Genomic DNA, 461,373 nt, shown 5'->3' with positions numbered 1-461,373 from the left:
GCCCGCTTGATATGCAGGTTGAAGATATGATTTTGACCCCACGCATGACGTGGGTTATTCGCTTTAATAATGGTATGCGTATTATCGTCGACAACGAACATACCTCGCAAAAGCTGATGAATGTCAGTCAATTATTGCAAAATCAACTTGCTGACAAACGAGAGAATATTGCCTCTTTAGATTTAAGATATAAAAATGGTTTTGTTATTGCTTGGAAAGATGAGCCGGTTGCTCCGGTTGAGTTAATGTCTGTTTCAGAGATTAATCAAGACGATACTGATAGTATTAGTAGCAATATTGATGTTAATGCTGATCACAATGAGATGGACTAAGCGTTAGCATTGCAAAGACAAAAAAATAAACATGATTAAATGGGAGTATCTAGACGTAGTTATATAGATATCATCATTGACGTATTTGACTGAATTAGTACCCGTAAATGGCAGCATCTTATTAATAGACCCTATTCTAACCTTACTGTTTGAATGAAGACAAAAAGCACGCTCATTATGCCCCTTGTCCACTACAGTACACATATATGTTCTAAACTTTATGAGTAAATCTGAAAATCTCTTAGCCGTCATTCATTTAAGCGCCACTGCAGTGTATGTAGTCGTTGGCGATATTGTTGCTGTAAACGATATTCGTATTAAAGGCGTGGGTGAGGTTAAGACAGAGGATTTTCAGCAGGGTCAAATCAGAAACTTTGATCGTCTAAAAAGCCTTATTCGTGAAGCGATTAACCAAGCTGAGGAGATGGCAAATTGCCGTATCCATAGTGTTTGGCTAACTTTATCGACACCAGAGCTTACCAGTACCAATGGCTTTGGTACGGTTGACTTAACAGAGGGTACGGTCGAGACCCAGCATATTGTCAATGCACTCACTATTGCCAAGACCAATTCACAGCCTAATACCCATTACTTAATGCATCATTGCCAACAAGGTATCTTTATAGATGATAAAGATCAGATGGTTGACGATGCCATTGGTATGCACGCCAATAAATTAACGGTTATGTATCATTTAATGATGATGCCGGTGGCAAGCAGACAAAATATTCAGAAGCTGATACAGGCATGTGACGTTAGTATCGATCATATGTTATTTGATGCGGTATCGAGTGCAGAGTATAGTTTGCTTCCTGAAGAGCGTGAGCAAGGCGTTTGCTTGATTGATATTGGTGCGAGCACCACGAGCGTTTGTATCTACCGCGAAAATAAGTTAATTTTTACCCACTGTATTCCTGACGGCGGTGCCAAAGTCACCATGGATATCTCAGCGGAGCTGGGACTGACAATGATGGAAGCGGAACGATTAAAAATTCAAAAAGGTACGGTTGATACACGCAGTGTTGATCCTAGCCGTTTTGAGACATTCCAGCGTATTGGTAAAGCAGAAGATAAGCCGATTAGTATCTTGCAGTTGGCACAAATTATTGAAGCTCGTTATATTGAGCTTTATCGAGTGTTGTTTCAAGAGCTGTCTGACGCGGGTCTTATGGATTATATACAGCGAGGTGTCGTATTGACGGGCGGTGGTAGTCAAGTAAAAGATATGGTACGTTTCTCAAAACGCCTACTTGGCATGCCGGTAATGAGCACTACGCAGCATGAGGCCATCTCTGCCTATGACTGCTTTGATGATGATGAGAAGTTTAAAGAGCTAAATCGCCGAGTGACTCAGCGTGAGTTGCAAACGGCATTTGGTGCTTTATTATACAGTCAAAGTGATCAATTTAAGCACAGTGAGAAAAGCTCGCCGGATGCGCTTAAGGTTAGTAAAATTGCCAAGTTTAAGCACAGTCTGAACAATTTTCTTAAAAATATTATATAACCCAATTTTCATATTTCACAGTCACCACCTACCTTATAGCTTAGTTACTAAGTGAATAAATTATTGGTAAATTGGTGAGGTGACCACAAGGAGTGATAATGTCTAAATACACGATGGCGGTTAATAGCCAAGATTTAAATAACGGTCAAGCCCATTTCACTGTTTTCGGTGTGGGCGGAGGCGGCGGTAACGCGGTTGAGCATATGGTTCAGCAAGGCGTTAAAGGCGTGACTTTTGTTTGTGCAAATACGGATAAACAAGCCTTAGATAGACTAACTGCTGAGCACAAATTGCAGTTGGGTGCCAATACAAACCGTGGTCTTGGTGCGGGTGCTAATCCAGAAGTTGGCCGTGAAGCTGCCGAGCAAGAAGAGGAGTCTATCCGTAAGCTTCTTGAAGATTCAGACATGGTGTTCATCACTGCTGGCATGGGCGGCGGTACCGGTACCGGTGCAGCGCCTGTTGTGGCACGTATCGCTAAAGAGATGGAGATCTTGACAGTTGGTGTTGTTACCACACCATTTAAATTCGAAGGTGGCAAGCGTATTAAAGCAGCCAAAGCCGGTATTGATCAGCTGTCTAACTTCGTTGACTCTATCATCACCATTCCAAACGACAAGCTGTTAAAAGTATACGGCAACATCTCAATGCAAGATGCTTTCAAAAAAGCAGATGATGTATTGATGCATGCGGTACAAGGTATTGCTCAGACTATCTCAAGCGAAGGTGTGATTAACATTGACTTTAACGATATTCGCACGGCAATGACGGCTAAAGGTCATGCGATGATGGGTATCGGACGTGCAAGCGGTGAAGATCGTGCTCGTCAAGCCACTGAAAAGGCGATTCGTTCACCACTCCTAGACAACTTATTGCTTGAAAACGCCAAAGGTCTGATTGTCAACGTGGTATCTTCTGAGTCAGTAACGCTTGATGAGTTAAACGAAATCACAGAAGTGGTTAACGATATCACAGATATCGAAGAGGCTAATATCTTTATCGGTACTGTCATCGATGAGAAGTTAGGTGAAGATTTGCATGTAACAGTTATTGCAACGGGTCTTACTTTAGATGAAACCAAAGATCAGCCTAAGCCGCAGCCTATGCCTTCAGTTAACAGTAACCATGCGGTTGATCCTAAAACGCATACAAGCGCATTTAACAGTCAGCAAAAGGCACAGGGTCAAAGCTACACCAGTAGTAATCCACAGCCAAGTGCTGCACCGTCTCAGCCGACCACGACTAAGACCAACAGCATTCAGGACTATCTAAAGCGTCAACAAAACCGTTAATAATCATGATTTTTGAGTAAAATTTGTTGTCAATAGTACTGAATAAAAGCCAAGCTAGTTAATAGCTTGGCTTTTTTAATGAGTATGTTTTGCTAAATGAATGAGGTTCGGATGCCAAGACGCGCTAACATGAGGTTTTTACTGTGTTAGAATTTCACAAAATATATTAGCGAGACAGTCTTAAGGGGATTTAATTATGAAACAACGGACTTTAAAGAAGCCGATTACCATCGTGGGCGTGGGTCTACACAGTGGGCAGGACGTCACTATGGTATTAGAGCCAACAGATATTGATACCGGTATTCATTTTTTACGTACGGATATTACTGATGCGCCTCTTATTGCCGCTGATGCCTTCTTAGTGACCGATACGACGATGTCCTCTAATCTAGTCGTCAATGGGGTTAAAATCGGCACTGTTGAGCATCTATTAAGCGCATTGTCTGGTCTGGGTATTGATAATCTATTAATTAAGGTGTCGGATGCAGAGATTCCTATTATGGATGGCAGCGCCGCTCAATATGTCGACTTACTGCTAGAGGCGGGGATTGAAGAGCAAGATGCGCCTAAGCAATTTATGAAAATTCTAAAGCCAGTACGCGTAACGGAAGAAGATAAATGGGCAGAACTCGTACCTTATGATGGCTTTAGCATGGCGTTTGAAATAGACTTTGACCATCCTGGCATTCCGAAAGATACTCAGAAGTATATGTTCGAATTTTCAACGCAAAGTTATATCAAAAATGTAGGTAATGCCCGTACCTTTGGCTTTATGCGTGATATTGAGTATCTGCAGAAGAACAATCTGGCACTGGGTGGTAGCCTCAAAAATGCAATCGTGTTAGATGACAACGGTATTATGAATAAAGATGGCCTACGCCATAAAGATGAGTTTGTTCGTCATAAGATATTAGATGCGCTAGGCGACCTATATTTGGCAAAACATAGCTTAATCGGACAGTTTAAAGCATATAAATCTGGGCATGGACTCAATAATAAATTAGTTAGAGCTCTATATTCTGACCCTTCAAACTTCGAAATTGTAACATTTTATGACAAAGATAAAGTGCCAGTAGACTATATTTTATAAATTTCAAGTGATTTTTGAATTTATTTTCCATCTTTTAGTGACTCTGAAAGCAACAATGTGGAAATATCAATTTTAGCGAAACGAGAGTTTCGCTTTTTTTATGGAATATAAGTGAAAAAGCTCACAATCCTAACCGTGGCAATACCTCAGGACCAATATTAATGAAGTATGAGTTAATCAAAATCTCTAATATTTAGAAAAAATAACGAGCCAGTCGTATAAATTAAACACTGAGTACTAACAATACGACAGTAAGTTACATAAAATAACTTTACAGAAGGGTTTTAGTGATTATTTAAAAGCCGTTCAAGCGTCTTTTTCAACCGTTCATCTTTGATGACATGTTCAATTGTGTATGCTATAGTTCGTTTCGTCGTTTCGGTTAAGCCATGTATACTATGGCTTGCGCCCTTACTATTAGTTAAATTAGATTTTTTTGAATGCGGATTTAAGTAATTCTGGTTCTCATTTAAATGATCAATCGAAGCAGGGTAAGTAACGATTACATCTATATTTTTTAGTTGTCTGAATGTAAGAGATTGTTCTTTTAGTATATGATTTAGGTTGTTAGATTGGTAACGAAGGTGATTAGCAGCGGTCTGAGACTGCACTGAGAGCACCAGTTGTCCTTCTTCATACTTAACGACCCACAGAGATTTTAATATCTCCTCAGGTAATCCTCTATCTAACAGTGTTTTAATCTCTTGAGTAAATTGATTCAACTGAGTGCATTTTTCTTTTAAAGTTTCAGGCAAGGCAGACGCCGCAGACTTTTGATGATCAATGCGTTTTGCTAGATGATTGGGTTTTAACGGGTTTTGCATTGCAGGCCTCAAACTTAATAATTAGTAAGTGAAGTATAGCTGTATAGGATAAACAACTGCTTAATTTATACCAATAGATTTTGTTAACCCTGCGATAAGCAGCCAACAAATACAGTATAAATAGCGCAATCAAAGTTAGGTTGTGTACTGCTTCGAATACCAGCAGCGTCTCGTTAGAGAGATGTTGAGGACATGAGAGCCATGAAGGCTATCTGACAGGTAAGTTGGGTGGTACATTAAAAGATTAATTTTGGGAGCGTTATGAAAAAGTCACTTATTATATTGTCGTTAATGGGGCTTAGTGCCACACAAGTAAATGCGTCGGTACAGCAAACATTTGAGCCACCACAAAGTACGTCATTAGCGTCAGGTAGTAATACTTCTATTACACCGCTCGTAGGTACCTCTTCGATTACTAGAGTTAACCATTTCTCTAACTTCTCGTCAGACAATACCGCTGAACGCGTTCAGAGCATTGAAGTGCTAAGTGCACAGGCTCAGCAAAAAGAAGATACTTTATCAGCACTTGCAGAGCGCTTGACTAACCAATACGCCACAACTTCTTTTGCAACAACTGCGAACAATCCATCACGTTATTCAAGTCGTATTGACAGCTCAGCGCCACCAGCCATTGCTGCTGCTCGTGCTGCAAGCGCTGCACATTCAAGAACAATTGGCTTATGCGCACGTTATGTTCGTAAAGCACTTCAATCAGCTGGTTATAGCTTCACGCCAAACCCATCAGCATATCAGTATGCGACTCGTGGTACCTTGGCTCAAGCAGGTTTTGTAAAAATCAGCAATAACTCAGCACCACAAATTGGTGATGTTGTTGTTTATAACCGCTCAGCAAAACATCCACATGGCCATATTCAAATTTTTGATGGCAACAACTGGGTATCAGATTTCCGCCAAGCAAGAAAAAGCCCATACAGTGACACTTATTCTTACACCACATGGCGTGATGCACGTTACTTAAATGATGCGTCGAATGAAGGCATCTACTTAGCAATGGACGAATAATAGTAATCGTCTAATGCTTAGAACAAAAGCTCAGCTAAGGCTGGGCTTTTTGATATCTCTAATTTGAGTGTCTTTACTCAAATAGGATGAAACTGACAATATTATTATATAAACCCTGCATATAATAAAGGCTGCTAATTTAAAATTAGCAGCCTTTATCTACATAATGTATCGAGCTTAAACATCTTGAGAGGTCAATATTAACCTAGCTCGTTAATCTGATGGTATTTATTCACTAAAGCGCAATAGGTTAGATAATCTAGGATTGGCATTCGGGTTGCGACGAAGCAATAATGCCATACGGCCAATGCTATGGATAAGCTGGGCACCGGTTTTGTCCGCTAACTCATCGCTAAAGGCTTCACGTTCTTCTTTGGTACCTGGTGGCGTTTTGATTTTTATAAGCTCATGATCATTTAAAGCGCGATCAAGTTCTTCAACCACTGATTCGCTAAGGCCGTTGTTGCCAATAGTGACAACGGGCTTTAATGCATGACCAATGCCTTTCAGGCGGCGCATTTCACTTGTATCTAACTTAGGATGGGTCTTTTTAGCAGTGCTCATAATGTCTCAGTATTGATTATTAGGCCTAACTTAGTCAGCCTTGGAAAGTTTAAATAACACGCTGCCATTATAAAGAAAGTTGGCATCACTTGCATGAGTAGATTGCCTGATTGCATCATTTGTAACAAACTAAAGTAGATTAAATGGCTAAAGTCTGGATATCTTGACAGGCTTTGACCCTTTATGAGGATAAATGATGCTAGAATTAAGCCGTAACGTCTATTATTTATAACAGCGAGGGTATTGTGGCGACACGTATTACCAATAAATCATTATCGAAAAGCAGCAAAACTTGGATAAAAGAGCATATTGATGATCATTATGTTCATTTGGCTCAAAAAGAGGGTTATCGTGCGCGTGCTGCCTATAAGTTGTTAGAAATTAATGAAAAGACCGACCTAATTAAAAAAGGGATGACGGTTGTTGATTTGGGTAGTGCGCCAGGCAGTTGGTCGCAGGTGGCTGGCCGTTTGGTTGGTGATGAGGGTGTGTTAATTGCATCTGATATTTTGCCGATGGATGCTTTAGAGAATGTGACCTTTATCCAAGGGGACTTTCGTGAAGAAGAGGTGTTTGAGCAATTGATGAAAGAAGTGGGTGACAGGCAGGTTGATGTGGTGTTATCTGATATGGCGCCCAACACTTCAGGTCATAAAGCCGTGGATCAGCCACGTATGATTTATCTATGTGAGCTTGCTGTTGATTTTGCTTTAAAGGTATTGCCAGAGGGCGGCTCATTAATTATGAAAGTGTTCCAAGGCGAGGGCACTCAAGAGCTGCGTCAACAAATGCAGTCACAGTTCTCAAAAATACGCAGTGTTAAACCTGCGGCTTCTCGTGCCCGTTCCAAAGAGATGTTTTGGGTCGCTACCAAATAGCGATAAGATTTTTTAAACAAGATTATTGATTAAAGTTTTTATAGACATCTAACAGAAGGCAGGCAGTGGTCAAGAGGTGCTAGGCCATAGCTATAAAGCGTTTGAGTAGCCTAGTATAACTAATCTGGTTGGTAATTCCTGATAGGAGTGTTTTAACAATCCGCTTACTGCGCTTGATATATGCAGGTAGTGACCTAATAAAGTAAGTTATAAGATAAAACATTAAATGAGTAATGGCTTGTCAATTTTCTCCCTAAAATATGTAATCGTTAAAGATCATTTATTTGAAAATGACAGAATCATAACAGGGTGTATTAACCGAGTGACGAGCCGTCATTGTCTGCCTACCTCATGCTATAATGCTAGATTAGGCAGAATTTCGAATAAATTAACAAGTAAGGGATGGTATAGCTTGTGAGCGACATGGTAAAAAATACCTTATTGTGGCTAGTTGTTATCGGCGTATTAGTGCTGGTATTTAGCAACTTTGATAGCGGTAATGAGCCGGATACGCTCAATTACTCTGAGTTTGTAACTCAAGTCACTGAAGATCAAGTAAAAAGCGTCAAAATCGACGGTGAGCAAATCACTGGTGAAAAAGTGAATGGATCAGAATTTGAGACTGTTCTTCCTGCGGTGGCTGACGATGAGTTAATGCCAACACTGCGTGAGCATAATGTTGAGGTTCAAGGGGCAGCCCCTGAGCGTCAAAGTGTGCTAATGCAACTGTTAATTGCAAGCTTCCCTGTTTTACTGATTATCGGTATCTTCTTGTTCTTTATGCGTAATATGCAAGGCGGTGCAGGCGGTAAAGCGGGCGGCCCAATGAGCTTTGGTAAATCAAAAGCCAAAATGCTGAGCGAGGACCAAATTAAAGTGAGCTTTAATGATGTCGCTGGCGCAGAAGAAGCCAAAGAAGAAGTGGTTGAGGTTGTTGATTTCCTAAAAGATCCTGACAAATTCACCAAACTGGGTGCGACGATTCCTCGTGGTATCTTAATGGTAGGCCCACCAGGTACGGGTAAAACCTTACTTGCAAAAGCCATTGCTGGTGAAGCCAAAGTACCTTTCTTCTCAATTTCAGGTTCTGACTTTGTTGAGATGTTCGTTGGTGTCGGTGCATCACGTGTTCGTGATATGTTTGAGCAAGCCAAAAAGAATGCACCTTGTATCATCTTTATCGATGAAATTGATGCAGTCGGTCGTAGCCGTGGCACTGGCATGGGCGGCGGTAATGATGAACGTGAGCAAACGCTTAACCAGCTGCTTGTTGAAATGGACGGCTTTGAAGGTAATGATGGTATTATCGTAATTGCCGCAACCAACCGTGCAGACGTACTGGATAAAGCGTTATTACGTCCAGGTCGTTTTGACCGTCAGGTGCACGTTGGCTTACCAGATATCAAAGGCCGTGAAGAGATTCTAAAAGTGCATCTTAGAAAGCTGCCGGCAACCTTGGGCGTAGATATAAACGCACTTGCTCGTGGTACACCTGGCTTTAGTGGTGCACAGCTTGCTAACTTGATTAATGAGGCCGCTTTATTTGCAGCGCGCCGTAACAAGACCAGTGTTGATATGCATGATTTTGAAGATGCGAAAGACAAGCTGTATATGGGTCCTGAGCGTAAGTCTATGGTACTGCGTGAAGAAGAGCGTCGTTCGACTGCCTATCATGAAGCAGGTCATGCACTTGTGGCAGAGATGCTACCAGGCACTGACCCTGTGCATAAAGTAACGATTATGCCGCGTGGTTGGGCCTTGGGTGTGACTTGGCAGTTGCCTGAGTTTGATCAGACGAGCCAAGATAAGTCTAAGATGCTTAATGACATCGCTATCTTGTTTGGTGGCCGTATCGCAGAAGAGGTGTTCGTGAACCAGAAGACCACGGGTGCCTCTAATGACTTTGAACGTGCAACGAAAATGGCGCGTGCGATGGTTACCAAATATGGTATGTCAGATGCGTTAGGTATCATGGTTTATGAAGATGATGATGCCAATCAAGGTTACTTCGGTGGCGGCGCACGTACGATTTCTGAAGCGACTCAACAAAAGGTTGATGAAGAGATTCGTCGTATCTTAGAAGAGCAATATGATATCGCTCGTGAAATCATTGAAGCCAACCAAGATAAAATGCATATCATGGTTGATGCGTTAATGAAGTGGGAAACCATCGATAGAGATCAGCTACAAGATATCTTGGCAGGTCGTGAACCACGTGAGCCAAAAGTATATCAAGAAAAAGATGTAACCCCGACAAAAGATGACAATATCAGCTCAGGTGCTACACCGCCACCATTACCAGCCATGTAGATTAATTATATAGTTTACTACGGTTATGGATGGTACTGGTTCATACCCTGCATTATTCCAAAGAGCCCTTCTCAATAGAGAGGGGCTTTTTTATGGCTACTATTCTAGTCATTAGTTAGCGCCTCTCTCTTATTACCTCTGATATCTGTTAGAATGTAGGGCATAAAATGATGTGTTATCCATCCTAGTTAATGTCTTTGAATAAGAATAATGACCATGCAATTACATGACTTGCCAAATGTCTTGATGACAAAATATCAGTTTAATAGCGACGCCAAATCAAAATCGTTAGATTTGAGTAAGCCCCATGTTATGGGTATTTTGAACGTTACCCCAGATTCCTTTTCAGATGGTGGTAGATTTAATGAGTTATCGGCTGCAATCAAGCACTGCGAGCAAATGCTCAGTGAAGGCGCTAGCATTATTGATATTGGTGGTGAGTCAACACGTCCTAATGCCACGCCTGTATCCGAAGAAGAAGAGTGTGCACGTGTAGTACCCGTCGTTGAGGCGATTCGCCAAGAGTTTGGTGATGATATCTGGCTCTCAATAGATACCAGTTCGCCTAAAGTGATAAAGCAGGCGGTGCAAGCAGGCGCCGATATTTGGAATGACGTACGTGCTTTGATACGTGACGGTGCGCCAGAGATGGCAGCCAAACTTGATATTCCCGTGGTGTTAATGCACATGCGCGGTGAGCCTGCAACCATGGGCAGTCAGGCGAGTTATGACAATGTAGTGCTTGAGATAATATCTGAGCTACAACAGCGTATTGAATGTGCTCTAAATGCTGGTGTTAAACGTCAGCACATTATTGTTGACCCCGGTTTTGGTTTTGCAAAAAATTACGAGCACCATAAAATCTTACTCAATCAGTTAAGTCATCTGAATGAACTACAGCTGCCTATATTATTTGGTATTTCACGTAAGCGTTTTTTAGGTGAGGTGCTACACAATTCTGATGTGGCAGTCTTTAAAGAGCATAGCGCTATAGATAGGGATGGCATTGGCATGGCAGCAGCTTTGTTGGCTGTACAGCAAGGCGCCAGTATTATACGTACTCATAATGTCGGTCTGACGATGCAAGGGCTAGCGCTGTGGCAACAGCTAAATAGTTAGGCTAAGCATTTTATGAATAATTGTGCAGCCAGTTATTGAATATAGTTTTATTAATAGCAATAAATTTAGTCTTATTTCGAGGAGCTTTATTTTGACCACACAGCCAGAACCAACCAACGAGCAAAGACGCATTATTTATCAGGCACGCAGAGGACTAAAAGAGTTAGATTTTTATATTGATCCTTACGTGAAGCATCATTATTTGCAAGCCAATGCGGAGGAGCAAGCGACGTTTGCTAAGCTGCTGACCTATGAAGATCCTGATTTACTAAACTACTTTATGAATCAAGATACTCCAGAGGACAGTGAGGTGACTGAGTTGGTGCTTAAGCTTAAAAAGCTGCAGCATGGTGATAATTTATCTTAATGACTCATGCTTGCTGTCTAGAGGTTCAGTGTTTATCTGCTCCTAGATTAATGAATCAAGGAGTGTCTATTGAGCCGGATAGATTCTAGTATTCGCACTACCAGTTATTGGCGGCATTTATATGCAGCCAGTTATCTGGTTTGTATTGTGATTTCAGCGGCGGTATTGACAATGCCTTGGTGGGCAGTGGGTGTGATAGTTTGCTTGAGCAGTGTGTTATATGGTTTGAGACTATCACTTAGTCATCAGCCGCAGCATTTTACATCGGCCGATGACACACAAAAGACCAGTCGTTGGCAGCTGATATATCGCGATAGGGAGACGCCGGTATTATGGGAAGCTGAGCTTATAGACGTGCAAAGCTTTGCCCATTTTATTCAGTTTAAGTTTCAGACGGTTCATCCTTTAGTAAGGCAAAAAAATGTCCTGATTTGGCAAGACCAAGTCGATTCTACGTGTTGGCGTCAGCTTAAAGTATTGAGTCGATGGAAATAGGGCGTCAATAATCACTAAAATAAACACGATTTTGCTATTAATACCTTATCTCACACCTTTGATACCAAAAAGCATTGATTGCCTGTTCGATATCCCATAATATTGGACTGATATTAGGGGCTTTCCCTAAACCTATTTATCTAAAATAAACTTAGCTAAAACTACTTATTCAAAACAAATAATATAAAGGATATATTATGAGCTTACTAGGAAATCTAATCACTCAAGTTGCCCGTCAAGCAATGGATCCAGAAGATTCAAAACGTAACCCTGTAAACCAGCGTATTCAGCCTCGTCGTACCGGTGGCCTTGGTGATATTTTGGGTAGCGTATTAGGTGGAAACAGGGCACAAGCAGCGCCTCGTTCTACTGGTGACAATGGCTTTGGTATGGACGATATCTTAGGTAGCGTACTTAGTAGCCAAATGGGTGGCAATAGTCGCGGCGGTGCAGGCGGTTTAGGCTCAATACTAGGTAGCGTATTAGGCGGCGGTAATCGAGGCGGTATGGCGCGCTCCGGTATGGGCGGCGGTAAAGGTATGCTAATTGCAGCCTTGATGCCATTAGTTTTAGGCTGGATTCAGCGTAATGGCGGCTTATCTGGTGCGTTATCAAAAATCCAAAACATGGGTCATGGCCCACAAGCTCAGTCTTGGTTAAGTACCGAACAAGAGAATGAGAACCTAGATCCAAACGAAGTTGATCAATTGTTCGATACGCAAGAGATTCATCAGGTTGTACAGCAAACAGGGGCGGATGAAACCGAAGTACGTCAAGGTTTGGCCGAGTTATTACCAGAAGTATTTAACCAGTTAACCCCAACCGGTGGTCTGGATAAGGAAGAAGAGGCTAATAGCGAGATTAATGAAATTTTAAGCCAAATTTCAGCAAATTTACCTAAATAAAACCAAAATGACCGACTTAAACGCCATGTTAAGACCAGATGACTAATGCAGTTGTCTGGTTTTTTAATGCGATAAAGCATGACCTGTTTAACGGTATTAAAATAATCCCTATCCACTTTCACTATAGTGATTTATCAAAACCGGCGCAGGTGGTATGATAAGGCGCATTATTCTTATGTGGTGTGGATTGAAAAATACCGCCATCCCAACGCTAAAAAAGAGGCTCCTATGTTTTTGGCAGTAGATACCGTTTTTGATCAATGCGCTGTGGCAATTGTTAGCCAAGATTTGAAGGTATTAAGCAATCACACTCAGACAGGTAAGCGTGAGCAAACTCAGCAAATATTGCCAATGATTGATGCGGCATTGCAACAAGCTGGTGTTAAGCTTGCAGACGTGACCGCGCTCATATTTAACCGTGGTCCAGGCCCATTTAGCGGTATTCGAATCAATACAGCTGTGATACAGGCTTTGTCTGTGGCTCATGATTTGCCTTGCATTGGGGTGTCTAGTTTGGCTGCGATTGCGCAAACAGCTTATGATGAGCTGGGAGCAACGCATGTATATGCTGCGCTTGATGCTAGAATGAAGCAGGTCTATTTTGGCGAATATCAATTAGCCCTATTAGATAATAGCGCTAATGAGGTGATGCTGCAAGCTGAGGGTAGTGAAGAGAGACTCCTTGATTATGACAGCGCTACCGAGAAGCCGCTACTAATCGCGGGTAATGGCGCAGAGCTTTTAGCCTCTCAAGATAATCAAACAGTCGCAGCTCACATAAATCCTGACGCGGTGAGTCTGGCTAAACTGGGGATTGCTCAGTATCTACATTCGGGCGGCGTGCCAGCAGAACAAGCCTTGCCGGTTTATCTGCGTAATAATACTTGGAAGACCCTAAAAGAGCAGGGTAAAGCTTAAACAATAAGCTGCCTATAGGTGTGGTAATTCCCAATTTTGTTAATTTGATACATTTTAGAGTGAGCGCTTATTTTGGATATATTACTCATTTTCCAAGCCATTATTATGGGCATCGTTGAGGGTATTACGGAGTTTCTACCCATATCCAGTACCGGTTATTTGATTTTATCAGCCGATATTATGGATTTTTGGACTAAAGACAAAGCAGACCTACTGATTGTGGTCATTCAGCTGGGTGCTATCTTAGCGGTTATCTATGAATATTGGGGACGCTTATGGCACGCATTAATGGGTCTAATCACAGGTAAGTCTAGTGGCCCTCATACGATGAAGAATCCACGTCAATTGGGTCTTAGTCTTATCGTCTCAACCATACCGGTGATGATTGTGGGCTTTACCATGGCGGATCAGATTAAGGAGTATTTATTTAATCCTTATACCGTCGCTATTATGCTGATTATTGGTGGTCTTCTGATTTTCTATGTAGAACGAAAACCTATTCCAGTGATTGCGGAAGAAGCGGAAGATGTGAGTTTAAAAACAGCCCTATTAATCGGTTTATTCCAGTGTTTGGCATTGATTCCTGGTACTTCGCGCTCAGGCTCGACCATTATTGGCGCGCTATGGCTTGGCGTTTCGCGTAAAGCGGCTGCAGAATTCTCCTTCTTTTTAGGTATTCCCGTTATTGTTGGTGCGGGCCTTCTAGATATGCTAAAGCATAAAGATGTGTTAAGCAGCAGCGAGGACTGGGTGGTGCTAGGCGTTGGTGTTTTGGTATCCTTTATCGTTGCGCTATTATGTATTCGCTGGCTAGTAGACTGGGTGAGCCGTCGTGACTTTACGATTTTTGCATGGCTACGTATTGCCACTGGTGTCTTGGTATTGTTAGCAGCTTGGTTGTTTGGATATAACATTCAAGGATAGGCGAATGAATAAGGCCATCGTTCGTGCTCCTTTTGTTTATGCCAATGCCTTAGATGTGACGGCTGTCGATGCGGTTATTGAACGGGCAGCGCAGTCTGATTTACCGCTATCTTTTGAGCCAATTAAGATAGAGCAGAAACTGACACAAAAGGTGCGCAAACAGCTCAGTGAGCAGTATGCGATACCGCTCTTGGTACTTGATGAGAAACAAAATTTAAGCTTGGTTGCCAATCAAATAAGTGTGGCGCCAGAGTGGCAGACATTGCAGCGCCGTGTGGTTAGAGCAGGGCGTAAGTCTGAATTGATATTGCAAGCTTGCAAACTTAATGAGGATAATCGAGCGTTAGATGCCACTGCAGGTTTTGGTCATGATAGTTTGATATTGGCCAGTACAGGCGCGCAAGTAACCTTGCTTGAGCGTAACCCGCTGATAGCGCTGTTATTACTGCATGAACAGCAGGTGATGGCACAGCATAAAAATTGGCATAAACTGATGGCAAGATTAAATATTATCTGCGCAGATTCGGCTCAGTATATGCAACAACGGATACAGCAAGCGGTACCGCAGTCAAGTCAAGTTATTGATAATAGTAGTGAGCATCATCTTTCTGACATTAATAACGATTATAATGGCTACGATGTGGTTTATTTGGACCCCATGTTTCCAGAAAACAGCTATGAGCATGCCAGTACCAATAAAGGCGCCAAAGTCGGTAAGCACATGCAAGCGCTACATCATATAGCCAATCCTCCAGATAGTGAGGAAGAAGCCAGACTATTAAACTTAGCATTAACGAGTGTGAAGTCAGGTGGTAGAGTGGTGGTAAAAAGACCCGTATCAGCCCCTGTTTTTGCTAATAAAGTTGAAGATGAGACATGGCAAAATAATGTGGTACGTTTTGATGGTTATTTTGCTTAAGTCTAAAGCGTGCGAAAAGTTATGGTGGGTATGTGATTAATTGACCTACTTAGGCCTTTCCGAATAATGCCACTGAATTAACCCTCTGTATTGACCCGACCCTTCCAGAATTGGGCTTACTAATTTTGAATGGAAGTGCTAAGCTAGCAACACCCTATCAGTAAGGCTGTCGATGCTATATCCTGAGCGGACCCGTTATGACTAAACCCATTAACTCCCAACCGATTAAGACTGAATCAATGCCAATGTCTGAAAAAGAAGCAAGCATCTTCAATTTGCCAAACAATCTAACCATCGCTCGTATTTTGATGATTCCACTGTTTGTCGCAATCGCTTATTGGCCGCCTGCGCTTGGCATCGGTGTTCCGATGATATCCGATAATGCTATTGCCAATATCGGCATGAATATGGATGCATTTAGTGACAGTATGCTGCGTCATTTGATATTGACGTTGTTATTCGTGCTGGCGGCCATTACTGATTGGTTAGATGGTTATCTTGCGCGTAAAATGAATATTGTTTCAGCCTTTGGTCGCTTTTTGGATCCTGTCGCAGATAAGTTGATGGTCGCTGCGGCCTTAATCGTATTGGTGCAGTGGCATCCCAATATTATTATGGCAATCGCAGCCATCGTGATTATCTCACGTGAGATTGCCGTATCGGCGCTGCGTGAATGGATGGCAGAACTGGGTGCACGAACCAGTGTGGCGGTGTCTTATGTGGGTAAACTTAAGACGACGTTTCAGATGATAGCGATTACGGTACTGTTATTAAATATTCAGTCTCTTGAGATACTGGGCTATATATTAATGATGGCAGCGGTCATATTAACGCTGTGGTCAATGATGATTTATATGCGTGCCGCTTGGCCTTATTTAAAACAAAGTGGCTAGACCAATCAGATATATCTAAATGAGAAAAGCCCTAACACATTGTTAGGGCTTTTCTTTGCTTATTGTTTGTTGATTATAAGCTGATCAATAAAGGTTCTGTGAACTGACCTTCATTCAGGATTAATTGAATTCTACTGAACCATTTCCGCCTAGGCTCTCGGCAGTTTTGCCATCTTGTAGAGCAGCCGCTGCCATTTTTGCAGTATTAATCACGGTGCTGCCACTACGCCAGTACTCGGCACCGTTTGGTACAATTTTAATCAACTGTACATTTTTGTCTTCTTTACCGTGCTCATAAAATGCATTATAGATAGGAGACCACAGCTCTTCTAACTTGGCTTTATCATCAACCAGTTCAGCTGTGCCGTTAATGCTGACATAGTCCTTATTATCGTTGCTAACGTACGCTAAGTTGGCTTGCGGATTTTGCTTAATATTAGCAACCGCTTCTGACTCTTTATCACCAATAAACCAGATTTCACGAGCGCCTAAGCTGGTCTCGCTAGTGGTCATTGGGCAGGCATGTAGATGCCCTTCATCCGTTAACGTAGTTAACATCGCAAATTTCACGTCTTTAACAATTGCAGTAATGATATCTATTTCCTGTTGTTTACTCATCGGTATATCCTTTTTTGTGGGTTGGTTGATTAATGTTTTTGAATGTTTCCTCAAGTTATCTTTTCTAAATAACTGAACATATGTTAAATGTTTTACGATGACAACCATACTGATTTATGTAAGAGCACGTTCGTCTTAAGTAAGACTATGCATCTGTTCTGAAATTTAGTAACAGGTAGAGTCAAAAACGCTCTAGGTAGACGGCATTCATTAAAATCAAAACTTTATAGAAATACAGGACAAAGATGACAGTTTCGAGGCGACGGCAAGGGTAACTTCTTGCTATAATAGCGGCTAATTTATATAGCTTTTTTGTTGACCTGATTTTAGGTTGTTTACGTGATGCAATTTATATGATTTGCCTCAAGACTCTTTAATACAGTTTTCTACACCAAACTTTCACACTGCGGAAATTGCCTTATGATGACCCTCGCTGGACACCGTTTTTTAACCGACTTTAAAGCCAATCAGCTGATTGAGCAGTTAAATAGCCAAACGGCGCTTAATGTGACCGGCATTGATACACAGCAAGTGTATGTCCTGTCTCGCGAATTGAACGATGCAGAGCGTAAAAAAGCACTGGACTTACTCAATCAAGGTGAAGAAGTCGCCACGATTGAAGCCAAAGAAGGTCAATGCCAAGTTATTGTTAGCCCACGTTTTGGTACGATTTCGCCTTGGTCAAGTAAAGCGACAGACATCTTTAATAACTGTGAGCTTGATATTGAGCGTGTTGAGCGCGTTGTTGTTTTTACTCTAACTGGGGATAACTTGCCTGCTAAGCTACCAAAGCAAGCCGAGCAAATTTTGCATGACCGTATGACCCAAAGCTTGGTGTACGATATGAGCAAGCTGGCACAATTGTTTGATGATCATAGCCCAGAGTGCTTAAACCATATTGATGTCATCGGGCAGGGCCGTAGTGCGCTAGAACAAGCCAATAAGCAGTTTGGTTTTGCGCTATCAAATGAAGATATTGACTACTTAATGGCGGCGTACGTCGATGAGCTTAAACGTAATCCAACTGACGTTGAGCTGATGATGTTTGCGCAGGCTAACTCTGAGCATTGCCGTCACAAAATCTTCAACTCAGAATGGACGGTTGATGGCGAGGTACAGCCAAAATCACTGTTTAAAATGATTCGTAATACTCATGAGAAAAACCCACAAGGTATTCTATCAGCGTATAAAGACAATGCTGCGGTCATGGAAGGCTTTGAAGCTCAGCGCTTCTATCCGTTACCAAAGTCTGAGCTAAGCGATGATTTGTTATCGACTGAGATGCATCAATATGGCTTCCATAAGGAGTATATCGATATTCTAATGAAAGTCGAAACCCATAACCACCCAACCGCAATTGCTCCTTATGCCGGTGCATCAACCGGTGCTGGTGGTGAGATTCGTGATGAAGGCGCAACCGGTCGTGGCGGTAAACCAAAAGCAGGTTTAACTGGGTTTAACGTATCGCATCTACATTTACCAGAGATGCCAGAGAAGTGGGAGCAATCGGGTCAGGTTAACAGTCAAAAATATGGCAAGCCTGATCGTATGGCGTCAAGCTTAGAGATTATGACCGAAGCACCGCTAGGCTCAGCCAACTTCTCTAATGAGTTTGGTCGTCCAAATCTATGTGGTTATTTCCGTTCATTCCAATTAGATACTAGTAAAAACCAAGACGGTAGCGAAATGCGTGGCTATCATAAGCCAATTATGATTGCCGGTGGTTACGGTAATATCAAACGTAACTTAGTTGAGAAAAACAGCATCCAAGAAGGCGACTTATTAATTGTACTTGGTGGCCCTGCGATGCAAATCGGTTTGGGCGGCGGCGCAGCATCGTCAGTTGACAGTGGTGAGCTTGATGAAGGTTTAGACTTTGCCTCTGTTCAGCGTGATAACGCTGAGATGGAGCGTCGTTGTCAGGAAGTTATTGACCGCTGTTGGTCACTTGCTGGTAATAATGCCGAAGCAAGCGCTGCAAGCCAAGATGGCAACCCAATTGTTTCTATCCATGACGTGGGTGCAGGTGGTCTATCAAATGCGATGCCAGAGTTGGTTAACGATCATGACATGGGTGCAGTATTAAACCTGCGCCATATTCCATCGCTTGAAGCGGGCATGTCGCCAATGGCCATTTGGTCAAATGAGGCACAAGAGCGTTATGTGCTAGCTATTCGTCCAGAAAGTGAAGCGTTATTTGACGCTATCTGTGAGCGTGAGCGCTGTCCGTACGCTATTTTGGGCACAGCGACTAAGATTCGCCATTTACAAGTGGATGATGCTTTATTAGACGAACAACCGGTTGATATGCCAATGCAAGTATTGCTTGGTGGTACGCCGCAAATGAAACGTGCCTTTGAGCGTGGCGAAAGTACGCTTGAAGCACTTCAGCTTGATCAAGTTGATATCAGCGAAGCGGTTCATGACGTATTACGTCACCCAACCGTTGCCAGTAAATCATTTCTTATCAGTATTGGCGACCGCTCAATTACCGGTATGGTGACTCAAGATCAATATGTGGGTCGTTATCAAGTGCCTGTGGCAGATTGCGCAGTGACTAGCTCAGGCTTATTGGCTGACGCCGGTGAAGCAATGAGTATTGGCGAACGTCCACCTGTGGCGCTGATTGATCCGTCTGCTTCAGCTCGTTTAGCAGTCGGTGAAGCAATTACCAACATCGCTGGTGCGCGCATCAATCAGATTTCAGACATTACTTTATCTGCAAACTGGATGGCCGCTTGTGGTGAAGATAAAGAAGATGCGGCACTTTATGAAGCGGTTTATACTGTTGGTGAAGAGCTGTGCCCTGCATTAGGCATTGCTATCCCAGTGGGTAAAGACTCGCTATCAATGCGTGCTAACTGGCAAGATGATGGCGAAGAGAAATCAGTGGTTAGCCCAATGAGTCTTGTGATTACTGCCTTTGCGCCAGTCACTGATGTAAACAAAACATTGACGCCTGAGCTTAAAAATGCAGACGCAGGCTTGTATCGTTTAGATTTATCACACGGTAAGTTCCGCTTGGGTGGCTCCATCCTAGCGCAAACGCAAAGCCAGTTAGGTAATGAGAGCCCAGACTTAGCAGACCCACAAGACTTGGTGAACCTCTTTAACTTTATCCAAGCCGGTAACGAGCAAGGTGTTATCAGTGCTTATCACGATATCGGTGATGGTGGTCTGTTGGCTGCGGTCGCTGAGATGCAGTTCACCAATCGCTTGGCTGTGAACCTAAACCTAACCGATGACAATCTATTAGGCCAGTTATTCGCCGAAGAGCTTGGCGCTGTCATTCAAGTATTGCCAGAGCACGTTGAAGCCCTGATGGCACTTGCTGAAGAGCATAATGTAGCTGGTATGCTAAGCTTAGTGGGTCAGACGTTTGAGACGCCAGTGGGCGGTGCAAATCAAGATAAGCTAACCATTATCACGCCATCACATCAAGGCGACAAAGCACTAGTATTTAGCCGTAGCGACCTACAACAAACATGGACGCAAGTGAGCTATCAGATTGCTAAGCGACGTGATAACCCAATGTGCGTACAGCAAGAGTTTGATTTGATTGCAGATGCAAATCATCATGGTCTAATCGCTCAGGCAAATTTTGATTTAAATCAAAAAGTAGAAGAGCCATATTTAGAGAGCCGTCCAAACAAACCAAAAGTAGCTATCTTGCGTGAACAAGGTGTGAACGGTCAGTTAGAGATGGCAGCAGGCTTTGTGCGTGCAGGCTTCGATGCGGTTGATGTCCATATGAGTGACTTATTGGCCGGTCGTATTGATTTACGTGACTTTAATGGTCTAGTGGCTTGTGGTGGCTTTAGCTATGGTGACGTATTGGGTGCTGGCTCTGGCTGGGCAAACTCAATCTTATTCCATGATGACTTGCGTATGCAGTTCGTTCGCTTCTTCGCGCGCCCTGATACCTTCAGCTTAGGCGTGTGTAACGGCTGTCAGATGATGGCACAGCTAAAAGACTTAATTCCAGGTGCAGAAAACTTCCCACGCTTCACTTATAATAAGTCGGCACGTTTTGAAGCACGTACTGTAAACGTAAAAGTTGAGCGTACCAAATCTATCTTATTAAAAGGTATGCAAGACAGCATTTTACCAATCGCGGTGGCGCATGGTGAAGGTTTCGCGACCTTAAATGAGACAGAAGTGGCCGGTATGGCAAGTCATGGTCAAATCGCAATGCGTTATGTGGATAGCCAAGGTAATCCAACCGAGACTTATCCGCTGAACCCGAACGGTTCACTTGGTGGTGTGACCGGTATCTGTAGTACAGACGGTCGTGTGACCTTAATGATGCCACACCCTGAACGAACGTTACGCGCAGTCAACCACAGCTGGAAGCCAGACGAGTGGGCAGATGACGGTGCGTGGATGCGTATGTTCCGTAACGCACGTGCTTGGTTGCGCTAGGCAATGCCTGCTTGATATAAATATTGTTTAGTTTTAAAAAAGGTGAGCCAAAAATGGCTTGCCTTTTTTAATGCCTTATTTTTAATTTTAAAGGACGAAAGTAAAAATAACCTTTCATTGCTGCTAGTTATATTATATTGATAATCAATACCTATATTACAAGATCTTCAAGAAATCTACTTTAACTTACTATTAAAACTTGTATCTCAATAACATAAATTTTGATTCACTGTATGGTAACTATGATTATTATTGAATTGATTGAAGCGGAAGAGACGCTTGATAATATCGAGCTGTTTTGTCAGCACTTCTTGGAGTGTGAAGATATTCAATCGTTGGTTACAGAAGATCAGCTTAATGAGATTAAAGCGATATTAGAACCAACGTTAAGAGAAGACGGTAATGAATTTAAAAAAAGAGCGCTATGGAAAGACTTATTAGATAGTATGGTTATGACGACCATCATGGCGCTAAGCTATGTTTTTTCAGAGATAAAAAACAAACAGATTGTATTTCGGTAATCAAGAAGGTTATAAAACCATTACCAAGTTATCAGAAAACGAATCACCGATTACTGATTCCAATAAACATCTCTAAAGAAAGTTCTGATAATGAAGAAGGTTAGCCAGAAATGGATCACCTTCTTTATGTAAATATGTTTTAGGTTAACAGAATTAAAATAAGGGATAAATTGAATACTATTTTCTCTTTTCATTAAAAAATTGCTACTTAATATTTTTGTTTCGTATATGTTAATTATAATTGCCTAAATTCCAGAGTAATTATTATTAAAAAATCATAAATCTTGAATACATTTAATTTGAGCTAATATTTTCATATGCACTTCATCACTACTACAAATTGGATATTGACGTAAAAAAGTTTTTAAATGCGATATTTCATTTAAAGTGTTTTTTACTTGTGAGATTCTTTCCGAAATTACTTTGCCTTCAAAGTTTTCTTTGATGTGATATATTTCTTGAGTTAATAGATTGTCAGTTAGCTGTTTAATTATTTTTGATATGAGATCTTCTAAAATATGTCCATTTACAAAACGATAAGCATTATATCTAAAAATATTTAAACTATTTAAATAGTGCTCAGTATTTAAATAGTCTCCTTCAGAAATTTGATAAATTTGAAAGTATTCTTCAAGACTTAATGAAATATCATTTAACACAGCCAAATCTAAGGTTATTGTATTATGAGAACTGATAGTTACAATTTTCTTATCGGTAAGATGAAAACATTTGTGGAAACAGTCACTATTCAATTCAATATTCTTAAAGTTTTTAAGAAAAATAAATTTAATTAAAGCGTCATATATTTTTTCTGATAAATTTTCGATGAAGTGACTTACATTGACTTCGTGATTAACAGTATGTTGTATTCCTTCTACAAATTTTTGAATATTATTTTTTTCAATAAGTACGCTTTCTCTGCTATATGCGAAAGTGTGTAAGATGTATGGGTTAGAGTATAACTCCATACCAAAACCAATATTTTTGCATAGATAGTCATAGTCAGAATCTACGGCGATTAAAGCTTCTTTTTTTGCTTCTGTATAATAGGGTTCAAGTGCTCTTTTACCCCGCTTAGCTAATGTAATAATAAAATATTGATTAGGAAAAACCTGATCAATAAATTTCTGCCAAAACCATTTGTCACTTTCATCTTCAATATATAGATTATATCTTGCTTCACCATGCCGCATTAAATTATAAGATTTAATATAATTAGCTTTAAATGGATATTTTATAAAGCCTGACATCATAAAGCCTCACTTGAGTTACTCTTATTTATAAAAATACTATTAATATCTGTGAGACTATCAAACCAACCATTCATAACTATAGCTGGACTATGAGTAACTATAATAATCTGACTGGTTTTATTTACCTTCGTAATTTCATCTAAAATTTTTTCTTGCCATGAGAGGTGTAATGAAATTTCTGGCTCATCCATCAAAATTAACGAATTATCAATGCTACTATTAATGACTTTTAAAAATATAAATATAACTTGCCTCTCACCTGATGATAAATCTTCAAACCCCAACTCTTTTCCATTGTCTAGTAAAACTTTAAATTTGTTTTGATCAAAAATAGTAGTCTTTTTAGATTCAACAAAAAGGTTATTTAGAGATGTGGTGAGTTTAATTTTGAGTTCCATTTCAGGGTTTAATTTATCATTATCAAATAGTCTCTTAAATTCGTTATTAATCTCAAAATCAAGGAAAGTGGTACTATCACCGCTACTTGTAGTTACATTGTTAACAGAGTTTGCACTGAGATTAATAGTAGATATAAACTCAGTTCTCATGGGGTTAACATTAATACCAAACTTATAACCCAATAATCCGTTTTGATCATTAGTAGCTTTAGCTTTTTGCTTTAAGTCTGAAAGTACTTTATGCTTAATATGATCGATAAACCTATCATCTTGGTTAATCTTATTTATAAGCTCATCGTTTAAATCTTTATAGTTATTAGAATCAATCAAGGACCTCTTAATTGCATTCATGAAATCATCAGAGCTAGACAACTCACTTATAATTAACTCGAGAACATCAGCAGGAATAGTTTCCTTTAAAGCGTGAAAAGTATCACCGTTTTTAATTTGAATAGATATTTCATCACAGAGTTCTAAATATTTAGATCCTTCATGCCTTATAGCTGAATTTATAAGATGAAGGATTGTAGATTTCCCAAGTCCATTTTTACCAACTAAAACGTTGATTCTATTCAACTCCCAACTTATATCTTTTTCATTAAATAAGTTTTTAATTTTAATGTTTTTTATATAATGATCCATAATTCTTCTTAAATTTGAGGTTTATACAAGTTTTACAGTTAGAATTTAATTAACTGCGGGAACTATATGCTAAATAAGTTGAGGAGCTCTTAAAACTGATTAGTCGCAATAATAACAATTTACATATGCTTGCCACAAGGTTTATGAGTCAGTAAAGAGCAAACTAAAACATCTAACTGGGTTTGACTTAAGTTTATAGAAGTTTAATGAAGCATGCGACAATATCTAAGATATTAATCTTCTATAATTCAATTTCTCCCGAGGGACGAGGGGCGGACTACTAACTGTTTGTCAATTTGGATTACTGAAAGTTATCTATTTAAAACAAAAAAGGTTTATAGGAGTTGTCATGCTAACAGGACTAAATCACATTACAATAGCTGTCAGCAATTTAGAAGCATCATTGCATTTTTATACTCATGTTTTAGGCTTTACACCTCATGTAAAGTGGAATAAAGGTGCTTATCTAACGCTTGGTGAGTTATGGTTTTGCCTATCTTGTGATATACCTAGCCCTAAGACTGATTATACCCATATTGCATTTGATATTGCTGCAAGTCATTTTGATAAGTTTGTTGAAAAACTCAAAGAGTCTAATGTAATTGAATGGAAAGATAACAAAAGTGAAGGACAGTCTTACTATATTTTAGATCCAGATGGTCATAAACTTGAAATTCATGCTGGCAATATACAGTCAAGAATTGACTCTTTGACAAAGATACCTTATGAGGGTTTGGTATGGTTTTAAGCCAATTCAATACTTTTATTTGGTTAAGAATAGGGATATATAAGTAGCTCTACTGCACTCTAAGTAAGACCTCTCAAAAAACAACATTTCTTTTATTTCCAATTAATGACTCAAAAATAATTCATTTTCTTTACTATAAAATTTGTTTATTTAAGTGAACTATGACTCGATCCCTGCATTTTATTAAAAATCATTCATTGATTCAGTTTGATCGAAATATATAGTTAAGCATTTTCTAAAATTGGTTCTGTAACCATCCCCTTTTTTAATCATTGAAATCGGGGTGACTAATAATCTAGGAACTAACTCTCAAATTAGTAACTCTCAAAACGGTATACCGCGTAACTCGAACATGCAGGGTGGTACATAAAATTCGTTTATGTAGCGTTTTCTGAAAGAAGTTAAATGACTGTGCTATTTTTATCGACTAAGCGCATGCTATATTCATTATTATCAAAAAGCAATAAATGTGCATTATCTGGTGATAGTAACAAGCCTCTAGGGGTATCTAAAACGGCTGTTTTATTATCATCATCGATAGTGTTATCAAAAAAAGCAGTCACAGAAGAATAACCTTTCTCAAGCGCGTCGTTTTATTTTATTACGGCAAAAGTTGTTGTAGGCAGTGACAGTATTGTTAGTACTATCAGAGTAATGAAACGTTGCAGCATATTTACTCCTAATTTTACGTAGCTTTTATAGCCGAGAGACAAGGCGTACACCCCTCTATAGAAAGACAAGACGTATGAAGTTGCATATTTGGTAGGGTGGCAAGAGTCCAGATGTTGCGGCCCGTTTTTGTTTGTTAGGTCTTTGTTTTTAGCTTACTTTTTAGCTTCTTTGGTTTCAGCATATTGTGGTTTACTGCTTCGATCTAAATGGCTTTCTTTTCAGAATTCTCACGATGTCATTCTATTAACGTCTGGTACTATCAGACAATTCACCCTATCCAATCTTTCATCCGACTTCTACATATTGGCTTTGTAATTTATTTATAGAAAATTAGGCTGTGCCTTAAGTACTATTTAATTGATTATAAAGATTAAATTGAATAGACAGTTTAAAATGAATATGATAAATTCGTTTAGTAATCATTTAGATACATTATTTACATATAAATTACATTTATAGTAAATAAGTTGAAACTATTAAACATGAGCTATGAAGTCAGCGTCAGTTGCTCTATCGCCAAATTAAGATTGACATGGCTTCTATTGACTACCGCCAAAGTTGTATAAGGATATAAGATGAATACTTTTGTTAAACTGAAAAATGCACTTTTATTGTCAGCAGTGATGACTTTAGCAGGCTGTGCAACTGTCGCGGATGTCGCTGGATATAATACGGCTAGCATGAATAATAATGCGGCAAAAAGTTATAGCCAAGTGGTTTCTAAAGCAAGTAGTGCCGGTGCAGTAGATACCACTTCTGAAACGGCTATTCGTGTTACCAGAGTGTTCAACCGTCTTAAGACTTATGCTAATCAAGCCAACACAACAGGCGTTCCTTTTGATTGGCAGTTAACCGTGATCCGCTCACCTGAGTTAAACGCTTGGGCTATGCCAGGTGGAAAAATGGCGGTATATACCGGTATCGTTGAAAAACTAAATCTCACGGATGCTGAGATTGCAGCGGTAGTCGGTCATGAAATGACCCATGCCTTAGAAGAGCACAGTAAGAGAGATGCTGGGCAGAAAATCCTAACTGGCTTAGCGATGCAAATTGGTGGCTCAGCTATTCAAGCCAAAACAGGGTTAAGCTCAGATTCGATTGGTATGCTTAGTGACTTAGGTATTGATAAGCCATTCTCGCGTAGTCAGGAATCAGCTGCTGATTCAGGTGGTCTATTGTTGATGGCTAAAGCGGGTTATGACCCTAAAGCAGCGGTTTCTGTCTGGAAGAAAATGGAGGCGGTCAATGGTCGTAGCAATGCCGTTGTCACTCTAATGTCTACGCATCCTAACTCTCAGCAGCGTATTAATAAGATTCAAAAGCAATTGCCTGAAGTAATGCCCATTTATCAAGCAGCCACTAAAGCACCTAATGGTCGCTAGTCACACAGTATAATTGGCAGGTATCGACTGATAAAAGCGCTTAATTTTTATGATTATATTTTTTATTAAGCGCTTTTAAAATGGCGTAGGTTTCTAAATCCATAATCCCATTTGCGTGATGCGGACGAAAATGCAGCTGGAAAGCATAAACCACATTGCGACTAGGTCTATCCCATTCATCGGTATGATTTATCTCATAGCCGTATTCTCGGAACTGCTGCTTAATATCGATGATACTTTCAGACTCAAAGTCCTGTGAATTCATAAAATAGTGTTTATCAAATTCATCGTACCAAGCGCCGATACCGTATTCCTTATATAACCGCTCCCATGGAAATTTTGCGCCTGGATCAATTTTGCGAGACGGCGCCATATCTGAGTGGCCAATAATATCTGTTGGCTGAATGTCATAGCGCTTGGTAATATCTTTGATCAGTTGTGCGACTTTCTTGATTTGCACATCGGTAAAGCCAATATAATGATTATAAGGGTGATAGCCATTATTGGCATCAAGATCAGCTTGAGCATTGCGTCCTCGGTATTGCGGCGCTATACCCAGATTAACAATTTCAATACCGATAGAGGTATCATTTAATATTTTTCGACCATTAAATCCACCTGAGCCGGCATGCCAAGCGCGCTCACTTTCAGGCACTAAGTTATATATCACATCATTGTTAGTCTGAGGTATTAGGTAGTGCGCGCTGACATTGCCTTTGGTCAATATCTCTAAAGATTGCGCCTCATCTTCAGCAGTATAGTGCAAGATAATATATTTAATGCGCTCGCTTTTGCCCTGAGATTGATAACTTTTGCTATCAATAATATAAGGCGCGGTAGGTGAGGTAACGCAGCTAGTCAGCAATAGGCTTGAACAAATGCCCAATACGGTTAGAATTGGCAAGTGTCGTAACCCAGTGCGTTTCATATCGGGGGAGGTTTTCTTAACAAAGCGTGTCATGGCAGTATTTTCTATAGGATAGTGATAGAGAGTATAAGATAAATAGCGAGGGGTCAGTCTGTTTAGAATAAGAAGGCAGCCCAATATAGTCAGTTGCTACACAACTGAGCAATAATAATGCCCAATTGTGACCTGATTGATTAAAACTTATTGTTAAACTTAGATTTAAGTGTTATTTCAAAGCTTAGCTATCGACAACATAAAAATTACCTTGTATGATTAGCGTGTTCTTACCCGATTAGGGGTTTGAATTGAGCTAAATGCTTGAATAGTTAACCTATTCCAGCCAAAACTTAGTCATATTATAAGTAACTCTATTATAAGTAATATGATGAGGTTGAATACCTTAAATGGATTTATATTTTTTTCGATAGGAGTCGATTATGAAACGTTTTACTACTTTACTTGCTACTGCAACCCTAACGGGCCTTATGTCAACAGTTGCAATGGCCGCGTCATTAGATGGCACTCAATGGCAATCTGTTGATGATAAAACTGGTGAGAAAAAAGCCGTCATTAAAATGACCGAAAGAAATGGTAAAGTGACCGGCACCATTATTAAAGTCAATGATGCTTCAAAAGCCAAAGAAGTATGTTCAAAATGCTCAGGCTCTTTAAAAAATAAACCAATTATTGGTTTACCTATTCTCACTGGCCTTAAGTCAGATGGTAATAACAAATGGTCTGGCGGTGATTTAATCGATCCAGAAACCGGTAAAGTTTATGGCGGTAAAGTAATTTTAGCTGATAATGGTCAGTCATTAAAGCTAACCGGTAATATCAAATATACCCCATTAAAACGTAGCCAAACTTGGAAACGTATTAAATAAGACATCCGTTAAATACAATACCTTCGATGCTCTAATAATAGGGCTCGGGTAATAAAAAAGGTTAGAGCGTATCGCATCTAACCTTTTTTTGTACCTACTATTTAAGCTTAATAAGTGATGCTCTGCAGTGTATCTGATGGTTTGATATTACCCTCTGTATCATAGCGCTCTTTTTTATCGCGTTTAGGAACCACTGTCAATTTGGCATCACTTTCAAAAATAACGGCAGCCACCTGATCAAAGTCATGGATACCTTCGCTACGCATGGCGCACTCAATCTCTTGACGAGTTAGTCGTTCTTGACGCATTGCTTCTGGTAAAAATTGACCTTGATAAAACACTACCCGTGGTTCAGATAAAATCACGCTCGCAAATTCTGGTGATAAAGCAGAGTATTTTGTTACTAAGTATTGTAAGGTTAATAAGGTAACGATAGATGCCATGCCCTCAATAAGAGGGACATTACTCAATACAATGGTACTCGCGCCAATAGAGCCGATCATGACTGTCACAACCCAGTCAAAGTTATTGAGCTGTGAGCTTGAACGCTTACCTGAAACCTTATGAAATAAGACAATACAGCAGTAAACCACAGCCGCTGAAATCACAATGCGAATCAGAGTTTCCCAGTTGTGAAAGAAGAAATTCTCCATATGGCTCATCCTATTTGCTTATTGTATGAATACGGACGCTATACTATGACGCTCGCTACTTTATTTAGTACCTGAATTAATGTTCGGCCGTCCAATCAAGCATGGTATCAAGAACGACTCGCGCATCGTAGGTGTTAAGTGTATTCGAGCCATTAATAATGCCGACCACCACATAATCTTGTCCAGAATTCCCATGCACATAACCGGCCATAGAGGTCACATTATTTAAGGTACCGGTTTTAATCCATGCACGGCCGATGGCTGCAGACTTTGGTAAGCGGTCAGCATGTTCCCTAATCGTACCACTGACGCCCGCGATGCCTAACGAATTCACATAGGTATCAAAATTAGGATGGTTATAAGCATAGGTTAGCAGTTCAGCTAAATTGTCTGCACTGACGCTACAATCACGGCATAAGCCGGAGCCGTTAGACATGACTGGTGCCGGTGTCTGTAAGTTCTTTTGCCACCAGTAATCAATCACGCCCAATGCTTTGTTGTAATCTGAATGACGATCTTGCAGCGAGCTGCTTTTGTTATAGGTACCATCAAGATTAGCAAATAAAGGCAGAGTCAGAGTCACTTGCTCGGTCATCACGTTATTAGAGTAGTGATTAATATCGTAAATCTGCTGCGATAACGGTAACGAGGGATAAGTCACTAAAGGCAACGGTGATGACGGTATAGTCGATAACGAGCCGGCCAATAGCTTGTCCTTATTACCGGTTTTGCTCATATCCATATAGCTACCAAAGCGTGTTTTTAGTGGATATTCGGTATTAATGGTATCGCCTGATAACGTATTACCTAGGCCTAAAAATTTAATATTGCCCGACATAGTATTGCCTAGATTCAGCCATTCTTCTTTGACCACACGTTGAGCAAAATCTTTGACATTAGGATAGGCGATATAAAAAGTATGCGCCCCGCAAGCGGCAGGTAATGGCTTGGCGATACTTAAGCCTTCATTTTGCCAGCTCGGCGCTAGGCTATAACGAGCAGAAGAGCAGCGGCCTGAATGACTAATAGGAATACTCTCTGGCAGATTATAATCGGCCAATCTTGGCTTATAAAATATTTTTGCGCGTCCACTTTGAGCACCGCTACTCATTGGAATGGTGGTCATCTCAACGCTATTAAAATTAATCAATAGGCCATCTGGACTAGCATTGTACGGACGCAGTGGGTCGTTATCAAAGGAAGCAGGGTCTTTGCCCACACCTTGAAACACAGAGCTATCAAGGACAATATCGCCTTCGATATGACGGATACCGGCTTTTCTGACTTGGCTGAGCAGCATCGCTAAACGTCGGTGCGTCAGTTTAGGGTCACCGCTGCCTTGAATAATCAAATCCCCATGTAAGGTATTGGCGGACACATATCCGGTATAATACACCTTGGTAAACCACACAAAATCAGGGCCCAATAAATCCAGCGCAATAAAGGTGGGAATCAGCTTCATAGTGCTGGCCGGTGTACGCGGTATATCGCTCAAATGACGAATTGGTGCAGTTAGCGGGCTGATAATCTCGTTATCATTGGCCTTTATGGGCTGTGCCTTCTCACGTTCTTGATTGTCATTTTCTTCAGGTGGCAGCGCATCTGTGGTATCAACCGTTACCTCTTCCTGCACGGGCTCTTCTGGTTTTGGTTTGACAATAGGTGGTAAATTGCTAGTAGGGGTGGCAGCTGAACTAGCAGTAGTAGAGGCAGTATTTGATTGATTAGCCGCTTGTTCAATAGAGTCGCTATTATCATTGGCGCTACTCTCTGAAGTAGCATTGCCTGCTTTGTTTTGGGTATTGGCAGGTGTAACCGGCATAATAACTAAGCTAATATCATCGGTGCTGATATTGGCTCGATTTAGCATGGATTCAACCGGTGCAGGCAATTGAGCTTGAGCCGTGCTGCCTAAGATTAGCCCCAAACTGAGGCTTAATGCAGCGGTTAGTTTTTTGCGTAAGCAAGAGGTAGACGCTGTCTGATTAGAGGACGTAGGGTGTGATAAGCATGGACGTGAAGTAGGCAGAATCATAGGGGTAGCACTAATATGTAGATAATCGTTGAATAAGGAATTAAAGGGCCCAGAGTATGTTTTGTTGATGATAATATTGGCTTAAACATAGAAAACACCCTATAAGGCCATGTACCGTTGACTATAGAGTGGCATACAGGGTGTTTTAGTATTAAAGGGTTTAGCGAGTTAAATACGGATAAAGCCTAATTATCGGTAAAGCAGTTCAATTAAATATTATTGGGCAGCGGTATTGGTTAATAAGGTTTTGATGCGTTCAATAGCTGCGCGGCTCTCATCAACACTGGCCACCAAGGCTAGACGAACAAAGCCTTTACCTGGATTAAAACCATCAACCTCGCGTGAGAGGTAACGACCGGCTAAGGCATGAATATTTACCTGCTCAAACAGTGCTTTGACAAAGGCTTCGTCATCACGCTCGCCTTGGGTATCTGTAAATTGCTCAGGCACTTGTACCCATAGATAGAATCCGGCATCCGGTTTGTGCAGCTGTAGTGTATCGCCAAGCTCTGACATCCACAAATCGAACTTCTGGGCATAAAGCGCACGATTATGCTCAACATGAGCCTCATCTTGCCAAGCTGCGATAGATGCCAGTTGATGATGAATTGGCATCGCACAGCCTTGATAGGTTCGGTATTGCAGATAGGGCTTAAGTAGGCTTGCATCACCGGCGATAAAACCAGAACGTAGACCCGGTAGATTTGAGCGCTTTGATAAAGAGTGGAATACCACGCAATTTTTGTAATCATCACGGCCTATCTTAGCGCACACCTCAAGCAGACCCAGTGGTGGCTTATCAAAATACAACTCGCTATAACACTCGTCACTGGCAATAATAAAGTCATGCTTATCAGACAGCTCAATGAGTGCTTTCCAATCGGCCTCACTCATAACCGCACCAGTTGGATTATTCGGGCTGCACACAAAAACAACTTGCGCACGCTCCCAGATATCGCTTGGAACGGCTTGATAATCGCCCTTAAAGTTATTATCTGCAGTGCACGGCACAAAATAAGGCTCGGCACCGGCCAATAGTGCTGCACCCTCATAAATCTGATAAAAGGGATTGGGCATTATAATCAGTGGCTTATTGTCTACAGGCTTAGTATTTGTCTCTTTATTAACAGATGAATCGGTATTCACCGCCGCTTGTGCAAAGCTAAAAATGGCCTCACGCGTGCCCATGACCGGAATGACTTGGCTGCTTGCATCAATATAATTTAAATGAAAACGCTTTTTGAGCCAAATTGCGATGGCGCTGCTAAGCTCAGGCAAGCCACCAGTGCTCGGATAATTTTGCACTTTCATTAAGTTATCACGCAGCACATCAAGAACAAGTTCAGGCGGCTCATGTTTAGGTTCACCAATACCCAGTTTAATGGTGTCGTATTGTGCGGCAGGCTGAGAGTCCGCTAACAGCGTTGCCATTTTGGCAAACGGGTAAGGGTGCAATAAGTCTAGTTTCTGGTTCATTGGTTGCCTATATTATGAAAGTATTATTGATGCAAAATAGTGTGGTTGCTAACAGCCCACCATTAACAGGATAGCCGGATTAGTCAGCTTAAATCTGACTAAAAATCAGCCAATTATGCTGACTCTATATCCATTACTGATTATTCGGTGTTAATGCTTCTATTAAGGCTTGTTCTAGTTTTTTAAGCTTCTCATCACTAAGCGCAGCATCCCCCAAGTCACTGATATAGAACATATCTTCAGCACGTTCACCCAATGTGGTAATACGGGCAGCATGTACCTCAATACCTTCATTCAAGAAGATTTGACCAATACGTGCCAGTAGTCCTGGTTGGTCGAGCGTGGTGAGGCTCATGACATGTTGGCGACTGGCTTCATTATAGTTAAAATCTATGGTAGTTGGTACTTGAAAGTTCTTTAAACGGCGCGGCAGACGCTTTTGTACCAACTTGGGTGTTTCTGGATTCTTAAAGGCATCAATCAAGCGATGCGTCAGCTCTTCACGCGACTCAGGATCGGTTAATAATGTACCTTGACGGTCAAGTAGTACATATGAATCTAGCGCAAAATCACGGGTTGCGGTAATAATGCGCGCATCAAGCACGTCTAGATTCATCTGGTCAAAGACGGCCATAGTAACCGCAAACAGATTCGCTTGATCTTGAGTGTAAATAAAAATCTGCACTGCATCAAGCGCAAGCTCGCGGTGTTCACGCAGCACAACTAACGGCTCGCTACTGGCGTCAGACGCTTTACCAATCGGTGGGTGATTAAGAATTGCTTCGGTATGCCACATAATGGCTTCTGGTATTTCACGTAGGAAATACTCATCACCGAGCTCATCCCATAACGCCAACACCTCGTCACGGTTCATATGCTGATTATCGACCTTATCAAGCATGGCCAGTGCCTGCTTGCGTGTGGTGGCAATCATCTCCTGGCGATTGGTTGGCGCATCCAAATCAGCTCGTAAAATACGGCGCGTCTGCGTATATAGCTGACGCATTAAGCTGGCACGCCAACTATTCCATAGCTGCGGATTGGTCGCATTCATATCGGCGACGGTTAATACATATAAGTGATTCAGGTGGGTGACGTTACCGACCAGGTTGGCAAATCGCGTGACCACTTCTGGGTCAGAGATATCCTGTTTTTGTGCAGTCATTGACATTAATAAATGATAACGAGTCAGCCAACCGATTAGCTTAGCATCCGCTTCGCTCATACCATGCGCTAGACAAAACTCAATCGCATCCTCTTCGCCAAGTAAGCTATGGTCACCACCTCGTCCTTTAGCGATATCATGGAAAATAGCGGCGAGTACAATAATCTCTTTACGCTCGATACGTTGGTAAATAGAGCTCACTAATGCAAATTCATCTTTATATTTTGGGTCGGTAAAGCGGTGCAGCATACGCACCAGTAGTAGAATATGCGCATCTACCGTATAACGATGGAATAAATCATATTGCATCAGTCCAATAAGATGTACAAACTGCGGCATATAATTGGCTAAAACCCCGTAGCGTTTCATGATACGCAGACGATGGAATAGGTAGTTTTGCTCTTTTAAGTTATCCAAAAATAGCTGTTGATGCACCGGATTATCACGGTAAGCTTGATCGATACCACGTGCTGCAATTTTAAGTGCCCGCAATGTACGGGTACGGATATGCTTGATGCCGTGTTGTCCCATCAATAAGAACATCTCTAGAATCGCTTCTGGATGCTGCGCAAACACATGATGATGGGCAATGGCAATTTGGTCGTCACCAATTTTGTTAAAGCGGGCGTTGAGTACAGTCTGTTTGGGGCGTTCTGCTTCTGGCAGGCGCGCCTCAATCAAGGTCTCATAATAATGTGAGGTCAGCATCTCAGATAAGGTCGAGATTTGCATGGCACAGCGATAATAGTCGCGCATAAAACGCTCAACCGCGGCATTTGGCTCATCATCAGGCTGTTCGATATAACCCATCAGCTCGCCAATATCACGCTGATAATCAAACAGCAGCTTGTTTTCATTACGGCCAGTCAGATGATGCAGATGATGACGGATTTGCCATAAAAAGCCTTCGGCAAACATCAACTCGTCAAATTCGCGTTCGGTCAAAAAGTCTTGCGGTACTAAGTCATACAGCTTGCTGATTCTAAAATAGCGTTTGGTGACCCAGCCAATGGTGTGAATATCACGTAGGCCGCCAGGGGACTTTTTGATATCCGGTTCGAGATTGTACTCAGTGCCGTTATGCCGTAAATGGCGGGCACGGGCCTCTTCTATTTTGGCCTCATAAAAGTCTTTTTGTGACCAGACCTCTTCGACCACATTATTTGGCACCGTACTCAGTGCCTCATTACCGATAAGTAGGCGCGCCTCTAACATATTGGTCGCAACGGATAAGTCTTTCGCTATTTGCAAGCAGTCCGCGACACTGCGTACAGCCAATCCTGGTTCAATGCCCACATCCCAAAGGCTGGCCACAAAACCGTCGACCTTTTTGGCTTCACTATCATTAACTGCCTCGGGTGCAAGCAGTAAAATATCCACATCAGAGTGTGGCGATAATTCACCACGCCCATAACCACCGACTGCAAATAAAGCCAGACTGGTGTCTTCTAATCCATGTAATTTAAAGAGCTCAACCAATAAGGTATCTATCGCAAAGGCTCGAGCACCGACCAATTGTCTAATACCCACACCTCGCTCTAAAGCTTTAGAGATATCTGACTCGACTTGCTTTAGCCAGTCTGGAATGCCTAAATTGCGTGCAAGATTGTCTTTTAGATTAGGCAGAGGAGTAGTAAGAGGGTCGGTAGGGTCGTGAATAAACATAGTTGCTTCCAAGCTTTATAGTCGGTATGACGGCGTTATCCGTTTAAATATAAGACCAGTTTAAACAGTAATCATGCCAAAAAAAAGACTGCCAAGGCAGTCTTTTGAGTGTACTAAGCAGTTAAAAAACTTAAATCTTCTTCAGGGCGTGTGGTAAATACTTCACAGCCATTGTCTGTTACCATCAGCGTGTGTTCCCACTGCGCAGATAACTTACGGTCTTTGGTAATTGCTGTCCACTGATCGGGAAGAATCTTGGTTTTCCAAGTACCCTGGTTAATCATCGGCTCAATGGTAAAGGTCATACCCGTCTTAAGCTCCATACCAGTACCTTTACGGCCATAATGCATCACTTGCGGCTCATGGTGGAAGGTATTACTAATACCATGGCCACAGAACTCACGAACGATGCTAAAACGCTCAGGCTCAACCACTTCTTGGATAGCGGCGCCAATATCGCCTAAATGTGCACCATTTTTAACCACAGCCATACCTGCATAAAGCGCTTTTTGAGCCACGTCACAAATACGCTGCGCCATAATTGAGCCTTCACCGATGATCCACATTTTAGAGGTATCACCATAATAGCCATCTTTAATGACCGTCACATCGATATTAATAATATCGCCATCTTTTAAAATCTTATTTTCAGACGGAATACCATGACAAACGACATGGTTTACTGAGGTGCAGATGGATTTAGGAAAGGGCGGTTGACCATAGTTTAACGGGGCAGGGATAGCGCCATGATCTAATGTAAACTCATGAGCAATTTGGTTAAGCGCTTCGGTACTGATGCCTTCTTTAACATGGTCATCAAGCATTACCAATAGATCGCTGGCAAGTTTGCCGGCGACACGCATTTTTTCGATCGCATCGGGCGCGAGAATTAAATCTTGGGTATTTGTCATAATATTTTTATTTTACGTCGTTGAAGTGAATAAAAAAGAAATAGAGTGAATCTCGGTCTTGTCACTTAAGTTATCGATAATCAATTGCTAGCTTTGGCAGGATAAGGATCGTAATAACGCAGCATAAGCGTGACAAAATTAGACCCTTTTGAAGCGAACATAGACCGTAAATAAAACAGAAAGTAATTATAACACAGGCCGTTATTCATTTAATTTGTCACTGTGTTACGGTAAATATTTAACGGTTTATTATCAATTGATACTTTAATAAGTACCCTAATAAGCACCTGAAATAGCAAACATTCATCGCTACTAGGCTGACTGTTAATATGCTGCTGATTTTAAAGAATTCAATGATTTAAAGTAGGGCGAACCAAAGAGTGGCATAAATAGCAGCGCTGATTGTATATTAAGCGGCATATTGAGCAATGTATTAATTGGTATGTTAAGCGATAAATAGGCGAGGATTGCCACTTCTACTCTGCCTTTTATTATGTTAAAATATGCGCCTTGCTTTATTTCTAAATTTTAGAGATAGAACAAAGCAATAAACTCACTTATTCAACCAATGACACACACATTGCGTTTAAGAATTGCTGGGTGTTTATCGGCTTGACTAATTTGCTTGACTGCCCTTATGTTTGTGCTTAGAGATAAGCAAAGGCGGGTGCAAAAGAGCAAATGCGTGTCGATAAATCGGTGATTTTTGCAGTGTGGAGGCATAACCCAATAACTAAGGAATTTTACATGTCAAACAGTCCAACTAATATGCCAATGCGCGACCTTCTACAGGCTGGTGCTCACTTCGGTCACCAAACTCGTTTTTGGAACCCAAAAATGAACCAGTATATCTTTGGTGCGCGTAACAAGATTCATATCATCAACCTTGAGCACACAGTTAAAGCATTTAACGAAGCGTTGACTTACGTAAACGGTCTAGCCGCTAAAGGCAACAAAGTATTATTTGTTGGTACTAAGCGTGCTGCGAGCGAAGTAATTCGTGAACAAGCACTTCGTGCTGGTCAACCATATGTTGACCATCGCTGGTTAGGTGGTATGTTGACTAACTGGAAAACACTACGCCAGTCAATCAACCGTTTAAAAGAGCTAGAAAAACAAGCTGAAGACGGTACTTTCGCTAAGCTTACTAAGCGTGAAGCTTTAGAACGTACACGTGCTATGGAAAAACTAGAGCGCTCTTTAGGTGGTATTAAAAACATGGGCGGCCTACCAGACGCTATCTTCGTTGTAGACGTTGACCATGAAGCCATCGCTATTAAAGAAGCTAAAAACCTAGGAATCCCAGTTATCGGTATTGTTGATACTAACTCTAACCCAGACAACGTAGACTACGTTATCCCTGCAAACGATGATGCTATCCGTGCCGTAACTTTATATGTTACTCGTATGGCTGATGCTATCATTGCTGGTAAAGAGTATGCTAAAACACAAGCTGGCGGCGCACCTGAAGCTCCTGCCGCTGCTGATGCTCAAGAAGAAGCTCCAGCTACTGAAGCACAAGCTGATTCAGCTGAGTAATTAAGACCTGAGCAATTAGGACTTAGTATTAAGTGGATAGGTTAATAGGCTTGGTATATGGCATTGATAAAATGTCCTCATAGTGCCAAGTCTATACAAAAAACTCCTAAACTGATAAGTATCAAATGATGTACTGCGGCATGATGTGGAAACCCTCGTCATGCCCTTGTCATTTTATAAACTTACAATCGGCTCAATAACTACCTTTTATGATAATTGATATACTGACAATAACAACATTATGAATACGGCACATTGTCGGTTTAATAAGTTGAAAATGGTAATCAATTTATCAGTATTGCTATTACTTATAATTTATAAATAACCACTAAACCAGAGGTAAAAATATGTCTAAGATTTCTGCTAAATTAGTAAAAGAGCTTCGTGACCGTACTGGCCTTGGCATGATGGAATGTAAAAAAGCCCTAGAAGAAACTGGCGGCGACGTAGAAACTGCCATTGACAATCTACGCAAATCTGGTCAAGCAAAAGCCGCTAAGAAAGCGGGTAACATCGCAGCTGATGGTGCCATCATCATCGCTCAAGAAGGCAACAAAGCTATTTTGCTTGAAGTGAACTGCCAAACTGACTTCGTTGCTAAAGATGACAACTTCACAGCGTTCGCTAACAAAGTTGCTGAGCTTGCTCTAGCAAACAACACAACTGACGTTACTGAAATCGCTGGTCTTGACTATGGTAATGGTCAAACGGTTGAAGAAGCACGTGTTTCTCTAGTACAAAAAATCGGTGAGAACATCCAAGTACGCCGTGCAAAAATCGTTGAAGGCGATAACCTAGCGTCATACCGTCACGGCCTACGTATCGGTGTTGTTGTATCTACTGAAGGCGGCAACGAAGACAGCGGCAAAAACCTTGCTATGCACATCGCTGCATTCAACCCAGTAGCGGTTAATGACACTGACGTACCTGCTGACATCCTAGCTCGTGAAAAAGAAATCGCTGAAGCGAAAGCGCGTGAGTCTGGTAAGCCTGACAACATTATTGAAAAAATGATCGAAGGTGGCCTACGTAAGTACCTAGACGAAGTTGTATTGGTTCGTCAAGCTTACGTAATGGACAACGAGAAGAAAGTTGGTGACGTTCTTAAAGCTGACGGCGTAACTGTTAAAGAATTCGTACGCTTTGAAGTAGGTGAAGGCATCGAGAAGAAACAAGAAGACTTCGCTGCTGAAGTTGCTGCTGCTCAAGCTGCTGCTGCTAAGTAAGCAAACGTCATTGATAATGCAGTAAGCTGATTGCCTTTAAAAGGTTAATATTTTAAAAGGTTAATATATAGCTGACAAGCGTTATTAAGAAAAAGCCCCTCACACTGGTGATGGGCTTTTTTATTGCCAGTGAGCAGCTACTAAAAAGTGATGAGCAGGTGCTTCAGAAGATAAACCATTATGTCAGGCGTAAACGCTTGTTTCATGAAAGCATCTATCGGGTAATTTTTGAAAATAAAAAGGATCCTAGCGAGAGTTTTCGCATTGATTTACAGCCGCACTGGATTGCGCGTGATAATGCAGAAAAAATTGCGAAGCACCGTCTTATAATGGATAAGCTTCTACTAGATTATGAGACATTGCATATTTCGGTGTAATGGACAAAATTCAGGCTGACACCCCCTTTAAAGCTATATACTATAAGTATTTGCAAGGATTGAAAGCCATGAATCAAAAAACTGCCCTTTTTGTGGTGAAAAACACACGAAAAAGAATGGTTATAAATCAGGGAAACAGCAGTACAAATGCCTTGTTTGTAATCGGCAGTTTTTAGGTGGCAGGCGGCTCAATAATACAACTTTGTGGCAAGAATATACTCAAGGTAAACAGACTTATAAACAACTTGCTCATAAGTATGGCTGTAGCATAAAGACCATACAAAGGCGACTAGATACAATTGAGATAAAGTCACTTAATAAGCTACCTACTCGTGCCAACATAGTGATGGACACGACCTACTTTGGTAGAACATTTGGCTTAATGGTATTTTTCGACTATACAAGCAAAGCGGTATTACACCACCGTATTATTCACTATGAGACCAACGCTCTGTATAAACTGGGAATAGAGCATATAAAATCACAAGGCATTGATATCACTAGCATTACTTGCGATGGAAGACGAGGTCTTAATGCTTTGTTTAAAGATATACCGATACAAATGTGCCAGTTTCATCAACTACAGATCATCACTCGATACTTAACTCGTAGGCCTCAAAATATCGCTAGTATTGCACTTAGACAGCTAGCTTTAAACATAAACGATTATGATAAGACAACGTTCATTCAGGACTTGGATAGATGGTATTTAACTCATGAGGACTACTTAAATGAACGTAGTACCAATATAGATACTGGTAAGACTTGGTACACCCATAAGCGTCTTAGAAGTGCCTATAGAAGCTTGCGAGTAAATAGTGATTGGTTATTCACTTATAGAGAATTAGATGACTTAAACATTCCAAATACAACTAATTCTCTAGAAGGTTTGTTTAGCGAGTTAAAACGCCAATTAAGCAGTCATAATGGGCTCAATAAACAACGTAAGCTTAAGTTTATTAACAACTTTTTAATGACATACTCTGAAGGGTAGCCTGAATTTTGTCCATTAGAGACTAACCGCTCGTTTTTAGCCTGAATTTTGTCCATTACACCCATATTTCGCTTCCTCTGCCAACATCGATGAGGTTATTGCGCTTATCAAGTCGGCCGTATCAAGTAAACGATTAAATGGTAGAGTGGATAGTTACAGATAATTTTAAACCTCATATGATTTATTTTGAGTACCCAATAAAAACGCCCATCACAAATTTGCGATGGGCGTTTTTATTAGACTCTAATTAGAGGCAATTTATTAACCTGTATTACGTAACCCTGCTGCTAGAGCATTGATACTGCGAATGAGTGGGTCTTCTACTGCTAATCCGTCATTGCTTTGATTCTCATGCTCTTTGTCTTGGCGCATACGTTTTAGTAGTTCGATTTGGATATAGTTAATCGGATCTAGATATGCATTACGCCATTCTAATGAATTGGCCAGCTCTTGCTGATTAGACAACAGCGAGCTTTGCTCAAGCAACGAGTTAAGACCAGATTCTGTCAGCTCATGCTCTTTAATTACCGCTTGCATAATACGCTCACGCAAGTCAGCATCATCGCACAATTGACTATAAGCGTGGGCGATGCTCATCTCAGACTTGGTAAATGCCATTTCAATATTACTGATAAAGGCATTAAAGAATGGCCAATTCTCATTCATCTCTTTCATTAATGCTTCATCTTGCTTAACGCTATCTAGCGCACTGCCTACACCATACCAAGCAGGCAAGGTAAAGCGAGCCAGTGACCAACCAAACACCCAAGGAATCGCACGAATGGTTGATTTGCTTGGTAAGCCTTTTTTACGGTGCGCAGGGCGTGAGCCGATATTTAATAGGGAAATCTCTTGTACCGGCGTTGCCTCTGAATAGAACTGATAGAAGCCTTCGGTATTGTCTGTCAGTGCTCGGTATTGCTGTTCACCGGCTTCGGCCAGACGTGCGAATAAAGCCTCATAACTGTCTAACTGCTTTGGCTGTTCGACAAAGCGTGATGAGCTGGCTTTTAATGCGCCAGTAATACCCATAGTCAGCTCAAATACGGCGGTATCTGAGTTAGCATATTTGGCATACAGCACTTCACCTTGTTCGGTGAATTTGATTTGACCGTTCAATGTACCGGCTGGCTGAGCAGCAATTGCCTGATGGGTTGAGCCACCACCGCGACTGACAGAACCACCACGGCCGTGGAATAGACGCGTGTTAATGCCATACTTTTTAGCAATATCAGTGATGGTTTGCTGCGCACTATAGAGCTGCCATGCTGAGGTAATAATACCGCCATCTTTAGAGGAATCAGAATAGCCAAGCATAATCTCTTGAATGTTACCTGACTGCTCAAGTAGTTTGCGATACAACGGGTTATCAAGCACCATCGGCATGATTTTATCGATATTTTTTAAATCATCAATGGTCTCAAATAATGGCGCAACAGGAAGAGCGGCGTATAAATTACCGTCCCCATCAATCCCCGATAAGCCCGCAAAACGCATCAGTAATAAGACCTCTAGCAATTGGCTAGCATTGTTGGTCATAGAGATAATATAGCTACCAAAAGTGTCTTCACCAACCAATTTACGCAGCTTAGCAATGGTATTCATCAGCGCTAACTGTTCACGGGTTTGCTCTGTTAAGTTATCAGCATAAATCAGTGGCACACCTGGCTTCTCTAGCAAGCGCGTTAACCACTCTTGTCTTTCTTGCTCGCTAAGCGACTGATAATCAGGCAGGTTTGAAGCATTAGCAAAGATGTCTGCAATTACTTCTCCGTGATAGCCGGAGTCTTGACGGATATCAAGTGCTGCCAGATGGAATCCACAGGTTTTCACCAAGCGAATCATATCAAGCAATAAGCCTTCGGCATGTGCGGCATCATGAGTACGTAGACTCTGACGGATGAGACGTAAATCATCTAACAATGCTCGCGGCGTGCTATAAGCATCTGCGGCCGCTTCAGCATTATTACCCTCACTTTGAATATACTCGTTAGTTGCTGCTACTTTTGCCAAGATAATGGATAACAATCGGCGATATGGCTCATTATTGTAATCATCAGGATTGTAGTAAAAAATCTTTTGATCAAGCTCGCTATAGGCTTTGATGCGCTCATAAACATCAGGGGCAATCTCTATGATGGTGTCACTGTGAATCAGCTCACGGCGTAGTTTGCGTATCATTACCTGATAGTGGCGCAGCACGGTATTAGAGTGCATTAATACGGCCATTTTGGTAGTTTCATGAGTCACAAACGGGTTGCCATCTCTGTCTCCACCAATCCACGAGCCAAAGCTTAAAAACGCTGGAATAGGGTAATCTGATAGTTCAGGGTAGACATCCACAATGGCGTTTTTAATATTGCGATAGACCTTAGGAATCGCAGTAAACAGACTGGCATTGAAATAATGCAGCCCGTTATTAATCTCGTCATAGACCAGTGGTTTACGCGTACGTACTTCATCCGATGACCATAGCAAATCAATAGTATCGGCGGTTTTTTGTTTCGCCTCCTCATAAGCCACGCTGCCTTCAGGGAAGTCATTTAACGCATTACTGTGCGCATATAAGGTCTGCAAAATATTCATGGTAGTACGGCGGCGTGCTTCGGTTGGGTGCGCCGTAAATACCGGTATGAACTTGAGCTGATCAATCAGCTCCTTGATTTGATCCGCTTCAATATGGCGCTCTTTACATTCAAGCAGGGTATTGCGGAATGAGCCAGGCCAAAAATGCTTCGACTGCTCCTTTTGCACACGGCGCTCTTCACGTAGCGCGTTCTCTTCTGTGAGATTGGTCAAAAAGAAATAAATCGAGAAACCGCGGATAACGTTTTTAAGCGTTTGATTGTCTAATGACGCGATAAGGTCGATTAATTTTTGCTTATTTTCTGGATTGGGTGAGCGGCGTTCTTGAATAAACCCTTTGCGTAAGGTTTCAATGGTATTGACCGTGTCCTCTCCTGATTGACGGGCAATGGCATCACCTAAAAATGAGCCTAATAATCTAACGCGTGAACGTAATACTTCGTTTTTTGATGGCATATCAGATTCCTTGAGAGCATGCTTTGTTTTTTTGTGCTAATAATAATATAAGAAATAGAATTGAAAATAGAGGGCTGTCTCGGTATTTTGATAACAATAAACGCTCCGCCAAGTAAACGCACCACTAAGGGGGAGCTATTACATCTTAAGAGCTAAAAAGTAGCATGGCAAATAGCACTTAAAGGCTCGTTAATATTGAACACTTTTGCATTAATATCAGTAAAACCAAAAGACTGCAGACGCTGGATATGCTTATCAAGATATCTATGTGCATCTTTAAGGTTATCAAAGACATAGATACCGCCTGCCTCTTGTGTCTCTTCGTTCTCTGTCCATATTTTGGAGACAAGTCCAGGCTCAGTTGCGATATCTTGCGCCAGCTCTTTCATCGCCTCATAAAACGCATCGCCGAAAGGGCCCTGATAAGGGAAGTCAATTTGTAACAGTATTTTCATAGACAATGGCTTCTTGTTTTAATGAATCGTGGGTTTAGCAAGATAAGAGTTAGTAATACAACAATTGCAGTGCGGTTAAAAATGGGCTTTTATTAAATTCCATTATGGCTATACTAAAAGATTGTGACAATCATAATTAAATCTCGTTTACACTGTATCAAACTTACGCCATTTTGAACATTATCCTATTTTTAAAAAGTAGAGTAGATAAGGCGCTTTATAGGGGTGACTTATCTAACTTGTTTGATAGCCGTGTTTAGTAATTAGGTTGATTTTCAGACAAGATAAAGGATTTATTTTAGTCGGGTGCTCAATGAATCAGCGACAAGACAATACGCAAATACCAGCCATAGGGCTTATTATAGGCTGTATTATTTTTGGATTGGGTAGCCTAATTGTTGCTCACGTCGAGGTGGGCGGTTACGCCATGTCGTTTTGGCGTTTGGCGATATCTGGATTGGTATTTACTGCTTTAGCAGCTGTTTTTAAGCAGCATATGCCAAGTGATATTAGTGCTAATAATAGCCGAAAAGCACTGATATATGGTCTGCTATCCGGTGCTTTTTTAGGGCTAGATTTGGCGCTATGGCACGAAAGTATTTATGCCGTTGGCCCTGGTATCTCAACTTTATTAAACAGTCTGCAAATATTCTTTTTGGCCGCGCTGGGATTTTTAATTTTCAAAGAGCGTCAGACTATTTTGCAGTTAATTAGCCTAGTGATTGCGCTGCTGGGTGTGGTATTTATCGCGAGTCCTGAATTTGCCAATAATCATCACGCCGCGTATGGTTTTATTACCGGTATAGTGTCAGCGAGTATGTTGGCGGCATCTATGACCTTTATTCGATTGACGCACCAAGCCGCACCGACTCCGATTTTTATCTTAATGCAGCGGGTTAGTATCGGTGGTAGCCTAGCGATGCTGATACCGATGTTTGTCTTCGATAGTGGGCAGATGCTACCCAATAGCCTGAGTGAACTTGGTTGGATTATTATTTATGGCACCGTGATGCAGTGTTTGGCTTGGGGGCTGATTGCGTATTCTATTCCTAAGCTATCTCTGGCGTTGACTGGATTATTGTTATTAAGTGAGCCTGTCGCTGCTTTAATCATCGACTATTTTTGGCTCAATAAGCCCATTAACGCTATACAGTGGGTAGGCGCAGCGTTGACTATGTTCGCTATTTATTTGGGTTCATTAAAGCCAAAGCCGTTACGCCAAAATACAAAGCTACGCCGTTATCGTTTTTTTTCTCGCTTTTATAGACATAAATAGAGTGATGTAGTAGTTTTTACGGTTCCCAAGCGTTATATGATTTTTGGCCTGTTCTACTTATTGTTGTACCTACGCTTTTTGTACGATTCAAAGGTTACGGCTTTAGCCCATTTGTTACAAAAATCTCACGATTAAATAGCGCATTTAAAATAATTGCCGCTAACGTTGCAGTACCGATACCGCCCAGATCAAAGCCGCCCAAATGTAGACTAAAGTTACCTGCACCCATAATAACGGTCACAGCGGCGATAATTAGATTGCTATTTTTGCTAAAGTCGATTTTGTTATCAATCCAAATTTTTACCCCAGAAACGGCAATGAGGCCAAAGACAACGATTGATGCGCCGCCAAGTAGGGCAGGCGGGATACTCTGAATAATGGCACCGAATTTTGGTGATAAGCCCAAGAAGATAGCGACAATACCTGCCATCACAAAGATGGTTGTGCTATATACTTTGGTGACTGCCATGACACCAATATTCTCCGCATAGGTAGTCACACCGGTGCCGCCAAAGCCGGCAGAAAAAGTAGTGGCTAGACCATCAGCAAAAAAAGCGCGACCAATATACGGGGTGACGTGCGAATTGGTCATGCCTTCAACGGCTTTAAAGTGACCTAAGTTCTCAGCGATTAAAATAAAGGCAATCGGAGCAATGAGCACAATCGCATTTAAGCTAAATTCAGGGGTGTGCAAATTAGGCAGGCCAAACCAAGCGGCTTGCTGCACGCCGCTAAAGTCAATCGGAGTGCCGTAGCCAAGTACATTGGTTACCAGATAGTAAATCACATAAGACAAGATAAGACCGACCAGCAGTAGCAAGCGGCGTAACATACCGCGAGTGAAAATAGCCACGCTACTGATTAATAAGACGGTCAACGTCGCCATCCAGGCATCAAACTGATTGGCAGAAACACCTTGCACGGTCACTGGGGCAAGGTTTAAACCGATAATCATCACAATGGCACCAGTAACGATAGGTGGCATTAGTTTTTCAATCCAATCGGTACCAACCTTCATGACCAATAAGCCGACTAGCGAGTAGAGGATACCGCAGACCATAATGGCGCCAAGAGCGACATTTAAGTTGCCGTTAGGGCCGCTACCGGCATAGGCTGTTACTGCGATGACCGGACCAATAAAGGCAAAGCTTGAACCAAGATAACTTGGCATCCGTCCGCCTGTAAGTAAAAAGAACAATAGGGTGCAGATACCAGACATTAAAATGGCTAAGTTAGCATCAAAGCCCATTAACAAAGGCGCTAAAACCGTGGCGCCAAACATGGCAAAGGTATGCTGGATACCCAACATGATGCTTTTTCCAGGAGGAAGATACTCATTAATTGCTACCGGATGCTGATCTAAATCACCTTTAAATGGCTTCCAAGTTGGGAACCATTTGCCATTATTAAAATCTGGGTCATGTTTAAACTTAGGCGTTGGGCTTAATGGCGCAGGGTTCGACATATAACATCCTTAATTTCGGCAGGGCAGCATGAGTGATAAGTGGTTAGCGGCTATTATAGACGAATTGAGACGCAGATTAGAACTTAACTCGGGGTAGTGTGTCTAAACCAATGATGACAGCCATAATCTTAAGTTTAATGACCATTTTGGCTGAATACCGGTTAGGCCTTGGGTCATCTCACCATCTTTTATAATGACATACGAAGGAGTAACTTGTCCTTGCCAATCGTCAAAGATAGCACCGGTCATATCATTAATGGTAGTAAAGCTATAGTCATGTTCGCGCATAAACTCATCTAAGCCCTGATTGCTACCGGACTGAGTGGCGATAGTGACAATTGGATATTTACCAGCTTCAGATAATGAGTTGATAGTCGGAGAGGTCACTTTACATACTGAGCACCAAGTTCCCCAAAAATAGACCAATACCGGTGACTCATGACTCATCTTCTCGATATCGACAATTTGCCCCTGATAATCAATAAGCTTCAAGTCAGGCTCAGCAGGCATGACCGGTTGGCGCCACCAATTGATTACGGTATAGATAACTAGGAACATAATCAGATACTTACCCAGTGACCAGATCCAAGATAGTAGCTTGGATTTTTTGGATTGAGAGGCGTTGTTTTGAGAATGAGAATTGTCTAGGGTCATAAGGGGTTATCCGGTAAAAATGTAAGCTGCTTAGTTAGTGAAATTCTAGCAGGTTTATTAACCTATCAAGACATAATAAAACAGGCCACCCTTAAGGCAGCCTGTTTTTGATTCAAATAGGTCTTCATGAAACCAAAATTACATCGGCTTGGTTGCTCGGTCATGCATTGGCATACCGTCACGTACACTACGTGAATTGTCTTTAAGCTCTACCTTTGAAGATTTGGCCACTGATTTTTTGGCCTTTTTCTTCCACTTTAAGGTAAAGATATCCTCACGACGGTCTTTTAAGTTATTGACTGACCCCTCGTTACGCACATGAATCAATTTATCTAAGTCTAGATCCGAGAAGAAGACCATCTCAGTGTTTGCTGTCGTCTCAGCCATAATTGCATCATGCGGAAACGCAAAGTCAGAGGGTGAGAATACCGAGGATTGAGCGTACTGAATATCTAAGCTTTCAACCTGTGGCAAGTTACCTACTGAGCCACAAATCATCACGTAACACTCGTTCTCAATCGCACGGGCTTGCGCGCAGTGACGCACACGTAAGTAGCCATTTTTGGTATCGGTCCAGAACGGTACGAATAAAATATCCATGTCTTCTAAAGCAAGTAGGCGGGCAAGTTCTGGGAACTCAACGTCATAACAAATTAAAATCCCGATACGTCCAGCATCAGTATCAAAGACTTGAACCTTATTACCCCCTTGAATCACCCAAGCACTACGCTCATGTGGTGTGATATGGATTTTGCGCTGCTCTTCAACGGTACCATCACGGCGGCACAGATAGCTCACGTTATAAAGTACCTCTTCCTCTTCATCCAATAATGGCATAGAGCCGGTAATGACGTTAACGTTGTAACTTACCGCAAGATTTGAGATTTCATTTTTAAACCATTCGGTGTAATCAGCAAGGAAACGAATAGCAATATTTTGATCCGTTGATTCACATAAACCCATTAACGGCGCATTAAAGAACTCTGGCAAGCAGGCAAAATCAGCGTTGTAATCAGCCATGATATCCACGAAGAATTCAACTTGCTGTAGTAGCTCTTCAGGCGACTCCACTGCACGCATTTGCCATTGAATACCGCCAATACGGACATCAGTTTTGCGAGCATTTGGCTTATATTCTTCAGGCTCGTAGTAAATGTTTGCCCACTCAAGCAAAGTAGCAAAGCCTTTAGATTGCTCATCATCAGGCAAGTAACCTGTCAAAATACGCTTAACGATAAAGCCATTCGATAATTGGAACGATAAGATAGGGTCGTAGATTTCGCGTGCTTCTACCGCATCGATATATTCACCTGGGGTTAAGTCTTGATGATTGTGGTACTTAGGAATACGACCACCAGCTAAAATAGCGCGGAAATTCATCTGACGACACAGCTCTTTACGCGCATCGTATAAACGGCGACCTAAGCGGTAACCACGATAATCAGGATCAATTAACGCATCAATACCATAAAAGGCATCCCCATTCGGATCGTCTTTAATGATTTCACGTTGACCCAATAAGTCATCATAGGTATGTGGGTTTGAGAAGCGCTGATAATTAACGCGCATGGTCAGTACCATACCGATTAATTTATCATGATCGAATAGGGCGATTTGCCCTTCAGGGAAAGAGTCAATCAAGCTGTCAATTGTGTTTTTAGACCAAGAGCCACCAAGATCAGCATAAACACGGTCCATGAGCGCCTTAAGCTGTGGGTAGTCCTTTTTTCTAATTTCAGCAATTTTTAAATGAAAGTCTTCAGTTTTTTGGGTCATAGAGTTACTCATTTGTCTGTATAAGAGGTCATACTCTTAATTTGAATAATTTTTTATCGTGAGATTTATTTATCGCGACACCTTGTCTAGATAGGCGGTTTATTCATCCATATCATGTGCTTTATAAGATTAAAAGGAACAAGATAAAAGAGTGTCAGAAAGAGGGTAGTGCTATTGATTGCGATAATAAAATACGTAGATACCACTATTATAGAACTGAAGATGATTATAAAAAATGGAGAATTGTAAACCAAACTGTCAATAATTGGCGATTAATAGTGAGTGTTCTTCATGATGAATGACGTTATTTTTATTGTCTATGTGTTGAACCATAAAGTTATAGCTAGCACGGCAGCTATGGGGCTTGTTAATCATGCTTAATGCCAAGTAAAATATAGCGTTTAGCTTTGATAGCCTTTTGATGATACGCCTAGGGCGATGAACAATGAATGCAGTAGAGTAAAAGCATTCCAGTAGGCTGAAAAGCCGTTAAGACTAATAATCATATTTAGCTATGGGGGCAAAGTAATTTATTGTATGATAAAGACTAATTTATGTATGTATTATTTAACGTTATCGCTGAAATGACTAGGTAATCACAATATTAAGGCGAATCTTATGCCATTGCATGACCAAAATACAATTAGAGCGTTGAGTCAAATAGATGAGCAGGCACTTATTCGCTTAGTTTATACCAGCGAAATAACGTGCAAAAGCCGTTTTCAGACATCGGTATTTCGTGATATAGAAGCGCAATCTGATAGGTTTAATAAAGAAAATAATTTGACCGGCACGCTGTGTTACGGCAATGGTCATTTTTTGCAATGCTTAGAGGGCTCTAAGCCAGTGGTGATCGATTTACTAAATCGTATTGCCGAAGATAACCGTCATAAACATTTGAAGGTGCTACTGGTACAATCTATTGAGTCACGTACTTTTTTTACGTGGAATATGCGACTTCTATTTTTAGAGCGCTGGACTTGGTCACCAAAGACTAAGAAGCAGGCCGAGCGGCTATCAGAGTTTTTGCCATTTAAACCATGCGATTGGACGGCACCTCATACTAATAAGTTCTTATCAGTTATCCACCAGTTAGAGGCGACGCCACAGGCAAAAACCGCAGACATACGCTTTAATGCACTCGGGAATATGCTACAGCATGTGGTTGGCCCGCATCAGGCCTTTATTATGATACAAGGGGCATTGACCATACTATCTATCATAGCGTTGTTTCTGTTGTTTAATACGTCGTTCCTATAAATAGTTAGCTAATTCACTAAATCAAAGATATCGATATAACCTATAAATAAAAAGGCCAGGCTAAATTAGCTCGACCTTTTTTTATACGTTATAGAAATAGGTTGTACAGCAGATTAGATATCGAAAATCTTGCCGCGGTTCATGATGCCGTTTGGATCAAATACCTTCTTTAATTCTCTTAAATACTCAATCTCTGTTTCACTGCGGCTATAGTTCAGATACGGCTTTTTGGTCATGCCTACGCCGTGCTCTGCAGACACTGAGCCGCCGTATTTTTGCACTGTGCTAAATACCAAATCATTCACGCTTTGGCATTTCTCAAAGAACTCATCTTTTGAAAGACTCTCAGGCTTCAATATATTTAAGTGTAAATTACCATCGCCAATATGCCCAAACCAGCAAATCTCAAAGTCAGGATAGTTGGTATTCACCACTGCTTCGATGTCTTTAATAAACTCTGGCACATAACTTATAAGTACTGACACATCGTTTTTGTAGGGAGTAAATACAGAAATGGTTTCTGAGATATATTCGCGCAGCTTCCAAAGCTCAGCCGCTTGCGATAAGTTTTGACTCATCACACCGTCGATAATCCAGCCGTTCTCCATACACTGTTCAAACATGGCCATGGCTTTATCCATAATGGGCTCGTATGGTGCTTCGAACTCAAGTAGGGCATAGTATTTAGTACGTGCTTCGAACGGCTCTTGTACATGACCGGTTGCCATGAGTTTCTCGATTGCGACGTCATCAAAGAATTCAAAGGCGGTTAAATCAATTTGTGATTGGAAAGCCGATAACACGTTCATTACGTGCTCAAACTCATCCATACCAAATACCATAACGGTTAGGTCTTGCGGCGCACGTTCAAGCTTAATCTGTGCCTTGGTGACGATACCTAGCGTGCCTTCTGCGCCGATGAATAAATGACGCAGATCATAACCGGTTGCATTTTTAATCATACCGCGGTTTAGTTCTAGAATATCTCCCTTACCGGTAACGACTGTCAGACCCAATACCCAGTTACGGGTCATGCCGTAACGAATGACCTTGATGCCGCCTGCGTTGGTACCGATATTGCCGCCGATTTGACTCGAGCCTGCTGAAGCAAAATCGACTGGATAATATAAGCCTTTCTCTTCAGCAAATTGCTGCAACTGTTCGGTAATAACCCCAGCTTCAATTTCTATCATTCTATCAGCGGGGAAAAACTCACTAATTTTGTTCATTTTATCGAGACTCACCACAATCTCGCCGTTACTGGCGACTGCACCAGCAGACAAACCAGTACGCCCGCCGCTTGGGGTCACCACAATGTTATATTCGTTAGCGAGCTTAATCACTGCTTGCACCTGCTCAGTAGATTTAGGAAATACAATCACCGAAGGCGCAGGCGCAAAGTGCTTAGTCCAATCTTTACCCCAATGTTCAAGACTTTCGCTATCGGTCTTAATTTGACTGGTATCAAAATTATAATCGGCGGTTAAACGGTCAATAACCGTAGCTACCGCTTCAGGGGCAACCTCATGAGAAGCCGTCAGTGAGGTCTCATTAGCCTGAGATTGTTTCGCGCCATGCGCAAGTTCGTGAGCAGGTGTATTCGGAGTTACAGAATGGGATGCAGTCATATTGGTCTCTACAGAAGTGCCTGATATAGCGGCAGATAAATGGTGAAAAAAAGGAACAAAAAGATAAGGCTAATAAATAATATAACTTAAATTTACATAGTATAGTCATAAATGGTAGGGGTTTATTCAATATTTAACCTGCCAAAACACTATAATTTGTTATAAGATAGTTATATTATGACACACTGATAATAAGGTATGTAAGCCTTGTTCACTGTGATTGATTGCGGCTAATGTATGAACTATATAGGCGCAAATCATGCTGTTATCTCTCTGCTTATCTTGGTTTACTAACCAATGTATATCTTAGAAATTGCACTTTCAAATACCCATCTAAACATAAGGGCAAAAACATGGCATTATCGCTTGATAAAGATAAAATTCGTTTTTTACTATTAGAGGGCGTACATGATAACGCGCTTAAAGTATTAAATGATGCTGGCTACACCAATATCGAATACTTATCTCACGCACTAGATCCAGATGAGTTGGCTGAAAAAATCAAAAATGCCCACTTCATCGGTATCCGTTCACGTACCCAATTAACCCGCGACATCTTAGAGCAGGCTGATAAGCTAATCGCTATCGGTTGTTTCTGTATTGGTACCAACCAAGTTGATTTAGAAGCGGCTCGTGAATTTGGTATTCCTGTCTTTAATGCGCCTTATTCAAATACGCGCTCAGTGGCAGAGTTGGTATTAGCAGAAGCCATCATGCTATACCGCGGTATTCCAGAGAAAAATGCAGTGGTACACCGTGGCGGCTGGGGCAAGTCGGCCAAAAACTCACACGAAGTTCGTGGTAAGGTTATGGGAATCGTGGGCTATGGCTCAATCGGCTCACAATTATCAGTACTTGCTGAAAGCCTTGGTATGAAAGTTATCTATCATGACGTAGTGACCAAATTGCCACTGGGGAATGCTGTACAGGTTGGTAGCTTAAATGAGTTATTAAACAAAGCAGACATCGTGACATTACATGTGCCAGATTTGCCAAGCACGCGTTACATGATGAAAAAAGAACAGTTCGATCAGATGAAAGAGGGTAGTTACTTCATTAATGCTGCACGTGGTACCTGTGTTGAGATTGATGATTTAGCAGCAGCTCTTGAATCAGAGCGCTTATTAGGTGCTGCCGTGGACGTGTTCCCGAAAGAGCCTAAATCAGCTGATGAAGAGTTTGAATCACCACTACGTAAGTTCGATAACGTGATTTTAACCCCGCATATCGGTGGTTCTACCCAAGAAGCTCAGGCGAATATTGGTCTAGAGGTATCTGAAAAATTTGTTAAATACTCTGATGCTGGTGATACCACGACGTCTGTGAACTTCCCTGAAGTTAGCATACCCGTCAGAGAAGGCTCACACCGCTTGCTACATATCCATAAAAACGTACCAGGTGTGTTATCACAAATTAACACCTCATTTGCCTCAGCAGGCATCAATATTCTTGCTCAGAGCTTGATGACAGAAGGTGATGTTGGTTATCTGGTCATGGATGTAGACAACAGCGATTCTAATGAAGCGTTAGAGACATTAAAAGACATCGACGAGACCATTCGTGTCCGTGTTCTTTTCTAGAATGTTCTATAGTTAGAAGTCTTTTTAGAGTCTGATTATTTACAGGACGCAATAAAAAAGTCGGCAATTTACCGGCTTTTTTATTGCCAAATATTTAGTGCTCAGACTTAGTATTTATATCGCTTTAATCGGAATTTCTGTGTTTTAAGCGTCTGATAATAAACACGATAATAGCAATGATGGCAATCGCACTGACCACTTTTGATATGGGCGAGATATACTGCCCGACCTGATCATAATTTGTACCAAGCACATATCCAGAGTAAGCAAGTAGGGCGCTCCAGATGGTTGAGCCGATAGTTGTCAGTAGAATAAATGGCAGTAACGACATATGATTCATGCCTGCCGGAATGGAGATAAGTGAGCGAATACCCGGCACCATACGCCCAAAAAAGATAACCATATTGCCGTATTTATTAAACCAACTATTAGCCCGAGTCACATCCTCTGGTTTGACCAATAGCCACTTACCATACTTTTCGGTGGCTTGTAATAGACGATCTTCATCAAATTTTGTGCCCAGATAATAAAGCGGCAAGGCTCCTAAAACAGATCCTAGCGTTCCTGCGATGATAACCATCATAATTTGCATATGGCCTTGCGCGGCTGCGAACCCTGCAGCAGGCATCACCAACTCTGAGGGGATGGGCGGGAAGATGTTTTCCAAAAACATCATCATTGTCACCCCAAAATAGCCGAGCATGTCCATGATGCTTAAGACCCATTCATTTATATTATCCATTATTTGTCCATGATTTTTGAGAAAATTGTCATCGAGGCAGTATAGCAAACGCCTCTTAGCTCAAAGAAGGCTAAAACGGTTACGGTTTGAAAGCTCTATGAACACTTATCTAAATTTACTATAGTTAAACATATAATATAAATATATATATTATAATGAGTGAATAAAAATTTAAGGCATATACATATATTGGTTGGCTTATTTGATTGGGGCTACTCTAAAAATAGAGAAGTCAACGTACAGACGTAGAGACAGGATTATTATGGATATCAAGTCATTCTTACATGAAGACACCGAGACTTACACGCACGTATTAATCGACACTGCTAATAAGCTGTGTGCAATTATTGATCCTGTTTTGGATTATGATTTTAAATCTGGACATACCCGTACTGATTTTTCTGATCAAGTTATTGATTCTATCAAAGCGCAGGGGCTGACGGTGCGTTATATCATTGAAACCCATGTTCACGCAGATCATTTATCCTCAGCGCAGCATATCAAACAGACCCTTGGTGGTCAGTTGGTAATAGGCAGGCACATTAGTAAGGTGCAGCGCATTTTCAAAGATGTATTTAACTTTGATATGAGCTTTAAAACGGATGCCAGTCAATTTGATATGCTGACAGAAGAGGGTAGCGAGTTTATGCTAGGTGATATTAAGCTCACGGTAATGCACGTGCCTGGTCATACGCCGGCAGATATGGCTTATATTGCAAAAGATACCGCGAGCGATAATGAGCGATTGGCAATTTTTGTTGGTGATACCCTGTTTGCACCAGATGTAGGCACTGCGCGTGTGGATTTTCCAGGTGGTGATGTCGATGATTTATATCACTCTATTCAGAAAATATTATCGCTGCCCGACGATACTGAGATTTATTTATGTCACGACTATCCACCTGAAGGACGCGAGCATTCCCCAGCTACTACAGTAGCGGCGCAGCGTGTGCATAACAAGCATGTTCGAGATGATATTAGTAAGGCAGAATTTGTGAAAATGCGTACAGAGCGTGATGCAACGCTCGATATGCCGCGGCTGATTATTCCATCAGTTCAGGTAAATATCCGTGCAGGGCACATGCCAGAGCCTGAAGACAACGGCGTACGCTATTTAAAAGTACCATTAAATACGCTTAGCTAATCTTGATTTAGTTAAGCTATGGCGTATGATATAAATTTAGGCTATTATTTATTCCTAAAAATGTTTGTGGTACTATAAAACCATCTATCGTGGGTTTAATTGCATGGGCTACCTGTTGAACAGGCGGATTCATGTCTTGCAACTTCCAGCACGATATAAAATAATCCTGGTAAAGCGCATGAACCTGTACTCCGACACAGTCATTTGTGCCTTATAAGATTCATTTAGTCGGAGTTTCAGGAGTCTAACATGTCTATACAGCAATCTTTTGCTCGTCCAAACAGCTCTCAAACTAATACCCATACTATCTTCCAATACAGCCGCCGTTATACCGCGCGTTGCCCACTAGGTGCGCTTGCTATTAAGCAGATATCTGCTTTGCAGCTGCGAGCCACCGCCATTATCCAGAAGATGGGCTATCCACCACAACATACTATTGCTGCCACTGACCGTCTACGTTACGTCTTATGTAGCCCTGTGTTAGGATTAGATGGCAGTTATATCGATGCGTATTATAATGCTCAAGACTTCTTACAGGCCTTACTAAATATATTACAACTGTCGCCTCAGCAATATGAAGATGATGTCAGCTCTATACTACAAACGCTAGATAAATAAGCGGGTTAAGTCAAAAATTGAGCCAAACGTAAGTAGAGGATTGAGTAAAAACAGGACACACTCGGTTAGGTTAGGACACAATAAAAGACTGGTATTGCAGGATTGCTGACTCTTATGATGAGTCATCCATCAAACTGACTCTTTAAACAAACGAGCGTTTATTTAAAAGATTGTTTGTCTAAATGACCGTCTAAGAGGAGGGTTGTGTGCTAAAAATACTCAAGTATAAAGATACGGACACACTACTGGATATTGTCTTAGTTACTTTTGCCAAATTGGTGTTGGCTGCTGCGCTGTGTGCGTTTGCCTTTTATTTAGCTTTTGCTTCTACAATGGGGCCGACCATAGCCCCTGAGATTGTGGTCGGCGATACCCCGTTAGATATAGTTATCCGTATTGGTGTCTTGCTGACGGCGGTCGCTATCACCCTGTTTGCTGTCATCTGGCTTGTCTATCCTTTACTGCGCTATGTGTACAAAAAAACAATTGACGATAGTAATAGAGAATAGATTGTTAGTTTTTAGAATGTGCGAGTGTGTCAGAATTTATTAAAAAGCTTGTCTTTACTAATGATAATGGTGCTGATGACTGCCTTGTTTGTTTGCCGCTAAATTAGCATCGTCTATGGCACAAGTAATCGCCTCAAGCCGATTGTGAGGATGCTCAATTGATTCGACCTGAATAGTGGTATGACTAATACCCAGTGATTCTAGACTGTGCTCAAGCTCGTGAATCAGCTGACTTGCCTCCAAAATACGCATGTCGCCATCTACCACAACGTGGCAAGATAAGGCAAGCAACCCGCTAGTAATACTCCATACATGCAGATCGTGCACAGCGATAATGTGCTCATTTTCCTCAATGGTACGTTTCACTTCATCGAGTGAAATCTCCTTTGGCGTACCCTCCATCAAAATATGAGTCGATGCTTTGACCACTCGAAAGCCACTGATTAAAATCAACACCGCCACAATCACAGAGGCCACGGGGTCAGCCCACCACCAGCCCATCCACATCATGGCGAGTGCGGCCGTAATCGCAGCAACTGAGCCTAATAAATCACCTAATACATGCAAATAGGCGCTGTGCATATTGAGGTTTTTCTCAGAAGCGGCTGCATTGACATCATCATGACTGGATTCATGACCGTGATCATGTCCGTGAGCGGCACCGCTTCGATGTAATAACCATGCCACGATAAGATTGACCATAAGGCCGATACTGGCAATGATTAGCATCCCTTGAGAGGCCACATCAGGTGGAGAGGTAAAGCGCCCGATAGCCTCCCAAATAATCATAATCCCGATGATAATTAGCGTCGCCCCGTTCGCACCCGCCACCAAAATTTCAAAACGCTTATAACCAAAGGTCTTCTCGTCATTGGCCTGCTTTTCACCAATTTTGAACGCCAGTAGCGTTGCACCTAAAGCGGCGGCATCAGAGAGCATATGCCCTGCATCTGATAATAGCGCCAAACTTTGGGTCAGCACACCGCCAATGGCTTCAACCAACATAAAGCCGGTAATAATCAGAAAGCTAAACCATAAGCTGCGGCGCTGTTTACTCATGTCACGCGCGGTCGGCTCATCATGAAAATGAGGCGGGTCATGGGCAATTGTATTGTCTGGGTCGTGAGAGTGGGGCGTATGTGAGCTCATAATTACCTTTTTTAACTAGAAAAACGATATCAGAAAATACAGGTCGATTACCAGCCCACAGGATCAATATCTAACGTGAGCTTTAAGTATTTAGCAGAGGGCAATTGCAGTACTTGCGGCCACCACACATTGAGCAATTGATGGAGCGGCGCACGCTGTTTAGATAATAATAGTAGCTGGCTGTGGTAGCGACTGTTTTTTCTTTTCATTGGTGCATCAATCGGCCCCAAAATCGCCAAATCGTTGGCCGGTAAAATAGCAATCGCATCTTTTAACGCTTGCGTGGTGCGCTCTAGGGTCTTGCCTTCACAGCGGACTAACGCACCATGGGTGTAAGGCGGTAAGCCAAGCATTTTACGCTCATTGAGCAGCTCTAATGCAAACGGATGATAGCCCTCACGCACCAGTTTACGCAGCAAAGGATTCTCAGGTTGTACGGTCTGGATTAATACACGGCCAGGCTTGCTGCCTCGGCCTGAGCGACCGGCAACTTGCACTATAAGTTGAGCGGTGTGCTCGGGGGAGCGAAAATCAGGCGATAAGAACCCTCTATCAGCATTGGGCAAACACACTAAGGTCACATTCGGAAAGTGATGCCCTTTGGCCACCATTTGAGTGCCCACTAGGATTGCAGGGTCACCGGTATTGATGCGTCGATAGATATCTTCCCAGCTGTCTTTATGGCGAGTGGTATCTCTATCTATCTGAATAATAGGGTAGGTTTTTTTAGTGGTTTGCGGGTTTGAAAATAGTGCATGCAAGCTTTCGGTTAAGCGGGTAGTGCCCATGCCGACTGCGTTTAAATTGGTGCTGTTACATTCTGGGCAGGCAAGCGGAATAGAGGCTTGCCAGTCGCAGTGATGACATTTGAGGTAACTTGGCTGACTGCTATTGAGCTGACTGTGATGCAAAGTCATATGCGCATCGCAGCGTACACAGTCTGCCTGCCAACCACAAGCATTACAGAGTAAAATGGGCGCATAACCGCGGCGATTTAAAAATACCAATACTTGCTCGCCGGCCTCTAACGTCGTTCGGATTTCTGCAATGGTATCGTCGGTCAGTCCGGTGTTTTGAGAACGCTCTAAATTGGGCAGAAGCTCGCTCTGTTTGGCATCGACAGGCAAATCACTATATTTGGTTGGATTATCACGCGCATCGACCAGTTGTAGGGTAGCGGCAGCTGCATTGCCGGCACGCTGTGTCAACATAAGCTCGGTCAGCTTGCCATCTTGCACCAGTTTTAAATGCTCAAGAGAGGGGGTCGCGGTACCCATAACCACAGGAATACCTGTCTGAAAGCCGCGGTATAAAGCCACATCAGCGGCATGATAGCGCAAAGTATCTTGCTGTTTATAAGACTGATCGTGCGCTTCATCCACCACAATCAAGCCCAAATTAGCAAACGGATAGAGCACTGAGGAGCGAGTGCCGATAATAATTTGGGCACGGCCTTGGCGGCAATCCTCCCATCCCTGCATACGCTGTGTATTATTAAGATTGGAGTGTAACAGCAAAATATTGGCCGAAAAGCGCTCTGCAAAACGGGCTCGCGTTTGCGGTGTCAGTCCAATCTCAGGCACCAATACCAAGACTTGCTTGCCGGCTTCTAATACTGGCTGCATTGCCTGTAAATAGACTTCGGTTTTACCGCTACCAGTAACGCCATTTAACAAATAACCGCTGTAGCTGCCCTCATTAGCAGTGGCGACAAGGGCGTCAACCGCCTGTTTTTGCTCATCGTTTAAATCAAGTGGCATTTTGGCCAGACTCACCGGTTTAGGGTCCGGCTGCTGCTGCATATAATGCTCGACCAAGCCTTTTTCTTCTAAGCGCTTTAAGAAAGGCCGCTCCATGCCCTCAAGTAGCAAAGTGTCTTCACTAGCACCATGCTCGCCATGCAGCATTAACATGGCCAGTTGCTGCTTTTGCTTATAGGCATTACTAGAGAGGCTATCATCGAGCACATGTGGCAATATACGCCAGTGAGTCACCAATAAATCGAGCGGTTTGCCTTGGCGAATGAGCGTTGGCAGCATAACAGAGAGCACATCCCCCAGAGGATAGTGATAATAACGTGCCAACCAAGCCGCCAGTGACAACATTGATTCGTCTAAAAGCGGCTTATCGTCTAGGCTTGATTTAATGGCTTTTAATTTATTGGTTGGGACATCGCTGTCATTCTCATTAACATGAGCAACTACGATGCCGATGAGGGTTTGCCGCCCAAAAGAGACTTGGACGCGTCCCCCAATAGGTGGTAAAGAGGGCTCTACTTGTGAGAGCCTTGAAGGAGGTGGTAAGTAATCAAATTCGCGGTAGAGAGGCACCGGCAAAGCGACACGGATAAGCATCAGATGGCAACCTCCCTTAAAATAACACCGCAATAATGTGAGCAAGATGGGTATGAATATTGAATACAGTATGCTTGATTACCAAGACATTAATCTTCGATAAATAAGATAGATTCAATCTCAACCACACCGCCTTTAGGAAGTGCGGCTACTTGTACTGCTGCACGGGCAGGGAACGGCTCTACCAAACGCTCAGTAAATACGGCATTTAGAGCAGCAAAGTCGTTCAAGTCAGTCAATGACACATTAAATTTAACGACATCGCTTAGCTCGCCGCCGGCTGCTTTACAAATAGCTTCGATATTATCCATTACTTGCACAGCCTGAGCTTCAAAGCCTTCACGAAGCTGCATTGTTTCAGGGTCAAAGCCAAGCTGACCTGAGATGTAGACCATGCTGCCACCCGCTGTTGGGATTTTAACGGCTTGTGAATAAGCGCCAACGGCTGCAGGGGCATTATTAGTATGAATGGTTTGACGTGCCATAAGAATTTCCTTATTTATTGTTAGAGATGACATATGTCATGGTTAAAAAAGTGTCTTTAGTATTTTTATAACCTAACGGTCGCTGCTTTGATTATTTGTTGTCAAAGTAGTGAACCGATTATAAACGGTATAAACGTCGAATGCTGCCGAAGCCAACATGAGGGCGTAGCGCTTCAATGCCTTCAAGCACATGATTACGGCTACGTACAATCACATGGATGACCGTGGATTTGGCGCGGATATCGACCTTTTCAATACCAATATCAAGCTGACGTAAGGTGTAAACCACATGTGAGACTTGCTCATCATTTAGCGCTAAGTTGATTTTTAAATAAGCGGTAAAGTGAGGACGCTCGCTTGGGTGCTCAATACTTTTTTCAATCTGCTCTTCGCTATACCAGTTTAATTGTACTAGCTCATACGGCTTATCGACGTATTTATTGACGATAGAGTAGCAGCGATGTCAATGTAGCATCAGCCCGTGCATGGTCAAATGGCCAATAATTGGGTCACCGAAAATAGGGCGACAGCAACCGGCAAAGTGAACCTCTACACCGTTGGCATTAGATAATAGCTGATTGGGTCTATCAAAGCCTTTTTTGCGTGCTTGCTCGTGAGTCTTGGTCACATCATCACTAAATAAGCGTGACACTACCAATTGCGGTAATAAGGTGCCGGCACTCATGTTCTCAAACAGCTCATCTTTACTACTTGCATTCTGCCACTGTAGTAAGTCTTCCCAGTCGTCATCGTTAACATCATCAAGCGATTTGTTATAGGTTTTTAAAGCGCGGTCTAATGCTTGGCGACCATGCCTTCGCTGCTCTTCAACAGGCAAGCTACTAAACCAGCGGCGCAAAGTGCGGTGTGCTTTACTGGTGACCACGATGCCAAGCCACTCAGCTTTTGGCTTGGCATTTTGATCAACTTCAATTTCAACCACAGCCCCTGATTTTAAGGTAGAGCCTAATTTGGCGTTTTCGCCATTGATTTTTGCACCCACCGCTATATTACCCACTTTAGGACCTACGGCATAAGCAAAATCAAGCGCAGTAGCACCGCGCGGCAGCTCGTAAGCTCGACCTTTGGGGCTATAACAAAGGATTTTGCGTGAGTTTAGATAAGAGATTAGCTCATCAATGGTCTCGACAACGCCCTCATAATCCAGCTCTTCACTTTGTCCTTCGTCACCTAAATCAATCAGCTCTTTCATATTGCGTAGAGAGGCTTCAATAACTGAACGACTGACTTCAGAGGCTTGATCAGCTGCGATAACACCAAGGCGAGCCGCTTCTTGCATTTTATGGGTTAATAAAGTCACTTTAATGGTATCGTTGTCACGCACATAAGTGAGCGTTAACGACTGGTTACCACCAGGGAGAGGATGGCGAATATTATCCTCAATAAAGTTAGGTTGAATGTCATATTTACTAATTAGATAGTTGGCTAGTAGGTCACAGTCATCAATAGTTGAGGTGACAATCTCAAACGCATAATGACGCAGTAAATCATCAATCTCACCGCGGTTACGGAAGAATTGACGATACATAACCACTCGGTTGTCTAGTGCACGTACCTGGCCTGAGACATAGTGCTTATCCAGCACATAATTCAGATATTGTTGAATGGTTTCAGTTTGATACTTGCGACCTAAACCATGTTGCAGTAATTTGTCTGACATCTTGGTATACATGACAGGGTCAAGGTTGCGATAGCACAGAATTTCCATGTAATCGGCAATATCATTAAGCCCCATCAGACGCGCAAAGGGAATATAAAATTGCAAGGTTTCAGAGGCCGTAGAGCGCTGTTTTTCAGGACGTACTGCATCCAGAGTTGACATATTATGTAAACGATCTGCTAGCTTGATTATCAATACACGCGGATCATCGAGCGTAGCTGACATGATTTTGTGAAAGGTAGCCGCTTTATTTTGACGCTTGTTATGATTGGACGACTTAAGCTTGGTTACACCATCGACCAAATGCGCAACGGTGCCACCAAAGCGTGTGGTAATTTCCTCTGAAGTGACTTCAGTATCTTCAACTGTATCATGCAGGATAGCGGCAATAATGGTATCTCGATCAAGATGGAAGCCTGCCAAAATCTCTGCTACCGCAATAGGGTGAGTGATATAAGGTTCACCTGATTTACGCGTGTCTTTGATATGAGCTTGGTCTCCATAGGCGCAGGCTTCTAAAATATCCTCTTTTTCTTTATCGCTAAGATACGCCACCGAGCGCATTAGATTGCGCTGTGCATCATCAACCAAATGATGACTCAACTTCGGTAGGTTCTGCATATATGACGTCTGATTGATTTGATCATCATCGTTAGAGTCAGGCAATGTAATATATTCACTGTCAACGGGATCCACCACGTTATCAGAGTGGGCAATATTATTAATAACCGTGTCGTTAATATTGGTATGTAAATCAGTAGTCATAGAGTTTTTGGTTTCAGATGAAGTTAAGCCGGCATCAGGATGTGTTTGGGTAATAGGCGGTGACATGATTTATTATCCTTCAGCTGGGCAGGAGTCAATTAAAAGTAATCAAGAACAAACAGGTCTGGCAAAGGGTTTACTAATAATACGCTATCAAAACAAGCGCTTATCCATTAATGCTTATATATTGATATCAATGGTAACTCATTTATGATGCTAACAAAATGAGTTAAATCAACCCTTCAGTTAAGAAGGATTAAACATAATAGGTGTCAGCATCTGATAGATTCTGATAACCATGCTCAAACAAAATAAATAAGGTGCTATCCCCCTTAATTAAGCTTAAAAATCAGGTGGTGTCAACCACTGAGCAGACAAAACTACAAAACGCTGTTAATAAGGCAATATCAACAGTCGTCACTAAGCGAATAACTCATAAGTTTAATAGGACAACACGGGCTAACGAGCACACCATAAAAAAACCACGATCTGCAAAATGCGGATCGCGGCTTATCATGCGTGGTCTTAAACTTGTGGCTTATACCTGTCTTCACTAAGCAACTCATAAAAGATGCTTAAATAATGACATAAGCCTAAATACGGATATAAAAAGTATTAGAAGCTTTGACCGCCGCTTAAGGCTAAATCTAACGAGTTAGTTGCAAAGTGATGGTCAGGCTGATTTAAGATATCTTTAGTAACTAAGCCTGCAGCAATTTCGCGTAGTGCCAATACAGTTGGTTTGTCGTTTTGAACGTCAACTAGTGGCTCAGAGATGCCCTTAGATAGTTGATGGGCGCGCTTGCTGGCAACCAGTACTAGCTCAAAGCGGTTATCTACTGCATGTAAGCAGTCTTCAACGGTTACACGTGCCATAAAGTCCTCTTTGTATCACTAAGTGATAGATATAAAATATGATAGTCAATCATTTAGTATAGCAAATTTTGCCATTAAATGGATAACTAAATTGACCAAGTGAAGTAAGATTAATAGAGCATTCAACCCGTTTACTATTAGTCCTTCATTAAGTCGGCAATGGTCTCGCTATAACGGGCTTGCTGGCGCGCTAGTGTCTGACGCTTGGCAACAATAATTGATTTAAGCTCAGTTAACGCGGCTTCAAATTGATCATTAATCACCACATAATCAAAATGAGTGTATTGCTGCATCTCGGTCACGGCACCGGCCAAACGCTTTTCAATCACTTCTTCAGAATCCTGACCACGAGAGGATAAACGCTGACGTAACGTGGCTTTACTGGGCGGTAAGATAAAAATCATGGTCACATCATCGTACAAGTCTTTGACCTGTAGTGCGCCTTGCCAATCAATCTCTAGAATCACATCGATGCCTGAATTAAGTTGCTGATCAACACTTTGTTTTGAGGTACCGTAGTAATTATCAAACACTTGTGCGTGTTCTAAAAACTCACCGGACTGAATACCTTCAATAAACGTAGCTCTGTCGGTAAAGTGATAGTGGTGACCATCGACTTCGCCCGGGCGTGGCTCGCGCGTAGTATGCGAGACACTAACTGCCAAATCATTAGTGGTAGCGATAAGCTGTTTAACAAGAGAGGTTTTGCCAGTACCTGAAGCGGCAGTAATAATAAAAAGGGAGCCTTTCATAAAAATGAATCTCTATAGTGAATACAAGGGAGTTGGTATAAAAAGGAATATGAAAAATTGATGTTTATTGCGAATAAATCAACGTTGAGATGCGTTCTATTTTAACGGATATGTTAAAGTAGTCATAAAATAGTTTGTCTAATGCACTGAACAAGCCGATGGGCTTAGCTGCGTTTTTCACATTTTATTTACTCGATTATCTATTGTGAAGGTCTGTTATGCAAATTTATCTTGCCAATCCACGAGGGTTTTGTGCTGGTGTCGATCGTGCCATTGCTATTGTCAATGAAGCATTAGCACGTTTTGAGCCGCCAATTTATGTGCGCCATGAAGTTGTACATAACAAATTTGTGGTCTCTGATTTGGCCAATCGCGGAGCAGTCTTTGTCGAAGAGCTGGATGAGGTGCCGGATGGTTCTATTGTTATTTTCTCAGCACATGGTGTTTCAAAAGCGGTCCAAGATGAAGCTGACCGCCGAGATCTCACAGTATTTGATGCCACCTGTCCTTTAGTCACAAAGGTGCATATTGAAGTGTCTAAATTTGCTCGTGAAAAAATGGACGCTATTTTGATTGGGCACCAAGGTCACCCTGAAGTAGAAGGAACGATGGGACGCTTTAGCGCCCAGTATGGCGGTGAAATTCATTTGGTAGAAAATGAGTCAGATGTCGAAAAGTTAGAAGTAAAAGATCCAAATCGTTTGGCTTTTGTGACGCAGACCACGCTCTCAATGGATGATACTGCTGTGGTAATTGATGCCCTACGCAAAAAGTTTCCTAATATTCAGGGTCCTCGCAAAGACGATATTTGCTATGCGACCCAAAACCGTCAAGATGCGGTAAAAGACTTGGCCAATCGCTGTGAAGTGGTGTTGGTTGTCGGCTCACCCAACTCATCAAACTCAAACCGACTACGAGAGCTTGCCGAGCGTATGAATTGTAAAGCTTATTTGATAGATAACGCAGGTGAGATGCAAATAGAATGGTTTGAGGGGGTTAAGGCAGTAGGAGTTACTGCGGGCGCCTCAGCACCAGAGATTTTAATTCAAGAAGTATTGAATAAGCTGCAAGACTGGGGCGGTGATTTGCCAGATGAGCTTAAGGGGATTGAAGAGAATGTTACCTTCAGCTTGCCAAAAGAGCTGCGCATCCCAGTTAAGCAAGTTGGGCGCTAGGCCTTAACATCGTTTGATTAACGTCTGTTGTGCGCATAGTTGTTAACGCATAAAAAGCCGGTCAGATAATAGCCGGCTTTTTTATGGCCAGTTTATTCGTAGATATGACGTTTAAATCATAAAAATAGAGCAAGTATTAACCTGAATTTGCTTGAAAAAAATACCCACTGCCCCTATTAGTAAGGTAACCCAAGAGCGACTATATACACTGATTTAGCTAGATTTAAGCATTGGTGTCAGTGTATATGTGTCAGCATAAAAATAATGATGGTCTATTTACGAGGATATTATGAGCGAAAATCAAAGCGCCACCCAGCACGTTTTTGAGGCGGAAGTCGCCCAGCTATTGCACTTAGTGACTCACTCACTGTATTCAAATTCAGATATTTTTGTGCGTGAGCTGGTCTCAAACGCATCGGATGCTTGTGACAAATTGCGTTTTGAGGCGACCAGTGATGACAGCCTATATGAAGATGATGGCGAGTTAAAAGTCCGTATTGATATTGATGAAGAGGCGAAAACCATTACCTTTATTGATAATGGTATCGGCATGACTGAAGCAGACACCATCGAGAACTTAGGTACTATCGCTAAGTCTGGTACCAAAGCATTCTTGGAGCAGCTATCAGAATCGCAAAAACAAGATGGTCAGTTGATTGGTCAGTTTGGTGTTGGTTTCTATTCAGGATTTATCGTTGCTGATACCATCACCGTAGAGTCTCGTAAAGCGGGCACGCCAGCTGACCAAGGCGTGCGCTGGGTATCAGATGGTACGGGTAAATTTACTACCGAAACCATCACAAAAGACACCCGTGGCACCTCAATCACGCTTCATCTCAAAGAAGAATTTACCGAAGGCGAAGACAACTACCTTGATCGCAATAAAATCAAACGCTTAGTCAATAAATACTCTGATCATATTAGCCTGCCTATTCAAATGCGCAAAGAAGTCTGGCAAGAAGATGTGGTAGAAGAGGCCGAAGACGATAACGACAAAGTTGACGAGTTTGGCGCGCCAGTGAGCAGTGGCGGTGAAATGGTATTGACCGATGAGTGGGAAACCATTAACAAGGCCAGCGCTCTATGGACCCGTTCAAGCTCAGAAATTGACGATGAAGAGTACGTCGATTTTTATAAAAACATCACTTATGACTTTGAAGAGCCTCTAGCTTGGACGCACAACCGAGTCGAAGGCCGTGTGCAGTATACACAGCTGTTATATATACCTAAAAAGGCACCCTTTGATTTATATGCTCGCGAGCAACAGCACGGTCTTAAGCTGTATGTAAAACGTGTGTTTATCATGGACGATGCTGAGCAGTTATTGCCCATGTACTTACGCTTTGTGAAGGGTGTGATTGATTCGCAAGACCTACCATTAAACGTCAGCCGTGAGATTCTGCAAGAATCACGTGATGTGAAGTCTATCCGTGATGGTAACGCGCGTCGTGTGTTGACGCTTCTTGGCAGTCTTGCTAATAGTGAAGATGCCGACAAGCAAGAAAAATTCAAGCAATTTTACGCTGAGTTTGGTGATGTCATCAAGGAGGGTCTTGGCGAAGACATGAGTAACCAAGAGCGCATCGCTAAGTTGCTGCGTTATACCACCAGTACTCGTGAGGGTCTTGAGACCAGCTTTGCTGACTATAAAGAGCGCATGATTGAGGGTCAAAAAGCGATTTATTACCTCACCGCTGACAATTTAGCGGCTGCTAAAAATAGCCCTCAGCTAGAGCTATTTAAGAAAAAAGGTATCGAAGTTATCCTAATGACTAGCCGTGTCGATGAGTGGGCGATGAACTTCCTGACTCAGTTTGATGGTACGCCATTACAGAATATCGCCAAGGGGGCGGTTGACTTAGGTGACCTACAAGACGAGGAAGAAAAAGAAGAGGCCAAAAAAGCAGAAGAAAGCTTAAAGCCTGTCGTCGATAAATTAAAAACAACGCTAGGCGGCCGTGCTAAAGATGTTCGGGTGTCCAATCGTCTAGTGGATAGCCCTGCTGTCTTGGTAACGCCTGAAGGCGAGCTGTCACCTCAGATGATCCAAATGCTTAAGCAAATGGGTCAAGAAGTGCCAGAAACTCAGCCCATTTTAGAGGTCAATCCAAGCCATCCTTTGATTCAAAAACTTGAATCTAGTGAGCAGTTTGATGACCTTGCGCAAGTTATTTTCGACCAAGCCTTGCTTGCAGACGGCGGTCAACTTGATGATCCAGCGGCTTATCTAAAACGTGTCAATGAGTTATTGTTGAAATAGACTCTTGTTTTAAACAAGGGTAGGGTGCGCCCCGAACATACTAATCTATATTAAAAGAAAAGGACTCATAGTTGAGTCCTTTTTTTATGCAATGAATAATACCAATTCTGAAGAAAGTTATGAATCAATGGTGGATGTTGCCGAGGAGCGATTATAGAATGAGTGTTATTTTTACCATAAATTAAAAAGGTGGGTTACGTTCTTTTTGCTCCTTTATGAGTCTTAAAAATCTAACCACACCCTACACGGGCTATATATGTTATCAATAGTATATTTTACTTATATCTCAAATATAGAGGTAAATTTTTGGACTTTTTTACATTTATAGCATTACATTTTATTAGCCAGCTTTAGGTTGGATACGTTTTTTCTGCATCCTTTCCCCAAACGTATTCAAACCAAAGAACATCACAACAACGCTTTGTATCATTTCAAATAATTAATTCTTGGTAATATAACTAAATATAAATTTTGTTTTAGACCTCGTGGTTGAATTAGGCCGTGTGGTTTAAACCGCATTAATTCAAACACTAACAATTAAAAAATAAATTAAGGAGTTATGATGGAAGACGTGAAACCTTTGAATATTGCTTTAATAATAGGTAGCTTACGTAAAGAGTCAATAAACCGAGCCTTTGCTGAATACATAGTATCGCAAATGCCTGAGCAGGTTACTGTGACCGAATGTCAAATTGATGACTTACCCTTGTATAATGAAGACATTGATACGGATACACCGCCAGAAAGTTATACCCGTATTCGCAACCAAGTGGGGGATGCCGATGGATTATTGATTGTCTCGCCAGAGTACAATCGCACTATCCCAGGCGGATTAAAAAATGCGATTGATATATTATCGCGTCCAAAAGAGGGCTCTGTACTTAACAATATTAAAGTAGCCTTTGTCACTGCTTCACCTGGGACGTATGGTGGTAGAAGTTGCGGCTTTGATTTACGCAAAACCATGCTACCTTTTGCAGCACAAGTTTTATTAGCGCCAGAAATATATCTGAGTCATGCTGGTGATGCCTTAGATGAAAATAACAAGGTTAGCAGTGAACGTACCCAAAAGTATTTACAAAAATTTGTTAACGCTTTTGTTGAGTTCTTGGAAGATTAATAGTTTATGGAAGATAAATAGAGCAACTTGCTTTTATTATTACTTAGCTATTCTTACTTACCTATTCTTAATAGTTACCGGCAATACAGGGTGTCTATCAGTAATTAAAAACATTTTGCCGCGCCTCGTTCTTAGCTGAGAGACGAGGCGCGACCATAGTTTTGTAAGAAATATGCCTTTAAACTGACATATTTATCCCCGTCTAAAGGGCTTCGATATTAAAGCTCATATTTTGCTTTTTTTAATGGTTTAGTAGCTCCTGTTTTAACTATTTACTGTTTTAATTCCTCAATTACCCCAACAAAGTTATCCACCCCTTGAGCACCTGTTACCAAATGACGATGATTAAAGATAATCGCAGGGACGCCCTGTATGCCTTGCTCGGTAAAATATGCCTCCTCATCACGCACCTCATTTGCATAACGCTGGTCTGCAAGCACTGTTAAAGCCTCATCCTTATCAAGACCAATAGACTTTGCAATCTTAGCTAATATAGCATGATCAGATACATCACGATGTTGGGTAAAATGAGCAGTAAACAATGCCATTTTTAATTCATGTTGCCGACCTTTCTTTGCGGCCCAGTGCAATAATTGATGTGCGGCAAATGTATTATACATCCGCATATCATCACTAAAGTTCATATCAAAACCCAAGTTTTTAGCGGTTTGGGTGATATGAGCTCGGTTTTGCTGTGACTGCTCAACAGTAATACCGTATTTCTCCATCAAGTGCTCTCGTAAATTTTGTCCCTCGCTTGGCATATTTGGATTTAACTCAAACGGATGCCACTGTATCTCATAGGTGGTATTGGTCTGTTTAAGGGCCTTTTGTAGTTGTAAATAGCCAATTAGGCACCAAGGGCACATCACATCTGAGACCATATCGATGTGTAATTTATGATTAATTTCTGTCATAGTATTTTTCCTCTCTTTCTATTTTTATGTTTATAACCTTTTTGTTTCTAGCTTCATGGGAAAGTGACTTTATTAAAGTCATTTTTAGCTATTGATAATTTTATGGGCTAAAAGAAGTACCTTAAAAGTACAAAGCCATGTACAATAAGTCATTTTAAAATAAATTAACTCTCTTTAAATAAGGGTTAACTAAATCAAGTTGTTAGACAGTTGTTATTTAAAGGGACTTATTTAACTGTCCTTCATATTCGTCTCGGCAGTTTTCTGATAGCTCGTAATTCAGATGACAGTAATCTGATAACGGTAAGCTAGATAACATTGTGTCAGATAATAGAGTGTCTGAAAACATAAACAAGGCAACGGACAGTGTCTAATATAAATCATAAAAGACGTATGGCGTCTTATTCTAGGGAAAGTAATATGACAACTTCAAAAAAATTAGCGGCCGAGTTTTTAGGCACAATGTGGTTAGTACTTGGCGGCTGTGGTAGCGCCGTATTTGCGGCAAACTTTGGGGGTGATGGCAACCCACTCGGTATAGGATTTGTGGGTGTGGCATTGGCCTTCGGTCTGACGGTTTTAACAGGTGCCTATGCGTTTGGCCATATTTCTGGTGGTCACTTTAACCCAGCAGTTAGTATTGGTCTGATGGTTGGTAAACGTTTCCCAGCCGCTCAATTACCAGGTTATATCATTGCTCAAGTATTAGGCGGGGCATTGGGTGCGTTTATTATTTATCTAATCGCAACGGGTCAATCAGGCTTTGCTATTGATGCCAGTAGTGCAGGTGCATTTGCTACCAACGGTTTTGGTGAGTTCTCACCAGGCGGCTATAGCATGATGTCTGCACTTATCGCTGAGGTTGTATTAACAGCGGTATTCCTCATCATTATTATGGGTTCAACCCATCATCGTGCACCGATTGGCTTTGCACCTATCGCCATTGGTCTTGGCTTAACCTTAATTCACTTAATTAGTATTCCTATTACCAATACGTCAGTGAATCCTGCCCGTTCAACAGCAGTTGCTCTATTTGTTGGCGGCGGTGCATTATCACAGTTATGGATGTTTTGGGTAGCTCCGATAATTGGTGCTGCGATTGGCGGTGGTATTTATGCTTGGTTAGGTCATGAAGGTCCAGATATTGTGGGTGACGTGGTTATGGATGACAAAATTGGCTAGGTTTTGCAGAGGTTGTTGCAATAGACCACACTAGCAATAGCTATCAATCAAAAGGAGACCCAAATGGGTCTCTTTTTTATGTGATAGCTTTTTTGTCAAATAAGCAATCCTTGTTAGGCTCTGTCGGGCTCACTTGTCCCTCTATTAAGCTGAGTCTAATAAATGACAGCCAACTCTTGTAGAATTAATAGCCCCGGTATCCATCCTGTAGTAATAGCACAAAATACGGCAAACATGCCCACTTGCTTTTCGATATTCTTAGATAAACTGAGCATAATGAAGTCTAAGAACCATAGAATCGCCCAAGCGTACCAGTTGAAGATGCTCCATCCACTAAAGTTTAAGGATATTTTAAATGTAGCATTTAATGCCACTGATAATGCTGTAAGACTGACAAACAGACAAAACCAGCCTAATCCTTTTGAATTTGTATTTAAAAATTGATTAATACCCGTCCATATATAGGTAAAAGCGAACAAGAAAGTAAACGCGCCAGTACTGATTAAATGCAGATCATGGGCATTATTGAACACTAAATTAGTAGCGATCAGAAAGCTAAGTATTCCCACTAGGAAATTAATGACAGGGATTTCTTTATCTTGAATTTTTCCAAGCAGCCAGAGTCCGTTAATCAATAAAACGGCACCCACATAAAGTAAGGTTAAACCTAACATACAACGATTCTCCTAATAAAAATAGAATCACTTTATATCCGAAGTAAGTCTTACCGGTTATCGCCATTTAACTTCTGCATCACTATGAGATAAAGCTGTTAAATAAAGTTATGAGATAAAGCTATAGTCAAAGAAGTCTAAAATTAGGATAAATAACCACACATTTAAACGAGACAAATGCCGTTTTTTTAATTTTGACAGTGATGCACAAGTTATAAAGTCAATACGATAGGTGTCATACATTGGGATATAAAGCAGTCCTAAAGCATAAAATCAGGACATGTTTATTAAACATGTCCTGATTTTTAAGCGAGCATCCGTAAAATATTAACTAAATAAAACGGCGCACAAACCCACAACAGCCATGACACGCTGGACGATTAAGCTATTTTGCACATGAGTACTCAGATAGTTTGCAATGACGTTTCCAAAGGAATAAAGCGCTAACATGGCGGCGATCATACCGACAAAGAAACCCGTAGTTCCACCGTTAGTAGGGGCTTCAAGCGCATGTGCTGCCCCATGAAACATGGCTAACGCACCAAAACCAACAATAGCCGCATTATATACAGTCTTGAAGGAAGCGTTGCTGTGTCCGCTAAGCGCAGGATTAAAGTAGCGGCTCATAAGGGCTATCGTCAATAATACGATAGATAGCACGATACCGCCTTCAACAAGTGTGCTGTTTAAACTCATGCTTAAACTCAGCGCAAAGCCTGCAATTAGGCCAATAGTTAAGGAGGCAAACCCTTTTTTAAAGCTCTGCATTTGGGTAAATAGCAACCCCATTCCTAACGCTAACATCAGATGGTCAATGCCGGTTAATGGGTGAATTAAGCCTGCCAATAACGATGAGAAAAATGAGCCATCTGATACGAATGAACCGTGCCCTGGGTGTGCAAAAGCGAGCGTCGGTAGTAATGACAGTAGCGTTAATACACTTAAGGTTGCGGATTTAGTCGTTTTATTGGAAAGTTTAATTAAGTTAGCGTTTTTTGTTATCATCATAAATTCCTTAATTAATGAAGTAATTCGATTTTCTTACTATTAAATATTGACACTAAAATTAATATCATTGTTTACTTATATAGCTATAGCACCTTATGCTGTGCCTATCATGCCTTTGTCTTTGATAAAAGCCACGATCTCATCTAGACCTTCGCCGGTTTTCATATTGCTAAATACCACAGGTTTATCGCCTCGCATTTTTTTGGCATCACGTGCCATCACCTCAAGAGATGCACCCACTAGAGGCGCTAGATCTGTCTTATTAATAATCAGTAAATCAGATTTCATAATACCTGGGCCACCTTTGCGCGGTATCTTATCGCCTGCTGAGACGTCTATCACATATAAGGTCAAATCTGATAATTCAGGACTGAAAGTTGCCGCTAGATTATCGCCTCCAGATTCGATGATAATTAACTCAAGGCCAGAGAATTGGTTTTGTAATTCTGCAATGGCAGACAGATTTATCGAGGCATCTTCACGAATGGCTGTATGAGGACAGCCACCGGTTTCTACGCCGCGAATACGTTCTGCTGGCATGGCATTATTGCGCGTTAAGAACTCTGAATCTTCTTTGGTATAAATATCATTGGTAACCACCGCCATATTGATATCATCACGTAAGCGTTGGCATAGTCTTAACGTTAATGCAGTCTTGCCTGAACCAACAGGACCGCCAATGCCAAGACGTAGGGGAGATAAAGTGGCAGTGTTATCAGTATTTTGAGTTTTGGGCGTAAGCGCCATAATTATTATCCTTATTCTTCATTTGTATAGTCAGCGAACTACTAAACGGTTATAGCGTTAACCTCGTTAAGCCTACTCCTGTAGTACTAGCACACGGTTGCCTTGTAACCATTTTAGACTTCTTTGACTATATTTATAAACAAAATTTTAAGAGCTGTCATAGTAGACAGCTTCACATATTTTAAGATTACGAGCGAAATAAACGGCTATATTGTCGTTCGTGCTGACAAGACAAAATGGCTAAATTCGGTAAATTCGCCGACATATTTAGCTGTTGATAAAAAATGCCTAGTGACCGCTGTGCAAGATCGGTTTTCGAGCCTTTAGTGTCCGAGCCTTCAGTGTTATAACATTGATAAAAGATATTCTGATCATTTGATTGCTTTGAATCATCTATATATTGGTGGTAAACGTGACGCACTTCGGCGGCAATGTTAGGACAATATTGGCTCAACTGCTGTTGTAATTGCCAAATAATACGTTGTCCTGCCATTTGTCCAAGGGGTACCGTTTTTACCGCAGCCAATACCATATTTTCAATTTGTCCAAAGGCGTAAGTGGTCATCGCCTGTTCTGGATTTATTTGCCAATGTGCACTGATGTTCGCAAACAACGGCAAAAATCCATTGATCACCAGCTGATTAGGAACGTTTAAATCCAACACTTCATCCAGCCACGATGATAATGAAAGCGCCAACTGGCTCGACTCATACACAAACTCTTTACTCTCACGGCTGGCATGATAGTCCGCGGCTAAGGCATTGGCCAAGTCTTCATCTTCATCGGTTAGGGCAGTCACCATTAACGCCAATAACGGAAGCTCATAACCTAATAAAGCCAGCTCTAGATAGTCCGTCATAAACGATAACGTACTGTCTTCATCTTCGATAAACCCAGCCTCTATGGCAGGCTCAATTCCTTGCGAATAGGTATAGCTACCAATAGGCAAGTTACTCGATGCCAGCATCAGTAGCCGACCGGTGACATCATTTGTGCTATGGTTGTTGTTAACGATATTTTGGTCAATTTCAGGGTCAATCATGGGAGTGGCTTTCACTATGCGAATGACTATGGGCATCATGTGAATGACTGCCGTGAGAGTGACCGCTATGAGAGTGACTGCCATGAGAGTGACCACTCTTATAAGCCCCCGTTTCAGGCTCAAATGGAGCTTGTACTTGCTCTGTCTCTAAACCCAAGTTTTGCAGCATGGACTCGAGAACATGGTCAGGTTCAAAGTAGAGGGCAGTCGGCGTTATCATAAGAGGGACATGGCGATTGCCTAAATGATAAGCGCCTTTCATTAGGTTAAATCCATCGTTAGCGGTGACGCAGACCAACGTTTGGTTGGCCGCTTTTATTTGAATAAGCTCTCCATCAGCGGTAGATAGTATGCAGCCATCTTTTAAGGTTTCAGTACGAGGTAGGTCAATACCTACAGATTCTTGACGTTCAGTCTCTGCTTTAAAACGGCTACGCTGACGGCTGTCAAAGTCTAAACATAGATAATGTTTATCCTGTTTCTGCTCTTCAATTAAAGACCATTGTTCAGGCGTTAAGTCATTATCATTAAGGCGTTGAGAATAAATTTTCATAAGGCTTATTGTCTTTTTGAATTTATTAAGGTCATTAAATTAAGGTATTAAAATAATAACATGTCATTAAAATAAGAAATAACGCTGTGCCATAGGCAATTGATCGACAGGCTCACAAGTCAATAGCTCACCATCGGCATGCACTTCATAAGTTTCAGGGTTAATTTCCATAATTGGGCAGTGGCTATTGAGCTTCATATCACTTTTGCGCACTTGACGAATATTGTGAACCGGTTTAATGACTTTACTAAGCTCAAGCTCGGTAGCAACGCCCTTATCAATTGCAGATTGAGACATAAAGGTAATGCAGGTCTGAGCCACCGTTTTAGGGAAGCTGCCAAACATACTACGGTAATGAACCGGCTGCGGCGTTGGAATAGAAGCATTGATATCGCCCATTGGCGCTGCCGCTATTAAACCGCCTTTAATAATGCAATCTGGTTTAACACCAAAAAACGCAGGAGACCAGAGAATCAAATCTGCCCATTTTCCCACTTCAACCGACCCGACCATATCGGCAATGCCATGCGTGATAGCAGGATTGATGGTGTATTTAGCGATATAGCGTTTGATGCGGAAATTATCATTATCCTCACTAAAGTCAGTTTGCGATAGGTTGATATGACCTGCATCTTGTTCGGTTTGCGCAGAGGCATCTGGTGCCAGATGACCGCGTTGAGCTTTCATTTTATTGGCAGTCTGCCAAGTACGAATAATGACTTCACCCACACGCCCCATGGCTTGAGAGTCACTACTCATCATAGAGATTGAACCCGTATCGTGTAAGATATCTTCGGCAGCGATGGTCTCTTTGCGGATTCGACTTTCAGCAAAGGCCACGTCTTCTGCAATTGCTGGGCTTAAATGGTGACAGACCATTAACATGTCCAAATGCTCATCAATGGTATTGACGGTAAAAGGACGCGTTGGATTGGTCGAAGAGGGCAGAACATGCGGTTGCCCAATGGCTTTCAGGATATCAGGGGCATGTCCACCACCTGCTCCTTCGGTATGGAAGGTATGGATGCAGCGGTCTTTGAAGGCGCCAAGTGTACTTTCCAAATAGCCACTTTCATTTAAGGTATCAGTATGAATGGCCACTTGCACATCGTAGTTATCAGCAACACTTAAGCAGTTATCGATGGCTTGAGGTGTTGTGCCCCAATCTTCATGTAGTTTTAGACCTATGGCACCCGCTTCAATTTGTTCGACAACGGGGTTAGGCAAGCTCACATTACCTTTGCCCAGTAGCCCTATATTCATCGGTATAGAATCAGTTGATTTAAGCATACTTTGAATATGGTAAGCACCGGGTGTACAAGTGGTGGCAAGCGTACCTTGAGCGGGTCCTGTTCCCCCGCCAAGCATGGTCGTCACACCCGACATCAGCGCTGTTTCGCATTGCTGAGGTGCAATGAAATGTATGTGACTGTCAATACCACCGGCGGTAAGTATTTTACCTTCCCCAGCGATAATCTCAGTTGATGCGCCAATGGGCAGGGTCACATCAGGCTGAATGTCTGGATTACCGGCTTTACCGATGCCGCTGATACGTCCATCTTTAAGCGCTACGTCCGCTTTATAAATACCGGTATAGTCTACGATAAGGGCATTGGTAATAATGGTCTCAGCGACGTCAACAGCCATTAATTGAGACTGCCCCATACCATCACGAATGACTTTACCACCGCCAAATTTGACCTCTTCACCGATACTCACATGAGCTTCAGTGTATTGGTCTGCTAAAGGAGATCGTGATGAGTTTGAATCACTACCACTAATGGCGATCAAGTTAGCATTGGAGTGTAAACTATGCGTATCATTAGCATCCGTATGATGATCGATCTGGCTGGTCAGGTCGTATTCCACTTCAAGCCAAAGGTCGGTGTCTGCCAATCTTACTTTATCGCCAGTCGTTGGTCCAAAGTGCTCTGCGTGTATGCGTCTGTCAATTCGCTTTTGTGAGGTGGTGGTCGTTTGTTTAATATCGGCTGAGCCCATAACACGGCCAGCAAAGCCGTATACTTCTTGTTTTCCGGCTAGGGCGACCAACTCGACTTCGCGCGCTTGTCCTGGTTCAAACCTGACTGCTGTACCCGATAAGATGTTGAGACGATAGCCTTTGGTCGCTTCTCTATCAAAGCTCAAAGCATCGTTTACTTCATAAAAGTGATAGTGAGAACCGATTTGAATAGGGCGGTCACCCGTATTAACGACTTCTATGGTTTGCACGCTACGGCCTGCATTTAAGGCCATTTCTCCTGCTTTTATTTTATATTCGCCCGCTTTCATAATAATCCTTAGTTGTTAATTTATTAAAACCATCTTGTATTATGTCTTCGCTATTGTGAGTCTCATCAGCTACACGATAGGATTATGCACGGTCACCAATTTGGTGCCATCAGGAAACGTCGCTTCGATCTGAACATCCTGTATCATGTCCGCAACGCCTTCCATAACATCGTCAACAGAGAGGTAAGTGGTGCCTTCACTCATGAGTTGAGCGACAGTCTTGCCATCGCGTGCGCCTTCCATAAGTAGCATACTGATATAGGCAACAGCTTCTGGGTAATTAAGTTTAACGCCTCGGTTTTTACGGCGTTCGGCGACCATTCCGGCGGTAAATAGCATTAATTTGTCTTTTTCGGTAGGATTTAGCTGCATGACTTTTCCTTTTTTTAGTATTAGGGCTTATGCAAATAACGGTATCTAACTGTGCACAGGCGAATGGGGGTTATTTATTAAACGTCTGGTTTTACCTTTTAGACAGTGCAGATAAATAATACCCAGTCGCTTAAACTCTTAATTATGCGTAAGTCCTACTTGTTTTAAATAATAAATGGGTGATGTTAGTAGGACACCCACTCAGATCTTAGGACAATTTGTAAAAGATATCTGAGTCTCTAGGTGTCCCAAATTCTCGGTCGATGGGGCTCAAGTTGATACCATTTTTTTCTAAGTAACTCACGGACTTGGTAAAAAGCCTCGAAGCAGGCACGCACATCGGTACCGATATAACGACAGTTTATGGCGTGGTAGTTATGCGTGCTGACAATGGGTAGGTTGTACCGATCTATCAGCTCACGCACCTCGTCAATAGTGTTGTCCAAATACTGCCCTAGCTTTAAAGGGTTACTTTGAGCGTCTTCATCGATAACATCTTGACTGGGTACTGCCCAAAATGAGCCGTGAACATGCTGTTTGTTCAGTCCAAGAGGTGATTGAAACCAGCGCGAATTTGCTTGCTGTTGAGTATGTTCGCTGACCAACAGCTGATCGTCTCTCCAAATCTGCAATCGCGTATTGTATTGACCATGTGTAAAGGTCTCGTTATACGCTTGACGACCGAATACCGCAATATCCCAAGTTAATAAACTGGCCGTAGCTGCCAAGTCAAAATGGTTATTGGCTTTTGAGACAGAATGGTCAAAATAAATGCTTTCTTGTGGTAGCCACTCAAGAATAGCATTATCTGCCAATGCCACACAGATATTTTGTTCGGCTTGTACGGGGGGCTGTAACTGGGAATGGGTTTGATGCTGGGAGTGTGTCTGGGAGGGAGTTAAAGAATGGGGCTGGATATTGACGTTAGGCTTGCTTGATTGTTGATCTTTTATAGCGTCTATGGATGGCTTGTTGGTTTCTCGTTCTCGCCCATTAGAGCGTCGTAAAGATTCACGTTGCCCATACCATTTACCGGCGCCAGGTGTGGTAATAACAGCATGACTGTTTGATTTCAAGTCAAAATTTAAGCTTAATTTATCCCCATCGGCAATACCAGCGGGTGGATATAAAACATAAATATGGCAGATACCAGATTGTGATGTCAGTGATTGTGATGATTTTGGCGATTTGGGCGATGTAAGAGAGTTAAGCGGGCTAGGACAATTAAGAGAGTTAGGAGAATAAGAGGCGTTGGTAGAAGAGGATGTGATTAAGCTAGATTGGTCTTCAGGTTCAGGGTATAAAGGCCGTTGTACCATTAACGCCCCTTCATGTAGACAATGACATAGACGGGTTTTTTGAGTGTTGACACGATAGTCAAACGTCAACTGTAAAGTGGATAGCCAAGTCAAAATTCAATTCCTGAATAAAGAAAGTAACGAAGGTGAGTATTATAAAATAAAGTTTAGTGGATGATATTTATTTAATTTTTTAAATTTGTTAACGCCATCTTACTGTTTTGCCTTATATTTAATAGACATATTTTCAAAACTTAATGAAAATTTTTGAAAATATGTAGGACTGATACCTAATTGATTCAGTACCAAATGGGTTATCGCCTACGTGATAACTAGAGTTTCAAAACAGGTCTCATATTAATAGCACAGTAGGCATAGTATTAAATTAACTGGACTTTTCAAGTGTTTTGCAAAGTGAGCAAATGATGCCATTGTGCTTTAATGAGTATAAAACATCAGGGCGTTCATATTCCTCATCACATTCTACGCAGCTATATAAAGTAGCGACTGGCGTACCGTCCATATCAAAGCGAGACTCTTCGATACCGTCATGATTCTCTTTAAGGTAGTATTTACCTTGGGTAATAATAGCCATAATTGGCGTAAGGACAAAGCCGACAATCAAGGCAATGATTGGCGAGTAGGGTGCAAGGAACTCACCTAGCAAACCAAAGAACGCTAATATTGAAAGGCCTGCTGCGACACCAAAAGACACTAAACCAACAGGGTTGAAATCATATAGCATGCCACGGCGGAATTCCGGCTCTTTAGGTGACAGTCCCAACACATATTTATTTATCGCGATATCAGTGGATACTACCACAATCCAAGCAATGGCGAAGTTTGAGTAAAAGCCTAAAATTTTACCCAACGCTGAGAACATATCCATTTCCATCAATAATAAAGCGATGGAGACATTAAAAATGACGAAAATAATGCGTCCAGGATAGTGTTTGGTGACTCGAGCATAGGCACTCGTCCATGATAATGAACCAGAATACGCATTGGTGACATTGATTTTAATTTGTGAAATGACAACCAGTATAACTGCTAATGCAATGGCAAAACTGCCCGGAATAATATTTTGGAACACAGAAGTAAACTGTTGAACGGGCTCAGTAATGGCGTTTTCTGGTAACATATTTGCCATCAAGTAGAAAGCCAGAAACGCACCAGTGATTTGTTTAATAGCGCCTAATACCACCCAACCTGGTCCTGCTGACATCATGGCAATCCACCACGATACCTTATTTTCTTTCGTCTTGGCAGGCATGAAACGCAGATAATCAATTTGTTCACCGATTTGCATAATCAGAGCCAGACATACCCCAGCCCCAAGCATGACTGCAGACATATCGAACCCTTCATAATTACCATTGCCAGCAAATGCAGTCCAATCGTTTACCATACTTGGGTTCTGGAATATTAAGTAGGCCACAGGTCCGACCATTAAAAATAGCCACAGCGGGGTCGTCCATACTTGCAGGGTGCTAAGCGCCTTCATTCCAAATATGACCAGTGGAATGACCATAACACTGGAGATCAGATAACCAAGCCATAAAGGCACGCCCAGTCCCATTTTCAGACCTTGCGCCATGATAGCGCCTTCTAAGGCAAAGAAAATAAAGGTAAAGCTGGCAAAAATAATACTGGTAATCACCGTACCGTAATAACCAAATCCAGCGCCACGAGAGATTAAATCTAAGTCGATATTGTAGCGGGCGGCATAATAAGAGACTGGGATACCTGTCAAAAAGATAACGATGGCAGCAAGTATGATGGCAAATATAGCATTGGTTGTCCCATAGGCTAAGCCTATGCTGGCACCAATAGAGAAGTCTGCTAAATAAGCGATACCACCAAGTGCTGTAATAGCCACCACGCCCGGTGTCCACTTTCGGAAGCTATGGGGCGCATAACGTAGAGTATAGTCCTCTAAAGTCTCGTTCACAGCAGAACTAGACGGCTGTGATGTGTTCACAGGACTATCATCGACGAGGGGGAGTGTTTTTTTATGGTTCATATTGGACACCTTGTTGCTTGGATGGTGAGTTGCTTAGATGACAAAATCGCTTAAAAAAGTAGCTTAAACGGTTGCTTAACCTAAGCCTATCGTTGCAATTTATATACCAAGCTAATAGTGGACAATGTCTTGGAGCTAACTTGAAACTAACTTGAAACTTAGAGCTGTATACAGTACTGATTACCAATGGCAGTTATTATTTATACAGAGGTGATGCACCAAAAGAGTGCGTTTAACGCTAACATAGAACTACTAACTATCTAAACATGAGTAGTGAGCTATTAAAGGGCTTGTTTGCACCAATTTAGATGCACTAATTTGGAAAGGGTTCTGGAGATTGGGTCATTTACGTTGGCTTACTTTTAAAAATAGAGTGCTATGTTAGAATCAATATGAACGACAGGTACAGGGTATAACCTGCTTATTATTCCCAACATTCATACTAAAATTACTACTAAAATTAATTCATTAATATTGAATAGCAATAACTCAAAAGAACATCTGTCACAGTTATTTAGAACTGCCTTAATGAAATGCTACTATTTATAAGACTCTAAAATTAACTTATATGAAAGGATTAGATAATGACCAAGCTAACATTGACCAGTAATAACCGCTGTTTTAATGGTGAACAACACTATTACACTCATTATTCTGAAACTACTAAATCTGAGATGCGGTTTAGTATTTATTTACCCGATGAAGCGTTAGCTCGTAAGACCTGTCCTGCGATTTTATTTTTATCAGGGTTGACCACTAGCCCAGATAATGCAACGCAAAAAGCCCATTATCAGAAGAAGTGTAGTGAGCTTGGTATGATATTTATTGTTCCAGATACCTCTCCTAAAGGCGACGATATCCCTGATGACGAGCGTTATTTTGTTGGCCAAGGGGCAAGTTATTATGTCGACGCCACGCAGTCGCCTTGGGCTGAGAACTTTAAAATGCATACCTATATCATTGAAGAGTTTTATGATCTAATCCGACTTAAGTTTCCGATCAGTAGTATTGGTATTGCAGGTCACTCGATGGGTGGTCATGGCTCTATTATGTTTGGATTTCAGTACCCCAGTAAGTTTATCAGTGTATCAGCCATTGCTCCTATCAGTGCGAATAGTGAGTCTGACTGGGGTAAGCCTGCCTTTACAGAGTACTTTGGTAAAGACTCAAATCAGGGCAAGGGCGCATGGTCGCAATATGATGCGGCCACCGCCGTTGAAAAGGCTGGTAAACAGTATCCCAACATTTTGGTAGATCAAGGGGCTGATGATGAGTATTATCGAGACGGCTATCTACGTCCAGAAGTGTTACAAAAGGCGTGTCAAAAAGTAGGGCAACAGTTGACGTTACGCTATCACGGCAACTATGATCACAGTTATTATTTTGTGCAAACCGTGATTGATGACCACATCGAATATCATTATAACGCTGCGCTCAATCATAGTTAAGCCGACTTAGTCTGAGCGGTTTCGCCTTATAAATCACGATAGCCGATTATTGATTACACTGTTGGCTATCGCTGGTTTATAATGGCATAGGCTTTAGGCACTGATTGAGAAAGCAACGCCATAGGGACATGACTGACAGATTGACGTGACGGAATATATTTAACTTCATTCTTCTAACGAGAGACTGTATGAGCACCCCCCAGCAAGCACCTGCACGCGACTACCTTATTGCCCCTTCTATATTATCAGCTGACTTTGCCCGTCTTGGTGAAGAGGTCGAAACCGTATTAAAAGCCGGCGCTGATGTTATTCATTTTGATGTCATGGACAATCATTATGTCCCAAACTTAACCTTTGGTAGTATGATCTGTAAGGCGCTGCGTGACTATGGCATTGATGCCCCAATCGATGTGCATTTAATGGTGACACCGGTTGATAGTATGATTGAGCAGTTTTTGGACGCAGGCGCAAGCATCATCACCTTTCATCCAGAAGCGACTCATCATGTCGACCGGTCTTTACAGATGATAAAAGATGGCGGCGCGGAGTGTGGGTTAGTGCTCAATCCTGCGACGCCGCTGCACCATCTCGACTATGTCATGGATAAAGTGGACCAAATCTTATTGATGAGTGTTAACCCAGGCTTCGGCGGACAGTCATTTATTGAGGGGACACTCGATAAGGTCAAACAAGTTCGTCAGCGTATCGATGCCAGTGGGCGAGATATCCGTTTGGAAGTTGATGGCGGGGTAAAAGCGAGTAATATTAGAGCCATTGCCGAAGCGGGCGCTGATATGTTCGTTGCCGGCTCTGCCATTTTTAATCAGCCTGATTATAAACAAGCCATTGATGCCATGCGTCAAGAGTTAAGCTTGGTTGGTTCAAGTCAAGTTTAGCCACATAAGAGAATGTATGACTGATAATAATGCGATGAATAAGCACACTCAAACGAATAAGCATAGCGAGACTCTAAAAACTGAGCCAAGCTTAGTACCCAAAGGTCTGACCATCGGCCTTGCGGTATTTGCGGTTATTTTAAGTCTTGCCGGCTATGTATTTCGTGTGTTGGCAGGCGACCCGTTTAAAGAGGTATTGCAACATGCCATGGTATTGGTGCCCTTTTTTGTGGTGGTGATTCCAGCAGGGTTTTGGCTCGGTGCTGTGATTATGAACAAGATCAAAGGTATGCATATCCAGCGCCGTAATGCGCTCACATTAGGTTGGTTAATCTCTTGTGTCACCATGTTATGGTTTATGGGTACCTACAGTTAGACGGTGCTTTATTATCAAATGTATGACTATTCATAGTGTCACTATATGCTAATTACTTTTACTTAACGAGCTTGTCAAGGAAATAACTTGTCCATTTTTGATCGCGATTCTTTTTACTACCCTTATCCCAAAGGTCTGCCCAAAGGACTAATTAAAGCCTTAATTATTGGCTGTTTGCTGTTTGGGTTATCTGGACTGCGTCATGGCACCGGTCTACAAGATTGGCTTGCGGTACTTGAACAGTGGGTGCTGATGCTGCTTATCTTCCCAATAGCGACGGCAGTGGTGGCATTACCTGTTAAGTATCGTGACCCAACCTTTGAGCTAAAAAATGCCTATTATTTAGGTATGTTTGTGGCGTTGTTGTTTACGCTTGCGAAGCTACGCTATTGGCGTTAATCAGTAATTTGGCGCACAAAAATCGTCTTAAATGGCTGATAATAACCCATTGCAACAATTTGCCCTTGAAATTTGTCTCAGAAGCGTCCATTGTTAATAGATACACATATGCTATATGAGGTGAATAGGGCATGGTATTTGATTATGAAAAAGACAATCTAGAGATAGATATAGACCCAGAGACGGGCGATCGTAGTACACGTAAATCTAAAGGCTTTGCTCAAGAAACCGTGTTAGAGCTTATTGAAAATGAAAAAGGTCAGATGGTACTGCGTGATTCAGGAGAAGAAGACGATCCGCTAATCACGATTGCATTTTCAGAGAAAGTTCAGGATATGCTTGGCGGTGATATGCAGTATATCGGTCATCAGATGGTACACGCTGCCATTCAAGCAGTTATGCAAAAGCAAGTTAGTCAATGGCATGCCAACGTATATGACGAAGAGCCTGAGCATTACAGCTAATCTATTTCTATTAAATTAATTGCTAGTTAAATTGTTAGTTAATTAAATGGTTAATTAACTCGTTAACCAAATATATTTTGAACCGCTATAAAAAAGAGGCCGATTATCAATGATAATCGGCCTCTTTTTTCAGCATGGAATCAAATATTATTTGATTTTAGCTTCTTTAAAGATAACGTGCTGGCGTACTTTAGGATCAAACTTTTTGATCTCCATTTTGCCAGGCATAGTACGTTTGTTTTTGGTAGTGGTGTAAAAATAACCAGTACCAGCAGTAGATACTAACTTAATCTTGTCTCTCATGATGTTTTCCTATTAATTTATATAAGTCAGATAATCGGGGTTAACCGCTATCGTATTAGCCGATTAGATGACTATACTTTTTGACCTTGGGCACGTAAATCAGCAAGCACTTTGTCGATACCGTGCTTATCAATGATACGCATACCTTTAGTAGAAACACGAAGACGGACAAAACGATTTTCAGATTCTACCCAAAAACGGTGGTTATGTAGATTTGGTAAAAAGCGACGGCGGGTTTTGTTATGCGCATGCGAAACATTGTTACCCACTTGAGGGCGCTTTCCTGTCACTTGACATACTCGAGACATGACGGACTCCTAATAAAGTTGTAAGACATAAATAATGGCATGCTAATACATGCCGAAATAGTATATTTGCCTTACCTACTCAAGATAACGAATCACAATGCGGCTATGGACACATAGGACTGCAACTTGAATAAAATGTTAACAGAAAGTTGGTGGTCACACCCTATAATCGCCACAACGAAAAGTGGGTGACCTTGCTAAAAATTTTAAGGGCGTATTTATACCACACAATCAGTTTTTTTTCAAATTAATTGTTCCGATATTATCGCACACTTTGCGCTAAGTTTTAAGCAAAATGCAGATTATTTATGTACTGATGAGATATTTATGCAACAAAGGGCTGCTTAATCTTATAAAATGCGGCTGAATCTAAAATATTGATTTATATGGCTGTTTTATGGCAGGGATAAATCAGTAGAAAACGAGCTAATAACCATATGACCAACGACCCAAAGCCTAGCACGAGCCAAGTAGGTGTAAAGCCAGAAGCAAAAGCAGATACGCCGTATGCGCTGCTTGGTGTTTTATTGACGCTGTATTTTGCACAAGGATTGCCTGCAGGCTTTATTACGCAAGCCTTGCCTGCCATATTGCGTGAATATGATGTATCGCTTGAGATGATAGGGCTATCGGGGCTGTTGCTTGTGCCATGGGCATTAAAATTTTTGTGGGCGCCTATCGTTGATAAACACTTCTCAAGCTATTGGGGGCGCTCGCTTAGCTGGATATTGCCATTACAGCTATTGTCTGCGGCTATCGTGGCCAGTTTTGGGTTATTTAATCCGCATCAATTAAGCAGTCCACAAACCTTATGGATGATTTATACACTGTTGTTCTTACTGAGTTTAATCGGTGCAACCCATGATGTAGCAGCGGATGGATTGGCAACCCGTTCATTATCTAACATAAAGCAGGCAAGCACATTATCGCCGCCACAAAGCATGGGTGAGAATGATGATGTGGTCGAAGTCGCTCAGCGTATTGCTTTAGACAAATCAGAATTAGTCAGCGCTGATGGGCCGGTTAATAATCCCTATCAAGGTATGGGCAATGCGATGCAGGTCATCGGCTATCGATTAGGGCTGATACTAGGCGGTGGGGTGTTTTTATTGGTGCTCGGTAGTTGGTCTTGGCGCTATAGTTTCTTTGCTATGGCGGCGCTAATTGTCGTAAATACCTTACCGATTTGGCAGTATCCTGAAAATAAGCATATTCCGATTGCCGTAGAGCCAAAATTTTTTGAAACTAAAGCTGTTTCGCTTGAATCGGATAAGCCCTCTAAACGCCGTGCTATTGCCGATTATCTAAAAGATCAGTACGGCTATTTTTGGCAAAATCAGCACATGCGCGCTTGGCTGTTTGTGTTATTAACCTTCAAGATAGTCGATGGTATCTCTAGCGGCATGGTCAAGCCGATGATGGTCGATATGGGTATTGCCACCAAAAGCATTGGCCTGTGGGCGAGTGTCCTTGGCTCTATTGCCTCGCTGTTGGGTGCAGCAGTAGCAGCATGGCTACTCAAGCGGATAGCGCATCATACGGCGCTGGTGGGCTTTAATGTGTTGCAGGTGGTGACGACAGGTCTATATATAGTCGTAGCGATAGGTTATGAGCATCCGAGTTGGTTAGGATTGACACAGACGGCGCCATTTTGGTGGGCATATGCCGCCAATGCCATCGAGCATATGGCGGCAGCCTTTGCGCTGGTAGCTATGCTGACCATGGTGATGCATTATGCACGCCATAATAAAGCGGGTAGTGATTTCACCACTCAGGTGTGTTTATTAACTGTATTTAGTGGCGGCAGTCATCTGTTAAGCGGATTTATGGCAGAGCAGTTAGGCTATACGGGGCACTTTATATTGAGTGTCGGTGTTGGCGTGCTTTGCATCATGCCGCTGCTGTATTGGCATCGTTTATTTGTTAAGCAGCAATTTGAACAGCAGAAGGATTAAATTAGCATCGATTTTGCTAAAGAATCATCTCAAGCACAAATTTACTGCCAATAAAGCCAAGGGCTAATAAGATAAAGGCTATAATGGCCATATTAGCGGCTCGGCGACCACGCCAACCTAATTTCCAGTGGCCAATTAATAGGCCGCCAAATAATAGCCATGACAAGATACTGAGCACGGTCTTGTGGGTAATGTGCTGCGCCATTAAGTCATCTACATAGACAAAACCAATGGCTAAAGCCACGGTCAGTAGGGAGAATCCGACCAATATCATGTCGAATAATAGCGACTCCATGCTTTGTAGCGAAGGCAGCTTATTAACCCAAACACGGTGTACGGTTTTGTGCTTTAGTTCGCGAATCTGAAAGCGTAGAATAATCGCCTGTATGGCCGCCATTAACAGCATACAATAAGCAGCAATCGACAGGATAATATGTGCTTCAAGCCCTGTGCTGATATTGGTAATAGGGTCGTAAGGTGCGACGCCAAAATAGCCTAGACTTAAACCAATAATGGCCGTGGGTGTTGCGATAACACCTAAACTTAAGATAGGGCGATAAAAACAGAACAGCACATAGAATAAAATAAAGTAAAAGCTGGTCAAGCTCGCCACATTAAACAGATTAAAATTAAGCCCGTATAATGTCGAGATATTAGGATATAAAACCACCGCATGAGCCAATAGCGCCACGATAAGCATACCCAAAGTGAAACTCTTTGCGATAGGTTTAATACGCACCAACGCCCAAACCAAGTGGCAACTCACGAGAACATAAGCAATAAGTGCAATGATATAGGCAAGCAACACGGTGATATAATCCCTAAATAAAATCCAATTAACAGGTGGTCGTATAATGTTTGATATACTAGGGCATTGACCCGTAAATGATAAAAGTTGCAATCAGGGACAAGCCTTAGATGTGCTATTCTGTATCAACTTAGACTATGCGGTCTGATAACATTGTACTAAGACTAGCGGTATACTGCATGATTATAACGATGCTAACAACGTGATATTCACGTTAAGCCAGACGTTAATTATAGGCTAATTTATCATAGAATGAGTCTTATTTGCGATTGCTATACAGTTAAAGTTTGGCTTTTACTAAAATTAACCAACAAACACTGATGTACTTAACAGTATGTACGCTTAATTATTATGTTAACCGCAATGCTATATGTGCTTGAAATCGGCTGACAATGACCGAATCAATAGGTTATAAAACCCTTTTTATTTAAACAGCTTTATATAGACTCAGTTAGTTCAGTATGTAAAAGCTATTAGCCTCTAATATTGAAAGCTATCGTATATTGCAAAACATCGAATATTTAAAGACTTTTAACCAACGTTTATCGAGATTTTCCTATGTTTGACACTCTAACCGAACGACTCTCTGGCAGCCTACGCAAAATCTCAGGCTCAGGTCAGCTAACCGAAGACAACATCAAAGACACGCTACGTGAAGTACGTATGGCGTTACTTGAGGCCGATGTTGCCTTACCTATTACCCGTGATTTCGTCAAGCGAGTCAAAGAGAAGGCATTGGGTCAAGAGGTGCTAAAAGAGCTGGCTCCGGGTCAAGCATTCGTAAAGATTGTCTATGATGAATTGACTGAAATGATGGGCAGCGCTAATCAGCAGCTAGAGATGACGGGTAAGCCGCCAGTGGTCTATCTGCTAGCTGGTCTACAAGGTGCGGGTAAAACCACCACGGCGGGTAAACTTGCTAAGTACTTACAAGAGCGTCATAAGAAAAAAGTCATGTTGGTATCGGCTGACGTCTACCGTCCCGCTGCGATTAAACAGCTTGAGCAAGTTGCCGGTCAGGTGAACGCTAAGTTCGTCAACTCAAGCGCTGATGAAAATCCTATCGACATTGCCAAGCGTGCGATAGAGGAAGCGAAGCTACAATACCAAGACATCCTAATTATCGATACCGCCGGTCGTTTGCATATCGACGAAAACATGATGGATGAAATCAAGGCACTAACCGCTGCGGCTAATCCTTCAGAGACTTTATTCGTTGTTGACTCGATGACCGGTCAAGATGCGGCCAACACCGCTAAAGCCTTTAACGATGCGCTACCGCTAACCGGTGTTATCTTAACCAAGACCGATGGTGATGCCCGCGGTGGTGCGGCGTTATCAGTCCGTGCGATTACTGAAAAGCCAATTAAGTTCCTAGGTCGTGGTGAAAAACTTGACGCCTTAGAAGCGTTCCACCCAGAGCGTATTGCCCAGCGTATTCTAGGCATGGGTGACGTCTTAAGTCTGGTTGAAGAAGTCGAACAAAAGATTGACCGTGATAAAGCGGAAAAAATGGCTCAGAAAATCCAAAAAGGCGGCAACTTCGACCTTGAGGATTTACTCACCCAGTTCCAGCAAATGAAAAATATGGGCGGCATGACTGGCTTTTTAGACAAGCTTCCGGGTATGAGTGGTGCCGGCGTAAAAGAGGCGCTAGAAGAAGCCAAGCCAGAAGAGAAAGTCAAAGAAATGGAGGCGCTTATTAACTCCATGACGCCATTTGAGCGCAAAAACCCTGACAAAATTAACCCAAGTCGCAAGCGTCGTATTGCCGCTGGCTCTGGTAAGCAAATTCAAGACCTAAACCGTCTGCTTAAGCAACACAAGCAGATGGCGAAAATGATGAAAATGATGTCGAAACCTGAAGGTCTCGGCAAAATGATGAAAGCGGTGCAAGGATTAACTGGTATGGGCGGCGGCGCTGGTGCATCCGGTGGCGGTGGCCCTTTGTTTGGTGGCGGAGGTGGTGCTAAAAGCAAAGCTGGCAAGCAAAGTGGAAACGCTGCTGGTGGTATGCCACCGTTTGGCTTAGATCCAAACAATATGCCAAGCAAAGAGGATATGGAACGCCAAATGAAAGATTTAGAGCAGCAATTACCCCCTGATTTCAAAAAGCGCTTTTAAAGTTAGTATTGACTGTGTGAACATGATAAAAAGCTAAGTCAGCAATGGCTTAGCTTTTTTTATTACTTAGACAGCAATGTTAGATAGCGATACTATGGTGTCAGTTAATTAAAAGTCGGTAATCAGAATTTAAAACAGAATTTAAAACAGAATTTAAAACAGAAGATAGGTAGGAGACGGCATGGCACATAAGAAAAAGAACGTTCGTAAAAAAGAATGTCCCATTTGCCAGCGAGAATTTAGCTGGAGCAAAAAGCTTGATAAAAACTGGGACAGTATGGTCTATTGCTCAGATAGATGCCGTCGGGTGAAAACTTATGAGGGTGTTGAGAAGCCAGAGTAAGGGTGTTGTAGCTAATCCTGCTATCCGCTTCTATCTTGGTGTACACGGCAGCAGTCGCTAAAGTAAGCGCCATTCCTGCGTTACGATACTGTCACTTACTAAGCGCCTGCATCGCCGTGCTACACCAAGTATATCCGCTACTATCAGGGCTAAACCGCATCTCTAGGCGACGTTAGGCTATAACCGTTTAGCTGAGTGATTTGCTCTTATAAATGGATAAAAAAATGGTGCGTGGGGCGCACCAATTCATATAAAAAATGCTTCAAAATATGCGACAACTTAAACGCTTAATGACCTTAAAAAACAAGCCAATCACTCCTTGCCTTTATCTTGACGCACAAAGAAGTTCGCAACCAGCGCACCACTAAAGTTATGCCAGACACTAAATAGCGCACTTGGTAGGCTAGCCGCAGGATTAAAGTAAGTGGCTGCCAGTGCCGCGCCAAGTCCAGAATTTTGCATACCCACTTCAACCATAATAGCGCGTCTTTGCGCTTCGCTAAAGCCACTAATGCGTGCAATCAAATAGCCTAAGGCGTAACCAATACAATTATGCAGTGCCACTACAATAAAGACCAAAACGCCGCTGGTTAAGATAGTATCTCTAGACACCGCTACTACTGCAGCAATAATTATTGCAATACCAACGACCGACACTGTTGGCAAAATATCATTCGCTATTTTAGCCTTGTCACCCAGTAACTTATGAAACAATAACCCCAGTATTATAGGAATAATAACCATCTTAGTAATAGATATCATCATGCTAGCAAGTTCAATTTCGATCAATTGTCCAGCAAAGATTTTAAGTAATATAGGAGTAAGTATCGGTGCAAGCAGAGTAGAGATTGAGGTAATAGAGACGCTTAAAGCCACATCGCCCTTCGCCAAAAAGGTAATGACATTGCTCGATGTTCCCCCTGGACAACAACCGACCAGTATTACACCAACAGCAATTAAAGGGTCGAGATTAAAAGCGACGGTTAATAGATATGCGATTAAAGGCATTAAAGTAAACTGAGCCAATAAGCCAACCAATACCAGCTTAGGACGCTTAACTATTTCAACGAAGTCGTCTGTCTTAAGCGTCGTTCCCATACCAAACATAATTATGCCCAAAATTGGCACTATGAATTTGGCTAATGATGCAAAAAACTCAGGGAGTATAAAACCTAACACAGCACTAACCAGCGCCCATATTGCAAAGGTTTTCCCTATCCATTGCGAGGCTGCGGCAATTTTACTCAAAATCGACTCCTTTCAAAGTATAAGTCATTATTTCAATCATCATCTCGTTAAAGACAGATAAAATTACCATATATTTAAAGTCTAAGTCATAAAATTTAGTTATATACAAAGTGAAGGTTAGCTTATTAGTTGCATACAGAGTAGATTTATTTGTTAAGCTATAGCAAAACAATAAAGTAATTATCCTAAAATGCCTAAAAAGGTTTTAAGCTAAGTTCGTTTGTCAAAAACACAACACTTGCATACTTTGAGATAGTTTAATTTTTACTCAGTAACTCAACAAAATCTCCTTGCTTAATAGGTCTAAATAGTCGCTTAACCAGAGATAAAGTATGCCCTTTAAAAAAACCTCATCAAACATCAAACTGAATAAAAATTTATATAAAAGAAAGACTAAAACGTTTAGCTATAAAAAAAAGACCCTCTCTGATTTCAAAAAGAAAGCATCCTATAAACCATGGCCTCGTTCTTTATCTCAGTCGTTATCTAGGTCGCTATCAAAGCCACTATCAAGTCGCCGGTCTAAAAAGGGTCAGGTTGCTAGCGATTTAAATGGCAACTACTTAAAAGCGATTAGCCAAAAGGCAAACGTTAATCCTCAATCGTTTTTGTTAATTTTAATGGTTATTTTTGCGCTGTCAGGAGTGGCCTACAAGGCTTATGAAGACTGCGACTGTTTTATAACAGACGATAGAACGGCTGAACCGTTAGACACCCAAGGCAAGTTAAATCTACAGGGCAAAAACGGTGAAAAGGTTCAGAACGAAGTTTACGCATCAATACAACAATATGCTGAGAAGGATCCAGTCCTTGTTCAACAGCACGTGGCGACCCAGCAAATATTCCATTCAGACAGCACAACCGATGTTGATACAGGTGTCGCAACCTTTACAAAGCTTGCCAATGAAGGCGATGTGGGTATGCAATTTGCCCTTGGCATGATGTACAAATCGGGTAGTGGGGTCGAGCAAGACTATGACAAAGCGCTACACTGGCTGAACAAAGCTGCCGATCAAGGCGATGCAGGCGCGCAACATTTCCTCGGCGTGATGTATCAAGAAGGGGAAGGCGTGCCTCGAGACTATAGTAAGGCAAGGGAGTGGTACTACAAAGCGGCCTTACAAAACGAAGGCATCTCTTTATATAACCTTGGGTTGATGTATTTAAACGGTGAAGGGGTCGCTCAGAATTATGACCATGCCATTGAATGGTTTGAAAAATCAGACACCGTAGGTTATGTCGGTGCCCAATATAAATTAGGTGAGTTATATGAGCAAGGGTTAGGCGTCCCTCAAAATTATGAGACGGCTATTCATTATTATCAAAAAGCTGCCGATGATGACTACCCAGAAGCCGTCTACAGATTAGCTGAAATGCATGAGAAGGGTATTGGCGTCGCGCAAGATTATGCCCTTGCCAAAAAGATGTATCAGAAAACGTGCGATATTCAATATGAAGCAGGATGCGCCAAGGTTGAAGCGTTGGTTAATAAGGGGTATTAGCGCTCTAATTATCTAATAGCTTATTATAAAATAACCTATCCTTTTTAAGCTCGGTCAAGCTTACTGAACCTACTATTTGTCACGTTTGATTTGTTTCGTTGGTAAAGGCCTACCTCGATAGGTTAATTTCTAGATTTGGCATAACTGGTTATGTAGCTAATCCTGCTATCCGCTTCTATCTTGGTTTACACGGCGGCAGTCGCTAAAGTAAGTGTCATTCCTGCGTTACGATACTGTCACTTACTAAGCGTCTGCATCGCCGTGCTACACCAAGTATATCCGCTACTATCAGGGCTAAACCGCACCTAAGGCAAGGTTTAAGGTTTTGAAAAGGATAGGATTTTTTGTAAATTAAAATAATTAATCTATTACGACATATAGTGTCGTCAGCAGTTCTTTGACCTCTATTCAATAATGAATAACTATGATACTTTTTAAAAATCAACATAGGAGATAAAACATATGAAAAATAAAAATACTAGAAAGGATATTGCTATTAATAACTACATTATTAACATGTACTTGTTAACAAGTGTGATATTTGTTTTTGGGATACTACCTGCTTTTGACTTTATAGTGAGTAGTTATTCAATCAATCAGCCGAATCATCAAATGTTATATTCCTTCATGACTTTTACATTAGGAGGTTTCGCAGCGCTTAAAGCATTAGACAGCGGTTTTTTTAAAAATGATGAGAGTGCTAATCAGTTCCAAGAGTTCATAATTTCTAAAAAAGGAAAGGTGTTAGATCTTATATTTGTAATAGGAAGCGTAGCTTTGTACTTCATTCTTTTATATGGTGGTATTTTTCAAATAAATAGCGTTTTTGAAGCAATAATATTTGGGCCTTTTCTGCCAGATTTTAAGTAGAAAGAGTGTGTTATATGCACAGATACTGAGAGAGGTGTGTAATTTTAGATAAGTTTTATTGAAGTCTAGTCATTTAGGACGTGGCTGAGCTAAAAGATGGTTTTATTTATAGTGCTTCGAAAGTACTATGCAAGCTGATAAAGATATTGTTATAGGAGAAAATTAAAAGGCATTAAGTCAGAGCGTGGGCTAGAGCACCCACGCTACAAAATTTATCCAATGCTAGAAATAGACTTGCTTATAAATAACTCTCAATAATCGCCCGTTTCTTAGCTTGGCTGTTATCGATAATGTTCTGGGCTTCGGTTATTTGGGTTTCTAATGCAACTACCTTGTTAATGGTGTCATTTTGTATATGGATATCAGGTAACGATATACTCAAATTCTTGATTCTTTCTGATGATGCCCGATGATGACGTGAAAAACGCTCTTCTTCACCAGCTTTTTGTAGCAGGTAAGCAAGATATTTGGGATTCACGTTATCTGTTTGAACTCTGATATAACCGCAATGGTCAGTAGGGGAAAAAGGTTGATTCTCAGGTAGGTAATTTACCATCCAATCACCGTCAATACCCCAAAGAACTGAAGGTTGAGTATAGTCATCAAAATACTCTCTATTAATATAACCAAAAGGTTTTAATACATTAGCACTGAAAACTGGCGTTAGATCTGATGCATAAGAATCGCTTATTTCATTTGCTAATAATCTATTACCTATACCAATAGTAAATTTATCACTATCGTTTAGACGATACTGTGTATTGGGATTTTTCAAACTGTCTGTGAAGAAGTTCTCTATACTCTCTGTCGAAGATTCTATAGTCTGTTGCGCTTGCTCAACTTCCGTATCGACTATTTCACAAGCCTCAACTATTTCTTGTTGAGTTTCTAATGGTGGTAGCGGAATTTTAAAGTTTCTAATATCAGTAGTATTAATTTCTTTATATTTAGTGCCCGCAGGTGTCATCATTTCGAAAATATTTCTTAAGAACATGAGAAGATGATACAGATATTGATGACTTATTTTACTTTCGTCGCAAATGAAATTTTTGAATCCTTGATTGGTAGCTAATTCAACCTTACTAATAGCAACTTCGCCAATAGTGGCTCTACTTGAAAAGATGACAGTATTGATAGGTAGTAATTTAGCACTACTATTTTGTAAGCCTGACTGGGTGATTTTTCTCGCAGTTTCATAAATATATTTTTGTTTAGTATCTACTAATGTTGCCCAGTAAATATCTCCGTCTTGCCAAAAACTTTCATTATTCGTATCAGGTGTGCCACCACTAATCACTTCAGAGACCTGACCCAAAGGGATTAAATCCCATTTTGTATCAATAGTAAAATCCACTTTAGGCGTCAAACTAAATGCTTTATTAAAATCTACCATTTCAAAATCTAACATATCCACTAAACGTGCTGTTGTAACTAGTTCAGTTAGGTTGTCAGGGATATCTATATCTTGCTGTAAAAAGTTCTGATTAATTAAATGATTAATCTTAGCGTCATTCTCTTTGTTATTTGGGTCATATAAAGGCGTATTGATATTATCAAGGTTATACAGATTGCTGAGTACCCGTTTGTCCTCCTCCTCAAGTGCGATCTCACCACTATCTTCATCTACGCTATCCATCTCGATAGCGTCTAAAGATACCCCGCCTAGATATTTAATACCCTCATTGCCTTTGGCACTGCTCCACTCATAACCCAAGAATGCCTTCATTTCTTTAGTCTTACTTGGGCTTTTGACGATAACTACAGGTTGAGGGTTTTGGCTTGCTAGCACGAAATAGTAAATTTTATCTTTTTCATTATCTTGTAAATAAGCAGTTAAACGTTTATCTAGCTCTTTTTGTTTATCCTCTTTTGATAAATCTTTAAAGGATTTGCGTTTTTTAAGGTTTTTAATCTCAGACCATTTTTCAAACTCTTTGATATAACTAACAAAGTAATCTGTCTCAAGTAAGGCTTGACTAGGATTCCCTGCTAATAGAGTCTTATATTCATTAACATCTAAGGATAGATGCTGACAATAAACGTCAATCCAGTGCATATCATCAAATACAGCATTACTGTCTATTGTGGTAACATTGTTAACTGAATTTGTAGAGGTCTGCGCCTGATGAGATGGCTTAAACCAATGATGAACTCGCTCCTCAAAGTGCTTATCTTGGGTAGGTGGATCAGTCTCTTTACGTCGTAGAAATAAAGTCACGGTATTTGTGCCTGTCTTGCCAAACGTGCCACTACCAAACTCTGCAATAGCCACGATATCAAAGTATTTTAATAAGATTTCACGGGTGGCGACATAGATGTTTTTGGAAGAAGATGTACTACTGGCTTTACCTTTAGTCAAGATAGAGGAGGGTACAATAATAGAGGCGACACCGCCCGTTTTTAACAGTTGTTTGGCACGTTCGATAAAAAAAGTTTCAATGCTATTATTTACCTTATAGCTCTTTTCATCAATACACTTAATAAGCTCATACTGTTTACGCTCACTGGAACTTAATGTGTCTAAAAAGCCTTTGACACTATAAGGCGGGTTAGCAACCAGTACAGAATAACTATCGTTTTCAATGGCTTCATTTTTGCCCAAAGCATCGGCATAAACGATGTTGATATCATCTTGGCCATACATAAAGGCAGATACTTTGGCTACTTTAGATAATCTATATTCTTTTTCAATACCAACGATATTATCGTAGTAATCGGACAGGCTTTTATCTTCATCTGCTTCAATGATGGGGCGTATGGTTGAGGCATACTCATTTAAAAAATGTCCTGCACCGCAAGCATAATCAATGACTTTAGGTATGTCTTCACTTTCGGCAATTAATTCGCCAATTGGTAATGACTTCATTAGAAATTTAACAATCGGCATGGGGGTAAAAAACTGACCTTCGGACTGTTTGACACCTTGGTCAAGAAAGCCCTCAAACATATCACCTAAAAACTGATTTTCTTCTTTGGTTTTAAGACGCATATCCTGGAGCATTTTTACGATTTTTAATAGCACTTCAGAATTTTGTTGAAATAAGCGTTCGTTATGCACATCAATAAAGGCAAGGTCATTGTTAGTAAAAAACTTTAAACGACGAAACATCGCCTTAATCGCTCTTTGAGTCTCAACAGGATCGTTTTTGTAGAACCTAAATGCTTTTTCTACTTCACTTTCTCGAACGTAGGTGACTTCTTCATCCAAGAATTTTTTCATACCTTGCTGGTATAAAGATTGTAGGCGGTCTTGTAAATCAAAAGGGCTATCGTAACTAATGCCTTTCCAGTAGAACTTTAAGTCATCGGGGTTATTGGTTTCATCAACAATTTTACATAAAAATAAATTAACTAGCTTATCAAAGGCATTTTCACGACCCGAGACGTTATGTTGACGCATAATCGTCGCAAATTCGTTATATTTACCTTGAATATCTTGACTACTGATAGTCTCTAAATCATGTAGGGTATACTTGTTTTTACCAATATAGTAGGGCTGGATATCTTCTTCAAATAAACCACGAGTGGTATAGTCGCTCTGATAGGTTTGTTTCCATGTGTCAACAATATCTTCAACGGTGCGAAGTTTGCTTTCAGAATATGTTAAAACAGGGTCATCGCTTAATTCTTTAAGTTCATTGATAAGGCTATCATTATCGACAAGAGATATTAGGTAGTATTGAGGTTTTACAGTGTCATCTACCCAATCTGAGGCATATAAACAAATAAACTGCGTTGTACTGGTTTGTTTTACATAACTAAAGAGCTGTCCACCATCTTGTAGTGTCCGATTCCACGCCTTGGTTAACTCGCTTCCTGCTGTTTTACATTCTATAATCAGGAGGGTGTCATCTTTATTGTCTTTAATTAAAATATCCGCACGTCCACCACTGGCGCCGTGTCCTACCTTCCACTTTGGTTCAAGTTCAATATGTTCGGGCTTGTAACCTTGTGTTAATAAACGATGCACACATTCAAAAACAACGAAGTTCTCATTTTGTGAAAAGTTACACGTTTGCCGTTCATTAACGGTTAATCCTTCACTTTCTGGATAGATAAGTTTTTTTTGTGCAAAATCTACTTCTAAATAAACACCATTAGCATAAGTCTGGCTAAATATGTCCCCATTTTCTGTAAAGCCTAAAAATCTTAGTACGTCTTTAAAGTTACTTTTATCAATCATTAACGTAATCCGTAATCCGTAATCTGTAAGAATATCAATATCACTAAATACCAAATAATAAAGCGGGTAAAATATGAATTATAATAAGTATAAGCTAGAACACGGTGCTATCACTAGCATTGATTTAAGAAAATAAAAGCGGGCCTCATTAAAGAAGCCCGCTTTGTATTATCTACCTAAATCTAACCAAACCCTATGCCAAATTAGGACTTAACCACTAGACTAGGTCGAGTGACGCCTTTACCCACTTTTATTAAAGAACGGTAAGTCTAAACCATGTAAATCTTAGTAAGAACTCGATATGACCGCTACTATTAGGGCTAAATCATAGCAAAGGCAAAGTTTGCGCTTTGTAAAATTTATTTGTAGGGCGCACGGGGCACACCAATTAATTAATGCCAAGTTTAATGGATTAATTACATTACAACCCTGTTAAGTATGGATTGGTAGATAATGTGGCAGATTGGCAGTATTCAAGTTTTCATGGGTTGGTAAAAGAGGGCAGTTATCCAGCGGATTGGGGGAGTCGTGAGGTTTATTTCCTTGATGGTTTTGCCTTAGGTCCAGAGTAGGCTGTGGTAGGGTAAGTCTTGCGCACTATTTAAATTATGATTGTGCGCAGGGCATACCCTACTGGGACTTAACAAAAAACAAAGCATATTTAGAAAAAAGGCAGCATTGGTTGATAAATTTGAAGATGTAGGTGGTCAGTTGTAATGGAGGTTATTTTAGAGCAAACAGAAATAAGAAAATTAAGAGTATGGTAAAAAGGCTATTAAATATTTGATATGCATTAATAATATCTTTCATTCTAACAATATCTTTGTTCAAGCTTTTCTTCTTATTTCCTAGTTTTTGAGGATTAATACCAGATTGAGATACGATATTGGCAATCTTATGAGTAACACTTGTTTCTAATTTATCGATATTTGAATACGTTTTAGATGTTATAAAGTAGTTAAATATAGACCATGAAATAATAGTAAGTATTGCAATACTTAATAAAATATTATTGTCATCAAATTTAGATAGGAGATAAATATAAACGCCAAACTGTAAAGGGATTGACATTATCTTATTATGAAAACTTGATGTTAAGTCCTGTAACTCTTTAACGTTTTTATCTAAATCCTTATCAAACTTAGATTTAAACTCATCAAATGAGAAGTTATGTTCATATAAGCTCAAGTTATTTCTGGCATTATCAATCAGAAAATCAAAATTTATCAAGATTGTATATAAATCTTTTTTAGGGTTATCTGATAAGTATTTTGCTAGCGAATCTTTAAAAAAATTAGGAAAGTTTTCGGTCTTTAATAGGCGTTCTAAATTATTAAAGTCCAAATTATGTTTAGTGTTGTAGTAAATAGTTCTGCTATCATCAGTATTATAAGAAATTTTAATTTTCCCATAAGTACTTGATAATAGATAAAAGTTCTTATATGCAACATCATCAAAATCTATAATATTAAAATCTCTTAGCAATTCCTTTAATTTTTGGAAGTATTTAATATTATTAAGTAAAACATTATTAGATGCTCTGGTTTTTAAGAATATATAATGCTTGTAAGGATCAATATCCTCAATAAATTTAAGGGCATCTGAAAGACTTTTATATATAGCTATTGTTTTATTGTTTAAAAAGATTCTTAGATGGCCTGATTCCACATGATACTTAATTTTGTGTGCATCAAGAATACTCTTATCAATTAAAAATTCATTACTTATTAAAAGTTCTCTTGCGTTTCCTGAAATGTCATGTCTAAGATTATCATTTAGCATACTTATGAGGTTAGCGATATTATTCATCGTCTTCATCACCCCCATATTTTTGTTTATTAATACTAGTTACTAATTTTTTAGATTTAATTATTATTGTTTCATTATCGTTTAATACTTGAATATCTTGAGCATTAAATTTGTCATAGTTTGCTTGTAGCTTTATCCCATCGCCTTCAGCTGTAATTTTGTAGAACTTATTTAAAGCATTTCCTCGTAACTTAAATTCGTGGCTAATTTCAATACCTTCATCTTCGCAATAGTTTATAATTTTTTCAGAATCTCCAAAGACATAGTCACTTAAGCTTCGGATATTGATCAATCGATTAGGCTGGTCTTTAGCATAGTTATAAATTTTCCGTTTCACTTCATCTCTATCTTCTTCTTCCTCTAAGTCTATATCATTAATTATTTCAAATAAGTTCTTAGCATCAATATCTTCTGAAATAGGGTTGGTTACACCAATCCAATTAGTAAAATAATCAGAGATTTTAGTGTTACCTTTAGCGAGTTGTAAATATCTTGAATCATTCTTATCTAAAAGATTGGTCAAGTTGATTCTAGCACCCATAGCAAAGTGCTTAACATCAAGATATCGAACTAGCTCTACCTCCCAACTATTATTAGGATCTTGAAACTCAAGGTTTGCTCCACTAGTTTTACGAACGAAAAATACACCAAGGTAATTATAGTTTGATTTACTGTAAAGCGTAAAAACTAGATAGCCACCTTTGGCGCTAGTTAAGTTTAATAACTGTTGATGCAAGTTCGAACAAAGAATTTTAGATATATTTATTAAGTCTATACTTTTAAAATCTCTTATAGTAGCTTTAAAACCATTAGAATCTTCTGAGAAAATAGCTCTATGAATAGTCCGAGCTGAAAATGCGTCATTTAGGTTATTCACTATGTCAACAATTTGCTTATTGGTAGTATCCAAATAAGTTTCACTTATTCTCAAAGTAACATTTTCAGAACCAGTGAGACCTTCCTTTTTTTCAATCTGATGAACCACAACACTTTGAATTTTCATATATTTTGTTTCCTAATTTATATTTATTAAGTGAATAATACCTCATCATAATATTATTAAACTAGTTTATAATCAAAACTAAACGATTGGTTTGAGTTTGTTTAGCAAGTGTTAGTTGTAAAGATGAATTAAATATAAATTGGTATAGACTCTAAATCTTAGGTTAATATATTGCATTATCGAAGTATATAGTAGAAATGCTGAGAGCGACGTTCGCTGTCGTTTTTTGCTTTAAGAAACTGTATAGTTAACCTTTAAGAATTATATTATGTGAAAGAGATAGATCTAAGATATTGATTTCATTAAATATATTTTTATTAAGACTAGATTTTTTAAGGTTCTTTATATTTTATTAAGTTAAGTATATTGAGTTTTATAATCTTAAAGATAGCCAAACCCAAACCACAATAAATACCAGCAAGAACTCGATGTCACCGCTAGCCCTGATAGTAGCGGGTATACTTGGTACAGCACAGGGTTGCGGACGCTTAGCAAGGGGCGTTATCGCTGAGTCAGGAACAACCCTTACTATTAGCGACCGCTCCTGTGCAAGCCAAGATACAAGCGGATAGCAGGATCAGCTACAAAAGCCAATCCCGCTTCAAAAACATGATTGAAAATTCTAACCAACGCCTAAGCCAAATTCGGATTTAACCACTTCTCAGCCGTCTTCATATCCCAATCTTTACGTTTGGCATAGTCCTCTAACTGATCACGGTCAATTTTACCGACATTGAAATACACACTTTCAGGATGTGAGTAATAGAAGCCACTGACCGAAGACGCTGGCCACATCGCATAGCTTTCAGTTAGATAAGTGCCGATGGCGTTTTGGGTGTCAAGCCAATCAAATAGCTTGCCCTTTTCGGTGTGTTCAGGGCAGGCAGGATAGCCGGGGGCAGGGCGGATACCGACGTACTTCTCTTTAATCAGCTCCTCATTGGTCAGATGTTCTTCTGGCTGATAGCCCCAATATTGGGTACGAATCAATTCATGCAGATGCTCAGCAAAGGCTTCGGCAAGGCGGTCACATAAAGCTTGAACCATAATGGCATTGTAGTCGTCACCCGCTTCTTTAAAGCTGTCAGATAGCTCTTGAGCACCTTCAATAGAGACGGTAAATCCACCCAAATAGTCGGTGTGATCGTCCAAAGGAGAGATAAAGTCTGCCAAGCTAAAGTTCGGTTTACCGCTTGCTTTGTCAGACTGCTGGCGTAAGTGCTCGAACACATGAGTTGGCTTACCACCCTCAGCAATGGGCTTATCATACACGGTCACTGTATCAGGTGCGGTACGCTTGGCTGGCATGATTTTAAACACGCCTTTTGCAGTGACCAAGCCTTCATCAATAAAGCGTTGCAGTAACTCTTTGGCATTGCCAAATAGATCTTTGGCCTCGGCGCCGACGACATCATCGTCAAAGATTTTGGGATATTTACCGACCAAGCCCCATGATATAAAGAAGGGCGTCCAGTCGATATAAGACAGTAGGTTGACGATAGGGTAGTCGTCTAGGATGACTTGCCCCTGCTGGTTTGGTGTGGGCGGCGTGTAGTCTGCCCAGTCAAACTGAAAGCCTTGTTCAATCGCTTCGGCATAGCTTAATTTAGCCGCTTTAGGTTTGCGGTTTGCCAGACGTTGACGTACTTTCTCGTACTCTTCACGGGTCTCTTTAATCAGATCGACTCGGTGTTCTTTTGACAGCAGTTTGGTGACGACGCCGACAGAGCGTGAAGCATCAGTGACGTAAATTACCGCATCATTTTGATAATGGGGTTCGATTTTTACCGCGGTATGCGCTTTAGAAGTGGTAGCGCCACCAATCATTAGCGGTAGGGTCATGCCACGTTCTTGCATTTGTTTGGCGACATACACCATTTCATCAAGGCTTGGGGTAATCAGCCCAGATAAACCAATGATATCGGCTTTTTCCGCAATAGCCGTATCGAGGATTTTATCACAAGGTACCATCACCCCAAGGTCGACAACGTCATAGCCGTTACAGCCAAGTACCACGCCAACGATGTTTTTTCCGATATCGTGTACGTCGCCTTTGACGGTCGCCATGACCACCTTACCTTTGACCTCACCTTCCACTTTTTCAGCTTCGATATAGGGATTTAACACCGCCACCGAGCGTTTCATAACACGGGCGGATTTGACAACTTGTGGTAGGAACATTTTACCGGCACCAAATAAGTCGCCGACCACGTTCATGCCGTCCATCAAGGGCCCTTCGATGACCTCTAACGGTTTGGCATATTTTTGTCGGGCTTCTTCCGTGTCTTCATCAATATAGGTAGTGATACCTTTGACTAAGGCATGCTCGATACGTTTTTCAACTGACTGCTCACGCCACGATAAGTCAACGGTGCCATCATTCTTTTTGCCGCCAGCCACGTAGCCTTCGGCGACGGTCATTAAGCGTTCAGTGGCATCTTGTCCGCTGTCACCTTGATTGCGGTTGAGCATCACATCTTCGATGGCATCACGGGCTTCTTTTGGTATTTCGTCATACACCTCTAACATGGCAGGGTTGACGATACCCATGGTAAGGCCTGCCTTAATGGCGTGATATAAGAACACAGCATTAATGGCTTCACGAATTGGGTTGCCTCGGAAGCTGAATGATACGTTAGATACACCCCCTGATACCATCGCATTAGGGAGGTTATCCGTGATCCATTTGGTGGCATTAATAAAGTCAGCACCGTAGTTGTTATGCTCAACGATACCCGTTGCGACCGCAAAGATATTAGGGTCAAAAATAATGTCTTCAGATGGGAAGCCAACTTCATCGACTAAAATGTCATAACTGCGCTTACAAATATCGATTTTGCGCTCATACGTATCGGCCTGACCCTCTTCATCAAACGCCATAACAATAACCGCAGCACCATAGCGCATACATAGCTTGGCACGTTCGACAAACTCTTCATACCCTTCTTTTAACGAGATTGAGTTGACGACCGCTTTACCCTGAGTACGTTTTAAGCCCTCCTCGATGATGTCCCATTTTGAGGAGTCAATCATCAGTGGCACACGGCTAATATCAGGCTCGCCTGCGACTAAATTTAAGAAGTGAATCATCGCTCCTTTGGAGTCGAGCATGCCCTCATCCATGTTGATATCGACGATTTGCGCACCGCCTTCCACTTGGTTTAAAGCGACTTCTAGAGCCTCGGTAAATTCGCCTGTTTTAATCAAGCGTAAAAACTTTTTAGAACCTGTCACGTTGGTACGCTCGCCAACGTTAACAAACAAGCTGTCTTGATTAATGGTAAAGGGCTCTAATCCAGACAAACGGCAGGCTGGGGGAATGGTTGGGATTTCACGCGGCTTATACTGCTGCATCACATCATGAATGGCTTTGATATGCTCAGGGCGAGTACCGCAGCAGCCCCCCACGATATTAAGCAGTCCTGATTTACCAAAGCCATCGAGTAGGGCAGCGGTTTCTTCTGGCGTCTCATCATATTCACCAAATTCGTTCGGCAGGCCCGCATTGGGGTGAGCAGAGACATAAGTGTCGGCAATATCCGATAAGGTTTGGATATGTGGCTTGAGGGCATCGGCACCTAAGGCACAGTTAAAACCCACCGATAAAGGCTTGGCATGGCGAATAGAGTTATAAAACGCTTCAGCAGTCTGCCCTGATAGTGTACGCCCAGAGGCATCGGTAATGGTACCCGATATCATAATCGGCAACTCAAATCCGATGGTTTCAAAAACGCCTGTCACTGCAAATATAGCGGCCTTGGCGTTGAGTGTATCGAAAATGGTCTCGATTAAAACCAAATCAATACCGCCTTCAATTAGGGCGTATAACGCTTCAGTATAGTTATCGACCAGTTCATCAAAGGTCACATTTCGATAGGCAGGGTCATTGACATCAGGGGAGAGTGAGCAGGTACGCGATGTTGGACCAATAACACCCGCGACAAATCTGGGTTTATCAGGGTTTTCAGCCGTGAATTCATCAGCAACCGAGCGGGCAAGGCGAGCGGCTTCTCGGTTAATCTCTGGTACCAAGTGCTCCATGGCATAATCGGCCATAGAAATCTGGGTAGCATTGAAAGTATTGGTCTCGATAATATCGGCACCAGCAGTCAAATGATCACGGTGAATGCGTTTGATAATATCAGGCTGTGTAAGTACCAATAAATCGTTATTGCCCTGTACATCTTGCTCAATATCAGCAAATCGCTCGCCACGGTAATCCGCCTCTTGTAGCTTAAAGGTTTGGATTTGTGTACCCATTGCGCCATCAAGCATCAAAATACGCTTTGCCAATTGCTCAGTGATACGATCACGAACGGTGAGTTGTTGTTCTTTAAAGGGGAACTCTGATGGGGGCACTAGATTAAAATTATCAGGATTGTGTTCTTTTTTCTCAGGTGCGTCTGAGTTGGCATTTTGGGTATTGGGCTTTTCGTTATGTTCGGGGTGTGAGCAATTCATGGGTTATATTTCTTATAGAAAAATTGGAGAAAAGTGGGTTAGATTGTAGGTGATTAGATGCTATATTAGCAAATCAGGTGAGCGTTCAAATCGTACGCTTGGGTCACTATCGCTCTATATAAGTCTGAGCAATTCTAAGCAATAATGTGCCACGCCTTATTAATCATCAGAATGGACACAGGATATTTGTTATGACAAAAAGTGCTAAAGGACTGTCACTGTTAGCAATGGCAATGACCTCATTGCTATCGGCAGGGTGTCAAAGTGCGCCGCAAGCAGCCGATAATAACACCCAATCAGTGTTGACGAGTACCAATACTCAAACGACCACAACGCCACAAACTACGGCCAATCAAGGGATAGCGCGAGGCGGTGCGACTCATATTGTTAGTAATAAATCAACAGGCCAATCGGCTACAGCGGTCAATACGCAATACGCGTCAATGAGTGCACTGGATATGGCACGGATGGATCCAAATTTATCTATTTTGGTAGAAGCGGTTGAGGCGTCTGGTATCGCAGGTATGCTAAGATTTGCTGGCAATGATTATACCATCTTTGCGCCAAGCAATGCGGCGTTCGAGGAGCTGTTCAGCGAGACCACCTTGACCAAGCAGAAGCTATTAGCCGATAAGTCTCTCATCCGGTTGCTATTAGCTTATCACGTGATTAAGACCAACGATCCACTACTGGCCTCACAATTACCCAAAGGTAAGGTAACAACTTATGGCAAACGAGTTCTAACGGTGACCCAACAAGGCAATTTACTTGATGGTAAAGGACGTACCGCGCATATTATTTATCCCAATGTGATGACTAAAAACGGCTCGGTGCATGTGATTGATAAGGTGATGTTCCCACCTAATCCTTCTTGATTCCAAACGGTCTAGTTCTCTTAAATTAGGGCAGGATTGCTCTACCATTATTAATCATGACGCACAAAAAAACCGATAGCCTAAGCTATCGGTTTTTTATAGATATTGAGGTTAGTTAATAACTATTTAACATCAATATCTTTTTTAGCTTTTAAGCTGTCTTGATGACGCTCTTCCCAGTAAGTCGCGCCTTTAATGCCAAACTTAGCAGGATCAAACACAAACCGCTTAGCGGTTGTACCGCCGCCCGCTTTAAGCTGAGCTTCGTAGTCTTTAAGGATATCAAGTGCAGGACGCGCCACGAAGAATACGATGATAATACCAACGATGTTCAACCATGCCATCAGACCAACACCAACGTCGCCAAGGCCCCAGATATAACCTGAGCTGTTCAATGCGCCGTAAGCAACCATAATCATAATGACCACTTTAACGGCAAACAGACCAACTTTACTAATACTACGGCCCATAAATCGGGTTAGGTAAGCAATGTTCACTTCAGCGATGTAGTAGTAAGCCAAGATAGTCGTGAATGCGAAGAAGAATACAGCGATAGCGATGAACGAATCACCGAAGGTACCGTATACTGATTCCATAGCCATCTGAGTGAACGATGGTGAGCTAATAGCAACATCAGCAGCAACGTTTTGCACGATGAATTGACCATCAGGCAGTGTACCCTGAATGTTGTACATGCCAGTTGATAAAATCATGAATGCTGTTGCAGAACAAACCAATAACGTATCAACGTATACTGAGAATGCCTGTACTAAACCCTGCTGTGCAGGATGGTCAACGGCAGCAGCAGCTGCTGCGTGAGGACCTGTACCTTGACCGGCTTCGTTAGAGTAAACACCACGTTTAACACCCCAACCGATAGCTGCACCAAAGCCTGCTTGAGCCGTAAAGGCATCACCAATAATCATACCAAATACTTCAGGTACTTTACTAAAGTTAGTGAACATGATCAGTAGGGCTAGGATAATATAACCCAGTGCCATGAATGGAACAGCATATTCAGTGAAATTTGCAATACGCTTAATACCACCAAAGATAATAAAGCCAAGTACCGCTAGAATGATAACCAAAGCGATTAGACGGGTTGAACCCACGTCCATGCCTAGGAAGTTCATTACTGAGCCTTCACCTGCGACCTGCGCTACAGCGTTAACAACACCGTTGGCCTGTACACCGGGTAAGAAGACACCACAAGCGATAATGGATGAGATGGCAAATAAGATGCCGTACCATTTTTGACCCAATGCTTTTTCGAAGTAGTACGCAGGGCCACCACGGTATTCGCCGGTTAAGGTGTCACGTTCTTTATAAATCTGACCCAGTGTTGATTCTACATAGGCGGTTGATGCGCCCAAGAAGGCCACAATCCACATCCAGAATACAGCGCCAGGGCCACCAAAGCCGATAGCAGCGGCAACACCAGCGATGTTACCCATACCGACACGGCCGGCAAGTGAAACAGCTAGAGCCTGGAATGACGAAATACCATCATTATCTGGCTTGCCTTTAAATAGCAATCTGATCATTTCACCAAATAGGCGAACTTGAACGAAACGGGTTAAAATTGAATAGAATAAACCTGCGCCCAAGCAGAGATAAATAAGCGCAGGGCTCCAAATTATATTGTTTAAAGCGCTAACAATGCCTTCCATAGTGTACTTTCCTGATTTTCAGTAATACTGAATCGGTTTACCTGTTGTTTTGTGTCACTAAATACATGTCACTTAAAATCTTAGGCTGTGTACAGTGCTTATTTAATTAATGGGTAGGCATGCAAGCAAATCTGACCGCGACAATTAAATAAGTACAAACACCTGAACAGACTTTACGAGAGTTCAACTGTAATGCAGCTTAGTTAAATGTTACACAATCGTATGTCTTAGTAACTGCAATTTGCCACAAAAAAAGATAAATTGCTAGATTATTTTTTATGATTTTTTTAATTATCAATCCTAAGGCAGGGGTAATTGCAGCCCATTTATCACAAAATTTAGTTAAATTATTATTGTTATTCTGGTTGTAATTAGGTAACAATAAATTGTATTAATTATGCTTTAGCCTCATACACCAGTACAATTGCAGACATTCAGCATTTAATTTTAATCACTCTAAATTTGTTGACTTGTGGCGCCTATGGTCTTTGTTATTAGCAGTTAAAAATAGGCGTAATTGTATAGTCATATTTTTTATGAACCTTGGAGCACATATCTATGTCACGCAAATCAATAGCGAAACCTATTTTATTATCGATGGTTTTAGCGACCTCAACAGTCGGTTTATCAGGCTGCGGTTACAACAACCTACAAGCTCAAGATGAGCAAGTGACCGCTGCTTGGTCAGAGGTCGTGAACCAATATCAGCGCCGTGACGATTTGGTACCAAACTTAGTACAGGTTGTGAAGCAGTATGCTCAGCAAGAGCAAGATGTGTTCACTCAAGTGGCAGAAGCACGCTCAAGAGCGGGCAGCATTCAGCTAACGCCTGAGGTGTTAAATGACCCAGAAGCGATGGAGAACTATCAAGCAGCGCAGGCTGAAATGACCGGTGCTTTATCTCGCTTAATGGCAGTCTCTGAGCGTTATCCTGAACTTAAATCAGACCGTTTGTTCCAAGATTTACAAGCGCAGTTAGAGGGTACTGAAAATCGTATTGCTGTGGCGCGTAACCGTTATATTCAAGAAGTGCAGAGCTATAACACTTCGGTACGCCAGTTCCCAACAAATATTACTGCCAAAGTATTCGGTCTAGATCCGAAGCCAAACTTTAGCGTTGAGAACGAAGATAAGATTTCAACGGCGCCAGAAGTTAACTTTGGTGACTAGTTTTTTAACACCAACAACTTAACGACGCTAACCGTGATGGATTAATTAGCCTAGTATGTTCGCCTTAACAGTTCAGGTTAAGGCGACCTTTATTTCATAAGTGAATCAGAATAAGTGGTGATGATGCACATGCAAAACTTAAAACGTAGCTTGTCAGCAGTTTCGATAATAGGGGCTAGTCTTTTAGCCATGCCTATAAGCTTTGCGGCTACCGACGAGGCCAGCAGTGTAGCATCCACTCAGTCAGCGCAGCGCTTTACCGACTCGAGCGTTGAAGATATGGTAGCGATTGCCAAAGCCGGACAGCAAAATGAAGCGATTAACGATGCGGTCTTAGGTGATGCGGTCTTAGGTAATGAGGCAATTCGTGATAATTTACCGAATATTGGTGAAGCCAGTGCCGATGATGAAGCACAGAACGGCCAATCTCAAACCGGTTCAGTTGCTAGCGCACAGCCACGTCAATCTACGGCGGAAGCGGTTGAATCAGATAAGCTTATATTAAATTCGCCCGTGGTAGACCAAGCCAATGTATTAACCCCACAAGAAAAGCAAATGCTTAGCCAAAGGCTGCGTCATATTTATGACCAAGGCTTGGCACAGGCAGCACTGGTATTGGTACCAAGTACCAATGGTATGGATATTTTCCAGTATAGCTTAGAGGTTGCTGAGCGTTGGGAGCTAGGTGAGGCGGATACCGATGATGGTTTGCTCATTTTAGTCGCCGTGAATGACCGCAATATGTATATTCTCTCAGGTTACGGCCTAGAGGGCGTGCTACCTGATGCGGTATTAAACCGTATTATCGATACCGAAATTATGCCGTCATTCAAGCAAGGCGATTACGCCGGCGGCTTAATTAAAGGTATCAATCGTATTGAGGAGCGTTTGGTCGCTGACCCTGATATCCTTGCTCAGTCTGATGCCGCTGCTGAGAAACGTAGCCAAAATCAGTCGGCCGATGCAGAAGCACCGTCACTGTTCGGAACTTTCTTAATTGCGCTAATTTTTGGTATGTTTATCACGGCGGTGCTTGGGCGTATCTTAGGCTCTCTAGTTGCGACCGGTGGTTTTGTTTTATTATCACTTGGTAGCGGTGGCAGCTTTATTATGACGCTGTTCATGGCAGTATTCTTGTGGCTGTTCCTTATCTCACGCGGCGGTGGCGGCGGTAAAGGTAAGGGCGGCGGCCGTGGTGGACGTCGTGGCGGTGTTGTCTTCTTCCCTGGTGGAGGCTTTGGAGGCGGTGGAGGCGGCGGCTTCGGTGGTGGTGGATTTGGCGGCGGCGGCTTCGGCGGTGGGGGCGGCGGCTTCGGTGGCGGCGGCGCTGGCGGCTCTTGGTAGACGGTTGATAGTGGGCTGATCTTTAATATAAGTATACGGTTTGAGGTAAGATATCTATGCAACACCAAGCGAAGCCTGACATGATACCTGAGCATCCAAACACTGCCGAGGGTCATACCAATAGCAGCCAGCCTAGCTTTGCTAGATTGTGGCGTCAGGCTATTTTTATTCCTATTTTGCACAATCGTTGGCTAAACGATGCAGTGACCGACCGCTTGACTCAAAGGGTTACTGAGGCCGAGAAGGGGCATCGCGGTGAAGTATTCTTAGTGATTGAGAACCATCTGCCGATTAATATTGCTTACCATGTGGGCAGCCGTGAGCGGGCGATTGATTTATTCAGTACCTACCGTGTTTGGGATACCGAAGAGAATACCGGCGTACTTGTCTATGTCAACGTTTGCGAACATACGCTTGAGATTGTCGCTGACCGCGGTATTAACTCACACGTCAGCCATACTGTTTGGCGTGCTATGTGTGATAAAGCCTTAGCTGGCATGTCAAAAGGTAAAATGGAGCAAAGCTTGTCAGATTTATTAGATGAAATTGGACAATTGCTGCGTCAACATTATTATCTGGAGCATGATCCAGAAGGTAACGAGCTGTCTGATACGGTGGTATTTTTAAAATAGCGCACTCATATTCTTATTGATCAAATATAAGTCAATAAAAAAGCCAAACTTTAAGAGTTTGGCTTTTTTATTATAGACTTAAGCATGTATTTAGTAGTTAGTAGTCTGCTACAGACAATAGACTTAGTTAATTGAGGTGTAATGGACAAAATTCAGGCTAAAAACGAGCGGTTAGTCTCTAATGGACAAAATTCAGGCTACCCTTCAGAGTATGTCATTAAAAAGTTGTTAATAAACTTAAGCTTACGTTGTTTATTGAGCCCATTATGACTGCTTAATTGGCGTTTTAACTCGCTAAACAAACCTTCTAGAGAATTAGTTGTATTTGGAATGTTTAAGTCATCTAATTCTCTATAAGTGAATAACCAATCACTATTTACTCGCAAGCTTCTATAGGCACTTCTAAGACGCTTATGGGTGTACCAAGTCTTACCAGTATCTATATTGGTACTACGTTCATTTAAGTAGTCCTCATGAGTCAAATACCAACTATCTAGAGCTTGAATGAAGGTTGTCTTATCATAATCCTTTATATTTAAAGCTAGCTGTCTAAGTGCAATACTTGCGATATTTTGAGGCCTACGAGTTAAGTATCGAGTGATGATCTGTAGCTGATGAAACTGGCACATTTGTATTGGTATATCTTTAAACAAAGCATTAAGACCTCGTCTTCCATCGCAAGTAATGCTAGTGATATCAATGCCTTGTGATTTTATATGCTCTATTCCCAGTTTATACAGAGCGTTGGTCTCATAGTGAATAATACGGTGGTGTAATACCGCTTTGCTTGTATAGTCGAGAAATACCATTAAGCCAAATGTTCTACCAAAGTAGGTCGTGTCTATCACTATGTTGGCACGAGTAGGTAGCTTATTAAGTGACTTTATCTCAATAGTATCTAGTCGCCTTTGTATGGTCTTTATGCTACAGCCATACTTATGAGCAAGTTGTTTATAAGTCTGTTTACCTTGAGTATATTCTTGCCACAAAGTTGTATTATTGAGCCGCCTGCCACCTAAAAACTGCCGATTACAAACAAGGCATTTGTACTGCTGTTTCCCTGATTTATAACCATTCTTTTTCGTGTGTTTTTCACCACAAAAAGGGCAGTTTTTTGATTCATGGCTTTCAATCCTTGCAAATACTTATAGTATATAGCTTTAAAGGGGGTGTCAGCCTGAATTTTGTCCATTATACCTTAATTGATTAGTGAATCAGCCAGTTTGGGTAATAGTTCACCGGCCTTCCCTTCTAATACCACATCAATGAAACTGGACTGTGTGGGATTTAAATTAACCTCAATAATATGTGCGCCGTTTTGCTCGGCCAATTGTGCCAATCCTGCTGCAGGATAGACTAAACTTGAGGTGCCAATACTGATAAACACATCACAAGTCGCTGCGGCCGTCTCCGCATATTGCCATGCACCTTGCGGCAACATCTCTCCAAACCACACAATATCAGGACGAATATAACCATCACACTGCGGGCAATGTAATAACTGCTGCTGCGTATAGTCGATGGCCTCGTTATACGCCGCCGCACACTGACTGCATTTATTTTCCCATAGATGGCCATGCAAATGCGTCGCCATACTGCCAGCTTGCTCGTGCAAATCATCAACATTTTGGGTAATAAGGCTCAGCGTTTTACCTTGCTTATCTGCCCATTGCTGCAGCTGCGTTAATGCATGGTGAGCAGGGTTTGGCTGTTTGTCTTTGACCAAGCCGCGTCGCCATTGATACCAAGACCAAACCATCTTTGGATCACGCTCAAACGCATCAATACTTGCCAAATCCTCAGCACGATAATTCTCCCAAAGCCCTGTTTGCTTATCCCGAAAAGTAGGAATGTCGCTTTCAGCTGAGATGCCAGCACCGGTCAAGATACAGATATGTTCAGCATCTTTAAGTAGCTCAATAGCCTGAGTCATGGCAGAGTCTAAAGCATTTAAATCAGTCATCATGCATTGTCCAATACTTGTTATTTGCAAAGTGTCTTATTGATTAAACAGACGTAATCTCTCTATCAGTATTATAGATTATGTATCATAATACAATATCAAGCCTAGGAGGATATATGAATCAGACGATAAGTGGCACCGTGCTGCTGGCAGCGGTTGTGTTGTGTGTACTGGTATTATTTATGATTGGTTTTATCAAAAAGCCAAAGGTAGCAGATGCCAAAAAAGGTAGCAAGCCATCAAGACTGGGTAAAGGACGTAATGCAACCGACACAGCAAAGCCGAAGTTCAACAGTAAGCCTGGCGCCTTTAGTGGTAAACCAAACAGTCAAATTAGTAAGCTTAAAGAGTGTATCTCAAAGCACTTTCCTGACTTTACGGCTATTGCACGCGAGAATCATTTGATATTAGAGCGCAATGCCAGAAAAGTAGCCATGCTCACTTTGGATACCAATGCCGCTCTGGGTCGACGTCGTCTTGGTGATGTGGCGGTGATTAACTTTCATCAATTACCCAGCGTGGAAGAATTAAGAATCGAGTTAAGCGGTGTATAATAAAAGTATATAAAATAAGTCTTTTATTCAAAATATTTGCACATGCCTTGACTCGCGTGGGTTTGACTTTATAAAAGATGTGTGGCTAGATTCAGGATTAATAATAGAGTGTAATTGTAATTGTTATTGTTAATGGCTCTGTTATGTGTACGTCTTTATATACGCTCTTATTGATGGATTGATGCTGATTGTGACAGCAGGGCGTTTGAAACTCGACTTTTTCTTTATTATCAAACAAATGGATTTATTATGCAGTGGCAAGATGAAACTACTTTTCAGGACGTTAAATCAAGAAATGAGAACAGACCTGATACAGGTTTCTTATCTTGGTCAAATTATATCAAGCAGTACAGAGATGATCCTGCCATGCGTTTTGAGGCCGCACAAGAGTTTTTACCTTGGCCACTAGGATTTAAAGAGTCTATTTTGGCATTACGTGCAATTATCCGTGATAAAAAGAAAGACAATGTCGATTTTGAGCCAGAGCTGCAAGCCCTCTATAAACTAGCGGCTTGGGATTCCTATTGTCCAAAGCAGTCACAGCGAACAGGCGAGACAGGATTTAAAGTCTTCGATACCATTCCAGGTGGTAATGTTGCGAGTCTAGAAATTGATTATGACAAGCTTGGCTATAAGGAGCTTAAGCTGCTTAATAAAACCGATGCGAAGCTTTTAGTACAATATTATGGCGAACCACAGCAGCATACGACTTTAAATCATCTGTATCTAGATAACTGGCAAAAAGCCGAAGATCGATATCTTGAGCAGCAATCCGTACAAGCACCTGATGACTCAAAAGAAGAATCGAATGCTCATGTAAGTGCATCGGTTGAATCTGAGCTAGGTCAGGAGTCTGATTCTGGTTTAAGTAGTGCATCGACCCCTGCACCCGGTCAGCCTGCCAAAGTACTCAGCTATGATTCGAAAAGGCAGCGTTCAGATGATAGCCAGTCAGCAAATAAACAGTATTCTGTAATGGCTGTATCTCAAAAACGAGCAAAGGCGCAGCGAGTGGCTGGATTTGTAAAGCAACTATTGCAAGACAAAGTGCTTAGTAAAGCGGCACGTGGCATTAAGCGCCTATCTTATAAAAAGAAGCTTTGGGCTATTCTTAGTGTGGGCTGTCTGATGGTCGCAAAGAGGGTGGGTGCGAAGTAAAGCATTAATACTTTTATAGAGCCAAGAAATAGTGGTGCGCTTGGCGGGAATCGAACCCACGACCCTCGGCTTCGGAAACCGATACTCTATCCAACTGAGCTACAAGCGCATATAATGAACGGTTAAATCACACGAACCATCCCGTGTAGCTGCCTAGATTTAGATAGACGGTTAGCGATGGTTCAAGCCCGCTAGTCTAGCAAAATCCACCAAAAAAACCAATGCTATTGACTTTAATAAATGGCATAGGCGGCTGTAATTTGATACATTACTGTTTATTAACCGACATAAAATTGCAATAAATAGGTAAAAACAGGTCATTTGTCGTAATAGTCACTATTCAAGCATGGCTTTTAGTCCCTGTTTTCCCCTATAATATCAGGGAAAAGAATTTCCTACTAATTTTATATTGCTAAATTAGAACAATTCAATCAATCATACACGACGGCTTAAGCCTTCTTAGCCATTATTACGCCATAGAAGCCTGGGTACGTCGCTCTAATAAGAGATTGTGACGCATGAAAAAAATCGTGATGTTATCCGCTGCCGCCATCCTTGGTCTATCAAGCATTTCTTTTAGCCAAGCCGAAGACGTCATTGATGCAGCCGCTGAAGGCGATGCTGTAGAACAAATAGCTGCCACAAGTGATGACGCTGCCACCGGCGAGGCAGCCACTGATGAAGATGCTGCTACAGAAGACGGCGCTGAAGACGGTGCCGAAGGTGAAGAGGCTGAAACAGCCGCCGCACCTGCTGCAGAAGAAGAGCCTATTCCACAAGACACGCCGCAAGTTCAGAAGCTTATCGCTTTATACCCTAAGCTGGTTCAGCGTATTCAGCCTTACGGGCAGGTTTGTTTTGACGGCGAAGAGTGTGATATTACATTGACTGCATCTGGCGCTTCAGCTGATGGTGAGCCACGTGATGGTAAAGCAGTTTATGATGCGATTTGTCATACTTGCCATGCCTCTGGTCTATTAGGCGCACCAACAGTGGGTGACGCTGGCGCATGGGGTGCTCGTATCGGTAAAGGTAAAGAGACCTTATATAACCATGCTATTAACGGTTTTAATGCAATGCCTGCAAAAGGTGGTGCTGATATCCCTGATGAAGAAGTACACAACGCTGTTGATTACATGGTAGAGCAATCTAGCTAATCTGACTTTAGCTAACCAAACGCTTTACTTAGTTAATTAGATACTCTCAAAGAAAAGACGCTTACCGCAAGGTGAGCGTTTTTTGTTGTTTTATTTTAACTATTAACCTGCGCTGATAAGCCACTACGCTTAAACAGTTCAGTTATCAAGCCAACAATTAAAGCCAATCAGTTAACTGATTTATTGTCGCTAGAATTGTCTGGGTTTAATTATCAGATTTTGTCGCCATATAAGGAGTCAGATTTCTGTAATATAAACAGCCACTGGAGCCGACGTCTACTCATTACCTACAAGTAATGGGATTGGCGCTGCTTTCACGTTAATAAAATGTGATTTTATGACAAATACAACGCCTGCGTTACACATCGAAAATCTCTCTAAAGTCTATAATAATGGGTTTGCTGCCTTAAAAAATGTCAATCTGACTGTTCCTCAAGGCGGATTTTTCGCTTTACTTGGACCAAATGGTGCCGGTAAATCCACCATGATTGGTATTATCAGCTCCTTATTTAAACCAACAGAGGGCAGTGTACAAATTTTTGGCACCGACTTATTAGCCAACCCCTCTATTGCCAAGCAGTATCTAGGTATTGTGCCGCAAGAGTTTAATTTTAACCAGTTTGAAAAGGTGCTAGACATTTTAATCACTCAAGCTGGTTATTTTGGTATTCCAGAAAAAGACTCTAAACCACGTGCCAAAAAGCTACTGACTGCGCTGGGTCTTTGGGATAAGCGTAATAATAAGGCACGAGAGCTGTCCGGTGGTATGAAGCGCCGCCTGATGATTGCAAGGGCGCTGATTCATAAGCCAAGATTATTGATATTAGATGAGCCAACGGCAGGGGTCGATATTGAGCTGCGCCGCTCGATGTGGGAGTTTATGCAGCAGATTAATGAGGAAGAGAACACCACCATTATTCTGACAACTCACTATCTAGAAGAAGCAGAGCAGTTGTGCCGCTATATCGCCATTTTGGATCATGGCGAAATTCGCATTAATACTGAAATGAAAGAGCTGTTGGCGCAGTTGTCTATAGAAACATTTGTGTTTGATTTAGAGCAGCCGGTGGATGGTCCGCTACAGATTACAGGTGTGACCTCAGTATCACAGCCTGATAATCAGACGCTAGAGATTACATTAACTGAAGGCGAGTCGCTCAATGGCGTGTTTGAGCAGTTAAGCAAGCAAGGCATTGAGGTCTCTAGTATGCGCAACAAAGCTAACCGCCTAGAAGAGCTGTTTATGCGCTTAGTGGAGCAGGGTATAGAGACCAAAAATACAATGAAGGAGGCTGGCTTATGAGTACATATCTAAACGAACAAAGCAATCGACCAGTTTCTCATCACGATGGCCTGACCTTGGCGCAAAAGTGGATTGCGTTTCGCACCATTTTAATTAAAGAGATACGCCGTATCTTACGTATCTGGCCGCAGACCTTACTGCCACCGGTGATTACTATGAGCCTTTATTTTGTCATCTTCGGTAAGATGATAGGCTCGCGTGTGGGCGAGATGGGCGGCGTGCCTTATATGCAGTTTATTGTGCCAGGTTTGATTATGATGTCGGTCATTACCAACAGCTATTCGAACGTGGTCTCAAGCTTCTTTAGTGCTAAATTTACCTCAAGTATTGAAGAGCTTTTAGTATCGCCAGTCTCTAAGCATTCTATCTTGCTTGGTTATATTAGTGGTGGCGTGTTCCGCGGGCTGATGATTGCAGTTATCGTCTCGATAGTAGCGCAGTTCTTTACCAGCTTAGGTATTGCTCACTTTTTTGTGATGTTATTCACGGTATTGGGTACATCTATTTTATTTTCATTGGGCGGTTTTATTAATGCGGTATTCGCGCGCTCATTTGATGATATCTCGATTATTCCAAGCTTTGTGTTAACACCGCTGACGTATTTGGGCGGCGTGTTTTATTCGCTCGAAAACCTATCACCATTTTGGCAAAACGTATCGTTATTGAATCCTATCGTATATATGGTTAACTCGTTCCGTTACGGTATTTTGGGATATTCGGACGTGAACGTCTGGTATTCGATGGTGGCGATATTTGTTTTTTGTGTAATTTTCTACAGTATTGCTTATCGCTTACTACAAAATGGCTCACGTCTAAGACTGTAATAGATTAAGGTCAATAGTTTAGGCATCTTTAAGCCATAGAATTAAAACACAGCAACAAAATAAGCTAAAGCCGTAGCATGAGCGCTTTACGATAAATGAGGTAAGAGATTATGAGTATTCACGGTGTATTAGGCGAGACTACCAGTTATCCAAAAACCTACCAACCTGATACCTTGTATGCGCTTCCGCGTCAATTAGGACGTGATGCCATTGGCTGGCAGGACGAGAAGCTTCAGATCGGTGTGGATTGGTGGCACGCGTTTGAGGTGTCTTGGTTAAATCCACAAGGCATTTCACAAATGGCGATTGCTCGTTTTTCTGTGCCAGCAAGCTCATCAAATATTGTTGAGTCAAAATCTCTGAAGCTGTATTTAAATAGCTTGAATTTTACCGAGTTTGAGAGCAAGCAAGCTGTTGAGCAGACCATTAACAAGGATTTATCAGCTTGTGTGGGCGCTGAGGTCAGCGTTGAGCTGTTTGATTTAGATGCGATTAGTTCAGGCGCTGCTGCTGAGTCAGGTTTTATGATTTCACATCCACAAGGTCTATGTATTGATCAGGCGTTACAGAGCTCAGGCATTAAAGTGGCGCCAGTCGAGCACCCTGATGCCAGTTTGCTAGCGCAAGGTCAAGGTGATTCGGATGCCACTAATAATATAGAGCAAGACTATCAGCTGTATTCCAATCTATTACGCAGTAATTGCCCAGTTACCAATCAACCAGATTGGGGTACTTTATCTATTGAGATGACCACAAATGTGCCAGTCAATGAAGCTAATTTATTGACCTATATTTTAAGCTTCCGTCAGCATAATGGCTTTCATGAGCAATGTGTTGAGCAGATATTTACCGATATCAGTCAATACTTCAAGCCATCTAAGCTAATGGTACGTGCATGGTACACCCGGCGAGGTGGTATTGATATTAATCCTTGCCGTGTTAGTGATGACAGCCTACTACCAGCGCCGAGCCGCTTAGTGCGTCAGTAATTAGTCTTAACTATTAGCCTAAGCCATTATTGAAAATTGGGTCGGGACTAGTTAAGAGTCAGGTAAAACTAGGCAAGCATTAAGTCGTTATCAAGGGCGCGTATTGGCATTATATAACCCATACTTTCCCTTATTTTTTAACTGATTAAAATTAGTAAGGTATCTTATTCATTTTATTTGGTTGACATGACCTGTAAAACATTGGATTATAGTAGTTTGATTAGTCAGTTAACGTACTCTACCGAGTCAGTTAACTTTAAAGTAGCAATTACGGCAGGATTACCGTCCGCCCGAGGCTGGCTACTTTTAATGTGATGAGTTAGACAGTGTGAGGATTACCGCTGGCTTAACTCAAGGACTTATCGGTCTACAGTGACTAAGTGATTAATCTGATGGTTATAAGGTGTTTGATCTGCTAAATTTAGCAGTTTAAATAGAATGATAGTCAGGTTAATTGGTATAAGTTTTTATACTATATTTATTGATAGGGGTATCCACTACCTGTTCTTTGAAGTTTGAATAACAGAATTCCTCCCTATGGTTAAATACTCTTCCTATCTTGCAAATCCTGCAAGGGGCTGCATTTAAGCCCACCGGTCATCCTACTGTTACCTTTAAGTGCTTATATCACATGGCTAATGCCTGTTGGTATTTTTTGTCATGTCTGTCTGGTTATTTAATTATATAGATGTGACTTATAAAAAAAGCTTAAAATAACAAATTGACTGCCATTTTAAGTGTTAGTGAACTGATTAAATCATGGTAAGCTGACTGGCAACTCTTATTAAATATGGCTTGATATCTGAACAGGGTATGGCGTAATCCAAATTATTTAGCTTATTATTGTTCTATACTGCTTTTGCCAAAATTCTTAATTAATGGTAGAGGTGATAAGAGCCATAACCACATCCCGCAATAAAAAAGGTGATGACAGTGACTCAAACAACCCAAAGCCCGAACATGACAGGGCACACTCAAACAGCGCACGCCGCCATTAATTTTGGTAAAAAGCGTGAACTTCTAGAAAATGGGGATAAGCCTATTATGCTCTCTGGCGGTGAAATGCTGATCCAGTCTTTAATTGATGAAGGCGTCGAGTATATTTTTGGTTATCCAGGCGGTGCGGTATTGCACATTTATGATGCTATCTTCAAGCAAGATACCATTGAGCATTTGCTAGTGCGTCACGAGCAAGCTGCGGGTCATATGGCCGATGCTTATTCTCGTAGAACGGGTAAAACTGGTGTGGTATTAGCAACATCAGGTCCAGGCGCAACCAATACTGTGACTGCAATTGCCACTGCTTTTATGGATTCAATCCCGATGGTGGTGATCTCAGGTCAGGTACCTAAGTATCTTATCGGTGATGATGCATTCCAAGAAACCGACATGGTTGGTGTATCACGACCTATCGTGAAGCACAGTTTCCAAGTACGTCATGCCAGTGAAATCCCAGAGATTATTAAAAAAGCCTTCTATATTGCTCAATCAGGTCGCCCAGGCCCTGTGGTTATTGATATTCCTAAAGACACCACGGCGCCCCATGAAAAGTTTGAATACCACTATCCAGAGTCGATAAATATCCGCTCATATCAGCCTTCTATCAAAGGCCACAGTGGTCAGATTAAAAAGGCGGTTGAAGCCTTGTTATCTTCACAGCGTCCTGTTTTGTATGCAGGCGGCGGTGTGATTTTGGGTAATGCTCATAAAGAGCTGACTAAGCTTGCGCATAAATTAAACTTACCGGTTACTAATACCTTAATGGGTCTTGGCGGTTTCCCAGGCTCTGACCGTCAGTTCCTAGGTATGCTTGGTATGCATGGTACTTATGAAGCCAACATGTCAATGCATCATGCGGACTTGATTATTGCGGTCGGCGCACGTTTTGATGATCGTGTGACCAACAATGTTCAGAAGTTCTGCCCAAGCGCGACCATTATTCATATCGATATCGATCCGGCCTCTATTTCAAAGACCATCATGGCCGATATCCCTATCGTGGGTGACGTGAAGTCAGTATTGAACGATATGCTTGAGCTATTAGAGGGTGATGATAAACAGTTAGATCAGCGCGCTTTATTGGATTGGTGGTCACAGATTAATGAATGGCGTAAGCGTCATGGTCTGCTTTATGACACCAGTACCGAACATGGCATGAAGCCGCAATCGGTGGTTGAAAAACTATATGAATTAACCGAGGGTAAAGCGATTATCACCAGTGATGTGGGTCAGCATCAGATGTTTGCTGCTCTGTATTACAAATATGATGAGCCGCGTCAATGGTTAAACTCTGGCGGTCTTGGCACCATGGGTGTTGGTCTACCTTATGCGATGGCAGCCAAGTTGGTTGAGCCTGAGCGTGATGTGGTTTGTATCACCGGTGAAGGCTCTATTCAGATGAATATCCAAGAGCTATCGACCTGCTTCCAGTACGGTCTACCGGTTAAGATTTTATGCTTAAACAATGCTCAGTTGGGCATGGTGAAGCAGTGGCAAGATATGTTGTATGAAGGTCGCCATGCGTCATCGTATATGGAGTCGTTACCTGACTTTGTTAAGCTTGCCGAAAGCTATGGTCACGTGGGCGTTAAAATCACGGATCCTGAAAAGCTTGATGAGCAGTTAGCAGAAGCACTTGCAATGAAAGATAAACTGGTCTTTATTGATGTGTATGTTGACCGTCATGAACATGTTTATCCAATGCAGGTTGCTGGTCAATCTATGCGTGATATGTGGTTATCGAAGGGGGAGCGTACCTAATGCAACAACATCTAATCTCTGTACTTATGGAAAACGAAGCTGGGTCGCTTTCACGCCTTGTTGGATTGTTTTCACAGCGCGGCTACAACATCGAAACCTTAAACGTGGCGCCAACTGAAGATCACACTATTTCACGCTTAACGCTAACCACCAATGCCAGCGTTGAGAAAATTGAGCAAATTACTAAGCATTTGCATAAATTAATCGAAGTGGTTAAAGTCATTAACTTGACAGACAACGACCATGTTGAGCGTGAGCTGATGCTGATTAAAGTACGTGCCACTGGCAGTGCTCGTGATGAAGTCAAACGCAGTGCAGATATTTTCCGTGCTCAAATTGTGGATGTAACCTCCAATCTTTACACTATTCAGATTGTCGGTGATGAAGCAAAGCTTGACGGATTTATCGAAGTGATTGGCCGTGATCGTATTTTGGAAGTAGTACGCTCAGGGGTCATCGGTATCTTACGTGGTGAGCGCACGCTTAGCATTTAGTTAGGGTGATTCTAGTTGGGGTAAGCGATACGCTTATACCTAAATTTTTATAACAGTAAAAGGTTGCAACCCAACCCTTATTTATTAATCAGAAATACTAAAAAGGACGAATTTATGAACGTTTATTATGACAAAGATTGTGACTTATCAATTATCCAAGGCAAAAAAGTAGCCATTATCGGTTATGGTTCACAAGGCCACGCACACGCGCTTAACCTACAAGATTCAGGTGTGGACGTAACTGTTGGTCTACGCGCAAGCTCTGGCTCTTGGAAAAAAGCGGAAAACGCTGGTCTTAAAGTTGCTGAAGTAGCTGATGCGGTTCAAGCGGCTGACGTGGTCATGATCTTAACGCCAGATGAGTTCCAAAAAGCGTTATATGAAGACGTGATTGAGCCAAACATCAAAGAAGGTGCGACTTTAGCTTTTGCTCATGGTTTTGCGATTCACTACAACCAAGTTGTACCACGCAAAGACTTAGACGTTATTATGGTTGCGCCTAAAGCACCAGGTCACACAGTACGTTCTGAATTTACTAAAGGCGGCGGTATTCCAGATCTAATTGCTATCTATCAAGATGCGTCAGGTCAAGCGAAGCAAGTTGCTCTATCATACGCAGCCGGCGTTGGTGGTGGCCGTTCAGGTATTATCGAAACCACGTTCAAAGATGAAACTGAAACTGACTTATTCGGTGAGCAAGCAGTACTTTGCGGTGGTGCAGTAGAACTTGTTAAAATGGGTTTTGAAACCCTAACTGAAGCAGGTTACGCTCCAGAAATGGCTTACTTTGAGTGCTTACACGAGCTTAAGCTTATCGTAGACTTGATGTATGAAGGCGGTATCGCTGATATGAACTACTCAATCAGTAACAACGCTGAATACGGCGAATATGTGACTGGTCCAGAAGTAATCAATGAGCAGTCTCGTGAAGCGATGCGCAATGCACTAAAACGCATTCAGTCTGGTGAATACGCGAAGATGTTCATCACTGAAGGCGCGACTAACTATCCTTCAATGACTGCACGTCGTCGCAACAACGCTGAGCATGAAATTGAGAAAACTGGTGCTAAGCTTCGTTCAATGATGCCTTGGATTGGTGGTAACAAGATTATCGATAAAGAGAAAAACTAATTTTGACTCTTTAATATCAAAATCAGTTTGTTGAGATAGCCGTTTTATACTCAGCATAGGCCCATATGTTACTTAGCATGTGGGCTTTTTTATGCCAGTGCTTTTATGCGTATGAATAATGAGCGTATTGGCGTAGGGATGCGCTATAAGAATACCTAAACTCAGTGATAGATATTGTTGATTAGCAGGTTCTATTTAGTCACCATTATCTGAAGTGGTATACTGATTTGATGCGAGAAGAGTCGCGTACTATAAACCGATGATGATTGAGTCTTAAAAAGGATACGAGTTATATAATGGATACCCAGTGGTTCGCCGATATCAATATACAGACCTTTTATGTGTTAAGCAGTGCCGTGGTGGCAGTATTAATTTATATCGAAGGGCAAATGCTAAAGAAGACCCAAGGTAAATTGCCGCAGTCTAAATTTTTTCATGTCAGCTCTGCTATCGATACGCTATGGGCGCTAGTCTCGACAGCGGCTATTTATTTTGCTGATTTGCAATCTATTGCCATGGCAGTGCCGGTCGCTTATTGTATTTATACCCTAGCAGGCTGGATATACGGCAGCCGCTTGTTAAAACGCAGTGGTATGCCAGAATCGCCTGACAAGTTGGTTATCCCCAAATCTTACGTGGCGTATAGTCAGTCTTTTGCCCTAATTTTCTTCTCTTTATGTCTATTGGTGCTAGTGATGCCATGGTTACCACTGCCTCAAGCCGCTTAAGAGTCGATTAATGTTTGTTAATGTTCCTAATAGATAAGAATCAGTCATCAAAAGCTATATTAAAGAGACATTGATTACATCAAAGTAACCAAAAGCTATAATATAATTAGGACAACCGAGTTAAAACTGTTATACTACTATTTAGTAAGTAAGTTACTTTTTGAATGAATAGCACAGCTAGATATTCAAACATGACTGCATTCAAATGTAGATGTGTAGAGAAGTATTTATTTATTAGAGTGAAGATTAGTCAACATTCTAATCGATAATGCTCGATTTTACGCTTCTATTTACCCAATCCCCTGTGGTTGAGTAAGGAAGGCATCATGACTATAGTTAAATCAATTTTATATTAGGAAAAGTTATGTCAGAACGTGTACAAGGTACTGTTAAGTGGTTCAACGAAGCTAAAGGTTTTGGTTTCATCGCACAAGACGATGGCGGTCAAGACGTATTTGCTCATTACAGTGCTATCCAAGGCAGTGGTTTCAAAACTCTAGCCGAAGGTCAAAAAGTTACTTTCGTATTAGGCCAAGGCCAAAAAGGTCCACAAGCTGAACAAATCGAATCAGCTGAATAATTCTTTGTAGGCTAGTCCTACAAAATTAAGCATTAATTATCTATAAAGGTGATGATGCTTGAAGAAGGCAACCCATTGGGTTGTCTTTTTTTCGTTCAGATTTTAGCTTAAATAGGGTGCTTTAATCATCAAGGGTTCATTGATAATAAATTTATGACCCTTTATTCACGCCCACGGCTTGACCTTAATAGGTTGCTAACGCAATATAATACCGTTTGATAATTTATCTTTATTTATACTGCATCAAAACCAAAAAATTGGTTGGTATAAGTTTAAGTAATCTAAGTAAATAGGGCGGTTATCATAGTATTACTGTGTTAATTAAATCCCTACAAATTGTTATACATCTTAGCTGCTATACTGGCTAATATATACAAGAGTTACTTACATTGGTGCTATGTAATATAAATTGAGCACTTGCCACGTAATGGTTATTTTAATAATTCATAACATTAATAAACGAGGAACGTATGAAAGCATTAGTCGCTGTAAAGCGTGTGATTGACTATAACGTAAAAGTACGCGTTAAAGCTGATAATTCTGGCGTAGATCTTAGTAACACTAAGATGTCAATTAACCCATTCTGTGAGATTGCGGTTGAAGAAGCTGTTCGTTTAAAAGAAGCGGGCGTAGTAGATGAAGTTATCATTGCTTCTATCGGTCCTAAAGAAGCACAAGAACAAATCCGTGCAGCCCTAGCATTGGGTGCTGACCGTGGTGTTCTAGTACAAACTGATGAAAAGCCATACCCTTTACAAGTAGCTAAAATCCTTAAAGGTATTGCTGAGCAAGAAGGTACTGACATTATCCTACTTGGTAAACAAGCCATTGATGATGATAACAACCAAACTGGTCAGATGCTTGCAGCATTAATGGGTATTGGCCAAGGTACATTCGCATCAGAAGTAAAAGTTGAAGGCAATACTGTTAACGTTACTCGTGAAATCGATGGCGGTCTACAAACAGTTGCATTACCTCTACCAGCGGTAATCACTACTGACCTTCGCTTGAACGAACCACGTTATGCAAAACTACCAAACATCATGAAAGCTAAGAAGAAGCCTCTTGATGAGAAAACACCAGCGGATTTCGGTGTAGAAATGGCATCTAAGCAAGAGATTCTGAAAGTAACGCCACCACCTGAGCGTTCAGCGGGTGTTAAAGTAGGTTCAGTTGATGAGCTAATCGACAAACTTAAAAATGAAGCGAAAGTTATTTAATTATAAAAATAACTGCTTTATTATTTAATTAGTATCGAGCATTAACTGGTTAGCGGTTGGGTTTAATAAGACTGTCTATGTAATAAGATTTACTTTAAGAGCGGCTTAATAAGAACAACAAGCCCAACTTAGCTAACAGAGACCAAAGTTACCAAATCACAATCTCATACCATTATTTGAAAGGATAATATTCTCATGGCAATTTTAGTATATGCAGAACATGATAACGCTGAATTAAAAAAGGCGACTCTAAGCACGGTTACCGCTGCGTCACAGATGGGTGATGATATCCACATATTAGTAGCAGGTTCTGGCTGCAAACCAGTAGCAGAGCAAGCTTCTAAAGTAGCGGGTGTTAGCAAAGTTATTTGTGTAGACAGCCCAGCATACGAATATCAATTGGCGGAAAACGTTGCACTATTGGTTAAAGATTTAGCCGGCGACTATAGCCATATCGTTGCTCCAGCAACGACTAACGGCAAAAACTTCATGCCACGTGTTGCTGCTTTATTAGACGTTAGCATGATTACTGACATCATGAAAGTTGTTGACGCTAACACTTTTGAGCGTCCTATCTATGCGGGTAACGCACTAGCAACTGTTAAAACCTCTGAAGACAAAGTATTAGTAACTGTACGTACTACTGCTTTTGATCCAGCAGCTGCTGAAGGCGGTTCTGCATCAGTTGAAGAGCGTGACGATACTCAAGACGCTGGTAAATCAAGCTTCGTTAGTGAAGAGCTTGCTAAATCTGACCGTCCAGAACTAACGTCTGCTGAAATCGTTATCTCTGGTGGCCGTGCATTAGCAAACGGTGAAAACTTCACTACATACATTGAGCCACTAGCAGACAAGCTAGGCGCTGCTATCGGTGCATCACGTGCTGCGGTTGACGCAGGCTATGTACCTAATGATATGCAAGTTGGTCAAACAGGCAAAATTGTTGCTCCTAACTTATACATCGCTGCCGGTATCTCTGGTGCAATCCAGCATTTAGCAGGTATGAAAGACTCTAAAGTGATCGTTGCTATCAACAATGACCCAGAAGCTCCAATTGCTAGCGTCGCTGATTACTTCTTAGAAGCTGACTTATTCACAGCACTTCCAGAATTAACCAGCAAGCTGTAATCGTTCTATCTTTAAGAATCAGTATCATTGATTCATAAGAAGAATAGACAAGTTAAAAAACCTTCAGCATAATGCTGAAGGTTTTTTTGTTGGTGTTTGTATTTTTTTGGCATATATTTTATAGATAATTAGGCAAATGATGCGGAGGCTAAGTGTGAAGGAGAGTACCGAATATGATATTTGTTCTGTCACAGATGCTAGTTATGATATAGATTTAGTTCGCCAAATCGCTAATATAGAAGCATTGATTCAGCCCCATGACGCATGGTCTAAAGAGGCAATAGCTTCTCTGCTGAGTCAACAAAGCAACCAGTGCTGGGCAGTCATTGAGGGTAACTTAAAAGCGAAGCTTGGGGATGAAAATGAGGCCAAAGTAGTCGCTTATTGTATATATAGCACTGTTTTTGAAACAGCAGAAATACTAAGAATTGGTACACACCCAGAATACCAGCGTCAGGGGCTGGCCACGCGTTTATTAAGACCGCTAATAAAGCACATGCCTAATAAAGGTTTGGATAGAATGTTGCTTGAAGTTAGAGAAGGCAATCATGCGGCCATTTCGCTGTATAAAAAGATGGGGTTTGAGATTATTCATACTAGAAAGGGCTATTACGCTACAGTGGATGAGCAAGGGGCCACTCAGCGCTGTGATGCATTGATTATGGAGTACAGCTATTCCACGGCTGAATAAATCGCATAGGGCACAGATAGTAAGGTTCACTATAAAAATAGCAGCGGCTTAAAACAGTGTTTGAACCGGTTTGCTCATTAGTGTATGCAGAATCTCATCGCTATCTGGTTGCTCATCAAAGCGTAGCCAGTGATTGTGAATCAGTAGCTCAATGGGCGAATAATCGGTTTTATAATTCATCTTTTTAACACTTGGTATCCAAAAACCAAGATAAGCGTAGGGAAGTCCTAGACTTTTGGCAGTTTCGATTTGCTTTAATATGCTGTAGACACCTAAACTGCGTGAGTTAAAGGCAGGATCAGGGTCAAAGAAGGTATAGATGCAGGATAACCCATCTTCTAATTTGTCAGTGACAGCTACAGCAATAAGCTTATTATTAGGCTCTCGAAACTCCATAAATACCGTATCTGCTGGGCTTTCGACCAAAAACTGCTCAAAGGTATGCAAACTCGGTGGATACATATCTCCATCTGCATGACGCGCACTGATATAACGCTGATAAAGGCTATAGTGTTCTTGATGGGCAGTAGCAGCAGGCTTAATACTTAGTGTCACTTGGCTATTGCGATTAAGTACTCTACGATAACGACGCGATAACTTAAATTCATCGACAACAACTCGGCTTGAGATACATTGCACACAGTTTCCGCAGTTAGGCTTATAAAATGCATTACCGCTGCGTCTAAAGCCTTGCTGACTTAAGCTGGTATACAAAGGCTGCGATATACGCTCATCAGCATCGATTAATATAAATGCCAATTGAGAGGCGCGTTCAGGTAGATAGCTGCATAAGCTTGGCGGTGATAGGCGTAGGGTATATGTTTTCTCGGTGTCTTCACTAGAGTGACGCGGTTGATTGGGCTGGTGAGCGCGGCTCATTGACTGTCTCCACTAGATAAGGTTGACTCTATAGCGGTGTTATATACTAAATCCTGAACGGGGTTTTTATTATCGGCAAAGTCATACCAAGAAATACTATTTTTAGTAACCAAATCGGCTAAAGTCTGTAAAAACACATTACGCGGCATAATCTTAGCACCCAAGCTTTCTAAATGCGGATTAGGTAATTGACAGTCGATTAATTGGACATCGGTCTGTTGGCAGAACCGATTTAGTGCCCAAAAGGCGACTTTTGAGGCGTTACTTTGAGTATGGAACATAGATTCTCCAAAGTAGATTTGCCCGATTTTCAGACCATACAAACCGCCAATTAACATCTCATTATCCCAGACTTCAATGCTATGGGCGTAACCAAGCTTATGCAGCTGAGTATAAGCCTCTATCATCTCATCATGAATCCAAGTGTCATCCGTATAGCTGCGCGGCAGGCTACAAGCATGGATAACGTCTTCGAAGGCGTGATTAACGGTCCAATGCCAGTTGCTAGATTTGACCAAACGTTTCAATGATTTACTGGGTTTAAAGGTTATGGGGTCTAGTACGCAGCGCGGCTCAGGGCACCACCAAGCAATCGGCTCATCTTCATTAAACCAAGGAAACAGTCCTTGAGAGTAGGCAGACAATAAGGTTTGTGGTGCTAAATCACCACCCATACCGACTAAGCCCACCCCATCTGGATCGACGGTTTCGGGGTTAGGGAAGAGGTAATCACTTTCAAATAAGGCGCTATCTTTGGTAGTCATGTGAGTAGAATCAGTCTGTGTAGAGCCAGCTTGTGTGTATTGAGTGTTAGGCTGAGTATCTTGTTCGGAGTTGCTTTGATTGTCTGGGGTCACAAAGGCATCCATAATTGCTAAAGATTGAGAGTATTTAAAAGGTTAAACGGATAAATAGATAGCATAACGACAAGGCTTTATAGTACCAAGCCTAGTGCTGTATGTATATCTTAGCCTATATCGTCTGCCAAACATAAAAAAGGCGCCACTCTATGAGCAGCACCTTTATTCGCATTCAAGTCAGTAGTAGACTCTCATTGATACAGTTAGCGGTGTTAGCGTTTAAACCGCTTAAGCATCTGCATCATTGTCTTTGGTTAGCGTTGAATCGTAAGTGTGATCCGTCGCTGTTGTTTCACCGATAGAGTCTAGGTACTTCTCTGCATCCAGCGCCGCCATACAGCCTGTACCCGCTGATGTGATGGCTTGACGGTATACGTTATCGGCCACGTCACCAGCAGCAAATACACCTTCAATACTGGTCTGAGTCGCATTGCCTTTAGTGCCGCTATTTACCACTAAATAGCCATCTTTCATGTCTAATTGACCATTGAACATCTCAGTGTTTGGCTTATGACCAATGGCAACGAACATACCGTGGATATCAAGATGTTTGGTGCTGCCATCTTGAGTCGATTCGATAATCAAGCCATTAACGCCCATGTCATCACCAAGGACTTCTTTCACTTGATGGTTCCATTCGATGGTGATGTTACCATTTTTAGCTTTTTCAAAGATTTTATCTTGAAGAATTTTCTCAGAGCGTAGACTATCACGGCGATGCACCAACACCACTTCTTTGGCAATGTTAGACAGATATAACGCCTCTTCAACAGCGGTATTACCGCCACCGATGACGGCTACTTTTTGATCTTTATAGAAGAAACCATCACAGGTTGCACAGGCTGATACGCCTAAGCCTTTAAATTTCTCTTCCGACTCAAGCTGTAAATATTGTGCAGAGGCACCGGTTGCAATGATTAGCGCATCGCAAGTGTAGCTGCCAGCATTACCTTCAAGTTTAAAAGGACGCTCAGTTAGGGTCACTGAATTAATATGATCATTAACAATCTCAGTGCCAAAACGCTCAGCATGCGCTTTCATACGAATCATTAAGTCTGGACCGGTTAAGCCATGCGCATCACCAGGCCAGTTGTCTACTTCTGTGGTTGTGGTTAGCTGACCGCCAACTTGCATACCAGAGATAATCACTGGCTTTAGGTTTGCACGTGCCGCATAAACAGCAGCTGAGTAACCGGCAGGGCCTGAGCCTAAGATGATAAGTTTGTGATGACGTGGCGCGTTTGCATCTTGAGTCATTGATTTTCCTTAATGGTTTAAAATGAACAATAATATTTTAAAAGAGTATCAGTATAACAAGGGCTAATGACAATGAAAGCCGCTAATAATAGCGGCCAAGCCTGTTTATTTGCCATACTTATCAATATCTATGCCCTTTACAATGAGGGCAGACGGTAACAATAACAAATCAGTTTAAGTTATCATATTTATTTATGTGATAAATAAGCGTGAAGATGCTCGAAAGTAGAGCGCAATTTGCTATTATAGAGGGTTATATGGCTCGGGTTAAGCAAAATTGCTTCACGGCTCGGTACCATAATCAATTGACGTTTTTTATAAGTTCTAAGTTGGGAAATATTAATGATAACGGCACACCAAATTCACACCGCAAAAAAAGCCATGTTCACAGCACTTGCCGTCATATTATCCGCATTTGTGTTCGTTATTCTTATCACTTATAGCCCGAATGACCCGAGTTGGTCACGTATCAGTAGTGATATGGGTGATATCAGTAACATGGGCGGGGCAGAGGGAGCATGGATTGCCGACTTTCTATATACCTTTTTAGGGTGGTCAGCATGGTGGCTACTGATATTTTTGGCGTATGAAGCGTTATGTCAGTGGTGGCAGCGTGATCAAGCCTTTGGTGTGCTGCGTGTTATTAGTTATGTGTTTTTATTACTGGCCAGCTGTGGGCTGATTGCAATTGTGCCACATGTACTCGGATTTGCGTCTCAAAGTGATGCCCGTTATGGCGGTATTTTGGGTGCAGAAGTAGCCAGCCGTTTAACAGGTCTGATTACGCTCTATGGCGCTGGTCTGTTTTTATTGGTATTTACCTTACTGACCACAACCTTTGCCTTTGATATTCACTGGATGCGAGTATTTAAAGAAGTGTTTAGCCTGTCTTGGCTTGGCAGTGGGCTGCGCGAACGTCGAGCACAGCGTGAAGATAGTCTTGCCGAGCAAGCCTTTGAATCGACAGAAGAAGGCACCAACAGTGAGGCGGCTAACGCAACAGTCGAAACAGACAAGGACTCAGAAAAAGACAATAGTTCGCCATTATTAAGCCAGTTAAAATTGAATTTGCCTGAACAGACAGAAGAAGAGCGTTTAAATGAAGAGCAGGCGCAGAATGAGCAGGCTACTGTCAAAGAGACAGGTGATTCTGGTCTGAGTAATGTGCTTGATGAATTCTTGGTGAATTCTGGCCTGAGCGAGAGTATTTTGGCGCTGCGTGAGCAGGAGCAGCAAGAAGCACGTGCTGAGCAGCAGCGATTAGACCAAGCAGAGTTTGAAGATGCGCAAGCGTCGAGCAATACAGCACCTAAAAAACAAGAGCCAAGTTTTGCTTGGAACGATCAAGAAGCTATTGATGAACTGCTTGATGAGCAAGCCTTACCGGTTGCAGTGGCTAATAATAACCAAATGCAAACGACGCTTGGAGTAGATGCAAATCCTGAGCAAGCAGAAGCCTTCGAGCAAGTGATAGACATCGCACCAAATCGACCAGAGACTGTAATAGAAAGCACGGTTGATGCTAATGAGACTTCAACTATGCAGAGTGTCGTAGAAGAACAAGCGGCTGAAGCTACTGTTGATAAGACTGAGCAACAAGACACTAACTTTGTGGCGCATAAAGACAATGAAGCAGCTCAGTTAGAGACTTATGACAAAGCAGAACAAAAAAGCAGCTGGGTTGACAATCGCTTGGTCGATATATCAGATAATGCCAAAAGCATTGTAACCACCTCAGTAGCCGCCGCATCGACAGTGGCAATGGGCTCGAGCACAGTGTCTGAGTCAAACAAAGAACCAGAACCGGAGTCTGCTTATGAAGCGCCTGTAGAGCTGGAAGAAGCGGTTCAAGAGGTAGAGATTGAGCAACTAACCGTTGATTTAAACCCAACCAATACACCGCCATCGAATCCAAAAGAGCCGCATAAGCCTGAAGACAAGTCGGCTTCCACTCAGCCAGTAACGCCAACGATTCGCTTTGCAACACCGGAAGGCGATTCGGGTAACCATATTGAAGATATGGTACCGGATGTCGATGATGAGCCAACACTGCCGCAGATTCACGATGATGCCGCTTTTGCGTCAAGCAGTCGTGCTATGCAAACCGCCAAACACCGTGAAAGCTTAAGCCCAATTCCTGAATTGTCGATTTTGGACAAGCCAGATCCTGATCGTAAGCCAAGTTATACGCAACAAGAGCTGGATCAGTTGTCTGAATTATTAGAAATTAAACTACAAGAGTTTAATGTTAAAGCACAGGTCGTCAATGCGATTCCAGGTCCAGTAGTCACAAGATTTGAAGTTGACTTAGCGGCAGGTATTAAGGCCAGTAAAGTAACCGGCATCTCACGTGACTTAGCACGTTCGCTATCAATGGCATCACTGCGTGTTGTAGAGGTAATTCCAGGTAAGCCGTACATTGGCATCGAAGTACCGAACAAAAAACGTGAAATGGTACGCTTAATTGAGCTATTAGAAACTGAGAAGTTTAAAGATCCAAAAGCTCAAATTAGTATGGCAATGGGTAAAGACATTGGCGGCAATCCAATTATTACTGACTTAGCCCGCGCGCCACATATGCTTGTAGCAGGCACGACAGGTTCTGGTAAATCAGTACTGGTTAACTCAATGCTGCTGTCGATGCTATTAAAGTACAAGCCCTCAGAGCTGCGCATGATTTTGATTGACCCTAAGCAGCTAGAGCTTGCTAACTACAACGATATTCCTCACTTATTAACACCGGTCGTTACCGATATGAATGAGGCGGCCAGTAGCTTGGCATGGTGTGTGGCAGAAATGGAGCGTCGTTATCAGCTGATGAGTTTGCTAAAGGTTCGTAAGTTAAGCGAATTTAACAAGAAGGTAATTGCCGCAGAGAAGGCTGGCAAGCCAATGATTGATCCATTGTGGCGTCCGAATGACAGCGTGAGTATTGATAAAGCACCAAAGCTTAAAACGCTACCGATGATTGTCATCGTCGCAGATGAGTTTGCCGATATGATTATGCAAGTTGGTAAACAAGCTGAAGAGCTGATTACTCGTTTGGCACAGAAATCACGAGCGGCAGGTATTCATTTAATGCTAGCAACCCAGCGCCCATCGGTTGACGTTATTACCGGTCTGATTAAGGCCAACATTCCAGTTCGTGCAGCACTGCGTGTGAACTCAAAAGTCGACTCACGAACTATCCTTGACGCTGGCGGCGCTGAGGACATGCTTGGTAACGGTGATATGTTGTTCTTAGGCCCTGGCCAAATTGAGCCTGACCGTGTGCACGGCGCTTATGTCAGTGATGAAGAGGTGAACCGTGTTTGTGACGCGTGGCGTGAACGCGGCGCACCAGATTATATTGACAATATGGCCAGTAATTTTGAGCTAACCAGTCCAAGTAGTAGTGGTGTAGGTAATACTTCTGGGGAGGATGATGCGCTTTATGATGAGGCTGTGGCCTTTGTGATGGAAACTCGAAAAGTATCTGCATCGAGTATTCAGCGTAAATTTAGTATTGGCTACAATCGAGCCGCTCGAATTGTCGACTCAATGGAGGAGGCCGGACTGGTAAGCGCCATGGGTAAAGGCGGTAAGCGTGAACTGCTGATGTAAATGAGTTTGTTGAATTGATCTAAATACTGTTATAAATAATCAGTTATCTGACTTTACACAATTAAACTTAAATTAACAATAGCACCTTACGGTTAAGTATATGTGTATGATACAATAGCTGCGTTTAATCGATATGACATTAAAAATAAGGATTAATTATGAAAACTATCGTACATAAAGCAGATACTCGTGGTGATGCAAATCATGGCTGGTTAAAAAGCAAACATACTTTTAGCTTCGCTAATTATTACAATCCTGAGCGTATGGGCTTCGGTGCTCTACGTGTGATTAATGACGACCATGTTGAAGGCGGTAAAGGGTTTGGTACTCACCCACACCGTGATATGGAAATTATTTCTATTCCAACATCAGGTAAATTAGCGCATAAAGATTCTATCGGTACCAACGGTATTATCGAAAGCGGTGAAATTCAGGTGATGTCTGCTGGTACAGGTATTGTACACAGTGAGATGAATGGTCAAACTGGCGAGCCGGTTAAATTTTTCCAAATCTGGGTGATGCCTAACAAGCAAGGTGTTCAGCCACGTTATCAGCAATTAAAAATTGCTGATATGTTAAAACCAAATGAATTTGGTCAGATTTTGTCACCAAACCCTGATGATGCTGGCGTATGGATTCATCAAGACGCTTGGTTCCATATGGGCAACCTTGACAAAGGTGTTACCGCACATTATGACCTAAAAGGTTCACACCATGGGGTGTATGCATTTATCATCGAAGGTAAAGTAAAAATCGGTGATGAAGTATTAGATACTCGTGACGGTATGGGTATTGTTGATACCACTGGCTTTGATGTAGAAGCACTAGAAGATTCTCGTGTACTACTAATGGAAGTACCAGTTCAGTAATTAGCAGTAACCCACTTATAGACTCGCTCAGATGCAACCAGTGAGTGCTATATAAACAAAAAAGCCAAACCTTCGGGTTTGGCTTTTTTGTTGTCTTTTTCTCGCCCTAAGATAAGTTTACGAAAAGAAAGCTTATAAATGGACAAGTCACAGACTATAAGAATTAAGCGTACACAGAAAGATTACACACTAGGCTTTAAATTAGCACGGGATAGTTCCTTCGCTTAGTCTTTCGCTGACTATATTAGCGTAGCGCATTAAAAGCAGACTGTGAATAACCATTATTAGAAGTAGCAAAGCTTGCGTGTTGAAAACTACCCTCGTTGCTGCCAGCTAGGTTAGCATTAGAGGCACCGGTCAGATTCGAGTCATTTTTATATAGGCTGTTATAACGGCCCAATACTTTTTTAACATAGTTGCGGGTTTCTTTAAATGGAGGGATACCGCCGTATTTATCAACGTTGCCTTCGCCGGCATTATATCCAGCAACCACGTGCTCAATATTACCTTTAAAGCGTTTGCTCAGCCACGCTATATATTTGGCTGCGCCTTCGATATTCTCACTTGGGTTCCACGCATTTCGTACTTTAAAGCGGCGCGCAGTCGCTGGCATTAGCTGCATTAATCCTTGTGCCCCAACGGGAGAGCGGGCATTGGGGTTGAATGCAGATTCGGTATGCATCATTGCTTTCATTAAGGCAGGGTCAACGCCATGACGGGTAGCAGACGCCATAATATATTGGTCATACGCGTTGTTCTTGCTGCTGGTGCTTGGAGCGCTGTAACCGTTATAGCTATTTAAAGAGGAACCAGAAGATGCATCAGGGAGCTCAGAGGCACTTGGATAGTAGGTGACTTTAACTTTCTGGGTGAACTTGTCAAAATTACCAGAAGGATTAACATTAGTAAGCAGTACCTGTCCAGAGTCATCTTTATAGATATACATATTGCCTGCGTGCGCTGCCATTAACGAGGATGAGATTAACGCTGTACCAACAGCAAATTTGGCTGAACGAGAGAGTATTTTATTCAACAATTCAGTCATAGTTGTTTTCACTTTATAAACGCCGTATTAATTAAGAAGGCAAGAAAAATATCTTGCAGTATAGTCGCATAGCCAAATTGCGTCGCTAATGGTGATTCGTCAGAGACTCATCAATCATTTATTGTTAGCGATGCCTTATAGAATTTAGGTTTGATAGACCTGATTAATGACTATCGATTATAGGCTTGCCTGTTCGAGTGCTGTACCGATCACTTGTCACTTATGTCACGCCCTATCATTTATTTACGCTTAGATGCTGCTTTTTTATATAGCAAAGTACGCTAGTAAAGCATCACTCACGCACAGATAATCAATCTCTTATCGACAACAAAGGAGTGATAAGAGTGGCTTAGCTATGTGTGAGAAAGGGTAGGCGTTTGACGCGGCATTAGAATTGTACAATGTCCTATTAAGAATCAAGTTGAAAATGACCTTAGGGTTTAGAACAGGCTATTAGCATCCTTAATATAGCATTTATCAGGACGCGTATCTAATGCTTATGTCCGCTCGTATCCTTTTGACAGCACTATAGAAAGAATAAGTAACAATATTTCTGTTATTGTGCTACTGCTTTTAGCAGCGCCCTCAACTTAAATCAAAGCACATTAATTGAGGGATTAGAGTAACTAATAAATATGACGCTGATATTAATAACAATCATTTATAGATATCGGACTATCGTTTGGTTATCAAAAGTATCCTATAACCAAGCAGCTAAGAAAATAGGTACCCAAACCGCAGTCACTAAGCCATTTACTGCTAAGCCAAAAGCAGCATAACGACCAGCGGTATGACTAATTTGCCATGCCTCAACTGTACCAAAAGCATGAGCGGCAAGACCTAATGCTAAACCTTTGGCTCTGTCATCATCGACACGGCGGAATAAGAAGCGTGCCACCGCACCGCCAAGTAGTCCAGAGACGATAATAATAAGGTTAGCCAGTGCCAACGGTGCTTTGATGATTTCTGCAATACTAAGGCCAATAGGAGTAGTCACTGAGCGTGAAGCAAACGCCAAAATAGTATCATGACTGAGTGCGAAGCCGTAAGCCATGCTCATGGGTAATAGCGCACCAACCACACTGGCGATAACAACAATGATAGTGAGCTTTTTGATGGGCAGCCCTTTGAAGTTCATGGTCGCTAGTGGGATGGCCAATAGCACAGTCACATACCCCAGTAGATGATCAAAAATAGGTTTGGCGACCGCATAATAATGGTCATAATCCCAGCTAAAGGTAAATAGAAATACCAATACTAACACTAGGGCAGTAATTACCATAGGCAGACCAGAGATACGCTTGGCAAGAATCCGGGCAAGCGTATGCGCGACTAAGGTAAGTAAAAAGGCAGCGGCAATAGTCATATACGTGGTACCCGCAGGCATTTGGTCAAGTAATGTCATAGTAAGCCGCCTTATCTAATGGTTATCATTTGAAGAAGAAGAGTGCGAGCTTGATTCGTTATCTTGCTTATTCTCACCAAGCCAGTAATTTGCTAAGGTAGCCAAGCCCCATAACGGTAGCAAAGTACTAACCACCATGGTCACGATAATACCAAGCAGCTCATCACCTAATCCAAATAGTAATAATCCTGCGCCAGCTGAGACTGGTAGAAAAGCAAAGCCACTATCAACCAATAAGGTATTACTGGCAGCAGTAATCCATTCAGGCAGTCCAATAGTAAACCGCCATATCATTAGTAAGACAAACAAGGTAATCATGCCGACGATGTTAGCCGCACTGGCATAGCCAAGCGCTTGGCATACCAATAGTGCACCTTCACGAATAAAGATGACAATTGCCAAAGTTAATAAAATAGCAATCGGCAATGACAGCTTCTTTTTGGCGGTAGAGGAGGCATGAGAATGGGACATAGCGTTTTATTACCCGTTGACGTTGATAGAAAAGCGAGCAGATTTATTCATAGAGCTTTCAAAGAGCCATAACTATAATTTATGACCTTGTCTCTTTGAATAAATTATTATGATAGTGGGGCAAAGCAGGATTGGCAATAGCTTGAGGATTTAAACTAAATATACTGACTATCTCAATAATACTTATAGGCGTCAATGTTTAACCTTACGTTGATTTGACTAGGGTATGGAAAATCATGCAGCTAATAAAAAAGCAGCAACCCTTATGGATTGCTGCTTTTTTATTAAACAGCTGTCTTATCAAGCTAATTATAGTAAGTAAGTCAGACTTTAAATCTAAGCTCGCTTAGTATATAACCTATGCTTAAACATTATTGTTATCTTTCGAGGTTAATAAGCTATCATCAAATGACTCTTCATATAGACGGTCGGCTTCTAAAGCTTCTTGCTCATCTTGTTCGGCTTTTAGTTGCTTCTCAAAAGGCTCAAGCTTAGGAATTAACAGCTCAGCTTGCTCGGTCGGCAGGACATCCATTGGGTCAATATCGGCTTCACCCAATAACTGCTGCAATATATCTGCAGGCAAGCGAATGGTTAATATTTCATGGCCCGATTCATCATAGCCTTCTTGCTCGACGACATCTAGACGATACAGCTCATTCTTTAAGTTGCCGGCATCAAAGGGTAGGGTTAGCTCAAAGGTATTTAATTTACCGGTTAATAACTGCTGAACCGCTGTGCTCAGCATGCTCATACCAAGGTCAGCTTTGGCAGATACATAGACGCGGCTTGGCACATTCGGCTTACGATAATTGATTCGAGCCGGTTCACCGGTTAAATCAATCTTGTTATAAACATTGAGCACTGGCACATCGTTATTAATCTCTGCCAATACATCTTTTACCGCTTTAATTTGCTCATGCATCTCTGGGTTAGCAGAATCAATGACGTGCAGTAATAAGTCAGCTTCAAGCGTCTCTTCTAACGTTGCATGGAACGACTCAACCAATTCGTGAGGTAAGTGACGTACGAAACCAACGGTATCAACTAGAACCACACGGCCAACGCCTTGCCAGTCCAAACGTCGTAGCGTTGGATCAAGGGTTGCAAACAATTGGTCAGCAGCGTAAATATCTTCATCGGCTAAGCGATTAAATAATGATGATTTACCAGCGTTGGTATAGCCTACCAGTGAAATGGTCAATACATCTGACTTTTGACGTTTTGCACGGCCTTGCGCTCGGGTTTGTTTTACTTTATCCAAGCGATTCTTTAACTGAGTCACTCGCACTTGCAGTAGACGTCTATCCGTCTCAAGCTGAGTTTCACCTGGACCACGCAGACCAATACCCCCTTTTTGACGCTCCAAATGCGTCCAACCACGTACCAATCGAGTTGCTAAGTGGTTTAGCTGAGCTAATTCTACTTGCAGTTTACCCTCATAAGTACGAGCACGCTGAGCGAAAATATCCAAAATCAGACCGGTGCGATCTAGCACGCGGCACTGAAATAACGCCTCTAAGTTACGCTCTTGCGAGGGTGATAAACTGTGATTAAAAATCACAATATCTGCACCTAATGCTTGCACTTGCTCTGCAATCTCTTGCGCTTTACCACTGCCCACGAAATACTTGGCATCTGGCTTTTGCCTTGAACCCTTAATAATTTCCAGCTGGTTTGCGCCTGCTGAATCAACCAATAACTTAAATTCTTCTAAGTCATCAGGGTCTGAGATTTGTCTAACATCTAAATGTACTAGGATGGCACGCTCGCCACCTTTGTGTCTCTCAAAATACTCCAAAAATATCCACCTATCTTATTAATTTATGTTGTACGGATTATAAATGATTTGGTCATTATTTATACCAAACTATTTCCCGTTACTGTCTATTAATGACGGTAACAGTGGCGAATTAAAAGGCCAAACGTCTAAATTAATACAAATATAAGACATAACAGGGCACTAATGAGTCATTATAATTTCAGTGAACACTTGATAACTGGGATTGATTGTTTGCTATAATCCTGATGTTATTGGTATTTATCCATTACACCGCAATGAATGAAATTTCTCCAATAGATAACTCATAAATAGGGCAGTGTGGGCATATGTTGAAGCAAACGACACAATCTAATAAGACAGACGATAATAAATCAGCACAATCAGATCACGCTTTTAAATCATCTGAATCGAACGAGTCAACCTCTCCTAAATCACTTAGGAGCAAATTGGCACATAAGCTTAAGCAACAAGCCAGACGCGGTAAAGTGGTATTGGGCCTTAGCAATACTATGATTGGTGGTTATAGAGCCGCAACCAAGATTGACGCTTGGCGTGAACCACCACGTGAGATTTTGCCTAAATATATTCAAGCGTTTTGTCGTCAGGCAGCCGGTGTGTTCGGGGTGCAAGTCGTTGAGGTTGAGCCAGTGCCGCAAAGACATGCACTATGGGTGTGTAACCATATCTCTTGGATGGATATTCCGGTTATGGGCACGGTAACGCCTGCTTTCTTCTTATCAAAAGCGGAAGTGGAAAAGATGCCTGTATTTGGGGTGTTGGCCAAAGCGGCCGGTACGCTATTTATTAATCGTGGCTCTGGTGATGCTGCTTCTGTTGCCACACAGATGACGACCTTTTTAAAGCAGGGCTATTCGGTGCTGTTTTATCCTGAGGCGACTACCACAGATGGCACTCATATCAAAAAGCTACATGGTAAATTACTACAGGCGGCTATCGATGCAGACACACTCGTTCAGCCCATGGTTATCTGCTATGTCAATCACAAAGGCAAGCTTGATGAGACCGTACCTTTTTACGGCGGTATTTCTTTAAAGCACAGTCTATTTAGAGTGATTGATAGTGAGCCTGTGACGGCTTTCGTATTGCCCCTTGAGCCGCTATCTCCTACAGGTAAAACGCGAGAGGAGTTAACAGCGGAGCTGCAAGATCATATGCAGGCAGGTCTAGAAGAGCTGCATAGCCGCGTGTTGAACAAAAAACAAGATTCTGCGTGATAGCCACACATTTATTAGCAAAAGTTATTCAAACTGGCATTGTCTAGATAGATTCAAAAGATATAGTGTGAGGCTAATTTAGTAAAGTATGCTGTCAGCATTTTACTTGATACAGATAAATACTGATATAATCGATGCTATCAGCATAATTGCTGACCACACACTATTTTATATTTAAAGTGCTACTGCACTGATTTAACTAAGGATTTATATGACGCAACCAGTGTCAGGTAAGGATACTACCAAAAACAAGCCCAGTCTTAATTCGAAAGGCAGTCGCCTGTTAAAAGTACGCAAACTACGTCAGTTTCTAGCCACACCAGTGAGTACGCAGCTCAAACGAGGTCAGGTGCTTAAAGGCATGACCACCACCATGGTCAATGGTTATAGAGCCATTAGCAAAATTGATGGTTGGGGCGATGAGCCAAAGCGTGACAAGGTACTGCGCTACAATAAGATATTTTGTAGCAAAATGGCAGGCGCGTTTAATGTCAAGGTGGTTGAGGTTGAGCCGATGCCAGAGACGCAAGGTCTGTGGGCTGCCAACCACGTATCTTGGATGGATATTCCCGTAATGGGTAGCGTAGTGCCAGCGTTCTTTCTATCTAAAGCAGAAGTGGAGGCCATGCCGGCCTTTGGCCGCTTAGCGCGTGCTTGCGGTTCGTTATTCATCAAGCGCGGCTCTGGTGATTCAGGCAAAGTATCTGATCAAATAACTGACTTTCTAAAAAAAGGCCACTCGGTTATCTTTTATCCAGAAGGTACCACCAACGACGGCAGTTGTATTAAACCTTTGTATGGCAAATTGCTGCAATCAGCGATTGATGCGGACAAACCCGTGCAGCCCATTGTTATCTGCTATGTGAATGCTGATGGTGAGCTCGATGATACGTTACCTTTTGTCGGCGAGACTACCTTTGTTGAAAGTTTTTTGAATGTGATGGATAGCCATCTAGTAACCGCTTATATCCTACCTCTAGAGCCTTTATCTACTACTGGTAAAACACGCGAAGAGCTTACCCAGGAGCTCCAAGAGCATATGCAGCAAGGTTTAGATTCACTCAAATTGCGTGTCTTGACCAAATCTGATAAGACCTCAGCTTAAGACAGTTGTGTTCCGTCCTAAAATAAGGTGCGTTAACAAATGATGTCATCAACTAAGGTGATGGGTTTGGTTGTCTAGTATGTACCGCTTCAATCGCCTGTAATACATCATCGCTTAACTCAAGATTGATACTGTCAATATTGGACTTTAATTGATTCATTGAGGTTGCACCAATAATATTACTGGTCACAAAATGACGGCTGTTTACAAATGCTAGCGCCATTTGTGCCATATCTAGTCCCGCATCTTTGGCAATTTGTGCATATTGCTCTGTCGCTGACTTGGCTTCTTCATTAATATAGCGTTGGAAACGATCATACATAGTCAAGCGCGCACCCTCTGGTTTTTTACCATCTAGGTATTTACCAGATAAGACGCCAAATCCAAGAGGCGAGTAGGCAAGCAGTCCAATATTCTCACGGTGAGACACTTCAGCTAAGCCAACCTCATACAGGCGATTAAGTAAGCTATATGGGTTTTGAACCGTTATAGGGCCTTGCAAGCCATTTTGTTCAGCTTCCCACAAGTAGCGCATCACGCCCCAAGCGGTATCATTGGATAAGCCCCACGCTCTAATACGGCCCTTTTTAATCTCGTCATTTAACGCTTCAATGGTTTCTAAAAATGGCGTCAACTCACTTAAATCTTGCTGAGCCATCTCTTCGGTATAGCCTCGAGTGCTAAAAAAGTTGGTTTGACGCTCTGGCCAATGCAGTTGATATACATCAATATAATCGGTCTGTAGGCGTTTTAGATTACCATCGATTGCCTCACCAATATGTTTGGCGTTAAAGCGAGTATTGCCGTCACGCAAAAAACTCATCGGTGATATCTTACTGGCAAGCACGACCTCATCACGGCGTTTATTTTTAGCAAACCAAGTGCCGATGAAACGCTCGGTGTCACCTTGTTTGTCTTCTGCAGGCGGTGATGGATACATTTCAGCAGTATCCCAAAAGTTTACGCCTTCAGATAATGCAAAATCCATCTGTTCATGGGCTTGCGCTTCAGTATTTTGTTGGCCCCACGTCATGGTACCTAAGCAAATCTTTGACACTTTATCGCCAAGCTTTGGCAGGGTGGTATATTTCATCAGTAACTCCTTACAGTATTTTTATAATAATTTAATGGACTCACATTAATTGAATGCCGGTTTGACCTGGCGGCGTTACCTTAAAGATTTGAACTTTAAACAGAACAGTTTGTCCCGCCAGTGGGTGATTAAAATCAACCTCGACATCATCGTCGGTCACTTTACTGACTACGCCCGGTAAAGTATTTTTACCTTTGTCTTCAAACTCAATCATCATGCCCACTTCTGGGTTTGGCTCTGATAACGCAAATTGGGTACTGGTAAAGGTTTGTACGTTATCTTTGTTCCACTCTCCAAACGCTTGTTCCGGCTCTAGATGAGCAGTACGCGTATCACCGGCGCGAAGATTATTTAACACACTCTCAAATCCTGGCAGTAAGCTGCCATCGCCAACGGTTAGGCTCACAGGTTCAGGACGGTTAAAGGTTGAATCAATGACTGTACCATTTTCAAGAGATACCTCAAAATGTAATGCTACTTGGCTGCCTTGGGTAATGCGGGTGTCATGATTTGGATTAATAAAATCGGTATTAGCAGAAGATGAATTACTCATAAAATAGTCGCTTATTGGAATGATGTAAAAGGTGTTTCAAGGGTAAAGGGACCCTTAAAATAATGTGCCTAGTTTATCATAAAGCACAATTAGCAGTGAGAGGGTTATAAAAGAGGATTATAAAGGAGGGTTATAAAAAAATAGTGAAGATTGGCTAGCGGATTAGTGAAAGGTAAGTAGGCAAATAGATTCTTAGATGTTATAAGCTATTTTCTTAAGATAGGTTGCCTAAAATAGAGAAAGAGTCAGGCGTAAAATAAGACAATATTTAATCACTCCCTTGAAAGTTAGCAACAGTGACCTAAAATAGGCAATCTCACAGCGGGTTAATGCTGATGAGATAAAGTCAATAGGCACTTGAGTATTGCTCAATAAGTCTATATAATATAGTGTCCGAAAAATGGGTAAGCTGTCATAGCTTTAAATGCTTATTTTGGTCTCAAAGTGCCGAGTTTTCGATGCTTTGATGTAAACAAGCGTTATTAACGTGAATGGCTTAATGACCCATTTTTTTGTATTTAATAAACGGGAGAAGGATGCCTTATGGCAACAACTAACCAATTGATTCGTAAGGGTCGTAAAGTAATCAAGGAAAAGTCAGGCGTTCCTGCATTACAAGCGTGCCCACAACGTCGAGGTGTATGTACTCGTGTATATACAACCACACCTAAAAAGCCTAACTCTGCAATGCGTAAAGTTTGCCGTGTTCGCCTAACATCTGGCTATGAAGTTTCTAGCTACATCGGTGGTGAAGGCCATAACTTACAAGAGCACAGTGTTGTACTAATCCGTGGTGGTCGTGTTAAAGACTTACCAGGTGTACGTTATCACACTGTTCGCGGCGCACTTGACTGTGCAGGCGTGAAAGACCGTAAACAAGGTCGCTCTAAATACGGTGCTAAGAAGCCAAAATCTTAATTAGCACATTACTTAATTTAATGCATGGGCTCGGTGTCTCATTAGAGAACATACCACCATGCAGTAAGGCTGGCTGGTAACCACTTTTAAACCTATTTATATGGTTATGAATGCCAGACAACCCTGAAGACAAGGAAATTTATTATGCCAAGACGTCGCGTCGTCGCTACCCGTGAGATCCTACCGGATCCAAAATTTGGTAGCCAAACCATTGCTAAATTCATCAACCACGTGATGAGCCATGGTAAAAAATCTACTGCTGAGCGTATCGTTTACGGTGCACTTGAGCAAGTTGCTGAAAAGCGTAACATCGAAGATCCAGTTGCATTCTTCGAAGAAGTTCTTGAAAACGTTCGCCCAATGGTCGAAGTTAAAGCTCGCCGTGTTGGTGGTGCTACGTATCAAGTACCTATGGAAGTACGCCCCTCCCGTCGTACTGCTCTAGCGATGCGCTGGCTTGCAGAAGCCGCTGCGAAGCGTTCTGAGAAATCTATGGCGTTACGTTTAGCTGGTGAATTAGCTGATGCCTCTGAAGGCAAAGGCGCTGCTATGAAAAAACGTGACGAAGTTCACCGTATGGCAGATGCTAACAAAGCATTCTCTCACTACCGCTTCTAAGTTTAGATTTAGCGAAATGGCTGCTTAACTTATTCATCAAGTAGCCAAGTATGTGTTCAATATATCGCTATTAATAATCAAGGTTATTAATAGCACCCTATAAAAAATTACATAAACTATCGTTTGCTTACTTGCCTAATTTGGTAAATTGGTACTAACGGTATTCACGTAATAACGATTAAGTTTTTGATAAGGGTTGGAGAGTTTGAGTCACTGTTGATCTAAAGCACAACAATAATCAACAACTAGGTGGTTTATTAAAGTACTAGGCACAGGCAAGCGCCGAACAAGTATCATAAAAATGTCATCTTTAGTGGTTACTCTACCATTCTGCCTATCATTAACACGTAATACGAAATAAATTATAAAGACATTCCATTAGGAAAAAATTATGGCACGTTCAACCCCCTTAAACCGATATCGCAATATTGGTATCTCAGCACACATCGATGCTGGTAAAACAACGACTACTGAACGTATTTTATATTACACTGGTGTAAGTCATCAGATTGGTGAAGTACACGATGGTGCTGCTACTATGGACTGGATGGAACAAGAGCAGGAACGTGGTATTACAATTACCTCTGCTGCAACAACTTGTTTCTGGTCAGGTATGGGTCAGCAATTCCCTGAACACCGTATCAACATTATTGACACCCCAGGTCACGTTGATTTCACGATTGAAGTAGAACGTTCAATGCGTGTACTTGACGGCGCGTGTATGGTTTATTGCGCAGTTGGTGGTGTACAGCCACAGTCTGAAACAGTATGGCGTCAGGCTAACAAATATAAAGTTCCTCGTTTAGCGTTCGTTAATAAAATGGACCGTGTTGGTGCTGACTTCTACCGTGCAGTAGAACAAGTTAAAACACGCTTAGGTGGCAACCCAGTACCTGTTGTTATTCCAATTGGTAAAGAAGATGACTTCGAAGGTGTTATCGACCTAGTTACTATGAAAGCCATATATTGGGATACTGAATCTCAAGGTATGAAGTTCGAAGAGCGTGAAATTCCAGCTGAACTTCAAGAAAAAGCAGAAGAGTACCGTAGCCAGTTAGTTGAATCTGCTGCTGAAGCTAACGAAGAGCTAATGAACAAGTACTTAGAAGGCGAAGAGCTCACTGAAGACGAAATTCATGCTGCTATCCGTGAGCGTACTATCGCTAACGAAATCATTCCAATGCTTTGTGGTACTGCCTTTAAAAACAAAGGTGTACAGAAGATGTTGGACGCGGTAATTCGTTATATGCCAGCACCTCCAGACGTTCCAGCAATCCGTGGTATCTTAAACGATAAAGACGAAACTGAAGGCACTCGTGAAGCGTCTGATGATGCACCATTCTCAGCGTTAGCATTTAAAGTAATGAACGACAAGTTCGTTGGTAACTTAACCTTCGTACGTGTTTACTCTGGTGTTATCAAACAGGGTGATAGCGTTTATAACCCAGTTAAGATGAAACGTGAGCGTATTGGTCGTATCGTTGAGATGCATGCTAATGAGCAGAAAGTACTAGACGAGATTCGTGCTGGTGACATTGCTGCCTTAGTTGGTATGAAAGACGTTGGCACTGGTGATACATTATGTGATGAAAACGAAGTAATCACTCTAGAGCGTATGGAGTTCCCAGAGCCAGTAATCAGTTTAGCTGTTGAGCCTAAGACTAAAGCTGACCAAGAGAAAATGTCTACTGCGCTTGGCCGTCTAGCTAAAGAAGATCCTTCATTCCGTGTTCACACAGATGAAGAATCAGGTCAAACTATCATCAGTGGTATGGGTGAGCTTCACTTAGAAATTCTTGTTGACCGTATGAAACGTGAATTTAAAGTAGAAGCTAACATCGGTGCACCGCAAGTTGCTTATCGTGAAACTATTCGCAACTCAGTTGAACAAGAAGGTAAATTTGTTCGTCAGACTGGTGGTCGCGGTAAGTTCGGTCATGTTTGGTTAAAACTTGAGCCAATCGATCTTGACTCTGGTATTGACTATCAGTTCGAAGAACAAATCGTTGGTGGTGTTGTACCTAAAGAATATCATGGCGCTGTGGATAAAGGTATCCAAGAGCGTATGAAGAACGGTATTCTTGCTGGTTACCCAATCGTTGGTGTTAAAGCGACTTTATATGATGGTTCTTACCATGACGTTGACTCGGATGAGCTATCGTTCAAAATGGCAGGTTCTATCGCGTTCAAGAAAGGCTTCATGAATGCTAACCCAGTACTTCTTGAGCCAATCATGAAAGTAGAAGTTGAAACGCCAGAAGAATACATGGGTGATATCATGGGTGACTTAAACCGTCGTCGTGGTATGGTTCAAGGTATGGAAGATTTACCTGGTGGTAACAAGCAGATTCGTGCTGAGGTGCCATTATCAGAAATGTTTGGTTATGCAACGAATGTTCGTTCACAGTCTCAGGGCCGTGCAACCTACTCAATGGAATTCGAAAAATACGCTGAAATTCCAAAATCTGTTGCTGACGACATTATCAAGAAATTCTCTGGTAAAGACGAAGACGAAGAGTAAGTCTATTTATTCAGCCAATGATAATAGGCTACGGTGGCAAAATGCTGCCGTAGCCTAAGAATAAAATAAGCAATATAATCAAGTCGTTGCTATTCCTATCAGAAATGTATTGTAATTAGTTGATGAAATTATGACCAATTACGTATCAAGGGCTTGTCATATGCTTATGTTTTCTTATATCATTTGCTACTGACTTGATCATCACTTTCAAGATATTTTAATAATTTGACAGAGGATGGATGAGTAACCATTAATGATTACGACATCTCATCATTTGTTTTAACTGAATTTAGATTTTAAAAGAGGACACACACATGGCAAAGGCCAAGTTTGAACGTAACAAACCGCACGTTAACGTTGGTACCATCGGTCACGTTGACCACGGTAAAACCACACTAACAGCTGCTATTGCAACTGTCGCTGCTAAAACTTCAGGCGGCGAAGCAAAAGACTACGCGTCAATTGACTCAGCACCAGAAGAAAAAGCACGTGGTATTACCATTAACACCTCACACATTGAGTATGACACTGAAGCACGTCACTACGCACACGTAGACTGCCCAGGTCACGCTGACTATGTTAAAAACATGATTACTGGTGCGGCACAGATGGACGGCGCTATTCTAGTAGTATCTGCTACTGACGGCCCAATGCCACAGACGCGTGAGCACATCTTGTTATCACGTCAGGTTGGCGTACCATACATCATCGTATTCATGAACAAATGTGACATGGTTGATGACGAAGAATTACTTGAGCTAGTAGAAATGGAAGTACGTGAATTACTTTCTGACTACGACTTCCCAGGTGATGACACCCCAATCATCAAAGGTTCTGCACTAGAAGCTCTAAATGGTAACGACGGTAAGTATGGTGAGCCAGCAGTTATCGAACTACTAGAAACTCTAGACACTTACATCCCAGAACCAGAGCGTGACGTTGACAAAGCATTCCTAATGCCAATCGAAGACGTATTCTCAATCTCAGGTCGTGGTACTGTTGTAACTGGCCGTGTTGAGTCTGGTGTAGTACGTGTTGGTGACGAAATCGAAATCGTTGGTATTCGTGATACTCAAAAGACGACGTGTACTGGTATCGAGATGTTCCGTAAGTTACTAGACGAAGGTCGTGCTGGTGAGAACTGTGGTGTACTATTACGTGGTACTAAGCGTGAAGACGTACAACGTGGTCAAGTACTTGCTAAGCCAGGTTCAATCACTCCTCACACCAAGTTTGACGCAGAAGTATACGTACTATCAAAAGAAGAAGGTGGTCGTCACACGCCATTCCTAAATGGTTACCGTCCACAGTTTTACTTCCGTACTACTGACGTAACGGGTGCCATCTCATTACAAGACGGTACTGAAATGGTAATGCCAGGCGACAACGTTGAGATGAGCGTAGAGCTAATCCACCCAATCGCTATGGACAAAGGTTTACGTTTCGCAATTCGCGAAGGTGGCCGTACTGTAGGTGCGGGTGTTGTTGCTAGCGTTAAAGACTAATATCTTTAATCCTTAATACAGCGTAAAGCTAAAAAACCGTCTCATTCGAGACGGTTTTTTTGTGGCTAGTACTTAAATAATAGCTTCTCCAATAACTAAAAAAGGGTGCGATTAAATTTAATCGCACCCTTTTTTTTATAGTTTATCTTAGTCTAATACAACCTAATCTGCATATTCTCTTTGACGCAGTGTTTCATACATACATAATGCACCGGCAATCGCTACATTTAGGCTTTCTTGACCGTTAGGTTGAGGTAGTGCAACTGGGGTTGCAAGCTTCATGATATCTTCACAAACGCCTTGACCTTCATGACCCATCACCCAAGCCACAGGGCGGTTTAGATTTTGTTTATAGATGATGTTATCGGTATGTGAGCTGGTCGCAAAAACAGGAACACGCAGATAAGCCAATACTTCATCGGCCTCAATACCTTCATAAATGGTTAAACCAAACTGAGCGCCCATACCGGCACGCATAGTCTTTGGTGACCAAGCTTGAGCACTGCCTTTGGTGCAAATAATGGTTTTGATACCGACCGCTGCGGCTGTACGCAATAAGGTGCCTACATTACCATTGTCCTGTACATCATTTAGGATTAGACAGTCGGTAGTAATAGGAGAGCGTAATGCTTGTAGGTCATGTTGGGGGACATTCACAATGGCCATAATCTCAACACCATTGCCAAGTGTGGTAATGCCTTCATAAACGCTATCACTAACCACGGTGAGTTTATTCTCAAGGTTATAGCTACTTAAAGAGCTTAATAGTTCCTGAACTTCGGGATGCGATAAACCAGTATAAGAGATGATAATTTGCTCTGGAAGAAAGTCTGCCTGCAGCGCAGCTTCAATAAGATGAACGCCTTCAAGGACAGTTTGCCCCGATTTTTTGCGTTGTCTTGATTGGTTTAGCAGAGCTTTAGCAAGTTTAGCGGTTGGGTTTTTGTCTGAGGTGATAACAGGGTTGTTCGAAAACTTATTGGTGATGATATCGGTCATTATTTGCTCGTTTGATTTAACTATTAGATTGTTTATATGGGACTTGTTTCAGGTTATATAGAAAAGAGGTATAGGACAGTAGAGTAACATACCTTATTCACTATACCGCTATTAAGACGAAATAAAAAAGCCAAACTACACCAGTTTGGCTTTTTGGATAGGTAAATACAAAACACATGACGGCTAATTTAATTAACTGTTTTGATGCAGTTTTTGTACATGTTCAACTTCGTTTTTTGCACCAAGTACAACCGCCACACGTTGATGAATATCGGTTGGCTCATAATCCATAATACGATTGACTGCGTCTGTCGAAGCACCGCCTGCACGTTCAATAAGGAGGCTCATAGGGTTGGCTTCATACATCAAGCGCAGTTTACCGGCTTTATTTGGATCTTTGGTGTCTTTTGGATAAATAAAGATACCACCACGGCATAAGATACGGTGCACATCGCCGACCATAGCAGCGACCCACCGGGTATTAAAATCTTTACCACGTGGGCCAGTCGTACCAGCTAATAGTTCATTGATATATTGCTGCATAGGTGGCAACCAATGACGCGCGTTAGAAGCATTAATGGCATATTCTTTGGTATCCGCATCGATTATGATGTTCTTTTTTACCAACACAAATTCGCCGGTGGTTGGGTCAAGGCTGAACATCACGACGCCATTATTGTCTGTGTCTAATGAATCTGCAAAAGTGAATGCCAGCATGGCTGATGAGCCATACAGTAAATAACCGGCTGCTAGCTGCTTCGTACCTTTTTGCAAAAAGTCTACATTTTGAACGGCTTGACCTTTATTGGTAACGGGCAATATTGAAAATATGGTACCAGTAGGCATATTGATATCGATATTTGATGACCCATCAAGTGGATCAAACAAAACAAGCAATTCACCTTCTTTATTAGCAGGGGTTGCGTCATCCAGCTCTTCACTGGCCACACCGGCACAATGCTTGTTTGCCGTTAAAGCATCTAACAGCAAGTCGTTTGCGATAACGTCTAGCTTTTTCTGCTGCTCACCCTGTACGTTTTCAGCACCGGCTTCACCATGGATGTCAGCTAGCGCGCCTTTACGCAGTAAGTCAGTAATTTCTTTACCGACTGCGGTTATGGTATTAATCACATCAATGACAGCGGCTTGATTGGCATTATTTTTATTTTGGAAGTATTCACTAAGTGTGGTCATTGGGATGTCCTTTAATGGGTAACGGCTTTGAGGTTTATCAACTTGTCTTACACTTATAAAAAATAGGCTGTAATGATTGAACGTATTATCACTTAATCTAAAGTAGGTGGCATAGTTATCTTATCTACGGCTGTTTTATTGACGCTACAGATACTGTCTTGAGCTTATGTCATTATGCATTCATGATAATAAATGCCAATGATAAATAACAGTTAGCCTGACTGCAGGAAATGCACGCGTAATGTAAATTTAACAACGCTTACTTTTTGAATGATGTTAAATCGGCTACACTATACACATTCGTCAATCTGTCTGATACTGTGCAATATTAATGATGCGATAAGCGATTTATTAAGCTGCGCAAAGTGTAGCAAAAACGGCGCAATATTTCTTGTGCTCTTTTATTATAATAGCCGACAAAACGACCCTAAACGTGAGTGACAGCAGAGCTGTTATTTAATAACTCATAGTTCATGAGATTCCATCCACGATTACCTGATGATAAAGGACGCCTCAAACTGCCATGACTGACTTAAACCAGAGCAATAATAAAGACGACAAAGCTGCTGAATATGAAGGCTTTGATTCCACAACATCTCGACTCAATGCGTCATTGAGTAAGCCACAGTTAAATGATGATGGTCATATTCGTCATTTTTTAGGTATTGAGGGGCTAAGTCGTGATCAGTTAAAAGCTATTATTGCAAAAGCGGAGAGCTTTTTTGATGACAATGGGCAATTAATTAATCGTCCTGAACTTGAAGGTTGTACGGTGATGAATCTGTTTTTTGAGCCGTCAACACGAACACGTACTACGTTTGAGGTTGCCGAAAAACGTTTGGGTGCCAATGTATTAAATATTGATATTGCCCGTTCAAGCACACAAAAGGGTGAAAGCCTACGTGATACATTATGGAATCTACAAGCGATGACGGCTGATATCTTTGTGGTACGTCATTCGGCCTCGGGTGCAGCGCACTTTATGGCAACGGAAGTGACCCCTGAGATTGCAATTATTAATGGCGGTGATGGTTGGCATGCGCATCCGACTCAAGGCATGCTTGATATGCTGACCATTTATCGTGAAGCCCCGCGTCCTTTTGAAGAGCTAACCGTGGCCATTATTGGTGATATTAAACACTCTCGCGTAGCCCGCTCAGATATTAGCGCGCTTAAAACACTTGGTGTTAAAGAGATTCGTGTGATTGCACCACGGACGTTATTGCCGAAGGGTATCGAGCGTTACGGTGTTAAAGTCTATGAAGACATCGACGAAGGCGTTGTCGATTGTGATGTATTAATGGGACTGCGTATTCAAAATGAGCGTATTGGCTCACCACTCATGGCAGCTTCAAGTGAGTATTTCAAAAACTACGGCATTACGCCTGAACGTGTTGCCAAAGCTAAGCCGGATGCGCTAGTGATGCACCCAGGACCAATGAACCGCGGTGTCGAAATTGCATCTAGCGTGGCAGATGGTCCGCAGTCAGTGATTTTAAAACAGGTAAATAACGGTATTGCTATTCGTATGGCAGTGCTGTCTATGGCAATGCAAGGTCAACGAGAATATCAGGCCAAGCAAGCAGTTCGGTCGTAAGTCTTTAGATAAATAGAGCTTAAAACCGGCGATTTGATATTAACGAGGATACAATTGTTATCTTTTCATTTAACTGATTACTAAAATTACACTGGATTTATCATGCTAAACCTACTGCCAAAAGACTTCACTCAGCCTGATATCGAAACAAAAAAAGACCACTGGCTACTGCCGCCATTGGTAGACCTATGTGCGCGTTTGCGTGAGCCAGGTCAGCAGCAACACGGCAATCTAAAGACAGAGGGACATGCCGCGCGTGCCAATGGCTTCTTGCATGTGGTTATTCCGCCAGATACCAACCCTGTATTAGAAAATGGTTCATTATTAAAAGGTCTACGTGAGCGAGCCAAGCAAGATGGTGGTATTAACTTGCATATCTTGGGTGCATTGACCGCTGGACTAAAGGGCGAGCGTCCTGCTAACGTCGCTGGTCTAAAGCAAGGCGGCTGTATTGCGGTATCAAATGCGGGTCGTCCTTTTACCAATGACTTAGTATTACTGCGCACCCTTGAGTACGCAGCGACCTTTGACTTAAAAGTATTCTTTTACCCAAATGAGCCAAGTCTGTCTGCTGGTGGTGTGGCTCATGAAGGTTATATTGCCTCATTCCATGGCTTACAAGGTATTCCTTGGTTGGCAGAAACGGTAGCGCTATCGACCCAGTTGTTGATGGTAGAAGAAACTGGTATTGCCGCACACTTTAGCCAAATCTCTTGTAAATCATCGGTTAACCTAATCAGACTTGCCAAAAGCCAAGGCTTACCGGTAACCTGTGATGTGGCCATGCATCAGCTGCATCTGACAGATGATGATTTAGAGGGTTTTAATGCTCAGGCCTATGTTATCCCGCCACTGCGTAGTAATACCGACCAAAAAGCGCTGCTTAAAGGGCTGCAAGACAGCACTATCGATGCGATTTGTAGTCATCATGAGCCATTAAATGATTCTGCCAAAAAAGCCCCATTTGCAGAGTCCACTCCAGGTATCTCAAACTTCGATACGTTTATGGCATTGGGCTGCAAACTGGTACGTGATGGTGTGTTAACACCAGAGCAATTAGTGGATAAGATTTGTCTGGCGCCAGCACATATTGCGGGTATCAAAGCACAATATACAGATATTGGTGGTGCAGTGTTGGTTGATCCTAACCAAGAATGGCAAGTAACAGCAGAGTCTATGATTTCAAAAGGTAAGAACACGCCGTTTATGAATCAGACCTTGCAAGGCAAAGTAGTGGAGACATATTTTGATTGAATCGCCACAGATTAGTGGTTCGATTAAAGCGGTTACGGCGTACGAAGTCATTAAAGGGGTAGGGGCGGTGATTACCGCTCTTGCTCTATGGGCTTGGCATAATGACGTGTCATTATTTATAGACTCTGCCAACAAAGCTTGGATTAATCACTTTGGTACCTTGTTTAGCGTACAGGTCGATAGCCTAACGCGTGTGGCGCATCGCGGTGCAGAGAACTGGCAGCTATTTATGCTCATTATTATTGGGTATGCCAGTCTACGCTTTTTCGAGGCTTATGGCTTATGGAATGATAAGACGTGGGCTTACTGGTTTAGTGTATTGGGCTATGGTTTGTTTATTCCGTTAGAGGTTTATTATCTAATCGTGCGTCCCTTTGATTGGTTTAAGCTAGGCATTCTATTATTAAATCTCTTGGTCGTTGTCGTGGTGTATCGTCAAATGAAGCAAAAGCGGCTAATCTAATAGCTTTTTATAACGGCCTATCCTCTATAAAAATGGCCTATAACTGTATATCACTCACTCTATCTTTAGCTAAACAAGCTGAGCAATATTTTTCGCGACCTTTAATGCTAAATACGAGTACGCGACGGAGTTTGGGTGGAAGCCATCTTCAGCGAATAACTCCTCTGCGCTAAGCCCTGTATTCTTAAACTCAATAGGCAATGCTAAGACGTTATCATACTCATCACACACCTCAAGCAAATGCGCATTCATTAAATCAGCCTTGCTACCCAAAAACTTATTTAAGGGACTGGGTATGGCTGGCATATTTTGCATCGGTGGCAAACATGGGAAAATAATATGTTTGGCGCCAAATTTGCGTTTACCCAGTTCAATAATATCTCTAAGCTGGGTTTGCCACTTTTTAGGCGCGACATTAGTGGTTGTATCATTTACCCCGACCATGACTACCATAACATCAATATGATGTTTTGGCATCGGCAGAACATATAAGCGGCGTAGCGCGTCAAAACTGGTATGCCCTGAGGTGGCATGTAGCGACCAATCAATCTCACTAAATTTCTGCTGAATATATCTATTGTCGCGCAGCTGATTGAGCAGATGCCCCATTAATGCTTCTTGCTGTACACCCACGCCGACACCAGCCGCTGAAGAATCCCCGACGAGCATTAGATTTAAGACATCTCCTTCAGATTGTGAACAATCCTCAGTTTCGGATAATCTTAAGCGGCCATGACGTTCACCTTCTGCTTCTGGAAGTCGTAGCGCAGTACGTTTTAGTTTATGGCCTTGATACAGATAAATAGGGGCGAGAGCAATGTCTTTAGGCTGTAGTGGAATCATGGATTTTTGCCTGCGATGGATAAAGAGCTTGGATATAAAAATTAAGTCTCATAAAGCTTAAAACAGTGTGCCACAACTATTAATTCAATTCTACTCTCAGTCAGTGAGTAACAGAGTAGATTACTGCTTACGTTACTGCCTTGAGTTTTTGGCTTTAGGGCCGGATAAAAGCCTTATAAAGATATAGATCATAAAAAGCCTCTGCTATCCAAGATAACAGAGGCTTTTTTATCGATTAGCCGTATATAAGCTAAAAAGATGATTTAAATTACCAGCCTGTACGTTGACGAATAGTCGTTAAGCTATCATCTACTAGCAGCTTGCCGTCGACGAAGACGTCACGTAATAGATTGTTTGACGTATCGGTTAACGCATCTTCTTTAATGGTGGTCAGCTTACCTTTTTCATTCTCGATAAGTGCCAAGCGGCCTTTTTTAGAGCGTTTAGAGCGGCTAGTGATAGGGTCTTTGAAAATCTCTTTCCATTCGCCATTCATCTTAATCGCACTGGCTTTCATTGCCCAACTCATAGTATCGCGGTTGACTTGCTGTAGTAAGCCGCCGCCCATACCAAAAGTCACGTTATCGGCGCTAAAGCCAGCTTGCATAATGGTGTTGAGTATCTTGCCTAAGCTTTGCGGACTGATACCATCGCCTTGAATTAAGCGCACATAATCAGGCAATACTTTATAGCCTTTGCTATTAACAGTATAGCCAAATTTGACAGCAAGGCGTTCTAGTGCTTCACGGACGACTTTCGCAGGGTCACCACTGTCAGGTCGAATCACTAAGGTACCGCCCATAGTTTCTATCTGCTCTTTGAGCTCTTCACCCCAGATATTATCGATGGCGTTCCACAAGTCATAGCTGTCAGAGACGACTGCAACGGTTTGACCTTTACCGCCAAATTGCTCTAGTATATTAGCAAAGGCTTCTTTCTCATGGTCACGGCCCCATGCGGTCATGGTGCTGTGCTCAGCAGCTGGGATTGAGAAGGCAGGCATCTCTTTATCCATACCATACCAGCGGCTTGCAGCGACCAGAGCACTCATGCTATCTGTGCCTGAGAAGTTGACCAAATGCGCCAAGCTTCCTAGAGCAACGGTTTCCATACTAGAAGCACCTCGTGCGCCAAAGTCATGCAGCTTAAAGGGCAAGCCCGCGCTACTGTCTGCTGACTTCTCTAAAGCCGCTTTAATCACATTTTTGCAGTAGTAAGATAGGCTCGCCACCGTAGAGGGGTACCAAATTGCTCGTAGCAATGAGGTCTCTAGATAGCTTGGTAGCCAGTAAAACTCAGGATCAGTATTGATAATCTGACAAACCACATTGGATACCGGTACGATACTGCCTTCAGGAACGGCTTGAATACGAATCGGCAAGTAGCCGCCGTGTTTTTCGACCAAACGCTCCCAGCCGGCACGGTTAAAGGGTAATCCGTGTGCTTTGATGACCGCTTCGGCTTCATCGATATGAGCAAAGGTAATCGGGTCTTTTAGATAGTCTTTGATAAAGGCTTGCAGGCCAAAAAAGACCACATCATAGTCACCCTTACGGGCCTCGACATAGCTTGACATATACTCACTACCTGGCGGATATTGCAACCAGTGTGAGGTTTTATAGCTGTCAGAATTTAAGATTAAGTTGTTAAAGTTACCAGTGTACATCACAGAACTCCTCTGCTTTGGTGGAATGAACCCCTGTTAGGCATCGCATTGATAGCCTAAAGGTAGTTTCATAAGCCTCTCTTGTCTGGTAGGACCAAGCGGGGCTAAAAAGCCCTTGCTGTCTATCAGCTCGGGCTAAAAATTAATAATTATAAGCCGACCATTTTGGTGATAATGGCGTAGTGATCTTCAAACATTCTTTTTGGATCAAGCTCAGCTAGCGGCAGCCAAAATGCTTTGGCCGCATCGTCGCCACCTTTTACCTTGGGCAGGCCATTGGCATCATTCTTTAACTGGAAATAAAAGGCTTGAGTAATGGTACGACCCCGTGCTGAGCGGTATGGGTCATCAAAGGTATGTTGTGAATGGCGTGAACCACGTAATACAGGCTCTGGTACTTTTAGGCGGGTCTCTTCTCGAAGCTCTCGAATACAGGCATCAAATAAGGTTTCTTTTTGATCGACAAAGCCGCCCGGTAATGCCCAAAGTCCACGACCTGGCATACTGCGGCGCTCTACCAATAAGATATGACCTGATTGAACCACCACTGCATCTGCGGTCATAAAGGTTGGCGGATAAGGCGTGTCTTGCCACTGCTTCTTATAGTTATCAACAAACCATGCTTCTTCATGCAGTTGGGTATAGTCATCAGTTTGTTTAAACTGCTCTAACACTTCACGGGTGGAGGCAGGCGTGCGCTCACCTGTTGGGGTAGCACCCATCAGATAACCTTCACGGATTGGCGTCGCAGAAAGGCTCTTATAGTTGGGGACAGAGATAGACTGCCAATTTGGGAATAAAGATAGATAGTATGACGAGCTGTCTTTAGAGTGACCAATAAGCGCGATATCGGCATTTAAATCATGCGTTACTGAGCGCACAGATTGCTGTACGCATTGTAGCCAGCGCGTGTCATTATAAAGCGCGTCATCAAGACCGACACAGTGGATACGGGCAGCATCTTCTTCTGAATAAGCCCCTCGAATCATTTGCGCACGTTCTTCAACGCTAAATGGATTACGTAAACTGCGTGGCAGGTTAGCCGAACCAATGAGCATAATCACATTGTCTGCGCGTTTTAACGCCTCATCGACAACGGCTTTATGCCCTAGATGAAACGGCTGAAAACGACCAATAAACACAAGGTATTTATAACGGCGGTCAGCGGAAGGCGCTGGATGCTCATTTTGAGTGTCGGTGTCATAATCGGTGTCTGATTCAATAGGGCTACGTTCGGGTAACACACTCATTATATCGGCTCCTGCAATGGTCATCTTCAAAGGTAAAGATGACCTTATTTAATGTATTTTTATCACTAACAGTTTTAAAGTGCTCGAATTAAATAAATGTTGATAGACCTTTATTTAATAATTATTTATGCAGATATATTTGTCACTTCAAAACAAAAGCTGGCGAATAATAACCTCACATACTGACACAGCTAGAGGGTAGATGACAATAAATAATAAGTATGCAAACGTATAAATGCGGTTAATATTAGGCTTTTGTGACTCTTTAAGCATAATAAAAGAGCCTATTCTAGCATCTAGAAGAGGCTCTTTTTAGATTTCAGGTTTCTAAGCCAAAGCTTTTTGATTATTCAGCGGTATGGTTTATAGAGAGCCGATTTTTTCTAAGTCTTCTTGACGTAAGACTTCAGTTACGCTCTCATCAGACTCTATACGGCTGATAAATGGATTAAAGTTGACGTAGTCTGATAGGTCTAACTCAAAGTTTTTCGACCAGCGCAGGATGACATACAGATATAAATCAGCAGTACTCTTAGTGCCGGTTAGATAATCTTGTTTGCCTAATTGCTCGTTTGCAATACCTAGCATTTTGACAAGTTTTTGCTTAGCTTTAGTCGTCATCTCCTGTTGCGCACTGCTATCACTCACAAAGTTATCTGGACCAAACAGTGGTGCAAAGCCTTTATGCACGTCTGCATTTAAGAAAGCCAACCAATGGATAATCTCTGCTTTTGCCGCTGGCGTGTCGGTATTACCGAAGATATGTGCTTCAGGATAGCGCGCGTCAATATAGGTCTGTACTGCAACGTTTTGGGTAACGACGGTATCGCCTTCTACTACAGCTGGCACACTACCTTGCGGATTGATACGTAGATATTCATCAGACTTGAGAGAGTCACGATCCATAATCTCTAATTCATAATCCGCACCTGCCCACTCAAGCGCTGTGTGAGGAACAAATGAGCAAGCACCTGGTAAAATATATAATTTCATAATCAACTCCGCTATTTTAATTTAAGTGAATATAGGTTTGTTTTATTCTTATAGTGAAGGTTGCTTTTTTTAAGGCGTATTGGCTATTAACCATAACGTTTCATACCAGCATGTCGGTACAAAATAAGGATAGCGCCATAAAAAAAGCAAGACAGTTTAGTCTAGTAACTGCCTTGCTTAAATTCAATACGATTGTGTCATTTTAGGTATGCTCTACGTAGCATTAAAGTTTTAGTTAACGCGCGCGCCTTTAAGCCAAGGTTTGGTATTTCTTCTATTAGCACGCAGTTGACGCACCGCATGCGCCATTAAAAACATAATACCTACCCAAATCAGGCCGTAGCTATAGAGCATGCCCATCTCAAAGCTATCGCCTAGTAGCGTGATGGCTAAGAAGAATAATAATATCGGCTCAAGATAGCTCATCATGCCAAAGACGTTTACGGGTAGCATTTGACTGGCATCTAGATTGGTCTTTAGAGCCAATATACTTAAGACACCAAGGCTTGCGACCAATAGCATCATAACGCCAGAACCTGCAATTAAGGTTAAATTACTTGGCGCCACAAAAATAAGGTAGCCGATGGCAATAGGCAAAAACAAGGTCAAATCAACGAGCATCCCAGTCATTGCAGTAATGCCTTGTAATCGGCGCATAATATAATAAATAGGATAAGTGCCGCACACCCATAGCGTTGCCCATGAGATACTTTGGGTGCGCATCATCTCCATCGCGATACCGACCATGGCAAAGCCGACCGCTGCCCACTGCAATTTACTTAAGCGCTCTTTAAAAAACACGAAGCCGAACAGCACCATCATCAGCGGGAATAGGAAATAGCCCATCGCCACTTGCACCCCTTGGCCATTAACCGGCGCCCACATAAACAGCCATAATTGGCTAAAAAATATCGGGGTAGGTAGCAGCAGCCAAGCTAACTGCTTAGGCGTATTTAACTGCTTTAGAACATTTAGATGATAACTAAGGCGACCTCTGATAAGCACAAAACTAACCAGTGCAATCCACATGGTCAACATACGCCAGATAAACACCTGCGTACCGGTTAGCGGCTGCAATAAATTACTATAAAAATATAAGATGGCGAATAATACGTTAGACGCAATAGCAAACATAACACCTACAATCATTGTGCGTTGCTTTGCATCAATAGATGCCCAAAAAGAGGCCAAAGGCAGCTGTTGTGTACGCGTTGCAAATACATTTCTAGACATAACAATGCACCATAAAAATAGGCATACCAAAAGCTAAATGCAAAAGTGGGGTAAAGCCTGCGCTAGAGCGATATAGGCTGAAGCGGTGCAGGACTGATTCTCGCCATAAAAGGCGACACTTTTGTTTTGGTATGTGAGTGACTGTTTAAAGATTACGTCGTCGAGAAGACGTTTTAGAGTTTTACATAAAGCTAAGCCAGGCTAATCAGGATGATTATAAAAGCTTAGCAGGATGTTGCTGAGTCGTTCTATCTATAAGAATATTGTCTGTATTGCTTATGGAGTAAATATATAGGCTAAATACTCATAAATCAAATGCTTAGTAATTAAGCTTAGACTTCTTCTTCGAGTCTTGTTACCAGTAACTGATTAATTTTTAAATTCTCAGTATCTAGGATTTCAAATTTAAAACCGGCATGTTCGATAACATCGGTTTTTTTAGGAATTTTGCGTAGCATATACATCATGAACCCACTTATGGTTTCATAATTTTCAGAGTTTGGCAAGTTTATAATCTCCAAAGTGCGAATAACGTCTTCAATTGGGGTCATACCATCGACAAGCCATGAGTTTTCGGTACGTTGTACAATGGGCTGCTCATCAATGGTGACAAGTTCTCCCATCACGATACTCATCACATCTTTTAGGGTGATTACACCGACCACTAAAGCATATTCATTGACGATAACTGCAAAGTCTGAACCGGTAGTTTTAAAGGTCTCTAATACATCAAATAGGGTCAGCGTATCTGGAATAAACAGCACAGTGCGTAAGATACTAGAGTCGGTTAAGCGCACTTCTTCTTTTTGCAAAACCATCGCCAAAAAGGCACGTGATTCGACATACCCGATGGTTTGCTCTAAATCATCCTCAAGACAGACCAAAAACTTATGATGCGGCTCCCGAATCATGGTTTCAACGATGGTGTCGTGACTTTCATTAGAGTCAAAGTACAAGATATATTCTCGCGTGGTCATTACCGAGGTGACCGTGCGCTCTTGCATCTCAAAGATATTGGCAATCAAATGATGTTCTTGCTGCTTTAATACACCGGCTTCAGCACCCGCATCCATCACCGCATAGATATCCTCTGAGGTCATATCATCGCTACGTACGGTTGAGATACCCAGCAGTTTAAATAGCAAGTCAGCAGCACCATCGAACACCCAAATTAGCGGCTTAAATATGAAGATAAGCATCATCATTGGGCGAACCATACGAATGGCAATGGGCTCGGCATAGGTCATGGCAAAACGTTTGGGCATCAAGTCGGCGAATAATACAAAGACGCTGGTGACGATAATAAACGACAGGACAGACGACAAAGCCTCGTTACCGATAATCGCATACAGATAGGGGCTAATAGCAGACTCACCAATGACACCGGCCAAAATAGCCACTGCATTTAAGGCGACCTGTACCACAGTGATAAAGCTGCCCGGATTTTGCTGCATATTGAGGACATCAAGTGCACGTACTTCGCCTTCTTTGGCCAAAATTTGTAATTTAATTTTACGGGCAGAGGCAAGCGCAAGCTCGGAGCTTGAGACGACAGCACTTAACGCTATTAATAAAAAAATAGAAATGACCGCACTAAATAAGCTCATGATAATAAACTCTGAATCTAAGCAAGATTGCTGCACAAAAGCGAGCGCAGGAAGCGTTATCGACTTTTGCATAGGGGATGGTGCAGGGAAAAGACATTATATTTTAAAGACTAAGTATTATATTACATATTGTGATATTAAGCTTAAAGATAAGTAGCAGAGTGGCGTGATTGCGTATCTTTTCTCATTATTTGGCTTGATTAATTTATTATCAACACCATAATGGGGGTATCAAGGTTTAAAACTCAGACTCTGCTTTATTCGGCTGACATGTTATTATTTTGACAATAAATATTGACGGATACATACCGGTTTTAAGCCCATTAAATTCTCATAATAAAAGAGGTCATGCTATGACTGATACCGCTCAAACTTCTGCCCTTGATATCGATCAAACGGATATCAAAAGCAATATTACTATTACAGAATCTGCGCAAGGTTATCTAGCTGAATTATTGGCAAAACAAGAAACGCCAGGTATTGGTGTGCGTATTTTTGTTGAACATCCAGGTACACCGCGTGCTGAATGCTGTATGGCTTATAACCAGCCAGGTGAAGAAGATGAAGCTGATTTACAGATGCCGTTTGAAGACTTCACAGCTTATATTGAGGCCTCATCGGTGCCTTATTTAGAAGATGCGGTTATCGACTATAATAAAGATCGTTTTGGTGGTCAGTTAACTTTCCGCGCACCGAACTCAAAAGTGCCTAAAGTTGGCGCGGATGCCAGCGTTGAAGAGCGTATCAACTACGTTTTACAGTCAGAGATTAATCCAAGTCTTGCTGCCCATGGCGGTGACGTACAGTTGCTTGAGCTAATTGAAGAAGAAGGCGTTGGCCTAACGGCAGTACTAAAATTCGGTGGTGGTTGTCAGGGCTGTTCGGCAGTTGATATGACTTTACGTCAAGGCGTAGAAGTTCAGCTAAAACAGCAAATTCCTGAACTGACTCAGGTTGTGGATGATACTGACCATACGCGTACTGAAAATGCTTATTACAAATAGGTTATAAATACGTTAGGTACCAAAAATAAAGTTAGATTGTAAAAATAGACTTTATAGAACAGCTGAACTATCATTAGATGGTTCAGCTTTTTTTATGACTTACGTTAAATCATAAATGCGCTGTTGCTCAAGAGCACGATAACGTGCCTAAATATTAACCCCATATTACGGTTCACTCTCATTTATCAATAAGCTAAGGATACACTATGAGTCATAATGACCCTTTAGATAGCCCAGAAAATAACAATAATAATCACCGTCTAGAAACTCTATCAATCCATGCCGGCTATACAGTAGAGCCAACGACCAAAGCGGTTGCTGTGCCAATTTATCACACCAGCTCGTATGCCTTTGATGATACCCAGCATGGTGCAGATTTATTTGACTTAAAAGTTGAAGGCAATATCTACACCCGAATTATGAACCCAACCAATGCCGTACTTGAAGAGCGCGTTGCAGCTTTAGAGGGTGGTATTGGGGCATTAGCGGTGGCATCAGGTATGGCAGCTATCACCTATGCGGTACAGACCATTTGTGAAGCGGGCGATAACATCGTTGCCGTATCGACCCTTTATGGCGGTACCTATAATTTCTTTGCACACACGTTACCGCGTCAAGGTATCGAAGTACGTTTCTTCGATTATCAAAATCCAGAAGCCATCCGAGATTTGGTCGATGATAAGACTAAGATGGTGTTTGCGGAGAGTATCGGTAATCCACTGGGAAATATTATTGATATCCAAACCGTTGCCGATATTGCACACGAATATGGGGTGCCGGTTGTGATTGATAACACGGTAGCGACACCAGCATTATGCCGCCCGTTTGAGCATGGTGCCGATATCGTGGTTCATTCGTTGACCAAGTATATGAGCGGTACGGGTACGTCAATCGGTGGTGCGATTGTTGATAGTGGCAAGTTTAACTGGGGCGATTATCCTGAGCGTTTCCCATTACTAAACGAGCCCGATATCAGCTATCATGGCGTAAATTTTGTAAAAGATGTGGGCGCTGCTGCTTATATCGCGCGAGCTCGTGTGGCTCCGCTACGTAATACGGGTGCGGCGTTAAGCCCGCTCAATGCATTTAGTATTTTGCAAGGTATTCAGACATTAGGCCTGCGTATGGAGCGTCATGTTGAGAATGCGCAAGCCGTCGCTGAGTATTTGAAGAGCCATGATAAAGTAGCTTGGGTAAAATATGCGGGCTTGTCTGATCATCCGGACCACGCACTTGCACAAAAATATATGAAAGGGACTCCGTCGTCTATTTTGACCTTTGGTGTTAAAGGCGGGCGTGAAGCAGGCGCACGATTTATCGATGCGCTAAACCTAATCACGCGTCTGGTAAATATTGGTGATGCAAAATCACTGGCCAGCCATCCTGCGACCACCACGCATCGTCAGTTAAATGAAGAAGAGCTGGCTAAGGCTGGCGTAAGCGATGATATGGTTCGTTTATCAATCGGTATCGAGCATATTGACGATATCAAAGCCGACTTAAAGCAGGCGTTAGCAAAAGCGTAAATTTTTAAGCTAATAACTACTCTTTTTTTTATAGTCAGCAAAGAGAAGCCCATACTAATTAGCATGGGCTTTTTAATGTAAAAAACATTATAGCGAAAAAAGTCTTAGAGGCTATTAGCTTTCTAATACTTGATTGGCAATCTCTTGATACGCATCAACTGGCAAACGAGGACCAAATTGCTGAACAACGCGGCTGGCAACGTGACTGGCAAGCACACCGCATTGCTCTAAGGGCAAGCCTTTTGATAACGCATATAAGAATGTACCAGAATAGTTATCGCCAGCACCATTAGTATCGACTACCTTATCAACACTTGGTGTGCCAACTGTGGTAATGGCTAATGTGCCATCTTCAGCGCGCTCACAAATAACCGTGTCTTGTGGACCATTGGTCACCACCGCAAGCTCACAATATTTGGTTAATGCTTTGGCCGCATCAGTAATTGTGCTTTCACCCGTGAATAATTGCGCTTCTTCTACGTTGCAGAAAATAGTCGCTACGCCATCACCTAATATCTCAAGTAATCCCTCTTTGGCAAAGTTAACCACGGCAGGATCGGCAAAGCTTACTACGATTTTTGTATCGTTTTCTGCTGCTTGCTGACGTAGAGCAGTCACAGCAGACAGTAGCTTCTCCGACATCGCCAGATAACCTTCAACATACAGCCAGTTGCTATGGCTTAATGATTCAAAATCAACGTTGGCATCATTAATTTCACTAGATACGCCCAAGTAAGTCTGCATAGTGCGCTCACCGTCTGGGGTGATAACCACGACGCAAGTGCCAGTGACACCGTGATCAGCAACCGAGATATCTGAGGTAGCCACACCGGCTTTTTTTAAATCATTTAAATAGAATTGACCGGCCTCATCATTACCCACACGGCAACAATGGAACGACTTACCGCCTAAGCAAGTAAAGGCAAATAGGGCATTGGCTGCAGAGCCGCCGCCTGAGCGTTTAGAAGGGCTAATTTTCTGTGATTTAAAGGTATTTAATAACTCAGTTTGTTCCTCTAGGCTGGCTAAATTCATGCTGCCTTTGGTCAAACCGGTCTTGCTAAGCTGCTCTTCATTTAATAAATATTCGTGGTCGACTAGCGCATTGCCTAAGGCCATCACATCGTACATATTGTATCCATTTGATTGAAGAAAGTAGGGGGGTGAGTGACTTATGGTTTCCTCATTATCGTTAATGATTTTTTAATAATAATGGGCCATAAATTTGGTGGTGATATGATACTGGAAATAGACTAACTTTTGGGGATTTTAGCGATTAGAATTTTAGAGGTTAATCCGTTAGATAGACATAAAATTACTTTAAAACGCAACCCCTGTTTGCTCTGCTGTGGAACATATGAGCGTTAAACTTAACCTTTGATAAAAACGATAAAAAAGTTAAATGGATAAATGTTGGCTTATAAGTTATTGATTTTATTTAAATTATTAATTGTACAAAAAACAAGCAATTTAAGGAAAAGCCTTATCTACCGTAAGCTATTTGATGTCAAGCTTGCGGTTATCCACAGACTTATCCACAGATAGTGGGGGTAACTGTTAAAATGCTTTATTTGTAAGGGTTTGCGTGTCATAAAATAGACACAACAAAATATTAGGCCATAATAAAAGCTTGGCGGCATCAATACAGTGACTGATTGGTTTACATTATGTTTCACAAAAAAGGCAGATTAGCTTAGGGCGTGTGGAACATTCGCAAATTAGCACTGCTGATAGCTAAAATTGTTTCAGACTAGGCGTAAACCGTCGTTAATATCTAGACCTTGACTAGGTTTGCAACAACGTCTGGGGCGATTTTAGCATCAGCCTCACTCGAGCACAGCTCTCGCCTTGCGAACGGGCAAAGCAGTGCTTTGCTTAATCCGTTCTCAGGGGCGGGACTCTTTTTTGCCAATATATTGCGAAATTGTCTAACTTAGAATGACTAAGCGTCAAAAATTTCACTGCATATTGACTAAAAAATAGTCGCCGCCAGTGCCATGGTCGAATGTTCCACACGCCCTAATAAAATAGAGGCTTTATCGATAATAATGAACGCTGTCAGTCAGATTAAAAATGTGTTTTAGGATAAAAAAGTTTAAAAGTCGCTCTTTAAAGAAGATACCTTTAAAAAATAATCGGTGGCTCCATTAAGTAACCTATAGATAACCTAGATATCCGCTTTATATAGCCTTTATAGGCTAAATGAGTTATTCTAAGCGGTTCGCATTTTGATAGGGTCGGCCTAAATGGGCCGGTGTCTATTTATGATGCACGGTTATCGATAACCCACTGAATGTTATGGGTAACCCTCTTCGCAAGCCAGCCTAAAGCCACGCTATACCATCCGCGAAATTTAAGCGTCAGTGAACTGTCTGTCTAAATCAGTCGTGTTAATGATAGTAGGACGATTCACCATAGCGATAATGGTGACAATATAAAAGTCAGATACAAACAGCGTCATGACACAGACATAATTACCAATATACAAACAGCTATCGATAATAAGACCTTAGGTCTTTTAACACTCATATATCAAATAAAAAGAGTCAATTTATGCAAAAAGAAAATGCTTCTACCTTTACACCCAATCTCACCTTACATCCAAGCTTTGAGCTGATTGAACATCGCAAGATTGAGGCGTTGTCTTTGGATGTGCTAATTTCTAAACATAAGCAAACCGGCGCTATGCATTATCATTTGGCGCACCCAAGTGATGAAAATGCCTTTTTGGTTGGCTTTAGAACACAGCCAATGGATTCAAAAGGTGAGGCACATATCTTAGAGCATACTGCGCTATGTGGCTCGGCCAAATATCCAGTGCGTGACCCGTTTTTTTCGATGATCAAACGCTCTTTAAACACCTTTATGAATGCGATGACTGCGGCAGATTGGACCGCTTATCCGTTCGCTACTCAAAATGAGAACGACTACTTTAATCTATTGTCAATCTATTTGGACGCCTCATTTTTCCCTAATTTGCATCCGCTTGATTTTGCTCAAGAAGGCATTCGCATCGAGCTTGATGAGAACGACAAGCCGCAGTTTAAAGGTATCGTGTTTAACGAGATGAAAGGTGCGATGAGTGGCGAGATTGATCAGCTATATCATACGGTTGCGCATAACTTATTCCCGACCACGACCTATCATTATAACTCTGGCGGTGATCCTGCTGATATTCCGGACTTAACCCATGCAGAATTGGTTGAGTTCCATAAGAGCCATTATCACCCATCAAACAGTGTGATTATGAGCTTCGGTAATATTCCAGTTAGTGACACCCAAAGCAAAATCCATGACGACGCATTGACTCAGTTTGAAATGGGCAAAAAGCATGAATCGCGTGCAGAGCAGCGTTTAACGGCGCCGATTCAAGTGACCGATACCTATACCATTGATGAGATTGATAAAGCACAAACCCATCATGTGATGGCATGGTTATTGCCTGCGATTACCAATCCAAAACAACGTTTGGCGCTGCGTTTGTTAGAGGGTGTGTTAATTGAGCATGCCGGCTCACCGCTACGATCCTATCTAGATAGCCATCCGTTAGCGACCGGTCCGAGCCCGTTATTAGGTCTCGATGACAGTCACTATGAGATGGTATTTTATACCGGCGTTCGTGGTTCAGAAGAAGAGCATGCGGATGCTATCGAAGCCGGTATTCTAGAACTACTTGAAGAGGTAGCCAATAGCGAGATTGATCCAGAAGCCATTGAGACTATCTTGCATCAAATCGAGATTGATCAGCGTCATATTGGCGGTGACAGTATCCCTTATGGTCTAAATCTTATGCTAGAGGGCTTTAGCACCGCCATTCATGATGGCAATCCGATTGATGTGTGGGAGGTGGATGAACATCTACAGTGGCTGCGTGAACAAGTTAAAGACCCAAGTTGGTTGCCCGGTTTATTAAAGCAGCATCTGCTTGATAATCCGCATCGTGTGCGTGTGACTTTGATTCCTGATGATACTAAGTCGGCCAAGCTTGCAGCAGCGGAGCAGGTTCGTCTTGATACCATTGAGTCAAACTTAACCGAAGACGATAAGAGCATATTAAAGCAGCAAGCACTCGATTTGGCCGCCCGTCAAGCTGCACCAGATGATTTAAGTTTACTGCCTAAGGTCGGTCTTGAGGACGTACCTGAATCGGTCAGCCTTATTCATGGCAAAGAGGTGGATATTACTCTTGCCGGTCAAAGCAGCACCTTGCATCAATATGAAGCGGGCACAAACGGTCTGTATTATTATCAGCTAATTATGCCGTTAGCCGGACAAGATGACATTATCAATCATCCGCTGTTGCCGTTATACCTAGGTTTGTTATCAGAGCTTGGTACTGATACCCATTCGGCACGTGAGTTTCAGGCAGTGCAAGCTGCCCATTCTTCAGGTGTGACAGCCCGTGTGAGTCAGCGTACCAGCACTTATGATGCCGATACCTTGACCAGCTATTTTGTGGTGGCAACCCGTGCGCTAAACCGTAAGCCAGAAGCCATCAATCTGGTGAAGCAAGTCTTAGAGCACAGCGTCTTTACTGAGCATGACCGCATTAAAGAGCTGTTGCAGCAAAAACGTTCTGGTTGGCAGTCTCGTCTGGCCAGTGCAGGGCATGCCTATGCAATGCAAACAGCAAGCCGTGGTATGAGTCGTCAAGCTGAGCTTGAGTATGTTCGCAGCGGTCTGCCTGCACTAAATGCTTTAAAGACTTTCTTAGATAATGCTGCAGAAGACAGCAGCAAGTGGGATGAATTGGCTACCGCATTGATGGTTCTGCATAAGCGCTTGGTCAGTCTACCAAAAGAGGCATTATTGGTGTGTGAACCAGAGCAAACTGAACACTTTAAAGCTTTGATTGAGCAAAGCTGGCAGGACTCGCTGTATACTGGTAAGGTGGCGCAAGATAAGCAGGCGCTAATGGCTAGCATTCCAGAAGAATATAGCTCTCTTCAGTTAACACTTACATCGCCAAGCAACAAAGCAGTGGATAGCGATAAGTTGATTCAAGTAATAGACCGTCAAGCTGAAGATCTGGCATGGTTAGTGGCGACTAATGTGTATCACAATGCCGCTGTATTCCCTGCGGTTACGGCAGATCATCCAGACTGCGCCCCACTGATGGTATTGGCTCCATACTTACGTAATGGCTATTTACATAGCGCCATTCGTGAGCGTGGCGGTGCTTATGGTGGCGGCGCAGGCTATGATGCCAATGCGTGTGCGTTTAAATTCTTCAGCTACCGCGATCCGCACTGTGCAGAAACCTTTGATCATTTTGCCAAAAGCGTTGACTGGTTATTAAATGAAGCGCAGCAGCCTGAGCAGCTAGAAGAAGCCATTTTAGGTATCGTCTCAAGCATGGACAAACCTGGCTCACCTGCGGGCGAAGCGGTGAAATCTTGCTTTGCAGATCTGCATTTGCGCGGTGAGGCATGGCAGCAAAAAATGCGCGGTAATATTCTAGCAGTAACGCTAGAAGACTTACACCGTGTGGCAGCAACTTACCTTAAAGACAAGCCATGTACCAAAGCGGTATTAGCGCCTTATGATAAAGAAGAGACAGTTAAGTCGCTTGGCTTTAAGGCTGAAAAAGTCTCTAGTTAAATCAGTTAATGTGATGATACAAAAAAGAGGTGAGTTTTTTGACTCACCTCTTTTTATTTAGCGTAATGATTTAGTTAGCGCAATAAACAGCAATTTATGTTTAGATAGTTTGGTGCTAACACCGTAATGACATGAGAAAACAAATGAAGACGCTAGAAGAGAACTTATTAAGTACCCCCGAACAAAACCAGCCTGATCCCACCCGTTTAAAAATGACAGCGCATACCAAAAGCTTTCGCTACTTACTGCGCTATGCCATCCCTTTTACCCTAGCATATGTGTTTCTACCAGCGCTGCTAGAGCAAATACATTTCCCGTTTGGTGGCCTGCTGCTGTCAGCATTTGTGATAATTTTCTTAAATATCGCAATGATTGTCATCTTTAAAAGGTTAGAGCATCGCCTACTAGAGCAAATGGAATGTAGTCGACTGGGCATGTTGGTTGCGACGTTTACCTTTATCGTGACATCGCTACTCATGATTTTCTCAATCGATAATATATCCAATGGAGAAGTCACGTTACAGACGCTTATGGACAATGGTATGTTACCCATCTTGATTATTAGCGGTGCGATTGGTTTTGTGATTAATTATGCTGTGGTCTATTACGGTATGTGGTGGATGCAAAAGATGTTTAAGTCATAAATCACAACTGCTACCGTGCATTAAGCGATAAAGTAGCAGTTGTGATTAACATAGTAGAGTCTATGACTTATGATTGACACAGCTGCTCATATTCAATTAATGCATCCTCAATGAGTGATGGCAGTTTATCGATATTTGGTAGATGTTTAGTACAAGCGACAATACCAAAGTCCATATGATCTAAATAACTCACCAGAGTAATATTAAGCGCTTGTCCATCAAAGATAATCGAAGCCGGATACAAAGAGCTGAGCTTAGCACCATTCCAATATAAAGTCTGCTTAGGACCGGGAACATTAGAGAGAAGTAGGTTAAAGGCCTGCTTTTTAGGATAGGCATTGGTCAATAAGTTCACGCCCTCCCAAGCATAAGCTACCGCACTATAGTTAATTACTTCTACCTGATTCATACGCCCAAATCGTGCTTTATTCTTAGTCATACTCTCATGAATAATTTGTAGCCGCTCAATTGGGTCAGTAACGTGAGTCGCCAGATTACACAGCACCAGTGAGGCCTGATTGCCAGTGGCGCTGTTATCGGTGCGCAATGAGATAGGCACAAAGCCGATTAATGGCTCAATAGGCAATTGATATAAAGACAGTAAATATCGACGCAGCGCTGTTGCACAAACAACAAGAACCACGTCATTGCTACTAACATTCAGATGCTTAGCAATTTGATTGAAGCGGCTACGTTGATACGACTGTGTCATTAGTTGCCGCTGCTGTGAGATACGCTGATTTAATATAGAGCGCGGCGCTTGTGTGCTTTTTACATGAGTGACGGTATTGCGTAGCGAAAAGCTGTCTTTAAGCTCTGAGAACACAGTGCCGATAGAGCTGGCTTGTTCTTTAGCGATAGTGATAGGAGAGCGTTTTTTAGGAATCACGGTTTGTAAGTGGTCCTGATTGCGTCTTAATAGTGCCCACAGTGGCAGCTGCATCACTTCTGTTGGCGACGTTGATAGTGATCGTTCTACCAAACGCATAGCAGCTACCCCATCAACTAAGGCATGATGGATTTTAAAGTACAAAGCAAAGCGAGCAGGCCCATTGGCAGAGGCAGGCGGCACCCCTTCTATGATATGACATTCCCATAAAGGGCGTGATTTATCGAGGGCTGTGGCATGTACTTTAGAGACATAGCTTAAGACATCATCGCCGGCATCAGAGGTACCTAATACGACATGATGCAGATGCTGATAGACATCGAAGGTATCAACCGTTTTCCACAACGTATGATTGTGTAGCACCTGATTAAAAGGCGAGGTGGGCTTGACCTGACTGGTCTGCATTTGCTGTACTAAATTGGCAACAAAATTTGGGGATGCCTCTTCTGGCAACTCAAACAAAAACAGCCCACCAACGTGCATGGGCTGTTTTTGTTTTTCGAGTAGCATTAGAAGCTGCTCGACTAAAGTTAATAAACGCATATTTTTCCTCACGGCTTGTTCCTTAATGACACAAGCTAAATGCGGACTATTGTGAGTCTATTCTCATCAGCTGACAAGAGGCGTTATGTTAACTGGCGCTATACTTTATCAAAATAATTTACCTAAGCATTATTCACGAATACCCAGTTCACGCTCGGTACAGATTGTCTCAAGCTTTGATAATTCAGACTCTAGTAACTTCAGTATGTTTTGAATCTTTGGCAGCGTTTTACTACAGGCCACAATACCAAACTCAATGCAGTCCAGATAACTGGCTAGCGTGATATTCAATGCCTGACCGTTAAACAAAATGGACGCAGGATACAACGCTTTTAGCTTCGCGCCATTCCAGTAAAGTGGTTTTTGTGAGCCTGGAACGTTAGAGATGATTAAGTTAAACGCCTGCTTTTTAGGAAAAGCACTGGTTAAAACGTTGGCAAATTCCCAACTATAGGCCACTAGGCTATAATTAATAACCTCAGCTTGACTCATACGCCCAAAACGCTGCTTGCCATTATTCATACTCAAATGAATCAGGTTCAAACGCTTTAGAGGGTTGTCAATATGTGTGCCTAAATTACACAGGATAAAGGCAAACTGATTGCCCGCTGCTGTTTCATCCTTACGCATAGAATAAGGGACCCACGCAATAAGCGGCTCTTTAGGCAGCTTATCTATCGACAATAGATATTCACGCAATGAGCCTGAGCAAATTGCCAATACCACATCATTGATGCTGACATTTAAGTGATTGGCTATCCGTTTAAAGCGCTCAATATCAAATGATTCAGCAACAAAGCGGCGTGAGCTTGAGATGCGCTGATTAAGGATGCTGTGCGGCGCTTGCGTGGTTTTGACGAAGTGCGAATCTTTGCCTTGTCCTAAGGTGCGTATCAACTCCGTTACTACTGGTTTGGCGGTTTGCACCTGTTCACTGACGATATGACGCATGGCACGCTCTTTGGGGATAATGGTCTCAATCTGATGACGATGACGCATCATCATTGCCCATAGCGGTAATGATAAGCTCTCGTTAGGCGATTGTGACAGACTCTTTTGCACCAAACGCATGGCGGCAATACCATCGACCAAAGAGTGATGGATTTTAAAATACATACCGAAGCGCTTAGGTCGACCCGCAGACTCAGGCTCAATACCTTCAATAATATGGCATTCCCACAATGGGCGGGCTCTATCTAAAAGGCGTCCATGCTCTTTAGATATATAAGACAATAGCTCGCGTACACGTGCAGGCTTCGGTAGGGCCACATGATGAAGATGGTGCTCAACCTCAAACTCTTCATCCTCCTTCCAATAGCTCAGATTATACAGCACTTGGTTAAAAGGAAAGGTTGGCGATACCTTAGAGCTTTGCATTTGTTGTACCAGTGATTGTACAAAGTCTTCGCTCGCATCTTCAGGCAACTCAAATAAAAACAAGCCGCCAACGTGCATGGGCTGTTTTCTTTTCTCTAGTAATAAGAAAAGTAAATCGACTATGGATAGTAGACGCATGGCATTCCCTTGCTAGTCAGTAAAAATAAATTAAAGTCATCATTAACAAAAAGTGAGAGGATTGTCATAAAGATACATTGTCAAATATACAAGTTTTATATTGCAAATAGCGGATTTTAGCGATAAAAATCGTTATATGTGACATTTATTACTAATAATGCCTATATTTTATATAAAAATCGTGGGTAGGTTTCTTTTAAATAAAGCAAATAGGCGCGGCTTTTATCCAAAAACTGCGACCTATTTTACTCATCTAATCGGGGTTCATTTGATTAAAGGCAATAAAATTATCTAGTAGGTTTGCAAAACGTGATACCTGATTTCCAGTCTCGCACGTTCTGCAAATCGTATCTGCTAGCTGATTCATAATAAGCTACTGAAAAAAGTAACCGGTCTGCGGTGAGCTGGGTACTGCCATTTTACGCATCGGCATTCTGCCGGCAAGATAAGAGGCACGACCTGCCCAAATTGCATATTTCATTGCATGAGCCATCATAACAGGGTTTTGTGCATGAGCAATAGCAGAGTTCATTAATACGCCATCACAGCCAAGCTCCATGGCAATTGATGCATCAGATGCTGCACCAACACCAGCGTCTACCAAGACAGGTACGTTTTGGCCACGTGCATTTTCAACAATTAAGCTTAAAGTATGACGGTTTAATAAGCCCAAGCCCGAGCCGATTAAGCTGCCCAGTGGCATAATAGCAACACAGCCCATACTAGCGAGCTCTTTTGCGATAATCGGATCATCTGAGGTATACACCATGACCTGAAAACCATCGTCAATCAAAGTGCGAGCAGCAATAAGAGTGTCAGTCACATTTGGATAAAGGGTGTCTTGGTCGCCAAGCACTTCTAATTTAACTAAGTTATGGCCGTCTAGCAATTCACGTGCCAATTGGCAGGTGCGGATGGCTGTGTCGGCGTCAAAACAGCCTGCTGTATTTGGTAAAATGGTATATTTTTCAGGAGAGATAACATCTAATAGATTAGGCTCATTTTTATTTTGCCCAATATTGGTACGGCGTATCGCAACAGTGACGATTTCTGCACCAGAGGCGGCAATGGCTTCACCGGTTTCGGCTAAGTCTTTATATTTACCTGTCCCAACTAGCAGGCGAGAGGAGAAGGTGCGACTGCCGATTTTAAAAAGGTCATTTTGTAGTGGTAGAGGGGCTGTTTCAGCGTTGGAATCTTGTTCGGCACCAGTAAGCGGGTTCATAGCTATTACCTTGTTTGTGATGAATATTGTCTACAATGAAGTGTAATATAACCAAATACTTAAATAGATTATCGCTATAGCTCCCATTGTTCAATAGGCAAGACGAATATAGCTCAATATAAACCTAAGCGGCTTTATAATGGTTTTAGAATTAATAAAAAATTGCCAGTCTTAAGCATGTGATAAGTACGGATTCAACCTCTATCGCTTTGGGCTTATTGTAAATGTACTTAATAGGATAGTAGAGCAGCTGAACAGCGACAAGATGCACAGGGTAGCAGACATAAGCCGGTGAATCCTTTATAATCTTTTAGATATATTTTTATTTGCTTTTCTTTAAATGAAGCGGCTATCTAGATAAACAAAGCCGATAGCTGTGTATTTTAATCAGAACATTTTGCACGTTTGCAACATCACGTTATAACAAAGGGTATGTATATGGATTCGTCACGACAATTATTATTGGGAACCGGCGTATTTCTAGGGGGCGGCATGCTACTTTTTGCCATGGTCAAACAGATGGACACGCCTCCTGAGAGTGCAGCAGATAATGCACCAAAAGTCACTGAGGTCGCTGCTGCCGACGACAACTCAAAACCGCTCACCGCAGACCTAGCAACCGAAGAGCGAATTCTAGAGCAAAAGCGTCTAGCACGTGAGAAAAAAGCGGCTGAGTTAGACAGACGCGCGCGCGAGTTTTTGACAGAGCAAGAAAAAGCGGAAATCTTGGCGATGCAAAAAGCGCGCGAAGAGAATCAGCAATATCGCAGCAATGCCGCTGAGCCGATTGTAGATGAGGCACCCGAAGAGGTAAAGAGGCAACAGGTTCCGATCACTAAGCCTGTAGTGATGGCTAGGCAAGTAGAGCATGAACCTGCGACTAACCAAGCTCAACAGGCCAACGCGCAAACCACTCAAGCGGCACAAACGCAGACCGCTACCGCAAAGCCAGATGCGACTAAAGTTGAGACGGCAGCGGCGAAGCCTGAGCCTAAACCAGAGCCTAAGGCAAAAGCACCAAGCAGAACCCAATCTTATACCGTTCAGCGCGGTGACGGTTTGATTAAACTGTCGCGTCGTTATAATATGCCAGTTGAAGCCATCTCTCAGGCGAATAAATTATCAACGGATTCTGTGCTAAGAGCTGGTCAAGAGATTACGATTCCCTCTGCCAGTCAAGTGGATCGTCTGGTAAAAGAATACAATGCTAGTAATCACAGTCAAAGCAAGCCACAACAAGTCGCAGCTAAGCCGGACACAAAAAGCAGCGAAACCAAATCTAATCCGGCACCAACCAATAGCGCACCACCTCGCCAGTTAGACTACAAAGTACAACGCGGTGATGGTTTGATTAAATTAGCACGTCAATATAACGTACCCGTTGAAGCGCTAGCCGAAGCAAACAATATGAGCACCGGTTCTTCATTACGTGTGGGTCAGGCGCTAACAATTCCATCACGTAAGCAAGTGCAGCGCTTACAGCGTGAAGCCGAGCAGCGCAAAGCTGCCGCCGCTAAGAAACAAGAAGCGCAAAAACGCTTAGCAGAAGCGCGCCGTGAAGCAGCCAGAGGTGAGGCCAAAGGTACCTTTGGTGTCCAAGTCGCTTTAGCCGACAATCAGCAAAAAGCAGACGAAATCGTTAAGCAAATGAAAGCTGCTGGTTATTCAGCCAGTACCAGTAAGACCAGCCGCGGTGTACGTGTGATTGTTGGGCCAGAAAAAGGCAAAGAGGCCGCACTGGCGCTTAAAGATAAGATTAACGCCGACTCCCGTACAGATGTGAATAATGCTTGGGTACTTTATTGGCGTTAACAGTAATAAAGTGCAGTCATCTATCAAATAGATGATTGACTATGGAAATTAGGATACACACTAACACGACATCAAATGTCGTGTTTTTTTATGCAGTTATGGTGATGGTGTCATAAAACTGCCATAATAATGCTTTTAATTTCAATGAGTTATAAAGGTGGTATACGTTAGTGGATTTTATGTTGTTTGGTGTGATGGTGCTGGTGGCGCTCATTGTGATTTTTAGTCTCATAGGGCAGCGCCGGCATGAACAAAAGCAAGAAAAGGTAAAGCCAGTACGTGGTGATGATTTGCCTATTTGGCCGTTCCAGCCTATGCCAATTATGACAGACAGTGAGGTGTTGTTTTTTGAAAAGCTACAGCAGGCGGTGCCTGAGTACTTTATCTTTAGTCAAGTTCAGCTCTCACGAATTATTGAGACCAGTGAGGATGCCGGTGACGATAAGCACTTTTGGTTTAATCGTATTTGCCGACAAAGCATCGACTATGTGCTTGTTGATAGAGATGCACAGACCACGCTACTGGCGATTGAGTTAGATGATTGGACGCATGAAAGCACCTCAAGAGTCAAAGCGGATGAGAAAAAAGACAAAGCCCTAGCCAGTGCCGGAATCCCTATCATTAGATTTCATGCTGAGCGTATGCCAAGTGTGGACATTTTGCGTCATGATATTGAGGCGGTATTAAAAAAATATCCACCACATTAATAGGTGATGATCAATGAATATAAGGACTGATTGAGAGAATCGAGTGGAGATTATCAGCAAGAATAATGGCTTAAAAAATATACTGTTAACGCGAAGTATAAATAGTTAACTAAACATACACAGCCATCTGCTTTAATTTGTTTACTATAAAGAGACACCTAGTAATTAACTAAAAACGGGTGTATAGCCAGATAGTTACGTGCCGGAGTCTTCTTTATTGGCAGCTCTAATAAGTTGAATAAATACTGCGCCTTAGTATGAGAGAAGGTAGGTATTACATTTGGCTAGATGGCTACTACTTTTAGAAGGGGGCTTTTATTAACCTATTGAAGCGACAGCTCATAGTAGTGATTTTTAAAAGCGTCATACAATAATTAAGATAATAAATACTCAATTAGCAAGGATATGATAATGAAAGACAATATTGATCATAATGACCCAGCCAAAGACATGAATCCGAGTGTAGGTAATGGCGGAGAGCCACAGTATCAGGCAGACGGTGATGTGCCTAATTTAACCACTCAGCAAGGTGTTGTGATTTCAGACAACCAAAATTCGCTAAAAGCGGGTCCTCGTGGTCCTTCTTTGTTAGAAGATTTTGTATTACGTGAAAAAATTACCCATTTCGACCACGAACGTATCCCTGAGCGTATTGTTCACGCCCGTGGTTCTGGTGCACATGGTTATTTTGAATTAACTGAATCATTAGAAGAATATACTACTGCCAAAATCTTAACCGAGACTGGCAAACAAACACCGTTATTCACTCGCTTCTCAACTGTAGCCGGTAACAAAGGCTCAAAAGATACACCACGCGATGTGCGCGGCTTTGCCGTTAAAATCTATACCTCTGAGGGTAACTGGGATATCGTCGGTAACAACATGCCTATCTTCTTTATCCAAGATGCCATGAAGTTTCCAGATTTTATTCATGCGGTAAAACCTGAGCCAGATCGCGGCTTCCCGCAAGCAGCCTCTGCTCATGATACTTTCTGGGATTTTGTATCACTAACACCAGAAACTATGCACAATCTAATTTGGTTAATGAGTGACCGTGCGATTCCACGTAGCTTACGTATGATGGAAGGCTTTGGTATTCATACTTATCGTCTATTAAATAAAGAAGGTAAGAGTACTTTTGTTCGTTTCCATTGGAAGCCAAAATTAGGCGTTCAAGGTCTAACTTGGGATGAAGCGGTTAAAATCTCTGGCGCTGACCCTGATTATAATCGCCGTGATCTGTATGAATCGATTCAAGCAGGCGACTTCCCAGAGTGGGAGTTCGGTGTTCAGTTATTTACTGAGGAAGAAGCTGAAAAATTCCCGTTTGACCATTTGGATGCCACTAAACTGATTCCAGAAGAAATGGTACCGGTCAAAATTATCGGTAAGATGGTCTTAAATCGCTATCCAGATAACTTCTTTGCTGAAACCGAGCAGGTAGCATTCTGCCCATCGCATCTGCCACCAGGTATTGACTTTAGTAATGACCCATTATTACAAGGTCGTTTGTTTAGTTACCTAGATACTCAGTTATCACGTCTAGGTTCGCCAAACTTTGCACAGATTCCAATTAACGCCCCAAAATGTCCATTTGCGCATAACCAGCAAGATGGTCATATGCAGATGCAAGTACCAAAAGGTCGTACCTTGTATGAGCCACAAAGCCTAGAGTCAGGTAAGCCTCGTGCAAACGCTAAAGTAGGCTTTAAGTCTTATGATGAGCAGCTAGATGATGGTGTTAAAGGTCGTATCCGTTCTGAAAGCTTTGCTGATCATTACAGCCAGCCACGTATGTTCTTCCGCAGTCAAACGCCTGTAGAGCAAAATCATATTGTTGATGCTTATATCTTTGAGTTAAGCAAAGTCGATACGGCACACGTACGTACACGTATGTTAGGTCATTTATTAAACATTGATGAAGATTTGGCTAATCGTGTAGCAAATGGCCTAGGTATGGAATTACCAGAAGCACCTAAGCCACAAGCACCTATCATCGATATGGATAAGTCACCTGCGGTACAAACCATTGGTCTGACGCCAAAATCGCTTAAAGGTCGTCAAGTGGGTATCTTGGTCGGTGCCGGCTCTAAGCGTGAAGCAATTGAGAAATTTGAGAATGCTGCTAAAGCGGCAGGCGCAAGTGTTAAGATTGTTGCACCAACCAAAGAAGTTGTTCTTGATGACGGAGCTCGTATTCAGGCTGACGAGCGCGTTCAGGGCGGCCCATCTGTTATATTTGATGCAGTGGTTAGTATCATTATGCCAGACGTTGCTAAAGAGCTTGCTAAGCAAGGTCCAGCGCTTGATTGGTTCACTGATGCTTATAATCATTGCAAAGCGATTGCTTATTGCCCAGCAACTGAAGAGCATATCTTAAGCAAACTGCCAATTGAAAAGGATGCGTTTGTTACACCACTTGATGATGTCGACGGCTTTATTGAAAATGCCAAGACCCGTCTGTGGGAGCGTGAGCCTAAAGTTAGCGACCGTAATATAGCTTAATCACCTTGTGAAATATTACCTTTATTGAAGGCTGCTTATTTAGCTTCAATATTCGCAAGAGGTCAAAAATAAGCAGTATAAAAATCAGTCATGCTAAGCATGGCTGATTTTTTATGCCTTAAACACTATTATGAGGGGAAGAATAATTTTAATCATCATAAGAGTATATAGGGAGTCATTATGACAAGAGCGCCATAACGTGGTATAAATAGCATCTTTCACACCGTCAATAGAGATAAGGGAGTTATATGAGCTTAATCGAGATAGTCGGCATACAAGGCTATATTCAGACCACTTATTTAGCGGTATATCCTGACAAGTTGTTATTGCTAGATGCAGGCTGTCACAGTGATGTCGATAAGATACTGTCTTATATTACTGATACGCTGAATCGTCCTATCAGTCAGCTTAAAACGGTGATGGTCACTCATATGCATCCAGATCATGCAGGCGGGGCAGTACTATTGAAGCAAAGAACAGGCTGTCAGATAGCCACTGCGGCAGCTTATAAACCTTGGTACGCAGGTGTAAGGGGTAAAATAAGCCATCTCAATGATTTGGCATTAACGTACTATGTGGCAAACAGACAAGGCAAATCGATAACCAATCTTTGGTACAACCCGATATTAAAGCCAGACATCGAGGTGCGAGAAGGCGATAGCATACCAGGATTTGATGATTGGATAATTGTGGAGACGCCAGGCCATACAGATTGCGATTTATCATTTTGGCACAAGCCGACTGAGCAGGTTTATATTGCGGATCTATTTTTAAAGATTAAGACCAAGTTTGTCTCGCCGTATTTGGTGAGTCTACCTTGCGTGTACCGTGCTTCGGTTGAAAAGATAAGAGCGCTTAAGCCAAAGACCGTCTTATTGGCACACGGCGGCCGAGCTCATATTGAAGATGAAGACTTTGATAAGATTATAAAGCAGGCACCCGAGCAGCCGCGTGAGATGACTTTGGCGCAAAGCTTAACTATCAAACTGCCACAATTGAAGTTTGCACGTAAGCGGGTCGATACGCCTTGAAGGTCATGCATGAATAGAATAGGGTAGTTTAAATAACTGCCTAAAATTTGGGCTTAGCTGAAGACGATAGAATATCTAGTCATAAAAAAAGACAAAGAAAAACCCCGATTGAGCGATGCTTAATCGGGGGTTTTAAGTATTTGGTGGGCCGACCGCGACTCGAACGCGGGACCAATTGATTAAAAGTCAACTGCTCTACCAACTGAGCTATCGGCCCTAAAGAGTGAGTCACTCTAAAGGTGAAGCTTTTTAATATAAATAAAAAGAAAGCTTCTATCTGCTTAAAGGTTTGATATGTACCCTTTAACAGAGTGGCATATTATACGTATCAAAAATGAGATTGCAAGACTTTAAGTAAAATAATTTAAAGTTTTTTGATTGCTGTCATGTTGATAGGGATAATCTAATAAAAATCCCGATTAGCTTACGCTTAATCGGGATTTTAGATATTTGGTGGGCCGACCGCGACTCGAACGCGGGACCAATTGATTAAAAGTCAACTGCTCTACCAACTGAGCTATCGGCCCTGAAGAGTAGTGTTACTTACTCTTGAGGTTACGATAAAGGGTTGCTGTATCCCCTTAACGTGAGAGCACATTATACGCTTCAAAAATGAGATTGCAACCCTAAATATTATTTTTTTTGAACTTTTTTATATTCAGATCAATTCAACATTATTAGCGCTCTTTTTTATTGCCATATTATCTTCTTTATTCAATGGATTCATCGGTGTTTGGCCAATATTAATCTCTAGATAATGCATCTACAGGGTTAAGTCTGGCCGCATTACGTGCTGGCAAAAATCCGAATATCACCCCAATTAGAGTCGAGCAAATAAAAGCAGCAGCGATAGACGTTGGCGAGTAGATAACGCTAAAGCTGTCTGAACCAATTGCGTTGATGGCTTCACCGATACCAAAGGCAAGCAATAAACCGAGTCCGCCGCCGAGCACACAGACTAAAATCGCCTCGATTAAAAACTGCTGCATAATATCGCTTTGACGCGCGCCAACGGCCATACGTACCCCAATCTCGTTAGTACGCTCAGTTACAGACACCAGCATAATATTCATTACCCCAATACCGCCAACGATTAGCGAGATAATCGCAATAGAGGAGATTAGTAGAGTCATGGTCGTGGTAGTAGATTCAATGGTTTGACGAATCGAGTCAGAATTACGGGTTCTAAAATCGTCGGTGCCATGACGGCTGGTCATCAGATCAGTAATGGCAGATTCTGCGGCGCTGGTCGAGATAGAGGGATCGATTAATGTCACAAAGCGTTCAATATTATTGGTACCAGATACACGTGACATCATGGTGGTATAAGGCATGAAGATCGTCGGAGTATCGCTTGATTGACCAAAGCCTGAATCACTAGGCGCAAGGATACCAATAACTCGGCCTGGGACATTGCCAATAAGCATCACTTCACCAATCGGATTGTCTACATCAGCAAAGAAGGTAGATTTGGCATTGTCGTCAATAATCACATCTTGCATACGGCGACTGATACTTTGTTCATCAAAGCCTTGTCCCATGGCCAAAGTCTCACCGGTTACCTCAAGATAATCTTTGCCAACACCGCTAATACTGGCCGATTCTTGAATGTTTCGATAGCGCACGCTCGCTGAGGTATCAAGCTGCGGGCTGACACTGACTACATAAGGCTGATTGGCAACGGCCTGAGCATCATCTGGGGTTAAGTTGTCATCGTTGTAGCGACGTCTAGGATCACCCCATGGATAGCCATCGATTACGGTGATGGTGTTAGTACCAAGCGAGCTAATATTAGACAAGATTTGCTGCTGCGACCCTTGCCCAAGACCCACGACTGAGACCACAGACGCAATACCAATAATAATACCGAGCATGGTCAATAGCGTACGCAGCTTATGAGCGCGCATTGCCAGTACGGACATTCTAAAAGCTTCTGATAGGCGGTCTAAAAATGAGCTAAGACGTCCTTTTTGCTTCCGCTGCAAGGCATCAGAGGGCGAGTCGCTATTATTGGGTTGATTATCCTCATCACTATCTCGCACAAAGCCATCATTATGATAATCGGCGATAATCCGGCCGTCTTTAATCTCAATAACGCGCTCGGCTTGCTCGGCGATAGAGGCATCGTGAGTGACCATGATGACCGTGTGACCGGCTTTATTTAAATCCTTTAGAATCTGTAAAACATCTGCACCTGACTTACTGTCTAACGCCCCTGTTGGTTCATCGGCCAAGATAACATCGCCACCGTTCATCAATGCACGCGCCACAGAAACACGCTGCTGCTGACCGCCAGAGAGTTGTCCGGGGCGGTTATCCAGCTTATCACCCAGTCCCAAGTCGGTTAGTAGCTGCTCTGCACGCTCATTACGTGCAGTATTATCCATACCGGCATAAACTGCAGGCACCGCAACGTTATCACGGGCGCTAATATCACCCAATAAGTGATAACGCTGGAAAATAAAGCCAAAATGCTCACGGCGCAGTTGTGCCAATTCATCGGCTTCTAATTGTTTGACAGATTTACCATAAATTAGATACTCACCGCTATTGGCTTTGTCTAAGCAGCCCAAAATATTCATCAAGGTCGATTTACCAGAACCGGATTGACCGATAATGGCTACCATTTCGCCTTGATAAATATTTAAATCAATACCATGCAGCACTCGAATGGTCTGCTCACCAGCAGCAAACTCACGCACAATATTGCTCAGCTGCATGATAGTGGGCGCCTGTGTGCCACCCTCAGCTGCTTGATTAAATGGAGACGCTTGCGATTTAGTCATAGCGATGTCTTAAGGTTAGATGTTTTTTATTCAGATACTTTATATTCAGATATCATGCAATATCTAGTGAGCTATGCTCAGCTAATAGCGCTGAGATAACCCGATATAATTATGGTCATTACAGTCTCATAGATCCACCTGATGGCCCGCCTTTTCCGCCGCCTTGATTTTCACCAATAATCACTTGTTCGCCGGCTTGTAGACCGCTTAGAATTTGCGCATTCACTCGGTTATCAATACCCACTTTAACGGGTCTATTCTCAACGCTACCATCCTCTTTAAGCACACGCACGTAATAGGTATTAGAGTCGCTGGCATTAGAAGGTGAATTATTAGTAGCCGGTCTATCGTCATTATTCGTAGAACGGGCAGGGGGTGCCTCGTTATTAGCGGTAGTTGCAGTATTGTTAGGCGGAGGTGTGCCTTTTTTGACAGCTGCTGAAGGTATAATTAGCGTATCTTTTGCCTGATCAACAACGATATAAACTTGTGCAGTCATATCAATACGAAAACGGCGTTCTGGGTTCGGCACTTCGATATAGCCCACATAATAAATTGCAGAATCGGTCGAACTGGTGTCGCTGATTTGTTCTGGTGCCGGTTCAATCGCGGTCAATACCGCGTCGTATTTTTTGTCAGGATTACCAATAGTATTAAAGTAAACCGGAAGACCGGCTTGAACGTTGATTACGTCCGCCTCTGATATTTGCGCATTGATACGCACGGTGGACAAGTCGGCTAAGGTCACAATGGTGGGAGCAGACTGATTGGCGTTAACCGTTGTGCCTTGCTCGGTAACCACAGCGACTACAGTACCATCCATAGGTGCACGAATAGTGGTGTAGCCTAAGTCAGTGCTGGCTGTATCGACGTTGGTCTGCGCCATTTGCAAATCGGCTTCACTTCGAGCGATGTCTGAGCGGGCTGTGACTAAAGCTGCCTGCGCAGTTTTAATTGCTGCTTTTGCGTTATCAACACTGGCTTTTGCAGTATCGACATTGGTTTTAGCAACCTCAACCTCTTGCTCGCTAATGGCGTTAATATCTAATAATGGGCGTAGCCGTGCATAATCTGACTGAGCTTGTTTTAAATCTGCTTCGCGACTGGCCAAATCTGCTTTGGCACTTTCAAGACTTGCTTGACGACTTAAATATTCAGCCTTAGCGCTTTCTAAACCGGCTCGGCTCTGTTCAAGAACCGCTTGCTGATTAGAGAGGTTATTCTTCTGGGTAATCTGGTCAATCTGAGCAATTAAATCGCCTTGTTTGACCTCGTCGCCAACATCCACATACAGGCGAGTCACTTCACCCGATACCTGCGCACCAACATCAACAGTATTCAGCGCTTTGACCTTACCTGATGCCATTACATTATCTTCAATATCACCCTTTTCAACAGCGGTAGTGATATAACCGGGGTCTTCTTCTTGGGGCTTAAATTTGTTATAAGCCAGTATGCCAACAGCGATGACAACCAGAGCGATAAGCGACCATTTGACAACGGATTTGCGCATTTTCTTATTAGCAAAAAGTTCCATAGCATAACCCAGAAGCGTATTTCAAATAGTTTAATGATACCTAGGATGGGCTGTAAATAACATGGTAGTTAGTTTAAGAAAGGTTACGACTGCATAAACGTCTCTGAATAATAGATAAATTATTATTCAGACATATATTTTCTAATACAAGGAGGAAATGACTTAAAATCAGAGCTAAAAATAGGATGGATATAAGAACCTGTATTCACAAGCTATAATTGGCTCTTTTTGCCTAAAACAAGCCACTACTTTGTTAAAATTCGGCTCGAATAGAATGACTACTCAACCCAATTCTGCCTCGTATTGTCTCATTTTATTCTAAAAATAACCTAACTGTAGCTTATGAATACAGGTTCTAACAAAATATTGCTTGTTAATATAAAGGTAAAGCCTAAATTAGTGAAGTTTAATTAAATAGCTGAATACCCGTCACTCGTAGAGCGGCTTGCAAAATAAGTTCCCATGCCGGCTGACGCAATACGCCTTTGACCGATTTATCGCACTGGTACAAGATATCTGGCCAATCGGCAATGCTTTGCTGATTTTGACGGCGACAGGCTGCTTGATACAAAGACTGCTTACTACTCCATATACCTAAGCTTTGTGGATCTTGTCCGCCCATAAGCTGCATAATCAGACGCATCTCTTTGCTAATTGACCATAGTACCAATGGAGTTGGCTCCTCAGTAAATTTAAGCTGCTCAATAATCTTGACCACTTGCGGCGCGTTGCCGGCGAGCATGGCATCAGATAAATCAAACACGCTATATTGAGCATCACTAACCAGAGCATTTTGTAGGGCATCCACATCTATGGTGACAAGTTGCGGAGTAGAAGCTTGACGAGGCGTAGTATTAGAAACAGGGGAGGTGGCATCAGGATGAGAGATTAATGCATCAATTTCAGGCGCAAATAAGTAAGACAAGCGCCATAAGGCTTGATAGGCACTTAACAGATGGTGTTCAGTTTGCACCATCAAAAACTGCCAAGCTTCTGGAACCAAATCAAGTCCAAAGCGCTGTGCCTGAATAGAGAGCAATTGCTGACGCTGATTTTCATTATATAAGTTGCAGTCAATTACCTGACCCATTTTTGCAAAAGGGGTAAACCATTTGCTGCTTTGAGCACGCTTATCGACTTTGCCGGTCAGCCACAGTACACAGTTTTGATTGGTGCCAGCATTGGCCTCAATTGCAAACGCTTCAAGCTCTGCTTGCACCAATTTATCCGGTTTGTGATTGCCAGTGACAATAACTGCGGTGGCATCATCAAATAAAGACAAGCTGTTTAATTCGCCTAGCACCTCTTGCCATGTCTTGACTGAGACAAGCTCGACACGTTGTATGGCGAGGTTTTGTGCACGCCAAGTGACGCGCATGGCATCAATGAGCCATTGATGCAATAACGGCTCATCGCCATGTGCCAGCCACAATCCAGATAATACATTTTGTGCAGATTGGGCTGAGCTTAGCTTGGGATAGACATTTAAAAAGGTGTCTTGCATGGGCTAATTAGCATCGTCTGTTGAATCAGAGGCATCGGCAGCTTTTTCAGGCACCAAAGTTACCGGACCATCGACATCAGCGTTGGGTGATACGCGAGGTAGACTGAGTGCCACGTATTGATCAGTAATACGCTGTGATAGGCTCTCATAGAGCCAGTCGCGGATTTGCTCACCTTGTTTGTCCTCAATACTTACAGAGGCCTCATCAAATTGATAACTGCGCTCTACCTGAATATTATTTTTAACAAGCATGGGTTTGCCAGTTCTACCGGCTGCATTATCCAGTGTATCAAAGGTAACGTCAGCGGAGAGCACTAAACGGACTTCAGTTAGTACCCCGACCAGCTCATAACGTCTAAACTTGATATTTTCGACTTTAATTAATCCAGTATAAAGCTGCTCACTGGTATTAATCTGACGACCAATATCATCAACCACTCGGATGCCAACAGAATTAAGCTTTTGCTTAAGTGGCAGTCGTAAGCGGTAGCTGGTAGTGTCTTCATCAATGCTCAGGATGGTGCTGCCTACCGCATAGGTCATCGGTGTCTCATAACCGCGCAAATGAAAACCGCAGCTGCTCAATAGCAGGGGTGACAACACGGCCATACCTGCTAATAGCATAGTCGCTAGACGTTTACGCTTCGGCTGATAAACAGCCGATTTCGTCACCATAATAGTCATTATTTAGCCCACCACGACAATGTTGATAAGTTTATTTGGGACCACGATCTCTTTTTTAATCTCGCCAGTTAAGTGCTTAGCCACACTTTCGATTTCTTTTGCTTGCGCTTTCAGCGTTTCGGCATCGCTGTCTGGTGCAACTTCCATCTTACCGCGCACCTTACCATTAACCTGAACCACCATTGTAATGGTGTCTTGAACCAAAGCAGACTCATCGACACTTGGGTACGCAAGCGTTAAGGTGTCAATACCCATTTGCTCAAGCAGATGCTCTGAGATATGCGGTGCATAAACAGAAAGCATGGTCAATAACGCAGTCAATGCTTCATGCTGTACTGCAATCGTTTGCTCATTAATCTGCTTGTTTTTCGATAAGAAAGCGCCCAATTCATTGGCCAATTCCATCAAGCTTGACACTGGTGTGTTTAGTGACAAACGATCACCTAGGTCATTGTCAATTTTGGCGATGACCTCATGCGTTTTACGGCGCAGGCTCTTAGCATCGCTGTCTAACTGACTGCTATCCATGTCAGCTATTGCCGGTAGAGTATCATGGGTCAGACCATTCGACTCTAATGCTTGCAAATGATCTTGCGCGGCACGCCATACTTTCTTCAAGAAGTTATAAGGGCCTTTAAGTGAGTCATCTGACCACTCTAAGGTTTGATCCGCAGGCGCAGCAAATAGAGTGTATAAACGAACAGTATCTGCACCATATTCATCAATAGTGGTTTGAGGGTCAACGCCGTTATTTTTTGACTTCGACATTTTCTCAATCTTACCAATGGTTACTGGCTTACCATCTGCTTTTAAGAGGGCATTGATAGGCTGACCACGGTCGTCATAGTTGATATCAACGTCATCAGCGAAGTAGTAGGTTTTACCACCATCTTCGTTATCACGATATAAGGTACCGGCGAGTACCATACCTTGAGTTAATAAGTTTTTGAATGGCTCATCACCTGATACCAAGCCTTCATCACGCATCAATTTGTGATAGAAACGGGCATAAAGTAGATGCATTACCGCGTGTTCAACACCGCCTACATACTGATCAACCGGCAGCCACGTATCGGCAGCAGATTTATCCACCATTTGAGTGTCATCATTTGGGCTAGCAAAACGAGCATAGTACCAGCTTGATTCCATAAAGGTATCAAAGGTATCGGTTTCACGCTCTGCCGCGCTGCCACATTTTGGACAAGTGGTGTTCACAAATTCAGGAATATTTTTAAGCGGATTACCACGGCCATCTGGAACCACGTCCGTCGGCAAAATAATCGGTAAATCAGACTCTTCTACTGGAACATTACCGCAATATTCACAGTTAATCATTGGAATTGGACAGCCCCAATAACGCTGACGAGATACGCCCCAATCACGCAGGCGATACTGAATCTTACGGCTGGCAAGGTTTTGTGGCTCAAGTTTGGCAAGCATGGCTTCAAACGAGCCATCAAAATCAAGGCCATCAAATTCGCCTGAATTTACCAGTGTACCACGCTCAGTATAAGCACCTTCGTGATCCTCTGGTGTTTCGATAACGGTTTTGATAGGTAGGTTGTATTTAGTCGCAAATTCATAATCGCGATCATCATGCGCAGGAACTGCCATCACCGCACCAGAGCCGTAGCTCATTAGCACGTAGTTGGCAACCCATACCGGCACTTCTTCTCCCGTTAATGGGTGAGTGACAGTCAGACCCGTATCCATACCGATTTTTTCAGCTTTGGCAAGATCCGCTTCTGCCACAGAGCCTTGCTTACACAGCTCGCAGAATTCAGCGATTTTAGGGTCTTGTTCAGCAGCTAATTTAGCTAAACGGTGTTCAGCGGCCACAGCAACATACGTTACACCCATTAAGGTATCAGGGCGAGTGGTGAATACGTCTAGCGTACTAATGTCATCGCTGTTTTTGTATGGGAAATGAACTTCCATACCTTGACTACGGCCAATCCAGTTGCGCTGCATAGTAAGCACATCGCTTGGCCATTGACCTTCAAGCTTGTCCAAATCATCAAGAAGCTCATCGGCATAATCGGTAATCTTGAAGTAATACATCGGGATGTCGCGCTTTTCAACTGGAGCGCCACTACGCCAGCCTTTACCATCAATCACCTGCTCATTAGCGAGTACCGTGTTATCAACTGGGTCCCAGTTCACTGCGGCAAGCTTTTTGTAAACCAAGCCTTTCTTGTATAACTGTAAAAAGAACCACTGCTCCCAGCGATAATACTCTGGCGTACAAGTGGCAAATTCACGTGACCAGTCTATCGATAAGCCCAGTGTTTTTAACTGAGCGCGCATGTTATCGATATTTGAAAAGGTCCATTTAGCAGGCGCGACTTGATTGGCAATCGCTGCGTTCTCTGCAGGCATACCGAATGCATCCCAGCCCATTGGCTGTAGCACTTCATCACCTTTTAGACGGTAATAACGGCTGAGCACGTCAGAGATAGTGTAGTTGCGCACGTGCCCCATATGCAGCTTGCCGCTTGGGTAGGGGAACATAGACAGCATATAGCGGGTGTTTGCATCTTTACTGATGTCATTGCTTACCTCAAAGCGCTTATCAGCGGCCCATTTTGCTTGCTGTTTGGCTTCAATCTGCTGAGTATGGTAATGATTAGGATTGGTTTGTTCAGTTGCTGTAGTGCTCATAATAGGCTCTAAGTTGGATGTTTTTATTAGGGGCTGTATAGAATTGATTTATGTCACTGGCGGTCGCTATTTTTTAGACAATATGCAGTGAAATTTTTGACGCTTAGTCATTCTAAGTTAGACAATTTCGCAATGTATTGGCAAAAAATAGCTCCGCCCTTTGGGCTGATGCTAAAACTGCCCTAGACAGTGTTGCAAACCTAGCTAAGGTCTAGACATTATCGTCGGTTTACGCCTAGTCTAGAACAGTTTTATCTATCAGCAGTTTTAATGAATCATTTCTATACAGCCCCTAGGGGTTTTTATAAAAAAGGACAATAATCATGAGAAAAATTAGATACGATAGAATAGCGCAAATTGAGCAAAATTGCGATGGTCAGCGCTAACTTTAGCGTTTTATTGGCATCAAGCAATCAAGTGATTAAACTTGACTGTATTTTCGTTTATATCGACCATAGAGAGTTTGAAATTCGCTAAATAGAACCAATGACACTCTATTGAATAAAGTAATATAAGAGAATGATCACTACAAGAGGAGTATGCAATGAGCGTAACTATTTATGGCATCAAAGCCTGTAGCACTATGAAAAAGGCGTTTAATAAACTTGATGATCTAGGGGTCGACTACGAGTTCCATGATTACAAGAAACAAGGTATCGATAAAGCCACAGTACAGCGTTGGGTAGATGAGCTGGGTATTGATAAAGTGCTCAACAAACGGGGTACAACATGGCGTAAGCTAACCGATGAGCAAAAAGCCGCTGCTGATGACAGTGTCGATAGTGCCATTGATTTATTGGTTGGAAATACCAGTATGATTAAACGTCCGATTGTTGAGGCGGCTAAAGATGGTGTCTTGTTATGCGGATTTGATGAAGCAGAGTATGAATCAGTTTTCAGCTTATGAAAAGAAAAAATTAGTTTGTTTAAAACTATTCTTTGTTAGCATTTTAATTGCTAATTAATTCTATAATTTACCTTAGACATAACTTAGCTATATTACTCGTATAATTTATTTTCTTATAAAATTGAGGGGCTTATACTATCAATCGATTTGTAGCAATAAATAAAGCTTGATATTGTCATTTTTTTGTAGCATATTTATTTCATAAATGTTTTTTAATTTTTTTATATTTTAAATATGTAACTAACAAAAAAATTGCTAAATACAGTGGTAACTGTAATGTTAGACCTATGATGTCTTAACTAAGACATCTAATTTTATATAGACAGGGAGATAGTCTAATGCAACCAACTGGACAGTCAGTTTTGATAGAAGCTACAACGAAAAAAGTCATCAGCAATTTGAAACCGAGTGTAGTCTTATTAACCTCTGTAATTCTTGCATCTTGTGGTAGTGGTAGTGGAACAGGAGACTATTATACTAATTCCAAAGATATTATTGATAGTACTGATTCCTCAACAGAAGCCCAAATAAGCGATGCTCAAAAAGCAGTCGACACCGCCAAGCAACAAGCGGCAGCTGCACAAGCAGTAGCAAAGGCAGCAAAACAAGAAGCTGAACAAGCCAAAGCTGAGGCCGAAGCAGCGAAGTTACAAGCAGAACAAGCGGGCAACGACAATAGCAAGCTTACCCAAGCCTTACAAAAGGCAGAAGAAGCCAAACAAGCGGCTCAAACAGCCGCTGCCGCCGCACAAGATGCCAAAGCAGCTGCTGAAGACACCCTAGCGAAAGCACAAGTTGCCGCACAACAAGCCATTGGAGCTGCAAAAGCTGACGCTCAAGCACAAGTAGAGCAAGCCAAAGCAGAAGTGACCGCAGCCAATGACGCCTTAAAAGCAGCAGAACAAGCTAAAAACGAAGCATTATCAGCAAAAGCCCTAGCAGAGAGCGCCAAAGACACTGCTATTGAGCAAGCACAAGCCCAAATAAGCGATGCTCAAAAAGCAGTCGACACCGCCAAGCAACAAGCGGCAGCTGCACAAGCAGTAGCAAAGGCAGCAAAACAAGAAGCTGAACAAGCCAAAGCTGAGGCCGAAGCAGCGAAGTTACAAGCAGAACAAGCGGGCAACGACAATAGCAAGCTTACCCAAGCCTTACAAAAGGCAGAAGAAGCCAAACAAGCGGCTCAAACAGCCGCTGCCGCCGCCCAAGATGCCAAAGCAGCTGCTGAAGACACCCTAGCGAAAGCACAAGTTGCCGCACAACAAGCCATTGGAGCTGCAAAAGCTGACGCTCAAGCACAAGTAGAGCAAGCCAAAGCAGAAGTGACCGCAGCCAATGACGCCTTAAAAGCAGCAGAACAAGCTAAAAACGAAGCATTATCAGCAAAAGCCCTAGCAGAGAGCGCCAAAGACACTGCTATTGAGCAAGCACAAGCCCAAATAAGCGATGCTCAAAAAGCAGTCGACACCGCCAAGCAACAAGCGGCAGCTGCACAAGCAGTAGCAAAGGCAGCAAAACAAGAAGCTGAACAAGCCAAAGCTGAGGCCGAAGCAGCGAAGTTACAAGCAGAACAAGCGGGCAACGACAATAGCAAGCTTACCCAAGCCTTACAAAAGGCAGAAGAAGCCAAACAAGCGGCTCAAACAGCCGCTGCCGCCGCACAAGATGCCAAAGCAGCTGCTGAAGACACCCTAGCGAAAGCACAAGTTGCCGCACAACAAGCCATTGGAGCTGCAAAAGCTGACGCTCAAGCACAAGTAGAGCAAGCCAAAGCAGAAGTGACCGCAGCCAATGACGCCTTAAAAGCAGCAGAACAAGCTAAAAACGAAGCATTATCAGCAAAAGCCCTAGCAGAGAGCGCCAAAGACACTGCTATTGAGCAAGCACAAGCCCAAATAAGCGATGCTCAAAAAGCAGTCGACACCGCCAAGCAACAAGCGGCAGCTGCACAAGCAGTAGCAAAGGCAGCAAAACAAGAAGCTGAACAAGCCAAAGCTGAGGCCGAAGCAGCGAAGTTACAAGCAGAACAAGCGGGCAACGACAATAGCAAGCTTACCCAAGCCTTACAAAAGGCAGAAGAAGCCAAACAAGCGGCTCAAACAGCCGCTGCCGCCGCACAAGATGCCAAAGCAGCTGCTGAAGACACCCTAGCGAAAGCACAAGTTGCCGCACAACAAGCCATTGGAGCTGCAAAAGCTGACGCTCAAGCACAAGTAGAGCAAGCCAAAGCAGAAGTGACCGCAGCCAATGACGCCTTAAAAGCAGCAGAACAAGCTAAAAACGAAGCATTATCAGCAAAAGCCCTAGCAGAGAGCGCCAAAGACACTGCTATTGAGCAAGCACAAGCCCAAATAAGCGATGCTCAAAAAGCAGTCGACACCGCCAAGCAACAAGCGGCAGCTGCACAAGCAGTAGCAAAGGCAGCAAAACAAGAAGCTGAACAAGCCAAAGCTGAGGCCGAAGCAGCGAAGTTACAAGCAGAACAAGCGGGCAACGACAATAGCAAGCTTACCCAAGCCTTACAAAAGGCAGAAGAAGCCAAACAAGCGGCTCAAACAGCCGCTGCCGCCGCCCAAGATGCCAAAGCAGCTGCTGAAGACACCCTAGCGAAAGCACAAGTTGCCGCACAACAAGCCATTGGAGCTGCAAAAGCTGACGCTCAAGCACAAGTAGAGCAAGCCAAAGCAGAAGTGACCGCAGCCAATGACGCCTTAAAAGCAGCAGAACAAGCTAAAAACGAAGCATTATCAGCAAAAGCCCTAGCAGAGAGCGCCAAAGACACTGCTATTGAGCAAGCACAAGCCCAAATAAGCGATGCTCAAAAAGCAGTCGACACCGCCAAGCAACAAGCGGCAGCTGCACAAGCAGTAGCAAAGGCAGCAAAACAAGAAGCTGAACAAGCCAAAGCTGAGGCCGAAGCAGCGAAGTTACAAGCAGAACAAGCGGGCAACGACAATAGCAAGCTTACCCAAGCCTTACAAAAGGCAGAAGAAGCCAAACAAGCGGCTCAAACAGCCGCTGCCGCCGCACAAGATGCCAAAGCAGCTGCTGAAGACACCCTAGCGAAAGCACAAGTTGCCGCACAACAAGCCATTGGAGCTGCAAAAGCTGACGCTCAAGCACAAGTAGAGCAAGCCAAAGCAGAAGTGACCGCAGCCAATGACGCCTTAAAAGCAGCAGAACAAGCTAAAAACGAAGCGTTATCAGCACTAGCAGAGAGCAGATCAGGCAATTATGTTTCTCCGGATTCTGTCATATCTGGTTCACAAATTGTAGCTGTTGGAAATACTTCTGGAGTATTTAATAGTACGCCAGAGAATTTTGATACTTTAAGAGTTAATGTCAACGAAGTCAGTGATAAATCCTCATTGGCTCCATTAGATATTAAAATACGCGGTGAAAATGATACAGAGTATGGTGATGTAGCCACAGGTCTTAAACAGCACTCTGATAGCCTAAGTTTTAAAGGTTATGATGGAGTAATAACTTTATATAACCGTAGCTTAGATTATGATTCAATCTATAAAAACTTTGATGATGTCATGCAGATAGGTCATATTGATGGCAATATTAAGACTAGTATTTTCTTTAACCGAGCACTTTCTACTGTATATGCACAAGGCAAAGCAACTAACTTAGATGATTTTAATGAGTTATCTGTAAGAGATGAAGGTAAGTTAAATTATAAAGGTATTGCAACTTATAAAGAGAAGGACTCTAGCATAGTTAGTGGTAGCTCTGATTTCGATGTTGATTTTGTCGATAGGTCAGTTAGTGGCATGCTAAAGTTTGACGAAGGTGATTACCAATATATGCCAGAAGGTAATAATATAGCGATTAAAGCCTCAATAACTGGAAATAAATTCGAAGGCAGTGGTGATGGTCTTGAAACATCGGGTGGATTTTATGGTACAGGCGCAGAATATCTAGGCGGTGTTTATGCTAATTCAGATGATAATAAGCATTTTACAGGAACCTATGGTGCTAAAAAGATAGCCCGACCTAATAATCCTGATACACCTGCTCAAGGAGAGTTGACTGGTTTCCAAAGTAACACAGTGAGTAATTCTGCAGGATACATTGTAAATGCTAAAATCGACTATACAGAAATACGTGATGACAAATCAGATTGGACAGAAACATTAGAGCAAGATGGACAACTACTAACGGTAGATAACCGAGAAGGAGATAACTTCACAAGTTACGATAGCTTTATAATGCGCTCTGATATGGCAAATCCTAAAAAAATAAAAGAAAAAATTGTCATAAATATTAAAGCGGATGATGATGCAATTTATGAAAATGGATTTAAACTTCATAAAGATAGTACTGATGTTGAAGGGAATACCTCAATGACTATGGACTATTCTACTATCTATAAAGACTTTGATGGACAAATGCAATTGGGCCATGTTTATGGAGAGCCCGATGGTGGTTTCTGGGTAGGTAAAGATGCTAGACTTTCAACTGTATTTGCTCAAGGAAATGCAACGAGTCTAGAAGACATACAGTATATGAAGGATTTAGCTCAATATCATATTGAAAGTGGTACTAATGATGGCAAGGTGAGTTATGAAGGTGTTGCCACGTATTTAGAAAACATTCATCAAGGCGATAAGACTCATACCGGACCTATCGTTGACGGTGTTTCTAAATTTGATGTTGATTTTGTGGGTAATTCCGTTAAAGGTGAGTTGTCCTTTGATCAAAAGTTAGCTTACAACGCAGAAGGTAGGGTTAATATTGAAGCGGTTATAGATGGTAACCAATTTTCTGGTAAAGCCAATAATATTGATACAGCGGGTGGGTTTTATGGTGAAGATGCAAAATATATAGGTGGCGTCTATCAGCAAGCATTGACCGATGGTGGTAATGGAGATGTGCCTGGTACAGGAACTACCTTTCAAGGTACATACGGTGCGATGCAAGTAGAAACGGTAGATGTTGATCCAGTAGACCCAGAAGTACCTGATGAACCCGAAAATACTAAATCAGGTATACAAACACTACAAGTAACTGTTGACTTATTAAACAAAAAGTTTGGAACAACTACTCGAGATTTTGATATTGATAATGAGAAAGTAGTTGCACGGACAGATATAATCTCTAATGGGTTATTACCAGAGTTAGACATTAAACTCAACACTGGTACAGAAATAGATAGAGGGTTTAACGCAGCCAGTAATGAAACCAGTATTAAAACAGGGTTAGGTGTACTGCCAGTAACTTATCAATCTGTATATAAAGACTATGATAATCAAATGACGATTAGTCAGATTGCAGGAAACGCCTCCTTCGATTCAATGATGATTCCTTTGGAAGGTGCGTTTGTTGTCGGAAACGCGACAGTATTAGAAAACATGCCAAGTGAAGGCAGGGTTTTATATGTGGGTGACGCTACGTATCGTAATATGAGTCAAGCAGATAATATTGAACTGGGTAAGTCAACATTTGTAACAGACTTTGTTACAAAGGAAATAAAGGGTAGCTTAGATTTTGCAGAGGACAAAAAAATAAACTTATCAGCAACGATAGAGGGTAACCAATTTATAGGAACCGCTAGAAATAACAGAGGCTTTGAGACAGCTGGAAGTTTCTTTGGTGACTCTGCTGAACATTTAGGTGGCACTTATAAAGGTAACGATATCGTAGGTAGTTATGGTGCATCAAAGCAAGAAGGTCCAGCATCGGAAGACTTGCCAATACCAGAGCCAGTACAACCAGTTAATGTCGTGGTTGCAGCCGATTCTGAATTAAGCGGATTTCAAAGTAATACATTAAGTAGCTCAAAAGGCTCATTTACAGATAATGCTATTGGCTATGTTCAAATTAGAAATGATAAGTCAGACTGGAATGAAAGTATAAAGCTAGGTGGTCAGTTTGGTGATGTTGCGCTTGCTATTGACAATAAACAAGGAGATAACTTTACTAGCTATGATAGTTTTCTTGCACGTGTCGATATGATAAACCCTGAAAGTATCGGTGAGGCAGTGGATATTGCTATCAAAGGAGAAAATGATACTGATTATGGGAATAGTTTTAAAGAGCATAAAGGCAGTGTAACAGTACAAGGTCCTATCGGCTTAACGTTAGCTTATTCATCAGTGTACAAAGACTTTGATTCTGAGATGCAGATTGGACATGTTTATGGTGATCCGGATGGTGGCTTCTTTGTTGGAAAACAGGCAAGATTCTCTAATGTATTTGCTCAAGGTAATGGGACCAATATCGATGATATGTCGTATATGAAAAATTTAGCACAGTATAACTTAGATACAGGTGTTAATGATGGAACGATAAAGTATACAGGTATTGCTACATATATGGAAAACCTACACCTAGGTGATGGTACACGCAGTGGACCAGTGACTAATGGCACCTCCGTATTTGATGTTGATTTTATTAGTAATAGTTTAAAAGGCGAGTTATCATTTGAGGGTGATTTTAAATATAACCCTAGTGGAAAAATTGCTATTGAGGCAAATATTGATGGCAATGCCTTTGCTGGTGATGCTAATAATATTGATACAGCAGGCGGTTTTTATGGTGAAGATGCGAAATATATAGGTGGCATTTATCAACAGGCTTTAGAAATTGGCGGAAAAGGTGATGTTCCAGGTACTGGAACTACTTTCCAAGGTACTTTTGGTGCTGAAAAGCAATAAATAGTAATCAATTGTTATGTTAAAGCGTAAAACTGTCCTATTTTGTTTTTAGTAGGATAAGTTAAATAAAAAGGCAGTTATAGTTTAACTATAACTGCCTTTTTTACATCAAATTTATCAATTAATTAGTTTCAATTAGCTTAACTTATGACAATTACAATCTATGGCATCAAAGCCTGTAGCACCATGAAAAAGGCGTTTAATAAACTTGATGATCTAGGGGTCGACTACGAGTTCCATGATTACAAGAAACAAGGTATCGATAAAGCCACAGTACAGCGTTGGGTAGATGAGCTGGGTTTTGATAAAGTGCTCAACAAACGGGGTACAACATGGCGTAAGCTAACCGACGAGCAAAAAGCCGCTGCTGATGACAGTGTCGATAGTGCCATTGATTTATTGGTTGACAATACCAGTATGATTAAACGCCCGATTGTTGAGGCGGCTAAAGATGGTGTCTTGTTATGCGGATTTGATGAAGCAGCATTTGATGAGGCGTTTAACTAGCGATTGTTTGATGTTAGTGGACTCAAACTGCGCCCTACGTTCAAATTGACCATAAAAAAGACGCTTATTTGAGCGTCTTTTTTATGGTCAATAGATTAGGACACGCCCTAGATAAGTTGCTATCTTAATCAGTATTCTTGAGCAATATAAAATATGATTAGCTTAACGCTGCTTCTAAATCACGGCTAATTAAGGTACCCACACCTTCATTGGTAAAGATTTCAAGTAAAGTAGCATTAGGTACACGGCCATCAACGATAACCGCGCTTTTCACGCCACTACGTACGGCATCTAGAGCACATTGAATCTTAGGAATCATACCACCTGAGATAGTACCGTCAGCGATTAAATTATCGACCTTTTTAGGGGTCAGTCCTGTGACCACCTGACCACTCTTATCGAGCACACCTTTGATGTTGGTCAATAGCATCAGCTTCTCGGCTTGCAAGAATTCAGCGACTTTACCGGCGACTAAATCAGCATTGATATTATAGCTATTGCCTTCTTTATCGACACCGATAGGCGCGATAACAGGGATAAAGTTCGAAGCGATTAGCATCATAATCACATCTTTATTAACGCTGACCACTTCACCCACAAAGCCTAAATCGATTTCACTAATGACGCCATCGCTGTCTGTTTTGCTCATTAACAGCTTTTTGGCACGGATTAAGTTGGCGTCTTTACCGGTTAAGCCAATAGCGCGCCCGCCGTGTTTGTTTATTAGACTTACAATCGATTTGTTAACACTGCCACCCAATACCATTTCGACCACATCCATGGTCGCTTTATCAGTCACACGCATACCATCGATACGATTAGATTGTCGTCCTAATTCTTTGAGTAGGTTGTCCACTTGCGGGCCACCACCGTGCACAACAACCGGATGCAAGCCAACCGTTTTTAAAAGCACGATGTCACGTGCAAAAGAGCTCTCTAACATTGGGTCGGTCATGGCATTGCCGCCATATTTAACCACAATAATTTTGTCTTCATAGCGCTGAATATAAGGTAGAGCAGTGGTTAATACTTCAGCAGTGGTTTGGGCTTCGGCAAGATTTAGGGACATAGTCGGCTCGTCTTTGTTATAAGTAAAATAGTACCAGATTCAACATTAGGTAAGGTTAAGGGTGCTGCGCTTGAACGCTAATATTGGCCACTTGATTTGCCAAATCATTATTAATAAATCGGCACAGTTTGACAAAGTATCTTTGTACGCCTTTAAGATCAGACAAGGAGTCGCCAACAAAGCGTACCGTTAAGCTGTTACTGGTATTCGATGGTCTTATTATTCCAAAACCATGGGCAAAATCCAAGCGCAGACCATCGATACAGGTAAGACGCGTGTCATTTGGCAGTTCAGTGCGATTGCTTTGCAAAATAGAGCACAGTTTGCGTAGTTTATTTAAAATAGGGCGCTCATCAGGATCATTATTATTATCAAACGCCGTCAGCGGCAAGTAGACATCGGGCGTGCTGACCATCTTCGGTAAACTGTCAATAATCTGCGCCAGATTGGATTCTTTCTCTAAATATTGTTGATACTGTAGCCAATTAATCAAACGTAGCGCTGCATACATGGCATCGTCGTGTAATAAGAAATAACCGTCATTGAATAAAAAGTGTCCCGATAATTCACCGGCAAACAACGTTGTGTTTTGCGGTTTATCACGATTGGCTTGTAGCGTACGGCGCAAAAAGCTGCTACCCGTTTTGCTCATTTGCGGCTGTGCGCCCATCTCCGATATCAGTCTTGGCAAATGGTGGGTACATTTTACATCAAAGATAACTGTTAGATTTTCATTCGAGTCGTTATTACCATCGGTTTGAGATGACTGAGATGATACAGAGCGGTAGTCCTCAATACAGACGCGCGCCAACAAATAGAGCAGATGATCGGGTGCAATTGAATTGCCCAGATTATCAATCACCATAAGCCGGTCGCCATCGCCATCAAATGCAAGGCCGATATCAGCATTGTATTTGATGACTGCTGCACTAAGTTCGGTTAAACGGCCAGCTTCCATAGGGTCCGGATTGCCTTTGGGGAAATTACCATCGGGGGCTTTATTAAGCACAATCACATCAGAGAGTAGCGAGGTATGTTGTACAAACAGAGTCTGAGCGTATAAACCGGTTGCTCCGTTTAAGCAATCAATCACGATTTTTAATGGTTTGACTGTATTAGAGTCTGAGGTTACACCCCTTTCAATATTGGTATCAATAGCATTAGCCAAAAGGGCGGGCAAGTTTTGATATTGACGCAATTTGCCTAAGGCATCAAAGGCACTACTGCTATAAGCGCGTTTGATATGTTGATAAGGCAGAACTTGTTGCGGTGCTTCTTTAGTTCCTGACTGGTCAGGGGTTAATGAGTTATCTGGATTTAGTGAGTGATATGCTTCTAACTTTTCATAGACAGCTAAAATATCCTCGCTGCTCGGAGACTCTCCAGAGATGAGCCATTTAATACCGCAGATGTAGCTCTCAGAATGACTGGCAGTGGCAATCACGCCATGCCCTTGGTATTGATTAGCCCAATACGCCATGATGGGCGTGGTCACTAACCCCAACCAAATGACCTCAATACCGCGCTGACGGCAGCAAAGGGCGAGCTGCTCAGCGATGGCTTCGCTGTGATGACGCATGTCATAGCCGATGACAACGGTGTTAGCCGCGACTGCATCCACTAAATTTTGGACAAATGCATGGCTTAATGCATCAATGAAATCGGACGTGAATAATTGACTGTCACCACGGATATCATACGCTTTAAATAAGACACGCTGCTTTGCAAAGGGGTGAGTGGGCACGTTAAAGCTCCAACAATAAATCTAATAAAACTATACAGGATATTTAAACATGGATGCTTAAAATGTGCATAGTACTGTATACCATTATCTGTTTTTATAGCAAATATAATAATGCTACCTCGATAATATTAACAGAGACAGCGCTTAAATAATGGTCATCGTACCAACTGATTCCTTTACTGAAACAGGGTGCTCACATGAATCGATGATATGTATAATAATATTGATCAATAGATGTTCGCTCAGCTTAATATCTACATCAACTAATAGTTAATGACGCCCCGAATGACCAAAACCGCCCGCACCACGTGCGCTTTGCTCATCAAACTCGGTGACAATCTCAAACTCAGGACGCACCACCGGCACCACCATATATTGCGCCATACGCTCCGCTGGATTTAGCACAAAGTCGCTGTCGCTACGGTTCCAAACACTCACCATCAGCTCGCCTTGATAGTCGGCATCAATCAGACCAACCAAGTTGCCTAGCACGATGCCATGCTTATGGCCCAAGCCTGAGCGGGGTAGGATGATACCGGCATAGTTCGGATCAGCGATATAAATGGCCAAGCCAGTGCCAATTAGCTGAGTTTCACCGGCTTTAATTGTGACCGGCTCATCAATGCACGCTCGCAAATCAATACCGGCTGAGCCGTCAGTGGCACGAGTCGGTAGTGGAAAGTTTGAGTCGTTACCGATTTTGGGGTTTAAGATTTTTACTTGTACAGAATTCATGACTATCCTTTGGTTTTATAATACTTTGGTTTTATAATATAAGTGTAGAGGCTAGATTATAAGATAAGCAAACTTGCTAGGCCTAAGAATGACATGAAGCCGACAATATCAGTCACTGTGGTCAAAATCACTGAGGCCGATAGGGCAGGGTCGATATCCATACGCTTTAACATTAATGGAATACTAATACCGGCCACATTGGCAGCGGTCATATTAATAGCAATCGCAAGACCAATAACTAGGCTAATCATCGGCGTGTGAAACCAGAACTGAGCAATTACAGCCATGATAATCGCCCAGATGATGCCATTTAATGCACCGACCCAAAGCTCTTTGTTCAATAGCCAGATTCGGTTAGAACCACCAATTTGACCCATCGCTAAACCGCGGATTACTACGGTCAAAGTCTGGCTCCCAGCGATACCGCCCATACTGGCAACCACTGGCATCAGTACTGCCAACGCTACCACATGCGCCAATACTTCTTCAAACTGACCAATTACCGAAGCGGCGAGTAGGGCTGTTAATAAGTTAATACCGAGCCACACGCTACGGCTTTTGGCACTACGCAAGATGGGCGCGAACAGTTCTTCTTCATCACTCACACCAGCTAAGTGCTTCATAGTGCTGTCGACGTCATCTTGGATAATTTCCATAATATCTTCAGCGTTGAGCTGACCGACAAGCTCGCCGAAGCTATTGACGACAGGGGCGTAACGGATATCTGATGAGCGAAATACCGCAGCAGCATCTTGAATATCCATCCGATCATTAATGGTCACCGCGGGGTCAATCCACTGCTCAACCAAGGAGTGCTGCGGATATTTAATCAAGTCCACCAAGCTTAACAGACCTAACAGCTGATGACTGCTGTCGACCACAATTAGCTCTTGGGACTGGTCATCAAGCAGATCTTCGTCTTGACGCAGCCAGTTTTGAACTTGTTCTAGGGTAATATTGCCTTGAATCTGAATGGTGTCGGGGTCCATATAGTCACCGACCTCATACTCTTCATAGGTATTTAGCTGACTGACCTGTAGTCGAATGTCATCATCAAGATTCGACATCACCTCAGAGCGCACCTTGTCATCAACGGTGTCTAGAATCTCAGCAATGTCTTGCGCATCCAAGTCCTCGGCAAGGGTTTCAATCTCGCCGGCTTGCATATTTTCCATCAATGACGGACGGATATCATCCTCAACCTCGGCCAGTACTTCCCCTTTAATCTCTATCGGGACTTGTTGCCAAATGAGCTTACGGTCATCGCTTGGGAAAGATTCTAGTAGGTTAGCAATCTCATATTCAGACTGCTCCTCCAAAAAATAAGCCATAAGCGTCAAGTCATTATCAGAGACCAAGGTCTGCAAATAAATCAGCTTATCTTCGGCGCGGTCGTAACCTTCAGGGGGAATATCTTGCTTGGATGTGTGCTCAGTATTACTCGACATACGCGCCCCTAATTGAATTGATTGTGGTGGTAGATTGGATGATTCGTGGTAGTAGATTGGATGATTAATAGTAGAAACAAAAATGACAGGAGTGACTCCTGCCATTTTAGGGTTATTTTACAATATTAAGCGACAAGGCGTTAAGTTTTATTGGCTATTAACAGCGAGTATTAATAAATTTTTAAACCCAGTAATGAGTGGATTGAACAAAAAGCTTGCGTCTTTATAGTGGTCATTGTATGACCTTGAAAATTGAGCTTTATCCAGTCATCATCCAAGGTTTTAACCTGAATTAATCCATAGGATTGGTGACCCACCAAATAAAACCGATAAGGGATGACTAGCTTTCCAGATGTGTTAATAAAACCTAAAATACCCTCTTGCTCAACGGCTGCCAACCCATTTTCAAAGCAGTAGGCCATGTCATATACAAACGCAATAAACCGCTCGCCTTTGCGATTAATAAATCCATATTTGTCATTGAGCTGAACCGGTGCCAAACCGGCAACAAAAGCAGCAGCACTTTGGTAGTCAAAGGCAATAACCACGTTACCCTGATGGTCTAAATAGCCCCAGTTTCCGTTTTTATTGGCGGCAATTAACCCCTCACTGAAATAGTCAATCTCATCATACTCTATGGGAATGATGGTGTTGCCTTGCGTATCGATGACTCCCCATTTACCCTTTTTGTTGACTCTAGCTAATCCATCAATAAAGTCAAAATAGGCTATATCAAATTCAAAAGCTATGACAGTGTCACCTGCGGTATTGATGACACCGGATTTACCCTGTTTTCTCACGGAGCTTAGACCATGACGAAACAGGCTTACATTATCATAAAGAGGGAAGGCTAATTCGCCATTTAAATCTATAAAGCCCCACTGATCACCGATCTTAACACGAGCCAGATTGCCATCAGAAAAGGCATTAGCGTGATCGAATTTGAAAGGGATGACGACCTCGTTTTTGCGATTTATAAAGCCAAACTTACCCTGCTTTTTAACAGGAGCGAGTCCCTGTGAGAACGCATAGCCATTTTCATATTCAAGGGGTATGACAGTTTCACCGTCAAGACTGATATAGCCATATAGAATATCAACATCATCTTTGTTGTACTTAATGGTTTGGACACCAATCAGCCCTTCTGCGAAGCTGGTGATACCATCATATTTAGCATCAATAACGATATCTCCAGATTGGTTTATCAGGCCGTACTTCTCATTTTTCTCAAAAATTGCTAAGCTGTCTATAAATTCAACATAACTTTGCAGCTTATATGTCGAAACGACAGCGCCGCTGACGTTGATAAAGTAATAACGAAAATTGTCGAAGACTAAAGCTTGGCCGTCTTTAAACGACTCGGCATAGTCAAACTTAAAAGCAATAACCTCATTGCCATGCTTATCAATATATCCATATTGATTATTAACCGAAACCGCAGCTAATCCTTCAGAGAATGGGGCAGCATCCTCATAGTTAAAGTCAATAATGATGTCATAATGTTGATTAACATAACCATATTTGCCATTTCTAGACGCTAACCATAGTTCGTTTTGTAATTGACACCCATATACGAAAATAGTGTTAGCCTCATCGTAGAAATCACGGACTGCTTGAGAATTGTGCATCATTAAAGGGTCTTAAAAAGTACGAAAACTATAAGAATTAGGTGTAATGGACAAAATTCAGGCTACCGCGCAGAGTATGTCATTAAAAAGTTCTTAATAAGCTTAAGCTTACGTTGTTTATTAAGCCCATTATGATAACTTAATTGTCGTTTTGACGCACTAAACAAACCTTCTAAAGAATTGATTGTATTTGGAATGTTTAGGTCATCTAATTCTCTATAAGTGAATAACCAATACAGCTTTGCTTGTATAGTCAATAAATACCATTAACAAACGTTCTACCAAAGTAGCTCGTGTCCATCACTATGTTTGCACGAGTAGGTAGCTTATTAAGTAGCTTTATCTCAATAGTATCTAGTCGCCTTTGTATGGTCTTTATGCTACAGCCATACTTATTAGCAAGCTGTTTATAGGTCTGTTTACCTTGAGTATATTCTTGCTACAAAGTTGTATTGTTGAGCCTTTTGCCACCTAAAAACTGTCGATTACAAACAAGGCGTTTGCACTGCTGTTTCCCTGATTTATAACTATTCTTTTTAGTGTTTTTTTCTCTGTACACGACAAAAAAAGCTGACTAAGGACAAGACATAATAGTAATTTTTCTCACGAACCACACTATGCCAAACCTTAATCAGCTCATAAATATATTATCGCAAAACCTAACCATGAACAAAGTAAGACTGACCTGTTTAGCCTTAATTATTCTAGCGATCATACAAGTACAAAGCAGTAACCTCAAACAAATAGTAAGAGGATTTATTAAAGGTAGGACAAACAGTAATTACAGACGGCTACAACGCTTCTTTGCACAAGTCGACATAGACCAAGACCAGACAGCCAAATTCATCTATCAACTCTTTGACTTAGACAAAGTCATCATCATTACGTCATCTATCTCATCATGAAACGTTTATGTTAGCCAGAGTCGTTCCCGTATATGGCGTTAAAGTTCGTCTATTTGCAAAGCGTGATACTGACAATGATTATGTCATTGTAGCGACCAATAATTTATAGCATACGGATGCTATGGCACTTTATGGTAGACGCTGGGAGATTGAAACCTTGTTTTCTTGTTTTAAAGGACGAGGGTTTAATCTTGAAGATACGCATCTTACACAGTTGGATCGAGTGAGTAAGTTAGTTGCGGTTTGTGCGTTAGCATTTTGTTGGTCATATCGTATTGGGATTAAGGCTGTACAGCAATATCCTAAAAGACGAAAGCTTAAGAAACATGGTCGACCCCAACAAAGTTTTTTTGCTATTGGTTTGGATGTTTTCATTGATGGTTTGCATGCGTATTTCTTTGCTGGTAATCGACGTGTTTTGAGATGTTGGCCAGTTATTTGTCTCCTAGTCCACGACCTTTAAGGCTTTGAGCGTTTTTATCGTGTACAGCGTTAAACTCTATAACTTTTGACCTTCTTAATCATCTAAATTTATTACAATATTGTTAAACTTAAATACCTGATATATAATAAGGTTATAATATAACAATAGCTTATCACTAGATTAGAAAGGTAAAGAACACTGTTAAATAAAATTTAGAATTAATATAGAATTTAACTTAGGAATAGACAAAGTAAATATGCGCTATTAATTTAAATTGCATTACTCATATTTAATATTAATTTAATAGTTTGTTTTTTCAGGAGATACTAAATGCATAAAAAACTTTTATTAACATTACCCCTAATATCAATCGTGGCAATACTGAGTGCTTGTAGTAGCAGCGGCGGCACAAACCGCTTTGTTGAAAGCCTAACAGAAACACCATTGGTATCAAAGCCCCTTGATACCCAAGGTTTACAACAACAGGCAGCTTCTAACGTGGCAGTCATTGCTAAAACGGAATTAGGCGTAAAAGATAACCTACAATTAAAAGACTATCAAATCAGCATAGGCGATAAAACTTATCGTTCAAATGATAAAGTTGACCTAAAAGATGTAGGAGCAAACAATACCTTGTTAGCTCCTACAGTGACAGTTACCAATATTCAGGAAAAATTTAATATTGACCACACTAAAGATGGAAAATTGCAAACCGCTAAGGTAGAAGCTAATAGAAAAGCGTATCTCTACCAGCAACAATATTCTATTGTTGGTGTACTTGAGCCATTGTCACACACTATAAATAACCAAAAAATAGAGGATTTTACTCCCTGTACAACAGAATGCGATAACTTGTTGCTAAAAGGGGAAATGAGTAAAACACTACCCACAAAGGGCAGTGCCAATTATACTGGTGTGGCGTGGACACGAAACCAAACAGACGCTCAATCCAAATCGCCTGCTTACACTATAGGCAGCTTGTCCTATAATGTTGACTTTGAACAGAAAAAAGGTTCTGGTGAGATTGCCGGAGCAGATCGTTTAAGCAATATTCAACTCAAACAAGCCAGCATTACAAATATTAACCATACCAGTACCTTGGATGGGCAAAAGATACAAGGCTCTGGTATTATTGGGGACGCCGTGCAAAATGATCAAAAAGGTAGCTATCAGCTTGGCTTTTTTGGTGATCAAGCTAAAGAAATTGCAGGCTTTGTCGATATGAAAAACACAGGTAATGACATTGATGTCGTATTCAGTGGTACTAAGAAATAATCAATGCTAAAAGCCTTTGCAAACGCATAGCTATGCCTAATTAAAAACCATCTGGGGCAGCAACCCTCAGATGGTTTTTTGTTAAAGTGTCAACTTTTAGCTAATAAATTGTCAATCAAGACACGTCCTAGTCTTTCTCAAATTATGATACCTATCTGGCTACTCTTATAGGTCTGACGATGCCCCTATAGAGTAACACTATGAGAAACAATCAATATATTATCTTGCATAACAGGTTGAATATATATGTCTGGGTTTAGATTTTACTTCATAACCAACTATTACGTAAGGCATTTTATATTATGTGGCAGCATGTTATCTGTAGCGGTAAGCACTTTTGCCCAGTCCGCTGTGTCTGAGTCAAACTTCCTCAAAGATACTGAAATAAAAGAGCCTGTATCTTTTCATTCGCCATTAGATACAATAGCCAATACAGTCAGCCCTACACAAGTTGCACCGCCGACACAAATACAAACTAGCAAAGATAATCTACAGATGACAAGTTCGTTTGAGGGTAACGCTCCAAGAATCAGTGAGTTGGAGGCAAGCATCACTGAGGCCATAAAAGCGCACAACTGGTCAGCATTAGCAGCACTGCTTGATGACTACATCGAACAACCCAATTATGATGCGCTGTTATATCATTATGCAAAAGGGGCGTGGTACCGCTCACAAAGACAACACCATTTAGCCATTGCTGAGTATCAAAAAGTTGTCGATACCGATGCCAGCTTACATTATCCACGCTTTGATTTAGGAGTCATGTTGTTTGAAAACAAACAATATAACCAAGCTAAAACTGAAATAGCCACTGCTAAACCGTATCTTAATTCGCAGATGCAGCAAACAGCAGAGTACTATTTACAGCAAATTGATAAACGCCAAGCTTGGCAACCTGATGTGACATTTCATTATGAAGCCAATGATAATGTCAATAATGCTGCCAGTGCAAAAGTGATAGATTGGAATGGCAAACAGTGGACGAAAACAGATGACAGCTTACCTAAAAGTGCCCATGGTATACGTTATGGGATAGGGGCTAACCGAGATCTCAACATAAATGGCAATCATTTTATGAGTATGGAGTTGTCTACTGACGGGATACATTATTGGGACAATCGAGACTATAACGAGCAAAGTATTCGACTAAAAGCAGGTTATAAATATCAAGATATTAACCGTAGCATTACTATATTGCCATTTGCTGAGCAAAACTGGTTAGAGGGTAGCAAATATAATACCATCACAGGGCTGCAAATCTTCAGTAGCCAACGTTTAAATGCCAATTTCAGTACCGCTTTAGCAATAGGCTATAGCAATAAAGACTATGCGCGCGATGCGATTTCAAAACAATATGATGGGCATTTGCTAAGTGCTACGGGTACGCTGATGTATTCTATTGCGCCAACTTGGCTTGTATATGGTGGACTAAATTGGAGTGATGATAGTGTCATTAATGCGGAAAAATCATCAAAACGGCGTGGCATATCGTTAGGTAGTATCAATGGATTTGCCAATGGATTACGCACACGCTTAAATGTTAATTATAGTAAGCGGGAGTTTGATGCCCCAGGTAACATCGTTTATGACTTTGTGCGTAAAGATAATGAATACCGTGTGCAGGGTGAGGTTTGGCATAACAGGCTGAACTATAAGGGCTTTGTACCACACCTAAATGTCAGTTACTTAAATATTGATAGTAATATGGAGGGGTTTTATTCTAGAGATAATTTACAATGGCTTATTAGTGTGAATAAAGATTTCTAACTTTATCGGCAATAATAGTATAAAAGATCAAAAGATAGAGTTAATCTTCCATAAAAACATTTATAGTAACGGAAATTATTGGTAAGCTTTAAGACAATTATTAAGGAGAAGGACTGAAAATAGTATCGTTATGTGGATGTACGCCAATCTTTTATAGGTCTAACCTTTGTACACGATAAAAACGCTCAAAGCCTTAAAGGTCGTGGACTAGGAGACAAATAACTGGCCAACATCTCAAAACACGTCGATTACCAGCAAAGAAATACGCATGCAAACCATCAATGAAAACATCCAAACCAATAGCAAAAAAACTTTGTTGGGGTCGACCATGTTTCTTAAGCTTTCGTCTTTTAGGATATTGCTGTACAGCCTTAATCCCAATACGATATGACCAACAAAATGCTAACGCACAAACCGCAACTAACTTACTCACTCGATCCAACTGTGTAAGATGCGTATCTTCAAGATTAAACCCTCGTCCTTTAAAACAAGAAAACAAGGTTTCAATCTCCCAGCGTCTACCATAAAGTGCCATAGCATCCGTATGCTATAAATTATTGGTCGCTACAATGACATAATCATTGTCAGTATCACGCTTTGCAAATAGACGAACTTTAACGCCATATACGGGAACGACTCTGGCTAACATAAACGTTTCATGATGAGATAGATGACGTAATGATGATGACTTTGTCTAAGTCAAAGAGTTGATAGATGAATTTGGCTGTCTGGTCTTGGTCTATGTCGACTTGTGCAAAGAAGCGTTGTAGCCGTCTGTAATTACTGTTTGTCCTACCTTTAATAAATCCTCTTACTATTTGTTTGAGGTTACTGCTTTGTACTTGTATGATCGCTAGAATAATTAAGGCTAAACAGGTCAGTCTTACTTTGTTCATGGTTAGGTTTTGCGATAATATATTTATGAGCTGATTAAGGTTTGGCATAGTGTGGTTCGTGAGAAAAATTACTATTATGTCTTGTCCTTAGTCAGCTTTTTTTGTCGTGTACAGAGGTGTTTTTCACCACAAAAAGGGCAGTTTTTTGATTCATGGCCTTCAATCCTTGCAAATACAGATAATATATAGCTTTAAAGGGTGTGTCAGTCTGAATTTGTCTATTACACTAAGAAAGAATTAACAAAAGAGATGAATTAGCCACAGCGCAAGCCACGAGTCTTAGCTAATAAATAGTCGCGTGCAGAGACCGAGCATTCTCTACACGCTCTACACGCGTGGGTCAGCAAGATAATTAGATAAAGTAAGCGAAGTTGGTTCTCAATTATGCTTATAATCTTGTCATTGATTCCCGCATTGAGTATGGCTATTTCTTCTTAAGTAGCGCTTTAATATTGGCCATATACTCATTGGCCACCACCTGAGGATCACGCTCTGCTTTTTTCTTTTTGGCATTGGCTGGCCAGTCTAAATGCTCTTCTGGCAACTCTTCTAAAAAGCGGCTTTGAGTCGTGGTGCGCATCTGACCACCACCGCGGCGCTGAGCAGCTAAGGTTAAGATAAGCTCGCGGCGGGCACGAGTAATACCCACGTACATCAGACGCCGCTCTTCTTCAATGGTCTCGCCAATAATGGAGTTACGGTGAGGTAGCAATTCTTCTTCAAGGCCCATGATATATACGAAGTCAAACTCTAGACCTTTGGCCGCGTGCAAGGTCATCAGATTCACCTTATTGGTGTTCTCTTCTTCTTGCTGCTGCTCGAGCATATCAAGCAGTACCAGCTTGCGAATCACCGCATCAATGGTCTTGTCATCGTCGTCTTCGGCACGGTTAATCAAGGCTTGAATACTGGTGTACAGCACTTCGATGTTATCCAAGCGTCCCTTTTCTTGTTGCGGAGTCTTGGAGTCACTACGTACAAAGTCGATATAGCCGGTCTCGTCAATCATCTGGCGCACCAGTGGTACAGGGTCTGGATGCTGATCAAGCTCACGCGTATAGTGCTCGATAAAGTCACCGAACTCTTTTAAGGTGCTATACGCTTTACGAGGTAGCACGTGACCCAAGCCGCCATGAGTACAGGCTGCCAATAGTGAGATACTGTGCTCTTGTGAGAATAAGCCAAGCTTCTCTAAGGTCGCTGGACCCAAACCCCGTTTTGGCGTATTCACAATACGTAAGAAAGCGCTGTCATCCTCTGGGTTCAAGATAAGACGCAGGTAGGCCATGACGTCTTTAATTTCACTACGCGAGAAGAATGATTGACCGCCAGATAACTTATAAGGCACTTGTAGTTGACGCAACTGTGCCTCTAGCATACGCGCTTGGAAGTTACTGCGATATAGCACCGCATACTGTTCCCACTCATTACCAAAGCGCAGTTTATGGGTGACAATCTCTTTGGCAACGCGTTCGGCTTCATCGTCATCGTTACGGCAGTTGATAATGCGGATTTTCTCACCTTGCCCCTTTTCTGACCACAGTGCTTTGTCAAATAAATGCTCATTATTCATAATAACCGTGTTTGCGGCATTTAGAATACGGTTGGTAGAGCGATAATTTTGCTCAAGCTTAATTACTTTAAGCTTAGGGAAATCTTCTTTTAGTAGCGCCATGTTTTCAGGACGCGCGCCACGCCACGCATAAATTGATTGGTCATCATCACCCACAACGGTGAATTTACCCATCGGACCGACAATCAGTTTAATCAGCTCATACTGGGCGGTATTGGTATCTTGATATTCATCCACCAATAAGTAGCGAATACGATTTTGCCATTTATCACGCAGCTGTGCATTTTCACGCAATATTTTCGCTGGCAACACAATCAAGTCATCAAAGTCAACCGCATTATAAGCGCGCAAATTACGCTCATATAACGCATAAAGCGTGGCAAAAATCATATCTTCTGGATCGTCAAGCGTCTCCATCGCCTTTTCAGGCTCAATCAGATCGTTTTTCCAATCAGAGATAAACTTAATGGCTTTGCCTACAAGCTCACGACTCTCAGCACCTGACAAGTTGTCACGCATCATAAGCTCCATCAATAGACGCTTGCTGTCATCGGCATCCATGATAGAGAAGTTACCCTTTAAAGGCGTGTGCAATAGCTCATAACGCAAAAACTGCAAACCAAATTGGTGGAAGGTCGATACGGTCAGTCCGCGCGTCTTCTCTTTTGGCATTAAAGTAGTAACACGCGCCTTCATTTCACGAGCTGCTTTATTAGTAAAGGTCACTGCGGTAATGCGTTCAGCGGGAATGTTGCATTGCTCAATAAGATAGGCAATCTTTTGTGTAATCACCGAGGTTTTACCTGAGCCTGCACCCGCTAGAACGAGGAGGGGGCCTGATACATAGGTCATGGCCTCTTGTTGTTTGGGATTTAGCTTGCTCATGGTACACCTTTTGTATTTATATCGAGGTTATGCAGATTTCGCGATCGGGAGGGGTTATTATAGGGTGTAAAGATGAAATCACAACTGATTTAGCACAATGAAAAATCAGCATTCAAACGGTCAAAAAATCACTCTACAAGTTAATCAGAGCCTTTTACGATCCGATTAACAAAAACGACTACCTAGTTTCCAATTTATTGTAAAAAAACCTTACAAGAGATAAGGTTATTTAATATAATACCTCTAGAGCAGTTAGAAAGTAGAAAGAAACTAACTGTTTGTAGTTAATCTATAAGCGTGATTTTAATTGAAATCTTTATTGCGCTTTTACTATTTTAAATTAAGTTGAGGATACTATGATTAAACGTCAAGCATTGTTTGTAGCTGCTCTAACTGCGGGTTTAAGCATGACTGCTATGGCAGAAACTGCAGGTACTTGGACATTAGGTGCCGGTGCCGCATACGTAGATCCAAAAAGCAATAATGGTAGTTTGTTAAATGGCGCATTAGATGTCGATGTAGATTCTGATGTTCGTCCAACGATTACTGCTGAATATTTTCCAATGGATAATTTCGGTATTGAGTTGTTAGCGGCCATCCCATTCCATCATGACATCGACTTAAAAGATGGCAATGGTAATGTTATCAAAGCTAAAACACAGCATTTACCACCAACTTTATCATTACAGTATCACTTTGATAACATCCATCAGAATGTAAAACCATTTATCGGCGTGGGTGCAAACTACACTGCATTCTTTGAAGAGAAAATCTACAATGGTGGCAGTGACTTAGATATTGATGATAGCTGGGGCGTTGCTGGTCACGTTGGCGTTGACTTCAAAATGAACCCAACTGAAGCGATCCGTGTTGATGCACGTTACATCGATCTTGAGCCAGACGTAGAATTAGATGGTCAAGATATCGGTAAAGTAGAAATCAACCCATGGGTATATGGTATCTCTTACATAAAACGTTTCTAATCTAGGCTAATCATTGGCTGTTAGTGAATAGACGATTAGACGTTAATAAAAAACCCCGTAAATTTACGGGGTTTTTTATGTTTGATATCAGCTGTTTAACATCAGCGAATTACTTCATCGCGTTTAACTGCTTAGCCGCTTCTAACGCAAAGTAAGTCAAGATGCCATCAGCGCCGGCACGTCTAAAGCCGATCAGCGACTCCAAAATAACCGCCTCAGTTAACCAGCCGTTTTGAATAGCCGCCATATGCATCGCATATTCACCAGATACTTGATAAGCAAAGGTTGGTACACCAAAGGTATCTTTGACTTCACGGATTAGGTCAAGATAAGGCTGACCTGGCTTAATCATCACCATATCTGCGCCTTCATTGATATCCATCGCCACTTCGTGTAGCGCTTCTGCACGGTTACCAAAGTCCATCTGATATTGCTTTTTGTGGCCGCCTTTTAAATTGCCAGCGCTACCGACTGCGTCACGAAAAGGACCGTAATAAGCAGACGCATATTTTGCAGAGTAGGCCATGATACTGGTGTTCACAAAGCCTTCTGCTTCAAAAGCTTCACGAATGGCTAAGATACGGCCATCCATCATGTCACTTGGCGAGATAATATCTGCACCAGCGCGCGCGTGAGCCAAGGCTTGTTCGACCAATACATCAACGGTTTCGTCATTGATCACATAACCGGTCTCATCAAGCAGGCCGTCTTGACCGTGTGAGGTGTAAGGATCAAGCGCCACGTCGGTCATAACCACCATCTCAGGCACTTCTTTTTTCAATGCGCGCACTGCTCGGCAGGCAAGTCCGTCTGGATCGTAAGCAGCCCTACCATCTTCGGTTTTTAAGCTTGCATCAATCACAGGGAAGATGTCTACTGTGGTCACGCCTTCAGCCAATAGCTCTTTTGCGTATTCTATCAATAAATCAATGGATAAGCGTTCAACGCCTGGCATACTGGCAACGGCTTCACGCTGATTTTCACCCTCTAAGACAAAAACTGGGGCGATAAAATGCTTGGGCAGTAATTCAACCTCACGAATCATGGCGCGAACGTTGTCGTTCAGCCGTAAGCGGCGTAAGCGTGTGTGAGGGAAGGTACGATTAAATGTATAACTCATAATAAATCCTAATAAATACAACAAATAAACGCATCAAGATGCCGCTTTAACAGGCCATCTAGCGTTGAAGGAAATTTGGATTGTGATATAACAATGTTCGCTGCTTTTATAGCAAATTATTGATGTCACACTGGCATTTTTTGCTTTGGTTATTATAACGCAGTCGACAGTAGGTTTTGGGTTTGAGAAATGATACAAGTTATAACGAAGGCGTTATAATGGGCCGCTAAAGACGCTGCTAAAGAGGTAACCATGCGTGACAATCTCTATTTAATACAAACCAATCATAATAACGATCCAATGAAATCAATGTTAGAGGGCAAGTCAATGAGAAGTAGGTCAATGAATCGTAGACGGTTTTTGACATTGACCGCGCTTGGTTTGGGCAGTGCCAGTTTGGCACATGGCTCTAATACAGCCTTGTCAATAGTCCATCCTTCAGCTTCTAATACGGCGGTAGATATGACTCGTTATGCTGATGATAATCATACTGATATAAAAAACACCTTCGCAAATTGCGCGGTGCCAAGTATTCCGACACGTATATTTTCAAGCTCCAATACGGGCGTCGATGAAGCACGCAATGTGTTGGGATTAAAAAGGCTGACTTGTGCAGGATTTGATATTCAAAACCCAAAGGTCACAAGACGTCAATATTTACGTTTCGGCGGTACTGATCAGCAGCGTATCAGCGATTTACAAAATATTGCTACTGGGACGATAGAGGCCCCTAAGCTGTTACTTGCGGTACGTGGTGGTTATGGCGCTATTCGGCTGCTTGAGCATGTAGATTGGCAAAACCTTGGCCGAGTAATGAAAGATAAAGGCACGATATTGGCCGGCTTTAGTGATGTCACTGCGGTGCAATGTGCGCTATTAGCCCAAGGTGGCATGAGTAGTTTGGCAGCGCCGATGCTCTATAGTGAATTTGGTAAAACGCAGCCGGACAAAATCAGTGCGCAAGGCTTTGTTGAGGCAGTTAGCAATCCCAATCTGCTTATACAGTTGCCGCAGCAACGTAATTCTGCTCAAGTCAATCCAATAACCGGTATCTTATGGGGCGGAAATCTAAGTGTGGTCGCAGCGCTGGCTGGCAGTTCTTATATGCCCAAGCCAGAAGGTGGTATTGTGTTCTTAGAAGATGTGGGCGAGCAGCCGTATCAAGTCGAGCGTATGCTTTATAGCTTATATCTTGCCGGCGCATTCAAAAACCAGCAAGCTATTGTATTCGGCGCCTTTAGTAGGACAGGCGAGGACAGCTATGATGCCCGATATAATATGAATGAAGTTATCGAGCAGTTGCAGCGACTGACCGGATTACCTGTCTATCTAGGTCTACCGTTCGGGCATGTCAGCGCTAAACAAAGCTTCCCCCTTGGGGCACAGTGTCAATTAATACCAAATAATCAGGGGGTTGCCCTTGAATTTAGTGGTTATCCTACCATTGATAGACATTTAATCCATCCTGACGCCCTGTGGTCATAGGGCTTGTAAAAAGGACAGTTTCATGGCGATTACAAGAGTTCAGCCGGTCAATGATGCGCGTGGTCCAGAGGTTGTAGACGACCTGACTTTGAATCCACTGCAGAAAGGCTTAATCGGCGGCGCCAGCCTTGTTGGGCTTGCGCTATTGGTATATTTACTGGTCACTCAGCCTATTGCTCAGTCTATATTATTGGTGATTGGCTTACTGTTTGGCTATACCTTGTTTCATGCACGTTTTGGGTTTACCTCAGCGTTTAGACGCTTTGCGTCTGTGGGTAATGGTCAAGCGCTGCGCTCACACATGCTGATGTTGGCAATTGCGGTGACTTTATTTGCGCCTATTTTGGCGTATGGTATTAGCTTCTTTGGAGGGCCGGTTGCAGGTTACGTCTCACCAGTGGGTGTCAGCTTACTGGTTGGCTCATTTATGTTTGGTATCGGTATGCAGTTGGGTGGTGGCTGTGCGTCAGGCACTCTTTATGCTGTCGGCGGCGGCCGATCAGTGATGTTTATCACTCTGCTGTTTTTTATTATTGGTGCAACGATTGGTGCCTATCATCTGCTATTTTGGACAGAAGAAATGCCCTCACTGGGCGCGTACTCACTTGCCACCTCGACAGGATTTGGCTATGGCGGTGCTTGGGCGGTGTCATTGGTCTTATTTGGCCTTATTACTTGGATGAGCTGGGTGGTCGAGAAGAGAAAGAATGCCCCTAAAATGGCGCCTCTACCTACCGAGAGAGGCTGGAAAAGAATTTTCCGCGGTTCATGGCCAATATTTGCCGCTGCCATTGTGTTAGCGGTATTAAATGCTTTAACCTTAATGACCCGTGGTCAGCCTTGGGGTATCACCTCAGCATTTGCGCTTTGGGGCTCTAAAATAGCCAGCGGATTGGGTGTCGATGTGGCAAGTTGGGGATATTGGCAGGGCAATAATGCAGCGGCTCTGCAAGCGTCTATTTTTGCAGATTCAACCACTGTATTAAATTTAGGTATTATTCTAGGTGCCTTTATTGCTTCAGCAGCTGGTGGCTTATTTAAATTTACCAAAATCACTCCAGGTAACTTTGCAGCCTCTGTGATTGGCGGTTTATTAATGGGCTATGGCGCACGCTTGGCGTTTGGTTGTAATATTGGCGCATATTTTGGCGGTATTGCCTCCTTTAGTTTGCATGGGTATATTTGGGGCGTGTTAGCACTGGCAGGTACTTTCTTAGCATTGTACTTACGTCCGATGTTTGGACTATCAGTGCCCAAACCGACAGATACGTTCTGCTAATATAGTCAGTCAATTATTAACGTATTGCGATAAAAAAGAGCTGAAATATCAGCTCTTTTTTATCGCAATTGTTTTAGGGCGTGTCCTCAATTGTTTTAGGGCGTGTCCTCATTTTTGAAAATGATGATAAAAATAAGATAAATCGCAGTCAGACAGGGAAAATAATGCCGTAAATATCGAGATATTTACCTATTACGTAGCGTTACACTTGGTGTGTTAATCTAAGATATTCGCCCTAGGTATACGGATTTGATGCCAGGAGACAACATTAATGAATATTGCTACATTAATAGAAAACAATGGGGAGTATTATCTAATAAAGCAATATCCCAATAGATATTTTGTCGTTGAAATTATTGGCGATGATTTTGATCCCGAAGTTACTTTTTACGAGATTTCATAAAGTAAGTAATAACAAGAAGTGGTCAAAGTGTAGGAGCAAATAAAAATCCACAAAAACAAAAAAGGCTTCCAATTGCTTGGAAGCCTTTTTTGTTATAACTTAAATATGGTACCCGGAGCCGGACTTGAACCGGCACGATCTTGCGATCGAGGGATTTTAAATCCCTTGTGTCTACCAATTTCACCACCCGGGCAAAACTTTTTATACTTGAGCTCTTGGTAGTGAACTCTGTAAGTGCGCGTATATTATCATAAAATCAATATTCGTCAACACTTTTTTCTTCAACTTAATTAAAAGTTTTAGATCAAATTTGGAGGCTGAGGTCGGAATCGAACCGGCGTCCACGGATTTGCAATCCGCTGCATAACCACTCTGCCACCCAGCCATTTGAGGTGAACTATAATATCAAATAAAAATTAAAATACAAGAACTATCTACATAAATTTTAAAATAATTCTACTGTGGCGAGTTTACCATACAAAAAACCGACCCAATACGCTTGTCTTGCGGATTAGGTCGGCTAAATATCGCTAAACCACAAAAATTGGCGATATTTTGATAGAGTTAAAGCCCGTTATACGATATTACGATTTTCATCTTTGGCTTTTTTGATATCACGGTAAGTAGCAGTACAAATCACCACCAGCACAGCCAAGGTGATGGCCGGCCAAATGAGAATATAGAGACCATAAGCAAAGGTACTCATCATCATCTCTCCTTAGTTATTAAGTTATTAAGTTATTAAGTTAATAGGCTTTAGTACATTTAATAAAGCGTTACGAGTTGGCTTTTGGTGCAGGTGTCTTGTCATAATCACCGACACGCTGCTTGATTAAGTCAAAATCAAAACGCTCATTGTTTAACAAGCTTAGTGCGATACATACGATGGTGCTCACGCCATAAGCCGTTAATGAGGCAGTTAGCACCATATACTGGCGTAAGAAGCCTAGCGCGAAGAACAGCATCAAGGCTAGAGTAATTGCGGCGGCAATCATGCCTAAGGTGCGACCTAAGAAGCCAAATACCATTAACCCAATAACCACAGCGGCGCCAACACTGGCAAAAACTTCAAACATCAGCGCAACACCACCCTCGATAGGCAATAGCTCGAAACGCGCGATACAGAAGAAGATAAGCGCAACGATAACCGCAGCGGTAAACGCAAGGTTAGTAACTCTATCCCAAAATACGCTGGAGATAACAGGAAATACCACCGCGCCCCATAACGCACCGACAAACACCAGCATAACTAAAATATCGAGCTTTAAGCTGGCAAAGATTAGACCGGCTGCCGTAGCGATAATCATAGTAGCACGGCCCACAATCATCATTTTCTTAGGATCGGCTTTGCCTTTTGCGATGTTTTTGGCATACACATCCGCCATCATAATAGTCGATAAGGCAGATAAATCTGAGTCAGCGGTCGATGACAATGAACCAATGACTAGAATAAAGAACAGCGCAATAAAGACAGGGTGTAGGTAAGTACTCACCATTTGCGGGATAAGATTATTCATATCACCATTTAATGGCTCAATACCCACCGTTAATGCCATTAGACCAATCATACCCAGGCCGATAACAATACCGGCATAGCCGACCGTTGCCGTCACAAATGTCGATTTAATCTTGGTTTTATCTATAGCAAACAGACGCTGAGTAATAGTCTGGTTACCAATAGCATAAGCCAGTACCGCCACAAAATAAGGCGCACCTTGTTGGAAGAAGGCTTCAGAGGAGAAGAAATCCTGCTGCTGCGCGGTCAAGTTTGGTAAGCCATCAACCATGGCTTGAGGGCCGCCCATGGCAAATAAAACGGCAGGAATAATTACCACACCGATTGCCATTAACGCCACTAATTGAGCAAAGTCGGTAAATACCGAAGCTCTAAAGCCTGAGCTCAAGGTGTAGCTTAAAACACCTAGACCGGCAATCATCACGCCCGTTTGGAAAGATAACGGTGATAACACCGAAACTAGGGCACCGGCGGCAGTGAAGTTGACCATCAAGCTAATTAAACTACCCATTAAATTGGAGACTGCTAAGATTAATTGGCTTGATGATCCATGACGCGCTTTGATGAGCTCACCTAAAGTGTGGCCGTTTGGGGCCAGTTGGCGAAAGCGCATACCAAAGGGATAGATGAATAAAATCATCAATGCACCCCAGAAACCATAATGAATCGGTCCTGAAAGGCCATATTTATAGCCAGAGGTTGCCGCTGCATAGAATGAGGCCGCCCAAATCCAGGTCGCCGTCATACTCGCTGCACCCATACCAAAGCCAACACCGTGACCTGCCACCATAAATCCGGTAGTGCTTTCCTTATCTTTTTTGATTAATAAGGAGAGCAGGTAGGTACCTCCATAAAAAGCCGCCATCATCAAAATGATGGTCCAGACTGAAAATTGAAACAATTCTTGAGCTTGCAAACGATTCTCCTTAAATATATTAGGGAAAAAAGGATGACAATAGTCCTATTCACATATAATCATGTGCACCATCCTCAATATTGAAATGTTATTTATATAGTGTATTCACTGACCTAAATGCAGTGAGTCAAATGCGATAACTCAAACCAAAGACGGCAGGCATGACAAAACCATACCGAAAAGTATTGGCATCAGACCTACCAAAGCTGTATGAACACGTTATGTCGTATCTTAAATGGCTGGCATATACCAACGCAGTAATATTTTACTTCCGCACCCGACGCTATTAGCCTGAAAGTACGCTTACAAACAAGCCAAACAACAAATGCGACAAAAAGATAAAGATATAAACGCTTGGATATGAATAATGCGAGGCGCGCAACAAGACCTAGTGACAAAAGAGACTATCAAAGACAAACATCGTGCGGCTTGTCGTTAAGCGGCCAAACGCAAGGCGTTTATATATTGTGATAACGCAGCGGTCTCTTGCTTATTAGCATTGAGTTATTTTCGGTCTACTCTCAATGAAAAGAGGGCTGCGCGTGAGTGTTAGAGCGAATACTAAGGCGGTAATGCAGCCTTTATGGCTCTAACCTTTACTGCATATTGTTCAAAAAATATACAGTAACAGTTGTGCAACATAGGTTAACGGAATATACGCTTAATTTCAAATTTTTCTAAAAAACAAGTGATAAACAGAGCAGTAAAGATGAATCAAATGTGGCAGAAAATCTATGGAGGTGAGTCAAAATAATAAGAAAAATACGTAATCCAACAAAAGTGGGTCGGATTATTCGTGCCTTATGGGGTACAATATTGCCCATAAAGTGGGGCGCATGATACCTCTTTTATGATAACGAGTTTTTTCATTACTATTTTTAAGAACCTGTATTCATAAGCTACAGTTATGGTATTTTTAGAATAAAATGAGACAATACGAGGCAAAATTGAGTTGAATAGTCATTCTATTCGAGCCGAATTTTAACAAAGTAGTGGCTTGTTTTAGGCAAAAAGAGCCAATTATAGCTTGTGAATACAGGTTCTAAGTAATATCTCTTCAAATTTTGACATGATGGAGCCAGAAATGACTGATGCTACTGCTACACGCCTTGATGGTAAAGCACTTGCTAAAGAAATTGAGAAAGACTTAAGTCAGCGCGTTGCAAGGCTTGTTGAGAAGACAGGCCGTACGCCTATCTTAGCAACTATCTTGGTCGGTGATGATCCGGCTTCTGCTACCTATGTACGCATGAAGGGCAATGCATGTAAGCGTGTGGGTATGGAATCGATCAAAGTTGAAATGCCTGCTAGTACTACTACAGAGGAGCTACTGGCTAAGATTGATGAGCTGAATAATAATCCTGACGTGCACGGTATTTTATTGCAGCATCCCGTTCCTGAACAGATTGATGAGCGTGCCTGCTTTGATGCTATTGATTTAAATAAAGACGTAGACGGTGTGACCTCATTGGGCTTTGGCCGCATGAGTATGGGCGAGCCTGCTTACGGTTCATGCACCCCACAAGGTATTATGTATTTGCTTGATCATTATGGTATCGAATTTGCAGGAAAGAATGCAGTTGTGGTTGGTCGCAGTGCTATCTTAGGTAAACCAATGGCGCAAATGCTATTAAATGCCAACTGCACCGTAACTATTTGCCATTCACGCACTCAAAATCTAGCCGAGCATGTGGGCCGTGCGGATATTATTGTGGGTGCTGTGGGCGTACCTGAGCTGATCAAAAAAAATTGGATTAAGCAGGGCGCTATCGTGGTAGATGCTGGTTTCCATCCGACAGACAATGGCGGTGTGGGCGATATTGAGCTGACTGGTATTGAGTCTATCGCCTCAGCATACACCCCAGTACCGGGCGGCGTGGGCCCAATGACCATCAATACCTTAATTCGTCAAACGGTAGAAGCAGCTGAAAAAGCAGCTAACGTATAATCGTCAGTTGAGCGGGCAGGAGCGAGTGATGAGTTCACGCCGTCTACTTACTAAAAACATTAGGTTAATGGCTCGTTAATATACAGTTTAGTTAACGAATAATCTGTTTTGGATGGCAAGGAGAGGCTCACATTGAGCCTCTTTTGCGTTTTAGAAAGTCAAGAAGTCAGTTGGCGTTGCTTCTTTATAGAGCAAACCATTATTAAAGGAGTACCAAGGAATGAGGCAAAAAAGTGAATGGGAAAATAAGATACAGCAATTTGGCGTAATACTGGTAGATATCAGTCATTATATTGCCCTATTAGTGATTGGTTTTGTGGTGATATGGGCAGCAGGCAGTGAGTTTGTCGGGATTATCCAAAGTGGCAAAGCGGCACTTAAAGATATCTTGATGCTGTTTATTTATCTCGAATTATTGGCGATGATTGGTATTTACTTTAAAACGCATCGTTTGCCGGTACAGTTTTTGATTTATATTGCCATTACCGCATTATCGCGCCATTTAGTCGTCGATGTACAAGCCGTCTCAGATACCTTCCATCTCTGGCTGCTTCTTACTATTACCGTGTCTATATTTATCCTAAGTATTGCAGTGTTCTTATTAACTTGGACTGCCAATCAATATGGACGTCCCGAAGACAATATCTATGAAAAGACACCGTCAAAACACACGCCGCCCAAACTCAAAGAGTAATGAGCGTTAAGACACTAAGGGTATAGTCTTAAATTAGTCTGGTGTTTAAAAAAGGCTGAGCTTTCCGGTTAATTCTAGAGCCAGCCTGACTTTTTGAATTGATAATATAGAATCACACAGGTTGTGAAGATAAATACCAAGACCACGAAGTAGGCGTATTCATAATGCAGCTCTGGCATAAAATCAAAGTTCATGCCATAAATACCGGCCACTGCGGTTGGTACTGCCAAAATACCTGCCCAAGCAGCAAGCTTTCGAACCACCTCGTTCTGTCCCATATTGACCATGGCCATATACGTATCCATGGCAACACTCAGCATCTCATTAAGACCGTTTACGGCATCAATAGCGCGTAATAGATGGTCGTTTACGTCCCTAAAATAGGGCTTAGCCGCACTTGGGAAGGAGGCGACCAACTCATTTTTCTTATGATTAATAAAAAAGTTGCAGATGTCCTGCACAGGTAACATGACCGCGCGCATATGTACCAGTTGCGACTTTAAGGTGTACAGGCTTTTAAGGGTGTCTTTGCTAAATTTATAAGAGAAGATATTGCGCTCTTGCTCACGCAGATACTCCTCCAAGCTATAGGTAATCGGCAAGTAGCTATCGACCACATAATCTAAGATGGCATGCAGCACAAAAATAGGGCCCATGCGCATTTTTTGCGGACGTCTGTGGCAATACGCCCGTACCGGTGCATAAGAGCGAGAGGCGCCAGTACGAATGGTAATAATGTAATTGCTACCCATAAACATCGAGGTAGTACCATAATGAATATGATTGTTGGCTAGATAGGCCGTTCGAACCACAACGAAAATAGAATCAGTGCCATAATTCTCAATCTTTGCACGCTGATTTTCATTAAACGCATCTTCTAATGCCAGTTCGTGAATATCAAAGGCGTGTTGTACCGTTTTAATGGTTTCAATACTTGGGTCATATAAGCCGAGCCAAATAAAATTACCTTTATTATTCAGTGTTCGGCTCACATCTTCGAGCTCAATCTTTTCAACAAATTCGCCAGATTTACGTGAATAAACGCAGCAGTTTACCACCTCATTCACACCAGAGCGCTCAAAGTCCTCGACACGTTCGGCATCCGGATCGTAGACCGGCATGGTAGGCGACATAAATAACAGTGGATTGTCACTATCATTGAACCTAGCCGCAGAATTGGATAACGCTAAATTGGGCGGCGATAAGTTGGAGCTGGCACTGGCACTATCCACGCTATACGTCTGCTTAGAGTTAGGCGTATTATTAGAAGAATGAGGGGTATTATAGTCGGTTGCTTCTGGCTTTAATTCTGACATTCTTAACTCTCAAATAGACGTTTTAAGATGTTATAGGGCATATTGTTTTAGGGTATCAATATCGACCAGCTCAAGGAGGCTCTCATGACAGGCTTCAAGCTTAATATGCGGCGCCATATCGTGATCTAACGCATCTAACCAGCGCAGGGCACAGATACACCAATAATCACCAGGTTTCAGCCCTTTAAAACCATATTCAGGCATCGGGGTAATTAAATCATTGCCAGTTTTGGCTGAAAAATTTAAGAACTCACTCGTCATTTTGGCACAAACGGTATGCTGACCGATATCTTGTGGGCCAGTATGACAAAAGCCGTTGCGGTAATAGCCAGTAATCGGGTCAAAACAACAGCTTGAAAGGGCAGTGCCCAATACATTTCTTTGGTTTAATTTAGGATCAGGGTGATGTGATGACATAAACAGTTTTCTCAGTATAAAAATAAGTACTCATCAGGCACAAACGCCCGAAATACAAATAGGTAGATACAAGGATTGTAACATTTACCCTGGTTCGGTATGCTCTATTTATTGTTATCAAATTTTAGATTAGTGGCGTGTTTCTCTAGTCGAACGCGGTCAGCTATGCTAGACTTAAACAGAACAATCAATAGACTTGTTTGAATCTAAGCCCAGTCTTTAGCGTGGTACCCTTTTATAAAAGTGTCTGTATCACAGCTTGTTGTGTCAAATTCGCAGCATTAAAGGGTTATTATGAACCGATACTGGTTTAGAATAAACAAGCGTCTCATTCACAACAATACGTTATATTGTCGATTTATCGATTACTACTACACTTTAACTAACGATTTGGTCAAGGCGTGTCTGCTTACATGAAGATAACCGCCCCCAAACAAGGATTACTTGTGTCTGACAGTTCTATTTCCTCCGATAACGCTCCAGAACAGTACGCCCCAAAACAGCCTGCTGATAAACGATCGCATGCGACTGATATCGATAACATCTGGCTATTACCAGACGGTGTCAGCGACTTATTATCTGATGAAGCTCAAAAACAAGAGTGGCTGCGCTACAAACTCACTAGATTATTGGTTAGCCGAGGCTATGAGCTTATCTGCCCGCCGATGATTGAGTTCACAGAATCACTGCTTGGTAATGCCTCCGAAGACCTAAAACGTCAAACCTTTAAGATTATCGACCAATTATCAGGTCGCTTAATGGGTGTGCGTGCCGATATCACGCCGCAGATTTTACGCATTGATGCCCATTTAAATAAGATGGGCAAGGCCGATGAAATTGCCCGTTATTGTTACGCCGGTCACGTGATTCGCACCTTGCCAGATGGTCTATTTGGCTCACGTACACCGCTACAACTGGGTGCAGAAATCTTCGGTAGTGACAGTTTAGATGCTGATTTAGAGCTGATTGATGTGCTGTACTGCCTGATTGATAATCTAAACCTAAGACAGCACCTACACATTGATATTGGTCATGTGGCTATCTTTGCGCGTCTAAAAGAGTTGGCTGGCTTGTCTGATAATGATGCAGCGGTACTGATTAATTTATATGCCAACAAAGCATTGCCTGAGCTAAAAGAAGTGTGTGGCGATTTGCCAATGGGTAATGATTTTTATCAGTTAGCAGTGCACGGTCATGACATGAGTGCGCTGAAGGCAGCGCTGTCTGATACTGCGACCAATGACGCCGCTATTATCGATGCGGTAAAAGATGTGCAGGTTATGGTTGCTCACATTGAGAATACCTATCAGGGTAATGTCAGTGTTGATATTACTGAGCTTGGCTACCATTATCACACCGGTATTGTATTTAATGCCTATTTTGAAAATGAATCACAAGCGGTAGTGCGTGGTGGTCGTTTTAATGGTGAAAGCTTTAATTCTGCCAGTCATGCGCCAGCGACTATTGCCGAGGAACTGCCATCACGCAGTGCGACCGGCTTTAGTCTAGAAGTGACACGTTTGCAGCGTTATATCAGTTTGAATAAGACCAAGCTGGTATTGGTACGCTTTGCTGATATGCAAGGGGTGCGCGTAGATAACAATGCCAAGTTAACCAAAGATTTAGAAAACAAGATTGCTGAATTACGTGATTTAGGTCACCGAGTGGTTCGTCCATTAAGTGACAAAGATGCACCGCAAAATGTGACCCATCAGTTAATGCTAAATGATGGCGAGTGGGTTTTAAAAGCAGTTTAAGCCGTTATTTAATACATAGCGCCTAAGTGACTGCGCCGAAATGACGCAGATTATTTTTTATAGTTCAATACGAGTGGGTAAGGATTTATTATGGGTAAGAATGTCGTAGTACTTGGTAGCCAATGGGGCGACGAAGGTAAAGGCAAAATTGTTGATTTGCTAACCGAACGTGCTTCAGCCGTGGCTCGTTTCCAAGGCGGTCACAATGCAGGCCATACTTTGGTTGTTGATGGTAAAAAAACAGTATTGCATTTGATTCCATCCGGTATTCTACGTAATGACGTGACATGCTTTATCGGTAATGGCGTGGTGTTATCACCAGAAGCGCTACTTATCGAAATGAAAGAGCTTGAGGACAATAACGTACCTGTACGTGAGCGTCTAAAAATCTCTCCAAACTGTCCGTTAATCATGCCATATCACATTGCGCTTGACCAAGCTCGTGAAGCCAAACGTGGTTCTGGCAAAATCGGCACGACAGGTCGTGGTATTGGTCCTGCTTATGAGGACAAAGTTGCGCGCCGTGCTATTAAGCTTGCTGACTTATTCCGCCCAGATTTAGAAGAAAAACTACGCAACTTAATTGATTATCATAACTTTCAGTTAACGCATTACTATAAAGTTGACGCTATCGATTATGATACGACTTTTGCGTTATGCCAAGAGTGGTGTGATGAGCTAAAAGACTTGGTTTGCGATGTCACAGAAGAGCTAAATCAGTTACGTCTTCAAGGCAAAAACTTAATGTTTGAAGGTGCGCAAGGTACATTACTTGACATCGACCATGGTACTTATCCGTTCGTTACCAGCTCAAGCGTAACCGCTGGCGGCGTATCAACCGGTACAGGTATTGGCCCATTATACTTAGACTATGTTTTAGGTATCACCAAAGCGTACACCACTCGTGTGGGCAGTGGTCCTTTCCCAACTGAATTATTTGATGACGTTGGCGCACATTTAGCCAAAGTGGGTCATGAATTTGGTGCAACTACTGGCCGTGCACGTCGCTGTGGTTGGTTTGATGCCGAAGCACTTCGTCGTGCGGTCGTATTAAACTCATTATCAGGTATCTGCTTGACCAAGCTTGACGTTCTAGATGGCCTAGATGAGATTCGTATTGGTGTCGGCTATGATATCCCTGAGACTGAGTTTGCCGCAGCGCACGACGGCGAATTCTATGAAACAGTAACGCCTATCTATGAGACTCTACCAGGCTGGAAAGGCTCAACGGTTGGTATCACCAATTATGACGACTTACCAGAAGAAGCCAAAGCGTATATCAAGCGTATTGAGCAATTAATTGATTGCCCAGTAGACATCATCTCAACCGGTCCTGACCGTGATGAGACCATCGTATTACGTGACCCATACGACGCTTAATGGGTAGTTAGTTTTACTGACTGACTTGATTTAAAGCGGGTTAGAGCCCTCCATTATATATTTAATGGAGGGCTTTTTTGTGCTTTAATTTATGGGGTGAGTAAAAAGACAGTCATGAAGTTTTTATTCATATTCACTTAAAGTTCACTGTTTAAGTTCAAGATGCACCTGTATACTTTAAGAGTCTCGCTTTCTTTATTATTTTTATTATTCACTTACTTTAAAGGTGTCTTTATGTCCGTTATCACTCTAAAAAGATTATCAGTTAGCACTACCTTTGCCGTATTATCCTCATTTGGCTTGCTGCTATCGACCACAGCCTCTGCTCAAAACTGTGACAATACACGCAATGATTTTGATAGTCTGTACTGCTTATCAAAGGTGTATCAAGAAGCAGATAAAGATTTAAATACCAGCTACAGTAAATTGGTCAAACAGCTTAATAGCAATCAAAAAGCCATCTTAAAGCGTGGTCAATTGGCTTGGATGCGTGATAGAAACGATAGATGTAGTGAGTACTCAGGTGGAAGCTTCTTGGTAGATATGCGCTGTGCTACCGATACGACCACGAGCAGGGTGAATTTTCTTAATGAGCGTCTCAGAGAGTGCCGCGCAGGCAGCTGTCGCACTAGTCGACTGGGTGATTAAGTAGCGCCTCTCGCTTGTTGGTAGTAAGATAAAAGACAATGTTTTGTCCGCTTATGCATCAATTTTATGAGTCGCTTTGTGATGCACTAAGCGATTTTTGGTTTGTTGATAAAATAGCTAAGGCTATCAGGCGACTATAGTTAGGCTGTCATTATTGAAGTGATAGCCAGAGAGGTAGGGGATGCAATCGGTTTATTTTGAAGACTTAAAGGTTGGTGATAAGTGGCACAGCCGTGAATACATGCTAAGTGTTAAAGATATTAAAACCTATGCGCAGCAATATGATCCGCAGCCATTTCATTTAGATGAGGCAGCGGCCGAGGATACTTTCTTTGAAGGATTGGCGGCCAGTGGTTGGCATACAGCGAGTGTTACCATGCGTCTAATGGTTGAGAGCATTCCTATTGCATCGGGCCTAATTGGGGCAGGGGGCGAGATTAGTTGGCCAAGACCAACACGTCCTGGCGACAGTTTGCATATAGAGGCTGAAGTGGTTGAGCTTAAGCCGTCACGTTCAAAGCCGGACCGCGGTATGGTAGTGGTACAAATCAATACGCTTAATCAGAACGGTGATTGTGCTCAGCGTTTTAAGTGTACCATGGTGGCGTTTCGTCGACCTAGCGACAGCGTATAAAGATGCTACAGTTAACCTTTTTGGGTACCTCAGCAGGGGTGCCCACCAAACATCGTAATGTCACTGCATTGGCAGTGGAGTGTATCAATCCATTCGCCTCCAAAAGCAGTCAACAAAGCAAGTCTAAGCGCCCGTGGGTACTCATAGATTGCGGTGAGGCAACGCAGCATCAATTATTACAAACTAAGCTGAGCGGTCAGCAATTGGTTGCGATTTGTATTACTCATGTGCATGGTGATCACTGCTATGGCTTGCCAGGGTTGCTAGCCAGTATGGCTATGTCAGGGCGTCAGCAGCCGCTGAAGATTATTGCACCGGCTGCTATAAAGCGGTTTATGGAAGTCGTGCAGCTAACCACAGAGCTGTATCTGCCATTTGAGGTTGAGTATATTGCGGTTGAGACGCTTGTAGATACTGAGCAAAGTGAAAATGAAACGGTGACTTTAGCCTTATCGCAAACACATCAACTAAAGATAGAGGTTCATCCATTATCACATCGCGTGGCATCTTATGCTTATAGTCTAAGCCAAACGGTGGAGACCATGCAGCTTGATAAATCCAAATTACAAGCGGCAGGTATTGAGCCAAGTCCCATTTGGGGGAAGCTGCAGACAGGCGAGGATGTTACGTTAGATAATGGCGAGCAGATAAAGTCGATTGATTTTACCAAGCGTATTCAGCGGCAACTAAAAATAGTCATCGCAGGTGATAATGATACGCCTGAGCTTCTGCATAAGGCGGTAGAGGAGGCAAGCGTGCTTATCCATGAAGCCACTTATACCCAGTCGATATTGGATAAGATTCAATCTAGAGCAGAGGCTTTTGACCCGATGCACACGACTGCACAGCGCATTGCAACATTTGCTCAATCAGCTAAGCTAAAGCACTTAATATTGACTCATTTTAGTGCCCGTTATCAGCCTTTTGATGACCCAGACAGCAAGGTGGCGAATATGGCCGATATTCGCCAGGAGGTTGAACGGTTTTATCAAGGTCAGTTTTGGCTGGCATGTGACTTTGCCCAGTTTGAGGTGACCATGGACGGTGTTAAACTTATTGAGAAGGATTGAGTCCAAAAATGAGCTTGATTATTCGCAATACATCCCCTGCAGATATTCCTAAACTAATAGACATCTTTGAGCAATCGATTTTGGCGATTGACGACTCGATATATTCTAAGGCGCAAAAAAGAGCATGGATGACAGTAGAAACAGGACTGGCTGCACCCGAGAACTTTTGGAGGAATCGTTTTGCACGCACTCAGCCTTCAATCGCTGAGAGTGAGGCAGGTGAGATAGTTGGGTTTATTGAATATTTACTTTATAAAAATCAGTGGGGTGAAAATGATCCCCAGTGTGCCTATATTGATGGGCTGTTTGTACACCCAAATTATCAGCGTCGCGGCGTGGCCCAAGCGTTATATGATAAGACAGTCTTTAATCCCTATGGTATGAGCATCAATACTGTCTGGGTACATGCCTCAAAACTTGCTTATCCTTTCTTTTTAAAACAAGGGTCTGAAGGTGTCGAGCAGCAACAGGTTAAGCGCCATAATGTGACGTTACCGCGCTACTTGATGCGTAAACCTATCTAGTTGAGTGGCGGTTTAATTGTCCTGACTCAACAACTGCTGACCCACCCAGTGTCTTGCAAACTGGTATGCCACTCGGCCTGAACGCCCACCACGGCCAGACGCCCATTGTAGTGCTTGCGCGCGTATCTCATCGTCCCACTCAACACCTTCGGCCTGCAAATAATGGGCGACAATATTAAGATAGGTCTCTTGGTTCATCGGATAAAATGACAGCCATAGCCCAAAACGATCCGATAAGGATACTGTTTCATCAATAGTCTCATAAGGATTAACCTCATCGGTTTGGCCATCATAGATATTGACATTGTCTTTCATTAATTGAGGTAATAGGTGGCGGCGGTTACTGGTGGCATAGACCAATAGCTTGTCCTGCTCAGAGTCGAGTGCGCCATCGAGGACACTCTTTAAGGTACGGTAATTTTCATCTTGCCCGTTAAATGCTAAATCATCGCAATAGACAATATAGCGACAACCAGAATCTTGCGGCAGCTTATTAATAGCTTGGCGGATTTTATCGAGAATTTGCAAGTTATCACGGGCAACCTCAATCATACGTAGCCCATCTTCTTTAAACTCGTTCAATAATGCGCGAATCAGAGAGGATTTACCGGCGCCGCGTGTGCCCGTCATTAACACATGGTTAGCAGGATAACCGGCTAAAAACTGGCGTGTATTTTGAGCGATCTTCGCTTTTTGAGTATCGATACCAATTAGGTCATCCAGACTCAGCGCAGAATTTACTTCAATAGGCTCAAGGGAGCCAGTCGCGCCGCCTACCCAGCGGTAAGCCAACTGGTTCGGGTCAATAGCTATCGCTGGCGTGGTATGTTGTTTTAAATACTCAGCCAGTAAAGTGGCCAGTGTGTCATCAAGGCTTAAGGTCGTGTTCGATTTTGACATAGCGACTCGATTCTTTGTATTGGGTTAAGATAAAAAGGTTGGCAGATTTGCCATCGTTGAATAAATAATACGGTTAAAATAGCGGTCAGTAAAGCCATACGTCTCGATATCTATCGTATTCTCGCAGTCTCGCTCTATTAAAAAGGTCCGTTATGCCAGCATCTCCACCTTATCATGCCTCTTTGCTTAAAGCAGTTAATCAATACTTTGATGCTCAAGGCTATCGACTGATGTATCAGCATCGACTAAGCAAACAGGCATTTATGGGTAGTGAGCTGTATCAAGGGTTGACTCAGGTAGATAGAATTGGGAAGACATGGATGATTAAATGGCAACTACAGGATTTGGATGATAATCAATTAGAGACTCAAACTCGGAGCCTGCCTATATCACCACTGGCTATTGAGAGGCAACATTTGCAGCAAATAACTGCGGCTTGTGATACAAATTCTGTTAAGCAGTCTAATCACTTGTGTTGTATACCTTGCATCAAACCAATTGCTACAATACAGTTGATAGTAGAGGGTAGAAAATGGCAGTTAACTGGATTTAGCATGCCTTACTTTAAGCAAGGCAGTGTCAAAGAGTATCTCAAAAGATATCCATTATCTGATGAACAAAAATTACAACTGATACATAAGCTAGCGCAAAGTGTGTCTGATTTGCATACACTCGGCTGGATTCATGGTGACATTAAGTCCAGTAATTTTTTGATAGCAGAATCTGAAGCAGAACTGATAGAGAAGACAGAAAAACAGCCTAAGCAGAATAAAGAGGATGGATTTAATGGTCTAACGGTAGTTATCACAGATTTAGCATATGCTGTACCAATAGATCAGCGGCTTGATGATTCGAATAGTCGTCACCCCAGAGGAACCGCTGCTTATTTGGCTCCAGAGTGTTGGCAAGGTCATTCTATCTCTGTGCAAAGCGATATTTATGCCTTTGGTATTATGATGTATGAGATATTGGTGGGTGATAGGCCGTTCCAAATGAATAAAGATAGGCATAATTACTCGCTCTCAACAGATTGGGCAGTGATGCATTGTCAGGCAGAGGTACCCTTACTATCCAAACAATGGTCATATCTACAGACCGTTATTGATACCTTGTTGGCTAAGCGACTAGAAAACCGGTTTAAAAGTATGGACCAAGTAATCGAAGCCTTAGTCGCGCCGCAACATCAGGTATAATTCGACTGTTTATTTAGCTATTTATGCACAACTTAATATTTATTACTCAAAATAAAAAAGGCGATAACTATGTTTCTAGTAATTCAGAATGACACCATTAATATAAAAGATATCAGTAGAATCTCGCGAAAGGGCAGTGTGATTACGGTTTATTTTATGAGCGGTAATGAGCCGGCCACTTATAATTACGATAATGACAGTGATGCCACTGAGGTTGAATTTAAGGTATTCAAAAACTTAGAAGAGAAAGGATTAGTAGTGTAAGCCAACTAAAGAGATAGAGTTTAAGCATCAACTATTCTCTAGTTCATATCATAACTATTAGACAATAAAAAACCCGCTAAAAGCGGGTTTTTTATTTAAATATTTGGTCTAAGAACAACTAACCGGATAAAATGGTGGGGCTGGAGAGACTCGAACTCTCACACCTCTCGGCGCCAGAACCTAAATCTGGTGCGTCTACCAATTCCGCCACAGCCCCATTTTAAACATTCCGCATCTGATAGATGCTTACTGGGTTAGCGCTTCTCAGTGGTTGTGTATTATATAGATTTAAAATCTGTTGGCAAGTCTTTTTTCTATGATTAATCACATTGATGATAATCAATAAATTTCAGCCAATAAAAAACCCGCTAAAAGCGGGTTTTTTATTTAGATATTTGGTCTAAGAACAACTAACCGGATAAAATGGTGGGGCTGGAGAGACTCGAACTCTCACACCTCTCGGCGCCAGAACCTAAATCTGGTGCGTCTACCAATTCCGCCACAGCCCCATTTTAAACATTCCGCATCTGATAGATGCTTACTGGGTTAGTGCTTCTCAGTGGGTGACTATTATATAGAATAAAATAAGCTTGGCAAGCATTTTTTCTAATTTTTTGAAAAACTTTAGTCAATAGGGCTGATGCCCCCCTTGTTTGTTGTCTTCAATGTCTAACTGTCTTCGATGCCAAGCAATTTTATCTTACGGGTTAACGTATTGCGCCCCCAACCTAATAGGTCGGCAGCTTCTCCTTTACGGCCTCGGCTATGCTCTAACGCCACGCTGATTAATACTTTTTCAAATTCTGGAGTAGCCAATTGTAGTATTTCTGAGTGACCGGCATTTAACGACTGATCTGCCCATGCTTTTAACTGCTGTTGCCAACTGCTACTGGTTTGGGGTGCATTAGTTGGAGCAGGCGTTGATGGAAACGGTGCTGAGTACTCTCTTTGACCGGTTTCTATAGATGGCGTACTCGGTAAAGACGTATTAAACGGTTGCGGCTGAAGAGCATTATCTGCTGACAATCCAGTCGATGCATTAGAAGGTGTTGTTTGAGAGTAGGGCGTACTATCAGTATGAACGACTTGATTCTCAGGTGAAGGCGCGACAGACTCTGCATGCACATGTCTTGCAGCAAACTCTGTCAAATCAGGCGGTAAATCCTCAACCGTTAATACTTCACCGGTTGCCATCACGGTAATCCAGCGGCACGCGTTTTCAAGCTGGCGAACATTACCAGGCCAGTCAAAGCTTTGCATGATATACAGTGCTTCTGGCGACAACTGCTTACGTTCAGTATTCATCTCAGTTGCGGCTCGGCCCATAAAGAAATCTACCAGTTCTGGGATATCATCGGGACGGGCGCGCAGTGGCGGTAGTGGTAAGCGAATCACATTTAAACGGTAGAATAAATCTTCGCGGAATCTACCCTCTTTTACCAATTGCTCTAAATTTTGATGGGTCGCGGCAATGATACGCACATCGACTTTAATAGGCTTTTGACCACCCACTCGGAAAAACTCTCCGTTCGCCAGTACTCTTAGTAAACGAGTTTGGATACTAAACGGCATATCACCGATTTCATCTAAAAATAACGTACCACCGTTGGCCTGCTCAAACCGTCCTTGACGCTGAGTGGTGGCACCGGTGAAGGCTCCTTTTTCGTGACCGAACAATTCAGACTCAATCAGCTCGTGAGGAATGGCGGCCATATTAAGTGCAATAAAAGGCTTTTTATTACGTGGCGAGTTTTGATGCAGCGCGCTAGCCACAAGCTCTTTGCCAGTCCCTGATTCTCCAGTAATCAATACCGTAATTGGAGAGGAGGCCAAACGTCCAATCGCGCGAAATACAGTTTGCATTACAGGGGATTGACCGATAATAGGGCTTTTCTCATCCGCACTTTTGTCAGCAGCTTTGGCAGGACTGGGCTTAGACTGTATAGGTTTTTTATCAGACTCAGACTTGGCGATTGAGGCCGTCGTAGACTCAGTTGCTGTATCAGCAGGCGCTATAGCAGCAGGTGCTTCACTCGGCTCAGGCGTAATAACCGTAGCATCAGGGTTTGATTGAATCGCTTTTTTAACCACAGAAACAGCATGATCTAAGTCAAAAGGCTTCGGCAAGTATTCAAATGCACCAGTATCATAACTGTCTACGGCTGATTTTAAATCAGAGTGGGCGGTCATGATAATAACCGGCAAATCAGGGAAGTTTCGGTGCATCCACTCGCTAAACGATAGTCCATCCATCATGGGCATACGAATATCGGTTAAGATAACATCGGGCAGTGTACTGCGAGCCTCATGACCATGTAGCACATCATTAAGTCGTGCCCAAGCGCCTTTGGCATTACTAAACGATTGTAGCTCAAGACCTGCATCAATAAAGGTATCTTCTAATATCAGTCTTAGGGCAGGATCGTCATCGATTAACCATAATGCATGTTTTGTTGTCATTGTCTCAAATCCCTGTTTGGTGTTCTTATCAGTCTTAAAATGGGTGTCGTATTGTTTAGCTTGGCGTGTTTGGGTTGTTTGTCGGCGCTAACGGCAAGAAGATATCAAACTGAGTCATACCTGGGTGTGAGGCTACTTCAATAGCGCCTTCGTGCCGATGCACAATCTCTTGCACTAAAGCCAGTCCAAGGCCCGTGCCACTGGCTCTGCCGGTAACAAGCGGGAAGAAGATTCGGCCAATAAAATCAGGCGCAATCCCCGCACCATTATCTTGGATGCTAACTTTAATCACTTGGCGATGGTAAGTGGTGCCAATGGTATATTGATACTCAATACGGGTAATCATTTTTAATATCGGTTGATATTCTGCATCGAGTTGGGTCATGTCTTGCTCTAGCATGGCTTCACAAGCGTTGTTGACCAGATTTAAAAACACTTGAATCAACTGATTTTTATCGGCAATCAGTTCAGGCAGTGATAAATCATAATCACGATGGATATGAACGGTTGGGTACTGGGTCTGGGTTAATAACAACACATGCTCTAAAGGCTCATGAATGTTAAGCGGTTGCAAGTCCGGCGGCTGATTAGAGCCAAGCAATTGCTCAATTAAATGAGTCAGACGGTCAGTTTCGATAATAACGATATTGGCATAGGCTGCAAGCTTTCTGGCATCAACGAGTACCGTCGCATTTTCAGGCTCATCATTCGGGTCATCGTCTAGGTTTTGATGCAAACGAGTCTGCTTGATTAATAGCTGCGCGGCACCGCGAATACCGGCTAAAGGGTTTTTCACCTCATGCGCCACAGAGCGCAGCATCTCACGCGAGACATCATGCTGCTCTTGTAAGCGGTGTTCTTTATCTATTCGGTTTTGACGATCGCCTGGCCATATCTCGATTAAAAAGAAAGACTGACCTTCTTGCTCAACTGGCGTCACGCTATAGTGAGCATAAATCGGCTGAGCCACGCCCTTGACGTAACGGCTGTATTTAATAAAGGGCTGCTGATAATCTTTGGCGTTATTAAACTGTACCTTAAGCTCTGATTGGCTTTCCTCTACAGATTCATGCGACTCCCCATAAGAGGCATCATTAACGGCCGTATTTACCGCACATGGGCTTAACACTTCTAAGACATTTAGTCCAACAAGCCGTGTCTTACTGACCGAAAATAGCTGTTCTGTTTGCAGGTTCACCCACTGAATGACCAAATCGGCATTGACCCAAATAACACTGGTATAAAGATTTTGGAGGAGGGGAAGGGCTTGAGTCGGTTGCATAAACGGTCTTTTCGATAGGTAAATTAGGACAATAAAAGAGGACTACTGAGCGTTAATGGGTTTCAATGAGCAGGTGTAATAGCTGCTAAAAGGGTGCTGATTTTGCACAGGTTCAGTCATTAATAAGGTTAATCATCATGTCATAGTAATAAAGGTGCAAAATCAGTACCAATATAATGAAGCAATGACTATCGAGCTATCAAGGCTTATTTAGAAGAGAGTTTATTTAAAAAAGCACATAAATAGTGCATTTTATGATTAATGATTTATTATAGTGCATTATTGATACTAATTAGCGCATTAGTTGGGTTTATTCATAACTAAGCGGCTGTTTGTCTAAATTTAGATATCCAATACGGTGCATCTGGTTGATAAGACCGGTCATGAAAAAGATATGAATATGGCTTTCGTGCTAGTATAGAGAGGTAAAAATTCGTACAATGCCCACAACGTTTTAGTGAGTGTGCGCAGCAGCAAGTTAACGATGCTGATTTCCAAGCCCATTCTATTTCAATCCACTATTTAAAAGTATGTGTCTATGCCAAGCCAAAAACCTGCGGATTCAGTGTCTATCTATACGCCAGGTGCAGCCACTCAGCCAGCATCTAATTCCTCTAGCAGCATCCAACAGCAACAGCCGTCAGCAACCTCTGACCAAGCTGCCTATCACCATAAAGCCAATCACAATCAAAATCGCAGTGTAGAACAAAGTGGTGAGCACACCAATCAGCAATCCTCTTATGTTAATGGTTTAGCACCAAAAATTGGGTTTGTCTCATTAGGTTGCCCTAAAGCCTTGGTAGACAGTGAGCGTATCATTACCGAGCTGACCAAAGACGGCTACCGCGTTGCCTCAGATTACAACGGCGCTGATTTGGTCGTGGTCAATACTTGCGGCTTTATTGAGTCTGCGGTACAAGAGTCACTTGACGCCATTGGCGAGGCCATTAATCAAAATGGTAAAGTGATTGTCACCGGCTGTTTGGGTAAAGAGGCCGACAAGATTCGTGACATGCATCCAGCTGTACTCGCAGTAACTGGCGCACATGCATATGATGAAGTGGTGACAGCGGTCTCAAAACATGCCCCGATGCCGCAAGCCATAAAAGATCAAAAAGCATACGACCCAAAAATTGATTTAATTGACAGTGCTGGCGTGAAGTTAACGCCAGGTCATTATGCGTACCTCAAGATATCAGAAGGCTGTAACCACCGCTGTACCTTCTGTATTATCCCAAGCTTGCGTGGTGATCTGGTCTCAAGACCGATTGACAGTGTTATGAGCGAAGCAATGGCATTAAAGAAAGCCGGCGTTAAAGAAATCTTAGTTATCTCGCAAGATACTTCAGCTTACGGGCTTGACCTAAAATATAAAACCGTATTTTGGGAGGGTATGCCGCTTAAATCGAAGTTTTTTGATTTGTGTCAAGCGCTTGCCAAGGTCGGTATTTGGGTGCGTCTACATTATGTGTATCCGTATCCGCACGTCGATAAAGTGGTTGAGCTTATGGCAAAACCAAGTGACAAAGGCGGCTTGCTACCTTACTTAGATATCCCATTACAGCACGCTAGTCCAAGCATCTTAAAAGCGATGAAACGCCCTGCGCACAGTGAAAATACACTGGCTCGTATTCAAAAGTGGCGTGAAATCAATCCAGATATCGTGATTCGCTCTACTTTTGTGGTTGGCTTCCCAGGTGAGACCGAAGAAGATTTTGAGTATCTACTAGACTGGTTAAAACAGGCTAAATTAGACCGTGTTGGCTGCTTTACCTACTCTGAGATTGAAGGCGCTGTTGCTAACGACTTACCAAATCATGTGCCAGAAGAGATTAAACAACAACGCTATGAGCGCTTTATGGCAGTTCAGCAGCAAATATCTGAGCAAAAGCTGCAAGAAAAGGTGGGCAAAACTATGACCGTATTGGTCGATGAGATTGATACCGAAGACTATATTGCAATTTGCCGCAGCTATGCCGATGCGCCTGAAATCGATGGTCACGTTTATGTTGATGATATTTTACAAAACGGCAAACTGGCAATTAAAGTCGGTGATATGTTGACAGTAACCATTGATGAAGTCAGTGAGTACGATTTATTTGCCTCTTATAAAGGTTAATACACTTACGCTTTAAATAATGCGCTAACGTATGCACTAAATAGGACGGTTGATATTGGTGCATACTGTGGCCGTGCTTAAATATAAAATTAGCGCTATAAGCAGATGCCGTTTTTTGGTAAACTTTACTCCATTTAGCATGCGTTTTGGTTATGGTTATTGGACCCTTATTATTTTAACCATAACCGCCTTTTTAATAGAGTGTCTACCATAATGGATAAGTTGTCGGTTATGGCAAGGTGGCGAAAATAACGCTCTATTCATGATATGTCCTAATGATTCTAAACTTAATGAATGTTAATAAATAAGGTGTCTTATGTCTGATAAAAACCCCCAGTACTCACGTATTTTACTTAAGCTATCAGGCGAAGCCTTGGCAGGTGGTAAAGGCATGGGTATCGATACATCGGTACTTGATCAAATGAGCTTATCTATTGCTCACTTATGTGGTCTTGGTGTGCAAGTCGGTATCGTGGTTGGCGGTGGTAATTTATATCGCGGCAGCCAATTACAAAAAGAGGGCTTAGTTGGCCGTGTTACTGGTGACCAAATGGGCATGCTGGCAACAGTTATGAACGGTCTGGCTATGCGTGATGCTCTAGAGCGTCGTAACATTAATACCCGTCTTATGTCTGCACTACCTATCGGTGAAGTCACTGAAAGCTATAGCAGCCGTAACGCTATTCGTTATTTAAAAAATAGCGATGTGTGTATCTTTGTTGCGGGCACTGGTAATCCGTTCTTTACTACAGACACCGCAGCATGCTTACGCGGTATTGAAATCGAAGCAGGCGTTATCCTAAAAGCCACAAAAGTTGATGGCGTGTATGACAAAGACCCAAGCTTGCATGACGATGCCAAAAAATACGATTCATTAACCTTTGACGAGGTATTAGAGCAAAAGCTTGGCGTGATGGATTTGACAGCGATTGCCTTATGCCGTGAACACAATGTGCCGCTACAAGTCTTCGATATGAATAAGCCGAATGCATTATTAAATGTTGTGATGGGCGAGAATGAAGGCACGCGTGTTTTTCACTAATTGAGAGACTTCTCTGATTTGTTATTTATTCATGTATCAATAGTTTTAATTCACTTTGAATATTGAAAGGAAACGTTATGATTAACGATATCAAAAAAGACGGTGAAAGCCGCATGCAAAAAACCATTGAAGCGCTAGAAAATGCGTTCAGTAAAGTTCGCACAGGCCGTGCACATCCAGGCATGCTATCGAGCGTTATGGTCAATTATTACGGTGCAGATACCCCGCTTAACCAAGTAGCGAGTGTGAACGTTGAAGACTCACGCACTTTGTTGGTTCAGCCATTTGAGCGTTCTATGGTTCAAGCGGTAGATAAAGCGATTCGTGAAGCAGATTTGGGCTTAAACCCAATGACAGCTGACGTTATTCGTGTACCTATGCCGGCATTAACCGAAGAGACACGCCGTGATATGCAAAAGCTTGCTCGTGCAGAAGCTGAGAACAGCCGTGTGTCTATCCGTAATGTGCGCCGTGATATGATGAGCGATATCAAAGACTTAGCCAAAGAAAAAGAAATCAGTGAAGATGAAGAGCGTCGCGCCAGTGACGACATTCAAAAGCTTACTGATAAATATATCGGTGTGATCGATAGTAAGCTTGATGCCAAAGAAAATGAGTTAATGGAAGTTTGATTTTCGTATTTACCCTCAGGTCAAGACTTAGCAGCTTTGAATGAACAGAAGCTGCTATTGACCTAGATGGGTTTGGGATTAAATGGTGTCGGCAAGTTAGACACCATTTAGCCTCTCTCTATCTTAAGATGGTAATGGTAAATAAAGCATCATCACAACCTGTGTGCTTATTTAACCATTATCATCTGCCATTTACTGAATATATAGATAAAGAAATTTATGACTGAGCCACACAATAGCACCAGCGCCCACGCAACTGACTCCCTTCCTATTCCTGCCGTTTTGCCAAAGCACATCGCCATTATTATGGATGGCAACAATCGTTATGCCAAAGCACGCGGTATGGCAAAAGGCCAAGGGCATGTGGCCGGTAAAGAGTCGCTAGACCCGCTTGTTGAATATTGTGTTAGAGTAGGCATTGAAGTATTGACGGTGTTTGCTTTCTCAAGTGAGAACTGGCAGCGTCCTGCCAATGAAGTGGCGTTATTGATGCGTCTGCTAGCATTGACCATTGATGAGCAGTTGCCACGTATGAAGAAGTACAACATACGTCTGCGCTTTATCGGTGATAGAAGTCAGCTTAGCGAAGAGCTACAAGCCTTGATGGCGGATGCAGAGCAGCAAACAGCTGAGTATGATGCCATGACACTGGTTATTGCCATTAGTTATGGTGGTCAGTGGGATATTGCCAATGCAGCAAGAACGCTAGCGCGTCAGGTTGAGAAGGGCGAAATCAGTGCAGAAGAGGTGACGGTTAATAGCCTAAATAACAACGTACAGTTAGCCGATGTACCTGATGTGGATATGCTGATTCGTACCGGCGGCGAGTTTAGAATATCGAACTTCTTGCTGTGGCAGTCCGCTTATGCTGAGCTGTTCTTTACCCCGACTCTATGGCCAGATTTTTCGCCTAAAGAGTTAAACGATATGCTGATTGAGTTTTCTCGCCGTCAGCGTCGTTTTGGTAAGACCAGCGAACAAATAGAATCTGGTCAATAACTCAAAATAGCATTAGATTAAGGGTATGACTCAAACAGTATTATCGTCAATGTACAGTTATTCAATATTTAACCAAACAATTAGTTAGATTGATAATAAAGACAATGACGTCCCTTGTAAGATGGTATTTATAAATAGACGTTAAATCACTTAATAGAACATTAGATAAGGGCTCATCAGTATGTGGACACGCATCAAAACGGCTATAATTTTGGTTATTATTGTCGGCGCCGCAATGTTTGCCAGCAAAAGTCCTTATCTGTTTATTTTGTTATTAGCGCTTGGGGTAGGCCTTGCTGCCCATGAGTGGACAAAACTGATGCCTAAGTGGCGTGCGCCCGTACTTTATGTGTTGTTGGTTTTGGCTGTGACTCTGTGTAGTTTATGGTTCCCAGTAACTTGGCCAGTATGGTGGTGTGCATCAATTTTTATTTGGTCACTGGCACTCACTTGGATAACTAAATTTCCTGTTTCAACAGACTGGTATGGCAAACGATTGTCTATTATGGGCTTTGCTATTTTGACCGGTGCCATTACGGCTATGTTCTATCTATGGCAGCAGTCGCCTTGGTGGCTGATGTATGTGTTCATATTAGTCTGGTGTGCAGACAGTGGCGCATATTTTGTGGGCCGTAAACTGGGCAAGCGTAAGATGTCACCGAATGTCTCGCCTAATAAGAGTATGGAAGGCTTGGCAGGTGGATTGGTAACTGGTCTAGTCGTGGTTATAGGCATTAGCTTATTTAAACTAAACCTAGATGGCAGATTATTGGTTGTTTTTGTGGGTCTATCACTGCTTACCATTTTGGCCTCGGTATTAGGCGATCTATTTGAGTCGATGCTTAAGCGACGCACCGGTGTCAAAGACTCAGGGACCATCTTGCCAGGCCATGGCGGTGTATTGGATCGAATTGATTCATTATTAGCGGCGACGCCCATTTTTGCACTGGGCTTTTGGCTATTACAGCAGATGGGTTATTTTGTTAGATAACAAGGCTCAAAAAATCTATTTAAGCTATTAAGTGAAAACAAAGTTCGTTAAACTCATTGCAACTATAAACTACTGCCAAAAGGCAGGGTATTATTAACGATATTTTTGTTTAACTCATGTTGATTTATTTTAAAGCTAAGCTTAGTCTTTAAACCTGTGTGATGTTAGCTGAGCACTTATCAAAAGAGCAGTCAGTTAGCAGTATGAACTTAATTAACTGTATTAAAAGGTACATTATGACCCAGCGCATTGCCGTATTAGGGGCAACCGGATCCATTGGTGACAGTACACTGTCCATTCTTGCTGCTTACCCTGAACAGTACGAGATATATGCGCTGTCTGGTCATAGCCGCTTAGATAAATTATTTGAGCTATGTCAACAATTCTCACCAAGTCGAGTCTGTGTACCAGAAGACAAAGTAGATGAGTTTGCTCAGCGCTTGCAGGCGGCCAATCTTAACTGTGATGTGGTTGGCGGTCAGGCAGGTCTTAATGATATCACCACAGACAGACTAGTTGATACGGTTGTAGCGGCTATTGTCGGCGCCGCAGGTCTGGCCTCTACCTTAGCAGCCGCGCAAGGCGGTAAGCGTATTTTGCTGGCTAATAAAGAAGCGCTCGTTATGGCTGGTAGCCTGATGATGCAGGCGGTGCGTGATAGCGGAGCGACACTATTACCGCTAGATTCTGAACATAATGCTATTTTCCAATGTCTGCCGGCCAATGTGCAACAAGACAATACCGCCATTCACGAGCCGCATCACGGTGTCACCAAACTTTGGCTAACCGCCTCTGGTGGCCCTTTCTTAAATAAATCCCTCGAGCAGATGCAAGCGGCGACAGTTAGTGAGGCGGTTAAGCATCCAAATTGGTCAATGGGTCAAAAGATATCCGTTGATTCAGCGACTATGATGAACAAAGGACTTGAGCTGATTGAGGCATGTCATTTGTTTGATCTACCTGAATCGGATATTAATGTGGTAATTCATCCACAAAGTATCATTCACTCTTTGGTTGAGTACAGTGATGGCAGCTTTTTGGCGCAAATGGGTAGTCCAGATATGCGTACCCCGATTGCGCATGCGCTCGCTTTTCCTAACCGAATTGTTGCTGGTGTAAAATCATTAGACTTATATGAGCTATCAGCTTTAGAGTTTATTAAGCCTGATTTAGAAAAGTTTGCTTGCTTGAAATTAGCAAGGGAGGCCATGCAGTCCGGTCAATCAGCGACTATTATCCTGAATGCTGCCAATGAGATTGCGGTAGATTCGTTTATAAAACAGCAAGTTTCATTAACGGACATTGCCTTGATTAATGCGCGGGTATTAGACAAGATGCTATCGCAAACCAATAACCACATTACAGGGCTAGATGATATTTTGAGCATTGATAAACTGGCACGATCGCAGGCACAAAAAGAGGTTGCTGCATGTCTGGATTAATGACGTTTATGCTGTTTGCTTTAGCATTTATTGCCGTATTAGGCCCTCTGGTCGCATTGCATGAGTGGGGGCATTATATTGTCGCACGCTTATGTGGTGTTAAAGTATTAACGTATTCGATTGGCTTTGGGCCCAAGCTTGCCAGTTGGACCAGTAAAAAGACGGGCATTGATTATCGTATTTCGGCATTGCCTTTAGGCGGTTATGTGAAAATGCTTGATGAGCGTGAAGGCGAAGTAGCGGCGAGCGAAAAGCACCTTGCCTTTAACAATCAGCATCCGCTCAAAAAAATAGCGATTGTGGCTGCTGGCCCATTAATGAACTTTATTATCGCCATTACCTTATTCTGGGTACTATTTTTGGTACCTAGTGAGCAGCTTAATACGCGTATTGGCTCAGTGTTGCCAGATACACCTGCAGCAATGGCTGAAGTACCCACGGGTGATAAAATCGTTGCCGTTGATGGTCATGAGGTGCAAACGTGGGAAGAGGTTAACTATCGATTAGCCGATCGTATGGGTGAGACTGGCAGTATTGGCCTGACTTTAGCGCAAATGAATGAGCAGGCGCAGTCGGCAGATAATGTTAATCTGACTCTAAATGATGTCAGCATTCCTATTAAAGACTTTATGCAAGGCGAGCAGTCTGGTCAAGACACGCTGAGCAGTCTTGGGGTGATGCCATGGCAGCCGCACTTTGAGCCTGTGATTGGACAATTGGTACCCGAGGGTGCTGCTATCCGTCAAGGCATGAAAGTTGGTGATAAGATAGTCAGCATTAATGGCGAGCCGATTGACGACTGGATTGCTGCTACCCGTATTATCCGAGATAACCCAGAAACCTTACTTGATTTCACGGTATTACGTGAAGGCAAAGAAGTGGCATTAAAAATTATGCCACAAGGCAAAAAGGGCAATGCCGGTCAAGAGTATGGTCAAATCGGGGCCGGTATCAGTCCTGTGGACATTGTAGTACCAGATGACTACAAAACAATGGTATCCTACGACCCTATCAGTGCGGTTGGCAAAGCCTTCTCTAAGACCGGTCAGCTTGCGAGTATGACCTTAAGTTCTATGGGTAAGATGATTACTGGTAAAGTCGGTCTTGATAACTTATCCGGCCCGATTACCATTGCTGTTGTGAGCAAACAAAGCTTTGAAGTCAGCTGGGAGCAAGTGCTTGGAACGGCTGCTTTAATTAGCCTAAGCCTTGCTGTACTGAACTTACTGCCGATTCCTGTTTTGGATGGTGGCCATTTATTATATTATTTGATAGAACTTATTCGCGGTAAACCTGTCTCCGAAAAAATGCAGATAGTAGGCTTTAATCTGGGCTTTTTATTCTTAATTGGCTTTATGATATTAGCGATTACCAATGACTTTAGCCGCTACTTTTAATGGAATATACTAGAATTTATTTATGTTATCGCCTTAAATAGTTTGTTATATTTATGGCTTAAATAAGAATTCTAGCGTCTCAAAATTATTTCATTGACCGGTAGTGGTTAATTAAATTATAAAACGACCTTACCTTTAGCAAGTTTTTCGAACTACGGACTGTATGTATGCAAACGTCTTTATTTAAAATGGCTCAACTAGTGGCCACCCCTGTACTAGCAGCAGTTATGGCTGTATCCGCAAATGCTGCTGACACGGTAGTGACAGATATCGAGTTTGTTGGCCTTCAACGTTTGACCCCAGAGAGCCTTTATCCTTTGATTCCCACCAGTACTGGTGAGGTAATGACAGATGCAGATTTGGCTCAGAGTATTGAAGCGCTCTATGCGACCGGTGATTTTGCTAATATTCAAGCCAAGGTAGACGGCGGCCGCGTGACTTATTATGTGGTTGAGCGTCCTATTGTCGCCGAAGTCAATTTTGAGGGTAATAAGCTTATCCCTGATGAGGGTCTAAAAGAGGGTCTAAAATATGCGGGCGTCTCTGTTGGTGATGTATTAAAGCAATCAACCGTACAAAACGTGGCCAATGAGCTGCAACAACAATATATCGGTCAAGGTTATTACAACAGTGATATCGAAGTTGACCAAGAACTGCTTGATGGCAACCGTGTTAAATTAACGGTTCGTTTTATCGAAGGTAAAGCGGCAAAAGTTGTCGATATCAATATCATCGGTAACAACTACTTTAGCGATGAAGATATTAAAGATGTGTTTGCGGTGAAAGAAGCCTCTTGGAAACGTCTATTATCTAAGTCAGACCGTTATGCCAAAGAGAAGTTAGCTGCTAGCTTAGAAAACTTAAAAGCGATGTATCAAAACGAAGGTTTTGTTAACTTTAATGTTGATAATGCGATTTTAAATATCAATGATGAAAAAGATAAAGTATTCATTGAAGTGAGCATTACCGAGGGCGAGCAATATAAATTTGGTCGTACCAGCTTCTTAGGTAGGCCAACTTACGATGCGACTGAACTTGCCCAAGAAGTGAAATTCACTGAAGGTGAACAATACTCTCAAGCCAAACTTGAAGCGACGACTTCGGCGCTTCAGAATCATTATGGTGATGACGGCTATTATTTTGCGCAAGTACGCCCTGTACCGCGTATTAATGAAGAAACCAAAACGGTTGATATCGATTACTTTATCGATCCAGCACGCCCTGTGTATGTTCGCCGCATTAACTTTAGTGGTAATATCAAAACCGAAGATGAAGTGTTACGTCGTGAGATGCGTCAGTTAGAGGGTGCACTTGCCTCTAGCGACAAGATTCAAAGCTCACGTGTGCGTTTGATGCGCACTGGTTTCTTCAAAACGGTTAACGTTGATGTAAAGCCTGTGCCAAATACACCAGACCAAGTGGATATTAACTTTACGGTAGAAGAGCAGCCTTCAGGTAGCTCAACGATTGCTGCCGGTTACTCGCAGAGTGGTGGTGTGACCTTCCAGTTAGACTTTAGTCAGCGTAACTTTTTGGGTACCGGTAACCGTATCAACGCCGCTTTATCTCGCTCTGAAACGCGCGACTCTTATAGCTTAGGTTTCACTGACCCATATTTCACAGAAAATGGCGTCTCACAAGGGGTAAGCGCCTATTATAGAAAAACGAAGCTTGACGGAAGAAACGTTAGTAACTATGTTACTGACTCTTATGGTGCCACCTTAAACTACAGCTATCCTATTGATGAAACCAAGCGCATTAGTGCAGGTTTTAATTATGATAATACTGAAATTAATGGTGGTCGTTTTATGGGTGTCTCAAACGTTGAGGACCTATTAAAAGACGGTGGTAAGATGACAGCTTATGCCACGCCTATCCTTGATAAGGATGGCAATGAGATCGGTATTGATAAGCTGGGTAGTGCTAAGTTTAAAAATGACTATGATACTTACAACCTACTATTAGGTTGGGATTATAGTACCCTTGATCGCCCTGTGTTTCCAACCAAAGGTATGAGCCATACCGTCAATGCGACTTTAGGCTTTGGTGATCAAGAATTCCAGAAGATTGTGTATAAAGGTAATATCTACTATCCACTGGCCAAAGACTTTGTTGCCCGCGGTTATGCAAGACTAGGATATGGTAATGACTTGCCTTTCTACGAAAATTTCTATGCTGGTGGTTATGGTTCGGTCCGTGGTTATGAGTCCTCAAGTTTAGGTCCACGTTCAACTGTATTTAACTATGCTGCAAATGGTAGTACTCTATATAGTGCGGATGAATTCTATGAAGAGGTTGGTGGTAATGCGCTAGCGACTTTCGGTGCTGAGCTGATTTTGCCAATGCCATTTAAAGGCGACTGGGCAGACCAGGTACGTCCGGTTATCTTCGCAGAAGGTGGTCAGGTATTTGATACTGAAGACTTACACAAAGATGATTTCCGCTTTAACAGTGACTACGCTGAATACAATCAATATTTAGAAGAAAATGTGAAGCTATTAACCAAAAAAGATAATGACCTACGTTACAGTGTGGGTGCTGGTGTGACTTGGTATACGCCAATCGGTCCAATCTCTCTAAGTTATGCTAAGCCAATTAACGATAAAGACGGCGATAAAACCGAAGAGGTACAATTCCAGATTGGTAGTACATTCTAAGCAGCTTTATCACTTCCAAATAGCATCATAATTGTATAAATGGTAAGCCTCGACAGTCCTTATTGTAAGCAATAAGGACTGTCATCGTGTCTTGTCTATCCATAACTTATATCCAACCTGAAGGATACGTATTCAAAGATGACTATATCTACCGTGCATATCAGCCTACCCGAAATCATAGACGCCATTGCCGCTCATCAGCCTATTCTTAATCAGGAAGAGTTGGCCTCGCAGCAGAAGACAATCACTGGCATTGGCAGCCTAGATAAAGCCACGACCGATCAGTTAAGCTTTCTCTCAAGTAAAGCCTATGTAGAAGTGTTACCGACCACCAAAGCTGGTATCGTTTTGGTAGCCTCTGACCATGCCGAGCAGGTACCGAGTGGTAGTATTGCGATTGTTGTGGCGTCTCCGTATTTGGCCTATGCCGCAGTCACTCACTTATTTGAACCTATTATTAATCCAGCCTCTGCTTGCAACGGTGCTTTCATCCATCCTACCGCTCAAATTGCAGAAACAGCGGTACTGGGGGAGAATGTACAAGTAGGACCGTTTTGTGTGGTTGGTGAGCATACCCATATTGGTGCAGGCAGTAAGCTTGAGTCGCATGTGCATATTGGCGATAACGTTACTATCGGTACCAACTGCGTGATTTATCCACACGTTTATATTGCTTACCACTGTCAGATTGGCAATGAGGTGCGCCTGCATGCCGGTGCTAGCATTGGGGCTGAAGGCTTTGGCTTTGCATCCAAAAAAGATACCGCCACAGACGGTTGGCTACGTATTGTGCAGCTTGGCCGTGTGATTATCGGTAATGGTGTGCGTGTGGGTAGTCAGACTTGTATCGATCGTGGTGCGGTTGAAGACACGATTATTGGTGATAACGTGATTATCGATAACTTAGTGCAAGTCGGGCATAACACCCGATTAGGTGCAGGCTCTGCCTTAGCCGGTAATGCCGGCCTTGCCGGTAGCTCTATTATTGGTAAACGCTGTATGATTGGAGGTGGTGCTGGTGTGGCCGGTCATTTAGAGGTTACCGATGACGTGGTACTCACCGGTATGACCATGGCAACGAAGACAATCGATACCCCTGGCGTTTACTCCTCTGGAATAGGGGCGATGCCTGCGATGGAGTGGCGCCGTGCTTTGGTGCAATTAAGACAGCTGGGTAAAAAAGAAGACGATTAACCTTACTCTATTATAGACATCTATAAATCGTCTACGATAACTCTTTAATATAATGCTGATTGACTCTGCTATGAGGAACTTTCATGACACTTACTGCTGATACGACCGTCACGCCAGAAAAACAAAGTGGCTTTTGGCAAATGAGCTCAGAAGATGTGTCTTCATTGGCAGAAAGTGGGGTAACGCTTCCTATGGGCTTTGAGCAGCTAAAGCAGTATTTGCCGCATCGATATCCCTTCATGTTAGTAGATAGAGTCACTGAGTGTTGCCCAAATTCCTGGATTATGGGCTACAAAAACGTTTCGATTAATGAGCTGTTTTTTCAAGGTCATTTCCCAGAAAATCCAATTATGCCAGGTGTATTAATTGTGGAGGCCTTAGCGCAAATATCTGGCGTATTGGCATTTATCACCGAAGGCGTGACTGTAAAAGACGGTTATATGTTTTTATTTGCTGGCGTTGATAAAGTACGTTTTAAAGCGCCAGTTATGCCAGGCGATCAGTTGATATTAAAATCGAAGATAGTGACTCAAAAACGTCATATTTATAAATTTGATTGTCAGGCATATGTGGGCGATAAGCTTGCAACATCAGCACAACTGATGATTGTGCGCCAAGATTGGCCATTGACTTGCTAGGTTTCTAATCGCTTATCAATAGCAAGTCTGATTTCGATTCGTTTATTATCTTTTCTAACAGTATGACCCAACTTTACCAGACCAAAGGTTGCTTTAATGACACAGATCCACCCTACCGCCATTATTTCAGGTACAGCAGAGATTCACGAAACAGCAGTGATTGGACCATACTGCATTGTGGGCGATAGAGTGACTATTGGTGAGGGCACTAAGCTGTTACGTCATGTAGTTGTCACCAAAAATACGCGTATTGGTAAAAATAACGAAATTTACCAATTCGCTAGTATTGGTGAGGATTGCCAAGATTTAAAATATAACGGTGAAGAGACGTGGCTTGAGATTGGTGATAACAACTCTATTCGTGAAGCTTGTAGCTTTCATAGAGGTACTATTCAAGACAATGGTATTACCAAAATTGGCAGTAATAACCTATTTATGGTCAATACCCACATTGCCCACGATTGTGTAGTCGGTGATGGCAATATTCTAGCGAATAACGTCGGCGTGGCCGGTCATGTACATATCGGCAACGGTGTTATCATTGGCGGTCAATCTGGCGTGCATCAATTTTGCCATATTGACGACTATAGCTTGATTGGCGGCGGCAGTGTCATTCTAAAAGATGTGGCTGCACTTACCTTAGTGGCTGGTAATCCAGCGAGCGCGCATGGGCTAAATATAGAAGGAATGCGCCGTAAGCAGTGGTCGAAAGAAACCATCAATACACTACGCGATGCGTATAAGCTTATCTTTAAGTCAGGCAAAACCACTGTCGAGGTGATTGAGCGATTAAAGTCAGATTTTTTACCACAAGAGCCCAAAATACAATTGCTCATAGACTCTTTAGAGAATAGCAAACGTGGTATCATCCGATAAAATAAAATAAGCACCTATAAAAAGACCATAACCAATAGTTATGGTCTTTTTAATTTTGTGTTGCTTGACATTTAAATGAAGATGAAACAGACTTGCTTTGTAATTGGATGTAAACGTATATTACCGCACCATCACTTTAGTTAACATAAGTAGTCGTTTAAATAAGCTCAACTGAGAAGTAGCGGTAATAAAAAAGTATTTCATATTAAAAACTTACACCCAGGTTTCTTTCAACGCCTTAGAGATAAAAATGATGAGATATGGTGAGAACGGGGAGTTAGTTATATCTCAGCATTTATTTTAAATACTTAAATAACAGGTCGCGACAAGACGGTTTTAATTTTTTGCGATTAATTTTAAGCATTTAATATCTAAAATTTTGAATTATTTTCTACCTTGCTTGGCATGTTAAATTATTATTAATATGCAGGCTATTGATGTATAAGGAGTCTGATGTGTCGACACAATCAGAAAAAAGGGAAAATTGGTCCAGTCGTTCTGGATTCATTCTAGCGGCAGTTGGTTCTGCTGTTGGTCTAGGTAATATTTGGCGCTTTCCCTATGTCGCTTATGAAAACGGGGGCGGAGCTTTCTTAATTCCGTATCTAATCGCATTATTAACGGCAGGTTTACCATTATTATATCTAGACTACGTGATAGGCCAAAGATATAAAGGTGCACCGCCAACAGCTTATAAGCGCTTAGTAAAATCAGCTGAGCCTATTGGTTGGTGGCAGGTACTGGTCGCTTCTGTTATTGCTATTTATTACGCCAGTGTCTTAACGTGGGCTGGCAACTTTATGCTGTTCTCATTTGGGCAGCAGTGGGGCGATAACCCAGAAGATTTCTTCTTTAATACCTATCTGCAAAACGCAGACGGAGTTTTATTTGAAATTGTACCGCATCTATTCATCGGACTGGTTATTGTGTGGGCAATTGCGTTAATCATTCTATATGGCGGTGTTAAAAAAGGTCTTGAGCTTGCTAACAAGATTTTTATTCCGCTATTGATGATTATGTTTATTTTGCTGGTTATTCAAGCAACTCGTCTACCAGGTGCTGTTGATGGTTTAAACGCTTTCTTTACGCCAAGCTGGGAGGCGATGAAGAGTCCAAAAGTATGGCTAGCTGCGTATGGACACATCTTCTTCTCGTTATCGATTGGTTTCGGTATCATGGTGACTTTTGCGTCTTATCTTAAGCGCAATGCAAACCTAACCGGCTCAGGTTTGGTGGTTGGTCTAGCCAACTCATCATTTGAGTTACTTGCTGGTATTGGTATCTTCGCTGCACTGGGTTATATGGCTCAAGCAACTGGCGTGCCAATCTCTGAAGTTGTTGGTGGTGGTATTGGTCTTGCCTTTATTGCGTTTCCTAAGCTTATCTCAACCTTGGGCAGCAAAGGTGACATCGTTGGTTTCTTATTCTTTGGTTCGCTAGTATTTGCCGGTATCAGCTCAATGGTGAGTATTCTTGAGGTGCCTATTGCGGCATTCAAAGATAAGTTTGGCTGGTCACGCAAAAAGTCAGTTACCATTGTTGGCGGCGTGAGTGCGGTGATATCCATTATCTTATTCTCATCAAAAAGTGCGATTACCTTCGTTGATATCATCGATAACTTTGCAAACAATATCGGTATTGTCATTGGTGCTATCTTATCCATTATCTGGATAACTTGGTTCAACCGCCGCTTAATCCCGCAGTTGACCAGACACATTAATGATATCTCAAGCTTAAAAGTAGGCAAGCTTTGGGTATTTATGCTGTCAATCATCACGCCTTTATCTTTAATCAGTGCGTTAGTGATGACCTTGAAATCGTTATTAACAGAAGGCTACGGTGATTATTCTGTGATGACTCAAATCATCTATGGTTGGGGCGTAGTAGCTATCTTTGTTATTGGTGCATTACTGCTTACCTTTATCAAGAGTAAAAAAGGAGTGTCTCGATGAATACATCCGCGATAGCATTAATGATTTTTGCGATAGCGTCTATATGGGGTGGCTTAATCTTTGCCATTATCCATCTGATTAGAAATCCTGACGTGCCTATGGAACAAGTGTCTGAAGAATATGTTCCAGATGACAAACCAACGCATTAGACTGGGCTAATAGGATGAAGCGTTATTTACAATGAGTGATAAAACTTAATGCTCGTTGTGAATAATATAGTCAGCGAACTACTAAACAGTTATAGTGTTAACCTCGCTAAGTCTACATTTGTAGTACTTACGCTTGGTTGCCTTGTAACCCTTGTAGACTTATTTGATTATAGAAGTCCTAACTAAAATGATGTAAATAAAAAGAGCCCAACTAATCAGTTGGGCTCTTTTTGTACGTTAAGGTTAATTCAGTTAGATTAACTTATTGACCTTCACGAATGATGTTTAACATACGGCGTAATGGTTCTGCAGCACCCCACAGTAGTTGGTCACCCACGGTAAAGGCTGCAAGATACTCAGGACCCATATTAAGCTTACGTAGACGGCCTAGAGCTACGGTTAACGTGCCCGTTACTGCAACAGGAGTCAGACGCTTCATGGTCTCTTCTTTGTCGTCTTCAACAAAGTCTAACCACTGATTGCCGCTGTTTTTTAGTGCGTCTTCAATCTCATCTAGCGGAATGTCTTTTTTAAGTTTAATAGTTAAGCCTTGAGCATGACAGCGCATTGAGCCAACACGTACACACAGACCATCAATAGGAATAGTATTATCGCCTTGATTGCCTAAAATCTTGTTGGTTTCAACGCCGCCTTTCCACTCTTCACGAGACTGATGGTTTTCAAGCTGGCTGTCAATATAAGGAATCAAGCTACCAGCAAGGGGTACACCAAAGTGTTCGGTAGGGAAATCACTGCTGCGCTGGGTTTCAGCGATTTTTTTATCGATGGCTAAGATCGCACTGGCAGGATCAGCAAGTTCATCAGCGACGACATCATGCAGCATACCCATACCGTTGATAAGCTCACGCATATTATTAGCGCCTGAACCACTGGCCGCTTGATAAGTCATGGCAGATACCCAATCTACCCAGCCACGGTTAAACAGCTCACCAATCGCCATAAGCATTAGCGAGACGGTACAGTTACCACCGATAAAGTCTTTGGTGCCGTTTGATAACGCACTGTCAATCACTGAGCGGTTTACAGGGTCTAGCACAATCACGCTGTCATCTTTCATACGTAAGCTACTTGCTGCATCTACCCAGTAGCCAGTCCAGCCTGAGTCACGTAATGGGCCATGTACCTTATCGGTATAGCTGCCGCCTTGGCAGGTAATAATCACGTCACAAGCGCTTAACGCCTCAATATCATGAGCATCTTTTAAGGTTGCATTGGCGTCTGTCTTTTGCATACCTTCATAAGTAGGCGCATCGCCACCTGCGTTACTGGTCGAGAAGAAGATAGGTTCAATACCGGCAAAATCATTTTCTTCTACCATACGCTGCATTAGCACAGATCCAACCATGCCGCGCCATCCAACAAGACCTACTGTCAATTGACTCATGAAATTACCCCTTTGAATTAACTAATATTATTTGATTTAACGCGATGACGAACCAACTAAGTGCTATTCATTATCCTACCTAGTTGTCTGTGTTATGGTCAACTATCTATAGCCATTACTGCTTTTGAGAAGCAATGCGTGGTACCACATACGATATAAGTCGCTTATCATGACTGACTTTAAATACACTGTCAGCGATAAGGATCTACTATAAAGTACGCAGTCAGTGCTAAACCTAGCACTATGACAAGCTATAAATAATGGGTGCGCAACCGGTTACATTGCCTTGATATGAACAAAAATGCAAGAGATGTTGTATGACTTCTGCGATTTTTTATCATCAATTATCAAACAAAAGGCATTTTGATTTGCTAAAGTAGGCTGAATCCTTTATTTTTAGCACGGCTTATTGTTCAGATTCTATTGTGAAGCGATTAGCAATTGTCTTGAGTATCAATAAGTGTCACTATCTATTCATTCAACGGCCTATCAGTCTACTGGCTGTCTTTTTACCTATCCAATAAGTTGGTTTTAACTATGCTCGACATTCTATTTTTAGTTTCTCAAGTGCTAGCAGGTATTGTAGTTTTTGTGAGCGTCTGGGGGTTATTGCCTTTGGATAATTGGTGGGTGCGTGTGGTTGATTTCCCGCGTATTCAGATTCTATTTTTAGGTCTGGTCGGGTTAATTGGTATGCTGCTTATGCCGCATTGGTCTGCGCTAGATGGGGTGCTCGTGGCTGCTTTATTGATGGCTATCGCATTTCAATTACGCATGGTGCTGCCTTATACACGGCTATGGAAGCAGGAAGTTCGATCAGCGATACCGATGGCAAATCCAGTGCAAATTAAACTGATGGTGTCTAACGTATTAACGCCCAACGACAATACGCAAGCATTGGTGCATCTGGTACAACAAAAGCAGCCGGATATCTTGATTACCCTAGAGTCTGATCAGAAGTGGGAGAATGCATTAAGTGTCGTAGAGCCAGATTATCCGTATACTGTAAAAGTACCTTTGGATAATCTATATGGTATGCATTTATATTCTAAGCTTGAGCTGATTGACCCTCAAGTAAAGTATCTGTTGATTGATGATATTCCCTCGATTCATACGCAGCTGCGTCTGCCAAATGGTAAGGTATTTTGGCTATATTGTTTACATCCCATGCCGCCAAGTCCAACTGAGGCGGACAAATCGACCACCCGTGATGCAGAGCTGCTTATAGTGGGACGTCATATCAAAGAGCACAATCAAAATGCGATTTTGGCAGGTGATTTAAATGATGTAGCATGGTCAAAGACCACACGTATGTTCCAGCGTATCTCTGAGTTACTTGACCCGCGTATTGGCCGCTTTTTTATTAACACCTTTCATGTCGATTATCCGTTCTTACGTTGGGCACTGGATCATATTTTCCACAGTGCCTGCTTTACGTTAGTAGATATTGAACGTTTGCCATCTATAGGCTCAGACCACTTCCCAGTGATGACCACGCTGCAATACGAGCCTTGTGCTACAGAAGAGCAGCATGACAATGCACCAGAGGCGTCAGAGCAAGACAAGCAAGATATTGAGGATAAAATACAAGAGGGTAAGGTAGAAGGCGAGATTATGTCAGAGAAGCGTAGAAAAGAGGCCGATAATGCGTCTACCATCGACGATACAGTTGCGCCAGTATAGCAATAACAGTATTAGCCGATGCTAGTTAGTGGCATGCGAAATAATCTGCTTAGATTTATGCCATATGAGACTAAGCATGGCGGCTATAAAAGCGGACAGCCGTGTCAGCAAATGCTTACACCAATTTGGGCTTTTAGCTGCTAGGCAGGTTACCCGTTTAAGCATACAATGGGCACATCAACACAAGGAGAGCATGGATAGCAGTGTTGAGTTAGCGAGCGTAAATAAGTAGATTAGGATAATCTACAATTATCTTTTGACCACTCTATTGCCCTGTAGAGTATAAAGAGAGTTATTTACGCAAGTTAAGGCTTAGGATGAGCCTAATAAGGAAATAATAACTACAACAAAAAGTCGCGCCCCGAACCCAAGTCTCTGCCCTAGACTTGGGTTTTTTCTATGTCTGCGATTTGTGTGGCGTATCGAACTGAGGTCACAATAAGTTGGAAGACGATTGAGGAGAGTTAGGTCGCCTAGCTTTTGGTGCTATTGTTTTGTTGATAGGCGGTTTCGAGCGCCATTTCAATCTCGATGCGCTCTGATTCATATAAGGTGCTGTACACCTCTAACGTCTCATCAATGGTTTGCTGAATGGTGAATTTATCCGTGATATTCGGGCGCATGGCGTTTTCTAATTGACCGCGAATCACCTTGCATAGTGCATAGGCGTTATACTCTTTAACTAGGCCTTGTGGATACAGGGGTTTTAATATTTCACTAAAAGCCGCCTTATCCCAGCCAACCACAGGCGTACCTAAGTGAATGGCCTGTAGTACATTAATACCAATAGATTCAGGCTGATCAGCAAGGGCCAGAACCAAGTTAGTTGCCGCAAGCCACTCTCGCATATCGTTGCGCTTAGAGCCAATAAAAGTAAATCTCTCTGACAAATCAAGCGCATTAATACGCTGCAAAAACTCTTCATGAATCACGTCTTGGCGTGAGTCTTCATCCATAACAATCACGTGCAAACTTGGGAACTCTTCACACAGGTTACCCAAAATATCAATTAACCATTCTTGACCATACTGTTGACCAATGACTGTCGGAAATAACAGCCACTTTTTATGCTCAAGCTCTGGATATTCTGCAAAGGTACGTCTAAGCCAGTATACAGACGGGTTATGGCGATAAGGGAAGGTGCGGGTATCGACGCCGCGATAAATACGAGTGATGGCAGTCGGCGGTGATTTAAGATCTTTAACACTTTTTAGCAGATAGTCAGTAACACTGTCAGAGACCGTAATCAACCGATCGACGTTAAGCAAAGCACGCGAGTAAAAATTTATTGGATAAAAGCCGTACATGGTGGCAACCAGTTTCGGCTTATTCTTAATCTTTACACCGCGTAGCGCCCAATGCAGAATCCATGCAGGCGTGCGCGAGTGAATATGGATAATATCGGGCTCATGCTGCTCAATCAGTCGGCGCAGCGGTAGGATTTGACGAATGGATAACCAAGACTTCTTTTCAATCACCAACTGATGGTAAATATTGCCATCACGCTCCAAGCGCTTGACCAGCTCATTGTCTTTATCAGCAGCTGAGATAATAATAGAAGTATGACCGCGCTTGACCAGCGCCCGTCCAAGATGGAAGATACCACGCTCGGATTCATCGTGCTTTAGGGAGGAGAGCAGGCGCATGACTTTCATAATGGCAATCAGACTTTTAAGTAAGAAGGATAAATAAAGGCGTCAGCTGACGGTTAATAGTAGCTCGCAATAAAGTCATACATTGTCAGTTAAATAAGCTAAAAAAACAAGCAAGCCCATCAATCAAATACGCATAATAACACGTTCTAAACTGGCGCTGATAGCGATAGCAAAGAGACATCAGTAATGATAGAGGTTATTATTGAGATTTTAGACGATTAATAATAAAGATTAATGAAGAATTAGCGGGTCTGAGTCACATGCTCGGCATTAGGTAAGATTTGTTTTTCGCTTAAGTATTTCCAGTAGCGCTGTGGTAGATACTGCTTATGCAGACGCGGATTTTTACGCTCTTTGATATTCACATTGACAAAATAACCTTGCCAGAACTTTTGATAGCGCTGCTCATTTTCACTATGCACACTGGCAGGATTACGAATCACCTGCTCATCGACATCCACGATGGTTTGCAACGGTGCAGGCTTCTTACCTGAGGCAAGGGATTTGTCATAAAAAATACCATAGCCACGGCGAATATCGTAAATCGCCCAATGTTGATCTTGATAACGATGACGAAAATGGGGCCCGATAAGCGGTAGCACATTAAAATCAGGCTCGACACGCGCAAAATACACATCCTCTTTGGTATGCTCAAAACGCACAAAAGCTTCCATTCGGTGCTTTTCACGACCGACAGATTTGACGGTTTGCGCAAGCTCTAATACATCTAGATTACCTAAATCTTGTAGAACTTGACGGTGCGGATAATCAAGCGCGTATTTGACCACGCGAAATAACGTATTTGAAACACTCTCTTTTTCGGATAAAAAACCCCATAAAATCTGGCGTATGCCAGAACCACCGACTAAGTCATTGAGCTTTTTGAGCACCCGCTGAGCTTTGTGCTCATCAACAGGTACATAGCGGGCGGTATCAATAAGCGAGGGGGTATCTTGATGGCTATCAATAAGATTTAGATACGGCTGTTTATGCAGTTTATGCTCATAGACATAAAACACCGCACTGAGCCAACCCTCAAAACTCGGCTCATGCACCACGATAGTAGGCAGACTATGCCCAATCTCAGCTTGGCTCATAATTGAGACCAACTATATTGAGAGTGTTTAGAAAAATGGACGTACTGAGTAATATGCATACCAAGCTCCTAAAATAACGCCAATTGACCACTGCGTTGGTCTTTGAATTTGGTTTGGGTCTGACCCAAAACAAATTGACGAAAGTTATCTCGGGTTAGGTGAGACAAATGCTCATTTTTACCAGTGGTGGCAATAAAAAACTTAGCTCGATTGACCGCAGCACCCATCTTCTTTAGATGCTCTAGAGTAATCTGGTTAAACTTGCGTGCCTTAATAATCTTCTTGGCTGTCTTTACGCCAATACCTGGAATACGCACGATAGACTCATAAGGCGCGTGCTGAATATTGACCGGAAAATGCTCACGATGACGAATGGCCCAAGCCAATTTCGGGTCGCACTCTAAGTCTAAGAACGGCTGATCCGGCTCCACGATTTCATGAGCCGCAAAGCCATAAAAGCGCATTAACCAATCGGCCTGATACAGGCGGTTTTCGCGCACCATAGGTACCGGCGTACCAATCGCAGGCAGACGACTATCAGATAACATCGGCACATAGCCGGAGTAATAGACCCGCTTTAAGTTATATTTTTGATAAAAGTGGCTCGATAATTGAATCACCTGTAAATCGGTCTCGTTACTGGCGCCAACAATCATCTGACTGGTTTGGCCAGCAGGTGCAAACTTAGGCGCAGATTTATGTTTTTTACGGCTCTCTTTGATGGTGATAATCTCTTCTTTGACCGTCTGCATTGGCGCTTGCAGTTGTGCGTGGTCTTTTTCAGGGGCTAATAAAGCCAAGCCTGATTTGGTCGGGATTTCGATATTGGCACTAAGGCGATCGGCATACAGCCCTGCTTGATATAGTAGCTCTTTACTGGCACCCGGAATGGTTTTAAGATGGATATAACCATTAAAGCGTTCACGTGTGCGCAGCAGCTTGGCCACTTCAACCAGACGCTCCATAGTATGGTCGCCATCTTTAAAGATACCTGAGCTTAAAAACAGACCTTCGATATAGTTACGGCGATAAAATTGCATGGTTAGCTCGACCACTTCCTCAACAGAGAAAGCAGCACGCGGCGTATCATTGCTGCGTCTGGAAGTGCAATAAGCGCAGTCATAAATACAATGATTGGTTAATAGGATTTTTAATAAGCTGACACAGCGGCCATCTTCTGTATAGCTGTGGCATATACCTGTTTTGGAGGCATCACCGAGCCCCCCGCCTTGGTTTTTACGATTGCTGCCCGATGAAGAACAGGACACATCATATTTGGCCGCGTCAGCTAGAATATTTAATTTACCTTGTAATCGCTCATAGTTTATTGAACTCATACACACCATTTTCCATAAGATTTTAATAACCTATGATAGCAAAATAAGGGTCTACATTGCGGCAAGGTGAGATGATAGACGACAGCCACTGTCGTAAAATTTTAGCTGAATTTTGAACAAAAAAAAGAGCGTGTTATTTCAATTAGATTTAAAGAAATAACACGCTCTTTTTGATGATGAGCAATACTATATTTTGGTTAACTATTTTACGTTATGGGTATAAATTGACATCAATAAGCCAAAGCCGGCCATCAAAGTAATCACTGCCGTGCCGCCGTAACTGATAAGCGGAAGAGGGACGCCTACTACAGGCAGAATACCGCCAACCATGCCAATATTAACGAAGACGTAAACAAAGAACGACATGGCAATCGCACCAGCTAATAGTCGGCCAAACGTGTCTTTATGCACGCCGGCGATAAACAATGAGCGCGCCAAGATACAAGCATACAAAAACAGTAAGACACTCACGCCCATTAAGCCAAACTCTTCTGAGAAAGCGGCAATAATAAAGTCAGTATGACCCTCTGGTAGAAAGTGCAGATGTGACTGGGTGCCTTCTAAGTAACCTTTACCGGTTAAGCCGCCTGCGCCAATAGCAGTCTTTGATTGGGTAATGTTCCAGCCAGCGCCAAGAATATCGGCTTCTGGGTTAATTAAAGTCATTACCCGCTGTTTTTGGTAGTCGTGCATAAAGAACTGCCAACCAGCCCACGCTAGGGGGATCATACAGCCAATGGCAGAACCGATGAGCCACCAAGGTAGGCCGGCCAAAAACAGAACGAAGATACCACTGGCAGCTACCAGTAATGAAGTACCCAAGTCAGGCTCTTTAGCGATTAGTAACACTGGCACTATAATCAGTGCCAGTGAGCCTGCGATACTCATTAGGTTAGGGGGTAGTTCACGGCGCGATAAGAACCAAGCCACCATCATCGGGAGCCCCAGCTTCATAAACTCTGAGGGCTGAACACTACCGAACCCTGGGATACGAATCCAGCGCTGCGCCCCCATACGTACTTCACCGATAATCTCAACCAGAACCAGTGCAACCAGTCCGATAATATAAAAGAATGGCGTGAAGCTGCGATAGATATTGGGCGGAATTTGAGCCATACTAATCATAACAACAATGGCGATGGTATAACTGACCATCTGACGCATGACCATAGACACATTTTGCGTCGAGGCACTGTACAAAATAGCCAGACCAATAAAGCAGACCGTTAATAGTAGCAGCATTAACCAAGGGTCAATGTGCAGGCGCTCCCAAATACTGGCGGTGTCATCACGGCCAAAGTGGTGGGTTTGCCGAGAGAATCGATATTGTTGTTGCTTTGACATAGGGCAATGTTTAATGAGTTGGCATAGGAAGGTAAGGGCGGTCGGTGAGCAGCTATATTATCACTGTTGCCCTCGCTATTGTGCATTGTTGTTTGAATCAGCGCGCCCCAGACAGTTAGATAGCAAATTGTCTAAAGTTGCGCAATAGTACCGTAATATGTAAAGCGCTATAGTTTAGCGTGCTACAAGTAAATTTGATAGTATCAGTAACCTGTTTAACTTTATTAATGATTAATGAATGTTGAGCGCTCATTACTGACTCAATGAGTCTCAATAGTTATTTTAATGTTATTTTAATGTTTAATGGTACTTAAATATTTTGCTAACGATAAGCGATGCCACTCAATCATTTCTGATGAATAATCTCAACGATTACCTCGAATAAAAACACTTCATTTTTATAGAAAGTATTATGGAACACTCAAGCCTTATGACATCTCTCAAAAAATTACCTTTATGGCTGATGGCCGCAACTGCTGTGTTAACTACGAGCTGTAGTACTGTGGCTCAAACACCGGCAGCCAATATTGAAGAGCAGCGCCGAATAACAGCGCTAAATAGCAATCAGAATAATAGCGACCGTTTGGGTAATTTGATTCGACAAGCCGATGAGAGCTATCAAACCGATCAGCTTAGTATTGAGCAGCGCACCCGTATTCGTCCTGCCAATCAAGCGGGCTCTGGCAATTATAACAACCAAGGGATGATTGTTAACAACTTAGACTTTAATCAATGGCTTAATGTGTCGCCGTTTAGAGCCAATGAAGTCGCACAATATCAGCGTTATTTGGCAGGTTATGTGGGTATGAATGCCATGCCGCCTATGGATCAGCTGCTGACCACAGCACGCAGTTGGGAGCGCTGCGGCTATGAGCCATTTCAGTTACCGCCGCGTGAGCTGTGGTCTAATATGGTTATGACTCTCAAGCTGTATCATGAGCTTAAGTCGCAGAATATCTTACCGCCTACGACTGAAATACGCTCGGTATATCGCTCGCCTGACTTGAATGCTTGTGCTGGTGGGGCACGTACCAGTAAACACATGACCAATGGTGCTATAGACGTTTGGGTGCCTGAATATGATGGTCAGCCATGGTATATCAATCCGATGCAGGATAATCTATGTCGATATTGGGATACTCAGGGCGAGTCGGTTAATTTTGGCCTCGGATTGTATGCGACAGGCTCAATACATATCGATACGCAAGGGTACCGTGTTTGGGGCGCTCAACATTCTGCACAGGGGTCATATTGTCGTTATTTAAAATAAATCAAGATTGGATTTGATTGTTTTTTTTTATTTATGTAAAAATAGGTGTATAATATGTACAGGTCATTCTATATATAAGCGCTCAATCAGTTCTTAATTATTATGACTCAACTTTGTCTATAACAAGCGAGATGTTTGTCATTCTGCTTTAACCTGTATTCACTACTCTTAATAATGCATAGAGAAGGCAGATTAGAGGTAATATCAGAGAAGTAGGCAGTATTTATATATTGAGGGATAAGAATTGAAGCTACAGCTACCACCATATTTGACTATTTTAACCATGTTTACGGTGTTTGCCACACCTATTTTTATGACGGCTTGCAAGCCAAGTGAAGGATGGTTTGAGAAACCAAAAGGAGAGTGGCAAGATATTTCTGACAGTGGCTTGCCGAAGTTAACATCAAGACTCCCTCGTCTAGAGCGAGAAGAGCTTAGCGGTGCTGTTCAATCAGTGAGTATTGATAGAAGTGCAGATTTAGCAGCTGAGCGTATGGGAGAGTCGCTAAAGATTAATCAAGCGCGAATTGCTGCAGATTACAATGACAAATGCCCTAAGCTGATTAGCACGCATGTTGACTCTAATATCATTGAGCGTAAGCACGAGGTATTGCAGGGCGACTATTGTGATTATTATGTTTATCCGTCAAAAGGTCAGACCATTCATGTGCAAAGTGAGCCGGACAATATAGAGGCTTATCTAGTGTCTCCGGTGGTGCATGACTTTACCAATGGCGGTTACGAAGTCAAACAAGCTGATAAGTACGTGATTCGCCTAGATTATAATGGCATCGAATACCAAAATAACCCGATTGATTATGATGTGACCGTCACTATCGAGTAACCGAATAATAAAACCTAAAAGGCAGCGCTTAATTAAGCGCTGCCTTTTTTTTGTGTTAATTCATCCTATCTTCTATGCGTCAATGAGATCAGATAGGATGAATATAAGCTATTTGAGCTTTTGTAATTCTGATGATTTATCAATTTTAGGTTGCCCAACCGTCACGATTAAGAACTTATCTGGCGTAATCGTTTCTTTTAGAGTGTCGTTGACTTCCCCTAATCGCGTATTCTCAACCCGTTTAATATAATCGGTCACGTAACTGTCTGGCAGGTTGTTGAAGTTTAACAGCCCAAGCATACCGTTAATGCCGGCGTTACTGGCAAAGCCCATAGGGTAGCCGTTAATCAAGTTCTCTTTGGTCAGTTCAAACTCCTCAGAGGTAACACCGTTATCCAAAGTATCGTTAACGGTATCTAGCGTGGCCTTAATGGCATCATCGGCGATTTCATTACGGCTAGAGAATTTAATGGCATAAGGCCCATTAACCTGCATCGCTGTCATGCCGCCATAAATACCATAAGTATAGCCAAGCTCTTTACGCACTTTACCCATCAAACGAGAATTAAAGCCGCTACCTGCAAGTACCTCATTACCAATACTAAAAGCGGTCTTACGCTGTAAGTCTTTTTCATCAGTTTTAATGCGGTAGCCTAATTGTCCGATAATGACAGACGTTTGATCGCTGTCATAATCAACATGTACCCATTTGCTCTTCTCAAGCGGCTTGGGCGTCGGCAGTTGGGGCGCAGGCTGACCTTTTGGTAAGTCTTTAGTTAACGCGTTGGCCACTTGTTTGGCTTCTGCCAAAGTCAAATCACCGGTTAGGCTTAACGTTGCATTATTAGCCACAAAGTAGGTATCATGGAACTTTTGTAAATCAGCTTTGGTAAGAGTAGGTACTGATTCTACGGTGCCATAAGAGGAATGGGCGTACGGATGATTGCCATATAACGCTTCACTAAAAGTATTGCTGGCAATATAAGAAGGGTTTTGCTGCATTTGTCTTAGACCCAACACTTGCTGTGCTTTACTACGCTCTAGTACTTGCGCGTCAAATCGTGGTTGATTGAGCATACTACTCATCAAATCAATCGCAGGATTCAAGTGCTCCTCATCTGATAAGCTGCGTAGATTAACCACAAACTGATCTTTATAAGCGGCGCTCGATAATTGAATACCTAGCTGTTCTGACGCTTCGGCAAATTCAGTTTCGTCCAGCTTATTGGTGCCTTTGGTCAGTAAATTTGCGACCATGCTGGCAAGACCATAGCCGCCTTGACGAATGCTCTCATCACGAGCACTACCCGCTTTAAAGCGCAAATCCACATCAACAATGGGCAGCTGCTCAGTCTGTACAAAAATCACAGGCACGCCATTATTGGTCGTGAAATGCTGAAACTCAGGAATATTCATGGTCAGCTTTTCATTGTTCTTTAAGCTGCTTAGATTGTCTATGGCTTTAATCGGTTGAGTAATATCAACATCGGCATTGCCATGCTCGCCTTCTGGGATACCAGGCGTGGCAGCTTGAGCCGTCATATAGCTTACGCTTAGCGCTACCGAGAGTAAGGTTAATTTAGAGAAATGAATCAAAGTAGGGGGCATTTTCATAAGGTCGTCCGTCAATTATCTTTATAAGCAGTGATATAGGTATTCATTTTTAATCATAACAGTCTGTCAGCGGTTACTCGACTTTTGCTTTATCAGAACCACTGTCATTTGGCTCGACATACATTACGGTCAGATTGTCTTTGACAAAGTATTTTTTGGCCGCTGCATGAATGTCTTCATTGGTCACTTTGGCAAGCTCATCAGATAAGGTGGTGATTAAGCGATCATCTAAGCCGCGCGCCTGCATGCTGCCTATCATATAGGCTTGACCGGACATGCTGTCTTGAGAGAAGACGAAACCTTGTACTACGTTATTGCGGGCACGTTCAAGTTCACTGTCGCTGATGGTCTGGGTTTTTAGTTTATCAACTTCTGCTAAGATAGCGTTTTGTGCTTGCTCAAGACTGACACCTTCACGAGGGGTCGCTTGGATTAAGAATAAGCTGTCACCGCGCTCGTATAAATCGTAATGCGAGGCAACGGAGGCAACCACACCTTGCTCTCGTACTAGGTTTTTCTCAAAGCGAGCTGCATAGCCGCCATCCAACAAGAACTGTAGCATTAGTAATTCGTAAACTTCTTTTTCTGGTATATCGGACACTATAGCACTCGGTAACGTCGGCACGTTAAACGCCATCATTAGAGTAGGGACGTTGACTGTCTCTTTAATCGACTGCTGCTGATAACCACGCCAGCCACGCTGCTGTACAGAAGGGCGCTCAGGGATTTGCTTGGCAGGATAGGAGCCGAAGTATTGTTTTACTTTAGCCAACGTCGCTTCAGGCTCAACATCACCAACGATAACGAGGGTCGCATTATTAGGCGCGTACCAAGTTTTATACCACTTCTCTAAGTCTTCAATCTCAGTATTGGCAATCTCATCCATCGGGCCAATGATAGACTCGCCTTTGGGGCTATCTGGTAGGGCCAAGACACGGAACTTCTCGAACGCTCGCGCCATTGGGTTGTCATCAGTACGTTGACGGCGCTCTTCCATGACTACGTTTCGCTCTTGCGCGAATTCTTGTACAAACTCATCGCTATCAAAGCGCAGGTTGGTCATTCTATCGGCTTCAAGCTCTAGTGCTAATTCAAGGCGATTAACTGGAAACATCTCATAGTAGCCCGTGTAGTCATAACTGGTGAACGCATTATGGTCACCGCCGAACTTGGCAATCAATCTATCAAAATCACTGCCAGAGACCTTCTTTGTTCCCTTAAACATCATGTGCTCAAGCAAATGAGAGATGCCGCCTTTATCCTCAGGCTCATCGGTTGAACCCACCCCATACCAAATCTGAGTCATTGCAACCGGTGCTCTATGATCCTCTTTGATAATCACTTTCAACCCATTATCGAGCACATATTCATGGCGACTGGCATCTTTAGCAAACTGACTACTGTGGGTGGACTTACCTTGCATTTCACTGGTTTGGTTTGTTTTCGATGTGTCAGTCGGTAAGCTACTACAGCCTGCAAGCCCTGTGCTAACTAAGGTCGCCAATAACAGTTTCTTAAAATACTGGGCTGCTTTGGTGTTATTAAGGTGAGAATTTTGAGACTGAGAGGATAACTGAATAGATGATGCTAAATAAAATGATTGTTTAAGTCGCATGCTGGCCTCAATGTAAGGTAGATGAATAGGTTTAAAAGTAAGAGGATTAATATAATACATGAATATTGCGTAATGACTATTAGCCGCAGTCTAAATCTTTGTTACAGATAGATTGCTAGGCCAATAAAAAACCAATAACCGGCGAGCCAGTTATTGGTCAGATAATCAGTGCTACAAATTAATGCTTGGGTATTACCAGTTTAGAGTACCGTAAGCTTTGATTTCAGATTGTAGATACTCAGCAGCAACATCATTGAGTAATTCACATTCTGTCTCATCTTCAATAGAGCCTGATGCAGGTAAATAATCTGCGTAATAAACGTGTCCGTCTTCATCGACGATAAAGACACTGAAACTTGGCTTTAAGTCTCTTAGTGACATAACAGGCAGAGCCTTGAGGAAATACTGAGTTGATTAATTTAAAGTCCTCTAACGGTGTCTCGTAGCCCTTTGAGTTGCCAATACTAAACCCACTGATATCCACCTTAACTCCTTCACAAATGAGATCATATAGGTAAGTTAACAATAAAATAAAACTTGCGTAACCTAAGTAATAAAGTAGCGCAGCCCCTTTAACTATTCAATAGAAAAATAAAGGTCTTTGAAGCAAATCTAATGCAATTAGTGTGCATCCATTTAGTCAAAAGTGAAGAGAATATAGGTAATGAAAGGTATCAGCGTGATTTAGATAAATGTTGGAGCTAAGCAAGCGTATTTTTATTAATAACTGTCTGTATTCTTGGTATAATAGAGGGTTGCTTAACCATAACCGCATTATTTATGTGATCATAATTCAAAGGACTTGATGGTTTGCTAACTGAGAGACGAGGGGTTTAAATTAACGGCCGACGGCCTCATAAACAGCAGCAACAAAAGCGGTTAACAAAGACTAGAAGCAATAGATCGTTTAATAAGCGGTTTTGTCAAACAGATGCGATAAGCGTTACATTACTGATATTTCTAAATTTATATTTGATTAAACAAGCATACTTTGAATAAATGCGATGGATTTTCTATCCGTTATTTGAGTATCCAAGGGGCAACTATGCAATATCCAAAGTCTTATGATGTCGTAGTAATTGGCGGCGGCCATGCGGGTACAGAGGCGGCATTAGCTGCTGCGCGCATGGGCGCTCAGACCTTATTGCTGACCCATAATATTGAGACACTGGGGCAAATGAGCTGTAACCCTGCTATCGGTGGTATCGGTAAGTCGCATCTGGTACGTGAGATTGATGCGCTTGGCGGTGCAATGGCGCTGGCAACGGACAAAGCCGGTATCCAATTCCGTATTCTAAATAGTCGTAAAGGTGCGGCGGTGCGGGCGACACGTGCGCAAGCCGACCGTATTTTGTATAAAGCAGCCATACGCCATACGCTAGAGAATCAGCCCAATCTTGACTTGTTCCAACAAGGTGCGGATGATATTTTGGTTGAAAACGGCAAAGCCTGTGCGGTGGTAACCGCTACCGGCATCGTCTTTAGAACCAAGACCGTGGTATTGACTTCAGGTACTTTCTTGGGCGGCGTAATTCATATCGGTTTGGATAACTCAAAAGGTGGGCGTGCAGGTGATCCGCCATCGATAAAATTGGCAGAGCGCTTACGTGAATTAAAGCTGCCTGTGGGCCGTCTAAAAACAGGAACGCCGGCACGTATTGATGCCAAAAGCGTTGATTTTAGTGTGATGAAAACACAGCCAGGCGATACGCCATTGCCGGTTATGAGCTTTATGGGTGATGTGAGCATGCATCCTGAGCAGGTGAACTGTTATATCACACACACTAATGCCAAAACGCACGACATTATTCGTAAGCATTTGGACCGCTCGCCGCTATTCTCAGGCACTATTGAGGGTGTGGGGCCACGCTATTGTCCGTCGATTGAAGACAAAATCCATCGTTTTGCAGACAAAGACAGTCATCAGATTTTTGTTGAGCCAGAAGGCTTGACTACGCACGAGCTTTATCCAAATGGTATCTCAACCAGTTTGCCATTTGATGTGCAAGTTGAGTTTATTCGTACCATGGTGGGTTTCGAGAATGCGCATATTACCCGTCCAGGCTATGCGATTGAGTACGATTATTTTAATCCGCAAAACCTAAAGCCGACGCTTGAAACCAAATCAATTGATAGCTTGTACTTCGCCGGTCAAATTAACGGTACGACCGGTTATGAAGAAGCAGGTGTGCAGGGTTTGCTAGCTGGTATAAATGCGGCATTATCAACTCAAGATAATCCAGTCATGGACAGCTGGACACCGCGCCGTGACCAAGCTTATTTGGGCGTATTGGTGGATGATTTAATTACTCATGGCACAAAAGAGCCGTATCGTATGTTCACGAGCCGTGCAGAATATAGACTGCTACTACGTGAAGATAATGCCGATCAGCGTTTGACAGAAATTGGCCGTAAATTGGGCTTAGTAGATGACACTCGTTGGGATGCGTTCCAGAAAAAAATGGAGTCGATTGAAACCGAGTCTGCGCGTCTAAAAGACATGTGGGCCACGCCAAACAATGAGCTTGGTAAGAAATTTACTGAGCGAACAGGTGAGGTTCTATCAAAAGAGGCCACCGCTTACGACTTATTAAAGCGTCCAAAAGTTGGCTTTGATGATATCGCTGCGGTAACCGGTGCGGATGTGGCTAAGGATGTGGGTGAGCAAATCGAAATCTCAGTCAAATACGCTGGATACATTGATCGTCAGCAAGAAGACATCGATCAGATGAAGCGTTTAGAGAATACAGAATTACCGACTGATTTTGATTACAGTGCCGTCTCTGGTCTCTCTAATGAGATTGTTCAAAAGCTACAAGAGATTCGCCCTGCAACGCTTGCACAGGCTAGCCGTGTTAGCGGCGTAACGCCTGCGGCTATTCAATTACTGGGTATGACTTTGAAAAAACAGCGCAAAGCGATGGCTGCAATTACCTCTTAGCTGGTTGAATATATTTGTTGACTGGGCTAACTTGATGACTGAGCTTATTAGTTGACTGGGCTTAAGCTTTTAGTTTCTGACGCAGCTCGCTATTTTGTATCATTTGATGCTTTCATAACTCATAATGCGCTGTTCCCATAACTAGCTGCTTCCATTAAAAGCAGCTACCATTAAAAGGAGTCAAAAATGCCATATGATAAGCTTTCAGATCTGCCAGATCAGGTCAAGGACAACTTACCTAAGCATGGGCAAGAGATATTCCTTGCCGCTTTTAATAGTGCCTCTGAGCAATATGATGACGAGTCACGTTGGTTTGCAACCGCTTGGGCTGCTGTTGAAAATGTCTATGAGAAGAATGACAAGGGTGACTGGGTAAAAAAACAAGACCATAAATAGATAGTGAGCGATGTATGATTGACGCTATTGTCTTTGCCTTAAATATTGTATTGCCTAACCTGTTTTTAATGGGGTTGGGCTTTTTAATGCAAAGACACGGTCATATTAGTAGAACCTTCGTCGACGAAGCTTCTAAATTGGTTTTTAATTATGCACTACCTTGCCTCCTTTTCTTTAGCGTGACACAAAGTCATGTTGACTTTATGCAGCAAATAAATCTGATTGTTGCAGGCTTGGTAGCGACCTTGTTGTTATTCTTTGGTGCAGAATGGTATGCCAAACAGTTCATCGAGAGAGCCGAAGACAAGGGTGTCTTCGTACAAGGTGTCTTTCGTAGTAACATGGGTATCATAGGACTCGCAACAGTTGCCAATGCCTATGGTTCTCAAGGGGTGAGCGTGGGTGCGGTATATATGGGAATATTGACCCTCGTATTTAATATACTAGCGGTTATTACCCTCAGCCGAACGGCAGTTGAGAATACAACCGCTATGCAGTCTAGTGAGTCTGACAATACTAATCGCACGGTTAATGTTAATTCTGCACATAGTAATAGCAATAGCAACAGAGCCCGTCAATTTGTGACCTCAGTACGTTCTTCACGCTGGATATTATTGGTGCAGAAGATGCTCACCAACCCGTTGATCATCGCTTTAGTCGTGGCATTTAGTTATAAAGCACTGGCATCAACCTTCTCATTTTTGGGTCTACCCAATGTCATCACTCAAACGGGTGAATTTTTATCTGCACTGGCATTACCTTTGGCCCTTATTTGTGCTGGGGCGACACTTGATGTGCGCTCTATGCTAAACCTCTCAGGCTTATCTATGCAAGCGAGTATAGGCCGTATCGTTATTGCGCCACTCTTGGCTGTCGGAGTGGGGCTAGGTTTTGGTCTGACAGGCGTACACATGGGGGTGTTGTTTTTAATGGTGGCTTCTCCAGCGGCAGCAGCAAGCTATGTAATGTCAAAGGCCATGGGCGGTAACGAGGTGTTGGCGGCTAATATTTTAGCCTTTACCACGGTGGTATCTTTATTCGGGATGGCGACAGGTGCGGCTATTTTACGCGGTATAGGATGGATGTAGTATTGCCAGAGACCGGTTAGAGTGTTACAGTTTCTACTTTAGTCCTATGTTCTATTATCAAATCCCGTATACAGCGAAATTTAAATTATGATCAAAAAATACAGCACTCAGGCGTGTTTAGCGAGTATCTCTTTAATACTAACGCTAAGTGCATATGCGGTGCCCACCAGCGAAGTTATCTTCGAGAAAGGCAGTGAATGTGGTCATTATAAGGGCGACTTAACTACGGGAAGAGAATTTATCGTAGAAATGAAAGCCAATCAGGCATTAATTGTAAAGACCGACGGACATGTGCAAACCGTCAGCGATAATAAGGGCAATGCGCTTGATGACAAAGGCGGCGCTCATTACCGTTATGAGAGTAAAAACCAAGGCACGCACCGTCTTAAAATGGTCGGCCGTGCAGACAGTGAAGCAGATTTTTGTATCTCGTAATCGCAAGTAATAACTCAGCAATTGGCAATTGTTAGCGGGTTAACCAAGTAGTCTATTAATTTAGATGCTTTGTTTCACTATTTGTTTACAATAGTTTGATAAAAAATACTCCTTATCTAAAAGTGAGGGCTGCACTATGATGTCGAAATGGATTATCAAAGCAGGTATAGCGACTTTGGCATTTTCCTTGTCTCTAACCTCTCAAGCTATGCCAACCACGTAAGTTACCTTAGCTCAGTCGAATTTTGTGTTTATTAGATCTTGTTAGCTTCCTATCTATAATAAAAAAGCCGATATTTTAAATATCGGCTTTTTTGTTTTTAATCTTCAAAATTAGCGCTGAGAAGCGATAAGCTCAAATTAAGATTAAGGCTTCAAATCAAACACGCCCAGCTCAGGGATTAATTCTAAAGAGCGCAAACGGGCCTGTTGATCATAGACATTAGCCGTTACCATCAGTTCATCTGGCTTGTGCTCCTCCAAGAAGTGCTCTAATAAAGGTTTGACCGTATTGACACTACCTATAAAAGACACCGCCAATGCATCGTCTACCATGGCCTTTTCAGGGGCGCTCCAGTAATTATCCATAGACTCAATCGGTTTAGGCACTTGGCCGCGACCACCACGGCGCAAGCGAACAAAGCTTTGCTGAGCAGAGGTAAAGTGATAACGGGCAGTCGCATCCTCATCGGCCAATAGCATATTGGCGGCAAGCATCACATAAGGCTTGTCTAGATATTGAGATGGCTCAAAGTTCTCGCGATAAGTGGCAATGGCTTGCGTCATCATACGCGGTGCAAAGTGCGAGGCAAATGAGTAGGGTAGTCCCAGTTTCGCAGCCAATGTAGCACCAAACAATGAAGAGCCTAAAATCCAAATCGGCACATTGCTATTAGCACCAGGGAAGGCTTGAACTGGACTATTATCTGACTCACTACCCAAGAAGAACATCAACTCTTGCACATCTTGTGGAAAGCGATCAGCATCTTGCATCTGACGGCGCAGCGCCCTAAAAGTAGCACCATCTGTACCAGGAGCACGGCCTAGTCCTAAATCAATTCGGTCACCATACAAGGCTTGCAGCGTACCAAATTGCTCTGCGATGACTAAAGGCGCATGGTTAGGTAACATAACGCCACCAGAGCCAATGCGAATTTTATCAGTCTTAGCACCAATATGCGACAGCAGTACTGACGTCGCAGCACTGGCAATGCCGGGCATGTTGTGATGCTCAGCCATCCAGAAGCGATTCATGCCAATGGTCTCGGCTTTCTGAGCCATATTAACACTGTATGCCACACCTTGAGCAGTCGTTTGACCTTCTGGAACAGGAGCGAGGTCTAGAAAAGATAAAGGGATTTTATTCATAAGTCATCCATTAGATAGCTGTTTAGATATTGATTTCAATGTTTATATTATTTGTTGATATAAATAGGAGGGATTATCTATTGATATGATTATACTAAGCACACTTTTCAAGTAGACCAGTCATTTATAAATAAAAGATAACAAAGCGGTGGCTGAGTAAACCAGCTATGAGAGTGTTAAAAGGTAACATAAAAAAAGCCCCCATTTTTGAGTGCTTTTCTACAGTTATCAGAATTGAACTAAGAGCCGATAGCTATCTGGCTTAGCTATCTGAATCAAACTGTTCTTGGCACAGTTTGATAAATGCCTGACCAAAGTGGCGAATCTCAGCATCATCGCGTACCGCTATCCAACTGGTAAAGCGGCCGAAATGATCTACTGGAATTGCGGTTAAGGTCTGATAGTGGCTTGGTTCAAAAGCCATTTCTGCAATAATCCCTACGCCAAGACCTGCGCCAACGTAAGTGCTAATCACATCGGCATCAAGCGCTGCCAATACCACTTCAGGCTCAAGACCGGCGTCATGGAAGGTTTTGTCAATGGCGCTACGACCAGTAAAGCCGCCGTGGTAAGTCACCAAAGGATAACTTGCCAAGGTTGGCAAGTCGATGTCTTCAGCATTTGCGAGTTCATGGTCTTTGGGCACAATAATACGGTGCGACCAGTCATAATAGCGATAGCAGCGCAGATAAGAGTTGTGCAGTAGTGCCTCGGTTGCAATACCAATATCGGCCTGACCACGAATCACCATATTGGCAATGGTCTCAGGGTCTGCTTGCTGTAGTACCAGTTGTACTTTTGGATAAGCTTCTTTGAATGTCTTGATGATATCTGGCAAGACGTAACGCGCTTGAGTATGGGTGGTGGCCAGCGTTAAGGTACCAGTTTGCGGATTATTATAATCAAGGCTGATGTTTTCAATGGTACGAATTTCGGTAAAAATAGCCTCAATGTGTGGCAGTAGGGCTTCGCCAACAGGGGTCAAGCCGGTTAGGCGTTTGCCTTGACGTACAAAGACCTCCGCTTTTAGCTGACTTTCGAGGGCAGAGATGTGTTTGGATAAGCTCGACTGACTGGTATGCAGTACCGAGGCGGCTTGGCTTAAATTATAGCCGTTAATAACGGTATGCCAGACGGTTTCTAGTTGTTTGAGCTGAATTTGTAGATGTCTTTGGTTGACGACCACATCTATTGCCATAAAAAATATCCTTTATCACTGCGGCTTGGAAATATGAAATTGCCTAAAAACAAGAGATTGAACTAGAGCATACTAGAACAATGGAGGGTAGGAGGTTAAACGCGTTCATTATAAGGGCATTGCAGGGATTAACCCAAATATTATAGCCTTATTTGCCAATATAATGTGATTTTCAATGACGAGCGGGCAGGTTGTATTGTACGCTTGATACGATACGGCTAGTCAAGCCTGCCATTCTAAAGTAACATATCGTTTTTAGATTTTATAAAGATAGGTTTTTCATGTCTACCACAACTCAGCCCGATTCTAGCGTTACTCAATCGCCTAAAAAGTCATGGGTTGATGCCTTAAAGGCATTTAAAGACTTGCGTGTCCTGATTATGTTCTTTTTAGGATTCGCCGCTGGTCTGCCCATTATGCTGATTTTCTCAAGTTTAGGACTTTGGCTTAATGAAGCCGGTGTCGATTTGGGTATAATTACCATGTTTAGCTGGGCGGGTCTTGGCTATGCCTTCAAGTTTATTTGGGCGCCGCTCATTGACGCCATTCCTGTGCCGATATTAACCACATGGTTGGGGCGTAGGCGGGCTTGGATGGTTGTTGCGCAGCTGCTTATTATTCTTGCTATTTATGTCATGGCGAGTGTGAACCCTGCTGAGATTAATGTGCTGCATTTAATGGCAGCTGGCTCGGTACTTCTGGGATTTTCCGCAGCGACGCAAGATATTGTTATTGATGCATACCGTATTGAGCTTGCGCCGCCGGAGATGCAGCCGGTCTTATCCTCCATTTATGTCACCGGTTATCGTATCGGTATGATTGTGGCAGGCGCAGGGTCTTTATACTTGGCAGTGTACTTTGGGTCAACTGAGAACCAGTACAGCTATGAGGCATGGAGAAATACCTATTATGTGATGGCGCTGATTATGACGCTGCCATTATTGACCACTTTTGCCGGTTACGAGCCAACGGCTGAGATTCTGCAGATTAAAAAACAGCAGTTAAACCTTAAGCTGTTCTTTGTTTATTCAGCGATTTTGTTGGTACCGGCGACTGTTATCGGTTTGCCATACTTGGTCGAAACCTTATATAACAGACTGACGGACAGCAGTATTGTTATCGTTTCTCAGTCAATCTATCCAGTATTAAATAAATACTTTGCGGTGACCGTCGGTATTGCGCCTTTGTTATTACTTTTCTTCCTGATTAATCAGCCAAAAATCATTAATAAAGCACCAGCAATTACTGAATCGCGCAACGATTACCTCAGATTGGTTCTGGTGTTTATTCTATCGGTAGCGGTGTTTATTACCGGTTATATTCAAATCGGTAATGTGTTGCCTGAGTTTGATGATGCGCTTGCTAAATTCTTGATGACCGCGACCCGTTTAATCAGTAGTTTAATTATGGCGATAGTGGCAGGTTATTTATTAGTCAAAATAGGCTTGGTCAAAAAAGAAGTGGCAATGGCAACTTGGATTAATCCTATTGTCGATTTCTTCCGCCGCTATGGCAAAAAAGCACTATTACTACTTGCCTTAATAGGTCTGTATCGTATCTCAGACATCGTTGCCGGCGTGATTTCAAACGTCTTTTATCAAGAGATGGGCTTTACCAAAACCCAAATTGCTGACGCGGTGAAGCTGGTTGGCGTTATCATGGCCATTGTTGGCGGTTTCTTAGGTGGTATGCTCGCGCAAAGAATGCGCATTATGAAGGCCATGATGCTCGGTGCTATTTTGGCGTCATCAACTAATCTATTATTTATCTTACTGACCTATCATCAAGGCAGCGTTGAATATATGTACTTTGCGGTGATTGTCGATAACTTGGCATCAGGCTTCGCCAGTATGGTATTTATCGCCTTCTTATCGGCATTGACCTCGATTAAGTTTACGGCGGTTCAATATGCGATTTTCTCATCGATTATGACCTTAATCCCCAAAGTCATTGGTGGCTATTCAGGCTCTATCGTGGAGGTGACCAGTTGGCCGTTCTTCTTTACCTTTACTTTTGTCATCGGTATTCCTATTTTACTGCTAATTTATTTGGTCGATAAATATATTGTCATCGGCGGTAACGATGATATTTATGGCGATGATATAGCAACCAGTCAGCTTGCTCTTGATGAGGCTGTTGATACTCAGCCTGAAAGCAAAAAATAGCATTAGGTATATAAGGGTAGGGACCAAGACGTGACTGAGATGAATGCCCAACCAGTAATGAGCGTCAACCAAATCAAACGAACTCAGTATGATGCGTTGCCTGAGCATTGGGTTAATGACTGGCTTTTGTATGTGTTACAAAAGCCAGCCTCATTTTTAATCACGGATGGCGATTATCAGATGACAGAGGCGGAGCAGGCACAGTTTGAGTCTGGTATTAAAAAAATGAAATCAGGCACACCACCTGCTTATCTGACGGGTAAGCAAGCCTTTTGGTCGTTAGAGTTTGAGGTTAATGAACATACCTTAATTCCTCGACCTGACACCGAGGTATTGGTAGAGCAAGTGTTGGCGTGGATAGATAATAACGCTCAAACTGATGATACACCTCATTCACCCAAGCGTTTATTGGATTTGGGCACTGGATCTGGTTGTATCGCCATTAGCCTAGCGTATGAATTGCAAACATTAACGCCTAACCATTGGCAAGTGACCGCTATTGATTATTCTAAGCCGGCTTTAGAGGTCGCCAAACGCAATGCTCATTTAAATGATGTTACTAATATCGAGTTTAAGCAAAGCGATTGGTTTAGCGCGTTAGATAAAAATAATAAGTCGCAAAGCTTTGATATCATCGTCTCCAATCCGCCTTATATCATTGATAATGATGAGCACTTAGAGAAGCTTACAGCTGAGCCATTATCGGCTTTAGTTGCGCCCGACAATGGGCTTGCTGATATCAAACAGATAGCCAGCGGAGCAACAGAATATCTGATTAAAGGTGGCTTGTTAGCGGTTGAACATGGCTATGACCAAGGCGAGGCGGTGCGTCAAATCTTTACTGATTTTGGCTATACACAGGTCAAAACCATTCAGGATTATGGCGGTAATGATAGGGTAACGATGGGTGTGTGGACGGGCGTCACCAATGAATTATAGAGAAAAGCGTTACCTTTGAGATTAAAATATTGTTATTTGCAGCTAATCCCACCATCCGCTACTGTCGGGGCTAAACCGCACCTATGTTGTCGCTCTAGTCAATAAGATTAACCATCCGTATCTAATATCACGATAAATAAGGTACGGGGGAAGCACTCTACATCAAGTCACAAGCCAGAGTAAGGTGGTATCTACTAGCGCTATAAAGAGTAACAACAAAAATTGTATAAAGTCGTTAACCTGATATATAATAAAAATACCCTTTAGCTTAAGACGAATTCGTCTAGTCGGGTGTTTAGCCAGACTCTAATTTATTGAACGGCTTTATGGTTGCGATTGATTCGCAACCTGATTTCCTCACGCCGTTCGTCAATCAGGTTGCGAATTAATCGCTTCCTTAAGTAAAGGGCTGAGCCCAAGAGTGCTGCTCTTGGGCTTTTCTTATGGGGCTATAAATGACTTTGATAAAACAGCTTGCATTCGAGTTAAAAAAGAGTGAAGACGAAGTATTTCGTTTTTTGTTGAGTGCGCCTAAAAGGTATAAAGTCTATACTATTCCAAAGCGTACCTCTGGACATAGAGTTATTGCTCAACCTTCTAAAGAGCTAAAAAAGTATCAACGAAAGTATCTGGAGCTTCAGAATCTACCTATTCACGATTCAGCGATAGCGTACCGAAAAGGAAGGAGTATTAAACAAAATGCAAATGCTCATAAAAATAATCCATATTTACTTAAGCTAGATCTTGAAAATTTTTTCAACTCTATTTCTAATACATTATTCTGGACGGTTTGGGAGTCGTTACTGACTTTACCTTCTAGTCAAGATAAGTATACTTTAGAACAATTACTTTTCTGGAATCCTAGTAAAAAAACGGGAGGAACATTAGTTCTTAGTATAGGTGCACCAAGCTCCCCGTTAGTATCCAATTTTTTTATGTACCAATTCGATTGTGCTATTAGTGAGTTTTGTGTGGATAAAGAAATTACATATACGCGGTATGCTGATGACTTAACATTCTCTACCAAGCATAAGGACTTACTTTTTTCTATTCCAGAACTTGTAAAAGAAAAACTTAATCAGCTGTTTGGTAATTCTATAAGAATTAACAGAAAAAAAACTAAATTTTCATCTAAGGCTCATAATAGACATGTTACAGGTATAACTATTACTAATGACGGAACGCTCTCTTTAGGAAGAGAGCGTAAAAGATATATAAAGCATTTAGTTCATTATGTTCAACTTAATAAACTTGATACTGAAGAAAGACAACATCTTAGAGGTCTTATTGCTTATGCTATGCATATAGAACCTACATTTATTGAATCTTTGAAAAGAAAGTATTCTAATGAGCTAATAACTCAAATTATTGAGGAATCAAATGACTAAGTCACGTAGATATGAAAGTAGGACTATCAAACACTTAATTCAAAACTCAGACAAAGGTAACTTTCAATCTTCGTATCAATTATATCTAAATTATCTTGAAGGTAAAAATGTTGAACAAAAGGATGAAGTTTTAGCTTATAAATATTTGGAGAAAGTAGAATCTGCACTTACTTCTAAAAAACTTATTTTATCATCCATGCATATGGTTGATTTTAGAAGGTTTAGAAAACTAGAGATTTCATTTCATGAGAGAGTTACTGTGTTAATAGGAATTAACGGTTCTGGCAAAACTAGTATTGTAGAAGGTATAGCTAAGACCTTATCATGGTTGAATAATAATTTAGAAAAAACAGACGTAGTTGGTAGACCTATTATAGAAAGTGATATTCATGTTTGTTCTAAAGAGTACAGTGAAGTAGCGACGAAATTTAAGTTTGATGAGAAAAATATATTTGATGTGAGTATTGGTAGTACTGTTTCTGGTTATGACGGTAGGTCACCTACAAATGTAGTAGGTATCAGACAAGTCGCCGAAATGTATAAAAGTGTTTCTCATAGCTCCTCAATATATATCCCACTTTTAGTATTTTATTCAGTCGAACGCTCAGATTTTTCATTATCATCAACGATTACAGAAGATGCCTCGGGTGATTATGCAAGCAATAGATTCTCCGACCTTAAAACAGCTTTAGACGGGAGTGGAAAACTTGAAAACTTTTCTAAACTTTATATCGAACTAGTTAATCGAGCGCAAGGTGGAAACACTAAGGAAGTTGAAGAGCTAAAGGTTCAGATAGAGACATTGCAGGCTACTATTGATGATGTATATTCGGGTAAAATTATTCCAGAAAACGATCCTTTTAATATTAAGCTCCAATCTAAAAAACAAGAATTAGCAGATTTAATAAAGACTAACACTCCCACTAAATACAAAAAACATCTAGAACTTGTAAATCAAGCAATTGAAAAGCTTGTTCCAGAAGTAAAGAACCTCGAAGTAGATCGTAGCTCAGGAAAAGCTAGAATAATGGTTCAGAACTTTGGGAATAGAGTCAATATAGCTCAGTTATCACAAGGTCAAAAGATGTTGGTGGCCTTATCTGGGGATTTAGCGAGGCGATTGGTAAAATTAAATCCTGATTCTGATAATCCTTTAAATAGTCATGGAATTGTTGTTATTGATGAAATTGAATTACACTTACATCCCAAGTGGCAACAAGAGATACTAATCAACCTTCAAGAGACTTTCCCTAATTTACAGTTCATAGTAACTACTCACAGCCCTCAAGTTCTATCGACTGTTGATAAGAGTTGCATTCGTATACTTCAATTTGATAGCGATGGGAATGCTATAATAAATACACCAGAATTTCAGACTAAAGGTGTTTGTAGCGCTGATGTACTAGAGCAGATAATGGGTACACTTGCTATACCAAAGGTATACGAAGCAGATTGGCTTTCTGAATATTCGGCCTTGGTTGCACAGAATCTATGGAAATCGAAAGAAGGTCAAAATCTGTTTGACAAGATAGTTAAGCATTTCGGCGATAACCACCCCGAGATAAAAAAAATTGAAGGCGATATTAGAACTCAAGAATTCAAATTGAAGATTGAAGCGCTAAAAGGGAATTAACTCCAATGAAGAAACTATCTCGTGGAGGTGCTCCTGTTTGTTTAGCTAAATTCAAACCTGGTAAAGATGATTGGTCTGTTATAAGAGAAAATGATTTGAGTAGAGAGATTTGGGAAAAACTCGATGACATGCAGAATGGTTTTTGCGCTTATTGTGAATGCAGACTTAACATAAATAACTCAAACGGCCATATTGAGCATTTTATTCAAAGAAATAGAGACCCACGTTTAACCTTTGACTGGAACAATCTATTTGGTTCATGTAACAATCCTAACCGTTGTGGAAAATATAAAGATAGCAGTCCAGTAGCTAAAGAAATAGACTTAGATAAAGTATGTAAACCTGATGTTATGGATTCTAGTGAACTAATCTTGTTCTTAAGTTCTGGTAGGGTTAGACCTAGAGCCAATTTAGATCTGCAAAAAAAGAGCTTGCTGATAATACTATCGCTGTTTTTAATCTCAATGGTGATAGTAAATTAGTGAATTCACGTAAGGCTGCTATTGCAGCAGAAAAGAGTTTAGCAGAAGAATATTTGAAAATGTTAGTGGAAAATGACGGTAGTTTAGCCGAACTACTGCAAGAAGAGTTAGATGAAGCACTAGTTAGAATTAGGGATTTTGAGTACTCGACAGCATTAGAACATTTATGGAAATATAATGAACAGTTTTAAGATCTAGCCCCGATAGAAGCGGTATCCTTTGCTAAGCCACGGCATAGTGCGACTTGCTAGCAAGCGGTCTCGTAAGGCAGGAACGCATGCTAGCTTAGACGCATTGCCGTGGCGGGCAAAGATACAAGCGGATAGCGGGTTGGTGGTTTAAAAGTACCCAGACTCTGCGCTCCCCTAAACACTAAAACACTTACAACTTATGGCGAATCTCAAAGCTGTGATGGATTGGCTTTTTCGGATTAAAATCAAAACCAATGGTTTCACTGGTAATCTCAGTAATGTCATAACGATCATATAACTCTTCATCAAGCTCAAACTTGGTAAAGTTATTCGAGAAGTAAATCACGCCGCCATTGGCCAAGCGGTTCATTGCACGGTTGATGAGGGCAGTGTGGTCACGCTGCACATCAAAGGTACCTTGGAACTTCTTAGAGTTTGAGAAGGTGGGTGGATCAATGAATATTACATCAAACTGATCTGTATTGTCTTTAATCCAATCAAAAATATCAGAGGCAACAAACTGATAACGGCTGGTGGTCACATCAAGACCGTTTAACGCAAAGTTTTGTTTACCCCAGTCGAGATAGTTTTGTGATAAATCGACACTGGTGACTGTTTTAGCACCGCCGAGTGCCGCATGCACACTGGCAGTACAGGTATATGCAAATAGGTTCAATACATCAGCACCGCGACTGGCTGACCGGATCATGCCGCGCATGTTACGGTGGTCAATAAACAAGCCAGTGTCTAAATAGTCGGTGAAGTTAACATAAAAATAAGCACCATCTTCTTGTATGACGTGCAGTTTACGTTTTTTCTTAGCCTCTTCACGAGCCACTTGTTTCCTGGCTTCCTCACGGGCTTGCTGGAACTTATTACCTTTATAACGATAGCGGTTGTCTTTATTAGGGACGTGCTTGTCGTCTTTTTTCTTGTCTGTCTCAGACTTGCTGCCATCAGGGTTGCCGTATTGAGTATTTCCAACCTGACGCGCGCGGGTCTTAATAAATACGTTTTCACGGTCAATACCGAACACCTCACGAATACCCATCAATGCAAGATTAAAGCGCTTGCGAGCCGTCTCTGGTGGAATAGTTTTCGGTGGGGCCCATTCTTGTACGTGCACATAATCACCATACACGTCGATGGCGACCTTATAATCAGGTAGGTCGGCATCATAAACACGTAAGTTGGTCACCTCTTCTTTGGCCGCCAACTTTTTAAGATGAGCGACATTCTTTTGTAGACGGTTAACAAAGTCTTGAGCTTCATCGACTTCGATTTTTCTCTTCTCAAAACGATCAATCAGACTCTCGCCTTCTTTACGAATCAGCTGACCATGACGGAAATACACGGTAATTGCGCCGTTATGGCAACGCAGGGTCTGTGGCTCTGCAATCGGCAATACGTCCGCTTGTTCCACATGAGCGGCAAGCAGACCAAGCACAGGCTGATATTTTTGCTTGGCAAAAATCTCTTGTAAGGTCAAGCCTAAGCCTTGATAAAGCGGCTTGATAAAGTCAACATCACCCAAACGCTCACCATACGGTGGGTTAGTGATAATCAGTGGACGCTTAAGCTTACGATCCAATAGTGGCTTTGCTAAGGCGATTTTTAACTGCGATAGTGGCCGCTGCTCTAGGGTTAAGTGCGGGATAATCTCAATAAGACCAGCGGCAATTAAGTTTTTGTGAGTTGCTTTAATCGCGCCAGCATCAGCATCAAAACCCATAATCGTTGGTAATTTACCAGATGCTGCTTTTTCTAAGCCATTATGAAAACGTTGCTGCGCTTCATTGACACACTGCTGCCATAACTCACTGTCGTGTTCATGCCAGTGATAAAAACCAAATTGTGATTCCGCTTTATCGATACCCACAGCATAGTCGCACTGCATAAGCAGGGCTTCGATAATAAACGTACCCGAACCACACATAGGATCAATCAAAGCGCTGTAGCTGTTTTTGGTTTTGTGCCAACCCACGCTGTATAACAAGCCAGCTGCTAAGTTCTCTTTTAGCGGTGCATCAGTCATAGCAACACGATAACCGCGGCGGTGCAAACTGGTACCTGATAAATCTAGGAAAATCTCTGCCTGTTTGTCATTAACCGTTGCATAAATTGGGAAGTCTGGGTCATTACTATCGACATCAGGACGGCTGTCATACTTGTCAGTAAAGGTATCAGCAATCGCATCTTTAATACGTAGCATAGCAAATTGCTGACTAACCGAAACGCGCTTATCGACGTTCATACGAATAGCAAAAGTATTATCAAGTCCAAACCATTCTGTCCAGTCGATGGTTCTGGCTAGGCCGTTTAACTGCTCGGCAACGTCGTACTCTTTATTGATATTGCGTTTTTTGAGCGGTAATAATACCCGTGAGGCAACACGTGACCACAAGCAGATACGGTAAACCTGTTCTAGAGTGGCAGTAACCGTTAGACGGCCGGTACTTTTGATATCACTGCTGATATCCATATAGCTAAGCTCTGTTTGCAAAGGTGCTTCTAAGCCATCGGCGCAGGTGATGACAATATCATAGCGCATGCTTTGCTCACTATTGTCTGCGGCTTCACTATTTAACGGGGTGTTTTCGGGTGTAGGGGTGGACATAGGTGACCTTTACGTTTGTATGTTGCTTAGTCATGCATCGACCCATTCAATAGAATTGAATCGACGGGAGTGATGCAGATTTAAAGTATGAGTTAAGCTAAGAGGTTGTTATAAGGGGTGTGGTTTTCAAAACCAGTATTTATGGTCAGTGATTTTAACACAATCACTTACAAGGCACTGCAAATTAATATGTCTGTCAGCGTATTCTTAAGTCCGTAAGCATCATTGCACTGAATTCACAAAGCAATAGTGAGCACTATAGATGCTTAGAGGCTATTTTTTATCGCTCACATGGGTATTGACTTCAAAGGGCTTAGTCTCAATAGGATAATCGACATCTTTGGGCATTAAGATGCGCATGTGCGGATAAGGAATGGCAATCTCTGCCGCTTGTAGCTCGTTTTTTATTTGCTCATGTAACGCCTCTTTGATACGAGGGATGCGCGGAACTGCCGCTGGGGTTACCCAAAAACGGACAATAAATACCGCACCAAAGTCGCTAATATGATCAATAGTGGCAGAAGGCTCAGGACGTTTGAGAATATTATCCATATCGTCAATAACGTTTAAAATCACTTTCCGCGCTGCCTCGACATCGGCCTCAAGCGCAATACGTGCCTGAATATCAAAGCGAATAAAGTTCTTTGAGGTGAGGTTAGTAACCTCAGAGGAGGCGACCGTCGAATTAGGAATAATGATGGTGATATTATCACGGGTTAAGATATGGGTGGTACGCAAAGAGATAACGATAACACGGCCCTCTTTGTCGCCAATGTTAATCCAATCACCCACCTGAAACGACTGCTCAAGCAAAATCGTGATGCCGGAGATAAAGTTAGCAATGGTGGACTGCGCGGCAAAACCCACTGCCAAACCGACGATACCTAAACCGGCCACCAGTGAAACAATATCAAAACCAAACTGTGCCATGACGCTGGCAAGACCGAGCACCACAATGAGCACAGAAAAGACGTTTTTTAATAACTGCTCAATTGAAGCATTCAGGCCATAATGTTTAAGCACTCGGCTAATGACCTGCTCAGAGGAGGTCCATAACACATAATAGATACCGGCCCAAATACTGGCTTTTGCCGTGGCTTTGACAGTGGATGGTTCAATATTAATCTGACTCATCACAGCGATTAGACAGCTGACCACCCAAACATAGCGAACAGTCGAGCGGGCAATATTCATGCGCTTATCGCTCAGCTTTAGACGCTCTTTATTATGCTTAATAATATAAATAAATAGCCAATATAAGCAGCCTAAAACCGCAAGCAGAATAATAATCTTAATAGTGGTGCTAGCAAGTTCTGCACCGCGCGACGCCCAGTCATGGGTTTCTTCTTCTAAGTCACCACCGATAGCAAGATATAAGCTCGAATATAAATCGTGCATAATTTCTTGAAAAAATGCGCTAATTTTTGAGCCAGTAGAGCTAGCCATTGGGCATCCTATTTTCAAAGTGGTGAGATATCATATACCGCTAGTGATAGCTGACGTTATTATCTGTATTTATTAAACACAACAAACAAGCGGTCTGGTATCAAAGCGGATACGGCTTATGTTCGAGCAACAGTCGATGCCCTTTAATATACAATAAAACGCTACCCTCTAATAGTCTAATAAAAATACCCTGCTAATTCATTAACAGGGTATCTTAAAGTGTCCGTAAGGATTAAGCGCTTGCTATGACGCGTTATGGTTTCTGATTTGACGCTTGGTATCACGCAGCGCAGTACGCAGACCCTCTAGAATTGTCGGATGATAGTAAGGGCTGGCAAGCAGGTCATCAACCGTTAACGCATTGGTAACCGCTGTTGCTAGAATGTGCGCAATATATTCTGCATCAGGGCCGACCATACTGGCTCCCAAAATCATCTCATTCTCTAGACTGGCATAAATATGTAACAGACCACAGTTGACGCCCATCACGCGGCTACGGCCTTGGCTATTAAAGCTCACTTCACCAGTGACAAATGCTGTATTTGACGCTTCAAGCTCGGTTTTCGACTGACCAACAGTTGCAATTTGAGGGTCACAAAAGACCACTGCTAGCGGTGTTGCTGGCTTATTTTCATAAGGCTTACCGGTATCTGCAACCGACTTGTCAGCGCTGATATTGGCATTGATGTCATCATCGCACAGCATCTCTGCACCGCAGTCGCCACTGGCCTTGATAGCAGCAAGGCTCGTCTGTGACGGTTGGTCAACCCTATTATTTCTCTTCTCAAGCAAGTTTTTGATATGCTGCCCTGAATGGAAGCCTTCGTTACTGGCAACGTGCATTAGCGGCGTACGCGCATTGGCATCACCTACGATATAGATATTGCTGTTACCGGCTTGACCAGTGACAGGATCTAGGTTCAGTGGACGGTTTTTGGCATCCAGCTCGACACCGGCATAAGCGATATCCATTTTATCAAGTGTATTACGGCGCCCTGTGGCCAGTAGAACATAGTCGCCTTGCCAAGTCTTTTCGTTACCCTCGGCATCGCTAAAATGAATCACCGCTTGCTTGGTATCTGCATCGCTGCTTTGAGCCACATCGTTGACAGTTGAGCCAAGCTCGGTGTTTAATTCGCCCAATATACAGTCTAATGCACTTTGGTTAATGGCTTCATCTTGAATACCGCCAATGCGATTGCTGCGGTTAAATAGTGTTACCTCTACACCTAAGCGGTGCAGAGCTTGAGAGAACTCCAGTCCCATTGCGCCAGCGCCAATAACAGCAACAGACTTTGGTAAGTCGGGAATCTCAAACACGTTCTCAGAGTTTAATAGACGGTCGCCTAATTTTTCAGCCCAACCTTCTGGAATAAAAGGCACGGACCCTGTACCAACGATAATGTATTCAGCTTTAATAAACTCGTCACCGGCTTTGATTAAACCCTCTTTGGTGAATTTAGCATGTGCGTGTATCTTCTGGTCTTCACGCCAGCTCTCAACACTTTTTTGCAAAAATCCTGCAAAGCGGTTGCGCTCAGTTTGCACACGCTTCATGACCTGTTTGCCATTGATAACTGGCTTGCCTTCAATACCAAATTCTTTAGAATCTTTGGCATGATGAGCACGCTCGGCGGCGGCTATTAATAGTTTACTTGGCATACAGCCGACGGTGGCGCAGGTCGTGGTCCAAAAGCCATCATTAATAACAACCACATTATCAGTGGCTTTGGTCACTTGGTGATAGGCATTGTGTCCGGCAGTACCGGCACCGATAATAGCCACATCGACTGTGCGAGTCGGCTTAGATGTGTTATGAGGGGCGCTCATTGATACACTCTCCTGAGAAAAATGATAAAGTTTGATTAACTATTGAGCTTGGTATTGACTGTCTCAACAATCGGATAATTAACCTAAGGTCTCAAGTAAGCGATCTGCATAGTCTTTGGCACGTAGGTTGCGTTGAGCATGGGTTAATTGACCATCTTTATTAAACACAAACGTTGAGCGTACTAAGCCGAGCGTCTTTTTGCCATACATGTTTTTCTCTTTAATCACATCAAAGTATTGGCATAACTTCTCATCGGTATCACTAATCAGCGTAATCTGTAAATCTTGTTTTTCAATAAACTTTTTATGCGATTCAATGCTATCGCGTGAAACACCGATAATGTCATAGCCTAATGTATCAAAATCACTTAATCGCGCAGTAAAGTCAGTGGCCTGTGTAGTGCAGCCTGGGGTATTGTCACGAGGATAGAAATATAAAATCAACCCTTTTTGGCTATTTTTGACAAGTTCGTTAAGATTGATATCTGCCTCAAGCATTTTGCCGTCAATTTTTCGAACCATAGGCACATCAAAGTCTGGCAAGGTAATTTGTTCATCGGTTGGCTTGGCCATGAGTATTCCTCTTCTCTTTATTAGATTAATAGGCGGGTTTAATTCAGTACAATAGGTCGATAGATTATCGACATGGGTTTGGCGCTTTGTTTGATTTGAATCTTTATTTAAAGAGTTATCTAGATTCTTACTTCAGTAGTAGGGTCGGCAAAACACTATATTGCCATAAAGGTCATACGTCATCGTATAAAAAAAGGCCAGCACATGCCAGCCCCATTTCGTAATCTTTCAGTGTCTGCACTTAATAGATAAAGCCAGATAACCTGATGCTAAAAGCCTTCACTAAAGGCCTTAATAATTAGCTAGGTTTTTTTGGTGGGTTTAATTTTAGACCACTTGCACATTGCTGTAAGTCTTTTTGCATGCGCTTAGCGTAAGACAATTTAGAAGGGTCTTTGCCGCTTTGTGCATAGCTTTCGATTTCCCACATTTGACCCAATGTCATTTTAGAGCGTACGTCTACGGTGCAGCTACACAATTTTTTAGCGGTTGCATTATCAGCAACTTTATATTTTACAGTACCTTTAACACACTGATTGATTTGCTCTTGCTTAATATCTAGAGCGTGAGCGGGTGTCATTAGCATCATAGCTGAAGCACCTAGAGCAAAAAGAGGGGCAATCTTTTTAGTAATAGAGATCATGAAGCAGCGTCCTTTAAAGAGAGAGGTTTTGCAGATAGTAAAAAGTGAATAGTGACTATTAATACTGACCAAAAAAGCTAAATACCGTAATGGGTCTTGGCTAAGTATACAATACGCCCTAACCACATCATAATTTATGATTGGGCGTATTGTGCATTAAGGGTCTAGATATTAATAAGCATTAATAGTCGCTTAATTTTGGTTTTATACCTTACCAAGCTCAAGCCATTTTTAATAATGAATTTTGCTATCAGGTTGCAAGCAAATGTTACTCATCAGTTACAATTTAGGGTTCAATTAAGCCTCTACATATCGAGTAGGGTCTGCAATTCCTGCATCTTTAAAGCCTCTTTTACGTAACGTACAGCTGTCACAAATACCGCAGGCGCGGCCTTTGCTGTCTGCTTTATAACAAGAAATAGTCTGTGAATAATCCACACCCAATGAATGTCCTAATTGAATCGTTTGCGCTTTAGATAGGGTTTGTAGCGGAGTTTGGATATGCAGCTTATGGCCAGTGACGCCAGCTTTCGTCGCCAAATTCGCCATCACTTCAAAAGCATGGATATATTCAGGACGGCAATCTGGATAACCTGAATAATCAACTGAGCTCACCCCAATTACAATATGATTTGAATTGGTGACTTCCGCTACCGCCAGTGCATAAGATAAGAAGATTGTATTACGCGCAGGCACATAGGTGTTTGGAATGGCATCATTATCAATGGTATCAGTATGCGTCGGGAACTTCTCATCATCGCCATCAGGAATAGCCATCTCGTGGTCAGTCAGCGATGAGCCTCCAAGCTGCGCAATATCTATATCAATAATCTTATGATCAACGCCGGCTTGTTTGGCAATACTCTTGGCGGCAACCAATTCACTGTTATGACGTTGACCATAGTTAAAGCTTACCGCAGTAACGTTGGCATAACGCTCTTTTGCCCAGTACAGACAAGTCACTGAATCTAAGCCGCCAGAGAGTAGCACCACTGCATTTTGATTGGCATTACCGGCATCGCTATTATTTGAATGAAGGTTTGAAGAGGAGGTATCCGTCATAGTTGTCATAAGTTGCTCAAAGTTAAGGTCAGCACCGGATTAAATCTCTATGACATACTGTTAGCTAAAGGGTTATCCATCTACTATAGACACGCTATATAAGCTATAAGGTATGGATTCAAAACGGTGTGACGTCAATGTGAAAAGAATAATGTGCAATGTAATATCTTGCTAAATAAAGTTAAGCGTAAAAGCTAGAAATAAGGGGTTATAAAGAAGGTCTATTTTAACAAAAATCAGCCCATTATTGGGCAGTCAGTGTGATTTAACATCCTAAGTAAATAAAAATACGCTTAGCAGGTTAAACGAAGCATTGGGGTAGACGAACGATTGACTCAAACCTGTTTAATCAAAACGGTAGATATCCATACCCAAGCTGTGATGAGCGATACTTTCATGAATCACAGACACCCGTTGCCCTGAGCCCAGTGCAAAGAATAAGGGTAGTAGGTGTTCAGAAGTTGGGTGTACTTTTTCGATGTCTTCGAACTGACGCCACTCTAATGCGTTTGGAATATCGGTTTTTAATTGATGTAGCAGCCATACCTTAAAGGATTTGGCTAACGCATCTTCACTTTCGGCATTCCAGTTTATAGCAGCAAGGTTATGGGTGATACTGCCTGAGCCAATAACCAGTATTTGCTCATGACGCAATTGGGTAAATAAGCTACCCAATTGATAACAGGCATAGGCATCAAAGTGTTTGGGTAATGATAGTTGCACGATAGGCACGTCGGCGTTTGGATACAAATGCAATAGCGGGGCCCACACTCCATGGTCAAGCGGACGCAGTGGATTAAGGCTGTTGATTACACCCATCTTATTAAGCTGTGCAGATAACGATTCTGCTAGCTGCGGATGACCTAATGCAGGATATTCAATACTGTTAAGCTCATGGCTAAAGCCTGAGAAATCATGCCACGTTTGCGGAGTAGGGTTGCTGGCAATCTCTAAGGTCTGGGTGACCCAGTGCGCAGACATGATAACAATGGCTTTGGGCTTAGGCAGATTCTGGCCGGCACGAGCTAAGGCGTTGGTCGTGGTGCTTCTTTCAAGTGCAAAGCTTGGTGCGCCATGCGATATAAATAACGCAGGCAAGGTGGCCAGCGCTTGCATAGAGCGAAATTTTTGCTTACGGGTCTGATTAGCGACCGGCTCAAAGCTGGTGAGCGGAGTCACTGAAGCCGGAACGCTAAAGGTCGAGCCGTGTGTCTTATTTGTATATGTCATGTGCTAGTTATGGGGGCAGGGTGCTTTTTTTAAAGCAAAGAAGACCGGTGAGTGTTGTACTTGAAATCTCAATCCTTAAGACCTTCTATAACTAATTATCTAGATGATTAATTGCCACGATGATATGGATGATTGTTATTAATACTCATCGCCCGATACAGCTGCTCCATTAGCACTACGCGTACCAGTGGGTGCGGTAGTGTCAATGGCGATAGAGACCATTTAAAATCAGCCGCGGCCAATACGTCAGGCGATACGCCGTCGGCACCACCAATGGCTAGCGCCACATCATCTCCAATTTGCATCGCATCACTCAGCTTATTTGCTAATTGTTCGGTCGATAGCATCTTACCCTTCACATCAAGTACCCACAGCTTTTCGCGTGAGCTGCTTTGATGCGTGGCCAGAATTGCTTTGCCTTCTTGCTCACGATATTGCGCCAAATTGGCCTCTGATGGATTCTTGGCGCGTTTAGCGGCAGGTAAGTCGACCATCTCAGTGGTCAGCATAGGCTGAATACGCTTGTGATACTCGTTAAATCCAGTATCAATCCACTTAGGCATCTTGCCGCCCACACTTAAAATACGTAGCTTCATTGATAAGTGCCTTTTTTATTTTAGAAAATAGCTTAGTGTTGGTTGATGGAATAACCGAGTAGATATAAGTTGATAAAAGTCAACAGGATTCATAAAAAAATATGACTTATCCACACCTTTTTTAGACCTCCAAGTCAACTTGTGGAACATCATGGTAAATTTAAAATTCTGACAGAAATTTTTAAAACAGCCAGTCATTTAAAACGTCAGATTTATAAGTCATTGATTTTATTTATAAAATAAATTGTACAAAAAATGAGCAATTTTATTTAAGCCACGATGCTGCCTAGGTCAGGCACTGTCAATACCTCGTTTATCCACAGGGTTATCCACAGCGAATGGGGACAACTTCGCAAAGCCTTACTAAATGACGGTTAGCAGCGAATGATTAATAGAGAAGGTAGTGATAATTTTGTTCGCAGTAGCCAATCAGGGCAATAAAATAGCGCCTTGAGACGCTAATTTTTGCATTGTTTCACGATAATGTCATAATCAATGGTAAGTTCAATAATGACTAGTCTTTGATGTAAATCAAATCCCAAACGCCATGACCACGGTCTATACCACGTTTTTCAAACTTAGTCATCGGACGAAAGTCAGGACGCGGCGTAAAGTTACCCTTGCCAGCTGTGTTGGTAAGCCCTTCAAAGTTGTCTAACACATCTAGCATCCAGAACGCATAATGCTCCCAATCGGTTGCAGTATGGAACCAGCCACCTGTTTTAATGACTCGGGTTACAATTTCCATGCGTTTTGGACTAACAAAGCGGCGTTTATAATGACGCTTTTTTTGCCAAGGATCAGGGAAGTATAACTGGATACGATCGATATGATTCTCTGGCAATTGCTGCATCAAGCGAATGGCATCACCATTAATAATCTTAAGGTTTTTAAGGTCTTCCTCGCCAGCCATAAATGCGCATTTACCAATACCTGGCTCGTGCACCTCAATACCCACAAAGTTACGCGTTGGCTCAGCTTTGGCCATTTCAATCAGTGAGCCGCCCATACCAAAGCCAATCTCAAACGTTAGCGGCGCATCGGTCCCATTGGGTGTTTGCTCCGTATCAGCAAACAAAGCACGCAAATTGGTAATATCATCAATAATACCTTGACCTCTGTCATCCATGGTATTGACAATATATTTGGCGTAAGCGGGGTCAGTAAGGGCTTGCTCTGCACTTTTATTTAAATGAGTGCGGCGCTTCATATAGGTATTAATTAAGCGGCGATGAGTAACATCATCTTCGGCATTTTTGCCAGTCGATTTGCTGTTATCTGCTATGTTAAGCTCAGATGACTGTACGTCTTTGTTATCATCCGCTGCATGAGAGGTAGGGGTTGTCGGAGTTGAGTTAGTAGTGTTATCGGCGCTCATATAAATAATATCGTCCACTATTGTCGTAATGATACCCCTTGTGTAATATCGCCATCTAGGTTCAGTCTGCTTTGCCTGTGATTATTAGACTAACAACTTACCGATATAGAGTATTCACAATGGGTATAGGTTTGAGGATAGGCTGCTTTAGTATAAAGCGCGCAATCATTGGTTTAATATGGACACTTAAGGTCGAATACATCCTAAGAGTCAAAAAAGAATATTCCAAAGAGTCGCTGTGCTAAAAAAAGCAGGCATTTTGGCGTATTATAACGGTTATCGCCCTATAAAACGATGCGCAAACCGCGATAGTTTGCGCAACCAAAATACGATAGATGTTTATATAAATAAGGCCTAGCCCGTATGTTGTTTATTGAAGAGACTTCACCGCCACCGTTTTATCAAGAGCAGTTAACGCCTGAGCAGCGTACGCAGCTGGATAAATGGTTTATCGGTAAGCGTTCACAAGTCTATTATTTAAAGCGTTTTGCCGAGTTTGATAAGCAAGGGTATTTGTCACCCAAATGGCACTGGGCATCCTTTTTTGCCACCTTTGGCTGGCTGTTATACCGAAAGCGCTATTTAGACTCTATTGTCTATACGGTGGCGGGCTGGTCGTTTATTCAGCTCAATATGGCAATTATTTTAACTGCGTTTGAATTCGTATTTATGCCGCATATTCCAGATGCCTATCAAATGCTGACTCGATTAAGTATTGCGGGCATTATTTGGTTATTTTGGGCAGCAATGGTGGCACGCTGGTCGGATGCCTATTATTACCGTATGGCACGCCGAGAGATAGCCGACGCGATTGAGGCTTACCCAAAAGAGCCTGAAAAGCAAAAGGCACATTTGCGCCGTGAGGGCGGAGTGAGCCAAGTTGGATTGGGGATTGCCTTTGGGTTATTTATATTTTTATTGACCGTGCTGCAAGTGCAGTTTTTACCGCTGTATGCCAAGCCCAAAGCCAATGGGATTATTCAAGATACCTTTGCGACAACACGTATGGCCACCAGCCATATTGAAGATATGTACCGTGTTCAAGGCAAATGTCCGGTCGGGATAACCTTTGACACTAGCGGTCAGCATTTGAGTCTAGAGGTCACTGAGGACACGCCGGCACTTGGGGCAAAACAAAGCAGCTGCGTACTCACTGCTAGTATCAAAGATGTGCCATTCCCTAATCGTAATTTAAATGGTCAGACTTTCATTATGTATCGACCTTCTACAGACAAAGATGCAAAGTGGCAATGTGTGACCTCGTTAAATGAGCGTCAAAAGCCAACCAGTTGTATCGAAAACTAGCATCACTTTGCTTCTCTTATTTCTAAAGAGTGAGCAAGCGATGCCAGTCGTTATTAATCGAGCTAGGCTGATTAGCCACTTTATTTATGAATACCCACAGCGGTTTCAATTTCTTCTAAGTCCAACTTTTTACCCTCATCATGGTCAGAGTCAAATAGACTCTCAAGCTCCATCAAGGAGGAGCGGGTGGTGGCAATCAGCTGCGCTTCGTCCTCATATACCGCTTGCTGCTGATTGAGCAGCTCATCATCATAATCACGGAAGGCGGTGATGGTCTCACGTGCCTTTTCAGGTGAAATCCCCAATAGTTCTAGCGACTCACGTGACATATCGAGTGAAGATAGATAAGTTTCACGCCAAATATGAGTAATACCAATTTCACGCAGACGATAAAAATGAGAACGGTTGCGCGCACGTACCAATATTTTAAGGTGTGGATAATGGTTATGCAGGTATTTAGCAGTCGAAATAGAGCGCTCTACATCGTCAATGGCAATAATAAAGACGCGTGCTTTATCAATACCTGAAGTACGCAGAATCTGCGGGTTCTGCGGATTACCATAATAAACTTGGTTACCAAACTTACGCACGAAATCTACTTGGTTAGCCGAGTTCTCAATAGCGGTAAATTCGATGTTATGCATACGCAGTACACGGCCGATAATCTGACCGACACGGCCAAAACCAGCAATAATCACTGGATGCTCATGGTCCGGAATACTGTCGTATTCACGGCTTGGTTGACGTTTCTGAAAAATGGGCTCGCCAATTTTCTCAAGTAAAACAAACGCAACCGGTGTCAGTGCCATCGAAACCGTCACGATTAGGTTTAGCATATTGGCAAGTTCTGGGCGCAGTACGTTTTGAGTCGCCGCAGTACCAAACAAGACAAACGCAAACTCACCACCTTGAGCCAAGGTCACACCCAAACGAATACTGGTGGGCAGACGGTTGCCTAACAGACGAGCAATGACTGTAATAATGCCAAACTTAATAAGCATTAAGGCGATGGCAGCACCGAAAATAACAATAGGATGCTCAACGATAAGCTTCACGTCGGTTAGCATACCTACCGACATAAAGAACAAGCCTAACAGCAAGCCCTTAAACGGCTCGATACTCGCTTCAAGTTCGTGACGGTATTCGGAGTCAGCAAGTAGTACACCAGTTAAGAATGCACCAAGTGCCATTGATAAGCCAATTTGACCCATCAAAATTGACACACCCATTACAATAAATAAGGCAACGGCAGTTAACAGCTCAGTCGCACCACTAGAGGCGACAAATTTAAAGAAGGGACGTACTACATAACGGCTGACTAAGAATAACCCGCCGAATACGGCGATAACTTTGGCAAAATATACCAAGTCATAGGTTTGCTCACGCACACCAGATAAGAAAGGGATGGCCGCGAGCAGTGGGATAACCGCAATGTCTTGGAATAATAAGATGGTAAAGGCTTCACGGCCATGCGTACTTGATAACTGCTCTTTTTCGGTGAGCACCTGTAGCACAAAAGCGGTTGATGATAAGGCCAGACCAAAGCCAACAATAAAGGTAGTGTCAAGCTTTAAATCGGTAAATTGATACAGCAGCGCCATCAGAATAATACCGGTGACCCCAACTTGCAGACCACCGAATACAAAGATGGAGCGGCGTAGTGCCCATAACCGAGAAGGCTGTAATTCCAGACCGATTACAAACAGCAGCATCACCACACCGAACTCAGAAAAATGCATGAGGCTCTCGGCATCACCGGCCACATCAAGTACGCTCGGGCCAAGCAGCAAGCCTGTTACCAAGTATCCAAGCACTGTAGAGACCCCAAAGCGCTTGCCCAAAGGCACCAGCAACAATGCCGCACCCAAGAATATCGTCGCTTGTAACATTAAGCTAGGTTGAACAATGGATGCTGCGAGCATGAAGGGTCCTTATTATATTTACGGTTTATAATAATTAATAATTAATAATTAATAATTAACGATTAATGGATAACGAGAATAGGCTCGCTTGCTGTCGTTTGTTTTAAGGTTGATTGATGGTTTATGGGCGTCAAGCAATAAGTAATAAGTAATAGAGGAAGATGACATTATCACGAATCGTATTTATGTTAAATAAAGCTGTTTTGAGTCAAATAACAGACTATTTTTTCTTATAGACCTTCCACGTGCCATTGTCGGCTAGTGGATTGGTATAAGCATCATTGCGGCGTTTACGCGGCTTTTGACGGCTGTCGACAATTTTAAAGTCAGGCAGTGCGTGGACAATGAGTCCAGTGCGGTAGAATCTGACGCGTTCAGGCTCTAGTAGCGCACCTTTATTATCACGGCAGAAAACATAAGCACGAAGGTCAATAAACTCACGATGCGCGACTAGCCTTGCGGTTTCATCATGCTCGAATACGCGCTCAAGTTGAAGCAGTTCTTGACTACTAAAATCACCGCATTTATCGATTAATGCACCGACAGAGCCGAAGCTTTTGGATTCTTTAGCACGGGTCTTGGTTAAATGCAGGCGCTGAACATGATAAATAAACTGCGGAATCTCAAGACTTGCCGGTAAAGGCAGAATATCCGGTGGCATATAAGCGGACGGGTAGAACTGTAGAGCACGCTCAATTAAAGGCTTCCAGCGATTATGGTAAGCGCTAACCTCATCTTGATTGCCCTCATATATAGGCATGTCTCGAACTTGCCTTAAGATATCTGGCGGGAACTGGTCATGGCGAAACGCGGCAATATCTGCCTGCAAGGTCGACAGCAATTCTTTGGCATGCTTTTTACCCTCCTTGCTGGTAGGGTTTTCGATAATATCTTCTGGCGCGACAAAAGGAGCAGAGCGTCTTGACATAATTGAGTTAGGTTCATTATTAAGAGGGTTAAAACCATGTTATCATAACCAAGCAATCTAACTTCAAATAGTCTCGTATACCATTTAAAATACGCGTAATAGATATTGTGCTTGATAAGCCGGTGATGAGCAGCTACTTGCTGCTGTAAACGACTGATATTCAAATAAATGTTATTAAGCTGACCTCGGGTTAGTAAGTTAACCGCTAAATTTTTATATTTTCTAATATACTGGCAATCATTTTAAAAACTACGCATTGATAACTCAACTTAAATTTTGTGATGAATATCAACTGTCAAGTTCTAAAAGCGTACGCATTGTCTGACTCCTTACTTCAAAACGTACTATGTCGCAAGATTGCCTTAGCCACTTATTACCCCTAATTTAATATCAAGCACTCTGATTAAGACCAATCATTAAAGCTTTGTAAAACCAAGTGAGATAAAAAATGTCCATAAAACCTGTCGTCGCCTTAATTGGTCGCCCAAATGTGGGTAAATCGACAATATTTAACCAAATGACCAAATCACGTCAAGCACTGGTTGCTGACTTGTCTGGTCTGACCCGAGATAGACAGTACGGTGACGCCACCTACGAGAATAAATCTTTTATTGTTATTGACACTGGTGGTATTGGTGAGGCCGATGATGGTCAGGGCAGTATTGATGATTATATGTCAGCTCAGTCGCACACAGCCATTCATGAAGCCGATATTTTGGTATTTGTGGTCGATGCACGCGCAGGCATGGTGGGTGCAGATGCTGAAATCGGCAAAATGCTGCATACATTAGGTAAGCCAGTTTATTTGGTTGCCAACAAAGTTGATGGTGTCCATGATGCTGCGCCAGCCGAGTTTTATGCATTAGGATTGGGCGAGCCATATCCAATGACTGCCAGCCATGGCCGCGGTATTGGTAACTTGCTTGAAGATTTGACGGCTGATATGCCAGAAGATGTGGAAGATGATCCACAAGAGGGTTTGAAACTGGCAGTTATTGGTCGTCCAAACGTCGGTAAGTCAACGCTTGTTAACCGTATGCTGGGTGAAGACCGCGTTGTGGTTTATGATATGCCAGGTACCACACGTGACAGTATTTATATTCCTTTTGAGCGCAACGGCAAAAGCTACGTGCTAATCGATACCGCAGGTGTGCGTCGCCGTGGCCGTATCGGTGAGAAAGTCGAGAAATTCTCGGTTATTAAAGCATTGCAAGCCATTAAAGACTCAAACGTCGTTATTGTGGTGATTGATGCGCAAGAAGGCATTGTGGATCAAGATTTGCACATGTTGGGTTATGCGTTAGATGCCGGCCGCGCTATTGTGGTTGCGATTAACAAATGGGATGGTCTTTCTGAAGATAAAAAAGACATGATTCATATCGAGCTTGATCGCCGTTTTAGCTTTATCCCTTATGTCAAAGTCCACTTTATCTCAGCGCTGCATGGCACTAATGTGGGTAATTTATATCCATCTATCCATAAGGCATACGCCTCTTCAATGTTTAAAGTGTCGACCAATCGTCTGACGCAGATTCTAGAAGATGCTGTAGCTGCTAATCCGCCGCCAATGTCAGGCGGACGCCGTATTAAACTGCGTTATGCGCATTTGGGTGGGCACAATCCTCCGATTATCGTGATTCATGGTAACCAGACCGGCTCATTGCCGAAAAGCTATCAGCGTTATTTAGAAAACGAATTTCGTAAAGTGTTTAATCTTGAGGGTACGCCGTTAAAAGTTGAATTTAAGCTCAATACCAACCCATATGCTGGCAAGAAAACCACCTCAGCCAAAACGCTCAGACCGGGTGTATCAGAGGCGCGTCAAAAACGCCGTGATAGAAAATACAAAAAAGGGTCTCATAAAAAATAGTGGCCTTAGTAAAGCATTAGCATAATAATGCACGGGGTGTTAATGGTGACCGACTATTTACTCTAAATATTCTAAAATAACGTTGTCGCGCTACATTTGGTTGAATGTGGCGCTTCCTGTATGTGTGCTATTTTTGCTCTCGCTGATGTTTGTGATTGGCACTGGTTTATATGATACTTACCAAAGTAAAAAGGTTGAGGTTGAAAGCTTAGCGCACTTATTAAGTCATAATGCATCGCTTAATTACAGCGATGTTGTTGCTGAACAAGTGAATATGAGCATGAAGCAGGACAGGGTTTTGAAGGACATTAGCTTCTATACTGCTGACAAAGCGATTGTCGCTGATAATCCGCAAGACAGTGATTGGAGAAATGCGCTGTTTAATCCTTCAATGAGTGTGCATACGGAGGTTGTTCGAACTGAAGCTAACAATACAACAAACACATCTAACCAGCACCCACCTCAATATTTCAACCATTCTGCAACAGCTATTCATAATTTACCGATAGAGAACAATGCCACATTAATTGGTCATATCAGTATTATTGTTGATTTGCAGCAGCTACGTGCACAGTGGTTTAAGCAGTATGCCCATATACTGGGGATGATGCTAATAGGCTTTTTGATTTTCTTGGCCTTTATTTATTGGCGACTGCGTGTGCCTCTACACGCTTTGACAAGTATGGGAAATCAGGCAAAACAGGCGGCGACTAAAACCTATATCGACACCAATCCGCTAACTTTGCATGAAAAGAGGTTTGCTGAGTTAAATGATATGCATGCACTGGTAATGCTATTGATTAAACAATATCGATTACTCAGTGCTAATTACGACGTCTTAAAAAAAGAAGGCAGTCAACATCAGCGGCAGCAACAATCGGCGAGTCAAAATAGCAGCTTTCAAAGCATGATTATTCATGAGTTAAAAAACTCACTCGATGACATCAGTAGTGGGCTTAAGCTTATGGACAGCCAATATATTAGTAATGAGCTGGCAAGTGCGGTCACCGAGATACGAGAAGGCGTAACGCATTTAGAGTCGACACTCAGCCAAATTGTACAGCTGAACCGTATTGAGAGTGGGCAGGTCAGTATCAGTGTGATTGATCTAAGTCCTGTTCAGATCATTGATAGTATTGCGCAGAAATATAAGCCACAAGCCAACAAGAAAGGCGTGTCTTTTGTCACAAATATTCACCATATCGATACCTTATTGGCTGGAGATGACACCAAAATACGCCGCATTATTGAAGAGTTAGTCAATAATGCAGTGCGATATACCGAATCAGGTAGCATCCATATTGATTCTAAGATTGATTATTTTAAACAGAACGTACGTTGGACAGTAAAAGTAACGGATACCGGTATTGGCATCAATAACAAACATATGAAAAACGTGTTTGTGCCCTTTTTCCAAGTCAGCCCTGCGGACCAGAGTCCGAACAAAGGTAGCGGTATTAGCCTTGGCGTGGTTTATAAGCTGGTACAGTTATTAGGTGGCGAGTTAAATGTGTCTAGTGTAGAAAATAAAGGCTCAACCTTTACCTTAGTACTAAATTTACGTGATTGGCGATTACATCAGGTACTTACTCAGCTGGCTGGCATCAACATACTTGTCTTTGAGCAAGATTATGAATCACTAGAAGTAGCAGCGCTCACCTCTAACAGCATCAACAATCTAGAGGCCTATGGTGCCTCAGTAACTGTGGTCAAAAATATTGATAGCCTAATGGAGCAGTTAAATAATCAGACCGCGCAATTGGTATTAATCTCTGAATACACATCTTATGATACCGTCAATATACTGTGTCAATCGGTTCGTGAGCAAGAGATGAGTCAGCGTGTCTTATTAGTATGGTATCAAAGCGATTTGCCTGAGCATAAGCTTGCAGAATTAGAAGCGGTCGGCCTTGATTATGTGCTTAGTCCGCAATTGCCTTATGAAGAGCAGGCGAATTTATTAAAGCAGTGGCTGTGATATAACCATATTGGTATTCAAAAGATAGAGAGGTAACAAGGGGACGGCTATTAATAGTCGTCCCCTTGTTATGTTTTATGGTTGCTATTTATTTTAATAACCAAGCGATCTATAGACTATTATTCAAACCATGACAGCTTAAAACAAGCTGCTAAACCATTTGGTCACATGCTGCCATGCACGCATGAAGAAGCCAGACTCCTCGACCGATTCTGTAGCAATAATAGGCACAGAGGCAACTGATTTGCCATCAACAACAGCCATCATTTTACCGATTTCCTGACCTTTACTGATAGGTGCGCTGATGTTATCTGAGATATTAACCACAGTGCTCACTTTGTCTTTTTGGGTTTTGGCGATTAATACTTTTAATGCCTCCCCAGTGGCCACTTTCACAGAATCGGATTTACCAAAATAGACGGGTAAGGTATCAATATATTGACCTTGAGGCGCTAGTACTACAGTATCAAAGTGACCAAAGCCCCAGTTGAGTAGTTCACGTGACTGATCAGCGCGCGCTTGCATGCTTTGACTGCCCATAATTACAGAGATAAGGCGCATATCATCACGTTTACTTGATGCCACTAAGCAATAACCGGCGGCATTAGTATGGCCTGTTTTTAGGCCATCAACGGTAGAGTCGGTAAGTAATAGGGCGTTACGGTTACCTTGAGTAATATTATTATAGGTAAACTCTTTTTCAGAGTAGATATTATAATAATCGCCGCCCTCATTAATAATGGCACGCGCAAGGATAGCTAAGTCACGTGCAGAGGCTTGATGGCCCTCATCTGGCATACCTGTGGCATTCTTAAAGTGGGTATTGGTCATGCCCAAACGCTTGGCTTCGGCATTCATCATTTCGGCAAAGGCTTCTTCACTACCTGCCAAATGCTCTGCCATGGCTTTAGATGCATCGTTACCAGACTGAATAATAATGCCGCGCAGCATATCAATTACTGAAGCCGTCTTATTCACAGGTACGTACATACAAGACTGGTTGCTGCTACCACGGCACCATGCATTTTCGCTCATCAGTACCGGCTCATCTTCTTTGAGCTCGCCTGAACGCAGCTTTTGTTCAATAATATGACTGGTCATCATTTTTGTTAATGAGGCAGGCGGTAGCGGCTGATCGGCATTTTTCTCAGCCAAGATAACGCCGGTATCATAGTCCATTAACACGTAAGCGGCGTTGTCCATTTCAGGCGGACTGATAGCAGCCATTGACGTTGCAGAAAGCAGTAGAGCGCTTGTGCCTAGTAACAAGGATTTAACAGAAGGTAATAGCTTGGTTGAAAGAGCGGTCATATCTAAGACACCATATTTGGTCAGAGTTAATTTAGAGTATAGTGATGTCGTTTGAAACTCACCACAAGAATGCCAAGGCAGGTAGTATAAGCTTATTATTTCAAAGCAGGTTAACAAGCGTGGGTGGTCTCGTAGTACAGTCTAAGGTTTTCTGACTATATCTAAATAAAGCTAAATTTGAGGTAAATGTTTAAGATTCTAAGAATATCACATAATAGAGACTGAAAAGTACATGCTTGACCTAGAAGAATAAGACCTACGCCAAACGAGGGAATATATTAACAAATTGCTCATGGTGGTGAAACAAATAATTGAGTAATAAAGGCGCTAAATTAGGCCCTATAATTTTGCAACAAGTTGATAAAGTTTTTAGGTGAGTTCAGTATCGTTACAAAAGAGGCACTACAGGCAAACAAAAAGGCCGACCCGCTGGGAGCCGACCTAAATAACCTAAATAAATTTGCTATTGTTTGTCATTACTCATTAGGTTAATTAGCTGATATGTAAACGCACCAGTAGCTATTTATAACTCTGCATCGGCCAAGTCGTTACATAATGCTTTGTTCTCTTCACGAGAAAAGCCCATGGTCCAATTGCGCATGCTGGTCAAAATAACTTTATAGTCTTGCTGAGTAGACAAATATTGAATGGCTGCTTTCGGGTTATCAATGGTTGGTAGCATTTGTTTTAACTGTGCATTGTAAGATCTACGGAAGCCTGCACGTTGCCGATTGCTTAGCATTGGCGGGCAGACCTCTGAAAGAACCTGCAAGACGGCAATTTCATGCTTAGTCGCATTGGCACCGGCTAAGTCAACTGGGATAGTTGTTTCCGCTGCATGGGTTAATACAGAAGTAAAGAGCGCAACTGACCCCATCGCTGCAGTAACCAATAATTTATTTGCTGTTTTGGCCAATTTATTACCTAGATATTCTTTCATTAAATTTTCCATAGTCATCATCATCGTGTTCAAGTAGTAAAGCCGCTATCGAGTAATCTCAAGCTTTAGGGTATATAGCTTTACGGAATATATTGGATCAAGCCTGTCTTTTATCACATCTTGTATTTATTATATGGTCTATTATCCCACGCTTTGAGAGGGTAGATGTTTAGCAACTGTGACCCGACTTTTCTAAATGCGTAACGATTATTTTTGTAATCCGTCTTTAGCGCTATTTAAGTACTTTGGTAGTACAGTAATAGAAAGAGCAGCGTATTAAAAAAATAAGCGATCGGCATCGGCAGTAGCGATTAAATAGTTTTATACTATTGGTCTAACAAATAAAGCGATTTAGTGGATAACATTAGACCCTGTTGATATTTTAGCAGGTTTTAAAAGCCTTACCCTAACCAAGCCTGTATGCTCTGTAAAGAAACGTTATAGGTGTTGATTGTATATTGACTTAGGTCATTATGTGGTTAGGATTATAAATCAGAAATTTTGGTAGTACCGCGTTATATTGCAATTAAATAATGCCTGTACTGGCCGTTATTGTATTATAAAGTCACTGTCGTACACTTTTTCGTTATCTTTGAATCTATTGTCAATATTGTATTTTTTATAGGGAGACTTTCATGTCTAAGACGATTATTTTAGACGGGCACACCTCAGATGCTTGTAGTGATAACCAGTTAGTATCAAAAAATACCACGTCATTTAAGTTAAAGGGCATAGCTTTTGCAGTTCTAGGCGGTGCCTTAATGCTATCAGGCTGTGCGACCAAGCCTGTCTATCAAAATGCCGGTGGTCCAAATATTCAAGTAAATGCACGCGGCGTTCCAAATTTCTATAAAGTTCAATCAGGCGACACAGTTAGCGAGATTGCGGCACGTTATGGCCTAAATTATCGCCAATTAGGCGCATTAAACCGCTTAGATAGCCGTTACACTATTTATGCAGGGCAGTGGCTAAAGCTTTGGGAGGGCGGTAACATGGCGCCACCTGTATCTGCTAATAGAGCACAGCCAGTACGTAATACACCGACCTATTCAGCCCCACCTGTACAAAATAACAGACCAGCGCCACAGACCAGTAACGGCGTATCAGAAACGGGTTATACCTATCCAACGACTAACCCAGTCACTAAGAACTTTAATGCCAGTACTGGCGAGATGAGTATGTGGTTTAGTGGCCGCACAGGCGACCCTATCGTTGCCAGTAAATCTGGTCAAGTTTTGTATGCAGGTAATGGCTTACCAGAGTATGGCAACTTAGTCATGATTCGACACGATGATAGATATATCACGGTATATGCTCATAATGAGCAGCTGTTTGTGAAAGAGGGCGACCGCGTACAAACCGGTCAGCGTATCGCTAGCATGGGTAGTTCTGGTCAGACTTCACAAGTAGGTTTAGAATTCCAAGTGCGTGAAGATGGCAGTCCTGTCGATCCACGAGGTGTATTAGGTCTATAGTTGTCTTTGCGTAATTATAGTCAGTTACTACTAGATAGTTACGGTATTAATATCGCTAAGCCTACATATATAGTACATGTGCTTGGTGACCTTGTCACCATTTTAGAATTCTCTGACTATATTATAGAAATTAGACTAGGGCGTGTGGAACATTCGACCATGGCACTGGCGGCGACTATTTTTTAGTCAATATGCAGTGAAATTTTTGACGCTTAGTCATTCTAAGTTAGACAATTTCGCAAACTATTGGCAAAAAAGAGTCCCGCTCCTGAGAACGGATTAAGCAAAGCACTGCTTTGCCCGTTCGCAAGGCGAGAGCTGTGCTCGAGTGAGGCTGATGCTAAAATCGCCCCAGACGTTGTTGCAAACCTAGTCAAGGTCTAGACATTAACTACGGTTTACGCCTAGTCTGAAACAATTTTAGCTATCAGCAGTGCTAATTTGCGAATGTTCCACACGCCCTAATACTTAATCAAAAAGGAGCCCGCGATATTAATATTGCGGGCTCCTTTTTGATCCTATAGTATTAAGCCTTGAAGGCTAAACCACCTTAGTCAAAGATTTGGATATAGGCGTTGGCACGTAATTCTTGTAACCAATCTTCTTGCGCTTGAGGCGCCAAGCGTTGGAATAGCGCATCACGGGCTAGATTACGCTTAACTGTGTCACTCACATCTTTCTCACGGGTGTCTTCTACTTTAAGAATATGCCAACCAAACTGCGATTTGAACGGTGTTGAGAAATCGCCCTCTGGTGTACGCTTCATCATCTCTTCAAACTCAGGTACCATTTGACCTTCAGCTACCCAGTCCAAATCACCACCACGGCCGGCTGAACCAGGATCGTCTGAATAGGTGGCTGCCAATGCGGCAAAGTCAGCATCACGGCGCAGCTGCTCATAAATATCATTAATCTTTTGTTCAGCCAGCGCATCGCTGTTCATTGCATCAGCTTGAACTAAGATATGACGGACTTTCCACTGCGGAATAATCATATTTTCACTGCCACGCTTATCGACCAATTTGACCACATCAATACCTGCTGGTGTGATTTGTGGTTCTGTCACATCACCTGGGTTTAATGGGGTAATGCTTTTTGCAATATCAGTCGGCAAAGTAGAGGCTTCATGATAGCCCATATCTCCCCCTTGTACCGGTGTCACATAGTCACGAGCAATACCATTTGACAACTCATCTAAGACTATTTGTGCGTCATTCGTGGTTTGTAATAACGCACGGGTTTGCTGCGCAATTTGCATGGCTTGTTCTTTTTCGCTATCGGTGATGCGGCTGTAGTCATCACTAAAAGGTACACGGATATGAATGGTATGGTATTCAGTCTGCTGCAGGCGCTGTGCTTCTGGTGACGCTAAGAAAGCATCCACGTCTTGCTCAGAGATACTTACACGGTTTCTTACTTGGCTTTGTTGCAAGGTTTTTAAAGACTCTTCTTCAATGATTCTTGAGCGAAGGTTAGCATAGCTGCTTGGCTGACGGGCATCTAAAGCTTGCTGCAATTCTGTTAATGAGCTGTAGCCTTGTGATTGTGCAATACGCGCTAATCCTTGGTTAACCGCATCTGGATTAGGACGGATGCCGGCTCTTTTAGCCATACTCAACTGTAGCTCACGCATAATCAGGCTGTTCAACACTTCACTTTGTAATTGTTGAGTACTTGGCATAGGCTGACCGCTGGCTTGAATCTGTGCACGAGCAGCAGCGATGCCTTGGGCTAAGTCGCTTTTAAGAATAGGGGTGTCATTAACCAAAGCGATTAAGCCGTTATCACTTTCACGTGCTGAAATAGGCGTTGGCGCCTTTGTAGACGTTGTCTCAAGAGTCTGTACAGAACTCACTTCACTTGCTTCGGCAGTTTTATTCTCTGTCTCGTTGGCAGCATAAGCAGGGACAGTCAATAAACCAAGCGCTGAGCTGATCATCAGGGTGCGGGTTAAGGTCTTTAATCGACCAGTACCAAAGGTTGGTTGAGGAGAAGTGCTAAGATTTGGCTTATGTTCACTGCTTGAGATTGGGCTGAGTATCGTCATAGTTGGCCTGCTTATTAATTTAATATCTAAGTAAAATAAATGTATCTAAAGGGGTAATACTATATATCAGTTATTCTCGGTAAAGCGGTAATAGCCGTCATTGGCTACCCATTATTTCGCTTTATCTTGATCTCCATAATGAATCAACAGGTTCAAAACCTAAGACTTTATCGTCTAAGTGTCTGCTTAGACGACTGCTGCGATTACCGATACCTTTAATTCTAAATTCCGCCATTACAGCATGGTTTGGGTCTTTATCTAAATTTAAATCATTATAATAACTGCGTCCGTAGATAGAGAAGCCATAACAGCAATCTTCATAATCCACACCAAGAGTCGCGTCAATAAATTTATTATTGCGGCTGTCATATTGACCTTGACCCATAAATCGCCAGTTATTGCTAATAGGAATAATGGTCGACGCAGTTAATGCCGATAACCTCGACTGGTTAGTGATAGGGTCCTCTTTACGCTCGACCACACCAAAATTAATTAAGCTGTTTGGCGTCGGGCGATATCTGATTTGACTTGAGATGTAGTTCAAATCATTGTCTGAGTTTAAAGCACCATTGAAGTCAAACCAAATATTACGGTATGGCTGCACACTTGAGCGCCAGGCCACGCCGGTTGAGTTGGCATCAAAGGTTTCGTCATCAGGCCCTAGGGTGACCTTGGGTTTGTCTAAAAAGAATTGGTCACCAATACTACCATCAAATCTTGTCACGCCCATGGCATCGATGTAACGATAGTTTACGCCGACAGATACGTTGTTACTGTCTGCCAGTCGGTCATGGCCTAAGAACCAGCTGTCTGCAAAGAGCTGGTCATAATCGAATGAAGCCACACGGGTATCGAAGTTGGGAATGTCTTCTTGCTTATCATATGCTGCATAAGTGTATTTTAAGCGTGGGGTCAACAACTGATAACCCCCTAAAGAATTATCAAACCAACCAAATGGTGAGCCTGATTGATATAAATTTACGCCAGAGTCGACACTAAACTTAGGCACAAAGGCTGTTTTGTCGTTATCAGAGCGAGACACATCGTTATCAATACGACTCTCTTCATCGTAAGCGGCGTACAGATGCTGTAAGCTCACTTTGGGGGTCATATAGCCCCATGTATTCTCTAATGGATAGCTGGCGCTTAGCTCATTAAACAGACGCACACCACTTTTTTCACTTTCAGAGTCATCATGAATCGATTTTTTGAAGTAAGCGGTGTCATGTGTACCAGTAATCCGTAAATTATTAAACGCACCGCTAAATTGTGGCAAACGATAATCAATAGATAGTTGCGGTAGACGAGAATAGGGCTTGTCTTTGTCCTGAATCTCATTACCATCGACATCAACCGCATCTAAGCTTTGGAAGGTTTCTACCTTAAATTGTGCATCTACGTAATCGTTATAATAATTAACCTGAGCACGTCTGGGTAAATTCAGACGGTTTTCAACGAGACCAAAGTCGTCAAAGTCGCTGACATAGTCAGGGTCAGACACATAGCTGAATACGGCATCAGCAGATAAGCGAGGTATCTCTTTTGACACCCAACCATGTTCAAAGAAGATACCGCGGCGGTCTTCATCATCATATTCTTTATCATTTGGCATATAGGCCGCGGTCAATTTACCATCACCGAAATTATCGGTTAAATAACGGAATTCACCGGTCAACATCGGATTACGATTGGTATAAACGTCAGTGGTTATCGTTGCGTCGTAGTTTGGTGCTAAGTTCAGATAATAAGGTACGCTTAATTTCAGACCGCTGTCACTATCAATACGCGCACTTGGGGTTAATAGACCCGAACTGCGTCTGTCATCAATTGGGAAGTTAAAGTAGGGCAGATAAAATACGGGCACTTTACCCAGACGGAAAGTCGCATCATATGCTTCACCGCGGCCGCTTTCTGTATCGATGTCAATTTGTTGTGCTTCAATTTGCCACTTGCGATTGGCAGGTGGACAGGTTGAGAACATCACCTTGTCTAATTGGTAGTGTGTCTCATCTGGCTTGTTCAGCTTTTGAGCATAACCATGGGCCTGCATTGGTACGCTAGCAAAGGCTACATCGTAAGCAGTCGCTTGGCTACTGGTTGTGTTGTAAGCCAACTCATCAGCAACGGCAATTAGTCCATTTTGATTGTGCGTACGCTGATTGGTTACCAATTGCTCTAGATTAGTCACTGAGGTATCTGGATTGGTTGGACCTGAGTATGCTAATAATACGCGGCCTTTGGCGCCGGCGATGCCGCTGTTTAAGTCTAAAGACACCTGATCTGCGGTGACCAGTTGACCATTTTGCATAACCTCGACATTACCTGCCAGCTCGACGTAAGTGGTGTTGTCGTAGTAAGCATAATCGGCCTGTGCGTGTAGCGGTAGGCCATTAACAGTCGATAGACCGTCTTCACGCTGCGCTCTCTGGATCGCTTGTTGGTAGGCCTCATCTGTGCCTAAATTAGTCGGCGTAACCCAAACCCCTTCACAGCGCGGTACGTTATCAAAGGCGGATTGACGCTTGAAGATATTAGGTCCTGCGACAGGTGCTGAGGCATTCGCGTCGATAACATTGCTTTCAGTGGAGGCGGTGTCTAAGTTAGACAAACGATCACGCAGGTCGCTCGCTTGTATTTGATAAAACTCTGCCAATCGCTCTAAACTTTTTTGAACACTGTCTTCCTCAAAGCTTTCAGAAAGCGTCTTTGAGTCACTGGCGCGTTTTTTTAGCCCAGACGCTTGAGTATTGTTTGCGGTTGTTTCTAGAACTTTAGTATTGCTAGCCGCATTGGCTGTATTTTTCTGTGCTTGCTCTGCTATATCGGCTGCTGAAGCATTGCTTTCAGTCATACCAATATAACCGTCTTCATTACTAATAGGCGGCGGTGCGTTACTCACTAATGATGACGTACTATCACTGATTGAGCCATTGTCCGACTGCGGTGCTAAATTTGACTGTGCTGTTAAAGGTAGATTATCAATGTTACGTAATTGCTGCGCTGCGGCTTGTTCGTCTGAATCTGACTTATTAGCAGAAGTCTTAGAAGTACGTTTAACCTGAGTTTCTAATTTATGAGAGTTGGTTTTATTGTGGCTAGCAACAGACTTAACGGATGCTTTTTGAGAAACAGGCTTAGTTACCTTTTGAGCCGTCGTCGCTGAATTGTTATTGGCATCAGAAGCAAGCGGTGATTGCTTGTCGGAATCATCTGACACATGACTTGTTACATGTGGCTCATTTAATTTAACTTGAGTGTCGCTAACAGATTTACTATTAGTCGTCTTATTATCTGAAGACTTTGTGAATACTAAAGGCTCTTCTGACACAGTCGACGGCGTATTTACCTGAACTGTGGTTTGCTTGGCTATTTGCGCGGCAGAAGGCTGCTGGCGAGAGAGCGATCTCACAGACTGCGTTGATGAGTCTTTGAGCGTAACGATATCCCCTGGATTAGCAGGCGTCGCAGATTCAACAGATGAGTGGTTATCTGTTTGAGGGCTGATAATGGCACCATAAGCACTAGGCACACTAATCAATAAGGGTAAGCTTATCGCTAGAGTAGTCTTAGTGTGCGGGCGGCGCGAGAAGTCACGGCAGGCACGCAGAATACTGCGGTATAGTTGCGAGTACAGCAAAGGAATACCTTATTATATTGAGTTAAAAAGTATCATGTCACTTAGCGGGCATCTACAGATGAGATGCACCGCTCTTGTTAACTGTTATGAGCAGGTTAATTCATCGAATTATCAGGCTATATTATATAGAATTGTTGGGCGATAAGTGATGATATAAATTTGCAGTATCTTATCATAGTCAAAAAAAGGCAAATCAGCTACACTATATTCCCATAAATTTATCAAAATCTTGACGGCTACATGAATTAAGCTGATTTAGTGACAATATAATCATAGCCAGACTAAAGAGTTACGGTGTTAACCTCGCTTAGCTTACTACAGTAGTACTTGCACTCGGTTGCCTTGTACCTTTTTTAGCTGGCTTTGACTATAGAATACCACTCCTGCTAGTTTATGTGATTATTTTAGTATTAATAAGCAGCTAAGTACCAGTAAATACAGTCAATTATATTGAAGAAATATGTTATCAAAATAGCCAAAGCTGTTAACGTGCTGTCATAGGCAGCGAAATCGATAGCTGCTTTGTCAGTCTCATTTATGATGCAAATAATAAGTGCCTAATTATGACAAATACCTCACCAAGCCAAAATCAAGCGGTAACCGCTGCACAATCACCGAATAGTTATCATACGCCAGAGCGTTTTGAGCAATTAACCCAGTTTGTACAGTCCGCGTTCGAGAATCAATCTTTTCGTATAGAGAGCCTGCCCGGAGATGCCAGCTTCCGACGTTATCACCGTGTTTTTTTAGAAGATGCAGCAGCGGCATGTGAGGCTGAACTAGACCCCAGTTATGTTGTTATGGACGCACCGCCTGAGCTCGAGTCGATTGAGAGCTTTGTACGTATTGATCATTTAATGGCCGATCATATTAATGTACCGACCCTATTGGCTCAAGATGGGTCGAATGGGTTTTTAGTACTGCAAGATTTTGGTAGCACAGAGTTTGCGCACTTATTATCAGATGCTAAGGTAAAACAAGACAGTGGCAAAATTGATGACTTGTATCGTTGGGCGATTGATTGCCTATTAGATTTACAAGGTATTGATATTGCGACAGCCAAGCAGTCGTTTGAGGTGCCTTATTATGATGCGCCAATGCTCGAGCGAGAAATGGCGTTATTTAGCGATTGGTTCTTGCCTTATATTGAAGTTGAATTAACGGGCGAAGCAAAAGTAATTTGGCAGCAATTTACCCAGTCAATTATTGGCTATATTACCAAGCAGCCAGCAGTGGTGGTGCATCGTGATTATCACAGTCGTAACCTGATGCAAGACCAATATCATAGCAGCGAGCTTGGAGTGATTGATTTCCAAGATGCCGTAATAGGTAGCTACACCTATGATTTGGTCTCCTTAGTACGAGACGCATACGTGGATTGGAGTGAAACGCAAATTGCAAGCTGGATTGAGTATTTCTGGCAACGCTCACAGCAGCTAGGGTTTGGCTATGCAGACAGTCTAAAGTCATTGACGCGTGATACTAATATCATGGGTCTACAGCGTCATCTTAAAGTGCTAGGGATCTTTGTCAGACTCTCAGAGCGTGATGGCAAGTCACGTTATTTAGCTGATATTCCTAAAGTATGGCGTGATTTGATGGTAGAGCTGCAGTGGCTTGTTGATAATGGCGATGCTAATATCAAACAAGCGGTTGAACCGATGACGCATTGGCTACAAAATAACGTTGCTGAAAAATTTGAGCACAAGTTTGGTCATTATCAATAGGTAATAGTTGACAGTACTGCTATTATTTTATAAAAACACGTCCAAAAAATAAGCATCAAAAAAGGTTAATCAATGACTTCTATCAAGCCTGCAGACAGTACCAATAATTCTTCTAGCAAACCTGTTTATCAGGCAATGATTTTGGCTGCGGGTAAAGGCACTCGGTTACGCCCGTTGACGCTAGAGACGCCAAAACCTTTGGTTAAGGTCGGCGGTCAACCGCTAATTGTCTGGCATATCAAAGCGCTCAAAGCAGCCGGTATTTCCAATATTGTTATTAATAGCTCTTGGCTGTCCGATAAATTGATGGCGGCAATTGGTGATGGTAGCGACTATGGGGTACAGATTCATTGGTCTGTCGAAGAAGATGAGCCATTAGAGACTGCTGGCGGGATAGCCAAAGCATTAAGAGAGTCGCTATTGGACAATGCGCCCTTCATTCTGATTAATGGTGATGTGTGGAGCGATTATGATTTGTCGCAGCTGATGGAATATCAGTTAAGTGCGGATCAAAAGGCACACCTGTTGATGATTGAAAACCCTGCGCACAATCCAAATGGCGATTTCGCTATCAATAATGGCTTGGCCAGTGAAACAGCGATTGCAGATGCGCCTAAATATACCTTTGCTGGTATCAGTGTGGTCTCACCAAAGCTGGTTGATGGCGTTGTCGCAGGGCAGGTGATGGCTTTGGCGCCATTATTAAAGCAGGCGATGCTAAAAATGCAGGTCACTGCAGAGGTTTTATCAGCCGATTGGGTCGATGTGGGCACACCTGAGCGTTTGGAGGCTATCAATAAGCAGATTAAAGAGAATGGCGCAGGCCCGCATCAAGGTTGTCCAGACAAGTAGCCAGATATCTGCTCGGCATTTATAGACTACTACGGCTAAATAAAGATAGATAAACGTCTTAAAACAAGAAGGGTCAGTACTTAATTTAAGTGCTGACCCTTTTTGTTTTAAATCGACTGTCTTTACTCTTGTATGTGACTAAACTCAGCCTCTGCAGCTTTATCTACGGCTAACTGCTCGCTGACAATAGCGACCTGCTCGTTCAAGCGATTACCTTGCTGATTTTGCCTATCTTGCAAATGCAGGTTTTTATTCCTCTCTTGCTGAGCTTTAATCTCACGCATTTTCTGCTCTTTTACTTTATTGATGGTAGCGCTTAGCTGAGTATTAATCTGCTCAACCTCTTGCGCTGCCTTATCATATTGCTGCTCATCAGCCGTGACCACCGCCTGCGCTTTGGGCACATCATCTTCCAACAATAAGCGCTCATTAGTATTACCTTGAGGGCGACGTCCTACGTTGGCATTACTATATGCATCATTCTGAGAATTCATTAAGGGCGCTTGAGAGGCGTTATCAGGAGTAGCATTATTGTTGTTAACTATCGCTTGCTCTGCTTTTTTAGATGCCGCTTTTTCTACATTGGTTTTATCTGCAGTGGTTGTTGTCTGAGTAGACTGCTCAGATTTAGAACCCTCTGACTCTGAATCATCAACTTGTGCTGTTTTATTATTATCAGATTCTTCATCAGTATCCTCTTTATCATCTGTTGAATTCTCAACAGAGTTAGTATCTGTGAGTGTAGCTACTACGTCTGTACCATTAGTTCCAATGGCTTCTTGAGCCGTACCATCAGCTTGCGGCTGTGAAGCAATGGCTTTATCGCTGTTAGCAGTTGGTGATGGCTGCTTTTGACTATTCCATAGTACGATAATGACCACAAGATGCAATGCAAGGGCAAGCAAGATTGCAGGGAGCCATTTTTTTAGTGAGGAAGATGGTTTTGGCGGCATGTATCTGATGTCCCAGTTAAACAAATTAAGCGGATAAGCAGCATTCTATACTATCTGATTTATACAGCGCAAAAGATATCCTTTATCTGTTCTATTATTTGTAATTATATAGTTTACATCTTCAGTTATTCAGTATGTTAAGTCATGTAACTAGCCTAACCTTTAGTTATTGTTCACTTTTTTCGATATTAGCCTAACTATAGCTATTTATTTATAACTGCTATTCAAATATATATTAATAAATTTAAGTTATTTATTATATTAGTATGGTTGATATATATTACTTTTTAAACTAAATATACTTTCATTAGTTCCTTATTAGTAATAATTAGTTACTTATTAATTTATGCAGTTAGATAAAAATAAATTATGTTTAATAAATAGTTAAAATATATTAATAACTAAATTATAAAAAAATACTTTTATCTAATGTATTTATAGAAAAAAATTTATAATTAAAATGGATAGTCTTTTACTATTATATAAGTCATTATTTTTAATGATATTATCATCATAATCTCTTTCAGCTTCCTTTACTCCTTATGTGTTTATGTAGGAAAAATAGCAAAACGAGATTGTATATTTTATAAAGTTAATTATAATCAACATGAACATATCTAAGCTGATTTATTTGCATAGGTTTGCTAAAGTATAATTTACATATATATTTAATATTTAGATACTGAAAATTTCTAATAAAATCATATATTTATTACAATAAGTTTAATTATCTATTAATAATTTGAAGTATCTTTTAGATATAAATTCTAAATAATTTATTAATAATTATTTCAAAGTATCTTTTATAGTTAGCAATTCAACAAACTGAAGATAGGAATAATTTAGATGAGAATACAATTGTGTAAGATTATTAAAGTCAATAAAAATAATTAATCAAAGTCAATTTAAGGAATTATCTATGAAAAACTTGAAAGTTAATAAAGGCTTGAAGACTAGCATACTGGCTACAGCACTGTTTTCAGCGCTTTTTGGTCTAACACAAACAGCCCAAGCTGCCGACACCCGACAAGTGGACTTAATTGGATGGCAGAAATCAGGCGATGCCAGTTTTAAAACCATCAGTGCAGACGCACTAGCAGAGAACGAAGCCAACCTTATCTTTATCCGCCCTCTAGATAACGACGGTTTACAAACCAGTGCCAACATCTCAGTAGACGGACGCTTTCAGGTCAGCTTGCAGCCAGGTCACTACTCTCAAGTAGTTTACTGCAGCGGTCAACACAACATCACCGTAATGCCTACCGGCGCCAAAACAAACGACCTAAGCAACACCTCTGCAACCACTCCTATCGAACTTGCCCCTCAGCGCAATCACTATATCTACGTTGACATTGATGACAACACTGCTCAACCAAAACTAAGCCTTTTAGAAGCAGACTACGCTCAAAACCTACTTGCTGATCAAAAACAGCAAGTCCATCAAATCAGCCGTGTGGTTCGTGACTGTCCAGCGGTCGTTGTACAGCCAGAGCCAGAACCACAGCCAGAACCCATCAAAGTCGAAATCGATAAACCAATCAACCTAGAAGTGTTGTTTGAATTTGACAAAGCCATTGTACAGCCCATGTTTAACGCCCGTATCGAAGCCGTTGCAAGCTTTATGAAGAAATATCCAAATACCAGCACCATCATCGAAGGTCATACCGACAGTATGGGCTCAGACAGCTACAACATGGACCTATCAAAACGTCGTGCAGAAGCCGTTAAACAACAACTTGTGACCATGTATAGCATTGATCCAAATCGACTACAAACGCAAGGCTTTGGTGAAACGAGACCAGTTGACACCAATGCCACACCAGAAGGTCGTTACAATAACCGCCGCGTTGTCGCAACCGTTAGTGCAAAAAAATAAAAGAATTTAAAAAATAAAAAGCGAATCTAAGGATCAAACATGAAAACGATTATTGTAAAAGTAAACGATGCTGCACAAACCATAGCTGAACATCAAGTTGTGACTAAAGACGGTCAGCCAACCGTCATCAAAGCCACAAACAAAGTCAACTATGAACTTGTTGATCAAGCAACCGGCCGAGCGCCCGATCACATCATCACCAAACGTGTAGGCAAAGACCTACATGTATCAGTGGAAGAATCAGGACAAGACAGCGACCTAATCATAGAAGGCTATTATGATGAAGCGGACAGTGCCCTTATTGGCTTAGCAGAAGATGGTAGCTACTATTACTATGTGCCAGATACGGGTGAAGTTGCTGACTTTGTTACTGAACTTGCCGCAGGAGATGTTGAAGGGCAAGCCTTAGGCGGTAATGCGTATCAAACACCTTACTGGATCGGCGCTGCAGAAGATGGCGGCTTTGCTTGGCTACCTTGGTTAGTAGGTCTTGCAGGTTTAGCTGCTATAGGTGCTGCATTAGCAGATGATGATGATAACGATAACGATGCAAACACCACACCGCCAACTCAGCCAGATGGTGTGAAGATTGGTGATGGTGATGATTATATTACAGCGAATGAAATTGATGATAATGGTAATGTATCGGTCACTGTTGATCTTCCTGAAGACGCTAAAGTTGGCGATACCGTTACTGTAAACGGGGTTGATAAAGAAATCACTCAAGAAGACAAAAATGCTGGTGAAGTTATTATTAACATCCCTGCACCAGCGGAAGGTGAAACACTTGAAGTAGAAGCGACTATCAAAGATCCTGCAGGTAACGTAAGTCCTAAAGTGACGGATGAAGCAACTCGGGACACCACAGCGCCAACTCAGCCAGATAGTGTAGAGATTGGTAATGGTGATAATGTCATTACAGCAGATGAGATTGATGCCAACGGTAATGTAACCGTTACTGTCGATTTACCAGATGATGCCGAAGTTGGCGACACGGTTACTGTAAACGGTGAAGATAAAGTGTTGACTGAAGAGGACATCACGAATGGTGAAGTCATGGTCGATGTACCTGCCCCAGCTGAAGGCGAGACGCTTGAAGTTGAAGCGACCATAACTGACCCTGCTGGCAATGAAAGTGCGCCAACCACGGATGAAGCAACTCGTGATCAAGTAGAACCAGAACCAAGACCAGAACCAGAACCAGAACCTATTCCCGAGCCTGCAGATGTTAATGTAGAAGCGGCTGAGAATATACCACCATCAGATGACGACGTAGATGGTAGTACTATAATTACTGGTACTGCTGAGCCTAATACTCATATTGTGATTATCGATAAAGACGGTAATATTGTGGGAGAAGGCGAGACTGATGCCGAAGGTAACTTCACCACTAAAACTGACAAACCTTTGGAACATGGTGAAGAGTATGACGTAGTTGCTCGAGATGATGCGGGTAATCAAGTTGGTGAAAAAGATACTATCGTTGGTGATTTAACGGATCCTATAACCCCAGATTTAATCGCCCATGAAGATGGTTCAGTGACAGCAGAGCCCCGTGATGAAGATGCTGTTAATATGACAGTTGAATTCACTGATGAAGATGACCAACCACAGAAAGTCGAAGTCGAAAAAGGTGAAGATGGTACATGGGGACCTAAAGAAGGTACTCAATTACCAGATGGCGTCACTGTAGATCCTGCGAGCGGTAAAGTCACACTCTCACCAGATGCCGTAAAAGATGGTGGCACTGTAACAGCCAGTAACGAAGACATTTTCGGAAAAGACTCTTCTGCAGAGACAGTAGCCGGTAATGATAATGCCAATGAAGGTCAAACTCCTCCAGATTCCCCTGACTTAGTAGCGACACCCGATGGCGGTATAGAAATGACGCCATCTGAAGATGCTGATGAAGCAGTAGTTAACTATACAGATGAAAACGATCAACCACAAAAAGTTGAGATCGAAAAAGGGGAAGACGGTACTTGGGGCCCAAAAGACGGCACAGAGCTACCTCCAGGTGTCACTGTAGATCCAGAGACTGGCAAAGTCACTATTGACCCTGATAGTGTTAAAGATGGCTCAACCGTTACAGCTGAAAACAGTAATGATGGTGGTTCCTCAAGCGCTGAAACTACGGCGGGTAATGATACTGAAGATACCACACCGCCAGATGCGCCAGATCTTTCTGAAACAGAAGGCGGCGGCGTAGAAATGACACCATCGGATGATGCTGTCGATGCAGTGCTGACTTATGAAGATGAAACGACTGGTGAAGACGTTAGCATTGAAATTGAAAAAGGCGATGACGGTACGTGGGGTCCTAAAGACGGACAAGAGCTTCCACCAGGGGTAACTGTAGATCCTGAAACGGGTACGACAACCGTGCCAGGTGAAAACATTAAAGACAACACCACTGTAGACGCTGAGAATAACGATGAAGCAGGTAACTCTTCAGGTGCGGAAGTTACTGTAGGGGGGAATGATACCACTACAGAAGAGCTAGGTCCTGATGCTCCTGACTTAGTTGCAAATGAAGACGGCTCGGTGGATATGACCCCAGCAGATGACGCTACTAAAGCAGAAGTCGAATTCACCGATGAAAACAATCAACCGCAAAAAGTTGAAATAGAAAAAGGCGCTGATGGTACTTGGGTACCAGTAGCGGGTACTGAATTACCTGAAGGTGTGACTGTAGATCCTGCGACAGGCAAAGTAACTATTGCGCCTGACGCAGTAAAAGATGGTTCAACAGTTGACGCTGAAAATAGTAATGACAAAGGTACTGCTGGAGCTCAAACGACTGCTGGCAATGATATTGAACCAGTTGCTCCGAATGCACCAGTGCTTGATGCTAAAGATGATGGATCAGTTGAAATGACACCTTCTGATGAAGCAGATGATGCAGTGGTTAACTTTACGGATGAAAATGGTGAACCACAAACCGTTGAAATTGAAAAAGCTGATGATGGCACGTGGGCATCTGTAGATCCAGACACTGTACCTCCAGGTGTGACAGTAGATCCTCAAACGGGTACAGTAACCATTGCGCCTGATGCAGTAAAAGATGGCTCTACCGTAACTGCTGAAAACAGCAATGAAGGCGGATCTTCGAGCTCAGAGACGACTGCGGGTAATGATATTGAAGACTTAACCCCACCACCTGCACCGACAATTATTGCTGATGCGGATGGTTCGGTAACGGTTAAGCCAGCTGACGAAGACGCAGTTGATTTAACAGTTAACTTTACTGATGAGAATGATCAACCACAAACCGTTGAAATTGTTAAAGGTGAAGACGGTACATGGACACCTAAAGAAGGTACAGAGCTACCAGATGGTGTCACTGTAGATCCTGCAACGGGTGACGTTGATATTCATTATGATGCCATTAAAGACTTATCAGAAGTCATTGCAGAAAACAGTGATGAAAATGGCAATACATCAAGTGCGCAAGCAACAACATCACGTGATCCTATTAATGGACCTAATGTTAAAATTGTCACTGGTGAAGATGAATTTGTTAACCCAAATGACCTTGATGAAAATGGTCAAGTACCTGTAGAAATTACATTCCCTGAAGATAGTGGGGTTGTACCGGGTGATAAATTAGAAGTGACAGGTCCAAATGGTGAAACAATTGAGGTAGTCCTGACTCAAGAAGATATCGATAATGGTGTCACCGTTCCCGTGATACCTGCCGATAATGGTGATACAAAAGTTGATGTTGTAGTTAAGGATGCTGATGACGAAGTCATTGGCACTGGTAGTGATACCGCACCAACAGATTTATCTGTACCTGGCGATGTAGATGGTGATGGTAGCTCGACCGATCCTAGTGATCCAAGTAAAGGAGACCCTGATGATACTGACAATACAGATGCAGAAGGTAATCCGACTGATGATACCACTACTATCGAAGGTGCACCAATCATTACCTTCACCGAGGACACAGATGGTAATGGCATTTTAAGTGTCGGTGAAAATGGTGACACTAAAGACACCACGCCAGTACAGATCAGTACCCCTGCAAACACAGAAGCAGGCGACACCGTTGTTGTTACTATTAATGATGTAGAGCAAGAAGTAACAGTCACTCCAGAAGACATCGCGAATGGGTATGTCACTGTTGATGCGCCAGTAGTACCAGGTGCAGATGGCAAGGTTGCAGATATTGAAGTGGACGCTTATGTCAAAGACCCGGCGGGTAACCAGTCTAATACGGCTACCGAAACCTTAGCAGTAGACTTAGGTATACCAGGCGACTCAAACGGTGATGGCACTGTTGATGACAATGACGATGACGACACAACAGTGGATGGTGCACCAATTATTACCTTCACCGAGGACACAGATGGTAATGGCATCTTAAGTGTTAATGAAAATGGTGACACTAAAGACACCACGCCTGTACAGATCAGTACCCCTGCAAACACAGAAGCAGGCGACACCGTTGTTGTTACTATTAATGATGTAGAGCAAGAAGTAACTGTCACTCCAGAAGACATCGCGAATGGTTATGTTACTGTTGATGCGCCAGTAGTACCAGGTGCAGATGGCAAGGTTACAGATATTGAAGTGGACGCTTATGTCAAAGACCCTGCAGGCAACCAGTCTAATACGGCTACCGAAACCTTAGCAGTAGACTTAGGTATACCAGGCGACTCAAACGGTGATGGCACTGTTGATGATAATGACGATGACGACACAACAGTGGATGGTGCACCAATTATTACCTTCACCGAGGACACAGATGGTAATGGCATTTTAAGTGTCGGTGAAAATGGTGACACTAAAGACACCACGCCAGTACAGATCAGTACCCCTGCAAACACAGAAGCAGGCGACACCGTTGTTGTTACTATTAATGATGTAGAGCAAGAAGTAACAGTCACTCCAGAAGACATGACGAATGGGTATGTTACTGTTGATGCGCCAGTAGTACCAGGTGCAGATGGCAAGGTTGCAGATATTGAAGTGGACGCTTATGTCAAAGACCCGGCGGGTAACCAGTCTAATACGGCTACCGAAACCTTAGCAGTAGACTTAGGTATACCAGGCGACTCAAACGGTGATGGCACTGTTGATGACAATGACGATGACGACACAACAGTGGATGGTGCACCAATTATTACCTTCACCGAGGACACAGATGGTAATGGCATCTTAAGTGTTAATGAAAATGGTGACACTAAAGACACCACGCCTGTACAGATCAGTACCCCTGCAAACACAGAAGCAGGCGACACCGTTGTTGTTACTATTAATGATGTAGAGCAAGAAGTAACTGTCACTCCAGAAGACATCGCGAATGGTTATGTTACTGTTGATGCGCCAGTAGTACCAGGTGCAGATGGCAAGGTTACAGATATTGAAGTGGACGCTTATGTCAAAGACCCTGCAGGCAACCAGTCTAATACGGCTACTGAAACCTTAGCAGTAGACTTAGGTATACCAGGCGACTCAAACGGTGATGGCACTGTTGATGACAATGACGATGACGACACAACAGTGGATGGTGCACCAATTATTACCTTCACCGAGGACACAGATGGTAATGGCATCTTAAGTGTTAATGAAAATGGTGACACTAAAGACACCACGCCTGTACAGATCAGTACCCCTGCAAACACAGAAGCAGGCGACACCGTTGTTGTTACTATTAATGATGTAGAGCAAGAAGTAACAGTCACTCCAGAAGACATGACGAATGGGTATGTTACTGTTGATGCGCCAGTAGTACCAGGTGCAGATGGCAAGGTTGCAGATATTGAAGTGGACGCTTATGTCAAAGACCCGGCGGGTAACCAGTCTAATACGGCTACCGAAACCTTAGCAGTAGACTTAGGTATACCAGGCGACTCAAACGGTGATGGCACTGTTGATGACAATGACGATGACGACACAACAGTGGATGGTGCACCAATTATTACCTTCACCGAGGACACAGATGGTAATGGCATCTTAAGTGTTAATGAAAATGGTGACACTAAAGACACCACGCCTGTACAGATCAGTACCCCTGCAAACACAGAAGCAGGCGACACCGTTGTTGTTACTATTAATGATGTAGAGCAAGAAGTAACTGTCACTCCAGAAGACATCGCGAATGGTTATGTTACTGTTGATGCGCCAGTAGTACCAGGTGCAGATGGCAAGGTTACAGATATTGAAGTGGACGCTTATGTCAAAGACCCTGCAGGCAACCAGTCTAATACGGCTACTGAAACCTTAGCAGTAGACTTAGGTATACCAGGCGACTCAAACGGTGATGGCACTGTTGATGACAATGACGATGACGACACAACAGTGGATGGTGCACCAATTATTACCTTCACCGAGGACACAGATGGTAATGGCATCTTAAGTGTTAATGAAAATGGTGACACTAAAGACACCACGCCTGTACAGATCAGTACCCCTGCAAACACAGAAGCAGGCGACACCGTTGTTGTTACTATTAATGATGTAGAGCAAGAAGTAACTGTCACTCCAGAAGACATCGCGAATGGTTATGTTACTGTTGATGCGCCAGTAGTACCAGGTGCAGATGGCAAGGTTACAGATATTGAAGTGGACGCTTATGTCAAAGACCCTGCAGGCAACCAGTCTAATACGGCTACCGAAACCTTAGCAGTAGACTTAGGTATACCAGGCGACTCAAACGGTGATGGCACTGTTGATGACAATGACGATGACGACACAACAGTGGATGGTGCACCAATTATTACCTTCACCGAGGACACAGATGGTAATGGCATCTTAAGTGTTAATGAAAATGGTGACACTAAAGACACCACGCCTGTACAGATCAGTACCCCTGCAAACACAGAAGCAGGCGACACCGTTGTTGTTACTATTAATGATGTAGAGCAAGAAGTAACTGTCACTCCAGAAGACATCGCGAATGGTTATGTTACTGTTGATGCGCCAGTAGTACCAGGTGCAGATGGCAAGGTTACAGATATTGAAGTGGACGCTTATGTCAAAGACCCTGCAGGCAACCAGTCTAATACGGCTACCGAAACCTTAGCAGTAGACTTAGGTATACCAGGCGACTCAAACGGTGATGGCACTGTTGATGATAATGACGATGACGACACAACAGTGGATGGTGCACCAATTATTACCTTCACCGAGGACACAGATGGTAATGGCATCTTAAGTGTTAATGAAAATGGTGACACTAAAGACACCACGCCTGTACAGATCAGTACCCCTGCAAACACAGAAGCAGGCGACACCGTTGTTGTTACTATTAATGATGTAGAGCAAGAAGTAACAGTCACTCCAGAAGACATGACGAATGGGTATGTTACTGTTGATGCGCCAGTAGTACCAGGTGCAGATGGCAAGGTTGCAGATATTGAAGTGGACGCTTATGTCAAAGACCCGGCGGGTAACCAGTCTAATACGGCTACCGAAACCTTAGCAGTAGACTTAGGTATACCAGGCGACTCAAACGGTGATGGCACTGTTGATGACAATGACGATGACGACACAACAGTGGATGGTGCACCAATTATTACCTTCACCGAGGACACAGATGGTAATGGCATCTTAAGTGTTAATGAAAATGGTGACACTAAAGACACCACGCCTGTACAGATCAGTACCCCTGCAAACACAGAAGCAGGCGACACCGTTGTTGTTACTATTAATGATGTAGAGCAAGAAGTAACAGTCACTCCAGAAGACATGACGAATGGGTATGTTACTGTTGATGCGCCAGTAGTACCAGGTGCAGATGGCAAGGTTGCAGATATTGAAGTGGACGCTTATGTCAAAGACCCGGCGGGTAACCAGTCTAATACGGCTACCGAAACCTTAGCAGTAGACTTAGGTATACCAGGCGACTCAAACGGTGATGGCACTGTTGATGACAATGACGATGACGACACAACAGTGGATGGTGCACCAATTATTACCTTCCCAGAAGATACTAGTAAAGATGGCATATTAAGTACTGCCGAAAATGGTGACACGCTCGACACTACTCCTGTTCGTATTAGCCTACCTGCTAATACAGAAGAGGGCGACACCGTTGTTGTCACCATTAATGGGGAAGAACAAGAGAGACCTGTTACAGCAGACGTTATGGCAAATGGTTATGTCACTTTAGATGCACCAGTTCTTGCAGATGCTGAAGGTAATGTTGCTGATATTAATGTAGAAGCTTATGTCAAGGATCCTGCAGGGAATCAATCTAATACAGCTACTGATAAGCTAAAGGTAAGAATTGCAGACCCAGACGCGCCTAAGGTCATCATTACAGAAGATATCAATGAAGATGGCTTCTTAAATAACGAAGAACTTACGGATAAAGAACAAGTAACCGTAGAGGTAATTGTTCCTTTAAACGCAGAAGAGGGCGATTTATTAACGGTAACCGATAATGCGGGTAACGATTTAGGTACGTTTATTGTAGGTACAGACGTCGCTGCTGATGAGACATTTACTGTGCAAGCAACTGTTCCTGCTGAAGGTGAGACTTTAAAAGTTACTGCTACTTTGACGGAGCCGTCTGGTAATACAGCTGAAGGCTCTGATAGTGCAATTATAGATACTACTGCACCTGACACTGCACCAACGGTAACCATCACTGATGACGCTAACGATGATAGTTTATTAAATGCCGAAGAGCTTGCAGACAAGACAGAAGTTAAAGTAAACGTTGTGGTACCAAGCGACGCTCAAGAAGGTGACATACTGACCATCACTGACCAAGCAGGTAATCAGCTTGGTGAATACACCGTGGGCACCGATGCCAATGCGGAAGATACGCTTACCGTAACCGCAGTAGTACCTGCTAACGGCGAGACTTTAGAAGTAACTGCACAGATAACTGACCCTGCTGGTAACTCAACTGCTGGCTCTGATAGTGCTAAAGTTGACACAACAGCACCAGATGCCCCTGCTATCAGCTTTGAAGACCCAGGTACGGATGGTATTTACAATGCTGAAGAAGTGGGTCCAGATGGTACAGTGACAGCAACGGTTACGGTTCCTGCAGGTACTCAAATTGGTGATGTGTTGACTATAGATGGCACTGATTATCCGGTTACTCAAGATATTCTAGACAATGGTCAAGATATTGAAGTTGTTCCAAGTACTGATGTAGTCGCTAACGTTACTGATAGCGCTGGCAACTCAGGTCCTGATGCAACCGGTACAGCACCTGCTGCTGATACTGATGGCCCAAATACCGATACCACGACACTGGTTATCGATAACGTTACTGAAGATAACGTTGTTAATGCCGCTGAAGCTGATGCACCTATTATAGTAAAAGGTACCGTTGGTGGTGAATTTAAGGAAGGCGATGAAGTGACGCTGACCGTGAATGACAAACCTTTCACAGGTACGGTCGCTGCTAATGGGAAATTCGCAATTGAGGTACCAGGTAGTGATTTAGCGGCTGATACTGATACCACTATTGATGGTCAAGTAGTGGCAACTGACGCTGCTGGTAATACTGGTGTTATCACAGCCACTAAAGATTATAGTGTGGATACTATCCCGCCTCAAAACCCGACCACAACATTAACCCTTGATCAGATAACTGTCGATAATGTTTTATCCATAGCTGAATCTAAAGATAAGGTAGCTATAACAGGTAAAGCGGAAGGTAAGTTTAACGAAGGTGATATTGTTACTATTAATGTTAACGGTACTGACTATACAAAAGCTGTAGCTGCAGATGGTACCTTTAATATCGATGTTCTAGGCACTGAACTGTTCGCTGATACTAATACGATAGTGACTGCCTCTCTATCGACTACAGATGCTGCGGGTAATACAGGTACTATCACAGACTCTCAAAACTTTATTATCCAGCCCACTATTGCACTAGCGCAAGACACTGGCACATCAGACAAGGATAATATTTCTTCTAATGGTAAGTTAGCCATTGATGCGCGCGGTGATACGATTGATAGTGTGACTGCTACCAATGCTGCTGGCGATACTATTATGTTAAGTGAAGATGCTGATGGTAACTTTATATTAGATGAAGGTAATTATACTAATGTCGTTGTTAAAACGACGGAAACCACTGGTGAGGGTACTGTTAATATTGCAGAAAATAGCTTCGGTCCGGTTTTAGTAGATCAAACTGCACCTGACGCTGTCGTAATACCACGTACAACAAACACTCTTGTAAGGGATGAAGACGGAAATTATTTACGAGTGGAGCGTCAGGGACAAGTACGAATTGAATCTAGCAATGATGAAGATACTGTTCTAATGAATTTCACCTATACTGATGAGACCTACAACCCTGAGACAGGTAACATTGGTACTACTCATGAGGTGACAGTCGCTAGAGGAGAGGATGGGAATTGGAACTGGCTTACGTTTGATGGTCAAGACGCTGTTGCTGACCCATCTGTCGTTCAATCTGCAATATTACTTGATAACACTGATTTAAATGGTGATGGGGTAAACGAAGCCGTTGTTGTCATCAATCAAGACAGATTGTTAGATAATACTGAAGTTACTGCGACCAATACTGATATTGCTGGCAATGAAGGTAACACAGCAACGGGAACTGCTTCACTTGATGATACAAGTGGACTGAATTATACAGTGCCTAAGGGTGATGAGTTCCAAGATAGTGCTGCCTTTAGTGATGATGCCTTTACTGGTGAAATTGAGCATGTAGGATTTATTGATGACAATGGTAATTTTACTCAATTAACCCCAGATGGTCTTTTCGAGTTTGATGTTTCTGTTAACAATGGTGTAATCGATGGTTATGGTTTCTCTATAGTAGATCTTAATGCCGCTAATAATGATTTAGATCAATTACCTAATCAATGGATATATGATGTTGCATTCTTCGATAGTTCATATAATCAAGTATATGTAAATACACAGGTATTAACCGAGGAAGTCCGTGGTGGGGTTATATAGATAATAGATATATTCAGGAACATGCTCGAAGTTATATCTCATAACTTTGAGCTGCAATTACAGATTTAATTTGCAGTATTTGCAGTTACTATTGCAAAACAATTATTTACTAAAGGATTTAAAAGATGAGTACTAGCATAAGAACATTTGAATTAGCAGATGACAATCTGTCTGCTAATGGTGAAACAACTTTAACGATTGTATTTGATACTACCGTTATAGACTTTGATGTTAATGATTTACGTCTAACTGGTGTAATAGTTAATGATTTTGTTACAACTGACAATGGACAAAGCTGGACTGGAACAGTGAGGGCTATACCTGATTTTAACGGACCTGCTCAAATAAGAATAAGAGCTAATGGCTATCTTAATGGTGAGACTCTTGAAGTAGGTGACCGGTTTGATTTAGATTTCAATGTCGATACCACTCAACCCTTAACACCTACCATCAGTGTAGAAGATCCAGGTGCAGATGGTGTATATAATAGTGAAGAAATAGGTCCAGATGGTACAGTAACTGCGACTATTACTCTGCCTACTTCTTCCAATGAATTTGAGACTACCAAACTCGGTGATACTTTAACCATCAACGGTGTAGATTACTCTATTACTCAAGAAATGATTGATAATGGGTTTAACATAGAGGTGACACCTGGGACTGAAATTACCGCCAGCATTACTGATATTGCAGGTAATACAGGTGATACGGCAACTCAACCTGTCGCACCTGCAGACACGACTGCACCTGATGAACCAGTCATTAGCTTTGTAGATCCGGGTGCTGATGGTATCTATAATGCTGAAGAAGTGGGTCCAGATGGTACAGTGACAGCGACGGTTACTGTTCCTGCAGGTACTGAAATTGGTGATACACTAACTATTAATGGTGTTGATTATCCCGTTACTCAAGATATTTTAGATGACGGTCAAAGTGTTGAGGTTGAACCAGGTACTGATGTAGTCGCTAATGTCACTGACAGCGCTGGCAATCAAGGACCTAATGCAACTGGTACGGCACCTAATGCTGATACTGATGGACCAACTGACGATACCACAACACTGGTTATTGATGACATCACTGAAGATAACGTTGTTAATGCCACTGAAGCTGATGCACCTATTACTGTAACAGGTACCGTTGATGGTGTATTTAATGCAGGTGATGAGGTTACGCTTACTGTGAATGACAAATCTTTCACAGGTACAGTCGCTGCTGATGGTAGATTCGCAATTGACGTACCAGGTAGCGATTTAGAGGCTGATAGTGATACGACTATTGACGGTCAAGTTGTAGCTACAGATGATTCTGGTAATACTGGTGTTATCAAAGCGACTAAAGAGTATACCGTCGACACTAAAGGTCCAACCGCTGACAGCACCCAAATCGCTGTTGACCCAATCACAGCAGATGACGTGATTAATGCTCAAGAAGCCGAACAAGACATTCCAGTAAAAGGTACCGTAACCGGTGAATACGTCGAGGGCGATACTGTTACCCTTACCGTCAATGACAAACCATTCACCGGCACCGTTGCCGCTGATGGTAGCTTCACCATTGACGTACCAGGCTCTGATTTAGCAGCAGACGCTGATACCACGATTGATGTGGTCGTTGATGCCACTGATGCTGCCGGTAACACCTCCCCAGTAAGCGCCACTAAGCCATATGGTGTTGATACCGCAGCACCTGAGCTTGCTATCAGCATTGGCGCTATCACAGCCGATGATGTTATTAATGCTGAAGAAGCCCAGCAAGACATCCCAGTAAGCGGCACCGTAACCGGTGAATTCAACGCAGGCGATACCGTCACCCTAACCGTAAACGGAACTGAGTTTACAGGCAGCGTAGCAGCCGATGGTACTTACAGCATTAACGTACCAGGTTCAGATCTAGCCGCTGACACCAATGTTAACGCCGTGATCACTACAGTCGATGCTGCGGGCAACTCAAACACAGCGACAGCGGATCATGCGTATACCGTCGACACTAAAGGTCCAACCGCTGACAGCACCCAAATCGCTGTTGACCCAATCACAGCAGATGACGTGATTAATGCTCAAGAAGCCGAGCAAGACATTCCAGTAAAAGGTACCGTAACCGGTGAATACGTCGAGGGCGATACTGTTACCCTTACCGTCAATGACAAACCATTCACCGGCACCGTTGCCGCTGATGGTAGCTTCACCATTGACGTACCAGGCTCTGATTTAGCAGCAGACGCTGATACCACGATTGATGTGGTCGTTGATGCCACTGATGCTGCCGGTAACACCTCCCCAGTAAGCGCCACTAAGCCATATGGTGTTGATACCGCAGCACCTGAGCTTGCTATCAGCATTGGCGCTATCACAGCCGATGATGTTATTAATGCTGAAGAAGCCCAGCAAGACATCCCAGTAAGCGGCACCGTAACCGGTGAATTCAACGCAGGCGATACCGTCACCCTAACCGTAAACGGAACTGAGTTTACAGGCAGCGTAGCAGCCGATGGTACTTACAGCATTAACGTACCAGGTTCAGATCTAGCCGCTGACACCAATGTTAACGCCGTGATCACTACAGTCGATGCTGCGGGCAACTCAAACACAGCGACAGCGGATCATGCGTATACCGTCGACACTAAAGGTCCAACCGCTGACAACACCCAAATCGCTGTTGACCCAATCACAGCAGATGACGTGATTAATGCTCAAGAAGCCGAACAAGACATTCCAGTAAAAGGTACCGTAACCGGTGAATACGTCGAGGGCGATACTGTTACCCTTACCGTGAACGACAAACCATTCACCGGCACCGTTGCCGCTGATGGTAGCTTCACCATTGACGTACCAGGCTCTGATTTAGCAGCAGACGCTGATACCACGATTGATGTGGTCGTTGATGCCACTGATGCTGCCGGTAACACCTCCCCAGTAAGCGCCACTAAGCCATATGGTGTTGATACCGCAGCACCTGAGCTTGCTATCAGCATTGGCGCTATCACAGCCGATGATGTTATTAATGCTGAAGAAGCCCAGCAAGACATCCCAGTAAGCGGCACCGTAACCGGTGAATTCAACGCAGGCGATACCGTCACCCTAACCGTAAACGGAACTGAGTTTACAGGCAGCGTAGCAGCCGATGGTACTTACAGCATTAACGTACCAGGTTCAGATCTAGCCGCTGACACCAATGTTAACGCCGTGATCACTACAGTCGATGCTGCGGGCAACTCAAACACAGCGACAGCGGATCATGCGTATACCGTCGACACTAAAGGTCCAACCGCTGACAGCACCCAAATCGCTGTTGACCCAATCACAGCAGATGACGTGATTAATGCTCAAGAAGCCGAACAAGACATTCCAGTAAAAGGTACCGTAACCGGTGAATACGTCGAGGGCGATACTGTTACCCTTACCGTGAACGACAAACCATTCACCGGCACCGTTGCCGCTGATGGTAGCTTCACCATTGACGTACCAGGCTCTGACTTAGCAGCAGACTCTGATACCACGATTGATGTGGTCGTTGATGCCACTGATGCTGCCGGTAACACGGCTCCAGTAAGCACCACTAAGCCATATGGTGTTGATACCGCAGCACCTGAGCTTGCTATCAGCATTGGCGCTATCACAGCCGATGATGTTATTAATGCTGAAGAAGCCCAGCAAGACATCCCAGTAAGCGGCACCGTAACCGGTGAATTCAACGCAGGCGATACCGTCACCCTAACCGTAAACGGAACTGAGTTTACAGGCAGCGTAGCAGCCGATGGTACTTACAGCATTAACGTACCAGGTTCAGATCTAGCCGCTGACACCAATGTTAACGCCGTGATCACTACAGTCGATGCTGCGGGCAACTCAAACACAGCGACAGCGGATCATGCGTATACCGTCGACACTAAAGGTCCAACCGCTGACAGCACCCAAATCGCTGTTGACCCAATCACAGCAGATGACGTGATTAATGCTCAAGAAGCCGAACAAGACATTCCAGTAAAAGGTACCGTAACCGGTGAATACGTCGAGGGCGATACTGTTACCCTTACCGTGAACGACAAACCATTCACCGGCACCGTTGCCGCTGATGGTAGCTTCACCATTGACGTACCAGGCTCTGACTTAGCAGCAGACTCTGATACCACGATTGATGTGGTCGTTGATGCCACTGATGCTGCCGGTAACACGGCTCCAGTAAGCACCACTAAGCCATATGGTGTTGATACCGCAGCACCTGAGCTTGCTATCAGCATTGGCGCTATCACAGCCGATGATGTTATTAATGCTGAAGAAGCCCAGCAAGACATCCCAGTAAGCGGCACCGTAACCGGTGAATTCAACGCAGGCGATACCGTCACCCTAACCGTAAACGGAACTGAGTTTACAGGCAGCGTAGCAGCCGATGGTACTTACAGCATTAACGTACCAGGTTCAGATCTAGCCGCTGACACCAATGTTAACGCCGTGATCACTACAGTCGATGCTGCGGGCAACTCAAACACAGCGACAGCGGATCATGCGTATACCGTCGACACTAAAGGTCCAACCGCTGACAGCACCCAAATCGCTGTTGACCCAATCACAGCAGATGACGTGATTAATGCTCAAGAAGCCGAACAAGACATTCCAGTAAAAGGTACCGTAACCGGTGAATACGTCGAGGGCGATACTGTTACCCTTACCGTGAACGACAAACCATTCACCGGCACCGTTGCCGCTGATGGTAGCTTCACCATTGACGTACCAGGCTCTGACTTAGCAGCAGACTCTGATACCACGATTGATGTGGTCGTTGATGCCACTGATGCTGCCGGTAACACGGCTCCAGTAAGCACCACTAAGCCATATGGTGTTGATACCGCAGCACCTGAGCTTGCTATCAGCATTGGCGCTATCACAGCCGATGATGTTATTAATGCTGAAGAAGCCCAGCAAGACATCCCAGTAAGCGGCACCGTAACCGGTGAATTCAACGCAGGCGATACCGTCACCCTAACCGTAAACGGAACTGAGTTTACAGGCAGCGTAGCAGCCGATGGTACTTACAGCATTAACGTACCAGGTTCAGATCTAGCCGCTGACACCAATGTTAACGCCGTGATCACTACAGTCGATGCTGCGGGCAACTCAAACACAGCGACAGCGGATCATGCGTATACCGTCGACACTAAAGGTCCAACCGCTGACAGCACCCAAATCGCTGTTGACCCAATCACAGCAGATGACGTGATTAATGCTCAAGAAGCCGAACAAGACATTCCAGTAAAAGGTACCGTAACCGGTGAATACGTCGAGGGCGATACTGTTACCCTTACCGTCAATGACAAACCATTCACCGGCACCGTTGCCGCTGATGGTAGCTTCACCATTGACGTACCAGGCTCTGATTTAGCAGCAGACGCTGATACCACGATTGATGTGGTCGTTGATGCCACTGATGCTGCCGGTAACACCTCCCCAGTAAGCGCCACTAAGCCATATGGTGTTGATACTAGTGTGTTAGCGCCTACGGTTGTGATTACGGAAGATGCGAATAATGATGGTATCGTGACTTATCTTGAAAATGCGACTGATACGACAGATGATGAAGGCAACATTAACTATACTGTCACAGTTGGTCCTGATGCTGAGGTGGGTGATATATTAACGGTGAATGGTCAAGAGATAGAGATTACTCAAGACATTATCGATAGTGGCTATCAGAGTAGCCTCCCTGCCGTAGATGGCGCGCAAATTGAAGTTACTGCGACTGTTACCGATCAAGTAGGTAATGTATCACCTGTTGCACAAGATGCTGCGGTGGTTGATTTAACTATTCCTGATGCTGCACCTATCTTCTTATGGCATTTAGGAGCTAACTTAACAGACAGTCAAGGTCCATCAGACCAACGTGGTAAATACGGTGGTTGTTATGGTGACCAGATCAACTATGAAACTGGCATCCTAAATGATTATATCTATATTGGTTATGAAGGGTTTGATAATCAAGGTAATCTAGTTATCTCTCCTTGGGATGGTGATTTCGAACGTGACGGTGGTGATGGAAACGTAGTTTGGACCATGGAGACCTATGCGGGTAATGATTTGGTACACATTCGTGAAGATCAAAATGCATTTACCGTAGCGAAATTAGGTTCAGGCGATGACACTTACTATGTTCAAGGTGAGATGGATTCAGTACTGAGTCAAGCTAAGACAAATCCTGAGGCACGTAGCTTTATCTATACCGAAACTGGCAATGATACCGTTGTGGTCGGTGGTAATGGTAATGGCAAAGTTACCGGATGGGGTATTGATGGTGGACGTATCTTTACCGGTAGCGGAAGTGATAATGTGACTGTCTATGGTGAGATGGATGACGGTGGTGTTATCGATCTAGGGGCTGGGCGTACTGAATATGCGAACCCTTATGATGTTGAAGCGGCTAATACAGTCGATAGTACAGGCGATATTAATAATCTAACCATCACTTGTAATCTAGGTGAAGCTGGTTTATATGATTTCGGTCATGTGTTTGGCGGTGCTGGTAATGATAATGTGACAATTGGTACTTACGTTGAAGGGGCTAGTATCATTGATCTTGGTGAAGGCACAAATACTGTCACGATTGGTGATGACTTAGACGGTCAGGCTAAAGTGATTACAGGTAGTGGTGACGATGTGCTGACTATCGGTGATGACACGGAAGACTACTCTTCAGTCGATTTAGGCGATGGTAATAACGTTGTTACTATTCGTAGTACTGTAGAAGACCATAGTACGATCAAAACAGGTAATGGCAATGATACGTTGACAGTGGGTTACGCTATTGCTAATTATGCTGATGTGAACCTAGGTGAAGGTAATAATACCATCACTATTGGTGATGATATGGATGGTTACTCGTCGTTACGCACAGGTAGTGGTGATGATGTATTAAACATCGGTGATGATACTGAAGATCGCTCAATTATTGACTTGGGTGATGGTAATAACGTCATCAATGTCCATGATGCTCTAGAAGATCGTTCGAAGATCGTCACAGGTAATGGCAACGACACACTAACAGTTGGTGGTTCAACTTGGAATGTGGCTACTGCAGATTTAGGAGCAGGTGATGACACAGTGACAATCGCTGGTAATATGTACCATGACTCTAAGGTGCACTTAGGCGAAGGTAATAATGATATTAGCGTCGATGGCATGTATCACTACTCTAAGATCACTGCAGGTTCTGGAGATGATCATATCGACTTAGGGGATAACTTCAATACCTACACCTATTATAATCATGTCGCTGTAGAAGCAGGTGCCGGTGATGATACTGTTGTATTTAGTGGTAAGAAAATGCACGGTAAGATCAGTGGCGGTGAAGGTGAAGATACATTAGTACTAGACTTTAGTGATAATGATCACTTAGTTAGCCAGTATGTTCATGAAACCAACGCCTCTACTAAGAACATCACCGGCTTTGAGCATATTGAACTAAATGGTCAAAATGTCATTGACGTTCGATTTGATGACCTAGTTCAAGATTCAGACCGTGAGGGTGCATTATATATCCAAGGTAATGAGCTAAGTAAAGTTGATTTAGGCTCTACCAACTGGAATAGCGATGGCGCAAATAAAGCGAAACTGGATGATGCTACTGGTGGTACTTGGACGAAAGCAGATACGACTAATGTTGATGGCGTCACCTATGATGTTTATCATCACTCCTATGCGACTGATAACTCAAATGATGTCTATATTGAACAAGGAATAGTTGTTATCTAAATCTGTTTAGCAAAGGTGTCTATAAAATATAAGCACGCTTTGTATTAACAATTCAATAAATTAATCTTAAAACATAACGTTCGAAAGGCACCTCTAGCCAAGCTAGGGGTGTTTTTTTATGAGACTAATTCTAATAATTAGAAACCTTTGCACGAACCCTACGTTGGCATTACTATATGCATCATTCTGAGAATTCGGTGTAATGGACAAAATTCAGGCTAAAAACGAGCGGTTAGTCTCTAATGGACAAAATTCAGGCTAACCTGCAGAGTATGTCATTAAAAAGTTGTTAATAAACTTAAGCTTACGTTGTTTATTGAGCCCATTATGACTACTTAATTGTCGTTTTAACTCGCTAAACAAACCTTCTAGAGAATTAGTTGTATTTGGAATGTTTAAGTCATCTAATTTTCTAGAAGTGAATAACCAATCACTATTTACTCGCAAGCTTCTATAAGCACTTCTAAGACGCTTATGGGTGTACCAAGTCTTACCAGTATCTATATTGGTACTACGCTCATTTAAGTAGTCCTCATGAGTCAAATACCAACTATCTAGAGCTTGAATGAAGGTTGTCTTATCATAATCCTTTATATTTAAAGCTAGCTGTCTAAGTGCAATACTTGCGATATTTTGAGGCCTACGAGTTAAGTATCGAGTGATGATCTGTAGCTGATGAAACTGGCACATTTGTATTGGTATATCTTTAAACAAAGCATTAAGACCTCGTCTTCCATCGCAAGTAATGCTAGTGATATCAATGCCTTGTGATTTTATATGCTCTATTCCCAGTTTATACAGAGCGTTGGTCTCATAGTGAATAATACGGTGGTGTAATACCGCTTTGCTTGTATAGTCGAGAAATACCATTAAGCCAAATGTTCTACCAAAGTAGGTCGTGTCCATCACTATGTTGGCACGAGTAGGTAGCTTATTAAGTGACTTTATCTCAATTGTATCTAGTCGCCTTTGTATGGTCTTTATGCTACAGCCATACTTATGAGCAAGTTGTTTATAAGTCTGTTTACCTTGAGTATATTCTTGCCACAAAGTTGTATTATTGAGCCGCCTGCCACCTAAAAACTGCCGATTACAAACAAGGCATTTGTACTGCTGTTTCCCTGATTTATAACCATTCTTTTTCGTGTGTTTTTCACCACAAAAAGGGCAGTTTTTTGATTCATGGCTTTCAATCCTTGCAAATACTTATAGTATATAGCTTTAAAGGGGGTGTCAGCCTGAATTTTGTCCATTATACCGAGAATTCATTAAGGGGCGCTTGAGAGGCGTTATCAGGAGTAGCATTATTGTTGTTAACTATCGCTTGCTCTGCTCGTTTAGATGCCGCTTTTTCTACATTGGTTTTATCTGCAGTGGTTGTTGTCTGAGTAGACTGCTCAGATTTAGAACCCTCTGACTCTGAATCATCAACTTGTGCTGTTTTATTATTATCAGATTCTTCATCAGTATCCTCTTTATCATCTGTTGAATTCTCAACAGAGTTAGTATCTGTGAGTGTAGCTACTACGTCTGTACCATTAGTTCCAATGGCTTCTTGAGCCGTACCATCAGCTTGCGGCTGTGAAGCAATGGCTTTATCGCTGTTAGCAGTTGGTGATGGCTGCTTTTGACTATTCCATAGTACGATAATGACCACAAGATGCAATGCAAGGGCAAGCAAGATTGCAGGGAGCCATTTTTTTAGTGAGGAAGATGGTTTTGGCGGCATGTATCTGATGTCCCAGTTAAACAAATTAAGTGGATAAGCAGCATTCTATACTATCTGATTTATAGAGCGCAAAAGATATCCTTTATCTCTCTTATTATTTGTAATTATACAATTTACGTCTTCCGTTATTCAGGATGTTAATGCATGTAACTGGCGTAATCTTCAGTTATTGTTCACTTTTTCTCGATATTAGCCTGCCTATAGTTACTTATTTATAACTGATATAAAGATATATATTAATAAATTAAATTTATTTAAAATATTAGTGTAGTTAATATATATAACTTTCTAAACTAAATATACTTTCATTAATTTCTTATTAATAATAAATAGTTATTTAGTAATTTATGCGGTGAGATAAGACAGAAATTATATTTAATAAATCGTTAAAAAATACATTAATAACTCAATCATAAAAAATAATTTTATAAAATTTATTTATAGAAAAAATTTTTTAATTAAAATTAATTTTCTGAGTAATATAGTGTAAGTTTTTGATTTTATTATATTTATTATTATCTTCCATTTAAGCTCTTTTATTTCTGTGTATTTATTTAGTAAATATAACAAAGCGATATTGTATATCTTGTAAACTTAATTATACTTGATAAGAGTATAGATAGACTTATTTAGCTGTATAGGTTTTCTAAATTATAATCTGAATAGATATTTAACTTTTAGATGATAAAGAATATCGAATAAAATCAGATATTTATTACTATAATCTTAATTGTATATTAATAATTAAAAGTATTTTTATGTATAAACTCTTAATAATTTAATTAAAAGTATTTTTTATAGTTAGCAATTCAATAAACCGAAGATAGGAATAATTTAGATAAGAATACAATTGTGTAAGGTTGTTAAAGTCAATAAAAGTAATTAATCATTGTCAATTTAAGGAATTATCTATGAAAAACTTAAAAGCTAATAAAGGCTTGAAGACTAGCATACTGGCCACAGCACTGTTTTCAGCGCTTTTTGGTCTAACACAAACAGCCCAAGCTGCCGACACCCGACAAGTGGACTTAATTGGATGGCAAAAATCAGGCGATGCCAGTTTTAAAACCATCAGTACAGACGCACTAGCAGAGAACGAAGCCAACCTTATCTTTATCCGCCCTCTAGATAACGACGGTTTACAAACCAGTGCCAACATCTCAGTAGACGGACGCTTTCAAGTCAGCTTGCAGCCAGGTCACTACTCTCAAGTAGTTTACTGCAGCGGTCAACACAATATCACCGTAATGCCTACCGGCGCTAAAACAAACGACCTCAGCAATACCTCTGCGACCACTCCTATCGAACTTACCCCTCAGCGCAATCACTACATCTATGTTGACATTGATGACAACACTGCTCAACCAAAACTAAGCCTTTTAGAAGCAGACTACGCTCAAAATCTACTTGCTGATCAAAAACAGCAAGTCCATCAAATCAGCCGTGTGGTTCGTGACTGTCCAGCCATTGTTAGACAAGCCCCAGAGCCTGAGCCACAACCTGTGAAGGTCGAAATAGACAAACCAATCAATCTAGAAGTGCTGTTTGAATTTGACAAAGCCGTTGTACAACCCATGTTCAATAGCCGTATTCAAGCCGTTGCTGACTTCATGAACAAATACCCTGACACTACGACTATCATTGAAGGCCATACCGACAGTATGGGCTCAGACAGCTACAACATGAAGCTATCACAAGAGCGTGCCCAAGCGGTTAAACAAGAGTTGGTTACCAAATATGGTATCGCACCAAATCGACTACAAACACAAGGCTTTGGTGAAACTAGACCAGTTGACACCAATGCCACACCAGAAGGCCGTTACAACAACCGCCGCGTTGTCGCAACCGTTAGTGCTACCAAATAAAAGTATTTTAAAAAAATAAAAAGCGAATCTAAGGATCAAACATGAAAACGATTATTGTAAAAGTAAACGATGCCGCACAAACCATAGCTGAGCATCAAGTTGTGACCAAAGACGGTCAGCCAACCGTCATCAAAGCCACAAACAAAGTCAACTATGAACTTGTTGATCAAGCTACCGGCCTAGCGCCAGATCATATTATTACCAAACGTGTGGGCAAAGACCTGCATGTATCAATGGAAGAATCAGGACAAGACAGCGACCTAATCATAGAAGGCTATTATGATGAAGCGGACAGTGCCCTTATTGGCTTAGCAGAAGATGGTAGCTACTATTACTATGTGCCAGATACGGGTGAAGTAGCCGACTTTGTTACTGAACTTGCCGCAGGAGATGTCGAAGGACAAGCGTTAGGGGGTAATGCGTATCAAACCCCTTATTGGATTGGGGCAACAGATGACGGCGGCTTTGCATGGCTACCTTGGTTAGTGGGTCTTGCAGGTTTAGCTGCTATAGGTGCTGCATTAGCGAATGACGATGATAATGATGATGCACCTAAAGATACCACACCACCAGCAACGCCAGAGAATGCACCAGTTGTGACAGACAATGTCGCCAACGATGGTTCAGGCGATGTACTTGACCCAGCAGAAGCCATTGCTGATGGCGATAAGACCAATGACAACACACCAAGTGTAACCATACCCGCTGATCAACTACAATCAGGTGAAACACCGCAATTAGTAGTCGATGGAGACGTTGTGCCATCGACCTCAGTCACCAATGAAGACGGTAGCATCACCTTAACCCCAACAACAGAACTCACTGACGGTGAACACGAGCTTAGCTATAACGTCAAAGATGCTGCTGGTAACGTCAGTGGTGATGCCCCATCAACCACCGTCGGCGTTGACACACAGCCACCAGCCGAGCCAAATATTGACGTATCCCCAGAAGGTGCGGTTACTGTAACCCCTACTGGTGATGACAGCAGCGAAGTGTCTGTCGATTACAAAGATGAAGAAGGTAACGACCAGACTATTGTTGCCACCAAAGACCCAGAAACGGGTGAATGGACAACGGCAGATCCACTACCTGAGGGTGTTACAGTAGATAAAGACACTGGTGAAATCAAGATACCTGAAGACCAAGTGGATACCAGTAAAGATGTGACCGCAACCACAAAAGACGATGCAGGTAATACAGCCGATACAACTGTGACAGGGGACACCACACCACCAACTCAAGAGACACAGATTACCAACGTTATTGACGATGTGGCACCGCAAACCGGTACCGTATCTGATGGTGGCTTAACCAATGACGTGACGCCAACCATTGAAGGCACAATCAGTAGTGTCCTCAACGAAGGTGAAGTCGTTGCAGTCTACCGTGATGGCATTAAAGTAGGGTCAGCAGCCGTTACTAACACCACATGGAGTATTGAAGACATTGGTGTGGTTGATGGGGAGAGCTATACCTACACAGCACGCGTTGAAGATGCAGCTGGTAATCAGGGTACTGTATCGAATGACTATGCCATTAACATAGATACCACAGCACCGACTCAGTCAGTTGTTATCACAAATGTTGTAGATGATTTTGTACCGCAAACAGGCATGGTGTCTAATGGCGGCATCACAAACGATACAGCCCCCCTAGTAGAGGGTACGATCAGTAAAGCCTTGGAAGATGGCGAAGAAGTTGTCGTATTACGTGATGGCGCAGAAGTAGGTAGGGCCACAGTAGACGGTACGACTTGGACATTTGATGACAGCGGTTTAGTTGATGGCGAAAGCTATATTTATACCGCACGCGTAGAAGATGCTGCGGGTAACCGTGGTGCAATTTCTGCAGACTATAGTATCGAATTAGACACCAGTGCACCAACTCAAGAGACACAGATTACCAACGTTATTGACGATGTGGCACCGCAAACCGGTACCGTATCTGATGGTGGCTTAACCAATGACGTGACGCCAACCATTGAAGGCACAATCAGTAGTGTCCTCAACGAAGGTGAAGTCGTTGCAGTCTACCGTAATGGCGTTAAAGTAGGGTCAGCAGCCGTTACTAACACCACATGGAGTATTGAAGACATTGGTGTGGTTGATGGGGAGAGCTATACCTACACAGCACGCGTTGAAGATGCAGCTGGTAATCAGGGTACTGTATCGAATAACTATGCCATTAACATAGATACCACAGCACCGACTCAGTCAGTTGTTATCACAAATGTTGTAGATGATTTTGTACCGCAAACAGGCATGGTGTCTAATGGCGGCATCACAAACGATACAGCCCCCCTAGTAGAGGGTACGATCAGTAAAGCCTTGGAAGATGGCGAAGAAGTTGTCGTATTACGTGATGGCGCAGAAGTAGGTAGGGCCACAGTAGACGGTACGACTTGGACATTTGATGACAGCGGTTTAGTTGATGGCGAAAGCTATATTTATACCGCACGCGTAGAAGATGCTGCGGGTAACCGTGGTGCAATTTCTGCAGACTATAGTATCGAATTAGACACCAGTGCACCAACTCAAGAGACACAGATTACCAACGTTATTGACGATGTGGCACCGCAAACCGGTACCGTATCTGATGGTGGCTTAACCAATGACGTGACGCCAACCATTGAAGGCACAATCAGTAGTGTCCTCAACGAAGGTGAAGTCGTTGCAGTCTACCGTGATGGCGTTAAAGTAGGGTCAGCAGCCGTTACTAACACCACATGGAGTATTGAAGACATTGGTGTGGTTGATGGGGAGAGCTATACCTACACAGCACGCGTTGAAGATGCAGCTGGTAATCAGGGTACTGTATCGAATAACTATGCCATTAACATAGATACCACAGCACCGACTCAGTCAGTTGTTATCACAAATGTTGTAGATGATTTTGTACCGCAAACAGGCATGGTGTCTAATGGCGGCATCACAAACGATACAGCCCCCCTAGTAGAGGGTACGATCAGTAAAGCCTTGGAAGATGGCGAAGAAGTTGTCGTATTACGTGATGGCGCAGAAGTAGGTAGGGCCACAGTAGACGGTACGACTTGGACATTTGATGACAGCGGTTTAGTTGATGGCGAAAGCTATATTTATACCGCACGCGTAGAAGATGCTGCGGGTAACCGTGGTGCAATTTCTGCAGACTATAGTATCGAATTAGACACCAGTGCACCAACTCAAGAGACACAGATTACCAACGTTATTGACGATGTGGCACCGCAAACCGGTACCGTATCTGATGGTGGCTTAACCAATGACGTGACGCCAACCATTGAAGGCACAATCAGTAGTGTCCTCAACGAAGGTGAAGTCGTTGCAGTCTACCGTGATGGCGTTAAAGTAGGGTCAGCAGCCGTTACTAACACCACATGGAGTATTGAAGACATTGGTGTGGTTGATGGGGAGAGCTATACCTACACAGCACGCGTTGAAGATGCAGCTGGTAATCAGGGTACTGTATCGAATAACTATGCCATTAACATAGATACCACAGCACCGACTCAGTCAGTTGTTATCACAAATGTTGTAGATGATTTTGTACCGCAAACAGGCATGGTGTCTAATGGCGGCATTACAAACGATACAGCCCCCCTAGTAGAGGGTACGATCAGTAAAGCCTTGGAAGATGGCGAAGAAGTTGTCGTATTACGTGATGGCGCAGAAGTAGGTAGGGCCACAGTAGACGGTACGACTTGGACATTTGATGACAGCGGTTTAGTTGATGGCGAAAGCTATATTTATACCGCACGCGTAGAAGATGCTGCGGGTAACCGTGGTGCAATTTCTGCAGACTATAGTATCGAATTAGACACCAGTGCACCAACTCAAGAGACACAGATTACCAACGTTATTGACGATGTGGCACCGCAAACCGGTACCGTATCTGATGGTGGCTTAACCAATGACGTGACGCCAACCATTGAAGGCACAATCAGTAGTGTCCTCAACGAAGGTGAAGTCGTTGCAGTCTACCGTAATGGCGTTAAAGTAGGGTCAGCAGCCGTTACTAACACCACATGGAGTATTGAAGACATTGGTGTGGTTGATGGGGAGAGCTATACCTACACAGCACGCGTTGAAGATGCAGCTGGTAATCAGGGTACTGTATCGAATAACTATGCCATTAACATAGATACCACAGCACCGACTCAGTCAGTTGTTATCACAAATGTTGTAGATGATTTTGTACCGCAAACAGGCATGGTGTCTAATGGCGGCATCACAAACGATACAGCCCCCCTAGTAGAGGGTACGATCAGTAAAGCCTTGGAAGATGGCGAAGAAGTTGTCGTATTACGTGATGGCGCAGAAGTAGGTAGGGCCACAGTAGACGGTACGACTTGGACATTTGATGACAGCGGTCTTAAGGACGGTGAAACGTACATCTATACCGCACGCGTAGAAGATGCCGCAGGTAACCGCGGTGCGATTTCTGCAGACTATAGTATCAAATTAGATACAACTTCTCCAACTCAAGAAGTAGTTATTACTAATGTAATTGATAACGTTGCGCCTCAAGAAGGGAATGTCAGTAGTGGTGATACAACCGATGATACTACTCCGACTTTAGAAGGAACTTTGGATACAGTTTTAGATGAAAATGAAATTGTAGCAATTTATCGTGATGGTAACAAAGTCGGAGAAGCAACTGTAAATAATACTGCATGGAGTTTCGAGGATAGTGGATTAGCAAGTGGGTCGAACTACGAATACACTGCTCGAATTGAAGACGCTGCAGGTAATTTCAGCGAAACCTCTAACTCCTATTCAATTAATGTTGATACTGGAGGGCCAACTCAAAGCATTACAATTACTAAAGTTCAAGATGATGTTACTCCAAATATAGGTGTTATTAATAGCGGGGAATCAACCAATGACACAGATCCAGTTATTGAAGGAACAATAAGTGCTAATTTAAATCCTGATGAAGTAGTTATTGTTCTTCGTGATGGTGTAGAAATTGGTGAAGCTCAAGTAACTGGAACAGACTGGACCATAAGTGATAGTGGTTTGATCGACAATACAAGTTATGAATATACAGCTTTAGTAAGAAATTCGGCAGGTATAGCAGGTGGAGAATCCAATAGTTATATTATTGAAGTAGACACAACAGCACCAACACAAGAAACAACGATCACAACCGTAATTGATAACGTAGCTCCAGGATTAGGTGAAGTAGCAGATGGCGGTTATACCAATGATGACACACCAGAGATACAAGGTACGATTAGTGAAGCATTGACCGATGGTGAAGTTGTTGCAGTTTACCGTGGTTCAGAAAAAGTTGGCGAAGCAAAAGTTACAGGTACAGACTGGAGCTTTACTGATGCCAGTTTATCGAGTGGCTCAACTTATGACTACACAGCACGCGTTGAAGATGCGGCGGGTAACCAAGGTACATCATCGAACGAATACTCAATTTCAATTGATACCAGTGGTTCAAACCAATCTGTACAGATATTATCAGTTGTAGATGACCAAGCCCCACAAACCGGTGTAGTGGCCAATGGAGAGGATACAAACGATACCACGCCACAGATCACAGGCTCTATCTCAACTGCTTTGACAGGATCTGAGAAAGTTGTTGTGTTACGTGATGGCGAAGTGATTGGTAATGCCACAGTAGACGGTACTACTTGGACCTATAACGATACTGGTTTAGAGAATGGGAATACTTATGAGTACACTGCACGTATTGATACAGCAGGTGGCAATCAAAGCCCAACCTCTCAACCATATAGCATAACTGTAGACACAACAGCACCAACACAAGAAACAACGATCACAACCGTAATTGATAACGTAGCTCCAGGATTAGGTGAGGTCACAGATGGCGGTTATACCAATGATGACACACCAGAAATACAAGGCACGATCAGCGAAGCATTAACTGATGGTGAAGTTGTCGCAGTTTACCGTGGTTCAGAAAAAGTTGGCGAAGCAAAAGTTACAGGTACAGACTGGACCTTCACTGATGCAAGCCTATCAAGTGGTTCAACTTATGACTACACAGCACGCGTTGAAGACGGGGCAGGTAACCAAGGTGCCTTATCGAACGAATACTCAATTTCAATCGACACCAGTGGTTCAAATCAATCTGTACAGATCTTATCAGTGGTTGACGATGTTGATCCGCAAACTGGTGTGGTTAAAAACGGCGAAGAGACCAACGATACAGCGCCGCAGATTACCGGCTCTATCTCTACAGCCTTGACAGGTTCAGAGACTGTTGTTGTATTACGTGATGGCGAAGTGATTGGTAATGCCACAGTAGACGGTACTACTTGGACCTATAACGATACTGGTTTAGAGAATGGGAATACTTATGAGTACACTGCACGTATTGATACAGCAGGTGGCAATCAAAGCCCAACCTCTCAACCATATAGCATAACTGTAGACACAGTAGCACCGACCCAAACTACAGCGATCACAACCGTTGTAGATAATGTTGCTCCAGGATTAGGTGAAGTAGCAGATGGCGGTTATACCAATGATGACACACCAGAAATACAAGGCACGATCAGCGAAGCATTAACTGATGGTGAAGTTGTCGCAGTTTACCGTGGTTCAGAAAAAGTTGGCGAAGCAAAAGTTACAGGTACAGACTGGACCTTCACTGATGCAAGCCTATCAAGTGGTTCAACTTATGACTACACAGCACGCGTTGAAGATGCGGCGGGTAACCAAGGTACATCATCGAACGAATACTCAATTTCAATCGACACCAGTGGTTCAAACCAATCTGTACAGATATTATCAGTTATAGATGACCAAGCCCCACAAACTGGTGTAGTGGCCAATGGAGAGGATACAAACGATACCACGCCACAGATCACAGGCTCTATCTCAACTGCTTTGACAGGATCTGAGAAAGTTGTTGTGTTACGTGATGGTGAAGTGATTGGTAATGCCACAGTAGACGGTACTACTTGGACCTATAACGATACTGGTTTAGAGAATGGGAATACTTATGAGTACACTGCACGTATTGATACAGCAGGTGGCAATCAAAGCCCAACCTCTCAACCATATAGCATAACTGTAGACACAGTAGCACCGACCCAAACTACAGCGATCACAACTGTTGTAGATAATGTTGCTCCAGGATTAGGTGAGGTCACAGATGGCGGTTATACCAATGATGACACACCAGAAATACAAGGCACGATCAGCGAAGCATTAACTGATGGTGAAGTTGTCGCAGTTTACCGTGGTTCAGAAAAAGTTGGTGAAGCAAAAGTTACAGGTACAGACTGGACCTTCACTGATGCAAGCCTATCAAGTGGTTCAACTTATGACTACACAGCACGCGTTGAAGATGCGGCGGGTAACCAAGGTACATCATCGAACGAATACTCAATTTCAATCGACACCAGTGGTTCAAACCAATCTGTACAGATATTATCAGTTATAGATGACCAAGCCCCACAAACCGGTGTAGTAGCCAATGGGGGTTCAACCAATGATGTGACACCGCAAATTACAGGCTCTATATCAACAGCATTAACAGGATCTGAGAAAGTTGTCGTATTGCGTGACGGAGAAGTTATTGGAGAAGCGACCGTAACAGACACCACATGGACATTCGATGACACTGGTTTAGAAAATGGCAATACCTATGAGTATACAGCTCGTGTTGATACCGCTGGTGGCAATCAAAGTGTTACCTCACCATCTTATAGTATTAGCGTAGACACAACCGTACCAACTCAGACTATTGAGATCACAACAGTAATTGATAATGTAATCCCAGTTGTAGGAAATGTAGCAAATGGAGGTTTCACTAATGATATAACACCTGAAATACAAGGTACAATCAGTGAAACGTTAGATGTTGGTGAAGTAGTGGCAGTTTACCGTGATGAAGTTAGGGTTGGTGTTGCCAAAGTTACTAATCAAAATTGGAGCTTTGAAGATAAAAATTTACAAGATGGTGAGAATTATACTTATACAGCCCGTGTAGAAGATAGTTCAGGTAATCCAGGCCAGTTCTCATCAGACTATGTAATTAATTTAGATACTACAGCTCCTACAAATAATACTATTAACATTAGTAGTATAACTGAGGATACAGGCCGTGAAGCAAATGACTTTATTACTAATGATCAAACTTTACAGTTCAAAGGCACCTTAGCAAATGCTTTACCGGATGGTGAAAAAGTTCAAATTAGTTTAGATGGTGGCACAACATGGGTTGATGCTTCATTTAGTGGTAAGAGTTGGTCTTTTGACAATACTTTGAATACTTTATCACAAGGTGAGTATACAGTTAGAGCACGAATTGTAGATGCTGCTGGCAACATAGGACCTACAGATAGTCAAGTTGTTACAATCGATACCGACGCACCGACTGACAACAACAGCGTAAGTATTGATACCTATACTGATAATATTGAGCCACAAACAGGTAATTTTGGCACGGGAACCTCTACCAATGACAAAACACCGTTATTAAATGGTTCAGTTAGTGGTTTAGCTGATACAGACATCGTTGCCATATATGATGCTAACGGTATTCGATTAGGAGAAGCTACTTTAGATACAGCAGGTGGTACTAAATTTACATATCAATTACCACTCCTTACAGCAGGTGCTTCTTATACCTATATTGCTAAGATTGAAGATGCCGCGGGTAACGTCGGAACTGCCTCATCAGAGTTTAAGCTTGCCGTTGATACAACAGCGCCTGATACCACGATTATTATTGACTCCATTACAGAAGATACAGGTGTATCAGATGAAGACTTTATTACCAGTGACAATAATGGTCTAACCGTAGCGGCTACGTTGAGTAAAGCGTTAGTAACCGGTGAGACACTGCAATATAGTAATGATGCGGGCACCACTTGGAGTACAGTTGAATCAACTAATATCAATGGAACTGCAGTAAGTATTGATGATGGCAATCTAACAGCCTCTACAACCATTGAATTCCGTGTGGTAGATAGTGCAGGTAATGCCGGTACAACCGCTACACAAACAGTGATTATTGATACGGATGGACCTACTATTGGTAACAGCATTAGCATTGATACCTATACCGATAATGTTGCGCCATTAACAGGGGACTTTAATAGTGGCAGCTCTACCAATGACAAAACACCGGTATTAAATGGTTCAGTTAGTGGTTTAGCAGATACAGACATCGTTGCTATATATGATGCTAGCGGTACTCGATTAGGAGAAGCTGCCCTAAATCCAGGTCGTACAGGCTTTACTTATGCCCCAACGACGCTGATTGAAGGCGAGTATACCTATATTGCTAAGATTGAAGATGCAACGGGTAACGTCGGAACTGCCTCATCAGAGTTTAAGCTTGCCGTTGATACAACAGCGCCTGATACCACTATTATTATTGACTCCATTACAGAAGATACAGGTGTATCAAATGAAGACTTTATCACCAGTGATAATGATGGTCTAACCGTAGCAGCTACATTAAGTAAAGCGTTAGTAACCGGTGAGACACTGCAATATAGCAATGATGAAGGTGCAACATGGACAGACGTTAACCCAGCTAATATTACTGGCACAGCTGTGAGTATTGATGATGACAATTTAAAAGCCTCTACGACCATTGAATTCCGTGTGGTAGATAGTGCAGGTAATGCCGGTACAACCGCTAAACAACCAGTGGTTATTGATACAGATGGACCTACTACTGGTAACAGCATCAGTATTGATACCTATACCGATAATGTTGATCCACTAACAGGTAACTATGGAACTGGAACGTCTACCAATGACAAAACACCGGTATTAAATGGTTCAGTTAGTGGTCTAGCAGATACAGACATCGTTGCTATATATGATGCTAACGGTACTCGATTAGCAGAAGCTGCCGTAAATCCAGGTCGTACAGGCTTTACTTATGCCCCAACGACGCTGATTGAAGGCGAGTATACCTATATTGCTAAGATTGAAGATGCAGCGGGTAACGTCGGAACTGCCTCATCAGAGTTTAAGCTTACAGTTGATACAACAGCGCCTGATACCACGATTATTATTGATTCCATTACAGAAGATACAGGTGTATCAGATGAAGACTTTATTACCAGTGACAATAATGGTCTAACCGTAGCGGCTACGTTGAGTAAAGCGTTAGTAACCGGTGAGACACTGCAATATAGTAATGATGCAGGTGCGACCTGGAGCGCTGTTGATGCCAATAATATCAATGGAACTGCAGTAAGTATTGATGATGGCAATCTAACAGCCTCTACAACCATTGAATTCCGTGTGGTAGATAGTGCAGGTAATGCTGGTACGATCGCTAAACAAGCAGTGGTTATTGATACAGATGGACCTACTACTGGTAACAGCATCAGTATTGATACCTATACCGATAATGTTGATCCACTAACAGGTAACTATGGAACTGGAACGTCTACCAATGACAAAACACCGGTATTAAATGGTTCAGTTAGTGGTCTAGGTACTACAGATATAGTTGTTATCTACGATGGAAATGACAATCGTTTAGGAGAAGCAACACTCAAACCAGGTAATACTGGATTTACGTTCACTCCTTCGGCATTGAATGATGGTACTTATACTTATGTAGCCAAGATTGAAGATGCAGCAGGTACCGCAGGTACTACATCCGATGAATTTAATATTAGTGTAGATACCTCGGTTCCCGAAGGAACTCTTCTTATTAACTCAATAACTGAAGACACTGGGGTATCAGATAATGACTTCATTACCAGTGATAATGATGGCTTAACTGTAGCAGCTACATTAAGTAAAGCGTTAGTAACCGGTGAGACACTGCAATATAGTAATGATGCGGGCACCACTTGGAGTACAGTTGATTCAACTAATATCAATGGAACTGCAGTAAGTATTGCTGACAGTGGGCTTACTAGTACCACAACTATTAAATTCCGAGTAGTAGGAAGTGGTGGAAACATAGGGGCTACTGCTGAACAATTAGTTACCATTGATACCGACGCGCCGACTGACAACAACAGCGTAAGTATTGATACCTATACTGATAATGTTGATCCATTGACAGGGGACTTTAATAGTGGTAGCTCTACCAATGACAAAACACCGTTATTAAATGGTTCAGTTAGTGGTTTAGCTGATACAGACATCGTTGCCATATATGATGCTAACGGTATTCGATTAGGAGAAGCTACTTTAGATACAGCAGGTGGTACTAAATTTACATATCAATTACCACCCCTTACAGCAGGTGCTTCTTATAGTTATATTGCTAAGATTGAAGATGCAGCGGGTAACGTCGGAACTGCCTCATCAGAGTTTAAGCTCACAGTTGATACAACAGCGCCTGATACCACGATTATTATTGACTCCATTACAGAAGATACAGGTGTATCAGATGAAGACTTTATTACCAGTGACAATAATGGTCTAACCGTAGCGGCTACGTTGAGTAAAGCGTTAGTAACCGGTGAGACACTGCAATATAGTAATGATGCGGGCACCACTTGGAGTACAGTTGAATCAACTAATATCAATGGAACTGCAGTAAGTATTGATGATGGCAATCTAACAGCCTCTACAACCATTGAATTCCGTGTGGTAGATAGTGCAGGTAATGCCGGTACAACCGCTACACAAACAGTGATTATTGATACGGATGGACCTACTATTGGTAACAGCATTAGCATTGATACCTATACCGATAATGTTGCGCCATTAACAGGGGACTTTAATAGTGGCAGCTCTACCAATGACAAAACACCGGTATTAAATGGTTCAGTTAGTGGTTTAGCAGATACAGACATCGTTGCTATATATGATGCTAGCGGTACTCGATTAGGAGAAGCTGCCCTAAATCCAGGTCGTACAGGCTTTACTTATGCCCCAACGACGCTGATTGAAGGCGAGTATACCTATATTGCTAAGATTGAAGATGCAACGGGTAACGTCGGAACTGCCTCATCAGAGTTTAAGCTTGCCGTTGATACAACAGCGCCTGATACCACTATTATTATTGACTCCATTACAGAAGATACAGGTGTATCAAATGAAGACTTTATCACCAGTGATAATGATGGTCTAACCGTAGCAGCTACATTAAGTAAAGCGTTAGTAACCGGTGAGACACTGCAATATAGCAATGATGAAGGTGCAACATGGACAGACGTTAACCCAGCTAATATTACTGGCACAGCTGTGAGTATTGATGATGACAATTTAAAAGCCTCTACGACCATTGAATTCCGTGTGGTAGATAGTGCAGGTAATGCCGGTACAACCGCTAAACAACCAGTGGTTATTGATACAGATGGACCTACTACTGGTAACAGCATCAGTATTGATACCTATACCGATAATGTTGATCCACTAACAGGTAACTATGGAACTGGAACGTCTACCAATGACAAAACACCGGTATTAAATGGTTCAGTTAGTGGTCTAGCAGATACAGACATCGTTGCTATATATGATGCTAACGGTACTCGATTAGCAGAAGCTGCCGTAAATCCAGGTCGTACAGGCTTTACTTATGCCCCAACGACGCTGATTGAAGGCGAGTATACCTATATTGCTAAGATTGAAGATGCAGCGGGTAACGTCGGAACTGCCTCATCAGAGTTTAAGCTTACAGTTGATACAACAGCGCCTGATACCACGATTATTATTGATTCCATTACAGAAGATACAGGTGTATCAGATGAAGACTTTATTACCAGTGACAATAATGGTCTAACCGTAGCGGCTACGTTGAGTAAAGCGTTAGTAACCGGTGAGACACTGCAATATAGTAATGATGCAGGTGCGACCTGGAGCGCTGTTGATGCCAATAATATCAATGGAACTGCAGTAAGTATTGATGATGGCAATCTAACAGCCTCTACAACCATTGAATTCCGTGTGGTAGATAGTGCAGGTAATGCTGGTACGATCGCTAAACAAGCAGTGGTTATTGATAATGAAGCGCCAACAGCGAAAGCGACTATTGTCTCCTACATGGATGACCAAGGTGATGTTACCAGTGACACAAGTACCTCAATAGTAACCGATGATAGCTCTGTTACCCTTAACGGAACATTGTCAGAATCGTTAAAAGCTGGAGAATCAGTTGTAGTTTATAAAACAACGACTGTAAATGGTGTAGACACTACGGTCGTTCAAGGAACAGCTGCAGTAGCTGCAGATAATACGTGGACACTAGATAATGTTCCTATTTCTGAAACTAAAGCTACTTTCACTGTGAAAACAGTTGATACTGCAGGTAATGAAACTGCAGGAACAGGGTCACTACCTATTCAATTATTAGACCCTGCTCAAGTGACTAAGATTACTGTTACCGATGATTTGACAGATTTAGTAGATACCGACGGTGATGGTGTTGCAGAAGAGCTAGATGCAAATACTAATCCTCAAGGTAGTGCAACGGTTATCGATGAAGTTACAGGTAATTATATAGGTGTGGTCTCTGAAACTGAGTCAGGAGTTGTTGGAAATGCCTTACTAGAAGGTTTAACCAATGATAATACTCCTACCATAACTATTCATCTTGACAAAAACATAGCTTCAGACTTCCAAGTGCTGAATCTTGTTCGCTCTTATCAAAGGGGTGATGGTGAATGGGTAGAGGAAGGGGTAATAGCCAGTTCAACTTCAGGTTTGATAATAAACAGCTCTGATCCCACTATCTATACCTTCGAAGATGTTCTCATGGATGGAGGTATCGATAGAAACTACCGTTATGAGGCTGTATTAGTCAATGATCCTGTCATTACTAACCCTAACTTAATAACGTCTGAAGTTACTGAATTTGAGTTAGACACTGTATCAGAAACGCCAATCATTACAGGCTATAACGCTAGTACTGGCGTTCTAACTGGGATATCTCTAGAGGACGGTACTGTATACGTTGGTCAAGGCGATCAAAGAGTCTCTACACCGGTTACTGCTGATACTGTGTGGACGTTACAATTAAGTTCTTCTCAACGAGATGCCTTTAATGCCAGAAACGACATAGATAATTTAAACAACGCCAATCCCAAACAACCGATTAGCGGTGCTACGGATGATCCTTTAGCGATAGGGTTTGTAGATAAAGCAGGTAATGTACCTTCTGCGGATATCAGCTTCTACTATTTTGATTATAATGATCCGAATTCTGGGGCAAATAATTTTAATGCTGAAGACTTACCAAAGGGCGGTTCAAATGCCTTTACAGACCCTGCGGACAATACGATAGTTAATGGTAATATAACGACGTATAAAACGAACTTTACTTCAAATTCAGATATTATCTTCATTGAAGGTGCTATCAGTAGCTATGGCGGTGCTAATGGGCGTTTCTTAGTGGATACTGGTGCAGGTGACGACGTGTTAAACCTGACAGGTAACATTAATAGTGGCGTCTCAATCCAGATGGGCACAGGTAATGATATTGTATATGCTGATTCTTTAGTTAGTAATATTAATAACCGAACTAAGATAAATCTAGGTGAGGGTAACAATAGTTTTATTCTCACAGGTGCAGATTATACTTATTATGTTGATGTTACAGCTGGATCAGGTGATGATGTAATTCGAACTTTAGACGGGGGTCAAAGATCAGATCCAAGAGGTTGGAATGTGAATCTTGGTGACGGTGACAACTCAATATATAGTGGTGGTGATATCGATTACAATGTAATCATAACTGGTACTGGGGCTGACTATCTTGAAGTATCTGGATCTACAGGTGCAACTGATATATCTAGTTCAAATATAAACTTAGGTGATGGTAATAATACTATTAATATTCTTAATGGTGGTGTTAATGCTTATGGAACTAATTCACTAGGTGAGAATTTTTCAACTATTATTACCGGTTCTGGTGAGGATATGATATCAATGACAGCAAACTTTGGTGAGAATAGTATAATGACTACTGGAGCTAGTGATGATACAGTTATTATTGGAGGAAACTTAGAAGGTAATTCAAATATTAACTTAGGAGCTGGAGATGACACAATAAATCTCGGTTACTTCAATGATGCTTCTGGGTCACTTGTAGATGGTGGTGATGGTACTGATATATTAAACTTAACGGGTGATAATAGAGGTGGTGCTAACGACATAGCTATTAACAATGTTGAAGTAGTTCAGCTTGCAGGCACTGATGCTAGTTATGATTTGGAGTGGACTGATATTATGAAGAGTGATGGTACTAATGATGATATAAGTGAGATTTTTATTAATCAAACTGGATCTGATAATACCATTGACTTAGATAATGGATGGACTGAAGATACTACTGCTACTCCTCCAGCTACTGATCCTTTAGGTGAAGCACATACCTATAATGTTTATGTTCAGACCCAGAATGGTATTACGGAAACTCTTTATATTGAACAGGGTATAAATATTATCTAGATTGCTTAATATTAGTTAAAACAACTAAAACGTCCTCGAAATGAGGGCGTTTTTTTATGCTATCAACCTCAGCCCAATTACTCAATCAAGCGAATAAATACCTAATTTGATATAATCGCACTCTAAATACAGATAGGTGATAGCGATATTATGCAAACCAATTTCTCACAACCGCAAACCTTTAATCCTGCTGAAATGACTAAAAGCTCTATAGAGTCTCATGACGATATATTGTTAGACAGTCATGACAATGGTTCTGATGGACTAGAGCTATCGGATGAGCAAGCGATAGACCACAAAGGCACAAAATCAGCCCGCTTTAAAAAGCTGCAAAAGAAGCTGCGTAAACAGGTATCTCACGCCATCAAAGACTTCAATATGGTTGAAGATGGCGATGTGGTGATGGTATGTGTGTCTGGTGGTAAAGACAGTTATACCTTGCTTGATATTCTGCTTTTTTTAAAGCGTATTGCGCCAATTAATTTCGATGTGGTGGCCGTTAACTTAGATCAAAAGCAGCCGGGTTATCCTGAAGAAGTGCTGCCAAACTATCTACAGCAGCAAGGCATACCACATTATATCTTAGAAAAAGATACTTATAGCGTGGTAAAAAGCGTAGTACCAGAGGGCAAAACCTATTGCTCAGCATGTTCTCGCTTACGTCGTGGTTCACTATATGGTTTTGCCAAGCAGATTGGCGCGACTAAAATTGCATTAGGCCATCACCGTGATGATATGTTGGCGACATTCTTCCTAAACTTATTCCATGGCGGGTCGCTCAAATCCATGCCGCCTAAGCTACTTAGTGATGATAAGCAAAATATTTTGATTAGACCGCTAGCCTATGTGGAAGAAAAAGATATTATCAAGTATGCACGTTATAAGGAATTCCCGATTATTCCGTGTAACTTGTGTGGCAGTCAGGAAAATCTACAACGTGCAATGGTAGAAGATATGCTGCGTGAATGGGATGATGCGCATCCTCAGCGATTGGCATCTATTTTTAAAGCGATACAAAATGTAGCGCCGTCACAATTAGCAGACAGAGAGTTGTTTGATTTTGAGAGTTTACATCTAGACCGTGATGACAGTGAACGAGCCTTTGAAGGTCATAATATTCAAGTAGGTGTAGCGAGTGAGCTTGCTAATATTGGACTGCCGACTCAACCAGAAATACAGCCATTCGAGAAAGCGGCTAAGACTAAGAAGATTCCGACGATCAATCCAATTATCGATTAACAGTGAAACTTAGTTCTTATCACTTATTTGGTTGAACTTGGATTAAATTTTGAAAAAAAAAGAAGAGCCTAGGCTCTTCTTTTTTTATTCACTGAGGTTCATCAAAGGAGTGTAGGGGCTCAAATGTGATTCTGTCTTGAGGCAATTTACCCACTTCTCTTAAACGCCAGTTGAGTTTGCCCTCATTACTGACTTGAACATAATACTTGGATTCTAACTCATCAATCTGAACCTTAGTAGTATAGTGATTATCATCGGTATGCTTTAATATCGCATCACGGTCTTTATCAATGTCTGTCGCATGAGAGATAGAAAGCGTCAATTGATCAGGATAATAAATTGGCGTTCCATCATGAAGCTGCCCTGACTCTAAGCTATCAGCAGGGTAGTTCAGAGTAAAGGTTACGGTGCCGTCTTTTGCAAACAGCATCTCACCTGTTAAATCCAAATCATGCGCCAATTTATCACGTGAAACATCTTGGTATAGTGTTTTACCATCCATATACCAGTCATCACGTACGACAGTATCTTTGATTTGAACTGAATAATAAACAAACCACAAACAGGCAACTACCACAAATAGCGGTAAGCCAATCACAAAAATTACAACCATATAGTTCTTATACCAAGGCTGCGTATCTTGATGCCCAAATTTGCCTGTTGGTGAGTGCTTATTCATTTCAAAACCTTAAAGAATGTGATAGTACAACCCAGAGGTTGCCAATGATCAAGACCATACGATTTATGTACGCCTTGTGTCATTAATCTAATAGAGTCTAATCGCGCCCTTGAGTGGTAAAGACGTTTTGCTTGGTCATATGGTATTTACCGTCTTTACTTTCAACGTTAAACTCAATCGGCATCTCGCCAACTTCAATAACCTTTGGATCACCAACGACACTTACAGGCATGTCATAACTCTCACCGGCATTAAGCGGTAAGCTATCAAAGCGGGTACGTAAGCTCAAACCCTCTTGCTCTGTTAATGACAGCGTATAATCATGCGGCTGCTGAGTCTTGTTGGTAATTTTAACAATGTAGCTATTTTCAATCAGACCTTCAGAGTTTAATGACGATAACTGATTACGGTCGCGGCGAATATCCATCTGTAATGGCACGCGGTCAATTAATGCGTAACCGACGACAGCGATCAGCACCGATAATAACAGTAAATAAGCAAATAGTCTTGGGCGTAAGTAACGGCTCGGTTCATTCTCAACCAATTGACGTTCTGTCGTATAACGAATTAGGCCACGTGGATAACCGACTTTATCCATAACCTCGTTACAGGCATCGACGCAAGCGGCACACTGGATACACTCAACTTGTAAGCCATCACGAATATCGATACCGGTAGGGCAGACTTGCACACACATGGTACAGTCAATACAATCGCCTAAATCTTCGGGATGAGTGCCTTTTTTGCGAGGACCACGAGGCTCACCACGGTTATAGTCGTAAGACACAATCAGCGTATCTTTATCAAACATCACACTTTGGAAGCGGCCATATGGACAGATATAAACACACATAAATTCGCGCATATAAGCGGCGTTAGCATAAGTGGCAAAGGTAAAGATAAACATAGATACCCAAACCCACGTTGGCCAATCTGGGAACGGAATACCGCCCAAACTCTGCCAGCTGCTATACATGAGACCAGTACCTGCCACGTAGCTGACGAACGTTGTCGCGGTAAACAGTGACATCAATGCCCAAATGACATAAATAACCGCTTTTTTACTCGCTTTACTTGCCGACATAGGCTGTTTATCAAACTTAATACGCTTGTTGCGATCGCCAATAACCCACTTCTCTACGTGCTGAAATAGATGGGTCCAAATGGTTTGTGGGCAGGCATATCCACACCAAACGCGGCCAGCGTAAACCGTAACCATAAATAAGGTAAAAGCTGCGATCATAAAGAAGGCTGCCACAAAGAAGAAATCTTGCGGGAATAAAGTTAAACCAAAAATATAATAATGCTGACTGGGTACATCAAACCATATTGCCTGCCTTCCATCATATTTAAGCCAAGGCAGAATTAAAAAAGCGGCCAATAACGCATACATACTAATTAGGCGTATGCGCTGATAGAAGCCATCCGTAAAGCGAGGATGGATGCGTTTTTTTGTCGCATCTAACTCGTGAACTGGAATTTGATTGGAGGATGGGGCTGACATAAATGTACCTCTAATAGTTAGAATCATTATGCTGGCAAAAGCAGTACAGGTAGGGGATTAGCTGCCCATATCGTTATCTATATTTTAACATTGAATCGTCTTTAACAGGAGAACAATAGCGTACTGAGAGAGTCAATCATGAGTAATTGTGCAGAATAAAACACGCAAAACTTATAACAGCTTTATCAAACTTAGATTATTTAGATGATTAGGGTATAAGTTTTACCGATTTAAAATTCAAATAAAATGTATGTTTAGTATCAATTTTGATTTATTAGTGCTCATAGCTACTTTAATCTAGATAAGATATATAAATATATTGGGATGGTTTTCGGTTTTAAAATAGGACGATTGTCAAAATAGATAAAGGGGGCTGTATTAACAGCCCCCTTTATTAATCTCTAGATAGTGCACTACCACAAACTATTCAGCAGATGCAGTAGCTTGTGTTGGTGCGCTAGCATTTACATTGTTAGACAGTGAGTAAACGTAAGCGGCAAGAAGCATAATACGCTCATTACCTAGCTTAGATTCCCACTCAGGCATAACACCCCCGCGGCCATGACGAATCGTTTCACGAATCGTTTCACGGTCACCACCATATAACCAGATGTTATCAGTTAAGTTAGGTGCGCCGGCAGAGATTGTACCTTTAGCATCTTCACCATGACAAATAACACATTTCTGATTAAAGATAGCCTTACCTTGAGCCACTTTAGTTTGATCTAGGTCATAATCGTTCTGGTTGCCAGATAATGATAATACATATTCAGCTGCAGCGCGAACGCCGTCTTCACCAATATCATTACGCTGTGCAGGCATTGGTAATGGCTGTGTTGGATCTAAGCCAACATGACGACCATTATGTAGTGTCAACAAGATATTCTCAGGCTTGCCACCATGCAACCAATCATTATCGGTTAGGTTAGGGTAGCCAGGTGCGCCTTTCGCGTTAGAACCATGGCATAAAGCACAGTTTTGTAGGAATAAACGTTCACCTGCCATCAATGCTTTAGTGTTACCTGAAAGCTCTTTTACATAAGGCGCAAGTTCAGTAATCTGAGTGTTGATGTCCTCTTGTAATTGTCTAGGCGCATCTTCAGTACCACGAAGCTCAGACTGCATAGAAGCCAAAGTAGCTAGCTTCTGGTTAGCCGTTGGATTAGGCAAAAAGTTGTTTTGGAAGTTATCTGTAAACGTTTGATTGTTACGCTCAAGATCACTATAAAGCTCATTTTTTGAGCTCCAAGGGACAGTTTTACCATCAACTTCAACAGTAGCGATACCGTTAAAGGCATGCGGGAATAGGGCAGGGAAGAACACCCAATAACCGATGGCCCAAATGATAGAACCAAAGAAAATAGCTAACCACCATTTAGGTAGCGGCTTATCATACTCTTGAATCACATCATCATAAGTATGACCAGTCGTGCCGTCTTCTTCAAGATCTGGCTTGTTGCGTAGAACGAAAAGGAGCACGCCAAGAATACCCAACCAACAGGCCAAACTTAAGATGGTGATCCATGAACTCCAAAATATGCTCATCTTTTATCCTTATTGCGTAAAGTAGAGGCTGAGGAGCTAACGAGCTCATCATCCAACGCAAGCTGTGCATCTTCTTCAAAGCGCTTTTTGTTCTTTGGTGAGTAAGCCCACCATGCAATGCTAATAAAAGCAATAAACGCCACGACGGTTGCAATGATTTGTAGGTCACTAATACTCATTAACGTTGACCCTCCATCGCCGTACCAAGCTGTTGAAGGTAGGCAACAACGGCGTCAAGCTCTGTTGCGCCTAACACTTGGTCAGGTGCACTTTCGATGTCCTCTTCAGTATAAGGAACACCAAAGCGATCACGGAATAAGCGCATTTTCTCTTGAACTTTAGCACCGTCAACTTCGCGTTCAGCAAGCCATGGGAAGTTTGGCATTACAGATTCAGGTACTAATGAACGTGGATTGATTAAATGCTTTCTTTGCCAATCGTCAGAATAACGGCCACCAACACGTGCTAAATCAGGACCTGTACGTTTTGAACCCCATAGGAATGGATGGTCCCATGCAGATTCTGCTGCACGAGAGTATGGCCCATAACGCTCAACTTCTGCACGAAGCGGACGAATCATTTGAGTGTGGCAAACATGACAGCCTTCACGGATATAAATATCACGTCCTTCAAACTCTAAAGCTGTCCATGGTTCCATAGTAGGAAGGGGTTGGTTAACACCACCTTCCTCAGCAGACTTGGTATCAAAAATTAATGGAACAATCTCTACCAGTGTTGCAAAACTAATTGCAATCACAATAAAGATGACCAGCAAGCCTGTATTTTTTTCAATTATTTCATGAGCTGTACCTGCCATGATATCTCCTTAAGCGATTGCTGGTTTACACATTTACAGGCTGAGTGTCTTCGTCATCATTGACGATAGGGCGATGATCGGTTGGATCTGCTGCGTCAACGGGACGGGCATTCGGCATTTTGATTGTTTTATAAACGTTGTAAGCCATAACAAACATACCGCCAACATATAATAAACCACCAAAGGCACGACCAATATATGGGTAATGCGAGAACGTTACGGTTTCAATAAAGTTATAAGCAAGCGTTCCGTCTGGGTTTGTTTGACGCCACATCATGCCTTGACCAATACCTGAAATCCACATAGAAACGATGTAGAAAATAGTACCTGCAGTCGCAAGCCAGAAATGCGTAGTAATTAAACTTACAGAATACATTTTTGGTTTGTTATAAATACGCGGTACTAACACATAAAGTGAACCGATGGTAATCATACCAACCCAGCCAAGTGCACCTGAGTGTACGTGACCAACTGTCCAGTCTGTGTTATGCGATAACGCGTTCACAGTCTTGATTGACATCATAGGACCTTCGAACGTTGACATCGCATAGAACGATAGTGCAACAATCAAGAATCGAATGATAGGGTCAGTACGTAATTTATCCCAGCTACCTGAAAGCGTTAGTACACCGTTAATCATACCACCCCAAGATGGTGCAAATAGGATAATAGAGAATACCATACCTAATGATTGTGCCCAGTCAGGAAGTGCAGAGTAATGAAGGTGGTGTCCACCGGCCCACATATATGACGCGATTAACGCCCAGAAATGCACAATTGATAAACGATATGAATAAATCGGACGACCAATTTGCACTGGTACGAAGTAATACATCATACCTAGGAAGGCAGCTGTCAAATAGAAACCTACCGCGTTGTGACCATACCACCACTGAACCATCGCATCTGTTGCACCGCCAAATAACGAGTAAGACTTAAATAAGCCTACTGGAATAGCCAAGCTGTTTACGATGTGTAGTAACGCGATAGTGATGATGAAGGCTGCAAAGAACCAGTTAGCCACATAGATATGTGAGGTTTTACGCTTAATTAATGTACCAAAGAATACAATGGCGTAAGAGACCCAAACAACAGCAATTAAGATGTCAATAGGCCACTCAAGCTCAGCATATTCTTTAGAAGTGGTGATACCTAGAGGAAGTGTGATGACCGCAGCCACAATGACTGCTTGCCAACCCCAGAAGGTAAACCACGCCAAATAAGGTGCGAATAGTCGAGTTTTACACGTGCGCTGGACAATATAGTAAGAGGTTGCAAATAATGCAGAACCACCAAACGCAAAAATCACCGCATTCGTGTGAAGCGGTCTTAATCGGCTAAAGGTTAGCCATGGAATATCAAAGTTAAGGGCAGGCCAAGCTAATTGTGAGGCGATGAACACCCCAAGACTCATGCCAATAATCCCCCAGATAACAGCCATGACAGTAAAAAATCGCACAATGGTGATTTCATAATCATGATCGACTGGAGAGACTGCTGTGTTATTTATACTCATTGGAATATTTCCTTTACAGCCTTAAGTATCAAAGTTATCAACCAAAATAGAGCCTGCAAAAAAACATATTCCTGAGTCACAAAGGTTATCAAATTCTAACCTTTAATATGACATAAACAGTCACAGAAATTAGCAATGGCTCACTTTTAACCCGCTCGTAAAAATCATTCAGCGTGTTAATCGTTTGGCTGTTATACCTGATGTTATCTAAATATGTAGCTATTGTAACGCATAGGATACAAAATATCATCTGACGAAACAGTCAAAACTAAAAAAACCCGCAAAATTTTTGTGGATAAGCATCTTGAGTGTCGTCTGAGATAAAGTTTTTATTAAGCTGTCGGCTAATCGCTACTTTTGTAAATACAAAATGACTCAGTGATTCAAAAAGTAGCAACTACCTGAGAATTTTTTGCTACAATCGATATATACGTCAGTATGATATTTGCTTATTTAAATCAACATTTAATCAAAAAACTGCTGATTTGTTAACAGGGTAAGGTACAATTGGACACAAAATATGTGATAGTATTTTAATGCACCTATAATGTGGTTAGTATTTTAACCCTATTTTTAATTTAACTCTATTTATAATTTATACAAGGGAAATCTTATGGCAGTATTCTTAACGGATGAGTGGTTCAATGAAGTGGATCGTTTAACAACTGAAGCAGGCGATTTAAACTTACCGCCAACATTTGCAAACATGAAGTTAAATCTAAATATTAGCGATACTGCAAATGGTGATGTGCAAGCTTATTTAGCCGACGGCGTATTAAAGAAAGGTCAGACTGATACTGATACGACCATCAAAATTGATGAAGAGACTTTGAAAAAAATAGCCCTCCAAGGCGATATTAATGAGGCGATGCAAGCCTTCATGTCAGGTAAAATTCGTATCGAAGGTGATATGAGTCAAGTAATGGCGCTACAAAGCGCTAAGCCAAGTGCTGAGCAAAAAGAATTATTCAAGAAAATTTATGCGATGACAGAACAAGCGTAAATAAGTCTTAATATGAGCAACAAAAAGAGCGCCTAGATTAATTTAGGCGCTCTTTTGTTTATGACATCTTATTTATTAAGTAGATAACCGTTAAGCCAAATGTAGCAAATAAAACATCAACAGCATGCCAGTAATAAAAAAGCTGGCGCAGCTAATTTGTCTAGCATCAATTGATTCACTTTTGATGCCTAGCATTGCCATTAAAGGGGTCGGTAATTCTTCTTCTGACTGACTCTTACTCGAAGATAAGCTGCTAGGCGCTAAAGGATTAGCAGATAAAGAGTGGTTCGAGACAGTATCAGACGATAAAGGTGTCTGATTGCTGTTAGCTTTCATAGCATGAGGTCCGGCTAAAGAGGAGAAGGGAGTCTGGCTGCCACGCTCTTTACTACTGGCGCCTAACTTCTCATGTTTAGAGCCTAAATAAGTATCTGCTTTTGCATTTAGCTGACTTGAGCCAAATGTATTCGCTGTAGTACGTAAGACACTTTTTCGAGCTTGGGTACTAGCAGCTTGATCGTTATTAGCAGAGTTAAGGTCGCCCATAGAGTAAGCATTGCCCAAAACCACAGGTTGGGTTAAGAGGTAAGGATGCGCAAATGGCGTAAAAGATTGTTTGGCAGGAGAGACTTTCATAGAACCACAATTATGAAAAGTAATAAGACATTAAAACGCAGTGATAAATAAGAGGCGCTAATGGTGCTTATTCTTTCATTGTTAAGAAGTTGGTTAATCTTAACCTGATTTTGCGTCAAATGTAAATAAGACCTTTGTCAAAAAGTCAACTATTTTTAGTATAACCATCAGTATTAAGCTTATAGACAAACTTATGTCCGGTTTTTATATGGAGCAACTAAAAAAGCCAACCCAATTAGGTTGGCTTTGATTTCTTTCTAAGCGATTGCTTTAGGACCGATTGAATCAAAATTATCAATCATTCGACAAATAAAGTGATTATACCGGCTGATTTTCACGATAAATGGCCGCTTGTAGCCAGATATTAGCTTGTACATAATCATTCACCTGAATATGTTCGGTGACAATGTTAGACGGCGTTGCCATACGTACCACAAACGGGGTTGCATCAGGTTCGCGTAAAATCGCAATATCAAAGATGGTTAGCTCTTTTTCAAATAAATGTTGCTGCTGTTTGCCAAGTACTTGGCCTTGGCACCAAGCTTCATCTTCTTGACCCAAAGTTTCGCCAAATAAGTAAGCACACATATTGCCTAAGTTAATCTCGACAGGCGCAAGAGGCTCGTCAGTGTCTGGCTGCCATTCATCAATCAGCTCATCTAGATTATTCGGAGCGACACCATTATTTTGCGCCAAAATATCGTTATAAGCACGGTGATAACGAATGGCCTCTGGGTCTTCAATTAAAATAGTCTCTTCTTTATCGCTAGGTGTAATCGCGTAGGCCCAAGCACTAAAGTTCACAAAATAGCTGTCAGACTGACGATACAAGTCTTTGTTTACAGTATAAAGCTGGTCAAAGGCATAAATCACGCTGCCATCCCCACTAATCAGACGTAAAACCGCATCTTGAGTATTATCATTGGCAATAATACGGTCAATCTTGCAGCTAAAACCATAAGGGCTATTCACACAAGGGTAGGCGTTAATAAAGTTTTTTGGTTTGCCGTTATCCATTGCTAATACTTGTTTGATATGACACATATCATTACAAGAAAGCAGTAGGTTAGACAGGTCCTCTTTCTTAAGTGCTGGATGTAGACCTGATGCGATGGTGGCATCATCAATCGATTTTTGCAGCCAGTTAGGCACATCGTTTTCGATATCGTTGGTTAAAATACGCCAATGATCACCGTGTCCAGCTGTCTGTTCGTTGGTTAGTGTAACCTTGGTAGGGCGTGTCTTAGGATGCTGGCTGTATTTATAGGTATGAGTAGTCATAATGAGCGTGTACTTTTGATGGTTAGTTATAAGGGTTACTTTTTAACTTGTTATTAATATATTGTCATCACTAAGATGCGCTTCTATTAACATAGATAGGGGCAAGTTGTTTAAATACAACCTTTGTATTGTGACCTGCCGGCTATACCTATTAAAAATGCAGCATATCTAAAGCCAAGGGGTAGCAAGCGAGCAACTCTTAAAAGCAAAGCGGTAAATTATATTAAAATAATCACAGCAATCAAATATAGCCAAGTTGGCGCTGTTTGTGTCAAACTATGGGCTTTTGTCATATGACACTTTAATACGCTGTTATAATAATGGCAATATGTAAGTGATGCTTCTATAGATCAATAGCGATCAAGGTCTGTAAACAGGGCTTATTTTAAAATTGATTTATACGATTACCCACCTGCCATTTACTTATCGTCCATTGGCGATAACAGCTTATTTATCTTTATCATTTTAGTTACTACCGATTAGTTACCACCGAATTGGTTAAGAGCCTTAATTATGTTTCGTCCGTTAGCCCTATTTTTAGGATTACGTTATACACGCGCTGAGCGTAGTAATCGCTTTATCTCCTTGATTTCATTAATCTCTATGGTCGGATTGACACTGGGTGTCGCTGTTTTGATTACCGTGTTATCCGTTATGAATGGTTTCGACCGTGAGCTCAAAACTCGTATTTTAGGCATGGTACCGCAAGCGACGGTCAGCTCCGGAGAGATCATCACCGAGTGGCAAGGGTTGGCAGAAGAGATTAAAAAAGACCCTGATGTCGTGGCGGTTGCGCCTTTTATCGAGCTACAAGGCATGTTGACCTCTAACGGTCAAGTCGCAGGCATTATGGTCACGGGTGTTGAGCCTGAATATGAGAAAAATGTCTCAATTATTAACGAGCATATGGTCGAAGGCGATATCGGTACCCTAAAAGATGGTGACTTTAGTATTGTGCTTGGTGAGAGTATGGTCGAGGCACTTGGTTTGCAAATTGGCGATAAAGTCACCTTGGTATTGCCTGAAGCGTCGCCTTCTCCAGCAGGTGTTATTCCCCGCTTTAAGCGCTTTACGCTAACGGGTGTGTTTAATATTAGTCGTGAAGTCGATAATCTGGTTGCCTTTATTCCCATGGGGGATGCGGCAAAATTACTACGCTTACCAAAAGGTGCTCAAGGTATTCGAATGAAGTTAGACGATATCTTTATGGCACCTGAAGTTGCACAGCGTGCGGCCAGTATTGCACCAGGTAGTCTGTTTGCCAATGATTGGACCCGTACGCATGGTAATCTATTTGGCGCTATCCAAATGGAGAAGGCGATGGTTGGTTTGCTGCTATTCTTAATTATTATCGTTGCTGCCTTTAATATCGTATCTAGCTTAGTAATGCTCGTTACCGATAAAAAAGCCGATATCGCTATCCTCAAAACCTTTGGTGCCTCACCGAAACTGATTACTCAGGTATTTATGGTGCAAGGTCTGGTTATTGGTGTGATTGGTACAGTGGCTGGCACGATACTCGGTGTGATTTTAGCGCTGACTGTTGGTGATTTATTAGGCTGGGTCAATCAGGCAATGGGTCTGCATTTATTTGATGCTTACTTTATTAACTATTTGCCGACTGAACTGCGTTGGATGGATGTACTGATTATTACCAGTACTTCATTTTTATTAAGCTTTTTGGCGACTATTTATCCAGCACGTCGTGCGGCCAGTATCCAGCCTGCTCAAACCTTACGTTATGAGTAATTGGGTTTGATTCATTAAATGGCCTGTCGTTAATGCCATAAAAGTGATGCCATAAAGCCTTATTTAAAATGTATTGTAAAAAAACAGCTAGCGAGAAAGATGTATGTCAGAAATATTAGTCGCAAAAGATATTAATAAAATATACGACGAAGGAAATATCCGTACGCAGGTATTAACCGGTCTGAATCTTACGGTTCGTGCCAGTGAGCGTATTGCGATTGTCGGTACCAGTGGCTCAGGTAAAAGTACTTTGCTTCACTTATTAGGCGGGCTAGATGTACCGACTTCGGGAGAAGTTTGGCTGCAAGGCAAATGCTTAAATCAAATGAATGAAACCGAGCGCGGTGAAATGCGTAACCGCCATTTAGGCTTTATCTATCAGTTTCACCATTTATTGCCAGAGTTTACTGCCATTGAAAACGTGGCTATGCCGTTACTACTACGTAAAGAAGTGCCTATTAAAGAGGCGCGTCAGCAAGCAGTTGACTTATTAGAGCGTGTTGGTTTAGGTCACCGCTTGGAGCATCGCCCAGGTGAGCTATCAGGTGGTGAGCGCCAGCGTGTTGCCATAGCTCGAGCCTTGGTAACCAAGCCTGCGCTTATATTGGCGGATGAGCCAACCGGTAACCTAGATTATGACAATGCACAAAGTATCTTTGCACTATTAGCGGAGCTGCAAGATACGATGAAGACGGCTCTATTAATGGTGACCCATGATCGTAGCCTTGCCGCTATGGCAGATAGGCAAATGCTACTCAAAAATGGTAAGTGGGAAGAGTTTGATAGCTGATCTTAATTTGTCACTGAATTAACTTGATAGGCAAATGATAACGCCAACTGTCCGATGGGTGGTTGGCGTTACTGCTATTGAGGCTTTTAATTATTAATATGATATTAGGGACGAGACCGTGGCTTGGTTCACAGGGGGTGTGGCGCTTGCATTGATGTTGGCTATTTTAGAGATAGATCCTAATCAATTGGCAGCAATCAATGGAGAGAACTCTTATCAGCAGTGGCAAACACTAAGTTACGGGTTTATCTTTATTAGTCTTACCGCTTGGATGGTGGCTTATTTTCGTGCCCACTCTCAATCACACTCAAAGCCCTCTCATCCTACCCAAATTAACTTTTACTTATCTCCTCTTCGCGTATTAAAGCAGCAAGGTATCATCGTTTTGTTAGCTAAAGTTATGGCAGTCGTATTATTTTGGCTTGCCGTTATGAGTCAGGGGCTAGCACAGCGGACACAGGCTATTGAGCAATCACCTGCTGAAACTTGGTATATACAGACAACAGTCACGCCACTTGGATTAAGTGATAAGCGATTAGAGCTGAAACACTCTTCTAATACTTCCAATAATAACAATAATAATAAAAAGTCATTAACTGTTGAGGAGGACTACCGCCAGTTAGTCAGCTTAACAGATATAACTTGGTATAAAAGGGTGGAGCCTAGCTCCAGTCATCAACAGGATATCGCTACTAATCCCTTTACAGAACCCGCGGTTTTAGAAGACAACGATACAGAGATATCAGATGTCACAGCTGCTCTAAAATTGCCTAAACAAATGACGGTAATGCTACAGAGTTACAAAGCTAAAGATATCTGGCTTAATGAGTTCTCTGCTGACAAAACAGTTCTTTTAGCGCTGCAATTAAGCCCGATAGAGCTGACCGATAATCCAGATGAGTTTAACGAATATCGCTGGTTAAGTAGCCGGCACGCCACTTCTAAAGCCAAACTTATGACAGGTGATGATGTTAATCAATCGATAGAGATGGTTAATAACGATGGTACTGGCCTAGCGCAGTGGATTGATAGGAAGCGCTTTGACTTACGTCAGCATTTCTTACATTTAATGGCGATGCAACATGCAAAACAGAGCGATTTAAAGGAAGATGGCGTTAATACGGATGACAACACTTCTAATTCTGATAATAGCCTATCTATAAATCCTGCGAAAAAAGAGGCAATAGCGGTTACCTTAAGCTTATTAACCGGCGATCGTAGTCTTATCAGTCAAGACATGACTGGGTTATATCGTTTTGCCGGCATTTCGCATCTGTTGGCAATATCTGGAACTCATGTTCTGTTTTTAGCCATGCTTTGCGCGGCTCTTATCACAGCCCTGATTAATCGCTTTAGACCCAGTATCTATGAATGGCTACCGCGATGGCAATGTGCGTTTGTTATTGGCGTAGTCGCAGCCTTTGCTTATGCCGCTTTCGCAGGATTCGATGTGCCGGCAGTGCGCACCGCGTGTATGCTGCTGGTCATTGGTATATTGCGCTATTTTTTAGCGATAACGGCGACATTTAAAGTTTTACTGAGCTTAGCGGTTGCTATGGCGTGGTGGGATGTTTTTGTGTTATGGCAGGCGGGGTTTTGGCTGTCTTTTATCGCAGTAGCGGTACTCTTTGTTTATACTCAGCGCTGGGGAAGTCGTGATAAAAAGTCGACTGATATAAATCTGACCACACGGAGTGCAACGGTTAACAAGGCACCAGCAATAACAATCTCTAGAAGCAGTCAAATAAGGCGGCAAATAACTGATTTATTTAAGCTACAGATCTGGATATCTGTTGCTCTATTGCCAATTAGCTTGTGGTTATTTGGTAAAGTATCACTATGGGGCTTTGTGGTAAATTTATTCGCTATCGGTTTATTCGGTTGGATTATTGTGCCGTTAAATCTACTGGCAGGGGTGGTTTATACCTTCTCTCCAACTGTGGCAGACAGCCTATGGTCACTTTTATTCTGGATATTATCTAACTTTCATACTGGTTTATTTTGGTTACAAGAGACAGCCAAACAAGTCGGCTGGATATACACCGATATCAGTTTGCCAATCTTACTTCTTATTTTGCTTATTGCATTGCCGTGGATATTGCCGCAACGGGTGCTCAGTCGACTACTTAGTATCCCTGCGCTACTACTGCTCGGCTTTTCGACAGTATTATTAGCAAAAGATACCACTGATTCGATACAGATAATTCCCATAAAGCTGCAAGATTCAGATTATTTTGCAGTTATCGTGCGTGATAACACAAATGCTTGGCTATTATTATCAGCATATGCTTCGGGTTATCAAAATAAGGCCAGTAAGTTAAACGACAATGCTTTATTTATAGCGCCTGAAAAAACAAAAGCGTTATCACAGGCGGTCTACGAGCAGTTAAAAGAACAGCGGCTAAGTCAGTTAACCGGTGTGATTGTACAAACAGCGACGCCCAAGCTTGCAGCCGTGGTTGCTGATTTGCGTAAATTTATGCCTATTTCTTATTATTGGCAGGCAGGTCTGAGTCTGCATGAGTCTCAGGTTACCAAAGTTATGCAGGGGACGCGTTTGCAGGCTCAAGATTGTCTGGCTGGTAATAACTGGCAAGCTATTGATAGAGACAAGACATCTGCCTCAAGCATGGATATTAGTGCCGTTACCGGTTGGTCAATTGATGAAGATAATAAAGTCGCTGACTGTACGATTATGCTAGATACGCCTTTGTCGACAACGCTTGCAAATAACCCGCAACAAACAAATATTATAGCGTCGCATCCTTCTAGCTATCCTACAGACAGTCATTTAGATGACGATACAAATAGCTCTTTAAATAATTCGACGTTAAATAACAATAATTTTCATAATAAGATTATAATATATACCAGTGCTCAGCCACGAATGGCAGCATTATGGCAATTGCAGTGCGCAGCAGATATTAAAGAGCAGCCTTGGGTCACCTCACCGCAGGCTCAAATAGACAAATCCTCCCTAAATGTCATGCAGCCATCATCTTGGCGAATTATTGACGAGCAATTGATCCCAATAAACTCCCAGCTTAAGCAAACTCATTTATATTGGCATCAGTCTATCAAGCCGTAATAATAAACGTAGGTTAAATACAATTGTTAATTAGTTTCAGTTATCATAACGATTATTTTACAGAAATACCGCTGACATTTAGGGATCAAGTAATATATCGTTGCGTTTGTTAAACAAAGCCATATTGCAGCCTCGAAGAGTAATTGCCATACTGGTTTTCTTTACTCTAACTGTCATAATTTAAACCCTTTTTTATAGCACGTAGGATTCATATTTTATATGTCAAACTGGCCACCAGAACCGAATAAAGTTCCTGATAATAACCCATCACCAAATAACAAACCTCCTCGCGTTTTACCGACAGGCGCTGGCGGCCGAGAATGGCATTTACTTGAGAAAACATTACTGGCAAGTATCGAGGAGCAGCGTCGAGCGAGACGTTGGCGTATCATATCCAAGCTAATAACCTTTGGTTTTATTTTGCTGTTATTCTTCTTATTAAGTAGAAGCTGTACTACCGTTGAAAGTATGAACAGTGTCGATGTGGCCAAGCCGCATATTGCTGTTGTCGATGTCGAAGGCGTAATTAGCAGTAGCGATCAAGCCAATGCTCATGATATCAGTGCTGCGCTTACCGAAGCGTATGAAACTGAGTCAGCTAAAGCCGTAGTGTTAAATATCAACTCACCAGGTGGCTCACCAGTTCAGTCTGACCAAGTGTGGCAGACAATGATGGACTTGCGTACAGAGCATCCTGACAAGAAGCTGTATGCAGTGATTGGTGATATTGGTGCGTCAGGTGCTTATTATATTGCGTCTGCAGCTGATGAGATTTATGTCAATCCTTCAAGCTTGGTAGGCTCTATCGGCGTTATTATGCCTGGCTACAATATTGAAGGCCTGATGGACAAGGCGGGCGTTAAAGACACCACCTTAACCGCGGGAGAGTACAAAGATATCCTTAGCATGAGCCGCTCGTTGACTGAGTTTGAGCAGCAGCATGTAGAAAGCGTGCTAAATAATACTCATAAGCACTTTATTAATGCGGTCAAAAAAGGTCGCGGCAATAAATTAAAAGATCCTGAAGAGAATAATCTATTTACAGGGCTGTTCTGGACAGGTGAGCAAGCAATTGATTTGGGTCTAGCAGATAAAGCAGGCAGCTTAATGACTATTGAAAAAGAGCTTGATATAGATCATGTCATTAATTACACGCCAATGGATCCAATGCAGCAATTGTTAGATAGCTTTGCGATTAAACTGGGTGCTGGTATTGGTTCTTCAGTTGAGTTAAAGTTATTACCCCAAGAGTCTACGTCTGGCGAGATGAGATAGAAAAAATGGCAACAGGGTTTACGTTTTCTAATGAGATGATTGATATTAAAGGCTTACCCGTGTCTAAACTGACGGGTAAGCCGGTAATCCATTTTGCGCATGCAAATGGGATGCCAAGTCGGGTGTATCAGCCTATCTTTGATATTCTAGAGCAGCAGTTTACGGTGGAATATATTCCTACGTTAGGCTTTGATGAACAAGGCAAACTGACTTATCCTATTGATAATCATTGGAAGAGCTTGACCAAGCAAGTGATTGACAGTGTCAAACAGGTCAAAAAAAAGCATAAGGTACCTGTGATAGGGTTGGGGCATTCACTTGGCGCACTGTGTACACTGCAAGCCATGTATAAAAAGCCCAAGCTGTTTGTACAATCGGTATTGATGGACCCACCACTGATTTATGGAATCAGCAATCTACTATGGCATATTGCTAAGCTAACCTCTAGTAAAGCGGTAGATAAAATGTCGCCGGCAGGTATTTCAAAACATCGCCGTGATGTATGGGAAAGTCGTGAGCAGGCCAGTGAATTATTGCGCCCCAAAACCTTCTTCAAAAACTTTGATCAGCGTAGCTTTGATTACTATATACAATATGGGCTACGTGACCAAGAAGATGGCAGTGTGACGCTAACCATTCCCAAGCAGGCAGAAGTAAAAGTATTTCGTACCAATCCATCACTGTATTGGCTCAAGCCTAACAGGCCACCGAAAAAGCCGGTGACCTTGCTTATTGGTGATAATAGTCAGTTTCATCAGCGTCAGTTTCCACAAAAAGTGGAGCAGCGCTTATCTATTCCTTTTAAGCTGCATGCCGGTGGTCATATGTTCCCTCTAGAGCATCCAGACTCCGTGGCTCAGCTTATTCTGCAGACAATCGCTGAGCAAGCTTCAAAGTAGGCTTCGCTGTACTTTGACACTCTTTATTTATCGAGCACGTTTTATACGTGCTTTTTTAACGACTGATATGACCTCATTCTTATGGCTGACTTTCCCTACAAAAGACCAGATACCGACTTAACAAAGAGCGACCTTCAGCAAGATACGAGCCCTCTTAATGAGCCAAAACTGTTCTCCAGTCCAGGAGTGGTTCTGCTAATAGCGGGGATAGTTGGGCTGTTTTTGATGGTTCAGCTGTTGGGTGTTTATCTGTTTGCTCCGATTGTCTTTAATGAGCAAACACTAACGCCTGCTCAGCGTTTTGCGATGGGCAGTTTTAATGGTACGGTAACCAGCTATGCGCTGATATTTACCTTGGCCACTATCAGCATTGTTATCTATGCTGTCGTCAAGTGGCGCATCAGCCGAGCGACTAAAAGCAATACGTCTTATACTCAGCATCAAAAAATGCAGGTGCGTGATTATCTGGCGATGAGGCCATTTAATTACAAAGTCGGTCTAGGTATATTAGGATTATGGCTGCTATTTGTCATAGTCACCGAAGCGATAAGCTTTGCACTAGATAAAGATCCGACCGCTTTTGTCGATGTCTTATATGACAGTGCTAATCCGAAGTGGCTGCTTATTGTGGTGATGGTATTGGTTGCGCCGGTTTATGAAGAGCTAATGTTCCGCGGAGTATTATGGAGTGCATTAAAAGAGCAGATAGAGGGTAAGAAAGGCGTATGGCTTGCCACGATAGTAACCAGTCTTATCTTTGCGATTATTCATATCCAGTATGCTATCTATGAGATGAGCGTAATATTTATCTTGGCGCTTTTATTAAGCTACGCCCGTATTAAATCAGGCTCAATATGGCTGCCGATGATGATTCATATTCTCAACAATACAGCAGCCATGTGGCTATATCTTTCAGTGCACTAGCTGATTAACAATCATAACTTGTTGTTAAACTAGTATCGGTAAGTTGCATTTACTTCAAGTACCTATTAGCCGATACTTTCTTGCTCAAGCTGAGCCTGCCGGCTTCTCTCAATCAATGCCAATGTATGGTCGCCGGCTGCTCTAATCTCGTCAACGGTTAGCTGCTGCTTGCCGCTGAGAGCTTGACGCCATTTACGTGCCCCAGGCAAACCTTGGAATAACCCTAAAAAGTGACGTGCCACAGACGGTAAAGGCTCCCCTTTGGCGGCTTGCTCATCTAAATATGGATACAGCTTAGCCAGAATATCTTCACGCGTCGGCGGCTGTTCACCCCATAAAGTCATGGCTTCTGCCAATAGGTAAGGGTTTTGATAGGCTGCACGGCCAATCATAACCCCGTCGACATATTGCAGATGCTCTTTAATTTGCTCAATAGTGCTGATACCGCCATTAATCTCTATCTTAAGCGCAGGAAATTCTTGCTTGAGCCGGTATACATCTTCATAGCGTAGCGGCGGAATCTCACGGTTCTCTTTCGGGCTTAAGCCTTTAAGCCATGCAATCCTAGCGTGTACGATAAAACGCTCACAGCCAGCATCGGCACTGGCAGCCACGAAATCTCGCATAAACTCATAACTGTCATGCTCATCTATACCGATACGGTGTTTGACCGTCACCGGAATATCAACCTCTGCTTGCATTGAGCGAACTAAGCTTGCCACCGTATTAGGCTCAGCCATTAGGCATGCGCCAATTTTATTGTGCTGCACTCTATCAGATGGACAACCTACATTGATATTAACCTCATCAAAGCCGCGCTTTTGCCCCTCAACTGTGCAATGTGTCATCTCTTTAATATCAGCGCCACCTAATTGCAACACAAGTGGATGCTCAATATTATCAAAGCGTAGAAGCCGATCAGTATTGCCATGAATAATCGCACCGGTTGAAATCATCTCAGTATATAGATAAGTATGCGGATTAAACAGGCGCGCAAAGAAACGATAATCCGTCGTTGTCCAATCAATCATGGGCGCGACAGATAGGCGTTTGTTTTGCATAATATTGATAGGCGTATCGATAGAGTTTACGAGGGTATCAGTCATAAGGCTGCAGGTACTCTTTGTTATCTGAGTTAAGGCAAGGGTGATTTTAGGCAATAATAATACTGCCTATAGTGGCTGCCATAGGGTGGCCGCTATTATACCATGACCGGCTGCAGCTTCTTACGATTCATCATATTGTTATTCATTACTGGGAGACATCGTTGTTGTAAGGGCTTAGGTTGTTCATAGCAATTAGTATAAAAACACAGAGTATGACTGCTTTTAAAACACATAAATAAGTGTATAAAAATGAGCCAGTCAATGGTTTAACTGGCTCATTTTTATTAATTAGCTACTATTTAGATCAGATAAAGAGCGTTTATAACTTAAGCCCAGCATCCAAAGCTTTAAATTTCGGTAAGCGGTAAATATATAGACCAATAAGAAAGGCGATAATACCGATAAAGATGAGATAAAGGGCAGGCGAGAAGCTCACATAACTGGTGGCATAGCCTAAAGCAAAGGGCAAGTTGACCCCAACGACGGCATACATAAAGTTGTAGGTAAGACCAACTGAGGTAACGCGAGAGGCTGTAGGGAATAGCTGTACTAAAATTACTGGGCCGAGACTAGCGATACCACTACAGAATCCTAAAATAGCATACATAAATAAAATCAGCATGCCGCCGGTCTCAGAAAGATGATAGTAAAAGGCCAATGTTTGGAAAATAAGGGCTAAGCCGCCAAAAATTAGCGCCTTACCAGTACTACTTTTATCCGCAATTAATCCAAAGAAAATACAGCCAATAATTAAAAATAGTACGCTTAAGTTATTGGAGAACCTAAGCATAGATTGATCGACACTAAACTTCATTAAAATCAATTCAGGTAATAATAAAGCAACGACCATTACTAAGCTTGAGATAACAAAGGTTAGCATTAAAGCCAAAAATATTGCATTAAAGCGCTTAAACGGCAGGCTCATATCTGACAAGCTGGGCACATAACGCTTATGCTCTTGTTGGCACGTAAAAATAGGTGTTTCATCGAGTAGATTAAAAAGCATCAGGGCTATAAAGCTTAATGCCGCCCCCCACACAAAAGGAATACGCCAGCCACTTTCAATAAGCTGAGCCTGAGTATAGGTGGTCGTCAGCAGCTCAAACATAATGTTAGAACCGATTTTGCCGAACATGAAGGCTGCGGTCACAAAGCTTAGGTAAGTCGCTAAGTTGCTTTTGGATATGTGCTCCGCAATATACACCCAGCCTAGCGGTGTATGTGCCCCGAACGCCATGCCTTGTATAAGCCGAGCCGCAATAAATAAAATTGGTGCAATAACACCGACTTGAGCGTAAGTCGGCAGGCAGGCAATCGCTAAAGTAGTCACTGCAATACAAGTCAAGCTCACCATTAAGGCAGGTTTTCGGCCTTTGACATCAGCATAACGACCTAAAAATAAAGCACCAATCGGCCGCGATAAATAGCCGGCAGCAAAAAGACTTAATGCTTGTAGCTTATTAAGTACGGGGTCATGACTGATAGGAAAGAAAGTCGCGCTAATGATATCTGCCATAAACAGGTAGATAAGAAAGTCAAAATATGTGACCGCATTAGCAAAGCAAATAACCATTAATTGCTTTGGCGATATGGCACTCTTTGAGTCTGATAAAGCAACAAAAGGCATAGGGTTCAATTGTTATCATTAAAAATAAACTGCCATAATCATTATGACAGACCAAGAACTTCTAAACATTAAGGTAGTTATAACTGCTATAACAGCCAATCAATCGGTAGCCATGACATGATCTTTAACCAAATGGTATCTGCAAAGTCGACATCTGGTTCTTTGTTATAAATGACCGTTTTGCCGGCTTCGTGAGTTTGCCACTGCAATTGATTGTTATCGGTCAACACAACTCGGTACGCCAAAGGCAACAAATCTTTACTGACGGCATCATGTAGCTCCAATGCCAAATCTTCATCCTCAATTACCACGCCCATTTCAGTATTAATATTGGCTGAGCGGGGGTCAACATTATAAGAGCCGATAAAGACATTATGGTCATCTACTGCAAAGGTTTTGGCATGTAGACTGGTCGAGGACTGTGAACGTGCCCGCCACAGCTTATTCTCACGATCTTCTTCTGATGCAATCGCTTTGAGCTCGTAGACCTCTATCCCCGCTTTTAATAGTGGCACACGCCACTGGGCATAGCCTGAATGAACAGCGGCAACATCGGTTGCATTGAACGAATTAGTGAGTATCTTAACGTTAACGCCGCTCTTAGAAAGTTTGATTAATGTATCTACACCTTCCTTTGTAGGCACAAAATAAGAGGAAACAATGGTTAAGTCTTTGTTTGGCTTACCTAATAAGTTTCTTAACTGATAGACCAAATGCGTGTCTGAATCTGCGGTATTAACCAATTTATTAACATCATCACTCAAAAAAGTCATCGGCGCCCAGCGAAAAGGCACCCGCTTGTTAATCAAATCATTACCAATACTTGCTCGTTGCAGCGCACGATTATAGACATCAGCGGCTTCATCCCCAACTTGAGACGGTGTGATTTTATCTAACTTTGAAATAAAATCATCCCTTGGCGTGTTGTTATTTGTTAATGTGCGCGGTTTGTCTACCAAAGTCTCGATGTCATACGATAAGGGTGACTGCCAATAATCCTCAAAACTGGTGGTAATATCAGCGACGACATCACCGATAAGTAATACATCAAGATCGGCAAATTGACTGCTTTCGTTATTACTTAAATACTCATCACCGACGTTACGTCCACCAATGACGCTGATTTGTCGATCGAAGGTCATGCTCTTATTGTGCATACGATGATTGATGCGTCTTAAGTTAGTTAGGTAATTTAAGGTTTGGAATTTTCGGTACGAAAGCGGGTTGATTAATCTAACCGCAATATTTGGATGGCTTGAAAAACGGCGTAAATGTTTGTCTAATTTGGCGTTATTATTAAAATCATCAAGCAAAAAGCGAACCACTACGCCGCGTTCAGCCGCATCCCATAATTTCTTAAGCAGCAGCTGTCCGGCCTGATCGTCATGCCAAATGTAGTACTGCACATCAATACTCTTTTGAGCCATATCCGTTAAGATGCTACGGGTCGCAAAAGCATTGGTACCGGTAATAATCGGATGATAACCAGATAAATTCGGATGTAGCTCGTTTTGCTCAGTGACTGCTTTAGCAAATTGAGCCTCTTCTATCGATACAGCTGCGGGCGGCTTGCTCTCTTGGGTATCCGTACTGTTTTGAGTCGTCTGTTTTTGATTATTATCCTTATCTGAAAGATGAGACGTGTTAGAGGCGTAACGCTCTTTTAATAGCTGGCTGAGCCTAAGGCTGTTTTCAGTATGCGGCTCAGTAGGCAATGAATTACAAGCGGCCACTGCCAAGCTTAAACAGCAGGTAGACGCCATCTTTATCAGTAGATGGCCTTTGAGTTGTGTATAAGCCTTAAAAGCGCCTGTTCCTGCCTGCATTTTTTTTACCATGAGTTTCTTTGATAACGGTGTGTGTTTATGGCTGTTAATAGAATAATTGCCCAAAATATCGGTACCTTCTCATAAAAATTAATCTGAGGGTGCAGTGTTAAAATTATTCTACACCCAATCACCCTTGTAGACAGTCATATTAAACTAGCTGAAATATTTATCGCATCGTGCTTGTCATCATCTGGTTAAATCAAATCAAGCACGATGAATAGAAAAACAACGCTTAATTTAAATGCAGCCGATTTTAATCATCTTCAATTGTGATGCCGGTCATAGACTCATAGAATTTGGCAAATTCAGAGAAATCTGCCACGCCGGCTTCATGTTGATTACTGGCAGCACGGACTAGGCTAGCCACTTGAGCCATCACTGGCGTGGGGACCTGTTTTTCAGTTTGCAAATCAATAGCGATACCGCAGTCTTTGGCCATCAAATCAATGGTAAAGGTCTTAGGGAACTCTCTATTTACAATACGATCTGGAAGGGTTGCGCTAGTGGCAAAGCTTTGGCCACTGGCTTTATTGATACAGGCCAAGGCTTGCGTAGGGTTAACGCCATGTGCTTTGAGTACCGATAAACCTTCAGCAGCTGCCCATGCATTAATTGCAAATAAAGTGTTGTTTACCGCTTTGACCGCAAAGCCTGCACCGGTATCACCGACATGCACAATGAGACCGGCAAAGCAGTCGATAGCTGGTTTGGCGTAATCAAGCGCTTGCTTATCACCGCCGACCATTACCGTAAGTGTACCACTGTCTGCACCTGTGGTTTGTCCAGACACCGGTGCATCCAAAAACTGACAATTAACGGTAGCAAGCTTTTGCTGACTGGTTTTGGCAGCCTCTGGAACGCCGCTGGTGCAATCGACCCAAACACTGTCAGACTCAAGATGCGGTAACGCCTCATCAATCAGCGTATCAACCACTTGACTGGTTGGCAGGCAAGAGAAGATAACATCTGCTTTGAGCGCCTGCTCTAAGCTAACCGCTTGTGTGCCAAATTCTGCTGCGTGGGCCTCTGCCTTGCTAGGCGTGCGGTTCCAAACCATGACCGTGTCATAATGAGCGACCAAATGTTTTGCCATAAGATAGCCCATAGCGCCTAAGCCGATAAAACTTACTGTGGTGGGAGCAGGTGTGGTCATTGTTATTCTCCAAAAGGAATTAAAAGGGGTAGGTTATAATAGTTTATGATAATAAAAAGCGGGCTTTAATTTAAAGGATGCATACTTATATAGGTTGATTAGATGGTCTCTGTGCTACAGAAGATGCCTAGTCACAAAGCAAGGTTAACTATAAAATAAGCGGCCTTCAACTCAGACGCGTCTTATAACAGCAATAAATGACTCAGATAGTGACAGGTTTTTATTGATAGCGCCTGTTATCTTAGCGATACTAGTGACTGAATCTTTTTATCACTGTTACTGTTATTTCACTATTATTATAACGAGATAGTAGAGTGAGATAGCTGAGATAAATCGCATACTTCTTTGAAAGACACCTACTTTAACCATTAACGATACTGGCTAATTGATACTACTATGACAGATAACACATCGAACCGTAAAGAGACAAACCTAACTAAGGCGCAAACTGAGAATAATACGCTGGATAGTAACTGGCGTAATGATGCGCTGGATTTGAGCCAAGACTATGCGATGCAAACCATTGCTGTTCGTGCCGGTCAGCACCGTACTGATGAGGGTGAGCATAATGAGCCGATTTTTACTACCAGCTCTTATGTCTATGAATCCGCTGCTGATGCTGCCGCTCATTTTAATGGCTCAAAGACCGGTAATGTTTATTCTCGTCATACCAATCCAACGGTGCGTACCTTTGAGCGTCGTTTAGCGGCGCTAGAGGGTGGTGAGCGTGCAGTAGCGACGGCTTCTGGTATGGGTGCTATCTTAACGATGTGTATGGCCTATCTAAAAGAAGGCGACCATATTCTGGCGGCGAAACAGTTATTCGGCTCATCAGTGGGCTTGTTTAACAACTTTATGGGTAAATTCGGTGTAGAAGTCAGTTATGTTGACTGCTTTGATAATGATGCTTGGGCACAAGGCGTGCAGCCAAATACACGTCTGCTATTTTGTGAGACGCCAAGTAATCCGCTAGGTCAAATTGCTGATATGCAAACGATTGCTGATATTGCTCATGCGCATGATGCACTGTTTGTGGTAGATAACTGCTTTGCCACGCCAGCGATTCAGCGTCCATTAGATTTCGGCGCTGACATCGTGATTCATTCCGCGACCAAATACATTGATGGTCAAGGCCGAGTGCTTGGTGGTGCCTTAGTGGGTAGCGATGAGTTGATGCAGCAAGCCTTTGTGGTGGTACGCTCTTGCGGTATCAGCATGAGCCCGTTTAACGCGTGGGTATTTATCAAAGGCTTAGAGACTTTAAACTTACGTATGCGTGTTCACTGCGACAATGCCAATAAAGTCGCTGCATTCTTAGAGGCACATCCTAATGTCGAAAAGGTGCATTTCTCAGGATTAACCAGTCATCCTATGCACGAAATGGCGATTAAACAGCATCACCGTAGCCACTGCTTTGGCGCCATCATGGGCTTTGAGGTCAAAGCAGTCGGTGGTCATGACATGAAATCAGCGGCATGGCATGTGATTGATAGTACCCAAATGGTGTCTATTACCAATAATTTAGGTGATGCCAAAACCACGGTCACGCATCCGGCGACAACCACCCATTTTAGAATATCAGCTGAAGCGCGTGCAGAGGCTGGCGTGACCGATGGGCTCATCCGTCTGTCGGTGGGTCTTGAAGATGTAGATGATATTATCAAAGACTTGGCTCGTGGTTTAGACAGTTTATCTGCATAGATTATTCAAATACGTTACTGACGTATATTATTGGCATGAGCGCACATACAAGCGGACTATAATATCCCCTTAGACACTCTAGCCACTTATCAGTATAATGAGACACATCTATAACGTAAGACGTAGACTGCACATAAATTTATGATTAATTAAGAGGCAACTATGAATATTCAAGCACTTATGCAGCAAGCACAATCGATGCAAAAGCAAGTAGAAGCGAACGTCGAAAAAGCCAAAAAAGAGCTTGCTGATAAAGAAGTTCAAGCAGAAGCAGGCAACGGCCTAGTAAAAGTTACGATGACGGGTCGTCATGTGGTGAAACGTTTGTCTATCGACCCAAGCTTGCTTGAAGACGAGCCAGACTTAATCGAAGACTTAATCGCTGCTGCTATTAATGCGGCTGTGACTAAAGCAGATGAGCTGTCTGACAAGACTTTAGCTGATGCGACTAGCGGTATGGGCTTACCACCAGGTATGCAAGGTCTGTTCGGTTAATAACAGTTGTGAATTAACAGTTATCAATTAATAAAAATAACTGTCTATAACATAAACTAATATAAGCACCGATAGAGATGCTGATATAGATAAGAGTAGCTGCGTAATGTGGCTACTTGAATAATATAAGATAAGGGGTGGTAATGATTGAATTACACCCCTTTTTTATTCTTTTATAGTTATGCCTTTTGAATTGACCTTATATCGTCACCATATATAGGCATAATGGATAAGTGACTTTAATTGTTAAAAAGGTGATTGATTGTTAACCGAAAAATTTGATAATTTGGTTAAGCAGCTTCGTGTGCTGCCAGGTGTTGGTCAAAAGACAGCACAGCGTATGGCACTACATTTGCTCAACGGGAAACGTCCTCAGGGCCTAGCATTAGCACAGGCTTTGGATATTGCGATGCACGATATTATTGAATGTCGTCAATGCCACTCATTTAGTGATGATGAAGTGTGTCCAATATGCTTAGACCCAAGACGTGATGATACTGTGCTTTGCGTGGTCGAGACCGCAGCGGATGTGATGGCTATCGAGCAGACCGCAGGCTATCGTGGCCGTTATTTCGTACTTGGTGGGCATTTATCACCGCTTGATGGTATTAATGCTGATGATTTAAATATTGATCAGTTGATACATCGTCTCAAGCTTAGTCCTGTCGATGAATTGGTACTGGCGACCAGTACTACGGTTGAGGGGCAGACCACGGCGCACTTTATTACCGAAGCGGCAAGACGGCATGTCGGTAAAGTGACACGTATTGCTCAAGGCATCCCGATGGGCGGCGAGCTTGAGTATTTAGACAGTATGACCTTATCGCAAGCCCTACAAAATAGATCGTAAACCCTTTAAAAAATAATCACGCTTTATTTTTACTCCTATTCTAAAGAAGACCGTAATGACTCAAGTATCATCAGACTCTCAGTCAGATTCTAAAATGAGCGACAAAGCGCCAAAATTAGCCAGTATCCATGATGTAGCAAAATTAACCGATATGGCGCAAATAAAACAGCAGCTGCAAGCGTCAGCGGATTTACCCGTCTACTGGGTAACAGATTTTGATGGTTTAGAGGCCTGCCTCGATGATTTAGAGTCTTGCGAGCGTGTGGCGTTAGATACTGAGTTTATTAAGCGTAATACCTATTTTCCTATTTTGGCACTGATTCAGATTAATACGGGTAAGAGAATTTATCTGATTGATGCGCCTAAGCTTGATTTGACTGAGTTTTGGGTGGTGTTAGAGGAAATGCCACTAATGATTTGGCATGCGTGTGGTGAGGATTTAGGGATATTCTACTTGCTCTCCGAAAGCCCTGCGTTGACCAATGTATTTGATACCCAGATTGCCTTGTCCTATTTAACAGGACAGCTGCAAATGGGATATCAGCAAGCGTTAAGCCAAGAGCTGGATGTGCATCTGGAGAAGGGTGAAAGTCAGTCGGATTGGCTCGCACGTCCGCTAACCGATGAGCAAGAAAACTATGCCATTGACGATGTGCGCTATCTATTGAACCTGTATGATATTTTGCAGCAGCAGCTTGATAAAACCGGTCTTAAAGAAAAGGTGGTTGAAGATTGCCAACTGTATGCCAGAGAGCTTTATGAGTCAGCAAATGTTGAAGATGACGCGACTTATCTGGCAATGGCAGATTTTAGGTATACCGGTGAGCAATTAGCGGTATTACAAGCGGTATCGAGTTGGCGTGAAGGCTTAGCGCGCTCGACCAATCAGCCTAAGACCTTTATTTTAAAGAAACAAGCGGTACGCGATGTGGTAGTAGAGATGCCAACCACAATGAAGCAGCTGACTCAGAAAACCACGATGCACCGCGGTATGGCGCGTATGTACGGTGAAGAGCTGCTAGGCATAATCAGCCAAGCACGTGAGCTCGATGCCGAGGCGCAGCCACCACGAGTGTTGCCGCCATATCGCTCTAAAGACAAAACCATTTCAAAGGCGGTGCGTCAGGTGATCAAAGCGTATGCAGATGAAATAGGCGTACCAGAAAATGTGTTAATGCGCAAAAAGTGGCTGTCGCAGTTATATGAAATTGTTGCTTATGATTTGCCGATTGAGCAGCTACCGGAGGGGCTAAAAGGTTGGCGTAATTCGTGGGTAATGCAGACGCTGATTCCAGCGATTGAAGCCCATAAAAAGGCATTACAAGCAGGTATGGAAGTTCAGGACGATAGCGAGAGTACGCCATAAGCTATTATAAATGTGGCTGGGTTAATATTTTGCATCAAGCCAGCCAGCTAAATATTAAGTATGTCAATTAAGCTGATTTAATTAAAAGCACTCTTTATTGCTATAAAGGGTGCTTTTTATCGTTTGAACATACCGTGGTCTAGGAAGTAAGCCGTTTGCTCTGCGACTTGCTGATTAATCAGCATACCCGTATGCGAGACCGGCAGTATGATATGGTCAGTGGCTTCTGGTAGTTTTGTTTCGAACACATAAACGGTGCCATCATGGTCGCATTGCGGCTTAGATAATTTTACTTTTCGCTTGTGATAATCCAATACAAGCTGACCTAAGCCATAAGGTGAGTTACCAGCAATGACGCCAAGACTAATGCCTGTTCTAAGCGGGGCGTTTTGACCATCTAATGCTTTCTCGTATGAACGACCGACTAACGGTGAAACCAGTTTTTTAATGTATTCTGCAGTGGTGCTGCCCATATGCGGTGTACCTAAGGTCACGCAGCGACCGATTTTCCACTGTGGGAATCGGGCGATAAAGTCTCTAATCACCAATCCACCTAAGCTGTGCCCAACCAAGTTAATTGGGACATCAGGGTTGTGGTTTTCAGTTAGCCAGTTATTGAGACTAGTACTATGTTGGTCAATACTGTCACGCAGACTGTGATAATTATGCTGATGTGTAGCAAACCCTTTGGCCTGTAACTGCTTGGCTAGAGAGCCCATAATCCATGCCTTTTGATGTAAGCCATGAATCAACACCACAAAGGGCTTGTCTGGGCGAGGGATGGGCTTATCTGAATTGCTGTTAGGTTTTTGAGTCCCCATCATTTGGCGTAGAGAGTCTAGAGCGGTTACCACGATATATCGTCCTTTTATAGGCTAATTATTGCATCTGCCATAGTACCGTTAATGGTTACAGAGTTAAAGTCTCATCTAAGAACTGCTAAACGGTTACAGTGTTAGATTTGAATCAACCTTTAGAGTATAAAAAAACCTCCAAGCTTGGCTTGAAGGTTTTTGTTTTGCTAAATATTAAGAGCCACTGCTTGAAACTACATATAGTTTTCGATACTTGGGCAGCTACACATTAGGTTCTTATCGCCATACACGTCATCAATACGGCCTACAGATGGCCAGAATTTGTGTTCACGGATATAGTCTAATGGGAACGCAGCAGTATCACGGCTATATGGATGTGACCAGTCAGAACCTGTGATAACAAACGCAGTATGCGGTGCGTTTACTAATGGGTTGTCATCCACTGTCCAACCATCCTCGCCTGATTTTACTTTCATCGCTTCTTGTTTAATCGATTTTAGTGCAGAGATAAAGCGGTCTAGCTCATGCTTAGCTTCAGACTCAGTTGGCTCAATCATTAACGTGCCGGCTACTGGGAAGCTCATGGTAGGCGCGTGGAAACCATAGTCCATTAAGCGCTTAGCAATATCTGCTTCAGTGATGCCTGTTTCTTCTTTAAGCGGACGAATATCAATGATACATTCGTGTGCCACACGGCCATTTTTGCCAGTGTAAAGAACAGGATAGTCGTTTTTTAGCTGACTGGCCACGTAGTTAGCATTAAGCAGTGCCGTCTTAGTCGCTGATAATAGACCATCACGGCCCATCATGGTAATGTACATCCATGAAATAGGTAGAATACTCGCTGAACCATAAGGCGCTGCAGAAACCGCTGTGGTATCTTTTGGCGCGTTAAAGACAGGCGTCACGCTGTGGTTGGCTTTAAATGGCGCTAAATGCGATTTCATGCCGATAGGGCCCATACCTGGACCGCCGCCGCCGTGTGGGATACAGAAGGTTTTGTGCAGATTCATGTGAAGTACGTCAGCACCCACTTCTGCAGGCTGCATGACGCCTACTTGAGCGTTCATGTTAGCGCCATCCATATACACTTGACCGCCGTGACTATGAATCATGTCACAGATGTCACGGATACCTGGTTCAAACACACCATGCGTTGATGGATAAGTAATCATCAATGCACCCAGATTATCGCTGTGCTCTTCACATTTGGCCTTTAGGTCATCAATATCGACGTTACCATTTTCATCGGTATCAACAACCACTACTTTCATACCCATCATTTGAGCCGTCGCAGGGTTGGTACCGTGTGCAGATTTTGGAATTAAACATACTTCGCGGTTGGTTTCACCTAGTGACTCATGATAACGGCGGATGGCCAATAGACCAGCGTATTCGCCAGACGCCCCTGAGTTTGGCTGCATAGAGATGTCATCAAAACCAGTGATGGCTTTCAATTGCTCTTGCAAGCTTTCAATCATATCAATATAACCGGTCACTTGGTCGCGCGGTGCAAATGGATGCACGTTCGCAAATTCGTTCCAAGTAATTGGCAACATTTCACTGGTCGCATTTAGCTTCATAGTACAGCTGCCCAGTGAAATCATGCTACGGTTCATCGCTAAATCTTTGTCTTCTAGCTTTTTAAGATAGCGAAGCATCTCGTGCTCAGTATGATGTGAGTTAAATACTGGGTGCGTTAAGATATCATCCGTACGTAATACCGCATCGTCTAAAGAGATTCTGGCATCGCTTGGTAAGTCATGTGACTTATTGGTGAATAACTGAGTTAACACACCAAAGTCTGCTGCATCACTGGTCTCTGAGAACGATACAGCCAGTTTGCTGTCGCCTTCACGCCATAAGTTGTAGCCGACATTTTCTGCATTTTCATAAATCTGAGTAGCTAGTTTTTCAGAGCCACAGTCCACAAGCACGGTATCAAAAATATGGTCGTGTACAACGCTTAAGTCGCCGCCCACTGATTTGATAGCATCGCTAAAGGCAGTGGCGATAGCGTGGATACGAGTGGCAATACGTTTTAAACCTTCAGGGCCATGATAAACCGCATACATACCCGCTAGGTTAGCTAATAGAACCTGTGAGGTACAAATGTTTGAGTTGGCTTTTTCGCGGCGGATATGCTGCTCACGTGTTTGTAGAGCCATACGTAGTGCGACATTACCTTGAGCATCTTTTGAAACACCAATAATACGGCCAGGCGCAGAGCGTTTGGCTTTATCAGTGAATGCAAAGTAAGCGGCGTGTGGACCCCCAAAGCCCATTGGAATACCAAAGCGCTGCGTGCTACCTAATGCCACATCTGCACCCATATCTGCCGGAGATTTAAGCAGTACTAGGCTTAAGATATCACTAACGACTAAGGCATAAGTTTTGTTTTCTTTAACCGCAGCAATCACATCCGTCAAATCAGTCACGTCACCTTCACGGCCAACATACTGGAATAACGCACCGAAGAAGTCGCCAGATTTAGCCGTTTCAAAATCACCAACCACCACTTCCCAGCCAAAGTATTTGGCACGGGTTTTTATTACGTCAAGCGTTTGCGGATAGACACGCGCATCAACGAAGAACTGGTTTGATTTGCTTTTGCTAACACGCTTGGCCATTGCCATGCCTTCAGCAGCTGCGGTGGCTTCATCAAGCAATGATGCCCCTGCCATCTCAAGGCCGGTTAAATCAATACAAACTTGTTGAAAGTTTAATAGAGCTTCCAAGCGGCCTTGTGAGATTTCGGCTTGGTAAGGCGTGTACGCAGTATACCAACCTGGATTTTCTAACACGTTACGCTGAATGACGGCAGGCATACGTACTGGAGAGTAGCCTTGACCGATATAGCTTTTGTTTACGGTAATCTTGTCTGCCATGCCACGCAGTTTTGCAAGCGCATTGTGCTCGCTCATCGCTTTTGGCAACTCTAGGTCACGGTTCATACGTACCGCTTCTGGTACCGTATCGGCAATAAAGCTATCCATATCGTCATAGCCGACGGCTTTTAGCATTTCTGCTTGATCGTTAGCACCAGAGCCTAGATGTCTAGATACAAATCGTGCTTCGTCAAACAAACCATCAAAAGATAAGTTAGAGTTAGTTGGTGAAGTCATTGCAGTCCTTAATATTCAGTATAACGAGGGGCTGAGGTTTGCAGGGAGGCAAACCTTAACGATATTTACGATACTTAATTATAGTTCTTACTTATGGTACTTACTTACAGTGCTTATGATTATTGGTGTGGCTGACAGTACGAGTATTAGCACTGCCTAATAATGGCATTACCAATAAATTTAGCCATTATAAACTGCCAATAAAACAAGACGTCAAAGATAATGCTTTGGGTTATATGTGTTTTACAAACTGATCATAGTCGAATCTATACTGATCACTATAGATACCTCTTTCAGCACGCTCACCGGCACCGATCATCATAACGACATGGTGATCCGGCGACAGATTTAAAAGTTTTTTTAATGCAGGCTCATCAAATCCGCCCATTGGGCAACTGTCAAAACCATGTGCACGTAGGGCGAGCATTAGGTTCTCCGCTGCTAACGCCGTATTATTAGTCGCCCAGTTTTTAATATCTTCAAAGGTATAATATGGTGTTTTAACAGGACCTTTAAACTGTCGTACCGCTTTTGTGAGCCCACGCTTGGCAATAGAGATAACACCCGCCGGACCACGTAAAAAGTCAAGAGGAACTATCTGGCTGTAGTATTTTTTAACCTTCTCAGGGACAGGCGAGTGTGGAAACTCATCAAGGTTTTGTTTAGCATGCTGTTTCCATGTATCCGTACGTGCCACAACAGCGATCAATTTATTCGCAGTTTTAGCACCATTTTGATTCATACAAATACGATTAGCCTGTTTACGGACACTTGGGGTATCAATGATGTAAAACTCCCAAGGTTGCAAGTTACTAGAGTTTGGCGCGAGCATCGCTAACCGCAAACAATCTGCCAAAACGTCATCTGGTATTGGCGTATCGGTAAACTTCCTTACTGAGCGGCGAGACTCAACTACCTTAGTAAATGCAGATAAATGAGGTGCTGATGGCTGAGTAGTGTTTTTGTCATTCTGATTGTCATGGTCTTGAAGGTTGCTTGGTGTACTATCTTGAGGCTGAGTAGACATAACAAATATCCCTAAGTGTCAGTTAAGTGTTGATTTTAAGATGTTTCCATATATTAATGGATGTACTAAATAGGCATGCTTAACACACCGAAGTCGTCAATTGTTTATTAGTGAGCGTCATCCCATCCATGACATAACGCTCGCAATACATCTTCAAAGTACTTCAGTTTTTTTTTAAAGTATTCAATAAGCGAATAAAACCCTCTAATCAAAGCTCTAAGCCACGCTACGATGCCAGATATAGCTAATACTAATATAGGGCTATCAGCGGACATCTTAAAGTGCAAACATTAGGCAGATTAAAGCCATTAGAGAGATTATAGCTCTGCTTGATACTCTTCAGCGTTCATTAGTGCCTCATAATCATCAACATTGTCAGGCTTGATACGGTACATCCAACCATCGCCATATGGGTCTGTGTTGATGACTTCTGGATCATCCTCAAGCGCTTCGTTGATTGCCACAACTTCACCTGTGATAGGCGCATAAACGTCAGAAGCTGCTTTTACAGATTCTACAACCGCTACTTCGTCATCCACTGCAACAGTATCGCCAACATCTGGTAGTTCAACATAGACGATATCACCTAGTGCTTCTTGAGCGTGGTCAGTGATACCTACAGTGATGGTGCCGTCGTCTTCTAAGCGTAACCACTCATGGCTAGCAACGTACTTTAGTTCTGATGGAACATTACTCATAAATTTCTCCAAATGAAGGTATAAGGGTGGGTTAAGTCAATATAATAAGTTTTAAAATGCTGCTTAAATGGGTTTTTCGACAGCAGGTTATCACTATAGCAAAGTCTGCGACGATTTTTTATGACCGTCGCAGTTTTAGCAATAAATTAATAAAATTTAGGTCAATAAATTAGTCAAATTGTTTTTCGCCGTTACGTACAAATGGCAGCTTCAATACGCGAACGTCAACGAACTTGCCTTTACCGCGTAGGTCAACTTGAACATTGTCTTCGTCGCTCAGGCTAGCTGGAACACGCGCAATAGCGATTGACTGCTTTAGGCTTGGAGAGAAAGTACCACTGGTAATAATACCAGTCTGCTCGTTGTCCGTACCTTGATTGATGGTTACGGTCATGCCTTCACGTAGAACACCGCGGCTCTCTAATAATAAGCCGACTTGCTTCATTGCGGTGCCATCATCTTTGGCTTGTTGACGCTTAGAAACTAAGGCGTCACGACCGACGAAATCACGGTCATCTTTCAGTGCTAACGTCCAGCCCATATTGCATTCGTAAGGACTGATGGTTTCATCCATATCATGGCCATAGAGGTTCATGCCTGCTTCCATACGCAGCGTGTCACGAGCACCAAGACCGGCAGGTTTTACGCCGTTGTCTTTTAATAATGCAAAGAAATCAGCAGCATGGTCGCCATGTAAAATAACTTCAACGCCATCTTCGCCCGTATAGCCAGTACGTGCCACAAACCAATCATCACCTTCGATATCCGTTAAGTCAGCACCAACGAATGGCTTAAGACCATCTAGTGTCTCAGCCCAGCTTGGCTTGGCTTGTTTTAATTTAGCAATGGCATTAGGGCCTTGTACCGCAAGCATCGCAAGCTCAGGACGTTCAGTTAATGCCACATCGAAGCCTTCGGCTACTTTACGGAAATTCGCTAAATCTTTATCACGGGTTGCTGCATTAGAGACGATACGGTATTCGGTTTCTGCCTCATTGGTTAAATAAACAATAAGGTCGTCAATAACACCGCCTTCTTCATTGAGCATGCCTGAGTAAAGCGCTTTACCGACGGTCTTTAACTTGGCAACGTCATTGGCCAACAGCTTTTGTAGCCATGCTTTAGCGTCGCTACCTTGAACGTCCGTAATCACCATATGTGACACATCGAACATACCGGCATCGGTACGCACAGCCTCGTGCTCATCAATTTGTGAACCGTAATGGATAGGCAGTTCCCAACCTGAGAAATCGACGATTTTGCCGTCATTGTCTAGGTGAGACTGATAAAAAGGGGTACGCTGTAACGTTGTCATGACACATCCTTATAGTTAGTAACTTATTGGTTAGGTAAAACACACGTAATCTAATGCAGCTGGCCTATAAGACGGAAATTTTTAGCAAACATTTGCAAATAGTAAGCCGTCATCACAGAATTTAAACCAAAAAAAGGGCAAACACGTCATCAAGTACATTGTTTGCCCATAGCCTGCACGCGTCAAAATACGCTCTGCTAACTGCAAAAAAGATGTCTTGATTAACCTGTTTGCCCCATCTGTCCTGTTACCTGAGATTTTCGAGCGTGCCGGCCATTGTCTTTATCCTAATAAAAACAGTGACGGGCGAACTCTTTTCCCCTTCGGTGGGCACCGAGTTATTTGAACACGACTTAAGTGACTTAAATAACTTATGCGATATTTGCCGTATTACTTAATTAAATAAGGCATTAATCTAGCAAGTAGGTGCCGCTCTCCAGATTTGTCATTTGTATTAAAATATGTGTTACTGATTTTTAGGGTCTACCGTTGTCTTCTCACGATTATCAATACAATAAAATCATCAACAAGACAGGGTAAACCGAATAGGGGTGTATCACAGCTTTTTTAATACCAACGCTGGCCGTTATGACCTAGTCAATTATCTTTACGTGAGCCGCTATTTAAATAGTTAGCGGTATGTGTTCAAAGGGTTTGAATAATATGCATCAAAGCACTTTGATGATAATTGTCATGCGTTAATGAGTTATTCAGTCCGGTTACCTGAGCGATTGGCAGGGTGCTTACGCCTTCGGTGGCGGTCTTGTTATTTTGCTTAAAATAATGCAAATAAATAGGACTGCGCTCTCCTGAATAACGCCCTTATTATGAAAGGTGCGTTACAAATTTACAAGTGACAAATTTACAAGTTTAAATCAGAGCGAGTTTTTTTGATAAAAAAACAACATTTACGCTTATTAAGTACACAAGCATACATTGAGTTTGTGCCCATATCCGTTATTATAGAGGGTATTAAACATAGCAAAGGGTAATGTAATGCATTGTGATATTTATAAATTTCCAAAACGCAGCGAAATGTACGTGTATATTGCACGACCTGATTATCCCAATGACACCGATGAGATTAAAGATTGGCTAGGTGTGTTGCCAAAAGAGCTGCGTCAAAGCTTGGGTGAAGGTAAATTCTTAATGCACCTTGATTTAGAAGAGACTAATAAGCTGGCCCGTGTTAATAAAGATGAGGTGATTGAGAAGCTTAAGACGCAAGGTTATTTCGTCCAGTCGCCGCCATCCGATGTGTTGCTTGCACAAGCGCAATCGCGCCTAAAGGAGGGTCAGGATAAACGTTACGACTAACGTATTATTCAGACCAATGACGGCTTTCATTGTTGTTTGAGTGCTGTTCGATTAAAAACAACAGTGATTATAAAGTCATCAAAAATGTATTCACTTATTAATTAAGTGAAACACAGGTTAGTTTATTATTTAAAGAGTCGTGGTAGAATGTACCCCCATATCTATACCAAATAGCTTTTATTTCTATAAATGCGCTTGAATGCTTTAGTTATCATTTAATACACTGAGCTATTTGCTATGACTCGCTATAATGGCGTGTTGACCCTTATTTATATTCATTTTGTGGACTGAGCATTGCATGGACTGGTTAGCCAATATTGTTTCTAATTTACCGCTGGATCAGATCAGCGATGCAGTGAGTCGAATGACGATTTGGTGGAGTCATTTTGTGGCCGATGTGCCGCCCGATATGTTACCGATGTATGCTTATATCGGTTTTTCGGTAATTGTACTTCTGCTATGGTTATTCATCGTTAAAGTGCTGCCAAGCCCACTGGGCGGCATGAGCTGGCTTGCTGTATTTGCGGTTTTATTAACTCCAGGAAGCGCTGCAGGCGATTATGGCGATGTCGCACCGGCCAGTATTGGTGTGATTTATGGTATTTTAATGAAAGAGCCGGGCCTAGCACTGCGTAGTCTATTACCGATTTTGGTGGTGTTCTCCGTTGGTTTGCTATTGGGTTTTATTTGGCAACTGATTAAAAGTATCGTTGAGAAAAGTGCAGAAAAGTCACTTGATCAAGCGGTTGCGGATGAACGTGCGAATGCGCAGCTTGCTTCTGCTAATTATGCAGACGTCTCAAATACTGACGATGTGCAGGCTGAACTGGTAAAAGCCAAAAAGAGCGTTCCTAGCGCAGAAAAAGCAGACGTCAAAGTCGATACAACCACTCTGAAAAAGTAATTTTAGAGGGCTTTATCATAATCACAGTGCATTGACTGTTGATAAAGCATGGACTGTCTATAAAGTAAATAACATAGCAAAATAAGTCACACATCACAGAAAGTAGCATAGCGACTGATAACTCTCAGTCGCTCGCTACTAAATTTATTAATACATCACATTTATTAATACACCACGTACTAGTCCAGTATTGTTAATACATCCAATTCTGCACTGCTTCTAAGTAGCGTCTATAAATGATTTAATATCTATAGGCGCAGCGTTTAAATAGCCTAAGCCGCACACTTCTTCTCTTTCTTGATTTTCTTATCCACTTATTGATTCCTCTTTTAGCGAGATAATAACTATGACGCAAGCAAATAAAGACGCTCAAAATCAGAATACTCAGTTCTCCGGTACCCAAAGCTATATTGCCACCGATGATTTACAGTTAGCGGTGAACGCTGCGATTACACTGCAAAAGCCGCTTTTGATTAAAGGCGAACCGGGTACAGGTAAAACCTTACTGGCCGAAGAGGTAGCGCAAAGTCTTGGTATGCCGCTGATTACTTGGCATATTAAATCGACGACCAAAGCAGAGCAGGGCTTGTACGAATACGATGCAGTATCGCGCCTGCGTGACTCGCAATTAGGCGATGATAAGGTCTATGATATTAATAACTACATCAAACCCGGTAAATTATGGGAAGCCTTTACCTCAAATGAGCGCAGTGTGTTATTGATTGATGAGATTGATAAAGCCGATATCGAATTCCCGAACGATTTATTGCACGAGCTTGATAAAATGTCGTTCTATGTTTATGAGACTGGCGAGACCATTACGGCAGACAAGCGTCCGGTAGTGATTATCACCTCAAATAATGAAAAAGAGCTGCCTGATGCCTTTTTACGTCGCTGCTTCTTCCATTATATCGACTTCCCTGATGAGCAAACCATGCGCCAAATCGTCGATGTACATTTCCCAGATATCCAGCAAAAACTGGTCAATGATGCGTTAGATATCTTCTATAAGCTACGTAATATCCAAGGTCTAAAAAAGCCGCCTTCAACCTCTGAATTGGTAGATTGGTTAACGTTATTGTTAGCTGATGATATGGCGCAGCAAGAGCTTGAAGAGAACTTACGTGGCGAAAAGTCAATCCCACCGCTGTACGGTGCGCTGCTAAAAAATGAAGCGGATATCACCTTGTTACAGCGTTTCGCTAATATGATGCGTCGTTAATTAGCGATATAAGGGAGGGGCTTAGCCGATATGTTTGTCAAACTTTTTTATACCTTACGCACTTACGGGGTACCTGTAAGTACACGTGAGCTGCTCGACTTAAATGCCGCGCTCGATAAAGGGCTTATGCGTCAGCCGCATCCTGAGTTTCCTGATGATAAAGACCTGTGGTATTTCGCCAGTCGCGATGACATGTATCGGCTAATTAAGCTGTGTATGGTCAAAGATGAGCGTCACTTTGATAAATTTGACCGGGCCATGGCCGACTATTTCGATGGTATCGACAGCTTAGATATTGATGAATTGATGGCGAAGCTGACCGATATCCCCAAAGAGTGGCTTGATTTAAAGCTTGACCCCAAAAACCTTACCGAAGAACAGCGCCGCTTGCTCAAAAAATACGGCTCCCTTGAAGAGCTAATGAAAGCACTTGAAGAGCGTCTCAAAGAGCAAAAAGAGCGCCATCAAGGCGGTAGTAAATGGGTGGGTACAGGCGGCACGTCACCTTTTGGGGCCTATGGCGATCATCCAGAAGGGGTTCGTGTCGGCGGTGAGTCACGCAAGCGCAGTGCAGTCAAAGTCTGGGAGCAGCGTAAATATCGCGATCTCGATGACGACAAGCTGCTTGGTACCCGTCAACTACAAATGGCGCTGCGTAACCTGCGTCAATTTGCGCGTACCGGTAGTGCGGATGAGCTTGATATCAAAGAGACTATTAAGCGTACTGCTAGAAAGGGCGTGCTTGATATTCATATGCAGCCCGAGCGCCGTAACCGTGTCAAAGTATTGATGCTATTCGATGTTGGCGGCAGTATGGATGTGCATATTGAAGCGTTAGAAAAGCTGTTTTCAGCAGCGAAAAACGAATTTAAGACCTTAGAGTTCTTTTATTTCCATAACTGTCTTTATGACTATGTGTGGAAGAATAATCAGCGTCGTCATGCCGAACGTACGCCGACCATGGAGCTATTGCAAAAATACGGCCGTGAATATCGAGTAATTTTTGTGGGTGATGCCTCTATGTCACCTTATGAGCTGTTTTCAGTTGGCGGTAGCGTGGAGTATATGAATGCGGAACCTGGTGCGGTGTGGCTAAAACGGGTGTTAGAACACTTCGATAAGGTGGCATGGCTTAATCCAGAAGAACAGGCACATTGGCACTATACCCATACCATAGGTGAGATTGAAAAATTAATGGACGGTCATATGTATCCGATGACGCTGCATGGTGTTGAAGACATGACTGCGTATTTAGCCAGATAGTTTAGTCAACCCAGTAACGAGAATAGCCAATAACTGCTATCTCACAATGAAAACCACTTAAGAGTCCTTATGACAATCAAGCCTGCCACTGTAGCTAATCATTCAGCCCTAGACTTACTCAAGAAATCGGTTGTGGGGATGGCGGTTGTTCTAATGCTGGCAAGTTGTACTCAGCAAGAAAACGATGAACACGTCTTTAAAGGTGAGATTGTCGAAGTAGTTGAGGTATTAAAGCCGGGTATGTGCTTTGATGATGCGGATGAAGAGGATACCATTATCGATGACAATCAAAATGTATCGGTCACTAGTATTCCTATTATCCAGTGTCTCGAGCCGCATGATAACGAAGTGTATTACACCTACAATTTACCAGAAGCGGACAGTTACGTTGAGACCGAGGCGCTGCTGGAATCTATGTTCGTGACCTGTGAAGACAATTTCAGCGATTATATCGGTCAGTCTTATCAAGACTCATTTTATGAGATGTCGTTTTTAACACCGACCGTGGGCAGCTGGAAAGACGGTGATAGAGAGGTGGTGTGCTATGCGTTCCATCCAGATGATAAGAAATTAAAGCGCTCATTAAAGGGTATTGATAAATAACCTGTGCCATTGATTTTACCAGTGCTTTTGAGTTTGCCTGCTTACATTGCAATTGACTCAAGCAGACCTCATTTAAGGCAATGAATATTAATATAACACCGCTTTTTATAAGTGGTTTTATTGATTGACAGACTGCTTTATAATGCGCTGCTTTTTACGTTTTGCTTGACGTCAATCCCCTTAATTTAGGTCACCTCATTTAGGAAACCAATATGCTAAAAACGCCTTATTATCAAATTGATGTGCCTGCTTTACAGCAAAATCTAGAGATTGTGCAGCGTTTGTGTGAGCTTTCAGGTGCAAAAGCATTGCTTGCGTTGAAGTGCTTTGCAACTTGGGGTGTGTTCGATGAGATGAAGCCTTATCTGCATGGTACGACCTCATCGTCACTAAACGAAGTGCGTTTGGGTAAAGAAGAATTCGGCGGTGAGACGCATGCTTATAGTGTGGCGTATAGCCAAGATGAGATTGATGAGGTATTAACCTATGCCGATAAGATTATCTTTAACTCATTCAATCAATTACATGCGTTCAAAGACAAAGCTCGCGAGCAAGGTATTCCTGTTGGTCTACGTATTAATCCAAAGACTAGTAATTCATCATTTATTATTGCCGACCCTGCGCGTCCGTTTAGTCGTCTAGGGGAGCATGATATCGAGAAGATTAAACCGGTCATCGACGACATTACTGGGGTAATGATTCACAATAATTGCGAGAACGAAAGCTTTGACGCTTTTAGTGCCAGCCTTGATGATATTGAATATAAATTTGGTGCGCTATTTCATAATCTAGAGTGGGTGAGCTTAGGTGGGGGTATTCATTTTATCGCCCCTGATTATCCGCTTGAAAAACTGGCGCAGCGCCTAAAAGAATTTAGTGAAAAGTACGGTGTACAGGTATATCTAGAGCCGGGTGAGGCTTGTATTCACAATGCCGCAAAACTCGTCACTACCGTACTAGATACCTTACATAATGGCAAACCACTTGTCGTTGTCGATGCGTCAATTGAAGCACATATGCTTGATTTATTGATTTATCGTGAAAGTGCGCCTTTGGTCCAAATCAACGACACAGAGTGTGATATTAACTCTCAAGAAAGCGCCGGTAGTACCATTATTTATGGTAAATCTTGCTTAGCTGGGGATATATTTGGTGAATATGCGCTAGAGCAAACGCTTCAAATCGGTGATAAAGTCGCCTTTGGCAATGCCGCTGGTTATACCATGGTTAAGAAGAACTGGTTTAATGGTGTGGCTATGCCATCAATTGTTATTTGTGATAAAGATGGTGAGCTAAAAGTGCAAAAAACTTTTGGTTATGAAGATTTTAAAGCCAGTTTGTCATAAATCTTAAGTCTAATTGGATTATTTTAATCTCGTCGATGTTTGATGTGAGTCAATAACGTCCAGAGTCGTTATGTAACATAACCGCTCTTATAAATTGCGAAGTAGCCAGATAGACTGTTTTAAGTGCCATCACAAGGTACAAATAAAACATTCAAAATGCAGTGCATATTTGTGTGTTTAACATTATAATGCTGCGTTTTTAATGGCTTGGCTATCATTGATTAAACTAATTTATCTGACTGCTGGGCGACGTAATTTCGGGTGCGTGGGTTTTCCTTTTTCTTCCTTTTTAATTCGCGCACATCATTCACGGCGTCAACATGAATTCTATGAGTTGACCCACTAAGGAGGATTTCCAGATTGACTACTACTAATACTCAAACCCCAAAACGTGATGTTCTTATCATTGGCGCAGGCGGCGTGGCCCAAGTGGTTGCCCACAAATGTGCGATGAATAACGATGTCCTGGGTGAGTTACATATCGCATCACGTACCAAAGCTAAGTGCGATGCCATTGCAGCAAGCGTTGTGGAAAAAGGTAGCTTTAAACAAGCTGCTACGCTGCATACCTATGCTGTCGATGCAATGGATTCAAAAGCAGTCGCTGAGCTGATTAAGCAAACCGGCGCCCAAATCGTGATTAACGTGGGTTCTGCTTTTGTAAATATGACCGTACTTGAAGCCTGTATTGAAACCGGTGCGGCTTATATTGATACGGCCATTCATGAAGACCCTCGCAAAATTTGTGAGACGCCGCCATGGTATGGAAACTATGAATGGAAACGTAAAGAGCGCTGTGCGGAGAATAACATCACCGCTATTTTAGGCGCTGGATTTGATCCAGGTGTGGTTAATGCCTACGCGCGTATTGGCTATGACATGATGGACAAAGGTACAGTAACAGATATCGATATTATTGATATCAACGCCGGTAGCCATGGCAAGTATTTTGCGACTAACTTTGATCCAGAGATTAACTTCCGTGAATTTACCGGTACCGTTTATTCTTGGCAGGACAGTCAATGGCAATCAAACAAAATGTTTGAAGTGAAGCGTACGGACGATTTACCTGTCGTTGGTGAGCAAAACAGCTACCTAAGCGGCCATGATGAAATTCACTCTTTATCAGCCAATCTTGATGTGCCAAACATCCGTTTCTGGATGGGCTTTGGCGAGCATTACATCAATGTATTTACTGTATTACAAAACCTAGGTCTGTTATCAGAGCAGCCAGTGACGACTGCTGAGGGTCAAGAAGTTGTGCCTCTTAAAGTTGTTAAAGCCGTGCTTCCAGATCCAAGTTCATTGGCACCAAACTACACGGGTAAAACCTGTATTGGTGACAAAGTGAAAGGTAAAATCAATGGCGAGGAGACAGAGGTATTTATTTATAACGTCTCTGACCACAAAGAAGCTTACAACGAAGTAGGCAGCCAAGGTATTTCGTACACCGCAGGCGTACCACCTGTTGCCGCGGCGATGCTTATTGCAACTGGTGAGTGGGATGTGGGCCATATGGCAAATGTCGAAGAGCTTGATGCTAAGCCATTTATCAACATTCTAAACAAGATTGGCCTGCCAACACGCATCCAAGATACCAATGGTGACCGTGCTTTAGAGTTTGATATCTAAGCCTAATCCAGTAAGTTCGACAAGTATAAGCTTAGCGAGGTTAAAGCCTTAACTGTTTAGTTGAAGGTATAACGTTAGAGAGGCAAAAATTAGACAGCAGAATATACACTATAAATAATTATCTGCGCATTAAACAGCCCATCAAAGTTGATGGGCTTTTTATCACTAGGTAAATAAAGGATGACAAACTAACTTAGAATCAAGCTGTCATCTTCTATTTTTTCACCACGGGTTTGCTCAAACATATCTAGTAAGTCATGGACATTCATGCCTTTACGTTTATCACCTGAAACGTCCAACACTACTTGACCTTGGTGTAACATCACCGTGCGGTCACCGTGTGCTAGTGCTTGCTGCATTGAGTGGGTGACCATCATGGTGGTTAGATTATTATCGGTTACAATCTTATCGGTCAATTCTAATACAAAGTCTGCTGTCTTCGGATCAAGAGCTGCGGTGTGCTCATCAAGCAATAAAATTTTAGACGGCTGTAATGAGGCCATGAGGAGGCTCACGGCTTGACGCTGACCACCTGATAGCAGCCCCATCCTATCAGATAAGCGGTTTTCTAGACCCAACTTTAAGATAGATAACTTTTCACGGAATAAGTCACGATTACGGCTGTTGAGCGCCATACTTAATCCACGCTTACTACCACGCTTATAAGCTAAGGCTAAGTTCTCTTCAATAGTCAGTGCTTCGCAAGTCCCAGCCATTGGATCTTGGAAAACACGGGCTACCCAGTGGGCTCTTTGGTGCGCTGTCTTTTTGGTGACATCCACGCCGTTTAACAATATAGAGCCACTATCAACACGGGTTGTGCCACTGACAGCGTTTAAGAAAGTCGATTTACCTGCACCATTGGTGCCAATAACTGTGACAAACTCGCCTTCAGCGATATTTAAACTAATACCACGCAGGGCAGGGTTTTCAATCGGTGTACCCCGGTTGAAGGTCAACCGAAGGTCATTGGCTTGCATCATATGGCGATATCCTTTTTCAGTGCTCGCTAAATTTAATATTATTTATTCAAAATACATCCAAATCGTTATTGGTAATTTGCGTCAATAAGTTCTAACTGCGACGACTTGAGAGTATTTTTGATTTAATAGAAGGCAGCTGTAGCGCAATAACAACCAGTAGGGCAGTAATTAGGTTCAAATCTTGTGAACCAAAACCAATGCTGCGCAAAGTGTCACTTGATAACGCCACTTGAATAAACAGCTTATAAATCACAGCGCCTAAAATAACGGCAAAGGTAATCAGCCAAATACGTTTCGCTGGAATAATGGTCTCACCAATAATAACTGCTGCCAAACCAATAACAATCGTACCAATACCGATAGAGATGTCTGCACCGCCTTGGGTCTGTACAAATAACGCACCGCCCAATGCGATCAGCGCATTAGATATTGCCATACCAACCACAGTCATAATAGAGGTGTTGATGCCTTGTGCTTGCGCCATTCTAAGGTTGGACCCTGTAGCACGCATGGACAATCCTGACTCAGTACTAAAGAACCAGTCCAAAAATAACTTAGCGACAATAACCACGGCGCCGATAATCACGCAGCGCATCCAATAGCCATTCTCGTTAGTCACTAGAGTGCTAAAGACGGTTTTTTCACCAAGTAAAGGCAGGTTAGGCGCGCCCATGATGCGTAGGTTAACTGAATACAGAGCAACCATTACCAAAATACTGGCAAGTAATTGTAAAATGCCCAGCTTAACGTGAAGCCAAGCGGTTACGACGCCAGCAGCAGCACCAGCAAGCATGCCAAGACCACAGGCTATCCAAGGATCAATGCCGGAGATAATAGAGATGCCGGCAACGGCGCCACCTAATGGGAAACTACCATCTGCTGTTAAATCAGGAAAATCGAGGGTGCGAAATGAAAGCAATACACCTAACGCAACCAGTGCGTAAATAAGACCACTTTCAAGAGCACCAAAAAAAGCAATGAGAGACATAAGGGATTAAGACACCGCTTAATGTTCAGCGTACTGCAATCAGTATGCACCTAATGTGAATATACAAAAGACACATAAAGACAGTGAGCTAAAGTGGGTTTAACAGATTAAGCAATCTGCAGTTAAAGTAAACCAATGAGCATTATGGTAGCGCAATTTCAAAATTGTCATCATATTACCCAGAAATTTAGGCTGGGAACATCATGGTTCCATATAAAAATATTTTATTCTAACAAACAAACTCAAAACTAAACAATACAAAAAGCACATGATACTCATCATGTGCTTTTGATATTAGCATTGCCATTTATTAACTCATTAACATGCTAATAAGTAGACGTTTATTCACTAACTTCTTTTGCTTTATCAAGCACATCTTGAGATAAGGTGATACCTTGCTCTGCAGCATGGCTTGGGCTGACATGTAGATCTAGAGAGCTTGCAGTATAAACAGGGATACTACCAGGTGCTTCACCATTTAAGATACGGCCAACTAATTTACCGGTTTCGCGGCCTAGGTCGTAATAATTAACGCCAAGAGCCGCAATCGCACCACGCTCAACAGAACCGGTATCGGAAGCGATTAACGGTACTTTGCTTTCTTTGGCCACTTGATATAAAGACTCATACGCTGACACCACGTTGTTATCGGTTGACGTGTAGATAACGTCTACTTTATCGGCGATACTGCGGGCGGCCATAGCAATGTCATTACTCTTTTGCGCAGGTGCAGAATGTAAGGTAATGCCCATTGGCTGCAATTGAGTCTCAAGATTTTTAAGAACGATGGTTGAGTTAACCTCACCTGGGCTATACACATAACCGACACTCTTAAGATTTGGAATGATTTGCTGCATTAATTCGATTTGTGGTTTATACGGTAGGGCATCAGAGGCACCTGTTACGTTGGTACCTGAACCGTCTAAGCTGTTTAGTAATTTAGCTTCTACTGGATCGGTTACCGCTGAGAATACCAACGGAATAGTATTGGTTGCTGCAGCCACTGACTGCGCTGATGGGGTTGCGATAGCAACGATAACGTCTGGATTATCACCAACAAACTGTTTGGCAATCTGACCGGCAGTTGCGGTATTGCCCTGAGCGCTTTGGAAGTTGATTTTAAGGTTTTCGCCTTCCACAAAGCCTTCATCAGCCAGCTCTTCAATCACACCTTTACGTACATCATCTAACGCAGGATGCTCAACAATAGCAGTAATGGCTACTTCTTTTACTTCGGTAGCTGCTGGCGTATTGCCGTTAGCATCAGTAGTGCTTTCGTCTGTAGCAGGTTGCTGGTTACAACCGGCAAGAATGGCAGTAGCAACGCCTCCCCACATAAGGGTTTTAACAAAGCGATTTGGATTAAACATTTGGTGTTCTCCTAGGGAGATAATCCCTGATAAATAGGTGGTGATAATATTAAATTGGGGCCTATGCTCATTATTTGAATAAACAGTAGACGATTAATAGCTGTTATAAATTTAGTGGGCTGTGTGTAGTTATTCAGCCGACTGCGTGCTTGGCTCAGTTTCGTCAACGTTAATAGCATTCTCTAGAGTTGCCACATCAAAGGTCACGCCTTGCGCTTTAGCATGCTTTGGGCTGACATATAAGGTCAAGTCGTTCATCACTTGCGGCTTAATATCGGTAATGGCTTCACCATTTAACACGCGATATACCATCTTGCCTGTGGCACGGCCGAAGTCATAGTCATTCACGCCAAGTGCTGCTGTTGCACCGCGGCGCACACTAAATTCATCTGAAGTAATAACCGGAATATGCATCTCATTAGCCGCTGCTGCCATAGCTTCAAAAGCAGAGATAACGTTGTTATCTAGCGAGGTATAAATAACATCAGCACGGCCTTGTAAGCTACGTGTTGCCATGGCCACATCGGTTGGACGATTGGCACTGACATCAAGAATCTTCAGCCCACGTGCCGGCGCTGCCTCTTGTAGCTGCTTTAATACCGCAACTGAGTTTGCCTCACCTGGGCTATACACATAACCGATGGTTTTGGCATTTGGTACCACTTTTTGAATCAAGTCTAATGGTGGCTCGATAGGAAGCTGGCTTGATAGACCAGTAATGTTAGACTGTGTTGGGACTTCATTTTCATCAATGAGCTTTGCGGCAACTGGATCAGAGATGGCAGTATAAATCACAGGAATATTAGTGGTTGAGGCAACCACGGTTTGCGCAGATGGAGTAGAGATAGCCACAATCGCATCCGGCATGTCACCGGCGAACTGCTTGGCAATTTGTCCTGCAGTTGCGGTATTACCTTGCGCGCTTTGGAAGTTAACGGTTAAATTATCACCTTCGACATAGTCATTGTCTGCCAATTCATCAACGATACCGCGGCGTATGTCATCCAATGAAGGATGCTCTACGATCTGGGTAATCGATATATTTTTTGGCGCTTTGCTCGTGTCGGCTGTCATTTCACTTTGCTCAGCTTTATCAGCACAGCCACTAACCAATGCGGCTAGGCCTAAACCCACACTCAGGGCCATGACAGTTTGCCAAGGCTTTTTTGGCTTGGTTGTCACGTTAAGATTAAAGGTGGTCTTGAGAGGGATGATTGAGGGGTAATTTGACGACATAAGTGTTCACTAATCCATTAAGGTTAACAGTGTAAGTCTATATTACAATAATGTAACACAACTGGGAAATAAAAAAACCTGATAAATAATATAAAAGCCGATACCCGTAAGCATCGGCTCTCATTAAGGGTAGGGCTTATTCGGCTTTACGACTTATTTGTCTAGAAGACCCGACAAATAAGTTAAGCCAATCATTAAGCCAATTTGTCACCCACTTGGCATTCATCTGGCAGGGTGATGACTACTAAGCCCGTTTTTGGATCCCCTGAAGATAAAATCATACCTTCAGAGACACCAAATTTCATTTTACGCGGTGCAAGGTTGGTGACACAGATGACCTTTTTATTGGCCAATTGCTCTGGCTCATAAAACTTACGAATACCACTAAATACATTAATCGGCTTATCTTTACCGATATCTAAAGTAAATTGAAGTAACTTATCTGCGCCTTCCACATAGTTGCACTCAAGCACTTTAGCCACGGTCATTTCAACTTTCATAAAGTCATCGAACTCGATGGTAGCGCTTGCCTCTGACCCATCAGCCTTGGCTGGCTTGTCGCCCGATGTTGCATTAGCCTTTGAGTCAGTTTTAGCCTTAACAGCGGCTAAATCTTGTTTTGACTCTTCAACCATGGCATCAAGCTGAGATTGCTCAATACGCTGCATTAATGGCTTAAACTTATTGATTTTATGACCAAGCAACAGCTCATTGCGGCTCTCAAAGCTTAAATCATCGATGTTTAAGAAAGCTTTGGCATTATCGGTTAGCTCAGGCAATACAGGTGCTAGATACACCATCAATTGACGGAAGATGTTAATCGCAACCGAGCACACATCTTGTACTTCTTGTTCAGTACCTTCTTCTTTGGCCATAGCCCATGGTTTTTTGCTATCGATATACTCGTTAGCTTTGTCCGCACATTGCATGATAAGGCGCATTGCACGGCTAAACTCACGATTTTCATAAGCGGCAGCAATCTCTTCACCGGTGCGCATGACATCATTTAATAGCTCAGGCTCAGCGCATTCTTCTGACAGCATGCCATCATATTTTTTGACAATAAAGCCAGCGCTACGGCTTGCGATATTAACCACTTTACCAACCATATCTGAGTTTACTTTTTGCATAAAGTCAGCAAAATCTAAGTTGATGTCTTCGACTTTGTCAGACAGTTTGCTTGCAAAGTAATAACGCAGATATTCAGGATGTAAATGCTTGGCAAACGTCTCTGCTTGAATAAAGGTACCGCGCGATTTACTCATCTTATCGCCGTTGACCATTAAGAAACCGTGAGCAAACACTCCCGTTGGTGTACGATACTCTGCTCCGGCTAACATGGCAGGCCAGAATAGGGCATGGAAATAGACGATGTCTTTACCGATAAAGTGATAAAGCTCTGTTTTGTGCTGATTTTCCTCTAACCAATAATCATCAAAGTTTAGCGCAGGTTTAGCAGGGTCAGTTGAGTCTTTGCGCTGCTCACATAAGTTTTTGAAGCTGGCCATATAGCCCACAGGCGCATCTAGCCAAACATAGAAGTATTTTTCTGGCTCATCGGCCGGCGTATCAGGGATTTTGAAACCAAAGTAAGGCGCGTCACGTGAGATATCCCAGCTGGCAAGACCGGCTTCGAACCACTCTTGTAGCTTGTTCGACACAGATGGCTGCAGACGGCCACTATCGGTTGTCCACTGTTTTAAGAACGACTCAAACTCTGGCAAGTTGAAGAAGTAGTGCTTAGAGGTTCTTAATACTGGGGTGGAACCAGAAAGCGTCGAGTACGGGTTTTTAAGCTCAGTGGCATTATAAGTGGTACCGCACACTTCACAGTTATCGCCGTACTGATCTTGCGCGCCGCACTCTGGGCATTCGCCTTTAACAAAACGGTCGGCTAAGAATAATTTTTTCTCAGGGTCAAATAACTGCTCAACATCTTTGGTTGAGATATGACCTTCGCTGTTTAAACGACGATAAATCAGTTCAGAGAACTCACGGTTCTCTTCTGAGTGAGTTGAATAATAGTTATCAAAACCGATTAAAAATTTGCTGAAATCTGCTTCGTGTGAGGCTTTGACATTGGCAATTTGCTCTTCTGGGCTAATACCATTAGCCTCGGCTTTTAACATGATGGCTGTGCCATGTGCATCATCGGCGCAAACGTAGGTCACTTGATGGCCTTGCGCTTTCATAGCACGTACCCAAATGTCCGTTTGAATGTATTCGACCAAGTGACCTAAGTGAATTGGGCCGTTGGCGTAGGGAAGGGCACTGGTAACAAGAATTTGACGCACAAAATCACCTATTAAGTTTATTGGTTTTAGGAAGGTTGTCAGGATATAAAAAGTGCGTCTATGATACCGCAAATGGCATAAAAATGGGAGTTTACCTCTATATAATTGGTGGGTTGGTGGTATGCAGGCGCTGATGACAAAGGTTTATTTATATTCTGTTTTTATCAATAGCCATAACAGCATTTTTATCAATAGCCCGTGTTTAACAGTCACTCACTTGCTTAAAAACCAGCAATCGCTTAGCATCTTATAAGTTTGGTAACCAGCCCTTAAAAATAGGGCACTAAGCCCGATATATATCATAAGTGAAGGTTTTTTTCTATAAAGGCTATTATGAATTCATTGCTACATCTGCCTTTGTTATAAACCCTAAAATATTGATGACATAAAAAGATACTTATCCAATCACTGTTCTATTAGTTTTTATACTTTTAATTTCTATACATTCCACTTCTTATCAACACAGTCAGCGGGTGTCCGATTGGCATTGGGCCTGCTATGGCTGTGATTAATTGCTTGTGGTAGTGATGCACTGCAAGGAGTAAATACCTATGATGAATTATGATGACATGGCGTTACAATTGGCCGGCGCTATCGAGCAGCAGCAGTTTAATCAAGCCATCTCACAGGTAGCACCGCTACGCCCGATTGATACTGCGGATGTGCTGGCATTAATTAAACCCAGACTGGCGTGGCAATTATTAGAGCGTCTGCCAGATAGAGCCAAGATTTTTTCTTATTTGAAGGTAGAGAATCAAACACGACTGGCGCGAGAGTTTCCACGCGCTAATCTTGCCAAGTTGGTCGGCGAGATGCCGGCGGACGAGCGTACTGACTTATATAAACAGCTCGACCAGAGCCAAAAAGATGCACTATTGCCAGCACTTGCTCAAGCGGAGCGTGAAGACATTCGCCGCTTATCTGCTTATGAGGAGGGAACAGCAGGGGCGCTAATGACGTCAGATTATGCGACGCTAAGTATTCAGATGACGGTAGCAGACGCACTAGCAGCGCTGCGTTTAGAGGCGCCTGATGCCGAGACTATTTATCATGCTTATGTCATTGATAAAGAGCGTAAGCTGCAAGGGGTGGTGTCACTGCGGTCGCTTATTTTATCTGCGCCAGAAGAGCAGATTAGTGACATTATGCTTGAGTCGGTTATCTTCTCAGAGGTTAGTGATGATCAAGAAGATGTCGCCAAAAAGATTGCACGTTATGACTTAATCGCACTGCCAGTTGTTGATAGCAGCGGCGCGTTGGTGGGGATTGTCACTCACGATGATGCTATGGACGTGGCACGTGATGAGGCGACTGACGACTTCCATAAGTCAGGCGGTGTATCTAGCTTAGTCAGTAGCTTTAAAGACACTAGCATTAATCTGTTATATCGTAAGCGTGTGTTTTGGCTGGTGTTTTTGGTATTTGGTAACCTGATATCTGGTGTGGGTATCTCACATTACGAGGAGGTAATTGCGGCTAACTTAGTATTGGTATTCTTCTTGCCTTTATTGGTCGATAGTGGTGGTAACGCCGGCTCACAGTCGGCAACCTTAATGGTTCGCGCTTTAGCCACAGGCGAGGTGGTGATGCGTGACTGGTTTTCACTGCTTGGGCGAGAAGCTATGGTTGCGCTGCTATTAGGAGCGACAATGGCAGTTGCCATCTCTATTATCGGCTATATTCGTGGAGACGCTGTAGTGTCATTAGTATTGGCATTAAGTATGGTGTCAGTGGTGATGATTGGGTGTGTGATTGGTATGAGCTTGCCATTCGTGCTGAACAAACTCGGTTTTGACCCTGCCAGCGCCAGTGCGCCACTGATTACGTCGGTCTGTGATGCTTCTGGTGTGGTGATTTACCTGTTTATTGCGTCGCAGTTTTTACCGATTTAATGATAGATTAATCAAAGAAGTCATCAGGTAAATAAAGAGAGCTGATACCCAGTTAAATAGTCACTGCCAGTGTGGTTTTTTTATAGACCAAAGTCCGCTACACTAACCCGTAATAATACGGCTCAATTGCCGTGCACTTACTTTATTGATAATGGTTTTATCAGTAGCAGAAAACAATTAATGGCAGCAATGCTAAGCTAAGGGGCAAGCATGTTTAACTTTATAAAAAAAACGACCCATAAAGAAGGCCAAACTGAATCCTTTACCGCCACTAAAGCTGAGTTAGAAGCTGCAGCAAATCAAGTGCTCGCTAAAAGCAGTAATGCCAATCAGCAAAACTCAATGACTGCTTTAAAGCAAAGCGGTGAGTCGGTAACTCTAGATTTACGCTTAAGCGGTGACGTTGAGCCTGAAGAGATTCATCGTCAGCTTGGTTTGGCGTTGCAGCCTTACGGAGTTAAAGAGATTAATCTAAATGTAAGCTTGCCACCAAAATCTGCTACTACAGCGGCTAAATCTGCAAACATGACCACCTCAGCTGGTATTGAGCCAGTATCTTCTACCAAGGGCGCCGGTAATAAATTGCCTAAAACGAACAACGCTGCCGCTCCTAAACAAGCTGCGGATTCGGATGAGCCACCGATTACTAAGCGCGCACCTATGCAGTCGAAGTTGCAGCCACACCCTCGTATTAAACATATTATTGTGGTGGCATCAGGTAAAGGCGGTGTGGGTAAATCGACCACCACGGTGAATATTGCTTTAGCACTACAAAAGCTAGGTAATCGAGTAGGCGTGCTCGATGCCGATATCTATGGTCCATCTATGCCAAGTATGCTTGGTGTCGAGGGCGTAAAGCCGCAGCTTGAGAATGAGCAATTTGTGCCAGTAGAAGCGCACGGACTTGCCATGCTTTCTATAGGTAGCTTATTGGATGGAGATAATACCCCTGTTGCATGGCGTGGCCCTAAAGCGACCGGCGCATTGATGCAGTTGTTCAATCAGACCAATTGGCCGATGCTCGATTATTTGGTAATTGATATGCCGCCTGGCACCGGTGACATTCAGCTAACGCTTGCTCAGCGTATCCCTGTTACTGGCGCTGTGATTGTTACCACGCCGCAGCACATTGCATTAATGGATGCGCAAAAGGGCATCGAGATGTTTAATAAAACCAGCATTCCAGTCATTGGTGTGGTGGAGAATATGGCGCTGCATACCTGTTCTAATTGTGGTCATACCGAAGCGATTTTCGGTACCGGCGGCGGGGAGACCATTGCCAAAGAATATCAAGTACCTTTATTAGGGCAATTGCCGCTAGCAGGGGCAATTCGTGCTCAAGCCGACAAAGGCGAGCCAAGTGTGATTGCCAATAACGGCGATGGTGATGATTATGCAGAGTTTTACATGAATATCGGCAAAAATATCGAAGCCAATATTGCTAAGTTTGCTAAACAGCGTGATGACGGTCGTATTTTCTAATAGACTGTCATCTATTAAACTGTAAATAGTTACCTATACGAAAGGCAACAAAACAAGCAATTACCAAAGCATCAGATGGGCTTGCTAAAATAAGCGTATCTGATGCAATGCGGTTTGAATAAATAATAGCCCAGTTCGTTCAGAGAACCACTCTAAAAAGGAATTTAGAGATTATGCACAATAATGATAAAGCTGAAAATGCGGTTAATTTACAAAGTTTAGAGACAGTAGAGCGTTTAATTGAAAATGGTCAGCCGCAATTTGGGGTATTCAAGCAGGTGAAACAGATTAATTATCTGGATTACCACAGCCATCTGATTTCACAAAAACCGGTATCTGCAAGACGTAAGCAATTTAAAGTTAATCAGTTTGCATTTATTCAAATAGTGCAGCCGCCATACCGTATTTGTATAGCCGTGGCCTCTATTAAACTGGCAAGTTCTGCTTTTGCCTACATTTATAATGAGCAGACGCAGCAGCATGACGTGGTTGAAGCGGTCAGTCCGTTAACCTATAACACGGTATTAGAGGGCGATCATCAACACGGACAGATGTCATTTAATCGTGAAAAAATCAGTGTCGATATGCAATTTAAGCCTGAGCAGGTGTCATTAACGTTAGACAGCTGCTTATTTGCAGTCAACGCGGTGCTAACCCGAGGTGATAATCCACTGGCAGTGTGCTCACCATCAGGGCGACGCGGCTGGACATTTACTCAAAAAGAGCCGTTTTCAGCAGTTCAAGGTGATTTTTTATTTAAAGGGCACTCTAAGCATTTTGAGACTGCTGAGTCAAAGGTCGAATCTTTGAGCTTTGATGATAACAGTGCTGCAAACCTAGATTGGACATTAGGCTTTATGCGCCACGAGACCAATTGGTTTTGGGCCTGTATCAATAGCCACTTGCCAAATGGTGCTCATTTCATGCTCAATTTATCTATGGGCGTTAATGAGACCGGTGTGAGCGAGAATGCGTGCTGGCTTGATGGAGAGATTATACATTTGCCGCCAGTTATGTTTAGACGCGGTCAACAAAAAGAGGCATGGCAGATCAGTAATCAGAATCTTGGTTGGAGTAAAGTCGATATTCAGCTCAGCTTTGAGCCAGTAAACGTTTATCAAAAGACAGATAACTATCATCTGGTGGCCAGTATCTTTGAGCAGTGGGTTGGCTATTATTCAGGCGAAATAAGAGTCGGTGATAAAACCATTGTGCTAGATAAAGTGATGGGATTGGCAGAAGATCATTTCGCAAAATGGTAATCTAGGACGTGTCCTCAATTCGTACGATTACATTTAAATGGGCTAAAAATAGCTAAATCTTGTCATACTGCATCAAATAACGGGTAAATATCTCGATTAAGATTAATGTAGAGATAGCGCTATAAATTAGCGGTGTAATTCCTTATAATCATCGCCGTGTTATATTGTGTCATCAGAGGCTCAAAATTGACCGATATGGTCGCAATTATAAGAATTAATATATTGAGGGTATGAAATGTCGATTAAATCTGACCGCTGGATTCGTAGAATGGCTGAAGAACATGGCATGATTGAGCCATTTGAAGCCGGTCAAGTTCGCTTTAATGATGCCGGTGAAAAGCTGGTCAGCTATGGCACATCAAGCTATGGTTATGACGTACGCTGCGCGCGTGAATTCAAAGTATTCACCAATGTACACTCGGCCATTGTTGATCCAAAGAATTTCGATGAAAAAAGCTTTATCGATATTGTTGGTGATGAGTGCATTATCCCGCCGAACTCCTTTGCGCTGGCTCGTACCGTTGAATATTTCCGTATCCCACGTGACGTATTAACTATTTGCTTAGGTAAATCGACTTATGCGCGCTGCGGTATTATTGTGAATGTCACGCCGCTTGAGCCTGAATGGGAAGGTCACGTGACTCTTGAGTTTAGTAATACCACCACATTGCCGGCGCGTATTTATGCCGGTGAGGGTGTGGCACAAATGTTATTCTTTCAAAGTGATGCCGATGATGTCTGTGAAACCAGTTACAAAGATCGTGGCGGTAAATACCAAGGTCAAAAGGGCGTGACCCTGCCACGTACCTAAGCGTATACATTAGATGCTTATAGACTACACTTATAGGCATACATAGGACTAGGTACATAATGTAACGCAACCTATTGAGCCTTAAATAAGTGATTAGGGTATATTGGTTAAGTCTTAGTTATGGTATATGGTTGTGAAGACTAGGTATTGCCTTAAAAAAATTATATTGTCAACAAGCAGTTGCGTGTTTAAGTAACCGAAGTGTGACCTTTAAATTCAGTATTGAGGTAGCTTTTAGCTGTTAAAAAAAGTATAGTATCACCTCAGTTTTTGCCAGCCGATGTATCAATTTATTGCTGTTTAGCGTTATTATCTTTGTAATATAACCGTCAGCGGATACTTGCCAGTGAGGAGATTTATAAATGACTTCCGCCTTTAATTGGTCAGCATTAGCCTTTATTTTGGCTGCCATTGGTTTGGTTATATTCATGCTTGTGGTCCCACGTTTATTAGGTGGACGCTCACAAGGTACAGAAAAAAATGAAATATTTGAATCGGGCGTTGTCGGAGCTGGCAATGCCCGAATTCGTTTGTCTGCAAAATTCTATTTAGTAGCTATTTTCTTCGTTATTTTCGACATTGAGGCCTTGTATTTATACGCTTACGCCGTCTCTGTTAAAGAAGTGGGCTGGCCAGGTTATGCAACAGCGGTAATCTTTGTTGTCGATTTATTAATTGGTTTAATATATGCCTTAAGCTTGGGTGCTTTAAATTGGGCACCAGCTGACAAACGCCGCAAAAAAGAGCGTTTAACCGAAGCGCCTATAGGCTTCAATCTAGCTAATATTACTAAATTTAATGGCATTGATGAGCTACATACCGATCCGACAGGTAAAATACCTGCCCAATCTTCTGGTCAAGTTAACGTATCGAATGATATTGCAGTGAATAAACGTCATTTGGCAAATATCGATCATATTAATACAACAGGTAATGTCACAAGCGTCGATTTTTCAACGCTATCTGATGACACCACTTTGTCTAACAAATCGTCTTCTTAAGGGTTATATCATGAAATATACGCTAACCCGCGCGAATCCTGACGCCGATACTTATCCTGCGCAAACTCGTCAAACGGTGAACAATCCGATTGAGGACGAGGTAAACCGTAACGTCTTTATGGGTAAGCTTGAGGATATGGTTCATGCCTCAGCAAACTGGGGACGTAAAAATTCATTATGGCCATTTAACTTTGGTACCTCATGCTGCTATGTTGAGTATGCCACCACACTAACTGCGGTGCATGACTTGTCACGCTTTGGTGCAGAAGTTATCCGTGCCTCGCCCCGTCAAGCAGACGTAATGATTGTCGCGGGTACTTGCTTTGTTAAAATGGCGCCGGTTATTCAGCGTCTATATGAGCAGATGCTTGAGCCAAAATGGGTTATCTCAATGGGCTCTTGTGCAAACTCTGGCGGCATGTACGATATATATTCTGTGGTGCAAGGCGTGGATAAGATTATTCCTGTTGATGTCTATGTTCCAGGGTGTCCGCCGCGTCCAGAAGCACTGATTCAAGGCTTGATGCTATTACAAGATTCTATTGAAAAAGAGCGTCGTCCACTTGGTGCTTATGTCAATGACAAAGGTATCTATCAGCCGCAGATGCTACCTGAGCGTGATCGCAAACAGGCAGACCGTATTGCTGTTAAAAACTTGCGTAGCCCAGACAGTATTTAACACCTGAATAGAGCAATCATTAGATAAAGGTCATCTGACTTAAGAGACGACCTGACCTATCAATATTAAACTCATAGCAACTCATTTATATTTAATTTGCATTTAGTAAGTAGCTTGTAATAAATACCTTGCATTTAATAGCACATATTCAACAGACAGATAAGCCTAGTACGGTAGAGCAGGACCGCGAATATCAACGTATTCAACGTGTGTTTTCCGTCATTGCAATGACTCTGAGGTAAGCGGTAATCATGGTAACGGATAATAGCAAAGCGACTAATAGCAACACTGCTGGGGCTAATAAAACACAGCCTGCAGTACTTCGTGAGCTTGGACATAGATTCTCAGGTAAATTCACTGAGCAGTTTACTTTTGATAGCATCCCGACTATCTGGGTGGCGCGCAAAGACTTACTTGATATCTTGATGTTCCTGCGTACCTTGCCTAAACCTTATGTGATGCTGCTGGATTTATCCGCCATCGATGAGCGCCTACGGAAGCATCGTGACGGTATGCCAGACAGTGATTTTACGGTGTTCTATCACTTAATGTCGCTTGAGCGTAATAGTGATATCCGTATCAAAGTTGCTTTATCTGAAGACGATTTAACTGTTCCAACAGCCACCAGGATTTGGCCAAATGCTAACTGGTATGAGCGTGAAGTGTGGGATATGTTCGGTATCGTATTTGACGGCCATCCGCATTTAACCCGTATTTTATTACCAAAGTACTGGGAGGGTCATCCACTTCGCAAAGAGTATCATGCGCGTGCTACTGAATTTACGCCGTACTTCTTAAATGCTGCCAAACAGCAGTTTGAACAAGAAAACCTACGCTTTGTACCAGAAGAATGGGGTATGAAACGTAGCGGACGTGATGAAGACTTCATGTTCCTAAACTTAGGTCCTAACCACCCCTCTGCTCACGGTGCGTTTAGATTAGTATTGCAGCTTGATGGTGAAGAAGTTATCGACTGTATTCCAGACATCGGCTATCACCACCGCGGTGCAGAGAAGATGGCTGAGCGTCAAACATGGCATTCTTATATTCCATACACCGACCGTATTGATTATCTTGGCGGTGTGATGAACGAGCTGCCTTATGTGATGGCCGTTGAGCAACTGGCAGGCATTACTGTGCCTGATCGCGCTCAAACCATTCGCGTAATGATGAGTGAGTTTTTCCGTATTACTAACAATCTATTGTATTTCGGTACCTTTATTCAGGATGCTGGTGGTATGACGCCGGTATTCTATATGTTTACCGACCGTCAAAAAGCGTACGACGTGATTGAAGCCGTAACAGGTTATCGTATGCACCCAGCGTGGTTCCGTATTGGCGGTACTGCTGCTGATTTACCTCGTGGTTGGCAGCGTCTGGTTCGTGAGTTCTTAGATTGGATGCCAAAACGTCTTGATGAATATGTCAAAGCGGCAATGCAAAACTCGGTTCTTAAAGGCCGTACTCAAAATGTAGCACAATATGATGCTAAGCAAGCACTAGCTTGGGGCGTGACGGGTGCTGGTTTGCGTGCAACTGGTGTTGACTTTGATTTACGCAAAGCGCGTCCATACATGGGTTATGAGAATTATGACTTTGAGATTCCAGTCGGCTACAACGGTGATGCATATGACCGCTGTATGGTGAAGATTGAAGAGATTCGTCAGTCGCTACGTATCATTAAACAGTGTATGGATAATATGCCATCGGGTCCTTATAAAGCCGATCACCCATTGGCGGTACCACCACCAAAAGATCGTACACTAAATGATATCGAAACCTTGATTAACCACTTTATTTCTGTATCGTGGGGTCCTGTTATGCCTGCTGGTGAAGCGTCGATGATGGTTGAGGCAACCAAAGGTATTAACAGTTATTATATTACTTCTGATAAGTCGACAATGAGTTATCGTACTCGTATTCGTACGCCAACATTTGCGCACTTACAGCAAATGCCATCGGTGATTAATGGTAGTCTAGTATCGGATTTAATTATCTATCTGGCTTCTATTGATATCGTTATGGCAGATACCGACAGATAGATCGGTTTTAGTTTTGATATACCGTTTTGCTTATTAAGACAATAACGATCGATTAAGATAAATTGGCTTGCCGCAGTATCAGGATAGATTTAACCAATCATTTAAACAGATACTGCTGGCCACAAAGCAGTTTAATACACAAGATAGCCCGCACGAATCGTGCCTGCTAAATATGACTAAGTTAAGGATTGGCACTGTGAGAATTGTGACCGATAAAGCACCAACCGTTGATGTTGCAAGCATCTTAACTGCCCAAGAGATTGATGGTATTCATGAATATATTCATCATTATCCTCATGCACGGGCGGCGTCACTTGACGCTTTAAAACTTGTGCAAAAGCGCAACGGCTGGGTAGATGACGCGCAAGTAAACGCCATCGCTAATTTATTAGATGTACCAGTAACAGATATTGAGGGTGTGGCCACCTTCTTTAACCGTATTTATCGCTCGCCTGTGGGTCGTCATGTTATTTTGGTCTGTGACTCAATCGCTTGTTATTTGACCGGTTATGAAGAGTTATCGGCATCACTAAAATCGCATCTGGGTATTGGATTTGGTCAAACTACTCCAGATGGCCGTTTTACCTTATTGCCAATTTGTTGTTTAGGTAATTGTGACAAGGGTCCTTCTGTATTAATCGATGAAGATACTTTTGGTCCTGTTGCTCCTGAAGAGGTTGCCGAGTTATTGGAGTACTATCCATGAGCGAAAATAGCCGAAATACAGCTGCCATGAGTCCAAAGAGTGCGCCAAAAAGACTGTCTATCGCTGAGCAGTTTGCACGCCGTAAGCAAGGTAAAGCACCTAGCCAGTTAAATGAGCAGCGTGTGCCTATCTATGGTGACAAAGAGACCGCTACTATTGAGACCAAGCCATTAACTTGGCGCTTGGCTCATAACGATGCTATTTTAGATTTAGATACCTATCGCTCATTACGCGGCTTTGAGGGGTTGAAGAATGCCTTAGATAAACCGCCTAAACAAGTAGGTGATATGATTAAAGCGGCCAACGTTCGTGGCCGTGGCGGTGCAGGCTTTAATGCTGGTCTGAAATGGTCATTTATGACACCTCCAGATGGTGGTCCTCGCTATCTCATCTGTAATGCTGATGAGATGGAGCCGGGTACCTTTAAAGACCGTTTGCTTATGGAACGTTTGCCACTTCAGCTAATTGAAGGCATGTTAATCACTGCCCATGCTATTGGCGCAACCGACGGTTATATCTTTATCCGCGGTGAATATATTATTGCGGCAAAGCGTTTGATGGCAGCGATTGATGAGTGCATTGCGAATAACTTACTGGGCGACAATATTTTAGGCTCAGATTTTAGCTTTAATTTACATGTGCATACGGGTGCTGGCCGTTATATTTGTGGTGAAGAGACGGCACTGATTAACTGTTTAGAAGGTCGCCGTGCAAACCCTCGTACTAAGCCACCATTTCCACAGGTATCGGGTGCTTGGGGTCGACCAACAGTGGTTAACAACGTTGAAACGCTAAGCAATATGCCGGCCATTATGGTCAACGGTGTGGACTGGTATCAGTCATTGCCAAAAGAGAAAGGCAATAGCGAAACCCCAGGAACTAAGATATTCGGCTGCTCAGGCTTGGTAAATGATCCAGGTCTGTGGGAGTTGCCATTTGGTTATACGGCGCGCGAGATTATTGAAGAGTTCGCAGGCGGCATGAAAGATGGCCGACGTCTTAAAGCATGGTTACCAGGCGGTGCATCAACTGACTTCTTAACACCGGATCATCTTGATGTAGCGATGGACTTTGACAGTATCCAAAAGGCTGGTAGCCGTATGGGTACGGGTCTGATTATGGTGGTCGATGAGTCACAAGACATGGTACCACTGCTTAAAAATCTTGAGATTTTCTTCCAGCGTGAATCATGCGGTTTCTGTACGCCTTGTCGTGATGGTCTGCCTTGGGGCGTCAAATTATTGACTGCCATTGATGATGGAGAAGGTCAGGTCGGTGATGTTGAAAAACTAGAAGGCTTAACCCGCGATTTATGGATAGGTAAAACCTTTTGTGCTCACGCGCCTGGTGCAATGGAGCCGTTAATGAGTGCACTTAAGTACTTCCGTAGTGAGTTTGACAGCAAGATTATTGTTGAGCCGCCAACCGAAGTAGACGCTGAAACATCACAATGGGCAGAGTCTGAAATTAAGAAAGTAATGTCATCGATGGTGAAAAGTAGTCCTGCCGCATCAGCAAGCACAGAGACTGATGCTAACAACAATGCGGATTCAAAAGCAGGTGTAGAAGGTGCAGCAAATGCAGCCTCTAAACCTAGTGATATGAAGTAGAGGAGTAGAAACAGGCATGGCGGTCATACATATTGACGGTAAGCAGGTCGAGGTAAACGGGTCAGATAACCTTTTAGAAGCGTGTCTGTCACTGGGTATCGATGTGCCTTATTTCTGCTATCACCCCGCACTTGGTTCAGTCGGCTCATGCCGTCAGTGCGCGGTAAAGCAGTTTAACAATGCAGAAGATGCAGAAGCAGGCAAAGGCCGATTGGTAATGTCGTGTATGGTGGCACCAACTGATGATATGTATATCTCAGTTGATGACAGCGAAGCGGTTGCCTTCCGTAAGTCTATTGTCGAATTCTTAATGACAAACCACCCTCACGATTGTCCTACGTGTGAAGAGGGCGGACATTGTCATTTGCAAGATATGACCTACATGTCAGGTCATAACAAGCGTCGTTATCGCTTTACTAAGCGTACCCACCACAACCAAGAATTAGGTCCTTTTATTGCACACGAGATGAACCGCTGCATCGCGTGTTATCGCTGTGTCCGTTATTATAAAGACTATGCAGGCGGTGAGGATTTAGGCGTTTATGCCTCAAATAACCGTGTGTACTTTGGCCGTGATAAAGGTGGGCAATTTGAAAGTGAATTTTCTGGTAACTTAACCGAAGTTTGCCCAACCGGTGTTTTCACTGATAAGACTCATTCGGATCGTTATAACCGTAAATGGGACATGCAATATGGTCCAAGTATTTGTCATGGCTGTTCAGCAGGCTGTAATATTTCAGCTGGTGAGCGTTATGGTGAATTACGCCGTATTGAAAACCGCTATAACGGTGAAGTAAACCGCTACTTCTTATGTGATTTAGGCCGCTTTAGCTATGGCTATGTCAACCGTGACGACCGTCCATTACAAGCGATTGAGCGTATTAACGATAAACACGTTAAGATTAACGTTGATTATGCCTTAGACGAAACGGTTAAGCGTTTAAAAGGTAAAAAGGTCATCGGTATTGGCTCACCACGTGCAAGCTTAGAGACCAACTTTGCGCTTAAAAAACTGGTTGGTTTTGATAACTTCTCAACAGGGTTTAATTATCATCAGCAAACCTTGGTCGAGAAATGTATCGAGGTTTTAAGTACTAAAGGTATTCATAACCCAAGCATTACTGAGATTGAAGCGCACGATGCGGTCTTTATTTTAGGTGAAAACATCACTCAGACCAGCGCACGTGTAGCCTTAGCAGTACGTCAAGCAGCAAAGAACAAAAAAGTTAAAATGGCTGCAGCGCTTAAGACACAAGAGTGGTTAGCAGAGCCCGTTCAGCGTATTGGTCAAAAAGAGTTAAGTCCTGTTTATATTGCGGACACCGTGCAGACTAAGCTTGATGATATCAGTAAAGTCAGCTGTGTGGCGACGCCGGAAGATATTGCTGCACTTGGATTTACCGTCGCTGAAGAGATTGAAGCATTAGCAGATAACTTAGACGATATTAAAGCAAATTTTGCTAATCAGAATGAATCTGATGCAGATGCAGACTCTATGCAGTCACTAGCGAAGCAGATTGCGTTTGATTTAGTGAGCGCTGATAAGCCTTTAGTTATCTCTGGCACAGGTCTGTATCACGTGGCTATTATTGAAGCAGCAGCACAAGTGGCTCAAGTATTGACTGCCAAGCGTGATGCTCTGAAAAAATATGAGCATGAGCAAATTGAGATTCATAACGCCAAAATACGTGCTCAAGATGCCGAAAATCAGCCCAAAGAAGACAAAGAGATTGATGCAAAAACTGCGAAAGATACGCCTAAAGAAGATGTCGAGCGTAATCCTGAGCAAAAAGAAAAATTAGAGCTAAAAGAGCCTAACCCGAACTATTCTAATCAAGCGGGTCTTTATTTAATTGTGCGCGATGCCAATAGTATCGGTGTTTGCTTGCTAGGTGGTAAGCCTGTTGAGTCGCTATTGGCGACTGACTTTGACGCTATTATCGTTGCTGAAAATCAATTAACCGATGCGATTGATATTGATAATTTGGCACAGCTATTAAGCGATAAGACCGTTATTGCGCTAGATCATCAGATGCTACATTGGCATAAGTTTGTTGATTTGGTATTACCGGCTGCAAGTTTTGCTGAAGCGGATGGTACCTTGGTATCTGCTGAAGGGCGTGCGCAGCGGTTCTTCCAAGTTTACGACCCAAGCTACTATGATCCTAAATGCAGTATCAAAGAGGGTTGGCGCTGGCTACATGCTGTTGAAACTAGCCTAAATGAGCTGCCATTGGATTGGACACAGCTTGACCATGTCGTGAATGAAATGGTTAAAACGCATCCAAACTTAGAGGGTATTAAGGGGGCAGCACCAAGTGCAGAATACCGTATTTCGGGCCTGAAGATTGCACGTGAGCCAAGACGTTATTCTGGTCGTACTGCTATGCGTGCCAATCGCTCTGTGCATGAGCCTATGCAGCCAAAAGATTTAGATACTGCATTAACCTTCTCTATGGAAGGTTATGCCGGTGAGCAAACGCCAAGCTCAATGATTCCATTCGCGCAAGCACCAGGTTGGAACTCACCACAAGCATGGAATAAATATCAAGACAAAGTAGGTGGTAGTCTCAAGCAAGGTGATCCTGGTGTGCGTTTGTTTGATTTAATGGCGGATGAGGATAGATTACCTAAACGTGACTATATTCGTCCAGAAGCAGTGGCCCCAGTGAAGACCAGTATTTTCCAAGGTCAGGCCAAATTGGTACCAGTGCATAATTTATATGGCAGTTCACCAATGGCACATCGTAGCCCTGTGGTTGCAGCACAAATGCAGGCACCAGCTTTCTATATCGGTGCTGATGATGCTGAGCATTGGCAAGTCAGCAATAATGATTGGTTGGCTGTGACCGTTGATGGTCACCGTGTTGAACTACCTGTGAAAATATTGCCGTATCTTGCAGAAGGCTGTATTGGTTACCCAGTAGGGCAGGCGCCTATTTTGCATGGTCATCTGCCAGCGTCTGTGGTGAAGATTGATCCACCACAAACAGACACCGCATCTTTTAATAATCAACCACAGTTAGAGGGCCAGGGAGGTTAATATGCAAATTACTCGTATCATCCCTGATGTGCCAAGTTTTTTACCGATGTCAATGGAAGCTTGGACAGTACTTTTTTTAGTCGCTCAAGCACTGATTATTTTTTTGACAGTGGTAATAGTTGCTGCCCTTATGATTATTTATGAGCGCCGTATGCTGGCACTTTGGCAGGATCGTTATGGTCCAAACCGTGTTGGTCCTTGGGGCTCATTACAGCTGGTTGCTGATATGCTAAAAATCTTCTTCAAAGAAGATTGGACGCCAAAGTTCGCTGATAAATTTATGTTTATCTTAGCGCCAGCTATCGCTATGTTCACCGCTTTGGTCTCATTTGCTATTATTCCTATTTCTCCAACACTGGGTGTTGCTGACTGGAACATTGGTATCTTGTTCTTCTTTGCTATGGCTGGTATGGCAGTTTATGCCGTTATGTTTGGTGGCTGGGCATCAGAAAACAAATATTCTTTGCTAGGTGGTCTACGTTCTGCTGCGCAAACCATTAGTTATGAGGTCTTTTTGGGCTTATCACTGATGGGTGTTGTCGCCATGACCGGTTCGTTTAACTTACGTGAAATCGTAGTTGCACAAACGGGTGGCTTTTGGCACTGGAATATTTTCCCGCAGTTTTTAGGTTTCTTAACCTTCGTAGTCGCCGGTGTCGCAGTTACTCACAGACATCCATTTGACCAACCAGAGGCGGAGCAAGAACTTGCCGAAGGTTATCATGTTGAATATTCAGGCATGAAGTTTGGTATGTTCTTTATTGGTGAGTATGTGAACGTGGTGCTTATTTCAGCACTAATGACCTGTTTGTTCTTTGGTGGTTGGGATGCGCCAATGAACCTGGGCTTCACAATTTTGCCACCTGCTTTTTGGTTCATGATTAAGACCTTATTCTTTATGACCATGTTCGTTCTAGCACGCGGTTCATTGATGCGTCCAAGATATGATCAAGTAATGAACTTTGGCTGGAAAGTCTGTCTGCCTGTGACCTTGATTAACCTATTAATCACTGCCGCACTGATATTAATTTCTAGTAGCTAATTCTCTGGTGTTTAATATCATTGCAAGCTTTGCAGTAAGACAGATAAAACGATAAAACAAGAGTTTAATTGGTTTTTTAAATCTTCTATTTATTAGTTTAGAGTTATCAGTCAAAACCTAGTAAGTATTTAGCAGTCTGTAGTGCTTGTTACGTTTTGGTTTGATGGCTCACTGATAAGCAATTAGAGAAGTTAACATGTTTAAAACGTTGAAAAATACAGTCGTGGGCATGTTTACCATTGTGCGCTCCATGTGGATGGTTAACAGTCATGCGTTTAGACCTCGCGATACAATTTTGTATCCTGAAGAGCCTGTACCTGTGCCGCCACGTTTTCGAGGACGGATTGTATTGACCCGTGACCCTGATGGCGATGAGCGCTGCGTGGCTTGTAACTTATGTGCCGTGGCATGTCCTGTTGCTTGTATTTCATTACAAAAAGCAGAGCGTGAAGATGGGCGCTGGTATCCTGAGTTTTTCCGTATTAACTTCTCGCGCTGTATCTTCTGCGGCATGTGTGAAGAGGCGTGCCCAACCACGGCGATTCAGTTAACACCAGACTTTGAGCTTGGTGAGTATGTTCGTCAAAACTTAGTGTACGAAAAAGAACATCTACTTATCTCAGGTCCTGGTAAATATCCGGATTATAACTATTACCGTGTTAGCGGTATGGCGATTAAAGACAAACCAAAAGGGGCTGCTCGAAATGAAGCAGAGCCTGTCGATTTAAGGAGTCTATTGCCATGAGTTGGCTACACTGGTTTGATAATACCGCATTGGTAGGATTCTATGCATTAGGTTTGGTGGCGATTATTGCAAGCCTTCGAGTCATTATGCTTGCAAATCCTGTTCATGCCATTCTTTCAATGATTGTCTCCTTACTTTCGCTAGCGGGTATTTTCTTTATTATTGGCGCACCTTTTGCCGGTGCACTGCAAGTCATTGTTTATGCCGGCGCTATTTTGGTGTTATTCGTCTTCGTTATTATGATGCTTAATTTGGGTATCAGAAACGATGAGCGCGAGAGCAAATGGCTCGCCTCCGATGTTTGGGCAGTGCCGACAGGACTTACTCTTATCATTGCTATCGTGTTGGGCGCGATGATTAGCATGAGTCCAGCTGGACTTGATGCACATGGTATATCTCAAACAGCTATGATTGGCGGTACAACGATTTCTGCCAAACATGTAGGTATTGCACTGTTTAGTGAATATCTATTATTGGTCGAAGTGGCGGCGATGCTCTTACTCGCTGCTTTAGTAGCTGCTTATCACTTAGGTAAAAAAGCCTTGGATGATGAGAATGTCAGTCACAGCAGTAGAGTCGGTCAGCTTGATGCCGATGAAGCAGCTGCTTATAACTACACATCTCTTGATGCAAAACGTTTTAAAGATACCCATGCGCAGGGATCAAGAAAGACCCTGTATCGCAAGGAGGACAGTTAATGCCAATGGTAACCTCTGAATCAGTCGCGGCAGTGAATGACGGCACCGCATTGTCCGACGATGTTGTCGCAAGCTTCGGTACCGATACCACGGTGGAAGTGATACAAGATCCTCATACTATTGTTGATGTCAATGACTCAGTACTGGGTACGATACCCATGGAGCATGGTCTGATCTTAGCAGGTATTATTTTTGCTATCGGCTTATGTGGTGTGATGGTACGTCGTAACTTTTTATTTATGTTAATGAGTCTCGAGATTATGATGAGTGCCGCGGGTCTCGCCTTTATTGTTGCAGGCAGTCACTGGATGAGCGCAGACGGTCAGATTATGTTTATTTTTATTCTGACTTTAGCTGCTGCTGAAGCCTCACTGGGTCTTGCTATCTTATTACAATTCTATCATCGCCGCGGTCATTTAGATGTTGATTCGGCCAACGAGATGAGAGGTTAATATCATGAGCTTTTTACCATTAACCTTTATCTTCCCCGCGATCAGCTTTCTAATCTTGGCATTTATGCGTGACCATTTGACCGAGCAATCAGCAAGATGGCTTGGCGTAGGTAGCATGGGCTTATCAGCTTTATGTGCGTTAATTGCCGCATTGAGCTATATGGGTCAATACGATCCGAGCACAGTTATTAATGTGCCGTTATGGACATGGTTACAGGTGGGTGATTTCGCACCTGCGTTTGGCTTAAGCTTTGATGGCTTAGGTTTAACCATGTTAGGCGTAATCACTGGCGTTGGCTTTTTGATTCACCTATTTGCTTCTTGGTATATGAAAGGTGACCCTGGGTTTGCACGCTTCTTTAGTTATATGAACCTATTCGTCGCCAGCATGTTGCTATTAGTATTAGCTGACAACCTTCTACTGCTTTATTTAGGTTGGGAAGGCGTTGGCATCTGTTCGTACTTATTGATTGGTTATTACTTTGAAGACCGAGCCAATGGCCGTGCGGCGATGAAAGCCTTTACTGTGACACGTATTGGTGATGTGTTCTTAGCATTCGGTCTATTCTTATTATTCCGTGAATTTGGTACCTTAAATATTCAAGACATCATCATACGCGCGCCGCAAATGTTTGAGGTGAATAATCCAACATTAGTACTAGCGGCCATGATGTTGGTTGGCGGTGCGATGGGTAAGTCTGCACAGATTCCACTGCATACGTGGCTTGCTGATGCGATGGCCGGTCCGACGCCTGTTTCTGCACTGATTCACGCTGCGACCATGGTAACAGCGGGGGTTTATTTAGTCGCTCGTTTGCATCCAGTATTCATGCTAACACCTGGTATTTTACTGTACTGGGTTGGTGCGGTTGGTGCGATTACATTGGTTGTTGCCGGCTTCTGTGCACTAGCGCAAACTGATATCAAACGTATCCTTGCTTATTCAACCATGAGCCAAATCGGCTATATGTTCTTAGCATTGGGCGTTGGTGCATGGCAAGGTGCTGTATTCCATCTTATGACACACGCGTTTTTTAAAGCGCTATTATTCTTGTCATCGGGTGCGGTTATTATTGCGGTTCACCATGAACAAAACATCTTTAAAATGGGTGGTCTTCGTAAAAAGATTCCATTGGTATTTTGGTGTTTCATTATCGGTGGCGGTGCGCTAGCAGCGATTCCTTGGGTAACGGTTGGTTTCTATTCGAAAGAAGCGATTCTTTGGGAAAGCTATGCAACAGGGCATCAAGTATTGTTCTATATGGGGGTGTTTGGTGCTTTCCTAACCTCACTTTATACCTTCCGTATGATTTGGTTCACCTTCTTTGGTGAAGAAAAAACACATGCACACAAGCTGTCAGGCCTATCGTATCAGATTCCTCTTGTCGTACTACTTGTGTTATCTACGGCTGTTGGTGCCTTGATTACGCCACCACTACAAGGCGTATTGCCAGAGAGTGTGGGTCATTTATTAGAGATGAATGGCGAGGCACATGCTAAGCACACTGCAGAATATATTGCGATGGCTGCGATGGCTGCTGGTTTGATTCTTGCTTATCTATTGTATGTATTAAATAGTGGCAAGCTATTGGCTAAATTTAAAGCATCAAGTTTAGGTGGCGCGATTTATCATTGGTGTTACAACGGCCTTGGTTTCGATGCTTTATACGATCTTGTGTTTGTAAAACCATTTTTATTAATTGGTAAATTACTAAAAGCGGATCCTGTTGATAAAACTTGGAACATCTTACCTGCGATTGCTTCAGCAGGTAACAAAATGATGTCAATGACTCAAACAGGGTCACTTAGAGGGTATGCCGCGAGTTTTGGACTGGGGATGGCAGTGTTATTGATACTAGTCATGATGACGGTGATTTAAGATGACAGAATTTCAATTAGCTTGGATATTGCCAGCACTGATAGCAACCCCGTTTATTGCGGGAACATTGTGTTGGCTCGTAGAAAAGATAAACAATCGTCTGCCACGCTGGATTGCTCTAATCGGCATGATTATTACCTTTGGGATGACCTTGGCGCTATGGAGCGAAGGGGCATTTATAGGAATGAGTCAGCAAGTGTTAGCACCGACAGCACAGCTGCCTTGGTTCTCTGAATTCCAAGTGCCTTGGATTGACTCTTTTGGTATCAGCTTCCATTTAGCACTTGATGGCATGTCGTTACTGATGGTATCGCTTACCGCTTTCTTAGGTATTATGGCCGTCGGCTGTTCATGGGGTGAGATTCAGCGCCGTGTTGGTTTCTTCCATCTAAACCTATTATGGAGTTTAGGCGGCGTTATCGGTGTTTTCTTAGCCATCGATCTATTCTTATTCTTCTTCTTTTGGGAGATGATGCTGGTTCCTATCTATTTTCTAATTGCCATTTGGGGTCACAATGCGACCAATGGTAAAACTAAGGAATATGCAGCGACTAAGTTCTTTATTTATACCCAAGCATCTGGTTTGATTATGCTTGTCGGTATCTTGCTGTTGGTTATTATCAGCTACGTGAACTCTGGTACTCTAAGCTTTAACTATAATGATTTACTGGGTACACAGCTTGGCGGTTGGGAGTATCCAATCATGCTGTGCTTCTTTATCGGTTTCGCCGTTAAATTACCTATTATGCCATTTCATGGTTGGTTACCAGATGCGCATGCTCAAGCACCAACCGCAGGTTCTGTCGACTTGGCAGGTATCTTAATTAAGACCGCAGCTTATGGTCTGATTCGTTTTGTTATTCCATTATTCCCAGAAGCGTCACATCAGTTTGCTCCGATTGCGATGACCTTAGGTGCCATTGGTATCTTCTATGGTGCGTGGTTAGCGTTTATGCAAACCGATATCAAACGTTTACTGGCTTATACCAGTGTCTCGCACATGGGCTTTGTGGTACTGGCAATTTATGCTGGAACACTTATCAGCTTGCAAGGTCTTATGGTGCAAATGTTGGCGCATGGCTTAGCCTCTGCAGCATTATTTATCATGGCAGGTCAATTATACGAGCGTATGCATACTCGTGAATTGCCATTGATGGGCGGTATGTGGGGTCAGTTCCGTTATTACTCGCCACTACTTATGTTCTTCTGTGCCGCACTATTAGGCATTCCAGGAACGGGTAACTTTATTGGTGAATTCTTAATCCTAATTGGCTCATTTGAAGAGTATCCAGTATTTGTGGTACTGGCAACATTTAGCTTGGTATGGGCAGGGCTATACTCGCTTATCCTTGTTTATCGTGCTTTATTTGGTGAAAGAACAATCCCAAAAGTAGCGTTAGAGACAGTAAGCTCACGTCCACCTGCGGTAGTAGATAATGCAGCCGTTACTCAAACTGCTTTTGCTAACAATGCCAATCACGTAGAAACGGCTGATAGTACTCATAGGGTCAATACCAGCTATGAGGGGGAAGAGGTTACTCATAAGCCAGTTAAATTATACGATCTTAACCGTCGTGAGCTTGCGCTACTATTATTGTTGGCTGTGGGCCTTGTGTGGTTAGGTTTATTCCCACAAACCGTATTAGATACATCAAGTCATGCTATGCAGTGGATTAATAATGCGTACACGTACCATGAGGTTGTCAATTTTGACACGCTTGAATCCGCGCAATCTGTTATCGGCGCAGGGGAGGTACGCTAATGAATACGCTTGTTAATAACACTTGGCCTATCTTAACCCCATTTGCTCCTGTTCTAATTGTGGCAGCGACTCTACTTATCGTTATGTTAGCGATAGCGGTTAAACGCTCACACTTTGTGACCGGTACATTAACCGTGCTAGGCTTGAACGCTGGTCTAATAATGCTGTTCGGTCAGATGGTTGGCTGGTTCCCGATATCAAGCATTGAGATGGCTACCCCGATGTTTACGGTGGATCCATTTGCACAGTTTAATATGGTGATTATATTTATATCATCATTGGCATGCTGTACGTTGGCTTATCCATACTTTAGAACCTTCAATGACCATAAAGAAGAGCTGTATTTATTGATGCTGCTATCCACCATTGGCGGATTGCTGATGGTAAGTGCGCATAATTTTGCCTCATTCTTTATGAGTTTAGAGCTACTGTCTGTGCCTTTATATGGCATGTTGGCTTATGCCTTTATGCGCAATCGCTCGCTTGAGGCTGGTCTTAAATATTTAGTGCTATCAGCAACAGCGTCTGCGACCTTATTAATGGGTATGGCATTTATTTATGCCTCAACGGGCACACTAGACTTTAAAGAAAACGCTGTTGCGTTACAGTATGTCTTTGAATCACCACTTATGATTTTGGGTGCGGCGATGATGGTATTTGGTATCGCGTTTAAATTATCTGCAGCACCCTTCCATATGTGGACACCAGATGTCTATCACGGTGCACCGGCACCAGTGGCAACTTTCTTAGCGTCGGTCAGTAAAGTAGCGATGATGGCATTGGCACTACGGTTCTTAATTGAAACGGCTTTACTAGCATTGCCTGCAGTGACTACTGTACTAATGGTTATCGCAACATTGTCTATCTTAGCGGGTAACTTATTGGCTCTACGTCAGACCAATTTAAAGCGTTTACTGGGTTATTCATCAATCTCACATATGGGTTATGTGTTGGTGGTCATCGCTAGCGTAGGTCCGACGGCTTACTCAATTAGTAATATGTATATGGCGATTTATGCGCTAACTTCACTGGGTCTGTTCGGTGTAATTACGCTGATGTCGAGCACTTACAAAGACTCTGGTGAAGCCTCAGAGCTTGAGCACTACCGTGGTCTATTCTGGCGCCGTCCAGTCTTAACCGGTGTCATGACTGTCATGCTACTGTCGATGGCGGGTGTGCCTTTAACTGCAGGCTTTATTACTAAGTTCTTCGCGGTAGTAGCTGCGGTACAAGGTATGCAATGGTTCCTAGCGGCGATGATTATTATAGGTAGTGCTATTGGTTTATTCTACTATCTAAGAGTGATGCTGACCTTGTTTAAGCGTCCAAATAAAACCATCGAATTCGATGCGCTATGGCATTGGGGCATTCAAGTGGGTGGTCTGATGGTGCTTATTGCAACATTAGCGGTAATCTACTTCGGTGTTCTCCCTAATGACTTTATTCTTTGGGCGAGCAACGCAGTTATCTGGTAGCTTGGATGAGATAAACAGTACAATATGTTATGCTTGTGGAGTACATTTACTCTGCAAGCATTTTTTTTGTTTAATCCTATTGGCAGCAGAACCTTTAATAAGAAGTGACTATTATGAGTGATAATATTCAGACCGTTAAAGTATTAAGTAAGACAACTTGGACACCCACTTTGTTTAGTTTTACGGTGACACGGCCAGAGAGTTTTAAGTTTACGGCAGGTCAATGGGTACGCTTAGGTCTCAATCCAAGTCGGCTTAATTATCACAAAAATAACTCGGCTGATAATGCAGATTCTGCACCTGATGAAGACATCTACCGTGCATACTCGATTGTGTCATCGCCATATGATGAGACCATAGAGTTCTTCTCAATCGTTATTGAAGATGGTGCATTTACTTCTCAGCTACAGCATCTAGAAGTGGGTGATGAGCTGCTGCTAAACACCACGCCGTTTGGTTTCTTAACCCTTGCCCGTTACCAAGAGCCGTTGCCAAAAGACTTATGGTTATTGGCGACTGGAACTGGGCTTGCGCCGTTTTTATCCATGCTTCAAGACATAAAGACATGGGAAGATTACGAGCATATTATTCTGGCTTATAGTGCGCGCAATCAAGCAGAGTTGGCCTATGTTGATTTGATTAAGTCATTAGAGGAAGACTTCGGTGGGCTAGTCACGTCACCGGCCAAACTTACCTTTGTGCCAATTGTGACACGTGAAAAGGTTGACGGTGCATTGAATAAACGCTTGCCTGAGTTACTGATAACCGGTAAGCTCGAAGCAGTTGCTGGTGAGAAGCTGACTAATGAGCACTCACATGTGATGCTATGTGGTAACCCGCAAATGGTGGACGATACCAAAGAGACCCTAAAAGAGATGGGTCTGGTAATGAACCGCCGCGGTGTGGGTAATATTGCGGTAGAAAACTACTGGTAAGAAGGGCTTGTTTTATGTGGTGGTTTTCCGTGGATTAATTAGATAAAGACAATTAGTCCCGTGAAGATAGAAAAAGCCCCTAAATTAATTTAGGGGCTTTCCTTATGCTAGTAAGCTTTAGATAATGAATAGGCTAATTATTCTTGGCTAGGGCTAATAGCGTCACCAATAGGGTTAGTTGGGCCTTTTAGTAATTCTGGCTCATCATCTGGAGTAATGATATCATTATTACTCTCATTAGAGAGTAGGTCACGCACATTTACCTTGGTCTTTAAGATAAGCTGCTCTTCTTCTACCAAACCATAGTTTATCTGTACCTTATGTAAGGTGTTGATAATCTTCTTATTCTTTTTAAGCCAGCGGTTAATATCCAAGTAAATAATATTATCTTTTGGACGGGCGATATTAATTTTGCTAAGAATGAAGCCTAATGGGTCTTTGTGTAGCACACTGTGATAAAACCAAATAACAAATTTAATACCGCTACGTTTGAGAAAAGACTCACAACGAAGGTTAAGCACATCGGTATTGGTCATTTGTCCAAAAACAAAACGCTGAACGTCGCGGTCTAATTGGACATGCACCAATCTAAAGTTACTGGCGACCTCGGCATAGATGCCTTTGACCTCGACGGTACAAAACAGTCTAAACCAATCGTCATGCAGCTCCACTCTTAACTCAAGAATTTGTTTGACGTTGTCTGTAACAAACTTCTTTAGTGCGCCGTTGACTTGATCTTGGCTTACCGGTAAAGAGAATTCATCGTCTACAGAATCTGCCGCTTTACCATACACAGCTCTTACTTTGTCTGTAATATACGACCAAATTCCAGAGAAACCAAACTTTAGATTGTCATCAAAATCTGTGAAAGACTCATCTGCCGTATCATCAATAGGTTGCTGAGTATGTTGCACGTATCGTCCTCTTTATATGAGCGTAATTAAACTTGAAAACAGGTGTTATCTTAACGGTGTGGCTATGATTATAGATAAGAATAGCCACGCTCGATTAGAAATAACAGATTCTAAGGCATATGATTAGAATTTGTATAATACCCCTAAAGTGGTGCGGTAGTCGACACGGTCATCAACCATAGGGCTGTCATACTGCTCATCATTTAGATAAGTGATGTTCTGACCTAAGAATAAATCCCAGTCATTATTTATTTCATAAGTGGCATTTACGCTCACATATGGGCTAACGCTTGAGTCTGGAGAATAACGGCGGATACCTGATTTGTTAGACTCTTTTTGAGTTACGCCATAATAGTATTCGTTGTAATCTTCGCTTACCCATTCAAGACCGGCGCTTGGATAGATGGTCCATTTGCCTGGCGTTAGTTTGGCTAGATAAGTTAAACGAGCAACAGTGCCTTCACTGCGGCCAGTTACATCGGTCGCAATTTGACCACGGAAACCGCCAATAGGCGTGCGGCGTAGGTAGCTTGCGCCAACCATACCCGACCATTTTCTCTCATCTAACTCTTTTAATGCACCGTCAGCATCATCAGGGTCAAACTTACTGCCGCCAGGCTGAATAAAACCGGCAACCTCATTGGTGCCATCATTTATCAGATAACCACCGAACTGGCTGCCACGGGCGTAAATCTGACCGTTGTCATAAAACAGGCTTGGTAATATGCTAACTTCATTGTCTCTATCATAGGCGCTGCTTTCAGCAATAACGTTTACGCCAACTCGAAGGCCAGACTCCTCACTAGCTGGAGAAGTAACAGGAGCTTGAGCTTGTGCTGTAGTAGAGGCTAGACCGATTAAGCCTAAGCTTGCCAAAAGTAGCGCAGGTTTTGTATAAGTGGTGATCATAAAAAACTCTTTATCAGTTGATTGACAGAAGGTAAATAAAATTTGAATGAATAAACGGGTAACGTTCGTTAACCGCTATTTTACAGTTAAATGAACTATAAGCCTAACAGTAGATGTAAGTCTAGCCATAACTTATAAAAAATAGCGCTGATAATCAAAAATCCCAACCAAGGGAGTAGCTTATAAATAGGATTGCTGTTATTGGAATGATTGGTATTCGGTGCAGTTTGAGCACTCTTATTATGGCGCACAACACCGCGATAGCCGAGCATAATACTAATAGCCAATAGTCCTCCTGTGATAGCGCCGCCAATATGACCGGCATTATCAATCCCAGGAACCGCAAAGCCATACATAAGGTTAATACCCATAATGATGGCTAAGTTTTTAAGTTGAGCATTATTACCTTTTGCAGGGAAGTTAAGCAGCTTGCCTTTAAATAGCTCAACCATAAGCAGTGCCATGCCTAGGCCCATAATACCGCCAGAGGCTCCGGCGGATATGCCGGGCACTCCGTTATTATGCATGATTTGCCACCAAGTGACATAGCTGTTAAGTAGATTGCCTCCTACGGCAGAGAGCAGAAATAGCAGTAAGAATTTAACCGAACCGAAGCTGACCTCTGCCGCTTGGCCAAAATAATACATCGCAAACGCATTAAATAGTAAATGCATTAAACCAATATGTAAAAAGGCACTGGTAATCAGGCGCCAAGGCTCATAACCGAGCGTATAGGGGAGCGCGTTGGCACCCCAAGTCAATAGCGCCTCAAGACTTGGCTCATTGGCATCCACACCAGTGGCTACTTGAATAACAAACAGAGCAATAAAGCTCAGTAGCAACAGGGTGGTCATCGGGGCGCGGTTAAAGAATTGTTTTACGGTCATAAGAGGAATTAGCGGCTTATAAAGTTTCGCTATTTTAGCATAGCTAACTGCATAAGACTGCGTCGTTCCTCTTTGAGAGAATATCGGGATTAGCCCCAGCGAATAGGTGCTATTTGTGGAATAGAGGTTTTAAGATGCTCGTAAGTGCCTTTGACTAAGATATCGTCTGTGACATTATTAATGTTGGTCTGACCACAAAATGCCATTGTAATATCGCATTCTTTATAAAGTATCTCTAATGCGCGGCGTACACCATCTTCACCGTAAGCGCCGAGGCCGTATAAGAAAGCGCGGCCGACCATGGTACCTTTTGCACCCAATGAAACAGCTTTTAATACATCTTGTCCTGAGCGGATACCACTATCTAGCCAGATTTCGATATTACTATTTTCAGCCTGAACCGCTTGTACGATTTCAGTTAAGCAAGCAATAGAAGAGGGTGCCCCATCTAACTGGCGGCCGCCATGGTTGGAGATAACCATCGCATCGGCACCGCTGCGTGCGGCTAAAATAGCGTCTTCAGGCTCCATAATGCCTTTGATGATTAATTTACCGCCCCACATATCCTTAATGCGTGCCACATCATCCCAACTTAAGCCTGGGTCAAACTGCTCAGCTGTCCATGATGATAAGGAAGATAAATCGCCAACGCCTTTTGCATGACCTACGATATTACCGAAGGTACGGCTTTTAGCGCCAAGCATGTTATAGCACCATTCAGGCTTGGTCATTAAATTTAAGATATTGCTTAATGTTGGTTTCGGCGGTGCAGACAAACCATTTTTAATATCTTTATGACGCTGACCTAAGACTTGCAGATCTGCGGTTAATATCAGCGCAGAGCAGTTGGCTTCTTTAGCACGGCGGATAAGATTAGCCATAAAGTCTTGATCACGCATTACATACAGCTGAAACCAAAAAGGACGCGTCGTTGCTTCTGCGACTTGTTCGATAGAACAAATACTCATGGTAGACAGTGAAAAAGGAATACCAAATTTCTCAGCTGCGCGCGCGGCATGTATCTCACCATTGGCCCACATCATACCGGTAAAGCCGGTTGGGGCAATGGCGACAGGCATACTGACATCTTCACCAATCATAGTAGTGGCAAGGCTGCGATTGTCCATATCAACCAAAACCCGCTGACGCAGCTTAATACGATCAAAATCCGTTTCGTTATTACGGTACGTCGTTTGTGTCCATGAACCTGAATCAACGTAGTCATAAAACATACGTGGTACCTTGCGCTCGGCTACGCGGCGAAGGTCTTCAATTTCAGTCATCTTGGTTAAGTCTTTCATGATAATGAACTCGCTTAGCTTTGGCATCGACTGATGCTATTAAGAGATTCGGAACTCGTTTTGAGTTAACCCAGTTATTTTATAGTTGAGTGAGCCACTGCAGCCGGTTTGCTGGTAATAGACATAAGGGTTAAGAATAAGATAGGCCAAGCCAGAGCCAATAACCACCAGATTAAACCGCCAAAAATGACTGCCATACCCAAGAATCCTGCCTGCACCACATAATAAGTCATGGCGACTAAGGTCTTACGGATAACATAGCCTTCTTTGTTCACTAAGCCGACGACTGCACAAGCAGCCACCACATTATGAACAGAAATCATATTACCTGCAGCACCGCCAATCGCTTGTAGAGCCACCACTTGCGCAGCAAGATTGGTATCTAGACCAATCTGAGTGGCTGTTGACCACTGAAAGTATGAAAACATCATATTACTAATGGTATTAGAGCCGGCAATAAAGGCTCCCATTGCGCCAATCCAAGGCGATACTAAAGGCCAAGTTTGTGAAAATGTGGCACTGGCACTTTCTGCTAATAAGATAGGCATGGCAGGCAAGTTGGTCGCAACGTCAGTACTTGAGCCTGAGTTGATAAACACCTGTACCATAGGCACAGATAATAATAACGCAGGAGCTGCAGAAACCATAGTTTTGGCTGAGTTTGCCCAACTGCGTTTTACTGCGCTCGTATTCATATTATAAATCCACATGCACAGTAAAGAGGTAATAATTAAAATAGTACCAGGAGAATATAGTAGCTGAATTTTGCTTGAGATTTCGCTGCCATATAAGTTATTAAAAACGATGGTTGCTGAGTCCCCAACTAAGAAGCTTTTGAGCGGAGCGATAACACGTGTAATAATTAATAAACCAATCACGATGGCATAAGGCGAGAAGGCTCGTAAAATTGAGAACTTTGGTTCCACGCTGTCATCAAAATCCTCTTGTGCCAAGGTTCCTAACCATTCTTTATCCCAATGTTCTCTAGGGCCAAAGTCAAAAAGCTCTTTTGGCATTAAAAAACCATGTTTGGCCGCAGGAATAACAATCAACAAACCTACAAAACCGCCAACCAATGAGGGGAACTCTGGGCCTAAATATTTGGCAACCAAAAAGTAGGGTAGGGTAAAGCAAATGCCAGCAAATAATGCAAAAGGCCAAACTTTTAGACCTTCCACAAATGATTTTCTCTCACCGAAGAAGCGGGTTAAGAAGGCACTAAGAATTAGTGGAATAAGGACACCGATAAGCGAATGAAATAGGCCAACATTCGCGGTAATCTGTAATAAATAATCTGCTACCGTAGCAGGCTCGATAGCGTCTGCTAAATCTTGCTTGTTATCAATCCCTGACCATACGCCGAGTAACAAAGGCGTGCCAACAGCGCCAAAAGAAACAGGGGTTGATTGAATAATCAAGACTACCATGACCGCCGCCATAGCAGGGAAACCTAAGGCCAATAATAATGGTGCGCCCACTGCTGATGGCGTTCCATAACCTGACGAGCCTTCGACCAATGAACAAAATAACCAAGCGACAATAATGGCCTGCACTCGGCGATCAGGCGTGATATCCATAAATCCGCGGCGGATAGCAATCATCGCACCACTTTCTTTGAGCGTATTTAGCAACAAAATAGCAGAGAAGACGATGAATGCAATCGTTAGGGCAACAATAATTCCGTTAGTGGTCGCTGCAGCAACTTGGGATAAACCCGCATCCCAAACAAATAGCGCTAATAAAGCGGTAACTAAATAAGAAGCTGCCATAGCATATTTGGCAGGTAACCGCAGTACGACCAATAATAGGAATACGGTTACAATGGGAGCAAGTGCTAAAAAAGTAAACATGTAACTTCCTTGTTATGCATGTACAAGTTGAAAATACCAATTGTTCAATTGGCTCTAGTGATTTGAGAATGCCTATAGAAGAGCAAAAGGCATTTTTAAATATACAAAATAATGATGAAAAACTTTGAAGCTGCTATTGTATTGCTAAATATTTATCAAGTAAACACTTGTTTGTTTCTTTGTTAAGTTTTTATGAGAGACGAGCCGTTAAGTCCATGACAGAGAACGGATAATTAATTTGCGTCGTTGGGGTTAAGATAACGGGTATTAATGTGGCGAACTGATCCATCAGTTGCTCATCGAAATCAGCGATATCTACCTTTTGTATAGTAACTGGATTAACACTAGAAAATAGTCTAAGCGTATGTTCCGCTTGCTCACAAAGATGACATCCCGATGTTCCTAATAACCACCAAGCCGTCTCATCTAGATTATTCTCATGGGTATATTGTCCTAAATCGGCTTGTTGTTTGATTTGTTGTCGGTCTTGTTGGATATGAGACATATGTTGCCATCCTTTTAGGTGTCTAGATTAATAGTGTAGAAGGTAAGGGTGTAGAGCAGCTATTTTAACGTGATTCTACAAAAGGGGTGATAATTAGCTAGTCGTAAAACCTAGGTTGGTTTATCATTGTTTAAATTTCATTGTTAGCTGAGTCAAAATATTATGACGGCAGTATCTAAGTTTATAAAACGTTTATTAGGGGCGCTCATTCTGCTCGTAGTAGCTTTCTATCTTTTGGTAGCCAGCTTGCTTATGGTATGGAAAACGCAGCCTATTAATAACAGTATGTTTATGGTGGCACACCGCATGGGCGGTGGTAGTGTCTCTCAGACATGGGTTGATTATGACAATATTGCAAAAAGTGCCAAGCAGGCGGCGATTGCCAGTGAAGATGCCAAGTTTCTGACACATGAAGGCTTTGATATGGAAGGTATTGAAGCGGCGATGAAGAAAAATGAAAGCAGCGGTAGTGTGTCTGCTGGCGGGTCAACCATTACTCAACAGTTGGCGAAAAACCTATTTTTAACCTCACATCGCTCTTATGTGCGCAAAGGCATTGAAGCCAGTATAACGGTGATGATTGAAGCATTCTGGGATAAAAAGCGCATTTTGACGGCTTATTTGAATGTGGCAGAGTTCGGTGACGGTATTTACGGGATTGAAGCGGCGGCGCAGCATTATTTTAATAAGTCAGCGAGCAATCTTAACCGCGATGAGTCTGCACTATTGATTAGCATGCTGACCAATCCTAAGTATTATCAGGATAATATGGGTGCTAAGCGCCTACGCAATAAACAGCGCATTATTATGAGACGCATGAATAGCGCCAGTATCCCTTAATAAAGTGTGTTTATGACTCAATATACAGGCGGTTGATATATAGTCGTCATATTTGCGTGCTACCATATATAAATAGAGAGGTTTAATTGAGAACAGCTACTTATAGGCTCACTGTTTAAGTTATAAACCCTCGATAATTAGGCATTAATAATGAAGCTAATAGAACGATACGTAGTTTAAATAAGCAAAGACTTAATAAAATCCGCCGTACCATGCATTTAAGGATGTAATTGATATTATGACCAACAACACAGAGACTCAAAAAAAGACAACAAACACTGCTCAAGATAAGGAGCAGACGACTGCCGCTCAGCAATCAAACAATGAGCATGAGCTAACCGTATTAGATTGGCAGCGTTATGACGATGGTACCTATTCGCCGAACTGTTATATCAACCGTGAGTTGTCTTGGCTGCAGTTTCACTTACGTGTACTGGCGCAAGCGACTAACCCGCGCCATCCACTACTTGAGCGTCTGTTTTTCTTAATTATCTTCTCATCCAACATGGATGAGTTCTTTGAGATTCGTGTGGCTGGTCTGATGCAAAAGCTTAATCACGGTTATATCTCAACCAAGCCGGACAAGATGCGTCCGAATGAAGTGTTAAGACAAATCTCTGATGTGGCCCACAAAGCCATTGATGAGCAGTACCGTATTTTAAACGAAGATATCTTGCCAGCATTGGCGGAAGAGGACATCCGCTATCTGAAGCGTAATGAGCTGAATGCCGAGCAGGCGCAGTGGATGAAGAATTACTTTATTGAACAGGTCATGCCAGTGTTAACACCGATTAGTATTGACCCTGCGCACCCGTTCCCACGTTTGGTAAACAAGAGCCTTAACTTCATGGTGAGTCTAGAGGGCAAAGATGCCTTTGGCCGTGATATAAATCTGGCAGTTGTGCCAGCACCGCGCAGCTTACCACGCGTTATTCGCCTGCCAGATGAGCTAACTGGTGGTAAAGAGCATCATATTATGCTGTCGGCTGTTATTCATGAGCACGTGGGCAAACTATTCCCAGGTATGTCAGTAACGGGGTGCCATCAGTTCCGCTTGACCCGTAACGCTGATCTTGAATTATCTGATGATGTTGAAGATATTGCCAAAGCCCTAGAGGGCGAGCTGGACAATCGCCGCTTCGGTGATAAGGTACGCCTAGAGGTGACTACTAATTGTCCAACTGAGATTAGCGACTATCTATTAGATGAATTCGGCCTACATGACAACCAGCTATATCGTGTTAATGGTCCGGTTAACCTGACTCGTTTGTTGTTCGATTTTGATATTCCGAAGCTGCGTTTCCAGCCGTTTACGCATATTATTCCTAAAGCCTTTAGACGTGAGTCATTTGACAAAGGTGAGAGCATGTTTACCGCCATTCGCCGCGGCGACGTGATGGTGCATCATCCTTTTGAGTCATTTAATCCTGTAGTGAACATCATTTGGCAAGCGGCTAATGACCCGAAAGTATTGGCGATTAAACAGACTTTATATCGCTCAGGCAAAAACTCTGAAATTGTTAAGGCATTAGCAGAAGCGGCACGTAATGGTAAAGAAGTTACCGCTATTATAGAGCTACGTGCCCGTTTTGATGAAGCGTCAAACATCGAGGTTGCTAACTTCTTGCAAGAAGCAGGCGCAGTCGTGGTTTACGGTATAGTCGGTTATAAAACGCATGCCAAACTGATGCTGATTGTACGCCGTGAGGATAATAAAATCCGCCGCTATGTGCATTTAGGTACTGGTAACTATCATGAAGGTAATGCCAAAGCTTATACAGATTATGGTCTATTTACCGCTAATCCTGATATCTCTGAAGATGTACACAAAATCTTCCAAGAGTTAACTGGAATGGGTAAGCCTGCCAACGTGAATAAACTATTGCATGCGCCATTTACCTTACACACTCAGTTGATGTCATTTATAGATGGTGAGATTGCCAATGCTAAAGCCGGTAAAAAAGCCCATATCATCGTTAAATGTAACGCGCTAACCGAGCGCCATTTGATTGATAAGCTATATGATGCCTCGCAGGCAGGCGTGAAGATTGAATTGATTTTACGTTCGATGAGCTGTATTCGTCCGCAAGTCAAAGGTTTGTCTGAGAACATTACAGTACGCTCAATTGTGGGCCGCTTCTTAGAGCATACACGTGTTTATTATTTCTATAACGGCGGCGATGAGCGCTTGTATTGTGGCAGCGCGGACTGGATGAGTCGTAACTTATTCCACCGTGTTGAGGTTGCATTCCCTGTAGAGGACCGTAATCTGTTCAAACGTGTCTATGAGGATGGTCTGATCAGCTATCTAAAAGACAACGTACAGTCTTGGTCATTAAAAGGCGATGGCAGCTGGGAGCAGATAAAACCTGCAAAAGGCGAAGAGCCGTTTATTGCACAGGATTATTTATTGAAGAAAATAAATGGGGTGTCAGATATCGAAGAGAGTGTTCCTCAATCTGATATTTGATTGATAACGCTTATTTATCCTGTTTTAGTGAAAGAAGAGCAACTTTGTTTACAAAGTTGCTTTTTTTTCAACATTTTTAAACACAATACTACGTGTTGCCAATAGTTTATAGCAATGCTTTGTCTATATGATAATAATCAGCTTATAAAGGTCAGTATTTATTAGCTGCCTTAATAAAGAACCACAATAGATAGTTCATATTATAGATAGTTCATATTATTGATAAAAGGAAAAACATCATGAATAACGATGCAAATAAATCGGAAGTGACACAAGCTGCAAACGAAGTAGAGCCAAATCAAGTGAAAGATAATCTAAAAAATGACAATCAAGCACCACAAGATTTATCTAAGGATGAAGAAACACCGTTTATTGATGACGATGTACGAACTGATAAATGATAAATAATGCATAAATCATAAATAAAGGTTAGGCGAATAACGTCTTAAGCACATAAAAATTAATTAGCTACTGGGATATCAGTACAATTATAAAAATAAATAATGAGGGGATAATATGTCGATTAACAAAGAAATCAAAGTAGAAGGCACTCGTGATCAAGTTATAGCAGATGACGTGAATAAAGCGCGTGCTCGCGGTGAGCATCATGAAGAAAATATCCCTTCTATTGATAAAGGTGCTGCTCAGTCTAAAGGGACTGAAGAAGGCAGAGAAGAGTTAGGCGATTACGAAGGCACTAAGCATCAACCAGAAATTGATGGTGAACAGCAAGATTCACAAGAAACTGATGAAGTGTATTTAGACCCTCGTGCTCAAGCAGGTCTACCGCCAGCAGGTAAAAATGTGGGTGATTTAAATGCTCATGATCTAGGTCGCCATGATAAAGACTAATAAATGCAATTGAACAATTGTTCCTCATCTACATAGGCAGGTGACTCGTTTATATAGAGGACTCGTTTATATAAAAGAGTGATACGAAACTTTTTATACTTATTAGAAGAATAAACTTACTCAATAATAATAAGGATGAACCATGCAAACCAAAGACCCTCATTTAACCAAAACACCAATTAAGACAGAAGCCCCGAATACAGAAGCCGTTAATACAGAGACTGCAACTGAGGATCGCCGCGTTGCTTCAGAGACTCAAGATGATAAGGGTACAGAAACACTTAAGCAGGATGTCTATAAGTCTGAACATGTCAATGATGGCGACAATCCAGCGCGCCAGCCAGACAGACGAGATCAAGAAGGCGAAACGCCATTTGATGGTAATGTGAATGCCAATACTGTATCAAAAGCAGATGAGCAGCCTCAAAGTGATGAAATCACGGATCAGAACCGTTATGCCACTGTTGATAACGCGCAAACTCGAGTACTAAACGAAGATTTAAAATAAAAAGTTTGAGTAGCTTTTAAACAAGGCATCAAGTTGTATAAGAATACAAGAGGGCAGATTAACTGAGTTAATCTGCCCTTTATTTTGGCTAAATTCATCTATTTGTTAAATGGGTGCTTAAAGACTGGGTAGACCGCTGTGGAAACGAAGCTCACTATCTGGGCTAGTAATCAGCTCCGCCTCAACTTCCCTAAAAAAGGCAATGCGGGCATCAATATCTAAGGTTTTCTCGTCATGATTGATACTACCATTGGTGGCTTGATGCAGCGCTTCATAATCTAAAGCTGCCTTTGCCTGCTTTTCTTTGGGGTTATCTGATACAAGAGAGCGGGCGAGCGTAATGTAATCCTCGTAATGACGACTTTCAGATTTTAATAGATAACGGTAATATTTAGCTAGGCGTTCATCATCGATCACTTCACTTAATGCCGCAAAGCGCTCGCAAGAACGTGCCTCAATAAAGGCACCAATGATCAATACATCAATCATAGCAGCAGGCTCAAAGGTACGCTTGTGTTTAAGCATTCCTTTTGCATAACGGCTGGCAGGCAAATGACGCCATTTCTGTCCACGTTCTACCATAATGCCGACCACTTGCTCGTAGTGTAACATCTCTTCACGAATCAGTTGAGCCAGTTTTAGCTGTAAGTCGCGATGGAACTCATAACGAAAAATAAGGTTCATCGCTGTTCCGGCTGCCTTTTTCTCACAATTGGCATGATCTTGAATAATGGTCGGTAAGTCCTGCTGCGCCGCCTCTAACCATGATTTTGGTGTACGCGTACCTAAAAATTCATAAATATGAGAAATATCTGTTTTTGCAGGGGCGTGAACGGTGTTGTTTACGTCCTCGTCAGTTAAAGACGTTGCAAAAGAAGAGACAGGTGCCGTGGTATTCATCGAATTAGTCATAAACAGTCAGTCTTGAGTATAGGGTAAGAGAAAAGAGTAGGGAGTCATAAACTTTAAAATAAAATGAGTAGGCGATTATAAATTGAGTAGGCATTATTCTATCAAATATCAGCCACTGACTTCGCCTCTTGTTTGGCCATCGGCACTAAAGATTTAAAATAATAAAAATAGCGAAAACTGTAACTAATTAAATAGGTAAACTCTGCCAGTGGCTACCATGCTAAATCTATAGACCGCTGATTTATATCGTTTTAATACCCATTATCAAGTGATTAAAGACCAAATATTTATTTGTGAAATGCCAGTTTCTTGTTTATTTAGTTGAATGATAGTAGTATGAGGATAGATAAATCAGGCATGGTTTATCAGTCATTTTAAATAGTGATATTAGTCCGAAAAAAGACTATAGAATAAGATATAACTAATAAAAATTTAGTCTAAATCTTTTTTGATATTTATAACTTTCACCAATAAAGGATCAAATGGTATGAGTAACTCTGTTAATAACGGTCAGAATCGTGTTCAAAAAGGCATCCTTGCTATTGATAGTCAACTTTATAATTTCATTGAAAATGATGTGCTACCTCGCGTTGGTGTAGAGTCAGAAGCATACTGGTCAAACTTCGCAGATATCGTTAAGCAATTTACGCCACGCAACAAAGAGCTGCTTGCTAAGCGGGATGAGCTACAAGCAAAAATCGATCAGTGGCATTTAGACAATCCTGCCAAAGATGGTGAGATTGATTATCCTAAATATAAGCAGTTCCTACAAGATATCGGTTACTTATTGCCTGAAGGCGATGACTTTGAAGTAACGACAGAAAACGTCGATGCTGAAATTGCAACGACCCCAGGTCCACAATTGGTTGTACCAGTGCGTAATGCTCGCTATGCGCTAAACGCAGCCAATGCGCGTTGGGGCAGCTTATACGATGCCTTATATGGCACTGATATGATTGACACTGACGATGGCAAAGACAAAGGCAGCAGCTACAATCCAAAACGTGGTGCTGAAGTTGTGGCTTATGCCAAAGGCTTCTTAGATGAGCATTTTGGTCTAGAGCAAGGCAGCTATACTGATGTGACTGGCTTTAGTGTTGAAGACGGTGCATTGGTTATCGCTCAAGGTGACAGCAAAACCGCACTAAAAAATACTGCGCAATTCGCAGGTTATGTGGGTGATGCTGCAAAACCAACCGGTATCTTGCTTAAAAACAACAACCTACACGTAGAAATTCAGATTGATGCCAGCCATCCAGTAGGTAAAGATGATCCTGCTAACATCAAAGATGTGCTGTTAGAATCAGCGATTACAGCTATTCAGGATAACGAAGACTCAGTTGCTGCGGTCGATGCAGAAGAGAAAGTAGAAGCGTACCGTAACTGGTTTGGCTTGATGAATGGTGATTTAACCGAGACTTTCTATAAAGGCGATAAAAAGCTAACCCGTAAACTTAACCCAGATCGTGAATACACTACGCCAGAAGGCGGTAAGCTTGTATTACCAGGCCGTGCGCTACTGTTAACGCGTAACGTGGGTCACTTAATGCAAAACCCAGCTATCTTAGTTGATTTGGGTAACGGTCAAGAAGAGATTTTTGAAGGTATCATGGATGCGCTAATCACGCCATTATTGACCATCAATGACATCAAGGGTAATAACGAGCGCTCTAACTCACGTGAAGGCTCAATGTATATCGTCAAACCGAAGATGCATGGCCCTGAAGAAGTGAAGTTCGCTGATGATTTATTTGCTGCGGTTGAAGATGCGTTAAACTTACCAAGAAATACCCTAAAAATCGGTATTATGGATGAAGAGCGCCGTACTACTATTAACCTAAAAGAGTCGATTCGTCAGGCTAAAGAGCGCGTTATTTTTATTAACACCGGTTTCTTAGACCGTACGGGTGATGAGATTCATACCAGCATGAACGCCGGTCCTTTTGTTCGTAAAGGTGACATGAAGTCACAAGCGTGGCAGCCTGCGTATGAGCAGTGGAACGTTGATATCGGTATTGAAACTGGTCTAATCGGCCGTGCTCAAATTGGTAAAGGCATGTGGGCGAAACCAGATGAGATGAAAGAGATGGTGGAGACTAAGTCTAACCATCCTAAAGCCGGTGCGACAACCGCATGGGTACCGTCACCGACAGGTGCAACGCTACATAGTATTCACTACCATCAAGTGAACGTACAAGACGTACAAGAGAGCTTTAAAGGCCGTGAGCGTGCAAGCCTTGATGATATCTTAACGATTCCATTAGCAAAAGATACCAACTGGACGGAAGAAGAGAAGCGCCAAGAGATTGAGAACAACGCACAAGGTATCTTAGGTTACGTTGTACGCTGGGTTGATCAAGGTGTGGGCTGTTCTAAAGTGCCAGATATCAATAACGTGGGTCTAATGGAAGACAGAGCAACGCTACGTATTTCAAGTCAGCACATTGCTAACTGGTTGCATCATGGCGTCGTAACCGAAGAGCAAGTGATGGAGGCTCTAAAACGCATGGCGAAAGTGGTTGACGAGCAAAATAAAGGCGACTCGAACTATATCCCAATGGCGGATAACTTCGATAACTCAATTGCTTTCCAAGCCGCTAAAGATTTAATCTTTAAAGGCCGTGAGCAGCCAAGTGGCTATACTGAGCCATTATTACATCAAGCCCGCTTAAAACTTAAATCTTTATGCTAATTGCCTTTATATTAATAGCCTCTGAGTAACCTATTTATTGCTATGCTATGGGAATGGTTAGAGTTAACGTTAGGCATATTAAAAGTTTAGCGCTTATATTGACATCAGAAATAGATCTTAAATACGATTTCCCTAGGAATATTATTCGATTATATTAACTTTTAATTAGCTTCTAAGTATTTAGTCATTTGATTATAGCTACTTAACCCCCTGTCAAACATAGCTTTGATAGGGTTTTTTTTAGAGACTAATTAAATACTTGATTCAAATAATTGACATTGCGAATTAAATAAAAGTACCTCACTCTCAACTCTTTATGATTTATTGATTATTAAGGGCTTAGAAAAATACTGTTTTATAAGCTAAATGCTTGAGCCTTTTAAAATAAATAGCTGAGGAAAAAGAGTTGAGGTTCGGGTTAAAAGTGATAATATACTTGTTCCTTAATTCAAATTTATTTAATTAAAGCTTAAATAGAGGTGAGTTATACGTTGTATAAAATTTATTTATAATTAGTAAAAAGTATTTTTATTCAGTCACTTATTGATAATTATAATTTTTGAATATAGTTTTTTAACAGGTATTGGTTAAATAAATGTTGCAAATTATTTCAAAGTTGATATCCTTATTCGTAAGGTATGAATTTGGTGAGTGATGTAACAGAACTATTAACTTTGTTGTGTTATATCAATTACTTTAAACAGTTCAGTTTTTTAACCCTAATTAAGTAAATTTGTTTTATAGAGTTTAATAGAACTGTAACAATTCCTTGCCATACTGCATTCAAATCTGATTTGAATACAGATTATAAATTTTAAACTATAAGTCTTTCAGACTATTCATTCAATGGGCGTTAGCTTTTTAGGGCAGCCCATAACTAAAATTGTAAAGTGGAGAACCACCCATGAAAAAACTACTTTTAGCATCAGCTATTGCTGCTCTATCTGTATCAGCTAACGCTGCACCTACTGTTTACGGTAAAATATTTATGACAGCGGATTACGTTGATGAAGAAGTGAAAAAATCTGATTACGACGAGAGTGGCGTACAGATCAACTCAAATGGTTCACGTATCGGCTTTAAAGGTTCAGAGCCTTTGACCGCTAATACCGATGTCATTTATAAGCTTGAGTACGGTATCGACGTAGATGCTGATGACAATAAATCTTTTAAAAATCGTGATACGTATCTAGGTATTAAGAACAATACTTTTGGTGAATTCCGTGCCGGTAACAACCAGTCAACTACTGATTACATTAATAACGTTATCGTAAATGAAGGTTACTGGGATAACTTAGGCTCAACTAAGCTTGAAGATGAGCAAAAAGTTGCTGCTTTAAATATGGCAGATAGTGGCCGCATCGCAAACTCTATTGTATGGAAAGCACCTAAATTTGATGGTGTTCCTTTAGAAGTAGCTGCTATGTACGGTAATGATGATGATATCACTGGTGATGACGAAAGTGGTTGGGGTATTTCAGCAATGTTTGATCAAGGTGCTGGTTATACATTAGGTCTTGCGTATGATGATGATATTAACATCAAGGGTGAAATCATTCGTGGTACAGCGACTGTTGATTTAGCTAAATTTAACACTGGTTTACCAGTAACACTAGGTGCTTTGTATCAAGAAGCTGATTACGATGATGCTGATGAAAAAGAAAAAGGCTATGTGGTAAGTGCTTCAATGGGCTTAACAAACTTCAGCAAGCCAGCCACAGTGTATGCTCAGTACAATAATACTTCTAACCTTAATGGTGTAGACGATTTTGATTCAAGCCAAGTAGTTGTAGGTGGTAAATACTACTACCAGAAAAACATAATTGCTCATGCTTATATCGGTCAAAATGATGCTGACAATATTACAGACGCCAATGGCAATAAATATGGCGACGGCAAAGTATTCGCAGTTGGTGGTGGTCTAGAATACAAATTCTAATTTAAATTAGATCATTATTCTTAAAAAGCTCATTCCTTCGGGGATGAGCTTTTTTTATGGAACTCTTCAATTAGGTTGCTTGCTTTATTGTTCTTAGCGTCTATAGGTCAAATAATGTTATTGCTTTATTGTTCTTAGCGTCTATAGGTCAAATAATGTTATATTGATGTTAAATAGCCTAGTTTCCTGACATATTGTTAAAATGGTTACTATTGATTTGAAGCAGTCAACTCACAACTGAAAAAATATCGACCTTATTCTTCTTGATTTAATGACCTATCATAAGAACTTCACTTATTAAACATTGCGTATAGTGACTTAATATAAAGTCAACCCTATAAATTTACACTCAAATTTAGTAAAATCTCTTTTTACCAACTGGCGACTGCCATATTAAGATAAAAAATTATGACTAAATTTATATTTGTGACCGGTGGGGTTGTGTCCTCACTAGGAAAAGGTATTACTGCTGCTTCATTAGCAGCAATCTTAGAAGCACGTGGGCTTAAAGTGACCATGACCAAAATGGATCCGTATATCAACGTCGATCCAGGCACGATGAGTCCTTTTCAGCATGGTGAAGTATTTGTTACTGAAGATGGCGCAGAGACCGATTTAGACTTAGGGTATTATGAGCGCTTTTTACGTCACTCAAAAATGAGTAAGTCGAATAACTTTACCAGTGGCCGTATTTACCAAACCGTTCTAAATAAAGAACGCCGTGGTGACTATTTAGGTGGCACAGTACAAGTTATCCCGCATATTACCGATGAGATTAAGCACCGTATCCACGCCAGTGGTGAAGGTTATGATATCGCTATTATTGAAATTGGCGGTACAGTCGGTGATATCGAATCACTACCTTTTATGGAAGCGGTACGTCAAATGCAAGTAGAGCTTGGCCGTAATAGAGCCATGCTAATGCATTTAACCTTGGTTCCCTATATCTCAAGCGCTGGTGAAACCAAAACTAAACCAACTCAGCATTCTGTAAAAGAGCTGCGTTCTATTGGTCTACAGCCAGACGTACTAATTTGCCGCTCTGAGCATGAAATCGGTGAAGACAATCGCCGTAAGATTGCGTTATTTACTAACGTTGAAGAGCGTGCGGTTATCACTTGTGAAGATGCGGAAACGATTTACCAAATTCCACGTACTCTTTATGAGCAAGATTTAGACGATATTATCTGTGAGCGTTTTGGTATTGAAGCGCCTGAAGCTGATTTATCAGATTGGGATAAAGTGGTCGAAGGCTTATTAAACGCAACAGGCGAAGTAAAAATTGGCATCGTGGGCAAATATGTTGAATTACCGGATGCGTATAAATCAATTAACGAAGCCTTATTACACGCCGGCATTACTCACAAGACCGATGTCGATATTAACTATATCGATGCCGAAGCGTTAGAGACGGATGATTCGTTACTAGAGTCATTAAAACAAGTCGATGGTATCTTAGTACCGGGCGGCTTCGGTGAGCGCGGTAAATTAGGTAAGATGCGCGCCATCACCTATGCTCGTGAAAACAACGTCCCTTATTTAGGTATCTGCTTGGGTATGCAGTTGGCGGTGATTGAATATGCCACCAATGTGATGGGCTTAGAAGCAGACTCTACAGAGTTTAATCGTCAACCGGCAGAGCCTATTATTGGTCTAATCACTGAGTGGGTTGATGAGCGCGGCGAGTTGCAACTGCGTAGTGATGACTCAGACTTAGGCGGTACCATGCGTTTAGGTAGCCAAAAAGCAGAGCTTGTAGAAGGCACTAAGCTACATGAAATTTACGGCTCTAAAGTCATTAAAGAGCGTCACCGCCATCGTTATGAGATGAACAACCGTTACGTTGAGCCAATCCAAGAAGCGGGTATGACAGTTTCAGGATATTCAGCTAAGCAGCATTTGGTTGAGTCAGTTGAGATTGCTGATCATCCTTGGTTTATTGGTGTACAGTTCCACCCAGAGTTCACTAGCTCGCCACGTGAAGGTCATCCATTATTCTCAAGCTTTGTGAAAGCGGCGATTGATAATTCAGCCTCGTAGTTGACTAGCTAGTCAGTTGATTAGTAAGTAGCCAACGATTCGCTACTTATTAAAACAAAGCATGTATAAAAAGAGGTTGGATAATTATCTGACCTCTTTTTTATTGTGATGATTTTGGCTATGACATTTTTTATTGTTAGAGTATTAAAGCGACTGATTCATTGCCCTCTGTTTTATTTTTTGTTTACGGCTATATATATTACAATCAGAACACGCCATAATTAATAATAGATTGCCATTTTAATAAATAATAAGAGTACATTATGACAGAACTAACCAAAGCACAGTCTCAGATTCAGCTAAATGAGCTTCAGATTGCCAATGATAAGCCGTTTGTCTTATTTGGCGGTATGAACGTTCTAGAATCAAAAGAGTTGGCGTTTGAAATTGCCGAAAGCTACATTGATATTTGTGAACGCTTGGGTGTTGGCTATGTGTTTAAAGCCAGCTTTGATAAGGCCAACCGTTCAAGCTTGCATTCGTATCGTGGCCCTGGATTAGAGAAGGGGGTTGATTGGCTGGGTCAAATCAAAGAGAAGTTTAATGTACCCATTATTACCGATGTGCATGAACCGTATCAGGCGCAGCCGGTAGCCGAAGTTGCTGATATTATTCAGCTACCTGCCTTTTTAAGTCGTCAAACCGACCTTGTTCAGGCCATGGCCAAGACAGGTGCTATTATTAATATCAAAAAGGCACAGTTTCTAGCGCCGCATGAGATGCGCCATATTATTAATAAATGCTTGGAAGCGGGTAATGACAAGGTTATTTTATGTGAACGCGGCACCTCATTTGGTTACAATAACCTAGTAGTAGATATGCTTGGGTTTGATACCATGAAGAGCATGGATGTGCCGGTGTTCTTTGATGTGACGCACAGTCTACAGGAGCCAGGTAAGCGCAGTGACAGTGCAGGTGGTCGCCGTGAGCAGATTACCACATTAGCACGTGCAGGTATGGCGACAGGTCTTGCCGGTCTATTCTTGGAAGCGCATCCTAATCCAGATGCGGCTAAGTGTGATGGTCCCTGCGCACTGCGTATGAATCAGCTGGAGCCTTTCTTAGCTCAGTTAAAACAGATTGATGACCTGGTAAAAGGTTTCCCAGTGTTAGATACGCACTAGGCGATCATTAGACTGGCGTATTTATAACTAAGAATAAATAAAGGGGTAGGTAGATGAGTGTTCAAATCGTGCATTTTAGTCTTGATAATATCGATGATGCCAATGGACTCGATAGTGTGATGACTGCCCTAAAAAATATAGATGGGGTCTTAGACGTTGAGCTAGAGCATGAGAAGGGCATTGGCGTGGTGCGTTACGACGATACCCAGACTTCGGTGCATGCGTTTAAAGCCGCTGTGAGTATGGTAGATTATGTGACTCAGCCATTCCCTGAAGATTCACCGCAAAACCCTGATAACTTGTAAATCCGGCATAACCCATCAGTAAGCATTAGGGGTTCAATAAAGTGACATTATATCAATAATAATTAATTAAGGAGATAACCATGGCTTTAGAGACTCGTATTATCAATATCGAAGGAATGACGTGCGGCGGTTGTGTCAAAAGCGTCCATAGCGCAGTGACGCCACTAGAGGGCGTTCAAAGTGTGGATGTCAATCTAGAAGATAATTTAGCAACTGTGACTTTTGATGCGGCCAATGTGACAGCAGAAGAGATTGCTCAAGTTATTGAAGATGCTGGCTTTGATGCCACTGTGGCAAACAGCTAAATAGATATTGGCTTATCATCATATATTATATAGGCAGGTTATATTTATAAATTCATATAAATAGCTATATAATTATAGACCATTAAGAAGCCAGCCTAGTGCTGGCTTTTTAACATAAATACTCAATGCCACGCTGTCTCCACTTTAAAATCAGTGCATCCGCCATCAGATTCTCTACAACCTGCGTGTTCTTTCACCTTATCATAAATATCTGGTAACTCTATGTCAGCTCCAAACTCTACCGACTCCAATGTCATTTCTACCTCCAAATCTAACGGTAAACCCAATAATCAATCTAACCTTACGCCTGAACAAACGTCCAAAGCTGAGATGGCTAAGATCCAATTTCAGGTTGAGGGGATGTCTTGTCAGGCTTGTGCCACTCGTATTGAAAAAGTACTAAGCAAAAAGCCTGAAATTGAGTCTGCCAGTGTGAGCTTTGCTGGCGAGACGCTGAACGTCTCTTATGATCCAGCTCAAGCAGATGCGGACCAAATCAGTGAGTGGGTCAGTAAAACCGGATTTAAAGCATTCCCAATGCGTAATAACGAGATACCGCAGACCAAGCAGATGGGTATAGACTGGCGGTTAATACTAATCTGGCTGTGTTTGATACCCTTCTTGGTAGGTATGGCGGGCATGTTAACAGGGCAAGGTATGAACTGGATGCCGCCATTATGGCTACAGTTTATATTAGCCACTGTGGTGCAGTTTGGACTCGCAGGGCCATTTTATAAGAGTGCTTGGGCCTCGGTAAAAGGCGGGCTTGCTAACATGGATGTACTGGTCGTTATCGGTACATTCACGATTTGGGCATATTCTACCTTTGTATGGTTAGACAGCCTCGGCATAAATATCGCTGACTCTAGTACGTTTGCGCTAACCACTGCTGATATTTTAAATCAGCATGGCAGTCATGTGCCGGTTTATTTTGAAGCAGGGGTGATGATTATTGCCTTTATTAAACTGGGTAAGTATCTAGAACAGCGTACCAAAAAGCATAGTCTAAACAGTATCAATATGTTGCTAGAGTTAACGCCAACACAAGTAGAGCGATTGGTTCTAGAGGCAAGCGGCTCTGATAATAATATTGAAGTGGTTAACCTAAAAGACGTGCAGCGCGGCGATATATTACGAGCCAAACAAGGTGCGCGTATTGCTACAGACGGTATGGTAGTCAGCGGTGACGGCTGGTGTGATGAGAGTCATTTAACTGGGGAGTCGGTGCCAATTGCGAAAAGAACAGGCGACCCAGTATTAGCGGGTGCCATGGTGGATAATGGCAGTCTCAATTACCAAGTCACTGCCACTGGTAATGAGACGCAGCTGAGTGATATGGTCAAAGCCTTAAGTGAAGCTCAAGGAAGTAAAGCGGATTTAGCGCGTTTGGCGGACAAAGTCGCTGCAGTATTTGTACCGGTGGTGGTTACCATTGCGCTTATTACCTTTGGTGTCACTTGGTGGATAACTGGTGGTATCGATAAAGCAATTTTGCATGCAGTTTCTGTACTTGTTATTGCCTGTCCGTGTGCGCTAGGTTTGGCAACACCTGCTGCTATTATGGCTGGTATGGGTGTAGCAGCGCGTCATGGCGTGTGGTTTAAAGATGCGCAAAGTCTAGAGGTCGCCGGTGGAATTGACACGGTAGTCTTTGACAAAACAGGTACTTTGACCAAGGGTAAACCGTATATTGTGGATCAAGTGATGGTCAATAAAACCATTAGCAGTGATGATGTGTTACAACTGGCTGCCAGTGTGGAGTCGCATGCCAGTCATCCGCTGGCGACTGCGGTGGTGCGCTCAGCTAATGAAAGAGGTTTACCGTTATTAGAGGCGAGTGATGTCGATGTGATCGCCGGTATGGGGGTTAAGGCTCATATTGCAGGGTTTGGAGAAGTTAAAGTCGGTACGGCTGAATTTACGGGACTGACGTTACCCAAAATGCTGCCAAAAGCGTGGCAAATAGCTAGTACCATTGCTGTGAGTGTGGACGGTGTTGCTTTGGGTATGTTTGCACTGGCGGACGAGTTAAAAGAGCAAAGTCCACAAGCAGTTCAAGCATTAAAAGACGATGGGCTGGAGGTTGTGCTACTTAGTGGCGATAAACCGTCTGTGGTGGCTCATGTTGCTGATGAGCTAGGCTTAGCGACTGCGCATGGTCATTTAAAGCCACGTGATAAAGCGCAGTGGATTGAGGCGCATCAGGCGATTGGCCATAAAGTAGCGATGGTCGGCGACGGGGTAAACGATGCACCGGCTATGGCGACCGCTTATGCCAGCTTCGCCATGCTTGATGGCACAGAGGTTGCCAAACACAGTGCGTCTGCACGTTTGATGGGCGATTCTATTATGCAAGTGCATTCAGGGGTGGATATTGCCCGTGCGACGGTGCGTAATATCAAACAAAACCTATTTTTTGCGTTTATTTATAACTGTTTGGGCATTCCACTTGCGGCATTTGGTCTGTTAAACCCAATGATAGCAGCGGCAGCGATGGCATTAAGCTCAATTTCTGTGTTAATGAATGCATTACGTTTAACCCGATATAAAGTATAATAGCGCAAACTATACCACCGCTTTTCATCCAAGAATTTGCGGATTTATGCTATGATTATGCGCATGCTGAATTTGACATTGTTTTGACACTTTTAGCCATTTTTAGGGTGTGCTCTAAATTGGCATTTTGCTCTACATTTTAGAGTGTAAGCAGCTTTTATTATGTGATTAACTCTTATTATAAGTGGTTATTGTCTAACCAGAAGTTATAGCGCTATAGACTCAATATAGACAGCGCTTACGCATAACGCACTGGCACATATAAATACAACGTTTAATCTTATTTTTAATTCTCAATCAAAGAGGCTTGTAGACGCTATGTACGCAGAAAATATTAATAACGCAACTGAAATTCAAGATATCCGCGCTCGTGAAATTCTTGATTCTCGTGGCAACCCAACCATCGAAGCAGATGTCATTCTAGCGGATGGCTCTATGGGTCGTGCAGCGGCACCTAGCGGTGCCTCTACAGGCTCACGCGAAGCATTAGAGCTACGTGATGGCGATAAGTCGCGCTATTTAGGAAAAGGCGTGAAAAAAGCCGTTGCTAATGTAAACAGCCAAATCAGAAGCGCGCTTATCGAAAGTGATGCGACTGATCAGCAAGGCATTGATAACAAACTTATTGAGCTGGACGGTACTGAAAACAAAGACAATCTAGGTGCAAACGCCATGCTTGCTGTGTCGTTAGCAACCGCAAAAGCTGCTGCGCAAACTCAAAAAATTCCACTACATCAGTACATCGCTAATCTGCGCAATCAAACGTCTTTGACTATGCCAGTACCAATGATGAACATCCTAAACGGTGGTGAGCACGCAGATAACACCGTTGATATTCAAGAGTTTATGATTGAGCCAACGGGCTTTAGTAGCTTCTCTGAGGCATTACGTGCAGGCGTTGAGATTTTCCACAGCTTAAAGTCTGTTTTAAAATCACAAGGCTTGAATACAGCTGTAGGTGACGAAGGTGGTTTTGCGCCTAACTTACGCAGCAACGAAGAAGCCATTACCGTTATCATGCAAGCGATTGAGAAAACTGGTTATAAAGCAGGTAAAGACATCCATTTAGCGCTTGACTGTGCGGCGAGTGAATTTTACAAAAATGGTCAGTATATTTTGGCAGGCGAGGGCAACAAAGCTTTCGATAGTCAAGGTTTTTCTGACTACTTAGTTAAATTAACCGAGCAATATCCAATTATCTCTATCGAAGATGGTTTAGATGAATCTGATTGGGATGGTTGGGCATATTTGACGGGCAAGCTTGGTAATAAAGTACAGTTGGTAGGTGATGATTTATTCGTAACCAACCCAGCTATATTGCAAGAAGGTATTGATAAAAAAATTGCCAACGCTATCTTAATTAAGTTCAACCAAATCGGTACGCTATCTGAAACACTAGATGCGATTTACTTGGCTAAGAAGAATGGCTATGCAACCATTATCTCACACCGTTCTGGTGAAACTGAAGACAGCACCATTGCTGACTTAGCCGTTGGTACTGCTGCCGGTCAAATTAAAACTGGTTCACTATGCCGCTCTGACCGTGTTGCTAAGTACAACCAATTACTACGCATTGAGCAGCAAGTACATGCAAGCTACCGCGGTGCAGAAGAGTTCATCGGCTTACGTGGTTAATTGAGCTTTTCAATGAGTAATATCATTTGTAATCATAGATTGAGCGGCATATTGTCGCTCGATCTATATTGACCACTATGACGTGGTTTTTTATGATTCTCTATTCTTATAATCAGTGATACCTTATATAATGCATAAGATTGAATGCCTGTTTTAAAATTAATAAAAGCATTTAATCGGCTCGCATATCCCTATTAGTACCTCATTTACAATAGCATAAGTCACCCTATGAAATATTTCAGCCAATTCATGTTATTTCTCATTGCAGTTGCTATATTAATCGGTCTGCAATATCAGTATTGGCTAGCTCCAAGCGGGCGGGCAGGTATAGAAAAGCTTCACGAAGAAATTGACGTGCAGCAGCAGTTAAATGATCAAAAAGCGGCCGATAATAAAATATTACGCGCCGATGTGAATGACTTAAAAAATGGCTTAGAAGCGGTCGAAGAACACGCAAGATTAGATTTGGGCTTGATTAAATCTGGCGAGACTTTTGTGCAATTATCAACGGCACCGGTGACTCATACCAGTCAGCCTGCTGAACCGATCAACCCTGAAGATGCGGTTGAGAGCATACCTTAGTTTACTGTCCTTAAGCTCAATAAGCATACCTATCTCTTAGCCAGTTTGAAGCAAGATTCTAAGATACTTCCTTGCCATCTATTTTGCAGCCTTCTTCCTTCTCATAATCTATCGCTTAGGTAATCGCCTGTGACTCATCGCAATCAATCCGACTTTCACGCTAATTCTGACAACGCTGATTTATCCGCAGATACGCTTAGAAGGTATAGTGATAAGCCTATGTCTAAGCCTCAAGTGTATGCACTAATCGTCGCTGCCGGTAAGGGTAGCCGTTTTGGGTCTAGTCAGCCTAAGCAGTACACTCAAGTTCAAGGCAAGACGATTTTGGAGCAAAGCGTGGCTGCATTAAGCACCAGTAATGTGATTAATGATTTGCACTTGGTAATTGCAGCAGATGACACTTTAGCCGATACATTAGATTTTGCAGTACCTGTTATATTTGTTGAAGGCGGTGCTGAGCGTTGGCAATCGGTACAAGCCGGTGTTGAAGCGATTATAAAGTCTGGTGCTAAGTCTGATGACTTAATACTGATTCACGATGCTGCGCGACCTTGCGTGTTACAGCAGCATATTGATGCAGTCATTAATACTGCACAGCAATCGGAATACGGTGCGATATTAGGCGTACCAGTGGCGGATACCCTCAAGAAGGTAGACGCAGACGCTCGTATTGAGTTTACCATTGACCGTAGCCAGTTGTGGCAAGCACAAACGCCGCAAGTATTCAAAGCAGGTAAGCTGCGTGAGATATTGCAGCAAGTCGCTGAAAAAGGACTCATGATTACCGATGAGGCCAGCGCGTTTGAAATGATGGGTTATCCCATTGAGATGGTGCAAGGCAATAATCAGAATATAAAACTGACGTATGCTGAAGACTTATCTTTGATAGCAGCAATTTTAGCCAGCCGCTAATAGATTAGCATCAATTAAATTGCTTGAGCTAAGATAAGGTTATAAACAAGCAGTGTTACGGGTTACTAACATTACAGACATAAAAAAAGCCAAACTCAAAGAGTTTGGCTTTTTCGTAAACAATTATCAACCGGATAATGCTTACTTAGATAACACAAAATAGTGGTATCCCGTAGGGGATTCGAACCCCTGTTACCGCCGTGAAAGGGCGGGGTCCTAGGCCTCTAGACGAACGGGACACAGACCACTTCGACCGCTTTCACCGTTAATGCCGAAGTGGTGCGTATATTAGAGATATTAGTCTTAAGTGTCAACACTTTTCTTTAAAAATATAAGAAAATTACGCTGACACCGTTTATTATGATTATTTTGGTATTTATCATAAAAAATACAAACATAAAAAAAGCCAAACTCAAAGAGTTTGGCTTTTTCGCAAGCAGTTATCAACCGGATAATGCTCATTTAGATATCACAAAATAGTGGTATCCCGTAGGGGATTCGAACCCCTGTTACCGCCGTGAAAGGGCGGGGTCCTAGGCCTCTAGACGAACGGGACACAGACCACTTCAACCGCTTTCACCGTTAATGTTGAAGTGGCGCGTATATTACTCATATTAAATTGATGTGTCAAGACTTTTGTTCAAATTAATATAATTATTTGATGGGTTTATCTGATAATAAGCAGTAGATGCTATTTAGCGGCTTATCTGTCAACAGACAGTGTGGATAGATGATTGGGCGCCGTAAGTGATACCTAATCCATAAGCTGGTAATGAGTGTCATCGATAGTGCTAAGGCCATATAGCCAAATATGGTTACCCAAATGAGTTGAGTAGATTGCATAGTTATTCCTTTAACTGTAATCGCCTTAAAATAAAGCGATATCACGGCAGCGCTTACTGACGCTGCCTATATATGACAGTTATGGAATCGAATCAATCACAATCAGCTTAACTATCATCTTTGTCACTTAACTCTACGCTTGATTGCTCTACAATTATGTTGTCTTCAGGTAAGTTGATGGGCATCATCGAGTAATGATTTAAAATTTTGCAAAAAAGTTCTGCCGTTTTTTGAGTGTCATACAGTGCTGAGTGAGCCTCAGAGCCGTCAAACTCGATACCCGCTGCTCTACAAGCCCGAGCTAATACTGTCTGACCAAAGGCAAGCGCTGAAAAGCTTACGGTATCTAATACTGAGAACTGATGGAACGGGTTATGATTTTTGCTATTGGTACGCTCAATCGCTGCATTTAAGAACGATAGATCGAAATGCGCATTATGCCCAATTAAGATACATTGGCGGCATTCGTTTTCTTTACGAACCGCTTTTAGCTCTTTAAAGATACGACGTAAGGCTGATTTTTCTTCTTCAGCAATGGCCTTACGCATAGGATTATTGGGATCAATTCCAGTAAAGTCGAGCGCGCGCTGCTCTAAGTTAGCACCTTCAAACGGTTCTATATGAGCATTCAGTGGCTCACCTTGATAGAATTTGCCATTGTCGTCCATTAAGATGGGAATACAGGCAATCTCTAGTAGGGCGTCTGTTGCAGCATTAAAGCCAGCGGTCTCGACATCCACCACTACCGGTAAGAATTTACGAAAGCGATCCGCTAATTTAGGCGGCTGCTGTTCCTCATTATCTAGTGAGGTTGAGAGAGGTTGGTTATCGGTTAAATTGTTTTGAGTCATAGAGCACAAGTCACATTTAAAGTAGAGGAATTAATAGTAAAAAGTAGAGGAAGAGTTAGTCAGAAGACTACTAAAGGGTTACGCTATTAACCAAGTTAAGCCAACATTTGCCGTACTTGCGCTCGGTTGTCTTGTAACTATTTTAGACGTCTCTGACTATATCTACCTAACTGTATTAATCTTAATACAAATACAGTATTTAGGTTAAGCAGACCAGAGCAAATTTTAAACGTATTCGATCTAGTCTATAGTGTTAGGCCTTATCATCAATAAATATAGCGTTATTAATCTTTAATCGACCAAGGTAGGCTGTCACCTGCCATAAGCGGTGTTAAGCTTTGTTCATCCATATACGCATAGCTATTTGGGATAGTTATCGGCTTGTTAACCAAGGTAATGGTCGACTCATTGGTTGGTAAGCCATAGAACTGTGCACCAAACTGGCTCGCGAAGCCCTCTAGTCTATCAATCTTACCAACGCTATCAAAAGCAGTCGCATATAAGGGCAGGGCGATAGAAGCGGAATAGCAGCCTGCGCAGCCGCAGGCATTTTCTTTGGCATGAGTGGCATGCGGTGCAGAGTCAGTGCCCAAGAAGAATTTAGGATTGCCACTGGTCGCCACATCAAGCAGCACTTTTTGGTGCTGTTGACGCTTTAAGATTGGTAAGCAGTAAAAGTGCGGCTTAATACCCCCTACCAATAAATCGTTACGGTTAAACAGTAAATGCTGCGGCGTAATTGTCGCGGCAACCAATTCATTCTGTTCAAGTACAAAGTCAGCAGCATCGCCTGTGGTGATATGCTCAACCACCAGTTTTAGCTCTGGGAAGCGTTTGACCATATTGCTTAATACTTGGTCAATAAACTGCTTTTCACGGTCGAAGATATCGACGTGCGAGTCGGTCACTTCGCCATGAATCAATAACGGCATACCATATTGCTGCATCGCTTCAAAGACATGGCTACGGCCACCTAAGTCGGTCACGCCATCTGCCGAATTAGTCGTGGCGCCAGCAGGGTAGAGCTTAACTGCCTGCACGATACCAGACTCAGCCGCTGCTTTAATATCATTCGCGGTTGTTTGATCGGTTAAATAAAGTGTCATACGTGGCTCAAAGCTTTGCTTGAACGCATCTTTTATGTCCGACTGCTCTAGTGCTTGTAGGATACGGTCACGGTACGCACGTGCATCGTCAATATTTTTAACGGGCGGTACAAGGTTTGGCATACACATAACACGGTTAAAGCTTTGCGCAGCGTGTGGTACTGTGGTCTGCAGTGATGCGCCATCACGTAGATGAATGTGCCAGTCATCAGGACGGGCGATGGTAATCTCTGTAAGTTCAGTATTATTTTCGGTGGTTAGCGTTTGGGTATTGCTCATCATAATCAGCCGTTATTCCATAAGTTTGTAAAGTGGGTGAATGGGATAGCGCTCACACATAAGTGTTGCTAAATTTACGGTCTATTAGGCAATATATTCTGCCGTGGATAGATAAAAATCAAATAGGGTAATGATAACAGGTTTTGCGCTTAATTCGGCTGTTGTCATGACTGAGCCACCTAGTTTTCTTGCCTGATTTAACACATATTTGCATGAGGGCTTGCTTTTGTTAGGGGTTCAAATAGTGTAAACTGAAATATTGAATACATTGAGTTATTCGTATGACTGACATACGAGGTTTGGCTTATTAATATCGCACGCAGATACTATTAAGTTTTATTTTATGGGTCGTTAATTTAAATATTATTAAAGGATGCACTATGTCGATAGATAATAAAGAGAATATCAATAAAATCGTTCTGGCATATTCAGGCGGTCTTGATACCTCGATTATTGCGAAATGGCTACAAGACACTTATGACGCTGAAGTTATTACTTTTACGGCAGACATTGGTCAAGGTGAAGAAGTAGAGCCTGCCCGCGCTAAAGCAGAAGCGATGGGTATCAAACATATTCATATTGAAGATTTGCGTGCAGAATTTGCCCGTGATTATGTATTCCCAATGTTCCGCGCTAACGCTATTTATGAAGGCGAGTACTTACTTGGTACTTCTATCGCACGTCCTTTAATCGCCAAACGCTTGGTTGAAATCGCCAAAGAGCATAACGCTGATGCTATCAGCCACGGCGCAACAGGTAAAGGTAACGACCAAGTTAGATTTGAATTAGGTGCTATTGCCCTAGCGCCAGAGGTTAAAACCATCGCGCCTTGGCGTGAGTGGGATTTATCAAGCCGTGAAAGCTTAATGGCTTATGCCAAAGAGCATAACATTTCAATCGATTTTTCTGCCAATAAGAAGAAATCACCTTACTCAATGGATGCCAACTTACTGCACATATCTTATGAGGGTGATATCTTAGAAGATCCATATGCAGAAGCTGAAGATGATATGTGGCGCTGGTCAGTTAGCCCAGAAGAAGCACCAGATACCCCTGAGTATATTGAGCTTGAATACGAAAAAGGTGACATTGTCGCTATCGATGGCGAAAAACTAGAGCCATATGAAGTGATGATTAAGCTGAATGAACTTGGCGGTAAACATGGTATCGGCCGTCTAGATATCGTTGAAAATCGTTACGTTGGTATGAAATCTCGTGGCTGTTATGAAACGCCAGCAGGTACCATTATGCTAAAAGCACACCGCGGTATTGAGTCTTTAACTCTTGACCGTGAAGCGGCTCACCTAAAAGATGAATTGATGCCTCGTTATGCAAAAATCATCTATAACGGTTATTGGTTCAGCCCAGAGCGTCAAATGCTGCAAGCACTAATCGACAAATCACAAGAGTATGTGACGGGTACTGTTCGCGTTAAGCTATACAAAGGTAACGTGAGCGTGGTTGGCCGTAAATCACCTTACTCATTATTTGATGAGAAAATTGCGACTTTTGAAGATGATGCGGGTGCTTATGATCAAAAGGACGCAGAAGGCTTTATTCGGCTAAATGGGTTACGTTTGTCAATTGAGGCAAGCCGTGGCCGTGATCTATCTAAGTAAGTAGTTGTTTAGATCTTAGATAGAAGTCTAACCAGACTGTTTGTCCAATAAAAAAGCAGAAGTAAATTTACTTCTGCTTTTTTATTGGCTTGGTTTTATAACTATAGTCGAAGCCAGATAAAGAGGTACAAGGCAACCGAGTGCAAGTACTACTGTAGTAGGCTAAGCGAGGTTAACACCGTAACTCTTTAGTCTGGCTATGACTATAAATAATTAAAACTGATATTATCCTATGCTACTTTGATTTGATTTTAGGCGGTAATAAAGAATTCTCTAAATAGTGGATATTTTGCGCCTGTGCCACAAATTTAGGATCTTTTAAAATCAAATCTCTATGCAGTGGGATATTGGTCTTGATACCGGCGATAATTAGCTCATCTAACGCTTGTAAGGTCTTCGCAATAGCCTGTTCACGTGTTTGACCGTGGCAGATAAGCTTACCAATTAACGAATCATAGTATGAGGGAATTTCATAACCAGGGTAGAGATGAGAGTCAAAACGCACGCCAGAGCCACTAGGAATAAAATATTGAGTTACTTTACCCGGTGAGGGTGCAAAGGTTTGTGGGTCTTCAGCATTAATACGGCATTCAATCGCGTGACCATGCACACTGATTTCATTTTGGCGATAAGACAGACCATAACCGGCCGCAATCTTTAACTGCTCTACCACCACATCAATACCGGTCACCATTTCAGTTACCGGATGCTCTACTTGAACACGGGTATTCATTTCAATAAAGAAAAACTCGCCATCTTCAAATAAGAATTCAAACGTGCCAGCACCACGGTAGCCAATACGCTCAGACGCTTGTACGCAGGCTTGCAGGATAGGTTCACGAATGTCATCAGGAATATCAGCGGCAGGCGCTTCTTCTAATACCTTTTGATGACGACGCTGTAACGAGCAGTCGCGGTCATATAAGTGGATTGCATTGCCATTACCATCGCCTAAAATTTGTACCTCGATATGGCGCGGGTTTTGTAAATAGCGCTCCATATAAACGCTGTCATCCCCAAACCAAAGCTCTGCTTCTTGCTTGGCGGCTTGTACTTGCTCGTTGAGCTGATCAAAACGCTCAACAATACGCATACCACGGCCACCACCACCGGCGGCGGCTTTAATCAATAGCGGAAAGCCGATATTTTTGGCCTGTTCTTCAGCATTATTCAAAGTGACAGTACCGATTGAACCGGGAACAGTTGGCACGCCGGCTTGCTTCATGGCATTAATGGCAGAGACTTTATTACCCATTAAACGAATATGATCGGGGTGTGGGCCGACAAAGGTAATCCCTGCTTCTTCAATATTTTCAGCGAATTCAGCGTTTTCGGATAAAAAGCCATAGCCTGGATGAATAGCGTCACTACCTGTAATTTCAGCAGCGGTAATAATAGCGCCTGTATTGAGATAGCTTTGATTGGCATTGGGTTTGCCAATACAAATGGCCTCATCTACAAAGCGCAGATGCATAAGGTCTTCATCGGCAGTCGAGTAGACGCCAACAGTTTTGATGCCGAGCTGCTTGCAGGCACGCACGATGCGTAGAGCAATTTCGCCGCGATTGGCGATAAGCAGTTTTTTTATCATCAAGGTGCCTATATTTTAGCTTCTATAACGGATAACAGGTTGTCCAAACTGAACAACATCGCCATTCTCAACCAAAATAGCATCGATAATGCCACTTTGAGTCGCTTCTAATGGGTTCATGATTTTCATCGCCTCGATA

The 461,373-nt window shown here is 42.4% G+C and carries 340 protein-coding genes, 9 tRNA genes, 1 pseudogene and 1 riboswitch (2 of these 351 only partly in view); of the genes and pseudogenes, 192 read left to right on the top strand and 158 right to left on the bottom strand.

The features are described 5' to 3' along the window. The 4 genes from AC2SLO_RS10770 to lpxC all read left to right on the top strand — a co-directional run. Nucleotides 1-332, top strand: partial view of a cell division protein FtsQ/DivIB gene (locus AC2SLO_RS10770; protein ID WP_486542393.1) — the 3' end only. 508 nt of this gene lie to the left of the window's left edge; 332 of the gene's 840 nt are visible here — the last part of the coding sequence; the start codon falls outside the window, past its left edge; it ends in the stop codon at nucleotides 330-332. 220 nt (nucleotides 333-552) lie between these two features. Beyond that, on the top strand, nucleotides 553-1,836 hold the full coding sequence (ftsA, locus tag AC2SLO_RS10765) for a cell division protein FtsA (RefSeq protein WP_486542395.1): 1,284 nt from the start codon (nucleotides 553-555) through the stop codon (nucleotides 1,834-1,836). A 98-nt stretch (nucleotides 1,837-1,934) separates the two neighbouring features. Then, complete coding sequence (ftsZ, locus tag AC2SLO_RS10760) at nucleotides 1,935-3,128, top strand: cell division protein FtsZ (protein WP_486542397.1); 1,194 nt, start codon at nucleotides 1,935-1,937, stop codon at nucleotides 3,126-3,128. Nucleotides 3,129-3,321: 193 nt separating this feature from the next. Beyond that, nucleotides 3,322-4,218 carry a UDP-3-O-acyl-N-acetylglucosamine deacetylase gene (gene lpxC / locus AC2SLO_RS10755; RefSeq protein WP_486542465.1) on the top strand — a complete coding sequence of 299 codons (897 nt, stop codon included), beginning with the start codon at nucleotides 3,322-3,324 and terminating at the stop codon, nucleotides 4,216-4,218. A gap of 284 nt (nucleotides 4,219-4,502) precedes the next feature. Here the strand turns inward: lpxC and AC2SLO_RS10750 are convergent, their stop codons facing one another. After that, nucleotides 4,503-5,042: a hypothetical protein gene (locus tag AC2SLO_RS10750; protein ID WP_486542399.1), complete on the bottom strand. Its 540-nt coding sequence runs from the start codon at nucleotides 5,040-5,042 to the stop codon at nucleotides 4,503-4,505. Between the two features lie 261 nt (nucleotides 5,043-5,303). On the opposite strand from AC2SLO_RS10750, the gene AC2SLO_RS10745 reads away from it, so the two are divergent. Continuing rightward, nucleotides 5,304-6,065: a CHAP domain-containing protein gene (locus AC2SLO_RS10745; RefSeq protein WP_486542401.1), complete on the top strand. Its 762-nt coding sequence runs from the start codon at nucleotides 5,304-5,306 to the stop codon at nucleotides 6,063-6,065. 228 nt (nucleotides 6,066-6,293) lie between these two features. Here AC2SLO_RS10745 and AC2SLO_RS10740 read toward each other — a convergent pair whose 3' ends face one another. Beyond that, on the bottom strand, nucleotides 6,294-6,629 hold the full coding sequence (locus AC2SLO_RS10740; RefSeq protein WP_486542403.1) for a YhbY family RNA-binding protein: 336 nt from the start codon (nucleotides 6,627-6,629) through the stop codon (nucleotides 6,294-6,296). 245 nt (nucleotides 6,630-6,874) lie between these two features. On the opposite strand from AC2SLO_RS10740, the gene AC2SLO_RS10735 reads away from it, so the two are divergent. The 10 genes from AC2SLO_RS10735 to pgsA all read left to right on the top strand — a co-directional run bounded on the left by AC2SLO_RS10735 (nucleotide 6,875) and on the right by pgsA (nucleotide 16,357). Further along, on the top strand, nucleotides 6,875-7,507 hold the full coding sequence (locus AC2SLO_RS10735; RefSeq protein WP_486542405.1) for an RlmE family RNA methyltransferase: 633 nt from the start codon (nucleotides 6,875-6,877) through the stop codon (nucleotides 7,505-7,507). Nucleotides 7,508-7,930: 423 nt separating this feature from the next. Further along, nucleotides 7,931-9,817 (top strand): ATP-dependent zinc metalloprotease FtsH, encoded by a 1,887-nt coding sequence (gene ftsH / locus AC2SLO_RS10730; RefSeq protein ID WP_486542467.1) that lies wholly within the window; start codon nucleotides 7,931-7,933, stop codon nucleotides 9,815-9,817. A gap of 216 nt (nucleotides 9,818-10,033) precedes the next feature. After that, nucleotides 10,034-10,936, top strand: a complete 903-nt coding sequence (gene folP, locus AC2SLO_RS10725; RefSeq protein ID WP_486542407.1) for a dihydropteroate synthase — start codon at nucleotides 10,034-10,036, stop codon at nucleotides 10,934-10,936. 91 nt (nucleotides 10,937-11,027) lie between these two features. Beyond that, nucleotides 11,028-11,303, top strand: coding sequence for an FAD assembly factor SdhE (locus tag AC2SLO_RS10720; RefSeq protein ID WP_486542409.1), 276 nt, complete (start codon nucleotides 11,028-11,030; stop codon nucleotides 11,301-11,303). 69 nt (nucleotides 11,304-11,372) lie between these two features. Further along, nucleotides 11,373-11,798, top strand: a complete 426-nt coding sequence (locus tag AC2SLO_RS10715; RefSeq protein WP_486542411.1) for a hypothetical protein — start codon at nucleotides 11,373-11,375, stop codon at nucleotides 11,796-11,798. 197 nt (nucleotides 11,799-11,995) lie between these two features. Beyond that, complete coding sequence (locus tag AC2SLO_RS10710; RefSeq protein ID WP_486542413.1) at nucleotides 11,996-12,703, top strand: YidB family protein; 708 nt, start codon at nucleotides 11,996-11,998, stop codon at nucleotides 12,701-12,703. A gap of 228 nt (nucleotides 12,704-12,931) precedes the next feature. Then, complete coding sequence (gene tsaB, locus AC2SLO_RS10705; protein ID WP_486542469.1) at nucleotides 12,932-13,621, top strand: tRNA (adenosine(37)-N6)-threonylcarbamoyltransferase complex dimerization subunit type 1 TsaB; 690 nt, start codon at nucleotides 12,932-12,934, stop codon at nucleotides 13,619-13,621. Nucleotides 13,622-13,693: 72 nt separating this feature from the next. Continuing rightward, entirely contained in the window at nucleotides 13,694-14,545 is an 852-nt protein-coding gene (locus tag AC2SLO_RS10700) for an undecaprenyl-diphosphate phosphatase (RefSeq protein ID WP_486542415.1), read from the top strand. Between the two features lie 4 nt (nucleotides 14,546-14,549). Then, nucleotides 14,550-15,464 carry a class I SAM-dependent methyltransferase gene (locus AC2SLO_RS10695; protein ID WP_486542417.1) on the top strand — a complete coding sequence of 305 codons (915 nt, stop codon included), beginning with the start codon at nucleotides 14,550-14,552 and terminating at the stop codon, nucleotides 15,462-15,464. 245 nt (nucleotides 15,465-15,709) lie between these two features. After that, a complete protein-coding gene (gene pgsA, locus AC2SLO_RS10690; RefSeq protein WP_486542471.1) occupies nucleotides 15,710-16,357 on the top strand; it encodes a CDP-diacylglycerol--glycerol-3-phosphate 3-phosphatidyltransferase in 648 nt (215 codons plus the stop codon). Between the two features lie 120 nt (nucleotides 16,358-16,477). Here pgsA and AC2SLO_RS10685 read toward each other — a convergent pair whose 3' ends face one another. Next, on the bottom strand, nucleotides 16,478-16,975 hold the full coding sequence (locus tag AC2SLO_RS10685) for a pyridoxamine 5'-phosphate oxidase family protein (protein WP_486542419.1): 498 nt from the start codon (nucleotides 16,973-16,975) through the stop codon (nucleotides 16,478-16,480). A 420-nt stretch (nucleotides 16,976-17,395) separates the two neighbouring features. Between AC2SLO_RS10685 and purL the strand changes: the two genes are divergently transcribed. Further along, complete coding sequence (purL, locus tag AC2SLO_RS10680; RefSeq protein WP_486542421.1) at nucleotides 17,396-21,397, top strand: phosphoribosylformylglycinamidine synthase; 4,002 nt, start codon at nucleotides 17,396-17,398, stop codon at nucleotides 21,395-21,397. A gap of 233 nt (nucleotides 21,398-21,630) precedes the next feature. Next, on the top strand, nucleotides 21,631-21,918 hold the full coding sequence (locus AC2SLO_RS10675) for a hypothetical protein (protein ID WP_486542423.1): 288 nt from the start codon (nucleotides 21,631-21,633) through the stop codon (nucleotides 21,916-21,918). A 275-nt stretch (nucleotides 21,919-22,193) separates the two neighbouring features. On the opposite strand, the gene AC2SLO_RS10670 is transcribed toward AC2SLO_RS10675, so the two are convergent. Both AC2SLO_RS10670 and AC2SLO_RS10665 read right to left on the bottom strand, forming a co-directional pair. After that, entirely contained in the window at nucleotides 22,194-23,171 is a 978-nt protein-coding gene (locus AC2SLO_RS10670) for a DUF4435 domain-containing protein (RefSeq protein ID WP_486542425.1), read from the bottom strand. Beyond that, nucleotides 23,168-24,211, bottom strand: coding sequence for an AAA family ATPase (locus tag AC2SLO_RS10665; RefSeq protein WP_486542427.1), 1,044 nt, complete (start codon nucleotides 24,209-24,211; stop codon nucleotides 23,168-23,170). The genes AC2SLO_RS10670 and AC2SLO_RS10665 overlap by 4 nt, the downstream gene beginning before the upstream one ends. 349 nt (nucleotides 24,212-24,560) lie before the next feature. On the opposite strand from AC2SLO_RS10665, the gene fos reads away from it, so the two are divergent. Further along, complete coding sequence (fos, locus tag AC2SLO_RS10660) at nucleotides 24,561-24,959, top strand: fosfomycin resistance glutathione transferase (protein WP_486542429.1); 399 nt, start codon at nucleotides 24,561-24,563, stop codon at nucleotides 24,957-24,959. 401 nt (nucleotides 24,960-25,360) lie between these two features. Here fos and AC2SLO_RS10655 read toward each other — a convergent pair whose 3' ends face one another. Next, nucleotides 25,361-25,522 (bottom strand): hypothetical protein, encoded by a 162-nt coding sequence (locus tag AC2SLO_RS10655; RefSeq protein WP_486542431.1) that lies wholly within the window; start codon nucleotides 25,520-25,522, stop codon nucleotides 25,361-25,363. 684 nt (nucleotides 25,523-26,206) lie between these two features. Between AC2SLO_RS10655 and AC2SLO_RS10650 the strand changes: the two genes are divergently transcribed. Further along, nucleotides 26,207-27,013, top strand: coding sequence for a M48 family metallopeptidase (locus AC2SLO_RS10650; protein WP_486542433.1), 807 nt, complete (start codon nucleotides 26,207-26,209; stop codon nucleotides 27,011-27,013). A 40-nt stretch (nucleotides 27,014-27,053) separates the two neighbouring features. On the opposite strand, the gene AC2SLO_RS10645 is transcribed toward AC2SLO_RS10650, so the two are convergent. After that, complete coding sequence (locus AC2SLO_RS10645; protein ID WP_486542435.1) at nucleotides 27,054-27,974, bottom strand: N-acetylmuramoyl-L-alanine amidase; 921 nt, start codon at nucleotides 27,972-27,974, stop codon at nucleotides 27,054-27,056. Nucleotides 27,975-28,357: 383 nt separating this feature from the next. Here AC2SLO_RS10645 and AC2SLO_RS10640 point away from each other — a divergent pair, with 383 nt between their 5' ends. Next, nucleotides 28,358-28,804: a DUF2147 domain-containing protein gene (locus tag AC2SLO_RS10640; protein ID WP_486542437.1), complete on the top strand. Its 447-nt coding sequence runs from the start codon at nucleotides 28,358-28,360 to the stop codon at nucleotides 28,802-28,804. Between the two features lie 107 nt (nucleotides 28,805-28,911). Here the strand turns inward: AC2SLO_RS10640 and AC2SLO_RS10635 are convergent, their stop codons facing one another. The 5 genes from AC2SLO_RS10635 to map form a co-directional block, all read right to left on the bottom strand. After that, nucleotides 28,912-29,457: a DUF421 domain-containing protein gene (locus tag AC2SLO_RS10635; protein ID WP_486542439.1), complete on the bottom strand. Its 546-nt coding sequence runs from the start codon at nucleotides 29,455-29,457 to the stop codon at nucleotides 28,912-28,914. A gap of 76 nt (nucleotides 29,458-29,533) precedes the next feature. Further along, on the bottom strand, nucleotides 29,534-31,492 hold the full coding sequence (locus AC2SLO_RS10630; RefSeq protein ID WP_486542441.1) for a D-alanyl-D-alanine carboxypeptidase/D-alanyl-D-alanine-endopeptidase: 1,959 nt from the start codon (nucleotides 31,490-31,492) through the stop codon (nucleotides 29,534-29,536). A 216-nt stretch (nucleotides 31,493-31,708) separates the two neighbouring features. Beyond that, nucleotides 31,709-32,968, bottom strand: coding sequence for a succinyldiaminopimelate transaminase (gene dapC / locus AC2SLO_RS10625; RefSeq protein WP_486542443.1), 1,260 nt, complete (start codon nucleotides 32,966-32,968; stop codon nucleotides 31,709-31,711). A 133-nt stretch (nucleotides 32,969-33,101) separates the two neighbouring features. Then, entirely contained in the window at nucleotides 33,102-35,798 is a 2,697-nt protein-coding gene (gene glnD, locus AC2SLO_RS10620; RefSeq protein WP_486542445.1) for a [protein-PII] uridylyltransferase, read from the bottom strand. Between the two features lie 113 nt (nucleotides 35,799-35,911). Beyond that, a complete protein-coding gene (gene map / locus AC2SLO_RS10615) occupies nucleotides 35,912-36,709 on the bottom strand; it encodes a type I methionyl aminopeptidase (RefSeq protein WP_486542447.1) in 798 nt (265 codons plus the stop codon). Between the two features lie 747 nt (nucleotides 36,710-37,456). Here map and rpsB point away from each other — a divergent pair. The 4 genes from rpsB to AC2SLO_RS10595 all read left to right on the top strand — a co-directional run bounded on the left by rpsB (nucleotide 37,457) and on the right by AC2SLO_RS10595 (nucleotide 40,845). After that, nucleotides 37,457-38,248, top strand: a complete 792-nt coding sequence (gene rpsB, locus AC2SLO_RS10610; protein WP_486542449.1) for a 30S ribosomal protein S2 — start codon at nucleotides 37,457-37,459, stop codon at nucleotides 38,246-38,248. Nucleotides 38,249-38,595: 347 nt separating this feature from the next. Further along, the gene (tsf, locus tag AC2SLO_RS10605; RefSeq protein WP_486542451.1) at nucleotides 38,596-39,474 is read left to right on the top strand and encodes a translation elongation factor Ts; all 879 of its coding nucleotides are present in this window, start codon (nucleotides 38,596-38,598) and stop codon (nucleotides 39,472-39,474) included. 110 nt (nucleotides 39,475-39,584) lie between these two features. Beyond that, the gene (locus AC2SLO_RS10600; RefSeq protein ID WP_495637074.1) at nucleotides 39,585-39,851 is read left to right on the top strand and encodes a hypothetical protein; all 267 of its coding nucleotides are present in this window, start codon (nucleotides 39,585-39,587) and stop codon (nucleotides 39,849-39,851) included. Between the two features lie 58 nt (nucleotides 39,852-39,909). Then, entirely contained in the window at nucleotides 39,910-40,845 is a 936-nt protein-coding gene (locus tag AC2SLO_RS10595; RefSeq protein WP_495637103.1) for an IS256 family transposase, variant Zn-binding type, read from the top strand. A 261-nt stretch (nucleotides 40,846-41,106) separates the two neighbouring features. On the opposite strand, the gene ppc is transcribed toward AC2SLO_RS10595, so the two are convergent. After that, nucleotides 41,107-43,887 (bottom strand): phosphoenolpyruvate carboxylase, encoded by a 2,781-nt coding sequence (gene ppc, locus AC2SLO_RS10590; RefSeq protein ID WP_486543499.1) that lies wholly within the window; start codon nucleotides 43,885-43,887, stop codon nucleotides 41,107-41,109. Between the two features lie 152 nt (nucleotides 43,888-44,039). Next, a complete protein-coding gene (locus AC2SLO_RS10585) occupies nucleotides 44,040-44,342 on the bottom strand; it encodes a monooxygenase (RefSeq protein ID WP_486543498.1) in 303 nt (100 codons plus the stop codon). 313 nt (nucleotides 44,343-44,655) lie between these two features. On the opposite strand from AC2SLO_RS10585, the gene AC2SLO_RS10580 reads away from it, so the two are divergent. Further along, nucleotides 44,656-45,618: a DMT family transporter gene (locus AC2SLO_RS10580; RefSeq protein ID WP_486543497.1), complete on the top strand. Its 963-nt coding sequence runs from the start codon at nucleotides 44,656-44,658 to the stop codon at nucleotides 45,616-45,618. A 94-nt stretch (nucleotides 45,619-45,712) separates the two neighbouring features. Here AC2SLO_RS10580 and AC2SLO_RS10575 read toward each other — a convergent pair whose 3' ends face one another. The 3 genes from AC2SLO_RS10575 to AC2SLO_RS10565 all read right to left on the bottom strand — a co-directional run bounded on the left by AC2SLO_RS10575 (nucleotide 45,713) and on the right by AC2SLO_RS10565 (nucleotide 49,513). Beyond that, nucleotides 45,713-47,083, bottom strand: a complete 1,371-nt coding sequence (locus tag AC2SLO_RS10575) for a solute carrier family 23 protein (RefSeq protein WP_486543496.1) — start codon at nucleotides 47,081-47,083, stop codon at nucleotides 45,713-45,715. A 102-nt stretch (nucleotides 47,084-47,185) separates the two neighbouring features. Continuing rightward, the gene (locus AC2SLO_RS10570) at nucleotides 47,186-47,737 is read right to left on the bottom strand and encodes a protein disulfide oxidoreductase (RefSeq protein ID WP_486543495.1); all 552 of its coding nucleotides are present in this window, start codon (nucleotides 47,735-47,737) and stop codon (nucleotides 47,186-47,188) included. 138 nt (nucleotides 47,738-47,875) lie between these two features. After that, nucleotides 47,876-49,513: a nitrilase-related carbon-nitrogen hydrolase gene (locus AC2SLO_RS10565; protein WP_486543494.1), complete on the bottom strand. Its 1,638-nt coding sequence runs from the start codon at nucleotides 49,511-49,513 to the stop codon at nucleotides 47,876-47,878. A gap of 618 nt (nucleotides 49,514-50,131) precedes the next feature. Here AC2SLO_RS10565 and AC2SLO_RS10560 point away from each other — a divergent pair. Beyond that, entirely contained in the window at nucleotides 50,132-50,773 is a 642-nt protein-coding gene (locus AC2SLO_RS10560) for a BLUF domain-containing protein (protein ID WP_486543493.1), read from the top strand. 113 nt (nucleotides 50,774-50,886) lie between these two features. On the opposite strand, the gene AC2SLO_RS10555 is transcribed toward AC2SLO_RS10560, so the two are convergent. After that, a complete protein-coding gene (locus tag AC2SLO_RS10555; RefSeq protein WP_486543492.1) occupies nucleotides 50,887-52,401 on the bottom strand; it encodes a D-2-hydroxyglutarate dehydrogenase in 1,515 nt (504 codons plus the stop codon). A 353-nt stretch (nucleotides 52,402-52,754) separates the two neighbouring features. Between AC2SLO_RS10555 and serA the strand changes: the two genes are divergently transcribed. Then, nucleotides 52,755-53,981 (top strand): phosphoglycerate dehydrogenase, encoded by a 1,227-nt coding sequence (serA, locus tag AC2SLO_RS10550; protein WP_486543491.1) that lies wholly within the window; start codon nucleotides 52,755-52,757, stop codon nucleotides 53,979-53,981. Nucleotides 53,982-54,105: 124 nt separating this feature from the next. Here the strand turns inward: serA and AC2SLO_RS10545 are convergent, their stop codons facing one another. Continuing rightward, entirely contained in the window at nucleotides 54,106-54,723 is a 618-nt protein-coding gene (locus AC2SLO_RS10545; RefSeq protein WP_486543490.1) for a DedA family protein, read from the bottom strand. Nucleotides 54,724-54,985: 262 nt separating this feature from the next. Between AC2SLO_RS10545 and AC2SLO_RS10540 the strand changes: the two genes are divergently transcribed. From AC2SLO_RS10540 to AC2SLO_RS10530, 3 genes are all read left to right on the top strand, one after another. Further along, the gene (locus tag AC2SLO_RS10540) at nucleotides 54,986-55,867 is read left to right on the top strand and encodes an MBL fold metallo-hydrolase (RefSeq protein ID WP_486543489.1); all 882 of its coding nucleotides are present in this window, start codon (nucleotides 54,986-54,988) and stop codon (nucleotides 55,865-55,867) included. A gap of 249 nt (nucleotides 55,868-56,116) precedes the next feature. Next, the gene (locus AC2SLO_RS10535) at nucleotides 56,117-56,485 is read left to right on the top strand and encodes a hypothetical protein (RefSeq protein WP_486543488.1); all 369 of its coding nucleotides are present in this window, start codon (nucleotides 56,117-56,119) and stop codon (nucleotides 56,483-56,485) included. Between the two features lie 206 nt (nucleotides 56,486-56,691). Then, nucleotides 56,692-56,994, top strand: coding sequence for a hypothetical protein (locus AC2SLO_RS10530; protein ID WP_486543487.1), 303 nt, complete (start codon nucleotides 56,692-56,694; stop codon nucleotides 56,992-56,994). 57 nt (nucleotides 56,995-57,051) lie between these two features. Here AC2SLO_RS10530 and AC2SLO_RS10525 read toward each other — a convergent pair whose 3' ends face one another. From AC2SLO_RS10525 to gmk, 6 genes and pseudogenes are all read right to left on the bottom strand, one after another. Continuing rightward, complete coding sequence (locus AC2SLO_RS10525; RefSeq protein WP_486543486.1) at nucleotides 57,052-58,143, bottom strand: cation diffusion facilitator family transporter; 1,092 nt, start codon at nucleotides 58,141-58,143, stop codon at nucleotides 57,052-57,054. A 47-nt stretch (nucleotides 58,144-58,190) separates the two neighbouring features. Continuing rightward, nucleotides 58,191-60,497, bottom strand: coding sequence for a primosomal protein N' (locus AC2SLO_RS10520; RefSeq protein WP_486543485.1), 2,307 nt, complete (start codon nucleotides 60,495-60,497; stop codon nucleotides 58,191-58,193). 89 nt (nucleotides 60,498-60,586) lie between these two features. Beyond that, a complete protein-coding gene (locus tag AC2SLO_RS10515; protein ID WP_486543484.1) occupies nucleotides 60,587-60,982 on the bottom strand; it encodes a Rid family detoxifying hydrolase in 396 nt (131 codons plus the stop codon). 118 nt (nucleotides 60,983-61,100) lie between these two features. Then, nucleotides 61,101-63,284 (bottom strand): annotated as a pseudogene (locus tag AC2SLO_RS10510) (RelA/SpoT family protein). A gap of 759 nt (nucleotides 63,285-64,043) precedes the next feature. Next, on the bottom strand, nucleotides 64,044-64,304 hold the full coding sequence (rpoZ, locus tag AC2SLO_RS10505; RefSeq protein ID WP_486543483.1) for a DNA-directed RNA polymerase subunit omega: 261 nt from the start codon (nucleotides 64,302-64,304) through the stop codon (nucleotides 64,044-64,046). 137 nt (nucleotides 64,305-64,441) lie between these two features. Continuing rightward, complete coding sequence (gene gmk / locus AC2SLO_RS10500; protein WP_486543482.1) at nucleotides 64,442-65,056, bottom strand: guanylate kinase; 615 nt, start codon at nucleotides 65,054-65,056, stop codon at nucleotides 64,442-64,444. Nucleotides 65,057-65,274: 218 nt separating this feature from the next. Here gmk and ispH point away from each other — a divergent pair, with 218 nt between their 5' ends. The 3 genes from ispH (at nucleotide 65,275) to AC2SLO_RS10485 (ending at nucleotide 69,611) form a co-directional block, all read left to right on the top strand. After that, a complete protein-coding gene (gene ispH, locus AC2SLO_RS10495) occupies nucleotides 65,275-66,231 on the top strand; it encodes a 4-hydroxy-3-methylbut-2-enyl diphosphate reductase (protein ID WP_486543481.1) in 957 nt (318 codons plus the stop codon). A gap of 289 nt (nucleotides 66,232-66,520) precedes the next feature. Beyond that, nucleotides 66,521-68,491 (top strand): molecular chaperone HtpG, encoded by a 1,971-nt coding sequence (htpG, locus tag AC2SLO_RS10490; RefSeq protein WP_486543480.1) that lies wholly within the window; start codon nucleotides 66,521-66,523, stop codon nucleotides 68,489-68,491. Nucleotides 68,492-69,053: 562 nt separating this feature from the next. Continuing rightward, nucleotides 69,054-69,611, top strand: coding sequence for an NADPH-dependent FMN reductase (locus AC2SLO_RS10485; protein ID WP_486543479.1), 558 nt, complete (start codon nucleotides 69,054-69,056; stop codon nucleotides 69,609-69,611). A gap of 272 nt (nucleotides 69,612-69,883) precedes the next feature. Here AC2SLO_RS10485 and AC2SLO_RS10480 read toward each other — a convergent pair whose 3' ends face one another. Further along, nucleotides 69,884-70,528, bottom strand: coding sequence for a DsbA family oxidoreductase (locus AC2SLO_RS10480; protein ID WP_486543478.1), 645 nt, complete (start codon nucleotides 70,526-70,528; stop codon nucleotides 69,884-69,886). 420 nt (nucleotides 70,529-70,948) lie between these two features. On the opposite strand from AC2SLO_RS10480, the gene aqpZ reads away from it, so the two are divergent. Then, complete coding sequence (gene aqpZ / locus AC2SLO_RS10475; RefSeq protein ID WP_486543477.1) at nucleotides 70,949-71,710, top strand: aquaporin Z; 762 nt, start codon at nucleotides 70,949-70,951, stop codon at nucleotides 71,708-71,710. Between the two features lie 155 nt (nucleotides 71,711-71,865). On the opposite strand, the gene AC2SLO_RS10470 is transcribed toward aqpZ, so the two are convergent. From AC2SLO_RS10470 to AC2SLO_RS10430, 9 genes are all read right to left on the bottom strand, one after another. Continuing rightward, complete coding sequence (locus AC2SLO_RS10470) at nucleotides 71,866-72,384, bottom strand: AmiS/UreI family transporter (RefSeq protein ID WP_486543476.1); 519 nt, start codon at nucleotides 72,382-72,384, stop codon at nucleotides 71,866-71,868. A 327-nt stretch (nucleotides 72,385-72,711) separates the two neighbouring features. Further along, on the bottom strand, nucleotides 72,712-73,392 hold the full coding sequence (locus AC2SLO_RS10465; RefSeq protein ID WP_486543475.1) for a HupE/UreJ family protein: 681 nt from the start codon (nucleotides 73,390-73,392) through the stop codon (nucleotides 72,712-72,714). Between the two features lie 93 nt (nucleotides 73,393-73,485). Next, the gene (gene ureG / locus AC2SLO_RS10460; RefSeq protein WP_486543474.1) at nucleotides 73,486-74,139 is read right to left on the bottom strand and encodes an urease accessory protein UreG; all 654 of its coding nucleotides are present in this window, start codon (nucleotides 74,137-74,139) and stop codon (nucleotides 73,486-73,488) included. Between the two features lie 187 nt (nucleotides 74,140-74,326). Next, on the bottom strand, nucleotides 74,327-75,181 hold the full coding sequence (locus tag AC2SLO_RS10455; RefSeq protein ID WP_486543473.1) for an urease accessory protein UreF: 855 nt from the start codon (nucleotides 75,179-75,181) through the stop codon (nucleotides 74,327-74,329). Next, nucleotides 75,174-75,734 carry an urease accessory protein UreE gene (gene ureE / locus AC2SLO_RS10450; RefSeq protein ID WP_486543472.1) on the bottom strand — a complete coding sequence of 187 codons (561 nt, stop codon included), beginning with the start codon at nucleotides 75,732-75,734 and terminating at the stop codon, nucleotides 75,174-75,176. Before ureE ends, AC2SLO_RS10455 begins: the two co-directional genes overlap by 8 nt. Before the next feature lie 66 nt (nucleotides 75,735-75,800). Continuing rightward, nucleotides 75,801-78,026 carry an urease subunit alpha gene (gene ureC, locus AC2SLO_RS10445; RefSeq protein WP_486543471.1) on the bottom strand — a complete coding sequence of 742 codons (2,226 nt, stop codon included), beginning with the start codon at nucleotides 78,024-78,026 and terminating at the stop codon, nucleotides 75,801-75,803. A 69-nt stretch (nucleotides 78,027-78,095) separates the two neighbouring features. After that, a complete protein-coding gene (gene ureA / locus AC2SLO_RS10440) occupies nucleotides 78,096-78,398 on the bottom strand; it encodes an urease subunit gamma (RefSeq protein ID WP_486543470.1) in 303 nt (100 codons plus the stop codon). Nucleotides 78,399-78,637: 239 nt separating this feature from the next. Next, nucleotides 78,638-79,810, bottom strand: a complete 1,173-nt coding sequence (locus AC2SLO_RS10435) for an urease accessory protein UreD (RefSeq protein ID WP_486543469.1) — start codon at nucleotides 79,808-79,810, stop codon at nucleotides 78,638-78,640. 271 nt (nucleotides 79,811-80,081) lie between these two features. After that, nucleotides 80,082-81,719, bottom strand: a complete 1,638-nt coding sequence (locus AC2SLO_RS10430; protein WP_486543468.1) for a purine-cytosine permease family protein — start codon at nucleotides 81,717-81,719, stop codon at nucleotides 80,082-80,084. 584 nt (nucleotides 81,720-82,303) lie between these two features. On the opposite strand from AC2SLO_RS10430, the gene fghA reads away from it, so the two are divergent. The 5 genes from fghA (at nucleotide 82,304) to AC2SLO_RS10405 (ending at nucleotide 85,302) form a co-directional block, all read left to right on the top strand. Next, a complete protein-coding gene (gene fghA, locus AC2SLO_RS10425) occupies nucleotides 82,304-83,167 on the top strand; it encodes an S-formylglutathione hydrolase (protein ID WP_486543467.1) in 864 nt (287 codons plus the stop codon). Between the two features lie 188 nt (nucleotides 83,168-83,355). Further along, nucleotides 83,356-84,063: a ribulose-phosphate 3-epimerase gene (rpe, locus tag AC2SLO_RS10420; protein WP_486543466.1), complete on the top strand. Its 708-nt coding sequence runs from the start codon at nucleotides 83,356-83,358 to the stop codon at nucleotides 84,061-84,063. A gap of 16 nt (nucleotides 84,064-84,079) precedes the next feature. Then, nucleotides 84,080-84,439, top strand: coding sequence for a hypothetical protein (locus tag AC2SLO_RS10415; protein ID WP_486543465.1), 360 nt, complete (start codon nucleotides 84,080-84,082; stop codon nucleotides 84,437-84,439). A gap of 87 nt (nucleotides 84,440-84,526) precedes the next feature. Beyond that, nucleotides 84,527-84,838, top strand: coding sequence for a hypothetical protein (locus AC2SLO_RS10410; protein WP_486543464.1), 312 nt, complete (start codon nucleotides 84,527-84,529; stop codon nucleotides 84,836-84,838). Between the two features lie 131 nt (nucleotides 84,839-84,969). Next, nucleotides 84,970-85,302, top strand: a complete 333-nt coding sequence (locus tag AC2SLO_RS10405; protein WP_486543463.1) for a hypothetical protein — start codon at nucleotides 84,970-84,972, stop codon at nucleotides 85,300-85,302. A gap of 147 nt (nucleotides 85,303-85,449) precedes the next feature. On the opposite strand, the gene rpmG is transcribed toward AC2SLO_RS10405, so the two are convergent. Both rpmG and rpmB read right to left on the bottom strand, forming a co-directional pair. After that, on the bottom strand, nucleotides 85,450-85,605 hold the full coding sequence (rpmG, locus tag AC2SLO_RS10400) for a 50S ribosomal protein L33 (protein WP_007394061.1): 156 nt from the start codon (nucleotides 85,603-85,605) through the stop codon (nucleotides 85,450-85,452). A gap of 71 nt (nucleotides 85,606-85,676) precedes the next feature. Beyond that, nucleotides 85,677-85,913, bottom strand: a complete 237-nt coding sequence (gene rpmB, locus AC2SLO_RS10395) for a 50S ribosomal protein L28 (RefSeq protein ID WP_486543462.1) — start codon at nucleotides 85,911-85,913, stop codon at nucleotides 85,677-85,679. Nucleotides 85,914-86,350: 437 nt separating this feature from the next. Here rpmB and AC2SLO_RS10390 point away from each other — a divergent pair, with 437 nt between their 5' ends. After that, nucleotides 86,351-87,868 carry an MFS transporter gene (locus AC2SLO_RS10390; RefSeq protein WP_486543461.1) on the top strand — a complete coding sequence of 506 codons (1,518 nt, stop codon included), beginning with the start codon at nucleotides 86,351-86,353 and terminating at the stop codon, nucleotides 87,866-87,868. A gap of 16 nt (nucleotides 87,869-87,884) precedes the next feature. On the opposite strand, the gene AC2SLO_RS10385 is transcribed toward AC2SLO_RS10390, so the two are convergent. Next, a complete protein-coding gene (locus AC2SLO_RS10385; protein ID WP_486543460.1) occupies nucleotides 87,885-88,676 on the bottom strand; it encodes a cytochrome C assembly family protein in 792 nt (263 codons plus the stop codon). A 558-nt stretch (nucleotides 88,677-89,234) separates the two neighbouring features. Between AC2SLO_RS10385 and ffh the strand changes: the two genes are divergently transcribed. Continuing rightward, on the top strand, nucleotides 89,235-90,800 hold the full coding sequence (ffh, locus tag AC2SLO_RS10380) for a signal recognition particle protein (RefSeq protein ID WP_486543459.1): 1,566 nt from the start codon (nucleotides 89,235-89,237) through the stop codon (nucleotides 90,798-90,800). Between the two features lie 181 nt (nucleotides 90,801-90,981). Next, nucleotides 90,982-91,143: a DUF2256 domain-containing protein gene (locus tag AC2SLO_RS10375; RefSeq protein ID WP_486543458.1), complete on the top strand. Its 162-nt coding sequence runs from the start codon at nucleotides 90,982-90,984 to the stop codon at nucleotides 91,141-91,143. Between the two features lie 312 nt (nucleotides 91,144-91,455). Here the strand turns inward: AC2SLO_RS10375 and AC2SLO_RS10370 are convergent, their stop codons facing one another. Next, nucleotides 91,456-92,391, bottom strand: a complete 936-nt coding sequence (locus tag AC2SLO_RS10370; protein ID WP_486543457.1) for a bile acid:sodium symporter family protein — start codon at nucleotides 92,389-92,391, stop codon at nucleotides 91,456-91,458. Nucleotides 92,392-92,723: 332 nt separating this feature from the next. Between AC2SLO_RS10370 and AC2SLO_RS10365 the strand changes: the two genes are divergently transcribed. Beyond that, a complete protein-coding gene (locus tag AC2SLO_RS10365) occupies nucleotides 92,724-93,893 on the top strand; it encodes a tetratricopeptide repeat protein (RefSeq protein ID WP_486543456.1) in 1,170 nt (389 codons plus the stop codon). Between the two features lie 462 nt (nucleotides 93,894-94,355). Further along, a complete protein-coding gene (locus AC2SLO_RS10360) occupies nucleotides 94,356-94,763 on the top strand; it encodes a hypothetical protein (RefSeq protein ID WP_486543455.1) in 408 nt (135 codons plus the stop codon). Nucleotides 94,764-95,001: 238 nt separating this feature from the next. On the opposite strand, the gene AC2SLO_RS10355 is transcribed toward AC2SLO_RS10360, so the two are convergent. The 4 genes from AC2SLO_RS10355 to metH all read right to left on the bottom strand — a co-directional run bounded on the left by AC2SLO_RS10355 (nucleotide 95,002) and on the right by metH (nucleotide 106,219). After that, the gene (locus AC2SLO_RS10355) at nucleotides 95,002-98,946 is read right to left on the bottom strand and encodes a restriction endonuclease subunit S (RefSeq protein WP_486543454.1); all 3,945 of its coding nucleotides are present in this window, start codon (nucleotides 98,944-98,946) and stop codon (nucleotides 95,002-95,004) included. A gap of 723 nt (nucleotides 98,947-99,669) precedes the next feature. Next, nucleotides 99,670-100,755, bottom strand: coding sequence for a hypothetical protein (locus AC2SLO_RS10350; protein WP_486543453.1), 1,086 nt, complete (start codon nucleotides 100,753-100,755; stop codon nucleotides 99,670-99,672). Then, nucleotides 100,748-101,758, bottom strand: a complete 1,011-nt coding sequence (locus AC2SLO_RS10345) for a nucleoid-associated protein (protein ID WP_486543452.1) — start codon at nucleotides 101,756-101,758, stop codon at nucleotides 100,748-100,750. Before AC2SLO_RS10345 ends, AC2SLO_RS10350 begins: the two co-directional genes overlap by 8 nt. Nucleotides 101,759-102,391: 633 nt before the next feature. Beyond that, nucleotides 102,392-106,219 (bottom strand): methionine synthase, encoded by a 3,828-nt coding sequence (gene metH / locus AC2SLO_RS10340; protein ID WP_486543451.1) that lies wholly within the window; start codon nucleotides 106,217-106,219, stop codon nucleotides 102,392-102,394. A 191-nt stretch (nucleotides 106,220-106,410) separates the two neighbouring features. On the opposite strand from metH, the gene AC2SLO_RS10335 reads away from it, so the two are divergent. Further along, nucleotides 106,411-107,094 carry a fasciclin domain-containing protein gene (locus AC2SLO_RS10335; RefSeq protein WP_486543450.1) on the top strand — a complete coding sequence of 228 codons (684 nt, stop codon included), beginning with the start codon at nucleotides 106,411-106,413 and terminating at the stop codon, nucleotides 107,092-107,094. Between the two features lie 122 nt (nucleotides 107,095-107,216). On the opposite strand, the gene AC2SLO_RS10330 is transcribed toward AC2SLO_RS10335, so the two are convergent. Further along, nucleotides 107,217-108,764, bottom strand: coding sequence for an alanine/glycine:cation symporter family protein (locus AC2SLO_RS10330; protein ID WP_486543449.1), 1,548 nt, complete (start codon nucleotides 108,762-108,764; stop codon nucleotides 107,217-107,219). 558 nt (nucleotides 108,765-109,322) lie between these two features. Here AC2SLO_RS10330 and AC2SLO_RS10325 point away from each other — a divergent pair. The 3 genes from AC2SLO_RS10325 to AC2SLO_RS10315 all read left to right on the top strand — a co-directional run bounded on the left by AC2SLO_RS10325 (nucleotide 109,323) and on the right by AC2SLO_RS10315 (nucleotide 111,910). Then, complete coding sequence (locus AC2SLO_RS10325) at nucleotides 109,323-109,934, top strand: LemA family protein (RefSeq protein ID WP_486543448.1); 612 nt, start codon at nucleotides 109,323-109,325, stop codon at nucleotides 109,932-109,934. 129 nt (nucleotides 109,935-110,063) lie between these two features. Beyond that, nucleotides 110,064-111,278 carry a TPM domain-containing protein gene (locus tag AC2SLO_RS10320; RefSeq protein WP_486543447.1) on the top strand — a complete coding sequence of 405 codons (1,215 nt, stop codon included), beginning with the start codon at nucleotides 110,064-110,066 and terminating at the stop codon, nucleotides 111,276-111,278. A gap of 56 nt (nucleotides 111,279-111,334) precedes the next feature. Continuing rightward, the gene (locus AC2SLO_RS10315; RefSeq protein WP_486543446.1) at nucleotides 111,335-111,910 is read left to right on the top strand and encodes a TPM domain-containing protein; all 576 of its coding nucleotides are present in this window, start codon (nucleotides 111,335-111,337) and stop codon (nucleotides 111,908-111,910) included. 197 nt (nucleotides 111,911-112,107) lie between these two features. On the opposite strand, the gene AC2SLO_RS10310 is transcribed toward AC2SLO_RS10315, so the two are convergent. Together AC2SLO_RS10310 and AC2SLO_RS10305 are read right to left on the bottom strand one after the other, a co-directional pair. Further along, complete coding sequence (locus AC2SLO_RS10310) at nucleotides 112,108-113,043, bottom strand: IS256 family transposase, variant Zn-binding type (RefSeq protein ID WP_495637102.1); 936 nt, start codon at nucleotides 113,041-113,043, stop codon at nucleotides 112,108-112,110. 65 nt (nucleotides 113,044-113,108) lie between these two features. Continuing rightward, entirely contained in the window at nucleotides 113,109-113,876 is a 768-nt protein-coding gene (locus tag AC2SLO_RS10305; protein ID WP_486543782.1) for an NAD-dependent deacylase, read from the bottom strand. 113 nt (nucleotides 113,877-113,989) lie between these two features. On the opposite strand from AC2SLO_RS10305, the gene AC2SLO_RS10300 reads away from it, so the two are divergent. Both AC2SLO_RS10300 and AC2SLO_RS10295 read left to right on the top strand, forming a co-directional pair. Beyond that, nucleotides 113,990-114,427, top strand: coding sequence for a hypothetical protein (locus AC2SLO_RS10300; protein ID WP_486543783.1), 438 nt, complete (start codon nucleotides 113,990-113,992; stop codon nucleotides 114,425-114,427). Between the two features lie 249 nt (nucleotides 114,428-114,676). After that, nucleotides 114,677-115,585 carry a hypothetical protein gene (locus AC2SLO_RS10295; RefSeq protein ID WP_486543784.1) on the top strand — a complete coding sequence of 303 codons (909 nt, stop codon included), beginning with the start codon at nucleotides 114,677-114,679 and terminating at the stop codon, nucleotides 115,583-115,585. A 32-nt stretch (nucleotides 115,586-115,617) separates the two neighbouring features. Here the strand turns inward: AC2SLO_RS10295 and AC2SLO_RS10290 are convergent. Further along, nucleotides 115,618-115,694 (bottom strand) — tRNA-Arg (locus AC2SLO_RS10290). A gap of 409 nt (nucleotides 115,695-116,103) precedes the next feature. Between AC2SLO_RS10290 and AC2SLO_RS10285 the strand changes: the two genes are divergently transcribed. The 12 genes from AC2SLO_RS10285 to rimI all read left to right on the top strand — a co-directional run bounded on the left by AC2SLO_RS10285 (nucleotide 116,104) and on the right by rimI (nucleotide 128,590). After that, on the top strand, nucleotides 116,104-116,742 hold the full coding sequence (locus AC2SLO_RS10285) for a c-type cytochrome (RefSeq protein WP_486543785.1): 639 nt from the start codon (nucleotides 116,104-116,106) through the stop codon (nucleotides 116,740-116,742). A gap of 337 nt (nucleotides 116,743-117,079) precedes the next feature. Next, complete coding sequence (locus tag AC2SLO_RS10280; RefSeq protein WP_486543786.1) at nucleotides 117,080-118,045, top strand: ABC transporter ATP-binding protein; 966 nt, start codon at nucleotides 117,080-117,082, stop codon at nucleotides 118,043-118,045. Continuing rightward, nucleotides 118,042-118,869: an ABC transporter permease gene (locus tag AC2SLO_RS10275; protein WP_486543787.1), complete on the top strand. Its 828-nt coding sequence runs from the start codon at nucleotides 118,042-118,044 to the stop codon at nucleotides 118,867-118,869. The genes AC2SLO_RS10280 and AC2SLO_RS10275 overlap by 4 nt, the downstream gene beginning before the upstream one ends. Nucleotides 118,870-118,979: 110 nt before the next feature. Further along, nucleotides 118,980-119,858, top strand: coding sequence for an NADPH-dependent 7-cyano-7-deazaguanine reductase QueF (gene queF, locus AC2SLO_RS10270; protein WP_486543788.1), 879 nt, complete (start codon nucleotides 118,980-118,982; stop codon nucleotides 119,856-119,858). Between the two features lie 1,044 nt (nucleotides 119,859-120,902). Then, nucleotides 120,903-122,618, top strand: coding sequence for an acetolactate synthase 3 large subunit (locus AC2SLO_RS10265; RefSeq protein ID WP_486543809.1), 1,716 nt, complete (start codon nucleotides 120,903-120,905; stop codon nucleotides 122,616-122,618). Continuing rightward, entirely contained in the window at nucleotides 122,618-123,112 is a 495-nt protein-coding gene (ilvN, locus tag AC2SLO_RS10260) for an acetolactate synthase small subunit (protein ID WP_486543789.1), read from the top strand. Before AC2SLO_RS10265 ends, ilvN begins: the two co-directional genes overlap by 1 nt. A gap of 114 nt (nucleotides 123,113-123,226) precedes the next feature. Beyond that, nucleotides 123,227-124,243: a ketol-acid reductoisomerase gene (gene ilvC, locus AC2SLO_RS10255; RefSeq protein WP_486543790.1), complete on the top strand. Its 1,017-nt coding sequence runs from the start codon at nucleotides 123,227-123,229 to the stop codon at nucleotides 124,241-124,243. A gap of 296 nt (nucleotides 124,244-124,539) precedes the next feature. After that, the gene (locus tag AC2SLO_RS10250; protein ID WP_486543791.1) at nucleotides 124,540-124,971 is read left to right on the top strand and encodes a hypothetical protein; all 432 of its coding nucleotides are present in this window, start codon (nucleotides 124,540-124,542) and stop codon (nucleotides 124,969-124,971) included. 364 nt (nucleotides 124,972-125,335) lie between these two features. Then, nucleotides 125,336-125,551 carry a cold-shock protein gene (locus tag AC2SLO_RS10245; protein ID WP_007394029.1) on the top strand — a complete coding sequence of 72 codons (216 nt, stop codon included), beginning with the start codon at nucleotides 125,336-125,338 and terminating at the stop codon, nucleotides 125,549-125,551. Nucleotides 125,552-126,021: 470 nt separating this feature from the next. Beyond that, nucleotides 126,022-126,771 (top strand): electron transfer flavoprotein subunit beta/FixA family protein, encoded by a 750-nt coding sequence (locus AC2SLO_RS10240; RefSeq protein ID WP_486543792.1) that lies wholly within the window; start codon nucleotides 126,022-126,024, stop codon nucleotides 126,769-126,771. Between the two features lie 195 nt (nucleotides 126,772-126,966). Continuing rightward, nucleotides 126,967-127,899 (top strand): electron transfer flavoprotein subunit alpha/FixB family protein, encoded by a 933-nt coding sequence (locus AC2SLO_RS10235; RefSeq protein WP_486543793.1) that lies wholly within the window; start codon nucleotides 126,967-126,969, stop codon nucleotides 127,897-127,899. A 154-nt stretch (nucleotides 127,900-128,053) separates the two neighbouring features. Beyond that, a complete protein-coding gene (gene rimI, locus AC2SLO_RS10230) occupies nucleotides 128,054-128,590 on the top strand; it encodes a ribosomal protein S18-alanine N-acetyltransferase (RefSeq protein WP_486543794.1) in 537 nt (178 codons plus the stop codon). Between the two features lie 48 nt (nucleotides 128,591-128,638). On the opposite strand, the gene AC2SLO_RS10225 is transcribed toward rimI, so the two are convergent. The 3 genes from AC2SLO_RS10225 to trxB all read right to left on the bottom strand — a co-directional run bounded on the left by AC2SLO_RS10225 (nucleotide 128,639) and on the right by trxB (nucleotide 131,586). After that, complete coding sequence (locus AC2SLO_RS10225; RefSeq protein ID WP_486543795.1) at nucleotides 128,639-129,469, bottom strand: arginyltransferase; 831 nt, start codon at nucleotides 129,467-129,469, stop codon at nucleotides 128,639-128,641. Then, nucleotides 129,466-130,233 (bottom strand): leucyl/phenylalanyl-tRNA--protein transferase, encoded by a 768-nt coding sequence (aat, locus tag AC2SLO_RS10220; RefSeq protein ID WP_486543810.1) that lies wholly within the window; start codon nucleotides 130,231-130,233, stop codon nucleotides 129,466-129,468. Before aat ends, AC2SLO_RS10225 begins: the two co-directional genes overlap by 4 nt. 324 nt (nucleotides 130,234-130,557) lie before the next feature. After that, nucleotides 130,558-131,586: a thioredoxin-disulfide reductase gene (trxB, locus tag AC2SLO_RS10215; protein ID WP_486543796.1), complete on the bottom strand. Its 1,029-nt coding sequence runs from the start codon at nucleotides 131,584-131,586 to the stop codon at nucleotides 130,558-130,560. A gap of 342 nt (nucleotides 131,587-131,928) precedes the next feature. On the opposite strand from trxB, the gene AC2SLO_RS10210 reads away from it, so the two are divergent. Then, entirely contained in the window at nucleotides 131,929-135,189 is a 3,261-nt protein-coding gene (locus tag AC2SLO_RS10210) for a DNA translocase FtsK 4TM domain-containing protein (protein WP_486543797.1), read from the top strand. A gap of 158 nt (nucleotides 135,190-135,347) precedes the next feature. Next, nucleotides 135,348-136,058, top strand: a complete 711-nt coding sequence (locus AC2SLO_RS10205) for a pirin family protein (protein ID WP_486543798.1) — start codon at nucleotides 135,348-135,350, stop codon at nucleotides 136,056-136,058. Between the two features lie 244 nt (nucleotides 136,059-136,302). Here AC2SLO_RS10205 and AC2SLO_RS10200 read toward each other — a convergent pair whose 3' ends face one another. From AC2SLO_RS10200 to hflX, 4 genes are all read right to left on the bottom strand, one after another. Next, nucleotides 136,303-137,103, bottom strand: coding sequence for a lytic transglycosylase domain-containing protein (locus AC2SLO_RS10200; RefSeq protein WP_486543799.1), 801 nt, complete (start codon nucleotides 137,101-137,103; stop codon nucleotides 136,303-136,305). Between the two features lie 700 nt (nucleotides 137,104-137,803). Next, nucleotides 137,804-138,508, bottom strand: coding sequence for an LrgB family protein (locus AC2SLO_RS10195; protein WP_486543800.1), 705 nt, complete (start codon nucleotides 138,506-138,508; stop codon nucleotides 137,804-137,806). A 15-nt stretch (nucleotides 138,509-138,523) separates the two neighbouring features. Beyond that, on the bottom strand, nucleotides 138,524-138,979 hold the full coding sequence (locus tag AC2SLO_RS10190) for a CidA/LrgA family protein (protein ID WP_486543801.1): 456 nt from the start codon (nucleotides 138,977-138,979) through the stop codon (nucleotides 138,524-138,526). A 364-nt stretch (nucleotides 138,980-139,343) separates the two neighbouring features. Continuing rightward, complete coding sequence (gene hflX, locus AC2SLO_RS10185) at nucleotides 139,344-140,780, bottom strand: ribosome rescue GTPase HflX (protein WP_486543802.1); 1,437 nt, start codon at nucleotides 140,778-140,780, stop codon at nucleotides 139,344-139,346. A 428-nt stretch (nucleotides 140,781-141,208) separates the two neighbouring features. Here hflX and AC2SLO_RS10180 point away from each other — a divergent pair, with 428 nt between their 5' ends. Beyond that, a complete protein-coding gene (locus AC2SLO_RS10180) occupies nucleotides 141,209-141,997 on the top strand; it encodes a lysophospholipid acyltransferase family protein (RefSeq protein ID WP_486543811.1) in 789 nt (262 codons plus the stop codon). A gap of 211 nt (nucleotides 141,998-142,208) precedes the next feature. Beyond that, nucleotides 142,209-143,102 (top strand): lysophospholipid acyltransferase family protein, encoded by an 894-nt coding sequence (locus AC2SLO_RS10175; protein WP_486543803.1) that lies wholly within the window; start codon nucleotides 142,209-142,211, stop codon nucleotides 143,100-143,102. A 52-nt stretch (nucleotides 143,103-143,154) separates the two neighbouring features. On the opposite strand, the gene AC2SLO_RS10170 is transcribed toward AC2SLO_RS10175, so the two are convergent. Beyond that, on the bottom strand, nucleotides 143,155-144,195 hold the full coding sequence (locus tag AC2SLO_RS10170) for an aldo/keto reductase (RefSeq protein ID WP_486543804.1): 1,041 nt from the start codon (nucleotides 144,193-144,195) through the stop codon (nucleotides 143,155-143,157). Nucleotides 144,196-144,235: 40 nt separating this feature from the next. Then, nucleotides 144,236-144,748, bottom strand: coding sequence for an FKBP-type peptidyl-prolyl cis-trans isomerase (locus AC2SLO_RS10165; protein WP_486543805.1), 513 nt, complete (start codon nucleotides 144,746-144,748; stop codon nucleotides 144,236-144,238). A 543-nt stretch (nucleotides 144,749-145,291) separates the two neighbouring features. On the opposite strand from AC2SLO_RS10165, the gene rpsL reads away from it, so the two are divergent. The 4 genes from rpsL (at nucleotide 145,292) to tuf (ending at nucleotide 150,310) form a co-directional block, all read left to right on the top strand. Then, nucleotides 145,292-145,666 carry a 30S ribosomal protein S12 gene (gene rpsL, locus AC2SLO_RS10160; RefSeq protein WP_486543806.1) on the top strand — a complete coding sequence of 125 codons (375 nt, stop codon included), beginning with the start codon at nucleotides 145,292-145,294 and terminating at the stop codon, nucleotides 145,664-145,666. Between the two features lie 144 nt (nucleotides 145,667-145,810). Beyond that, nucleotides 145,811-146,284: a 30S ribosomal protein S7 gene (gene rpsG, locus AC2SLO_RS10155; protein ID WP_486543807.1), complete on the top strand. Its 474-nt coding sequence runs from the start codon at nucleotides 145,811-145,813 to the stop codon at nucleotides 146,282-146,284. 391 nt (nucleotides 146,285-146,675) lie between these two features. Then, a complete protein-coding gene (gene fusA / locus AC2SLO_RS10150) occupies nucleotides 146,676-148,805 on the top strand; it encodes an elongation factor G (RefSeq protein ID WP_486543808.1) in 2,130 nt (709 codons plus the stop codon). 314 nt (nucleotides 148,806-149,119) lie between these two features. Continuing rightward, nucleotides 149,120-150,310, top strand: coding sequence for an elongation factor Tu (tuf, locus tag AC2SLO_RS10145; RefSeq protein WP_486543348.1), 1,191 nt, complete (start codon nucleotides 149,120-149,122; stop codon nucleotides 150,308-150,310). A gap of 162 nt (nucleotides 150,311-150,472) precedes the next feature. Here tuf and AC2SLO_RS10140 read toward each other — a convergent pair whose 3' ends face one another. Beyond that, a complete protein-coding gene (locus AC2SLO_RS10140; RefSeq protein WP_486543675.1) occupies nucleotides 150,473-151,309 on the bottom strand; it encodes a TrmH family RNA methyltransferase in 837 nt (278 codons plus the stop codon). A 192-nt stretch (nucleotides 151,310-151,501) separates the two neighbouring features. Next, on the bottom strand, nucleotides 151,502-152,503 hold the full coding sequence (locus AC2SLO_RS10135; RefSeq protein WP_486543674.1) for a class 1 fructose-bisphosphatase: 1,002 nt from the start codon (nucleotides 152,501-152,503) through the stop codon (nucleotides 151,502-151,504). 523 nt (nucleotides 152,504-153,026) lie between these two features. On the opposite strand from AC2SLO_RS10135, the gene AC2SLO_RS10130 reads away from it, so the two are divergent. The 3 genes from AC2SLO_RS10130 (at nucleotide 153,027) to AC2SLO_RS10120 (ending at nucleotide 155,817) form a co-directional block, all read left to right on the top strand. Then, nucleotides 153,027-154,100: an aspartate carbamoyltransferase catalytic subunit gene (locus AC2SLO_RS10130; RefSeq protein WP_486543673.1), complete on the top strand. Its 1,074-nt coding sequence runs from the start codon at nucleotides 153,027-153,029 to the stop codon at nucleotides 154,098-154,100. 102 nt (nucleotides 154,101-154,202) lie between these two features. Next, nucleotides 154,203-155,354, top strand: a complete 1,152-nt coding sequence (locus AC2SLO_RS10125) for a dihydroorotase (protein WP_486543672.1) — start codon at nucleotides 154,203-154,205, stop codon at nucleotides 155,352-155,354. Further along, nucleotides 155,347-155,817: a DUF2127 domain-containing protein gene (locus AC2SLO_RS10120; protein ID WP_486543671.1), complete on the top strand. Its 471-nt coding sequence runs from the start codon at nucleotides 155,347-155,349 to the stop codon at nucleotides 155,815-155,817. Before AC2SLO_RS10125 ends, AC2SLO_RS10120 begins: the two co-directional genes overlap by 8 nt. A gap of 69 nt (nucleotides 155,818-155,886) precedes the next feature. On the opposite strand, the gene AC2SLO_RS10115 is transcribed toward AC2SLO_RS10120, so the two are convergent. The 6 genes from AC2SLO_RS10115 to paeA form a co-directional block, all read right to left on the bottom strand. Continuing rightward, complete coding sequence (locus AC2SLO_RS10115; RefSeq protein ID WP_486543670.1) at nucleotides 155,887-156,660, bottom strand: SGNH/GDSL hydrolase family protein; 774 nt, start codon at nucleotides 156,658-156,660, stop codon at nucleotides 155,887-155,889. Between the two features lie 268 nt (nucleotides 156,661-156,928). Beyond that, nucleotides 156,929-158,326, bottom strand: a complete 1,398-nt coding sequence (locus tag AC2SLO_RS10110; protein ID WP_486543669.1) for a nicotinate phosphoribosyltransferase — start codon at nucleotides 158,324-158,326, stop codon at nucleotides 156,929-156,931. 149 nt (nucleotides 158,327-158,475) lie between these two features. Then, nucleotides 158,476-159,576: a bifunctional nicotinamide-nucleotide adenylyltransferase/Nudix hydroxylase gene (locus AC2SLO_RS10105; RefSeq protein ID WP_486543668.1), complete on the bottom strand. Its 1,101-nt coding sequence runs from the start codon at nucleotides 159,574-159,576 to the stop codon at nucleotides 158,476-158,478. Between the two features lie 363 nt (nucleotides 159,577-159,939). Then, on the bottom strand, nucleotides 159,940-160,569 hold the full coding sequence (locus AC2SLO_RS10100; RefSeq protein ID WP_486543667.1) for a glutathione S-transferase family protein: 630 nt from the start codon (nucleotides 160,567-160,569) through the stop codon (nucleotides 159,940-159,942). A 231-nt stretch (nucleotides 160,570-160,800) separates the two neighbouring features. After that, nucleotides 160,801-161,802 (bottom strand): EamA family transporter RarD, encoded by a 1,002-nt coding sequence (rarD, locus tag AC2SLO_RS10095; RefSeq protein ID WP_486543666.1) that lies wholly within the window; start codon nucleotides 161,800-161,802, stop codon nucleotides 160,801-160,803. A 332-nt stretch (nucleotides 161,803-162,134) separates the two neighbouring features. Further along, nucleotides 162,135-163,409, bottom strand: coding sequence for a polyamine export protein PaeA (paeA, locus tag AC2SLO_RS10090; protein ID WP_486543679.1), 1,275 nt, complete (start codon nucleotides 163,407-163,409; stop codon nucleotides 162,135-162,137). A 353-nt stretch (nucleotides 163,410-163,762) separates the two neighbouring features. Between paeA and nfuA the strand changes: the two genes are divergently transcribed. Next, complete coding sequence (gene nfuA, locus AC2SLO_RS10085; RefSeq protein ID WP_486543665.1) at nucleotides 163,763-164,413, top strand: Fe-S biogenesis protein NfuA; 651 nt, start codon at nucleotides 163,763-163,765, stop codon at nucleotides 164,411-164,413. Nucleotides 164,414-164,619: 206 nt separating this feature from the next. Then, nucleotides 164,620-165,939 carry an O-acetylhomoserine aminocarboxypropyltransferase/cysteine synthase family protein gene (locus tag AC2SLO_RS10080; RefSeq protein ID WP_486543664.1) on the top strand — a complete coding sequence of 440 codons (1,320 nt, stop codon included), beginning with the start codon at nucleotides 164,620-164,622 and terminating at the stop codon, nucleotides 165,937-165,939. Nucleotides 165,940-166,053: 114 nt separating this feature from the next. On the opposite strand, the gene AC2SLO_RS10075 is transcribed toward AC2SLO_RS10080, so the two are convergent. Continuing rightward, on the bottom strand, nucleotides 166,054-167,070 hold the full coding sequence (locus AC2SLO_RS10075; protein WP_486543663.1) for an adenosine kinase: 1,017 nt from the start codon (nucleotides 167,068-167,070) through the stop codon (nucleotides 166,054-166,056). Nucleotides 167,071-168,492: 1,422 nt separating this feature from the next. Between AC2SLO_RS10075 and AC2SLO_RS10070 the strand changes: the two genes are divergently transcribed. Further along, the gene (locus AC2SLO_RS10070) at nucleotides 168,493-171,540 is read left to right on the top strand and encodes an insulinase family protein (RefSeq protein ID WP_486543662.1); all 3,048 of its coding nucleotides are present in this window, start codon (nucleotides 168,493-168,495) and stop codon (nucleotides 171,538-171,540) included. Nucleotides 171,541-171,683: 143 nt separating this feature from the next. Further along, a complete protein-coding gene (locus AC2SLO_RS10065; protein WP_486543661.1) occupies nucleotides 171,684-172,184 on the top strand; it encodes a hypothetical protein in 501 nt (166 codons plus the stop codon). A 67-nt stretch (nucleotides 172,185-172,251) separates the two neighbouring features. On the opposite strand, the gene AC2SLO_RS10060 is transcribed toward AC2SLO_RS10065, so the two are convergent. The 3 genes from AC2SLO_RS10060 to AC2SLO_RS10050 all read right to left on the bottom strand — a co-directional run bounded on the left by AC2SLO_RS10060 (nucleotide 172,252) and on the right by AC2SLO_RS10050 (nucleotide 176,356). Further along, nucleotides 172,252-173,616: a WS/DGAT/MGAT family O-acyltransferase gene (locus AC2SLO_RS10060; protein WP_486543660.1), complete on the bottom strand. Its 1,365-nt coding sequence runs from the start codon at nucleotides 173,614-173,616 to the stop codon at nucleotides 172,252-172,254. 129 nt (nucleotides 173,617-173,745) lie between these two features. After that, a complete protein-coding gene (locus AC2SLO_RS10055) occupies nucleotides 173,746-175,131 on the bottom strand; it encodes a WS/DGAT/MGAT family O-acyltransferase (protein WP_486543659.1) in 1,386 nt (461 codons plus the stop codon). Nucleotides 175,132-175,504: 373 nt separating this feature from the next. Beyond that, entirely contained in the window at nucleotides 175,505-176,356 is an 852-nt protein-coding gene (locus AC2SLO_RS10050) for a thiazole synthase (RefSeq protein ID WP_486543658.1), read from the bottom strand. A gap of 438 nt (nucleotides 176,357-176,794) precedes the next feature. On the opposite strand from AC2SLO_RS10050, the gene AC2SLO_RS10045 reads away from it, so the two are divergent. The 4 genes from AC2SLO_RS10045 to AC2SLO_RS10030 all read left to right on the top strand — a co-directional run bounded on the left by AC2SLO_RS10045 (nucleotide 176,795) and on the right by AC2SLO_RS10030 (nucleotide 182,411). Further along, on the top strand, nucleotides 176,795-178,168 hold the full coding sequence (locus tag AC2SLO_RS10045; protein WP_486543657.1) for an SPOR and LysM peptidoglycan-binding domain-containing protein: 1,374 nt from the start codon (nucleotides 176,795-176,797) through the stop codon (nucleotides 178,166-178,168). A gap of 179 nt (nucleotides 178,169-178,347) precedes the next feature. After that, nucleotides 178,348-178,875, top strand: a complete 528-nt coding sequence (locus tag AC2SLO_RS10040) for a DUF2726 domain-containing protein (protein WP_486543678.1) — start codon at nucleotides 178,348-178,350, stop codon at nucleotides 178,873-178,875. Between the two features lie 411 nt (nucleotides 178,876-179,286). Beyond that, nucleotides 179,287-181,380, top strand: coding sequence for a catalase (locus AC2SLO_RS10035; RefSeq protein WP_486543656.1), 2,094 nt, complete (start codon nucleotides 179,287-179,289; stop codon nucleotides 181,378-181,380). 248 nt (nucleotides 181,381-181,628) lie between these two features. Next, a complete protein-coding gene (locus AC2SLO_RS10030) occupies nucleotides 181,629-182,411 on the top strand; it encodes an MBL fold metallo-hydrolase (protein WP_486543655.1) in 783 nt (260 codons plus the stop codon). A gap of 141 nt (nucleotides 182,412-182,552) precedes the next feature. On the opposite strand, the gene AC2SLO_RS10025 is transcribed toward AC2SLO_RS10030, so the two are convergent. From AC2SLO_RS10025 to leuS, 7 genes are all read right to left on the bottom strand, one after another. Next, nucleotides 182,553-182,628 (bottom strand) — tRNA-Lys (locus AC2SLO_RS10025). Between the two features lie 234 nt (nucleotides 182,629-182,862). Beyond that, a tRNA-Lys gene (locus tag AC2SLO_RS10020) sits at nucleotides 182,863-182,938 on the bottom strand. Nucleotides 182,939-183,154: 216 nt separating this feature from the next. Then, nucleotides 183,155-185,131 (bottom strand): MacB family efflux pump subunit, encoded by a 1,977-nt coding sequence (locus AC2SLO_RS10015; RefSeq protein ID WP_486543677.1) that lies wholly within the window; start codon nucleotides 185,129-185,131, stop codon nucleotides 183,155-183,157. 184 nt (nucleotides 185,132-185,315) lie between these two features. Beyond that, nucleotides 185,316-186,734 carry a permuted SH3 domain-containing protein gene (locus AC2SLO_RS10010; protein WP_486543654.1) on the bottom strand — a complete coding sequence of 473 codons (1,419 nt, stop codon included), beginning with the start codon at nucleotides 186,732-186,734 and terminating at the stop codon, nucleotides 185,316-185,318. Between the two features lie 406 nt (nucleotides 186,735-187,140). Continuing rightward, entirely contained in the window at nucleotides 187,141-188,238 is a 1,098-nt protein-coding gene (locus AC2SLO_RS10005) for a DNA polymerase III subunit delta (protein ID WP_486543653.1), read from the bottom strand. A gap of 3 nt (nucleotides 188,239-188,241) precedes the next feature. After that, nucleotides 188,242-188,913, bottom strand: coding sequence for an LPS-assembly lipoprotein LptE (locus AC2SLO_RS10000; protein ID WP_486543652.1), 672 nt, complete (start codon nucleotides 188,911-188,913; stop codon nucleotides 188,242-188,244). Between the two features lie 12 nt (nucleotides 188,914-188,925). Then, nucleotides 188,926-191,583: a leucine--tRNA ligase gene (gene leuS, locus AC2SLO_RS09995; RefSeq protein WP_486543651.1), complete on the bottom strand. Its 2,658-nt coding sequence runs from the start codon at nucleotides 191,581-191,583 to the stop codon at nucleotides 188,926-188,928. 544 nt (nucleotides 191,584-192,127) lie between these two features. On the opposite strand from leuS, the gene AC2SLO_RS09990 reads away from it, so the two are divergent. From AC2SLO_RS09990 to AC2SLO_RS09980, 3 genes are all read left to right on the top strand, one after another. Then, nucleotides 192,128-192,490, top strand: a complete 363-nt coding sequence (locus tag AC2SLO_RS09990; protein WP_486543650.1) for an ArsC family reductase — start codon at nucleotides 192,128-192,130, stop codon at nucleotides 192,488-192,490. Nucleotides 192,491-192,828: 338 nt separating this feature from the next. After that, the gene (locus AC2SLO_RS09985) at nucleotides 192,829-199,155 is read left to right on the top strand and encodes a transferrin-binding protein-like solute binding protein (protein WP_495637073.1); all 6,327 of its coding nucleotides are present in this window, start codon (nucleotides 192,829-192,831) and stop codon (nucleotides 199,153-199,155) included. A 147-nt stretch (nucleotides 199,156-199,302) separates the two neighbouring features. Further along, entirely contained in the window at nucleotides 199,303-199,662 is a 360-nt protein-coding gene (locus tag AC2SLO_RS09980) for an ArsC family reductase (protein WP_486543648.1), read from the top strand. A 157-nt stretch (nucleotides 199,663-199,819) separates the two neighbouring features. Here AC2SLO_RS09980 and argB read toward each other — a convergent pair whose 3' ends face one another. From argB to AC2SLO_RS09955, 5 genes are all read right to left on the bottom strand, one after another. Further along, nucleotides 199,820-200,731 (bottom strand): acetylglutamate kinase, encoded by a 912-nt coding sequence (gene argB, locus AC2SLO_RS09975; protein ID WP_486543647.1) that lies wholly within the window; start codon nucleotides 200,729-200,731, stop codon nucleotides 199,820-199,822. 55 nt (nucleotides 200,732-200,786) lie between these two features. Then, nucleotides 200,787-202,475 carry a phosphomannomutase/phosphoglucomutase gene (locus AC2SLO_RS09970; protein WP_486543646.1) on the bottom strand — a complete coding sequence of 563 codons (1,689 nt, stop codon included), beginning with the start codon at nucleotides 202,473-202,475 and terminating at the stop codon, nucleotides 200,787-200,789. 270 nt (nucleotides 202,476-202,745) lie between these two features. Further along, entirely contained in the window at nucleotides 202,746-203,210 is a 465-nt protein-coding gene (gene dut / locus AC2SLO_RS09965; RefSeq protein WP_486543645.1) for a dUTP diphosphatase, read from the bottom strand. A gap of 56 nt (nucleotides 203,211-203,266) precedes the next feature. Beyond that, nucleotides 203,267-204,658, bottom strand: a complete 1,392-nt coding sequence (mgtE, locus tag AC2SLO_RS09960; RefSeq protein WP_486543644.1) for a magnesium transporter — start codon at nucleotides 204,656-204,658, stop codon at nucleotides 203,267-203,269. Nucleotides 204,659-204,828: 170 nt separating this feature from the next. Beyond that, nucleotides 204,829-206,289, bottom strand: coding sequence for a WG repeat-containing protein (locus tag AC2SLO_RS09955; RefSeq protein ID WP_486543643.1), 1,461 nt, complete (start codon nucleotides 206,287-206,289; stop codon nucleotides 204,829-204,831). A 1,023-nt stretch (nucleotides 206,290-207,312) separates the two neighbouring features. On the opposite strand from AC2SLO_RS09955, the gene AC2SLO_RS09950 reads away from it, so the two are divergent. The 3 genes from AC2SLO_RS09950 (at nucleotide 207,313) to AC2SLO_RS09940 (ending at nucleotide 210,657) form a co-directional block, all read left to right on the top strand. After that, nucleotides 207,313-207,654, top strand: coding sequence for a transposase (locus AC2SLO_RS09950; RefSeq protein WP_486542813.1), 342 nt, complete (start codon nucleotides 207,313-207,315; stop codon nucleotides 207,652-207,654). 291 nt (nucleotides 207,655-207,945) lie between these two features. After that, nucleotides 207,946-208,890 carry a factor H binding protein domain-containing protein gene (locus AC2SLO_RS09945; protein WP_486543882.1) on the top strand — a complete coding sequence of 315 codons (945 nt, stop codon included), beginning with the start codon at nucleotides 207,946-207,948 and terminating at the stop codon, nucleotides 208,888-208,890. A 312-nt stretch (nucleotides 208,891-209,202) separates the two neighbouring features. Beyond that, complete coding sequence (locus AC2SLO_RS09940) at nucleotides 209,203-210,657, top strand: surface lipoprotein assembly modifier (RefSeq protein ID WP_486543883.1); 1,455 nt, start codon at nucleotides 209,203-209,205, stop codon at nucleotides 210,655-210,657. A 193-nt stretch (nucleotides 210,658-210,850) separates the two neighbouring features. Here AC2SLO_RS09940 and AC2SLO_RS09935 read toward each other — a convergent pair whose 3' ends face one another. Continuing rightward, complete coding sequence (locus AC2SLO_RS09935; protein WP_486542813.1) at nucleotides 210,851-211,192, bottom strand: transposase; 342 nt, start codon at nucleotides 211,190-211,192, stop codon at nucleotides 210,851-210,853. Nucleotides 211,193-211,977: 785 nt separating this feature from the next. Continuing rightward, on the bottom strand, nucleotides 211,978-214,011 hold the full coding sequence (locus AC2SLO_RS09930) for a UvrD-helicase domain-containing protein (RefSeq protein ID WP_486542815.1): 2,034 nt from the start codon (nucleotides 214,009-214,011) through the stop codon (nucleotides 211,978-211,980). A 356-nt stretch (nucleotides 214,012-214,367) separates the two neighbouring features. Here AC2SLO_RS09930 and AC2SLO_RS09925 point away from each other — a divergent pair, with 356 nt between their 5' ends. After that, nucleotides 214,368-214,994, top strand: coding sequence for an OmpW/AlkL family protein (locus tag AC2SLO_RS09925; RefSeq protein WP_486542817.1), 627 nt, complete (start codon nucleotides 214,368-214,370; stop codon nucleotides 214,992-214,994). Nucleotides 214,995-215,103: 109 nt separating this feature from the next. Here the strand turns inward: AC2SLO_RS09925 and hemB are convergent, their stop codons facing one another. Next, nucleotides 215,104-216,114 carry a porphobilinogen synthase gene (gene hemB / locus AC2SLO_RS09920; protein WP_486542819.1) on the bottom strand — a complete coding sequence of 337 codons (1,011 nt, stop codon included), beginning with the start codon at nucleotides 216,112-216,114 and terminating at the stop codon, nucleotides 215,104-215,106. 252 nt (nucleotides 216,115-216,366) lie between these two features. Here hemB and AC2SLO_RS09915 point away from each other — a divergent pair, with 252 nt between their 5' ends. The 3 genes from AC2SLO_RS09915 to AC2SLO_RS09905 all read left to right on the top strand — a co-directional run bounded on the left by AC2SLO_RS09915 (nucleotide 216,367) and on the right by AC2SLO_RS09905 (nucleotide 219,281). Further along, nucleotides 216,367-217,599: an LD-carboxypeptidase gene (locus AC2SLO_RS09915; protein ID WP_486542821.1), complete on the top strand. Its 1,233-nt coding sequence runs from the start codon at nucleotides 216,367-216,369 to the stop codon at nucleotides 217,597-217,599. A 22-nt stretch (nucleotides 217,600-217,621) separates the two neighbouring features. Continuing rightward, nucleotides 217,622-218,878, top strand: a complete 1,257-nt coding sequence (locus AC2SLO_RS09910; protein ID WP_486542823.1) for a YeeE/YedE family protein — start codon at nucleotides 217,622-217,624, stop codon at nucleotides 218,876-218,878. A gap of 271 nt (nucleotides 218,879-219,149) precedes the next feature. Continuing rightward, the gene (locus AC2SLO_RS09905) at nucleotides 219,150-219,281 is read left to right on the top strand and encodes a hypothetical protein (protein ID WP_495637072.1); all 132 of its coding nucleotides are present in this window, start codon (nucleotides 219,150-219,152) and stop codon (nucleotides 219,279-219,281) included. 106 nt (nucleotides 219,282-219,387) lie between these two features. Here the strand turns inward: AC2SLO_RS09905 and AC2SLO_RS09900 are convergent. The 4 genes from AC2SLO_RS09900 to AC2SLO_RS09885 form a co-directional block, all read right to left on the bottom strand. Beyond that, nucleotides 219,388-219,474, bottom strand: a tRNA-Leu gene (locus AC2SLO_RS09900). A 118-nt stretch (nucleotides 219,475-219,592) separates the two neighbouring features. Next, a tRNA-Cys gene (locus tag AC2SLO_RS09895) sits at nucleotides 219,593-219,666 on the bottom strand. Between the two features lie 189 nt (nucleotides 219,667-219,855). Beyond that, nucleotides 219,856-219,987, bottom strand: a complete 132-nt coding sequence (locus AC2SLO_RS09890) for a putative transporter small subunit (protein ID WP_486542825.1) — start codon at nucleotides 219,985-219,987, stop codon at nucleotides 219,856-219,858. Between the two features lie 70 nt (nucleotides 219,988-220,057). Further along, nucleotides 220,058-221,698, bottom strand: a complete 1,641-nt coding sequence (locus AC2SLO_RS09885; RefSeq protein ID WP_486542960.1) for a sodium:solute symporter family protein — start codon at nucleotides 221,696-221,698, stop codon at nucleotides 220,058-220,060. 176 nt (nucleotides 221,699-221,874) lie between these two features. On the opposite strand from AC2SLO_RS09885, the gene AC2SLO_RS09880 reads away from it, so the two are divergent. From AC2SLO_RS09880 to AC2SLO_RS09870, 3 genes are all read left to right on the top strand, one after another. After that, nucleotides 221,875-222,003 carry a hypothetical protein gene (locus AC2SLO_RS09880; protein WP_486542827.1) on the top strand — a complete coding sequence of 43 codons (129 nt, stop codon included), beginning with the start codon at nucleotides 221,875-221,877 and terminating at the stop codon, nucleotides 222,001-222,003. Between the two features lie 794 nt (nucleotides 222,004-222,797). Then, nucleotides 222,798-223,661 (top strand): bifunctional methylenetetrahydrofolate dehydrogenase/methenyltetrahydrofolate cyclohydrolase FolD, encoded by an 864-nt coding sequence (folD, locus tag AC2SLO_RS09875; protein WP_486542829.1) that lies wholly within the window; start codon nucleotides 222,798-222,800, stop codon nucleotides 223,659-223,661. Nucleotides 223,662-223,881: 220 nt separating this feature from the next. Next, on the top strand, nucleotides 223,882-224,355 hold the full coding sequence (locus tag AC2SLO_RS09870; RefSeq protein ID WP_486542831.1) for a phosphate-starvation-inducible protein PsiE: 474 nt from the start codon (nucleotides 223,882-223,884) through the stop codon (nucleotides 224,353-224,355). A 74-nt stretch (nucleotides 224,356-224,429) separates the two neighbouring features. Here AC2SLO_RS09870 and corA read toward each other — a convergent pair whose 3' ends face one another. Further along, a complete protein-coding gene (gene corA, locus AC2SLO_RS09865; protein ID WP_486542962.1) occupies nucleotides 224,430-225,488 on the bottom strand; it encodes a magnesium/cobalt transporter CorA in 1,059 nt (352 codons plus the stop codon). 213 nt (nucleotides 225,489-225,701) lie between these two features. Continuing rightward, a complete protein-coding gene (locus AC2SLO_RS09860) occupies nucleotides 225,702-226,088 on the bottom strand; it encodes a DUF2237 family protein (RefSeq protein ID WP_486542833.1) in 387 nt (128 codons plus the stop codon). 413 nt (nucleotides 226,089-226,501) lie between these two features. Between AC2SLO_RS09860 and AC2SLO_RS09855 the strand changes: the two genes are divergently transcribed. The 6 genes from AC2SLO_RS09855 (at nucleotide 226,502) to AC2SLO_RS09830 (ending at nucleotide 232,101) form a co-directional block, all read left to right on the top strand. After that, nucleotides 226,502-227,845: an ATP phosphoribosyltransferase regulatory subunit gene (locus AC2SLO_RS09855; protein WP_486542835.1), complete on the top strand. Its 1,344-nt coding sequence runs from the start codon at nucleotides 226,502-226,504 to the stop codon at nucleotides 227,843-227,845. A gap of 90 nt (nucleotides 227,846-227,935) precedes the next feature. Continuing rightward, the gene (locus AC2SLO_RS09850) at nucleotides 227,936-229,225 is read left to right on the top strand and encodes an adenylosuccinate synthase (RefSeq protein WP_486542837.1); all 1,290 of its coding nucleotides are present in this window, start codon (nucleotides 227,936-227,938) and stop codon (nucleotides 229,223-229,225) included. Between the two features lie 234 nt (nucleotides 229,226-229,459). Then, entirely contained in the window at nucleotides 229,460-229,873 is a 414-nt protein-coding gene (locus AC2SLO_RS09845; RefSeq protein WP_486542839.1) for a lysozyme inhibitor LprI family protein, read from the top strand. Nucleotides 229,874-230,054: 181 nt separating this feature from the next. After that, a complete protein-coding gene (locus tag AC2SLO_RS09840) occupies nucleotides 230,055-230,507 on the top strand; it encodes a MaoC family dehydratase (RefSeq protein ID WP_486542841.1) in 453 nt (150 codons plus the stop codon). A 2-nt stretch (nucleotides 230,508-230,509) separates the two neighbouring features. Further along, nucleotides 230,510-231,577: a ribonuclease Z gene (locus AC2SLO_RS09835; protein ID WP_486542843.1), complete on the top strand. Its 1,068-nt coding sequence runs from the start codon at nucleotides 230,510-230,512 to the stop codon at nucleotides 231,575-231,577. Nucleotides 231,578-231,585: 8 nt separating this feature from the next. Beyond that, nucleotides 231,586-232,101, top strand: a complete 516-nt coding sequence (locus tag AC2SLO_RS09830) for a GNAT family N-acetyltransferase (RefSeq protein ID WP_486542845.1) — start codon at nucleotides 231,586-231,588, stop codon at nucleotides 232,099-232,101. A 12-nt stretch (nucleotides 232,102-232,113) separates the two neighbouring features. Here AC2SLO_RS09830 and AC2SLO_RS09825 read toward each other — a convergent pair whose 3' ends face one another. Continuing rightward, nucleotides 232,114-233,001 carry an ATP-binding protein gene (locus AC2SLO_RS09825; protein ID WP_486542847.1) on the bottom strand — a complete coding sequence of 296 codons (888 nt, stop codon included), beginning with the start codon at nucleotides 232,999-233,001 and terminating at the stop codon, nucleotides 232,114-232,116. Nucleotides 233,002-233,153: 152 nt separating this feature from the next. Here AC2SLO_RS09825 and AC2SLO_RS09820 point away from each other — a divergent pair, with 152 nt between their 5' ends. Together AC2SLO_RS09820 and AC2SLO_RS09815 are read left to right on the top strand one after the other, a co-directional pair. Next, the gene (locus AC2SLO_RS09820; RefSeq protein ID WP_486542849.1) at nucleotides 233,154-234,194 is read left to right on the top strand and encodes a protein kinase domain-containing protein; all 1,041 of its coding nucleotides are present in this window, start codon (nucleotides 233,154-233,156) and stop codon (nucleotides 234,192-234,194) included. A 69-nt stretch (nucleotides 234,195-234,263) separates the two neighbouring features. Further along, a complete protein-coding gene (locus AC2SLO_RS09815) occupies nucleotides 234,264-234,458 on the top strand; it encodes a hypothetical protein (protein WP_486542851.1) in 195 nt (64 codons plus the stop codon). A gap of 132 nt (nucleotides 234,459-234,590) precedes the next feature. Here the strand turns inward: AC2SLO_RS09815 and AC2SLO_RS09810 are convergent. The 4 genes from AC2SLO_RS09810 to AC2SLO_RS09795 form a co-directional block, all read right to left on the bottom strand. After that, nucleotides 234,591-234,675 (bottom strand) — tRNA-Leu (locus AC2SLO_RS09810). 207 nt (nucleotides 234,676-234,882) lie between these two features. Continuing rightward, nucleotides 234,883-234,967 (bottom strand) — tRNA-Leu (locus tag AC2SLO_RS09805). Between the two features lie 160 nt (nucleotides 234,968-235,127). Beyond that, entirely contained in the window at nucleotides 235,128-236,918 is a 1,791-nt protein-coding gene (locus tag AC2SLO_RS09800; protein ID WP_486542853.1) for a sigma 54-interacting transcriptional regulator, read from the bottom strand. 55 nt (nucleotides 236,919-236,973) lie between these two features. After that, the gene (locus tag AC2SLO_RS09795; protein WP_486542855.1) at nucleotides 236,974-238,200 is read right to left on the bottom strand and encodes a two-component system sensor histidine kinase NtrB; all 1,227 of its coding nucleotides are present in this window, start codon (nucleotides 238,198-238,200) and stop codon (nucleotides 236,974-236,976) included. 538 nt (nucleotides 238,201-238,738) lie between these two features. On the opposite strand from AC2SLO_RS09795, the gene rimO reads away from it, so the two are divergent. From rimO to AC2SLO_RS09730, 13 genes are all read left to right on the top strand, one after another. Beyond that, complete coding sequence (gene rimO / locus AC2SLO_RS09790) at nucleotides 238,739-240,319, top strand: 30S ribosomal protein S12 methylthiotransferase RimO (RefSeq protein ID WP_486542858.1); 1,581 nt, start codon at nucleotides 238,739-238,741, stop codon at nucleotides 240,317-240,319. A 316-nt stretch (nucleotides 240,320-240,635) separates the two neighbouring features. Further along, nucleotides 240,636-241,361, top strand: a complete 726-nt coding sequence (pyrH, locus tag AC2SLO_RS09785; protein ID WP_486542860.1) for a UMP kinase — start codon at nucleotides 240,636-240,638, stop codon at nucleotides 241,359-241,361. A gap of 77 nt (nucleotides 241,362-241,438) precedes the next feature. Then, nucleotides 241,439-241,993, top strand: a complete 555-nt coding sequence (gene frr, locus AC2SLO_RS09780; RefSeq protein ID WP_486542863.1) for a ribosome recycling factor — start codon at nucleotides 241,439-241,441, stop codon at nucleotides 241,991-241,993. Between the two features lie 219 nt (nucleotides 241,994-242,212). Beyond that, nucleotides 242,213-242,992 carry a polyprenyl diphosphate synthase gene (gene uppS / locus AC2SLO_RS09775; protein WP_486542865.1) on the top strand — a complete coding sequence of 260 codons (780 nt, stop codon included), beginning with the start codon at nucleotides 242,213-242,215 and terminating at the stop codon, nucleotides 242,990-242,992. Between the two features lie 181 nt (nucleotides 242,993-243,173). Continuing rightward, on the top strand, nucleotides 243,174-243,983 hold the full coding sequence (locus tag AC2SLO_RS09770) for a phosphatidate cytidylyltransferase (RefSeq protein WP_486542867.1): 810 nt from the start codon (nucleotides 243,174-243,176) through the stop codon (nucleotides 243,981-243,983). A 236-nt stretch (nucleotides 243,984-244,219) separates the two neighbouring features. Beyond that, a complete protein-coding gene (gene ispC, locus AC2SLO_RS09765) occupies nucleotides 244,220-245,425 on the top strand; it encodes a 1-deoxy-D-xylulose-5-phosphate reductoisomerase (protein ID WP_486542869.1) in 1,206 nt (401 codons plus the stop codon). Continuing rightward, entirely contained in the window at nucleotides 245,425-246,822 is a 1,398-nt protein-coding gene (rseP, locus tag AC2SLO_RS09760; RefSeq protein WP_486542964.1) for an RIP metalloprotease RseP, read from the top strand. Before ispC ends, rseP begins: the two co-directional genes overlap by 1 nt. Before the next feature lie 167 nt (nucleotides 246,823-246,989). Then, nucleotides 246,990-249,479, top strand: coding sequence for an outer membrane protein assembly factor BamA (bamA, locus tag AC2SLO_RS09755; protein ID WP_486542872.1), 2,490 nt, complete (start codon nucleotides 246,990-246,992; stop codon nucleotides 249,477-249,479). Between the two features lie 138 nt (nucleotides 249,480-249,617). After that, nucleotides 249,618-250,673 (top strand): UDP-3-O-(3-hydroxymyristoyl)glucosamine N-acyltransferase, encoded by a 1,056-nt coding sequence (lpxD, locus tag AC2SLO_RS09750; protein ID WP_486542874.1) that lies wholly within the window; start codon nucleotides 249,618-249,620, stop codon nucleotides 250,671-250,673. A gap of 83 nt (nucleotides 250,674-250,756) precedes the next feature. Beyond that, nucleotides 250,757-251,311, top strand: coding sequence for a 3-hydroxyacyl-ACP dehydratase FabZ (gene fabZ / locus AC2SLO_RS09745; protein ID WP_486542876.1), 555 nt, complete (start codon nucleotides 250,757-250,759; stop codon nucleotides 251,309-251,311). Between the two features lie 96 nt (nucleotides 251,312-251,407). Then, nucleotides 251,408-252,187 (top strand): acyl-ACP--UDP-N-acetylglucosamine O-acyltransferase, encoded by a 780-nt coding sequence (gene lpxA, locus AC2SLO_RS09740; RefSeq protein ID WP_486542878.1) that lies wholly within the window; start codon nucleotides 251,408-251,410, stop codon nucleotides 252,185-252,187. 455 nt (nucleotides 252,188-252,642) lie between these two features. Beyond that, the gene (locus tag AC2SLO_RS09735; RefSeq protein WP_486542880.1) at nucleotides 252,643-254,139 is read left to right on the top strand and encodes a sodium-dependent transporter; all 1,497 of its coding nucleotides are present in this window, start codon (nucleotides 252,643-252,645) and stop codon (nucleotides 254,137-254,139) included. Continuing rightward, a complete protein-coding gene (locus AC2SLO_RS09730) occupies nucleotides 254,136-254,288 on the top strand; it encodes a methionine/alanine import family NSS transporter small subunit (RefSeq protein WP_486542882.1) in 153 nt (50 codons plus the stop codon). The genes AC2SLO_RS09735 and AC2SLO_RS09730 overlap by 4 nt, the downstream gene beginning before the upstream one ends. 262 nt (nucleotides 254,289-254,550) lie before the next feature. On the opposite strand, the gene asd is transcribed toward AC2SLO_RS09730, so the two are convergent. Further along, nucleotides 254,551-255,693 (bottom strand): aspartate-semialdehyde dehydrogenase, encoded by a 1,143-nt coding sequence (asd, locus tag AC2SLO_RS09725; protein ID WP_486542884.1) that lies wholly within the window; start codon nucleotides 255,691-255,693, stop codon nucleotides 254,551-254,553. 537 nt (nucleotides 255,694-256,230) lie between these two features. On the opposite strand from asd, the gene AC2SLO_RS09720 reads away from it, so the two are divergent. Then, complete coding sequence (locus AC2SLO_RS09720; RefSeq protein ID WP_486542886.1) at nucleotides 256,231-257,376, top strand: endonuclease/exonuclease/phosphatase family protein; 1,146 nt, start codon at nucleotides 256,231-256,233, stop codon at nucleotides 257,374-257,376. A 473-nt stretch (nucleotides 257,377-257,849) separates the two neighbouring features. Here AC2SLO_RS09720 and AC2SLO_RS09715 read toward each other — a convergent pair whose 3' ends face one another. The 4 genes from AC2SLO_RS09715 to rodA form a co-directional block, all read right to left on the bottom strand. Continuing rightward, on the bottom strand, nucleotides 257,850-259,031 hold the full coding sequence (locus AC2SLO_RS09715) for a glycosyltransferase family 4 protein (protein ID WP_486542888.1): 1,182 nt from the start codon (nucleotides 259,029-259,031) through the stop codon (nucleotides 257,850-257,852). A gap of 242 nt (nucleotides 259,032-259,273) precedes the next feature. After that, nucleotides 259,274-260,128, bottom strand: a complete 855-nt coding sequence (locus AC2SLO_RS09710) for a TIGR03915 family putative DNA repair protein (RefSeq protein ID WP_486542890.1) — start codon at nucleotides 260,126-260,128, stop codon at nucleotides 259,274-259,276. A 68-nt stretch (nucleotides 260,129-260,196) separates the two neighbouring features. Then, nucleotides 260,197-261,465: a putative DNA modification/repair radical SAM protein gene (locus AC2SLO_RS09705; RefSeq protein ID WP_486542892.1), complete on the bottom strand. Its 1,269-nt coding sequence runs from the start codon at nucleotides 261,463-261,465 to the stop codon at nucleotides 260,197-260,199. Between the two features lie 201 nt (nucleotides 261,466-261,666). Then, nucleotides 261,667-262,809 (bottom strand): rod shape-determining protein RodA, encoded by a 1,143-nt coding sequence (gene rodA / locus AC2SLO_RS09700; protein WP_486542894.1) that lies wholly within the window; start codon nucleotides 262,807-262,809, stop codon nucleotides 261,667-261,669. 430 nt (nucleotides 262,810-263,239) lie between these two features. On the opposite strand from rodA, the gene AC2SLO_RS09695 reads away from it, so the two are divergent. Then, complete coding sequence (locus AC2SLO_RS09695) at nucleotides 263,240-264,079, top strand: D-Ala-D-Ala carboxypeptidase family metallohydrolase (protein ID WP_486542896.1); 840 nt, start codon at nucleotides 263,240-263,242, stop codon at nucleotides 264,077-264,079. A 244-nt stretch (nucleotides 264,080-264,323) separates the two neighbouring features. Next, nucleotides 264,324-264,923, top strand: a complete 600-nt coding sequence (locus AC2SLO_RS09690) for a hypothetical protein (protein WP_486542898.1) — start codon at nucleotides 264,324-264,326, stop codon at nucleotides 264,921-264,923. Nucleotides 264,924-265,031: 108 nt separating this feature from the next. On the opposite strand, the gene AC2SLO_RS09685 is transcribed toward AC2SLO_RS09690, so the two are convergent. The 3 genes from AC2SLO_RS09685 to AC2SLO_RS09675 form a co-directional block, all read right to left on the bottom strand. Next, a complete protein-coding gene (locus AC2SLO_RS09685; protein WP_486542900.1) occupies nucleotides 265,032-266,537 on the bottom strand; it encodes a M16 family metallopeptidase in 1,506 nt (501 codons plus the stop codon). A 73-nt stretch (nucleotides 266,538-266,610) separates the two neighbouring features. Then, nucleotides 266,611-268,152 carry a M16 family metallopeptidase gene (locus tag AC2SLO_RS09680; protein WP_486542902.1) on the bottom strand — a complete coding sequence of 514 codons (1,542 nt, stop codon included), beginning with the start codon at nucleotides 268,150-268,152 and terminating at the stop codon, nucleotides 266,611-266,613. Between the two features lie 192 nt (nucleotides 268,153-268,344). Then, nucleotides 268,345-268,533, bottom strand: a complete 189-nt coding sequence (locus AC2SLO_RS09675; RefSeq protein WP_486542904.1) for a hypothetical protein — start codon at nucleotides 268,531-268,533, stop codon at nucleotides 268,345-268,347. Between the two features lie 664 nt (nucleotides 268,534-269,197). On the opposite strand from AC2SLO_RS09675, the gene mnmG reads away from it, so the two are divergent. The 4 genes from mnmG to AC2SLO_RS09655 all read left to right on the top strand — a co-directional run bounded on the left by mnmG (nucleotide 269,198) and on the right by AC2SLO_RS09655 (nucleotide 273,012). After that, entirely contained in the window at nucleotides 269,198-271,093 is a 1,896-nt protein-coding gene (mnmG, locus tag AC2SLO_RS09670) for a tRNA uridine-5-carboxymethylaminomethyl(34) synthesis enzyme MnmG (protein ID WP_486542906.1), read from the top strand. Between the two features lie 186 nt (nucleotides 271,094-271,279). After that, a complete protein-coding gene (locus tag AC2SLO_RS09665; protein ID WP_486542909.1) occupies nucleotides 271,280-271,489 on the top strand; it encodes a ChaB family protein in 210 nt (69 codons plus the stop codon). 14 nt (nucleotides 271,490-271,503) lie between these two features. Then, nucleotides 271,504-272,577, top strand: coding sequence for an AEC family transporter (locus AC2SLO_RS09660; RefSeq protein WP_486542911.1), 1,074 nt, complete (start codon nucleotides 271,504-271,506; stop codon nucleotides 272,575-272,577). A gap of 87 nt (nucleotides 272,578-272,664) precedes the next feature. Beyond that, complete coding sequence (locus AC2SLO_RS09655) at nucleotides 272,665-273,012, top strand: hypothetical protein (RefSeq protein WP_486542913.1); 348 nt, start codon at nucleotides 272,665-272,667, stop codon at nucleotides 273,010-273,012. Between the two features lie 366 nt (nucleotides 273,013-273,378). Here AC2SLO_RS09655 and AC2SLO_RS09650 read toward each other — a convergent pair whose 3' ends face one another. Further along, nucleotides 273,379-274,380, bottom strand: a complete 1,002-nt coding sequence (locus AC2SLO_RS09650) for an LLM class flavin-dependent oxidoreductase (protein ID WP_486542915.1) — start codon at nucleotides 274,378-274,380, stop codon at nucleotides 273,379-273,381. A 262-nt stretch (nucleotides 274,381-274,642) separates the two neighbouring features. Beyond that, entirely contained in the window at nucleotides 274,643-275,578 is a 936-nt protein-coding gene (locus tag AC2SLO_RS09645) for a LysR substrate-binding domain-containing protein (RefSeq protein ID WP_486542917.1), read from the bottom strand. Between the two features lie 281 nt (nucleotides 275,579-275,859). Here AC2SLO_RS09645 and AC2SLO_RS09640 point away from each other — a divergent pair, with 281 nt between their 5' ends. From AC2SLO_RS09640 to AC2SLO_RS09615, 6 genes are all read left to right on the top strand, one after another. After that, entirely contained in the window at nucleotides 275,860-277,743 is a 1,884-nt protein-coding gene (locus AC2SLO_RS09640; protein WP_486542919.1) for an AmpG family muropeptide MFS transporter, read from the top strand. A 39-nt stretch (nucleotides 277,744-277,782) separates the two neighbouring features. Next, the gene (prmC, locus tag AC2SLO_RS09635) at nucleotides 277,783-278,682 is read left to right on the top strand and encodes a peptide chain release factor N(5)-glutamine methyltransferase (protein WP_486542966.1); all 900 of its coding nucleotides are present in this window, start codon (nucleotides 277,783-277,785) and stop codon (nucleotides 278,680-278,682) included. A 455-nt stretch (nucleotides 278,683-279,137) separates the two neighbouring features. Next, nucleotides 279,138-280,070, top strand: coding sequence for a retron St85 family RNA-directed DNA polymerase (locus AC2SLO_RS09630; protein ID WP_486542921.1), 933 nt, complete (start codon nucleotides 279,138-279,140; stop codon nucleotides 280,068-280,070). Further along, nucleotides 280,063-281,703 carry a retron Ec78 anti-phage system effector ATPase PtuA gene (ptuA, locus tag AC2SLO_RS09625; RefSeq protein ID WP_486542924.1) on the top strand — a complete coding sequence of 547 codons (1,641 nt, stop codon included), beginning with the start codon at nucleotides 280,063-280,065 and terminating at the stop codon, nucleotides 281,701-281,703. Before AC2SLO_RS09630 ends, ptuA begins: the two co-directional genes overlap by 8 nt. 5 nt (nucleotides 281,704-281,708) lie before the next feature. Beyond that, nucleotides 281,709-282,185 (top strand): retron Ec78 anti-phage system effector HNH endonuclease PtuB, encoded by a 477-nt coding sequence (gene ptuB, locus AC2SLO_RS09620; protein ID WP_486542926.1) that lies wholly within the window; start codon nucleotides 281,709-281,711, stop codon nucleotides 282,183-282,185. Then, the gene (locus tag AC2SLO_RS09615; protein ID WP_486542928.1) at nucleotides 282,185-282,376 is read left to right on the top strand and encodes a hypothetical protein; all 192 of its coding nucleotides are present in this window, start codon (nucleotides 282,185-282,187) and stop codon (nucleotides 282,374-282,376) included. Before ptuB ends, AC2SLO_RS09615 begins: the two co-directional genes overlap by 1 nt. Before the next feature lie 190 nt (nucleotides 282,377-282,566). Here the strand turns inward: AC2SLO_RS09615 and rlmKL are convergent, their stop codons facing one another. The 9 genes from rlmKL to trmB form a co-directional block, all read right to left on the bottom strand. Beyond that, nucleotides 282,567-284,993, bottom strand: coding sequence for a bifunctional 23S rRNA (guanine(2069)-N(7))-methyltransferase RlmK/23S rRNA (guanine(2445)-N(2))-methyltransferase RlmL (rlmKL, locus tag AC2SLO_RS09610; RefSeq protein ID WP_486542930.1), 2,427 nt, complete (start codon nucleotides 284,991-284,993; stop codon nucleotides 282,567-282,569). A gap of 273 nt (nucleotides 284,994-285,266) precedes the next feature. After that, on the bottom strand, nucleotides 285,267-286,439 hold the full coding sequence (locus tag AC2SLO_RS09605) for a mechanosensitive ion channel family protein (RefSeq protein WP_486542932.1): 1,173 nt from the start codon (nucleotides 286,437-286,439) through the stop codon (nucleotides 285,267-285,269). Between the two features lie 243 nt (nucleotides 286,440-286,682). Continuing rightward, nucleotides 286,683-288,269, bottom strand: coding sequence for a dihydrolipoyl dehydrogenase (locus AC2SLO_RS09600; protein ID WP_486542934.1), 1,587 nt, complete (start codon nucleotides 288,267-288,269; stop codon nucleotides 286,683-286,685). Nucleotides 288,270-288,347: 78 nt separating this feature from the next. After that, on the bottom strand, nucleotides 288,348-288,842 hold the full coding sequence (locus tag AC2SLO_RS09595) for a peroxiredoxin (RefSeq protein WP_486542936.1): 495 nt from the start codon (nucleotides 288,840-288,842) through the stop codon (nucleotides 288,348-288,350). Nucleotides 288,843-289,140: 298 nt separating this feature from the next. Then, complete coding sequence (locus tag AC2SLO_RS09590; protein ID WP_486542938.1) at nucleotides 289,141-289,485, bottom strand: hypothetical protein; 345 nt, start codon at nucleotides 289,483-289,485, stop codon at nucleotides 289,141-289,143. Between the two features lie 297 nt (nucleotides 289,486-289,782). Further along, the gene (queC, locus tag AC2SLO_RS09585) at nucleotides 289,783-290,547 is read right to left on the bottom strand and encodes a 7-cyano-7-deazaguanine synthase QueC (protein WP_486542968.1); all 765 of its coding nucleotides are present in this window, start codon (nucleotides 290,545-290,547) and stop codon (nucleotides 289,783-289,785) included. Between the two features lie 345 nt (nucleotides 290,548-290,892). Then, the gene (locus tag AC2SLO_RS09580; protein WP_486542970.1) at nucleotides 290,893-291,663 is read right to left on the bottom strand and encodes a DODA-type extradiol aromatic ring-opening family dioxygenase; all 771 of its coding nucleotides are present in this window, start codon (nucleotides 291,661-291,663) and stop codon (nucleotides 290,893-290,895) included. A 221-nt stretch (nucleotides 291,664-291,884) separates the two neighbouring features. Beyond that, nucleotides 291,885-292,373, bottom strand: a complete 489-nt coding sequence (gene rlmH / locus AC2SLO_RS09575) for a 23S rRNA (pseudouridine(1915)-N(3))-methyltransferase RlmH (RefSeq protein ID WP_486542940.1) — start codon at nucleotides 292,371-292,373, stop codon at nucleotides 291,885-291,887. 514 nt (nucleotides 292,374-292,887) lie between these two features. Beyond that, nucleotides 292,888-293,751, bottom strand: a complete 864-nt coding sequence (gene trmB / locus AC2SLO_RS09570; protein WP_486542942.1) for a tRNA (guanosine(46)-N7)-methyltransferase TrmB — start codon at nucleotides 293,749-293,751, stop codon at nucleotides 292,888-292,890. 363 nt (nucleotides 293,752-294,114) lie between these two features. On the opposite strand from trmB, the gene AC2SLO_RS09565 reads away from it, so the two are divergent. After that, complete coding sequence (locus tag AC2SLO_RS09565) at nucleotides 294,115-295,056, top strand: DUF2628 domain-containing protein (protein ID WP_486542944.1); 942 nt, start codon at nucleotides 294,115-294,117, stop codon at nucleotides 295,054-295,056. Between the two features lie 80 nt (nucleotides 295,057-295,136). Here AC2SLO_RS09565 and AC2SLO_RS09560 read toward each other — a convergent pair whose 3' ends face one another. Both AC2SLO_RS09560 and AC2SLO_RS09555 read right to left on the bottom strand, forming a co-directional pair. Next, a complete protein-coding gene (locus tag AC2SLO_RS09560; RefSeq protein ID WP_486542946.1) occupies nucleotides 295,137-296,978 on the bottom strand; it encodes a monovalent cation:proton antiporter-2 (CPA2) family protein in 1,842 nt (613 codons plus the stop codon). 220 nt (nucleotides 296,979-297,198) lie between these two features. After that, the gene (locus AC2SLO_RS09555) at nucleotides 297,199-297,906 is read right to left on the bottom strand and encodes a hypothetical protein (protein WP_486542948.1); all 708 of its coding nucleotides are present in this window, start codon (nucleotides 297,904-297,906) and stop codon (nucleotides 297,199-297,201) included. A gap of 448 nt (nucleotides 297,907-298,354) precedes the next feature. Between AC2SLO_RS09555 and der the strand changes: the two genes are divergently transcribed. Both der and AC2SLO_RS09545 read left to right on the top strand, forming a co-directional pair. Beyond that, nucleotides 298,355-299,776, top strand: a complete 1,422-nt coding sequence (gene der, locus AC2SLO_RS09550; protein ID WP_486542950.1) for a ribosome biogenesis GTPase Der — start codon at nucleotides 298,355-298,357, stop codon at nucleotides 299,774-299,776. Between the two features lie 106 nt (nucleotides 299,777-299,882). Further along, on the top strand, nucleotides 299,883-301,754 hold the full coding sequence (locus tag AC2SLO_RS09545; RefSeq protein ID WP_486542952.1) for a sensor histidine kinase: 1,872 nt from the start codon (nucleotides 299,883-299,885) through the stop codon (nucleotides 301,752-301,754). Between the two features lie 138 nt (nucleotides 301,755-301,892). On the opposite strand, the gene AC2SLO_RS09540 is transcribed toward AC2SLO_RS09545, so the two are convergent. Together AC2SLO_RS09540 and AC2SLO_RS09535 are read right to left on the bottom strand one after the other, a co-directional pair. After that, entirely contained in the window at nucleotides 301,893-303,065 is a 1,173-nt protein-coding gene (locus tag AC2SLO_RS09540) for a D-alanyl-D-alanine carboxypeptidase family protein (protein ID WP_486542954.1), read from the bottom strand. A 523-nt stretch (nucleotides 303,066-303,588) separates the two neighbouring features. After that, entirely contained in the window at nucleotides 303,589-304,005 is a 417-nt protein-coding gene (locus AC2SLO_RS09535; protein WP_486542956.1) for an MCR_0457 family protein, read from the bottom strand. A gap of 635 nt (nucleotides 304,006-304,640) precedes the next feature. On the opposite strand from AC2SLO_RS09535, the gene AC2SLO_RS09530 reads away from it, so the two are divergent. Then, nucleotides 304,641-305,480: a peptidoglycan DD-metalloendopeptidase family protein gene (locus AC2SLO_RS09530; RefSeq protein ID WP_486542957.1), complete on the top strand. Its 840-nt coding sequence runs from the start codon at nucleotides 304,641-304,643 to the stop codon at nucleotides 305,478-305,480. A gap of 550 nt (nucleotides 305,481-306,030) precedes the next feature. Here AC2SLO_RS09530 and AC2SLO_RS09525 read toward each other — a convergent pair. Both AC2SLO_RS09525 and lptD read right to left on the bottom strand, forming a co-directional pair. Further along, entirely contained in the window at nucleotides 306,031-307,527 is a 1,497-nt protein-coding gene (locus AC2SLO_RS09525) for a peptidylprolyl isomerase (RefSeq protein ID WP_486542974.1), read from the bottom strand. A gap of 121 nt (nucleotides 307,528-307,648) precedes the next feature. After that, complete coding sequence (lptD, locus tag AC2SLO_RS09520) at nucleotides 307,649-311,164, bottom strand: LPS assembly protein LptD (RefSeq protein ID WP_486542976.1); 3,516 nt, start codon at nucleotides 311,162-311,164, stop codon at nucleotides 307,649-307,651. A 563-nt stretch (nucleotides 311,165-311,727) separates the two neighbouring features. On the opposite strand from lptD, the gene AC2SLO_RS09515 reads away from it, so the two are divergent. Both AC2SLO_RS09515 and murU read left to right on the top strand, forming a co-directional pair. Next, nucleotides 311,728-312,891 (top strand): aminoglycoside phosphotransferase family protein, encoded by a 1,164-nt coding sequence (locus AC2SLO_RS09515; protein WP_486542978.1) that lies wholly within the window; start codon nucleotides 311,728-311,730, stop codon nucleotides 312,889-312,891. A 72-nt stretch (nucleotides 312,892-312,963) separates the two neighbouring features. Continuing rightward, complete coding sequence (gene murU, locus AC2SLO_RS09510; protein WP_486542980.1) at nucleotides 312,964-313,743, top strand: N-acetylmuramate alpha-1-phosphate uridylyltransferase MurU; 780 nt, start codon at nucleotides 312,964-312,966, stop codon at nucleotides 313,741-313,743. 122 nt (nucleotides 313,744-313,865) lie between these two features. Here the strand turns inward: murU and AC2SLO_RS09505 are convergent, their stop codons facing one another. Next, entirely contained in the window at nucleotides 313,866-314,696 is an 831-nt protein-coding gene (locus AC2SLO_RS09505) for a hypothetical protein (RefSeq protein WP_495637071.1), read from the bottom strand. A 919-nt stretch (nucleotides 314,697-315,615) separates the two neighbouring features. Here AC2SLO_RS09505 and AC2SLO_RS09500 point away from each other — a divergent pair. From AC2SLO_RS09500 to AC2SLO_RS09490, 3 genes are all read left to right on the top strand, one after another. Then, nucleotides 315,616-316,572 (top strand): OmpA family protein, encoded by a 957-nt coding sequence (locus tag AC2SLO_RS09500; RefSeq protein ID WP_486543860.1) that lies wholly within the window; start codon nucleotides 315,616-315,618, stop codon nucleotides 316,570-316,572. A gap of 39 nt (nucleotides 316,573-316,611) precedes the next feature. After that, complete coding sequence (locus AC2SLO_RS09495) at nucleotides 316,612-327,483, top strand: Ig-like domain-containing protein (RefSeq protein ID WP_495637070.1); 10,872 nt, start codon at nucleotides 316,612-316,614, stop codon at nucleotides 327,481-327,483. Between the two features lie 125 nt (nucleotides 327,484-327,608). Next, complete coding sequence (locus AC2SLO_RS09490) at nucleotides 327,609-335,225, top strand: Ig-like domain-containing protein (protein WP_495637069.1); 7,617 nt, start codon at nucleotides 327,609-327,611, stop codon at nucleotides 335,223-335,225. Between the two features lie 258 nt (nucleotides 335,226-335,483). Here the strand turns inward: AC2SLO_RS09490 and AC2SLO_RS09485 are convergent, their stop codons facing one another. Together AC2SLO_RS09485 and AC2SLO_RS09480 are read right to left on the bottom strand one after the other, a co-directional pair. Continuing rightward, nucleotides 335,484-336,419, bottom strand: a complete 936-nt coding sequence (locus AC2SLO_RS09485; RefSeq protein WP_495637099.1) for an IS256 family transposase, variant Zn-binding type — start codon at nucleotides 336,417-336,419, stop codon at nucleotides 335,484-335,486. Between the two features lie 58 nt (nucleotides 336,420-336,477). Continuing rightward, nucleotides 336,478-336,954, bottom strand: coding sequence for a hypothetical protein (locus tag AC2SLO_RS09480; protein ID WP_495637068.1), 477 nt, complete (start codon nucleotides 336,952-336,954; stop codon nucleotides 336,478-336,480). 911 nt (nucleotides 336,955-337,865) lie between these two features. On the opposite strand from AC2SLO_RS09480, the gene AC2SLO_RS09475 reads away from it, so the two are divergent. The 3 genes from AC2SLO_RS09475 to ttcA all read left to right on the top strand — a co-directional run bounded on the left by AC2SLO_RS09475 (nucleotide 337,866) and on the right by ttcA (nucleotide 355,420). Further along, nucleotides 337,866-338,819 carry an OmpA family protein gene (locus tag AC2SLO_RS09475; protein WP_486543885.1) on the top strand — a complete coding sequence of 318 codons (954 nt, stop codon included), beginning with the start codon at nucleotides 337,866-337,868 and terminating at the stop codon, nucleotides 338,817-338,819. A gap of 41 nt (nucleotides 338,820-338,860) precedes the next feature. After that, entirely contained in the window at nucleotides 338,861-354,181 is a 15,321-nt protein-coding gene (locus tag AC2SLO_RS09470; RefSeq protein WP_495637067.1) for an Ig-like domain-containing protein, read from the top strand. Nucleotides 354,182-354,376: 195 nt separating this feature from the next. Further along, the gene (gene ttcA, locus AC2SLO_RS09465; RefSeq protein WP_486540659.1) at nucleotides 354,377-355,420 is read left to right on the top strand and encodes a tRNA 2-thiocytidine(32) synthetase TtcA; all 1,044 of its coding nucleotides are present in this window, start codon (nucleotides 354,377-354,379) and stop codon (nucleotides 355,418-355,420) included. A gap of 88 nt (nucleotides 355,421-355,508) precedes the next feature. Here the strand turns inward: ttcA and AC2SLO_RS09460 are convergent, their stop codons facing one another. The 6 genes from AC2SLO_RS09460 to ccoN form a co-directional block, all read right to left on the bottom strand. Beyond that, complete coding sequence (locus AC2SLO_RS09460; RefSeq protein WP_486540616.1) at nucleotides 355,509-356,099, bottom strand: FixH family protein; 591 nt, start codon at nucleotides 356,097-356,099, stop codon at nucleotides 355,509-355,511. Between the two features lie 97 nt (nucleotides 356,100-356,196). Further along, a complete protein-coding gene (ccoG, locus tag AC2SLO_RS09455) occupies nucleotides 356,197-357,603 on the bottom strand; it encodes a cytochrome c oxidase accessory protein CcoG (RefSeq protein WP_486540614.1) in 1,407 nt (468 codons plus the stop codon). A gap of 423 nt (nucleotides 357,604-358,026) precedes the next feature. Next, nucleotides 358,027-359,148, bottom strand: coding sequence for a cytochrome-c oxidase, cbb3-type subunit III (gene ccoP, locus AC2SLO_RS09450; RefSeq protein WP_486540612.1), 1,122 nt, complete (start codon nucleotides 359,146-359,148; stop codon nucleotides 358,027-358,029). Beyond that, nucleotides 359,145-359,327 carry a cbb3-type cytochrome oxidase subunit 3 gene (locus AC2SLO_RS09445; RefSeq protein ID WP_486540610.1) on the bottom strand — a complete coding sequence of 61 codons (183 nt, stop codon included), beginning with the start codon at nucleotides 359,325-359,327 and terminating at the stop codon, nucleotides 359,145-359,147. Before AC2SLO_RS09445 ends, ccoP begins: the two co-directional genes overlap by 4 nt. Next, the gene (gene ccoO / locus AC2SLO_RS09440) at nucleotides 359,327-359,965 is read right to left on the bottom strand and encodes a cytochrome-c oxidase, cbb3-type subunit II (RefSeq protein WP_486540608.1); all 639 of its coding nucleotides are present in this window, start codon (nucleotides 359,963-359,965) and stop codon (nucleotides 359,327-359,329) included. Before ccoO ends, AC2SLO_RS09445 begins: the two co-directional genes overlap by 1 nt. A 25-nt stretch (nucleotides 359,966-359,990) precedes the next feature. After that, a complete protein-coding gene (gene ccoN / locus AC2SLO_RS09435) occupies nucleotides 359,991-361,481 on the bottom strand; it encodes a cytochrome-c oxidase, cbb3-type subunit I (protein ID WP_486540606.1) in 1,491 nt (496 codons plus the stop codon). Nucleotides 361,482-362,094: 613 nt separating this feature from the next. Between ccoN and AC2SLO_RS09430 the strand changes: the two genes are divergently transcribed. Further along, entirely contained in the window at nucleotides 362,095-362,484 is a 390-nt protein-coding gene (locus AC2SLO_RS09430) for an SCP2 sterol-binding domain-containing protein (protein ID WP_486540604.1), read from the top strand. A 90-nt stretch (nucleotides 362,485-362,574) separates the two neighbouring features. On the opposite strand, the gene AC2SLO_RS09425 is transcribed toward AC2SLO_RS09430, so the two are convergent. Both AC2SLO_RS09425 and AC2SLO_RS09420 read right to left on the bottom strand, forming a co-directional pair. Beyond that, nucleotides 362,575-363,120, bottom strand: a complete 546-nt coding sequence (locus AC2SLO_RS09425) for a hypothetical protein (RefSeq protein WP_486540602.1) — start codon at nucleotides 363,118-363,120, stop codon at nucleotides 362,575-362,577. 318 nt (nucleotides 363,121-363,438) lie between these two features. Continuing rightward, nucleotides 363,439-364,401 carry a hypothetical protein gene (locus AC2SLO_RS09420; protein WP_486540600.1) on the bottom strand — a complete coding sequence of 321 codons (963 nt, stop codon included), beginning with the start codon at nucleotides 364,399-364,401 and terminating at the stop codon, nucleotides 363,439-363,441. A 513-nt stretch (nucleotides 364,402-364,914) separates the two neighbouring features. Between AC2SLO_RS09420 and AC2SLO_RS09415 the strand changes: the two genes are divergently transcribed. From AC2SLO_RS09415 to AC2SLO_RS09390, 6 genes are all read left to right on the top strand, one after another. After that, nucleotides 364,915-366,150, top strand: a complete 1,236-nt coding sequence (locus AC2SLO_RS09415) for a lipoprotein-releasing ABC transporter permease subunit (RefSeq protein ID WP_486540598.1) — start codon at nucleotides 364,915-364,917, stop codon at nucleotides 366,148-366,150. 103 nt (nucleotides 366,151-366,253) lie between these two features. Continuing rightward, nucleotides 366,254-366,940: a lipoprotein-releasing ABC transporter ATP-binding protein LolD gene (gene lolD / locus AC2SLO_RS09410; protein WP_486540596.1), complete on the top strand. Its 687-nt coding sequence runs from the start codon at nucleotides 366,254-366,256 to the stop codon at nucleotides 366,938-366,940. Nucleotides 366,941-367,058: 118 nt separating this feature from the next. Then, nucleotides 367,059-370,028, top strand: coding sequence for a ComEC/Rec2 family competence protein (locus AC2SLO_RS09405; RefSeq protein ID WP_486540594.1), 2,970 nt, complete (start codon nucleotides 367,059-367,061; stop codon nucleotides 370,026-370,028). 219 nt (nucleotides 370,029-370,247) lie between these two features. Beyond that, nucleotides 370,248-371,303, top strand: a complete 1,056-nt coding sequence (gene sppA, locus AC2SLO_RS09400; protein WP_486540592.1) for a signal peptide peptidase SppA — start codon at nucleotides 370,248-370,250, stop codon at nucleotides 371,301-371,303. A gap of 35 nt (nucleotides 371,304-371,338) precedes the next feature. Further along, on the top strand, nucleotides 371,339-372,202 hold the full coding sequence (locus AC2SLO_RS09395) for an alpha/beta fold hydrolase (RefSeq protein WP_486540657.1): 864 nt from the start codon (nucleotides 371,339-371,341) through the stop codon (nucleotides 372,200-372,202). Nucleotides 372,203-372,283: 81 nt separating this feature from the next. Next, nucleotides 372,284-373,126 carry a CPBP family intramembrane glutamic endopeptidase gene (locus tag AC2SLO_RS09390; protein WP_486540590.1) on the top strand — a complete coding sequence of 281 codons (843 nt, stop codon included), beginning with the start codon at nucleotides 372,284-372,286 and terminating at the stop codon, nucleotides 373,124-373,126. 65 nt (nucleotides 373,127-373,191) lie between these two features. Here the strand turns inward: AC2SLO_RS09390 and dusA are convergent, their stop codons facing one another. From dusA to AC2SLO_RS09370, 4 genes are all read right to left on the bottom strand, one after another. Beyond that, complete coding sequence (gene dusA, locus AC2SLO_RS09385; RefSeq protein WP_486540588.1) at nucleotides 373,192-374,232, bottom strand: tRNA dihydrouridine(20/20a) synthase DusA; 1,041 nt, start codon at nucleotides 374,230-374,232, stop codon at nucleotides 373,192-373,194. 319 nt (nucleotides 374,233-374,551) lie between these two features. Beyond that, complete coding sequence (locus tag AC2SLO_RS09380) at nucleotides 374,552-375,805, bottom strand: MFS transporter (protein ID WP_495637101.1); 1,254 nt, start codon at nucleotides 375,803-375,805, stop codon at nucleotides 374,552-374,554. Nucleotides 375,806-375,945: 140 nt separating this feature from the next. Next, nucleotides 375,946-377,622 carry a phospholipase D family protein gene (locus tag AC2SLO_RS09375; protein WP_486540655.1) on the bottom strand — a complete coding sequence of 559 codons (1,677 nt, stop codon included), beginning with the start codon at nucleotides 377,620-377,622 and terminating at the stop codon, nucleotides 375,946-375,948. A gap of 319 nt (nucleotides 377,623-377,941) precedes the next feature. Then, nucleotides 377,942-378,841, bottom strand: a complete 900-nt coding sequence (locus AC2SLO_RS09370; RefSeq protein WP_486540584.1) for an NAD(P)-dependent oxidoreductase — start codon at nucleotides 378,839-378,841, stop codon at nucleotides 377,942-377,944. 396 nt (nucleotides 378,842-379,237) lie between these two features. On the opposite strand from AC2SLO_RS09370, the gene AC2SLO_RS09365 reads away from it, so the two are divergent. The 4 genes from AC2SLO_RS09365 to AC2SLO_RS09350 all read left to right on the top strand — a co-directional run bounded on the left by AC2SLO_RS09365 (nucleotide 379,238) and on the right by AC2SLO_RS09350 (nucleotide 383,253). Continuing rightward, nucleotides 379,238-380,542, top strand: a complete 1,305-nt coding sequence (locus AC2SLO_RS09365) for an O-succinylhomoserine sulfhydrylase (RefSeq protein WP_486540582.1) — start codon at nucleotides 379,238-379,240, stop codon at nucleotides 380,540-380,542. 162 nt (nucleotides 380,543-380,704) lie between these two features. Then, nucleotides 380,705-381,037 (top strand): YbaB/EbfC family nucleoid-associated protein, encoded by a 333-nt coding sequence (locus AC2SLO_RS09360; protein WP_486540580.1) that lies wholly within the window; start codon nucleotides 380,705-380,707, stop codon nucleotides 381,035-381,037. 262 nt (nucleotides 381,038-381,299) lie between these two features. Continuing rightward, nucleotides 381,300-381,887: a recombination mediator RecR gene (gene recR / locus AC2SLO_RS09355; protein ID WP_486540578.1), complete on the top strand. Its 588-nt coding sequence runs from the start codon at nucleotides 381,300-381,302 to the stop codon at nucleotides 381,885-381,887. 55 nt (nucleotides 381,888-381,942) lie between these two features. After that, nucleotides 381,943-383,253: a ribonuclease D gene (locus AC2SLO_RS09350; RefSeq protein ID WP_486540576.1), complete on the top strand. Its 1,311-nt coding sequence runs from the start codon at nucleotides 381,943-381,945 to the stop codon at nucleotides 383,251-383,253. Nucleotides 383,254-383,369: 116 nt separating this feature from the next. Here AC2SLO_RS09350 and AC2SLO_RS09345 read toward each other — a convergent pair whose 3' ends face one another. From AC2SLO_RS09345 to gcvT, 5 genes are all read right to left on the bottom strand, one after another. Further along, nucleotides 383,370-384,074, bottom strand: coding sequence for an alpha/beta fold hydrolase (locus tag AC2SLO_RS09345; RefSeq protein WP_486540653.1), 705 nt, complete (start codon nucleotides 384,072-384,074; stop codon nucleotides 383,370-383,372). A 227-nt stretch (nucleotides 384,075-384,301) separates the two neighbouring features. Continuing rightward, on the bottom strand, nucleotides 384,302-387,193 hold the full coding sequence (gcvP, locus tag AC2SLO_RS09340; protein WP_486540574.1) for an aminomethyl-transferring glycine dehydrogenase: 2,892 nt from the start codon (nucleotides 387,191-387,193) through the stop codon (nucleotides 384,302-384,304). A 232-nt stretch (nucleotides 387,194-387,425) separates the two neighbouring features. Further along, nucleotides 387,426-388,220 (bottom strand): nitroreductase family protein, encoded by a 795-nt coding sequence (locus AC2SLO_RS09335; protein ID WP_486540572.1) that lies wholly within the window; start codon nucleotides 388,218-388,220, stop codon nucleotides 387,426-387,428. Nucleotides 388,221-388,537: 317 nt separating this feature from the next. After that, nucleotides 388,538-388,918 (bottom strand): glycine cleavage system protein GcvH, encoded by a 381-nt coding sequence (gene gcvH, locus AC2SLO_RS09330; protein ID WP_486540570.1) that lies wholly within the window; start codon nucleotides 388,916-388,918, stop codon nucleotides 388,538-388,540. A 169-nt stretch (nucleotides 388,919-389,087) separates the two neighbouring features. Then, nucleotides 389,088-390,233 carry a glycine cleavage system aminomethyltransferase GcvT gene (gcvT, locus tag AC2SLO_RS09325; protein ID WP_486540568.1) on the bottom strand — a complete coding sequence of 382 codons (1,146 nt, stop codon included), beginning with the start codon at nucleotides 390,231-390,233 and terminating at the stop codon, nucleotides 389,088-389,090. Between the two features lie 701 nt (nucleotides 390,234-390,934). Then, a riboswitch (glycine riboswitch) is annotated at nucleotides 390,935-391,055 on the bottom strand. A 174-nt stretch (nucleotides 391,056-391,229) separates the two neighbouring features. On the opposite strand from gcvT, the gene AC2SLO_RS09320 reads away from it, so the two are divergent. From AC2SLO_RS09320 to AC2SLO_RS09290, 7 genes are all read left to right on the top strand, one after another. Continuing rightward, nucleotides 391,230-391,550 (top strand): YcgL domain-containing protein, encoded by a 321-nt coding sequence (locus tag AC2SLO_RS09320; protein WP_486540566.1) that lies wholly within the window; start codon nucleotides 391,230-391,232, stop codon nucleotides 391,548-391,550. 298 nt (nucleotides 391,551-391,848) lie between these two features. Beyond that, nucleotides 391,849-392,454: a hypothetical protein gene (locus AC2SLO_RS09315; protein WP_486540564.1), complete on the top strand. Its 606-nt coding sequence runs from the start codon at nucleotides 391,849-391,851 to the stop codon at nucleotides 392,452-392,454. 346 nt (nucleotides 392,455-392,800) lie between these two features. After that, complete coding sequence (locus AC2SLO_RS09310) at nucleotides 392,801-393,676, top strand: AAA family ATPase (RefSeq protein WP_486540562.1); 876 nt, start codon at nucleotides 392,801-392,803, stop codon at nucleotides 393,674-393,676. Between the two features lie 30 nt (nucleotides 393,677-393,706). After that, nucleotides 393,707-394,939: a vWA domain-containing protein gene (locus AC2SLO_RS09305; protein ID WP_486540560.1), complete on the top strand. Its 1,233-nt coding sequence runs from the start codon at nucleotides 393,707-393,709 to the stop codon at nucleotides 394,937-394,939. Nucleotides 394,940-395,008: 69 nt separating this feature from the next. After that, nucleotides 395,009-395,542 carry a septum formation family protein gene (locus AC2SLO_RS09300; RefSeq protein ID WP_486540558.1) on the top strand — a complete coding sequence of 178 codons (534 nt, stop codon included), beginning with the start codon at nucleotides 395,009-395,011 and terminating at the stop codon, nucleotides 395,540-395,542. Nucleotides 395,543-395,754: 212 nt separating this feature from the next. After that, nucleotides 395,755-396,888: a carboxynorspermidine decarboxylase gene (gene nspC / locus AC2SLO_RS09295; RefSeq protein ID WP_486540556.1), complete on the top strand. Its 1,134-nt coding sequence runs from the start codon at nucleotides 395,755-395,757 to the stop codon at nucleotides 396,886-396,888. A gap of 360 nt (nucleotides 396,889-397,248) precedes the next feature. Beyond that, the gene (locus AC2SLO_RS09290; protein WP_486540554.1) at nucleotides 397,249-398,520 is read left to right on the top strand and encodes a saccharopine dehydrogenase family protein; all 1,272 of its coding nucleotides are present in this window, start codon (nucleotides 397,249-397,251) and stop codon (nucleotides 398,518-398,520) included. Nucleotides 398,521-398,708: 188 nt separating this feature from the next. Here AC2SLO_RS09290 and AC2SLO_RS09285 read toward each other — a convergent pair whose 3' ends face one another. From AC2SLO_RS09285 to metG, 5 genes are all read right to left on the bottom strand, one after another. Beyond that, complete coding sequence (locus AC2SLO_RS09285; protein ID WP_486540552.1) at nucleotides 398,709-399,503, bottom strand: ABC transporter ATP-binding protein; 795 nt, start codon at nucleotides 399,501-399,503, stop codon at nucleotides 398,709-398,711. Nucleotides 399,504-399,594: 91 nt separating this feature from the next. After that, entirely contained in the window at nucleotides 399,595-400,491 is an 897-nt protein-coding gene (locus AC2SLO_RS09280; protein WP_486540550.1) for an ABC transporter permease, read from the bottom strand. A 341-nt stretch (nucleotides 400,492-400,832) separates the two neighbouring features. Beyond that, a complete protein-coding gene (locus AC2SLO_RS09275; RefSeq protein WP_486540548.1) occupies nucleotides 400,833-401,861 on the bottom strand; it encodes an ABC transporter substrate-binding protein in 1,029 nt (342 codons plus the stop codon). Between the two features lie 129 nt (nucleotides 401,862-401,990). Continuing rightward, entirely contained in the window at nucleotides 401,991-403,097 is a 1,107-nt protein-coding gene (locus tag AC2SLO_RS09270) for an ABC transporter substrate-binding protein (RefSeq protein WP_486540546.1), read from the bottom strand. A gap of 194 nt (nucleotides 403,098-403,291) precedes the next feature. Further along, entirely contained in the window at nucleotides 403,292-405,391 is a 2,100-nt protein-coding gene (gene metG / locus AC2SLO_RS09265) for a methionine--tRNA ligase (protein ID WP_486540544.1), read from the bottom strand. A gap of 554 nt (nucleotides 405,392-405,945) precedes the next feature. On the opposite strand from metG, the gene mgtE (AC2SLO_RS09260) reads away from it, so the two are divergent. The 18 genes from mgtE (AC2SLO_RS09260) (at nucleotide 405,946) to AC2SLO_RS09175 (ending at nucleotide 428,907) form a co-directional block, all read left to right on the top strand. Then, the gene (gene mgtE, locus AC2SLO_RS09260) at nucleotides 405,946-407,283 is read left to right on the top strand and encodes a magnesium transporter (RefSeq protein WP_486540651.1); all 1,338 of its coding nucleotides are present in this window, start codon (nucleotides 405,946-405,948) and stop codon (nucleotides 407,281-407,283) included. Nucleotides 407,284-407,493: 210 nt separating this feature from the next. Then, nucleotides 407,494-408,765 (top strand): iron-sulfur cluster carrier protein ApbC, encoded by a 1,272-nt coding sequence (gene apbC / locus AC2SLO_RS09255; protein ID WP_486540542.1) that lies wholly within the window; start codon nucleotides 407,494-407,496, stop codon nucleotides 408,763-408,765. Nucleotides 408,766-408,938: 173 nt separating this feature from the next. Next, the gene (locus AC2SLO_RS09250; protein WP_486540540.1) at nucleotides 408,939-410,027 is read left to right on the top strand and encodes a DUF2804 domain-containing protein; all 1,089 of its coding nucleotides are present in this window, start codon (nucleotides 408,939-408,941) and stop codon (nucleotides 410,025-410,027) included. A gap of 235 nt (nucleotides 410,028-410,262) precedes the next feature. Next, nucleotides 410,263-410,838, top strand: a complete 576-nt coding sequence (dcd, locus tag AC2SLO_RS09245; protein ID WP_486540538.1) for a dCTP deaminase — start codon at nucleotides 410,263-410,265, stop codon at nucleotides 410,836-410,838. Nucleotides 410,839-411,200: 362 nt separating this feature from the next. After that, nucleotides 411,201-411,839: an NADH-quinone oxidoreductase subunit A gene (gene ndhC, locus AC2SLO_RS09240; protein ID WP_486540536.1), complete on the top strand. Its 639-nt coding sequence runs from the start codon at nucleotides 411,201-411,203 to the stop codon at nucleotides 411,837-411,839. A gap of 10 nt (nucleotides 411,840-411,849) precedes the next feature. Continuing rightward, entirely contained in the window at nucleotides 411,850-412,518 is a 669-nt protein-coding gene (locus tag AC2SLO_RS09235) for a NuoB/complex I 20 kDa subunit family protein (RefSeq protein WP_486540534.1), read from the top strand. Between the two features lie 251 nt (nucleotides 412,519-412,769). Beyond that, nucleotides 412,770-414,560, top strand: coding sequence for an NADH-quinone oxidoreductase subunit C/D (gene nuoC, locus AC2SLO_RS09230; RefSeq protein ID WP_486540532.1), 1,791 nt, complete (start codon nucleotides 412,770-412,772; stop codon nucleotides 414,558-414,560). A gap of 196 nt (nucleotides 414,561-414,756) precedes the next feature. Further along, nucleotides 414,757-415,266: an NADH-quinone oxidoreductase subunit NuoE gene (nuoE, locus tag AC2SLO_RS09225; protein ID WP_486540530.1), complete on the top strand. Its 510-nt coding sequence runs from the start codon at nucleotides 414,757-414,759 to the stop codon at nucleotides 415,264-415,266. Nucleotides 415,267-415,292: 26 nt separating this feature from the next. After that, nucleotides 415,293-416,876 (top strand): NADH-quinone oxidoreductase subunit NuoF, encoded by a 1,584-nt coding sequence (nuoF, locus tag AC2SLO_RS09220; RefSeq protein WP_486540649.1) that lies wholly within the window; start codon nucleotides 415,293-415,295, stop codon nucleotides 416,874-416,876. A gap of 16 nt (nucleotides 416,877-416,892) precedes the next feature. Next, the gene (gene nuoG, locus AC2SLO_RS09215) at nucleotides 416,893-419,919 is read left to right on the top strand and encodes an NADH-quinone oxidoreductase subunit NuoG (protein WP_486540528.1); all 3,027 of its coding nucleotides are present in this window, start codon (nucleotides 416,893-416,895) and stop codon (nucleotides 419,917-419,919) included. 46 nt (nucleotides 419,920-419,965) lie between these two features. Further along, complete coding sequence (gene nuoH, locus AC2SLO_RS09210; RefSeq protein ID WP_486540647.1) at nucleotides 419,966-420,961, top strand: NADH-quinone oxidoreductase subunit NuoH; 996 nt, start codon at nucleotides 419,966-419,968, stop codon at nucleotides 420,959-420,961. A gap of 196 nt (nucleotides 420,962-421,157) precedes the next feature. Next, on the top strand, nucleotides 421,158-421,706 hold the full coding sequence (nuoI, locus tag AC2SLO_RS09205) for an NADH-quinone oxidoreductase subunit NuoI (protein ID WP_486540526.1): 549 nt from the start codon (nucleotides 421,158-421,160) through the stop codon (nucleotides 421,704-421,706). Continuing rightward, nucleotides 421,703-422,404, top strand: coding sequence for an NADH-quinone oxidoreductase subunit J (nuoJ, locus tag AC2SLO_RS09200; RefSeq protein ID WP_486540524.1), 702 nt, complete (start codon nucleotides 421,703-421,705; stop codon nucleotides 422,402-422,404). The genes nuoI and nuoJ overlap by 4 nt, the downstream gene beginning before the upstream one ends. Before the next feature lie 143 nt (nucleotides 422,405-422,547). Further along, nucleotides 422,548-422,856: an NADH-quinone oxidoreductase subunit NuoK gene (gene nuoK, locus AC2SLO_RS09195; RefSeq protein WP_486540645.1), complete on the top strand. Its 309-nt coding sequence runs from the start codon at nucleotides 422,548-422,550 to the stop codon at nucleotides 422,854-422,856. 4 nt (nucleotides 422,857-422,860) lie between these two features. Next, on the top strand, nucleotides 422,861-424,735 hold the full coding sequence (nuoL, locus tag AC2SLO_RS09190) for an NADH-quinone oxidoreductase subunit L (RefSeq protein WP_486540522.1): 1,875 nt from the start codon (nucleotides 422,861-422,863) through the stop codon (nucleotides 424,733-424,735). A 1-nt stretch (nucleotide 424,736) separates the two neighbouring features. Next, a complete protein-coding gene (nuoM, locus tag AC2SLO_RS09185; RefSeq protein WP_486540520.1) occupies nucleotides 424,737-426,497 on the top strand; it encodes an NADH-quinone oxidoreductase subunit M in 1,761 nt (586 codons plus the stop codon). Then, a complete protein-coding gene (locus AC2SLO_RS09180; RefSeq protein ID WP_486540518.1) occupies nucleotides 426,497-427,972 on the top strand; it encodes an NADH-quinone oxidoreductase subunit N in 1,476 nt (491 codons plus the stop codon). Before nuoM ends, AC2SLO_RS09180 begins: the two co-directional genes overlap by 1 nt. A 110-nt stretch (nucleotides 427,973-428,082) precedes the next feature. Continuing rightward, on the top strand, nucleotides 428,083-428,907 hold the full coding sequence (locus tag AC2SLO_RS09175; protein ID WP_486540643.1) for a ferredoxin--NADP reductase: 825 nt from the start codon (nucleotides 428,083-428,085) through the stop codon (nucleotides 428,905-428,907). A gap of 137 nt (nucleotides 428,908-429,044) precedes the next feature. Here AC2SLO_RS09175 and AC2SLO_RS09170 read toward each other — a convergent pair whose 3' ends face one another. From AC2SLO_RS09170 to AC2SLO_RS09145, 6 genes are all read right to left on the bottom strand, one after another. Next, entirely contained in the window at nucleotides 429,045-429,821 is a 777-nt protein-coding gene (locus AC2SLO_RS09170) for a hypothetical protein (RefSeq protein ID WP_486540516.1), read from the bottom strand. 123 nt (nucleotides 429,822-429,944) lie between these two features. Then, complete coding sequence (locus AC2SLO_RS09165; protein WP_486540514.1) at nucleotides 429,945-430,730, bottom strand: MipA/OmpV family protein; 786 nt, start codon at nucleotides 430,728-430,730, stop codon at nucleotides 429,945-429,947. A 95-nt stretch (nucleotides 430,731-430,825) separates the two neighbouring features. Beyond that, the gene (locus AC2SLO_RS09160; RefSeq protein WP_486540512.1) at nucleotides 430,826-431,617 is read right to left on the bottom strand and encodes a rhomboid family intramembrane serine protease; all 792 of its coding nucleotides are present in this window, start codon (nucleotides 431,615-431,617) and stop codon (nucleotides 430,826-430,828) included. A gap of 89 nt (nucleotides 431,618-431,706) precedes the next feature. Continuing rightward, on the bottom strand, nucleotides 431,707-432,918 hold the full coding sequence (locus AC2SLO_RS09155; RefSeq protein WP_486540641.1) for an alpha-hydroxy acid oxidase: 1,212 nt from the start codon (nucleotides 432,916-432,918) through the stop codon (nucleotides 431,707-431,709). 74 nt (nucleotides 432,919-432,992) lie between these two features. Further along, nucleotides 432,993-434,768: an L-lactate permease gene (locus tag AC2SLO_RS09150; protein WP_486540510.1), complete on the bottom strand. Its 1,776-nt coding sequence runs from the start codon at nucleotides 434,766-434,768 to the stop codon at nucleotides 432,993-432,995. Between the two features lie 190 nt (nucleotides 434,769-434,958). Continuing rightward, on the bottom strand, nucleotides 434,959-435,273 hold the full coding sequence (locus AC2SLO_RS09145) for a glutaredoxin family protein (protein WP_486540509.1): 315 nt from the start codon (nucleotides 435,271-435,273) through the stop codon (nucleotides 434,959-434,961). A gap of 162 nt (nucleotides 435,274-435,435) precedes the next feature. On the opposite strand from AC2SLO_RS09145, the gene mtgA reads away from it, so the two are divergent. From mtgA to AC2SLO_RS09120, 5 genes are all read left to right on the top strand, one after another. Further along, a complete protein-coding gene (mtgA, locus tag AC2SLO_RS09140; RefSeq protein ID WP_486540507.1) occupies nucleotides 435,436-436,113 on the top strand; it encodes a monofunctional biosynthetic peptidoglycan transglycosylase in 678 nt (225 codons plus the stop codon). 238 nt (nucleotides 436,114-436,351) lie between these two features. Then, entirely contained in the window at nucleotides 436,352-438,583 is a 2,232-nt protein-coding gene (gene ppk1 / locus AC2SLO_RS09135; RefSeq protein ID WP_486540505.1) for a polyphosphate kinase 1, read from the top strand. Nucleotides 438,584-438,822: 239 nt separating this feature from the next. Further along, nucleotides 438,823-438,984, top strand: coding sequence for a hypothetical protein (locus AC2SLO_RS09130; RefSeq protein ID WP_486540503.1), 162 nt, complete (start codon nucleotides 438,823-438,825; stop codon nucleotides 438,982-438,984). A 115-nt stretch (nucleotides 438,985-439,099) separates the two neighbouring features. After that, nucleotides 439,100-439,435: a hypothetical protein gene (locus AC2SLO_RS09125; RefSeq protein ID WP_486540501.1), complete on the top strand. Its 336-nt coding sequence runs from the start codon at nucleotides 439,100-439,102 to the stop codon at nucleotides 439,433-439,435. A 142-nt stretch (nucleotides 439,436-439,577) separates the two neighbouring features. Next, entirely contained in the window at nucleotides 439,578-439,943 is a 366-nt protein-coding gene (locus tag AC2SLO_RS09120; protein ID WP_486540499.1) for a hypothetical protein, read from the top strand. Nucleotides 439,944-440,060: 117 nt separating this feature from the next. On the opposite strand, the gene AC2SLO_RS09115 is transcribed toward AC2SLO_RS09120, so the two are convergent. Further along, the gene (locus AC2SLO_RS09115; protein WP_486540639.1) at nucleotides 440,061-440,843 is read right to left on the bottom strand and encodes a MiaE family protein; all 783 of its coding nucleotides are present in this window, start codon (nucleotides 440,841-440,843) and stop codon (nucleotides 440,061-440,063) included. A gap of 499 nt (nucleotides 440,844-441,342) precedes the next feature. On the opposite strand from AC2SLO_RS09115, the gene AC2SLO_RS09110 reads away from it, so the two are divergent. The 10 genes from AC2SLO_RS09110 (at nucleotide 441,343) to ispD (ending at nucleotide 454,945) form a co-directional block, all read left to right on the top strand. After that, nucleotides 441,343-443,547 carry a malate synthase G gene (locus AC2SLO_RS09110; RefSeq protein ID WP_486540497.1) on the top strand — a complete coding sequence of 735 codons (2,205 nt, stop codon included), beginning with the start codon at nucleotides 441,343-441,345 and terminating at the stop codon, nucleotides 443,545-443,547. Between the two features lie 904 nt (nucleotides 443,548-444,451). Then, the gene (locus AC2SLO_RS09105) at nucleotides 444,452-445,486 is read left to right on the top strand and encodes a porin (protein ID WP_486540495.1); all 1,035 of its coding nucleotides are present in this window, start codon (nucleotides 444,452-444,454) and stop codon (nucleotides 445,484-445,486) included. Nucleotides 445,487-445,894: 408 nt separating this feature from the next. Continuing rightward, nucleotides 445,895-447,526: a CTP synthase gene (gene pyrG, locus AC2SLO_RS09100; protein ID WP_486540493.1), complete on the top strand. Its 1,632-nt coding sequence runs from the start codon at nucleotides 445,895-445,897 to the stop codon at nucleotides 447,524-447,526. A gap of 263 nt (nucleotides 447,527-447,789) precedes the next feature. Then, complete coding sequence (gene kdsA, locus AC2SLO_RS09095; protein WP_486540491.1) at nucleotides 447,790-448,650, top strand: 3-deoxy-8-phosphooctulonate synthase; 861 nt, start codon at nucleotides 447,790-447,792, stop codon at nucleotides 448,648-448,650. 53 nt (nucleotides 448,651-448,703) lie between these two features. Then, nucleotides 448,704-448,955 (top strand): heavy-metal-associated domain-containing protein, encoded by a 252-nt coding sequence (locus AC2SLO_RS09090; RefSeq protein WP_486540489.1) that lies wholly within the window; start codon nucleotides 448,704-448,706, stop codon nucleotides 448,953-448,955. An 80-nt stretch (nucleotides 448,956-449,035) separates the two neighbouring features. Next, the gene (locus tag AC2SLO_RS09085; RefSeq protein WP_486540487.1) at nucleotides 449,036-449,260 is read left to right on the top strand and encodes a heavy-metal-associated domain-containing protein; all 225 of its coding nucleotides are present in this window, start codon (nucleotides 449,036-449,038) and stop codon (nucleotides 449,258-449,260) included. Nucleotides 449,261-449,482: 222 nt separating this feature from the next. After that, the gene (locus AC2SLO_RS09080; RefSeq protein ID WP_486540485.1) at nucleotides 449,483-451,816 is read left to right on the top strand and encodes a heavy metal translocating P-type ATPase; all 2,334 of its coding nucleotides are present in this window, start codon (nucleotides 449,483-449,485) and stop codon (nucleotides 451,814-451,816) included. 318 nt (nucleotides 451,817-452,134) lie between these two features. Further along, complete coding sequence (gene eno / locus AC2SLO_RS09075; protein ID WP_486540483.1) at nucleotides 452,135-453,451, top strand: phosphopyruvate hydratase; 1,317 nt, start codon at nucleotides 452,135-452,137, stop codon at nucleotides 453,449-453,451. 228 nt (nucleotides 453,452-453,679) lie between these two features. Further along, a complete protein-coding gene (locus AC2SLO_RS09070; protein ID WP_486540481.1) occupies nucleotides 453,680-454,033 on the top strand; it encodes an FtsB family cell division protein in 354 nt (117 codons plus the stop codon). Nucleotides 454,034-454,252: 219 nt separating this feature from the next. Continuing rightward, the gene (ispD, locus tag AC2SLO_RS09065; protein WP_495637066.1) at nucleotides 454,253-454,945 is read left to right on the top strand and encodes a 2-C-methyl-D-erythritol 4-phosphate cytidylyltransferase; all 693 of its coding nucleotides are present in this window, start codon (nucleotides 454,253-454,255) and stop codon (nucleotides 454,943-454,945) included. A 163-nt stretch (nucleotides 454,946-455,108) separates the two neighbouring features. On the opposite strand, the gene AC2SLO_RS09060 is transcribed toward ispD, so the two are convergent. From AC2SLO_RS09060 to pyrC, 5 genes are all read right to left on the bottom strand, one after another. Next, nucleotides 455,109-455,184: transfer RNA gene (locus tag AC2SLO_RS09060), tRNA-Glu, on the bottom strand. Nucleotides 455,185-455,425: 241 nt separating this feature from the next. Next, nucleotides 455,426-455,501, bottom strand: a tRNA-Glu gene (locus AC2SLO_RS09055). Between the two features lie 98 nt (nucleotides 455,502-455,599). Then, nucleotides 455,600-455,788, bottom strand: coding sequence for a hypothetical protein (locus AC2SLO_RS09050; protein WP_486540477.1), 189 nt, complete (start codon nucleotides 455,786-455,788; stop codon nucleotides 455,600-455,602). A gap of 107 nt (nucleotides 455,789-455,895) precedes the next feature. Further along, complete coding sequence (gene rnt, locus AC2SLO_RS09045) at nucleotides 455,896-456,639, bottom strand: ribonuclease T (protein WP_486540475.1); 744 nt, start codon at nucleotides 456,637-456,639, stop codon at nucleotides 455,896-455,898. Nucleotides 456,640-456,923: 284 nt separating this feature from the next. After that, a complete protein-coding gene (gene pyrC, locus AC2SLO_RS09040; protein WP_486540637.1) occupies nucleotides 456,924-458,024 on the bottom strand; it encodes a dihydroorotase in 1,101 nt (366 codons plus the stop codon). 380 nt (nucleotides 458,025-458,404) lie between these two features. Between pyrC and AC2SLO_RS09035 the strand changes: the two genes are divergently transcribed. After that, nucleotides 458,405-459,643, top strand: a complete 1,239-nt coding sequence (locus AC2SLO_RS09035) for an argininosuccinate synthase (protein WP_486540473.1) — start codon at nucleotides 458,405-458,407, stop codon at nucleotides 459,641-459,643. 235 nt (nucleotides 459,644-459,878) lie between these two features. On the opposite strand, the gene accC is transcribed toward AC2SLO_RS09035, so the two are convergent. Both accC and accB read right to left on the bottom strand, forming a co-directional pair. Then, nucleotides 459,879-461,234 carry an acetyl-CoA carboxylase biotin carboxylase subunit gene (gene accC, locus AC2SLO_RS09030; RefSeq protein ID WP_486540471.1) on the bottom strand — a complete coding sequence of 452 codons (1,356 nt, stop codon included), beginning with the start codon at nucleotides 461,232-461,234 and terminating at the stop codon, nucleotides 459,879-459,881. 15 nt (nucleotides 461,235-461,249) lie between these two features. Further along, nucleotides 461,250-461,373 carry the 3' portion of an acetyl-CoA carboxylase biotin carboxyl carrier protein gene (gene accB / locus AC2SLO_RS09025; protein ID WP_486540469.1) on the bottom strand. It continues 296 nt past the right edge of the window, so only the last 124 of its 420 coding nucleotides appear in the window; its start codon lies beyond the right edge, outside the window; it ends in the stop codon at nucleotides 461,250-461,252.

It is taken from the genome of Psychrobacter sp. CX14 (assembly GCF_057396205.2).
Note: the sequence above shows the minus strand (reverse complement) of the source record. Positions and strands in the feature narration are given on the sequence as shown.

What these genes read in the sequence shown, in the direction of transcription:
- ftsA (WP_486542395.1), top strand. Translation starts at nt 553, where the DNA reads ATGAGTAAATCTGAAAATCTCTTAGCCGTCATTCATTTAAGCGCCACT.
- ftsZ (WP_486542397.1), top strand. Translation starts at nt 1,935, where the DNA reads ATGTCTAAATACACGATGGCGGTTAATAGCCAAGATTTAAATAACGGT.
- AC2SLO_RS10750 (WP_486542399.1), bottom strand. Translation starts at nt 5,042, where the DNA reads ATGCAAAACCCGTTAAAACCCAATCATCTAGCAAAACGCATTGATCAT.
- AC2SLO_RS10745 (WP_486542401.1), top strand. Translation starts at nt 5,304, where the DNA reads ATGAAAAAGTCACTTATTATATTGTCGTTAATGGGGCTTAGTGCCACA.
- AC2SLO_RS10740 (WP_486542403.1), bottom strand. Translation starts at nt 6,629, where the DNA reads ATGAGCACTGCTAAAAAGACCCATCCTAAGTTAGATACAAGTGAAATG.
- ftsH (WP_486542467.1), top strand. Translation starts at nt 7,931, where the DNA reads ATGGTAAAAAATACCTTATTGTGGCTAGTTGTTATCGGCGTATTAGTG.
- folP (WP_486542407.1), top strand. Translation starts at nt 10,034, where the DNA reads ATGCAATTACATGACTTGCCAAATGTCTTGATGACAAAATATCAGTTT.
- AC2SLO_RS10710 (WP_486542413.1), top strand. Translation starts at nt 11,996, where the DNA reads ATGAGCTTACTAGGAAATCTAATCACTCAAGTTGCCCGTCAAGCAATG.
- tsaB (WP_486542469.1), top strand. Translation starts at nt 12,932, where the DNA reads ATGTTTTTGGCAGTAGATACCGTTTTTGATCAATGCGCTGTGGCAATT.
- AC2SLO_RS10695 (WP_486542417.1), top strand. Translation starts at nt 14,550, where the DNA reads ATGAATAAGGCCATCGTTCGTGCTCCTTTTGTTTATGCCAATGCCTTA.
- pgsA (WP_486542471.1), top strand. Translation starts at nt 15,710, where the DNA reads ATGTCTGAAAAAGAAGCAAGCATCTTCAATTTGCCAAACAATCTAACC.
- AC2SLO_RS10685 (WP_486542419.1), bottom strand. Translation starts at nt 16,975, where the DNA reads ATGAGTAAACAACAGGAAATAGATATCATTACTGCAATTGTTAAAGAC.
- purL (WP_486542421.1), top strand. Translation starts at nt 17,396, where the DNA reads ATGATGACCCTCGCTGGACACCGTTTTTTAACCGACTTTAAAGCCAAT.
- AC2SLO_RS10675 (WP_486542423.1), top strand. Translation starts at nt 21,631, where the DNA reads ATGGTAACTATGATTATTATTGAATTGATTGAAGCGGAAGAGACGCTT.
- AC2SLO_RS10670 (WP_486542425.1), bottom strand. Translation starts at nt 23,171, where the DNA reads ATGATGTCAGGCTTTATAAAATATCCATTTAAAGCTAATTATATTAAA.
- AC2SLO_RS10665 (WP_486542427.1), bottom strand. Translation starts at nt 24,211, where the DNA reads ATGGATCATTATATAAAAAACATTAAAATTAAAAACTTATTTAATGAA.
- fos (WP_486542429.1), top strand. Translation starts at nt 24,561, where the DNA reads ATGCTAACAGGACTAAATCACATTACAATAGCTGTCAGCAATTTAGAA.
- AC2SLO_RS10650 (WP_486542433.1), top strand. Translation starts at nt 26,207, where the DNA reads ATGAATACTTTTGTTAAACTGAAAAATGCACTTTTATTGTCAGCAGTG.
- AC2SLO_RS10645 (WP_486542435.1), bottom strand. Translation starts at nt 27,974, where the DNA reads ATGACACGCTTTGTTAAGAAAACCTCCCCCGATATGAAACGCACTGGG.
- AC2SLO_RS10640 (WP_486542437.1), top strand. Translation starts at nt 28,358, where the DNA reads ATGAAACGTTTTACTACTTTACTTGCTACTGCAACCCTAACGGGCCTT.
- AC2SLO_RS10635 (WP_486542439.1), bottom strand. Translation starts at nt 29,457, where the DNA reads ATGGAGAATTTCTTCTTTCACAACTGGGAAACTCTGATTCGCATTGTG.
- AC2SLO_RS10630 (WP_486542441.1), bottom strand. Translation starts at nt 31,492, where the DNA reads ATGATTCTGCCTACTTCACGTCCATGCTTATCACACCCTACGTCCTCT.
- dapC (WP_486542443.1), bottom strand. Translation starts at nt 32,968, where the DNA reads ATGAACCAGAAACTAGACTTATTGCACCCTTACCCGTTTGCCAAAATG.
- glnD (WP_486542445.1), bottom strand. Translation starts at nt 35,798, where the DNA reads ATGTTTATTCACGACCCTACCGACCCTCTTACTACTCCTCTGCCTAAT.
- map (WP_486542447.1), bottom strand. Translation starts at nt 36,709, where the DNA reads ATGACAAATACCCAAGATTTAATTCTCGCGCCCGATGCGATCGAAAAA.
- rpsB (WP_486542449.1), top strand. Translation starts at nt 37,457, where the DNA reads ATGTCAAACAGTCCAACTAATATGCCAATGCGCGACCTTCTACAGGCT.
- tsf (WP_486542451.1), top strand. Translation starts at nt 38,596, where the DNA reads ATGTCTAAGATTTCTGCTAAATTAGTAAAAGAGCTTCGTGACCGTACT.
- AC2SLO_RS10600 (WP_495637074.1), top strand. Translation starts at nt 39,585, where the DNA reads ATGGGCTTTTTTATTGCCAGTGAGCAGCTACTAAAAAGTGATGAGCAG.
- ppc (WP_486543499.1), bottom strand. Translation starts at nt 43,887, where the DNA reads ATGCCATCAAAAAACGAAGTATTACGTTCACGCGTTAGATTATTAGGC.
- AC2SLO_RS10585 (WP_486543498.1), bottom strand. Translation starts at nt 44,342, where the DNA reads ATGAAAATACTGTTACAAATTGACTTCCCTTATCAGGGCCCTTTCGGC.
- AC2SLO_RS10580 (WP_486543497.1), top strand. Translation starts at nt 44,656, where the DNA reads ATGAATCAGCGACAAGACAATACGCAAATACCAGCCATAGGGCTTATT.
- AC2SLO_RS10575 (WP_486543496.1), bottom strand. Translation starts at nt 47,083, where the DNA reads ATGTCGAACCCTGCGCCATTAAGCCCAACGCCTAAGTTTAAACATGAC.
- AC2SLO_RS10570 (WP_486543495.1), bottom strand. Translation starts at nt 47,737, where the DNA reads ATGACCCTAGACAATTCTCATTCTCAAAACAACGCCTCTCAATCCAAA.
- AC2SLO_RS10565 (WP_486543494.1), bottom strand. Translation starts at nt 49,513, where the DNA reads ATGACCCAAAAAACTGAAGACTTTCATTTAAAAATTGCTGAAATTAGA.
- AC2SLO_RS10560 (WP_486543493.1), top strand. Translation starts at nt 50,132, where the DNA reads ATGCCATTGCATGACCAAAATACAATTAGAGCGTTGAGTCAAATAGAT.
- AC2SLO_RS10555 (WP_486543492.1), bottom strand. Translation starts at nt 52,401, where the DNA reads ATGACTGCATCCCATTCTGTAACTCCGAATACACCTGCTCACGAACTT.
- serA (WP_486543491.1), top strand. Translation starts at nt 52,755, where the DNA reads ATGGCATTATCGCTTGATAAAGATAAAATTCGTTTTTTACTATTAGAG.
- AC2SLO_RS10545 (WP_486543490.1), bottom strand. Translation starts at nt 54,723, where the DNA reads ATGGATAATATAAATGAATGGGTCTTAAGCATCATGGACATGCTCGGC.
- AC2SLO_RS10540 (WP_486543489.1), top strand. Translation starts at nt 54,986, where the DNA reads ATGGATATCAAGTCATTCTTACATGAAGACACCGAGACTTACACGCAC.
- AC2SLO_RS10535 (WP_486543488.1), top strand. Translation starts at nt 56,117, where the DNA reads ATGTCTATACAGCAATCTTTTGCTCGTCCAAACAGCTCTCAAACTAAT.
- AC2SLO_RS10525 (WP_486543486.1), bottom strand. Translation starts at nt 58,143, where the DNA reads ATGAGCTCACATACGCCCCACTCTCACGACCCAGACAATACAATTGCC.
- AC2SLO_RS10520 (WP_486543485.1), bottom strand. Translation starts at nt 60,497, where the DNA reads ATGCTTATCCGTGTCGCTTTGCCGGTGCCTCTCTACCGCGAATTTGAT.
- AC2SLO_RS10515 (WP_486543484.1), bottom strand. Translation starts at nt 60,982, where the DNA reads ATGGCACGTCAAACCATTCATACTAATAATGCCCCTGCAGCCGTTGGC.
- rpoZ (WP_486543483.1), bottom strand. Translation starts at nt 64,304, where the DNA reads ATGGCACGTGTAACCGTTGAAGACTGCTTACATGCAGTAGATAACCGC.
- gmk (WP_486543482.1), bottom strand. Translation starts at nt 65,056, where the DNA reads ATGAAAGGCTCCCTTTTTATTATTACTGCCGCTTCAGGTACTGGCAAA.
- ispH (WP_486543481.1), top strand. Translation starts at nt 65,275, where the DNA reads ATGCAAATTTATCTTGCCAATCCACGAGGGTTTTGTGCTGGTGTCGAT.
- htpG (WP_486543480.1), top strand. Translation starts at nt 66,521, where the DNA reads ATGAGCGAAAATCAAAGCGCCACCCAGCACGTTTTTGAGGCGGAAGTC.
- AC2SLO_RS10485 (WP_486543479.1), top strand. Translation starts at nt 69,054, where the DNA reads ATGGAAGACGTGAAACCTTTGAATATTGCTTTAATAATAGGTAGCTTA.
- AC2SLO_RS10480 (WP_486543478.1), bottom strand. Translation starts at nt 70,528, where the DNA reads ATGACAGAAATTAATCATAAATTACACATCGATATGGTCTCAGATGTG.
- aqpZ (WP_486543477.1), top strand. Translation starts at nt 70,949, where the DNA reads ATGACAACTTCAAAAAAATTAGCGGCCGAGTTTTTAGGCACAATGTGG.
- AC2SLO_RS10470 (WP_486543476.1), bottom strand. Translation starts at nt 72,384, where the DNA reads ATGTTAGGTTTAACCTTACTTTATGTGGGTGCCGTTTTATTGATTAAC.
- AC2SLO_RS10465 (WP_486543475.1), bottom strand. Translation starts at nt 73,392, where the DNA reads ATGATGATAACAAAAAACGCTAACTTAATTAAACTTTCCAATAAAACG.
- ureG (WP_486543474.1), bottom strand. Translation starts at nt 74,139, where the DNA reads ATGGCGCTTACGCCCAAAACTCAAAATACTGATAACACTGCCACTTTA.
- AC2SLO_RS10455 (WP_486543473.1), bottom strand. Translation starts at nt 75,181, where the DNA reads ATGATTGACCCTGAAATTGACCAAAATATCGTTAACAACAACCATAGC.
- ureE (WP_486543472.1), bottom strand. Translation starts at nt 75,734, where the DNA reads ATGAAAATTTATTCTCAACGCCTTAATGATAATGACTTAACGCCTGAA.
- ureC (WP_486543471.1), bottom strand. Translation starts at nt 78,026, where the DNA reads ATGAAAGCGGGCGAATATAAAATAAAAGCAGGAGAAATGGCCTTAAAT.
- ureA (WP_486543470.1), bottom strand. Translation starts at nt 78,398, where the DNA reads ATGCAGCTAAATCCTACCGAAAAAGACAAATTAATGCTATTTACCGCC.
- AC2SLO_RS10430 (WP_486543468.1), bottom strand. Translation starts at nt 81,719, where the DNA reads ATGAACCATAAAAAAACACTCCCCCTCGTCGATGATAGTCCTGTGAAC.
- fghA (WP_486543467.1), top strand. Translation starts at nt 82,304, where the DNA reads ATGACCAAGCTAACATTGACCAGTAATAACCGCTGTTTTAATGGTGAA.
- rpe (WP_486543466.1), top strand. Translation starts at nt 83,356, where the DNA reads ATGAGCACCCCCCAGCAAGCACCTGCACGCGACTACCTTATTGCCCCT.
- AC2SLO_RS10415 (WP_486543465.1), top strand. Translation starts at nt 84,080, where the DNA reads ATGACTGATAATAATGCGATGAATAAGCACACTCAAACGAATAAGCAT.
- AC2SLO_RS10405 (WP_486543463.1), top strand. Translation starts at nt 84,970, where the DNA reads ATGGTATTTGATTATGAAAAAGACAATCTAGAGATAGATATAGACCCA.
- rpmG (WP_007394061.1), bottom strand. Translation starts at nt 85,605, where the DNA reads ATGAGAGACAAGATTAAGTTAGTATCTACTGCTGGTACTGGTTATTTT.
- rpmB (WP_486543462.1), bottom strand. Translation starts at nt 85,913, where the DNA reads ATGTCTCGAGTATGTCAAGTGACAGGAAAGCGCCCTCAAGTGGGTAAC.
- AC2SLO_RS10390 (WP_486543461.1), top strand. Translation starts at nt 86,351, where the DNA reads ATGACCAACGACCCAAAGCCTAGCACGAGCCAAGTAGGTGTAAAGCCA.
- ffh (WP_486543459.1), top strand. Translation starts at nt 89,235, where the DNA reads ATGTTTGACACTCTAACCGAACGACTCTCTGGCAGCCTACGCAAAATC.
- AC2SLO_RS10375 (WP_486543458.1), top strand. Translation starts at nt 90,982, where the DNA reads ATGGCACATAAGAAAAAGAACGTTCGTAAAAAAGAATGTCCCATTTGC.
- AC2SLO_RS10365 (WP_486543456.1), top strand. Translation starts at nt 92,724, where the DNA reads ATGCCCTTTAAAAAAACCTCATCAAACATCAAACTGAATAAAAATTTA.
- AC2SLO_RS10360 (WP_486543455.1), top strand. Translation starts at nt 94,356, where the DNA reads ATGAAAAATAAAAATACTAGAAAGGATATTGCTATTAATAACTACATT.
- AC2SLO_RS10355 (WP_486543454.1), bottom strand. Translation starts at nt 98,946, where the DNA reads ATGATTGATAAAAGTAACTTTAAAGACGTACTAAGATTTTTAGGCTTT.
- AC2SLO_RS10350 (WP_486543453.1), bottom strand. Translation starts at nt 100,755, where the DNA reads ATGAATAATATCGCTAACCTCATAAGTATGCTAAATGATAATCTTAGA.
- AC2SLO_RS10345 (WP_486543452.1), bottom strand. Translation starts at nt 101,758, where the DNA reads ATGAAAATTCAAAGTGTTGTGGTTCATCAGATTGAAAAAAAGGAAGGT.
- metH (WP_486543451.1), bottom strand. Translation starts at nt 106,219, where the DNA reads ATGAATTGCTCACACCCCGAACATAACGAAAAGCCCAATACCCAAAAT.
- AC2SLO_RS10335 (WP_486543450.1), top strand. Translation starts at nt 106,411, where the DNA reads ATGACAAAAAGTGCTAAAGGACTGTCACTGTTAGCAATGGCAATGACC.
- AC2SLO_RS10330 (WP_486543449.1), bottom strand. Translation starts at nt 108,764, where the DNA reads ATGGAAGGCATTGTTAGCGCTTTAAACAATATAATTTGGAGCCCTGCG.
- AC2SLO_RS10325 (WP_486543448.1), top strand. Translation starts at nt 109,323, where the DNA reads ATGTCACGCAAATCAATAGCGAAACCTATTTTATTATCGATGGTTTTA.
- AC2SLO_RS10320 (WP_486543447.1), top strand. Translation starts at nt 110,064, where the DNA reads ATGCAAAACTTAAAACGTAGCTTGTCAGCAGTTTCGATAATAGGGGCT.
- AC2SLO_RS10315 (WP_486543446.1), top strand. Translation starts at nt 111,335, where the DNA reads ATGCAACACCAAGCGAAGCCTGACATGATACCTGAGCATCCAAACACT.
- AC2SLO_RS10305 (WP_486543782.1), bottom strand. Translation starts at nt 113,876, where the DNA reads ATGATGACTGATTTAAATGCTTTAGACTCTGCCATGACTCAGGCTATT.
- AC2SLO_RS10300 (WP_486543783.1), top strand. Translation starts at nt 113,990, where the DNA reads ATGAATCAGACGATAAGTGGCACCGTGCTGCTGGCAGCGGTTGTGTTG.
- AC2SLO_RS10295 (WP_486543784.1), top strand. Translation starts at nt 114,677, where the DNA reads ATGCAGTGGCAAGATGAAACTACTTTTCAGGACGTTAAATCAAGAAAT.
- AC2SLO_RS10285 (WP_486543785.1), top strand. Translation starts at nt 116,104, where the DNA reads ATGAAAAAAATCGTGATGTTATCCGCTGCCGCCATCCTTGGTCTATCA.
- AC2SLO_RS10280 (WP_486543786.1), top strand. Translation starts at nt 117,080, where the DNA reads ATGACAAATACAACGCCTGCGTTACACATCGAAAATCTCTCTAAAGTC.
- AC2SLO_RS10275 (WP_486543787.1), top strand. Translation starts at nt 118,042, where the DNA reads ATGAGTACATATCTAAACGAACAAAGCAATCGACCAGTTTCTCATCAC.
- queF (WP_486543788.1), top strand. Translation starts at nt 118,980, where the DNA reads ATGAGTATTCACGGTGTATTAGGCGAGACTACCAGTTATCCAAAAACC.
- AC2SLO_RS10265 (WP_486543809.1), top strand. Translation starts at nt 120,903, where the DNA reads ATGCTCTCTGGCGGTGAAATGCTGATCCAGTCTTTAATTGATGAAGGC.
- ilvN (WP_486543789.1), top strand. Translation starts at nt 122,618, where the DNA reads ATGCAACAACATCTAATCTCTGTACTTATGGAAAACGAAGCTGGGTCG.
- ilvC (WP_486543790.1), top strand. Translation starts at nt 123,227, where the DNA reads ATGAACGTTTATTATGACAAAGATTGTGACTTATCAATTATCCAAGGC.
- AC2SLO_RS10250 (WP_486543791.1), top strand. Translation starts at nt 124,540, where the DNA reads ATGGATACCCAGTGGTTCGCCGATATCAATATACAGACCTTTTATGTG.
- AC2SLO_RS10245 (WP_007394029.1), top strand. Translation starts at nt 125,336, where the DNA reads ATGTCAGAACGTGTACAAGGTACTGTTAAGTGGTTCAACGAAGCTAAA.
- AC2SLO_RS10240 (WP_486543792.1), top strand. Translation starts at nt 126,022, where the DNA reads ATGAAAGCATTAGTCGCTGTAAAGCGTGTGATTGACTATAACGTAAAA.
- AC2SLO_RS10235 (WP_486543793.1), top strand. Translation starts at nt 126,967, where the DNA reads ATGGCAATTTTAGTATATGCAGAACATGATAACGCTGAATTAAAAAAG.
- AC2SLO_RS10225 (WP_486543795.1), bottom strand. Translation starts at nt 129,469, where the DNA reads ATGAGCCGCGCTCACCAGCCCAATCAACCGCGTCACTCTAGTGAAGAC.
- aat (WP_486543810.1), bottom strand. Translation starts at nt 130,233, where the DNA reads ATGACTACCAAAGATAGCGCCTTATTTGAAAGTGATTACCTCTTCCCT.
- trxB (WP_486543796.1), bottom strand. Translation starts at nt 131,586, where the DNA reads ATGACTCAAGATGCAAACGCGCCACGTCATCACAAACTTATCATCTTA.
- AC2SLO_RS10210 (WP_486543797.1), top strand. Translation starts at nt 131,929, where the DNA reads ATGATAACGGCACACCAAATTCACACCGCAAAAAAAGCCATGTTCACA.
- AC2SLO_RS10205 (WP_486543798.1), top strand. Translation starts at nt 135,348, where the DNA reads ATGAAAACTATCGTACATAAAGCAGATACTCGTGGTGATGCAAATCAT.
- AC2SLO_RS10200 (WP_486543799.1), bottom strand. Translation starts at nt 137,103, where the DNA reads ATGACTGAATTGTTGAATAAAATACTCTCTCGTTCAGCCAAATTTGCT.
- AC2SLO_RS10195 (WP_486543800.1), bottom strand. Translation starts at nt 138,508, where the DNA reads ATGACATTACTTGACCAAATGCCTGCGGGTACCACGTATATGACTATT.
- AC2SLO_RS10190 (WP_486543801.1), bottom strand. Translation starts at nt 138,979, where the DNA reads ATGTCCCATTCTCATGCCTCCTCTACCGCCAAAAAGAAGCTGTCATTG.
- AC2SLO_RS10175 (WP_486543803.1), top strand. Translation starts at nt 142,209, where the DNA reads ATGACGCAACCAGTGTCAGGTAAGGATACTACCAAAAACAAGCCCAGT.
- AC2SLO_RS10170 (WP_486543804.1), bottom strand. Translation starts at nt 144,195, where the DNA reads ATGAAATATACCACCCTGCCAAAGCTTGGCGATAAAGTGTCAAAGATT.
- AC2SLO_RS10165 (WP_486543805.1), bottom strand. Translation starts at nt 144,748, where the DNA reads ATGAGTAATTCATCTTCTGCTAATACCGATTTTATTAATCCAAATCAT.
- rpsL (WP_486543806.1), top strand. Translation starts at nt 145,292, where the DNA reads ATGGCAACAACTAACCAATTGATTCGTAAGGGTCGTAAAGTAATCAAG.
- rpsG (WP_486543807.1), top strand. Translation starts at nt 145,811, where the DNA reads ATGCCAAGACGTCGCGTCGTCGCTACCCGTGAGATCCTACCGGATCCA.
- fusA (WP_486543808.1), top strand. Translation starts at nt 146,676, where the DNA reads ATGGCACGTTCAACCCCCTTAAACCGATATCGCAATATTGGTATCTCA.
- tuf (WP_486543348.1), top strand. Translation starts at nt 149,120, where the DNA reads ATGGCAAAGGCCAAGTTTGAACGTAACAAACCGCACGTTAACGTTGGT.
- AC2SLO_RS10140 (WP_486543675.1), bottom strand. Translation starts at nt 151,309, where the DNA reads ATGACCGATATCATCACCAATAAGTTTTCGAACAACCCTGTTATCACC.
- AC2SLO_RS10135 (WP_486543674.1), bottom strand. Translation starts at nt 152,503, where the DNA reads ATGACCACACTTAGTGAATACTTCCAAAATAAAAATAATGCCAATCAA.
- AC2SLO_RS10130 (WP_486543673.1), top strand. Translation starts at nt 153,027, where the DNA reads ATGACTGACTTAAACCAGAGCAATAATAAAGACGACAAAGCTGCTGAA.
- AC2SLO_RS10125 (WP_486543672.1), top strand. Translation starts at nt 154,203, where the DNA reads ATGCTAAACCTACTGCCAAAAGACTTCACTCAGCCTGATATCGAAACA.
- AC2SLO_RS10115 (WP_486543670.1), bottom strand. Translation starts at nt 156,660, where the DNA reads ATGATTCCACTACAGCCTAAAGACATTGCTCTCGCCCCTATTTATCTG.
- AC2SLO_RS10110 (WP_486543669.1), bottom strand. Translation starts at nt 158,326, where the DNA reads ATGTACACTGGTAACTTTAACAACTTAATCTTAAATTCTGACAGCTAT.
- AC2SLO_RS10105 (WP_486543668.1), bottom strand. Translation starts at nt 159,576, where the DNA reads ATGAGTGTGTTACCCGAACGTAGCCCTATTGAATCAGACACCGATTAT.
- AC2SLO_RS10100 (WP_486543667.1), bottom strand. Translation starts at nt 160,569, where the DNA reads ATGAAATTATATATTTTACCAGGTGCTTGCTCATTTGTTCCTCACACA.
- rarD (WP_486543666.1), bottom strand. Translation starts at nt 161,802, where the DNA reads ATGTCTAGAAATGTATTTGCAACGCGTACACAACAGCTGCCTTTGGCC.
- paeA (WP_486543679.1), bottom strand. Translation starts at nt 163,409, where the DNA reads ATGAGCTTATTTAGTGCGGTCATTTCTATTTTTTTATTAATAGCGTTA.
- nfuA (WP_486543665.1), top strand. Translation starts at nt 163,763, where the DNA reads ATGACTGATACCGCTCAAACTTCTGCCCTTGATATCGATCAAACGGAT.
- AC2SLO_RS10080 (WP_486543664.1), top strand. Translation starts at nt 164,620, where the DNA reads ATGAGTCATAATGACCCTTTAGATAGCCCAGAAAATAACAATAATAAT.
- AC2SLO_RS10075 (WP_486543663.1), bottom strand. Translation starts at nt 167,070, where the DNA reads ATGTACGATGTGATGGCCTTAGGCAATGCGCTAGTCGACCACGAATAT.
- AC2SLO_RS10070 (WP_486543662.1), top strand. Translation starts at nt 168,493, where the DNA reads ATGCAAAAAGAAAATGCTTCTACCTTTACACCCAATCTCACCTTACAT.
- AC2SLO_RS10065 (WP_486543661.1), top strand. Translation starts at nt 171,684, where the DNA reads ATGAAGACGCTAGAAGAGAACTTATTAAGTACCCCCGAACAAAACCAG.
- AC2SLO_RS10060 (WP_486543660.1), bottom strand. Translation starts at nt 173,616, where the DNA reads ATGCGTTTATTAACTTTAGTCGAGCAGCTTCTAATGCTACTCGAAAAA.
- AC2SLO_RS10055 (WP_486543659.1), bottom strand. Translation starts at nt 175,131, where the DNA reads ATGCGTCTACTATCCATAGTCGATTTACTTTTCTTATTACTAGAGAAA.
- AC2SLO_RS10050 (WP_486543658.1), bottom strand. Translation starts at nt 176,356, where the DNA reads ATGAACCCGCTTACTGGTGCCGAACAAGATTCCAACGCTGAAACAGCC.
- AC2SLO_RS10045 (WP_486543657.1), top strand. Translation starts at nt 176,795, where the DNA reads ATGGATTCGTCACGACAATTATTATTGGGAACCGGCGTATTTCTAGGG.
- AC2SLO_RS10040 (WP_486543678.1), top strand. Translation starts at nt 178,348, where the DNA reads ATGTTGTTTGGTGTGATGGTGCTGGTGGCGCTCATTGTGATTTTTAGT.
- AC2SLO_RS10035 (WP_486543656.1), top strand. Translation starts at nt 179,287, where the DNA reads ATGAAAGACAATATTGATCATAATGACCCAGCCAAAGACATGAATCCG.
- AC2SLO_RS10030 (WP_486543655.1), top strand. Translation starts at nt 181,629, where the DNA reads ATGAGCTTAATCGAGATAGTCGGCATACAAGGCTATATTCAGACCACT.
- AC2SLO_RS10015 (WP_486543677.1), bottom strand. Translation starts at nt 185,131, where the DNA reads ATGCAGCTGAGCAATATTGTGCGTGAGTTTGCTGCTGGTGAGCAGACC.
- AC2SLO_RS10010 (WP_486543654.1), bottom strand. Translation starts at nt 186,734, where the DNA reads ATGGAACTTTTTGCTAATAAGAAAATGCGCAAATCCGTTGTCAAATGG.
- AC2SLO_RS10005 (WP_486543653.1), bottom strand. Translation starts at nt 188,238, where the DNA reads ATGCAAGACACCTTTTTAAATGTCTATCCCAAGCTAAGCTCAGCCCAA.
- AC2SLO_RS10000 (WP_486543652.1), bottom strand. Translation starts at nt 188,913, where the DNA reads ATGGTGACGAAATCGGCTGTTTATCAGCCGAAGCGTAAACGTCTAGCG.
- leuS (WP_486543651.1), bottom strand. Translation starts at nt 191,583, where the DNA reads ATGAGCACTACAGCAACTGAACAAACCAATCCTAATCATTACCATACT.
- AC2SLO_RS09990 (WP_486543650.1), top strand. Translation starts at nt 192,128, where the DNA reads ATGAGCGTAACTATTTATGGCATCAAAGCCTGTAGCACTATGAAAAAG.
- AC2SLO_RS09985 (WP_495637073.1), top strand. Translation starts at nt 192,829, where the DNA reads ATGCAACCAACTGGACAGTCAGTTTTGATAGAAGCTACAACGAAAAAA.
- AC2SLO_RS09980 (WP_486543648.1), top strand. Translation starts at nt 199,303, where the DNA reads ATGACAATTACAATCTATGGCATCAAAGCCTGTAGCACCATGAAAAAG.
- argB (WP_486543647.1), bottom strand. Translation starts at nt 200,731, where the DNA reads ATGTCCCTAAATCTTGCCGAAGCCCAAACCACTGCTGAAGTATTAACC.
- dut (WP_486543645.1), bottom strand. Translation starts at nt 203,210, where the DNA reads ATGAATTCTGTACAAGTAAAAATCTTAAACCCCAAAATCGGTAACGAC.
- mgtE (WP_486543644.1), bottom strand. Translation starts at nt 204,658, where the DNA reads ATGTCGAGTAATACTGAGCACACATCCAAGCAAGATATTCCCCCTGAA.
- AC2SLO_RS09955 (WP_486543643.1), bottom strand. Translation starts at nt 206,289, where the DNA reads ATGATGCACAATTCTCAAGCAGTCCGTGATTTCTACGATGAGGCTAAC.
- AC2SLO_RS09950 (WP_486542813.1), top strand. Translation starts at nt 207,313, where the DNA reads ATGGCACTTTATGGTAGACGCTGGGAGATTGAAACCTTGTTTTCTTGT.
- AC2SLO_RS09945 (WP_486543882.1), top strand. Translation starts at nt 207,946, where the DNA reads ATGCATAAAAAACTTTTATTAACATTACCCCTAATATCAATCGTGGCA.
- AC2SLO_RS09940 (WP_486543883.1), top strand. Translation starts at nt 209,203, where the DNA reads ATGTTATCTGTAGCGGTAAGCACTTTTGCCCAGTCCGCTGTGTCTGAG.
- AC2SLO_RS09935 (WP_486542813.1), bottom strand. Translation starts at nt 211,192, where the DNA reads ATGGCACTTTATGGTAGACGCTGGGAGATTGAAACCTTGTTTTCTTGT.
- AC2SLO_RS09930 (WP_486542815.1), bottom strand. Translation starts at nt 214,011, where the DNA reads ATGAGCAAGCTAAATCCCAAACAACAAGAGGCCATGACCTATGTATCA.
- AC2SLO_RS09925 (WP_486542817.1), top strand. Translation starts at nt 214,368, where the DNA reads ATGATTAAACGTCAAGCATTGTTTGTAGCTGCTCTAACTGCGGGTTTA.
- hemB (WP_486542819.1), bottom strand. Translation starts at nt 216,114, where the DNA reads ATGAGTTATACATTTAATCGTACCTTCCCTCACACACGCTTACGCCGC.
- AC2SLO_RS09915 (WP_486542821.1), top strand. Translation starts at nt 216,367, where the DNA reads ATGCGTGACAATCTCTATTTAATACAAACCAATCATAATAACGATCCA.
- AC2SLO_RS09910 (WP_486542823.1), top strand. Translation starts at nt 217,622, where the DNA reads ATGGCGATTACAAGAGTTCAGCCGGTCAATGATGCGCGTGGTCCAGAG.
- AC2SLO_RS09905 (WP_495637072.1), top strand. Translation starts at nt 219,150, where the DNA reads ATGAATATTGCTACATTAATAGAAAACAATGGGGAGTATTATCTAATA.
- AC2SLO_RS09890 (WP_486542825.1), bottom strand. Translation starts at nt 219,987, where the DNA reads ATGAGTACCTTTGCTTATGGTCTCTATATTCTCATTTGGCCGGCCATC.
- AC2SLO_RS09880 (WP_486542827.1), top strand. Translation starts at nt 221,875, where the DNA reads ATGACAAAACCATACCGAAAAGTATTGGCATCAGACCTACCAAAGCTG.
- folD (WP_486542829.1), top strand. Translation starts at nt 222,798, where the DNA reads ATGACTGATGCTACTGCTACACGCCTTGATGGTAAAGCACTTGCTAAA.
- AC2SLO_RS09870 (WP_486542831.1), top strand. Translation starts at nt 223,882, where the DNA reads ATGAGGCAAAAAAGTGAATGGGAAAATAAGATACAGCAATTTGGCGTA.
- corA (WP_486542962.1), bottom strand. Translation starts at nt 225,488, where the DNA reads ATGTCGCCTACCATGCCGGTCTACGATCCGGATGCCGAACGTGTCGAG.
- AC2SLO_RS09860 (WP_486542833.1), bottom strand. Translation starts at nt 226,088, where the DNA reads ATGTCATCACATCACCCTGATCCTAAATTAAACCAAAGAAATGTATTG.
- AC2SLO_RS09855 (WP_486542835.1), top strand. Translation starts at nt 226,502, where the DNA reads ATGAAGATAACCGCCCCCAAACAAGGATTACTTGTGTCTGACAGTTCT.
- AC2SLO_RS09850 (WP_486542837.1), top strand. Translation starts at nt 227,936, where the DNA reads ATGGGTAAGAATGTCGTAGTACTTGGTAGCCAATGGGGCGACGAAGGT.
- AC2SLO_RS09845 (WP_486542839.1), top strand. Translation starts at nt 229,460, where the DNA reads ATGTCCGTTATCACTCTAAAAAGATTATCAGTTAGCACTACCTTTGCC.
- AC2SLO_RS09840 (WP_486542841.1), top strand. Translation starts at nt 230,055, where the DNA reads ATGCAATCGGTTTATTTTGAAGACTTAAAGGTTGGTGATAAGTGGCAC.
- AC2SLO_RS09835 (WP_486542843.1), top strand. Translation starts at nt 230,510, where the DNA reads ATGCTACAGTTAACCTTTTTGGGTACCTCAGCAGGGGTGCCCACCAAA.
- AC2SLO_RS09830 (WP_486542845.1), top strand. Translation starts at nt 231,586, where the DNA reads ATGAGCTTGATTATTCGCAATACATCCCCTGCAGATATTCCTAAACTA.
- AC2SLO_RS09825 (WP_486542847.1), bottom strand. Translation starts at nt 233,001, where the DNA reads ATGTCAAAATCGAACACGACCTTAAGCCTTGATGACACACTGGCCACT.
- AC2SLO_RS09820 (WP_486542849.1), top strand. Translation starts at nt 233,154, where the DNA reads ATGCCAGCATCTCCACCTTATCATGCCTCTTTGCTTAAAGCAGTTAAT.
- AC2SLO_RS09815 (WP_486542851.1), top strand. Translation starts at nt 234,264, where the DNA reads ATGTTTCTAGTAATTCAGAATGACACCATTAATATAAAAGATATCAGT.
- AC2SLO_RS09800 (WP_486542853.1), bottom strand. Translation starts at nt 236,918, where the DNA reads ATGACAACAAAACATGCATTATGGTTAATCGATGACGATCCTGCCCTA.
- AC2SLO_RS09795 (WP_486542855.1), bottom strand. Translation starts at nt 238,200, where the DNA reads ATGCAACCGACTCAAGCCCTTCCCCTCCTCCAAAATCTTTATACCAGT.
- rimO (WP_486542858.1), top strand. Translation starts at nt 238,739, where the DNA reads ATGCCAAGCCAAAAACCTGCGGATTCAGTGTCTATCTATACGCCAGGT.
- pyrH (WP_486542860.1), top strand. Translation starts at nt 240,636, where the DNA reads ATGTCTGATAAAAACCCCCAGTACTCACGTATTTTACTTAAGCTATCA.
- frr (WP_486542863.1), top strand. Translation starts at nt 241,439, where the DNA reads ATGATTAACGATATCAAAAAAGACGGTGAAAGCCGCATGCAAAAAACC.
- uppS (WP_486542865.1), top strand. Translation starts at nt 242,213, where the DNA reads ATGACTGAGCCACACAATAGCACCAGCGCCCACGCAACTGACTCCCTT.
- AC2SLO_RS09770 (WP_486542867.1), top strand. Translation starts at nt 243,174, where the DNA reads ATGTGGACACGCATCAAAACGGCTATAATTTTGGTTATTATTGTCGGC.
- ispC (WP_486542869.1), top strand. Translation starts at nt 244,220, where the DNA reads ATGACCCAGCGCATTGCCGTATTAGGGGCAACCGGATCCATTGGTGAC.
- rseP (WP_486542964.1), top strand. Translation starts at nt 245,425, where the DNA reads ATGACGTTTATGCTGTTTGCTTTAGCATTTATTGCCGTATTAGGCCCT.
- bamA (WP_486542872.1), top strand. Translation starts at nt 246,990, where the DNA reads ATGCAAACGTCTTTATTTAAAATGGCTCAACTAGTGGCCACCCCTGTA.
- lpxD (WP_486542874.1), top strand. Translation starts at nt 249,618, where the DNA reads ATGACTATATCTACCGTGCATATCAGCCTACCCGAAATCATAGACGCC.
- fabZ (WP_486542876.1), top strand. Translation starts at nt 250,757, where the DNA reads ATGACACTTACTGCTGATACGACCGTCACGCCAGAAAAACAAAGTGGC.
- lpxA (WP_486542878.1), top strand. Translation starts at nt 251,408, where the DNA reads ATGACACAGATCCACCCTACCGCCATTATTTCAGGTACAGCAGAGATT.
- AC2SLO_RS09730 (WP_486542882.1), top strand. Translation starts at nt 254,136, where the DNA reads ATGAATACATCCGCGATAGCATTAATGATTTTTGCGATAGCGTCTATA.
- asd (WP_486542884.1), bottom strand. Translation starts at nt 255,693, where the DNA reads ATGAGTCAATTGACAGTAGGTCTTGTTGGATGGCGCGGCATGGTTGGA.
- AC2SLO_RS09720 (WP_486542886.1), top strand. Translation starts at nt 256,231, where the DNA reads ATGCTCGACATTCTATTTTTAGTTTCTCAAGTGCTAGCAGGTATTGTA.
- AC2SLO_RS09715 (WP_486542888.1), bottom strand. Translation starts at nt 259,031, where the DNA reads ATGAAAGTCATGCGCCTGCTCTCCTCCCTAAAGCACGATGAATCCGAG.
- AC2SLO_RS09710 (WP_486542890.1), bottom strand. Translation starts at nt 260,128, where the DNA reads ATGAGCCAAGCTGAGATTGGGCATAGTCTGCCTACTATCGTGGTGCAT.
- AC2SLO_RS09705 (WP_486542892.1), bottom strand. Translation starts at nt 261,465, where the DNA reads ATGAGTTCAATAAACTATGAGCGATTACAAGGTAAATTAAATATTCTA.
- rodA (WP_486542894.1), bottom strand. Translation starts at nt 262,809, where the DNA reads ATGTCAAAGCAACAACAATATCGATTCTCTCGGCAAACCCACCACTTT.
- AC2SLO_RS09695 (WP_486542896.1), top strand. Translation starts at nt 263,240, where the DNA reads ATGACATCTCTCAAAAAATTACCTTTATGGCTGATGGCCGCAACTGCT.
- AC2SLO_RS09685 (WP_486542900.1), bottom strand. Translation starts at nt 266,537, where the DNA reads ATGAAAATGCCCCCTACTTTGATTCATTTCTCTAAATTAACCTTACTC.
- AC2SLO_RS09680 (WP_486542902.1), bottom strand. Translation starts at nt 268,152, where the DNA reads ATGCGACTTAAACAATCATTTTATTTAGCATCATCTATTCAGTTATCC.
- AC2SLO_RS09675 (WP_486542904.1), bottom strand. Translation starts at nt 268,533, where the DNA reads ATGTCACTAAGAGACTTAAAGCCAAGTTTCAGTGTCTTTATCGTCGAT.
- mnmG (WP_486542906.1), top strand. Translation starts at nt 269,198, where the DNA reads ATGCAATATCCAAAGTCTTATGATGTCGTAGTAATTGGCGGCGGCCAT.
- AC2SLO_RS09665 (WP_486542909.1), top strand. Translation starts at nt 271,280, where the DNA reads ATGCCATATGATAAGCTTTCAGATCTGCCAGATCAGGTCAAGGACAAC.
- AC2SLO_RS09660 (WP_486542911.1), top strand. Translation starts at nt 271,504, where the DNA reads ATGATTGACGCTATTGTCTTTGCCTTAAATATTGTATTGCCTAACCTG.
- AC2SLO_RS09655 (WP_486542913.1), top strand. Translation starts at nt 272,665, where the DNA reads ATGATCAAAAAATACAGCACTCAGGCGTGTTTAGCGAGTATCTCTTTA.
- AC2SLO_RS09650 (WP_486542915.1), bottom strand. Translation starts at nt 274,380, where the DNA reads ATGAATAAAATCCCTTTATCTTTTCTAGACCTCGCTCCTGTTCCAGAA.
- AC2SLO_RS09645 (WP_486542917.1), bottom strand. Translation starts at nt 275,578, where the DNA reads ATGGCAATAGATGTGGTCGTCAACCAAAGACATCTACAAATTCAGCTC.
- AC2SLO_RS09640 (WP_486542919.1), top strand. Translation starts at nt 275,860, where the DNA reads ATGTCTACCACAACTCAGCCCGATTCTAGCGTTACTCAATCGCCTAAA.
- prmC (WP_486542966.1), top strand. Translation starts at nt 277,783, where the DNA reads ATGAATGCCCAACCAGTAATGAGCGTCAACCAAATCAAACGAACTCAG.
- AC2SLO_RS09630 (WP_486542921.1), top strand. Translation starts at nt 279,138, where the DNA reads ATGACTTTGATAAAACAGCTTGCATTCGAGTTAAAAAAGAGTGAAGAC.
- ptuA (WP_486542924.1), top strand. Translation starts at nt 280,063, where the DNA reads ATGACTAAGTCACGTAGATATGAAAGTAGGACTATCAAACACTTAATT.
- ptuB (WP_486542926.1), top strand. Translation starts at nt 281,709, where the DNA reads ATGAAGAAACTATCTCGTGGAGGTGCTCCTGTTTGTTTAGCTAAATTC.
- rlmKL (WP_486542930.1), bottom strand. Translation starts at nt 284,993, where the DNA reads ATGTCCACCCCTACACCCGAAAACACCCCGTTAAATAGTGAAGCCGCA.
- AC2SLO_RS09605 (WP_486542932.1), bottom strand. Translation starts at nt 286,439, where the DNA reads ATGGCTAGCTCTACTGGCTCAAAAATTAGCGCATTTTTTCAAGAAATT.
- AC2SLO_RS09600 (WP_486542934.1), bottom strand. Translation starts at nt 288,269, where the DNA reads ATGAGCGCCCCTCATAACACATCTAAGCCGACTCGCACAGTCGATGTG.
- AC2SLO_RS09595 (WP_486542936.1), bottom strand. Translation starts at nt 288,842, where the DNA reads ATGGCCAAGCCAACCGATGAACAAATTACCTTGCCAGACTTTGATGTG.
- AC2SLO_RS09590 (WP_486542938.1), bottom strand. Translation starts at nt 289,485, where the DNA reads ATGATCTCTATTACTAAAAAGATTGCCCCTCTTTTTGCTCTAGGTGCT.
- queC (WP_486542968.1), bottom strand. Translation starts at nt 290,547, where the DNA reads ATGACGGATACCTCCTCTTCAAACCTTCATTCAAATAATAGCGATGCC.
- AC2SLO_RS09580 (WP_486542970.1), bottom strand. Translation starts at nt 291,663, where the DNA reads ATGCAAGCGCTGGCCACCTTGCCTGCGTTATTTATATCGCATGGCGCA.
- rlmH (WP_486542940.1), bottom strand. Translation starts at nt 292,373, where the DNA reads ATGAAGCTACGTATTTTAAGTGTGGGCGGCAAGATGCCTAAGTGGATT.
- trmB (WP_486542942.1), bottom strand. Translation starts at nt 293,751, where the DNA reads ATGAGCGCCGATAACACTACTAACTCAACTCCGACAACCCCTACCTCT.
- AC2SLO_RS09565 (WP_486542944.1), top strand. Translation starts at nt 294,115, where the DNA reads ATGTTGTTTATTGAAGAGACTTCACCGCCACCGTTTTATCAAGAGCAG.
- AC2SLO_RS09560 (WP_486542946.1), bottom strand. Translation starts at nt 296,978, where the DNA reads ATGCTCGCAGCATCCATTGTTCAACCTAGCTTAATGTTACAAGCGACG.
- AC2SLO_RS09555 (WP_486542948.1), bottom strand. Translation starts at nt 297,906, where the DNA reads ATGTCAAGACGCTCTGCTCCTTTTGTCGCGCCAGAAGATATTATCGAA.
- der (WP_486542950.1), top strand. Translation starts at nt 298,355, where the DNA reads ATGTCCATAAAACCTGTCGTCGCCTTAATTGGTCGCCCAAATGTGGGT.
- AC2SLO_RS09540 (WP_486542954.1), bottom strand. Translation starts at nt 303,065, where the DNA reads ATGACCGCTCTTTCAACCAAGCTATTACCTTCTGTTAAATCCTTGTTA.
- AC2SLO_RS09535 (WP_486542956.1), bottom strand. Translation starts at nt 304,005, where the DNA reads ATGAAAGAATATCTAGGTAATAAATTGGCCAAAACAGCAAATAAATTA.
- AC2SLO_RS09530 (WP_486542957.1), top strand. Translation starts at nt 304,641, where the DNA reads ATGTCTAAGACGATTATTTTAGACGGGCACACCTCAGATGCTTGTAGT.
- AC2SLO_RS09525 (WP_486542974.1), bottom strand. Translation starts at nt 307,527, where the DNA reads ATGACGATACTCAGCCCAATCTCAAGCAGTGAACATAAGCCAAATCTT.
- AC2SLO_RS09515 (WP_486542978.1), top strand. Translation starts at nt 311,728, where the DNA reads ATGACAAATACCTCACCAAGCCAAAATCAAGCGGTAACCGCTGCACAA.
- murU (WP_486542980.1), top strand. Translation starts at nt 312,964, where the DNA reads ATGACTTCTATCAAGCCTGCAGACAGTACCAATAATTCTTCTAGCAAA.
- AC2SLO_RS09505 (WP_495637071.1), bottom strand. Translation starts at nt 314,696, where the DNA reads ATGCCGCCAAAACCATCTTCCTCACTAAAAAAATGGCTCCCTGCAATC.
- AC2SLO_RS09500 (WP_486543860.1), top strand. Translation starts at nt 315,616, where the DNA reads ATGAAAAACTTGAAAGTTAATAAAGGCTTGAAGACTAGCATACTGGCT.
- AC2SLO_RS09495 (WP_495637070.1), top strand. Translation starts at nt 316,612, where the DNA reads ATGAAAACGATTATTGTAAAAGTAAACGATGCTGCACAAACCATAGCT.
- AC2SLO_RS09490 (WP_495637069.1), top strand. Translation starts at nt 327,609, where the DNA reads ATGAGTACTAGCATAAGAACATTTGAATTAGCAGATGACAATCTGTCT.
- AC2SLO_RS09480 (WP_495637068.1), bottom strand. Translation starts at nt 336,954, where the DNA reads ATGCCGCCAAAACCATCTTCCTCACTAAAAAAATGGCTCCCTGCAATC.
- AC2SLO_RS09475 (WP_486543885.1), top strand. Translation starts at nt 337,866, where the DNA reads ATGAAAAACTTAAAAGCTAATAAAGGCTTGAAGACTAGCATACTGGCC.
- AC2SLO_RS09470 (WP_495637067.1), top strand. Translation starts at nt 338,861, where the DNA reads ATGAAAACGATTATTGTAAAAGTAAACGATGCCGCACAAACCATAGCT.
- ttcA (WP_486540659.1), top strand. Translation starts at nt 354,377, where the DNA reads ATGACTAAAAGCTCTATAGAGTCTCATGACGATATATTGTTAGACAGT.
- AC2SLO_RS09460 (WP_486540616.1), bottom strand. Translation starts at nt 356,099, where the DNA reads ATGAATAAGCACTCACCAACAGGCAAATTTGGGCATCAAGATACGCAG.
- ccoG (WP_486540614.1), bottom strand. Translation starts at nt 357,603, where the DNA reads ATGTCAGCCCCATCCTCCAATCAAATTCCAGTTCACGAGTTAGATGCG.
- ccoP (WP_486540612.1), bottom strand. Translation starts at nt 359,148, where the DNA reads ATGAGCATATTTTGGAGTTCATGGATCACCATCTTAAGTTTGGCCTGT.
- AC2SLO_RS09445 (WP_486540610.1), bottom strand. Translation starts at nt 359,327, where the DNA reads ATGAGTATTAGTGACCTACAAATCATTGCAACCGTCGTGGCGTTTATT.
- ccoO (WP_486540608.1), bottom strand. Translation starts at nt 359,965, where the DNA reads ATGGCAGGTACAGCTCATGAAATAATTGAAAAAAATACAGGCTTGCTG.
- ccoN (WP_486540606.1), bottom strand. Translation starts at nt 361,481, where the DNA reads ATGAGTATAAATAACACAGCAGTCTCTCCAGTCGATCATGATTATGAA.
- AC2SLO_RS09430 (WP_486540604.1), top strand. Translation starts at nt 362,095, where the DNA reads ATGGCAGTATTCTTAACGGATGAGTGGTTCAATGAAGTGGATCGTTTA.
- AC2SLO_RS09425 (WP_486540602.1), bottom strand. Translation starts at nt 363,120, where the DNA reads ATGAAAGTCTCTCCTGCCAAACAATCTTTTACGCCATTTGCGCATCCT.
- AC2SLO_RS09420 (WP_486540600.1), bottom strand. Translation starts at nt 364,401, where the DNA reads ATGACTACTCATACCTATAAATACAGCCAGCATCCTAAGACACGCCCT.
- AC2SLO_RS09415 (WP_486540598.1), top strand. Translation starts at nt 364,915, where the DNA reads ATGTTTCGTCCGTTAGCCCTATTTTTAGGATTACGTTATACACGCGCT.
- lolD (WP_486540596.1), top strand. Translation starts at nt 366,254, where the DNA reads ATGTCAGAAATATTAGTCGCAAAAGATATTAATAAAATATACGACGAA.
- sppA (WP_486540592.1), top strand. Translation starts at nt 370,248, where the DNA reads ATGTCAAACTGGCCACCAGAACCGAATAAAGTTCCTGATAATAACCCA.
- AC2SLO_RS09395 (WP_486540657.1), top strand. Translation starts at nt 371,339, where the DNA reads ATGATTGATATTAAAGGCTTACCCGTGTCTAAACTGACGGGTAAGCCG.
- AC2SLO_RS09390 (WP_486540590.1), top strand. Translation starts at nt 372,284, where the DNA reads ATGGCTGACTTTCCCTACAAAAGACCAGATACCGACTTAACAAAGAGC.
- dusA (WP_486540588.1), bottom strand. Translation starts at nt 374,232, where the DNA reads ATGACTGATACCCTCGTAAACTCTATCGATACGCCTATCAATATTATG.
- AC2SLO_RS09380 (WP_495637101.1), bottom strand. Translation starts at nt 375,805, where the DNA reads ATGGTTATTTGCTTTGCTAATGCGGTCACATATTTTGACTTTCTTATC.
- AC2SLO_RS09375 (WP_486540655.1), bottom strand. Translation starts at nt 377,622, where the DNA reads ATGGCGTCTACCTGCTGTTTAAGCTTGGCAGTGGCCGCTTGTAATTCA.
- AC2SLO_RS09370 (WP_486540584.1), bottom strand. Translation starts at nt 378,841, where the DNA reads ATGACCACACCTGCTCCCACCACAGTAAGTTTTATCGGCTTAGGCGCT.
- AC2SLO_RS09365 (WP_486540582.1), top strand. Translation starts at nt 379,238, where the DNA reads ATGACAGATAACACATCGAACCGTAAAGAGACAAACCTAACTAAGGCG.
- AC2SLO_RS09360 (WP_486540580.1), top strand. Translation starts at nt 380,705, where the DNA reads ATGAATATTCAAGCACTTATGCAGCAAGCACAATCGATGCAAAAGCAA.
- AC2SLO_RS09350 (WP_486540576.1), top strand. Translation starts at nt 381,943, where the DNA reads ATGACTCAAGTATCATCAGACTCTCAGTCAGATTCTAAAATGAGCGAC.
- AC2SLO_RS09345 (WP_486540653.1), bottom strand. Translation starts at nt 384,074, where the DNA reads ATGGGGACTCAAAAACCTAACAGCAATTCAGATAAGCCCATCCCTCGC.
- gcvP (WP_486540574.1), bottom strand. Translation starts at nt 387,193, where the DNA reads ATGACTTCACCAACTAACTCTAACTTATCTTTTGATGGTTTGTTTGAC.
- AC2SLO_RS09335 (WP_486540572.1), bottom strand. Translation starts at nt 388,220, where the DNA reads ATGTCTACTCAGCCTCAAGATAGTACACCAAGCAACCTTCAAGACCAT.
- gcvH (WP_486540570.1), bottom strand. Translation starts at nt 388,918, where the DNA reads ATGAGTAATGTTCCATCAGAACTAAAGTACGTTGCTAGCCATGAGTGG.
- gcvT (WP_486540568.1), bottom strand. Translation starts at nt 390,233, where the DNA reads ATGACAACGTTACAGCGTACCCCTTTTTATCAGTCTCACCTAGACAAT.
- AC2SLO_RS09320 (WP_486540566.1), top strand. Translation starts at nt 391,230, where the DNA reads ATGCATTGTGATATTTATAAATTTCCAAAACGCAGCGAAATGTACGTG.
- AC2SLO_RS09315 (WP_486540564.1), top strand. Translation starts at nt 391,849, where the DNA reads ATGGACTGGTTAGCCAATATTGTTTCTAATTTACCGCTGGATCAGATC.
- AC2SLO_RS09310 (WP_486540562.1), top strand. Translation starts at nt 392,801, where the DNA reads ATGACGCAAGCAAATAAAGACGCTCAAAATCAGAATACTCAGTTCTCC.
- AC2SLO_RS09305 (WP_486540560.1), top strand. Translation starts at nt 393,707, where the DNA reads ATGTTTGTCAAACTTTTTTATACCTTACGCACTTACGGGGTACCTGTA.
- AC2SLO_RS09300 (WP_486540558.1), top strand. Translation starts at nt 395,009, where the DNA reads ATGACAATCAAGCCTGCCACTGTAGCTAATCATTCAGCCCTAGACTTA.
- nspC (WP_486540556.1), top strand. Translation starts at nt 395,755, where the DNA reads ATGCTAAAAACGCCTTATTATCAAATTGATGTGCCTGCTTTACAGCAA.
- AC2SLO_RS09285 (WP_486540552.1), bottom strand. Translation starts at nt 399,503, where the DNA reads ATGATGCAAGCCAATGACCTTCGGTTGACCTTCAACCGGGGTACACCG.
- AC2SLO_RS09280 (WP_486540550.1), bottom strand. Translation starts at nt 400,491, where the DNA reads ATGTCTCTCATTGCTTTTTTTGGTGCTCTTGAAAGTGGTCTTATTTAC.
- AC2SLO_RS09275 (WP_486540548.1), bottom strand. Translation starts at nt 401,861, where the DNA reads ATGTTTAATCCAAATCGCTTTGTTAAAACCCTTATGTGGGGAGGCGTT.
- AC2SLO_RS09270 (WP_486540546.1), bottom strand. Translation starts at nt 403,097, where the DNA reads ATGTCGTCAAATTACCCCTCAATCATCCCTCTCAAGACCACCTTTAAT.
- mgtE (WP_486540651.1), top strand. Translation starts at nt 405,946, where the DNA reads ATGAATTATGATGACATGGCGTTACAATTGGCCGGCGCTATCGAGCAG.
- apbC (WP_486540542.1), top strand. Translation starts at nt 407,494, where the DNA reads ATGTTTAACTTTATAAAAAAAACGACCCATAAAGAAGGCCAAACTGAA.
- AC2SLO_RS09250 (WP_486540540.1), top strand. Translation starts at nt 408,939, where the DNA reads ATGCACAATAATGATAAAGCTGAAAATGCGGTTAATTTACAAAGTTTA.
- dcd (WP_486540538.1), top strand. Translation starts at nt 410,263, where the DNA reads ATGTCGATTAAATCTGACCGCTGGATTCGTAGAATGGCTGAAGAACAT.
- ndhC (WP_486540536.1), top strand. Translation starts at nt 411,201, where the DNA reads ATGACTTCCGCCTTTAATTGGTCAGCATTAGCCTTTATTTTGGCTGCC.
- AC2SLO_RS09235 (WP_486540534.1), top strand. Translation starts at nt 411,850, where the DNA reads ATGAAATATACGCTAACCCGCGCGAATCCTGACGCCGATACTTATCCT.
- nuoC (WP_486540532.1), top strand. Translation starts at nt 412,770, where the DNA reads ATGGTAACGGATAATAGCAAAGCGACTAATAGCAACACTGCTGGGGCT.
- nuoF (WP_486540649.1), top strand. Translation starts at nt 415,293, where the DNA reads ATGAGTCCAAAGAGTGCGCCAAAAAGACTGTCTATCGCTGAGCAGTTT.
- nuoG (WP_486540528.1), top strand. Translation starts at nt 416,893, where the DNA reads ATGGCGGTCATACATATTGACGGTAAGCAGGTCGAGGTAAACGGGTCA.
- nuoH (WP_486540647.1), top strand. Translation starts at nt 419,966, where the DNA reads ATGTCAATGGAAGCTTGGACAGTACTTTTTTTAGTCGCTCAAGCACTG.
- nuoI (WP_486540526.1), top strand. Translation starts at nt 421,158, where the DNA reads ATGTTTAAAACGTTGAAAAATACAGTCGTGGGCATGTTTACCATTGTG.
- nuoJ (WP_486540524.1), top strand. Translation starts at nt 421,703, where the DNA reads ATGAGTTGGCTACACTGGTTTGATAATACCGCATTGGTAGGATTCTAT.
- nuoL (WP_486540522.1), top strand. Translation starts at nt 422,861, where the DNA reads ATGAGCTTTTTACCATTAACCTTTATCTTCCCCGCGATCAGCTTTCTA.
- nuoM (WP_486540520.1), top strand. Translation starts at nt 424,737, where the DNA reads ATGACAGAATTTCAATTAGCTTGGATATTGCCAGCACTGATAGCAACC.
- AC2SLO_RS09180 (WP_486540518.1), top strand. Translation starts at nt 426,497, where the DNA reads ATGAATACGCTTGTTAATAACACTTGGCCTATCTTAACCCCATTTGCT.
- AC2SLO_RS09165 (WP_486540514.1), bottom strand. Translation starts at nt 430,730, where the DNA reads ATGATCACCACTTATACAAAACCTGCGCTACTTTTGGCAAGCTTAGGC.
- AC2SLO_RS09160 (WP_486540512.1), bottom strand. Translation starts at nt 431,617, where the DNA reads ATGACCGTAAAACAATTCTTTAACCGCGCCCCGATGACCACCCTGTTG.
- AC2SLO_RS09155 (WP_486540641.1), bottom strand. Translation starts at nt 432,918, where the DNA reads ATGAAAGACTTAACCAAGATGACTGAAATTGAAGACCTTCGCCGCGTA.
- AC2SLO_RS09150 (WP_486540510.1), bottom strand. Translation starts at nt 434,768, where the DNA reads ATGTTTACTTTTTTAGCACTTGCTCCCATTGTAACCGTATTCCTATTA.
- AC2SLO_RS09145 (WP_486540509.1), bottom strand. Translation starts at nt 435,273, where the DNA reads ATGTCTCATATCCAACAAGACCGACAACAAATCAAACAACAAGCCGAT.
- mtgA (WP_486540507.1), top strand. Translation starts at nt 435,436, where the DNA reads ATGACGGCAGTATCTAAGTTTATAAAACGTTTATTAGGGGCGCTCATT.
- ppk1 (WP_486540505.1), top strand. Translation starts at nt 436,352, where the DNA reads ATGACCAACAACACAGAGACTCAAAAAAAGACAACAAACACTGCTCAA.
- AC2SLO_RS09130 (WP_486540503.1), top strand. Translation starts at nt 438,823, where the DNA reads ATGAATAACGATGCAAATAAATCGGAAGTGACACAAGCTGCAAACGAA.
- AC2SLO_RS09125 (WP_486540501.1), top strand. Translation starts at nt 439,100, where the DNA reads ATGTCGATTAACAAAGAAATCAAAGTAGAAGGCACTCGTGATCAAGTT.
- AC2SLO_RS09120 (WP_486540499.1), top strand. Translation starts at nt 439,578, where the DNA reads ATGCAAACCAAAGACCCTCATTTAACCAAAACACCAATTAAGACAGAA.
- AC2SLO_RS09115 (WP_486540639.1), bottom strand. Translation starts at nt 440,843, where the DNA reads ATGAATACCACGGCACCTGTCTCTTCTTTTGCAACGTCTTTAACTGAC.
- AC2SLO_RS09110 (WP_486540497.1), top strand. Translation starts at nt 441,343, where the DNA reads ATGAGTAACTCTGTTAATAACGGTCAGAATCGTGTTCAAAAAGGCATC.
- AC2SLO_RS09105 (WP_486540495.1), top strand. Translation starts at nt 444,452, where the DNA reads ATGAAAAAACTACTTTTAGCATCAGCTATTGCTGCTCTATCTGTATCA.
- pyrG (WP_486540493.1), top strand. Translation starts at nt 445,895, where the DNA reads ATGACTAAATTTATATTTGTGACCGGTGGGGTTGTGTCCTCACTAGGA.
- kdsA (WP_486540491.1), top strand. Translation starts at nt 447,790, where the DNA reads ATGACAGAACTAACCAAAGCACAGTCTCAGATTCAGCTAAATGAGCTT.
- AC2SLO_RS09090 (WP_486540489.1), top strand. Translation starts at nt 448,704, where the DNA reads ATGAGTGTTCAAATCGTGCATTTTAGTCTTGATAATATCGATGATGCC.
- AC2SLO_RS09085 (WP_486540487.1), top strand. Translation starts at nt 449,036, where the DNA reads ATGGCTTTAGAGACTCGTATTATCAATATCGAAGGAATGACGTGCGGC.
- AC2SLO_RS09080 (WP_486540485.1), top strand. Translation starts at nt 449,483, where the DNA reads ATGTCAGCTCCAAACTCTACCGACTCCAATGTCATTTCTACCTCCAAA.
- eno (WP_486540483.1), top strand. Translation starts at nt 452,135, where the DNA reads ATGTACGCAGAAAATATTAATAACGCAACTGAAATTCAAGATATCCGC.
- AC2SLO_RS09070 (WP_486540481.1), top strand. Translation starts at nt 453,680, where the DNA reads ATGAAATATTTCAGCCAATTCATGTTATTTCTCATTGCAGTTGCTATA.
- ispD (WP_495637066.1), top strand. Translation starts at nt 454,253, where the DNA reads ATGTCTAAGCCTCAAGTGTATGCACTAATCGTCGCTGCCGGTAAGGGT.
- AC2SLO_RS09050 (WP_486540477.1), bottom strand. Translation starts at nt 455,788, where the DNA reads ATGCAATCTACTCAACTCATTTGGGTAACCATATTTGGCTATATGGCC.
- rnt (WP_486540475.1), bottom strand. Translation starts at nt 456,639, where the DNA reads ATGACTCAAAACAATTTAACCGATAACCAACCTCTCTCAACCTCACTA.
- pyrC (WP_486540637.1), bottom strand. Translation starts at nt 458,024, where the DNA reads ATGAGCAATACCCAAACGCTAACCACCGAAAATAATACTGAACTTACA.
- AC2SLO_RS09035 (WP_486540473.1), top strand. Translation starts at nt 458,405, where the DNA reads ATGTCGATAGATAATAAAGAGAATATCAATAAAATCGTTCTGGCATAT.
- accC (WP_486540471.1), bottom strand. Translation starts at nt 461,234, where the DNA reads ATGATAAAAAAACTGCTTATCGCCAATCGCGGCGAAATTGCTCTACGC.